The following is a 461,373-nucleotide window of genomic DNA, read 5'->3' as shown; positions in this document are numbered from 1 at the left end:
TGGTGGCAACTTCGCAGTCGGCTTTATTGTTTTCGCCATTCTGGTGGTCATCAACTTTGTTGTGGTGACAAAGGGTGCGGAGCGAATTGCAGAAGTGTCAGCCCGGTTTGCGCTGGATGCGATGCCCGGCAAACAAATGGCAGTGGATGCGGACTTGAACGCAGGGCTGATTGACGAAAAGGAAGCGAAACGTCGTCGCGCAGAAGTGTCCGAAGAGGCCGACTTCTTTGGCTCCATGGACGGCGCCTCCAAATTCGTGCGCGGCGACGCGGTGGCCGGCATTTTGATTTTGCTGATCAACATCGTCGGCGGATTCATGATTGGCATGGCCCAGCATGGCCTGAGCGCATCCAAAGCCGCCGACACTTACATTTTGCTGGCCGTGGGAGACGCGCTGGTGGCGCAAATCCCTGGATTGCTGATTTCGGTCGCGGCGGCCATGGTGGTGTCTCGCGTTGGCAAAGACCATGACCTGGGTCGCCAGATCATCGATCAGATGTTTGTATCGCCACGCGTGCTGGGCATCACGGCAGCGATCATGGGAATCATGGGAATCATCCCCGGCATGCCCAACATCGTGTTTCTCAGCATTGCCGCTGTGTTGGGCTACGCTGCCTGGTTGATGGCCAACAAGCCCTCGCCACCAGACCCAGCCTCGCTGGCGCCGCCTGCGTCTGTTTCCGACGGGGAAGCCAGTTGGGATGACCTGCAACCGGTTGACCAACTGGGACTGGAGCTGGGTTACCGCCTGATTGCGCTGGTGGACAAGACCCGTCAAGGCGACCTTTTGAACCGGATCAAGGGTGTGCGCCGCAAGTTTGCCCAAGAAGTGGGGTTTCTCCCCCCTGCTGTTCACGTTCGTGACAATCTGGAGCTCAAGCCCAGTGGTTACCGCATCACCCTGCGGGGTGTGATTGTGGGAGAGGGGGAAGCCTTCCCCGGCAACTTTCTGGCCATCAACCCTGGTGGCATCACCACGCCACTGATCGGCACGGCGACGACCGACCCTGCTTTCGGTTTGCCAGCACACTGGATCGACGATCGCCAAAAGGAAGCCGCGCAAATGGCGGGTTTTACCGTGGTTGATTCTGAGACTGTGATGGCCACCCATTTGTCACACTTGATGCAAGTTCAGGCCTCCAAGCTACTGAGCCGAACCGAGACCCAGCAACTTGTTGAACACGTCAGCAAACTGGCCCCGAAACTAATCGAAGAAGTGGTTCCAAAAATGGTCCCCATCGCTGTATTCCAGAAAGTCCTGCAGTTGCTGCTGGATGAGTCTGTGCACATACGCGATATCCGGACCATCATTGAGTCCCTCGCTGAGCACGCCAGCACCGTATCTGACCCCGCAGAACTGGCCCGCCGGGTGCGTATTGCACTGTCTCCCGCCATCGTGCAGCAAATCTATGGCCCGACCCGCGAACTCAACGTCATCGCCATCGACCCCGCTTTGGAGCGCTTGCTGGTTCAAGCCCTGGGGAACGCAAGCGGCCCGGCACTGGACCCCGGCGTGGCGGAAATATTGACCCGTACCGCAGCGGAAGTTGCCCTCAAACAAGAAGAAATGGGCATCCCCGCCTGTCTTCTGGTTCCCGACCAAATCAGGAGCGCGATTGCACGTTTGGTGCGTCGCGTTGCCCCCCGTCTTCAGGTACTCGGACACAGCGAGATTCCTGAAACGCACACCATTCGCATCGGCCCGATCCTCAAAGGTGCAACATCATGAACATTCAACGATTTACCGCTCCCACATCCCGCGAAGCGCTTGCCAAGGCCCGACTCGCTTTTGGCGATGGCACGTTGATCTTGTCCAATCGAACGACTGCATCAGGCGTTGAGGTTGTCGCCACAGGTGAAGACACCTTGGCAGCATTGGACAAGTCAGAGTTGGCCAACCGTGAGAAAAACCCATCGCAACAAAAACGGGCGCCAGCCAACACTGTTGACTCGCGAACAACCGTTGAAGAGGATGTTGCGCAACTCTCAATGAGCACATTGTCGTTTCAGGACTATGTACGCGAAAGGATGCTGCGGCGTCGGGCCGAAGCTCTCTCGAGCCCAAGCGAGCCGATCGTCAGAGCGGAACCAACGCCCTTGCGCCCCTCGACCTTCGAAACACGTGTAGCAGCGGTGCCGCCGGAGTTCCGTCCAGCAGCCAAGCAAGCCCCTCAGCGCGCCACCACGCAGACGCGCGCTGCCAGCCCTCAACCATCCCTGGCCGCGCCAGCCCTGTCACAAGGGATTGTGGACGAACTCCACGCCATGAAGGCCTTGATTGAGGATCGGTTCAACACATTGACCTGGCTCGGCCAAGCCCGTCAAAACCCGATTCACTCCAACCTGATGCTCAAGATGATCCGGGCAGGTTACTCCCCAACCTTGTCACGAACCATCCTCGAGCGCATGCCCGAGGACATTGGTGCAGCCGAATCCATGCGCTGGGTTATGGACATCCTGGAGCGCAATCTCAAGACTGACGCTGATGCCAGCCCCATCCATGAGGAAGGTGGAATTTTTGCGCTCGTCGGAGCAACAGGGGTGGGGAAGACCACCACCGCCGCCAAACTGGCGGGACTCTGTGCCCGGCTCCATGGGCCGAGCAGCGTCGGACTTATCACCCTGGACACTTACCGTGTCGGCGCCCACGAGCAGCTTCGCACATACGGACGCATGCTTGGGGTTGTGGCTCATTTGGCCCATGACCGTGCCGCCTTGCAAGACTTGCTTGGCCTGCTTTCCAATAAAAAGATGATCTTGGTGGACACCACTGGCCTGGCGCCCAGCGACCCTCGCAAACGCGACATGCTTGAAGTGCTTGATTTGCCCAAAGTCAATCGCCTGCTGGTTTTGAACGCCGGCGGCCATGGCGACACGCTCGATGACGTGGTCTCTTCTTTCAAATCCAGCGGGATTCAGCAAGCCATTCTGTCCAAGATTGATGAGGCCGCCAAAGTCGGCCCTGCACTGGACGCCATCATCCGCCACCAACTTCTGTTGCGCGGTGTCACCATGGGTCAAAAGGTCCCTGAAGACTGGGAGTCTGCGGATGCCGCCAAACTGATTCGGCTGTCCATGCGTGCACCGACCAAATCAGCGTTTGACCCCAAGCCAGCGGACCTGGGCTTCTTCTTCACGCAGCCCGCCGTCACACAGACAGGACGATTTGATGCTTGATGCATGCGTCAACCAGGGCGCCGGACTGCAGCAAATCGGGCTGCAAACGGCCCCAAAAGTCATTGCAATGGCCAGTCACGGCGACCAGCAGGGCGAATTGCCCCTGCTATGGAGCTTGTGCTCCACGCTGGTGGACCTCGGATATTCTGTGGTGGTCCTGGATGCGCACGCCGCAGAGTCAGAAAACAACCCGGGGCTGTTGCAGTTATTTGACGGTACCAGCTGGCCCAACGATCAAAGCGGCGCGCCAAATGCTTGGTCCGTCCTTCCCGCTGCGCAAGGTTTGCGCCAAATGACCCAGCATTTGCCCACATCGGATCGCCTGCTGGCGCCTCTGGGCGGCCTGTTGGGAAACTATGGCGTGATCGTGCTGTATGCGCAAGCCGACATACTCGTCGACCTCCTGCCGGGCAGCGGCATTGAACCGCTACTCACCGTGTCGCCGCTTAAAATGTCTTCCATCACGGCTTACAAATCACTCAAACAGATGTTGCAAAACGCCGGCCTGAAGCCTACAGTGGCTCATATTGCGGTTCACGACAATGCGATGCGCGGGCAGAGGACGCAATCGACGATCCATAAACTTCAGGAATGCTCCATGGCCTTTTTGGGGTACAAAGTAGATGCGCTCACCATCAGGGTGGGTGACGCAGAAGCACGTATTGCCGACGATGTGCATCGCCTCACTTTGCGCCTGCTGGAAAACGCAATGCCCTTGCCCCGCTACCAACCTGGAGGAAGCCTCTGATGTACACCGCCAAAGGCCACCTGGACCGAAACGCGATGATCAAGCAGTATCAACCACTGGTCAGGCGTCTGGCGCACCACATGATGGCCAAACTTCCAGCCAATGTTCAGGTCGACGACTTGATACAAGTGGGCTTGCTCGGCTTGTCTGATGCGCTGACACGGTATGAAGCGGCACAAGGGGTTCAATTTGAGACCTTCGCCACGCAACGAATTCGGGGCGCCATGCTGGACGAATTACGGGGCAACGACTGGATGTCTCGCGGCTCCCGCAAAAGCCAGAAAGAAATTGAACAGGCCATGCGGCGCCTTGAACACACGTTGGGGCGCGCCCCAATCGAAAGCGAAATTGCCGCGGAACTCCAGATGACTCTCAGCGATTATCAAACCCTGCTAGGCAAGGTTCGCGGGACTCAACTGGTCTACATCGAAGACATGGCACACGGCCAAGATGATGAAAACAGCTTTCTTGACCGCCACGTGGCAGACGAAGACGCTGATCCATTGAGCATGCTGCGGGACCAGCGAATTCGCCAAGCCTTGGTGCAAGCCATCAAAAACTTGCCCGAACGAGAACAGTTCATAATGAGCATGTACTACGAGCAGGACATGAACCTCAAGGAAATCGCGGCTGTTCTTGAGGTAACTGAGTCCCGCGTGTGTCAGTTGCACAGCCAATCCATTGCACGCTTGCGCGCCAAAATGCGAACGCATTGAGGTCCAATCAAAAAAGCCCGTTGTATAACGGGCTTTTTTGTGAGCTGACCCTAAAGTCAGGTCGCAACGACGTTGAATGTCCCCGACGATTTGCCAGGCGCTCCATACGGGCCACTCGCTTTGGCATAGGTTACGGCGCGGGATGCTGGCACCAGTGTGTGCAATGAACGCTCCACCACCATGGTCTGACGAATAAGACTCTCGCGTCGGATGGCCAAGCTGCCGACAATACGTTTCAAACGCAATTGAAGAGAAGGAGTTTTTAACGCTGCTGAACCCAGCCTGGGAACTATCTGGGAAAAATTGACAGCGCCCTGGCGCAAGGCAGCGCTGGCCAGCGCCAGAGCCTGCGGGTCACCCAGGACCAGCGCGTCGGATACCTCTTGAATGAGTCGCTCGATTGAACACAGCAGGTTCTCGATGTCAGGGGAAATTACCATGTGGCTCTCCCCACCGCCCCATCAAGAATCAGTTTGAGGTTCGCTTGAGGATTTCCTGTGCGGAGGAAATCAGCTTGTCCGCGATCGCTTCTGGGTTCACTTTGTAAGTGCCCTGTTCGATCGCCGAGCGCACCGAGTTGACTTTCTTCATGTCGACATCCGCTGCTTCGCTGCGTTTGGATGCCTCCAGTGTGCGCGCCATGGGTGACACTGTCACGGCGACGCCCGCCGACGGCGCTTGCGCGCTGGCTGCCGAAGCGGCGGTCGAGCTCTGCCCCCCTTTGGCGGGCGCATTCGCGGCTGTAGAATTGACGGGGACAGAAGTATCTGAAGGTTGACCTATTTTCATCGTGCTCTCCAAAACTACAGTACGTGTAGCCTCGTAGGATCACTATCGGCGTAATTTGAGTCAACTTTAGCGTTATTTTCAGTGCGTGTGGGAAATTCATATATCCAACCTCACCGTTCTGCTGTCTACGACCACGCCGGTCAACACTCGACCATTGTCCAATTTCACCCGTGCAGACTGTCCGACCACACCAGCGCTCATGGCCTGGCCTGCCGATGTGATCTGAAAACCGGCCCCTTGAGCGACCACCCTCACCTGCGAGCCGGACTGAAAGACCTGCGCGGCGCGGGTCATGCCCGCTCTGAGAGCCTGACCAGCTGGAAGCGTTCTGGAAGCCACCTGGCCCACCCATTGCGACTGGTTGGCCATGACCGGCGTCCGCTCCTCGGCCCAATCGACTTCGGCCTCAATCGCATCATCTTCAGTCAAGACGGTGCCAGGCAGCACATGACTTTTCAGGACCCATGCAGTGCCGAAGGCCCGAATGGTGATCGGCAAAAAAACGTTCCAACGGGAAACGCCTTCAAGGCAACGCAGGCCCAGCCGGGTTTTCCCCCATAGCTGCGTCCCAACCGGAATATAAGGCTCGACTCTGGCACACGGCGCCAACTGAAGCCGCCGGTCCAACTCACCCAGCACGACCTGCATGCGCAAAGGAACGGACTCCGTCGGCCGAATGTTGGATACCGCCTCATCCAGCCAGCGTTGGGTCGCATGTAAATAGTCTGGCGTGCCCTCTTGGGCATGAGCCTGCTGCGCGAAAGACAGGACGACGCTCAATCCAATGGCCGTGGCCCATCGGCCTCCCCGGTATGAAATTGATCGTTGATTGAACATGGCGGCCCTCTAAATTGATGCATTGAATATAGGGAGACCGCCAAATCACAAATCTATCAAATGCACGCGTTTTACCCGTTTATTTGGAGTTTAGAAATACCCGGTGCTTTTCATAATCACTTCACGGCAGGCATCAAGACGATGGCAGGCCAGACCGGATATCGAAAATGGAGGTGATACATGCTGAACAATTTGACGAGCAATCTGGATTTTCAATCCAAGGCGTTGCTGGTGCGCGCTGAGCGCCAGCGTGTCATTGCCGGCAACATCGCCAACGCCGACACACCGGGATTCGCCGCTCGCGACCTGAACTTCAAGGACGCCATGGCCGCAGCCACAGGGGGCGGCGCCCTTCAGCCCAGCAAATCAGGGGCTGCTGGAAGCACCACACACTCCAAACATATTCCCTTGACCGGGACTGCCGGTGGCGCCTTTGGCGGCAATGCCCAGTTGGGCTATGTGGTCCAAACCCAACCCAGCCTGGATGGAAATAGTGTCGATCTCGATCAGGAGCGCGCCAATTTTGTTGACAACGCCGTACGGTACGAAGCCACCCTGCGGTTCATCAATGGCGGCGCCAAAACAATTTTGAGCGCCATTCAGGGCCAGTAACAGAGGCCTATAGGAGAGTCCCCATGTCCATGTTTTCCATCTTTAGCGTCTCCGGCAGCGCCATCAGCGCCCAGTCGCAGCGCCTCAACGTGGTCGCCAGCAATATGGCCAATGCCGATGCCGTGGCGGGTCCGGACGGCAAAGGCTACAAGGGTCGGCAAGTGGTCTTCGAGACCGTGCCCATGGGCTCCGACGCCTCCTCCGGGGTAAAGGTGAGCGCCATCAGTGAAAGTGACGCCCCGCTTCGCAAAGTTCACAACCCCAGCCACCCGTCGGCCGATGCTGACGGCTATGTGACCCACTCCAACGTGAATCCGGTGGAAGAGATGGTAAACATGATCTCAGCCTCCCGTTCTTATCAAAACAATGTTGAGGTCATGAATACGGCCAAAACGCTGCTGCTTAAAACGCTGCAGATCGGTCAATAAACAATCGCAGGCACGCACCATGACCATGATCTCCGCCCTCAATACAAGCAAGACCGTTAGCTCGCTAGCCCCCGCGAGCAGCGCCACCACCGCAGCCAGCGACGCCAACGCCTCTCAGGACCGATTCTTGAAGCTGTTGGTCGCTCAGCTCAACAACCAAGACCCCATGAACCCCATGGACAACGCGCAGATGACCAGTCAGATGGCGCAGATCAACACGGTAACCGGTATTCAGCAAGTCAATGAGACGCTGAAAGGCATGGCAACCAAATTTTCATCGCTTCAGGTTCTTCAGGGAACGTCGATGGTGGGCCACGGGGTGCTGATTGAAAGCAACTCTTTGACTCGTGTCAATGGCGTGGCAAGCGGGGCAATTGATATTGCCGGACCAACGGACTCCGTCAAAGTCGACATTTTGTCGCCTGGTGGACAAGTTCTGGACTCCTTCAACCTCGGCTCGCTTGGGGCGGGCCGGCACCCTTTTAGCTGGGACGCCTCCGCCTATCAGGGCACGGGAGAGCCGAGCTATCGAGTAACGGCCAAACAAGGCGGAAATTCAGTTTCAACAACCTCACTTGTTCGAGACACAGTGATGTCAGTGGGTAGTGAAAACGGGGCGATGACCGTACAACTACAAGGCCGCGGCGCTGTTGCCTATGACGACATCAAGGCCATTTTGTAACTTCATCGTCCACCGTCTCGCACCCAACAGCACCCAGCACTCTCAAAGGAACCACTCATGTCTTCCCAATCAGGTCTTTCCGGTTTGAATGCCGCCGCCCGCAGTCTCGATGTCATTGGCAACAACATCGCCAATGCCAGCACGACGGGCATGAAATCTTCTCGTACCGAGTTTCACGATTTGGTCGCCACCTCCAGCAGCGGAAATAGCTCGACGTCAGCAGGTATTGGTACCGGCGTGGCTGCGGTATCGCAAGCATTTACCCAAGGCAGCCTAAATATCACAGGTCGTGACCTCGATGTCGCCATCAATGGCGGTGGATTTTTCCAGTTGACGATGCCCAATGGAACAACCGCATTTACCCGAGACGGCACCTTCAAGCTGGATACCAACGGATTTGTGGTCACCAACGCTGGCGCCAACGTGATGGGCTATCCCACGTCGGCCACAGGTACATCGACAAGCACCATCATTCAACCTTTGCAACTGCCGACAGCGGCGGCCATTCCGGCAAAACAGACAGCGCAGGTCTCCGCCAGCGCCAACCTCAACGCGGCCGCTCCACTGGCCGTTGGCTCACCAGCCGTTTTGGCCGTCCCGGCCAGCGTAGGCCCACCTCCCACACCCGCGACTCCTGGCGTGGCCGCTGTTCCTGCAACCCCGATCGCCACCTTTGGAACCTCACTGACAGCCTACGACGCGCAAGGGGTTCCCGCGCCAGTCAACGTCTTTTTCAGCAAAGTGGCGCCAGCAACAGCAGCCACTGATCAATGGGATGTCTACGATACCGCAGCCTCAGGTGCAACAAGAATCGGCTATGTCGTTTTCGACACATCTGGCAGCCTGGTTGGCGCCTATGACAATTCGGGCACGGTCACCGCAACACCCATGACGCTGACCATGACGGTCACGCCCTCCTCCACCAGTATCGTGCCGCCCTTTCCCGTTGCGCTGGATTTGACCAAGGTCACTCAATATGGCGCCGCCTTTTCCGTGAGCAGCCTGGCCCAGGACGGTTACCCACCGGGCGAACTGACCGGCATGAAGGTTGGAGACGACGGAGTCATTACCGCCCGGTACTCCAACGGGCAAACCCAGTCCACTGGGAAAATTGTTTTGGCCGATTTCCGGAACCTGCATGGCCTGTCGCCTGTGGGCGGTGGCAACTGGGTTGAAACCAGCGCGTCCGGTCAACCCATTCAGGGGTCACCGGGAGTGGGCAAGTTCGGCATCCTCCGTTCTGGTGCGCTGGAGGAATCCAACGTCGACTTGACGGCGGAGCTGGTGAACATGATGACAGCACAGCGGGCCTACCAAGCCAACGCGCAGACGATCAAGACCCAGGATCAGATGATGCAGTCCATCGTGAACTTGCGCTAATCGAGCTACCGCGATCCGCCGATATTGAAAGGGACTAGACGTGGACCATCTCATCTACACCGCGATGACCGGCGCCAATGCGGCCGCACAGCGCCAGGCGGTCCTGTCCAACAATTTGGCCAATGCCTCCACCAATGGGTTTCGGGCCGAGCTGTCGACCTTTCGCGCGGTCCCCGTGCGTGGTGATGGCGCGACCACTCGGGTGATGGCGGTCGAAGCCACCGCTGGCTACCTCGACCGCGCAGGCCCGGCCCAAAATACCGGTCGGAGTCTGGACGTCATGACGGCTGACAACTCATGGTTCGCCGTTCGCGGGCTTGACGGCACCGAAGCCTATACCCGCAGCGGCTCATTTGAAGTTTCTGCGGAAGGGCTGCTGGTGACTCCCAATGGACTGCCCGTCTTTTCAGACGGCAGCGCCCCCATCTCCATTCCGCCGGGCGCGGACGTGGCCATTGGCACCGATGGCAATGTCAGCGCCAAGGTGGGCAATGCAGCCCCTACCAGCCTGGGGCGCTTGAAGCTGGTCACAGCAACGGCAGAGGAAGGGTTGAAGCGCGGGGAGGACAGCTTGTTTCACCCGGTGTCGGGAAACCCCCTGCCCAATGACGTGAACGCGCGCTTGCATGTGGGCGCACTAGAAGGCTCCAACGTCAACACCATCGAAGCCATGGTCGGCATGATTCAAACAGCCCGCCAGTTTGAGACCCAGATGCGATTGCTGACAACCGCCGAATCCAATGACCGCTCCGCAGCTCAGCTGCTCGGACTGCAAGGTTAATCCGCCACCGCTCGCTCCGGCCTGACCCGACGACGACCACCAAGGACACTATTATGATCAACTCTCTCTGGATCTCCAAAACCGGCATGGAAGCCCAGCAAATGCAGCTGGACGTCATTTCCAACAATCTGGCCAACTCCTCAACCACCGGCTTCAAACGCGCCAATGCCGTGTTTGAAGACCTGATGTACCAAAATCTTCGCCAGGTGGGATCGAACAGCACCGAGCAGTCCCAGTTGCCCACCGGCCTGCAAGTCGGCCTAGGAGTACGCACCGTGGCCACCAGTCGCTCTTTTGCGCAGGGCAACTTGCAGCAGACCAGCAACAACCTGGATGTCGCGATTCAAGGCAACGGCTTCTTCCAGGTCACCATGCCCGACGGCACCACCAACTACACCCGTGACGGCCAGTTCCAGGTCAACGCGCAAGGGCAACTCGTTACCGCCACGGGCCTTCCCATTGCCAACGGCATCACGGTACCCGCCAATGCGACCAGCGTTGCGATTGCCGGGGACGGCACGGTGACCGCACAAGTGCCGGGCACGGTTTCCCCCCAAGGCATTGGCACCATTGCGCTGGCCAGCTTTGTGAATCCGGCCGGTCTGGACCCCAAGGGACAAAACCTTTTTGCGGAAAGCCCGGCCTCTGGCCAACCCAACAGTGGCACGCCCGGCGCCGACGGACTAGGCTCGCTCATGCAAGGTTTTGTGGAAACCTCCAACGTCAACGTCGTGCAGGAACTGGTGACCATGATTCAGACCCAGCGTGCCTACGAGATGAACTCGAAGGCAATCCAGACTTCCGACCAGATGTTGCAAAAACTCGCGCAGTTGTGATCTCCATCATGATCACCGCCTTGCCCCAGTTGGTCCAAACCCAGCGAGGTCGGCTACAACGGTTGCTCTTGACCCTTGTCGTCGTTCTGGGAACATCCGCCTGCAGCTCGCTCTCACAAAAAGCCGAGGTCGACTTTGCTGAAACTGTGGCGCCCCGGCCCATCGCACCCGCCCCAGTTGTGAACACCGCCGCGACGGGCAGCTTGTTTCACAAGGCCAGTTACCGCCCCGGACTGGAAGACGCCCGGGCCCGAATGGTGGGCGACACCGTCACCATTCTGATCGTGGAGAAGGTCACCGCCAGCCAGGTGTCATCCTCCACAGCGAATCGAGCATCGTCCATGGCGGCCGGGGTTTCGGCCTTTCCGCTGATAGCGCCGATTGACATTGGCCAACTGAAGGCTGGCGCCACTTCGACCAACGACTTTGCAGGCAAGGGCGGAACCCAAAGCGCCAACACCTTCACGGGGTCCATTACCGCCACCGTGGTTGATGTCCTGCCCAATGGACATTTGATTGTCAAAGGTGAAAAACAAATCGGCGTAAACCAGAACGTGGATGTGTTGCGCTTCTCGGGAACGATCGACCCCCGCGTCGTGCAACCCGGCAGCATCGTCAACTCCACACAGGTGGCCAACGCCCGAATTGAATCCAAAGGACGCGGCGCCCAAGCTGAAGCGCAAACAGTTGGCTGGTTAATGCGGTTCTTTTTCAGCTTTTTACCCTTCTAAAGCTTATGAGAATAGTGCCGAGGGGTAAGCAAACATGTCCACAACCAATACGTCACATACCAGACTTCGCCACGCGCTGCGGCTCGGTGCGTGGCTCATCGCCAGCCTGCTGGTCACCACAGGGGCACAAGCGGCTCGCATCAAGGAAGTGGCCTCCATAGAGGGAGTTCGGAGCAATCAGTTGACCGGCTTTGGTCTGGTGATTGGCCTGGACGGCACCGGTGACCAGACCACACAAATGCCTTACACCTCGCAAGGCTTGACCAACTACCTCCAGCAATTGGGCATCACCCTGCCCGACGCGGCCGCCTCCAAATTGCAACTCAAAAATGTGGCTGCCGTGCTGGTCACCGCAGAGCTTCCTGCTTTTGCCCGCCCGGGCCAGATGATTGACGTCAGCGTCTCTTCCATGGGCAATTCCAAATCCCTCAAGGGCGGGACCCTGATCACGACGCCCATGAAAGGCGTGGATGGCGAAATTTATGCACTGGCCCAGGGCAACCTTCTGGTCGGTGGCGCGGGCGCCTCGGCCGGCGGCAGCAAGGTGCAAATCAACCACCTCAGCGCCGGACGGATTCCTGGAGGAGCACAAGTGGAGCGAATTGTTCCCACGCCTTTGCTGGAAGGCAGCAGCATCACACTTGGCCTTGAGGCCTCCGACTTCCAGACGGCCAGACACGTCGCGGAAGCCATTAACAAGCGCTTTGGACCGAACTCGGCCCGCGCTCTGGATGGTCGTACCATCGACGTCAGCGCCCCCACCGACCCGAACGGTCGTGTCGCGTTTATTGCCGAGATGGAGGAGTTGCAACTGGCGTCATCCCGCCCTGCCGCCAAGGTTGTCATCAACTCCCGCACCGGCTCCATTGTCCTGAACCAGGCCGTCACGCTGGGTGAGGTGGCCATTGCCCACGGCAACCTGTCGATCAGCATCACCTCAACGCCGGTCATCAGCCAGCCCAATGCGCTGTCAACAGGCGGGCAAACCGTGGTGACCGAGAAGAGCAATATCGAAATCCGCCAGGAACCCGGCATGTTGATTCAGCTGCCCGCTTCGACGCAACTGGCCGACGTGGTGCGAGCCCTGAACTCACTGGGCGCTACACCGCAAGACCTTTTGTCCATTTTGCAAGCCATCAAGGCCGCTGGCGCCCTGAATGCAGAGTTGGAGGTGATCTGATGGTCTACGGTCAGCTGCCCTCCACCTCCAACGCGCTGGCGGTTGACGCCCGGTCGCTCAACAGCTTGAAGCTGCAAGCGGGCAAAAATACGCCCGATGCGATCAAGGAAACCGCCAAACAATTTGAGTCCCTCTTCATGCGGGAGCTGCTCAAAAGCATGCGGGAAGCCACCATGAAATCAGGCATGACCGACAACGCCGGCAGCGACATGGGCACCGACATGTTGGACCAGCAATTTGCTGTTCAGATGTCCGGCCAGGCCGGTGGCCTGTCGGACTTGATTGCGCAGCAACTCTCCCGGCAAATGGGCGGTGCGACGCTGGACCCCAGCGCGCTGGTCAACGGCCCGCTGCGCCCCTTGAGCGCGCGCACCCAAGCGTCTTCGGTTGCAGCCTACGCCGCCAACGCCAATGCCGAGCCCATTCGAACCACCCCGACCCAAAGCAACTTCGTCCAGCAACATGCCGATGCAGCAGCCCGTGTGGAGCAAACCAGCGGTCTGCCGTCAGGATTCATGCTGGGACAGGCCGGCCACGAAACAGGCTGGGGCCGACACGAAATCAAACATGCCAACGGCGCGCCTTCGTTCAACCTGTTTGGCATCAAGGCCACGGGTGGCTGGAACGGCAAAGTCGCCGAAATCACGACCACCGAGTATGTGAACGGCGTCGCCCAGAAAACCGTGGCCAAGTTTCGCGCCTATGACTCCTACGAGGGCTCGTTCAAGGACTATGCCCGCCTGATTACTCAGTCGCCCCGCTACGCCGAGGTCAGCCAGCAAACTGACTCGGCCCACGCCTTCGCCAGCGGCTTGCAAAAAGCAGGCTACGCCACCGACCCGGACTACGCGGCCAAACTTAGCCGCGCCATCAACTCGACACTGCGCTTGCAGCAGCAACACGCTCAAGCGTCACAAGGTAGCGCATGAGCGGCCTTCTCAATGTAGGCATGCGCGCACTGCAGGCCAATCAGGTCGCACTGCAAACCGCTGGCCACAACATTGCGAACGTCAACACGCCTGGCTACTCACGCCAGTCGGTGATTCTGCAAACCGTCCAAGGTACCCAAGGACCTGGCGGCTATGTTGGCCAAGGCGTCACGGTACAAACCATCCAACGCAACTTCAGTGAGTTTCTGAGCACGCAGGCCACGATGGCGGGCGCCACCCAGTCTGCTGACGTGACCCGTGCCGACAAACTTAAGCAGCTCGAGAACCTTTTTCCTGGTGGAAGCACCGGACTGGGCGCGTCTATCAATGACATGCTCAACGCATTCTCTGATGTTGCAAGTGCCCCCACCGACCTCACCGCACGGACAGTGGTTCTGACTCGGGTAGACGAAACGGCCGCGCGAATTCGCACAACAGCCCAAAACCTGGACGATCTTCAGCTTGGAATATCCCAAGAGCTGGGTCAAAAAGCTAACGTCATCAACACTTTGGCTGTGAGCATCAGTCAGGTCAATGAAAAAATCATTCGAGCCCAAGGAGCTGGCCGACCCCCAAATGATCTTTTGGACCAACGGGATCAGCTGGTTCGAGATCTCAATCAGTACGTTCAAACAACCTCGCTGGCGGCGTCAGACGGCTCGATGAGTATCTTCATTGGTGGCAGCCAGCCGCTGGTCTTGGGCACTATGGCGGCCACCGTGTCGATTGTGAAAGACGACTATGGTGATCCACTGAAAAGTAAGCTTGCTGTTTCCCGAAACGGATTTTCCGTCACGCTGGACGAAAACACTTTGGGCGGTGGTTCGGTTTCCGGATTGCTTCGGTTTCAGAATACCGACTTGGTCGAAGGGCGAAATTTACTGGGGAGAATGACACTGGCAGTCACGTCCAGCATTAATGACCAGCACGCGCTGGGACTCGACCTGGATGGCAACCCAGGCGGCAACCTGTTTACGCCGATTGCGTTCGGCGCAAAGAATGTGCTGTCCCCCACCGCGCCTGCCACACTCAACTTGGGGACGGCCGCCCTCACGCTGTCGATCAACGACGTCACGCAATTTTCGGCCTCTGACTACGAGGTCAATTTTGTGACTGCGTCGACTGGCAGCATCACGCGTCGCTCCGACGGGATGGTGACCGCATTTCCTCAAACACCTGCGACGGTTGCACCCGTTTTGGCCACACTGGATGGATTGAGCATTTCCATGCCCTCGGGTACGCCGGTGGCAGGAGACCGCTTTCTAATTAAACCCTTCAGCACCTCTGCCAGCAGCGTGAGTCGTGAGTTTGCATCCCCCCGGGCGCTTGCAGTGGCCAGTCCAGTCGTGGCCAGCGCCGGCAGCGCCAACAGTGGCTCGCTCGTGGTTGATAGTTTGATCGCCCGGTCGGCTGCCGCACCAACGTCGATCACACTCACGTTTGATGGCCTCGGAAGTTACACGCGCTCGGATACAGGTACAGCGACCTACCCGTTCACAACCGGTGTACCCATTGAATCTGCGCCAGTCACGCCTAGCTGGTCTATCACTCTCAAAGGTGTTCCTCAAGCTGGCGACACCATCGCGATAGGTCCGCAGCCCGCCAATTTTCGCAACCTCAACGCCAGCAACGCCAATGCCATGATGAGTTTGCGCGATCTTGCAATGTTCGACGGCGCCGCTTTGACCGATGGTTATGCAGGCCTGATCGCCCAGATCGGCGTTAGAGGCCAAGGGGCTACTTTCGCCGCCGAGGTGTCCACCACTATCGCTACCAACCTAGAGCGAGATCGCACCTCGGTCGCTGGGGTTAACTTGGACGAAGAGGCGGCCAAATTGCTACAGTTTCAACAGGCTTACCAAGCCTCAGCCAAGATGATCCAGATCGCACAAGGCATTTTCGACACCCTGATTCAAAGCTTGGGCCGCTAAGGTTGCACTAGGCAGGAGAACGCACCATGTCAGTTAATTCATTTTCCCGGACCGGGTCAGCCAACACCTACGACAACGCCCAGCGCAACCTCATGACGCGTCAGGGCAATCTCGCCAGCGCGCAGGAAAACCTCACCTCTGGCAAGCGTGTGGTTCGAGCCAGCGACGACCCCACCAGTGCCGCCCAGGCCGAGCGGGCGTTGAACCGCATCGGCCGCATTGCCACCGACCAGCGCGCGCTCGAGGCGCAACGCACCTCCATCGTCCAAGCCGAGAGTGCACTGGGCGATGTAACCGAGGCGCTACAACGTTTTCGGGAACTGCTGGTGAGCGCCGGCAACGGTAGTTTCGGCGACAGTGAACGCAAAATGGTTGCGGTGGAGCTGACGGGGTTGCGGGATCAAGTCCTGGCCCTGTCCAACCGAACCGACACCAACGGTCAACCCCTGTTCGGCGCCTTGGGCAGCGCGGTCAAACCATTTGTCGGCCCCAATGTGGGTACGCCTGACTACACCTTCAACGGCCTGCCCGGCCAGAGCCGGAGTAGCGAGGTTGGTATCGCGTTTTCTCTAGACGGCGACAGTGCCTTCATGCTGCAAGGCGCACGTGATGCGGCCTACAACGTCACCGTCACCCCAGGCACCTCTCCTCTGCGCTCCGAGGGAATCACTGTGACCAACCCGGCCCTGATCAACAACAACACGTACACCATCAGCAACATCGTCGTCACGCCTGATCCCAGCCCCGCCACGACCAGCACGGCCACCTACGACCTATCAGCTCCACCGGCCGCGGCCACTTCCATAGCGGTTCCCAGCTATGCCACGGGCGCCATGCCTGTGACCGGAATTCCGGGCCTAAGCCTGACAATCACGGGTACGCCAGGTGCGGGTGAATCCATCACCGTTAAACCCAGCCCCAGCATTTTCAGCGTGATGGACGAGGCGATTCGGGACATTGGCGGCGCCACGTCCAGCGGCGGGGCAAGCCAGGCCATCAGCCAGGGGCTGAAGAACCTGGACATCGGCATGAACCGCATCTCGGCAGTGCGCGGCCAGGCCGGCGAGTTGCTCAACCGGGCCGACCGAATCAGCGACAACCAGGGCAAGCGCTCCATCCAGATGGAGGTCGAACGTTCCCGTGCCGAGGACCTGGAGATGATTAAAGGGATCTCCGACTTCCAGAACCAGCAGACGGGCTATCAGGCGGCCCTACAGTCTTACGCGCAGATTCAAAAGCTGTCGCTGTTCAATTACATCGGCTAAGCCATGAGCAACGCTGCGCTGGGCCAAGTGGCACTGGGTTACCAGCTGATCTGGAACGCGCTGCGCCAGGTGGCCGGTGTTCAACTGTTTTTGGCCGCAGAAGAAGGCAAACGGATCGATACGCCGCAGCTGCTTCAGTCCATTGGCGAGGCCTTGTCGGACCAAGCGCCCCAACTACTTCTCTCGCCCGCCTCCCCCGAGTTGTTGGGTGAATTACTCACCCACGCCAAGGCGACAGGCCCCTGGATTGCAGTGCAAGACACTCATCTGCTCGACGCCAGTTTGATTGAGCGCCTGTTTCAGGCCCACCAACGCGGCGTGCCATTGGTGTGGCGGGGTGAACCGGGCACCTGGCCGAGCACGGCCTTGGCGGCCTGCTTTGCCCGCCCCATGGTGACCCTGACCCCTGAAGAAGCACTGACCGGTTTGCGGGCCTCGCTGCGCCGGCACAACGGTGAAGCCGGTGGCTCAGCCCGCCACCTGGACAGCCCGGTGGTGCCAGGGTATTTGTATGAATCCGTGGCTAGCCGGGCGCTGGTGGAACACTGCCTGGACGAGCAAGACGCCTGGGGCGTGGCCGGTTGGCCGGTCGAGGATGTGCTGCACAGCTATCGCAACCAGCAGATGCAACCCGGCCAACGCGCCATTGCCGCCATGGTGCAGGCCATCCATGCTGATGATTCCGTCGAGCGTATTGAGCAGCTGCTGAGCGAGGAACCCACGCTGGCCTACCGTTTTTTGCGCTACGCCAACTCAGCAGCGGTGGGTCTGCGCACAGAGATCGAGTCATTGCGCCACGGACTGATGGTGCTGGGCCTGAGCAAACTGCGGTCCTGGCTGCTCACACAGTTGCCGCGGGGTACCAGCGACCTGAACCTGCAGCCCCCGCGCACGGCGCTGGTCATGCGTGCCAGCCTGATGGAGCAGCTGATGGACGCCGGCGAGAGCGAGAACCTGCGCCGCGAGGTTTACCTCTGCGGACTGATGTCCCAAATCGACCTGATGCTGGGCGAGCCACTGGTACAGGCGCTAGGGCGTCTGCCCCTGTCCAGCCGCATCAGCTCGGCCATCCTGGACCAAAAAGGCCCGTATCTGCCCTATCTGGAGGTCGCCACCGCGCTGGAGTCGCCTCCCGGCGCGGAGACCCGCACCTTGTGTGCGCGCCACCAAATGGACCTGGAAGGTGTCAACCTCGCCTTGTTGCGCACGCTGGGTCACGCCCGGTTGCGCCCGGCCAAAGGCTTGTTGCTGGTCTGAGCACCGCCTGCCCGGACGGCCCGACTACCCAAACGACCGCGCCTGCGCCAACGCACCCAGCCGTGCTGTGATTGCAAAGAATTCGGCCACGGTTTCATCAATGATTTCTTTGGCCGTTTTGACCGAATCAATCAAGCCCACGGTTTGCCCTGCCAGTGCGGGCGCGGCTTCCATATCGCCGCCAAAGTACACGCCCAAAATGCCTTGCAACGCATCGGAGGGCATCACCCCTTCTTCATAGATGCTTTGGGTGCGTGCCGATTTGAGCGAGCGTATGCAAGGCGACGATTTTTTATTGAGCACCAATGTGCCCGTTTCTTTGGCTTGCACGATGGCGTTTTTGTAGTTGTCATGCACGGGGCTCTCGGTGCAGCTCACAAAGCGCGTGCCCATTTGAACGGCCTCGGCACCCACCGCAAACGCGGCTGCCATGCCACGGCCATCGCAGATGCCGCCTGCTGCAATCAACGGCACGCTGGTGCGCGCGCGAATGGCTTGCAGCAGCACCAGAGTGGACACTTCTTCAGGGTTTTTGAAGCCACCTCCCTCGGCGCCTTCCACCACCAGACCATCGATACCCGCGTCCACACATTTCATGGCCGCGTCGACCGTGGGTACGGCGTGGTAGACCACGATGCCCGCGTCTTGCAAGGGCTTGATGAACTTGGCCGGACTACCGGCCGAGGTGGTGACAAATTTCACGCCAGAGTTGCACACAAACGTGAGCATGGCGTCGTCTTTCAAAAACCGAATGGGCAGATTCACGCCAAAGGGCAAACCCAGTGCCTTCATTTTGGTGATTTCGGCCTGGCAATTGACCGTCTCACCCGATGAGGTTTCGATGATGCCCAGGCCCCCAGCGCGCGACACGGCCGAAGCCAATTGCGTGCGAGCAATCCAGCCCATAGGGGCTTGAAGAATAGGGTAAGTGGCCCCGGTATGGGCGAGTACGCGGTTCATGTGAATCCTGTCGTTGAGCGGTGTTCAATTATTGCGAGCGGACCAGCGTGCCATGTGTCGCACGGGTTACGCACCAGCGCGGTCTTTGCCAATGCAAACATCAGTTGACGACGAGGTGGGCAGGTTGACGAGCCTTTGCAAACTGCTGCAATTGACCATCAACTGGCATCAACGCCACTCGCTGCAGGCGAGTACCCAGGCATAAAAAATTCAACCGCTCAACACGCGATGTGCTCCCACATCTTGTGGATCTCAAAGCGAAAGGCGATGGTGGGTCTGATCGATGACGCCCCGTGCGCGCGCCTCAAGCCAGCGCGCGAATGCGGGAGAACACCTGCCAGAACTGCGCATCCTGCGTGGTGGTGAAGTTGATGCGCATCAGCGTGCCGGGTTGGCGGGTCGCGTGGAACAAGGCGCCGGGCGCCAGCAAATAGCCCTCGTCCAGCATGCGCTGGGCCAGCCAGTCGGTGTCCACCCCTGTGTCCACCCAGCCAAACAGGCCAGTCGGCGGCGCAGCAAACTGACAACCCGCGGCCAAGGCCAGCTTCACACTGCGAGCCCGTGCCAAATTGAGCCGCGTGCGAATACGCTCGGCGTGGCGGCGCAACTGCCCTTGGTCAATACACCAGGCCAGTGCCTTTTCCAGCAGCGCCGGGGTGGTGAGTGTGGCCAGCAATTTGGTGTCCAGAAAACGCTCGAACAAATCTGGCGGGGCAGCCAAATAGCCCACCCGCCAGCCGGGTGCCAGAATTTTGGCAAAGCCACTGACATAAATCGTGCGCTGCAGGCCGTCCAGCGCACACAAGCGGGTGGCGTGGTCAGGGGCCAGGTGACTGTAGGTGTCGTCCTCGACGATATGAAAATCTTTCGCGTGCGCCAATTGCAGCACCCGGTGGGCGCTTCCCGGTGACAGGCAATAGCCAGTGGGGTTGTGCAACACACTCACGCTCACAAACAGCTTGGGGCTGTGCAGCTCACAGTAGCGGGCCATGACACTCAAGTCCGGCCCGTCCGGCCCCCGTGGCACCGGCAAAATGCGCATACCAAGGGCCGCCAGACGCGCAAATTCAATCGCCCAGCCGGGTTCCTCCACCATGACATGGTCACACGCCTGCAACAGGGTGCGACTCACAATGTCCAGCGCATGGGTGGCGCCCACTGTGGTGATGATTTGGGAGGCGCTGGCGGGCACACTCAATGTAGCCAATTTTTGCGCCAAGGACTGGCGCAAACCCATGTCGCCTGCCGGCTCGCCGTATTGCAGGGAAAGCGCCTGCAACGATCTTGCGTTGGTCACCTTGCGAACCGCTGTGGCCATGAAGGTGGTCTCCAGCCAGTCCGCCGGGAACACGCCCATGCCGGGTTGCGGTTTGCCACCAGGATTGAACATGCCACGAATCAAGGCGGTTGCGTTCACCGGCACATGTTGTGCGAGAAAGTCCCTAGCGCCTGGAATGGCCCCTCGCGGGCTCGCTCCTGTTTCAATAGCTGCTTGCGCTTTATTTACGGAGGCTACAGTCTGTTTTCTTACATAAAATCCGCGATTTTTCTGCGCTTCCACCAGCCCCTGGGCCAGCAACTGGTCGTAGGCTGCCACCACCGTCGAGGGGCTGACTTCTTGCTGTAGCGCGCATTGGCGCACCGACGGCAAACGTGCCCCCGGCACCAGCAAACCGGTGCGAATGCGCTCAGCCACCCGATCGGCCAGTTGCTGGGTCAAGGATTGCGACGCGGTTTTCATCAGCATGACGGGGCCTGTACTTCTTCAGTGTGTTGAATCGACGGGCAATACAGATTGAAGAATTGTCTTTCTAACTGTACTGCTAGTGTGTTGCTTTGAACTATAAAGTCAGTGGCATGAACCTGCAAGCCCCACCATGAACCCGGTTGAACTTAGCGCCCTGCTGGTGCTGGCCACGGCCGCCAGCTTCACGCCCGGCCCCAACACCACCTTGTCCACCGCGCTGGCAGCCAACTTGGGCTTCAAAAAGTCCTTGCGCTTTGTGCTGTCGGTGCCGGTGGGCTGGGGGCTGCTGCTCAGCGCCTGCGCAGGCGGCGTGGGCGCCATCGTGGTGGCCGCACCCTGGCTGAAGTTGGGCATCCAGATGCTTGGGGTGGGCTACTTGCTGTGGCTGGCGCTCAAGCTGGCGCGCTCCAGCCAACTGGCTCAGGCAGATGCTTCGCAACTCAAGGTCACGTTTTGGCAGGGCGTGGTGCTGCAATTTCTCAACATCAAGGCCTGGATGCTGGCGCTCACCATCGTGGCCGGCTGGCTGGCCGGCCGCCCGGATGCGGCCAGCCGCTTCACCCTGATCCTGCCGCTGATGATGGCCTTTGGCTTGGTCAGCAACCTGGCGTATGCGCTGATGGGCTCCTTGCTGCGCGACTGGCTGAGCGGCCCCAACCACACCGCCCAGCGCCTGCGCTGGTTCAACCGCACCATGGCCGCCGTGCTGACGGTGACCGCGGGCTGGATGGCCACCTTCTAACTCCCCGGAACGGATACCCCATGAAAACCATTGGCCTGATTGGCGGCATGAGCTGGGAAAGCACCGTGCCCTACTACCGCGAGATCAACGAGGCGGTGAAGCATTCTTTGGGCGGCCTGCACTCGGCCAAGATCATTTTGTACAGCTTGGATTTCCATGAGATCGAGCGCCTGCAGCACGCGGGCGACTGGGCCGCTGCCGGCGCCCTGCTGGCTGGCGTCGCCCAATCGCTGGAGCGCGCCGGGGCCGAGGGTTTGGTGCTGTGTACCAACACCATGCATAAAGTCGCCCCGGCGATCAAGGCTGCCGTGCAGATTCCCTTGCTGCACATTGCCGACCCCACAGCGCAGGCCATTCAGCGCGCCGGGCACACCACGGTGGGCTTGCTGGGCACCCGCTTCACCATGGAGCAGGACTTTTACCTCCAGCGTTTGGAACGAGACCATGGCTTGACCGTGTTGACGCCGAGGGCCGAAGACAGGGCGCTGGTGCACCAGATCATTTACGAAGAACTCTGCCTGGGCCAAGTCAAGCCGGCTTCGCGGGACACCTACCTTCGAATCATTGACACCCTGCGCGAGCAAGGCGCGCAAGCCATCATCCTGGGTTGCACCGAAATTGGCCTTCTCATTGAGCCGCAGCACTGCGCACTGCCCCTGTTTGACACCACCCGCCTGCATGCCCAAAGCGCCGCCGCTTGGGCATTGAGCCCACCACCGACCGAGAACACGCCATGAGCCACAGCCCAGAAGACACCCGCAAAGGCCTCTGGCTGGGCCTGCTGGGGGTGGCCATTTTTGCCGTCACCCTGCCTATGACCCGGCTGGCCACAGGCACCACCGACGCACCGCAACTCTCCCCCTGGTTTGTCACCTTTGGCCGGGCGACACTGGCCGGGGCCTTGTCGATCGCGTTTTTGCTTTTGACCCGATCACGCTGGCCCGCTGGCCATGAGCGCCTGCCGCTCGCTTTGGCGACGCTGGGCAATGCCATTGGATTTCCGCTGTTTCTGGGTTTTGCGCTGCGCCAAGTCACCTCCGGCCACGCGGCTGTGGTGCTGGCCTTGCTGCCGCTGGCCACGGCGGCCATGGCGGCTTGGGTGATGCACCAACGGGCCAAGCTGGGATTTTGGGTCAGCGCCGGGGTGGGCGCGTTGCTGGTCGCCGGGTTTTCGATATTTCGCGCCCAGCAAATCCACGGCAGTGGCAGCCTGGGCCTAGAGTGGGCCGACCTGTTGCTGGTGGGCGCCGTGCTGTGCGCCTCGTTGGGCTATGTCTATGGCGCCAAGGTCACGCCCTCGCTCGGCGCTGAGCGTGTAATTTGCTGGGTGTGCGTGTTTGGGCTGCCCATCACCCTGCCCGGCGCTTTGCTCACTTGGCCTGATCAGCCCGTAAACACCTCCGCCTGGCTGGCGCTGGGTTATGTGGGCGTGTTTTCCATGTGGGCCGGTTTTTTTGCCTGGTTTCGCGGGCTGGCGCTGGGCGGTGCCATGAAAGTCAGCCAGGTGCAGCTGATGCAGCCATTTTTCAGCATCCTGGCCGCCGTGCCGCTGCTGGGTGAGTCGCTGAACATGGTCACTGTGGGCTTTGCGTTGGCCGTGGGCACCACTGTGTTTGTGGGAAAACGCTACGCCACCACCCCTGCGGTCCCCCAATCGCCTCAGCCCTCGACCAAGGGGGCGGCATGACCCCCGACCTGCTTCTGGCCGCCAGCCTGTTCGCACTGGTGAGTTCCATCACGCCGGGGCCGAACAACACCATGATTCTGGCCTCAGGTGTCAACTTTGGCCTGCGCCGCTCGCTGCGCCATCTGGCGGGTATCTGCCTGGGGTTTGGCTTCATGCTGGTCATGGTGGGGCTGGGTTTGCATCAGGTGCTGGAAACCTATCCCGCTGTGCTGGCCACCCTGCGCTGGTTGGGTGCCACCTATCTGGTGTGGCTGGCTTACAAGCTGGCCACTGCCGCCCCGCCCCATCCTGACGCGGCATCGACCGCCCAGCCCATGGGCTTTTGGGCGGCTGCCGCGTTCCAGTGGGTCAACCCCAAAGCCTGGGTCATGGCCATGACCGCCATGAGCACCTACCTGCCAGGCGACGCCGTGGCACTGCAGGTGTTGCTACTGGCCGGCTTGTTTGTGCTGATCAACGCGCCCTGCGTCACCTGCTGGGCCGCCTTTGGCAGCAGCATGCGCCAGCTTCTGCAGGACCACTTTCGCCTACGGGTCTTCAATATGACCATGGCCGCCGCATTGGTGGGGTCGCTCTACCCACTGCTGAAGCCTTGAGCCGGGCCGGGCACAATCTGCACACTGTTTTCAAACTCGAAATACTCAATATCCCTTCGGAGACTCGTTATGACGAAATGGACCCTGGCCGCACGCGCCGCCAAAATGAACCCCTCGGTGATCCGCGAAATTCTCAAGGTCACAGAGAAGCCCGGCATCGTCAGCTTTGCGGGTGGCCTGCCCTCGCCCAAGACATTCCCGGTGTCCGAGTTTGCCGCTGCCTGTGCCCAGGTGCTGCAAGACGACCCCAACGGCGCCCTGCAATACGCAGCCAGTGAAGGGTTTGGCCCCTTGCGTGAAATGGTGGCCGAGATGCTGCCCTGGAACGTGGACCCGGCCCAAGTGCTGATCACCACCGGCTCACAGCAGGGCTTGGACCTGGTGGCCAAGGTGCTGGTGGACACGGGCAGCAAAATTCTGGTGGAGTCGCCCACCTACTTGGGTGCCGTCATGGCCTTCACGCCCATGGAACCCAAGGTGGTGAGTGTGGACAACGACGACGATGGCATCAACCTGGCTGACCTGAGCAGCAAGGCCGAGGGCGCGCGCTTTCTGTATGTGCTGCCCAATTTTCAGAACCCCACCGGGCGCACTATGTCTGAGGCCCGCCGTGCCGCTTTGAGCGAAGCCGCCGCCCGCCTGAACCTGCCTTTGATTGAAGACAACCCCTATGGCGACTTGTGGTTTGACACCCCGCCACCTGCGCCGCTAACAGCACGCAACCCTGAGGGTTGCATTTACCTGGGCTCCTTCTCCAAGGTGCTGGCGCCTGGCCTGCGTCTGGGATTTTTGGTGGCCCCCAAGGCGATCTACCCCAAGCTCCTTCAGGCCAAGCAAGCGGCGGATTTGCACACACCGGGTTTCAACCAGCGCCTGATTGTTGAAGTGATGAAGGGCGGCTTTCTGGACCGCCATGTGCCCACCATTCGCGCCCTCTACAAGTCGCAGCGCGACGCCATGCTGGACGCACTCGCCCGCGACTTTCCGGCCGGCAGCCCCGATACCTCGCTGACCTGGAACACCCCGGCCGGCGGCATGTTTCTGTGGGCCCGCTTGCCCGAGGGCATGAACGCGGTGGACTTGCTGCCGTTTGCTGTGGAGCAGAACGTGGCCTTTGTGCCCGGTGCCCCGTTTTACGCCGACCACGGCGACCCACGCACCCTGCGTTTCTCGTTCGTGACCCCTAGCGTCGACGAAATCCACCAAGGCGTGGCTTCACTGGCCGTGGCGCTGAAGAACTACCGCGCCAGCCTCGCGACCGCTTGAGCGCCTTGCTGCCAACTTGAATAGCTGACGCATGACGCAACGCCCTTTCAAACAAGTGGATGTCTTCACCGACACGCCCTACCGGGGCAACCCACTGGCGGTGGTCTTGGACGGCAGCGGCCTCTCCACCGAGGCCATGCAGCACTTCACCAACTGGACCAACCTGTCGGAGGCCACTTTTTTACTGCCGCCAACGCCCGAGGGCGAGGCAGCCGGGGCCGACTACCGGGTGCGCATTTTCTGCCCCGGGCGGGAGTTGCCCTTTGCCGGTCACCCCACGCTCGGCAGTTGCCACGCCTGGCTGGAGGCAGGGGGTCAGCCCAAGATTGAAGGGTTGATCGTGCAAGAGTGTGGCGCCGGCTTGATCCGATTGAAGCGCGATGGCGTCGCTGGCAAGCAACAACTGGCCTTTGCAGCGCCAGCGCTAAAGCGCAGCGGCCCGTTGGACGAGGCCGACGTGGCCCTCATCGCCAAAGGCCTAGGGGTGACGCGCAGCGACATCCTGCACCACGCCTGGTGCGACAACGGTCCGGGTTGGCGCGCGGTGATGCTCTCATCTGCCGCCCTGGTGCTGGCGCTAAAGCCCGACGCTGCCGTGCTCGCCGGCCTGGACATTGGCGTGGTGGGCGCGCACCCGGCGGGACACGACTGCGCCTTTGAAGTGCGTGCTTTTTTCCCCGGCAACAACGGCCTGGTGGAAGACCCGGTGACCGGCAGCCTGAACGCGGCCCTGGCCCAATGGCTGATCGGCGCGGGGCTTGCACCCAGCACCTACCTCGCCGCCCAAGGCTCGGCCTTGGCCCGCGCTGGCCGCGTGCACATCACCCGCCAAGACACCGATATCTGGGTCGGCGGGGCCAGCGTGACCTGCGTGGATGGACGGGTCACGCTGTAGACGTCACACTTGGGGCTGTCTTTTTTCTCGCATGAACCTTCCATGAAGCAACGCTCCTACAAACAAGTGGATGTATTCACCGCCGTGCCCTACCTGGGCAACCCGTTGGCGGTGGTACTTGACGGCTCGGATTTGAGCGACGCCGAAATGCAGCACTTTGCGCACTGGATCAACTTGTCAGAGACCACGTTCCTGACACCTCCCAGCCCGGAGGCTGCCGCCCGGGGCGCGGACTACCAGGTTCGCATCTTCACACCCACCATCGAGCTGCCCTTTGCCGGCCACCCCACATTGGGCAGTTGCCACGCCTGGCTACAGGCCGGTGGCACGCCCCAACACAGCGACAGCATCGTGCAGGAGTGCCGGGTTGGTCTGGTCAAAATTCGCCGCGACGGCACCCGCCTGGCATTTGCCGCGCCACCGCTCACCCGCAGTGACCCCGCCCCCGCCTTGCTGGCGCGGGTGGCTGCCGCGCTGGGCCTTAAAACCCACCAGATTCTGGCAGCCCAAGTGCTGGACAACGGCCCGGTTTTTTTAGGCCTGTTGCTGGATTCGCCGCAGACCGTGCTGGAACTGACCCCCAACCACCTTTCCCTCAAGAATTTAGGGCAAAAAGTGGGGGTGGCCTGCATAGAACAAGCGCAATCAGCTAGCAACTTGATAGCGCGCTCCAACCGGGAGGCCCGCGCCTTTGGTCCGCGCAGTGAGGCCTTGGAAGCCTCGATGGAGGTGCGCGCCTTTGCCGCCGCCATGGGCGTGAACGAAGACCCCGTGACCGGCAGCCTGAACGCGGCCTTGGCCCAGTGGCTGATCGCCGACGGGCATGCGCCCAGCACCTATCTGGCCTCGCAAGGCAGCTGCCTGGGCCGCGACGGCCAGGTCCACATTGAGCAGGATGCTCAAGGCCAAATCTGGGTCGGCGGCAACTCGGTGACCTGTGTTGAAGGCCAAGCCAACCTTTGACGCCTGTTGACAACGCTTCAAAATTCATAGCTGGCGTCGCTGCCGTGACAAGGGCCCCAAGGTCTTTTGATCTAAAGTTCGGGCATGGGAAATCTCTATCTAGTACGCCACGGTCAAGCCTCTCTCGGTGCAGCCGATTACGACCAACTTAGCCCGCTGGGCGTGCGCCAAAGCCATCAGCTGGGCCAGTATTTCAAGCAAAAAAATCTGCACTTTGAGGCCGTGCTGACCGGCACCTTGCGCCGCCACGCCCAGACATATGAAGGTATCTTGGCTGGCATGGCGGAAGCGGCTGACCCCGGCGCCCCACTCGCCAAGGTACTCACCTGGCCCGGGCTCAACGAATACGACAGTGATGCGATCATGGCCTGCGTGCCGCGCGCCGAGCCGCTGCCCCACCCCAGCACTGCCGAGGGTTACCGCCAGCACTTTCGCCTGTTGCGAGACGGCCTGAAGCTGTGGATGCAGGGAGAGTCGAGCCCGCGCGGCATGCCAAGCTGGATCGACTTTCAGAACGGCGTGACCAGTGCGCTGGACCATGTGCGTGCGAATTGCCAGGGCAATGTGTTGCTGGTCTCCAGCGGCGGCCCCATTTCCACTGCGATCAGCCACCTGCTGGAGGCGCCGGCGACGACCACCATCGACCTCAACATGCGCATTCGCAACAGCGCCGTGAGCGAGTTGATCTTCACCCGCTCGCGCCACGCCCTGCTCACCTTCAACACCTTGCCGCATCTGGACCATCCGGACTATGCCGATTGGGTGACCTCCGCTTGATGGCTGGGGGCTGAACGCCCTCTCGCGACCCACCGCTTCTAACGGCACATCAAGCGCACGGCGGTCGCCTGCGCTTCGGCCTGATAATCGCACTCTCCTCACTGCGGGAAACCCCTTTGCGATTGAAATACAAATTTGTCACGCTGGCCTTGGTGCCCCTGCTGGCATCACTGCTGTTGATCGCCGCGGCCTTGGTGTCCGAGCAGGACAGCTTGGCGGAGCGCAGACGCCTTCAACTTCGCACCGCCATCATGGCGATCAAGCAGGATGAGTTGCGCCACTACGTGGCACTGGCCATGAGCACCGTCAGCCCTCTGTACAACCAGGGGCGCGACGACGATGACATCAAAAAGCAGGTGATGCAACAACTGGCCCACCTGGACTACGGCCCTGACGGCTATTTCTTCCTCTACAACATGACGGGCACCAACCTCATGCACCCGCGCCAACCGGAACTGGTCGGCAAAAACCTCATCGAAGTGCGCGACGCCCATGGAGAGCCCACCGTCCGCATGCTGCTCGAACGCGCCCGAACCGGCGGTGGCTTCGTGGTTTATCACTGGTTGCGCCCTTCCACGCAGGTCGCGGCACCCAAGCTGGGCTATGTGACGGTACTGGAGCGCTGGGGCTGGATGATTGGCACCGGTATGTACCTGGATGATATTGACGCGGCCATGGTTCAGCTTGACGTTGAGCTGGAGCGCAACGTCCACGCGACGCTGCTTTGGATTGCGGGCGCCGGAGGACTGGGAGTGGCCCTGATATTCGGCGCGACGATGGTGTTCCGATTCACCGAGCGCCGCGTGAGCGACGCCAAGTTGAAGCTGCTCGCTCGCAAGGTGGTGAGCTCGCAGGAAGAAGAACGGGCTTACCTGTCGAGAGAGCTGCATGACGGCACCGGGCAGACCCTGGTGGTGATCAAACTGCTGGTGGAGTCCGCACTGGATCGCATGGAGGGCGACAATGAGGCCGTTCGGTCCCCGCTGACACGGGCACTGGATCGCCTGAAAGAAGCCTTGCTGGAAGTTCGCGGCATGTCACACCGCTTGCGTCCCGTCATGCTGGACACCCTGGGCTTGCCCGCCGCCTTGCAAAGCCTGGGCGAGGAAACTTGTCGGCCCGCCAACATCACGTTCACCATGGAAACGCAAGGACCCGTGCCCGACTTGCCAGACGATGTGAAAACCATGCTGTTTCGCATCACGCAGGAGGCGATGGCCAACACCCTCAAGCATGCGGCCAGCCATCATATTGATCTCCGTCTTTCTTTCAGTCCGCAAGCCCTGCTTCTCAGCATCGAAGACGATGGATGCGGATTCAACGAAGAGTCGGTTCGCGAACATCCTCACCGGGGCATCGGCCTTCGCAATATGCGTGAGCGCATTGAAACCATTGGGGGCGAGCTCACGGTGTACTCCAAGCCGGGGCGCACCTGCATCACGGCCGTCCTGCCGACACGGGCGATCAAGAATTTCAACGCCCCTGCCTAACCGAGATCCACGCCATGATTCGACTCCTGCTGGTAGACGACCACCCCCTTGTTCGCGACGGCCTGAAAGCCAGACTGGCCAGCGAATCCGACATCACCGTGGTGGGCGAAGCCGGCAATGCCGCCGAGGCACTAAGCGCGCTGGAAAGCTGTACCCCCACGCTGGCGCTGATGGATATTGGCATGAAGGATATCAATGGCATTGAACTGGCCGCGATGTTGCTCGAACGGGCCCCCCAATTGGCCGTGCTCATGCTCAGCATGTATGACAGTGTCGAATACGCCCAACGCGCGCTTCAGGCCGGCGCCCGCGGCTATGTGCTGAAAGACGCCCCTGCGTCAGAAATACTCACGGCCCTGCGTACCGTGGCCAATGGCGGCACCTACCTGGGCGTCGACATGGCGCAGCGACTTTTCAAGGCGCCGGCGCCCCGCAGCAGTTTATCCGTTCGCGAGCAAGACATCCTGGCGTTCCTGGCCAACGGCCAGTCCAGCAAGCATATTGCGCGCGCCTTGGACCTGAGCGTGCGTACCGTGGAAGCACACCGGCAAAACATCCGCCGAAAACTCGACCTTGAAACACAGGCCGACCTCATCAAATATGCGGTCGAGCACGCCAGCCGGCATCGTGGTACGCCCTACCCCAATCGTTGAATTCAGGGTTTTCCAGTACGTAACGCCACGCAACGCCACTACGTAGTGGAACGCTGGCGGGCGCACCGCCCACGGCGCAAACTCCTGTCCTGCAGACCAACTAACGCCCTGCAGGGCACGGAGACAACGATGACAAGCCTTTACGCAAAACTCACCCTGAGCGCCGTCGCGCTCGCCGCTTCTGCCACCTTCGCGCTGGCCGCTGAACCCATCAAAATTGGCGTAGCAGGTCCATTCACAGGGGGTTCGTCCTCCATGGGCGTCAGCATGCGCGATGGCGTTCGCATGGCCACTGATGAGATCAACAAGGCCGGCGGCGTGCTGGGCCGCCAGATTCTGCTGGTTGAGCGGGACGATGAAGCCAAAAATGAGCGGGGCGTGCAGATTGCTCAAGAGCTGATCAACAAGGAAAAGGTCGCGGCCACCGTGGGCTACATCAATACCGGCGTGGCACTGGCTTCACAACGTTTTTACCAGGAAGCCAAAATTCCCGTCATGAACAATGTGGCCACCGGGTCGCAAGTCACGCATCAGTTTGATGACCAGCCGGAGAACTACATTTTCCGCAATGCCGCGCACGACAGCATCCAGGCGCCGATGATTGTGGAAGAAGCCGTGACTCGTCGCGGATTCAAGAAAGTGGCGATCCTGGCCGACTCCACCAACTACGGCCAACTCGGTCGTGCTGACCTGGAGAAGGCGCTGGACATCAAAGGCATCAAGGCGGTTGCCATTGAAAAGTTCAACATCAAGGATGTGGACATGACGCCCCAGCTTCTCAAGGCCAAAGAAGCCGGTGCAGAGGTTGTTTTGACCTATGCCATTGGCCCTGAGTTGGCGCAAATTGCAAACGGCATGACCAAGCTGGGTTGGAAAGTCCCCATGATCGGCAGCTGGACCTTGTCAATGGCCAACTTCATCGACAACGCCGGCCCCGGCGGTGAGGGCGCGCGCATGCCCCAGACCTTCATTCAGGAGCCCACCACACCCAAGCGCCAGTCCTTCATCGTCAGTTACTTGAAAACGTTCAACCCCAAGAACAGCCGGATCGACTCCCCCGTTTCTGCCGCTCAAGGCTATGACTCCGTATACCTGCTGGCAGCCGCCATCAAACAAGCCGGCTCTACAGACGGTCCCAAGATCAAGGCCGCCCTGGAAGACTTGAAATCGCCAGTTGAAGGCGTTGTGACGACCTACAACAAACCCTTTACGGCCAAGGACCATGAAGCGATTACCGCCAACATTCCTGTGTTTGGTGAAGTCAAAGGCCAGCGCGTGGTCTATGCCTACCCAGATGACCAGAAGAAGGCGTCTGAGGTTCGCGTGAAAGATGTCAACGCCAAGGGCGCGTTAGTCGTCAAGAAGTAAGAAAAAAGCCGTCCAGGCTTTTGAGTACGTTGCCGGCATCCATGCCGGCAACGGTTTTTCGCGCGTGCCGCGACTGACGGAATCCCAGGAATTCACCATGCAAATATTTACCCAACTCGTGTTCAGCGGGATCGCATTAGGCATGATCTATGCCGTCATTGCGTTCGGCTACCAATTGACCTTTGCGACCTCCGATACCTTGAACTTTGGCCAAGGAGACGCCCTGATGCTGGGCGCCCTGGTCGGTCTGACATTGGTGGGGCTAGGGGTGAACTACTGGGTCATGATCCCCCTCGTTTGCATCTTTGGTGCGCTTCAGGGCGCTTTCGTTGAGCGCATTGGCGTTCGACCAGCCATCAAGATGAAGTCAGAGTTCGGCTGGATCATGTCGACCATCGCGTTGGGCATCATCTTCAAAAACGTGGCCGAGAATGTTTGGGGTCGCGACGACATGAAGTTCCCCAGTCCCCTGCCCGAGTCCCCCCTGCACTTTCTCGGCGCCAACGTGCTGCCAATGGAAATTTTGGTGGTTTTTGGCGCTTTGGCCATGATGCTGGCAGTCGAGGTGTTCAACCGGCGCTCCATCTACGGCAAGGCGGTGGTGGCCACCTTCAATGACCGCGATGCGGCCAAGTTGATGGGCATCAACACCGCATTGGTCATCACTTTCTCCTATTCCCTGTCGTCCATGACGGCGGCCTTCGCAGGGGTGCTGATTGCCCCGCTCACACTGACCGGCGCGACCATGGGGTCCGTTCTGGGCTTGAAAGCTTTTGCTGTGGCCATCATTGGTGGACTCACCAGTGGCATGGGCATCGTCGTAGGTGGCTTGATCCTCGGAATCGCGGAGACCACCACGGGCTTCTATCTGTCCACGGGCTACAAAGATGTACCCGGCCTCCTTTTGCTGCTGGTGGTGCTTGCGGTGAAGCCAGCCGGCCTCTTCGGCAAATCTGCCATCAAGAAAGTCTGAGCATGAAGCCCAAACACACACTCCTCGCAGTCGCGGGCATTGCCGCGCTCATGTTGTTTCCAGTTGCATTCCACAACCCGTACTACATTCACCTGCTCGAAACCATCATGATCTACGCGATCGTGCTGTTCGGGCTCGATATTGTGGTTGGCTACACCGGCCAGGTCTCGCTGGGGCACGCCGGCCTGTTTGGGATCGGCGCCTACACCGCCGGTGTACTGGTCTTCAAATTGGGGGCCAGTTTGTGGGTCACGTTGCCTGCCTCCATCGCCGTCACGGCCGCCTTTGGTGCCTTGCTGGCACTACCGGCGCTGCGGGTGACCGGCCCCTATCTGGCCATGGTCACGCTGGCATTTGGCACGATCATCCAGATTCTGATCAACGAGATGAGTTTCCTGACCGAAGGCCCCTTGGGCATCACGCTGGCTAAGCCGATGCTGTTTGGTGTGAAGCTGGGCGAACGCGAGTTCTTCTGGGTCGTGGCCGTCATGCTGATCCTGTCTCTGATTTTCGTGCACCGGGTTCTGCGCTCGCATCTGGGGCGGGCTTTTGAAGCACTGCGCGGCAGCCCGGTGGCCTCTGACTGCATGGGAGTTTCGGTCTACCGCTACAAGGTTTACGCCTTTGTGATCAGTGCCGGCTTGGCTGGCCTGGCCGGCTCGCTGTATGCCTATTCAGAGCAGTACATCTCGCCCAACACCTACAACTTCGAACTCACGGTCATGTTCCTGCTCGCCGTCATCATGGGTGGTCGCAAGACACGATCAGGGGCCATGCTGGGGGCGGCCATTGTGGTGCTGCTGCCCAAGCTCCTGGACGATATTGAGATGTTCCGCTGGTTCGCTGTGTTGCTGGCAGTGGCCGTGCTGGTGGGCGCCATCGTCGCGTTGAAACGGGGCAAAGCCAGCCCCAAGACGGCCGCCATTCCCGTGGTGGGCACTATTGCGCTGGCGGCCCTGTCCTTCCAGTTGCAAACCATGACGGATTGGCGACTCTCCATCTTCGGCTTGATTACCCTTTTTGTCGTTTACTACCTGCAGGATGGCATCGTGGGTTTCCTGCGCATTGCACTCAATATCCGGTCCAACCCCACCGACGACGCCGAAAGTGAAGACACTGCGGCATTGCCGGCAACCCATGGCGCACTGACGGTCGCCAAGGGCGGCAGCGACGAGTTGTTGCGCGCCAGCGGCATCTTGATGCAGTTTGGTGGACTGAAGGCGCTCAACGACGTGGACCTCGTCGTCAAACGCGGCACGATTCACGGCTTGATCGGCCCCAACGGCTCCGGCAAGAGCACGATGATGAACGTCCTGACAGGCATTTATATGCCGACCGCCGGAACCGTCATGTTTGCGGATGCATCCCTGGTCGGTCGCACCTCATCCGACATTGCCTTGTCCGGCGTCGCCCGCACCTTCCAGAACGTCCAGTTGTTTGGGGAAATGACCACCCTGCAAAACGTCATGGTTGGCCTGCACCACACGTTCAACAGCAATTTGGTAGACGTTGCCCTGCATTTGCCAAGGTACAAACGGGAAAACCGCCTCGCTACCGCGCGCGGAATGGCCCTTCTTGAGTTTGTGGGGCTTGCTTCACTGGCGCATGAAGAGGCTCGCAACCTGCCCTACGGCAAGCAGCGGTTGCTGGAAATTGCCCGGGCATTGGCGCTTGACCCGCAGTTGTTGCTGCTGGACGAGCCCGCAGCCGGACTCACAGCGCCGGACATCAAGGAGCTGGTCACCATCATTCGCAAGATCCGCGAGCATGGTGTGACCGTGATTCTCATTGAGCACCACATGGACGTGGTCATGAGCATGTGCGACACCGTGTCGGTGTTGGACTTTGGCCAGAAGATCGCAGAAGGCTTGCCCGCCCAAGTGCAGGCAGACCCAAAAGTCATCGAGGCCTACCTGGGTGGCGAAGCGGCAGCGCCCGCCCACTGAGCGAACCCGAAGGATCAACCCATGTTAAATATCGAAAACCTGTCCGCCGGCTACGGCAAAGTGCAAGTCTTGCACGGCATCTCCATGACGGTTCCCCGTGGCAAAGTGGTCACACTGATTGGCTCCAACGGCGCGGGAAAAACCACGACCATGCGGGCCATCAGCGGCATGATTGCCCCCACGGGCGGTGCCATCAGTCTGAACGAAAAGCGAATTGACGGCATGGAGTCGTATCACATTGCCAAACTGGGCTTGGCTCACTCGCCAGAGGGTCGCCGAGTTTTCGCAACGATGACAGTGACCGACAACCTGACGCTGGGCGCCTTCCCTCGTTTGACCGGCAGCCGGCCCAGAGGCGATGTGGCGGCTGACCTTGAACGGGCGCTGGAGTTATTTCCCCGGTTGAAAGAGCGCAGAACCCAATTGGCTGGCACCCTGTCCGGCGGCGAGCAACAAATGCTGGCCATGGCGCGGGCGGTGATGCTCAACCCCGATGTCATTTTGCTGGATGAGCCGTCCATGGGGCTGGCCCCCATCCTCGTCGAAGAGGTGTTTCGCATCATTGCGCGACTGAAATCAGAAGGCGTGACGATGTTGCTCGTCGAGCAGTTTGCCGCGGCTGCCCTGGCCGTAGCAGATTACGGTTACGTGCTGGAAAACGGCGTGATCTCGGTTCACGGGCCAGCGGCGCAGTTGCGGGATGACCCGGCCGTGAGGGCTGCCTACCTGGGTGGCGGGCACTGAGGTCACTCTGCCTCAGTCGATGTCGTTGCCGCCTGACCAACAAAAAAAGCACCCGAGGGTGCTTTTTTTCTCAATGCCTGGCCGCGAGGGCCAAGGAATTGATTACTTCTGTGCGACCTTACCGGCAGCTTTCACAGCTTGCTCAGTGGCAGCAGTGAAGTTGCTTTCAGCAGTTGTCATGGCTTGCTTGACGGCCTTTTGGGCTGTTTCCATGGCGTTTTGGCTGGTGCTCAAAGCATTTTTGAATGCAGCCACAGCGGCTTCGGAGCCAGCAGGTGCGTTCTTGGTCAGGTTTTCCATGGCTTTGGTGAAAGTAGTCTGGGCTTCAGCCACTTTCGACTCAAATGCTTTGCTCAGATCGGAGCCGGTGTCGGTGCCGATGGCTTGCACGTGACGGCCGTAAGCGACAGTCTTCTCAGCCAAAGGCTGAACCAGGCTGGCTTGCAGGTCCAGGAATTCTTTGGGGTCTTTGGCAGCCAGCACGGCTTGTGCGTGGGCAAAAGAATCACCCAACAGGGCTTTGGAAGCAGCCATGTTCAGCTCAATCATCTTCTCAAAACCTTCGTAGGCTTTGGTGGACAGACCCTGGAAAGCTTCCAGGTTAGCTTGTTGGGTAGCGGCGAGTTGTTCTGGTTTGAAGTTCATCATGATGAGTTCCTTAAGTGTGACAGTTTCTGCGGCGCAACCCCTTCCGGGTATTTATGTTGCAGTGCAGCATAGAACGAATTATAGGAAAAACCCGAGATGATGCAAGCTTTTTGTTGCACTGCAACAATTTATTGCAATTCAGCCACCTTCAGCGCAGCGCCCCGCCATGCTTAGCGCAGCAGAATCAGCGCCGTCCCCACCACGGTTAGCCCGGAGCCTACCCAGGCACCGGCGGCTGGTGCCCGTCTCAGTCGCCACCACAAAAGCGGCAGCACCAGCACCGGAGACACCGAAGACAGAATGGCGACCATACCGACATCGCCTTTTTGCAGGGCGGTAAGAATCATCGTCATGCCCACACCCATGGCAATGAAGCCATTGACCCCCGTCTGCACGGCAATGCGCGGCGTCAAGGGGTTGTGCGCCTTGGAAGCCTGAAAGCCCGCCCACAACAAACAGAAGTGTGCAAGGCAAGCCACCGTGACCCGCAGTGCCGAGGCGCTCACCGGGTCCACGGCGGGGCCCATCATGGGTTTGGCAATCAAGGAGCCCAGCGCCTGACACAGGGCCGCCACCAGGCCGAGTACCACGCCGGTGCCCACACTCCCCTGATCTGACTCCCAGGCGTGCTGCTCTTCCTTGCGCCGGCCCAGCACAATGGCGGCCATGACACCAATCACCGTCAAGGCGGCGCCCCAGGCGGCTTGCGGGCTCATGTGTTCATTCAGCAACCAGATGCCGAGCAAAGCGCTGAACACCGCGTGCGTGGCAAACAGCACCCCGGCACGTCGGGGGCCGAGCCGGTTCATGGCGGCAAACAAGGCGGTGTCGCCTACAAAAATGCCAATCAGGCCACTGATGGCCATCACGCCCCATATCTCGTTGTCCAGCGAACGCCAGCCACCGCTCAGCAGCGACACCGACCACAACATGACCGCCACCATCAACATGCGCCAGCGTGAAAAAGCAAACGCCCCCAAATGGCGCGCCGGGGTGACCGACATGATGCTGCCCACCGCCCAGCATGCGGCCGCACCCAGGGCCAATAAATCAAAAGGAGCCAACATGAAGACCGCGGCGAGTTATGGCGGCGAAAAGTCAGGCGCTGCGACCAGCGTGCTCAAGGGCAACTGGTGCACCTGCGCTAGCAGTCGGGCCAACCCCAAGCCTGCGGCGTCGACCAGTGCCTGACCCTTGTCTCCCGTGGCCGCTGCGGCGTTGCCCACGGCTCCGGCGGGGTTGTAGTCCTGCGTTTGCCAACCGAGCTTGGCGCTTTTGCCATTGCCCAAAATATCAAACTGCGACGCCCGGGCTTGTGAGGTGGAGTAAAAGTGGCGGGCTTTGGTCATGTCCACATGGGCCGGGTCCAGCGCCAGCATCATGGAGGTTTCCACGTCGCCGGCATGAATGCCAAAGCGATGCTCCTCGGCACTGAACAACTCATTCACATTGCCGCCCTGGGCATTCACCAGTGGCAGATTGAACCAGCTCACGCTGTACACCAGCATGTCCAGCCGCGCCCGCAGATCACGCGCCACGATGTCCATCACGCTGACCTGCCCGCCGTGGGCGTTGAACAGCACCAGCTTCTTCACGCCTGCTGCGGCCACGCATTCGCCAATCTCGGTCCACAGGCGAACCAGCGTGTCGGACTTGAGGGTGAGCGTGCCGGGAAAGCGCGCATGCTCCGGGCTGAAGCCCACGGCTTGGGTGGGCAGAAACAGCACGTCCAGTTCTGGCGCCAAGTGCGGCAGCGCCGCGCTCACCACGCCGTCGACCAGTACCGTGTCCACACTCAGGGGCAGGTGAGGCCCATGTTGCTCGGTCGCGGCCACAGGCAGCACCGCCACAGTGTTGGCAGCCGCACCGCTGGCGATGCGGTCGGAGAACTCAAGGGTGCTGAGGTTGGCCCAGAATCGGGAAGAAGTGGTCATACCGCTATCTTAGAGTGTGTTAACTCCGATGCCCCTGATGCCTCAACGTGGCTTGCACAAAGGCAAGTCCAAGGGTTTGTCCATTTCGCTGTCCCGACGGACCCCATTCAGGCCAGCGCTAATGAGCAAGCATCAACATGACCTGGCGCCAACGGCCGTCGCTCCCTTCGTCGGCCACCGTCCCACTGGCAAACCGCACCTCACGTTGATCGCTCGCGGGCAAGCGCAAAAGCAAGGTGCTCTGCGTTGGTGGCTGCACACCCAACCTTGCGACGTCAATTTGCAGGTGATCGGACGCGCAATTCACCTTCAACCACCATTGGCCATAGACACCATCGCGGCAGAAGGATGATTGACCATCGTCCTCAAAGCAAGTGCTCTCAAATTGTCCCGTACCTTGAAAAGGGAATATCTGAAAGCCACGAACATCTTCGACCTGTCCAAAATGGATACTGCCCAAATTCAAAGGAACCGCACATCCCTCACGGGCCAGCAGGGGCGGCGGACCATCCAGCGGAGTCTGCAGCGTAACGTACTGACCCGCAGGCCAATAGCGCCCAGTGTGCCACTCGACCCAAGAACCCGAACCCGGCAACCAAACTTTGCGCTGAATCTGTCCCGGATCAACCACCGCTGCGACAAGCAAATTCGACCCAAGAAGCATGTCATCGTTCTCTTCCAAGCAGATGCAGTCGTCTGGAAAATCATGGTAGGTTGGACGGATGATGGGCTCAAAAAGTCTGTGGTAGCGCCACACCAAGTCGTACAAGTAAGGTATGAGCCGATACCGCAGCTTGATCAAATCACGGATTTGCGGCGTTGCAGAGGGGTACATCCAGGGCTCGTTCACGCTCCGGTCGTCATTCCAAGAGTGGATGCTGAACCGCGGCAAGAAGATGCCGTACTGAATCCATCGCACTAGCAGCTCGGGCCCAGGAGCGGGGCCCGAAAATCCTCCAATATCGTGCCCTGTATTGGACACGCCGGACATCGCCAAACCCAACCCCATGCGGATGTTGTAGCGCAACGTTTCCCAGGCCGTGTAATTGTCCCCTGACCACGTCTGCACATAGCGCTGCATGCCCGCGCAACCAGAGCGCGACACAAGATAGGGCCGCTTGTCTGGCAAAAATTCGGTCTGTGCGGCGTGTGAGGCCTGCATCATAAGTAGAGTCTGAAGTGGGCGGGCCTCGCGGGCAGGGCGCCCTGCGCCAAAACCGTGGATTCGAGCCTGATCACTCCATATTTCATATTCGTTGTTGTCATTCCAGGTGCTCGGGATACCCATCTTCAAAAGCTGCTCCGTGACCTGTTGCTTCCACCAGACAATGGTGGCGGGGTTGGTGAAATCAAGGTAGGCGCCAGTGCCGTCCCAGAATTGCACGGCCGTGGGCTGTCCGTCGGGGTCTTGCACCAGCAGACCGGCCTGACTGACTTCCTCGAATCGCGGGTGATCGCTCAGCAAGGCTGGTTTGATATTGGGCACCAAACGCACCCCTTGGTCGAGATAGCTCTGAACAAAGATTTCTGGTTCAGGAAACTTGTCGCGATTCCAGTGAAACACATAGCGGCCTAAGCCGATCGAGGTATATCCTGACGAAAGGTGAAAGGAGTCGCATGGGATGTCATGCTCAAAACAACGGGATAGGAATTCCCCCATTAGCTCCTGGGCATTTGGTGCGTCGGTGTAGCTCATGGTCGACCCCGAGTACCCCAGCGCATAACGTGGGGGAAAAATAGGACGCCCGGTTAGCCAGGTGTAGCGACGGGTGATGGCGGCCGGATTCTCCCCGGCGATATAGTACAAATCAAGATCGCCATGGTCGGCCACAAAATAGCGGTAGTGCCCATGGTAGTTGTCCATTTCGCGGCCCATGTCGAAACTGCAGTCCGACAAGGTGTCATAGAACAAGCCGTAGCAAAGTCCGGCGTCTGCTTCGTTGCCCTTTCGAGTGATGTAGAACGGTATATGCTTGTACAGAGGGTCCGTGCTTCGCGCGCTGTAGCCCATGGGGTCAAGGTTACACATGCGATAGCGTTGCCCGGCTCGGTTAGCGTCGCCAGCGCGTTCTCCGAGGCCAAAATATGACTCACCTCGATCGCGCTGGAGGTAGTGATAGACCCGCTCGTCCCACCACCCAAAGTTGTAGCTCTGAGTGGATCGATCAACTGCTGTCGCTTGCCACTGGCCGTTAAACCGACTTTCCCAGCTACAAAAAAACCCGTCAAGAACGATGCTCAAACGAACCGCTCCGGTAATAACCTGAAGTTGCCCCCCCCCTTGCCTGAGTTCGTATGCAGGCAATGAGAATCCACTGAGGTCGAACCTGTCGCGCCCTTCGATAGGAAGATCATCCAAACCGGGCGCAACTGTCCAGGTTCGGGGCATTTGCAACTGACCGCGCGGGAGAACCAGCACCCGAACGATATCTTCTTCAAGCACCCAGATATGGGCGATTGCCCCCAACGGGGCACTCAGGACAAGGTGATTTCCACTGTGCGAATGCAGGGAGAATACGGGAGCATGGTCTAGGCGCATGTCGTCATCTGGATGGTGGTTGGATTGGGGCGATTTAGAGGCGCAGGCCATCTTGATCAAAGTAGTGCAGGCAGTCAACCGGGGCCGTAAGTCCAACTGTTTCCCCTGGCTTGATTGAGGTCTGCCCACTCAAAATCACTTCAAACGGCGCATCGGAAACGACGTTGCCATGGAGGATGCTGGTACTGCCGAGTTGTTCAATCTGCAACACCGTCATCTTAAGCAGGCCGTCCTCAGACAATTGAGCGTGCTCGGGCCGAATACCCACAGTCTTGGCCCCTGGTTTGGCCTGGCTCAACTGAGTTGCGGGCACGAAGTTCATGCGCGGGCTGCCGATAAAACCCGCCACAAATTGGTTGCGAGGTCGGTTGTACAACTCCAGGGGGGTACCAACTTGCTCGATACGACCAGCACGCAGCACGACGATTTTGTCGGCCATCGTCATGGCCTCTACTTGGTCATGGGTGACATAGACCATCGTGGCGCCCAATCGGGCGTGCAGGTCACGAATCTCTGCGCGCATGGAAACGCGTAGCTCTGCATCCAAGTTGGACAAGGGTTCGTCAAAGAGAAACAACTTGGGCTCTCGCACGATTGATCGGCCGATGGCCACACGTTGTCGCTGCCCGCCGGACAACTGAGTCGGTTTGCGATGCAATAGCGGCGTCAGCTGCAACATCGTGGCAGCCGCGTTTACTTTGCTGGCAATAACCGCCTTGGCCACGCCTAAGTTTTCAAGACCGAAGGCCATGTTGTCATATACGCTCATGTGTGGATAAAGCGCGTAGGACTGAAACACCATAGAACAGCCTCGGTGGGCTGCGCTCACGTCGTTGACCCGCTGACCATCTATCCGAATGTCCCCGCTGGTGGCCGGCTCAAGACCAGAGATGATGCGTAGCAGCGTGGACTTCCCACAGCCGGAGGGCCCGACAAACACCACGAATTCACCGTTCGAAACGGTCAAATCCACGCCATGGATGATGGTGGTTTTGTCAAACGACTTGATGACATTGGAGAGTTCAAGAGTTGCCATGTGAGATATTTAAGGTGATTACTTCACGCCGGCGCTGGCAATGCCAGTGGCGATGTATTTCTGAAGGAATGCAAAGACCAGTGTTATCGGTATCAACGTGATAACGGTCATTGCCAGCAAGTAGTTCCACTGGGTATTCAGTTCGCCTTGGAATGCGTTGAGTGCCAGTTGGAGAGTGAAATTTTCTGATTTGGACAGCACAATCAGTGGCCAGAGAAAATCATTCCAACGCCACATGAAAGAGAAGATGGCAAGAACGGCCATGGCTGGTGCAGCCAGTGGCAGGATGATTTTCCAATAGATGCGCCATTCGCTGGCGTTGTCCATCCGGGCAGCTTCTAGCAACTCATCAGGAATGGTCAGCATGTATTGGCGCAACAGAAACACGCCAGTCGGCGTGGCCACGGCCGGGAGGATCACCCCCCAAAGATTGTTCAGTAAATTGAGTTCTGAAATCACCAAAAAGGCGGGAACCAGAATGATGGTCGGTGGAATCATCAACGTGCCTATGATCAATAAAAACACCGTTTTCTGACCTCTGAACTGGTATTTGGACAGTGCAAATGCCGCCATTGAGTTGAACAGCAGTGTGAGTATCGTGGCCACAACCGTGATGAACACGCTGTTCCACAGGTAGTGGCCGAACGCAAACTTGCCGAACAGTTCGGTGTAGTTGGCGCCGGCAAACTTCAGTTCATTGACGGGCGTCCGATCGTTGATGTTCACCCGCAACTCGCTGCTCGGCGCAGCAGGATCGACCATCGTTGCGACCAAACCGATGCGTCGCACCTGGGCCAGTTCGCGAATCAATCCTTGTTCGTCCTTGGCCCGAAACAATGGCAGCGGCTTGTCGTACCCGGCCACAACCACCTCTTTTTGGCTGTACGGCAGAAATGTGGGGGGAAATTTCGCTAAAGCGCTTTCAGTCTTGAAAGACGACATGACCAGCCAAAGAACGGGACCAAACATCACCAACAGTCCTGCGATCAGGTAAGCGTACGAGACCCAGTCGGTCCAATGCAGACGACTGCCGCTTCGTGCGCGGGTTCGAGTGAGGAAATTTGCCATTGATCAGTCCTTATTTCTTAACTTTTCCGGCGTCACTTGCCTTGGACAGACGTAGTTGCGCCAGCGTCAACACCATCAAGCCTACCGCCAGGATCAATGAAGCGGCAGCGGCCAGCCCATAGAGATGGATTTGCTCAGCAAAGCCGGTTTGATAGATGTATTGAACGATGAAGGTGGTTGCCGATCCAGGACCTCCGCCAGTTAGCACAAACACTTCGTCAAACGTTTGCACGGCGCGAATCATCACCAGAACCAAAACCACAATCAGGTTGGGCATGAGCAAGGGCAAGGTGACTCGTGTCAACAGGCGCCACGGCGGCGTTGCGTCCATCTCCGCTGCTTCGTAGACATCCTTAGGAATGGCTTGCAGGCCCGCCAGCAGGATCAGCATGTAAAACCCCATGTGCGCCCAGATAGACACGACGACGACCCAGAAAAATGCCCAGTGCCGGTCGAGGAGCCAATCCACCGGTGCGGCACCCATGGCCACAAAACCGGCGTTGAACACACCCTGACTCTGCAGTAGCCACTTCCAGATCAGGGCAACCACCACCGGCGAAAGGAGCACCGGGTAGAAGAAAACCCCGCGCCAAAAACCCCTTCCAATGATGTTGCGGTTAAGCACCAAGGCTGTAACCAGAGAGAAGAACATCATCAGAATGACCTGAATCAGACTGAACTTGGCAGTATTGAAGATTGAGCGCCAGAAAATATCGGTTCTGCAGCTTTGCAGGTCCATGTAGTCGCGGCACTCTAGCAAGATGCTGAAGTTCTCAACACCTGTGAACGGTCTTTGTGTGGGCAACAGGTTGACGCCCCCCGTCACTGCGTAAATCAGGTTGATGGCGATCGGCAGGAAAGTAAAAATACCAATCACCAGCAGATTCGGCCCGACAAACATCCAACCTATGCGCGAATGACCCAACCATTTTTGCCCGAGCCGGAATAACGGTTCGAAGAGGTTGAAAATGAAGCCCAAGAGGCCTGAAAAAAATGCCATGCCGTATTCCTATCAAACTGTGCGGCGCACACCGCAACGCTTCTCTCACCGTTTCACCACTGCAACCTAGCGAACCCGCCGACAGCCACATCAAGGTGTGATTGCCTGCGATGGCCTAAGCTAGGCGCTTGCGGGTCAGAGATATCGCGCCGGTGTCGTTGTTATTTTTCGGCCTGTTTGACCGCTTCGTTCATGTCAGTTCCGATCTTGTTGACTGCCTCGTCCACAGTGATCTCCCCGACAAGTGCCTGTGTGACGCGGGTCACGGTCGGCAACATCAATGCGCGGTTGTACTTGTAGCCCTGCAAAGCGTAGGCGGCGGGCGCCAACGAAGCCGTGCCACTGGTGAAAACACCAAGTGCAGCCTGCGCAGCCGGTCCCGCGTTCGGATAGCTCACGCCCGCTTTCGCCACACCAGCATGGGCCGGAATGCTGCTTGTTTTCGAGGCAAATTCGGCCACATTAGCCTCCTGTGCCATGAAGTCCAGAAACTGACCAACCTCCTTGGGCGACTTGGTTGTCTTCAATGCCACCCAGGCGGCACCACCAGGCATGCCCGAGCAGGCAGTTGTGCCACAAGGATTTGGCACAGCAACCCAGTCAAAGGCATTTCCGATCTCCTTCTGCATGCGATTGATCTGCCAAGAACCGGACAAAATCATCACCACCCGCCCGTTCTTGAACTCACCAACCGAGTCGGCGTAGCTTGAACCACCAGAGCCGCCCCACACATCCTTCAGCATGGTGCCATCCTTGTGCCACGCGACGAATTTTCCGACAGCTGTTTTGTAACCCTCGTCCACCGTCAAGTTGCCTTTGGCATCAAATATCTTTGCTCCATAACTCACAGCCGGACCCGCAAAACGGTGGCCAGACCGATCCCATGCCATGGCAGCGGGCGTCTGTGTGGCTTTGGCCACCTTACGCGCTGCATCCGCCCATTCGTCCCACGTCGCTTTGGGTCCTGGCAGGGCAATCTTGGCCTGGTCAAATAGCGTCTTGTTGACGAAGGGCCCGGTCATGGTCAATTGCGACATGAAGCCGTAAATCCCCTTATCACCAGCATTGCTGCGCATCCATGGCAGCGTGCTGCCATAGTTGGCTTCCCAGTACTTACGATCTTTCACATAAGGACTGATGTCAATGTAGTTTTTAGACAAACCGCCAATTTCCGAAACACGGGCAATGTCAGGGCCCTGACCTGCAGCCAGTTGGATCGGTAACTGCTCGACGACGGTTTTGTACGGAACCACATCAAGAATGACCTTTGCGCCGGGGGCCTGCGCTTCGTAACGTTTGATGACATCGGCCGTGACCTCGCATTCATTGCCATCTTGATAGCACATAACGCGGATTTCGGACCAGGCCGCGCTAGGCAGCAGGACGGCCGTAAGGCCCAACAGGCTGGCGCTTACAGTCATCTTCGAAGTGGTTGTGATGAACTTCATAGTGATTCTTTCAAGGAGTGAATGAGAGGGAGGGGTAAGTTAGAAGGCGGGTCAAGCGCAATCAGCGCACCATGCAAGGTCGCTTGGCGTCAAAACGCCAATTGGGAATGAGGTGCTGCATGGCGATCGCGTCATCGCGGACACCAAGGCCGTGCTGCAGGTAGAGTTGGTGGGCGCGCTCGACCTCAACCATGTCGAGTTGCACCCCGAGCCCTGGCGTTGAGGGCACCGCAACCTGGCCTTGCACAATTTGCAGTGGCGCCGTCGTCAGGCGTTGGCCGTCCTGCCAGATCCAGTGCGTGTCAATGGCAGTAATACGCCCTGGCGCAGCGGCGGCCACATGAGTGAACATAGCGAGGGAGACATCAAAATGATTGTTGGAATGCGACCCCCAAGTCAGACCCCATTCGTTGCACATCTGCGCCACACGCACAGAGCCCTGCATGGTCCAAAAATGGGGGTCAGCCAGGGGAATATCGACTGCATGGGTCTGTATGGCGTGCCCCAACTGACGCCAATCGGTCGCAACCATATTGGTAGCCGTGGGCAGACCGGTTGCGCGACGAAACTCTGCCATCACCTCCCTCCCGCTATAACCGTCTTCGGCGCCACACGGGTCTTCGGCGTATGCCAGTACGCCATGCATGTCACGCATTAAGCGGATTGCGTCCTTCAAAAGCCAACCCCCATTCGGGTCCAGCGTGATTCGCGCTTGTGGAAAGCGCCCGTGCAGCGCTTGGATCGCCTCGACCTCTTGCTCGCCCCGCAACACGCCGCCTTTGAGCTTGAAATCATTAAAACCGTAACGAGCGTAAGCGCCTTCAGCCAAGCGAACGATGGAATCGACTGTCATCGCCTTTTCATTGCGCAGGCGAAACCAGTCGTTGTCCGCATCGTGCTCGATTCGGTAAGACGTCCCCGTCGCTTGGCTGTCACCCACGTAAAAAAGGTAACCCAGCATATCGACCTTATCCCGCTGCTGACCTTCGCCCAGCAACTGCGCCACGGGAACCTCAAGGTATTGGCCCACCAAGTCAAGTAGCCCTGCCTCGATTGCTGTGACGGCATGAATGGCAATTCGCTGGTCAAAGGTTTGATTGCCGCGCCCCCCAGCGTCACGCCCCTCAAAGACATGGCGAACTCGATTGAGCAACGCCAAATAAGTGCCAATAGGTTGGCCGATCAGCAACGGCCTCGCTTCCTCCAGCGTGTTGCGAATGGATTCTCCACCTGGCACCTCCCCAACACCAGTGTTGCCAGCACTGTCCTTCAGCAACAACAGGTTGCGTGTAAAGAATGGTGCATGCGCTCCACTGAGATTCATCAGCATGGTGTCATGCCCCGCGACGGGGATGACTTGAAGCTCTGTAATACGAGGAGTTGATGTGGAATTCATGAATTTGTTATCGATACCATTTTGATGAATCTTAACTAGATGAAAATCGAAAGGTAAGAGGGTTTACCCTATAAAAATACCAAATATTGGGCCAAGTTTAGAGAGATTTTGAAGCACCTCTAATTTGTTATTGATATCATCCGAACACCGATTCATTGCATCAACAACCACATCCCTTCATGTCAAAAACACTGACCATCCACGATATTGCCCGCTTGGCAGGTGTGTCCGCTATGACGGTATCGAGAGCACTCAACCAGCCGAACAGAGTCTCTCCCGCCATGCGTTCCAAGGTTCAAGAGGTGGTTCGTCAGACCGGATTTATTCCCAACGGCATGGCGGGCGGACTGCGGTCGTCCCGCGCCAAACTGGTGGCAGCAGTCCTGCCAACCCTGGTGGGACCCGTGTTTCAGGAGACCATACAGGCCCTCAACGAGGCACTCGACGCCAAAGGCTACCAACTGATGATCGGCCAGAGTGGCTACGATATCGGGCGAGAAGACGCGCTGTTGGACGCCATCATCCGGCGACGCCCGGATGGCATCGTGCTCACGGGCATCATGCATTCAGCGGCGGGGAGACGCCAACTGCTGGCGTCCGGCATTCCTGTGGTGGAAACATGGGATCTAACGCCGACTCCAATCGACATGCTCGTGGGATTTTCAAACGAAGAAATTGGCGCCGCCGCCTGCGCTTACCTGCACCAGAGAGGATATCGTCGACCCGCTTTGATGTGCGGCGACGACGAACGCGCACGCCGTCGCAACAGCGGCTTCAAAAACATGGCGAGAAGCCGGGGCTGGACGAACGATGTGCCCGTGGTTCTAACCCCTGCACCCACAACGCTTGGAGCGGGTCGCTCCGGTTTGGCAGAGTTGCTGAACCGTCCGGACCCCATTGACTCGGTGTTCTGCAGTTCAGATATGTTGGCATTGGGCGTGCTGATTGAGGCTCAGGCGCGCGGCCTGTCCATTCCGAAACAGCTGGCGGTCATGGGCTTGGGGGATATCGGCTTTGCGGCCAACTTGGAGCCCGCATTGACCACGGTTCGCATCGATGGCACGCGCATTGGCCAGACGGCGGCGCAATACATCGTGGACCGAGCAAACGGACTCCCCATCGAGCAGCCCATTTTGGACATTGGCTTCTCCATCATCGAAAGGGACAGCACCTGAAGGCACCCGTCGCCTCCAGCTCTGTCAATCACGGCGAGTCTATCTGTCGACGCCCCCGACGGCTGCATTGGGCGGCAGGCAGACGCAGGCGCTTATGCCTTCTTCAAAAACTCGGCCTTCAGCATGTAGCTGCCGCCGTCCATCTTGCAATCGACCTCGTGGTCGCCCGACACAAGGCGAATGCTTTTGACCTTGGTGCCTTTTTTCAGCACGGTGGACGAGCCTTTGACCTTCAGGTCTTTGATCAGAATGACGGCGTCGCCGTCGGCCAGCGGGTTGCCGTTGGAGTCTTTGATGACGGCGCTGGCCTCGGCCTCGTCAGCGGCGGCCTGGGCCGGCCACTCGTAGGCGCAATCGGGACAGATGTAGTTGTCGCCATCAAGATAGGTGTTTTCAAGCGTGCACTTCGGGCACGAAGGTAAATTTTGCATGGCGTTTTTTTCGGTCATGGCACGGGCACCTCCATCCGCTGCGCGGCGCCGTGGCGTTCCTGGCGCTGGGCCAGCCCCTTTCCGCCACCGGTTGCGGGCGTCGCGCGGCGCGGCAGCAGTCCTTGCAACGCCTTGGGGTTGGCGCGGGCGCCGCTGGCCACATAGTCGGCCAGCAAGGTGTGTTGTGCGGCTTCCAGCGCCAAGCCGCGCTGGCTGCACAGGTAGTCGGCCAGCGCATCGACCAGCATCTCGGGCGACAGGCCGCTGGTTTTGGCCGTGGTGCGCCACAGCCAGTCGGCAAAGTCCAAAAACCCATTAAATGGCGAAGGCGCATCAAGCAGCACCGCCAGCGTCTGGGTGAAGCGCCCTGAGTTGGCCACCAAATCCCAGTAGCGGGCAAAGCGGGTGAAGCGCTGCATCGTCTGCGCGTCCACCGCGCCGGTTTGCAGCACGGTGTAGGGCGGCTCGGTCTCATAGACCATACCGTATTCGATTGTGTGGCGGGCAATAGGCGTGCCGCGCAGGCGCTTCAGAATGCCAAGTTGTATCTCATGTGGTTTGAGCGCGTGCAACTGGTTGAAGCCCTGCGCAAAACTCTCCAGCGTTTCGCCGGGCAAGCCAAAAATCAAGTCGGTGTGCAGATGGGCGTTGCTCTCGTTCACCAGCCAACCCAGGTTGGTCACCGTCTTGGCGTTGTCCTGCTTGCGGGAGATGCGCTTTTGCACGTCCACGTTAAAGCTCTGAATGCCCACCTCAAACTGCAGCACGCCGGGCGGAAACTGCGCAATCATGGCCTTGAGCCGGTCCGGCAAATGGTCGGGAATGACCTCAAAGTGCACGAACAAATCATCCGTGAGCCGCTCCAGAAAGAACTGAAGAATGCGCACCGAGGCGTCAATCTTCAGGTTGAAGGTGCGGTCCACAAACTTGAAGTTGCGTGCGCCCCGCGCGTACAGGCCCTGCATTTGCGCTAGGAAAGCGTCCAGATCAAAGGCGGTGGCGGTTTTGTCCAGCGAACTCAGGCAAAACTCGCACTTGAAGGGGCAGCCGCGTGACGCCTCTACGTACAAAAGACGGTGTGCCAGATCAGCCTCGGTGTATTCGTCGTAAGGCAAAACAATCTGCTCCAGCGGCGCTTGCTCGCCGGCTATGACCTTCATCAGCGGCTTGGGGCCGTGTATCAAGGCCCGGCACAACTTGGGAAAACTGGTGTCACCCCAGCCGGTGATCACATGGTCGGCCAGCCGCACGATGGCTTGCTCGTCCACCTCATGGCTCACCTCCGGCCCGCCCAGCACAACCTTGATGTCAGGGCGCTGCGCTTTCAGCAGGCGCAGCAACGCCTCGGTCTGCGTCACGTTCCAGATGTACACACCAAAGCCAATCACCTGCGTGGCACCGGCCTGCTTGGGTCCCAGCGTGGCCAGCAACTCGTCCAGCAACTCCTGCGGCTTGCGGGCAATGGTGAATTCGCGCAACACCGTGCGCGGCTTCAAATCGCCCATATTGGCCAGCAGGTAACGCAGGCCAAGTGAGGCGTGGATGTACTTGGCATTGAGCGTACACAGAACAACAGAAGGCACGCCAGCGGCGGCAGGTAGAGCGAGGGGCATGGCGGCATTATCGAATGCGCCGCCCGAAATAGGTCTTGTGCTCCCTCTTTTCGCACCGGCTGCAGCCTTGTACTCAGTGAATGATCGGGCCATACGAAGTGCTGATAAACGGCTCAGGTCGTTGACATCAATGGCCGAGAGAGGTGATGCCAGACTTGAAAATGCATTGCATTGCATTGCACTGCCCGGCCCAATCAACATCCGCGGTAACGCAGGAGGCAGCTTTAGACCCAAGGCAGTGGGTCACCAGAAAGCCAGGAATACCCGGTCTTGAGCCAATAGCGGCCGTTCGCGCCCGGCCCATGCGACAGTTCAGATTGGGAATTGCGCCGACACCGATAGCCTCGTTGCCGAGCCAAGCTGTGTGGCATTGAGGGGAGAGACCAGCACGATCACAAGCGGGACTTGTTCTCGAAGCGGCGCTTGAATTCCTGCATCCGGGAGCGGTTCTTGCCCCAATCGAACAAGCCGAACAACGAGCGGGATCGAAAGTCGATTTGCTGCGCCTGGGGATCGATCTGGAAGTCGACCTGGTCCCTGAACCCTGCGGGTGTGGTGAAGATCACCACCATCAACAACGGCTCGCTGCGCACGATGGTTGCCTCGGGAAAGGTCTTCAAGGTGGCCTGCAACATGCCCATCGCCTGGGTGGGTGTGCCTGCGAAGGGCAGCGCCTCCAGACCGCCGTCGCCACGCGAGCTCACACAGTTGCTGGGGAGCTGACACACCAAGTCCGGATTGCCGGAATCGGGTGCACCCGTGCGATCAAGTTTGGGTGCCGTTGCAGCACAAGCCCCTAGTAGAAGCGCCAATATCAAGATCGCATACTTGGATTTCATTTGAGCGATTTTCAATTCAAGTCCCGTGTCAGGAAAAATTCAGTATAGAGATTTGCGACGATCCAGTGGTGGCAACGTTGTTTTAGCGGTGTCGTCCCGGGGGCAAATTCATCGAGCGTCGCTCATTGCATTCAGGCAGGGAAAGAGTGCGGGGCATTCGGACCAGAGTGGTTCGCGGATCAACGCCGCCGGCAGTTCACGCGGCGGGCCGCTTCAGGCCCTTGGCTGCCGTTCAGTCAGACCGTTCTTCCCGTCTCCGGCATCGTCGACAGCGGACAGCCGAGGCACCCCAAGGTCTGGCACACCAGCCAAATACCCGCCTTTGAGCGTACATTTCACATATCAAGAGAGCCTTTGACTGATTCCTGCCTCCCTCGTGGGCGCGGAGACTTCGCTACTCTGCTTGCGATCGCACACCAACAATGAGGGTCGGCATGAATGTCTTCACGATTGAGGCAAAGCAGGCGTTGCGGATGCGTCGGTTCTTGATGTCCGTCGCAATGTATGTCGTCTGCGGCGCCCTCGCCCAATTTGGCGCAACATTAGGTTATTTGCCCGCGAATCTGCCAATGTGGTGGATGCTTGGGGCGGCCATGGTCAATCTCGTGTTTTTCTACTTGATTCGCAGCGGTAACAACCTGCGACTCAGAGATCCGAGCATGACCGAACTACAGCTCGTTTTCTCGATGATCGCTGCAATGGCACTCATTTCACAGGCCGATCAAGCACGGGGGGCAATGCTAATGTTTGTGCCAATACCGCTGCTCTTTGGCATCCTGTACCTGAATTTGCGCCAGATTGCGCGGGTTTCTATTGTTGGATTCCTGAGTTATTTGCTTGTGATCGCTTTCATCTTTGTTACTCAGCCTCAGCGCCTCATTCCGACTCTTGAGGCGTTTCACCTGCTCATATTAGCAACGGCCATGATATTTGTGGGGCTCATGTGTGGCTACATCAGCAAGGTCCGCGCCGATCTCGCTGAAGCGAACAGGGAAATCGAGGAGTTGGCCAACCGCGACCCGCTCACTGGCCTCTTTAACCGGCGTCGTCTAATGGAGAGGCTGGAAAGTGACATCTTGCGCTGCAACCGCCTGCGGACTCGCGGAATCATTTTGTGCATGGTTGACCTTGACCATTTCAAGCAGGTCAACGACACCTTCGGACACCCCGTTGGCGACGAAGTTCTTGTCATGCTGGGCAATAGTCTGCTCAACTCGGTTCGCGACATTGATTGCGTGGCCCGCTATGGGGGGGAGGAATTTATTGTCCTGTTGGACGCCGACTCTGACTCTGACTCTGACGACCTTGCGCTTGTGATGAGTGAGCGCATTCGCGCCAAGGTTCAAGAGTTGCGAGTTCCATCTCGTCCGGAACTATTGATCAGCGTATCAATTGGTGTGGCCTCTTTGAAAAACAGGGAAAGCGCACTGGACTTGATCACCCGTGCTGACAAGGCGCTTTATCTGGCCAAGGCTGCGGGGCGAAACCGAGTTCACCTCGCAACATGTGCCAATGAGGATGCCGATGTTCAACCACAGGGCTTGACCCTAGTTACTGGCTAGTCGGGGTCACTCCTCGACTGGCGAAATCATCGCGATTGCTGGTATGCATCCCTTGCCGGGAAGCTTGGAAGGAAAGGTCGCTGTGCTTGGCCCTGGTGTCCGCTTACGCCCGCATTGGAGACATAGGCAACCGGCCAATAGCAGATGGCCCCCGTCTTTGTGGGCATAAAACCGCGGATCAATGCCCTGGAGTCGATGTGATTCAGCCTCACACCGAACTTGGCAAAATAGCGTCGTGCACAGCTCAAGCCAACAATTTGAGACCTTAACACCGACCGATGGCCTCATGGGACAGTTGCGGGCAAAAGCGCACGACCTGTCTCGCTCGGCCACGCTACAGGTGGGCCTGCATGTTGAATTTTGAAACACGGATGAGCGAGGCGATTTCAAAGCCATGCTGGGTATGAAAGTCACCCCATGAGCCGCGGCGCGATTCGCAACGCCACGGGGGAGTCCTTCTTTGCCTGGGCGGGCGAGGTGCTGGTGGTCAGCATTCTGGGCAAGCCTGGTGCGTCCAAGGACGCCATTGGCAAACAAAATGGCCCGCAGCTCAAGGTCAGCGTCACGGCCACGCCCCAATCGGGCAAGGCCACCGATCACATGGTGCGCTTTCTGGCATCCCTGTTTGGGGTGCCGGTGTCGGCCATCGAGGTGGTATTGGTGCGCGAATATATCAACCAACAACGGTGCATTACCGCGCCGAAGTAACTGCCCGTCGCGTTCAGCCTGCTCAAAAGACCACGGGCCACCAGACTCAACCCTTGGTCGGGTTGAGTCTGGCGGCCCCTGAGACGCGAAGCGGCAACGCAGCACACGCTGCGTGGAACGATTAAGCGGCTTTGGCGGTCGCCTTGGCCTTGCGTGCCACACGGCGCGCCGCGTTCGATACGTCGGAAGCGGATTCGGCCACGGCTTCACTCACTTGCTGGGTAGCCGCTTTGACGACGCGCTTGCGCGTTGCCGTGGCCGCGCGTGTCGCCGTTTTCAGCTTGCGGGTGGCAACGGCCTTGGCTGGCATGGGCTTGCCAGAGACTCGTTTGACGAGCTCGCTGCTACCTTCTTCGATGCGGTCAGCGACTTTGCTGACGACAATGGCCGCCGGCATAACCACGCGGCTCAGCGTTTGCAGTGCGGTCACGTTCGCAGCGCGGTCGATGCGAGCGGCGTTGGCAGCGACGACGCTCACACCCTTGGTGGCCAAATCCACGGCGAAGCCGATAACGCGCTGGGCACGATCGGTACCGAAATGGACGCCGTTAATGGAGTAACCGCTCAGGCGCTGTTGGTTTGCAATCAGGTTCGAGCGGATGCCCTTGTTCAGCGCGGACGCGCCACGATTCACCACAGTCGCAAAGCCATCGTCGACGATGCCGATGAGGCGTTCACCGCCAAAGCGGTAGCTGTTGATGACATTGGTGGCGGTGATGCCGTAGGTGGCGATGACGTTGGTGGCTACGCTGGACAGGTTTTGATTGGACATGTTTGACTCCGGTTATGGGTAAGTTTCCAACTGATCCAAAAAGCTGCATTTCGCGTGCCATTTGAATCAGACATGCACCTACTGTGCCAATAATTCGTAGAGTGCGCACCCCAATTCGAGGGTTTTCCCTAGAGTCATCGCTCTAGGGTTGGGCGACAACGGTGCGGATTAACTGGTGCTGCCGAGTGGTCTTCGAACCCGCAGTTTCATGTTGACGGGCCCCGCTCTGGAGGCTGTGAACCTCCCGGTGCCAGACCCAGAACGTCCCCGGCCAGACACCACTGAGCACACCCCTTGCGAGCCTGTTTATCGGCGGTAGGGATTATCCGGGCGGCGATCGTTGCGATTGCGAACACCGTCGCCATCACGGTCGCGGTCCCGCCGGTTCATGACGCCATCGCGGTCGAGATCACCATAGGGGCCGTAGGCGCGTGACTGACTCCACTGATTGCGCGGACCACCCGAGTGGTAGATGTTGCCGCCGCCATGGCCGCGGCGTTTGAAGTGCTGCCCATGATGGCGTCGACCATCGTCGAATCGTTGGTAGTAGCCATGCGCGGGTGCGTAGGATGACCGGGGCTGTACATACCCGTGTCCCGGTTGCACGTAAACGCCGGGTACCTGCACGCCAATAGAGACGTAAACGTCGCTGCGAGCGTGCGCCGATGACGCCGCCGCGATAGCGCCAAGTGCGACCGCAACCGCTGCCAATGATTTAAGAGACATGAGATGCTTCATGAAAAGCTCCTTGAGTGGGTGTGGCGCCCATCTTGCCCGGCCATGTCTGAACGCAAGCTGAACAGAGGCAAGAAAGGCCTGAAACAGAAGCGGTCTTAGAATTTTTGACCAAGCGCCGCTGATCGGCGCATCAAGGCCTTTCACGTTGATGTGGCCCAGTCTTCTGCCAAAGCAGTTTGAAAACAGTTAACTTATTTCAATTAAATCAATGGGTTACAAGCCAATTAACTTGGCAAAATGGGAGGCATGGACGCGCGACCTCCCCCGTTTGAACTTTTGATGCCTGCCAATGCGCAGAAGGAGTCACTGGCGTCCAACGCACTTGCGGGGCCCTGCTCCGCCACACGCCAATGACGGCAACGGCCAGCGCCCCATGACTCGCGGCGCGATTCGCAACGCCACGGGTGAGTCGTTTTTTGTCTGGGAGGGCGAGGTGCTGGTGGTCAATATTCTGGGCAAGCCCAGTGCGGCCAAGGACGCCATTGGCAAACCCAAGGGCACGCAGCTCAAGGTCAGCGTCACGGCCACGCCCCAATCGGGTAAGGCCACCGACCACATGGTGCGTTTTCTGGCGCCGCTGTTTGGCGTGCCGGTGTCGGCCATTGAGGTGGTGTTTGGGCGCGAAAATGTCAACAAACAACTGCGCATCACCGCCCCACAAAAACTGCCCGAGGTGTTTTTGCAAGAAACACCGCCCGCCGCCGACTAACTAAGTAACGCCGGCTTTGGAACTTCCCACTTCGCCGTCTCTCTGACACTGCAATGACGCTCAAGCACCTTTCCTCTCGCCTGCTGACTGCTACGCTACTCATAGCTTCTCTCGCACTATCCACCTGGGCCAGCGCCCAAAAACCGCCTCAATCTGTGGTCACCACCGAACAGGTGCGTGCCGAGCTGATGGCCCACGCCCCCGACGGCGCTGACCCCGGCAAGACGGTTTGGGTGGGCCTGCAGCTGGCGCACCAGCCCGAATGGCACAGCTACTGGAAGAACCCGGGCGACTCCGGCTTGCCCACGCAGCTGACCTGGACACTGCCACCCGGCGTGATTGCCGGCGACATCGCCTGGCCCACGCCCGAGAAAATTCGCATCGGCAGCCTGGCCAACTACGGCTTTGAGGGCACGGTGCTACTGCCGGTTCAGCTCACCATCACCCCCGACTTCAAGCCTTCGCTGTTGCAAAGCGACCTGTCCATTCAGCTCAAAGCCACCTGGCTGGTGTGCCGCAAAGAGTGCATTCCCCAGGACGGTGAGTTTTTGATTCGTGTGCCGGTGCGCGGCTCAACGGCCATCAACGGTGCCGTGTTTGCAGCCGCCGAGCAGGCCCAGCCCCGCCGGATTCAAGGCCAGAGCAGCGTCACGGTGGACGGCCAGCAAATCAAGGTGTCGGTCAACGGACTGCCCGCCAAGCTGCAAGGCCAGACGCTGGGATTCTTCCCTGAAACCCCGGAGGTCATTGAAACCGCAGCGCCCTGGATCCAAGCCTGGCAGGGCAATGTGTGGACGGCCAGCGTGCCCTTGTCCGCCCACCGCACACAAAGCCCCACCGTGATGCCCTTGGTGCTGTCGGCCGAGGCCGCACCCCATGAAGGTTTTGTGACCGAAGCAGAAGTGTCAGGCAACTGGCCGGCAGTGGCAGCGGCCACCGGCGTGTCACCGGCCTTGGCAGCGGCCTTGCAGGCCAATGCCCTGGTGACGCAAACCCCGTCCACCCTGCCCTTGAGTCTTTGGGCGGCGATGCTGGGCGCCTTGATTGGCGGCCTGATTTTGAACCTCATGCCCTGTGTGTTGCCGGTGTTGGCCATCAAGGTGATGAGCTTCACCCGTCACGCGGACGACCAACGCGGCCACCGCATCAGCGGCTTGGCCTACTCAGCCGGCGTGGTGCTGTCGTTTGTCGCCCTGGGCGCGCTCTTGCTGGGCTTGCGCAGCGCGGGCGAACAGCTGGGCTGGGGCTTTCAACTGCAGTCCCCCTTGGTCGTGGCTGGCATGGCGACCCTGTTCACGGTGATTGGCCTGAACCTTGCTGGTCTGTTTGAGTTTGGCAGCTTTCTGCCCAGCCGGCTGGCCACGCTGGAGTCGAAAAACCCGGCGGTGAACGCGTTTCTGTCGGGCATGTTGGCGGTGGCCATTGCCTCGCCCTGCACTGCACCGTTCATGGGCGCCTCCCTTGGATTGGCGCTGGGCCTGCCGGCCAGCCAGGCCTTGCTGATCTTTGGCACCATTGGCGTGGGCATGGCCTTGCCTTATCTGGCGGCCAGCCTGATTCCCGCCGTGGCCCGCGCCCTGCCGCGACCCGGCGCGTGGATGGACACCTTTCGCCGCGCCATGGCTTTCCCGATGTTTGCCACCGTCGTCTGGCTGGTGTGGGTGCTGGGCCAGCAAAGCGGTATCAACGGGGCCGGCGCCATGTTGGCGTTGCTGGTGGCGCTGGCGCTGGTCATCTGGTCGTTCACCCTGGCGGGTCGCACACGGCTGATAATTGCTCCTATTTCAATAGCTATCTCAGCACTACTGACGGGGGCCATTGGCTCTAACATCACTCAAATCTCCAACCCCGGCACTGTCGCGCCAACCGGTGAACGCTGGCAGACCTGGGCGCCCGGCAAGGTGGAACAGGTGCTGGCCACCGGCTCGCCCGTGTTTGTGGATTTCACCGCCGCCTGGTGCGTGACCTGCCAGTACAACAAGCGCACCACTCTGGCGGATGCCTCCGTCATGGCTGATCTGGACACCAAAGGGGTGACCCTGCTGCGCGCCGACTGGACACGCCGTGACCCGGCCATCACCGCCGCATTGGGCCAACTGGGCCGCAACGGCGTGCCGGTGTACGTGCTGTACAGCGCAACGAATCCCCCGGTGGTGCTGTCCGAAATTTTGTCTGTGAACGAGGTTCGTGCGGCCTTGGCCACGCTTTGATCCCCCTCTGACTGGAGCCTCATGAACGAACTTGACACCATGCGCGACATTTTGAGCACCTGCCGCACCATTGCTGTGGTCGGCCTGAGCCCCAAACCGCACCGTGCCAGCTTTGATATGGCCCGCTACATGCAAAGCAAGGGCTGGCGCATCATCCCCATCAACCCCAACGCGACTGAAATCCTTGGGGAGCCCGCCTACCCAAGCTTGACCGATGCCGCCCGCCATGGCCCCATTGACCTGGTCAACGTCTTTCGCAACAGCGAAGACGTGCCCCCGGTGGTGACAGAAGCCATTGCCATTGGCGCCAAAGCCATCTGGTTGCAGCTAGGCATTGAACACGACCAGGCCGCAAAAGAGGCACAAACCGCCGGTCTGAAATTGATCCAGGACAAGTGCCTTAAGGTTGAACAGGCCCGCCTTGGCACCACCCCAAGCGCTTGCGCGACAATCGCCCCATGAACGATCAAGTCACTACCAGCGCCTTTGCGCCCCTACAAAACGACACCTTTCTGCGCGCTTGCCTGCGCCAGTCCACCAACTACACCCCGGTTTGGCTGATGCGCCAGGCCGGTCGCTATTTGGAAGAGTACCGCGACACCCGTGCCAAAGCCGGCAGTTTCATGGACCTGGCCACCAACCCCGACTTCGCCACCGAAGTCACCTTGCAGCCACTGGACCGCTACCCGCTGGATGCGGCCATTTTGTTCAGCGACATTCTGACTGTGCCCGACGCCATGGGCTTGGGCCTGACCTTCACCCAGGGCGAAGGTCCCAAGTTTGCCAAGAACGTGCGCACCGAGGCGGCCGTGGCCGAACTGGCCGTGCCCGACATGGAAAAGCTGCGCTACGTGTTTGACGCCGTCACCTCCATCCGCAAAGCGCTGAACGGGCGCGTGCCGCTGATCGGCTTCTCAGGCAGCCCCTGGACGCTGGCCTGCTACATGGTGGAAGGCGCGGGCTCTGACGACTACCGCCACGTCAAGACCATGCTGTACAAGCGCCCGGACCTGATGCACAAGATGCTGCAAATCAACGCAGACTCGGTGGCCCAGTACCTCAACGCCCAGATTGAAGCCGGCGCCCAGGCGGTCATGATTTTTGACAGCTGGGGCGGTGTGCTGGCCGACGGCGCGTTCCAGGAATTCAGCCTGGCCTATACCGTGCGCGTGCTGGCCCAGCTCAAGCGCGAGCACAACGGCGTGCGAATTCCCAGCCTGGTGTTCACCAAAGGTGGCGGCCTGTGGCTGCAGGAAATGGGCGAGCTGGGCTGCGATGTGCTCGGCGTGGACTGGACCGTCAACCTTGCCAAGGCCCGCGCCCTGGTGGGTGACAAAAAAGCCTTGCAAGGCAATCTGGACCCCAATGTGCTGTTTGCCGACCCCGGGCAGATTGAAGCTGAAGTGGTCAAAGTGCTCAACAGCTTTGGCCAGCCCTTCCAAGGCGAAGGCACGGGCCCAACGCATATTTTCAACCTCGGCCATGGCATCAGCCAATACACACCGGCTGACCATGTCACCACTCTGGTGAAGGCCGTGCACGAGCACTCCCGCAAAATGCGGGCCTGAGTCCCGCTCCGGCCTGACAAACATGGCGCGGCCCGCTCGCTAACATGTTTTCAGGCCGATTGATACAAAACAGCGCGGACTTATGCACAAAATCCCCGCTGCACTGCACAAGACCACCAGATGACTCCAGCCCCCGCTATGAAAGCCATAGCGAACGTAAGCCATTGATTCATATAGGATTTACAAAATTGCCAAATATATAGGCAATGTAAAGAAAGCCTTGATTTTTAAGGGTTTGACGGCCCAACAAAGTAGATATCAACAAAGTTATCCACAGAAATCTTGGATGACTTTCCAATGACATATGAATCAAGCACTTAGCGCCGTTTCCGCAAGTTCACATCAACTAAGCGCCCCAAACCCCGCCTTGGCATGAGCTATCCCACCCCCGTTTTGGTGCACACGCCGGTCCACAGCCTGGTCGCCGGACCTCTCACCTACCTGAGTGAGCATCCACTCACGCCAGGGACATTGGTACGTGTGCCTTTGGGCAAACGGGAGTTGATGGGCGTGGTCTGGGACCACCCGGCGCCTGACACCGTGCTGCCCACCGACCCCGCCAAACTGCGCGCGATTGCCGGCACGCTGGACGGCATTGACCCCTTGGGCGCGAATTGGCGCCAGCTCGTCACCTTTGCCGCCAGCTACTACCAGCGCGCCACTGGCGAAGTGGCGCTGGCCGCCCTGCCCCCGCAACTGCGCGACCTGAACACCCTGCAACTGGGCCGCCGCCTGAAGCGCCACGCCAAAACCGCCGGCGTTGGGCCGGATGCCGAGGGCATCGATACCACTCTCAATTCCATAGCGCTCACCGCAGAGCAGACGGCGGCTATCGCCCGAATTGACACTGAACCCGGGCCTTTTTTGCTGTTTGGCACTACCGGCAGCGGCAAGACCGAGGTTTATTTGCACACCGTGCAACAGTTGCTGGCCCGCGACCCCGACGCCCAGGCGCTGGTCATGGTGCCCGAGATCAACCTCACCCCGCAGCTGGAAGCCCGCTTCACCGAACGCTTTGCGCCCATTTACGGTGAACACGCCGTGGTCGCCATGCACAGCGGCATGACGCCGGCCCAGCGCCTCAAAAGCTGGCTGGCCGCCCACAGCGGCGCGGCGCGCATTGTGCTGGGCACGCGCATGGCCGTGTTCGCGTCCATGCCCGGGCTCAAACTCATCGTGGTCGATGAAGAGCACGACCCCAGCTACAAGCAGCAAGAAGGCGCGCGCTACTCCGCGCGCGACCTGGCCGTGTACCGCGGCCGCCTGGAAGGCGCCAAGGTCATGCTCGGCTCGGCCACCCCGTCGCTGGAGAGCTGGCACCACAGCCGCCCGGCCGAGGAAGGCGGGCGCTATGTGCGCCTGCACATGCCCAGCCGCGTGGGCGCCGCCGTCACACCGCGCCTCACCACCGACGGCGTGGCCACCCCCGGCGGCGGCCTGCCCTTGGTGCGACGGGTGGACATGAACCACCAGCCCAAGAAGTGCGTTTTTTCTGTGCCGCTGCTCAAAGCCATTGCCCAGCGCATTGAAAAAGGCGAGCAGTGCATGGTGTTTCTGAACCGGCGCGGCTACGCCCCGGTGCTGCACTGCGCCGACTGCGACTGGAAGAGCGAGTGCCAGCACTGCAGCGCGTTTCGCGTGTTCCACAAGATTGACCGCACGCTGCGCTGCCACCACTGCGGCTACACCGAGCGCGTGCCCCGCGCCTGCCCCGCCTGCGGCAACCCCGACATCGCCCCCATGGGCCGTGGTACCGAACAGCTGGAAGAACACCTGGCCGAGCTGCTGTCCCATGTGCGCCGGGCCAACTCGGTCACCGAAGATTGCCCGGAGGGCCAACCGGTGCGCATTGTGCGCATTGACGCCGACAGCACCAAACTCAAAGGGGAGCTCGAATCCCAGCTCGCCCGCGTGCACGCCGGCGATGTGGATGTGCTGATCGGCACACAGATGATTGCCAAAGGCCACGACTTTCGCCGCATCACCCTGGTGGCCGCCGTCAACGCCGACAGCGCCCTGTTTTCCAGCGACTTTCGCGCGCCCGAGCGCCTGTTCAGCCTCTTGATGCAAGCCGCCGGCCGCGCCGGGCGCGACGCGGGCATCACCTCCGCCAGCGAGATGTGGGTGCAAACCTTTCACCCCCAACACCCGCTGTTTGAGGCGCTGAAGCGCCATGACTACCCCGCGTTTGCGCAACAGCAGCTGGAAGAGCGCGAGCAGGCGGCCATGCCCCCCTTCAGTTTTCAGGCGCTGGTGCGGGCCGAAGCGCGCACCCAGGAAGCGGCCCAGGCCTTTCTGCTGGCCGCCAGCGCGGGCGCTGCCGGGCTGGAGCACGCCGAACAACTGCTGCCGCACATCGCCATCTACCCCGCCGTGCCCATGGTGATTCAGCGCGTGGCCAATATCGAGCGCGCCCAAATGCTGATCGAAAGCCCCAACCGCGCCGCCCTGCAACGCTTTCTGACCGACTGGCAAGCAGTGCTGCACGCCAGCCGGGCGCTACCAGAATCTCGGGGCTTGATTCGCTGGGCAGTGGATGTGGACCCGCTGGCCATCTGAGCACTTGAGCCTGGCCGGGTTTGGAAATGTGGTCTTTAGTGTTTGGGGTTTGGGGTTTGGTCTTGACTCTGGACGCTTCTTGCTATTGATTAAATAGCTGCTCCCGCTTTCTCTGATTAGACCAGGGGGCTAAAAATGCCTTTGACGCCTTTTCGGTGAAGCCATTGGCGGGCCACGGCCTCGTTCTCCCCCCCCTCTCCCCCAACCCCTCTCCACCCCCGCCGGGGCGGAAAGGGGAGCTCAACAGCCGTATTTGGCAAACGCTATTTGCGTGGCTGAGTTCAAAAGGGAAGGTTAACTTTCAAAGTGACCGGAAACCGGATGCTGGCTTGCCGTTGCCGCAACGGTGGCAACTGCCGTCACACCATGTGACGAACCCAACCAAGCGCCCAACCCAGACTCGATAAGGCACCGCGAATCTTCAATCACGCAGCCAAATGTGGCTGTTGGCTCCCCTTTCCCGTCCGGCGGGGCGGGAGAGGGGTTGGGGGTGAGAGTGGGGGTTGCAGCGCAAGAATCGCTACACATTCAATAACTACCTACTCAGGCTAAGCAAGGAGTAATTCTCGATTTGCAGAATATCCACATTAAGAACTTCACGTAATTTTCAGAATCCACTTATCCGAAGCCCGGAGTCAATAAAAACCCATTTGGCGGGCTACTCAGACCTATACGCGGTATAAAAATACAAAATAACGCCGATCATCTAACTTTCAACCAATCCCCATCCAAACTGGTTGGTTAGGCATCACAGTGGGCTTTTCTTCACTGATTTACGGGAAAATCTGTAATGACTGTTGTTTGCGGTATCTATGGGTACCAGACCACGCGTCCAATCGACCTACCCGGCATGAGGATTGAGCCGCGCACTTGCGATTACTCACTGGCAAAAGAATGGGCGAGAGACCTCGACACCTACCAACTCACAGCGATATTGACGGGAGCATTGATTTCTTCCGATCTCATCTTCCAACTCGAAGCGACCCTATCCTTTGTCGAGCATCTTGATGTCGTGATTTCCTCGCCATTGGAAGCCGAAGGAAAGGATCTATTTACTCAGTTTCCACCGAGTATTCAGACCCATCGAAGAAACAATGGTGGAGGAGCCACCATTCAGGAAGATACGTTCTTTCACACGTCCCGAAGTCTGTTCATATCCAAGACCCTCGATCGACTTCAAAACAAGGAATTCTGCGAACAAACCAAGTTCAATATATTGTTCTTTAAGTCCGTCGAACCCTTTCGTCAACGAAAGCCGTTTATAGAGATAACGTACTTTCTTCTCTATTCTGGCTTGGAGTCCTATGCACGGTCCGTAATCGAAGACCATATCAGTAGAAACTCATCTAAACCGATCTGCGAACTACTTACCCGATATGGTTTTGATGTTCAGATTGAAAAGCCAGACGATCTCCCCCGGCGGTGGCAACCTACACCCACCTCCGCAATGCCCTTTTTCACAATAGCCAACTAACTGTCGCGTCCCGTGTGATCATGTTCCCGTCCGCAGCTGGCCCTTATTCAAAGCTCGCCAGTTGATGCGGGGCGTGATTGCGTCCTTACAAGGAGAGAAGACGTCATGAGTCAAGTCCATCCCTGCGCCCGAACCACCCCTCGCACACGCGCTGAGATAAGGACCTCGCCCGCTGGTGCCAGTGCGCTGGCCGACCGATACAACATCACGCCCGCCACCGCTCGCAAGTGGAAAGAGCGCGAAGATTCAGAGGATCGCTCCCACCGCCCGCGTACGCTGAAGACGACGCTCAGTCCAGCGCAGGAGCAACTTGTTGTCGAGCTTCGGCGCACAGTTCTACTGCCCCTGGACGACCTGCTGGCGATCACCCGCGAGTTCATCAATGCCGCTGTTTCACGCTCAGGCTTGGACCGTTGTTTGCGCCGCCATGGCGTCTCCGATCTGAAAGGCCTGCTGCCACAAGTTGAGGGGGAGCCTGCGCCACTGAAAACCTTCAAGGACTACGAGCCTGGATTCATACACATTGACATCAAGTACCTGCCGCAGATGCCTGATGAGACGAAGAGGCGCTACCTCTTTGTGGCCATTGATCGAGCGACACGGTGGGTCTATTTCCACATTTACAACGACCAGACTGACGTCAGCAGTACCGATTTTTTGTGCCGGTTGAGAAAAGTCTCGCCCATGAGAATTCAAAAGATTCTGACTGACAACGGAAGTCAATTTACCGACCGTTTTACAGCCAAGAGCAAACAAGCCACGGGCAAGCATACGTTCGACATCAGCTGTGCCGAGATGGGTATCGTGCATCGCCTGTCGCCCCCACGCCATCCGCAAACCAATGGCATGGTGGAGCGCTTCAATGGGCGCATCAGCGACTTGGTTAAGCAAACACGTTTCGCATCAGCGGTTGAGCTGGAGACGACTCTGACGCTCTATTTAAAGACCTACAACCACCATATCCCGCAGCGGGCTTTGAAGCACCAAACACCTATTCAAGCTTTGCAGAAATGGCGCGCAGGAAAACCTGATTTGTTTGTCAAGCGAGTTTATGAACAGGCGGGACTTGACATCTATTCAACTTCTCACAGCTTGTCGCGCTGGTGGTATTGAAAGCCGTCGAATTTGACGACGGTCATATCAATTGGAACAGTTGGATTGACCGGCAAACATTCAGATAAACGGCATCCATAAGAAGTCTGCCGCTAATCGCTGCCAAAGACAAGTAGCGACTAAACCAACTGCGGCCCCGGCAACGGAATCCACTCCGTCTCTCCCGGCACCTGCCCCATTCGCTGAGCCACCCAGTCTTCCCCGGCCTGGGCGATTCGGGCTTCGCTGGACGACACAAAATTCCATGAAACAAAGCGGGGGCCGTCCAGGGGCTCGCCGCCGATGACGACGAACTGCGCGGCGCTCCTGGCGCTGATCACGGGCGGGGTGCCGGGTGCCAGCAAGGCCATGTTGCCGCCCTCCAGTGGCACGTCGTCAATGGCCACTTCACCGCTGATGGGGTGAATGGCGGCCTCGGGCGGCAGGTCGCTCAGGGTCAGTGTCTGTCCGGCGGGCAGGGTCACATCCAGGTACAGCGTGGGCGCCAGCGTGGCGACCGGCGAGGTGTGGCCAAAGGCGCTGCCGACCAGCACTTTGACGGTGGCAGCGCCGACTTGGACCACGGGAATATCGGCTTGCGGGGTGTGGGTGAAGCTGGGTTCAACTTCTTCGTGCGCTTTGGGCAAGGCGACCCAGAGTTGCAGGCCGTGGATGCGGTGCGACACGGGCACCAGGTCTTTGGGAGTGCGCTCTGAATGCACGATGCCGCGCCCGGCCGTCATCCAGTTGATGGCGCCAGGCTCGATGCGCTGGAAAGTGCCCAGACTGTCGCGATGGTCCATGGCGCCTTCAAACAGGTAGGTGACGGTGGCCAGACCGATGTGGGGGTGGGGCCGCACGTCGTGCTGGGCGTGGGCGGGCACATCGACCGGGCCAAAGTGGTCGAAGAAGATAAACGGGCCCACCGACTGCTTCACGGCGCTGGGCAAGTAGCGGTGCACCACCAAGCCGCCGCCCAGGTCTTTTTCGTGGCCTTTGAGAAGTTGGGGGATGCTGCTCATGAATGCTCCAAAGTTGGCGGAAAGGCACCCCGCTGGCGCCCGACCCAAGCCGCTCAATCTACTCTGATTGCCGCTGCACCGCATCCCAACCGTCGAATTACTATGAATTGAATAGCTACTCCTGCACAGCAGACGGGGACCACAGCCACTTTTGACCCTAAAAAAGACAAAGCGCTACCGGGTGCGGTATCGTCATCCTTTTTTTTCTACTCACAGGGACCTCCACATGACACTCATCCAACGTAGAACAGCGCTGTTGCTGGCCGGTTCACTCGCTGTGGGCGGCGCTTTGGCGCAGGCAGGCGCACCGGTGCGCGTGGGCTCCAAGATCGACACCGAGGGCAAGTTGCTGGGCAACATGATCGTGCTGGTGCTGGAAGCCAATGGCATCAAGACCGAGAACAAATCCGGCCTGGGCAACACCAAGGTCATGCGCGGCGCCCTGACCGCCGGTGAGATTGACCTGTACCCCGAGTACACGGGCAACGGCGCGTTCATCTTTGGTGAAGAGTCCAACCCGGTCTGGAAAGACGCCAAAGCGGGTTACGAACGGGTGAAGACGCTAGACTTTGAGAAAAACAAAATTGTCTGGCTGGCACCTTCGCCCGCAAACAACACCTGGGCGATTGCGATTCGCAAAGACGTGGCCACGCCAAACAAACTTAAGACACTGGACGACCTGGGTCAGTGGCTGGGCAAGGGCGGGCAATTCAAGCTGGCAGCTTCGGCCGAGTTTGTAGAGCGCTCAGACGCCCTGCCCTCTTTCCAGACGGCCTACAACTTCAAGCTCAAGCCCGATCAATTGCTGACATTGGCCGGTGGCGACACAGCGGTGACGATTCGCGCTGCCGGCGAAAAAACCTCCGGCGTGAACGCCGCCATGGCCTATGGCACCGACGGCGCTGTGGCCGCCTTGGGCCTGGTGATTCTGGACGACCCCAAAGGCGTGCAACCCATTTACGCGCCTGCGCCCATTGTTCGCGAAGCCACCCTCAAGCAAAACCCAAAAATTGCAGACGCGTTGGCACCGGTGTTCAAACTGCTGGACGGCCCCACGCTGCAAGGCCTGAACGCCAAGATTCAGCTGGAAGGCCAGGACGCCCGAAAAGTCGCCTCGGACTTCCTGAAGTCCAAAGGACTTTTGAAATAAACCGGGCGGTGACGCCTCACTGGGGCGGTCATGACCGTGGCTAGGCCCCTGAACACCGCCAACCAGCCCCGCTGGCGGGCGGCACAAGCGGCACTCTCGCTGATGGCGGTGGGTGGTTTGCTGGGCCTGCCCTTGCTGCGGGTGGCACCGAACCGCCTGGTGTCGGGCGAGGCGGTCTCGTTTTTCAGCCTGCTGCAAGGGCCGGTCTGGGGACTGGCGGCGTTGCTGGCAGCGCTGCTTTTACTCTCACTGACACCGCCCCGCCGCCTTGGCCTGTGGCTCACCGTGGCGGCTGCGACCGCCCTGGCGGTGGGCTTGGGCGCGCTGGCCGCCAGCCACGCCATTCAAGTGGTTAATGCTGACGCCCCGTTTGCCCGCACGTCACTGGGCAGCGGCCTGTGGCTGGTCTGGCTGCTGATGGGCTTGGTGCTGGCTGACGCACTGCAAACGCTGCGGGCCACCGCGCTGGCCAGCCTCGCAGTGGCCACGGCGGCTTTGCTGCCGCTGGCACTTTTGCTGGCCAGCGGCGGTGCTGACGAGCTGTCCATCATGAAGGAGTACGCCAACCGCAGCGACGAGTTCTGGGGAGCCATTGCGCGGCATATCCAGATCGTGGCGCTGGCGCTGTTTTTTACCCTGGCCATTGGCCTGCCACTGGGTTGGGCCGCCCACCGCTACGCACGAGCCGGTAGAGCGATGTTTCCGGTGCTCAACATCATCCAAACCATTCCCTCGATTGCGCTGTTTGGCCTGCTGATGGCGCCTTTGGCTTGGCTGGCCGCGAGTTGGCCCGCGCTGGGCCGCGCCGGCATCAGTGGCGTGGGCCTGGCGCCGGGGGTGCTGGCGCTCACGCTGTACAGCCTGCTGCCCGTGGTGCGCGGCACGCTGGCCGGCTTGGCGCAGGTGCCGTCGGCGGTGACGCAGGCCGCACTAGGGCTGGGCTTTTCCCCGGCACAACTGTTTTGGCAGGCGCAGGTGCCGCTGGCGCTGCCGGTGGTGCTGGGCGGCATACGCACGGCCAGTATTCAGGCCGTGGGCCTGGCCGCGGTGACGGCGCTGATTGGCGCCGGCGGCCTGGGCAGCCTGATGTTTGAAGGCTTGTTCAGCAGCGCCCAAGATCTGGTGCTCTTGGGTGTAATGCCCATCGTCGTGCTGGGCGCGCTGGTGGACGGCGTGTTCAAACTTCTGATCGGGCTGACCCGCCCGGCCACAACCCCCCTGGAGTTTGCGCAGTGATCGAATTCAAGAACGTTTCAAAAACCTACGGCCACTCGGGAGACGCACCCAAAGCGCTGGACGGGGTAAACCTGCACATTGGGCGCGGCGAGCTGGTGGTGCTAATTGGCGCCTCGGGCTCGGGCAAGTCCACGCTCCTCAAGATGATCAACCGCATGGAACAGCCGAGCAGCGGCACCGTGACGATGGACGGGCAAGTCCTGGCGCAGATGCCAGTGCGCGAGTTGCGCCTGCGCATGGGCTACGTGATTCAGTCGGTGGGCTTGTTCCCGCACTGGACGGTGGCGCGCAATATTGGTGTGGTGCCCACCATGCTGGAGTGGCCGCCCGAACGTATTGACGCCCGCGTGAACGAGCTGATGACTTTGTTTGACCTGGACCCCACCACCTACGGCGCGCGCTTCCCGCACCAGTTGTCGGGCGGGCAGCAGCAGCGCGTGGGGGTGGCGCGCGCGCTGGCCGGCGACCCCGAGGTGATGCTGATGGACGAGCCCTTTGGCGCGCTGGACCCCCTCATTCGCACCGCTTTGCAAGACGAGGTGAAGCGCATTCATCAAAGCTCGGGCAAGACCATCGTCATGGTCACGCATGACATTGACGAAGCCCTGCGGCTGGGCACGCAGATTGTGCTGATGGAGCAGGGCCGAATTGTGCAAGTGGGCACACCGCTGGCACTCTTGTGTCAGCCCGCGAACGACCAGGTGGCCGATTTTGTGGGCCGCAGTGACGTGGGCATCAAACTGCTGTCACTGCAAAGCGCAGGCAGCCTGGCGCGCGCCGGGGCGGCACAGGCCGGGCCGAGTCTGCCAGCCAGCGCTTCACTGCGCGAGGCCTTCTCCACGCTGGCCCTGCACGGCTGCCACACGCTCAACCTGCTGGACGACGCGGGCGCCCACGCCGGGGTGCTTCACGCCGCCGACTTGTTCAACCGCGCCCGCGCTGGCAAGCCATGACGAACGCGCCGCACGCCTGGTGGCGAGACAAGCTGCTGTGGGCCACGGTATTGCTGGCCGCAATGGTGGTGGCCCTGCCGCACAGTGAACCCTTGTTTGCCGGCCTGTTTCCCCAACTGGAGCGCCCGGTCTACCGCCAAGAGCCGTTCACCCAACTGCTGTGGCAACACCTGCTTCTGGTGGGTGTGTCGGGCGCGGCCTCGGTGCTGGTGGGCACGCTGGCCGGCGTCTGGGTGACGCGGCCCAGCGGCAAGGAATTTCGGCCAGTGTTGGAAACGCTGGTGTCGATGGGGCAAACATTGCCGCCGGTGGCGGTGCTGGCACTGGCCGTGCCGGCCGTGGGTTTTGGTGAACTGCCCGCGCTGATGGCGCTGGCGCTGTATGGCTTGCTGCCGGTGGTGCAGGGCACGATCACCGGCCTGCAAGCCGTGCCCGCCCCGGTGATACAAGCCGCCAACGGCATGGGCCTGTCGCCTTGGCAGCGCCTGCGTCAGGTGGAAGGTCCGCTGGCGCTACCGGTGTGGCTGTCGGGCGTGCGCACCTCGGTCATCATCAACATTGGCACGGCGGCCATTGCCTCCACGGTGGGGGCCAAAACGCTGGGCTCACCGATCATCGTGGGCCTGAGCGGCTTCAACACCGCCTATGTGCTGCAAGGTGCCATCGTGGTCGGCATGCTGGCGGTGGTGGTGGACATGGGGTTTGAGCGACTGGCCCGGCGCGTAGCCTGGGCGCACTGAGCCGCAACCAGTACCGTTCAACGCCCGGTCGATAAGGCGCAGTGCATCTTCCACACGCGCCCACATAGGGCTGCTTGCTCCCCTTTCCCGCCCGGCGGGGCGGGAGAGGGGCTGGGGGTGAGAGTGGGGGTTTTAGCGCAAGAATTGCTACATATTCGATAGCTATCTGCGCTTATTCGACATGCGTCAGAGCTCAATACAAGCGATGCCCTTTATGCAGCAACAACAGGGTCAAGGTAGACGTTTTGAGCCTCCATCAGCGCATGCTCAATTTCAGCAAACAGCGGCCGCGCTACCACGTTGTCGGACAGGCATCTGCCGGCCAGAAGGCGAAGCGACTCCCACCCCGGAGCCTCATCCATCTCAGGCGCACTGTGTGCCAGCAATTCTTCCAGCAAGCAGCCAAAGGCGCGCACTTCCAGCCGCTGCAGCGCGTGGGCGTGCGCGGTATCGGCCTGCGCCACCCAAGAGGCCGCGCCAAAGTCGCCCAATAGCGCACCGCCCTGCCCGTTGTGCAAGATGTTGTGGCCATACAGGTCGCCGTGCATCAGCCCTTGGGCGTGCAAATGACTGGCGGCTGAGGCAATGGACAGCGCCGTGTCGGTCAGCTGCGACCAATCCAGGCGCAGGCCGGGTGCATACACATCGCGCGTGCAAGAGTCCAAACTGGGCGGGCCGGCCAACACGGCAAAGTCGGGGTCAATCAAGGCCAGCACCAGCGCGCAGACGCCGTCGGGGTGATCACTCACCACGCCGCGCACCGGAATCAGGCTGGTGTGGTGGCCGGCGCGCAGGGTGGCGGCCATTTCGCACTGCGGCATGCCGTCGCTGGTGAGTGCGCCCCTGAACACTTTCACGGCCACCGCTTCATGGACATCGCCCGCTTGCCAGTTCGCCTGATGAATCACCCCTGACGCGCCCTCGCCCAAGGTGGACTGCAACTGCAGCGCCTCCCAGGCAATGGGGGTTGAGGGCGGCTCTGCAGCCGCCTCCAGCTCGGCGCAAAACGGATTTCCGGCATAGGCTAGCCAGGTCAGGCGCGGCAGCTTGAACAACAGGGCGGGAAACTCGGTCAACTGATTGGCGGCAATGCGCAACAACTCCAGACGGGTGCACAGGGCCAACTCGAGGGGCAGCGTGCGCAATTGATTGCCTGCGAGCATGAGCTTTTGCAGCTGGGTGCAACGCCCAATGGACGCCGGCAAGGCTTGCAACTGGTTGTCGGTGAGGATCAACCAACGCAAGGCCGCAGGCAGGGCCGCATCCGCCACCTCGCGTATCTGGTTGGCCTTGAAGCCGATCATCGTCAGGCCTGGGCATTGCCCCAGCACCGTGGGCAACTCGGTGAAGTGGTTGTTGGAGCAAAAAATCACCCGCAGGCGATGCAGCCGGTGCAGGTCGGGCGGCAACTCGGTGAGTGCATTGTTGGACAGGTCGAGAATTTCTAGGGTGTCGGCCAGCGCGAAGATGTCGCGCGGAAATTCAGTCAAGCCGCAGGCCAGGGATAGCCTTTGGGTGCCGACCAGTTGCCCAGCCCGGAGTTGTTCAAGGGTGTGCATGGGCTGGCAAAAATGAGGCCAATTCTACGGCCCCCATGCGGCACGCGTCGGCCCCTAGCTGCTCCACACTATCGCCCCCATTGCGAAAACTCAATGGATTGATCAGTTTCAATAGCCTATTGATCCAGCCTTGTGAAGTATCAAGCCGCATAGCGAACGCGACGATCCTGGAAGTAGCCCATAACGCGCTCAGGGTTTTGCTTCAGCATCGCCATATGATCGTTCGCGGCCTCGCGTAACTTGGCCTTGGTTCTGAGCGGTACGCGCTTGCCCATCTCTTGCTTCAGGTCCGCATTGAGCCGCTCCTCTGGGTTGAGTTGAGGACTGTAGCTGGGCAGGTAAAACAACTCAATTTCGTCTTTGTGCTCAGCCACCCAAGCCTTCACCAGTTTTCTATGGTGCACGCGAAAATTGTCCAGAATCAGAAAGACTTTTTTACCGGCGTCCTTGATCAAGGCTTGCAGGAATTCAATGAGCTTGTCGGCATCAAACGCTTCCTCAATGATCATCCAACGCGTCTTGCCCTGGTTGGTCACCGTGGCAATCATGGAGAGCTTTTGGCGGGTGCCGCCAATGCCCATGGCAACCGGTGTTTTGCCTGTCGGTGCATAGCTTCTGCCGCGCACGTCCGTGTTGACCAGCGCGGTCTCATCGCCCCAATGAATTTCGGCCCCTTCAGCTCTGGCGCGCTGCTCAATACCGGGGTACTCACCCTCCAACCAAGCCTGCACCGCAGCAGGGCTTTGCTCGTACGCACGCTTGATTGGTTTTTGCGGTGTGAAGCCCCAGCGGGTGAGGTATTTACCGATACTGCGAACCTGTAGCTTTATGCCAAATTCTTGTTCGATCAATTGACCAACAGCAGCCCGACTCCACAGGTGAAAGTCCATCTTGAATTGCTCGGGACGCTTGTCAATGATCATTCTTTGAACAGCCTCTTCTTGCACTGGGCTGAGCACACGACCATCGCCACGGCTGCGCCCTCGTAAGGCGGATCGAATGGCGCTCCAGCCGCCAGCCTCAAAGAGGTAAATCGTGGCCCGAACGGGCGGCTAGCTCAGCCCTGTCATTGCCACGATTTGCATGATCTTGATGCCCTTTTTGTGCAGCCGCACGACTTGATTGCGTCGCTCGTGAAGTTGCTCCAGTGTTTGCTTTTTTGCGTTCTCTTTTTCCATGAAATTCTGATCAAAAAACTCAAACAAAATTCATATTTTATTGGGCCTCATCTATGAGATTAAAGTCAAGCTGGCGATTGGCGCTGAAAAGTAAGCCATCTCGCGTCAATCGTCCCCGATCGCGGCACTATCGGGGCCATGAAGAAAACCTAATAGATACGTCACGACTTACGACGTAGACTGGTACGGTACTTATTTGTTAGCAACTCTAGGAGATACCATGACTTCAGAAGCAAAATGCCCGTTTTCGGGCGCAGCCCTCAAGCCCACAGTGGCTGGAGCCAGAACAAACGCCGACTGGTGGCCGAATCAGTTGAACCTGAATATCTTGCAGCAGCACTCAGAGCTGTCCAACCCGATGGGAGAGACCTTCAACTACGCTGAAGAGTTCAAGACCCTCGACCTGGATGCAGTCGTCCAAGACCTGCATGCATTGATGACGGACTCGCAAGAGTGGTGGCCAGCGGACTATGGCCATTACGGTCCGTTCTTCGTGCGTATGGCCTGGCACAGTGCCGGCACTTACCGCATCGGCGATGGCCGTGGCGGCTCGGGTTTTGGCACACAGCGCTTTGCACCCCTGAACAGCTGGCCTGACAACGTCAACCTTGACAAAGCACGCCGCCTGCTTTGGCCCATCAAGCAAAAATACGGCCGCAAGCTGTCTTGGGCCGATTTGATGATTCTCACTGGCAATATCGCCATGGATTCGATGGGGCTCAAGACTTTCGGCTTCGCCGGTGGTCGCGAAGACGTCTGGGAACCAGGTCAAGACATTTATTGGGGTCCAGAAGACACTTGGCTGGGCAACGAGCGCTACACCGGCGACCGTGAACTCGAACAGCCGCTTGGCGCTGTGCAAATGGGCTTGATCTACGTGAACCCACAGGGTCCGGACGGCAACCCTGACCCGATCGCCTCGGCACGTGACATACGCGAAACCTTCGCCCGGATGGCCATGAACGACTACGAAACCGTGGCGCTCTGTGCTGGCGGACACACCTTCGGAAAAACCCATGGCGCGGCTTCTGAGGACTATAAAGGCCCAGAACCCGAAGGTGCCAGCATTGAAGAGCAAGGCCTCGGCTGGAAAAGCTCCTTCGGCAGCGGCAAAGGCGTTGACACCATCTCCAGCGGCCTGGAAGGCGCTTGGACACCCACTCCGATTACTTGGGACAACAGCTACTTCGACACCCTGTTTGGCTACGAGTGGGAACTCACCAAGAGCCCAGCCGGTGCCCACCAGTGGATTCCAAAAGACGGCGCTGGCGCAGGCACCGTGCCGGATGCACACGACCCATCGAAGTCGCATGCACCGTTCATGGCAACGACCGACCTGTCCCTGAGAATGGACCCGGCCTACGAGAAAATCTCCCGCCATTTCCACCAGAATCCTGCGGAATTTGCGGACGCTTATGCCCGTGCTTGGTACAAGTTGACGCACCGCGACATGGGCCCGATCTCTCGCTACCTGGGTTCGATGGTGCCAGCTGAGCCACAAATTTGGCAAGACCCGGTGCCAGCCGTCGACCATGCTTTGGTCAACGAGCAAGATGTGGCCGCTTTGAAGACCAAAATCCTCGCTTCTGGCCTGACGATATCTCAGCTGGTGAGCACGGCTTGGGCATCGGCGGCGACGTTCCGCGGCAGCGACAAGCGCGGTGGCGCCAATGGTGCGCGCATTCGTCTGGCCCCACAGAAGGATTGGGAAGTGAATCAGCCGGCTGAACTGGCCAAGGTTCTGCAGAAGCTGGAAGCCATCCAGAAAGAGTTCAACACGGGCGGCAAGAAAATCTCGCTGGCTGACTTGATCGTTCTGGCCGGTTCCGCCGCTGTCGAAGCCGCCGCTAAAAAGGCTGGCCAAGACGTCAAGGTTGCTTTCACGCCGGGTCGTACCGACGCGACGCAAGAGAACACCGATGTCGACTCCTTCGCCGTGCTCGAGCCATCTGCTGACGGCTTCCGCAACTTCATCAAGAAGGGCCACTCGCGTCCAGCGGCAGAGCTGCTGATTGACCGAGCCAACCTGATGACGCTGACGGCACCCGAGATGACGGTTCTGGTCGGTGGCATGCGGGCACTGAATGCCAACTTTGGTCAATCCAAAAATGGCGTCTTCACCAGGCAATCCGAGACCTTGAGCAACGACTTCTTCGTCAACCTGCTCGACATGGGCACGCAATGGCAGAAGTCAGCCGCGGACGAAGCCGTGCTGGAAGGCCGCGTAGCCGGCGACGTCAAGTGGACGGCCACGGTCGTCGACTTGGTCTTCGGTTCGAACTCGCAGTTGCGCGCCCTGGCGGAAGTCTACGGCTCCAGCGATGCGAAGCACAAGTTTGTCAGCGACTTCGCAGCCGCCTGGACCAAGGTGATGAACCTGGATCGTTTCGATCTGGCGTAAGCGCGGACGACAGGCCTTCACAGGCCTGTCCAGCGAAGCTTCTACCTGGCCCGGGGCAACCCGGCGCTAGGTAGAAGCTTTTTTTCGTCTGCTTGAAGTGCGATCAACGCCGCCCGCAAGTCGTGGGCCGCCGAGCTTGGCATGACGAACGAGGCGCTTTATCGAACGCTGCGGCGCATGCAAGACGAAGGCATGCTTGACATTGATGGCCCCCGCTTGGCGACCAAGATATGAGGCATGGCTGAGCCCGGGCAATCGGCAGATCGCTCCATTTGGTGGTGTATTTGTGGTGTGAGCCGTTCTTGCCGCATCCCCCACCCGCTACTCGTCTTAAAGAGACGATGAATCCAAATACCAGGAGTCCGGAAGACATAACGCGTCTTACTATTGCTCCGGCCCGATGTAGTCTACATTTCCGTTCAGGCTAAGCCTGACGAAGCCCTTCGGCAGGCTCAGCGCGAACAGTTCATATTTCACAGGGCCGGATCAATAGACTCGAGTCATATGATCGTGAACAACTGAAGGAGAACACCATGTCAAGCGAAGCCAAATGCCCCTTTTCTGGCGGCGCACACACCCAAACCATTGCGGGCTCCACAAGCAACGCCAACTGGTGGCCGAATCAGCTCAACCTCAAGGTCTTGAACCAGCAGGGCCCGCGGTCCAACCCCATGGGTTAGGCGTTCAACTACGCCGAAGAATTCAAAACCCTGGACCTGAACGCCGTCGTCAAAGACCTGCATGCCTTGATGACCGACTCGCAGGACTGGTGGCCCGCCGACTACGGCCACTACGGCCCGTTTTTCATCCGCATGGCCTGGCACAGCGCCGGCACCTACCGCGTGGCCGATGGCCGTGGCGGCGCGGGCTCTGGCAGCCAGCGCTTTGCACCCCTGAACAGCTGGCCGGACAACGTGAGCCTGGACAAGGCGCGCCGCCTGATCTGGCCCATCAAGCAAAAATACGGCCGCAAGCTCTCTTGGGCCGATTTGATGGTTCTAACTGGCAATGTGGCGCTTGAATCCATGGGTTTCAAAACACTGGGCTTTGCTGGCGGACGCCCCGACATTTGGGAGCCTGAAGAAGACATCTACTGGGGCCCCGAGGCCGAGTGGCTGGGCGACAAGCGCTACACCGGCGACCGGGAACTGTAGAACCCGCTGGGCGCCGTGCAAATGGGCCTGATTTACGTGACCCCTGAAGGCCCCAACGGCAATCCGGACCCAGTGGCGTCTGCACGTGACATTCGCGAAACCTTTGCCCGCATGGCCATGAATGACGAAGAAACCGTGGCGCTGGTGGCTGGCGGACACACCTTCGGCAAATGCCATGGTGCGGCCGACCCCGGCCAATATGTGGGCCCCGAGCCAGAAGGCGCGGGCATCGAAGACCAGGGTCTGGGCTGGAAAAGCAGCTTCGGCAGCGGCAGTTGTGTTCACGCCATCAGCAGCGGTATTGAAGGCGCCTGGACCACCAACCCGGTGAAGTGGGACAACGACTACCTGGACATTTTGTTCAAGTACGAGTGGGAACTGACCAAGAGCCCCGCCGGCGCCCAGCAGTAGACGCCCAAAGACGCATCAGCCGCCAACACCGTGCCCGATGCCCATGACCCGGCCAAGCGCCACGCACCCATGATGACCACCGCCGACCTGGCGCTGCGCATGGACCCCGCCTACGAGAAGATTGCGCGGCGCTTCCATGCCAACCCGCAAGAGTTTGCCGACGCCTTTGCCCAAGCCTGATACAAGCTGACGCACCGTGACATGGGCCCCGTGTCGCGCTACTTGGGCCCCCTGGTGCCGGCGCAAGAGATGCTGTGGCAAGACCCTATTCCAGCGTTGAACCATGAGCTGATCAACGATGCGGACCGGGCCGCGCTGAGCGCCAAGGTGTTGGCCAGTGGCCTCACCACCTCGCAACTGGTCAGCACGGCCTGGGCCTCAGCCGCCAGCTTCCGGGGCAGCGACAAGCGAGGCGGCGCCAATGGTGCACGCATTCGCCTGGCACCGCAAAAGGACTGGGCCGTGAACCAACCCGTCGAATTGGCGACCGTGCTGGCAAAGCTGGAGACGATTCAAAAGGACTTCAACGGTGCGCAAACAGGCAAGAAGAAGATCTCGCTGGCAGACCTGATCGTGCTCGCAGGGGGCGCCGCCGTGGAAGATGCCGCCAAAAAAGCCGGCATCGAGGTGAAAGTCCCCTTCTCGCCAGGACGCATGGATGCCTCGCAAGAGCAGACCGATGTGGAGTCGGTGGCGGCATTGGAGCCCCGTGCCGATGGTTTTCGCAACTATATACGTGAGGACCTGGAAGCGTCGGCTGCAGCGCTGCTGCTGGATCGCGCCAATTTGCTGACGCTGACTGCGCCAGAGATGACGGTGCTGGTGGGTGGCCTGCGCGCCTTGGGCGCCAATGTGGGCGGCGCCGCGCACGGGGTCTTCACCCAACGCCCTGGCATCTTGAGCAACGACTTCTTTGTGAACCTGCTCGACATGCGCACGAAGTGGCAGAAGTCCACGACGGAAGGCGTTTTGGAGGGACTCGACCGGACAACGGGCAAGCGCCAATGGACGGGCACCACGGTGGACCTCGTTTTTGGCTCGAACTCGCAACTTCGCGCCCTGGCCGAGGTGTACGCCAGCAGCGACGCCCAAGCTGTGTTTGTGCGTGACTTTGTCGCCGCTTGGACCAAGGTGATGAACCTGGACCGGTTCGACCTGGCCTAATCCCCGCGCCAACGTTGATCATGAAAACCGCTACCGGATCGCCGGTAGCGGTTTTCATGGGTTCTCGGTATTCTGAAAACGGGGCGCCAACGCTACGCTTGACGGCCCAGTCTCTGGCGGCAGGCCCGCCTGAGTTCCAGCGTCTTTCGGAGACTTGACCCATGAACTTGCCCGGTTTTCCGCTTTCAATGCCGTCGCCCCGTTACGGCCTGCGCAACCGCCGGCAGGCCAAACGCGCGGCCAATCAGCAAGAGGCGAATGACGGGCCAGCCGTGCTGACGTTGGATTTGTACGGGCACATTCTCAGCGGCACGCTGGCCGCTGCCCGGATGCTGGCCGCTGCCCGGATGCTGGGCATGCGCCCTGAAAACCTGGCCGGCCACACCGCCTCGGCCCTGATTACTCCGCTGCCGTTGGGACGAACCACGCCCGGCTACAACCTGGCCTATGCCACTTTTCACGCCTTGGGCAAGATGTGGCAGCGACTGACGGCCCACTCGGCCGACCATGGCCAATTTGAAGTGGAGGTGGCGATGACGGTGGTGAATTGGCGCGGCGCCCGCGCCATTCGGCTGACGCTTCGGCCCTCAGGTGAGCCAACTCACCGCCATGGAGAAGGTCACGAAGGCGGCAGCAGTTGACACCAGGATGATGCGGGCAATGCGCCCGTTGTCGGCCCCAAAACGCTCGGCCAGCAAGGACACATTGCTGGCACTGGGCAAGGCGGCCACCAGCACCAGCACGGTCAAAGTGAAGCGGTCCAGCGACAGCCCCAACTGCAGCGCACCCGCACCTACCAGCAAGACCAGCACCGGGTGCAGAAACAGCTTGAGCGCGGCCATGGGCAGGTAATCCCCAAGGGGGATCGGGGGATGACGACTGACGGCCGCCATGATTTGAGAGCGAGCCAGCACCGCGCCAATGGTGAACAGCGCCACGGGAGAAGCCGCATCGGCCAACAGACCCACCGTCTTGTCCACGGGGCCGGGCAGCGTCAGACTCGTGGCGGACGCCACAGCCCCCAGCAAAATGGCCCAAGGCATTGGGTTGGCCACCACGCCCCGCAAGGCTTTTTTGACGGCCTTGCTGGCCCCATGGGTGTCAGCGCCGTCCAGTCGAGACAGGGCAATACACAGCGAGGTGGTCACCACCATGTCCACCAAAATGGTCACGATGATGGGGCCGGCGGCTTGCGCCCCGAGCAAGGCCACGAGCAGGGGAACACCCATGAAACCGGTGTTGGGGAAGGCGGCAACCAGTGCTCCAAACGAGGCGTCATTCCAGCCAATGCGCTGATTCAGGCTGATGGCCACAGCAAACCCAACCATGACAATGGCGCACAGGAGCCAGATTGCAAAGACATTGAAATCCAGCAGTTGGGCGATCGGGGTGGTGGCGCCAAACCGGTACAACATGCAGGGCAGCGCAAAGTACAGCACAAACATGTTCAGCCCTGGAATGGCATCCAGCGGCAGCAAGCGTTGGCGCGCCGCAAGGTAACCACACAAGACCAGGGCGAAAAACGGGAAGGTGATGATCAGAACTTGCAGCATGGCCGCTATTGTCAACGCGGATCAGGGTTGACACGCCGCCGGTATGATCCCGGGCTCTGTCCCAAGTCTCTGAATGTCCTCCAAATACACCGATGGCCTGAATCTGGCCCAACAAGACGCCGTTAACTACATGTTTGGCCCGTGCCTGGTGCTGGCTGGTGCCGGCTCAGGCAAGACGCGGGTGATCACCCACAAAATCGGGCGTTTGATTGAGGCGGGGTTGCCGGCCAAACGCATTGCCGCCATCACCTTCACCAACAAGGCCGCGGCGGAAATGCGCGAGCGCGCCAAGAGCCTGATTGGGCGTGCCGCCAAGGACGTGACGATCAGCACCTTTCACGCACTCGGCGTTCGCATGCTGCGTGAAGACGGCGAAGTGCTGGGGTTAAAGGCCCAGTTCTCCATTCTGGACACGGACGACATCGCCAACATTTTGAAAGATGCGGGTGGCACGGTGGACCTGGCCACAGCGCGTTCCTGGCAATGGGTCATCAGTGGCTGGAAGGGCCAGGGGCTCAACGCCGTGCAAGCCGCGCTGCAGGCCAAAAACGACAACGAACGCATCATTGCGCGCGTGATGGCCCAGTATGAAGAGCGCCTGAGCGCCTACCAAAGTGTGGACTTTGACGACCTGATCACCCTGCCATTGGCGTTGCTAAAAAATCATGAGCAGGTCAGGCAGAAGTGGCAAGGGCTCATGGGTCACGTGCTGGTGGACGAGTACCAGGACACCAACGCCACCCAGTACGAGGTCCTCAAGCTGCTGGTGGGAGGCAAGCCGACTGACCACGCCAGCTTCACGGCGGTGGGGGACGACGACCAGTCGATTTACGGCTGGCGCGGCGCCACCCTGGACAATTTGCGCCGCCTGCCGGTGGACTTTCCGGGGCTCAAGGTTATCAAGCTGGAGCAGAACTACCGCTCCACCTCGGCCATTTTGCGGGCCGCCAACAATGTGATTGGCCCCAACCCCAAGCTGTTTCCCAAGACATTGTTCAGTGAACTGGGCGAAGGCGAGCCAGTGCGTGTGATTGACGCGGACAGCGAGGAGCATGAGGCAGAACGCACCGTGGCCCGCATCCAGAGCCTGCGCGCCAGCGGCATTCCGCACCCCGGGCCCCAATACCAGGAATATCGGCACTTTGCCATCCTGTACCGGGCCAACCACCAGGCCAAGACCTTTGAGAAGGCGCTGCGCAAGGCCCAGGTGCCCTACAAGGTGTCGGGCGGCACCAGTTTTTTTGACAAGGCCGAGATCAAGGACTTGTGCGGCTGGTTTCGGCTGTGGATCAACAACAACGACGACCCAGCGTTTTTGCGCGCAGTCACCACCCCAAAACGCGGCATTGGCCACCAGACCCTGGCGCAGCTGGGAGAGTTCTCCAAGCAGTACAAGCTCAGCATGTTCGAGTCGCTGTTCTCCTCGTCGCTGGGCAGCATGATCAGCGCCAAGGCAGTGGGCAGTCTGCATGAGTTTGGGCGTTATGTGAACGATTTGGAATTTCGCGCCAAACGCACACTGGGCGCAGAAGATGCACTGGCCTTCCTGCTGGAGTGGCTCAAGGAAATTGGCTACGAGAAGTATTTGTACGACGGCGAAGACAACGAAAAATTCGCCCATGCGCGCTGGACCAATGTGCTGGATTTTTGCGACTGGATGTCGGGGCGCTGCGGCGGGCAAATTGATGACACGGCGGGCGTCAGCACCAGCAAAGAGATCAAGTCGCTGCTGGAGGTGGCCCAAACCGTGTCGCTGTTGTCTACCATCAGCGAACGAGAAAAAGACCAGGACGTGGTCACTTTATCCACGTTGCACGCATCCAAAGGGCTAGAGTGGCCGCATGTGATGCTGGTGGGGGTGACTGAAGGTATGTTGCCCTTCAAGATGCGCGACAGTGCCGACACCGACGCGGCCTCGCTGGGGGGCTCACAGCGCTCCCATGAGCAGGCCAATGAGGCCACGGCCGCCCACATGCAGGAAGAGCGCCGCCTGATGTATGTGGGTATCACCCGCGCACAGCGCAGCCTGGCGGTGAGTTGGACGCGCAAGCGTAAAAAAGGCAGGGAGATGGTGGCTGCCCAGCCCAGCCGCTTCATCGCCGAGATGGGTCTGGACCAGAACACCGTCAAGGAAGACCCGCGCGCCAAACTGCGCGCCTTGCGTGCCGAGTTCGCCCAAAAAGCCAAAGACACCGCCACGGCCCAAGCCCGCAAGCCTTAACACCGCCATGAAACGCTTTTTTGCACTGTTTTTTATAGCACTCTACGCCCTATCCACGGGAGTATTTGGCCAAAATGACATAAAATCCGGTGCCGCCACCTGCCCGACCCCCACGGACGTCGCCGCCGTCCACTTGTACGGTTTGTGGCACGCTGAACTGGAGGGCCAGGCCCAAGTGGCGACGCTTCAGTTTGAGCGACACCCAGACAACGCGGGCAGCGTGCGTGGTCGCGTCACCCGGGGCAACACAACGGTCGTGGCCGCGGGCGACGTGGACGAAGGCGAGTTTTCGCTCGAAGAATCAATCGACGGTCAACGCATCTCCGCCACTTGGCTGGGAACGGTGGTACCCGACTCATGTGGCAAGGAAATCAGAGGATCATGGAACAACGCACTCGACAACACAAACACTGCATTCGTCTTGCGCAAAGCGCCCGGCTGGCAGTAAGCCTGAGCGCGGCCTTAGGCGCGGGCCTGGCCGCCACCGCTGCCCAGGCACAAAGCACGCCCAACAGCCCCCAAGACTCCGCGTTGCAGCGGTGTGTTGCGATGACGGCCGATCATTCGGCGCGACTGAGCTGCTTTGACAACTGGGCGAATCAACAAAAGGCACCCGCGCCCTCACCCGCCCCTGTGGAGGCAGCCGTGGTGCGCCCCGCGCCGGTGGTCATCACCATGGAAGCGCCAGCCTCCCACGATTGCCGCAACGCCCGGTTTTCTGAGTTGTCGCGCTTTTGGGAACTGGAGCCCGGCACCGACTGCGGCACCTTCAGCATTCGCGGCTACAAACCCATTTCGCTGTCCTGGATTGGTTCGGACAGCGTCAACACCCAGCCGAGCTCTCCGGCGGCCAACCACACGGCGACCTCGCCAGTGGCCTACAGCACGAACGAGGCACGCATTCAGTTGTCGGTGCGCACGAAGATCGCGCAGGGCTTGTTGACCCAATTACAGCCTTCGCTGCGCGACTCGCTGTGGTTTGGCTATACCCAGCAATCGAACTGGCAGCTGTTCAATGGCGACATCTCACGCCCGTTTCGCACCACCGACCACTCGCCAGAAATCACATACATCTACCCGCTGGATACAGAATTTCCTGGCGGCTGGCGCCTGCGCTATGGCGGCGTCACTCTCGTTCACCAGTCCAACGGGCAGTCGGAGCCCCTGTCGCGCAGCTGGAACCGCACCATCCTGTCAGCAGGCATGGAAAAAGGAAAAGACTTTGTCGTGAAGGCCGAGTTATGGAATCGCCTGCCAGAGGCTGAAGGCAACGACGACAACCCGGACATCAGTGACTATGTCGGACGCGCGGAAATTGCGGGATTCTGGAATGTTGACCGTAAAAACACCCTCGGCGCTACGGTGCGGCATTCGCTGCGAGCCAACACCAATGGCTCGTTGAAGCTGGAGTGGCTCAGAGACCTAAGCGACACCGGCGTGGCCGGCGGGCGCAGCGGTTTGCGCTTTCACACACAAGTATTCACCGGCTACGGCGACTCGCTGGTGGACTACAACCGCCGCCGCACGGTACTGAGCGTGGGCCTCAGCCTGATCGACTGGTAGAAGGCCCCGACAGCGCTACTGCCCGGCGCAGCCAGAGCTACAACGGCTTCGTGGCGGCCGTCATCGCCGCATTGAGCGCTTCGGCCGACGGGGCGTTCAGCGCCAGGTTGTGGCGGTCCGTCAACGGTCCGCCGCCGGGGATGACTTCACCACTGGCCTCGTAACCGATGGCCTTGAATTTCCAGATGGCTCCAATTCGCTTCAGATTACCCACATGATCGCCGTTCGCCGTCATCACGGCGTACACGTTTTCATTCACCTGGCGGAGTTGCAAATCAGTCATCACGGTCGCCTTTGGGTGTTCATCTGGGGCTGAACCGGCCAATCAAGCGACCTCACTTCACCCCCAAACCGAGTTTCAACATCACCGTTTTGTCCAGCGGACTGTCCACTGCCTCAGGCGGGGTCACCACCACTCGGTCGCTGGCAACACCCGAACGCCCCATAGCGGCCAGTACCACGGCGGCTCGCCGCGCACCAAGCTGGGGCAATGCGTCAGCTGCGAGCGGCTGACTTTGCTCCAGCCCGCTCAACAAGCTGCGGTAGAAGTTGGTCGCATCCACCACCTTGGGCTCACCCTGCAGTCCTTTGAGAACACCTTGAGCAAGTGGCAACTTCGCGGGCGCGGCGCCAGGTGCTGCGGCCGTCGTACTGGCGGCTTCGGCGGTTTCAGCAGCCCGTTTTTGCTGATCCAGCGCCGCGCCACCCAGCCGCTCGGCATACAGGGCGCGCATCGCTTTTTGCACCGTGGGGTCCCCCAAACTCAGGGGCCCAGGGGCATCACCGGCAGCAACGGCCTCCCCCGTCCGGCGGGCGATCTCGGCCCGCAGGGCCAGGGTCTTCAGCGCAGCGCTGTCGGCCAAAGCGCTGTAGGCGCTAGGCACGGTGAGCTTCAGTTGGGCACGTTTGCCAAGCATCGAGGCCAACTGCAGCACCTTCTCTTGCTCAGGCGGCAGCAAGACGCTGCTGGCCGGATCAAATCCAATGCCGTCTAGTTGCTCGCCTCCCATCCCCAGCAAGTTGCCCAACGCCCTGAACGGCGCGGTGACAATTTTGGTCAGCACATTGCCGATGGCCTTCCACACCACCGCGCCATAACTGAACTGCGGGTCATTCATGTCACCTGATACTGGCAAAGCCAAGTCAATGCGACCATCGTTGTCCTTGAGCAGGGCAATGGCCAATTCCAGAGGCAGGTTGAGCGCATCCGGGCTGTCGACTTTTTCGCCCAGCTTCAGTTTGTCCAGCACAATTTGGTTGCTTCCGTCCATCTTGCCGTTGCGAATTTTGTATTGAAGGTCGAGCGAAATCTTGCCCTCGGCCACTTTGTAGCCAGCAAACTTCATGGTGTAAGGTGACGCGGACACAATGTCCACGTTCTTGAACACCACGCTGACATTGGTGTTGTCCTGCGGGGCAAAGGGGTTCAACTCACCGCGTACGCGCGCCAGGCCAAACTCATCAACCCGACCGTCAAGCTCAATCTCACTGCGCGATTGGCGATCGGAGGACAGTCCGCTGACGACCCCATTCAACTCCACCACTTTGGCGCCAAACTGTGGCCTCAGGCTGAGATCCGCGAAATCAACCGTGGCGTTTTTCAGGCGCACGAGCTGGATTCGCACGGGAAAAGGATCTGCCTCTGACGGCCCATTGACCGGGGTCGCCGCGGGCGCGTCACTGATGGATTCGGGCTTGACCAGTAACCGTGCAGCGTTCAAGCTGCGGTCGTTCTCAATGATCAGTTTCGCATTGGGCTCCAACACCAACAAATCGGGGATATCCAGGCCATTCGGCCCCACTCGGGCCACCATATTGGCCGCCTCCACGCGCGTCCAAGCGGCAAACGGAATGCCCCCCGCTTCTTCCAGCGCCAAGTCCGAAATGGACACCCCGCCCGCATAGCGCAGAGCGGGACTATTGGCTTGCCCAGTACCGGTGATGAGCTGCCCCTGTGCCGACACCTGGCCCCCGGCAATCGTCAGCTTCACGTACTGGCTGAGCAAAGGTTGCAAGGGAGCCAACGCCAGTTGCTTGACCTGTACCTTGGCGTCGACCAACCCGCTGGCCGGTACCACGCGGCCCTGCGCCGCAAATTGGCCGCCCTCTCTCACATTCAGACTGGTCTTGAACTGAACGGGTTGCGTGAGCTCGCTGCTGGCGCCGTCCAGTTGCAGCGCCAAGTCCTGGACGTTGACCTTGATGCCAGTGGCCTGATCCTCAATGGACGCAGCCCATTGCTCAAGCTGGACTCGCTTTGCCAACACCTGCCATGCCGGGCCCTTGGCAGCGTTTGAGTCAGGCCCGCTTTTTTTCTCCGCCGTCAACGCAGGCAGCATTCGCATCAGCGTGAGTTCACCTGCCGCATTGCGCTGCAACTGCCATTGGGCACCCTTTGCAAAGACCTGTCCGAGGGTGACTTGCGTTTCCCCCAGGTTCATGGACCCCTCGTTAAAGCCGAGTTGCTCAATCTTGAGCGGCGTCTGGGTGCCACTGGCGAGAGTCAAGTTGCCCAGCGTCAAGCCCGCGTCCTTGACGGAAAAATTCAATGCTTTGTCAGTTTGCTCGGCCGCGAGGCTCAGACTCAGCTGCGCGTTATCGACGCCAAGCCGCAGTGGCGGCGTCACCGTTTGATCCGCTACGCGAAGGGCAACTTTGTCGATGCCCATTGCACCGACCTGGAACGCCCACGTCGTTGGGGCGCCCACTTGCGCGGGCGCGCCCTTCGCCGATTGGTTCGGCACGCTCAACTGCGTCCAATCCAGTTCTCCATTTGCTTGGCGAGTCAATGCCAGCACCCCGCCGTCAATCCGAAACGACCCCACGTTGACCGCGCGCGTGACCAAATTGGCGTTGATTTCGTCCAGCGCCACATCCTTTAAATTCACCATGGGCTCACGCCCCTCGCCAGACGCCAAGGTCAAATCACGCAAGCGCAAGCTGGCGCCTGTCAAATTGGCCTCCAGGCGCCCGCCCTCGTAAGCAAGGTGGTAAGGCACGGTCACGCTCAATCGCCCACTCGATAGATTCGCTGTTGTGTAGGGCTTCAGATAGGCGGCCAGCTCAGTCAAGCTTGCATCCTCAAGCGTCAACTCACCTCGAGCCTGCATCGGGCTCAGGCTGACCTGGCCAGTCCAACTCAATTTACCACCCAACAATGACGCCGCGTTCAGGCGGTATCGGCCGGTTTGGCCAGGCAAGGTGCTGAAATCACTTAACTCAAAATTGATGGGTGAGAGGGTGTTGGCATAACCTGCCTGCCGGTCAGACACATCCACGATGCCTTGCCGTAAAACGAAGCGCTCAACCACCAGGCGGGGTAGACCATTGCTCGATTCATCTTTGGTCGATTTGCGGTCAATGGTGGCCAATAAGTCGGCGACATTGAACGCACCGTCTGGCGAAATAGAAAGTTGCACCGTGGGCTCTTCAACACGGATCTCGGCAAACGACCATGCCCTTCGTATTAGAGAGGCCCACTGCAAATCAACGACCAATGCCTTCAAGCCTAGAAGCGGTGCGTCATCCGCCTCGCTTAGCTGCAGACCTCGCACGTCCAGGCGCAAAGTGAAAGGATTGAAGTGAACACTTTCAATACTCACCCGGCGGTCCAACTCGCTCAACCCAAATTTAGGCGCCTGGCTCTGAATCAAATAGGGCAGCAAGCCAAACCCTGCGGCAGCATAGATAAACAACACCGCGGCTACCCAAAGCAGCCGGCGCATCCATCGCGTATTCAGAATAGTCATTCAGGCCTCTCGCCTTTGCACATAGAAGAGGATTGTCGGGGCATTAGCCGGCCCGCCCGCGCCTGAGGGCAAAGCCGCTCGTGCAGCCGCACGAGGGGGCGACATTTTCGCGTCAGAAAAGCCAGTGATGACCACGTAGAAAGCAAAAAGCCCATCACTGGGATGGGCTTTTTGCATCGAAAAACTGGAGCGGGAAAAGAGGCTCGAACTCTCGACCTATACCTTGGCAAGGTATCGCTCTACCAACTGAGCTATTCCCGCATATTAACCAACTAGGTTGATTAACTTAAAGCTCGCCACGAGGACGAGCTTTAATTTGGTGGCCTGGGGCGGAATCGAACCACCGACACAAGGATTTTCAATCCTCTGCTCTACCGACTGAGCTACCGGGCCTTAGAGATAAATTATAGCAGTATCTTTTGGGCGTTTTCCGGCTCGATCAAGCAGATTGCCGTTTTCCACGCGACAAATCAACGCCTAATTGCTTCAACTTGCGGTACAGATGGGTACGCTCAAGTCCGGTCTTCTCAGCCACCCTGGTCATCGACCCGTTTTCTTTCGCAAGGTGGTACTCGAAATAGGCTTTCTCAAACTCATCACGCGACTCGCGGAGCGGCTTGTCGAGCATGAAGTTCTGCGAGGACTGAAGGCCCTGCTCGACCACTTCTGCGTTGGCTTGTGCCACCAACGCCACGACTTCGCTTTCTTTCAACACCATTTGCGGCACGATGACATCAGGCACCTTGCGTGGCACATTTCGCGCCAACCCTTGCTCAACAGCCTTCAGCAGCTTCTGCATGGTGATTGGTTTTTCGAGAAACGCGATGGCACCAATACGCGTGGCCTCAACCGCTGTGTCAATCGTGGCATGTCCACTCATCATGATGACGGGCATGTTGAGTGTTCCTGCGGTGGACCATTCCTTGAGAAGTGTGACGCCATCGGTGTCTGGCATCCAGATGTCAAGCAAAACCAGATCTGGACGGTCACGCAGTCGCGCGGCCCGCGCCTGTGCCGCGTTCTCTGCGACCTCCACAGTGTGGCCTTCGTCGTTCAGAATTTCCCACAACAGATCGCGGATACCCAGTTCGTCATCGACTACCAGAATGTTTGCCATGTGTTCACTCGCCCCTGATATTGTTCGCAGCCAACCTGGTCGCGGTGGCCTGCTCAGTGGGGAATGATAACGACACTTGCGCGCCCACCACCCGGCCACCCTCCACACGGTTGGCGATGTCAATGCGCGCACGGTGATCATCCGCAATCTTCTTGACGACGGCCAGGCCCAAACCCGTTCCCTTCACTTTGGTCGTGACATAGGGTTCAAAGGCGCGTTTGAGAATGTGTTCAGGAAAGCCAGCACCGCTGTCGAGCACGCTCAACCTCACGGCGCCAACGTCTTCCAGCCACTGAGTCTTGATGATGACGCCCTGATTGGCGTCGCCATGCGCTGCCGACTCTGTTGCATCTTGCGCGTTCTGAAGCAGATTGTGCAGCACCTGACGTATCTGCTGAACATCACCAATGATCAACGGAGCCAGTGGATCCAGTGCAGCAGTCACCGCCACCTGAGGGGTGTCCGCGGCATACAGCAGCAATATTTCTGAGATCAGTTGATTGAGGTCAAATGGCTTCAGTTCCGCAGCCGGGAGGCGCGCATAGTCTCTGAATTCGTTGACCAAGCGCTTCATTGCATCAACTTGGTCGACGATGGTTTTGACGGATTTGGTGAGAATGGCTTGCTCGTGCGGGGGCACTTTGCCGGACAACTTCATTTCCAGCCGCTCCGCGGATAATTGAATTGGAGTCAGCGGATTCTTGATTTCATGGGCCAACCTCCTGGCCACCTCACCCCAGGCCTGAGCCCGCTGGGCCGAGACAATTTCGGAGATGTCATCAAACACGAGAAGCCGCTTGTCTTCCGGCAACTCGGCGCCACGGGCTACCAGGATGATGGCACCATCAGCCTGCCTACCGGTCAATTCGGCAGCTGAATTGCCGAGCTCAAACGATTGCTGCCAATGGTCGAGTTGATGCTGATTTCGCGCGCCAAGAAAGGAGTCAAACTGAGATTGAACGCTTGCGCCAAAAGACTCCAGTGACTCAATGTGAGCCAAATTGTGCCCTTCATGAACGGCAAGGGGGACTCTCAGAATACGGGTTGCACCGGGGTTGGAAGAAAGTATGACGCCCTCAGAGTCCAGCACCATCACCCCCGCGGTCAAATTGTCCAAAATGGTTTGTACATTGGCGCGGGACTCATTCACTTGCCTCATACTGACTTGCACTGCTTGGCGCGCATCTGAAAGCTGCTGAGTCATATCTGCAAACGATCGCGTTAAACCGTCCAATTCATCCCGCCCTGGCAACGATAATTTTGGCGTCAAATCACCCGCAGCCACTTTGCTCACTCCGTCGGCCAGCAGCAGCAGTGGTCGGGCGATTTGGCTGCCGAGAATAACGGCCAGCACGACGGCGCCAAAAACGGCCAAGAACAGGCTGAGAGTCAAGGTTCCGATGTACATACGGCGCAAACCGTCCCGTGCCAACGCGCGCTCCTGGTATTCACGATTGGCTTGCGACACGGCCAATGCATTGGTGACAAAACTCTCTGGGAGCACCTGAGAAACCTGAAGATACCGCGTGCCACCAGTCAGCCCCAGGCTGGTGCTTGACACCAGAATCAAGGCTTTAATACTGGCCTGCGCGCCCGCTACGGGCGCAACATCTTCATCCAATCCATCGATCCAGGTGATGATTCGCTGCGACCGGACATTGCGAAGTTGCTGTGCACTGGGACGATCAGGATTCAATGCATAGCGGGACTGGCCTGCCGCCGCGATGAGCCGCCCCGAGGCACTCCAAAGAATCATGTCGTTGGCCCCTACCTGCTCACGGGCTCGCTCAAGTGGGATTGCCGCGCTGACATCCGGGGTGTCGACCAACTGAGCCGACGCTGCGCGGGCTTTGCTACTCAGGTCGTTGGACAGCGCCTCCAAGGTGACACGTCCGAGGTTGATTCCAGCATTCAACGCGCCTTCCACCTTGACATCAAACCAGGTCTCGATTGAGCGGGAAACGAATTGATAAGAAACAACGTATATCAAAGCGCCGGGCGCAAAACCGGCCAGTGCAAAAATGGCTGCCAACTTGACAAGCAAGCGGCTTCCAAACTTGCCTTGTCGAAGGCGCTTGAACAGACGATAAATGATCCATCCGATGACCAGCAGCAAGAAGCTGGCGACCACCATATTGAGTCCAAATAAACGAGCGTAATTGCGCTCATACATCTCTCGATTGGTCGTCGCTTGTGTCAAGAGAAACAACAAAACCAAGCCGATGGCGGCCATGGTCGACAAGCCGACGCCAACCGCCCAACGAAGGGAGCGAAGATTACGCAAAGAGAAGCGCGGCGCGTCTCCTTCAAGACCTCGGGAAGGACTCACTTGCCGCTCTCCCAAATCAGGGGTTGATTGACGGCCACGGCTATATCCCAATCAGACTGTCCGAACGCATTGATTTGCAGGGGCCGAGGAAGCTGGGCCGCATCAAGTCGAAAACGGAAATCAAGTTGGTAGCGCTGGTCTGAGTCCAGCGCAGTGACATCCACGATCTTCCATCGAGAAAGTCGCTGAATGGAGGACAGGGCCTCCTGCAACGAATCAAAGTTTTGATTCAAGGCCATGGTCAACCCGCCAGTGGTCATCAATCCAGACGTCACCGAGAGGCGCCAGCGCCTTGTCAGCGGTTGATAAATGAGCCGCATGTGGCGTTCAACGGTACTGATTCTTTTGCTGGACCAATACCAACGCTCACGCGAGATATCGGCCTCAACAACAAAGATCATGGCAACCCCCTTGAGCAGTGCATCCTCGACGGCGTCGGTCAACTCAAACCGGAGGCGAGCGGATAGCACCAGGGCGTCGTCGACACGCTCCACGCGCAATTGTGTGACCTCTGGCACTGACGTTTGCGCCACCGACGGAGCGACCACGCCTGCGACAAGACACAAGCCAAGCAGCAGTCGTGCCAATCTAATTTTCGCGCTTCTCAAGCAGTGCGTAGTAAAAACCATCCTGATCACTCAGTCCATTATTCTCAACATGATCCTCGATTCTGCGGTGCTGTGGCAGCAAATGCCCCGGTGACGGCATCAACATCGCGTCATTGTTGTGTGCAAGAAACGTTTTGATCTGCGCGCCGCCCTCAGCTTGAAACACAGAGCAGGTGCAATACAACAACCGCCCGCCCGGCCTAAGCAATGCCCAAAGTGTCTTTAACAGGCGCGCTTGGATTTTCGCCAGTTGTGCGATATCAGTCTCGCGGCGCAGCCAGCGTACATCGGGATGACGGCGGACGATACCGGAGGCCGAGCAAGGGGCGTCTAGCAAAATTCCATCGAACAACTGGTTGTCCCACCACTCATCAGGGTTGCCTGCATCGGACACCCGAACTTTCGCAGGAAGGTTCAAACGCGCCAACGTCTGATGGATGCGCTCACACCGAGCCGCGTCGACGTCCAGCGCGGTCACTTCGCAATCCGCATATTCAAGTAAATGGGCTGTCTTTCCGCCAGGCGCCGCGCAGGCGTCCAATACTTTCAGCTCATCGCCTGCGGGCGTCAGTCCACTCAGCAGCAAAGGGGCGGCCATTTGGGCAGCGCTGTCCTGGACAGACACCATGCCAGTGGCAAAGTTGGGTAGCAGGTGAACCGGTTTAGCTTGAGCCAGCGTGACCCCACTCTCGCCAGACTCGACGCCATTGAACCCTGCCAACCTCAGTACTCCCAAGTAGTCAGAAGGCGTTGATTGCCGGCGATTGACCCGCAGGGTCATTGAAGCCTGTTGGTTGTTGGCTGTAAGGATGGCCTGCCATTCATCAGGCTGCTCCTTTATCAATCGATCAATCCACCACTGGGGATGGTTCCAGACCGCTACAGGGTCTGAATCGGTTTGCGCAACCAGTTCATCACGCTCCCGCAAAAACCTTCGCAAACAACCATTGACAAAGCTCGCTTGTGCCTTGGTGGCGGCAGTACGCTTGGCGGCCTCAACAGTCTGATTGACCAGCGTAAACGCCTCATAGGGGGCATCCGCCTCTGACCACGCCAATGCCAACGCCGTGCACAACAGCGCGTCGGCAGCGGGCGACGGCGTGCGACTGGCCAACAACTGGCGCAGCGCCTGGGCGCGACCCAAGGCCCTCAGCACATGAAAGCTGAGTGATTGAACACCAGGCCGCAGTTCCACGGGAACCCGGTCGATAGCGACGGTGCCCGATACCCCAGCCCGAATGGACTGAATCACTCCAGCGACAGCCTGGAGCTGTCGCCACAAGGGGACTTTAGTTTCGCTTTGATCCATGAATCCTTCTATTTCACTTATTGAACGCAACCAGTAAAAACGCCCCAAGCCCCCGAAAAAGGGTCTTGGGGCGCTACTTTTCAGATAGCAGTTGCGTTTTACTCGCTGGCGGTGTCTTCGCTTGACTCTGTCACTTCTGCATCACCGGCCAACTCTGCTGCCTCGGCTTCAGCAATGGCACGGCGCTCGGCATCGTCCATGTTCTCGCGAATCTTGCGAGCCTCGTGGTAGGCCATACCCGTGCCTGCGGGAATCAGACGACCCACAATCACGTTTTCCTTCAAGCCACGCAATTCGTCGCGCTTGCCCATGATGGCCGCTTCGGTCAACACACGAGTCGTTTCCTGGAAGGACGCGGCGCTGATGAAGCTGTCTGTGGACAGCGATGCCTTGGTAATACCAAGCAACAAGTTGGTGAAGACGGCCGGAATCTTGCCTTCGGCGCGCAACGCGTCGTTGGTGTTCAGCATTTCAGAGCGCTCAACCTGCTCACCGTTGATGTAGGTCGAATCGCCTGCAGCCTCGACCACCACACGGCGCAACATCTGACGAACAATCACTTCGATGTGCTTGTCGTTGATCTTCACGCCTTGCAAACGGTACACGTCCTGAACTTCGTCCACGATGTAGCGAGCCAACTCTTCCGAGCCGAGCAAGCGCAAGATGTCTTGTGGATCGGCCGGGCCGTCCACGACACTCTCGCCCTTGTTGACCACTTGGCCTTCGTGAACCAGAATGTTCTTCTCTTTCGGAACCAAGTCCTCCCAAACCGCGCCCTCAGGGTCCGTGATTTGCAAGCGAATCTTGCCTTTGGTTTCCTTACCGAAGGACACCGTACCGGTCATTTCAGCCAGGACACCTTTGTCTTTTGGTGAACGAGCCTCAAACAACTCGGCAACACGGGGCAAACCACCGGTAATGTCTCGTGTTTTCTGACCTTCGATCGGGATACGGGCCAAAACCTCACCTGGGTTAACGTCCTGACCATCACGCACCTGAACCAGCGCGCCAATTGGGAAGCCAATCGTCACTGAGTGGTCTGTACCAGGAATCTTGACTTCGTTGCCAGAGGCGTCGATCAATTTGACCTGCGGACGAATCACTTTGGCAGAACCGCGACGCTTGGGGTCAATCACCACCAAGGTAGACAGTCCAGTCACATCATCAACCTGCTTGGCGACAGTCAGCCCTTCTTCCACATTTTCGAACTGCGCTTTACCCGCAAATTCGGTGATGATCGGACGGGTCAACGGATCCCAGTTGGCCAAGATCGTACCGGCCTTGACGGTTTGATCAGCCTTGACCGTCAATACTGCGCCGTAAGGCACCTTGTGACGTTCACGCTCACGACCATGTTCGTCATGGATCACGATTTCACCGGAGCGGGAAATCACAACCAATTCCTTCTTGCCGTTGGTCACATAACGCATGGTGGCGTTGAAACCAATGTTTCCGTTGGACTTGGCTTCCACGCTGGATGCGATGGCAGCACGTGACGCAGCACCACCAATGTGGAAGGTTCGCATCGTCAACTGGGTACCTGGCTCACCAATCGATTGAGCGGCGATCACGCCAACTGCTTCACCACCGTTAACCAAGCCACCGCGGCCCAAATCACGGCCATAGCAACGGGCGCAAATGCCAAACCGTGTTTCGCAGGTTAGCGCTGTACGCACCTTGACCTCGTCCGCACCAGCGGCTTCGAGTTCATCAATCAGGTCCTCGTCCAGCATCGAGCCAGCCGGGGCCAAAACGGCGCGATTCTCTGGATGCAAAATATCTTCTGCAGCCGTGCGACCCAAAATGCGGTCGCGAAGTGACTCAATGACTTCACCGCCTTCAACAATGGCACGCATCAGGTAACCAGCGTGTGTACCGCAATCCTGCTCAGTCACAACCAGATCCTGTGTGACGTCGACCAAACGACGCGTCAGGTAACCTGAGTTCGCCGTCTTCAACGCGGTATCAGCCAAGCCTTTACGAGCACCGTGAGTGGAGATGAAGTACTCCAACACGTTAAGACCTTCACGAAAGTTCGCGGTGATCGGCGTTTCAATGATGGAGCCATCCGGCTTGGCCATCAGACCACGCATACCGGCCACCTGACGAATCTGGGCAGGTGAACCACGAGCACCGGAGTCGGCCATCATGTAGATGGAGTTGAAGGATTCCTGCTGAACTTGGGCGCCGTGACGGTCAGTAACGATCTCCTTGGACAGTTGGCCCATCATCACCTTGGACACTTCATCGCCGGCCTTGCCCCAAATATCGACGACCTTGTTGTAGCGCTCACCAGAGGTCACCAAACCAGAGGTGTATTGCTGGGCAATCTCTTTTACCTCTGCCTCAGCACGGCTGATGATGCCGGGCTTCTCGGTCGGCACGAGCATGTCCTCGATACAAATTGAAATACCGGCGCGAGTTGCCACGCGGAATCCGTACTGCATCAACTTATCGGCAAACACAACCGTCTCTTTCAATCCGCACTTACGGAAGGAAACGTTGATCAGCTTGGAGATTTCTTTCTTCTTCAGAGCCTTGTTGATGTTGGCAAATGGCAAGCCTTTTGGCAAGATCTCCGACAAAAGCGCCCGTCCGGCGGTGGTCTCCCAGATCTTTGTCGAAGGAACCAATTCACCCGTGACTTTGTCTTTGGTGTACTCGGTCAGCCGCACATTGATGCGAGCGGCCATCTCGACCTCACCCGCGTCAAAAGCGCGCTGCACTTCACCAGTATCCGCAAAGATCAAGCCCTCGCCCTTGCCATTGATGCGGTCACGGGTGGTGTAGTACAGACCCAGCACCACGTCTTGCGACGGAACGATGGACGGCTCGCCATTCGACGGGAACAGCACGTTGTTGGATGCCAGCATCAAAGTGCGGGCTTCCACCTGTGCCTCGACTGACAAGGGCACGTGAACAGCCATTTGGTCACCGTCGAAGTCGGCGTTAAAGGCCGCGCAAACGAGAGGGTGCAACTGAATGGCCTTGCCTTCAATCAGAATGGGCTCGAACGCCTGAATGCCCAAACGGTGCAGGGTAGGTGCACGGTTCAACATCACGGGGTGCTCTTTGATCACCTCTTCGAGAATGTCCCAGACAACAGGTGTACCGGATTCAACTTCCTTCTTGGCGGCCTTGATGGTGGTCGCAATACCCATCGCCTCCAAACGAGCGAAGATGAAAGGCTTGAACAACTCCAGCGCCATCAGCTTGGGCAAACCGCACTGATGCAACTTGAGCGTTGGGCCCACCACAATCACGGAACGACCAGAGTAGTCAACGCGCTTGCCCAGCAAGTTTTGACGGAAACGACCGCTCTTGCCCTTGATCATGTCGGCCAAGGATTTGAGTGCCCGCTTGTTGGCCCCAGTCATCGCTTTACCGCGACGACCGTTGTCCAGCAAGGAGTCCACAGCCTCTTGCAACATCCGCTTTTCATTGCGAGCAATGATTTCCGGGGCTTTCAACTCCAGCAAACGGCGCAAACGGCTGTTGCGGTTGATCACTCGACGGTACAAATCGTTCAAGTCGGAGGTCGCAAAACGACCGCCATCCAGCGGCACCAAAGGACGCAGGTCTGGCGGGAGTACCGGCAAGACTTCCAAAACCATCCACTCTGGCTTGATACCTGATTTTTTGAACGCCTCAAGCAGCTTCAAGCGCTTGGTGTTCTTCTTGATTTTCAGCTCGGAGCCACTTGGATCATTACGCAGTTTTTCGATCGAACCATCGATATCAATGCTCTGCAGTAGGTCTTTGATGCCTTCAGCGCCCATCTTGGCCTGAAACTCGTCGCCGTATTCCTTGAACTTGGCGTCGAAGTCATCTTCAGACATGATGCTGAACTTCTTCAGCGGTGTCATGCCAGGGTCGGTCACAACGTAGGCTTCAAAGTACAACACGCGCTCAATATCACGCAGTGTCATGTCCAACACCAAGCCCAAACGGGAAGGCAGGGATTTCAGGAACCAGATGTGGGCGCAAGGCGCGGCCAGATCGATGTGGCCCATCCGCTCACGACGCACTTTCGTCTGAGTGACTTCAACGCCGCACTTTTCGCAAATCACGCCACGGTGCTTCAGGCGCTTGTATTTGCCGCACAAGCACTCATAGTCCTTGATAGGTCCAAAAATCTTGGCGCAAAACAGGCCGTCACGCTCTGGCTTGAAGGTGCGGTAGTTGATGGTTTCAGGCTTCTTGACTTCTCCGAAAGACCAGGAACTGATCTTCTCAGGCGAAGCCATGCCAATTTTGATGGCATCAAAGTGCTCATCCGGCGTAAATTGCTTGAACAGGTCGAGTAATGATTTCATGACGCTATTTCCTATTTAATCTGTAGTGGGTAAGCCCGACTGAACCTCAGCCTGGACTTACCCTGGCAAACATCAAGACCGTTCCAACTCGATATCAATACCGAGTGAGCGAATTTCCTTGACCAGCACGTTGAACGACTCCGGCATGCCGGCCTCGATAGAGTGCTCGCCCTTGACAATGCTCTCGTACACCTTGGTACGTCCCACCACGTCGTCAGACTTGACGGTGAGCATCTCCTGCAGCGTGTAAGACGCGCCATAGGCTTCCAGCGCCCAGACCTCCATCTCACCAAACCTCTGACCACCAAACTGTGCCTTACCACCCAGCGGCTGCTGAGTGACCAAGCTGTAGGGGCCCGTGGAGCGAGCGTGCATCTTGTCATCCACCAAGTGGTGCAGTTTCAGATAGTGCATGTAGCCGATCGTGGTGGGGCGCTCAAAGCGATCACCGGTCCGCCCGTCATACAAATACGCCTGGGTCCGCGTCTCAGTCAGACCGCGCTCCTTGACGGCTTCATCGGGATAGGCCAGTTGCAGCATGGCGTGAATCTCTGCTTCCGACGCACCGTCAAACACCGGCGTCGCAAATGGCATACCTTCTTTCAGGTTCTCGGCCATCTCCAGCAACTGGGTATCGGAAAACTCATTGAGCGCCTCTTTACGCCCGGTCGTGTTGTAGATTTCTTCGAGGAACTTACGCACTTCAACAGCGCGGGTTTCTTGCTGCAACATGTCGCCAATGCGCTGACCAATGCCTTTTCCTGCCCAGCCCAGGTGAACTTCAAGCACCTGGCCGACGTTCATCCGTGATGGAACACCCAGTGGGTTTAGCACAATGTCGCACGGCGTACCGTCAGCCATGTGTGGCATGTCTTCAACAGGAACAATCTTGGACACGACGCCCTTGTTTCCGTGGCGACCGGCCATCTTGTCACCTGGCTGAAGGTGGCGCTTGACGGCCACATAGACCTTCACCATCTTCAACACACCAGCAGGCAATTCATCCCCTTGTGTCAACTTCTTGCGCTTTTCTTCAAACGCGAGGTCGAAACTGTGGCGGGTCTGCTCCAGCGAGTTCTTGATGCTTTCAAGCTGTGTCGCCGTGTCGTCGTCCGCGGGGCGAACGTCAAACCAATGAAACTTCTCCACCGACGACAAATAGGCTTTGTCGATCTTGGTGCCTTTGGCCAGTTTTTGCGGTCCGCCATTGGCGATCTTGCCCAACAGCAACTTCTCGATACGATCAAACGCATCAGACTCAACGATCCGAATTTGATCGTTCAGATCCAGACGGAAACGCTTGAGCTCATCATCAATGATCTGCTGTGCGCGGCGGTCACGCACAATGCCTTCACGAGTGAAGACCTGCACGTCAATCACGGTGCCCTTCGAGCCTTGGCTCACGCGCAAGGAGGTATCCTTGACGTCGCTGGCCTTCTCGCCAAAAATGGCGCGCAACAACTTCTCCTCAGGGGTCAGAGTGGTTTCACCTTTTGGCGTCACCTTTCCGACCAAGGTGTCTCCTGGCAGCACTTCAGCGCCCACATAGATGATGCCGGACTCGTCCAGTCGGTTGAGTTGCTGCTCGCTCAAGTTCGGGATATCGCGGGTGATCTCTTCAGAGCCCAGCTTGGTATCCCGAGCCATGACAACCAGTTCCTCAATGTGAATGGATGTGTAGCGATCTTCAGCCACCACACGCTCACTGATCAAGATCGAGTCTTCGAAGTTGTAGCCGTTCCATGTCATGAAACCGATCAACATGTTCTGGCCCAAAGCCAACTCACCCAAATCCGTGGAAGCGCCGTCGGCGATCACATCGCCTTTTGTCAGCAGGTCACCCTTTTTGACAATCGGGCGCTGATGGATATTGGTGTTCTGGTTTGAACGTTGGTATTTGATCAGGTTATAAATATCAACACCGACTTCACCAGCTTGGGCTTCCGCGTCGTTGACCCGAATCACAACGCGGCTGGCGTCGACATAGTCAACCACACCACCGCGAGTAGCGGTCACGACGGTTCCGGAGTCAACCGCAGCAACACGCTCAATTCCAGTACCCACCATGGGCTTCTCAGGACGCAACACTGGCACGGCTTGACGTGACATGTTGGCGCCCATCAACGCACGATTGGCGTCATCATGCTCAAGGAATGGAACCAGCGAGGCAGCCACAGAAACAATCTGTGCTGGTGACACGTCCATGTATTGGACACGCTCGGCATTGACGAGAATGGACTCACCAGCTTCACGCGCGGAAATCAACTCGCCAGACAAGCGGCCATCTTTGTCCAGCACGGCATTGGCCTGCGCAATGACATATTTGCCTTCTTCGATGGCCGACAAATAGTCAATGTCCATCGTGACTTTGTTGTCCACAACACGACGGTATGGCGTTTCAATGAAGCCATACTCATTCAAGCGCGCATACAAAGCGAGTGAGTTGATTAATCCAATGTTTGGACCTTCTGGCGTCTCAATTGGGCAGACGCGGCCGTAATGGGTCACGTGCACATCACGAACCTCAAAGCCTGCCCGCTCACGGGTCAAACCACCTGGGCCTAGGGCAGAGACGCGACGCTTGTGCGTGATCTCCGACAAGGGGTTGGTCTGGTCCATGAACTGAGACAACTGGGACGCACCGAAGAACTCTTTCAACGCTGCCGAAATGGGCTTGCTGTTGATCAAGTCATGGGGCATCAGCGGCTCCTGCTCTGCCTGACCCAGGCGTTCTTTAACTGCCTTTTCAATACGAGCCAAGCCGGTGCGGTATTGGTTCTCAGCCAACTCGCCAACACAACGTACACGGCGGTTGCCGAGGTGGTCAATGTCGTCTACTTCGCCGCGACCATTTCGCAGATCGACCAAGATCTTCACAACAGACAGAATGTCCTCGTTGGTCAAAACCATAGGGCCGGTCGACTCAGCGCGCCCCATCTTGGCATTGAACTTCATGCGGCCGACGCGAGACAGATCGTAAGTGTCCGGGTTGTAGAACAAGCGCTGGAACAAGGCTTGGACTGCATCTTCTGTCGGCGGCTCACCTGGGCGCATCATGCGGTAGATAGCAACACGGGCCGCGAACTCGTCGACGGTCTCATCACTGCGCAGGGTCTGGGAAATGTATGCGCCCTGATCCAGCTCATTAGTGTAGATGCAAGGAACATCCTGCACACCAGACAAGCGAAGCTTTTTGAGCAACAACTCAGTCACTTCTTCGTTGGCCTTAGCGAGAATCTCTCCAGTGTCCTCGTCAACAATGTTGCGAGCCACCACGCGACCAACCAAGAAGTCTTCGGGGACGCTAATGTGAGTGGTGCCAGACTGTTCCAGCTCGCGTGTGTGACGGGCGGTTACCCGCTTGTCTTTGGCAACAATGACTTTGCCGGACTTGTCGGTGATGTCAAAACGAGCCACTTCACCGCGCAAACGCTCGGCAACGAACTCCATCTGGGCACCGCTATCCATCAAGCGGAAATTATCGTTAACAAAGAAGTTGGCAAGAATCGACTCGTGATTCAGACCAATGGCCTTCAAGAGAATCGTGACTGGCATCTTGCGGCGCCGGTCAACCCGGAAGTACAAGATATCTTTTGGATCAAACTCGAAGTCGAGCCATGAGCCACGGTATGGGATGATTCGAGCCGAGAAGAGCAACTTTCCGGAGCTGTGAGTCTTGCCCTTGTCATGCTCAAAGAACACACCGGGAGAACGATGCAACTGAGACACAATCACGCGTTCAGTGCCATTGATAATGAATGAGCCTTTGCCGGTCATCAAAGGCACTTCGCCCATGTAGACCTCTTGCTCTTTGACTTCTTTGACAACCTTATTTTGGGACGTCGATGATTCACGGTCGTAAATAATCAATTGCACTTTAGCGCGTACGGCCGAAGCAAAAGTTAGTCCACGTGTCTGGCACTCGCGTACATCAAAGCCAGGTTTGGCCAGGTTGTACTCGAGGTACTTCATCTCAACAAAACCGTTGTGAGAAACAATGGGAAAGGCAGCTTCAAAAGCAGCCTGAAGGCCTTCTGCGGTACGTTTTTTCGGCGCGACGTCAGCCTGAAGAAATGCGGTGTAGGCATCCTTCTGCATTTGCAACAGGTAGGGAATTTCCAGAACGCTATCGCGACTGCCAAAATTTTTACGAATCCGCTTGCGTTCGGTGTATGAGTAAGCCATGAGATCTCCGGGCAAAGACTAAGGAACCATGAGTGTCCTGGGCGACTGTGATGCTGATTACTCGCAAGTAACAACACTCCTTGGTGATTGGCCACTACCAATCATTGGCGGACGATTGCGCATTGCGCGCAATCCGAACCAAGGCATCTTCCACAGTCGGGGGCAGAAGACACTGATAAGCCGCCAGCAACAAGGGCTTATCAGTGCGCTCTTACAAGCACAGAAGGCTGGGAGCCCTTTTGGAGCGCCCAGCCTCGTCTTTTCAGCCGATTACTTGATGTCGGCCTTAGCGCCGGCTTCAACCAGCTTCTTCTGAGCAGCTTCAGCGTCAGCTTTGGACACGCCTTCTTTGACGTTCTTAGGTGCGCCGTCAACCAAGTCCTTGGCTTCTTTGAGGCCCAGACCGGTGATCTCGCGAACCGCTTTAATGACGGAAACCTTAGCTGCACCAGCCTCAATGAGAACAACGTTGAACTCAGTCTGCTCTTCGGCAGCAGCAGCGGCACCGCCACCGGCAGCGGCTGGAGCGGACATCGCAGCAGCGCTTACGCCAAATTTCTCTTCGATGGCTTTCACCAAGTCGTTGAGTTCCATGACCGTCATGCTGTCCAGCGCGGTCAAAAATGCGTCTTTATCGAATGCCATTTTTATTTCCTAACAATATTGATTACTACAAGCTACAGGCAATTAAGCCGCAGCTGTTTCAGCGGGAGCGTCAACTGGTGATTCTTCGACACCGGCGCCTTTTTTCTCCGCGATTGCCGCCAGCACACGTGCGGTGCGGGAAATCGGGGATTGCAACAAGCCCAACAATTGCGCGAGCAAAACTTCCTTGGAAGGAATACTTGCCAATTGCTTTACGCCGTCCACATCCAAGGCTTTTCCGCCGTACGCACCTGCACGAATAACCAATTTAGCATTGGTCTTCGCAAAGTCGACCACCACACGGGCGGCCGCAACTGCGTCTTCAGAAAAGCTATAGATCAGCGGACCAGTCATCTGATCGGACACGACGTCAAATCCGCTACCTGCGACAGCACGACGGGCCAAGGTGTTTTTCAACACACTCAGGCTAACGCCGTTGCTGCGCGCGGTTGAGCGCAATTTAGTCATGTCAGCGACCGAGATGCCACGGTATTCCGCCAGCACGAGCGTTTGAGCTTTTTCGGCGAGGCCAGTCACATCACTGATGACCGCTTCTTTCTCACTGCGATTAAGACTCAAGGTCTACTCCTTAAATTGTGTTTCATGGCAAATTGCCAATCAACACGCTACATTGCAGCGACCAACTGTTCAGGAAATTCATCCATCTGCAGCGGGATCGCCATCTGCGTTGGTTTCAAATGATTAAGTACTTAAGCGCACGAATACGCATTGCACACCAACGGTCTTGGATGACCTGCCCAACTAATTAGCTGGACAGCCCACCACATTGAGTGAGTCTTTCAACTCACTCAAATTATTTGCAATTACGCTGCGATGGATTGCAAGTCGACGCGAACGCCAACACCCATCGTGCTCGAAACCGCAACTTTTCTCAAATACAGGCCCTTGCTGGTTGCAGGCTTGGCTTTAACCAATGCCTCAACCAATGCAGCCAAGTTGCCTTGCAGCTTGTCGTTGTCAAAAGAGCGACGACCAATTGTCGAGTGAACAATACCGGCTTTATCAACACGGAACTGCACCTGACCAGCTTTGGCATTTTTAACCGCCGTCGCGACGTCTGGAGTGACCGTACCAACCTTAGGGTTAGGCATCAAGCCACGTGGCCCAAGGATCTGACCCAAGGTACCAACAATGCGCATGGCATCAGGTGCGGCGATCACGATGTCAAAGGGCATGTTACCCGCTTTGACCATGGCAGCCAAATCTTCCATACCAACGACATCAGCACCAGCGGCTTTGGCTTCGTCAGCTTTTGCGCCTTGAGCGAACACCGCAACACGCAAAGTTTTACCCGTGCCATTTGGCAGCACAACAGCACCGCGAACGACTTGGTCAGACTTCTTGGCGTCAATGCCAAGCTGAACAGCTACGTCGATGGATTCGTCGAATTTAGCGCTGGCGCACTCTTTCACGAGTCCCAACGCGTCAGCCAGAACGTACAGCTTGCCGCTGTCAACTTTGCCGACAAAAGACTTTTGTTTCTTGGTCAACTGAGCCATTTACACGCCCTCCACAATCACACCCATTGAACGGGCAGAGCCGGCGATGGTACGAACGGCAGCGTCCATATCAGCGGCGGTCAAGTCTTTCATTTTGGTATTTGCAATTTCCTCGAGCTGTGCACGGGTAATCTTGCCAACTTTGTCAGCTTGAGGACGAGCAGAACCCTTGTCAATCTTGACTGCCTTTTTGATCAAAATCGACGATGGTGGCGACTTGATAACAAAAGTGAAGCTCTTGTCTGCAAAAGCGGTGATCACCACTGGCAATGGCAAACCTGGCTCAACACCTTGAGTCTGAGCGTTAAACGCCTTGCAGAACTCCATGATGTTCAAACCACGTTGACCCAATGCTGGGCCGATGGGGGGGGATGGGTTGGCTTTGCCGGCTGGTACTTGCAGCTTTACAAAACCGACGATTTTTTTCGCCATGTTTTTCTCCTAACGGGTAATAGCGCCATGCGTCTGCCAACTATTTGGCACCGGCCAGCTCCCCGACAATAACGACTCATTTTTTTCAATTCACACCGAGTCGGATAGCGTGAAATCTGTAAATGTCTGCCGCTAATCCCAACAGGGGCCGGCGTGCAAACAAATTTACAAGTTAAGTCTTCTCAATCTGAGAAAACTCCAACTCAACAGGTGTCGAGCGCCCGAAGATCGTGACGGCAACGCGCACCTTGCTCTTTTCGTAGTTCACATCCTCAACCGATCCATTGAAATCAGTGAATGGACCTTCTTTGACCCGAACAAACTCACCCACCTCAAACTCAACCTTGTGGCGGGGCTTCTCGGTTCCCTCTTGCATCTGATTGACAATTTTCATGACTTCCGCTTCGGAAATCGGTGCTGGCCGGTTCTTGGCCCCACCCACAAAACCAGTCACTTTATTGGTGTGCTTCACCAAGTGCCAGGTATCGTCATTCATGATCATTTCAACCAGGACATAGCCAGGGAAAAATTTACGCTCGGTGGTTTTCTTTTGACCATTCTTGATCTCAACCACCTCCTCCATGGGAACCAAGATTCGTCCGAACTTGCTTTCCATACCTGCCCGGTGGATACGCTCGAGAATATTTCGCTCGACCGCTTTCTCCATACCCGAGTACGCATGAACAACATACCAACGCAAATCTGGGTTGCTTGGCGCCGTTGCTAATACCTGCGCCGCACCCGGGGCTTCATTCGGAGGAGTTTCCACCACATCAGTCATTACTTTCTCCACCCTAGAATCAAGTCATAAAAAAGCCACTCGAGCGTCTTGTCTGTCAGCCAGAGGAACACTGCCATGACCAACACAAACACGAACACATAGGCCGTCATTTGTATTGCTTCTTTTCGAGCTGGCCAAACAACTTTTTTGACCTCTTTAAGAGTATCACGACCAAAAGCGATCAAAGCCTTACCAGGCTCAGAGGTAAAAAAGACAACGATTGCAATCGCCAAGCCAGCCAGCAAGCCACCCCACTGGGCAACAGGCCCTTGCTTACTTAACAAGTAGAAAGCCGCCAAGGCCAGAACGACTAAAACGGCAGCCGCAGTCAATTTGACCTTGTCGGCGCCGGTACTTACAGTTTCAACTTGTGGGTTGGCCATTTTTTCTCTATCTTGCGTCTTTCAACGTCATACAAAATCAGCCATCTTTAGACGCTGAAGCCCGCTATTCTCATAGCGGGCTCAAATTCCACCTTATCAATTGATATCAGGTGGCAGGGGCGGAAGGAATCGAACCATCAACCTTCGGTTTTGGAGACCGACGCTCTGCCAATTGAGCTACGCCCCTACTAAAACTATTTACGCGATGATCTTGGCAACCACGCCGGCGCCAACAGTCTTGCCGCCTTCGCGAATAGCGAAGCGCAAGCCTTCTTCCATGGCGATCGGGTTGATCAACTTCACAGTGATCGACACGTTATCGCCAGGCATCACCATCTCTTTGCCTTCTGGCAACTCGATCGCACCGGTCACGTCCGTGGTACGGAAGTAGAACTGGGGGCGGTAGTTGTTGAAGAAAGGTGTGTGACGACCGCCTTCATCTTTGGACAAGACATAGATCTCGCCAGTGAAATGAGTGTGGGGCTTGATCGAACCTGGCTTGCACAGCACTTGGCCGCGCTGCACGTCTTCACGCTTGGTGCCACGCAACAAGATACCAACGTTGTCACCTGCTTGACCTTGGTCGAGCAATTTGCGGAACATTTCCACGCCGGTGCAAGTTGTCTTCTGTGTATCAGAGATACCAACGATTTCGATCTCTTCGCCGACTTTGACGATACCGCGCTCGATACGACCGGTCACCACGGTGCCACGTCCAGAGATAGAGAACACGTCTTCCACTGGCATCAGGAACGCGCCGTCAACAGCACGCTCTGGCAGGGGAATGTAGGTGTCCAGTGCATCGGCCAATTTCATGATGGCTTCTTCACCCAAGACACCCTTGTCGCCTTCCATGGCGAGTTTGGCGGAGCCGTGAATGATCGGTGTGTCATCACCAGGGAAATCGTACTTGTCGAGCAACTCGCGAACTTCCATCTCGACGAGCTCGAGCAACTCGGCATCGTCCACCATGTCGCACTTGTTCAGGAACACGATGATGTAAGGCACGCCAACCTGGCGAGCCAACAAGATGTGCTCGCGGGTCTGAGGCATAGGGCCGTCAGCTGCGGAGCAGACCAGGATCGCGCCGTCCATCTGGGCAGCACCGGTGATCATGTTTTTCACATAGTCAGCGTGTCCTGGGCAGTCAACGTGTGCGTAGTGACGGTTAGCGGTCTCGTACTCCACGTGAGCGGTATTGATGGTAATACCGCGGGCCTTTTCTTCGGGTGCTGCATCAATTTGATCGTAGCCTTTGGCGGTGCCGCCAAATTTTGCCGCCAACACCGTGGTGATGGCCGCAGTCAGCGTGGTTTTGCCATGGTCAACGTGACCGATGGTGCCCACGTTGACGTGGGGCTTGGTACGCGCGAATTTTTCTTTTCCCATTTTCAAACTCCGAAAAGTAATGGATCGTCAAACCAATCAACAAAGCGCGCCAAACACTTCAACGCACCAAAATTTGGTGCCCATTCCGGGAATCGGACCCGGGACCTCTCCCTTACCAAGGGAGTGCTCTGCCACTGAGCCAAATGGGCTTTCTGACTCACCAAAGGCAAACCAGACAAAATTTATTCAAAAAATTGATCGTGGAGCGGGGTAGGAGAATCGAACTCCTCGCTTTAGCTTGGAAGGCTAAGGTATTACCACTATACGAACCCCGCGCAAGAGTGCTTGGAAAGTCAACACCAAACACCATCATCACTCAGGCCATCGCCTCAACAATCAATCATCAATGGTGGAGAGGGCTGGATTCGAACCAGCGTACTCGTAAGAGGGCAGATTTACAGTCTGCTGCCATTAACCACTCGGCCACCCCTCCACAATGAGCCTCAAATTATGCCATGAAATTTAAGTTCAACCTAAATTATATTCAAAGAATCGCCTTTCCAGACGACAGGCGAGTGATTGTTTTGAATGAGATAGCTATTTGCAAGGCTGAAGTGCCTACATCCTATAAACGGCTGCGGCGGACGCAGTGCGGACAAAGGCGAGGGGTGATTGGCGACCAAAACCAGATGCGTGGATTGCGTGTCTGACGCTTCGATGACAGGTCGCATGGCCTGCGCATGCGCCCCCCAAAGCATAAAGACAACCCCTTTATTGGTTGCAACCACGGCCTGGACCACCGCGCGGGTAAGCACCTCCCACCCTTGTTGCGCATGACTGGCGGGCAAGCCGTCTTCGACAGTGAGGCAAGTGTTAAGCAACAGGACACCCTGCGTGGCCCATGCATGCAGGCTACCGTCCACGGGAAAGTCAACGTCGGAAGGCCCCAATTCGGGGTCTCGACTGATTTCCTTGTAAATATTACGTAGCGATGGTGGCAGCCTATACCCCTGTGAAACCGAAAAGGCAAGCCCCTGTGCCTGGCCTGGCCCGTGGTAGGGGTCCTGACCGATGATGACCACCTTGACCTTTGACAGCGGCGTCAGCTCCAAAGCGCGAAGGGGATGGCCAGGGTAGATGGTTGCGCCAGCGACCAAGCGTTGACGCACGAAGTCAGCCAACGCTCTTCCCTGCGGACCGGCAAAAAAACGATTCACAAGGGGTTGCCAATCAGAGGAAATCGTCCAGCGCTCAGGCGCCCAAGCGGCCAGCGAGTTCGAAGTGCCAGCAGCCTTTTGGCCCTCCTCAAAAGCCAAAGTTGCTTGATGAGCGTTTGCGTTGCCCACGGGGCTGCGGCTACTCAAATGAAAACAGCGCCGCCAAGGCTTCGCCCGGATCGGCGGCGCGCATGAAGGCCTCACCGACCAGAAAGGCATTCACACCAGCGGCCCCCATGCGCAGCACATCGTCCCGCAAATGAATGCCGCTTTCGGTCACCAAAAGCCGGTCCGCGGGCACATCCCGCATCAGGGCCAGCGTGGTGTCCAGTGACACGTCAAACGTCTTCAGGTTTCGATTATTGATTCCCACCAGAGGCGTCTTGAGCTTGAGCGCACGCGCCAACTCAGCCGCGTCGTGCACCTCGACCAACACCGCCATGTCCAAGCGATGTGCAATCGACTCGAATTCGGCCATCTGCGCGTCATCCAGACAGGCTGCAATCAGCAAAATTGCATCAGCGCCCATGGCGCGTGATTCGTACACCTGGTAGGCGTCAACGATGAAGTCTTTGCGCAGCACCGGCAACTGGCATGAGGCGCGGGCTTGCTTGAGGAAGTCGACACTCCCCTGGAAAAACTGCACGTCTGTGAGCACTGACAAACAGGCAGCGCCATGCTCAGCATAGGTTTGCGCAATGTCAGCCGGGATAAAGTCTTCGCGCAGCACGCCCTTGGAAGGACTCGCTTTTTTAATTTCAGCAATCACAGCGGGTTGGCCAGCCGCGATTTTGGCGCGCATGGCACACACAAAGTCGCGTGTCAACACGCGGGATTCGGCGTCAGCACGAACCACGTCCAGTGATTTTCGCGAGATCGCAGCGGTAACTTCCTGACGCTTGACGGCGACGATTTTGTCCAGAATATCAGTCATGCGGGGGTGGCTCCTGCGAGCCTTTCTTCAAAATTTTGACAAAAACGCGGTGCATCACCAGACCCACCACGACGAAAAGAACGGAGACACCCAAGGCAATCCAGGCACCCTCCCCCTTCAAAAGCACGTCCACGTCAGCTCGCGCTCAACTCTTTCGAGCGTGCGACCAGTTGCTGTAGTTTGGCCTTGGCCGCACCCGACTCAATGGCGGCGCGGGCCAACTCAACGCCTGCCACCATGGAATCAGCCACGTTGGCTGCATACAAAGCCACCCCCGCATTCAGCATGACGATGTCTTTGGGCGCGCCAGGTTCATTATCCAAAACGCCGAGCAACATCGCCATCGACTCCTCTGGCGTCTCCACTTTGAGCGCCCGGTTGCTGGCCATGATCATGCCGAAATCCTCAGGGTGAATTTCGTACTCGGTGATTTCACCGTCCTTGAGTTCCCCCACCAGGGTGGCGGCGCCCAAGCTCACCTCGTCCATGCCGTCTTTGCCGTACACCACGACGGCATGCTCCGCCCCCAAGCGCTGCAAGGCGCGCACCTGAATGCCCACCAAGTCCGGGTGAAACACGCCCATCAAAATATTGGGGGCACTGGCCGGGTTGGTCAAAGGTCCCAGCAAATTGAATAGCGTCTTGATGCTCATCTCTTTGCGCACCGGGGCAACATTTTTCATGGCCGGATGGTGGTTGGGGGCAAACATGAAACCCACTCCAACCTCGGCCACACACTGGGCAATGGCCGCTGGCGAGAGGTTGATATTGACGCCCAGCGACTCCATCACATCCGCACTGCCGCTCTTGCTACTGACGCTGCGCCCGCCATGTTTGCTGACCTTGGCACCCGCCGCTGCCGCCACAAACATGGCGCAGGTAGAGATATTGAAGGTGTGCGAGCCGTCCCCGCCGGTGCCCACAATATCCACCAAGTTTGTTTTGTCGGCGATGTGAACCTTGGTGGAAAACTCGCGCATCACTTGCGCGGCGGCAGTAATTTCACCAATGGTTTCCTTCTTCACGCGCAAGCCGGCGGTGAAGGCGGCAATCATCACCGGCGACCACTCACCCTGCATGATTTGACGCACGATGTAGAGCATCTCGTCATGAAAGATTTCCCGATGCTCGATGGTGCGCAGCAAAGCCTCTTGGGGTGTGATTTTGAGTCCTTGGGTCATGGAAATTCCTTATCGATCATTGAACGGGATTGTCGGTCAAGGCCAACTTCAGGCCAAACCCCATGAACAGCACACCTGCTACACGCTCCAACCAGCGCATGCCGGATTGCAGCGCGGCAAAGCGCTGGGAAATCACAACACCGGCGGCGGCATAGGCCAAATTCACCCAAAAAGCGTTGAAGTTGAATATCAAGCCCAGCAGCAGGAAAGCACCCGTGGCGCTGGGTGCGCCCGGTGCGATGAACTGCGGCAAAAACGCCAGAAAAAACAGGGCCACCTTCGGATTCAAGGCATTGGTCCAGAACCCTTTCAAAAACACTTTTTTCAAGTGATTTAGGTCGCTGCCCCTTACTGAGTATGAGGGAGTCGCTATGACACTCGTAGCATCCTCCGCCGTAGACTGTGCGGCTGATGGAATGGCTGAGTCTGACTCCTTCACCCCCGTTTTCTTTGACCGGATCATGCCCCTCACATCCAGCATCGACCAGCCCACGTAGACCAAATATGCGGCCCCCAGCCACTTCAGGGCCGTGAAGGCTGTGCTGGACGCCGCCATCAGCGCGCTCACCCCGAGGGCCGCCGCAGCAATGTGCACAAAACAACCGGCGGTGATGCCTGCGGCGGCGACAGCGCCAGTGCGCCAACCACTTTTGACGGCATTTGTCAGGATGTAGAGCACATCGGGGCCCGGCGTCAGATTCAGCAGCAGGCCAGCCACGATGAAGAGGCCCAGGTTGTCGATTCCGTTCAGCATGGATGACCTTTTGCTTGCGGCCCTGCCTAGGCCGTGAAGAACTGGCGCATCACCCGAATCGTGTGGTCAATGCCGGCTTCATCGACATCCAGATGCGTGACGAATCGCAGTTGGTACAAGCCGGTGGCCAAAACGCCATGTTCGGCCAGCCAAGCCATCAAGGTGCCCGACTTCTGTCTGGCCTCCCCCAACAGATTGACGAAGAGAATGTTGGTGTGCGGCGCCTCCACCACCACGCCAGGCAGATCTTGCAGGCCATCCGCCAGCCGCTTGGCCAAGGCGTGGTCGTCCGCCAAACGGTCCACATGGTGCGTCAAGGCAAAACTGCCTGCGGCGGCGAGCAGCCCGGACTGGCGCATGCCGCCGCCTGCCATTTTGCGAATGCGCAGGGCGCGCGCCATCAGCTCGCGGCTGCCGCACAGCACCGAACCCACCGGCGCGCCCAAGCCCTTGCTCAAGCACACCGACACGCTGTCAAAACACTGGGCAATACGCCGGGCCTCAGTCTGCGCGTCGGAGCCTGTTTGTGCGGCTTGCGCCACGGCCGCATTGAACAGCCGTGCGCCGTCCAGATGACGAGCCAGCCCACGCTCTCGCGCCAGGTCTGTGGCTTGCTGGAGGTAGTCAAAAGGCAGCAGCTTGCCACCCAGCGTATTTTCCAGCGCCAGCAAACGAGTACGGGCAAAGTGCGGGTCGTCGGGTTTGATGGCAGCTTCAATATCGGCCAGTGCCAGCGAGCCATCCGGCTGATGATTCAGTGGCTGGGGCTGCACGCTGCCCAGCACGGCCGCACCGCCGCCCTCCCAGCGGTAGGCATGGGCCATTTGGCCCACGATGTACTCATCCCCGCGCTGGCAATGCGCCAGCAAAGCGCACAAGTTGCTCTGGGTGCCCGTGGGCACAAACAAGGCTGCCTCGAAGCCAAGCATCGTCGCCAGTTGCGTCTGCAAGGCATTCACACTGGGGTCGTCGCCAAAGACGTCGTCGCCCAGCGGCGCGGCCATCATGGCCTCGCGCATGGCCGGGGTCGGTTGCGTGACGGTGTCGCTTCGCAGGTCCACACGCATGACAGGTAGTTTATTCATCAAATCAGCCTCCAGCCCTTGCCAGTCGTGCGCAAGCAGCTATTTTTTACATAGTTAAATCAGGGACGCGGTGCGAGAAAGTTCTGCAACATCGCGTGGCCGTGCTCGGTCAAAATACTTTCCGGGTGGAACTGCACGCCCTCAATGTCGAGTGAGGTGTGCTTCACGCCCTGAATCTCGCCGTCATCCGTCCACGCCGTGACCTTGAGACACGGCGGGCAGGTTGCCCGGTCAATCGAGAGCGAGTGGTAGCGGTTCACCGTGAACTTCTCGGGCAAGCCCGCAAACACCCCTTCTTGGGTGGTGGTGATGACGCTGGTTTTGCCATGCATCAGCTCTTGGGCCCGCACGATCTGGCCGCCAAAGGCTGCGCCAATCGACTGATGTCCCAGACACACGCCCAGAATCGGCAACTTGCCGGCAAAGTGCTGAATCGTCGCCACCGAGATACCCGCCTCGGCCGGCGAGCAAGGCCCGGGCGAGATCACCAAGCGGTCCAGTTGCCCGGCCTTGAAACGGGCGTCGATGTCAGCCACCGTGATTTCATCGTTGCGAACCACCTCCACCTCGGCTCCCAATTCGCCCAGGTACTGGACGATGTTGTAAGTGAACGAGTCGTAGTTGTCGATCATCAGGAGTTTGATTTTTGCGCTCATGATTTACTCCAGTCCTTCCTCAACCAGCTCCGACGCCCTGAGCAAGGCACGCGCCTTGGCCTCCGTCTCCCTCCACTCCAGTTCGGGCACCGAGTCAGCCACCACCCCAGCGGCCGCCTGCACGTACAGCGTCTGGTCCTTGATGATGCCGGTGCGAATGGCAATCGCCACGTCCATGTCGCCCGCATAACTCAGGTAGCCGCAGGCCCCACCGTACAAGCCCCGCTTGGTGGGCTCCAGCTGGTCGATGATCTCCATGGCGTGCACCTTGGGCGCGCCGGTGAGCGTGCCCGCCGGGAAGGTTGCCTTGAGCACATCCATGCTGGTCATGCCCTCATTGAGCGTGCCTTCAACATTGCTCACGATGTGCATCACATGGCTGTAGCGCTCCACACAAAAAGCCTCGGTCACCTTGACGCTGCCAATCTGGGCGATGCGGCCAATGTCATTGCGCGCAAGGTCAATCAGCATCACGTGTTCAGCGCGTTCTTTGGGGTCGTTCAGCAATTCCGCCTCGGCCGCCTTGTCCAACTCAGGGCTGGCGCCACGGGGGCGTGTACCAGCGAGTGGGCGAATCGTGACCTTTTGCTCGGTCTTGCCGTCCAACGTGATCTGCTCTTGGCGCACCAGAATCTCGGGCGACGCGCCCACCACATGGAAATCACCAAAGTGGTAGTAGTACATATAAGGGCTGGGGTTGAGCGCACGCAGGGCGCGGTACAAACTCAGCGGCGACTCGGTGTAGCGCTTCTTGATGCGTTGCCCCACCTGCACCTGCATGAAGTCACCCCCCGCAATCATCTCCTTGGCACGCTCCACGGCGGCGATGTAGTCTGCCTTGGCAAAGTCGCGCTCGGCTGTGTGGCTGGCTGTCGGTTTGACCACTGGAGCGCTCACCGAGTATTTCAGCTGCTCTTTGAGTTCGCGCAAGCGCTTCTTGGCATTGGCGTAAGCCTCAGGCTGAGCCGGGTCGGCGTAGACCATCAAGTACAGCTTGCCGGACAGGTTGTCGATCACGGCCAATTCTTCGCATTGCAGCAACAAAATGTCCGGGCAACCCAAGGTGTCTGGCGGGCAGGAATTCGCCAGCTTTTTCTCGATGTAGCGCACCGCGTCATAGCCAAAATAGCCCGCCAAGCCGCCACAAAAGCGAGGCATACCGGGGCGCAGGGCCACTTTGAAGCGCTTTTGGTACTCTGCAATGAAGTCCAGCGGGTTCAATGTGGAGGTTTCGGTCACCACGCCATCAGTCACGACATCGGTGCGGGCCTCAGCGCCAAAACCCATGGAGCGCACCAAGGTGCGCGCCGGCAAGCCGATGAAGCTGTACCGGCCAAATCGCTCCCCACCGACCACGGACTCCAGCAAGAAGCTGTAGTTGCCGCCGTCTTTCGAGTGCGCCAGTTTGAGGTACAGCGACAAAGGCGTTTCCAGGTCGGCAAAGGCCTCTGCCATCAGTGGAATGCGGTTGTAGCCTTGAGCACTAAGGCTCTTGAATTCGAGTTCAGAAATCACGAAAAAGGTCTTTCAGATCAAAACCCGTTCTTTGCGCGCAGCCGGGACTTCGGGGCCAGGGCTCATGGAAAGTCGGGAGAGCAGCACGCGGTGCTGCGGTTCATATCAACAGGGATCAGGCGTGAGCCTGTGGCGCTGGCTGGGGACGCCAAAGCCAGGCTCCCCGGTCGCTAAGACCTGTGGTGCGGATGCGGTGTATGAACATGATCGAAGTGTAGCAAAGCTCGCCCGCCTCCAACTGCTTGCGGAATGCTGCATTACCGCTCGAAAACCCTGATGTGTCCGGCGTCAAAGCGGCTGACAATTCAACGTCTAAAAAGTACGGTCGTTCTATTTTACTGGAGTCCCATGAAACTCATCCCCACTTTGCTGGCCGCCGCTTTGGCCACCCTAATCTCAATCAGCAGCATGGCAGCCACCGTGGAGGTCAACGGCGTCAAGCTGGAAGACCGAACCGAGTTAAGTGGCAGCAAACTCCAACTCAATGGCGCGGGAACACGTTACAAAACAATTTTCAAGGTCTACGTTGCGGGTCTTTACCTTGGCAAAGTGGCCAACACGCCCGACGAGGTCATCAACCAGCCAGGGCCCAAGCGCCTGAGCGTCACCATGCTCAGAACTATTGATGCCCGGGAGCTCGGAAAACTGCTTACGCGTGGCATGGAAGACAACATGGAGAAAGCCGCCATGTCCAAACTCATTCCTGGCTTGATCCGGATGGGGGAGATATTTGCATCGCACAAAACGTTGGTCGAGGGCGACAGCTTTTTGATTGATTGGGTGCCCGGAACTGGCACCGTTATCACCGTCAAAGGGGAGGTGCAGGGGGAATCGTTTAAAGAACCCGAGTTTTTCAAAGCCATGATGCTGATCTGGCTGGGCCAGGCTCCAGCAGATCACAAACTCAAGGATGCGCTGCTGGGAATCAAGTAGACTGATTCGGCGTGGCATAACGCGCGCTTGACAGAAACTAGACAGATGGGTCCGCTGACGAAATCGTCGAGCGTGGGTCCGTTTGTCCAGCAGGCCTACAGAACGCGTTCAAAAGCACGGCCTGCAACCACGTTGGAACAGTGGGGTCAAGCCAGCGCCAACTAAAAAAAAAGGAAACGTCGTCATGTTCAATTTCTCCTCCATGAGCATCGCTAAAAAACTGGGGTTCCTGATCGTCAGCGCCTTGGTGGGCATCATCGTCCTTTGTGCGCTATTCCTTTTCTCGGAACGGCGGTTAATCATGGAGGAGCGCCAAAACGGGGTCAAGCAGGCCGTGGAGACGGCCCATGGCTTGGTCTCCCACTTCCATAGCCTCGTGGCCAAAGGCACGATGCCTGAGGGAGATGCCAAGCTAGGCGCCATGGAGGCGCTGAGAAACCTGCGCTACAGTGGCAATGAGTATTTCTGGATCAACGACATGCAACCCAAGATGGTCATGCATCCGATCAAGCCAGAACTGGAGGGCAAGGATCTCACCGAAACAAAGGACACCAACGGGACCCAGCTCTTCGTCTCATTTGTAAAGGTTGTCACAGCCAGCGGCGCTGGCTTTGTGGACTACATGTGGCCCAAACCCGGCAGTGAAAAGCCGGTTCTCAAAGTGTCCTACGTGAAAGGGTTTGCCCCTTGGGGATGGATTATTGGTTCCGGCGTCTACGTGGGCACAGTGGACTCGGTGATTGCCGAACGGCTGATCTATTTTGCAATCAGCGCGCTCGTGCTGGGCGGCATTCTCCTTGGCATCGGCTTGCTGATTTCCCGTGGGATTCTGAAACAACTGGGTTGCGAGCCCGCCGAGGCGGCCGAAATCACGCACCGCATAGCGGACGGAGATCTCTCAGTTGAGGTCACCCTGAAACCGGGGGACGAAAGCAGTCTGCTGCATGCCATCAAATCCATGCGCGATCGGTTTGCCCACATCGTTGGCGAAGTGCGCATTGGGTCCGAAAGTGTGGCCACTGCCAGCGGCGAAATCGCACAGGGCAACAATGACTTGTCCAGCCGAACTGAACAGCAAGCCAGCGCGCTGGAAGCCACCGCGTCGTCCATGGAAGAACTTAGCGCCACGGTCAAGCAAAACGCAGACAACGCCGGCCAGGCCAACCAACTTGCCCAGAGCGCCAGCACCGTGGCCATTCAAGGTGGCCAGGTGGTGAACCAGGTGGTGGAGACCATGAAAGGCATCAACGAGAGCTCGCGCAAGATCTCAGACATCATTCAAGTGATTGATGGCATTGCCTTTCAAACCAACATTCTGGCGCTCAATGCTGCCGTGGAAGCCGCGCGCGCCGGGGAACAGGGCCGCGGGTTTGCGGTCGTGGCCTCTGAGGTGCGCAGTCTGGCCGGGCGATCCGCTGATGCAGCCAAAGAGATCAAGACCCTGATCAACGCCAGCGTGGAGCGGGTTGAGCACGGCAGCGCGCTGGTCGATAAGGCGGGGACGACCATGACCGAAGTCGTCAGCAGCATCCGCCGCGTGACTGACATCATGGGTGAAATCAGCGCCGCCAGTGTGGAACAAAGCACAGGCGTCTCGCAGGTCGGGCTGGCCGTGACTCGCATGGACCAAACCACACAACAAAATGCAGCTTTGGTTGAAGAAATGGCGGCCGCGGCAAGCAGCCTGAGATCGCAAGCCCAGGAACTGGTTCAAACCGTGGCTGTTTTCAAATTAGGCGCCAATGACCATGGTGCGCGCGGCGTCGTGACCACCAGCGCGTCCGTTCGGTCCCACAAACCCAACACCCCGCCCTTCAAGGGAACGGAGCGACGCGCTGCTGGCACCGCTCAAGGCGCGGCGGCACGCGGACACGCCGCCGCCGCACACACGGCCAGACCGGCCGTGAAACCTGCCAGCGCGTCGATTGCCCATAAAGTGGCGCGCCCAGCCCCTGCAGCCAAGCCCACGCCCGCCAATGACAACGACGACTGGGAAAGCTTCTAAATGGCCTGAGCTGCCATGCCCTCCTCAGAGCGTGGCAGTTAGCTGATCCAAAGCGTCGACCAATCCGTCGGCATCCACCTCGCGAACAGATTGACCGTGGTTGTAGCCGTAGGTGACCAACACCACCGGGCAGCCTGCGGCACGGGCGGCTTGGGCGTCGTTGCTGGAGTCACCAATCATCAAGGTGCGTTCGGTGCGGACCCCCAAGGCCTCACAGGTTTTGATCAGCGGCATGGGGTCAGGTTTTTTCTTCTCGAACGCGTCGCCCCCAAAAGTCATTTCAAAAAACCCGTCCAAGCCCTTATGCCTCAGCAGCGTCAAGGCAAATTCAGTTGGTTTGTTAGTCAAACAGGCCAGGCGCAGGCCCTTGGCCTGCAGTTGTTGCAAACCCCGCAGCACACCGGGATAAACCGTTGAGAACTGACCATTGACACGAGCGTAATGACGTTGATAGCTTTCCCACGCGTGTAGATACAAAGACTCCCGCTGGGCAACTCCGTCCTTCGGCGTATCGTTGCCCAGCAAAGCCAGAACACTTTTGATCAGGTGCTCAGATCCTTTCCCCACCAGGCGCTCTACTGTGGCTTGATCAACCTGTTGCGAGGCATACGGGGGCGGCAAGTCACCCAGCATGGCGTTGAGCGCCACACGAAAGTCCCCTAGCGTATCCACCATGGTTCCGTCCAGATCCACAATGACCGCATCAATATTTGACAAATTCAGCACAGACTCACCTCAAAAAAAAAGCGGGCCACCGATTCGGCCCATCAAAGATTGGTGAGTATAGAAAACAACGCGAAGCCAAACGAATTCTGGCACCCAGGGCGCAATGTATCTCACCACTTTAATGGTATCAAAACAATAGCGACCTACGCAAGCTGGGCAAGAGCAAAATGGACATTGTGTTACACAAAAACAAGACAAAATGAGGACATCTGCGCCTGTGAACCCTAAACTGGTTCGGCATGTTTCCATCCACCCCCTCACGGAAAGCCCGTTTTATGTCATGTGCTCTCCTTGCTCGGGATCGGTTTGTGCCGGTCGCGCTGTTACTTCTGCTGGCAGGTTGCAGCGTGATGCGGCCCGACCCGCACCTGGCCGCATTCACCACCCAATTGACTGGCACGAATGAGGTGCCAACGGTCAGCACAGCGGCGACCGGGCGAGTCGATGCCGTCCTGGACAAAAACACGGGGCTGTTTCGCTGGCGGCTTTCCTATGCCGGGCTGAGCGGCCCTGCCACGGCCGCTCACTTCCATGGCCCGGCCCCCATGGGTCGCAATGCCGGGCCCAGTCTGTCGATGAGCATCCCGCTCCAGAATCCCGGTCAAGGGCGCGCCACGCTGAACCCGGCACAGACCGCCGATCTGCTGGCGGGACGCTGGTATGCCAACATTCACACGGCGACCCATCCTGGCGGTGAAATTCGCGGCCAAATGACACTGGTCGACTAGGCCCTCGTGCCGGTCGCCGACCTCGCGATCGTCGTGTTGGCAGGTGCGGGGCTGAGCGCCTGCCGCACCCGGCGGTTTCCACGACAATCCCGCCATGAATGATTTTTATCGCCTTTGGATTCGGCTGGTTCCCGCCTACGCGGCCGGCTACTTCTTGTCTTATGGCCTTCGCAGTGTGAATGCAGTAATCGCGCCTGAGTTGATGCGCGAACTGAACGTGTCAGCCGCCGGCTTGGGCCTGCTGACCTCGGCCTATCTGCTGGCGTTTGGCCTCTTTCAACTGCCGTTGGGCCTGCTGCTGGACCGTTTTGGCCCCCGCCGGGTAGAGGCCGCTTTGCTGCTGGTGGCCGCTGCGGGTTGCGCCCTCTTTGGCCTCGGTCAATCACTGGAATCGCTGGCAGTGGCGCGCGCCTTGATTGGCTTGGGCGTGTCTGCCTGCCTGATGGGCAGTTTCAAGGCCTTCAGCCAATGGTTCCCAGTGCAGCGCTTGCCCGCCCTCACGGCCACCATCATGGTCGCTGGTGGCTTGGGCGCCTTGTCCGCGAGCCTGCCAGTGGCGGCAGCCTTGCCGCTGCTGGGCTGGCGAGGTGTGTTCTTCTTGTGTGCGGGACTGTTGGTGCTCACCGCTGCGATGTTGATGCGCGTGCCGGACCAACCCGTGCACGGCCCCCACGCCACCCTGTCGCAACAAATCAGGTCGCTGGGCGACATTTACACCAGCCGCCAATTCTGGCGGTTCGCGCCTCAGGGCTGCCTGATCGTGGGTGGCTACATGGCCATTCAAGGCTTGTGGGTTGTACCCTGGTTGATGGAGGTGAACGGCGCCAGCCGCACCACCGCCGCTGAAATTTTGTTCATGTTGGGCGTGGCGATGCTGGCTGGCTTCATTTTTGTGGCCACCTGCTCGACGTGGCTGTCGCGCCGGGGCGTGCCGCCCATGGCTTTATTGACCGCCGGCATGGGCCTGGCGTTGCTGGTGGAGCTGTGCCTGGTCATGAACCTGGCGCCACCGGCCCTGCTGTGGCCGCTGCTGGGTATCTCTTTCAGCCTCGGCAATATTGCTTACTCCCAGCTCACCGCCTCCTTTCCGATCAGCATCTCGGGGCGGGTGAACACAGCCCTGAACCTGATGGTGTTCATTGGCGCCTTTGGGCTGCAATGGGGGTTTGGCACCGCCGTGGAAGCCTTTGCCGCCAGCGGCCTGAGCCGTGCCGATGCCTTTCGGACGACGCTAGGCGGTCTGCTGGGGGCTCAGGTGCTGGCGTTTGCCTGGTTCTTAGTCCCTGTGCGGCGACCGTCCGCCCTGGCCAGCGCGACGTGAACGGCGGCCCCGTTCGCTACTTGACCAGTTGATTGAGCTGGATGATGGGCAGGAGAACGGCCAGCACAATCAGCATCACCACCACGCCCATCGCCACAATCAGCAAGGGCTCCAGGATGGTGGCCAGCGACATGGCACGGCGCTGCACATCGGTACTCAGTTGCTTGGCAGCGCGCTGCAGCATCTGTGGCAGTTGCCCGGTTTGCTCGCCCAACCGTGCAAACATGGCCAACAAGCCCGGAAAACGCTTTTTCTGAGCCAGCGCGGAGGCCAGCGGCGCGCCCTCGCGCACCAGCACCAGTGCGTCAAGCGCGTCGGCGCGCATGGCGCGGTTGGACAGGGTTTCCGCGGCGGCCTGTAAGGCCTTCAGAATTGGAACGCCGGCCGCTGCCAGCATGGCCAGCGTGCTGGCAAAGCGCGCCGTGTTGTAGCTGCGTGCCAGCGTGCCCAGCACCGGCAAGGTCAAAAACGCCGCGTCAAACCGTTCCCTGAGCGCAGCCTGGGCCAGGGCCAGCCGGGCTGCAATGCCAGCAGCTATCACGGCCATCAGCATCAGCCAACCGTAGCTGCGCACCAGGTCACTCACACTGATCATGATGACGGTCAGTAAGGGCAGCGCCCGCTTGCTGCCAACAAAGACCTGCGCCACCTGCGGCACGACGTAGGTCACAAGAAAGATCACGATCACGATAGCGACCACCGTCACGATGGCAGGATAGGCTGCGGCGCCAATGAGCTTTGCCTTGAGGGCTTGCTGCTCCTCCAGATCGTCGGCCAAACGCTCCAGCACCAGCCCGAGGTCGCCACCTTGCTCGCCTGCACCAATGACAGCCCCGAAAACAGGGGAAAACTCGCGCGGGTGCTGCGCCAGCGCCTTGGCGAAGGTCGAGCCGCCATTCACCTCGGCGCGCAGGGTCGCCACCAAATGCCGCTGCGCCTCGGTTTCGGCCTCGTCGGAGAGAGAGCTCAAAGCCCGCTCCAGCGGCAGGCCGGCAGACACCAACCCCGCCAACTGACGCGTCCAGATGCTCAAGCCTGACGCGTTGAACGCCCGGCGCCTGAGCCCCTGGCCCGTCGATTGCGCCTCGCCTGCGCTGACCGACTCGACCCGGAGTGGCACGAGCGACTGGCCGCGCAAGGTGCCGCGCGCGGCCTTGGCGGAGTCGGCCTCGATCACGCCCTTGCGGGCGTCGCCGTCGGCCGTGAGGGCTTCAAAGGAGTAAACAGGCACAGCGCTGGGCTTTCCTAGTCGCGGGTCACGCGAATCAACTCTTCGCGCGACGTCACGCCGCTTTGCACCAGGCGCTCTCCGTCTTCGCGCATCAGCGTCATGCCAGCGGCCCGGGCGGCCTGGCGAATGTCGGCCTCGGACGCTTTAGTGTGAATCTGCGCGCGGATGGCGTCATCCGTGATCAGCAACTCGAACACGCCGCTTCGCCCTGAGTAGCCGGTCTGCCCACACTTGTCACAGCCCGTGCCATGGCACTGCGTGCACAACTGGCGCACCAGGCGCTGCGCCAACACGCCCAGCAGCGACGAGCTGAGCAAAAACGGCTCCACGCCCATGTCGGTCAGGCGTGTGACCGCGCTGGTGGCGTCATTGGTATGCAGCGTGGCCAGCACCAAGTGACCGGTGAGCGTGGTTTCGCGCCAGAGTAGCAAGACGTGAACCCCTTGGGTATCGCCATCGGCTGCATCGCCATTTTTGTCCGCATCGCCCAGAGCCTCGTCACCTTGCGCCACGAAGCGTACGCGCCGCGCATTGTTGCTAGGGTTGCTGATGGCGGTTCCAGCCGGCAGGCTGTCCAACGTGGGGCTGTTGGCCGAGAAGCTGTGATAGATCACTTGCTTGCCGCTGGAGCCGCTACCCTTGGTTTCTTCGTAGGCGAGGATGGCATTGCCGCCACTGAGGAAAAGGTTGGGGCGTGAGGCGCCTGGGGAGCCATCGGTGGTCGCGTTGTTGTCGCTGACCTGACCCGGCAAAGGAAAATCAGTGCCCGCCTCAAAATCCGATTTTTTGAGGTAGGTGTACCAAATGTTGGTTCCGGGGCTGACGTTGGCGCCTGAAGCGCCATCGCCCGTGCCTTCTGCCTCACCCAGTTGCAAGCCTTCGGGGTCAGCCTGGAAGGCAACCGCAAAGTGCCCGCTGGATGTGGTGTCCGAGGTGTACTTGACCGAACCGCCCAGCACGTCGTTGTCGGCGTCTTTGCCGCCGTTGGTCAGGCGCTGCGTAGTCCAAGTTTGGCCGCCGTCGCTTGAACGGGCCGTCCAAAGGCAGCTGTAAGGCTGGTCTTTGCCGGTCAGGGGAACCAAGTTGGAGTTGATGCGTTGCGCCGGGCTGCCTTCGCAGTCGGAGCTGGTCCACGACACCAGCGCGTTGGCGCCCTTGCCACCGTTCAGTACGCCTACAGGCGCCACATAGATACTGGGCTTGTAGTGGGTGATGCTAAACGTGCCGGTCTTGCTGCTCACCGGATCGGTGATTGCGAGGGAGGTTCCGCCGTTGTTGGTGACATTGGTCTGGGTCCAGGTAGCGCCGTCGTCGGTGGAGCGGGCGATCCAGATGTCTTGCTTGCCTGCAGGGCCGTCCGCATAGACCACAAGCTGTGCCTTGACGTCGTAAGTGCTCTCACCAAGCGACGACTTGTAGGACTGCCAACCCATCTTGGCCTTGTAGGCATTGTTGGCGGCGGCGGCAGTTGAGACCACCACCTCTGGCTGTAGCTGCATGAGCGTGCCGGCAATGGCTGCCGTGGCCACTGCAACGGCGCTCAGCGCGACAGCCAACTTGCCATGCTTTCTATTGAATTCCATATTAATTCCCCTCTTGTTTTCATTGGATTACCAACACGCAGTAACAACTTTAGGGACATAAGCGGGGTTACCCACTGCTATTTTTCAATGTTGCGGGGGTGTAGATCAACAGAATGAGATCAAAGCGGGCAAGGTGCCGGTTTTGATTTGGATTGGGCTCACCGCCTGGTCTTTTTGTTGGTAAAAAGGAGTGAACGATGAAAAAAACAGCGAAGAATATGACTGCCGTGGCAATTGCGACGACATTGGCATTGAGCGCCGGGCTTGCAAGCACCGCAGCGGTGGCGCAGGACAAGATCCAGGACCAGACCATGGACAAGGACCAGCTCAAAACTCAGGATCAACTGCGCGATCGCGACCAGGACCAAATCTACGGCAGCCAATTGATGACGCAGGCCGAGCGCAATGCCCATCGCGCCAAGTTGCGCATGCTGAAAACTGAGCAAGAGCGTGAGCAATATCGTTTAAAGCATCATGAGCTAATGCAGGAACGCGCTCGCGCCAAGGGCGTCTCGCTTCCCGACGCGCCGATTCTGAAACGCATGGGCGATGGTGTTGGCGCTGGCGGTGCTGGCGGTGCTGGCGGCAAGAAATAGCCTGCCACAGGCTTACCCGACAAGCCGCCGGGCATAGCTGCCATGGCGGCTTTTTTAGCATTCGGGTTGCAGATGCAGAGGCCGCCATTTTTGTGTACCTCTGCCCGCCTTTGTACATGGTTTCGATATCGCTCCCCCTCAACAGTTTGGCCATGCTGGTGCGCAGCGTAAACAGACCGTGAGTACGGGGGCCGTCGGCATACATCTGCTCGCAGGAAACAACGGCTATGTGATCAATCGGCGCGTGGATCATGCGGAAACCCGTCTCTGCAGGTCGCCAAAAAGAACTCTGTGGCGAATGTTGCAATGGCTGCAATCGAAAACACCGCGGCAAGCAGCCTCTGTCGAGATATGAATCATCGGGTTACTTCACAGATAATTGTTGAATGCAAACTCACACGCATGGTCTCTGGTGGCTCAGGCTGGCCACCTTCTCAATCGCTGCCCTGGCAGCGGCCAGTGCCGGCTATTGGACGCTCAAGTGGTCGTCGACCAGCCCGTCGGGGCCGACAACCGAGCTCCAGCAACCCGCCAGCGCACAGGCAGACCCTTTGGTGGTGGCCCGTTTGCTCGGCTCTTCTCAGGTGGTCGCAGGGCCCGGGGCACCTGCCAGTGCTGCCGCGGGCCAACTCAAGCTTTGGGGCGTCGTGGCGGGCAGCTCCAAAGAGCGTGGCTATGCTTTGATTGGGATGGATGACCAGACGCCCAAGCCCTATGCCGTGGGGGAACCGATCAATGACAGCTTGATTCTGCAGTCAGTGGCGCCACGAAGCGCATCTCTTGCAACAGCGCGGGGTGGGCCGGTGACCCAGCTTCTGGAACTACCGCCGCTGAATCCGCCCTGATCGTTGTAACTTTTTTTGGCTGATTCGTTTGATGCATCGCAAGGACATTAGCGCGAATAGTTCACACACTGAGTTGTTTTAACCCAGTGCTTCAACGACATGACCCGTCATCCAGGCGAGTCACACTCGATCAGCGCGCCATTGGCCAGAAACATGCTGGCCCCAGAACACTATGTCAACAACCGACCACACACCATCCATTGACGCCCTTGACAAGCGCCGACATCAGGACCCGCGCCAGCAGGATCTCTTCAATCTGGTTGAACTCCCGCCGCAGTTGGTGGTATCCGGAAAGATGGTGGCCAACGGCTTTCAGGCCGACGACGTCACCCCCGTGGGGGATATGCGGGAAACCTGTCCGCATTGCACGGGCCTGCCTTTGAAGCTGGTGCTGCGGCGCGACAATGTGATCCGCCCTCACCTGTTTTGTCCGCAATGCACCCGGTGTTATGACGCCATCTACCCGGACGGCACCTCTGCGTTGGCGTTTTACGAGATGCCGCCCGAGCTTTGAAGCAGTCGCTTCAGCGCGTGGCCAGTTCGGCGCGCATGGCGTCCACCACGGCCTTGTAGTCCGGCTTGCCAAAAATGGCACTGCCCGCCACAAAGGTGTCGGCACCGGCATCGGCCACGCGGCGAATGTTGTCCACCTTCACACCGCCATCCACCTCCAGGCGAATGTCTTTGCCACTGGCCGTGATGCGCTTGCGCACGTCTTCAATCTTGCGCAGGGCCGAGTCAATGAAGCTCTGGCCGCCAAAACCGGGGTTGACGCTCATGATCAAAATCAGGTCGATGTCCTCAATCACCCAGTCCAGCACGTCCAGCGGCTCGGCAGGGTTGAACACCAGACCGGCCTTGCAGCCCTTGGACTTGATGGCCTGGATGCTGCGGTGCACGTGGCCCGAGGCGTCTGGGTGAAAGCTGATGTAGTCGGCACCGGCATCGGCAAACGCGGCGGCCAGGGCGTCCACGGGCTGAATCATCAAATGCACGTCAATGGGCACGGCCACGCCGGCGGCCGTCTTGGCATGGGGCTTCAAGGCACTGCAAATCATCGGCCCGAAAGTCAGGTTGGGCACATAGTGGTTGTCCATCACATCGAAGTGAATCCAGTCGCTACCGGCGGCGATGACGTTTTTGAGCTCCTCACCCAGACGGGCAAAGTCGGCGGACAAAAGGGAGGGGGCAATGCGAAAGGTCATGGCAATAGGTGGGTTGTGTCAACAAGGAAAGCCGGGGAGGCCAGAAGGGGCACTTCGAAGCGTTATTTTCGCAGGTAGCATTGCGGCATGTCCAAGTACCAATTCCGCGTTGACGTCAGCCCCGCTTACCAGGCCGAACAGTCCGCCCCTGAGCAAGGCATTTACGTCTTCTCCTACACCATCACCATCACCAACACGGGGCAGGTGCCCGCGCAGTTGATCTCGCGCACATGGAACGTGAACGACGCCAACGGCCACACCGAGCGGGTGCGCGGCCTGGGGGTGGTGGGCCAGCAACCCCTGCTCAAGCCCGGCCAGGCGTTTGAATACACCAGCGGCACTCACCTGCGCACCCCCACCGGCACCATGCACGGCAGTTTTTTCTGCGTTGCCGAAGACGGCGAGAAGTTTGACACTGACGTGCCCATGTTTGTGCTGGACGCCCTCAGCGCCAGTGGCGGAACCCGCACCCTGCACTGATCCATGGGCGAGTTTGACCTGATCGAGCGCTTTTTCAAGCGCCCTGCGCGTCAGGCCACGGTGGGCATTGGCGATGACTGCGCCATTCTGCAACCCCGCCCCGGCACCCAGTTGGCCATTTCCAGTGACATGCTGGTCGAAGGCCGTCACTTTCTCAGCACCGTCAACCCCCGCCACCTGGGCCACAAAGCCCTGGCCGTGAACCTGAGTGACCTGGCCGCCTGTGGCGCGAAGCCGCTCGCCTTCACGCTGGCGCTGGCCTTGCCCCGCGCGGACGAAGCCTGGCTGGGCCCGTTCTCTGAAGGCCTGCTGGCTCTTGCCGACGAGCACGGCTGCGAACTGATTGGCGGCGACACCACCCAAGGCCCCCTCAACATTTGCATCACCGTCTTTGGCGAAGTGCCCGTGGTGAACGGGCGCTCGCAAGCGCTGCTGCGCTCCGGCGCCCAAGCCGGGGATGACCTGTACGTGAGCGGCACACTGGGCGATGCCCGCCTGGCGCTAGAGGTCTTTCGCGGCACCGTGTCAGTACCCGCCCCCGTGTTTGACGCGGCCCGCCTGCGGCTGGAAGCCCCCACACCCCGCGTGGCACTGGGCCAGGCGCTGCGTGGCGTGGCCACCAGCGCCATTGACGTGAGCGACGGCCTGCTTGGCGACCTCGGCCATGTACTGAAGCAATCCGGCGTGGGCGCCACCGTGGACGCAGACATTGCTACTGAATTAATAGCTGCTCGCGCCGTATTTACCGGGTCTGAAGCCATAAAGAGCCTTGAAATAGATCAATCCCAGTGGCGTCGCTGGGCCTTGACCGGCGGCGACGACTACGAGTTGCTGTTCACCGCGCCCACCGCTGCACGCGACGCCGTGGCGAGCGCGGCCCGAACCAGCCAGACCCTGATCACCCGCATCGGCCAGATTGACGCCGCACCCGGAGTGAGACTTATTGACCGCAATGGTCAAACCGTCGACAACTGTTTTCTGTCCTTCGACCACTTTTTATGAATCACTGGCTGCCTTGACTCGCCGCGCTGCTGTTATCTATCACAGCGCCGGCGGTGTTGAGCAGCAGCCCCCCAGTCAAGGTCGCCGTCGCTGGCTTTGTGCCGCCGCAACTCATGCAACGGGGCAAGGCCAACAGGGAAGGGAAGGGAAGGGAAGGAAAGGCAAGGTGGTGAGCCGCGACGGGGTTGAAGTGGCGAAAGAACACGAGTCGAGCTATCGGTCTTCAGGATTGCGCCACATGAACGGATCAGTTCATGTCTTGGATTCTGGCGCTCCCATTTTGGGTCGACGAAAGGCGACATCTCGTCCTTTTCAACCCACTATTTTTCTAACGGGCCACCGATAACTAACGCCACAAGGCGTGAACCGCCGAGCTCAACGCCACGACCAAAGGGTCACTGGCAAGGTCTGATGAACTGCAGAAGTAGAGTTGCGCCTCAACGCGTGCATGGCCCCAGACGAACCACTCGTTGCGCTCCACTCCCGGAATCGCTACTTCCTCGCGCAGCAGCGCGCAGGCGGTTCCGGCACGCACAAAGGATTCAAGCGTGCTGGTGTCTTCGCTGCGCATCACCACGTTGGGCTCCAGTCCTTGCTGCTCAAAATGATTTCGCAACAATTGGTGAATATGTGACTCAACAACACCCGACACCCAAGGCAAACTGGCCAGAACCCGCCAGCCGCCACGCTGCATTTCAGAGGCCAGCCGGGAGGGAATTGCGACACGATAGCCTATTGAACGCAGAGCGGTCCACTGCAAATCGCGCGGCGGATTGGCACTGATGATGAAGGCGCCGGTCAGCCCTCCACCACGCACCAAATCAAGCAACTGGCCGACGGGTTTGGTGCGCGTTTGCAGCTCAACCAGCGGCAAGTCTCGCTGCACGGCAACCGACAGCGCACCAGTGCGCAAAAAATCACTGGTTTCGCCAGGCAAGCCGATTTCAATGCGCCCAGTCAACTCACCTTGCATGCCGCGTGCCATGCCCTTTAACTCCGCAGCCGCGGCCAACAGCGTAGCAGCCAGCGCCAGAAGCTTCTCACCGGCACGGGTGAGTGTGATATGCCCACCGCTGCGGTCAAACAGTGCAACACCCAGGCTCGATTCCAGACCCTTAATTTGAGCGGTTACTGCCGGCTGCGTCACGCACAACACGTCCGCCGCCTTGGTCACATTGCCCACACGGGCAACCGTGACAAAAGCGCGAATCTGGTGCAACTCCATCGGCGAACAGGACGCCGTCAGGCGCCGAACAATCGAACCTGCGACGGCTCAATACCCAGACTGACCGCGCCACCGACCGGGAACCGCGTCAACCCCATTTGGTGTGGGTGGTCTGCAGTCAGGTTTTGCTTACCCACCCGCACCCGGTAACGTGTCGACTCACCCAGAAATTCACTGGCTTCTACCGTGCCAGGCATCCAGACAAAGCGTGCATCGCGCGCTGCATCAGCCACTTCCAGTCGCAATGCATGAGGGCGAAAACTGACCTGAATCGACTCTGACTGGGGTGCGTCGCCCGCAATGGGAAGACGAATCTCACCGACGTCTGGCACATCGAGCGTGAGCATGTCGGCACTGCGCGAGCGAACCTTGCCCGTCATCAAATTCATGGTGCCTACAAAATTGGCCACGAACGGGTTGGCGGGATAGTCGTACAAGGTAACCGGGCTGCCCACTTGCTGCACGATGCCTTTGTCCAGGACGGCCATGCGGTCCGCTGTGGTCATGGCCTCTTCCTGGTCGTGCGTGACAAACAGTGTGGTCAAGCCCAGTCGGCGCTGCATCGCCAACAATTCCTGGCGCATCTGAACCCTAAGTGTCTTGTCCAGGTTCGACAGTGGCTCATCGAGCAGCAGCACCTGTGGCTCGATCACGATCGTGCGCGCCAGGGCCACCCGCTGTTGCTGCCCGCCCGAGAGCTGACTCGGTCGGCGCTGTGCGTATTCAGACAAGCTCACTTGCTCCAGAGCCGCCCCCACTTTCGCCTTGATGGTGGCTTTGTCAACCCGACGCTCCACCAAACCAAAGGCCACGTTGTCCCATACTGTGAGGTGCGGCCAAAGGGCGTAACTCTGAAAGACCATGCCGACGTTGCGCTCCCAAGGCGCCTTGCGGCTAACGTCCTTGCCATCTATCAACAATTCCCCATGCTGGTGGCGGTTAAAGCCGGCGATCAGCCGAAGCAAGGTGGATTTTCCGGAGCCCGAGGGCCCCAACAGCGCGAAAAACTCGCCAGGCTCAATATCCAGATTAACGTTTTTCAGAACCTCCGTGCTGCCATAGGACAGGCGGATGTTGCGGCATTGAACAGGTACTTTTTTCATAACGATACTCGGTCAGATCTTGACAGCAAGAAGGGGGTTTGTCGATGGCGCCACAGGCAATGGCGGCAATTCTTCATCGACCACGCGGGTGGCGTTGCGATTGCTCGCGCGCTCGACCACCAAATGCGACAGGTAGGTGCCTAGCGCAACAACCACAATGGCCAGCACCCCCAGAGCCGCTCCTGGGCCACGGCCGGAAATGCTCTGCATATAAAGGTAGATTCCATAACTCATGGGCGCCTGCGATTCAGATGAGGACAGCAAAATCGTGGCAGACAACTCCACAGCTGCCGTGATGAAACTGGTCACAAAACCGGCCAAAATACCACCCGCCATCAGTGGTACAACCACGCGCCTGATGGTTCGCATTTTGGTGGCGCCCAGGCTTTCGGCGGCCTCTTCAAGGGACTCATGCACTTGCTGCAAGGCTGCCACACAAGAGCGCAGCGCGTACGGCAAACGCCGCACCGCATACGCCAACATGATCACAACCCAGGTGCTGGTCAACAGCGTGTCGGTTCCAGGTACGGTGACACCCTTGAAGAAACGAAGATAGCCAATGGCCAGAACAATGCCCGGAACGGCCAGCGAAGCAGTCGCAGCCCAGTCCAGCCACTTGCCCGCTGGCAGTTTGGTGCGAAGGACCAAATAGGCAATCGTCACGCCCAGCACCACATCCAGCCCCGCCGCCAGACCGCAGTACAACAACGTGTTCTTCATCATGCCACCGGCATCCTGGAAAACAGTTTCGTAGTGCGCCAGCGTATAGGCGTCGGGCAACGGCGCAAAACTCCATACCTGTGCAAACGACAACAACAAAACACCGATGTGCGGTGACAGCACCACCAACAGAACCAGAAATATCCAGCCATAGGCAGCCAACGCACCCCAAGGGGTGAGTTCACGCCGGGCAATGCTGGCGCCGCCCTTTTGAATGGTTGAGTAATCCTTGCCTACCAGCACACGGGCCGACATGACCATGGCCGTGATGGAGAACACAATCATGATCACGGCAATGACATAACCCATGGGGTCTTCCAAGCCAACCTGCGTGATGCGCAGATACGCCTGCGGCGCGAGCATATTGGTCTGCCCCAGAACCAGTGGGGTACCCAAATCGTCAAACACTTTGACAAAAACCAGCGATGCGCCGGCGATGAAGCCAGGCATGGCCAGGGGGAAAATCACCCGCCAGAACAGCCGCCAGCCGGTGCACCCCAAGTTGAGTGCGGCTTCTTCCATGGCACCATCGATATTGCGCAGGGCCACTGTCAGGTTCATCAGGATGAACGGGAAGTAGTGGATGGACTCGACAAAAATTACCCCATTGAGTCCCTCCATGATCGGCAAGGAAACACCAAAATACTGGTCGAGCAGCAGGTTGACCGAGCCCGATCGCCCGAAAATCAGTTGCATTGCCGCGGCGCCGACAAAGGGCGGCATGATCAGCGGCAACACGCCCAGCGTCTGAATCAGCAAAGCACCGCGAAACTGAAAGCGCACGGTGAAGTACGCCAGCGGGACGGCAATCATGGCGGCAAAAACCGTGGACAGCGTCGCAACATACAGGCTGTTGAAGAACGATTCCCGCATCAGACTCTGATCGAAGAAGGCGCTGAAGTGCCCAATGGTTGGGCTGCCATCTGAGTCGACAAAGGCGGCAACAAACACCTGCCCGACCGGGAGGATCAGGAACAGCAGTAAAAAGGCCAATACCAGTGCGCCGGCCAGCCAGGCTCCCGGGCGCACGTGGTTAAAGAAGCCCGGGCGCATCCTGGGGGATGCACCCGTGACGGTCACTGAGGACATGGTGCTTCCTGGTTTGGTTAACGCACGCTGGCCAGAGCTTGCTCTGCCAGAGACTTGGCCCGCTCATAGTTTTCGCGAGCATGTGTATTCCAGCGGTCTTCCAGGCCTGTGACCTGCTTGTTGGCAGAGGCATCCTTCTTGTTGGCGGTGAACAAAGCCAGAAAGTCCTTGTCGTCCGCCAGTTTGCTACCAACGACTGGGCTGAATGCGAGGTCGCGGGCCTGCTTGAGTAAGGCCTGTCCGTTGGCGTTGGGTTTCTTCTGCAGCGCTGCGGTCGCTTCGTGTATCGCTTTGGTAGCGGCCTGCAGCTCTTTGTGCCGGAAGGTGATGGTCTGGTCGAATAGAGACGACACGACGTTGTAGCGAGCCTCTGAGAGGTCCGAATTAAAATTCACCTTGGCGCGTTTGGCAATCTCAAAGGGATCTGGATACCCAGCCGGCACCTTGCCGCCCATGGCTGAAGCGGGCAGGATCGGCAGGCGCGAGATTTTTGGATCGAGTAGCAATTGCTGGCCTTCCAACGAGACGCTATAGCTAATGAATTTTTTGGCTTCTTCGGCGTTCTTGCTGCCGTTGATCAAGGCGATATTGGCCGGGACTACTGCGGTGACATCAGGGTAGGCGAACTCCACCGGAAAACCCGAGTACTTGCTGGCCAGACCGAAAAAGTCAATCACCAAACCAACACCAAACTGGCCGTTGTTCACGCCATCGGGTACGCCAAAGCTACGCTCCGTGATGGCGGCACTGTTGCCGCCGATTTGCAACAACTGGTTCCAGCCCTTGTCCCAGCCTTCGCCCTGCAAAAGGGTTTCGACGGTAAGGTGGGTTGTGCCCGAGCGCGACGGTGCGCTCATGGCGGTATGGTTGAAGTAAACCGGCTTCATCAGGTCGGCCCATTGAGCCGGTGCCGGCACCTTGTTGGCTGCAAGGTAGCGCGTGTTCCACATCAAACCATAGCCAGCCAGGGCCTGTCCCAAGTAAAGACCTTGCGGGTTGTTGATGGGGTAGCTACCCACTTTGGCGGGGACTGCCTTGTTGGCTTGATCAGCAATATTGGCCAGCAGGTTCTGCCCAACCAGCACCTCAAAGGCATCGGGCGCCGAGGCCCAGAAAATATCTGGACGCTGGCCGGCCGGCAACTCTCGCACGTAGGCAATACCTTGTGTCGTGCTCTTATTGAGAATTTCCAATTTGATCGACGGGTTCGCCTTTTCGAACGCAGCCTTGTAAATGCCGGTCAACTCCTTGGGAAAGGAGGTGACAACGGTCACGGTGCCGGCGATGGCCGTGCTGGCAAAGCCTGCGGCCAGAGCGATGGATGTGCTCAGCAGGCTGAGTTTGATGTGATTTTTCATGCTTGTCTCCTGTTGTGGTTGATGTCGTGAAATTAAAGCTCAAGGTCCGGGGAAGTGTTCGATCAGTTCGTCAGTCGGTTCGCGATGGAGGTGTGCCGTGTCACCCCAACTCAGAATCGCGAATCCTTGGGCATCGTGGGTAAGCCGATTGATGGCCGCGTTCTCAAGTGACCAGGTTCGAGGGGTATCCATTGGCAGGTTGGACGCGGCGCGATACAGGCAGTCCAGAACACCACCATGGCAAACAATGGCAATGGTGCTGCCCGCGTGAGCCCTTGCCAGGTGACTCATTGCAGAGACGCAGCGGCGGCTGAATGTATTGCGTGTTTCACCCCCGTCAGGACCGAAGTCGGCAACGCGTCGATGCCACTGCGCGCTGGCATCGGGCCATCGCTTGGCCACTTCTTCTCCCGTAAGGCCCTGAAACACGCCGAAGTGCTGTTCACGCAATCCCGTCACCTGCAACGGTGTCATGCGAAGGGCTCGCGCAATCTCGGCTGCGGTTTGGTGAGCCCGCATGAGGTCGCTGGTGTAGATAGCGCTCAACGAGGTATTCGCCAAGGCCACTGCAATCTCCCTGGCCTGTGCAAAACCCCTGTCATTGAGTGCGATGTCTTCTTGGCCCTGATACTGGCGTGTGCGGTTCCAGTCGGTTTCTCCATGGCGAATCGCGACGATGTGGGTGATTGGATTCAATTCGAGCCTCAGTTTTTTTGACCAGGATGACATCATTGCACCGGCAATATCTTTGGTCCAATCATTTGTTGTGATGCGTCCCATCAACGTGCCGGGTTATCCCTTAGCGCAGCTGCTGATTTCGGACATGAAAGATCCCACGGTCTTTTCAAAGGGTTTCTTCAGCCATACGTGGATCAGTACCCTGTGCCGCCCTTTTGCATTGACTTCACCGATTGATCGTCTGCTGACCACGTCGACTCCTGCCTGAAAGTATCAGTTGCATCGCGCAGTCATGTGATCCAAAACCAGGTGCGAACTGGATCCGACATCCAATGGGTGCGCGAGTGCTTGGCCTACGAAGATCCCGGCACCACCATGATTCAAACGCAGGCGTTCAAGGTGGCCGCAAGCCGCACAACAAGCCGGTGCAGTGCCGCTTTCTGTTCGGGCTGCCTGAACGTCGGTTGACGCGGCGTTGCTGCCGCCTGGCGCAATGCCTCAGCCCTTGCGCTTGATGAAAGCCAGCGACAAACAGCCCCCAAAGACGCTCGCCCATTGCCTTGCTCCAGTCGCCCGCCCTGCCCCCAAGATGCTGCTTTTCAACCGGGGAGAGCTGATTGAAACATCCATTGATCTGGCTGGGCCTTTTGGCCGCTCTGGGCAGCGCGGGCCTGCAGGCGGCCGAGGTGAGATTGCGTGTACTCGAAACCACCGACGTGCACATGAACCTGCTCGACTATGACTACTACCAGGACAAGACCACGGACCAATATGGTCTGGCCCGCGCCATCACGCTGATCAAGGCCGCACGGACTGAGGCGACAAACAGCCTGCTGTTTGACAACGGCGACTTGCTGCAGGGCAACCCCCTGGGTGATGTGATGGCCAAGATCCATCCGCTGAAGGCGGGGCAAATTCACCCGGCGTACAAGGTGATGAATCAGCTGGGTTATGACGCGGGCAACCTGGGCAACCACGAGTTCAACTTTGGCCTGCCCTTCTTGCGCCAAAGCATTGCCGGCGCCAATTTTCCTTACGTCAACGCCAACGTGCATGCGGATGACGCCGACAAGGGCAGCGCTCGCGCCAAACACGAGTTCACGCCCTACGTGCTGCTGGACCGTCAGTTAAAGGATGCGCAAGGCAACAGCCACCCGATCAAGGTGGGCGTTATTGGTTTTGTGCCATCGCAAATCATGCAGTGGGACAAGGCCCACCTGGAAGGCAAGGTGGTGACCCGCGACATGGTGGAGGTGGCCACCAACAACTACCGCGCGTTTGGTGGCGGCAACTTCCCGGGACTGACAGCGACCAAAGTCATTTTTGACGCGCCTGAAGAAAACCGCGAAGTGCTGATTCAGTACCTGACCGGGTTTGCCACGCAAGCGGGTCAGCCCGCGCTGAACCCGTCCGCCGACGGCAACTGGCGCCTGCTGCCGGTGCCGGGCATCAAGCTCGGATTTTTGTCGGCCAGCGGCGCCAGCAAGTACGTGAGCCAGCACCCCGGTATTCAGTTGGTCAAGGACAACGGCGACGGGTCTGCGCTGTTTGAATTGACGAAATAGTCCGACCGGGAAAACCAGCATTCATCCGGTGGCCAAACAATCGTGGAGCAGGCCCTGTTCATGACGCCAGCCGGGCCGGCGGGTGGGGCGCCAAGATTGAGGGATCTGCAAAAATCTCGACAGCAAACGACCATGTGGCCTGGGGATCAACATTTTTCGCAGGATGCGAACCGGCCTTCTGACCAGCCTGTTCCTGATAGTTCAAGCGGGGCTGGCGCCAGACACCACTCGTGCCCTCAGCGGCGCCCAGCCCGGATGCACAGGCCAATCTGCTTCCCCGCTTTGAGCGCATCACACCGGCCGACTTACAGCGGGTACAGGGCGCACTCGAACTGGCGGGCGCGCAGGTCACCCGCACACCGGCAACGTCGGCAGCCGATGCGATGGCCGGACGGGACAGCGGGACGGGCTCGACACGGACTTCAGCACTCGACGACCCCAACCGCTTTCTGCTCGCGGTCATGAACGACCCTGCGGCTGAACGGCGCTGGCTCATCGAGGCGGCCAGGGCCCTTCTGCCCTACGTCGAGGCGGAAATACGCGTCCGCTCCCAGCAGTTGAAGCTTGTGTCCATGGCACCTCCGGCGTAGCCACCAGCGCCATTGACGTGAGCGACGGCCTGCTGGGCGACCTGGGCCATGTGTTGAAGCAATCCGGTGTGGGCGCTACCGTGGACGCAGACATTGCTACTGAATTAATAGCTGCTTGCGCAATCTACACAAGGGCTGAAGGCCTAAAACGCAAAGAAATTGAAATCAACCAGTGGCGACGCTGGGCACTGACCGGGGGCGATGACTATGAACTGCTGTTCACCGCGCCGCCCGCTGCACGGGACGCTGTGGCGAGTGCCGCGCGGCACAGCCAGACGCTGATCACCCGCATCGGCCAGATCGACGCAGCCCCCGGCCTACGGCTGGTGGACAGCCGGGGCCAACCCCTGCCCAATGCCTACGCCTCATTCGATCATTTCGCGTGAGCGGCTGGGTGCGGTCTTTAGACCCCTTGCAGTCGATGACTCGGCGCCTTCATAAGTCAAGTACGCGGTTGGACGCGGTCATTGGCGATTTGGAAGTGGATGACTCTTAAGTGCCCCAAGGAGTCAGTGGGCAAGGTGAGGACCGGACGCTCGCGGGTTCGGCCGGACAAGCCAAAGCAGTCATTCAAATTTCGGGATCAAATTTTCCGATTGGCGGTCGGCAGTGCAGCGGAAGCAGTCATTGAGGTTTTTCCCATGGCAGTCTTGTGAAGACTGAACCCGGTCATCCAGCTTCTCGATCTGCCCGCTCCACTGCAGTCATTGATGGTGCCGGTTGGCGACCTGCCGTCCTTATACACCGCCGATCTCCGCTATGCCCGACATCGACGCTCGCTTTAGCGTTCTGCCACTGGTGCCACACCATTCCTCAGAAGATGTAGGGATAGTTGACACATGCATGCATCGCATCGTCGATGCTTTGCGCAAAGACGCTCGTAAGCCCCTGACGTGATTGCATTTTATTAGTTGATTCCCACTGTGGCGCGGATATTGCTCGCCCTTTTGGCGACAGGGGTATGCGGTCGGTTTTCCCATGTATCGCCATCAACCGATGGTCGAGCGAACACCATGGAAGCAACCCAATGCACCCCTTGTTTTCCGTCAACCGGACTCCCTCGACCTTCGGTCGCTTGGCGGCATCATTTCTTTTGGCATACACGTTCGCGCCTTCCGCACATGCTGGGAATTGCGAACGTTCACAAGTTAAAGGATGGCAAGTATGAATTCGATTGCATTTCAAGCCACAAACCGCAGCAACAAGTGGGATCAGCTAAAACACGAAATGCTGGTCAAGAGCAGGCGATCGCGCTCTGTGCAACATGTTCATGAATTACCGTTGTTGCTTCGACACGGCTGCTCTCCTGCAACGCCACACATGGCGCGCGCATTGCATTTGCTGGTGAATTGGTGCGCGGAAGCTAACAAAGTTCGCATGGGCGGACTGGCAAGGCGACTGATCGTTGCACTGTTGGCTGGCGGCGCTGTGTTCTTAACATCGGGGGCAGGCGCGTCCGTTGTTTGGACAACCGCTACTGGTGGCGCCGTTAAAGCGTCGCCCACCGTTGTCAATGGAGTCGCCTATGTCGGTTCGGACGATGGCTCCATTTACTCGCTCAGTGCTGCGACGGGCCAAGTTCTCTGGCAGACTCTCACCGGCGGAGCTGTCAAATCGTCGGCCGCAGTGGACAACGGCTCCGTCTTTTTCGGCTCAGACGACAGCTTCTTGTACTCGCTCAGCGCGACGACAGGTGCGATTTTCTGGAAGACGCTCACCGGTGGAGCGGTCTATTCGTCACCGAGCGTGGTGAGTGGTGTTGTGTACAGCGGCTCTGGCGACGGCGTCATTTCCGCGCTGAATGCAACCACGGGGCAAATTGTCTGGCAGACGCTCACCGGCGCGGCGGTCAACTCATCACCGGCCGTAGTGAATGGCGTCGTTTATGTCGGTTCGGACGACGGCTCCATGTACTCGCTCAGTGCTGCGACGGGCCAAGTTCTCTGGAAAACTCTCTTGGGCGGTGTTGTTGACTCGTCGCCCACCGTGACAAACGGTATTGTGTATGTCGGCTCCGGCGACGGCGTCATTTCCGCGCTGGATGCAACCACGGGGCAATTTATCTGGCGGACGATTACTGGTGCAGCGGTCAACTCATCACCGGCCGTAGTGAACGGTGTCGTTTATATCGGTTCGGACGATGGCTCCATGTACTCGCTTAACGCAGCGACGGGGCAATTTATCTGGGTGACTCTCACTGGCGGAGCCATCGATTCGTCGCCCGCGTTGGCCAATGACGTTGTCTATTTTGGTTCGGATGACAATTATTTTTACTCGCTCGTCGCGACGACAGGAGAGATTCTCTGGAGGTACCAGACTGGTGGAGCCATCAACTCGTCACCCTTCGTGGATAACGGCGTCATCTATGTTGGATCGGACGACAGGTCGGTGTACGCGTTCAATGTTGCTTCTGTCCCCGAACCTAGCACCATTGCTTTGCTCGGCCTCGGCCTAGCAGGCCTCATAGCCTCGCGCCGCCGCAAGCAGCAAATAGCAAGCTGAATCTGCGTTACTGAGGCCCGGCTCGCGCGGACTCCTAAAGTGTGCAAATCGGTGTGGTCTGCCAACCCGCGCTGCACTCGTACCCGGTGGCCCTGTTGGAGCCATTTCAATCAAACTGACTACTTGGGCAGCTCCGCGATGGCAAGGCAGTCGCCTTGACCTGGACTTTGACGGAGATGGTCACCTTTTCAGAAAGAGCGTCTTCTCAGGGGGGACTGGGCACCGTTTCAGACGAACCTGCCATGGCCGATGGTTGCGTAACCAACGACTCTCATTCGGAAATCGAACAACAGCAATTTGACTTCCCTATACCGGCGGTTGGTGTGGGACTGCAACCGCTGCGTACTTGACTTATAAAAGCGCCGAGTGACCGACTGCAATGTGTCTAATGCGGGTATCGGTCTGGAACATCGGTGAAGATCTCGGTGCTGTCAGGAATAGACACATACCTGCCGGTCAGAATTTTCTGTTGGCGGACAGATGGGTGCCCAAAGCCGAATTTCATTTCGGCGAAATGCCTGCCCGATACCGGTCTTAGAACACAACATGGAAAACTCACAGGATTAACTGCGGAGTTCCATATAGCAGCCCTTCAATTCACCTCGACTGAATCATATTGCTGACATTGGCGGCGTAAAGAACGTTGACAGGAGTGCAGCGCGAGCCGACTTCCGATGCGAGCAACGAATTTCTGCCGAGTTCTTCAGAACGGTCATTACATGAGCTGGTCCAGTTTTGGCATTCTCGGGTCCCCGAAACTCGGGACCTGTCGTTCGACTCAGGGTGCCGATCTTATTGGCTGACGGACTCTTGGGTGGCTGATCGAGCAGCACTATGTTCCGGCCAACCCGTTTGGCGGCGTCAAGGTGCGCGGTAGCACCCCCATGGACGAGGGGCGCGTGTTTTCCGAGGGTAAGTGGGCCATTATCCGAGCCGTTACCAACGGGCTGGAGTGGTCCTACGGCTGGAAGCTTGCGGCAGCTCAGCGGCTGCGCTTCGTTCTGGACTTTACTTATGCCACGGGCTTGAGATCCAGTGAGTTCGTGGGGGCCACCCTGGGCCAGATTGAAACGGATACCCAGGGAGACCATTGGCTCAAGCTGGTTAGCAAGGGCAGCAAGGCAGGCAAAGTGGCATTACCTCCGCTGGCCCGGGTGGCGCTGGATCAATACCTGATGCAGCGCGGTATGCCAACCACACCAGCCATGTGGAAGCCGTCCACCCCGCTCATTGCTGACCTGCAGGCCGGGAACGGTCAGACCCGTATCACTTCGACCCGGCTGTGGAACGTCACAAAGCGATTTTTCGTGACAACTGCCGATGCCATTGAGGCCGAGTTGCCGAAGACTGCCGAGAAGCTGCGCCGGGCAAGTCCCCACTGGATGCGACATACGCACGCCACACATGCTTTGGCGCGGGGGGCAGAGCTGACCACGGTGCGTGACAACCTGCGCCACGCATCGGTTTCAACAACTTCGGTATACCTTAATACCGACCAAGCCAAGCGCGCGCGACAAATGAGGGATGCCTTTGTAACTCCCTGAACCATCAAAGGCGTGAGTGAGGTCAGGAAAGGAATATTTCACTCACATTGATCATTGATACACTTATCGTTTGATGATATGCCTTGGCATAGGTTCACAAAGTTCACTGGCCACAAGTTTGGAATATTTGCTTGGCTTGGATGGCAATATTGAAGTCCAAAATGATGCGGGCTACTGGGTCAAGATGGAGGTTGCGAGTGTGCCCGTAACGGCGGAACGACCGCACGGTATCCGATACAGCCTGACGCTGCATGCGCCGGACAGCACCCGGCTCATTGGTTTTGATAATGCCCATGGCGTGAAGCCGGTAGGCTCGCGTTTTAAGCATGCTGGTAAAAGGTTTCCGTACGACCACCGTCATTGACACGCTTTGGACGAGGGGGTGCTGTATGAGTTTGACACTGCTTACCAGTTGGTCAGTGATTTTTATGCTGAAGTAGATCGCGTTTTGAAGGAGATCAGTCCATGAACAAGGTATTGAAGTTCGGTATTGCGCCAGTGCCTGTGCAGCGCGCCCGCACACTGGCAATTGCGGCTGAAACACGCCAACGCGGCAAAGATGAACCCAACGTTTGGTTTCCCACTGTGACCGCCATGGCACGGGTGCTGTCCGATGAGAACATGGCCTTGCTCAAGGTCATTCGTGAGAGTCACCCAGACTCCATGGACGCCTTAGCCAAGGCGGTCGGGAAACATGCGCCCAACGTGTCACGGTCGCTGCACACCATGGCCCAATATGGTTTGGTCAAACTCACCAAGCATGGCCGAACGGTCGTTCCGCAGGCTACCTCCGAGAGGGTTACTGTTGATTTTTCCTGGGGTTGCTGACATTACAACGCTGGATTAAGCGATTTCAGCAAATATCGTGTCCCTCTTTCATGAGGGAAATCCGCTCGTTTTACCTTTTCGAGGGGATGGGCTCATTTAGCCATGAACGCACTCCTTTCCATCTAATAATCGAACGGGCACTCTTCTTTCATTTACATAGGTTTCATCGGTAACCCATTAGGTTCGGTAGCCACAATACGATCTGAGGAAAAGTCGTCATCAGTACCAATGCCACCAGCAGCACTCCAATGAACAACCACGCTTCACGGATCATGCCCTTGAGCGACACGCCAGCCAGCGCGTTGATCACAAACAAAAGCATGCCGAATGGTGGCGTGACCAGCCCAATCATCATATTGACCGCCAGCACCACGCCCAGGTGCACGAGGTCAATACCCAGCAGCTTGGCTGTCGGCAGCAGAATGGGAACCAGCACCAGCAACATGATAGACGTGTCAAGAAAGCATCCGAGTACTAGGAACAGCACATTCACCATCAACAGAAACCCCAGTGGCGACAGGTCCATACCGGTCAACCAAGCGGCCACCAGCCCGGGCACGTTTTCTGCCGTGAATGCATAGTTGATGACAAAGGCCGAGGCAATGATCAGCGTCACCGATGCGCTTGCCTTGGATGACTCGACCAAAATCTCGTAGAACCTTCTCCAGCTCAATGCCTTGTAAACGATGCTGGCCAGGAACAGTGCATAAAGGGCTGCGACCGACGCCGCTTCGGTTGGCGTGAATATGCCTGTGTAAATTCCGCCCAGCAGAACGACAGGCAAAGTCAGTGGGAGAATGCCGCGCAACAAAATGCGGGGATAAGCCCGCAGCGCAATCTTCTCACCACGGGGCAGATTTCGTTTGGCGGCGACGAAATGCACCGCAAGCATCAAGGCCACGGCCATCAGCAACCCGGGGACGACACCACCCAGAAAAAGGGCCCCCACCGATGCGCCGGATACCATGGCGTAGATCACCAGTGGAATGGACGGCGGAATAATGGGACCGATTGTTGATGAGGCCGCCGTCAACGCGCCGGCAAATTCTGCGCTGTAACCGTTTTTCTGCATCATACGGATGCTCACGATGCCCGGCCCTGCCGCGTCTGCAATTGCACTGCCACTCATGCCGGAGAAAATTACGCTGACGATGATGTTGACATGCGCCAGTCCGCCGCGCAGGCGACCGACGATGGCCAGGGCAAAATCAAACAAACGCTCGCTGACTGTGCCGGAATTCATCACTGATGCAGCAAAGATGAAAAGCGGAACGGCCAGCAAAATGTAGCTGTTGTAAAGCCCATTGAGAACTTGCTCGGCCACTAAGCCCAGGTCTTGGCGCTTGAACGCCAGATAGGACACGCCACTGATCAGCATGCCAAAACCGATCGGCAGGCGCAGCACCAGAGTGACGACCAGCATACCCAGTAAAACCATCAACGCCTGACTCATAACTGCTCCTTCCAGTTGCGCCCGAGTAAGCGAACAAACTTGATGACATATTGGATGCCGATGACCGCCACAAACAGCAGGAACGGCGCAAAGACATAGGAAAAGGGAATGTCCAGAACGGGTGTTTTCTCCCGGTACATGAAGCGGATGTAGTCGAATGCTTCGGGCAGCATAAATAGCATGAGGCCAGCCGTCAGGGCCGCACCGATCAGGCCGAATACCCGCTGCCCGGCAGGTGGCAGCGCGGCATAGACCAGGTCCAGCATGACATGCTCTTTTTCCTTCAGGAGTGTGGCAGCGCTCCAGAACACCATCAAGATGTACAGCACGACGATCAACTCGTCCGACCAAGCCAGCGGCTGGTTGAACACAAATCGCATGCCAACCTGCACCACAAATATCAAAAAGAGAAGGGCGAAAACGGCCGCCGCCACACCTTCGGCGATACGCCGTGAACGCTCCAGCATGGTGACTCCTTTATTTGGTCTGATTCACGCGCTCAAGCAGTCCTTTGGGCCAGACCTTAGCGTAGTCCGAGTTCAGGTAAGTTGCCTGAACCGACTTGCGAAACGCATCAACATCGGGTGTAGTCACTTGCAGGCCTTGTTGCCTGAAGAATTCCACCAACTGCGACTCTTCTTTGATGCGGTTTTCATTGTTGTAGCTCGACGCCGCCTGCGCCGCTGCCGTCATCTTCTGCTTTTGTGTCGCATTCATTGAATTCCAGGCTTTGTTGGAAATGGCGATGAAGATGCCGTCCACCAAGTGGCTGGTCATCACGATCTGCTTGGTCACTTCGTAAAACTTGGCGGCGCGCACTGTCGGCAGTGGGTTGTCCTGACCGTCAATGGTGCCGGTCTTCAGACCCAGGTAGACCTCGCCGAAGGCCAGTGGTGTGGGTGTAGCGCCCAGCGCGTCGCCCAGAAATAGCCATTCTTTAGAGCCGGGCATGCGCAGCTTCACGCCTTTCAGGTCGGCGGGGGTCTTGACGGAGCGGACTTCCCTAAGGTTGACCTGGCGAGTGCCGAGGTAGATCGTGGACAGGGGGGTGACATCCATTTTTTCAGCCACCGACTTGAACATTTCAGCGCCAATGGGGCCATTGAAAACCTTTTGCTGGTGCTCCGGATCGCGAATGACATAGCCGGCTGTGAAGATCGAAAACTCTGGCACCAACTTGGCGATGTCGAACGCTGATATCGATGACAACTCCAAATTGCCGCGCGCCATAGCGGCCGGCTCAGTTCCCTGCTTGAAGAGCGAGGCATTCAGGTTAATTTGCACATCAAATTCACCGGGCAAACTTTTTTCCAATTCGTCTTTGAAGACCGTCCACATCTTGGCATGCCAGTCGTCTGGAACGGCGGGCGTTGAGACGCGCAGAACCATTTTGTTCTGGGCGTGGGCTGCCGGCAGGATGGCGCCCATCAGCACAACGGAAGAGGCTGCGACCAGCAATGTGCGGCGAAGTAGGGAATGTTTCATGTTGTCTCCTTTTTGTCTATCGGTTGGCTAACTTATCAAAAAACGTGACCGAAGTCAGGTCGCACTCAGTCGCGATCCGGATTGATGCCAAATGCCAGGATCGTGCGCTCCAGAGACTTGAATTCTTCGGCGCTCAAGGCCACCAGCGGCGCTCGCACGCGCAGCCAAGTTGGATCTCCGCTCAGCATTGCCATGATGCCCTTGAGTGCCGGCATCAGTGAATACGCACCCAGCAAGTCGATCAGCTGAATAACCCGCTCGCGTTCCGACGCCGTAGTTGGCGCGTCAGGCTGAGTCACCAAGCGGCTGACCAAGCGGGGCATGAAGTTGGCCAAGCCGCTGATGGCGCCAGTGCTCCCGCGCCGGCCCATTTCCGGCAGGTCGGGCTCGAAGCCGACGTACACCGTCAGATCTTTCATGAAGGCCTCGGCCAGCCCGACCGAGTGCGCGGTGGTGCAAGCGCTGTCCTTGATGCCCAGGATGGTGTCGGGGTATTGCTGCTTGAGCGCCCGAATGACTTGGTGCGACAGGCCAACGCCTGTCACCTGTGGGATGTGGTACAGGTAAAGCTTGAGCTTGGGCAGATCCTCACCCATGCGGTCAATCACATAGCGATAGCTATCAATGACGCCCTGGTCAGACACGCCCTTGAGGAAAAACGGCGGAAGCATCAGGCAGCCGTGCACGCCGAGTTTCACGGCATGTTGCGTTAATTCCAGCGTTTCTGGCAGCGCAGCGCAACTGGTGGACACCATGATTTGTGAGGCCAGAATGCCGTTTCCAATCAGCTTTTCGATAGCTTCCTTGCGCTCGGTCATGGAAAACGATGGCCCCTCGCCGGTGGTCCCAAACGATGTGACGCCAGGGCATCCACGGGCAAGCAGTGACTTGCAATGGATCGCCAGTCGGGTGTGATCAATGCTCAAGTCCGCATTCAGTGGCGTCAAGAGCGCGGGCCAGATGCCACGAAAGGCAGCCGCTTTGGTGGTGTTCGGGGGTGTCGTCATTCAGGGATCTCCAAAGACCACGGCATAGCGGGCCGCGGCAATCCAAGCACGCGAAGGTGCGCACTTTCAATGTGGTGGGAGAGTCGTTCAAGCACGGCCTGCGCGTCGCGTCGCTTGAGGGACTCGATGAACCAGAGGTGTTCCTCCATCGCTGGAATCAGCACCTGGGGTGACAGGGTGGACCCTTCGAGCTTGATCAAGCGCACCCGCAGGCTATTGATGCGGTACACCTCGGAAATCAGTTCATTGCCGAGTGCGTCGATCATCAGGTCGTGAAGACCCCAGTCCACCGTTGTCGCTTCATTGAGTAGGTCATCGTCAATGTCGCCCTTGCGTGCCCGATGGACGATATCGAGGTGGCTTTTTTCAATGGTGACCAGATCCCGATCGGACACTGTCGTTACAAAGCGCCTGGCAGCCTCGCGTTCCAGCAACTGACGCAATTGAAAGGCGTTGTTGATCAACTTCAGGTCGACATGGGCCACTTGCAGGCCACGTTGTGGCACGGTCTTGAGCAGCCCTTCAGCTTCCAGGCGCGGAATCAGCTCGCGCACGGCACCCAGTGGCATGCCCAGCAACTGCATCAGTTCGCGCTGGGAGATGAATTGGCCGGGGTGGATATTGGCGTCAACAATTTGCTGCTGAAAGCTCGCATAGGCCTGCGTGCGCAAGCTACTGGCAACGACGGGAGGAGTGACGCTCATGCTGGGCAATCTTTCCGGCTCTCGTTCACGGCGCGTCCGTTGAGATGACACCCTTGCGCAGCAGGATGTTGCCGTATTTGCGGGAGTCGCCAGTGCCCAAGATCAGGAAGGCGGACTGTGCATGCTGGTAAAAATCAAACCGCTCCAATGTGGCCGCAGGTGCTTCACCAGCCTGAGCCAGCTCAACCGCAAATTCGGCCACGGGCCCGGGAACGGCGCCCGTGTCACCCACCACCTGCATGGTCCAGGCCGCATGCGACGAAAAGTTGTCCAACGGAAGAACTTGAAGCACCGCATTGAGCGCCTGCGTTGCGCTGACGCCAGCCAGTTGCACCAGCCGTGCCCCCCCTTTGCGGGCCAAATGGGCCGCTGGGAAATTCGCGTCAACGATGGCCACGTCGTCGCCATGACCCATGCTTGCAAGTGCATGAAGCGTATCGGGCGTTAAGAGGAGAGGAACGTTTTTAAGCATTTAAAAGGAGTCGTTGGTTGACCAGGGCGTTGTGTTTTCCAAGTCGGCTTTATTTGCGAAGACCTCGGGATTTCCCGGTGTCAATTACTGACATGTTAGTTGTAGCATTGCTAAACTTTTATTGGGATAAACCCTGAAATGACATTTTTCTTTCCCGCATGCGCTGACAGCGGCCTGCGTCTCGGCTTGGGCGGTGCACCTTTAGGCAATCTGTTTGAAGCCGTTAGTGACGACGAGGCGCGGCACTTGGTAGATGCCGCGTGGCGCAGCGGTTGTCGCAGTTTTGACACCGCCCCACACTACGGTCATGGCCTCTCAGAGCGGCGTCTGGGCGATGCGCTGCGCAGCCAGGGGCGCGATGCGTTTGTGCTGTCCAGCAAGGTGGGCAGGCTGCTCATCCCTGACGCAAGCACCGCGCGTTCGCAGCATGGTTATGTGGACATTCTGCCGTTCCGGCAGACGTGGGACTTCAGCGCAGCCGGCACTCGCCGCAGCGTCGAAGACAGCCTGCAGCGCCTGGGTCTGGCCCAACTCGACGTGGTTTATGTGCATGACCCAGACGCGGCCACGCATGGCGCCAATGCGCCTGGCGTATTGCGCCAGGTGTTGGAAGAAACCCTGCCGGCGCTGGAGCAGCTCAAGCACGAAGGGCTGGTGGGTGCTGTCGGGCTGGGCACCAATGATGTGGCCGTGGTGCTACAGGTGCTGGCCGAAGCCGATCTCGATGTGCTGATGCTGGCTGGTCGCTATAGCCTGCTAGACCATAGTGGGTTGCCAGAACTGCTGCCTGCATGCTTGGCGCGTGGTGTGCATGTGGCGCTGGGCGGCGTGTTCAATTCAGGTATCCTCGCCACAGGAACGCGGGGCGGCGTACCTTCATTTAACTATGCACCAGCGGCCAAACCTTGGCTGCAACGCACGGCACAGATTGAAACTGTGTGTGAGGCGTTTGGCGTTCCGTTGCGTGCTGCCGCACTGCAGTTTGCATTAGCGCATCCGGCGGTTGACATCGTCATGCTGGGCGCGCGCAGGGTCGCAGAATGGGAGGATGCCCAAGCGATGTTGCGCTATCCGGTGACGCCTGAGTTCTGGACGGAGCTCCGGGTACAAGGCTTGATTCCTGTTCATGCGCCCACCCCATGAGTGTCGACGCGCATTTCCATTGTTGGCAGTTGGCACGTGGCGACTACGGCTGGCTGAACTCGTCGCTCACGCCGATTTACCGCGATGTGGCGATCAGCGATTGGCAAGCCCAATCAGCGCCGCATGGCGTGACTGGGGGCGTGCTGGTACAGGCTGCGCCCACCGAGGCTGAGACCGATTTTCTTCTGGCCCAGGCCGACGCCAACCCTTGCGTTCTCGGTGTGGTGGGCTGGACTGACCTGGCCGCCGCCCATGCGCCCGCGCGCATTCAACACTTGGCGCGCCATCCCCGGCTCAAGGGCTTGCGTCCCATGCTTCAGGACATCGACGATGCTGAGTGGATACTGCAGCCCGATCTGGCGCCCGCGTTGAACACCCTGATTGACTGCGACCTGGTGTTTGATGCACTCGTAACCCCCAGGCACTTACCTCACCTGCTGACATTGGCCGCTCGTTATCCCGGTTTGCGCATCGTGGTCGACCATGCCAGCAAGCCCAACATTGCCGGCAACGAATGGCAGCCTTGGGCTGACGACATCGCCCGATTGGCCTCGAAAACAGACGCTTTCTGCAAACTATCCGGGTTGCTGACCGAAGCCGGTCCGACGCCCTCGCCCAGCGTGGTCCACCCTTGGGCCAAGCATGTTTTGCACTGCTTTGGCGCAGACCGCCTGGTGTGGGGCAGCGATTGGCCTGTGCTCGAATTGAGCAGTACCTACGCACAGTGGTGGGCTGCGACAGAGACGCTATTGACCCCTCTAGACAAGCAACCGCAACTCGCCGTCATGGACACCAATGCCCGGCGACTGTACCGGTTACCACCGGCCTCACGGACTTGAGCTACTACTTTCCCCAAATGACAACTGAAAAGGAGACCCACGGATGAAAAATAGATCATTGACGAAATTTGCGAAATCTCGCCAAAACCAGTCTTTCCTTGCCATTCCCTTGAGTGTGGCATCTAGTACCTTGACCGGGGAGGCGCTCCATGCAATGGCTGCCTGACGACGGACTAACAGGAACGCTGCTTGGTCGCGCGTGGATCCCGGGGCCAGTTCCAGGGCCATCGGTCATCGTTTTGCGTGCAGACGGCGTATACGATCTGTCGGAACATTTTTCGACGATGAGTGAGTTGCTTGATGTCCCCGACCCGGTCGCGCAGGTCCGTGCGGCCGCTGGGCGCCGTGTCGGCTCGATCGATCAATTGATGCCAGACGTGAAAGACCAGTCGGACGCGCCTCAGGTTTTGCGCTTGCTGGCCCCCTGCGACTTGCAGGTCATCAAGGCAGCGGGCGTGACCTTTGCTGCCAGCCTCATCGAGCGGGTCATCGAAGAGCAGGCACGTGGCAACGCCGACCAGGCGGCGACCGTCAGGCAGCAGGTTGTGGCGTTGTTAGGGGGCGATCTCAGCACCATCAATCCAGGGTCAGCGCAGGCCGTTCAACTGAAAGCGTTATTGATACAGAAAGGCATGTGGTCGCAATATCTGGAGGTCGGAATTGGCCCTGATGCCGAGGTGTTCACAAAGGCACCGGTACTCTCTAGTGTGGGCAGCGGGGCGCAGGTGGGCATTCATCCCGGCTCGGTTTGGAACAACCCTGAGCCCGAGATCGTCTTGGCCGTGAACAGCCGGGGCGAAGTCGTGGGGGCCAGCCTTGGCAACGACGTGAATCTGCGTGACTTTGAGGGGCGCAGTGCGCTGCTGCTGGGCAAGGCGAAGGACAACAACGCGTCTTGCGCCATCGGACCGTTTATTCGGCTGTTCGACGAAAGCTATGGCATCGACGATGTCCGCCGTTGCACCGTCAGCCTGCAAGTGCGAGGGGTTGACGGGTTTGAGTTACATGGCAGCAGTTCGATGGCGAAGATCAGCCGCGACCCTCTGGACTTGGTCGCGCAGACGCTGGGCGCGCACCATCAGTACCCCGATGGGTTCATGTTGTTCTTGGGAACCATGTTTGCGCCTACACAGGACCGGGGCCAAGCCGGCACCGGTTTCACCCACCATTTGGGTGATGTGGTGCAGATCGCGAGCCCGAAACTCGGGGTGCTGGTCAATGAAGTGAATCACTCAGACCGAGTGACACCGTGGACCTTCGGACTGCGTGCGTTTTTCGCCAACCTAGCGGCTCGTGGGCTCTGACGCGACCAACTCGGAAACAGTTCGGCGCTATCAGCGTCAAAGCTGTTTTATTGATTAACATTTATTCGCACTAGCTAGAGGTGACGCCACGATTCCATTTATCCGCCACCATCCCGACGACGACGTTCTGATCGCTCGAATCCAGCTCGTTGGCGGCACGCAAGTGGAGGAAATTACGGTACGGGGCCTGATTCCACCGGGGCACAAACTCGCAAGACGGGCGCTAGCGGTCGGTGAGCCGGTGCGGCGCTACAACCAAGTCATTGGCTTTGCCAGCAGGCCGATCGCTGCCGGTGAGCATGTGCATACGCACAACTTGAACTTGGGCTGCGACAAAGGCGATTTTTCTCGCGACTATGCCGTTGGCGCCGACGTAAAACCGCCAACCGAGCCGCAGGAAGCGACCTTCCTTGGAATAAGACGAGAAGACGGTCGCGTGGGGACACGCAACTACATCGGCATACTGACCACAGTGAACTGCTCCGCAACGGCGGCACGTTCTATAGCCGATCATTTTTCAAGCCACACCAACCCATTGGCCCTAAAAGACTTCCCAAACGTCGACGGAGTGGTGGCTTTGACACACAGTACCGGTTGTGGAATGGACTCGGAAGGACTGGGGATGAAAATCCTGCAACGCACGCTTGCTGGCTATGCGACGCATGCCAACTTTGCAGCCATTGTGGTGATCGGCTTGGGCTGCGAGGCCAATCAGATCAAGGGCTGGCTGGTGAACAGCGCGCTGAGTGAAGGCCATCGTTTCCGAGTATTCAACATTCAAGACATCGGCGGTACTCGCAAAACGATTGAAAAAGGCGTGGCGCTGATCAACGAGATGCTGCCAAAGGCCAATAACGTGATGCGGGAGCCGTGCAGCGCCGCTCACATCACCCTAGGTCTGCAATGCGGCGGCTCTGAGGGTTACTCCGGCATCAGCGCGAATCCTGCTCTAGGTGCAGCGGTAGACCTACTCGTGGCCCACGGGGGCACCGCCATCCTGAGCGAAACACCAGAGATTTACGGGGCCGAACATTTACTAACCCGCCGTGCGGTGCGCCCCGATATCGCCGAAAAACTGATCGCACGCATCAAGTGGTGGGAGCAATACACCAAAATTAACGAGGGGGAAATGAATAACAACCCCTCGCCTGGTAACAAAGCGGGGGGCTTGACCACAATTCTCGAGAAATCGCTTGGCGCGGTTGCTAAGGGTGGCACCAGCAACCTCGAGGCGGTTTATGAATATGCGGAGTCGGTCAAGGTCCATGGCTTTGTCTATATGGATACACCGGGCTACGACCCTGTCAGCGCCACAGGTCAGGTCGCTGGGGGTGCCAACATAATCTGCTTCACCACCGGACGAGGCTCTGCCTATGGCTGCGCACCGTCACCCTCGCTGAAGCTGGCTACCAACTCGGCGCTGTGGCAACGGCAGGCAGAAGACATAGACATCAATTGCGGTGAAATCATCGACGGTAATGTCTCGATTCAAGAAATGGGGCAGCGGATTTTTCAACAAATTTTGGTTACCGCGTCTGGGGAAAAAAGCAAGAGCGAGCAACATGGCTATGGGCAAAATGAGTTCGTGCCATGGCAGGTTGGTGCGGTCATGTAGTCATGACAATGCCCAGATTGACCGACAACAATTCACGAATGCCCAGCCACGTATCAACAAATTAAAGTGCCAAAGCATGTTTGATGGATTACTTGGGAGAAAGGTTTTCTATTTTTTGACAAGAAGACACAGCGCAACTATCCATCCGAGACTCGGATAGGACATTCAGGTTTTCCGATTTCTCAATGTAATCGATCTGCCGCCGGAACATCGACTCCCAGCCCGCGCGAGATGTCGTCCATCGTCACATCAAAACGCCCATTTGATATAGCCCAACCAGCCGCCGCCGTCCAAACCTGACGCATGACACGCGGCGTCATTGTGGCCAGCAGATGAAGAACTTCGCCTCGAAGGCGTTTGACTGGCACGCCAAGCGCGGCAGAGGCGGTAGCAGTGACAGACAGGGCGATGGTTATGGCTGACCGAGCGTCTGGTTTGCCAACCAAGATCAGCTTGAACCGACTCAACAGTGGCGCCGACAAACCGCGTAGTGAATTGGCTGTGGCGATCCAGATGATGTGACGAGCGTCTACCCGGATTTCAGCGCAGCGGTCCCTGTGTTCTTTGGCCGTGGCGGGTTCTAACAAAGCCAATAATTCGTTCAATGGGTTGCGCTCAGACCCACTGCTTAACGTCGAATTCGACGCCTTGTCGATCTCATCGAGACAGATGACTGGATTGGCGAATTCGCCCTCGGTCAGTAGCTTGAAGACGACGCCGATGGAGCTATTCCCCCAGCTTTTATCAACGCCCGACAACACGTTGCCGATGGCACCAGCCGCTGAATAGCTCACGGTGTGCGTGTCTGTTGCTGGTTGTACTGAAGTTCAATTCAGTCAGTTGTGAGAGCGCACCCTGAGAGACTGACAACGGCGACAAACGATGCAATGGCAAGAATTCTTACGTTCATGATTTGATTTATTCCTTTTAATAAAAATGCCGACAAACCCGCATGTCATTTTGGGCGATTCTAGGCTTCAATCAAGCTGAGAATGCAAATTGGGATCGCATCTCGAATGACCGAAAACGCTGCAGACCTGTCTCAAACTTTTCCGCGGCCAGCGTCAGCAATACGGATGGGATGCCGCCGATTGAGCGACAGCTTTATGGAACCTCGACGGTGAAAATCTTTCTACCGCCCGAAAGCTGCCACCCGGGAGCACCTGCTTCTGGTCGGCTGGAGCCTTCCGCAGTTGTGACCTGTATGTCGGGTAACGCTGCGCAGGAGCCGACCAAAGGCCAATTTCCGCTTTTCCAGACCGAACGACTGGTATTGAGAATTCGGTTCGCCCTGTGGCCGCAATGGGGCAACTGGCTCCAATGTCTGGACATGGTCGTCAAGAGCCAGTGGCCGCACCAAGCCCTATGACCGGTTGCGCCCGCGAAGCAGTCACATGCCATTCTCATCCCCTTGCCCCTGCCCTGCCCCCGGTCCTAAGATGCAGGGTTTTAACGGAGGGATTCTCAATGAAGCATTCTTTGATCGGGCTGGGCTTGGTGGCTGCCTTTGGCAGTGCGGGCCTGCAGGCGGCGGAGGTGAGTTTGCGCATCCTGGAGACCACGGACGTGCACATGAACCTGCTCGACTACGACTACTACCAGGACAAGGCGACCGACCAATACGGACTGGCCCGCGCCATCACGCTGATCAAGGCGGCACGGGCAGAAGCCACCAACAGCCTCTTGTTTGACAACGGCGACTTGCTGCAAGGCACCCCGTTGGGCGATGTAATGGCCAAGATCCACCCCCTGAAGGCAGGCCAGGTACACCCCGCCTATAAGGTGATGAACCAGCTGGGTTACGACGCCGGCAACCTGGGCAACCACGAGTTCAACTTTGGCCTGCCCTTCTTGCGCCAAAGCATTGCCGGGGCCAACTTTCCCTACGTCAGCGCCAATGTGTATGTGGATGACGCCGACAAAGACAGTGCCCGCGCCAAACATGCGTTCACGCCTTACGTGCTGCTGGACCGCCAGTTGAAAGACGCACAGGGCAACAGCCACTCGATCAAGGTCGGAGTGATTGGTTTTGTGCCGCCGCAGATCATGCAGTGGGACAAGGCCCACCTGGAGGGCAAGGTGGTGACCCGCGACATGGTGGAGGTGGCGAAGAAGTACGTGCCTGAAATGCGGGCCAAGGGCGCGCAACTCATCATTGCCATTCCGCACTCTGGTTTCGAGAAAATTCCGGCGGGTGCCCGGGCCGAGAACGGCGTGGCGGGCCTGGCCAACGTGGGAGGTATTGATGCCATTCTGTTTGGCCACTCGCACGCCGAATTTCCCAGCAAAGCCTTTGCCGAGTTCCCCAAAGCCGACGTGGCGCGGGGCACGATCAACGGCGTGGCCGCCGTGATGCCCGGACGCTGGGGCGACCACCTCGGCATCGTGGACTTCACGCTGGACAATAGCAGCGGCCAATGGAAAGTGGTGCAAAGCCAGTCCAGCATTCGCCCCATTTTTGACCGCGCGGCCAAGAAGTCGCTAGCCGCTGCTGACCCCATGGTCGCAGCCACCATTGCCGACGAGCATGCGCAAACCTTGGCCTATGTGCGCAGCCAAGTGGCCGAGAGCAGCGCGCCGATTTACAGCTACTTTGCGCAGGTCAGCGACGACCCCTCGGTGCAAATCGTATCCAACGCCCAAATTGCTTACGTGAAGCGTGCCATGCAGGGCACGGACTATGAAAAGTACCCGGTGCTGTCCGCAGCGGCCCCATTCAAATCCGGCGGGCGCCAAGGCTGGTCTTACTACACCGACATTCCGGCCGGTCCACTGGCCATCAAGAACGTGGCCGACCTCTACATCTACCCCAACACCTTGAAAGCCATGTTGCTCACGGGCGCGGAGTTGAAGGAATGGATTGAGATGTCTGCCGGGCAGTTCAACCGCATCGACCCCAAAGGCGCGCCAGAGCAGCGCCTGATCAACGACGCCTTCCCGTCTTACAACTTCGACACCCTTGACGGGGTGAGCTATGAGCTGGACGTGACGGAGCCGGCCAAGTACACCGAAAAAGGCGTGCTAGCGGTGCCCGCCGCCAACCGGGTCAAGAACCTGATGTTCAACGGCCAACCCATTGACCTGAACGCCAAGTTCATTGTGGCCACCAACAACTACCGCGCGTTTGGCGGCGGCAACTTCCCCGGCTTGACGGCGGCCAAAGTCATTTTTGACGCGCCGGAGGAAAACCGCGAAGTGTTGATTGAGTACCTGACCAGCTTCGCTTCGCAAACGGGGCAAAAGGCACTGAACCCGTCCGCCGACGGCAACTGGCGCCTGTTACCGGTACCCGGTGTCAAGCTCGGGTTTTTGTCGGCCAGCGGCGCCGGCAAGTACGTGGGCCAGCACCCTGGCATTCAACTGGTCAAAGACAACGGCGATGGCTCGGCGCTGTTTGAGCTGACGAAGTAGGCTGACCGGGACCCCCGCATTCACCCGGTGGCCAAACCATCGTGGAGCAGGCCCTGTTGATGACGCCAACCGGGCCGGCGGGTGGGGCGCCAAGCTGGAGATATCTTGCAAGCATCTCGCCCGCCAATGCTTTCACGAAACCCTGCGATAATTTTCCTCACGTCGCACCCGTCCTTGGCCTTCGCCAAGTGCCACTGGTGAATCGCTTCGTCGGCGATACCGATCGACTGGCAAATGTGGAACCGGATCCGTTTTTTTAACAACGCCGACTGAAGTGACACTCTATGCTGCCAACAAAAATTCAACAGGAATCGACCGAGCGTGAACAGACCAATGTCAGCCTGCGCGAGGAACGCACAGAGGCTGATCGGGAGATGACTGCGAACCGACTAGTCACCGAAAAGGATGCTGACGCGGTCCTGGAACACGCCCGGGATAACGCCGACGCTGTGCTGGTCGCGGCCCGCGAAAAGGCAGACAACACGGCGGACGCCACCACTTCGCAGGAAACTCAAGCTGCAATTGCTGAGGATCGGGAGGTCGAAGACTCAACCCTGCGTGATGAAAGGGCCGCAGCCGATAAGGACGTGCGGCGCGAGCGTCAGGTGAGGGCCGGCATCCTGACGCGGCTTTTGCCGCTGGAGCGCGACGCCACCGATCAATACCTGCTCACGGAGCGCGCCCGCTCCGACGACGCACTTGCCACCAGGGACGATTTCCTGGCCATGGTCTCTCATGATTTGCGCGATCTCCTGAACGGCATTGTGGTGAGTTCGCAGCTTCTTGCCCAAAAGCTTGAGAAACACACCGACCGCGACGGGTTGTTGCTTGAAACAACCCGTATCGAGCGCTACGGCGCGCGCATGAACCGCCTGATTGGCGATCTGGTTGATATCGCCAGCATCGATGCCGGAAAACTCGCCATGCAAACGGTTCAGGGCGACGTTGCTTCTCTGGTGGTTGAGGCGGTAGAGGCCCTTCAGATCACCGCATCGGCAAGGGGCGTGTCACTCGCGGTTCGGGAGATTCAACAACCTTGCCTGGCTGAATTCGATCACGATCGGATGCTGCAAGTGCTCGGCAACCTGGTCACCAATTCGATCAAGTTCACGCCCAAGGGCGGCAGTATCCGCGTCCAATGCGAACGCGTCGGAGACTGGCTTGAGTTTTGCGTTGACGACACCGGCGAAGGAATCCCCGCAGCGATGTTGGAGGCCATATTCGAGCGGTTCCGGCAAGTTGGCAAGAATGACCGGCGGGGACTGGGCTTGGGCCTGTACATCTCGCGGTGCATTGTGGAGGCCCATGGGGGCAACATAAGGGCAGAAAGCAGCCCGGGCCAGGGTACGCAGATGCATTTCACCTTACCGCTCAGCGCCAAACACAGTCACTGATGTATTTCCGCTCTGGCGGACGGTCTGTGGTTAGCGATGCGATAACCGGGCTTTAGCGCCGCCCCTGCCCGGGCGACCCCTCGGCAAAGCGCTGCCACACGCGGCGAAAGTCGCACGCCGAGGCGAAACCGCAACGCTCGGCCACTTGCTCCACGGACAGCGGCGGATTCAGCGCCAGCAGGTCTTTAGCGCGGGCAATGCGCAACTGCTGCTGATACGCCAGCACGCCAATGCCGGCGTGCTGCCCAAACAAACGACTCAGGTGGCGGGCACTCACACAGGCCTCTTCAGCCAGATCCGGCAACGTCCAGAGACGAGCCGGGTCACGCGCCAGCGCGTCTTGCGCGCGGTGCACCGCCGGGTGCATGTGGTTGCGGTAGGCCAGCCACGGAGAGGTTTGCGGGTCGTTCGGCCCGCGGCGCTGGTACATGACCAGCCGACGGGCAACGCGGGCCGCTAGTTCGGGCCCGGCGTGTTGCTCAACAAGGTGCAGCGCCAAATCAATGCCGGTGGTGGTGCCTGCGCTGGTGAGCACCCGGCCGTCGTCCACAAAGATACGGTCGGTTTCCACCTGCGCGATGGGGTCGGCGGCTTTCAATGCATCAATCAGGCTGTGGTGGGTGGTGCAGCGCCGCCCCTGCAGGCAGCCGGCTTGCGCCAACAGCAAGGCGCCTGAGCAAATGCTGGCGAGCTGCGTGTCGGCCACCGGGGCGGTGCGCAACCAATTCACCACCTGCCTCGCCTCAGGGGTGGCGTAGTCTGCGGCCTCATTGCTATTTCCCACCACCAGCACCAGACTGCTCGGTGGCAGGGTGGCAGGCAGCGGCGCCAGGCCGCCCAAGGCCACGCCGAGTGAGGTCGCAATATCAGGCTGCGGCCCACAGGGATGCAGCGTGAAGGGCGCGCCCATGTCGCGCGCCATGCGCAGCGCCTCGGCCGGCCCGGCGAAGTCCAGCATCAGCACATTGGGCGTGAGCACCAGCCAGATGTTCAGGTTCATGGGCTGCGCCGCAACCGGTCCAACAGACGCGCTCCAAACAGATTGACCAGCAAGCCGGCCATGAGCAAAGCGCCGCCTGCAAAGTGCACGGGCTGCAGGGCCTCGTCAAACACCAGCCAGCCGGTGGTCAGCCCCACCACGGGCACCAGCAAACTGAACGGCGCCACCCGGTTGGCGGGGTAGCGAGACATCAGCAGCGTCCACAGCCCGTAGCCCAGCAAGGTGGCCGCCCAGGCAAGGTATGCCACCGCCGCAAAAGAGTGCAGGCTGAAGTTGCTCAAGGCGTGGCTGATGGCCTGCGGGCCTTCGATAAAGTAAGACAGTGCCAGAAAAGGCAGAGGGGGCACCAGGCTGGCCCACACCACAAAAGCGAGTTGATTCATGGGCGCATAACGCCCTACGGCCCGCGTCACGATATTGCCGCAGGCCCACATCACTGCGGCGGCCACGGTCAGAAAGAAGCCGCCCAGTGACATGCTCACGCCGTGTGCGCTACCAATCAAAGCCAAGCCAACGGCGGCCAACCCCAAGCCGGCCAACTGGTTGGCGCGCCAGTGCTCCTTGAGCCACAACGCTGCCAGCACCATGGTGAAAAACGCTTGCGATTGCAGCACCAGCGAGGCCAGCCCCGACGGCATCCCCACATGGATGGCGGTGAACAAAAAGGCAAACTGCCCCACGGAGATGGTCAACCCATAAGCCAGGTAAAGCCGAAACGGCACCTTGGGTGGGCGCAGAAAAAGCAGGGCCGGAAACGCCGCCAGCATAAAGCGAAGCGCCCCCAGCAAAAGCGGCGGCACATCGGCCACGCCGGTTTTGATGACGGCAAAGTTCACGCCCCACACACAGATGACCAGCAGCGCCAAACCCACATCGCGTGGGCGCATCGCCTCGCCGCTCATGGCGCCCCGTCTAAGGGGGCGGGCGCACAGCCCTGCGGCTTGAAAACCCGCGTCGTTGATGCCGGGTTTCTCGCCAAGGCATCGGCGGGACGCACGGGGCGGCGCACGAACTCTCCGCCGCAGTTGGGGCACACGCCGTGCAGGCGCTGGGCCACACAGTCGGCGCAGAAAGTGCATTCAAACGAGCAGATCATGGCCAGCGGCGAGGTGGGTGGCAAATCGATGTTGCAGCACTCACAGTTGGGGCGAAGTTGAAGCATGGTTGAGAAATCCGGCTAGGTTCAGGCGGCCAGTGGCGTCAGTTGCGCCAAGCATTGGTCGACGGTGACGATACGCGCAAACCTCTGCGCCAGCACCAGTTCGGTGTGGGCTTTGATCTCGGCGGCCGAATAGCAGCGACCACTGCCGGCATGGGTCATGAGAAAGGTGAGCGTGGCCTCGGTCACGTAGTCCACCGTGTAACCCATGTCGGCCCCCACGCGGTTGGTGGTCTCACAGCATTGCTCGGTTCGGATGCCGCTGATGATGAGGTGGTTAATGCCGCGCCGGCGCAGCCACAGGTCCAACCCGGTGTCAGAAAACGCGTTGTGCGTGTGTTTGTCAAACCGCACATCGGGCGCGCCGGGCAGCCAGTCGAGGGGCTTCACAAAGCCGGACTCCAGCGTGAACGGTCCGCTTTGCCCCACATGAAAGATGTGCACCACCGGCACGCCTTGGGCCCGGCAACCCGCCTCCAAGCGCAGCAAGGCAGACTGAAACGCGGGCACGTCGTCCTCGGTCCAGAACGGCATCTGGGGAAAGGACTCTTGCACGTCAATGACGATGAGGGCAGACTTCAATGGATCTGATTGGGACATTTTTGACTTTCCATGATTGGCAGATGACTAATCCTAGGCTTTGACCGGCAAAGATATAAGCGCCTATTGCGACCAATAGAGGACAAATTACGCCATCAATCTCCAAGCACCTGCCGCACATAAATGGCCAACTCGCGGGCGTGCCGCTCAGCGTCCGGGTCGTCATGGCTTTCCACCGCCTCAATCATGGCCAGATAGTGGGCTGGCAAGGCATTGGCCACAGCGCCGCGCAGCACATGCTCTTTGTACCAACTGAAGGGTTTCACGCTGGCATCGATGTCCAACGCCACGTAAATGCACGCGGTCTGGGTTTGGCCGTGAACATCAGTGACGGCGAGGTAGCTGCGCTCGTAGGCGTGGCCCCGGCCCTCATAGCCGTCCAGCACCAGCAAGTCGTCGTCTGACACCCGGTACAGCGCGCCATGCACGGCGGCGTCCGGTTGGGCGCAAAGCTGCACATCACACTTGCCTGAGCCGTCGGCCCGGTTGATCTTGTGAAACGCAAGGCGGTAACCCGCCAGCACGGCCCGGCCCAAAGCCTGAGCATTGGGCACGCGGGCCTGAATGCGCTCAAGCGCCATGTTGGAGCCGTAGGCAAAGTAAAGAGGAGAGGTAGACATGGGCCAAAGGGTAGCGCATACCGCCCCAGCTGTCGTCAGTGGGCTCGGCCTTCATTCAGGGCTCTCCTGTTTTAATGGCGTTTTGTGGTGTTTTATGCCTCTAGCCCCCACCCAATCAGTGCAACCCGCTATCAATGTGATATTCAGCCACCGGTAGCAGCTCAAATTGTCCCAGCGTGTGCGGCTCGCCATTCAGCAGCACGTCCACCCTGTGCGTGCCGGGGTAGTGTTTGCGGGTGCTCATTTCCGCCAGCGACAGGCGTTTGGACAAGTGCACGGTGGCGCCGGGGGCCAATTCCACGGTTTTGAGCTTGAAGACTTTGGGCTTGGGTTGGCCGTTGGCCTTGATGTAGTGCACGCAAAAGACCACCAACACCCGTTGCGCATGGGCGTGTGGGTTGTGCAAGTCAAAGGCCAAGGTCACGCTGGCACCCATGACAGCGGTGCTGGGGGCAATGGGCACATCGCGCAACGCCAGCTGGGCCGCCTGCCCAAAACCCAGCACCTTCAGCGCCCCCGCCTCCCCGCGTTTGACGGCGGAGCGCAGCGCGTGGCCGACGATCCACTGGCGGTTCTCAGAGGCGCCCTTTAACCAGCGCTGGGCAGTTTGGGTCAGCAGATCGGGGTGGTCTTTGCCAATGTCGTTGAGGTTGTTGGCCACCGAGCGACGCACAGACAGCTCGGGGTCGTCCTTGAGCAACCCCAACACCGGCGCGGGGTCTTTTTGAAACGCCCGCAATCGCGGCGCCCAGGGCAGGCGCGGGCGCGTGCCTTCAGACACCAGGCGGCGCACATGATGACTGGGGTCACAGGCCCAATGGCGCAGCCGCGCCAATGTGGCTTCTGGGTGTGCTTGCAAAAACGGGCGAATGCTGAACTCGGCCGTGAAGCGCTGGGTCAAGGCGTGCTGCGCCTGCATGGCCGCTTCAAAGTGTGCCAAGCCATAAGTGGCGACAAACTGGGTGTGGGGCAAAAACAAAAACGACGCCAGACTTTGGCCTGGATCCCGTCCGTGCGGTTGCTCTGCCGAGGCCACGAGGATGGCGGCAGCCTGCTCAAAATCGGCCGGCAAGTGCGCCTGCAAGGCGTGGGCAATGTGCTGGCCGCGCGGCATCAAGGCCAGTGCGTCATAGCCTTGCAGGGCATCTTGCAGAAAGGCGTCCACATCAAAGGCGGGGTGCACCGCCTTCACCATGCGGGCAATGGCTTGCGGCACGTCCGGGCCAAACTGGTTTTTTAGTGCTTCTGCCATGTGCATCCTGCGGGTTGCGATTTATTTTGGGATCGGTTCGGTCTGGTGGAAGCGCTGGCGCGCGCCCCAGCTGGCCACGCCAATGCCCAGCAAAGCCAAAGCCAGCACCGGCAAAGCCAGGCCTGCCACGCCCCAGGCGGCCAGCGTGGCGGCGAATAGCGGCGGCCCCAGCGTGGAACCAAGGTTGCCCATTTGCGCCACCGCGCCGTTGGCACGCGACTGCACCAATGATTCGTGGCTGAGGTAAGGAATAAGCGAAAACGCCGAGCCCCCCGCCAAGCCGGCCAGATACATGAGCAGCAAGGCGGCAGGCGCCTGGTCCAGCCCCAAGGCCGCGCTCGCCCACAAGCCCAAGCCCGCCAGCCCCACGCCGACAAAGGCCAGGCGAACCAGCCACAGCGGCGTGACCCAGGTTTGCGCAAACCAACCGGCCGAAAAGGTGCCGCTGATGCCCATCAAAGGCAACATCACTGCCAGCCAGGGCTTGCCAGCGCCGGCCTGTTGCGGCAAAAAGGTGAGCAAGGCCACGGCCATGCCGGTGTAGCAAAAAAAACAGAGGCCGGGCAACGCGGTTTCCCAGCGGGTGTAAATCTGCACATGGTGGCGAGGCACCGCGTGCCAGCGCGGCCAGTTTCCGGCGCCCATGGTGTCTGGGTCGGCAGGCAACATCGCAGCCGCCCACACCAACATGACAAACATGCCCAGCGCATGCAGACCCAGCAAACCGCTCAAGCCCAACCCGGACAACACCGCCGGCCCGAAAGCGCCGGTCAGGGCAAAGGCCACGCCCACAAAGGTGCTCCACAGCCCCATGGCCACCGAACGCTGGCGCGGGGCACAGCTGACGGCAATCAACGTTGGCGCGGCCACCACCACAGCTAGGTGAGAGACCCCCTCCAACACGCGGGTCACCCAAAGCCAAAGTGGGGGCAGCATGAGCGACTGCAGCGCCGCCAACACGGCGCCCAGCGCAAGCCCGGCCAACAACAAGCGCCGGTAGCCTATGGCATGCGCATACAGCCCCATGGTCACGCCAAACACCAGCCCCGTCAGACCCACTGTGGACAAAATAATGCCCATCTGCGCCGCACTCAGGCCGTACCACTGCTGCAGGGCAACAAAAGCAAACGACAGCTTGGCGAACTGCATGGCCGCCACCACGCCACACAGCCAGAGACAAATAACGCGGGGCCAGTGGGTGGTGGTGGGTATGAGCATGGGGGGACGATGATAGCGAGACATCTGTCGGTCCCTTAGTACCAGACCCCGGGCCAACCTCGTCCCTGCGCTATGCGGTGACGGCGCGGGGGTCACCAAGACTCGGGAAATTGGACTGAAATCTGCCGATTTCACTGGTATCTATTGCGCAGCTAGCTATCAAAGTCGCAGCAAATCAGATCTCAAATGAAGTCAAAATGACTCGCATGCCACGTCAAAAAGCTCGCGGCAGGTGCCAACCGCGTTGGCATATGAATGGGCGCTTGATCGAATCGCAGTAGAGATTCTTGAAGAAACGCATCAGCACTCTTGGCTTTGAGTTTCGCGCTGACTCGCACTGTGTAATCCGGCAGCACCGTGATGAGGCCTTGGTCGTACGCTCGGTCATGCAAGGCCGACAAGCAAAGCCCGTTCTGCGGGTTCAAGCGGTTGTTATGGTCTTCACTCCACGGAACGATGTGGCTGGCGATCAGCAATCGATCATCTTGCAGGCCACTGATGCAACAGGTGGCGTTGTAGCCCACCAAGACGGATTTTCGAAAGCGCTTGATTGACACGAACCTGCACCGTGGCGCTGCGCGTGCGGCCCAACTCGACGGGCGGCAATTCAACCTCCAATTCGTCGGCCAATTCGTCTGCCAAGTCCAGGCCATGACTCGCCGCCAGCCGGTCATGAATCGATGCCGCTTCCACCACGGTGGCGTCCCAGTTGCCCAAGAGTTCTGCCCAGACCGCTTTATCGACTTTGGAGGCACTATCCATTTCCTTGCGCCCGCTGGCAATCACCGCAGGGTCCAGGCTGGCCAAGTTGCAGAGTTTGAGCGCCACTGAATTCGCAGTGCGCCCGATCCAACCCGCCAGTTCTTTGATCAGGGGATTGCGTGCGTGCAGCTGGCCATAGTTCAATTGCAGGTAGATATGCAACCCTGCCAACACCTGTTCGCGGGTCCAGTCATTGCGTGGCTTCTTCTCTTGCGTCATACCGTTTTTCTCCATGAAAAGCAGTATGCCAGGCAGCGCAGTCCAACTACTTTGGCCTAGCCTCGTGCGCGATCTTGCGACGTGATCGCTGATTGAGTCGAAAGGTATCGGCGGGGGGGAGGCAGTCTTCGGGGTTCACGTAGTACACCGTCCAGTCGCCGTAATACTTGCCATCAAACACAACCATATCGTCCAAGAAGCCAATCACTGTTTGGACACAGTCGTCTTCAAAATACGTTTTTTCATCGCCCTTACATTCAAACTCGAGCTTGATCTCATTGGAATACGTGGTGTGGCACCACTCGAGTGGCCCGATGGCGGGGCCATGGAATCCCCAGCCATCCATCGTCTGGTTGGGATCATCCCTGCCGTGGACCAGGCCCAAGTACAAACCGGGCTTGGCGGGGCTTTGCCCGTACTCTGGCATTTTGGGTTTGGCGATTTCCAGTTGAATCATCACGATCTCCTTCAAAAAAGCTTGAGGATATGAAGATCGGATCGTTTTGTGACCCAGGGCTTTGCCTGGGTGACAGGCACTTTTTCGACAACCAGCGCTGCCAAAATGGAGAGTCATTGAAAACCAAGCCAAATCACCATCTAACCCTTTCTCCACTTGGACAAGAAGCTATTACTTCAATAGCAATTGACACACCCATCCGCTCATCCCCCCGGCTCAATGACTGGCTGGCCTAACCGCTGGATAATTGCACCATGCAAGAGATTGAATCCCCCTCGGACGTGGTGCGCTTACCCGGGCCGGTGCGCCCTTCGGCCCGCTTCATGCTGTCGCACCCGGCCCACTTTATTGCGCTGGGCTTTGGCTCGGGCCTGAGTCCGTTTGCCCCCGGCACCTCGGGCACCCTCTGGGCTTGGCTGGCCTTTGTGGTGTTGCAACCCTTCATGACGGACGTGGCCTGGGCGGTGCTGATTGCCGTCTCCCTGCCCATCGGCTGGTGGGCCAGCACGGTGACGGCCAAGCACATGCGGGTGCTGGACCCCAGCAGCGTGGTGTGGGACGAAATTGTGGCTTTCTGGCTGGTGCTGTGGCTGGTGTCCCCCACCGGCTGGCTCGGCCAGTTGATTGCTTTTGCCTTGTTTCGCTACTTTGACGCGGCCAAGCCCGGCCCGGTGCGCTGGGCCGATCAGTTGTTTCACGACGTCTCCCCCGCCACCGACCCTGCCGCCTGGCGCAAAGCCGGCTTTGGCATCATGCTGGACGATCTGGTGGCCGCCGCCTGCGCGCTGCTGGTGGTGGCCTTGTGGCGAACTTGGTGGTGAACTTGGCGGTAAAAAATGCTATCAAATAATGAGCTAACTACGCATTCTGCATTAGCGAAACTGGTCAATTTGCTTCTTAAAAACAGGTACATACTGGCCACGGCAGAGAGCTGCACTGGCGGCATGATTGCGGCCACCTGCACGGATTTGTCAGGCTCTAGCGCCTGGTTTGAACGCGGCTTTGTGACCTACTCCAACGCCGCCAAAACCGAGCTACTGGGCGTGGACCCCGCATTGATTCAAGCCCACGGCGCCGTGAGCGAAGCCGTGGCGCGAGCCATGGTGCTGGGCGCCTTGGCCCACTCCCCGGCGCAAGTGGCGGTTGCCGTCACCGGCGTGGCCGGGCCCACAGGCGGCAGCGCCGACAAGCCGGTGGGCACGGTGTGGTTTGGGCTGGCGGTGCCGGGCCAAGTGGTCACAGAGCGCTGCCTGTTCCTCGGCGACCGGGCCGCCGTGCGGGCCGCCACAGTGCAACACGCGTTGACCCGACTGGCGCAACTGCTGGGCTGAATTCGCTCAAGCCTGAATCAATGCGCTCAAGGGCCGGCGTGGAGCGGGCGCGACAGGCGCCCCGTAACCGACCCGCGCCCACATTTGTACGGTGTGACCCTGCCCGGCGGCGCCCACCATTTGATGTATGTCCGCATAGGGCTGCCTCTGTTCTGCGTATTCCTGCAAGGCCTGCGACAGAGGCTGCATGGACACGCCCTGCACCGTGGCCGCCAACTGCACTCGGGCATAGGCCCGACCGGCATTGACCTGGGTGACTCGGTCATTGCCTTCGGTGTTGATCCACAAAAACGCTGGGGTACTGTCCAATTTTTCATTGAACGCCTTGAGCTGACTGGTGGTGGCGTAGGCGTCAGGCGCAGGGGCGTGGCTGCGGTCGAACAGCCCCAGTCGGTCCAGAACAATCACCATGGGATCGGTGAGCGAGATGCCGTCCCGGTGCTGGGCTATCTCGGACCCACCCACACGCAGGAGCTTCATCGACTCCTCGATCGTGCGTGGCGTGGTCAGCTCAATGCGCCAGGCCTCCTTGGCGACTTCGCGGTGCTTGTTCATGGCATCGGCTTGTTGGTCGCTCACATAACCAAATTGCATCTTCGGAAAGTTGGCAGCATCGGCCATCGCAGACCACGCCTTGGGGGGCAACGGTCGGGCGAGATCGTAGCCATTGCGGTTGGTGTGGCGCTGAAGAATGGCGGCAAACAAAGGGTCTTTGGGCAGACCGCTGTCGGGGCTCAAACGAATGCGTGCGACTGGGCGAGTGTCCAACTCCTGAGGCCCAAATGCGCCTTCAGGGAAGAGCGTGATGTCAGCTCGCAACCCTTGTTCTTTGGCGGCCAGGTCCAGCAACTCCAGAAACGTGCCGTGGCTCATCATGATCTGGCGAAACAGGGGATCGGTCTGCGGCAACAAACGCGTCAAGTCGCAGCGCAAGGTGATTTCATGGGGCGTTCTCAAGTCCACCAGCCAGGATTGGAGGTTATGGGAATGGGGGGCCAGCAGGGCGTAGCTCAGCAGCCAGCGCCGTACATCACCCGCTGGAGACGCATCCGGCCCGGGGCCATTCCAGGCCTGGATGGCCTCGGATGGCATGCCCATGCTGCATCCGCTCAGGCCAAGTGAGCCGGCGGTGCTTGCCACAATGACGCCGCCGCCCACCACCCGCATAAAGCTTCTTCGTTTCATGATGAGGTTTCCTCGCAGGAAGTGAATCGGGTCAGGGCCGCGACATCAGGTGCGTGTTGGGCCTCATGCCCGCAGAATCCGAGGTCGACCAGGGCGGCCAGGGCGGCCAGCGTAGCCGATCTCAGCGGCGTGTGCGGCTCGGCACCAATCAAGGTCACCAACTTGTCGTTGACCAGTGCGTGGTTCACATTCCAAAGGTAGCGCATTTTTAGCAACGCCGCCCAGGTCGGAATCAGCAGCGCGCCAATGCGAATCGCAGGCCACGGCAGGGTCGCTTGCTTCAATACTGCGTCCTGCTCAAGCCAGCCCTGCTGAATGGCAAGAGGTGTCAGCACGGCCCGCCAGTCGTCGGGGTTTAGCTCATGTCCTCGAAAGTGCAGTACCTCAGCGGGCTGACATTCGTTGCGCTGGGCCGCCACTTCAACAAAAGTGCGGGCCAGGTCCGGCAGATAGGCCCAGGCCAGCGTCACCTCTGCGGGGCCCGCGTAGGTGACGCGGCCTTTGCGAAGGTCTTTGACCATGACTGAGTCAAACCAGGTTCCCCGCTCCGCCCCAAAAAAATTACCCGCACGAATCACCACACTGCGCACACCCGAGGCGGCCAAGCGCTCCTCCATGGCCACGCGAATTTGCCCCATGGGCGTGGTCGGCGCTTGAGGGGTGTCTTCCCGAAGCAGGGCGGGCATGTGGGCGCCAAAGTTGTACACATTGCCCGGCAGCATCAAGGTGGCACTCAGGGGGCCAGCAAGCGCGATGGCCGCATCCAGCATCGGCAGCGCCGAGCGGCGCCACGCCGCCACGGTATAGGCGGGGCTGAGGGCATGCACCACCACGGCGGCCCCTTGGGCGGCGTGCGCCAAGGCAGTGTCACTGAGATCCACCGCCAACCAGTCAACCCCTGGCTCTGTGGGCGCCTGACTGCCCGCACGAATTTGCCCCAGCACCCGCCAGCCGGCCTGGACAAACGCCCGGGCACAGGCCTGGCCGAACCGGCCCTTGGCGCCCAGAATGAGAACAGTGGATGACATGAGGTACTCCTTCGAATGACTCGCCAATTGCGATGCCTCATTGTCAAAAGACCTCAACAAATACACAATTGCATAAATATTTATATCAGACATTCACAAATGAATAACGAAATGACGCCACACCATGCTGCACACGTTTGACTGGAATCTGGTGCGGTCTTTTTTGCTGGTGCTCGATCAGGGCAGCCTGCTGGGTGCGGCCCGCGTGTTGGGCAGCAGCCAGCCCACCGTGGGGCGCCACGTGGCCGAGTTGGAGAGCCAACTCGGCGTGGTCTTGTTCGAACGCACCGGCCGTGGCCTGGTGCCCACCACCACCGCGTTGACACTGGCCAAGGCCGCGCGCGAGATGGAGGCCGGCGCGCTTCAACTGCAAACCACCTTGTCGGGCGCGAAATCCAAAACTGCGGGCACGGTGCGCATCACTGCAAGCACACCGGTGGCGGTTCACCTCTTGCCCAAGTTGCTAGCCGATATGCGCCGGCTATTGCCCGATATTCAGGTGGAACTGGTGTCCAGCAACCAGGTCAGCAACCTGCTGCGCCGGGAGGCCGACATTGCCATTCGCATGGTGCGCCCCGACCAATCGTCTTTGATCGCCAAAAAACTGGGCGACGTGGCGTTGGGCGCGTATGCTCATCAGGACTATTTGGCGCGCCGGGGTGTCCTTCGAGAGCCTGCCGATTTGCTCAAGCACGACCTGATTGGCAGCGACACGGACACCGCCATTCTGCAAGGCTTTCAGGCCATGGGACACGCGGCCACCCTCGAAACATTCGCCCTCAGAACGGATGATTTTCTGGTGCAGTGGGCGGCCGTAAAGGCGGGCTTAGGGATTGGTTTTTGCGCTGATTACATTGCCAGCGCGGAGCCCAAGGTGGTCCCGGTTTTGACCCACCAATTGCAAATTCCGCCTTTGCCCATGTGGCTGGCTGTGCACCGGGAAATTCGCACCAACCCGCGGATTCGCGCCGTCTTCGACCACTTGGCAGAGGGCCTGCCTGCCTTGATTGCATGAAGGGCGGGGCCCAAAACACTGAGGGCAACGTTTCGACACCAGGACCACGGCCTTGAAACGAGTCACAATTTCCTACAGACACACTGCTACACAAGGAACGCTCTATGTCATGGTTTGACCAGTTCACCACACGCTATTTTGAAACCACCGGCGCGCGCATTCACGCGCGGGTGTCGCCTGGCACGCCGGATGGTCGGCCGGTGCTGCTACTGTTGCATGGGTTTCCGCAAAGCCACGTCATGTGGCACCGCGTGGCGCAACAACTGCAGCAACATTACTACCTTGTGATGCCCGATTTGCGCGGTTATGGCGACTCTGAAAAAGCGCCTGGTCGGGCCGACCACAGCAACTACAGCAAACGCGCCATGGCGCTGGACATGGTGGAGATCATGGCCATGCTGGGTGTGACTTCGTTTTACGTTTGCGGGCATGACCGGGGTGGGCGGGTGGCCCACCGCCTGGCACTGGACCACCCGCAACGGGTGTTGCAGCTGTGCGTGATTGACATCGCCCCCACGCTGGACATGTATGCTGCCACTGACTTTGAATTTGCCCGCGCCTACGAACACTGGTTCCATCTGATTCAACCCGAGCCATTCCCGGAGACCCTGATTGGCGGCAACCCGCTGGCCTACCTGCACGCCAAGCTGGGGGGCTGGGGCTCTACCAGTCTGGACTACATCGAAGCCTCGGCGCTGGCCGAGTACGAGCGCTGCTTTGTGCAGCCTGAGACGATTCACGCCATGTGCGAGGACTACCGCGCCAGCGCCGGCATTGATCTGGAGCACGACCGCGAAAGCCGCGCCAAAGGCGAAAAAATTGCTTGCGCCACGCTAGTGTTGTGGGGCGAGCGCGGCGTGGTGAACCGGCTGTTTGACCCGGTGACCCTGTGGCAGGCGCAGTGTGAGCAGCGGGTGTCGGGCCAACTGCTACCGGCCGGTCACTTCATTCCCGAAGAGTGGCCTAACCCCACGGCAGGGGCGCTGCTCGACTTCTTTGAGCCCACGGCCTGATCCGACCCGCCGACTTACAGCGCCGTCCAGGCGCCTTGGTTGGCACTGGAGACCACCGTTGCGGCCACAAAGCGCAGGCTTTGCAAGCCGTCATGGGAATTGGGAAAGTAGAGCGACAGCGGGTCCGCCACCTGGCCGGTGCGCCGCGCGATGATGGCGTCGGCGGCGTTGGAATACAGGTTGGCAAACGCCTCGTGAAACCCTTCCGGATGACCGGCCACAATGCGCGAGGCCCGGGCCGACAAGGGCAAGGTGCCCGGTCCATTGGGGGTGCGAACTTGCGCGGGCGCGTCCAGCGGTTTGAATTGCAACACCTGCGGGTGCTCCTGGGTCCACTCCAGCGTGCCCAACTCACCGCTAATGCGAATGCGCAAACTGTTTTCCACACCGGTGGCCGCCTGGGTGATCCAGAAACTGCCGCGCGCGCCATTGCTCATGCGCAACAAGGCGCCGGCATAGTCGTGCGTGACCCGGTCCGGCACGATGCTGCCAATCTCGGCGGCCACTTCGGCCACGTCCAGATCAGTCATAAAGCACAGCAGGTTGTGCGCGTGGGTGCCAATGGCCCCCAACACCAGCGAGGGGCCGCCACGCGCCGGGTCGTCTTTCCACGCACTCTTTGATGGGCCGGCCTTGGCGCGGTTGCCTTGCACATACTCCACCTGCACCAGCCGAATCTCGCCCAGTTGACCGGCCATCACCATGGCCTTGGCCTGGCGCACCATGGGGTAGCCGGTGTAGTTGTGGATCAGGCAAAACACCTGGCCCGTGGCCTGCGCTTTGGCGTGCAACGCCTGGGCTTCTTCCAGCGTGTTGGTCATGGGCTTGTCGCAAATCACGTCCATGCCGCGCTCCAGCGCTTGCATGGCAAACGCGTAGTGGCTGTCGTTGGGCGTCATGATGGCGACCACCTCGGCGCCGTCTGCGCGTTGGGCCTCGGCGTCAATCAGCGCCTGGCCACTGGGGTAGCTGCGTTCCAGCGACACACCGATCTCCTGGCCGCCCAAGCGCGCGCGCTCAGGGTCAGACGACAACGCTGCCGCCACCAGTTCATAGCGGTCGTCGAGGCGCGCGGCTTGGCGGTGCATGGCGCCAATAAAAGAGCCCGGTCCGCCGCCGATGACGGCCAGGCGCAAGCGACGGCCCAGGGGTTTGAATACGGTGGAATCGCTCATGGTGACTTTCTTTCAGGTAACGGGGGCCGGGTTAAACAGCACCAATGCATTGTGCAGTTTCCAGTGTTCGGCCCAGGTCTTTTTGCCGCTGGCCACGGCCAGCATCAGGCGGAACAACTCCCAACCCACGTCTTCAATGCTGGCCTCGCCGCTGGCAATGCGCCCGGCGTTGATGTCCATCAAATCGTGCCAGCGCCGCGCCAGATCGTTGCGAGTGGCGACCTTGATGACCGGCACTTCGGCCAGGCCATAGGGCGTGCCGCGCCCGGTGGTGAAAATGTGCACATTGATGCCAGCCGCCACTTGCAGCGTGCCGCAAATAAAGTCGCTGGCCGGGGTGGCGGCGTAAATCAAACCCTTTTCCCGGACCTTCTCGCCCGGTGACAAGACGCCGCTGATGGGCGCCGTGCCGGACTTGATGATGGAGCCCATGGCTTTTTCAACAATGTTGGACAACCCGCCTGCCTTGTTGCCGGGAGTGGTGTTGGCGCTGCGGTCAACCTGGCCTTTTTGCAAGTAGTTGTCGTACCAGGCCATCTCACGCACCATGGCCTCGGCCACCTCGGGGGTGCTGGCACGGGCAGTGAGCTGGTCAACGCCGTCGCGCACCTCGGTGGTCTCGGAGAACATCACGGTGGCGCCAGCGCGCACCAGCAAGTCGGTGGCAAAGCCCACCGCCGGGTTGGCGGTGACGCCGGAAAAAGCGTCACTGCCGCCACATTGCACCCCCACCACCAATTCGGACGCGGGACAGGTTTCACGGCGACGTTGGTTCAGGCGCTTCAGGTGAACCTCGGCCTGGCGCATGACCGAGTCGATCATGGACATAAAGCCCACATGCGCCTCGTCTTGCAGGCACACCACGTCCAGCGCGGCAGCGGTGGTGTCACCGCGTTGATCAGTAATGGCAATGGTGCCGGGTGGCAGCAGGCGTTCAGGCTGCAGTTTTTCGCAGCCCAGGCTGACGACCATGACCTCGCCGCCAAAGTTGGGGTTCAGGCTGATGTTGCGCAGCGTGCGAATGGGGATGATGGCATCGGGCGCGTCAATGGCCACGCCGCAGCCATAGCTGTGCTCCAGGCCCACCACATCGTCCACTTGCGGGTAGCGCGGCAACAACTCGGCCTTGATGCGCTGCACCGCAAAGTCCACCACCCCGGCCACACATTGCACCGTGGTGGTGATGGCCAGAATATTGCGACTGCCCACCGAGCCGTCGGCGTTGCGGAAGCCCTCAAAGGTGTAACCCTCCAGCGGGGCCATGGCCGCGGGTTTGACCGTGGCCATGGGCAAGCCCGTCAAGGCCCGGGCCTGCGGCATTTGCAGCAGTCGCTCGTGCACCCACGCGCCGGCCGCGATGTCTTTCAGGGCGTGACCAATGACCACGTTGTAGCGCCGCACAGCCTCACCCGCCGCCAGCGCCACCAAGGCCACCTTGTGGCCTTGCGGCACCTTGTCGACCAGCGTGAGTCCGTTGGGGAACACAGTGCCCGCCTGCAAGCCGCCGTCGTTGACGACGATGGCCACGTTGTCGGCCTCGTGCATGCGAATGAACAAGGGGGCGTTGGCAACGGACTCAGTCATGGCAGAAAACTCCGGCAGCAGGCAATGGCATCAGGACAGGGTATACGCCGTTTTCACGGTGGTGAAGAACTCCTGCGCGTACTTGCCCTGCTCGCGCGAGCCGTAGCTGGAGGACTTGCGCCCGCCAAATGGCACGTGGTAGTCGACACCGGCCGTGGGCAGGTTGACCATCACCATGCCGGCTTGACTGTGGCGCTTGAAGTGCGTGGCGTATTTCAGCGAAGTGGTGGCAATGCCCGCTGACAGCCCAAACGGCGTGTTATTGGCCTCGGCCAGCGCTTCCTCGTAACCTTTGACACGGATGATGCTGGCCACCGGGCCAAACACTTCTTCGCGGTTGATCCGCATGGTGGCGGTGGTCTCGGTCAGCAAGGCCGGGGCCATGTAGAAGCCCTCGTTGTCACGCGCCAGACGTTCGCCACCAGCCACCAGCACCGCACCTTCATCCTGACCAATCTGCACGTAAGACAGGTCTTGCTCCAGCTGAGTCAGAGACGACACGGGGCCGATATCAATACCCGCTTGCTGCGCATCACCGACCTTCAAGCTGGCCATGCGCGTTTTCATGGCGTCCAGGAAACGGGGGTAAATGGCATCGGTCACGATGAGTCGGCTGGACGCCGTGCAGCGCTGGCCGGTCGAGAAGAACGCGCTTTGCACGCTGAGCTCCACGGCTTGCGCCAAATCGGCGTCATCCAGAATGACTTGCGGGTTCTTACCGCCCATTTCCAGCTGCACCTTTTTGAGGTTCACGGCGCACTGCTGGGCAATACGCCCGCCCACACCTTGTGAGCCGGTGAAGCTGATGGCGTCCACGCCGGGGTGGTTCACCAGCGGGTCGCCGATGACACTGCCGCGTCCCATGACGAGATTGAAAACACCCGCGGGAATGCCGCTGCGGCTGATGATCTCGGCCAGCGCCCAAGCGCAGCCAGGCACCAGATCAGCGGGTTTGAAGACCACGCAGTTGCCGTAGGCCAGGGCTGGTGCAATCTTCCAGGCCGGAATGGCAATGGGAAAGTTCCACGGCGTGATCAAACCCACCACGCCCATGGGCTCGCGGGTGACTTCAACGCCAATACCGGGGCGCACTGAAGGCAAAGTCTCACCCGCCAAACGCAGGCATTCACCCGCAAAGAACTTGAAAATATTGCCAGCGCGGGCGGCTTCGCCAATGCCTTCTGCGAGGGTCTTGCCTTCTTCACGGGCCAGCAGGGTGCCCAACTCTTCGCGGCGGGCCAGAATCTCGGTGCCAATCTTGTCCAGCGCATCAGACCGGGCCTGAATGCCCGAGACCGACCAAGCGGGGAAAGCGGCACGGGCCGCTTGCACGGCCGAATCCAGGTGTTCGGCGCTGGCCTGAGCGTAATCACCCAGCACGTCGCTCAGGTTGGAGGGGTTGATGTTGGGGCTGTAGCTGGCGCCAGCGACCCAGGTGCCATTGATCAGGTTGTCAAATTTTTGTGTCATGCCGTGTCTTTTCGGTTGTGAAGTTACTGAGGGCCGAGTGCCTTGATCAGCACATCGAGCTGTTCCATCTCTGCGGGTGTGAGGTCGGTCAACGGCGCGCGCACTGGACCGGCCGGGTGCCCCACCAGGGTGGCGCCGGCCTTGATGATGCTCACCCCGTAGCCGGGCACCTTGTTGCGAATCGCCAGGTAAGGCATGAAGAAGTCTTTCAGCAGACGGTGCTGCGTGGCCATGTCATCAACGGCCACGGCTTTGTAAAAGTCCATGGCGGTTTTGGGGATGAAGTTGAACACCGCTGACGAGTAAACCGGTGTTCCCAACGCCTTGTAGGCTGCCGCATAAACCTCGGCGGTGGGCAGTCCACCCAGGTAGGCAAAGCGGTCGCCCATCTTCAGGTAGATGGTGGACATGGCTTCAATGTCGCCCACGCCGTCCTTGAAACCGATCAGGTTGGGGCAGCGGTCGGCCAGAATCGCCAGCGACTCGGCAGTGAGCTTGCAGACATTGCGGTTGTAAACAATCACGCCAAATTTCACGCTTTTGCACACCGCTTCCACATGGGCGATCAGGCCCTCCTGACCGGCTTCGGTCAGGTAGTGGGGCAGCAACAAGACGCCGTGGGCACCGAGGCGCTCGGCTTCTTGCGCGCACTGAATGGCAAAACGGGTCGTGCCGCCCGCGCCGGCAATGATGGGCACTTTTCCACGGCAGGTGTCCACCGCCGTTTTGATGATGGACGGGTACTCATCGCCGGTCAGCGAGAAAAACTCACCCGTGCCACCGGCGGCAAACAGGGCCGAGGCGCCGTACGGGGCCAGCCACTCCAGGCGCTCGGCATAACTTTTGGCGTTGAAGTCGCCCTGGGCGTCAAAGTCGGTCACAGGGAACGACAACAGGCCCTGAGACATGATGGATTTGAGGTCTTGTGGATTCATGATGGGTCTTTCCTGAATAAATGGTTACTTCTGAATTGATAGCTAACTGCGCAGGTATTACCTGCGCTAGAGGCCAATTTGATCTATAAATTTGAGCGCTAAAACCGCGGCTTGATTTGCTGCCAGTCGGGCCGAAACCGCTGCATCTGAACGACGTCATTGCGGGTGCGAATGCGACAGTGCTGGTAGGCGGCGTGCAGCTCGGCCAAGCGGTCCTGGTCGAGCGTCACGCCCAAGCCGGGCTGGTCGGTCAGGTGAACACAGCCACCCGTGATGGGCACCTTGCCGCCCACCAAGACCTCATCGCTCTGCCACGGGTAGTGCGTGTCGCAGGCATAGCTGAGGTGATGCACCGAAGCCGCCAGGTGGGTCATTGCCATCAGGCTAATGCCCAGGTGCGAGTTGGAGTGCATGGACAGTCCCAGCCCAAAGGTGCTGCAGGTGCGTGCCAGCGCCTGGGTGACGCGCAGACCGCCCCAGTAGTGGTGATCTGACAGCAAAATTTGCACGGCATTGAGTTCGATGCTGCGGCGCAGCTCGGCCCAGTTGGTGATGACCATATTGGTGGCCAAGGGCAAACCGGTGGCCTTGTGCAACGCCGCCATGCCCTCCAGCGTGGGGGTGGGGTCTTCGTAGTACTCCAGGCAACCAGCTAGCTTGTCGGCCACACGCAGGCTGGTGGCCATGGACCAATTGCTGTTCGGATCAATGCGAAGCTGGTGCTCGGGAAATTCGGCCTTCAGCGCCAAAATAGCGCCGGCCTCTTCCTCGGGGTCAAACACACCGGCTTTGAGCTTGATGCTTTCGAAACCGTATTGGTCAATCATCTGGCGCGCCTGCTGCACGATCTGCGCAGCATTCACCGCCTCGCCATAGGGGTCGGGCGCGTACTCAGCGTCAACCGAGGCGTCCCACTTGTAAAACAGGTAAGCCGAGTAAGGCACCTTGTCACGCACCGCGCCGCCCAGCAGCTCCACCAGCGGAATGCCCAGCGTGCGGGCTTGCAAGTCCAGAAGCGCCACCTCAAACGCAGAGAACACGCTGTTGATCAAGTTGCTGCCCAGCGAGCCGGGGGCCAGTTCCATCTCCACCTGGCCCGAGTTGGTTTTCGGGGCATGGGCGACCACCCGGGCCCACAGGCCGTTGGTGTCAAATGCCGAAAGACCGATCAGGCTGCCTTGGGTGCGGGTTAACAAATCCAGCACAGGTGCGTCGCCATAGGTTTCACCCAGCCCCACTTCGCCGTTGGCGCCCACCACCTCAATGATGGAGCGCAAACCAAAGGGCTCATGCACGCCAGCGGCGTTGAGCAAGGCCGGGTCCTTGATGGCGATGGGAGTGACGCGGACATCGACAATTTTCATGACAAGCGGTCCTTATTTCAGAAGCAGGTTGGGCAGCCACATGGACAGCGCCGGCACATAGGTCACCGCCATCAAGACCACCAGCAAGGCGCCAAAGAAGGGGTAAAGCGCCTTGATCACAGACTCAATCGGCAGCTTGGCCACAGCAGCGCCCACGAACAACACGCCACCCACGGGCGGTGTGATCAGGCCCATGCCGAGGTTGACCATCATGATCATGCCGAAGTGAACCGGGTCCACGCCAATGGCGGTTACCACTGGCAGCAGAATCGGCGTCATGATCAGAATCAGCGGTGCCATGTCCATCAGCGTGCCCAAAAGCAGCAAGAGCACGTTGATCATCAAGAGCACCACGTACTTGTTGTCTGACACGCTGGTGAACATTTCGGTGATCTGCTGCGGAATCTGCATCAAGGTCATGATGTAGCCAAAACTGGCGGCAAAACCAATCAGGATCATCACAATGGCCAGCGTCTTGACGGTGCGGTGCACCAGCTTGGGCAGCTCATTCCACTTGTAGTCGCGGTAGATGAACAAGGTCACAAAAAAGGCCCAGATCACCGCAATGGCGGCGGATTCGGTGGCGGTGAAGATGCCCGACAGGATGCCGCCCAGAATAATCACCATCGTCATCAAGCCCCACATGGCATCGGCGCAAATGCGTAGCGCTTCACGCATCGGAATGCGTCGCCCTTTTGGGAAGTTTTTCTTTTTGGCTATGAACAGGCACATGATGGCCAGCGTCAGCCCCAGCAACAAGCCCGGCAGAATGCCCGCCAGGAACAAAGCCGCAATGGACACTGAACCACCCGCCGCCAGCGAATAGATCACCGCGTTGTGGCTGGGGGGTATCAGAATGGCCTGCACAGAGCCCGCCACAGTCACCGCCGTCGCGAAGGAGCGTGGGTAGCCTTTCTTCTCCATTTCGGGAATCAAAACCGATCCAATAGAAGCGGTGTCGGCCATGGACGAGCCAGAAATGGCACCGAAGAAGGTGGAGGCCAAAATATTGACCAATGACAAACCGCCACGCACAAACCCTACCAGAACGCTGGCGAAAGCCACCAGTCGGCGGGACATGCCGCCCTCGGCCATGATGGCGCCGGCCAGCACAAAGAAGGGAATGGCCAGCAGGGAGAACTTATTGACACCGGCAGCGATGGCGATCATCACCGCATCCAGCGGAATATCAATCCACCAGGCGCCAATCAAGGCGGACAGGCCCAGCGCGTACGCCACTGGCATACCAATAATCATCAGGCCCAGGAAGGACCCTAACAGTACGAACGCGTCCATCAGAGTTCCCCTAGTTCAAGTTTTTCATGGTCAAAAGTGACCACGGCGCGGTTGCCCTGGTGGCCCAGAAAAATGTGTTCGAGCGTGAATAAAAAGGTCACAGCACCGCCCAGTGGGACGGGCAAATAGGTCGCGCCTACGGGCATCCACGGAATCTCACCAATGTTTTGCCCCCAGGTGCCGATGCACAACTTGGCCCCGTAATAGGTCATGAATGCGGCCACAGCCAGCATCAGAAAGTTCACCAAAACCGCGACACCGCGCCTGATGGCTGCGGGCATGCGGTCTGTCACCATGGCCACCGCAATATGAGAGCCTGCGCGGTACGCAGCGGCGGCTCCAAAAAAGGTGAAAACAACCATCAACAGGATAGAGACCGGCTCAGGCCATTGCGAGCCGGTGCCCAGCACATAGCGGGCAAAAATGCCCCAGGGAATGATGAGAGCCATCACAAAAACCGAGGCACCGGAGATCCAGATGCACGCGAGATACAGCAGGTCACTACAACGCAAAATATTGTTTTTCATATCGTCTTCCAGGCGCAACAAAGCGGGCTGCATCGCGTGGCGACGCAGCCGGCCCTGTCTTTTTCAATTACTTGGTGGCGTCAATGCGCTTCATCAAATCGGCAAACTTGGCGCCGTACTTGGCCCGCACGGGTGCGGTGGCGTCAAAGAAGAGCTTTTGATCGACTTGCACGAACTCAATGCCAGCGGCTTTGAGTTTTTCGGTGTACTCGGCGACGCTCTTGTCCCACAAGACGCGTTGCTCCATTTGAGCCTCACGCGCCACTTTTTTCATCAGCGTTTGGTCAGCTGGGGTCAGCTTGTCCCAGGTGACTTTGGACATGACCAACAGCTCAGGAATGATCAGGTGGTTGGTCTGCGCGTAGTACTTGGTACCGGTTGTGTAGTGGTTGGAGGTGAAGAAGCTCGGCGGGTTGTTCTCGGCGCCATCGATCACACCGGTTTGCAAGGCGCTGAACACCTCGCCATAGGACATGGAAATGCCATTGCCGCCCATGGCATTCATGGTGTCCACAAACAGGGGGTTGCCCATCATGCGGACTTTGATACCGGCCATGTCTGCCGGTGTTTTGACGAGTTTTTTGGTGTACAGACTGCGTGCACCGCCGTCCATCCATCCCAGGGCGACCAGCCGCGCCGGGCTGTTGGTGACCTTCTCCAACAATTCCGCACCAATGGGGCCGTCAATGACGGCGCGCATATGGGCAATATTGCGAAAGACGAAGGGCATGTTGAACACGTCCACATCTGGCGCTACCGGACCGACCACGCCCAGGGAAATGCGGGCGATTTGAATCGCACCAATCTGAACTTGCTCAACGGCTTCTTTTTCCTGGCCAAGCACAGCACCAGGGTACATCTTCATCTTGATGCGGCCATTGGTAGCTGCTTCCAGCTTTTTACCCATGTTCTCGACCGCGACCACGGTGGGGTAGCCCGCCGGGTGCGTATCGGAGGCTTTGAGAACGATGTCCTCGGCTTGCGCGTGAAAGGATGAAGTGAATGCCACAGCAGCGACGGCAGCAGCGATGAAGTTTCTACGGAAGGTCATGGTGGTTGTCTCCTTTATTGACCGGTTAAATAGAACTGACGGGAAAGCGGGAAAAGCAGGGCTCAGCCAAGCCGGCCACGCCAGCATCCAGTGCAAACACCGAGCCATTGAGTCCGGGTTGTGCGCGAGATTCCGAGGCTGGCAGGATGGAAGTCACCAGCAATTGATTCAGGTTTGGCCCACCAAAGGCGCACATGGAGGGCTTGGCGACGGGAACTGCGAGAGAGCGAAGTAACTCGCCTTGTGGCGAAAAACAATGAACGAGACCGGCGTCATTTCCGCAAATCCAATAGCAACCATTGACGTCAACGGCTGCGCCATCGGGGCGGCCCGGCATTTCTGTCATGTCGGCAAACAAACGTCGGTTGGACAGCTCGCCGGCGGGCGCGGCAAAGTCAAAGGTCCAAATTTTTTGCACCGAGGGGTGGGAGTCCGACAAGTAGGCTGTCTTGCCATCCGTACTGAAGGCGATGCCATTGGGTGTGATCAGTCCATCCACCCGTGGCTGCCCCAAACCTGACTCATCCAGACAATACACGGCACCCACCAGCGCGGCCAGGGACATGTCCATGCACATGGTGCTGACCCAAAACCGACCCATTGCGTCACAGCGACCGTCGTTGAAGCGCATATTGGTCTGGGGGTGCTGAATGCTGGCGAGGCAGGACAAGTGCACTTCGGAGGCGGCCAGCAATTGCACGGCGAACACCCCGGTTTCCATGGCCGCCACCAAGCCACCTTTGGCACTCAGCGCGATACAACCGACCCGCTCTGGCAAACGCCAGCTCAGTTGGGTCTTGCTAGCCCAGTCCAGACGCCGAATCAGGCGACCTTCAATGTCCACCCAGTACAGTGCTTGCTCTACCACTGACCAGACCGGGCACTCGCCCACCTGATCGCGAGTCTCGGAAATGACGGTGTACTCAGACATCAAAGGGGCCTGCGGTCAGAAACCCACCGCCTTGGTACACGGCGGCCGGATCGGAGAAGTCGGGCGCGGGGGTGCGGGCATAGACGGCTTCCCGGAACCCGTCCGAGCTGTCCTGGGGCACATAGCCCACATGGCGTGCGCCGGCGTTGTCCCACCAGGAAACGGCGTTGTTGGACATGCCAAAAATCACGCTGTGTCCCAGCACTGGCGTGGTCAGGCAAGCGGTGATCAGGCCGTGCAAGTCCCCCGTGCTCAACCAGGTGGCCAACATGCGCCGGTCTTTTGGTTCCGGGAATGACGAGCCAATGCGAACACAGGCAGTCTCAATGCCGTAGCGGTCAAAGTAGAAACGCGACAAGTCCTCGCCAAAGGCCTTGCTGACCCCGTAAAGACTGTCCGGGCGGGGCGGGTCGTTGACGGTGATGGTTTCCGACTGCCGGTAGTAACCGGTGACATGGTTGGAGCTGGCGAACACCACACGCTTCACACCATGTTTGCGTGCCGCCTCATAGAGGTTGAACACCCCCAGAATATTGGCTTGCATGATGGGCGCAAACGCACTCTCCACCGAGACGCCACCCAGATGAACAATGGCATCTACCCCACGCACCATCTCGCTCACGGCGACAGCGTCGGCCAGATCAGCCTGCACCACTTCTTCACCGGCGCGGGCAGGACTCATTTCAGCCCAGTCAGACACGCGAAGCACATCGCAATTGGCGCCCAACAGGTCGCGCAAGACCTGCCCAAGGCCGCCAGCGGCGCCGGTCAACAAAAGCTTGTGGTGGACTTTGATCGTCATTTCTCTACTCTTTTCAAATACTTGTTGGCAAGCGCTGGACAATTCATGCGGGTCGCTTTAAAGTGGCTTCATTGAGACAACCGTTATCAGTTGTCTGACAAGTACAAATTATCAGCACCTCACCTCACCGGGTCAAGAAGTTTTATATGGAATCAGTGAAAACCCCTAGTCATCTTGCCCCCCGGCCCCGGCGTGCACGCGGTCTCGTCCAGGAAATCGTGGAAGGCTTGGAGGCAGACATTCGGAATGGGCACATCCAGCCAGGTGACAAACTGCCGTCCGAAGCGGAAATCATGGGCCGCTTTGATGTCAGCCGTACAGTGGTTCGGGAGGCGATTTCGAAACTGCAGGCCTCAAAAAAGGTGGAAACCCGGCACGGCATTGGCACCTTTGCCCTGCCACCAGCCGACACCAGCAACTTCAAGATTGCCGACGAAGACTTTGCCACCGTGAGCGATGTCATCGCGGTACTGGAGCTGCGCATCAGCCTGGAAGCGGAAGCGGCTGGGTTGGCGGCCCAGCGTCGGACCGAGACGAATTTGAACGCACTCACCGCGGCGCTTGACGCCTTTCTAAACTCCATCAAGCAAGACTCTGATGCGGTGCCGCCTGACTTTCAGTTCCACATGGAAGTGGCCCGCGCCACCCAGAATCAGCACTTTACCGACTTGATGACTTACCTGGGCGCCATGATCATCCCGCGCACGCGGGTGAACACGCCGAGTAGCGCGCCGGAGGGGCGCTACCAGTATCTGCAACGCGTGCATGCTGAGCATGAAAGCATTCTGAATGCCATTCGCAATCAGGATGTGGACGCCGCCCGTGCTGCCATGCGCACCCACTTGGGCAACAGCCGGGAACGCCTGCGCAAGAGCCAAATCCAGCCACAGGAACGCCAGAAATAGCGGCAGATACACAGGGGAGGTGCCAACTTCCACAGTGCACTTTTTTATCTCAACTTGTACGATGTCAGTTATTAAAAGACATCCATTGATCTAATACTCTCATGACCGACACACGCGCCACCCACTCTTTCAGCACTCCCATCATTACGGCCATGCAGGTTATTCCGGTGGCCGGGCACGACAGCATGCTGCTCAACCTGAGCGGCGCCCACGGCCCCTTCTTCACCCGCAACCTGGTCGTGTTAACCGACAGCCTGGGCCACAGCGGTGTGGGCGAAGTTCCGGGCGGTGAAAAAATTCGCCAAACCTTGGAGAGCGCGCGTGACTCGGTTATCGGCCAGCCGCTGGGCCAATGGAACGCCGTGCTGAACAGCCTGCGCACTCGCTTCGCGGATCGTGACAGCGCAGGGCGCGGCAAGCAGACCTTCGACCTGCGGGTGATGATTCACGCGGTCACCGCCGTGGAAAGCGCCCTGCTTGATCTGTTGGGCCAGTTTCTGAATGTGCCGGTGGCGGCGCTGCTGGGCGAGGGCCAGCAGCGCGACCAAGTTGCCCTGCTCGGCTATTTGTTTTACATCGGCGACCGCACCCAAACTGACTTACCTTACGAGACCTGCCCCGACGCCAACAACGACTGGTTTCGCGTTCGGCACGAGAAAGCCATGGATGCCAAAGCCGTGGTTCGCTTGGCCGAGGCCGCCTATGCGCGCTACGGTTTCAAAGACTTCAAACTCAAAGGCGGGGTGCTGCGCGGCGAAGAAGAAATGGAGGCGGTGGACGCCTTGCATACCCGCTTTCCTGATGCCCGCGTCACCCTGGACCCCAATGGCGGCTGGTTGCTGAAAGACGCCGTGCGGCTGTGCCGCGACCACCGCCATGCCTTGGCCTATGCGGAAGACCCGTGCGGGGCAGAAGGCGTGTTCTCAGCCCGCGAAGTGATGGCGGAATTTCGCCGTGAGACGGGCCTGATGACGGCCACGAACATGGTGGCCACCGATTGGCGGGAAATGGCGCACGCGATTCAGCTGCAGTCCGTCGATATACCGCTGGCGGACCCGCATTTTTGGACGATGCAGGGCTCGGTGCGGGTGGCTCAGCTTTGCGAGATGCACGGATTGACTTGGGGCTCTCACTCCAACAACCACTTTGACATTTCGCTGGCCATGTTCACCCATGTGGCAGCCGCCGCGCCGGGCAAGGTCACGGCGATTGACACCCATTGGATTTGGCAAGACGGCCAGCGCCTGACGAAAGAACCGCTGGCCATTGTGGACGGCTGCATCACGGTTCCTACCAAGCCAGGCTTGGGGATTGAGCTGGACATGGCCGAAGTGGCCAAGGCGCACCAGCTTTACCTGCAGCATGGGTTGGGGGCGCGCGATGACGCCGTTGCCATGCAGTACCTGGTGCCCAACTGGCAGTTCAACCCCAAAAGACCTTGCCTGGACCGTTAAGGGCTTAAATAAGAGGTGCGTCCTTGGCCGCCCAAGGGCAGACAGGGACGCGGAGAAGAATCAAGCGCCGCAGCACTTCTTGTACTTTTTGCCACTGCCGCAAGAGCAAGGGTCGTTGCGACCCGGGGTGGCAACCGCGCGAACGGTTTCCACGCGGGGGCCAAAGTTACTCCACATTGCCCGCAGGTCATACACCGCCCAAACGGCATCGGCAAAGGCGTTAAGGCGCTTGACGCTGACGCTGGGGGGTGCCTCGTCGTCAAAGATCGACAGGGTGGGCTCGTCGGTATCGTCTTCGGTCAACGCCACCATGGCCTCCAGCGCGCTGTTCAGCAGCTTGGCCGCTTCCTTGTCGCGTGGGGCGGTCCATTCATCGGGCCAAGCCTCGACCACAAACATGAAGCCCAGCGCCCAGACCTGGCCAAAGGATGGCAAGGCTTCGCCCGCCATTTCAGCGCGCTCTGCTTCTGGCAGGGCGGCTACGGCACCACGCACGTCCATCACCTCAGGGTGGTAAGCGGCGTCATCGTCGAGCGCTTCCACCTCTTGATTGAGGGCGTGGGCGACTTCATTCCAGCGGCGCGTCCAAAGCGAGAAAAATTCTGCTTGCTGTTCCGGGCTGGCAAAAGAGCCTTCGTCTTCGCCGCCCTCCTCGCCAATGGCGAGCAGCACCGGCAGATACTCGGATTGTGGAATTACCCGGCGGCAGCAAATGACAGCGGCCATGAAGCCTTCACAGAACTCCCATTGCGGGGTCTCGTCGTAACGGCTGCGCAGGTCGTCCAAAATGGTGTCAATAGCGTCGAACTCGTCCGGGCTCAAGGGCTCATTGGAAGTGTCGATAAAAGTGTCAGGGGTGATGTCTTGAGTCATGGTCGCATTGGCGTTGGATCGGGAAGACCCCTATTTTGCCTTGCAAGGTTTTGACGTTGGCGCAACACCAGCCGCCCTACACTGAAAACCTGCCGATTCGGCGCTAAAAGGAAGCCATGCTGCACACCCTGAATACGATTTTCCCCGTTCGGTACACGGCCTTCATCCTGAGTGCCCTGGGCTTGCTGATGAGTGCCGCGACGGTGATCACGATGGGCGTGGGCTGGCTGATTCTGCCCATTTTTATGGCACTGGTGGGCGTGGGCCTGTTTGACCTGATCCGGCACAAAAGCTCGATTCTTCGCAACTACCCCATCATTGGACACCTGCGTTACACGATGGAGTTTGTGCGGCCTGAGATTCGCCAGTACTTCATTGTGAGCGACAGCGAGGCCACGCCGTTCTCGCGCGCCCAGCGATCGCTGGTGTACCAGCGCGCCAAAGGTGAGTCGGACAAGCGCCCTTTCGGCACCCAGTTGGAGGTGTACGCAGAAGGGTTTGAGTGGATTAACCACTCCATGGTGCCGACCCGTTTGAGCACCCACGACTTTCGGCTCACGATTGGCGGCGACTGCGCACAGCCCTACGACGCCAGTGTGTTCAACATCTCCGCCATGAGCTTCGGCGCATTGAGCGCCAATGCCATTCTGGCGCTCAATGCGGGCGCCAAGCGCGGCGGCTTTGCACATGACACGGGCGAGGGGTCAATCTCGGTGCACCACCGAGCCCACGGTGGTGACTTGATCTGGGAAATTGGCTCGGGCTACTTTGGTTGCCGCAACGACGACGGAAGTTTTAACGCGGATCGATTTGCCAAGAATGCGGCCGACCCTCAAGTGAAGATGATTGAATTGAAACTAAGTCAGGGCGCCAAACCCGGCCACGGCGGCGTACTGCCCGGCTCCAAGGTGACCCCCGAAATTTCGGAGGCGCGGGGCGTGCCTGTGGGCCAGGACTGCATCTCTCCGTCATCCCACAGCGCGTTCAGCACCCCCGTGGACATGTTGCATTTCATCGCCCGTCTGCGGGAACTCTCTGGCGGCAAGCCCACGGGCTTCAAGCTGTGTATTGGCCATCCGTGGGAGTGGTTTTCCATCGTGAAGGCCATGCTGGCCACGGGCATCACCCCGGACTTCATCGTCGTCGACGGCGCCGAGGGTGGCACAGGCGCTGCGCCGCTGGAGTTCACCAACCATGTAGGAGCGCCCTTGCATGAAGGCCTGCTGCTGGTGCACAACACCTTGCGCGGCGCGGGCTTGCGTGAGCGCATCAAAATTGGGGCCGCAGGCAAGGTGGTGAGCGCTTTCGACATTGCCCGCCTGCTGGCGCTGGGCGCAGACTGGTGCAACAGCGCACGCGGCTTCATGTTTGCGCTGGGCTGCATTCAGGCCCAACATTTCCACACCGGCCATTGCCCCACGGGCTTGACCACGCAAGACCCCTTGCGCCAGCAATCGCTGGTCGTGCCCGACAAAGCGCAGCGCGTGTACAACTTCCACCAACAAACCTTGCACGCACTGCAAGAGTTGGTGCAGGCGGCGGGCTTGCTGCACCCGAAAGACATCACCGCCCACCACATTGTTCGGCGTACCACGGACCGCAAGGTGCAATCACTGGCTCAATTGATTTTGACTCAATTGCCCGACAACGCCCTGCTGTTGGACGATCTGCGGGGATTGCCGCTGATCTACCAACACCACTGGCCGCTGGCCAGCAGTGACAGCTTCACGCTACAACAGTCATAGCGCGCTGCGCTGCCACACCAAGGGTTAGAAGCCGCTTTGCCATGCAAATAACGGCTGCATCCTTGCTGAGCAGGACGGCTTGGTGAGCCACGGCGAGGTCGATGAACTTTTGATCGTCTGCATCCCGGCAGGTGTATGGCGCCTTATCAGCCACGGCCACCAATTTGGCTTGCGCGTCAAAGTGTGCCAACACCCCACTGGCCGTGAGTTGGTAGAGAGCCAGGCGGGCCGCAATCTTGGGGTAGGCCAACACCCGCTCCAACTCGTCGCGCATGGACTGCGTGGCGACCCATTGCAACTCACCCGCGTCCAGCGCCTGCTTCAGGGGCAGGGCCGCCGGGTCGTTGAACACAAACGCGTCCAGGACGATGTTGGTGTCGAGCACGATCATTTGGTGCGCGCCGAGCCCTTCACCATGTCAAAACGGAACATGCGGCACTCAATCGGGCCGTTCCACATGGGCACGCGGCGCGACTCCTTGAGGCGCATCTTGCCCGGCAGCTTCAAGTCGGGCGTCAGCACCCAGGCGGTCCAGTTGGCGTAATTTTTCTTCCAGTGCGCGCTGAGCTGGTTGAAGAAGTCCACGCCTTCGTCCGTCTGCGCCAGCTCGCGAGCGCCAAAACGGGCTTGCTGCTCGACACCGGCCACACCGGCCACGTCAATTCGCTCGCCATAGGGCGGGTTCAGCATCATCACGCCCGGCTCATCGACCGGAGGCATACGCTGCAACGCATCGCCACCACGGAACTCGATCACATCGGCCACGCCAGCCCGTTCGGCGTTGCGCTGGGCAAAGTCCACCATCCGGTGCGAAACGTCACTGCCAAAAATAATGGGTTTTTGGCCGGGCTCCCTCACCACCTCTGCGTCAGCCGCTTCTCTTTTCATCGCATCCCAGTCCGCACGGCGAAAGGGAAGGTATTTCTCAAAGGCGAATCGACGGCGGCTGCCGGCCGCAATGTTGCAGGCAATCTGAGCTGCTTCAATGAGCACCGTGCCGCTGCCGCAGCAGGGGTCGTACAAGGGCAGCAGGTCATCCTCACCCTCGGCCCAGCCGCTGGCGGCAATCATGGCGGCTGCCAGGGTTTCCTTCAAAGGCGCATCACCCTTGTCCTCGCGCCAGCCGCGCTTGAATAGCGGTTCGCCGGAAGTATCCAGGTACAAAGAGCAGCTGTCAGTGGTCAAGTGCACGTAAATGCGGGCATCTGGCCACTGGGTATTCACATCGGGGCGCACGCCATTGGCGGCTACGCGGAAACGGTCACACACGGCATCTTTCACCTTCAGTGCCGCAAAGTTGAGGGAGGTGAGCGGGCTGTGCTGGGCTGTGACTGCGATCTTGATGCTTTCCTTGGGCGTGAACCAGCGCTCCCACTCGACCTCGCTGGCCGCGCGGTACAGGTCCTGCTCGCTGCGGTACTCGGTGTACGACAGCAAGACCAGTACCCGCTGGGCCAGGCGGCTGTAGAGATTGAGCAACATGGCGTGCGACCATGAGGTGCGCACCGCGACGCCGCCGCGCTGCTTGGTTGCGCAGCCCGGGGGCAGGCCGGTTATGCGAAGCACCTCGGGCAGTAATAGGTCTTCAACGCCTGCGGCGCAGGGTAAAAATAATTGCAATTGGTTCACGTCGTTTTCCTATGACAGGTTTATTGTTCTGGGGCGCAAGCGATGCTCCGCTAATCTCCGGTGCCCGTAGGTCTGGTGGGACGGGGCCGGACAGCGATTTACAGGTCTTTTCGCAGCGAGGCGGGGGCAATTCGCAGCCCTTCCCGGTACTTGGCCACGGTGCGGCGAGCGCAATCAATGCCCTGCTCTTTGAGCATCTCGGAGATCTGATTGTCGCTGAGGGGCTTCTTCAGATTTTCGGCACTGATGAACTGCTTGATCAGCGCCCGCACTGCCGTGCTGGAAGCATTGCCCCCACTGTCGGTCCCCAAGCCGGAGCCGAAGAAGAATTTCAACTCAAAAGTGCCGAATGGCGTGGCCATGTATTTGGCAGTGGTCACACGGCTGATGGTGGACTCGTGCAAGCCCAGTTCGTCTGCAATTTCCCGTAGCACAAGCGGGCGCATGGCCAGTTCGCCATGCATGAAAAAGCTCTTTTGGCGCTCCACAATGGCGTTGCTCACCCGCAAAATCGTGTCGAAACGCTGCTGGATATTTTTGATGAACCAGCGCGCTTCCTGCAGACGCTGTTGCAGCGCCGCATAGTTGGACGCCTCGGTGCCGCCACCCCGGTGTTGCTTGAGTGCGTTGGCATAGATGTCATGCACCCGCAGGCGAGGCATCACGTCGGCGTTGAGGCGAACCCTGAACTGCGCCTGCGATCCGTTGCCCACTTGAGTGACGATGACGTCCGGCACCACGATATTGCGCTCTACATCGGCAAACCGGCGTCCGGGTTTGGGCTCCAGATGCCCAATCAGTGCGATCCCCTCACGAATGGCCGCATCCGGCACACCGCACAATTGCACCAAACGCTTGATGTCACGCCGCGCCAAAACATCCATCGGCTGCGCACAGATGCGCAGGGCCACCGCCACCGTTCTCGCCTGGGCCAACTTGATGTCGTCTTGACTCTGCAAAGCTTTCAGTTGAAGCGTCAAACACTCGGCCAAACCCCGTGCACCCACTCCCACAGGCTCCAATGTTTTAAGCAAGGACAGCGCAACGGTGAAGTGGTGCAGCATTTGCTCCCGCTCTTCAAGGTCATCGCCGGTCAAGCCGTCAACCAACTCAGCCAACGCCTCTTCCAGGTAACCGTCGTCGTTCAGCGACTCAATCAGGAAACGCAGGGCGGCGCCATCTTCTTCACTCAGGTGCAAAGCCAGGGCCTGCCGGTGCAAATGGCTTTGCAGCGACTCCTGGCTGCGCGCCAGTTCGGTCACATCGGCATCACTGTCACCATCCAGGTTGTTGCCGTGGGCCTTGGCCTCGCCCCCCCACTCGCCATCATCGGGCGCCATGGAAGCACTGCCGTCGCCGTCCCAGCTCTGCCCGTCGTCTGCCGACAGGGGCGACAATTCGGCATCGGTTTCGCTGCTCACCCGGACTTCCGCAGTGAACTCGGCAGGAGCATGCGCGCCGGCTTCCACATCCAGATCCTCATTGCGGACCGGTGCATCGGCTTGTGCCAGTCCAAATTCTTCGCGTGGCGGCTCTTCTGCGCTCACCTCCAAAAACGGGTTTTCGTCCAGCATTTGCTCGACTTCCTGGCTCATTTCCAGCGTCGACAGCTGCAACAGCCGGATGGACTGCTGCAATTGCGGCGTCAGCGACAGGTGCTGGGAAACACGAAGGGACAGGCCAGGCTTCATCGCCCCCCCCACCGTTCAGGACAGGCCAACGTCCGCGAGGCGGCACGCCTGTGGAAAGCAATCAGTAGGTAAGGAAGGGATAGACAGTGCACCCGGCTCACATTCTGAAATGTTCGCCGAGGTACACCCGGCGAACATTGGCGTCGTTGACGATCTCGGCAGGCTTGCCTTGGGCCAGCACACTGCCGTCACTGATGATGTAGGCGTGGTCGCAAATGCCCAGGGTTTCCCGCACGTTGTGGTCAGTGATGAGCACCCCCAGCCCACGCTCTTTCAGGAAACTGATAATTCGCTGAATCTCGATCACGGCGATGGGATCAATCCCGGCAAAGGGCTCATCCAGAAGAATAAACCGGGGTTGCGTTGCCAAGGCGCGCGCGATCTCGACCCGCCGGCGCTCACCACCAGACAGCGCCAATGCCGCCGAGCCACGCAGATGATCCACCCGCAAGTCTTGCAACAATTCGGTGAGTCGTTTTTCGATTTCCGGCTTGCTCAGCGGTCGACCGGCGTCATCGCGCTGCAACTCCAGCACGGCGCGCACGTTATCTTCCACGTTGAGCTTGCGAAAAATAGAGGCTTCCTGAGGCAAATAGCTCAAGCCCATGCGTGCCCGTCGGTGAATGGGCATGTGGCCCACCGACTGCCCGTCAATGGTGATGTCACCCGCGCTGGCGTGCACCAAGCCCACAATCATGTAGAACGAGGTAGTCTTGCCGGCACCATTGGGGCCCAGCAAACCCACCACTTCACCTTTTCTGACGACCAAGGACACGTCTTTGACCGCTTGACGCCCGCCATAAAACTTCTGCAGATGGCTGACTTCCAGTCGACTTTCGCCGCTGGCCGCCTCCAGGCGAGAAGGTGTCTCGGTGATGGCCTCCGGGGTACTCACTTCTTGTCCGTCCCCATCGTGGTGGTCGAACGAAGTGCGGGCACCAGCGGTGCCAAGGCACCTTTCGGCGTGCCGGAATCCGACTTGGGCGTCAGCATGGCGCGGACCCGCCCGCTTTTTACGCCATCGGTTTTGGTGACGGAGCCGTCGATGGTGAACACGTCTGTGCTGTTGTTGTACTGAATCACGCCGCCGGTGAACTCGTCACTGAGCGTCGCCCCCCGGTAGCGGCGCAGCTTGGCATTGGTCAGGAACTTGACGGTGTCCGCTCGGCTGTCGTACTCAATCGTGTCGCCTTCGCCCTCAATGTATTCGTCAACACCTTCGCGCTTTTGGCGGAAAAAAGCTTGTTTGTTCGGCTCGGAAAGCACCAGACCAAATTGATTGCCCTCGGAATCCTGCTTCACATCAATTTTGGCACCGCGAATCAGAATTGTGCCTTTGGTTAACACCACCCGGCCGGTAAACACACTGGTTTGTCGCTGATCGTCATAGCGCAGCGAATCCGCCTCAATATTCATGGGCTTGTCACGGTCCGCTTTTTCCGCATACGCCTGGCCAGCGCTCAGGGCGAGGCAAACAACCAGAAACAGAGAGGTGAGTGTTATTTTCATAAAGGCATGAATCTTGCTGCAGTGTCAGTTTATGTCATTGTAGCGACCCGTTCGCCCAAGCCAAGCCCCCCCCCGCCTCACGGTGGGTCAATACCAACTTGCGTTACATGAAGCGCCATCGAGGCACGCGTGTGGGTTCAAGGCTAAAAAGAGCTCCGCCCAACGCCCCCATCAGGCATCAGCCGGCGGGACGCACTCATTTGAGGGCCAGCCGGCCTGATGCGACTAGCGTCCGCTGCGAACCTGGGCGACCAGCGACTCCACTACTTGCAAGGCGCGCTCCATGCCCTTGGCCTGTGTGCCATCGGTGTAGAAGCGTCCGGCAACGCCGAGCGCCGGCACGCCCTCAACGCTATAGGCGTTTTGCAACAAGGTCGCCTTCTTGGCCTTGGTGACCACGGAGAATGAGTTGAACTGCTGCGTAAACTTGGCCTTGTCAACACCTTGGGAGACGACCCAAGGCACGATGGCGTCTTCCGTGTCCAATTTTTGGCGCTCGGCGTGAATGGCAGCAAAGACCTTGGAGTTCAGTTTTCCGACCAAACCCATGGCCTCCAGCGCGTAATAAAGACGCTGCTGAGGAATGAAGCTGTCCCGGAAGGCAATTGGCACCTTACGCATCACCACATCAGCGGGCAAACGCTTGACCCACGCCTCCAACGTCGGTTCAAACGCGTTGCAATGCGGGCAGTTGTACCAAAAAAACTCCACTACTTCGATTTTCCCCGCTGGGGCTTCAACCGCAGCGACGGGCTTCACTTCAAGATAATCCTCACCGGCCTGATAAGGCTTGCCTTGTGCAAAAACAAGCGACGGCAAAGCCGACGCACCAGCTACCGCACCACAGGTCAGGGAAAAATCACGACGCTTCATCTTTGAACACTCCAGTTAAATCAGTCGGACTTACGCTGTTGGCATAAGTTCAATAGCAGCGCTCTAGCGCGCCACAGACACCAGCGCTGTCTCCAGGCCAACGGCATCCAGTTTTTCCTTGGACTGGATCGCATCGTCCTTTTTCTCATAGGGCCCAACACGCACCCGGTAGACAGTGCGTCCCGATTGCTCTCGCTCTGAGACCTTGGCTTCAATGCCTCCCAAGGACAGGCGAGCCCGCTGGCTTTCGGCATCTACAGCAGTTCGGAAAGCACCCAGCTGAACAAAATAGTAATAGGGGTCAGCCTTGGCAGCACCCGAGCGCGCCTTGGCGAGGTCACCCAATGGGTCAGCAGAGACGGCGGGCTTGACCTCGGCCGGCTTGGCGTCTGCTGGTTTCACGACAGGGGCTGCGATCTCGGCGGCAGGCGCAGGAGTGACTGAAGAGTCCACGGGTTTTGTCACCGGCTTCACTTGCAACGCGGCATTGGGGTCCCAATCCTTGTTGCGCAGGGTCTCCATGAAGTCTTGCTCGACGGTACGGCTACTGGCCTTGTTCACAAAGGGAACCGGAACTTTGGTGACGTAAACCGCCACGCCCAAAGCGATTCCCAAGCCCACCACCACGCCCAGAATGAAGCCCAATATGGTGCCTCCGCGTTGCTTGTTCATGTGCTGCATCTCGTTTTATGGTTACATTTTTTGCGGGGCACTGACGCCCAGCACGGCGAGGCCATTGTGCAACACCTGCGCGGTAGCCGCGACTAGTGCCAGGCGCGCCAGTTTGACCGCCTCGTCGTCCACCAGAATGCGCTCTGCGTCGTAATAGCTGTGATAACACGCCGCTAGTTCCCGTAAGTAGAAGGTGACATCGTGTGGCGCGAAGCCCTGAGCGGCCATGGTCAACATGTCCGGGTACTTGGCAAGAAGCAGCATCAAAGCCTGCGCCTGAGGACTTTCCAGTGGGGACAGATCGACGCCTGCTAGGCTGGCCGCATCGCCGCCCCAAGCGCTCAGCACCGAACAAATGCGGGCGTGCGCGTATTGCACGTAGTACACCGGATTGTCATTGTTCTTGGCCACCGCCAGATCGACATCAAAGGTGTACTCCGTGTCAGGCTTGCGGCTAAGCAGGAAAAAGCGCACCGCGTCTTTGGAGGTCCATTCAATCAGGTCGCGCAGCGTCACATAGCTGCCTGCCCGTTTGGATATCTTGACCTCTTCGCCACCGCGCACCACCCGCACCATCGTGTGCAACACATAGTCAGGGTAGCCCTCAGGGATGCCAGCACCCGCGGCCTGCAGGCCGGCGCGCACCCGCGCAATGGTGCCGTGGTGGTCGGTGCCCTGGATGTTGATGACCTTGGAATAGCCACGCTCCCACTTGGCGATGTGGTAGGCCACATCGGGCACAAAGTAAGTAAAGGTGCCATCCTGCTTGCGCATGACGCGGTCTTTGTCGTCACCGTAGTCGGTGGAGCGCAGCCACAGCGCGCCGTCTTGCTCGTAGGTTTTGCCATTAGCCACCAGCGTCTCCACCGTCTTGGCCACCCGGCCGCTGGTGTACAGGCTGGATTCCAGGTAGTACTCGTCAAACTTCAGGTTGAAAGCCTGCAAATCCTTGTCCTGCTCATTGCGCAGGTAGGCCACGGCAAACTGTCGAATCGACTCCACATCGTCCACGTGACCGCTGGCGGTGAATTCGCGGTCATCGGCCTTGACTGTCTTCTTGGCCAGAAAGTCATTGGCGATGTCGGCAATGTAGTCGCCGTTGTAAAAGGCCTTGCTGGCGGGGTTGTCAGAATCGGTGGGCCAGCACTCGTCACCGGGTTTGAAGCCTTTGGCGCGCAATTGGGTGCTGTTGGTGAGCGTCTGGATTTGCACGCCCGCATCGTTGTAATAGAACTCACGGTGCACATTCCAGCCCTGCGACTGGAACAAATTGCAGATTGCATCTCCCAAGGCGGCCTGACGGCCATGGCCCACATGCAGCGGACCGGTCGGGTTGGCCGACACAAACTCGACCAGCATGCGCTGACCGTTGGAGCCTTGGTTGCCATAGGAGGTGGTCTGGGACAGCACCTCGCGCACAATTTGTTGCTTGGCCTCGGGCTTGAGCCGGATGTTGATGAAACCGGGGCCGGCAATATCCACCGCATCCACCCAGCGCTGGTAGCAAGGCGTTGCCAACAGGTCAGCGCGCAGGGTCTCGGCCAGTTGGCGAGGATTCAGTTTCAGGGGTTTGGCCAGTTGCATGGCGGCCGTGGTGGCAAAGTCGCCATGGGCGGCCACTTTGGGCGACTCAAAGGCCGCTTTGGCACCCGCGCCAGGGGACAATTTTTCCAGCGCTTGCGCCAGGGCTTCGAGCAATTCAATTTTTACAGACAGCATGCGCCGATTTTACGAGGGCGCGAGTGGCAAAAAAATCCACCTCTTTTTGACCGGGTGCGAAATCTTTTGGCATGATCCCCCCATGATCTCCCGCTCCGACCTGTCTCCTTCGATCTCCTGCGTGATTCCCGCGTTCAATGAAGCGCGTAATCTGGGCAGCGTGGTGCCCCACATCCTGGCCACATTGGCCCGCATGAGTCCCAACCTTGAACTGATTGTGGTGGACGACGGCAGTCGGGACGACACGGCGCAAGTCATACACACCCTGTGTGTCGACCACCCCCAAGTGGTTTACATCAAGCTGTCTCGCAATTTTGGCAAGGAGCCGGCCCTGACGGCGGGCCTGAACGCTACCCGGGGCGACCTTGTGATCCTCATGGACGCGGACGGACAACATCCAGTGGAACTGCTACCCGACATGCTAGCGAAATGGCGCACGGGGGCGGACGTGGTGTATGCGGTGCGTAAAACCCGGGACGACCAATCCACCCTGCAAGCCACGCTGACGGGCTGGTTTTACCGGCTCGTCAACTTGGGCAACCGGGTTCAAATTCCCGCCAATGCGGGCGATTTCAGGCTGATGGACCGCAAAGTGGTGAACGCGCTGAACAGCCTGCCCGAGCGCAACCGCTTCATGAAAGGCTTGTACGCCTGGGTGGGCTTCAACAGCACCGCCATTGACTACGAACCACTGCCACGTGCCGACGGCAAGAGTAACTTTGGCCTGCGCGGCTCACTCTCTCTGGCGCTAACCGGCATTCTGGCCTTCTCGATCGCGCCGCTACGCGCCATGACGGTACTTGGCTTGGCACTGTCGGCCGTGGCGCTCGGCTATGGCACCTGGGTGGTCGCGGAGTACTTCATCTCCGGCATCGAAGTGCCAGGTTACGCCACCATCGTGGTGGGCATGATGTTCTTCAGCGGTATTCAGTTGCTGTCGATTGGCGTGTTGTCGGAATACGTGGGCCGCATCTACGAAGAAGTCAAACAGCGCCCCTCTTACCTGATCAGCGTGCGTGAAGGCGCTGGCCTGCCCGCGCCAATGCCCCCCCCCCCATTCCCCCAAGCCTCCGAGTCGCTGCCGAAAGCCTCGCTGTTGTGAGCGCGTCGACGTTCTGGTTTCTCGCGGTTGGCGGGTCGGCCGCGCTCACCCACATGGGCGTGTTTGCGCTGGTGCAAAGCCACATGCTGCCTGAGCTGGCGAATGCGCTGGGCTTTGTGATTGCCTTCTTTGTGAGCTTCGCTGGCCACCGCCTGTTGAGCTTCAAGGATGCGGGTACCAGCGTGCGTGCCAGCCTGGGCCGTTTCGCCGTCACCGCGCTGGCAGGGTTTGCCAGCAATGAGTTGATCTTTGCGCTGCTCTTGCGCAGCGCGGGACTACCCGCGCTGGTGGCTTTATTTATTGCTCTGGTGTTTGCAGCCGGGCAAACCTTTTTGTTCAGCCGCTACTGGGCTTTTCGCCGCTAAATCAGCGCCGGATTGGTAAAGCACCCAGCCGGCGCCCTCATAGAACAGGGTCCAACCCGGTTGTTTGGCCAAGTCCTGGTCGCCTTTGCGGGACACAAACCAGTTGCCGCTCACCAGTCCCGCTGCCGTCAAGACCTCAGGGGACTGCAAGACCTTGGCCGCCTTCAAATCAAAGTCCGCGCCCTCAAACAGCTCTCGATGCCAGCCGTCTCCCGCTTGGACGCGCACGGTTGGCCAATCAGCCAGTACCACCATGGGGCGACTGGTCTGGGCATAAAACGGCAAGTCATAGGGGTAGGCCCCAGCCACATACACGGTATCGCTCGCCTGGGCCTCACACGCCAACACAGCCGCCACATCTTGCGTTCGGTTCTCACGGGTGACGCTGGGCACACTGGCCATCAGCGCCACGGCAATACCGATGCTCAGCGCACACAAGCCGGCAAAAGCCTTGCCGGCAAAAGCCCGGTGTCCCATGACGCGGTCCCATCCCATGGCGGCCAGCAAGGCCAGCGGGGGCAACACCGGCAAGATGTAGCCCACCAGTTTGGAGTTCGGGATGGAGAAGAAGCCCAGAATCGCAAGCACCCAGGCCCAGCACAGTCGCCATACGTCTTTTGTCAGAGGGGTGCTCCCCGCTTGACGCGACTCGCGCCGTACCTGGTTCAAGGCAAAAAGCACCCAGGGGAAAAACAACAAGGCCAACGCCAACAAGTAGAACCAGATCGGCTGCGGGTTGTTATAAGTGGCGGCGGTGTAGCGGTTGAACTGCTGACCGATGAACATGTAGTTGAACAGCTCGGGGTGCTTCTGCTGCGCCAGCACAAACCAAGGCACGGCAATGGCGGCAAACAAGGCCAAACCACTCACCCAGGGCAGGTAGAGCACTTTTTTGAACTGCCGCGTCCACAGCAACCAGACAAAAATCACCAGGCCAGGCAGCGCAATGCCAATCAAGCCCTTGCTCAGCATGCCGAACGCGCAGGCCACGAAACCCAGCCGCGCCAACATCGCGTTCGGCCGGTCCCCGGCCATGAAGGCAAAAGCAAAGCACCAGATCGCCACGCCAATCCAGGTGGCCACTGCCATGTCATGGTTCACATACTGCCCGCCCACCAAAAAGGCCAGGCTGGTACCCAGCATCACCGCGGCGCGCCGTGCTGTGGACTCTGAGGTCAGGGTGCGGGCCGACAGGTACAAAGCCACCGTCATCAGCGCCACGTGTAGCGCTGGCACCAGGCGCAGGGCAAATTCGTTGACACCGAAGGTGGCCAGCGACATCGCCTCCAGCCAATACACGTAAGGGGGTTTGTGGAAAAACGGCAGGCCGTTCAGGCGTGGCGTAAGCCAATCTCCACTTTGCAGCATCCAGCGGCCAATCTCGCCGTAGCGGCCCTCATCGGGGACGGCTAGCGGCCGCAAAGCGGCCATGACCAGCAGCAAAAGCCAGAGAGCGGCCAGAGTCAGCCAAGATTTTTGTCGTTCAGTCAGGGAGGTATTCACCGCCAAATTTTAGCGGGCGAGCAGCGCGTCCCGGCCCCGCACCACCTCGACCCCCGCCGCATGCAAGGCGACGGGAAAGTCATCGCCATTCAAATAAGCGAACTCCCAGACTCGGGCTGGCCCGATTCCATCCCCGCTCTCAGCGGCCTGCGCCGGGTGGCACATGATGATGCTGCCTGTGGGCGCCTGCGCCAGCCACTGGGTCATGGCTTGACCATAGCTGGCCTGATCGCCCGTGAAATCATAGATGCCTAACAAGGCGCTGGACCCCGCCAATCCTGCGGGAGAAGCTATTCTTTCGAGAGCATCGACGCCCATGACGGCGATCACCCGGGCTTTCATATCGGCCTGCCCCACTGGCGCCCGGGACAGGCGCAAATAGGGCTTGCGCCCGCTGTGTCCTGCATAACGGTCAGTCAAAGCTTGCACCAAGGCTTGGCGAATGCCGTTGAACTGCTGCACATGTTGGTGGCCATCCACGTAATCGGGTGGCGCTTGCCAATGCGCCTCAAACAAATCCAGCTGATGGTCGATCACCGTGCGCGCCACCCGGCGGTCAAATCCACCCAGTGCGGCCTTCAGCATGGCGCGACCCAAGCTTAAGCCGTGCCCCTGCGACAACGAAAATTCACTGGTCCAGTCCAGATGCAGGCCAACGTCAATACGATTCCGCACAGGTTCAAGCAGCGCCACATCTTGCGCCCAGCGCGGCGACAGCACCATGGCACTGGTGGCGCTGATGCGCCCGGCAACCGCCAACTCGGCAATGCCGCGAGACGCGCTGGCGTTGACTGCAAAGTCATCAGCACACAAGATCACGCGCCGCACAGGGGAAGCAGAAAAATTCATCGGGTCGCCTGCCAGTAGCCGGCCTGGCCGTAGTGGTGTTTCAAGTAGTCAATCCACAGCCGAACCCGCAACGGCAAGTGCTTTCGCTGAGGAAATACCGCGTAGATGCCATTGGGAGGCGCCGCATATTCTTCCAGCACGGCCACCAGAGTGCCGGCAGCAATCTCAGCCTCGACTTCCCAGGTGCTGCGCCAAGCAACGCCGTAGCCGGCCAGACACCATTCGTGCAAGACCTGGCCGTCGGAGCAGTCCAGCGGACCGCCAGGTTTGAGGTGAATCAACTCTGGTCCGCCGTTCTTGGGCACCTGAAACGCCCAGCCTCGGGTTTGCGAGGCATCGCTGGATAAGGTCAGGCAATCGTGGCGGGACAACTCTGTGGGGTGAGTGGGCGTGCCATGCTGCTGCAGATACTTGGGCGTGGCCACGCACAGGCGTCGGTTGTCGGCCAGTCGCACGCTGACCATGGACGAGTCAGGCATGTCGCCCACCCTTACGGCGCAGTCAAAACCCTCGCCGGCCACATCCACCACCCGGTCACCCAAGTTCAGAGAGATGGTGACGTCCGCGTGCAATTCCCGAAAGCGCGGCACCAGCGGCGCCACATGGCGCCGTCCGAACCCGGCCGGCGCGGTAATGCGCAAGTGCCCGCTGGCTTTGACGCCGCCAGCCGACACGCTGGCCTCTGCATTGGCCACATCGGCCAACACCCGTTGGCAATCCTCCAAAAACGCACTGCCCTCGTGAGTGAGAGTGATGCGCCGGGTGGTACGCACCAGCAGCTTCACACCCAGTCGAGCCTCCAGCGCATCCAACCGCCGCCCCATGATGGCCGGTGCCACGCCCTCAGCCACTGCAGCCGCAGTCAGACCGCCCCGGGTGGCAACGGAGACAAATGACTCCAATTGTTTGAACTTATCCATGCAAGGAGATTACCTTCATAAAAGTAAATTTTTGGCCGGCATTTGAAATGATTGGGTCGAAAATGACGTCCAGCCGGGACTGCCACGATTGTGCGGTTGACGAAAGGACCAATCGGCGCGCTTGGTCGCTGGTGTCGCGCGGCAAAGCACGTGACGTCCTTGCCACTGAACCCCTCACTGCGGCGCCCTCCATCTCACCCGGTCGCGAAGCCAACCAAGAAGAACATCGGTACGGGCGCCGCTGCCAGCAGTACGACCGCGAGGAAGGCGGGCGGCGGGAACAGTCCACTCATCCCGGCGCACAGGGCGATGCCTCCGCCGCCGCCGACAACTGAATTGCCAGGCAGATTGAGCAAGACCGCCAACCCGATGTGGCGATGACGCAGCAAGAATGGAACCACGCGGCGTGGCGCCCCCTCGACCAGCAGCGCCAGGCGCGCGCTGGCGTCGAGCGGCGCCAACCGAAGCACCAGCCCCTGCGCCCGACTGAATCCACATGCGGCCAAGCCTGCACCAATCGAAGACACTGGGACCAGCCTGCCGACCCCATAGGCCAGCAAGAGCGCTGTGACCATGCCCCCGTAGACCAGCAGCGCCACCCTTGGACCAAAGACCATTAATAAAGCAAAGCCGACCTCTGCCCCAGGCACAAATGGTATTGCCGACGCCAAGACAAACACCAGCATGGCGATCAAGATGAGTTTGTGAACCATGGGCTCGTTGCCAGGCCGGACATCGATGGCGGCAATGTCAAAAAGATGCTGCCCGACGAACCACCCTCCCAATAGCAGCGTGAGGTAAACGGCGATCAGAACAAGCCATCGCCATCGCTTTACAAGCGCCTGCATTGGGCCCTTTCCTGCGAACCATTGCCAATCGGCAAAGCCGCAGCGCCTGGCGGCGCTGTCGTTGCCAGCGCACCAATAAACGCCAGTTTGCGCTCAATATCCCCATACCAGCGCGGCTGGGTCCAATTGATGTGAACGTCGATCTGACCGCCGTCAACGTGTCCCGAAAAATCGAACCGGCCGCGATCCGGGCTTTGCAGGGTGCCTTGAAACTGGATACGGTCCCCTATGCGGCGACTCCAATAGACGCCAGGTTGGTAGCCGCAAGCCACGCAGTTCGTTGACCAGAACTGGCCGCCAGCAAAGTGCAACTCGTCATCAAGATCCCGGTTGTTCTCGGGGCCGATCTTGCCGACGAAGCTCATGCCATCAAGCGGGCCGCGACCGGCTTGCGCCGATGCGGCGGGGTCGCCCGGCTGGCCGGCGCCCTGGGCCGCTGCCAGGTTCGCAAAGATTGCAAACATCAACGCCATGCCAGCCCCGATTCGACGCCATTTAATTGGCATTGAGACCTCCAAGCCTTGTCGTTGTCCAGACCAGCAGAGCAACTCTGTGCACTCTTTGCGCGCCGACGTGGTCTTTTGGGCAGTGGGCAACTCGATCTGCATGCCAATTGATCGACCCTGAATGGGTCCGCACAAGAAGCAAGCTCTGGGGCCTTCGTGGTGGCTACGGCCGCCGAGGACCGCTTCGAGCGGCCGTGGCAACAGACACGCATGACTCCCACTGTTTGTCCTTGTTCAACAGGGAGTTTGGCGTGCCAAAAAACGCATTCCTCAATGCTTTTTGAATTCATCCGTGCCGCTGGTGATCGACCGCGGTCAAACCTTGACACACAAAGACCCTGATCGGACAACGACCAACCCCATCTTAGGCATCAACAACCGGGATGACCCGGCACCAATGAAGGAGGTTGTGTATGGCCTGGACCTTGTTGCTTGTGGCCCCATTGCTGGAAGTCGTTTGGGCCTATTCCATGAAGCTGTCCGAGGGTTTCACGCGCGTGATTCCCATCGATATCACACTTACCACTATAGCGGCAGGTTTTGGACTCCTGTCCGTGGCGATGAAGGCCCCGCCACTGGGCACGGCTTACACCATCTGGAGGGGCATTGGGGCGATTGGCGCCTTCCTGGCGGGCATCGCGGCGCTGGGCGAGCCACTGACCACTACCCGAGCGCTGACCGCCGCTCTTATCGCCTCGTGCCTGATCCTTGTGAGATTTACCAGCGTGGGATAGCGCCTGTCACACCTGCCAGCCAACCCGACCGCGCCAGCGTGATTCCCCCCATCAGAGCAACCATGGCGTAGCGGTTGCCTTAACCAGGGGTCCATTTGCAGGCGTTAAAACTTCAGCCTGGCGAGTAATTCATCGGAAGGCCTAGCGCTGAACTTGCTGACCACGACGATGCTGATGAAGGAGAGGATGAAGCTGGGCAACAACTCATACAGGTAATGACCTTCGACCGCGACGAAGTTCTTGAAGACCACGATCGAAACCGAACCCACCAGGATACCGGCAATGGCACCCGCCTTGGTGGTATCGCGCCACATCAATGACAAGATAACCAGTGGGCCGAAGGCGGCGCCGAAACCACCCCACGCATAGGCCACCATGCTGAGAATATTGCCCTCATCGGTTACCGCGATGACATAGGCAAGAATGGCAAAGCCGACGACTCCGAAACGGCTCACCCAGGCTTTTTTCTCATTCGACATATTTTTGCCAATCGGGGTGTCTTCGGTCAGTGCGGAACTCAACACCAGCAACTGAGAATCAGCCGTCGACATGACCGCAGCGAGCACAGCGGCCAGCACAAAACCACTGAATATCGGGTGAAACAGAACCGTGGACAGCGCGAGAAAGACGCGCTCGCTATTACCGCCTTCACCACTGACCCCGGCCAGGCCGAAGGCCTCGCTATAACCGATTCCAATCAGGCCGATGCAGGTGGAAAAGAACAGCGAAATAATCATCCAGCTCATGCCGATACGCCGCGCAGCGGGAACCGATTCAACGTTTTTAATGCCCACGAAACGGGCCAAAATATGGGGTTGACCGAAGTAACCCAGACCCCAGGCCATCAATGACGCGCCGCTCAAGATGGAGCCGGCCTTCCAGTCGAAGGCCTTCGGGTTGACTGTGCTGATATCGACCGGGTTGCCAGCGATCGCGAAGTACCCCAGCATTGCGGTGAACAGCAGCGCAAGAAACATCAATATGCCCTGGATCAGGTCGGTCCAGCAGACTGCCAGGTAACCACCGAGGAAGGTATAGGAAACCACCACGATGGTGGTGATGATCATCGCGGTTTTCTCGGAGGCATCAAAGGTGTATGCGAACAACAGCGTGCCGCCTTTTAAACCCGAGGCAACGTAGAGCGTGAAGAACAGCATGATGACCACCGCCGCGACGATTTTCAAAATGCCGGATTTATCCTCGAATCTCTCCCCGATATAGGTTGGCAACGTGATCGCATCGAGGTCTTCGGTGAACTGTCTGAGCCTCGCGGCCACCAGTGTCCAGTTAAGGTAGGCACCGATGATCAGGCCCGCGGATATCCACAGCCCCTCGCTTAACCCGCCAACAAATACCGCGCCGGGTAGACCGAGCAACAACCAGCCGCTCATGTCGGACGCGCCGGCGCTGATCGCCGTGGTCGCCGGCCCCAAAGATCGACCGCCAGCAATATAGCCGGCGTTGTCGCTGGTTTTTGACATCGAGTACCAACCGATGCCGAGCATCATTGCCAAGTAAATACCAAATTGCGTGTAAGCAAGAATCATGATTTCTCCTCGTCTTTATAAAACAACCAAACTCGGGACCTTGTTTTTTATGTCTATTTTTCCAAAATAACTTCAGATGAATTCCGTATGAAACTTTCGAATCCAGTCGTTAATTTTTTGCCATTTGGCGCTTCAGGTGGCGAGCTTTGAACATAGGCCAGCCACGGATGGGAATTTGACCCATGGTGAGCAGTTCCGTCGATTCAACACTGGCGAAGACTCCACCGGCCAATACGGCGATACCGACCGAGGCTCCGGCGACTGCAGTAACTTCCTGAATGCAGATCACCTCGCCACTTCCTGAAGACCACATGTTGTGACGCTTCATGCCGCCCGCCCCGAACATGGCTTTTGCTGCAGCCTCTCGGACTTCGGGTTTTGCGATCGAGCCCTTGAACGATTCTTGGCTGTAAGGAGCCCGCGTCAAACAAATACTCATGTCCTGTATCTCCAAGCTGATTGGCTTTGTGCGCGGCCAGGATTTCCCGGCTACTTGGTGCTGTCAGGCAGACAACCCATCCTAGCCACAAAGCCACCATAGGCCGATTGCTGTCAAATAGCAAATTGGATGTCCAAGTCATCCGGGAAATAGCGCTCCAACGCCTTGTTGCTCCCGGCTTTAGGTTCACGTCGAGTTAGCGGCAATTGCGCCACTTGAGTTCAAGTTCTGGACTACAAGTGAAGCCCAGTTCAAGCAGTCCTTGTTCGGCTGGCTTCGCGGGTGCCCAAAATACGAGACCTGCCGTCAAGAGGAAGCCCATGGGCCCGTACCCTCGTAAGCAACCACTTTGCCGCGACCCATTCAAATGAGCGAATGGCGCTTAAGGGTCGACTGGTGAACTACACGAACAGCGACTGACCGGAGCCACAACTCATGCCATTTGGCGACCAGAAAGCGGGCACTCCCTACCGATTCATTTCGCCCGCATTGCGGCTGTAGGACCCCACAACGCTCAAAGACTCAGCTTTTTTTGAAAATAAACACGGCGCCATTGTCTTGGCCGCCATGGTTGTAAGTTTCGGCCTCGTGGCCGCCCCAATGGGAACAATGCCGCCGGGCCCCCCTCCCCCGTCTGGATCGGGAATGACGCCATCTTGGTGGGCATTGCCTTCCTGGGCGAGCCGCGCACCTTCGGCTTAGCCGACTGCCCGCCCAGCGCGCAGCAACTCAATCGCCTCCGGCGCGTATCCCAGCACGGCCAAAAGCTCCGCCGTGTGCTGGCCCAGCGTCGGGGGCGAGTGCCGCACCCCCAGGCGCTGGCCATCCATAGTAAAGGGAAACAATGTAGTTTGGGCCGTCTGGCCAGCACGCTCGCCATCGGGCAAGGTGATGTCGGCCAGGCCACCGGTAGCGATCAGGTGCTCGTCATCAAACAACTCTTCGGGTTTTCGAATCGGGGCAAATGGCAAGTCAGCAGCCTCCAGCCGCTCGGTCAAGTCCTGCGCACTGCGCAGGGCCAGCCGGGTGCGCAACTCGGGCAGCAGGGTGGCGCGCTCGCGCACCCGGTCGTTGTTGCTGGCGTATTTGGGGTTCGTTTTGAGGTCGGGCAGGTCCAACGCGTCACAGAAGGTGAGCCACTGCGCGTCGCTGACCGCGGCCAGAAAAATCTGCTCACCGTCTTTCACGGTGAAAACGTCGTACACCGCCCATGGCGAAATGCGCGCGGGCATGGGCGCGGCGGCCTGGCCGGTCATCGCGTATTGCAGCATGTGCTGGCCCACCAGAAACACATTGTTCTCAAACAAGGCGCTTTGCACCTCCTGACCTTTGCCAGTGATGCCGCGCTGGATAAGGGCACCCAAGGTCCCGATGGCACCAAACATGCCGCCCATGATGTCATTCACACTGGTGCCGGCGCGCAGCGGGTCGCCGGGGCGCCCGGTCATATAGGCCAGCCCTCCCATCATCTGCACCACCTCATCCAGCGCCGTTCGATTTTCGTAGGGGCCGGGCAAAAACCCTTTGTGGCTGACGTAGATCAGCCGCTCATTGACTTTCGACAAGGCGGCATAGTCCAGACCGTACTTGGCCATGGTGCCGGGTTTGAAGTTTTCGGCCACCACATCGGCGCTGGCCGCCAACCGGCGCGCCACCTGGGCTCCTTCAGGCGAATGCAGGTCAATGGCAATGCTTTTCTTGTTGCGATTGAACATAGGGAAGAAGCCGGCACCGGCGCCCAACAAGTGGCGCGTTCGGTCGCCTTGAAGCGGCTCGACCTTGATGACCTCAGCGCCCATGTCGGCCAACACCATGCCGCAAGTGGGGCCCATCACCATGTGGGTGAACTCCACCACCCGCAGGCCGGTGAGGGGCAAGTGCCGTTGGGAAGATGCGGAGGTCGATGTCGTCATGAAATTGGGGTATCCATTGGAGAGGGATGAAGCCGACACAGCGTGCTTTTTAGCATGGCTTTACCAGACTTTACCCCCGGAACCCGGCGTGCTCGTTCAAACCGCGCGGGGCTTGCGATACTCAGGTGCTATTTTTTGAACTGCGCTCATGTCCACTGCCACTGCTTTGCCACCCCCTACGACCACTACCACCCACTTGTTGAGCGTGGTCGTGCCGGTGTTCAATGAAGACGTGGTGTTGCCAATTTTTCATGCCCAGTTGAAACAGGTACTCTCTGCGATAGCCGGTCAGCATGAAATTATTTTTGTGAATGACGGCAGCACAGACCAGACTCAGGCCGTGCTGGACACCTTGCGGGCGAGCGACCCTCAGGTCGCCGTGGCCCGCCTGAGCCGCAACTTTGGCAAAGAGCGCGCGATGACCGCGGGTCTGGAACTGGCACGCGGCGAGGCAGTGATCATCATGGATGTGGACCTGCAAGACCCGCCTGAGTTGATTCCCGACATGCTGACCGCCTGGCGCGGTGGCGCCGATGTGGTCAACATGCATCGCACGCGACGCGACGGCGAAACCATGCTCAAGAAGGCCACTGCGCATTTTTTCTACCGCATCATTAACCGGCTGAGCGAGGTCAGCATTCCCAACGACGTGGGTGATTTCCGCCTGTTCAGCCGCCGCGCGGTGGACGCGCTGAACCGCCTGCCTGAGAGCAATCGCTTCATGAAAGGGCTGTTTGCCTGGATTGGTTTTCACCAGGTCACTCTGGATTACCACCGCAAGGGGCGAGCGGCAGGCGCGAGCAAGTGGCCGTACTGGCGGCTTTGGAACTTTGCCCTTGAGGGTTTGACCTCATTTTCCACGGTGCCTCTGCGGGTGGCCACCTATGTGGGACTTTTCAGCGCCACAGGCGCTTTTACCTATGCCCTGTACTTTTTGGTCAAAACGCGCGTTTGGGGTGATGAGGTGCGGGGGTTTCCCACTTTGATCGAAGTGGTGCTGCTGCTGGGCGGCTTGCAGCTGATGGCCATCGGCATTGTGGGGGAGTATGTGGGGCGCATTTACATGGAATCCAAACGACGCCCCATCTACCTGCTGGACAGCTACGCGCCCCCAAGAAACACACCATCACCCGCGCCATGACGCCCTCGCTTCGTACCCGACTGGGCCAACCCGGCACTGTCGTCTGGACCCTGGCCCTGTTGGTGCTGATCCGCCTGGTCAGCCTTGGCCTGTATCCATTGACCGACAACACCGAGGCACGCTACGCCGAGATTGGGCGAGTGATGGCCCAGCTGGGCGACTGGGTGACACCTTCGTATGACGCCGGCGTGCCCTTCTGGGGCAAGCCGCCGTTGTCGTTTTGGGCCACAGCCAGCAGTTTCCAACTATTGGGGGTGAGCGAGTTTTCGGCGAGACTGCCGCACTTCCTGGCCGCGCTGTGCGTCGCCTGGTTGATGTGGGACTGGGCCCGGCGCGAGTCCCGGTCGGTCGCTCTCACGGCAGTGGCGTTGTTAGGCGGCAGCAGTCTGATGCTGTTGGCCTCTGGCGCAGTGATGACGGACATGATGCTGACCCTGGGCACCACCTTGACCTTGCGGGGCTTTTGGCTGGGCTTGTATGGCGACCTGACCCGCCGCAACACCGAGGGTTGGCTGCTGTTTGTGGGCCTGGCCGCTGGGTTGTTGGCCAAAGGACCACTGATTTTGGTGCTGACCGGCGTGCCGCTGGGGCTTTGGAGTTTGTTCAGCGGGCAATTGGGGCGCGTCTGGCGCGATTTGCCGTGGGTACGCGGCTTGCTTCTGACACTCGCGTTGGCGGCGCCTTGGTACGTGCTGGCCGAGGCGCGTACGCCGGGGTTTCTGGATTATTTTCTGGTGGGCGAGCATTGGCACCGGTTTGTCACACCGGGCTGGAGTGGGGACCGCTACGGCGTGGCCCATTCGGCGGCGCGCGGCAGCATCTGGGTATACGCCATCATCGCTTTGCTGCCCTGGTCCGTATTGCTGCCTCTGGGGGCCTGGCGCCAGCGACGCCGTACCGAAATACCAGGGAGTGAGACAAGACCAACCCCCTCGCCCCAACGCTACCTGCTCGTCTGGACGCTGGCACCATTGGTGTTTTTCACGATGGCCGGGAATATTTTGTGGACCTACGTGTTGCCCGTACTGCCGCCTTTGGCGCTGTTCGCCGCGAACTGGCTTCACGCGCGCTGGCCAGCGGCATCCATCAACCGGATGCTGACCTTGGGCTTGGGCATCAGCACGCTGCTGTTCGCCGCATTGGTAGGCGGGCTGAACACTGCGGCGGCGAAAGACTGGCACACCACGCGCGAGTTAGTCGCGCACCACGCTCAACTGGCGCCAGCCGAGGGGGCGCTGACCTTCTACCCTTCGCGTCCCTATTCGGCGGCGTTCTACAGCCGGGGCCATGTCAGCGAAGTCACCCAGATGACGGCCTTGCGCACCCGCCTGACCGGGCCGCCGGGGATGTGGGCGATGAAACCGGGCGATTGGCAGACTCTGCCCGACGATTTGCGCGCGCGCCTGCATCCACTAGCGCAGCATGGCGAGTACCTGTTGCTCCGTGTGCAGCGCTCAACAACAGTCACGCCATCGTGAATGTGATTTATTACCCGCATAAAGATCATAGATAAACGCATTTATCGGTAATTAATGATCACGCGGGTGAGGAATAAAATAACGGCATGAGCCAAACACCTGACCAAGCCCCCAGCAAAGCCAAAGCGACACGCTTTAGTCCTCCCGTTGCCGTATTGTTTGATGCCTACGGCACCCTGTTTGATGTCTACAGCGTCGGCTTGCTGGCCGAACAATTGTTCCCTGGCCACGGCCAAACCCTGAGTGTCCTGTGGCGCGACAAGCAGATCGAATACACCCGCTTGGTCACCACCAGCAACCACGGCGCGCACTACCAGCCGTTTTGGAATTTGACCCGCTCCGCCTTGGTCTACGCTATCAAAAAAATAGTGGCTCCCGAAGAGAGTACGAAGACTTCCGCTCAATTTGATCAAAATTATGGTGGCCAGGTCGAGAAGCTGATGAACCAGTACCGCCACCTCAGCGCCTTCCCGGAAAACCGCGAAGTACTGCAGGCCCTCAAGGACCGGGGCGTGCGCACCGGCATTCTGAGCAATGGCGACGCGGGCATGCTGAACCTGGCCGTGAAATCCGCTGGGCTGGATGGCTTGCTGGACCATGTGATCAGTGTGGACCCGGTGCGGAAATTCAAAACCCACCCCGACGCCTATGCATTGGGTGCCCAGACCCTGGGCCTGACGCCCGAGCAAATTGGCTTTGTGAGCTGCAACGCCTGGGACGCACTGGGTGCTACCTGGTTTGGCTACCAGACCCTGTGGGTCAATCGCTATCGCCTGCCGTTTGAAGAACTCGGCACCCAGCCCACCCGCACCGGCAGCAGCCTGCGCGACGTGCTGGACTTTTTCCCCACCTCCTCTTGAAAGCTTTCCCCATGACGCATCGCATCACCAAGCACCGACTGCAAGTGGCCATCAACCTGGCCGAATTCATCGATACCCAGGTCTTGCCTGGCACCGGTGTCACGCCGTCCAAGTTCTGGAAGGGCTTTGACGCCCTCGTGGCTGACCTGGCCCCCAAGAACATTGCCCTGTTGGCCGAGCGCGACCGCCTGCAAACCGAACTGGACAGCTGGCACAAAGCCCACCCCGGCCCGGTGCAGGACATGCCCGCCTACCGCGCGTTTCTGGAAAAAATTGGCTACCTCGTGCCCAACCCCAAAAAGGCCAAGATCACCACCCGCAAGGTGGACGCCGAGTTGGCGATTCAAGCGGGCCCCCAGCTCGTGGTGCCGGTGCTGAACGCCCGCTACGCGCTGAACGCGGCCAACGCCCGCTGGGGCAGCCTCTATGACGCGCTGTACGGCACGGACGTGATTGCCGAAACACAAGGCTGCGAAAAAGGCAAGACCTACAACCCCAAGCGTGGCGCCAAGGTCATCGCCTACGCCCGCAATGTGCTGGACCGCACCGCGCCATTGCGCAAAGGCTCTCACCTTGATTCTGTGGGTTACCGCGTGAAAGCGGGCAAGCTGGCCATCAAACTGGCAGACGGCAGCAACACCAGCCTGCAAAACCCCGAGCAGCTCATCGGCTTCCAGGGCGAAGAAAAAGCCCCCTCCTCGGTCTTGTTGCAGCACAACGGCTTGCACCTGGACATCATCATCGACCGCACCACGGCCATTGGCGCCAAGGACCCGGCCGGCGTCTCTGACCTGGTACTGGAAGCAGCTCTTTCCACCATTCTGGACCTCGAAGATTCGGTGACTGTGGTGGACGCCGACGACAAAGTGCTTGCCTACACCAACTGGCTCGGCATTCTGAAAGGCACTCTGACTGAAGAGGTGAGCAAAGGCGGCCAGAGTTTCACCCGCGGGCTGAACCCGGACCGCGTCTACACCGGCGCCAACGGCAAAAAAGTGACCCTGCACGGGCGCTCGCTCATGTTTGTGCGTAACGTCGGCCACCTGATGACCAACCCCGCCATTCTGTACACCGACAAAGCCGGTGCCGAGCGCGAAATCCCGGAAGGCATTCTGGATGCGGTGGTGACCACCACCATCGCCATGCACGACTTGGCCCGCACCAAGAAAGACGCCATCCGCAACTCCCGCAAGGGCTCGGTTTACATCGTCAAACCCAAGATGCACGGCCCGGCTGAGGTGGCGTTCGCTGCGGAGCTGTTCACCCGCGTCGAGAAGATGCTGGGTCTGGAGGACAGCACCGTCAAGCTCGGCATCATGGACGAAGAGCGCCGCACCAGCGTCAACCTGAAAGCCTGTATTGCCGCTGCAGAGAGCCGCGTGGCCTTTATCAACACCGGCTTTCTGGACCGCACGGGCGACGAGATGCACACTACCATGCTGGCCGGCCCCATGATCCGCAAGGGCGACATGAAGTCCAGCGCCTGGATTGCCGCCTACGAGCGCAACAACGTGCTGACTGGCCTGTCCTGCGGCCTGCGCGGCAAGGCCCAAATCGGCAAAGGCATGTGGGCCATGCCCGACCTGATGAAAACCATGCTGGAGCAAAAAATTGCCCACCCCATGGCCGGTGCCAACACCGCCTGGGTGCCCAGTCCCACCGGAGCCACCCTGCACGCCCTGCACTACCACCAGGTGCTGGTGAAAGACGTGCAGAAGGCCATGGAGAAAGTCAACTTCAACAAAGAGCGCGACACCTTGTTAAACGGCTTGCTGACCGTGCCCGTGACCGCCACCCCCAACTGGACGGCTGCCGAGAAGCAGCAAGAGCTGGACAACAACGCCCAGGGCATTCTGGGCTACGTGGTGCGCTGGGTGGACCAGGGCGTGGGTTGCTCCAAAGTGCCTGACATCCACAACGTGGGCCTGATGGAAGACCGCGCCACTTTGCGCATCAGCAGCCAGCACATGGCGAACTGGTTGCACCATGGCGTGGTGACCAAAGCCCAAATCACGGAGACCTTTGAGCGCATGGCCGCTGTGGTGGACGGCCAGAACGCCGGCGACCCGCTGCACCAACCCATGGCCGGCCACTTTGACACCTCCATGGCCTACCAGGCCGCGTGCGACCTCGTGTTCAAAGGCATGGAACAGCCCAGCGGCTACACCGAACCTTTGCTGCACGCTTGGCGTTTGAAGGTGAAGGCGGCGGCTTAATCAGCAAGTTCGCTCAGTAGCTATTAAAAAAATAGCTACTCGCGCTCTTTCCATAAGGGCGAGAGGCACATTTTCATCTTAAAGAGCAACGGCACCTTCGGTGCCGTTGCTCTTTATGCGTTGTGGACCATGACGCCATCCCGGGTGGCTGCACCTGCGCGAACCAAGTCGGCAATCAGCTGGGCAATCCACTCGGAGAAATCAAGCGACGGGAAATGGGTGGTGTGAATGAGGCCGAAGTAAGGGGTGGCTTGAGCCCAGGCCAGCAAGGCGCCGTGCTCCAGGCGCTGCACCTCCAGCAACTTGAACTTCAGCAAGACCTTAACCGCGTATTGAATGTGCTTGTCGGGCCTCGTCACAAAACTGTCCAGCCGGGCGCGCGCATTGGCAATCGCAGCACTCACGCCCGAGAACAAAGGGCCATGACCAGGAATCACCCACGCCGGGTCCAACGACTCGATGAGATCAATCGTTGACCCCACTTCGGCAAATGCATCCACCCCTTCCAGCTCCGGAAACACCACGCCAAAGCCCCGCTCCCACAGGGCATCAGCCGACACCAGCACACGGGACTCTGGCTCAAACAGAATAACGGAGTGAGGGTCGTGGCCCGGCGCCGCGTGGATCTGCCACATCTCGTCGCCCAGGCGAAGCTCGGTGCCGGGTTGCAGGGCCGCCGTCATCTGGAACGCCGGGCAGGTCTGGCCCGTGGGTTCATAACTCAGCGCAACGGCGTCCCAACGCTGAACCTCAGGGGCATGGCCAGGCGGAATCAGTGTGCGCAGTGACGGATAGGCGGCTTGCAGAGCGGCGTTGCCACCGCAGTGGTCACTGTGCAAATGCGTGTTGACCAACACATCCAAAGGGCGGTCCTTCAGACTGCATTGAACCAGCGCCAGCGTCTGTGCGGCATGTGCGCAGTAGCCGCTGTCAATGAGCGCCGTACCCGCCGAGCCCTCGATCAAAATATTGTTCGACGACAGCCAGCCCCGCTCAAACACGGTGACGCCATGTGGGAGGGAGGGTCGGTCAGCCATCGGTATGGCCTGGTGCAAGGTCGGTCGGCGAGTTGAATCTCATGGGTATTTCCTTTCAGGCCATTCTCAAGCATCGCGCCCCTGTCTCGCCATAGCGCGCCCTTGCCACGGCCAATCCGTCGTCACACAAGCGACAGGGCTGGCTACACTTTGGGACCGCCCATCGCCACGTAAAAGGAGCCCTGCATGAAGATCACACCACCAACGGACCCCGCGCATTGCCCTTTGTGCGGAAAACCCAATCAATGCGCCATGGAGTTGGAGCGCAGCAGTGGCCAAAAGCAGCCGCCCTGCTGGTGCACACAGGCCGACTTCAGTGCCGACCTGCTGGCGCAGATACCGGCTGAATCAAAGGGCAAGGCCTGCGTCTGCGCTGCCTGCGCCCACGCGGCGACACCATGCTGAAGTGGCTGGACCGCTTTCCATTGGTGTGGTTGGTCTTGCTGGCGCTGTGGATGCTGGTTGCCCCTGTCACCCCGGAGCCCCATTTGATCGAAAAGATGCGCATGTTGAGCGACGGGACGCTGTCGCAGCCCATCGACATCTTTGACTTGCTGATGCACAGCACGCCTGCGGTTCTACTGCTGGTTAGACTCGTGAGATTGAAAAGCAAAACCTAGTTGAGAGCCGACCTCGGCCCTCCCGGTGCCATTGCATCGCAGCAACTCAGGGCTATTTGGGGGTCTCGTCTGGCTTGACGACATCGGGCAAGTCAAAGTCAATCAAGTTGTCGTTTTGAGACGGCGTTTCGTCATTGGCTTTTAGTCCAGTCGGGATGGTGGCTGGCGCTGCATTACCGGCTGCCAGTCCATCGTGACCCGAGTCATCGCCGCCCTCAACATCAGAAAGATCGAGATCCAAGGCCATCATATTTTCAAACTGGGAATCGGAAGGGTCAACCACTGTTTGTTCGACCGTCGAAATTATGCCGCTGTAAAAGGCAGCGGGCTCTCCCAAGTGATCCACCGTGTCGTCATTCAACTGCTGAACCACGGACTGCAATAGCAACAAATCGCGGAAGGCCGCCAGGTCCAAGCTGCTTCGCTCGGCATTTCTCCTGTTTTTCAGCACATAGGTATTAATGCAATCCAGGGCCTCTGGTGTCGCCCAATGCACAGTGATGTCGGCCAATACCGCAGGATAGGCTTCCAGTGATTTGCCTTCTGACTTGAAGCGGGCAAACTCTGGAACAACCGAATTGAATACGCGGTTGAATCCCTCGCGGCTTCGCTGAAACTCAATTTTTTTGCTGAGTGAGTGCTGCAGTCCAAGCAGATCCAGAAAAACATGGGGGTTGGGTACATCACTATCGTGTATCACCTTCTCCAGCACGACCAAAGCCTGATCAGTTTGCCCCAGCGCCACAAAAAACTCGGCCTGCTGGCGCAACTCGGCAATCAGTACGGCATCAAAACTCTCCGACCCGGGCAATACCAAGTCGAGAGGAGCTGCGGCCGAATGGCCTTCGCCGGCCCCCTGAACTTCGCCCGACTGCATGATCCGGTGGAAACGGGACTCTCCCATTTCGACCTCACTGACATCGACGTCTTGGGTTCTGGAGTCATGCCACTGGTTGGAAGGAGGAAACGTCACCGCCTTCTCCAGGCGTGGCTCGACCACTGCCTTGGCAACGGGTGCGGGCACAGGTGGCACCTTGCCACTCGGCGCGACGGCATCAACCGATGAGTCAGACGCCACGACTGACGCCCCCCACCACTCACCATCCTCGTCCTGCGTGCGTCGCTGACGCCCCCACAGCACGGCAATAGCCGCCACGGCCGCCAGAATCAAGGCTGCCAATGCATAAACCAACCACGCCGGGAAGCGCGCTGATTCCGATTGATTCAATCGAGTCCTCAAATCACTCAGATTGCTTTCATTTTTCGCAATCAAGGCCTGCAGGGAATCGACCGTGATCTGCATGTCTTGCACTTTCTTCAGGTCAGGCGACACATAGTCTGCGGCCGCGTCAGGCTGCTCCATCTCAATGAGCGAGATGCGGTCTGAGAACAATTCCAGATTGTCCAGCTTCAGGCGGGACTGACCCGACGGCGTTGACGCACGCTTTGGCGTCACATCACGGGCCAGGACCGCAGCCTGACGCGGCTCTTTGGCAGGCTTCTCTGCCTTCGTTCGCGCCGCCTTTCGAGCGGGGCGTGGAGATCCGTCCGCCGCCGCAGGCAACGGAGCTGGATCGGCAACCACGGGCACAGGCGTCCGCGTGGGGACCAAAATTTGGCCAATCTGAACTGGGACGGTTGGGTCTGCTGCCTTGGGCAGGTCAGCGAGAAGTACGTAGCGCCGTTCAGCCTTCAGGTCGCAACGGGCGCGCAATGTGACGGACACAACCGGTTCGTTGACCAAAGCGGAGGACTGCACACGCACGACGACGGACTGGGGCGAACCCGTTGGCTCGACACGTACGCGAACGGCGGGCTGCCGAACATCCGCGTGGAAGACTTCGGCATCAAAGCACGCAGCCGATGCGTCGTCCTGCTGCTCCACCTGCACGGGAATCGATACGTCCAATGGTCGCCCGATGATCACTGGCCCACGAAGGCTCCCTAGCGTCAGAGCATCGCCAGCAAACGAAACACAAAGTAAAAGCGCCGCAGCCCCGATTGATTTGACTCTATATTGCAAGGTCGCCTTCCTAATTTTTTTCGCATTCTCTCATATCACAACCCAACTCCGGTCAAATCACGGCAAGCGCGCAGCACCCTGAAGCGGGGTGACAGTGACGTCGAATTTCGTCTGCCCTTACCGCCTCGCTCATCACGCAACAAGCTCTCAATAGACACTATCATTGCTGCATAACGATCACCTCGAACCCAAGGAAGCCATGCCGACCTACCATATTGAAATGCTCGAAGGCCGCACGATAGAGCAAAAGAAGAAGCTTGTGGAAGAAATCACCCGCGTCTCCGTCGAAGTATTGGGCGGCAAGCCAGATTCCGTGGATATTCTGATCACTGACGTCAAGCGGGAAAACTGGGCCACCGGGGGTGTGCTCTGGACGGAGCCTCGCACGTAAAAAACCAGCATCGACCCGCCCTATGTGCCAACTTCTTGGAATGAACAGCCGGTTGCCCGCAAGCCTGACCCTGAGTTTCACAGGGTTCTCTCAGAGAGGCGGGGGCACTGACCACCATTCGGATGGCTGGGGTATCGCATTTTTTGAGAGTGACGCGACCACGCCCAACCTGCCGGGAAAGGGCGTTCGGTATTTTGTTGACAAAGAGAGCGCGGCTACCTCTTCCATTGCGAAGATGCTGCGCAGCTACCCGATCAAAAGTCACAACGTCATTGCCCATGTGCGCAAGGCCACTGTTGGCAAGGTGATGCTGGAAAATTGTCACCCTTTTGTGCGGGAGTTGTGGGGCCGCTACTGGGTGTTTGCCCATAACGGGGACCTCAAGGGCTATACCCCGCATCTGCATGGTGCGTTTCGCCCGGTCGGTGATACCGACAGCGAGCAGGCCTTTTGCTGGCTATTGCAAGAATTGGCCAAATCACATGCAGGGGTGCCCTCGATTGAGGAGCTGACCTGCACCCTGAACGAGCTGGCACCGCAGGTTGCCAAATTTGGCACTTTCAATTTTCTGCTGAGCAATGGAGAGGCCTTGTGGGCTCATGCATCTACCAAACTGCATTACGTCTTGCGTCAGCCACCGTTCACGCACGTTCACTTGAAAGACGAAGACGTCAAAGCGGATCTGGCCGCGCTCAATGGCCCTGAAGACCGCCTTGCCATTGTGGTTACTGAGCCACTCACCACCAACGAGCAATGGACGGCGATGGTGCCGGGACAATTGACAGTGTTTGTGGAGGGGACGGTGTCGTCTTGCAATACCTTGACCGCCCCAGCCGGCGCTACAGTGTCGGCTTGAGTGACTGCTCCAATGCATCAATGAACATGGCGGCCACATTGAACCCGGCTTGGTCGAATATCTCCTGAAAGCAGGTCGGACTGGTGACATTGATTTCGGTCAGGCTATCGCCAATCACATCCAGCCCCACCAGCAGCAGCCCCCGCGCATTGAGAACCGGCCCTAATGACTCGGCGATATAACGATCACGTTCGGTCAAAGGCTGGGCCACCCCGATGCCACCGGCAGCCAAGTTGCCACGAACTTCGCCCCCTTGAGGGATACGGGCCAGGCTAAACGGAACAGGCTGCCCCCCAATCACCAGCACGCGCTTGTCACCCTGCTCAATGGCCGGCAAAAACTTCTGGACCATGACTGTCTCAGCCCCCTCTTTGTTGAGGGTTTCCGTGATGCTGCCCAGATTCAATCCATCGGCCTTCACGCGAAAGATACCAGCGCCCCCCATCCCGTCCAGAGGTTTTAGGATGATGTCCTTGTGCTCGGCGTGAAACTCGCGAATGTCTTTCGCTGATCGGGTCACCAATGTAGGCCCAATAAATTCGGGGAACTCCAGAATCGCCAGTTTCTCAGGGTGATCCCTGAGCGCCCGTGGCTTGTTGAAGACCTGCGCACCCTCACGCTCTGCCTGCTCCAACAGGTGGGTGGCGTAGAAATACTCGCTGTCAAAAGGCGGATCTTTGCGCATGATGATGGCATCAAACTCACACAGGTTCCGGCGCTCTGCGCTCTCCACGGTGTACCAATCCACCTTGTCGCCAGTGAGGCGCAGGGCGGTGACTTCTGCTTGCACTCGTGCGCCGGACACCCATGCCATTTGACGTGGCTCACAGGAAAATACGCGGTGACCGCGAGCTTGCGCCTCGCGCATCATTGAAAAGGTGGTGTCCTTGTAGATTTTGAAGGAGGCTAGCGGGTCGGTGACAAAAAGAATGTTCATGAGAAATGCGAGAGAGGGGACTGGTCTAAATTTCGATCTTCGAGCCTAACTCAACCACTGCATTGTTGGGTAGCTTCAAGAAATCAGCCGCACCACTAGCGTTGTGATGCATTTGGGCAAACAGCTTTTCACGCCAACGCGCCATGCCCCGCCCCATGGACGGCACCACGGTGTCACGCGACAAGAAATAGCTGGTACTCATCTCCTCGAGCTCACAGCCGCGACCCTTGATTTGCTGCAACGCTTTGGGCACGTCCGGGTCGTTCTTGAATCCGTAGTGAATTTTGACTTGCCAGCAATCGTGGCCCAAAGCCTCAATTTCCAGTCGCTTGCCCATGCCAATCCAGGGAACCTCATGGTTTTGGACCGTCACGAACAAATTGTTGGCATGCAGCACCTTGTTGTGCTTGAGGTTGTGCAGCAAGGCATTGGGAACGGTTCCGGTCTCGGCAGTCAGAAACACAGCGGTGCCCTCCACCCGCACCGGTGGACTGACGAACACGGCATCCAGAAAACTGGGCAAGTCAATGGCGTCAGCTTTGAGCTTTTCGTTCAACAAGCGTCGGCCCTCTTTCCATGTCAGCATCAAGGTAAAGATCGCGCCGCCAATCATGAGAGGAAACCAACCGCCGTCAAAGAACTTGCGCATGTTGGAGGCGAAAAAGGCCAGATCGACCACAAAGAATAGCGCCGTGGCGCCAATGCAAAGCACCAAGGGGTATTTCCAGCTGTACCGAATCACAAAAAAGGTCAGCACTGTGGTGATCAACATGTCCAGCGTGACCGCAATACCGTAGGCCGACGCCAGATTGCTGGAGGAGCGAAACATCACCACCGCCATCACAATGGCCACGAACAGGCCCCAATTGACAAACGGCATGTAGATCTGGCCGGTGTCCTTGACGCTGGTATGCAGGACTTGCAGACGCGGCAAATACCCCAGTTGAATCACTTGTTTGGTGACGCTGAACGCACCGGAGATAAGGGCTTGCGACGCAATCACGGTGGCCATCGTGGCCAAGCCGACCAGCGGCACCAGCGCCCAGTCGGGCGCCATCATGAAGAATGGATTTTTGACGGCTGCCGGATTTTCCAGCAACAAGGCACCTTGTCCAAAATAGTTGAGCGTCAGACAGGGCATGACCACCGAAAACCAGGCGAGGCGAATCGGCTTCTTGCCGAAGTGACCCATGTCGGCATACAAGGCCTCACCACCCGTGACGCAAAGCACCACCGCACCCAGGATGATGAACGTGATGCCCGGGTTGTGCCACATGAAACCCAGCGCGTAGTGAGGGCTCATGGCCCAAAGAATGGTGGGGTGACCCGCAATTTGAACCACGCCTAGGGCAGCAATGGTGACAAACCAAACGACCGTGATCGGGCCAAAAAACCTGCCAATGTCGGCCGTGCCACGCTTTTGGACGGCAAACAAACCAAACAAAATGACCAGGGTAAGTGGAATCACCGCGCTCTTGAAGGTCGGGGACACCACTTCCAGGCCCTCGACCGCTGAGAGCACCGAGATGGCCGGTGTGATGACCCCATCACCATAAAACAGGCAGGCGCCGAAAATCCCCACTATCAGCAAGACCCGCCTCAACTCGGGCTTGTCTTTGACGGACTGGGAGGCCAGCGCCAGCATGGCTACCAACCCGCCTTCCCCATTGTTATCCGCGCGGAGCACCAAGGTGACGTACTTGAGCGAAATGATGACGGTCAAGGTCCAGAAAAAAATGGACAAAATACCGTAGACGTTATCAGGGGTAAACGGTACATGGCCGGAGCCGAAGACCTCTTTGATCGCGTAGAGAACGCTGGTCCCGATGTCGCCATAGACAACGCCGATGGCACCCAGAGTGAGTGCGGTGAGAGACGATTTTGATGCGGACACAAGTTGACCCCGCACTAATTCCGTCGGGGTTCCATTCCATTGGGGACCGCCATTGTGCGCCTGCGCGGTCGCTCTTTCGGAGACGGTTCTCTAATTCACAAATAATGTTGCAGCGCAGCAACTACACCTCGCTGCAGATCGCCCCGCAAGGGTCTAGGCATAGACCTCTGCGTCGGGGTCGGTTGCTTCCAGTTCATAACTGGCGGCCAGCATGGCAAGGCGCCCGATCACGCCATACATATAGAAGCGATTGGGTGCACTCGCGCCAGGCTTGATGCCGGGTTGGGGCAGATGTGCGCTTTGCTCGAATGCCAAGGGCACAAAACTGGCGCCTGGTGCGTTCAGGTTTTCATCAATCCCACGACCAGCGTGGACCCGGTAAAAACCACCCACCACGTAGCGGTCCATCATGTACACCACGGGCTCCGCCACGGCGTCATTGATACGCTCCTTGGTCAAAACGCCTTCCTGAATCAGGATGTCTTGCGGCAGAGAAACGCCTGGCCGCCCTTTGGCAATTTCCTGAAGACGGGGAAGCAAAGTATCCATGTCCTTGGCATCGCGCACTGTCAGGACGCCCAGCGCGTGATTGCCATCGTCCGCCTTGATCACCACAAACGGTTTTTCCTTGATGCCGTATTCCTTGTATTTGCGACGAATTTTGGCAAGCAAGGCATCCACATGCGTGCGAAGTTGGTCCATCCCGGCAGGCTCAAGTAAGTTGACGTTTTCACACTTGTCAAACATGGGATTGATCAACCACGGGTCGACTCCCAACAACTTGCCCAATCTCTTGGAAACCTCTTCGTAGCACTTAAAATGCTTGCTTTTGCGACGTGTGGCCCAGCCCGCATGAAGCGGTGGCAACTGGTACTGCTCGTAGACCTCTTCCAGAATGCCTGGCACACCTGCACTGAGGTCGTTGTTCAGCAAAATGGTGCAGGGGTCAAAGTCTTTCAAGCCCAGACGGCGCTTGGTGCGAATGACGGGCTCCAGCGTCACGCGCTCACCGGTCGGCAGTTCAATCGTAGTGGGTTTTTTGATGGCCGGATCGATGGAGCCCACGCGAACATTCAACCCCGCCATGTGAAAGATGCGTCGCAACTGTGCCACGTTGGCAAGGTAGGACGTGCTACTGGGCTGATTCTCTGGAATCAGCAGCAGATTGCGCGCTTCAGGGCAAATTTTTTCGATCGAGGCCATGGCCGCCTGAACAGCCAGCGGCAACATCTCGGGGGTCAGGTTTTGCCAGCAGCCGGGAAACAGATTGGTGTCCACGGGCGCCAGTTTGAACCCGGCGTTTCGCACATCCACCGAGCTGTAAAACGGCGGTGTGTGCTCCATCCACTCCAAGCGAAACCAGCGCTCGATGGCGGGAGTGGAGTCCAGCACCCGCTGCTCCAGTTCGTTGATGGGGCCGTTAAGTGCGGTGACAAGATGTGGAACCATGCAGCCCTCTTTCGCAGTATTTGGTATTCGGAATTCTAGGACGTGGCGCCGGTTCTGCCATATTCAAGGTAACACAGACGCTGGCGGCGCAATCAAATTAAGAGCGTCGCGATAATGGCAAGTTCAGCAATAAGTTTTGCGGCTTGAGCCGCAGGCGATTCTGCTCGTCAATGGCCATGGCCAGGTAGACCGGGCGCCCGGCCACCTCTGCCAGCATATCTGCCGGATTGACAAACTCCAGTCGAAACAGGCACATCAGGCGGCGACGCCGCTCGTCTGATACCTCATCGCCTTTGTAAAGGTCATTCAAAATGCCGCTGGCCTGTGCGTCCAGCCCCACATGCCAAACCCAGTGCTCATCGACAATTTCCTTGTCGGTCTGCAGGCGGACCTCCAGGCGTAAAAAGTGGGCAATCCAGCGGGTGAGCACCCGGCAAAGGGCGTCCAGCGCCGGTTGGCCATGATTGAGGCTCACCACCAAGTCAAAACACTCATTGCGCTGCCAATAAGCGGCCGCATTGTCCAGCCCCAAGACATCAAGGTCGACGCTGCGCAAAGGCGCACCGCCCTGTTTGAGCAGTTCGCCCAAACTGCCAAAACCACCGCTGCTGGCATGGCGTTCGACCGTCTCGTCGTCTGCAGCCATGACCGAGCCATCCTCCAGAACGGATACTTTCTGGGTGCGAAACAACATTTCAGCCGCACGGACCTCCATCGCTGACGCTTTGCCGCCCAGCACATGACGCAACAAGATCTGCGTCAGTTGCTGAACCAGAACCGGCGCCACATCAACACCATCCCCCTGGAACAAGGCCATATAGCTGGCTTCCAGCGTGGACCCGGCCAACAGGCGGGCTCGAAAACGCAGCCACACCGCATAGTTGTCAGCCGCGTCACGGTCTTGCAGAGTCGCCAAAGTCGCCTCGGGCACCTCACACCGGGGCGTCTCAAGCAACTGCTCGTGCAGCGCCACCTCGGCGGGACAGGAGTCCAAAATAGGGGCCAGTTCGGGGCGACTCAACAGGTGGCGCAGAAAGTCATCGGTGACAGTCAGATGCCCGTTGGCATCAACTGCCAGCAGCCGATAGCCTGATGTAGGCCAGTAATCAATTTCAGGTGTGACCAACATCAATAACAACCTCTTGAGAAACCACTGATTCGAGGCGCCATCATGTGCGAACCTCGCCTTGACCCAGCACCACGTATTTCAACGAGGTCAGGCCCTCAATGCCCACCGGGCCACGGGCATGGAATTTGTCGGTACTGATGCCGATTTCGGCGCCCAGTCCAAACTCAAAACCGTCGGCAAATCGCGTGCTGGTGTTCACCATGACGCTGGCGGAGTCCACTTCACGCAAAAACCGTTGGGCATGCAGGTGATCCCGCGTGACGATGGCGTCCGTATGGTGGCTGGAGTATCGGTTGATGTGAGCAATGGCCTCATCCACGCCTGCCACCACCTTAATGCTGATGATAGGTGCCAGGTACTCCTCGGACCAGTCTGGCTCGACCGCATCCACAATCAAGCTGGCCCCCGCCCCGCCGCCTTGCGCGGTCTGCACCGACGCGACGACCGGATTGCTGCGCAAAATCTGCGCTGCCAAACCGTCACAGCGCATCTCGACCCCCTTCGCCGCAAACAGTGCGCCCACGCGTGGCAAAAAAGCCTCGGCCACGGGCCGCGCGACCAGCAAGCTCTCTGTGGCGTTGCAAGGGCTGTATTTCTGGGTTTTGGCGTTATCGACCAACATCAAAGCCATGTCCAGGTCACAGCCGTCATCGACATACATGTGGCAATTGCCATCCAGGTGTTTGATGACGGGCACCTTGGAGTCCCGGCTGATGCGCTCAATCAGCCCTTTGCCGCCCCGGGGAATAATCACGTCCACGTACTGGGGCATGGTGATGAGCTGACCCACCACTTCACGATCCGTGGTCTGCACCAGTTGCACCGCGTCTGCCGGCAAGCCGCTGTCCATCAGCGCCAGTTGCACCAGCTTGGCCAGCGCTCTATTGGACTCAATCGCCTCGGAGCCTCCCCGCAAAATGCAGGCATTGCCGCTTTTGATGGACAAACTGGCTGCCTCAATGGTCACGTTGGGGCGACTCTCGAAAATCATGCCAAACACGCCAATTGGCACCCGCATCTGTCCCACGCGAATGCCGCTGGGTTGTTGCTTCATGCCAATGATTTCACCAATCACATCTGCCATGGCGGCCAACTGCTCGCAGCCCAGGGCACAGGTTTCGATCACTTTGGGGGTGAGCTTGAGGCGATCCACCATGGGAGCGGCCAAACCAGCAGTCTGGGCACGTTCAATGTCTTTGGCGTTGTCAACCTGCAGGGCGTCGATGTTCTCGCGCAGTAAATCGGCGAGTTTGCGAAGCGCTCTGTTTTTAGTAGCTGCTTGCGCTTTAGCCATCAGAGCTGAAGCGGCTTTTGCCTGCAAACCCAGCGTCTGGGTGTATTCCGTGATGTTGAGAGCGTCCATCATTTATTCTCGCACGATCAAACTGCACAACGCCCGGAAAATCAATACGTGCGCGAGGTTGGCGGCGACACCACACACTGCGAGCACAGCATCATGGCCAGCCGCTGCAAAGCCTGCCAGTTGTTGGTCGGCCAACCGGGTTGTTTCAAACCTTTGACAATGCCGTCGACCAAGTGGGCGGCTTCCAACAATTGCGCCAGCGCAGCATCACTCAGCCGGGGCAGCACCCGCTCAAACAGGCGCTCCTTCGCGCCCCAGACGCGCTGCTCACGCAAGGCCATGGGCATGGGGCGCCCCTGGCCCAGCGCGTCCTTGACCCGCTTGAGCGCCCGAATGTCTTCACTCAGGGCGTAGTGCACCAGCACTTCGGCCTCGCCTTCGGCCTGCAAGCCATCCAGCATGCGTTGCACCCGAATCGACTGCCCTGCCAACACGGCCTCAGACAACTTGAAGACGTCGTAACGCGCCACGTTGAGCACCGCGCTTTCAATCTGCGCAAAGCTCAGTTCGCCCTGCGGGTGCAGCAAACCCAGCTTTTGAATTTCCTGGTGTGCCGCCAGCAGATTGCCCTCAACCCGGTCGGCAAAAAACTGCAGGGACCGCTGCCCTTCGTCGCCACCCGCCACCCGCTGTCCCTGGGCGGACAAGCGCTGTGCAATCCAGGCCGGCAAGGCGTTGCGCTCGACCGGCTCCACTTGCACGGTCACACCGAAACTCTCCAGCGCGCCAAACCAGGCGCCCGTTTTGGTGGCTTTATCCAACCGGGGCAACATGACCAGCGTCAACGTGGTGTCGTTGTCGCGAGACTGTTGGGCGAGGTGCTGCAGAGCGGCGCTGCCATCCTTGCCGGGCTTGCCGGTCGGAATGCGCAACTCCACGATTTGCTTGTCGGCAAACAGACTCAATGAGCCGCCGGCCGCCAGCACCTCGCTCCAGTCATAGTGAGCGCCAGTCACCGTGTGCGACGTTCGCTCGGTATAGCCCTGTGAGCGAGCAACGACACGGATCGCATCCAAGGCCTCCTGAATCAGCAAGGGCTCGTCACCATGCAGGGTGTAAAGGCTTTTCAGGCCTTTCTGCAGGTGAGCGCCGAGCTGGTTAGGGTTGAGCTGCATATTTCACGGCTGCCAAACGACGCAGCAGTTGCTGAACCAGGTCACTTTGCATATCCCGGTAGAGCAAGCCCTCCTCAGCCTCCTTGGCCAATGACGCGGATTCATTAAAGCTAAGGTCCCGTTTTTGCAGGATTTCAGTGTCAGGCACCAACTCCTCACCCTCGGGCGTGCGAACCCTGAAGCGCAACCGGATGCGCAGCTGAAACTCCCGCACCTGGCCCGAGCTGTTCACGCCTACCACGGTTTTTTCACGCGTCTCTTGCAAAATCTCGAGAATGACATCGGCGTTCTTCAAAGGCTCTTTCAAGGGCAGCACCTTGACGGCCCCTCCAAATGAACGACGCAGCTCAATGACCAATGAGCCACCCGGATTGGGCTGGACCGCGATAGTCTCGAAGTTGTAGCTTTGAGCGCCTCGCAGCTTGAACCCACACCCCACCAAGGCGACCGAGGTCAGACTGACAGCACCCAACAAAGACAGAGCGGAGCGACGTTGCATAGAGACTTTCAAACGACCAAGTTGACCAGACGACCCGGCGCCACAATGACTTTTTTGGGCGCGCCGCCGTCAGACGCCTTCTGGAAAGCCTCGCTGGCAATGGCCGCACGCTCAATCTCGGCCTTGGAGGCGCCGGCCGGCACCACAATGGCGCCACGGAGCTTGCCGTTGATTTGCAGCATGAGTTCGATCTCGTCCTGGACCAAGGCAGCGGGGTCCACCTCAGGCCAGGGCGCGTCAAGCAACTCCCCCAGCGTGCCGGCGTAACCCAGGCCCGCCCACAGACTGTGCGCGATGTGCGGCGTGGCCGGGTAAAGGCAACGCAGCAAAATGCCAAAGCCTTCAATCATGGCCACTTGCGCGCCCTCGGACTCGGTGGCCTTGAAGTCTTCCAGCGCGTTGATCATCTTCATGGCGCCGGATACCACGGTGTTGTATTGCATGCGCTGGTAGTCATAGTCCACCTGCTTGAGCACCGTGTGCATCTCCAGCCGCAAGGCCTTGGCCTCTTTGCTGAATTGAATGTCTTTTAAGGCGTTTGCGCCGACCACACTTGCACAAGCAGCTACAGAATCAATAGCACCGAGCTTGACGCCATAGTTCCAGACCCGGCGCAGGAAACGGTAGGACCCCTCAACAGAGGCATCGTTCCACTCCAACGTAGCCTCGGGTGGTGCGGTGAACATGGTGTACAGCCGCGCGGTGTCGGCGCCGTATTTCTCAATCAAGTCCTGCGGATCGACACCGTTGTTCTTGCTCTTGCTCATGGTGCCGACACCTTCGTAGGTGATCAGTGTGCCCGCCGGCAAATCGCCTTTGGCTTCCTTGAGTTTGGCGCCGGTGACTTTGCCAGCAGCATCGAACATATCTTCCACCTCATGGGGCCAGAAATACTCAATCCCGCCCTTGTCGGCCTTGCGTGAGTAGATATGGTTGAGCACCATGCCTTGCGTCAGCAGCTTGGTGAAGGGCTCGTCAATCTTAACCAAGCCCAAATCCCGCATGACCTTGGTCCAGAACCGCGCATACAGCAGGTGAAGAATGGCGTGCTCAATGCCGCCAATGTACTGATCCATGCCGCTGCCGCCGGTGGCCTTGTCCTGGTCCCGCATCCAGTAATCGGTACCACCCGCCACCATCTGCTCGATGTTCTTGGGATCGCAATAGCGCATGAAATACCATGAACTGTCGACAAAAGTATCCATGGTGTCGGTTTCGCGCCGCGCCGCCACACCACACACAGGGCAAACGACGCCCGCGTGAAAGCCTTCGTGCTTGTGCAGCGGGTTGCCCGAACCATCGGGCACACAGTCTTGCGGCAACACCACCGGCAAGTCTTTTTCCGGCACCGGCACCGCGCCGTGCTCGGGGCAGTGGATGATCGGAATTGGCGTACCCCAGTAGCGCTGGCGACTCACACCCCAATCGCGCAGACGCCAGGTGGTCTTTTTCTCGCCCAGTCCTTTGACCTGCAAGGCATGGCTGACCGCAGCCACCGCGCTTTGGAAGCTCATGCCACTGAAGCTGTCTGAGTTGATGGTGACCCCGCGCTGCTTGTCACCATACCAGTCCTGCCACTGGTCATAGTCATAGGTGAGGCCATCAATCAAAACGACCTCAATGATGTCAATGCCGTACTTTTTGGCAAACACGAAGTCGCGCTCATCATGCGCAGGCACGCCCATGACGGCGCCATCGCCATAACCCATCAGCACGTAATTGCCGACCCAGACTTCAATGGGGTGACCGTTGAGCGGGTGCGTCACGAACAAGCCGGTGGGCATGCCCTCTTTTTCCCGCACGGCAAGTTCCGCCTCGGTGGTGCCGCCTTTTTTACACTCTTCAATGAAGGCGGCCAGAGTGGGGTTGCTTTGTGCCGCATGCGTGGCCAGGGGATGCTCGGGCGCCACGGCGCAAAAGGTGACGCCCATAATGGTGTCCGCCCGGGTGGTGAACACATACATGCGGCCATCACCAATAAGTTGATCGGCATCATCTTTGATATTGTGGGTAAAGGCAAAACGCACGCCTTCACTCTTGCCAATCCAGTTCACCTGCATGAGCTTGACGCGCTCAGGCCAGCCCGGCAAGCCGTTTTTGACGTGGTCCAACAACTCTTCAGCATAGTCAGTGATCTTGAGGTAGTAGCCGGGAATCTCCCGCTTCTCCACTGGGGCGCCGGTGCGCCAGCCTTTGCCGTCAATCACCTGCTCATTGGCCAGCACGGTCTGGTCCACCGGGTCCCAGTTGACGACCTGGGTCTTGCGGTAGGCAATGCCTTTTTCCAGCATTTTCAGGAACAGCCACTGGTTCCACTTGTAATAACTCGGGTCGCAAGTGGCAATCTCCCGGCTCCAGTCAACCGCCAGGCCCATGGCCTGCATTTGCTTGCGCATGTAGGCAATGTTGTCAAACGTCCACTGCGCGGGAGGCACGCCGTTTTTCAGCGCGGCGTTCTCGGCGGGCAGCCCAAACGCGTCCCAGCCCATGGGCATCAGCACGTTGTAGCCCTTCATGCGCAACTGGCGCGTGAGCATGTCGTTGATGGTGTAGTTGCGCACATGGCCCATGTGCAGCTTGCCACTGGGGTAGGGCAGCATGGAGCAGGCGTAGAACTTCTTCTTGGACGTGTCCTCGATCACGCGGTAAGCGTCCGTGGCAGTCCAGTGACTGTGCGCCGATTGCTCGACCTCGAGGTGGTTGTATTTATCTTGCATAAGGGTTCACTCAATCGGCCGACAGACCGCAATCAAGCGATTTTAGGGTTTCGCAACCGTCGCACTGGACGGCGTGGGTTCAGCGACAAAGCCAATCCGGTTCAGACCCGCCTTTTGTGCGGTGCCCATAACCTCAACAATACGGCCGTAGGGCACGGCTGCATCTGCCCGGAGTTGCACTTCCGTATCCGGATTGACTTGAGCCGTCTGGCTCAAGCGGCTGATGAGCGTGTCCAAAGGCATGGGCTGGTCATCCAGATAGACCTGCCCAGTCAAGTCCACCACCAGAGTCACCGCAGTCGGCGCGACAGCCGCCGGCGTCGCGTCTGATTTGGGTAAATTGAGTTTGATCGAGCTGGTCAACAAAGGCGCAGTGATGATGAAGATCACCAACAGCACCAACATGACATCGATCAGCGGGGTCATGTTGATCTCGCTAAGTGGCTGCGGACCTGGCGTTCGTTCTAAGCGACCAAAGGACATGGGGCCAAGATCTCCAATCAGGTCGGCAACGCAGACTGGCTCACAGCCAGCTCGCGCAAATCAAGTGCAAAGCCCTCCAGCTCAGCCTCCAAGCGCCCAATGGCACGCCCCAACACGTTGTAAGCCAACACGGCAGGAATTGCCACGGCCAAGCCTGCCGCCGTCATGATGAGCGACTCTCCCACGGGGCCAGAAATTTTGTCAATCGACACCTGGCCTTCTTGGGCAATGCCAATCAGCGCATGGTAAATGCCCCAAACAGTGCCCAGCAGCCCCACAAATGGTGCCGTAGAGCCCACCGTGGCCAGTAAGACCTGGCCATGCTGCAGTTTGGCCAGTGAAAGATGAAGCGCATCACGCAGCACACGGGTCAACTGCTGTGCCCGGTCACCGGCCGCGGCAAGGGTACCCGGCGCCTCCATCTGGGTTGCCAACACCATCGGCGTGAGCAAGGTTTCCCGATCAAATGCTTGGAATTGCTGCAAGGCCGATTCAACGGACGGCGACTGCCAGAACGCGGCCACACAGCGCAAAACATCCTGACTGGCGCGACGCAGCAACCAGGACTTCCACAAAATTACCACCCAACTGCCAACCGACATGGCCAACAGCAGCAGCACAACTGCCATGCTGACTGCATCGCCTTGGAACAGCAAGTGGGCAAGGTTCATTTCAGATTAAGGACATCGAACATGTCGAACAAACCAGTTTTCTGAACACTCAAAAAACGGGCTGCACGCAGGCTACCCTGTGCGTAAGTCGCTCGACTGGAAGATTTGTGGGTGATCTCAATGCGCTCACCTGTGCCAGCAAACAGCACTGTGTGATCCCCCACGATGTCTCCACCCCGAATGGTCGCAAAACCAATGGAAGATGGATCACGCTCACCGGTGACACCTTCACGGGCATAGACCGCGCAATCCTTCAGATCACGACCCAGCGCATCGGCGATGACTTCCCCCATTTTCAAGGCCGTGCCCGACGGAGCATCCACCTTGTGGCGATGGTGGGCTTCAATGATTTCGATGTCATAGCCTGTCGACAAGGCCTTGGCCGCCATCTGCAGCAGCTTGAGCGTGACGTTGACGCCGACGCTCATATTGGGCGCCATCACAATGGCAATGTCTTTGGCTGCGGCCGAAATTTCAATCTTTTGCGCGTCGGTGAAGCCGGTCGTGCCAATGACCGCATTGACGCCCAACTCGCGGCACACTCGCAAATGCGCCAGCGTCCCCTCAGGGCGGGTGAAGTCAATGAACACATTGGCATTGGAGAGACCCAACGACAGATCGGCCGTAATGGTGACGCCGCTTTGATGCCCGAGAAACGCAGCAGCATCAGCCCCCAGCGCCGAACTACTGGGCACATCCAGTGCGCCCGTCAACAAACAATCGTCAGAAGCCCTGACGGCCTCAATCAGCATCTGGCCCATGCGGCCGGATGCGCCCGCAATGGCAATTCTGTTGGTCATGGTGAATATGCTATGAAGAGGCAAGCCCGGCTTAGCGGCTTGCGGGTTCCAGTGGAGGGTAGCTGGCGGGCAGCGGTGCGAGCGACTTGACATCAACCACCTTGGCAGGCGTTGGCAATTGCTTCAATGCCTCCTCAGACAACTCAAGTACGGGCACTTTGACTGCTTTGCGACCGGAATCCAACAACGCCACGAACTCCGCCTCGGTGGGCAATTCATCCGCCTCGACGCGCTCAAGGACTTCACCTTTAAAAAACACGGTGACCTTGCGGGCTTGCGACTCAATTCCTTGGCGTTTGAAGGTGAAAACATAATCCCAACGATCCACGTGAAAAATGCTGGTCAACAACGGGGTACCCAGAATATTGCGCACATCAATGCGACTCATGCCGAGCTGAAGCGCCGCAGCCTGCTCTTTCGACACGAAGTTGCCCTGCACAATATCAATCTTGTACGGCGTGACAACGCTGGCAATACGGCCACTCGCGGAATTCAAACTGCCACAGGCTGCCAAGCCCGCACTTACCGCCAACAGGAAGGACAAACGGGCAAAGAGTCGTTGAAGATCAGACATGGGTCAAGATGTAGCGATATGATGGATCATTGTACTGGTTGCACCTGAGAGGCATAGCCCATCCCAGGGCAACAAAGAGAAACACCATGACAAACATCGACGAACTCAAAAACACGGGCCTGAAGGCCACTCTGCCCCGGTTGAAAATTCTGGAAATTTTTCAGAAAGGCGGCCAGCGCCACATGACGGCCGAAGACGTGTTTCGCGTCCTACTGGATGATCGCTCCGATGTGGGGCTCGCGACGGTTTACCGTGTATTGGCACAATTCGAGCAGGCGGACATCCTGTCGCGCAGCCACTTTGAAAGCGGCAAGGCGGTCTATGAGTTGAATGAAGGCGAGCACCACGATCACCTGGTTTGCCTGGACTGCGGCAAAGTGGAAGAGTTTTACGATGCGGAGATTGAGAAGCGTCAGAACGCCGTAGCGAAAGCCAAGGGATTCAAGATTGCGGATCACGCCTTGAGTCTGTACGCCCATTGCACCACTGAAAAGTGCCCTCACCGGCCGGTCAACACGCGCCATCAAGCGTCTTAAGCAAGCGTAAAAGCTTACTCGCCGCCGCCCATGGCTTTTTGGTGGCGCTCCACAAACTCCTGGTAGGTGTCGATTCCGCGCAATTGAAGAATGGTGTTGCGCACAGCGGCCTCCACCAAAACCGCGATATTGCGGCCGGCAACCACTTGAATCACGACCTTGCGAACGGGCACACCCAATACATCCTGGGTGAGTGGCTCATAGGGAATGCGCTCGTACTCCCGCTCCATGGTTTCTCGACGTACCAGATGAACGATGATCTTGAGACGCATTTTCCGACGGACGGCGGTCTCACCAAAAATGCCACGAATATCGAGCAAGCCAATGCCGCGCACCTCCAGCAGATTCATTAGCAATTCAGGGCACCGCCCCTCAATCGTGTCTTGATTGATACGAAAGAGGTCGACCGCATCGTCAGCGACCAAGCCATTGCCGCGAGAAATCAACTCCAGCCCCAATTCACTTTTCCCCAGTCCAGACTCGCCCGTAATCAAAACACCCAAGCCAAGAATATCCATGAAGACCCCATGCATCGTGCTGCGGTCCGCAAAATGTTTAGACAGGTAGGCACGTAGCACATCGATCACGAACGCCGATGAGTCGCGGGTGGCAAACATGGGGATTTGGGCCCGCTCGCACATGGAAAGCAGAGCTTCTGGCGCCACTTTTCCATCGGCCAGTACCAAGACTGGCGGCTCCAGCGTCACGATGCGGGAGATTCGCCGGGCACAGTCTTCGGGAGTTGAGTTGGCGAGATAGGCAATCTCTCGCTCACCGAGAATCTGAACGCGGTAGGGATGGATGTAGTTGAGGTAGCCGACCAAGTCGGCTCCAGATGTCGCAGCGCTCACGGCCACTTCATCGAAGCGGCGCTCTGAGGCGCCCAGACCGGCCACCCACTCCCACTTCAATATGGCACGGAACTCCTCAAAGAGGACATCTGCACTGACCACATTGGGCTTCAAATGAACTCCAGTGAATCAGGGCCGAGACAACAGCCTCAGACCGCTTGAGCAGACTGCCAACCGGCAATCAGACTGTGCAACTGGACTGCGTCATCGCTGTTCACCAGTTTTTCGCGCAATACAGCGTCGCTGAGCATCTCAGCTATCTCGGACAGAATCTCCAGATGCTTTTGAGTGGCCGCCTCGGGGACCAGCAGAAATATCAATAAATTGACAGGCTGCTCATCCGGCGCGTCGAAACTAACCGGATGTGCCAGCTGAAAAACGGCCGCCATGGGCGCTTTCAACCCTTTGATCCTGCCGTGGGGAATAGCAACACCATGCCCCAAGCCAGTGGACCCCAAGCGCTCCCGAGAGAAGAGGCTGTCCGTAACGAGGGCACGACTCAGACCATGAAGATTCTCAAACAGCAAGCCAGCCTCTTCAAAAGCTCTCTTTTTGCTAGTGGCATCAACGTGCGCAAGCACTTGATCAGTGGTCAGAATGGAAGCAAGACGGTTCATATATGGTTGGGAATTATGCACCCAAGCATAGACGGACACAAAAAAAGCCGCTCAATTCCTGAGCGGCTGATCCAAATTGGAAATTGGGATGGGTTACATCAGGCGCTTGGGCGCCTCATGATGGTGATCCTGCAGGCGATCCTTGTGGCGCACAACCTGACGGTCCAGTTTGTCCACCAAATCGTCCACGGCAGCGTAAAGATCGGAGTGTGAGCTTTCTGCAAACATGTCAGATCCTTTGACATGGATATTGCACTCGGCACGCTGCCTTCGCTCCTTTTCCTTCTGTTTCTCCACTGTCAGCAACACTTTGACGTCAACAACTTGGTCAAAGTGCCGAATGATCCGATCAAGCTTGGTCGTGACATAACTGCGCAGGGCTGGTGTGACTTCGAGGTGGTGACCGCTGATCGTCAAGTTCATAAATTGCCTCCTAGTGCTTTCGGGGTTGAAAAAGCTGTCGTCCAAATCACTATGCCCCCGATCAACCGTATTTGCAACGCCTTTTTATGACGCAGCGCAGCAAAATTAGCCCTTATTCATTGGGCACAAACGCTTTTTGCGGGGCGCGGTTTTTGTGCTTGCCGGCACCGAGAAAAACCCTGCACAATGTGAGGAATGAGCCTAGAAACCGTCTTGCACGCCAGCCTGCTTCGCCCTCCCCGACCGGCCACAGCGCTGGTGCTCATGGGCGGGGGTGCGCGAACAGCGTACCAAGTCGGTGTGCTTCGGGCATTGGGGGTGATTCTCGGCAAGCGCGCAGCGTCGTTGCCCAACGCCTTTCCCTTTCAAATTCTGGTGGGCACCTCGGCAGGGGCCATCAATGCTGCGTGCCTGGCAGGGTATGCGACGCAGGGTTTGGCCGCTTTTGAGCAACTGGCGCAGTTCTGGTGCGACCTGCGATCATCGGGGGTCTACCAACTCAACGTCTCCCGGTGGACGCGTTTCAACAAATACTTGGCAGCCTGGAGCCTGTCCCGGCACGCGCGAGCCAATGGTGCGATTCTCGATAACAGTCCATTGATGGACACGCTGTGCCGAGCGCTGTCGCTGCCCGGCATTGAGGCGGCGCTGCTTGACCGAACCATTGATGCGCTGGCAATCACTGCCTCAAGCTACACCAGCGGCGTGCACCGCACGTTTTGCCAGACTGCCCAGCCTGACAGCTTTTTGGGTTGGAGCCGACCAGGCCGATGCGCCGAAGCTCAGGTCATTTCGCCCGAGCACCTGATGGCATCCAGCGCCATCCCCTTTCTTTTTCCCTCGACACGCCTCATGGCCGCCGGCCAACCGGAGTTTTTTGGGGACGGCTCCATGCGGCAGGTCTCGCCGTTGTCCCCCGCCATCCACTTGGGCGCGCAGAAGGTGTTCGTGGTGGGCGTCGGTCAACCGGAACGATCAGGATTTTCCGGGCGTGGCTCGCACCCAGCCGCCCATGGTCCGACCCTGGCCAGTATTGCGGGACACACCATGGCCAGCGTGTTTCACGACACCTTGCAAGCTGATGTCGAGCAAACCAATCGGGTGACGAAAACCATCCAGAATCTGCCCAGAAGCACCGCGGACGATCTGCCCTTCAAAAGCATTGACGTCATGCTGATTCAGCCCACACAGTCACTGGATGCTTTGGCGCAAGCCCATCTGGGCGCACTGCCCTTGTCCACCCGACGCGCCTTGGCGGGCCTGGGCGTCTTGCGTGGTGGTGGCGGGACCTTGGCCAGCTACCTGCTATTCGAGCCTGACTTCGTGCAGGCGTTGATCGCCATGGGCGAGAGTGATGCCTACGCTAAAAAAGCTCAGCTTCTCGACTTTTTCAAGTCGCCGGCCTTGGCCGCAGTGCGATAATTTCCCATTCCATTTACCCGGAGACAACGCCTTGGAATCCAGTCCCAGTCGCTAGCTTTCACCCCCCTTCGCTGCATCGGGGTTGAAAGCCGACCCACCCCAAACCACCCGATGCCAGTAACCCAGGGGAGTCCCTCATGCTCAATATTTTCACGCTTGCCAATGGGCGACTGTGCCAGGAAGAAATTGAATCGCTGGAAGAGTTGTCGCGTTTCAAGCCCATCTGGGTAGACCTGGAGTCCCCCACGCTGGAAGAAAAGCGCTGGATCATGCAGTACTACGGGCTGTCCATTCCGGCGGATGCGATGGACGAGGACATTGAGGAATCGGCCCGCTTTTACCGGGAAGAAAACGGCGAACTACATATTCGAAGCGACTTTTTAGTCCCCGATGACGCGCAACCCCACACCGTGCGGGTTGCATTTATTTTGAATCTGGATAACCCTGAACTCAAGAGCAAAGGGGTGCTCTTTTCGATTCACGACGAAGACGTGCCTGTGTTTCGGCTCCTGCGCATGCGGGCGCGCCGGGCGCCGGGTTTCATTGAAGACGCCAAAGAAGTGCTGCTGAAGCTGTTTGACGGCGACGCCGAATACTCTGCAGACACATTGGAAGACATTTACGACGATTTGGAGAAGGTCAGCCGCAAGGTGCTTTCCGGCGACGTGACGGATGCCATGGCCGGCGAGGTTTTGGGGGCCATTGCCAGGCACGAAGACATGAGTGGTCGCATTCGCCGCAACGCGATGGACACCCGCCGTGCCGTCAGCTTCATGATGCGCAGCAAGATACTGAGCAGCGATCAGTTTGAAGATGCGCGCCAGATTCTGCGCGACATTGATTCATTGGACTCACACACCGCGTTTCTTTTTGACAAGATCAACTTCTTGATGGACGCCACAGTGGGTTTTATCAACATCAACCAAAACAAGATCATCAAGATTTTCTCGGTGGCCAGCGTGGCGCTACTACCCCCGACCCTGATTGCCAGTCTGTACGGCATGAACTTCAAATACATGCCGGAACTGGACTGGGCACTGGGCTACCCCTACGCCTTGGCGGTCATGGTCAGCAGTGCCGTGATTCCCATGATCTACTTCCGAAAACGCGGTTGGTTGAAGTAAAAAGAGGCGTTACCGCTTATTCTGCCTGCGATGGCAGCTACTGTAACGATAGCAAATCCATGAGCTGATGGACAATGGCCCGGGCATATGGGCTGGCCACCTCGGCCACAAAGGCGGGGAAATCGACGTGGGCCTGGTCGTCAGCCCGGTCCGAGATGGTGCGCACTGCGGCAAAGGGCACTCCATAGTCCGCGCACACCTGCGCCACCGCAGCACCCTCCATCTCCACCGCCAAGGGCGGCATGCCCGCCACCGTCAGGTCATTCACCAGTTGTAAAGCGGCACTGGCACTGCACACGAATTGGTCTCCGGTGGCGATCATGCCGCTATGAATTTGGGCATTGCCGTAGCGAGCATGGGAGGCGAACTCACCCTCAGCGCCCGTCAGCCCTTGATGAGCTGCTTTTAGAAGCAGAGCACTCAGGGAATCATCACAGGGCCAGTTGGCGCGACCAGACAGCGGTATTTCGTAGCGAGGAAATAAGGGCGACGCGTCCATGTCATGCTGGACAAAGCCCGTGGCAAGCACCACATCGCCCACCTGCACGCCCGGGCCAACCCCACCGGCCACGCCGGTGAACACCACGCGACTCACCCCAAAGGCCTCAATCAGCGTCGTGGCGGTGGTCGCAGCGGCCACTTTGCCCACACGGGACAAGGCCAGCACCACCGGTTGACCTTGACGCTCACCGCGCCAAAACTCGCGGCCCGCACGCACGATGCGAACCGGGTCGACCAGTTGCTCAATCAGCCCATGCTGCTCTTCAGGCAGCGCGCTGAGGATGGCGGTGACACTCAATTATTGGGTGCGAAGTTCACGACGCAGAATTTTGCCCACCGGGGTTTTAGGCAGATCGGCGCGAAACTCGATCACCTTGGGCTGCTTGTAGCCGGTGAGGTTTTTCTTGCAGAAGGCGCGCACTTGCGCTTCAGTCAAAGCGGGGTCTTTCTTGACAATGACCAACTTCACCGCCTCGCCCGTTTTGGCGTCGGGCACACCGACACAGGCGCACTCCATCACCCCCGCCATTTGAGACACGACGTCTTCCAGTTCGGTCGGGTACACATTGAAGCCGCTGACCAGAATCATGTCTTTCTTGCGATCGACGATTTCGAAGAACCCCCGCTCGTCCATCACGCCGATGTCGCCGGTCTTGAAGTAGCCATCGGTAGTCATGACCTTGGCGGTCTCATCAGGACGCTGCCAATAACCGGCCATGACCTGAGGCCCTTTGATGGCGATCTCGCCAGATTGCCCCATGGGCACGTCCTGCCCATCGTCATCCAGCAGCTTCATCGCAGTGTTGGACACTGGCACGCCAATGGTGCCGGTGTAGTCCTTCGAGGTCACCGGGTTGCAACTCGCAATTGGCGCCGTCTCGGACAGGCCATAACCTTCACAAATGGGGCAGCCTGTTTTCTCAAACCACAACTTGGCCACGGCGCTTTGCACCGCGGTACCACCGCCTACCGAAACCTTCAAATGACTCCAGTCCACGGTGTTGAAGTCGGGGTGATTGGCCAAGCCATTGAACAGCGTGTTGACCGCCGGGAAACTGTGAATGCGATGCTTGGCCAGCTCTTTGAGCACGCCCGGGAGGTCACGCGGATTCGGAATCAGGACCAGCTTGCCGCCCGTTCGCATGGACAACATCATGCCGACCGTGAAGGCGAAGATATGGTAGAGCGGCAAGGCGCACACGCTGGTGGGCTGCTCGTTGGCAGGCACCTGCTTCATGACCGGCTCGTTCCAAGCTTCTGCCTGAAGCACATTGGCCAGCACATTGCGGTGCAGCAAAACCGCCCCCTTGGACACGCCCGTGGTGCCACCGGTGTACTGAAGCACGGCCACGTCATCAGGCGTCAGATTCGCCGGCTTCACTGTGCCTCTGCTGCCGCGCGCCACCGCTTCGTTGAAGCGCACCGCGGTCGGCAAGTTGTAGGCCGGCACCATTTTTTTGGCATGGCGCACCACGTAATTGACCAAGGCGCCCTTGAGCAAGCCAAGCTGATCGCCCATGGCGCACAGCACCACATGCTTGACCGGTGTGGCGGCCAGACATTTTTCCAGCGTGGCAGCAAAGTTCTCGATGATGACAATGGCTTTAGAGCCGGAATCTTTGAGCTGGTGCTCCAGCTCACGCGGTGTGTACAAGGGGTTGACGTTCACCACCACGTAGCCCGCCCGCAGAATGGCTGCCACCGCCACCGGGTACTGGGGCACGTTGGGCATCATGATCGCAACGCGGTCGCCCTTTTCCAAGCCCAGGCTTTGCAAATAGACCGCAAAGGCCTGGCTCAGGCTGTCCGTTTGGCCGTAGGTCACCTCTTTGCCCATGAAGCTGTAGGCAGTGCGACTGGAAAACGCTTTGAAACTCTCCTCCATCAGGGCGACCAGGGAGGTGTACTGCGTCATGTCCAGGTCCGCAGGAACACCTTCGGGGTAACTTTTGAGCCAAATGCGATCTGTCATGTCCATGCCTTCATCTACGTATTCAAAGGGCGACATTTTCGCCCCAGACACAGGCGGCCTCGCCTGTGTTTTCCCTAGGAGTTCAGAGAGAGAACCCTCTAAATCACGCCACGAATCACTCGATGGCTTTGCCCATGTCTTCCACCACTTTTTTGGCGTCGCCAAACACCATCATGGTCTTGTCCATGTAGAACAACTCGTTGTCCAGACCCGCGTAGCCCGCAGCCATGCTTCGTTTGTTGACGATGATGGTTTTCGCCTTGTAGGCTTCCAGAATCGGCATGCCGTAAATGGCGCTGCCTTTGACATGCGCCGCAGGGTTCACCACGTCGTTCGCCCCCAAGATGATGGCCACATCGACCTGGCCAAATTCGCCATTGATGTCTTCCATCTCGTGCACCTGGTCGTAAGGCACTTCGGCCTCGGCCAGCAACACATTCATGTGACCCGGCATGCGCCCGGCCACCGGGTGAATCGCGTACTTGACCGTGATGCCCTTCTCGGTGAGCTTGGCAGCCAGCTCCTTGACCGCGTGCTGCGCACGGGCCACGGCCAGACCGTAACCGGGCACGATGACCACGGTTTCGGCATTGCTGAGCACAAAAGCGGCATCGTCAGCGCTGCCGGATTTGACCGGACGCTGAACGGCAGCACCGGCGACCGCCGTAGTGGCCTCGCCGCCAAAACCACCCAAGATCACGTTAAAGAACGAGCGGTTCATGGCCTTGCACATGATGTAGCTCAGAATCGCGCCCGAGCTACCCACCAGTGAGCCGGCCACGATCAGCATGGCATTGTTTAAGCTGAAGCCAATGCCCGCGGCAGCCCAGCCGGAGTAGCTGTTCAGCATGGACACCACCACGGGCATGTCAGCGCCACCAATCGGGATGATGATGAGCACGCCCATCACAAAGGCAATCGCCAGCATGGCAAAAAAGGCGGTCCAGCTCTCGGTGAAGGTGAACATCAAACCCAGACCCAGCATGGCAAGGCCCAGAATCAGGTTGAGCTTGTGTTGCCCGGCAAACTGCACGGGAGCGCCCTGGAACAAGCGGAACTTGTATTTGCCTGAGAGCTTGCCAAACGCAATCACCGAGCCGCTGAAGGTAATGGCACCAATGGCCGCACCCAAGAAGAGCTCCAGGCGATTACCCGTAGGAATGGCGCTGCCCTTGGCGGCAATGCTGAAGGCCCAAGGCTCAGCCACGGCGGCCACGGCAATGAACACCGCTGCCAAACCAATCATGCTGTGCATGAAGGCCACCAGCTCCGGCATCTTGGTCATCTCGACGCGCTTGGCCATGATGGTGCCGGCGGTGCCGCCCACCAGCAGGGCGCCAATCACCCAGGTCATGCCGGCCATGCCGTTTTGGCCCATTTGATCGGCCAATTTGAAGATCAGCGCGGCGGTGGTGACGATGGCCACCGCCATGCCAATCATGCCGAACAAATTGCCCCGAATCGAGGTGGTGGGGTGGCTCAAGCCTTTGAGCGCCTGAATAAAGCAGACGCTGGCAAAAAGGTACAGCAGGGTAACGAGATTCAGGCTCATTGCGCACCCTCCTTCACAGCGACTTTTTTCTCTTTCTTCTTGAACATTTCCAGCATGCGCCGGGTGACCATGAAGCCACCAAACACATTCACCGCCGCCAGCGCCACGGCCAGCACGCCCATGGTTTTGCCGAGCGAGGTTTCGGTCAGCGCAGCCGCCAGCATGGCGCCCACGATGACGATGGCGGAAATCGCATTGGTCACCGCCATCAAAGGCGTGTGCAAGGCGGGGGTGACCGTCCAAACGACGTGGTAACCGACGTAAATCGCCAGCACAAAGATGATCAGGTTAGTGACCGTGGGGGACAAGATATCCATGGTGTGGTTCGCTCCTGGTTGAACTGGCTTATTTGCGTTTGACTTCGCCGCCCTGGGCCATCAGGCAGGCGGCAACGATGTCGTCTTCCATGTCCACATGCAAGGCGCCTTCCTTGTTGATGATCAACTTCAGAAAGTCCAGCACGTTGCGGGCATAGAGGGCGGAGGAGTCTGCCCCCACCAGCGCGGGCAGATTGGTCTCACCGACGATGGTCACACCGTGTTTCAGCACTGTCTTGTCGGCTTCCGACAGCGGGCAATTGCCGCCGACACCGCCCGGGCCTTTGCCAGCCGCGATATCGATGATGACGGAGCCCGGCTTCATGGACTTGACCATCTCCTCAGTCACCAGCACCGGGGCGGGCCGCCCCGGAATGAGCGCTGTGCTGATCACGATGTCGGCCTGCGCCACGCGTTTGGCCACTTCGGCTTTTTGGCGATCGAGCCAGCTTTGCGGCATGGGCTTGGCATAACCGCCCACCCCCACAGCCGCTTCTTTTTCTTCAGGGGTGTCATACGACACATCAATGAACTTGCCGCCCAGCGACTCCACTTGCTCTTTCACGCTGGGGCGCACGTCGGACGCCTCAATCACCGCGCCGAGCCGCTTGGCGGTGGCAATGGCTTGCAGGCCGGCCACCCCCACGCCCAGAATGACCACACGCGCCGCTTTCACGGTGCCGGCAGCCGTCATCAGCATGGGGAAAAAGCGCTGGTATTTGTCCGCCGCCATGATCACGGCCTTGTAGCCGGCAATGTTGGCCTGGCTGGAGAGCACGTCCATGCTCTGCGCCCGCGTGGTGCGGGGCGCGGCTTCCAGCGCAAAGCCGGTGAGCTTGGCGTCGGCCAGGCGTTGCAGGCCGGGCGCATCAAACGGGTTGAGCATGCCGACCAAGGTGGTGCCCGGCTTCATCTGCGTGGCCTCGTCGTCGGACGGGGCCCGCACTTTGAGCACCAGTTCGCAGGCATAGGCGCCTGCCGCATCGGTGATCTCAGCGCCCACAGCGGTGTAGGCCTCGTCCGTCACGCTAGCGGACACTCCGGCACCGGACTGGATACGCAGGGTGTGGCCTTGCGCCTTCAATTTCTTGGCCGTCTCGGGGGTCACGGCAACGCGGGTTTCTCCCACCGTGGTTTCAGTGGGTACGCCAATCAGCATGGAGCGACTCCTCGTCGTTAGGGTTACAGATGTGAGCTAATCGCCGAGCTTACATGAGATTTACGTCAGTTCTCATAGGCTAAAACCCGGCAGACGCACCGGCGAAAAGCCTCGAAAGGCGCGGTCCGCGTCGATAATTCAGCATGAATACACGTTGGACACCAAGCGTTACCGTGGCTGCAATCATCGAGCAGGACGGCAAATTTTTGCTCGTGGAGGAGCACACCATTGAGGGGCTTCGCCTCAACAACCCGGCCGGTCACCTGGACCCTGGCGAAAGCCCGGCCGATGGCTGCGCCCGAGAGGCTTTAGAGGAGACCACCCACTCGTTTCAACCCACGGCACTGGTGGGTGTGTATTTATCCCGCTTTGAGAGGCCCGCCCGGGGCGAGTCGCCGGCGCAGGACATCACCTACGTGCGCTTCGCCTTTTGCGGCACGGTGGGCCCTGCGCAAACCCACCTGGCGCTGGACACCGGCATTGTTCGCACCCTGTGGATGACGCCTGACGAAGTGCGTGCCAGTGCGGGCCGCCACCGCAGCCCGTTGGTGGTGCGCTGCATGGAAGACTACCTGGCGGGGCGCCGCTATGCCCTGGATCTGGTGCACACCGATTCCAGCGTCATCAGCGCGCTTTGAGCGACAACCGGATAATCAGCATCCTATGAGCAAGCAATCTATTGGGCAACGTGTCGTGGTCGGGTTGAGTGGCGGCGTGGACTCGGCGGTGACCGCCTACCTGCTGAAGCAGCAAGGCTACGACGTCATCGGCATCTTCATGAAAAACTGGGAGGACGATGACGACTCCGAGTACTGCGCCTCCAACATCGACTTTGTGGACGCCGCCGCCGTGGCGGACGTGCTGGGCATCGAGATCGAACACGTCAATTTCGCCGCCGAGTACAAAGACCGGGTGTTTGCCGAGTTTCTGCGCGAATACAGCGCTGGGCGCACGCCCAACCCCGACATTTTGTGCAACGCCGAGATCAAGTTCAAAGCCTTTCTGGACCACGCCTTGCGCCTGGGCGCCGAGAAAATTGCCACCGGCCACTACGCCCGTGTACGCCTGAATGATGCCACGCAAAAACACGAGCTGCTCAAAGGCCTGGACCCGTCCAAAGACCAAAGCTACTTTTTGCACCGGCTGAACCAGACGCAACTCTCCAAAACGCTGTTCCCGGTGGGCGAGATGCACAAAACCGAAGTGCGCCGCATTGCGGATGAAATTGGCCTGCCCAACGCCAAAAAGAAAGACTCCACCGGCATTTGCTTCATTGGCGAACGCCCGTTCCGGGACTTTTTGAACCAGTACATTGCCAAAGAGCCGGGACCGATCAAGGACGAAAAAGGCCGCACCATTGGCCAGCACGTGGGCTTGAGCTTCTACACCCTGGGCCAGCGCCAGGGTCTGGGCATTGGTGGCCTCAAGGCCAAAGGTGCGCAAAAAGGCGGGGGCGAGCATGCGCCCTGGTTTGTGGCGCGCAAAGAGATGGAGAAAAACACGCTGTGGGTGGTGCAAGGCCACGAGCACCCGTGGTTGCAGTCGCTTGAACTCAGCGCCCAAGACCTCAGCTGGGCGGCAGGCGTCGCCCCCGCGCCCGGCACCTACACCGCCAAAACTCGCTACCGCCAAGCCGACGCGCCGTGCTCCTTAAGCTTGGGCGAACAAGACGCCACTGCGCACCTGCGCTTCCCGGAGCCGCAATGGGCCGTGACCCCCGGCCAGTCCGCCGTGTTGTACGACGACGACGTGTGCCTGGGCGGCGGGGTGATCACGGGCTAGTGTTGCGAAAAACGCTATTACTTCAATAGCTTCTCCCGCAGGTGGAATAAGCGCTAGAGGCCTATTTCTCTTGTGAAATCAACCCATTCGCGCAAGCATGGTTTCCATGTCTTTGAGCATGCTGTCCAGCTTTTCTTGTTGGGCCTCGTCGGGGTTCAGGCAGTTTTTCAGCTCTTGCTCCATGAAGCAGGCTGTCATGCGCAGGTAGGTGCTGTCCAGGGCTTTGCGCACGGCTGAGAACTGTTGGCCGATTTTGAGGCAGCTTTCGCCCTCTTCCACCATGCGTTGAATGCCGCGGATTTGGCCTTCGGCCCGTCGCAGGCGGTTGAGAACGTCGGTTCTGGCAGAAGCGTTGGTCAGTGCAGTCATTTATTTCTCCTCAACGGGGTCGATTACTTGAGCTTTTGGCCCAGGGCGTCCACCACCTCCACCACCACGGCAATGCCCTGGCCCACGCTTTGGGTCACGGTGCAATAGCTCTCAAACGTGCTCAGCACGCGGTCCAGGTGCTCCAGCGAGGCGGCCGGCACGCCCAAGGTCAGTACGGCCTTGATCTCCAGCACACGCAAGCGACCTTCGGCGTTGCGGCCCACCTGGGCATGCACATCGCAGCTGAGGGGCTCAGGCGCCTGTTTGAATTTGCGCAGGGCAAACAGCAGCGAGTCCGACAGGCAGTTGCCCACGGACGCAGCCAGCAGTTGTACCGGCGACGGGCCCAAGCCGGCGCCCAGCGGGGCGGGTTCATCACCCATGAAGCTGGGCACAGTGCCGCCAAAGTGAATGTCAAACTGGTAGTCCTGTTTTTGCTTTAACTGGACGTGAATAGCGGTGTCGCTCATGAAAATCCTTCAACGGTGAAAAAACCGGTGGACGAAGCCACGGGCGCGGTCATTGTCAGTTGGCGCACCCTATTTTCGACTCTGGCACACCCAGTTTTTTGAGAATGATGCCCAGCGGGCAAAAATTGGTGAAACCCGACTGAAACAGGTTGACGCCCACAAAGGCGGTAAACGCCAGCGCCCATTTGCTGACAAACAGCGGGCTGCCCTCCACGCCGAGCGCGAGGGAAATCATGATGAAGAGGCCGGCAAAAACCAAAATATAGCGTTGAACAGTCATGGGGAGACTCCTGTGGATTGAAGGGAAAAGGGGTGAAGGGATGACTACTTCAAGCGCTCAATGCCGAGCAGCTTGAGCACGTACTTTTCGTAGACGGGCTCGGAGTTGCCGGTTTTGATCTTTCGCATGAAGTACTTTTCAAAGGCAATCTTGGCCAAGTGCACCCACTTGCCTTTTTTGAACCAGTTGACATTGCGCGGCGGGATTTGCGGCAGAGCCACAAAGGCGGCGCCGGTGTCGCCCATGTCAGCGAGGCAAATGGCGTTCCAGGTGCCTTTGGCCTTGGGCTCTTTTCCGGCCAGTTCGTCGGCAATGTTGTGGGCAATGGCGCCCACCATGCTTTCGATCATGTAGACGGTTTTCGGCGTGCCGGTAGGAACGGGCGTCACTTCCACGGGCGGAATGGCCACGCACACGCCGGCTGAGAAGATGTTGCGGTAGGCCTTGCTGCGCTGAAACTCGTCAATCAGCACCATGCCACGCGGGTTGCACAAATTGGGCACGGCCGCCACCGCGTCGACCCCTTTGAAGGCCGGCAGCATCATGGACAGTTTGAAGTTCACTTCATGCTCTTTGTAGGGCTGGCCCAAGTCGTCGAGCTGGGTGACGAACATCTTGCCGTCTTCCACGCGGGTGGTTTTGGCGTTGGTGATCCACTTCATGTCGCGCCCGCGCATTTCGGACTCCAGCATGGACTTGCTGTCGCCCACGCCACCCAAGCCGAGGTGGCCAATGTAAGGCTCGCTGGTAACGTAGGTAATAGGCACTTTGTTGCGCAGCTTGCGCCGGCGCAGGTCGGTGTCCAGAATGAAGGCGAACTCATAGGCAGGGCCAAAGCAGCTGGCACCCGGCATGGCGCCAATCACGAGAGGGCCCGGGTTTTCCAGAAACTTTTCGTAATCGGCAAAAAAGGCCTGTGCGTGGTCCACGCTGCACACCGAGTGGGTGAAGCCTCCACCGCCGGCGTGCACCGGGCCGGCGCTCGGAATTTCGTCAAAAGCGAGTTTGGGGCCGGTGGTGATGATCAGATAGTCGTAGTCCACGGTGTCCCCGCCTTCCACCGTCAGGCGGTTGGCGGCGGCGTCGATCTGGGTCACGGGCTTGCCGATGAAGTCAATGCCTTTTTTCGCCAGGTAGGGTGCGATCTCCAGAGTCACCTCATCACGTTTTCGCCAACCCACGCCGACCCAGGGATTGCTGGGCACAAACTGAAAGTAGCTGGTGGCGTTGATGACGGTCACGCGGTGCGCGTCTTTGTCCAGCAGTTCGCGCAGCTCGTAGGCGGCAGGAACGCCGCCAATACCAGCACCCATGATGACGATGTGGGCCATGATGTGTCTCCTTCAAGGTTGGTTTGCTTCAAGTGGTCAGGTGGGATCAACAGGGATCGAGTTCGCGTCTGCGCGCGATGCCACGCGCTTGTGGAACAAGGCGTAATACAGCACTGGAATGACCACCAGCGTGAGCAGGGTGGAGACCAGAATGCCAAAAATGAGCGTCACGGCCAGGCCGTTGAAGATGGGGTCATCCAGAATAAAGAAGGCGCCAATCATGGCGGCCAGCCCGGTCAACGCAATGGGCTGAGCCCGAACGGCCGCTGACTGCACCACGGCGTCTTTGAAGGCCATGCCCTGGCGAACCTGCAACTCAATAAAGTCGACCAACAAAATGGAGTTGCGCACGATGATGCCGGCCAGTGCAATCATGCCGATCATGGACGTGGCCGTGAACTGCGCACCTGTCAAGGCATGGCCGGGCATGACGCCAATGATGGTCAACGGAATGGGCGCCATGATGACCAGCGGCGTGAGGTAGCTGCGAAACTGCGCCACCACCAGCAGGTAGATCAGGATCAGGCCCACACCGTAGGCGGCGCCCATGTCGCGGAAGGTCTCGAACGTGATTTGCCACTCGCCGTCCCACTTGGTGGCGTACTGGCGGTAGTGATCGGTCGGTTGACGAATCCAGTACTCGCCCATTTCCCCGGTGCCGGGTAAGGCAGCGTCTGCCATCTTGTCGCGAATGGCAAACAGGCCGTACAGGGGCGAGTCCAGCTTGCCGGCCATGTCGCCAAACACATAACTCACGCCCTGCAGGTCTTTGGTGAAGAGTGGTTTGTCAATGACGCCGCGCTCAACCTGCACGAGTTCGGACAAAGGCACCATCTGGCCATTGGCCGCGCGCATGGGCAGTGCCAGCAAGGCATCTAGCCCGAACTGAGAGGACAGTGGCAGTTGCAGGCGAACCGGCACCGGGTATTTGGACTGTCCGTCGTGCAAGTAAGTGGCGTCGGTGCCAGACAGGGCCATGGCCGCCGTCTGGGCTACCGCAGAGACGGGAATGCCCAGCGACTCAGCGCGTTGACGGCGCACCCGCAGGTAGGCGCGGGGAGCGTTTTCTTTGACCGAGGTGTCCACACCCACGATATCGGGGGTTTGTGAAAACGCATTGGCAATGCGACCGGCCAGGACCTGACGGCCGGCTTCATCCGGGCCATAGACCTCGGCCACCAAGGGCGACATGACGGGCGGGCCGGGTGGCACTTCGACCACCTTGATGCGGGCTTGGTGGCGCTCGCCAATTTTCTCTAGCTCAGGCCGCAGGCGCTGGGCGATGACGTGGCTTTTCTCCGAGCGGTGCGCCTTGTCCACGAGGTTCACCTGCAGGTCGCCCTGATCAGGGTCCGCCCGCAGGTAGTACTGGCGCACCAGGCCATTGAAGGTGATGGGTGAGGCTGTGCCGGCGTAGGCCTGCAGGTTCAGCACCTCGGGCTGTTGGGCCAAAAAGGCACCGAGTTCATGCAGAGTGGCGGCCGTGTTTTCAAGCGGCGTGCCAGCGGGCATTTCAACCACCACCTGAAATTCGCTCTTGTTGTCAAAGGGCAACATCTTCATGACGACCCACTGCACAAGGGTCAGCCCGACGGAGAGCATGAGCGCCACGAGAATGCCGAGCAGCAGCAACCAGCGTTTGCGCGCACTGTCCAGAAACGGCGTCAGCACGCGGGTGAACAGGGCTTGCAGCTTGGGGCCCAATCCCTTGGGTGCGGCATGATCTTCACCGGCGTGGCCGTGCGGCTTCATCAGTTTCAGCGCCAACCAGGGGGTGACAGTAAAGGCAATCGCCAGCGACAAGGCCATGCCGAGGCTGGAGTTGATCGGGATCGGGCTCATGTACGGGCCCATCAGCCCGGACACAAAAGCCATGGGCAACAAGGCGGCGATGACCGTCAAGGTGGCCAGGATGGTGGGCCCACCCACCTCATCCACCGCGCGGGGAATGATCTCTTTGAGGGTGGCCTGCGGCGTGAGTTGCTGATGGCGGTGGATGTTCTCCACCACCACAATGGCGTCATCCACCAGGATGCCGATCGAGAAAATGAGCGCAAACAGCGACACCCGATTCAGGGTAAAACCCCAGGACCAAGATGCGAACAAGGTCGCGGTGAGGGTCAAGATAACGGCGGCGCCCACAATCACAGCCTCCCGTCGCCCAAGGGCAAAGCCCACCAAAAGAATCACCGAGCCTGTGGCGAATGCCAGCTTTTGAATCAGCTTGTTGGCTTTTTCCGCGGCGGTTTCGCCGTAGTCGCGGGTGATGGTGGTCTCTATGGACGAGGGAATCACGGTGTTGCTGAGCGTGGCGATGCGGTCTCGCACTGCCCGTGACACATCGACTGCGTTTTCGCCGGGCTTCTTGGTCACGGTGATCGTCACCGCCGGGTACACACTGCCGGCGGGTGCCGACGCTGCGGCTTCATTGCTCACGGTGCCCACGCCCGGCGTGAACCACACGTAGCGCTGGGGCAGTTGAGCGCCCGTTTCGATGCGGGCGACTTCACGCAGGTACACCGGCAAGCCCTGGCTGACGCCGACGACCAAGTCCCCGACATCCTGTTCGGAGCGCAGAAATTCACCCGTCACCACGCTGAGCATTTGGGGCGAGGCGCCACTGGCGTCCAGCACCGAGCCCGAGGGCATGGCGGCATTGGACGCCGCCAAAGCCTGTCGTAGCGCCAGCACATCCACACCTCGTTCGCGCAGACGAACCGGGTCGAGCCACACATACACCGCCCGTCCGGGGCCGCCGATGGTTTGCACCTCGCGGGTGCCGGCCACGGCTTTGAGCTCGCTCTCGACGGCGTGCGCCACGCGCTCTAATTCCGCGCCAGACGCGGCGTCACGACTCCAGAGCGTGACCCCCAGCACCGGCACGTCGTCAATACCCATGGGTTTGACAATGGGGGTCAGGGTGCCCAGCTCACGCGGCAGCCAATCCTGATTGGCATTGAGCACGTCGTACAGGCGCACCAAGGCTTCGGTCCGTGGCACACCAACCTTGAATTGCACAGTCAGCACGGCCATGCCGGGGCGGGCCACCGAGTAGGTGTGTTCGATGCCCGCAATCTGGCTCAAGACCTGCTCGGCCGGGCGGGCCACCATGTTTTGTACATCGACACTGCTGGCTCCAGGGAAGGGAATCAGCACGTTGGCCATGGTGACGTTAATTTGAGGTTCTTCCTCACGCGGCGTCACCATCACGGCGAACAAACCCAGCAGCAAGGCCACAATGGCCAAGAGCGGCGTCAGCGCATTGGACTGAAATGCCGCGGCGATGCGCCCTGACACCCCCAAAGACGTGGTTTCTTTCATAGCCACCTCACTGCGCCGCAGCGGGTTGCGCGCCTGCCAGGCCGGCTTTCACCGGGTCCAGCGCCACGCGGTCGCCTGCGGTTAAACCGGCCAAAACTGCCACGCCTGCCTGCCCTTGGTCAGCGCCCAGTCGAATCGCCTTGAGGACGAATTGGGTGCCTGAGACGACATAGACAGCAGTGAGTTCGCCGCGCCGCAGAATAGCGGCCTGCGGCAGCACCATGCGCTCTTGCTGGCCCGAAGCAAAGCGGACCCGAACCTGCTGGCCCGGCAACAGAGCGCGACCCGCCTCTGGCGACAACTCCAAACGCCACTCAATGGTTTGGGAGACCGGGTCGGCCGTCGGCATACTGCTGAGCGATGCAGGACGAACCCACTGGAGTCCCCCGCTGGCGCCGGGCACGGCCACCTCGATCACCCCAGCAGATCGCGCAGCCGCCGACCGCGATACCGGCACCTGCACCACCACGCGAAGTGGCTCGGGGGCATAAATCGTCAACAGGGGCTTGCCTGGCACCGCCAAGTCGCCCGCCTCAGCCTGCGCCTGCAGCACCCAACCGTCGAACGGCGCGCTCACGCGAGTGAAACCTTGCGCCAAAGCAGACTGTTTGGCGCCCGCACCGGCCTGGTCGCGCCCAGCCTTGGCACTCTTTAATTGTGAGTCAGCTGTATCCAGCGCCGCGGCGCTGACAAAGCCTTTGCTTTGCAAATCGCGAGTACGGTCAAACTGAGACTGAGCATTGCGCAATTCCGCTTGGGCTTGGGCGACCTGGGCTTGACTCCGTTCGACGCCGGTGAGCGCCTCCCGATCGTCAATGGTGGCCAGCAATTGCCCCGCCTTCACCTTGTCGCCCGCTTTTACAAGCATTGAACCGATTCGCCCGCCCGCCTGGGCGGAAATGATGCTTTGTTTAACGGGCTCAATGACACCGTCTAACTCAAAGCCGGAACCGACAGACTGCACTTGCGCCGCGACGGTAGGCACCTGAACACCGCCTTGCGCGGCGGCAACGGATGCAACCAAGGCTCCCAGACAAAGCAAGGCAGCAGGCAAACCTCGCGCCGGCCGCCAGGGTGGGAAGTGATGGAGTGAACGCATAGCCAGTCCTTTTTAATACTGAACCTAGTATATAAACATACCCCCACCAGTACAAGATCCATGATCCATGATCACAGTGTGATTTTTTGGGCAGCCGAACTAGCGCACTGAAAAATTGCGCTGCTACTATCAAGCGCCCATTGCTACAGATCCGGAGCAATGGGTCGATATTTGTACTGACGCCCCGGTTTCTGCTCATTCACATTCGGATCAAACCCATGTTTCACGCCACTCGAAATGCCGACGGGACGATTCAATCCCTGAGCCGACAATCCTCAGCCAACAGCGAGTTTCTGGATGAGCAGGACGCAGAGGTGCGAGTGTTTCTGCACGCACGATCGGTTGAACCGGCACTGGTGTCGCGTCCCGTGTGATCATGTTCCCGTCCGCAGCTGGCCCTTATTCAAAGCTCGCCAGTTGATGCGGGGCGTGATTGCGTCCTTACAAGGAGAGAAGACGTCATGAGTCAAGCCCATCCCTGCGCCCGAACCACCCCTCGCACACGCGCTGAGATAAGGACCTCGCCCGCTGGTGCCAGTGCGCTGGCCGACCGATACAACATCACGCCCGCCACCGCTCGCAAGTGGAAAGAGCGCGAGGATTCAGAGGATCGCTCCCACCGCCCGCGTACGTTGAAGACGACGCTCAGTCCAGCGCAGGAGCAACTTGTTGTCGAGCTTCGGCGCACAGTTCTACTGCCCCTGGACGACCTGCTGGCGATCACCCGCGAGTTCATCAATGCCGCTGTTTCACGCTCAGGCTTGGACCGTTGTTTGCGCCGCCATGGCGTCTCCGATCTGAAAGGCCTGCTGCCACAAGTTGAGGGGGAGCCTGCGCCACTGAAAACCTTCAAGGACTACGAGCCTGGATTCATACACATTGACATCAAGTACCTGCCGCAGATGCCTGATGAGACGAAGAGGCGCTACCTCTTTGTGGCCATTGATCGAGCGACACGGTGGGTCTATTTCCACATTTACAACGACCAGACTGACGTCAGCAGTACCGATTTTTTGCGTCGACTGAGAAAAGTCGCGCCGATGAAAATTCAAAAGATTCTGACTGACAACGGAAGTCAATTTACCGACCGTTCTACAGCCAAGAGCAAACAAGCCACGGGCAAGCATACGTTCGACATCAGCTGTGCCGAGATGGGTATCGTGCATCGCCTGTCGCCCCCACGCCATCCGCAAACCAATGGCATGGTGGAGCGCTTCAATGGGCGCATCAGCGGCTGAGCTGGAGGCGACTCTGACGCTCTATTTAAAGACCTACAACCACCATATCCCGCAGCGGGCTTTGAAGCACCAAACACCTATTCAAGCTTTGCAGAAATGGCGCGCAGGAAAACCTGATTTGTTTGTCAAGCGAGTTTATGAACAGGCGGGACTTGACACCTAATTGCAATTTCCTTAATCGGATTCACGATCGGGAGCGTCTGCGCGCAAACACCGGCGACGCTAAAGGAAGCCGTTGAGCGAGCGGTTTTGCAGAATCCAGAGATTAAACTCAAGTTCCAAAATCTCGAAGCAAGTCGCAGCGAGCAGGAGGCAGCCAAAGGCGGCTGGCGCCCTCGCGTTGACCTTGAGGCCGCAGTGGGACCAAAGAGTTACTTGACCCCAAGCACTGCGGCGTCGTCTTACAGTGGATCATCTGCCACCATTCAATTGCGCCAAACCCTTTTTGGAGGGTGTAAGAAGTTTTGTGTAAACGGTTATTTGGCAGGAAACTGCTGTCTTGCATGGAGCCGAGATGACCGTAGAGATGAAACCCTTACCCGCCGAGCTGATTGACGCCCTGTTGGCCGACTACAAAAAGCCCGAAGACCTGATTGGCCAGAATGGCCTCTTGACGCAGCTCACCAAAGCCTTGGTCGAGCGAGCTTTGCAAGCCGAATTGACCGGCCACCTGGGTCACGGCAAGAACCAGTTGGTTGCCAATGAAGCGGGCAACACCCGCAACGGGTGCAGCAAGAAAACGCTCAAAGGCGATTTTGGCCAGCTACCCATAGAAATCCCCCGTGACCGCGCCGGCACCTTCGAGCCCCAACTGATTGGCAAACACCAGACCCGCTGGAGCGGCTTTGACGACAAGATACTGTCGCTGTATGCCCGAGGCATGACGGTACGCGAGATTCAAGGCCATCTGCAGGAGATGTACGGCGCCGAAGTGTCTCCTACCCTGATTTCATCCGTGACCGACGCCGTCATGGACGAGGTCAAAGCCTGGCAGTCGCGCCCCTTGGAGGCGCTGTACCCCATCGTCTACATGGACTGCATTCACGTCAAGGTGCGCGACAACGGTACTGTGCGGGTCAAGGCCCTGTACTTGGCCATTGGCGTCAACCTGGACGGCCTCAAAGAGGTACTGGGCCTGTGGATGGCCCAAACCGAAGGGGCCAAGTTCTGGCTGCAGGTGGTGACTGAACTGAAGAATCGGGGCGTGGCTGACATCTTTATCGCCTGCGTAGATGGGCTCAAAGGTTTCCCTGACGCCATTGAGGCAGTCTTCCCCAAGGCGACGGTGCAGCTTTGCATTGTTCACATGGTGCGTCACAGCCTGAACTTCGTGGGGTGGAAACAGCGCAAGGAAGTCGCCGCGGATTTGCGGCTGATTTACGCTGCGCCCACTGAATCCGAAGCTGAGCGACAACTCACGGCATTCGAGGTCAAATGGGACGATTCCTTCGCTCCGATTGGGCGCTCCTGGCGGCGCAACTGGACACACTTGATACCGTTCTTTGAATACCCGCCAGACATCCGAAAAGTGATTTACACGACCAACGCCATTGAGTCCGTGAACATGAGCCTGCGCAAAATAACCAAGACCCGCGGCTCGTTCCCATCTGAGGACGCAGTGTTCAAGCTGTTCTATCTGGCACTGAACAACATCAGCCAGAAATGGACGATGCCGATTCGGGATTGGAAGGCTGCTCTGAACCGCTTTACCATTCAGTTTGACGAGCGCATGCCGCGCGTCTAACTTAACCGCCGTTTACACAAAATTCGGGACACCCTCCCTTTTTGACGGGAACGCAACCAACAATGATGTTCGTCGTCTGGGCCACAACCGCATGGCGGTCTATTACGAGCTGCTCGCCTCGTCCGATGCCATCGCTGAAGATACAGCTCGGGCGTACCTGGACGTTCAGCGCTACCGGGAGTCTCTGGCACTGGCCAAGGACAACTATGCCACCCACGCAGATGTCCATCAAAAAATAGAAAGCCGCGTCAAAGCGGGTGTCGGACGTCGAGTCGATCTGGAACAGGCATCCGGCCGCTTGGCGTTGGCGGAGTCAAACTGGTTGACGGAGGCCAGCAACTTACATGACGTCACGGCACGCTACCAGCGATTGACAGGGGAAATGCCTGCAGAATATCTGCCCCCATCGCCCGTCGTTGATAAATTCCTGCCCACTCGCACCAGCCTGTTAACCGACGCCATTTCTCATAACCCAACGTTTTTGGGCGCAGTGTCGACGATTCGTTCTTACCGGGCGGATGCAGACTTGCGTCGCTCGGCTCTCTCACCCAAGCTCGAACTGCGGGCCAGCCAAAGTATTGAAAACAACCGAAGCGGCGTCACTGGCAGTTATCGGGACAGTGCCATTCAGTTGGTCCTGAATTACAACCTCTACAACGGAGGCGCGGACAGTGAGCGGGTGAATCAATATGTCGCAAAACTGAATGCGGCCTATGACTTGCGTGACAAAGCTTGCCGCGATGTGCGCCAAACGGCACAAATAGCCTACAACGATGTGGGGCGCCTGACACAACAATTGATTTTCCTCGCGCAACACGAGCTGTCCACGGCGAAAGCCCGTGAAGCCTATCGCCAGCAGTTCGACATTGGCCAACGCTCACTCCTTGACTTGCTTGACACTGAAAACGAGCTTTATCAAGCGCGCAGGGCATTAACCAATGCGGAACATGATTTGCGGCTTGCAAAATTTCGGGTGCTGAGTACGTCCGTAACTTTGCTGGGTGCCCTGGAACTGCGCATTCTTGCCGACAGCGCACCGACAGAGAGCGAGGGCCATGCAGAAGACGACGGCCTGATGCGTTGCAGCACGGAGCTGCCAACCATCGTGACACTCGACAAGCCGGCACCTCCGAAGATGGATCCGGCGCCAGCGGTTGCCATTGCGCCCGCCCCAGTTCAACGTGCCCCAGACAACTGCCAAAAACTCACAGCCACTGTGGACGACTGGGTTGACGCATGGAACCGCAAGGACTCATCGGCATATTTGCGCGCCTACAGTGATTCATTTGTACCGGCCTTAGGCATGAGCCGCCCCGCATGGGAAGCATTCCGCAAGAAACGTCTCGATAAGCAAGGCGACTTGACTGCCAAACTCAAAGACATCCGTCCCACGCGCTGTGACAACAACACGGCGGAAGTCACGTTTACGCAAGACTACGGATCGGTGGACTACAACGATAGCGTTCAAAAAACACTGTCATTTGAATTTGTCAACGGAGCATGGCGAATCACGCGTGAAACCGTGACGCAGGGAAGAACCTTCTAATCAAACGAGATTGGCGTCAAGCAACTTGGACGGATGCATGATTGCGGCAGTCCAATGACTCTTTCAAACAAGAAAAACCCCGGTAAGGCCAAGCCTTACCGGGGTTTTTTACTGATTCAATCAAAGGTGCGTTTTAAAAAGGAATGTCATCATCCATGTCGTCAAAACCACTAGCAGGACGGGCTTGCGCCGGCACTTGCCGCACCGCGGGTGCGGCAGCAACCGGTCGCGAGGCTTGCGCTGGCCGAGAATAGCCACCGCCACCGCCTGCATTGCCTCCGCCATAGTCCTCATCACTACCTGACGGCTCACCCATGCCTTCACGACCACCCAACATTTGCATTTCATTGGCCACGATGTCGGTCGCGTATTTCTCAATGCCGTCTTTGTCGGTGTACTTTCGGGTCTTTAAACGTCCCTCGACGTAAACCGGACGACCCTTTTTGAGGTATTGACCTACGATTTCAGCCAGTTTTCCAAAAAAGGTGACGCGGTGCCACTCGGTCTCTTCGACCATGTTGCCGTCTTTGCCTTTGTACTTGCTGCTGGTGGCGATGGTGATATTCGCGACGGGATCTCCACTGGGCAGATACCTGATTTCGGGGTCGCGACCCAAGTTCCCGACCAGAATGACTTTGTTGACTGATGCCATGATTTGATTCTCCTGAATTTGATTGATTATCCTGCGTTTGCCACAAGAGTCGACGCGCGACCTGGCGCCCGCATAGGCCAGGCCAATAGCAACCAAAGTCCCATGGCCACGGCGCATACAGTAAACAGGCCCTGGGGGCCCATGTGTTTGATCAGCCAGCCACCGGCCACGCCCCCTACAAATAAGCCTAGTGATTGCAGCGTGTTGTAGACCCCCATCGCAGCGCCTCGGGCATGGGCAGGTGCCACCCGTGACGCAATGCTGGGCTGACTAGCCTCCAACACGTTGAACCCGCAGAAGAAGACAAACAACAAGATACCAAGGACGCCAACGCTCGGGGCTCCCCTTGATGCCAATAGCAAACCAAACTGTACGGCTGTCGTCAGTCCAATTGCGGTCAAAAAGACCGCGCGGAGGTAGCCCCGTTTCTCCAGCGGAAACAAGGTCATGCCCATCACCAAAAATGAGGCCAAAACGGCAGGCAGGTAGACCCACCAATGATGCTCTCGGGGCAAACCAGCTTCCACCAGCATCGCAGGCACGGCCATCCACATGGCGAGTTGCACCGCGTGCAAGATAAAAACACCAAAATTTAGTCGCAACAGGGCGGGCAGACGCAGAACCTCCAGCAACTGACCGCGAGGCTGGTTTTTATGAATCGCCGGCTCGGATGGCACCCACCAGATCATCACCGCCACGCCCGCGATGGCCAAGCCCCCTGTCAATGCGAACAAACCTCCTAAGCCAACGTGAGCAACCAACAATGGGGCGACTACCAGCGACAGGGCAAACATCAGCCCAATGCTGGCGCCCACCAAGGCCATGGACTTAGTCCGGACTTCGTCACGCGTTTGATCGGCAAGCAGGGCCGTTACTGCAGCGGACACGGCACCCGCCCCTTGCAAGGCCCGGCCAATGGCCAGCCAGGTCAGGCTGGGCGCCCAGGCGGCGACAAAACTGCCAGTCGCAAACACCAAGAGGCCGAACACAATCACCCGCTTGCGCCCCAGACGATCCGAGGCCATTCCGAAGGGAAACTGCAGAACCGCCTGAGTCAGGCCATAAATACCCATGGCGAGGCCAATCAAGGCAGGGTCACCGCCACCGGGGTACCTCGCCGCCTCAATGGCAAAAACGGGCAGGATTAAAAATAATCCCAGCATGCGCAGGGCAAAGATAGTGGCCAGGGAAAAGCTGGACCTGCGCTCAAGCGCTGTCATTGCGCTTGCAGCAACTGTATTTCCACCCTTTGACAAGGGTTCAACGGTAGGCACGAAAGAGGTCTCCCAACTCACAACTTAACAGGGGCGGCTAACTCAAAGCTGAATTGTCCCCCATCTCGTCGCCACGGATCAGTCCCATGCGAGCCAAGTAGCCCGTCTTTCACTATCATGGCAGGTTTACCCGAGCGGCAATCACTTTGAACACCCCCACTGACGGCACCTACCTCGCCCGCGCCTTGCAGCAGCAATCCATCAGCATTCGGGGTGCACGCACTCACAACCTCAAGAACATTGATCTGGATATTCCACGCAATCAGCTGGTGGTCATCACCGGCTTGAGTGGATCGGGCAAGTCCAGTCTGGCGTTTGACACCTTGTACGCTGAAGGGCAGCGGCGGTATGTGGAGAGTCTTTCCACGTACGCCCGCCAGTTTTTGCAGCTGATGGACAAGCCGGACGTGGACTTGATTGAGGGCCTGAGCCCTGCCATCTCCATTGAGCAAAAAGCCACCTCGCACAACCCCCGCTCAACGGTTGGCACAGTGACAGAGATTCATGACTACCTGCGTCTGTTGTTTGCCCGCGCAGGAACACCTTTTTGCCCGGACCATGGCCAGGCGCTTCAGGCGCAAACCGTCAGTCAGATGGTTGACACGGTACTGGCCCTGCCTGAAGACACGCGTCTGATGATTCTGGCGCCCCTGGCTCGGGAGAAAAAAGGCGAGTTTCTGGACGTGTTCGCCAGCATGCAAGCCCAAGGTTACGTGCGCTTTCGGGTCAACGGCCATATTTTTGAGTACGAAGACTTGCCAGCGCTCAAAAAGACCGAAAAGCATGACATTGACGTGGTGATCGACCGCGTCAAAGTTCGGGCAGATACGGACCCCCTGAGCAAAGACCAACTCCGACAACGCCTCGCTGAAAGCTTCGAGGCCGCGCTTCGGGTCGCCAATGGCCGCGCCATTGCCAGCGAGATGACTATCGAAATTGATAGCGACTCCCGCATATCAGACAAGGGTCACAGCCCAAAAGAGCACTTATTTAACGCCAAGTTCTCTTGCCCGGTTTGCAGCTACTCAATCAGCGAGTTGGAGCCTCGCCTGTTTTCGTTCAACTCACCGGTGGGCGCTTGCCCCAGCTGTGACGGCTTGGGGCACCAGGACTTTTTTGACCCGACTCGCGTGGTCGCCTTTCCGTCGCTGAGTTTGGCCAGTGGTGCGATCAAAGGATGGGACCGGCGCAATGGCTATTACTTTGCCCTGCTGGAAAGTTTGGCCAAGCATTACCAGTTTGACATCGAGCAGGCGTTTGAATCGCTCCCCGCTGTGGTGCAGCAAGCGGTGCTACAAGGCTCGGGCGAGGAGGAGATCAAGTTCAGCTACGTGATGGACTCCGGCCTGTCTGAAGGCAAAAAGGTGAGCAAAAAACACCCCTTTGAAGGCATCATCCCGAACATGCAACGGCGCTACAAGGAAACCGACTCCAGCCTGGTGCGAGAAGATTTGTCACGCTATCGCAGCACGCAGGCCTGCACCGAGTGCGGCGGCTCGCGTTTGCGCCGTGAGGCCCGGCACGTCAAGGTGGGAGAAGGCGCGCAAGCCCGCGCCATTTTTGAGCTGAGCCACATCACACTGGCCGAGAGTTTTGACTATTTCAATACCCTGCAAATGAGCGGTGCCAAAGGCGAAATTGCCGCCAAGGTGGTGCGAGAGATCGGCTTGCGCCTGAAGTTTCTGAATGACGTGGGCCTGAACTACTTGAGCCTGGACCGCAGTGCCGAGACGCTCAGCGGCGGCGAGTCTCAACGTATTCGGCTGGCCTCACAAATTGGCTCTGGCCTGACCGGCGTGATGTATGTGCTGGACGAGCCCAGCATTGGCCTGCATCAACGCGACAACGACCGCCTGATCGACACACTGAAGCACCTGCGCGACATTGGCAACAGCGTGCTGGTGGTGGAGCACGACGAAGACATGATTCGCGCCGCTGACCATGTGATCGACATGGGCCCCGGCGCCGGCGTACACGGGGGACGTGTCATGGCCCAAGGCACATTTGCCGAAGTGCAAGCCAACCCCAACTCGCTCACCGGACAGTACCTCGCCCGCACCTTGGAGATTGCGGTTCCCAGCCGACGCACGCCCTGGTTGCCGGTGACGCAAACCGCCCATGCCGACAAATTCAAATCCTCCCGTTTCGCCCCCAGCCCCGCCGCTCAGCGCCGCGCGGCACGAGAGGCCAATCACCTCGCCACGCAGGGCGAATTGCAAGCCCTGCGCGTGATTGGCGCCAGCGGCCACAACCTGCAAGACGTGCATGTCGAGTTTCCGGTGGGCCTGTTCACCTGCGTCACCGGAGTTTCCGGCTCCGGCAAATCGACTCTGGTGAACGACACCTTATATGCCGCCGTGGCACGCACGCTTTACCGCGCGCACGACGAGCCGGCGGAGCACGAAGCCATTGAAGGCATCGAATACTTTGACAAAGTCATCAACGTTGACCAGTCCCCCATCGGCCGAACCCCGCGCTCCAACCCTGCCACCTATACCGGCCTGTTCACCCCGATTCGCGAACTGATGTCCGAGGTGCCCACCGCCCGCGAGCGCGGTTATGGGCCAGGTCGCTTCAGCTTTAACGTGGCCGGCGGACGCTGCGAGGCCTGCCAGGGAGACGGCATGGTGAAGGTGGAGATGCACTTTCTGCCCGATGTTTACGTGCCTTGCGACGTGTGCACCGGCATGCGCTACAACCGGGAGACGCTGGAGGTGCTCTACAAGGGCAAGAACATTGCGCAAATTCTGGAACTCACCGTGGAAGCTGCACACGAATTTTTCAAGGCCGTGCCCACCATCGCCCGCAAGCTGCACACCCTGCTGGATGTGGGCTTGAGCTACATCCGCTTGGGGCAGTCAGCCACAACGCTGTCCGGCGGCGAAGCTCAACGCGTCAAACTGGCGCTAGAACTGTCCAAACGCGACACCGGGCGCACGCTGTACATCCTGGATGAACCCACCACCGGCCTGCACTTTGCCGACATTGATCTGCTGCTGAAAGTCTTGCACCAGCTGAGAGACGCCGGCAACACGATTGTGGTGATCGAGCACAACCTGGACGTCATCAAAACGGCAGACTGGTTGATCGACATGGGCCCCGAAGGCGGTAGTGGGGGCGGCCAAGTGGTGGGTGTGGGCACGCCAGAAGAGTTGGCCGCGAACCCTGCCAGCCACACCGGGCGTTATTTGAAACGACTGCTGTCGTTGTAGCATTCGGCCAGGTGCCCGAGGCCTCAGCCGGCTGGTGCTTACGGAAAAGCACGTCCAACTGTGACGAGGCCGGCGACCGGCTGTGCAGGTAGCCGGGTTGGGCATATTCCACAGGCGAATGCATCGGCGAACTACTATCGGCAACTCGCCGAGAAGACCACAACCGCAGCTTCACTTTAACTAGTCGGCCTCCCCAAAAACCGATCAGAATCAAGGTCACCAGCCCAAAGAATCAACCGTGTTACTGAGCCTGGATTCGGCTAGGGTTGATTTTTTCAATTTTTGGGTCGATCATTAACCTTTATGTCGCTGACCTTGCCGCGTTCGGCTGGAGGGCGAAACCCAGGAGTTTGATGATGTCCAAGGTTCCAACGCCCCGCGCGAAGTTCCCTCCGTCCACCAAAGAGGAAGACGAGCTCGCCGACGGTCCCAAAGGGGAAATCGTCCATCGCCCAGATGGTTTTCACTGGCTCGCACCGGATGGACGGCAAGAGTTTGGTCCATTCGCAACCCGTGCCGAGGCCATAGCCGATCGGGATGAGGTCAACGAAGGAACACCAACCCCAGGTGAATCACTTGAGGAGGCGGAAGACGAATTGGGTCAAGCCTCCTGGATCGACCCGGACACAGGTGAGCTGGCGGAAGGACAGTCCAGGCCGCGCTTGGACGACTGAGGCGAAAGCAGAAGCGGGTGACGATAAGTTGCTAGTTAGCGCCGGGTCAATGCGCCCAGCAAAGCGTCATTCAAGACCGATTGCACATTGACGGCCTTGAACAGTGATTGGCTGTTGACACCCGTATTGATGATCGTCGTGGTCTGAATAAGCTGATCGTTCAAGCTGTTTTGGATGACTGTTGCTCCTGAAAGATTGGCAAGCGACACAGCGTCCACGCTGTTTCCAGCGCCCACTTGAACCAATCGCCCCTCAGACATGGCGGTGGTGACCGCCCTGGCCTGTTCCGCAGAGATCCGGCTCACATCCGGCAGGTTGAACTGGGCGCTGCTGACCAACTCCCCGTTGATTGAGACACTTCGCAGGAAGCCGAATGACACAGTCAAGCCAGCACTGACTTCAAACCCTCCACGCGAGTTTGCCAGCACCAAGAGGTCCACCGGAACCCACCCGGTTGGTGTACCCGTCCAATCGAATTCACCCGGTTCTGCCGCACCGAGGCCAATACCCCCAGCGCCCAACAGCATGGCCAGGCCCAATTGAATCAGCTTGATATTCGCCATATGCATTCACCTGCTCAAAAATCTCCAGGGCCAAGTTTGCTGAATGCCAAACCACTCATGCCGTCCACACCCAGTCCGGCAGACAGCGGTGCCCGAGGAGCCGCTTGCCAATCCACGTGCTGATTAAATTTCGCCTGTTTTTTCTGGTTGTGAATCACAAACAGCAACTGATTGACCCATATCGAAGCAAAGTGCGCTTGAGAAACCGCGCGCGTGCCACTGGAGGGGTCGCCGACGAGAATTCGTCCGTCACGCATGCCCTTGATGACCACGAAATGGTGGTACCCCTTCTCGGCAATCAACACAATCGCGGGCAAGCCCGACTCCAACAGCTTCACCAGCGGCAGCTCAAATCCGTCTGCTTTGAATTGGTGAGCCTCAAGGAAAATTTTCATATCCAGCAAGGAAAATCCTTCCTTGCGTATCTTGACCTGATCACCGCGCGCAAACATCTCATTGAACACGGCTTGCTCGGTCATCGGATAGTTGTAGTGGTAGGTGAGCAAGGTCGCAATCGCTGCCGAACCGCAACTGAAATCGAACTGCTGTCGGGTGGTGGACTTGAAGCACGCCTCTTTCAAACTCGTCACTTTGACAAAGAAGGGACCACTGCCCGTACCGATCAGCTCCATCGCCTGCGCGTGCACCCCGCTGCCCAAAGCGAGAGAAGCGGCCAACGTGAAACTCAACACCGTGTTCATCATCTACTCGTATTGAAGGTTGATGATGGTAGCGCTCTGAATCAACACGTTCGACCCTGAGTTCTGAACCACAGTGGAGAAACCACTGGAGTTGGCAAATGACCCATTAGTGATCAGGTTGCTGCCAGACAGCACGTTGAGCGCTGAATTATTGGCCACCGTGCCACTCAATTGCATGTCGTTTTTCACCACATCAAATCCACCTCGGGCCCCCGCCAACGTCGTCACACTGACGGCCACGCCCCAGGGAGAGGTTTCATCCGCTTGGAGGGCCACCACTGACGTGTCAACAATCGGCTCGATGACTGACGTAGCATCGTCTGTGGCCACTTCATTGGGCCAAGCCCATGTTGACAGGCAAACCATCGCCACTATCACGGAACCACGACCTATCACATTGAATTTCATGTTGTTCTCCTGACTCAACGGGCTGCCGCGCCGGGGGACTCCTGGCGTGGCAGCCCAACTCAGCCTTCTACTTGCCCACGTTGAGGTTGGCTTGCACATTGATACCTTGCTGTATCAAGGAACTCAACCCACTGTTTTGGGCCGTGGTCATGATGCCGGCGGCGGCATTGCCCGCGTTGTTCATGGTGTTGGACATATTGAACATGCCGGCGTCCACCATCACCGTGCCGCCGTTACCGCCTGCCCCGCCTACAGCCCCATTGCCGACGCCGCCTTGGCCGCCTTCACCGATGCCGCCTTGGCCGCCCTGACCACTCTGTGCGCCAACCGCGCCGCTAGCACCTTGGGCAGTACCGCCCGTGGCACTGCCGTTGGAGGCCGTGGTCGAAGCGCCGCCATTGGTCGCAGAACCGTTGGTGGCCTCACCACCCGCGCCGCCCGCACCGCCAGCGTTGCTCGCTGTGCCGCCCGCACCGCCGGTTGCTGTCCCTGCAGCGCCATTGGCAGTCGCGGTACTGGTCGAAGCGCCACCACTGGATGTAGCCGCGCCGCCTGTACCAGCGCCGGCCGTCGAGCTGGCTGTACCGGTGGCAACGCCACTAGAGGTCGTCAAAGCACCTGTCATTCCTGCCCCACCACTGGCCGTGGCCGATCCACTGCCAGCACCGCCGGTTGCGGAGGCTGTTCCTGTGCCCGCAACTGCTGTCGAGGAGGCTGAACCACTACCAGCACCGCCGGTGTTGGTGGCAGTTTGGGTGTTTGCGCCCGTGGTCGACGTGCCCCCAGCCGCACCGGTGGCTGTTCCACCTGCCGTCGTGCTTCCGCCATTGTTGGCATTGCCATTGGGTGGCTCTCCACCAGCGGTTGCGGTGTTTGTCGATGTTGCGCCACCAGCGTTGGTTTTGCTATTGGCATCGGCGCCGCCAGAACCCGCTTTTTGCATGTCAGAGGACGAGCCACCTTTGGCCATGTCCATGGCCTTTGCAGAGCCGCCGGTGGCTGTATCCATTGCCTTGGCGGAGCCGCCGTCCACTGAATCACTGGCTTTTGATGAGCCGCCGTGAGCCATGGCAGACGCTTCTGCAGAGCCCGACTTCGTCATGTCTTTGGCCATCGCGTTGCCGCCCTGGCCATTGCTGGTGGATTCAGAGCCGGAAGCTTTTTGGCTGGTCATGTTCTTGCCGTCACCACCGGTTGCGGTTGCCTCTCCGCCGTTGGCACCTTTGGCTCCTTTGGCGTTGCCGCCATCACCACCATTGCCCGCAGTGGCACTGCCGTTGCGGGCGCTGCCGTTGCTAGCGTCACCAGCCGTTGCGCTGCCATTGCTGGCATTGGCACTGCCACCAGCGCCGCCACTGCCACCACTGCCACCATTGCCGCTGTTGCCGCCGGAGGCATTGCCGCCCACACCTTTGCCGCCATTGCCGCCGCCGGACCCATTGGCGGAACCGCCATTGTTGGTCGCCACATTGCCGATGCCGTAAATGGTGTTGCCGCTAACAGCTCCGCTCAAATGAACTTTTCCGACGACCCGACTGGTGTTGAACGCATTGTCAAAATTGCTCGTCGCCACACCGCCATTGTTGGCGGCCGTACCGTAGTCCTTGGCCTTGGCGTCGCCTTTGTTGTTGCTGTTGGTGTAGGTCTCTGTCTCAGTCTTGGTATTGTTGCTGTCTTTGGTTTTGGTCGTGACAGAGTTGTCGGTTCTGGTGCGCGTGCTGCTATCGTTGGATGAGTTTTGATTCGCCGTCGCGTATTCATTGGCGGCAGCGCCAGTGTTAGCCGACTGATCTGAATTGGCGGTGGCCGTTTGGGTATTGCTGTCGGCCAATTCGGCGTTGTTGGTGGTGGTTGGATTTGCCATAACTTGTCCAGCCAAACCGAAGGCAATTGCGATTGCCGAGGCCAAGTGAGTTTTCTTCATGATCATTCCTTCAAAATAAGTTAGAACAGATTTACGCGGCTCGGCGCACGCAAAACGCCAATCCGGCTAACACATGGCAACTTGTGTGCAAGCTCTGACTGATCTGCTTCAAACCGTTGATTTGATTGATATAAATCTGATTTGACTTGCGAAAAATCCGGCCTTGCCTCCTCGTCAGCCCGGAAAAATCAAATACCGATCTCGCCGTGTCACATCGGTGTGACACCTGCCCAAAAACGCCTTGATGGCACATTTGAGATATCGCAATGATGAAGAAATTTATGCTTTGGAATCAATGTCGTTCAACGACTGGGCAGGAGATGCAGGCTGAACACGGCGCCGTCACAAATTAGTGACATGCTTTGAGAAATGGCGCATCAATGATGACAACTTAGGGGGCAAGAACGACCCTCGAACACGGATGCAATTGAACGTTGACGAGGAGAATCAAGGAAAGGGATCAAGTAGTGACGCCGTGCTTTTCCATCAAACGATAAAGCGTCATGCGGGAGACCCCCAAATCGCGAGCTGCTCGGCTGATGTTGTTGCCGCTGCACTGCAGGGAACCCGAGATCGCATCGCGCTCAGCCCGAATACGTGCGTCTTCCAGCGCCTCACCCGTATGGGCCACCGCGCGATCCGGTAACCCCAGGTCACTTGGCGTAATCAATCGCCCCTCCGACATCACCATGGCACGGCGAATCCGGTTGATAAGTTCGCGGACGTTTCCAGGCCAGTCATAAGCCCGTATCGCGCCCAACGCCCGGTGGCTGAATCCCGTTAGTCGAGGGTTCTTGTCTTCAAAAAAAACCTCAAAGAAATGATTGGCCAGCAACTCAAGATCGTCTTTTCTCTCTCTCAGGGGTGGGGCCAGAAGCGGCAATACGTTGAGCCGGTACAACAAATCCTCCCAAAAATCCCCCAATTTAGTGGCTTGTTCGAGGGCCATATGACCTTGCCCTCGAAAAACGTATCTCTTGCTGAGTGTTTAAATTCACGCAAGGAGAACGGAAATGACGAAGACAGCAAGAGCGCGCTACACGCTCGAATTCAAGCAAGAAGCAGTTCGACTGGTCGAAGGTGGCCAGAGCATTGCAGCCGCGGCACGCACGCTGGGAGTGGTCGACCAGACGTTGTTCAATTGGGTCAAGGCGCAGCGCCAGGGCCAGCTCAAGGGAGCTGACAGCAAGGTATTGGTCAGCGCCGAGCAGATGGAGATCAGCCGGTTGCGGGCCGAGTTGGCGCGTGTGAAGATGGAGCGTGACATTCTGGGAAAAGCGACGGCGTACTTCGCAAAGGGATCGATTTGAAGTACGCCTTCATCCAGCGCCACCGCAGCACATGGCCGATCTCGGTACAGTGCCGCGTACTGGGGGTGAGCATCGCCGGGTACCACGAACACTTTGTGCGACTGGCCAGTCCGGCCCAGCTCCGCCACCTGAGCGATGACGCCTTGCTGGTGCACATCAAGGCCATCCATGCCGAGACGCGAGGCGGCTACGGCTGGCCACGCACCTGGAAGGAGCTGCTTGCCCGTGGCATCCGTGTGGGCAAAGAGCGCGTGCAAAAGCTCATGCAGTTGCACGGCATCCGTGCCAAGGGAAAGCGGCGCTTCAAGGTCACCACCGATAGCAATCACGATCTAGCGATCTCACCCAACCTGCTCAACCGGGAGTTCGATGTGGCAGCACCCGACAAGGTCTGGGTGGGTGACATCACGTACATCGCCACGGACGAAGGCTGGTTGTTTCTGGCCGTGGTGATTGACCTGTTCAGCCGCCAAGTAGTGGGCTGGTCGTTACGAGAGGAAATGACGCGGGACATCGTCATTGATGCGCTGCGCATGGCATGGTTCAAGCGGCATCCGGGCAAGCAGGCTGGCCTGATGTTCCATAGCGACCGCGGCAGTCAGTACGCCAGCAAGGACTTCCGGGAAGTGCTCAAGGAGTACGACATCACCAGTTCAATGAGCCGGCGCGGCAACTGTTGGGACAACGCCTGCAGCGAGACGCTGTTTGGATCATTGAAGGTGGAACGGTTATACGGACAGAAGTTCAAGACTCAGCGGGAGGCAAAGGATGAAACGATTGCTTGGATGCTTTGGTATAACCGGACTCGACTGCATTCGACACTGGCCTACGTCAGCCCGGTGCGGTTCGAGCAAAACTGGCTTGCTAATCAGCCCAAGCAAGCCAACTCATGATCTCGGTTATGGGATACGGATTCCAGGGGCAAGGTCAATATGAGAGGAGGCGATGACCCTGACATCGACCGCAATGCATTGGGACGAACCCACTCTGTTGATGTGGCCCTCTTGCAAGAAGCGCAACAGGTTGGCCTGCAACTCGATTGGCAAATCGCCAATTTCGTCCAAAAACAACGTGCCCCCACCGGCTGACTCAATCAGTCCGCGCTTTTCCCTCGCCGCGCCGGTGAAAGCGCCTCTCTCATAGCCAAACAATTCTGACTGGATCAAGCTGGCCGGGATGGCGCCGCAATTCACCGCAACGAATGGCCCCTTCGCGCGGGACGAGTGGTTGTGCACTGCGCGCGCCGTCAACTCCTTTCCGCTGCCGCTCTCACCTGCAATCAATACCGGGGCGCCAACCTGAGCCACCTTTCGAATTTGATGACGAAGTTGCTGAATCGCCGCACTTTGACCCACAAGTGCCATGTCTTGCCGCTGCGCCGCAGGGCGATGAGACCGACTTCTCAACTCGGCATAACCAAACGCATGGCCCAATGTGTGGTTGAGTCGCTCAGTATCAATCGGCCAGGTATGGAAATCAAAAAAGTGCTGAACGATTAAATCGCGGCAAAGCAAGCGCTTGATGGCGTCCACCGGCAAGACGGCGACCCACTGAGTCGAGGGCTGCGTTTGCAACCATTGGTCCAGGGTGTTCACCTCGGTGTCATCCATCTCCCCCAACAACAACAGCGCAACCGGGGTCGGCTGTGTGTTCAACAGCTTTTGTGCGCCACCCAATTGGTCCGCTAGTCGCAAATCCCACGAAGAACTCAACTCACCAGGCACTTCACATTCCAAAGCTTTTCCCAGCGCGATGATCAACAAGCGTCTCAATGCCATGTGTCAATCCCTAGTGATGACCTCTTCAACAGGTAGCGGGCCTTATGGAACCAGCTTACGCGGCCGGAAATTTTTTGACTTGATTTTTGTCATAGCACTTGCCGCTGCCTGATCGCGCTGGTGTCGTTCTGTCTTGATTTTTCTCAAGTTGACAACCCCGCTCCTCTCCAACACTGGAGAGGAGCAAGCATACCAATCGACAAGCCCAAAATGGCAGCGGTCGGATGGGGAGCATCGGTCACCAAGAAGACGGAGAACAGACCATGGCACACCAGAACACTCTTCCAATGAGCGCTGTGAGTTACGCCCTGTTGCTGCTGAGTGGTGCGGCACAGGCGCAAACCGTCACCCGACCGGGAGACGACATCTCTGCCAGGGTGGAAGCCCTGGAGCGTCAGGTGGAGGAGCAGCGAGCGCTGATCGACAACCTGCGTGGCACTCTTAGCTGGGACCGTTTGGCCACACAACGAGGCACAGGAACTGCGCCGGGTGGGTCGCAAGTGGCTCAGGCGACAACCAATCAAGTCGAACCGGTTGGCAAAGCACCTGAAGCACAGGGTCGCCCGCCCGAGGTCGCACCCATCTTCGAGCAACCCGGTGTGCTGACTCTACCCGGCCATTACGTACTTGAGCCCTCAGTGCAATACGGCTACTCATCGAGCAACCGGGTCGCACTGGTGGGTTACACCATTATCCCGGCGCTCCTGATTGGACTGATTGATGTGAGGGAGGTGAAACGCAACACGCTCACGGGCGCTCTGTCAGCGCGGTTTGGCGTCACGCGGCGCCTTGAGTTGGAGATCCGCGCGCCCTATGTGTACCGGTCTGACTCCACGGTCAGTCGCGAAATCATTGTGGGGACGGCGACTGACCGCGTCTTTTCCTCCAGCGGGATGGCCATGGGAGATTTGGAATTCGGCGCACGCTATCAATTGAATGACGGCGGCGGAGGGTGTCCCGAATTTTGTGTAAACGGCGGTTAAGTTAGACGCGCGGCATGCGCTCGTCAAACTGAATGGTAAAGCGGTTCAGAGCAGCCTTCCAATCCCGAATCGGCATCGTCCATTTCTGGCTGATGTTGTTCAGTGCCAGATAGAACAGCTTGAACACTGCGTCCTCAGATGGGAACGAGCCGCGGGTCTTGGTTATTTTGCGCAGGCTCATGTTCACGGACTCAATGGCGTTGGTCGTGTAAATCACTTTTCGGATGTCTGGCGGGTATTCAAAGAACGGTATCAAGTGTGTCCAGTTGCGCCGCCAGGAGCGCCCAATCGGAGCGAAGGAATCGTCCCATTTGACCTCGAATGCCGTGAGTTGTCGCTCAGCTTCGGATTCAGTGGGCGCAGCGTAAATCAGCCGCAAATCCGCGGCGACTTCCTTGCGCTGTTTCCACCCCACGAAGTTCAGGCTGTGACGCACCATGTGAACAATGCAAAGCTGCACCGTCGCCTTGGGGAAGACTGCCTCAATGGCGTCAGGGAAACCTTTGAGCCCATCTACGCAGGCGATAAAGATGTCAGCCACGCCCCGATTCTTCAGTTCAGTCACCACCTGCAGCCAGAACTTGGCCCCTTCGGTTTGGGCCATCCACAGGCCCAGTACCTCTTTGAGGCCGTCCAGGTTGACGCCAATGGCCAAGTACAGGGCCTTGACCCGCACAGTACCGTTGTCGCGCACCTTGACGTGAATGCAGTCCATGTAGACGATGGGGTACAGCGCCTCCAAGGGGCGCGACTGCCAGGCTTTGACCTCGTCCATGACGGCGTCGGTCACGGATGAAATCAGGGTAGGAGACACTTCGGCGCCGTACATCTCCTGCAGATGGCCTTGAATCTCGCGTACCGTCATGCCTCGGGCATACAGCGACAGTATCTTGTCGTCAAAGCCGCTCCAGCGGGTCTGGTGTTTGCCAATCAGTTGGGGCTCGAAGGTGCCGGCGCGGTCACGGGGGATTTCTATGGGTAGCTGGCCAAAATCGCCTTTGAGCGTTTTCTTGCTGCACCCGTTGCGGGTGTTGCCCGCTTCATTGGCAACCAACTGGTTCTTGCCGTGACCCAGGTGGCCGGTCAATTCGGCTTGCAAAGCTCGCTCGACCAAGGCTTTGGTGAGCTGCGTCAAGAGGCCATTCTGGCCAATCAGGTCTTCGGGCTTTTTGTAGTCGGCCAACAGGGCGTCAATCAGCTCGGCGGGTAAGGGTTTCATCTCTACGGTCATCTCGGCTCCATGCAAGACAGCAGTTTCCTGCCAAATAACCGTTTACACAAAACTTCTTACACCCTCCGGCGGCGTCGACACGCCGTTTTACATCGCCTCCATGCGCTTTAAAACGCGGACCGGCAAAGACCCGTTTGACGTCGTGACCGACTGCCAAACACGCTGTGTGGGCAACACAACGGGCACCGGTTTGCCCTTGGATTTGCCGACCGGGTCGGGCTTTTACTCACTGCAAGCGGGGCTCACTGTCCTCTATCCGTCGGATCCCGCCGTGTTCTTTGGCAGCGTGACCTACACCCACAACTTCGCCCGCGACAATGTCAGTCGCAAGGTCTTGAACGGCGAAGAAGAGTTCTTGGGAACGATCGCGCCCGGTGGTGTGCTCGGCTTCAATTTCGGCATCGGTCTGGCGTTGAATGAGAAGTCGTCATTGAGCCTGGGCTATGACCACAGCTCGGTGGCACGACTTCGCGCCAATGGTCAGGTGGCGACCGGATCAGTTCGAACTCAACTCGCGACCTTGTTGCTGGGGTACTCTTATCGCTTCAACAGCAAGTACTCACTGAGTGTTTCTGTTGGCGCAGGACTCACGGCTGACACGCCGGACGTCACGGTCAGCGTGCGCCTGCCCATGACTTTTTGACATCCGGCCCCATGGAAAAATTGAAAGCCCAGCCTGCAACCCAGGGTCAATCTGATCATCACCTCACGCGCAGGAGATACGCGTTCCGGTTGCCGATTGCTTTGGCCGCACAGATGGAGGCACTGTGTGAAATGCACCGTGAGAAGACCTGCAGCCAACTGATCGGCGACCTGTTGGCTTTGGGAGTGGCAGAGGTCGAGCGCGCCCAAGGCGGCCCAACCGGCGCGCTGCCCACCGCTTTGCCGCACGGCAAGCCTCATATCTACTTGCTGAATGGTCCTTTTGCGGAGTTTCACGGCTTGACTCGCAAGCACCACCTGGCGATGGAGCACGCCATGGACCAGGATGAAGCCGCACCGGCTTTGTTGAACTACCGCCTGGGGGACGACGACTGACTAGCGCGGGTACCGTTCATTGTCCCGGTTTCATGCCTGTTGCTGGGCGGCCCGCAGTGTGTCGCGGGTCCTGATGGCCTCTTGGCGAGCCATCTGAGCAAAGTCCTCGCCCGCCGAGGCATAAATGATCGAGCGGGAGGAGTTGACGATGATGGGCGCACTCGTCTCCAACACCTGCCCTTGGGCATCACGGGTGCCGCGCCATCCGGCTTTCACCGTGGCCACCGCGTCACCCCCCTGTGCACCTACGCCTGGAATCAACAGTGGCAGCGTCGGGGCGACGGCTCGCACCCGTTCAATCTCAGCCGGGTAAGTGGCGCCGACAACGAGCCCCAATTGACCATTGAGGTTCCAGGGACCTTGCGCCAATTGCGCGACATGCTCGTACATCAGCGGTTCGCCTTCGACACTGGCCAAACGCTGGATTTGCAAATCATCACCGCCCGGATTGGACGTGCGGCACAAGAGAAAAGCACCTTTTCCGTGGTACTTCAAGTACGGCTGAACCGAGTCAAACCCCATAAAAGGTGACAGCGTGACTGCATCGGCGCCATAGCGTTCAAATGCCTCAATGGCGTACTGCTCGGCCGTGCTGCCGATGTCCCCCCGCTTGGCATCCAAAATGACCGGCACATGCGGCGCCGTACGCTGCATGTGCGCCATGAGGCGCTCAAGCTGGTTTTCCGCCCGGTGGGCGGCGAAGTAAGCAATCTGAGGCTTGAAGGCCAGCACCAAGTCGGCTGTGGCGTCGACGATGGCGGCACAAAAATTGTAAATGTGACTGGCGTCACCACGCCAACGGCTGGGGAACTTGGCCGGATCGGGGTCCAGGCCGACACACAAGAGAGAGCCGTTTTGGCGCTCGGCGGTGCGCAACTTGTCTAAAAATGTCATGCGCTTATTGTAAGAAGCGTGCATTGAATAAAAAAAGGAGGCCAAGGCCCCCTTTTGGTTGAAAGCCCCGTGGACTTAGCGTTGAGCAGTGGATCGCTCCGCCAAGAAGATCTCGATACGGCGATTCGCAGAGCGACCGGCATCTGAACCATTGTCGGCAATCGGTTCACGTGAACCTCGACCATCAATCTGGATGCGGCGTGAGTCAACCCCGCGCGACGAGAGGTAATCTCGCGCGCTGGCGGCGCGGCTGAAGGACAACGGGTTGTTGATGGAGTCAGACCCGGTGCTGTCCGTGTGCCCCACGATGCGAATTTCGGTGTTTGGCTGGTTGCTCAGGCCTTGGGCAAATTGGTCAAGCACAGGGCGCAAGTTCGACTTGATGTCGGAACGACCGGTGTCGAACGAAATGTCACTGGGAATATTCAGCTTGAGCTGGTTATCCGAAGTCTGCGTGACGCCAACGCCTGTGCCCGCCGTAGCTTGCTCCATGGCGGCCTTTTTCTGAGCCATTTGGTTGGACCAGATGTAGCCACCCAAGGCACCCAAGCCCGCACCGATGGCGGCTGACTTGCCGCTGTCGCCAATGGCCACCCCAGCCAAGCCGCCGACGCCAGCGCCAATGGCAGAACTGCGCTGTGCATCTGTCATGTTTGCACAGCCACTGACAAACACCACGACGGCACTCAGACTAAGGGCGAGAACCCGGGTATGAGTTGAAATTTTATTCATGTTATTTCCTTTTCATTGATTCACTTGATTAACCTTGTGCAGTTTGCAACTTTTTTCAGCGATCAGCAAGTTGACCGCCCTGATATAGAGCCGTCAATCAGGTACTTTGACGCGAAAACCGGTTATTCAGATAGGCGTTGATAGCGCTCGACTCATACATCCACTGACTTTGACCTGTTTCATCCGTGATTTTCAGACAGGGAACCTTGGCCTGCCCCCCTCCCGCCAACAAACTGGCCCTGTGGGGGCCGTCGGGTTGGGCATCGTGTTGTGCCACGTTCAGAGACAAGCGACGCATTTCCTGACGCACTTTGATACAAAAAGGACATGTTCGGTACTGGTAGAGCGCCAGACCTTCACATTGCTGATCCACGCGAGCTTGCTCCGCTGGCGAGCGAACCAGCCCCGTGGGACGGGTCAGGTATTCCCGTAATACCATCACTGGGCCCAGCACCCAACGAAGGGTCTTGAAAAAGGTGCGAATAATGATTTTCAAACCAGAACCTCCGCCGCATCGAAGCGCTTCAACTTGAAGCCACCTGCGGACCCCGCAATCAGATGACCGTTGGCAAGCAGGGTTTTGATGGCCGCTGAGACCGACCCCAAGGGAATACCAATGGTCCGGGCACTCGCCGTTTGTTTGATCAACCGAAACTCTTCCGTATTGAGCGCGGTTTCAAGGTGCTGCAGGAGCTTGGCAGCGTTGCTAGGCAACTTGGCGGCCTCTGGCATGGCCATCAAACGATTCGCGCCGGTACGGCGGTCGCCTAGGCGGCGACGCGCACCCGTCCGGGCGGTGGACTTGGCCACGACATCAGTCGGTGTTTCCGCCACTGGGGCGCTCAAGGCGGGCAGAGTAGAAACCACAGCAGTCCCTTCACCCACGAGGTCTTCGGCAAGAAAATAAATTTTCTTGAGCTCGGCTTCAATGACCCCCATCGATTGCGACAGCCGTGCCACCAGCTTCCAGTTTTCAAACAAGGCGTCATTGCCCAAACCAAAGGGGTTGTGGTCCATGGCGGTGGTCACGCGTTCGGCGTAGCTTTGCGTGGCCTGTTTCAGGTCGGCATCGGCGGCGTAAACGGCCGCGCCCGCCTGCTGTATGGCAGCCAGAGTGGTGCTTGCGAGGGTCATAGAGAGGGCTTTCTTATTAAATTCAATCCAACGAATGCACTTTTACACCTGATCCGGTCGCGCCACCGACAGGGCGAGGCACAGATCAGCCCAAGCGCGGGCTTTGTCCTGCTGAGTGCGCAGCAGGTAAGTTGGGGGGTAACTGACCACCACGGGAATCCCCTGGTACTGGTAAATTTGACCGCGCAGCTTTCCCAACGGCGTTGTGCCGACTTGAGCATCACTTTCGCGAAGCAGCGTTTGGGCGGCCACCCGCCCCATGGCCAAAATAACTTTGGGCTGTGTCAACGCAATTTCACGCTTCAAATAGGACTCGCAAGCGGCCAGGTCCTGGGGTTGCGGCGCACGCGGCAGTGCGGGACGGCATTTAACGACATGCGTCAAGTAGGCCGCCTGCGATGCAGCGACGGGTGCAAGGGCGTCCTGGCGGGTCACACCGACTGCTTTCAGCATGTTGTCCAGCAACAGTCCCACTTGATCCGAAAATGGAAAGCCAGCACGCTCGTCGCCGTCTTCCGGCGGATCGCCCACGACCAGCCAATCGGCCTGAGCAGTCGCCGCCATGGCACTGAAAACCGGCGCTCGCCGGCCCACGCACAGCTTGCAGGCTTGGCAGGCTGAGATGGCCTCGCTCAAGCCGGCCCAATCCGCGTGCGCCATTTCACCCACCACAGCATCGGCGTCAAACACGACCGATCCTGTGTTCTGAGCCGGCCGGGAGACCCCGCCGCGAACGGACAGGGCGTCAACCACCCGATGTTCAATCGCAATCGACGCTTCTGCAGGTATCACCGCGGGCGGCGCGGTGGGTTGCGCCAGCGGGACCGAAGCCGGTGCCGGCGCGGCCTCAACAACCGGCGCGTCGGCTTGAGGCCACCAGACGTGCACGCCCATTTCCTGCAGCATGGCGCGGTGGCGGTCGTCTAGGTCAAGGCTCATGGGGCTGTATTTTCACAGACGTCGGCTCATCACCACCGCGTGCTCGCGCTGGCCATGCCCGTCGGGGTAATAGTTTTTGCGTTGGCCAACGGCCTCAAACCCCTGGCTTTCATAAACATGCATGGCGCGCAAATTGCCCACCCGAACCTCCAGCCAGAGCCATTCGGCACCCTGCCCACGCGCCCACACGGCCATGGCATCCAGCATGACATGTGCCCAGCCTTGGCGCTGGTACGCAGGGGCCACAGTGATGTTCAGAAGATGCACCTCATCGACCCCCTTCATCGCCACAAAGTAGCCCAGCAGAATGTCTCCGCCCATCAGCAACTGGGCTTGATAGCCCGAGGCAAGGGCGTCAGTGAAGTTGGCTCGAACCCAGGGGTGGGCATAGGCTTGTTGCTCCACGGCCAAGACCAGGTCGATGTTGTGGGGCGTCATCGCCTCGAAACAGGCTTCGATGGTGGACTGCACCCCGGTCATGGCCTACGCTGCCGCTTTCTCTGCCATGCGCTCGGCGGTGGTTTTGGCGACCTTGTCGCGAATGTAGAGCGGCAAAGCCTCGTCGGCGGGCAAAGCCCCGCCGGCGGCCAGCAAAGCGGGGGCAAGACGCAACAATGCGCCGGCAGTGGGCAGCGCTGCCACGCGCAGTGCGGCGCTGACAGGCAGGCGATCACCATAGGTGGTGAACACATTGCCAGCCAAGGTGACGTCGTCGTCCGCGTCCAAGTCTTCTGGTCGGATCAGGCCAGGGTCCTTTGTTTGACTCCAGACATCACTCTCAAAAGAGTAGCAAGCCATGTACAACTCGTCCATCCGGGCATCCAGCATGGCTGTCACCTGTCTCGGGCGCGCCGGGTCCACACACTGACACCGGGCGTCTTCCGCCACAGCCAATAACGTGTCCACCGGCAAGACGAGCACTTTAGCGCCGAAAGCCAATCCCTGCGCCACCGAGCAAGCGGTCCGCAGGCCAGTAAAGGAACCCGGCCCACGCCCAAAAACAATGGCATCCAACTGATCAAACCTCAGATCGGCTTGCGCCATGAGCCGCTGAATGACCGGAATCAGGTGGGCCGAGGTCTGTGCCCCGCCCACCGCGGTTTGTTGCCAAACTTGGGCAACTCCGCCGACGGTGCGCTGGGCAGCAATCGACATGACGTCAGTACTCGTATCAAAAGCAAGCAAGTTCAAACGTTGCGCTCCTTATTTGAGGTCACTGGTTTTGGTGAAAATACAGCAAAAATCACCCCTCTGTCCTTGTAGACGCTGCGACAGGCGCTTCTTTTCTGATAGCAGCGGGAACGGCAGAGCGCACGCCAAACAGAATACCCAGCGTGACCAGGGCCAACCCCGCCCAAAGGTTCCAGGACAAAGGCTCACCCAACACCACAACCGCCCCCAGGGCCGACAGGCCGGGTACCAGCGCCGTGATCATCGTGGAGCGCACCGGGCCAAAGTGCTGAATCATCTTGGTGAAGGTAATGCCCGATATGACCACCGAACCCCAGCCCTGGAAAAACACCTGAAACAACACCTCACCCAATGGCGCAGTAAACACCTGCCCACCGGACAGGCCGCTCACAGTCAGGACTGTGTAGATCGGCAGATAAGCCAGGAAAGCAAAGGCCGTGATGGCAATCGTGGCGCGAACGGCGTCCAGCGCATGATGACGCGCCAGCACACTGTAGGTGGCCCAGCACGCCGCCGCGACCATGAAGAACAGGTCACCTTTCCAGACATCGCCGCCCTCAAAGGCCCGCAGCAAGCTCGCACCGCCCACCAGCAAGTCGCCCAGGACGATCAGGACCAGGCCCAGCGCGCGCCACGGCGTAATTCGATCACCCAACAGCAGCGCCGCCAACAACGCAGTCCACAGCGGCAAACTCCCTGGCATCAAGACTGAAGCATGGGCCGCCGGCGCGTACACAAACCCCCGGTAGGCCAGCATGGCGTACAACAGGCCACCGAAAAACCCAACCTTGACCGTCACACTCAACGGCAGAGGCGACAGTCCAAACAACGAGGATTGTCCGCTTCCAATGGCCCTGTCTTGGCGCACACGCCACCAACCCAAGGGGAGCAAAAGCAGGCTCGCGCCCGCGATTCGGCACCAGGCCATGTCCATCGGGGTCAGGGTACCGCCACGTGCGGGATCGGCCGAAGCCCGGGCAATCAAAATGAACGACGTCCAGATTACGACCGTGATCACGGCCGCCGCGATACCAATGGCGCGGGGCGACAGGACGCTATGGGACGCAGAGGGGAGAGGATGCATCCCCTCATTATCCGTGGCTTGATAATTCCAGCATGAACAAACCCACAACCTTGCTGGCCCTGCTCGCAAGTGGCATCTGCAGTCTGTCACTGGCCCAAGCCCTGCCGCCCGAGGTGGACGCGGCCCTGAGCCGGGCCAAAGTCCCGCGCGAGGCCGTGTCGCTGCTGGTGATAGAGGCCGATGGACGCACCGCGCCCCGCCTGAGCCACCGGGCCCTAGTGCCGATGAACCCCGCATCGGTGATGAAACTCGTCACCACCTACGCCGCCCTCGACTTGCTGGGCCCCGCCTACACCTGGCAGACCCCCGTGTACCTGGGCGGCCCGGTTCGAGACGGTACGCTACAAGGCGATCTCTACATTCAAGGCCGGGGTGACCCCAAATTGGTGGCTGAACGCCTGTGGCTGTTGCTGCGCCGGGTGCAAGGATTGGGGATACAAAAAATCGCCGGTGACATCGTGCTGGATCGCAGTGCGTTTGCCATCGACGACACCGACCCCGGCAGCTTTGACGGCGAACCACTGCGGCCCTACAACGCCACCCCTGACGCATTTTTGGTCAACTTCAAGTCCTTGGTCATGACCTTTGTGCCGGACACGGGCAACAACCTGGCCCGAATTCAGTACGAGCCCCCTTTGGGTGGCGTTCAATTACCGGCTTCAGTGCCCTTGAGCGGCGGCGCCTGCAACGACTACCGCGCCACTTTGCAGGGCGACTTCAATGACGCCACGCGGGTCCGGTTTGGCGGCAGCTTCCCGGCCGCCTGCGGCGAACGGGTGTGGCCAGTGGCCTATGTCGACCCGGCCAGCTACAGCGCTCGCGCTGTAGAGGGTCTGTGGCGCGAAATGGGGGGGCAGTTGGTCGGGCGCGTGCGCGACGGCCGCCTGCCAACCGCACCCGGGAAGACACTAAAACCAGTGTTTGAAATGAGCTCACCGTCGCTGGCAGAGGTGGTGCGAGATGTCAACAAGTACAGCAACAACATCATGGCCCAGCACGTGCTGCTGTCCCTGAGCCTGCCTGTTCGCCCTGCCATTGGCGCCAACCCGCTGCCGGAGCAAGCACCTGCCTCGACGCAAGCCTCGCGCGAGGTGTTGCTACGTTGGTGGAAGGACCGCTTCGGGTCGGACGATCTTCCGGTATTGGACAACGGTGCGGGACTGTCACGAGACGGACGCATTTCCGCCCAAGCGCTGGGTCGGCTGCTGCAAACTGCTTATCGCTCCCCATTGATGCCAGAGTTGATGGCCTCACTGCCCATCTCCGGCATTGACGGCACGTTGAAACGCAGCAAGGCGCAGTCCCAAGGCACTGCCCACCTGAAAACCGGCAGCCTGCGCGACGTCACCGCCGTGGCGGGCTATGTCTTGGCCAACAGCGGTAAACGCTATATCATGGTGGCCATGGCCAACCATGCCAACGCAGGCGCCATGCGCCCGGCCTTTGACGCCCTGCAGGATTGGGTTGTGAGGGACAATTGAGGAATTCGGGTTTACCCCAGCCATTCATACCCTCACCCCATGCCCTTGCTTGATCTTTTTGGCTATTTCGCCGCGGTCTTGACCACCGTCAGCTTCATCCCGCAGGTCTGGCACACCTTCCGCACCCGGGATGTACGGGGTATTTCACTGAGCATGTACAGCGTGTTCACATTGGGGGTTGCCTGCTGGCTGGGGTATGGGCTGATGCTGCGCGCCTGGCCCATCGTCGTCGCCAACGTGATCACCCTGATCTTGGCCAGTACGATTTTGGGGATGAAGCTGCGCTACCGCTGAACACCGAGGTGGGTCGGTGCGCTACTCAGAGCAAGATCAGTCCAATTCAAAGGGATCATTCGCCCACATCGTCGTCATGATCGCCCGAGCGCTGACCTCCAATCAGTAAGCTCCCGGAGAACTGGCCATCACTCGCCAGCGATACGTAGATTAGTGCCTAGACTCGGAAGCTAGCGCCAAAGCCAAATCGATGTACTGCGCGACAGGCACTTCCTCAGCGCGACGTTTCACATCAAATTCGCCCGAAAAAGCCTTCTCCTCTAACCATCTCCCCAGGGTGTGGCGCATGAGTTTACGTCGCTGGCTGAAGGCAACTTGCACCAACTCGCTAAGTAGAGCCACGTCCACCGCTGCGGGCGTGGCATGCGGCACCATGCGCACCACGGCGCTGTCCACACGTGGCGGCGGATTGAAACTTTTCGGTGGCACAAACAGCACGTTTTCCATTGCATAGCGCCATTGCAGCATCACACTCAGGCGGCTGTAGTCGGAGGTGCAGGGACGCGCCACCATGCGGTCGATCACTTCCTTTTGCAGCATGAAATGCTGGTCTTCGATCACGTCGACACATCCCAACAAGTGAAACAGAATCGGCGTAGAAATGTTGTAGGGCAGATTGCCAACCACTCTCAGCTTGGGCGTTTCCAAAGATTGCGCCAGCTCAGCAAAGTCAACTTTGAGCACATCGGACTCAATGACCTTGAGCTGGGGATGAGCGCGCAGGCGCACCGCCAGATCGCGGTCCAATTCGATCACGGTGAGTTGCCCCAGTCGCTCCACCAAGGGCTGGGTCAGGGCCGCCAAGCCAGGGCCAATCTCCACCATGAACTGACCGGGTTGGGGGGCGATGGCATCCACAATGCCTTCAATGATGGCGCCATCGGCCAGGAAGTGCTGCCCAAATCGCTTGCGAGGAATGTGTTTCATGGTGCGGTTCAGCGATTGCTTGGCGGCTCTCGCAACTCAACGTAGGCCCGGGCACGCAACCCCTCTGCCCAAGAAGTGAACGCCGGTTCCATTTTTTTGTCACTCAACATGGCGCGTACCGTATCGCGTTGTTCGCGGGGGCTCAGGGCAGCCTTGCGCCGCTCCATCAGCTGAATCAAATGAACACCAAAACGCGACACCAGCGGGTCGCTGACTTGGCCGGGTTCCAGGCGGTTCATGACCTCCTCAAATTCCGGCACAAACATACCGGGGCTGGCCCAACCCAATTCACCGCCCTGCGCGGCGCTGCCGTCTTGGGAGTGTTCCCGGGCCAACGCCGCGAAATCTGCCTTCCCGGCGACCACCGCTCGCTTGAACTCGCTCAATTGTTCGCGCGCCTGCGACTCCGTCAGTTGGGGGTTCAAACGCAGCAAAATGTGGCGTGCCCGGCTCTGGGTCACGGCCATGGTCGGCATGCTGGGGCTGATTTTTTCAACCACTTTAAGGATATGAAAACCCGCCCCGGAGCGAATCAGCGCAGAGACGTCGCCCACCGCCAGGTTGTTGGTGGCTTCCAGGAACAGTTGGGGGTAGCGAATGGCTGTCCGCAAGCCCATTTGGCCGCCTTGACCACTGTCGCTGGCATCAGAAAATTCTTTGACCAAAGCCACGAAGTCTTCCCCCCCACGAGCGCGTGATAGCGCTCGTTGCCCTTTCGCTTGCAAGGCCGCAATCTGCACTGGCGTCGCGTTTTCCGGAACCGCGATCAGGATTTGGGCCAGATTGATTTGCAAGGTTTCGGGATCGAGATTGACGGGTTGCTCTTGCAAGTAGGCCTCAACCTCCAGATCAGACACTTGCACCCGCGATTCCACGTCACGCTGGCGAAGTCGGGACAACATGAGCTGATCTTTCAGCATTCCGCGCATTTGACTTACCGTCACACCATCCGCTGCCAGGCGCTTGTGTAACTCATTGACGTCAACCTTATTTTGAATGGCCACATTCATCTCAGCAAGATCAATGGCAGCCTCATCCACACGAATACCGGTATCGCGAGCTTGTTGAAGCTGCACCCGCTGGTTGATCAGGTTCTCCAGAACCTGGCTGGCCAAGGCTTGGCTGGCTGCCTGGGGTCGCCCCTGCTGACTGGCAAATTGAATCGCTCGTTGCAACTCCCGGCGAACCTCGTTATTTGTAATCGGCTCTGAGTTCACCACAGCCACAATGAAATCAGCCGATTGCTGAACCACGGGCGTTGTCGACTGCAAGGGCTTGGTGGCAGGCTTTAATCCCTGGCCCTGCGCATGCATGGAAACCAAGAGGGCCAAACTGGCAACAGAGAAAGTGACGCGGTGGAGGGTCATGGTGAATTAATCGTAATTGCTGAAGCGACTGGGAGAACTGGATTGTTGCCGCAGTAGCTGGTAATTGGGAATGTGACCTTTCAGGGCACTCAATGGGCTGACACCCAAACGGGTAAAGCCGACAAACTCCAGTTGAAACATGAGTCGCTGTGTGGCAGATGTCGTGCTGGTTTGCAGTCGCTCCAACACCACGCGGCTCAACCAGCAGCCTGCATCGTACTCAAAGCCAATCACGGTATCGACCAGCTTGCGCTCATTGACGCTGTAGTTGAGACGACCCACACTGTACCAACGACCCTCCCCTAGTCCACTACCTCCCGCGCCCTTGGATGGCCCGGCGTCACCCCACGGAGCGCTCAGCGGCCACTGCCAGCCCACGTCTAGTTGTTCACTCACGTTACGCTGATAACGGTAAGCGGCCGTGACGGTGCGGTACGCACCAGGGTTGTATCGCACACCAATGGTCGAACGCTGTGACTCACCTGTCTCCGGACTGACCTGTACGGTCGCGTCGGTTGACCATTTGGGATCCCAGGTGACAGATGCGCCCAGCAGCAGGTCGCTGAATCGACTCGTGACGGCTGTCCCACTTGGCAAGGTCACATTCTGGTCCTGAAAACGCAAGCGTTGCGCAATGCCAAATCGGGCCGCCTCAGCTCCGGTTGCAGGGTCCAGCAAGCGGGTACTGACGCCCAGCGTCAGCAAGTCGCTGTCGGAGATGCGATCGTTGCCCGCAAACGCGTTTTCTGTATAGATAGTTGCAAAATTGAAGTCATTTGCACCGGAGTCGTAGTTGGGCAAGCGGCTTTGATCACGAAAAGGCGTTTTGACATAAAACGCGCGGGGCTCCAGGGTTTGGGTGAACCGGTTGCCGAAGTAACTCGTGTCGCGCTCAAAGACCAACCCGCTATCCAGACTGAAGGCAGGTACCACACGACTGGCTGAATCGGCGCTGTAGTAAGTCGAATCAAACTGGTAACTGGTGGCGTGCAACTGAAGCTTGGGCTTGATGAACCCAGCCGGAAAGAGCCAAGGTCGACTCACCTCCATCAACGAAAAAGCACGTTGACCATTCGGCTGTCCGGTCAAGCTTTGATCGGCCTGAAAACGAGTGAAGTCAGCCGTCACCGAATAGTCAAAACCACTCACATCGTTGCGCGTGTAGCGAGTGGTCAACTGTGGCAGTCGGTCATAAGGCGGGATGATGGTCGTCGCGCCGGTCTGCAGCGTTTGCCATTTCAAGGTACGCACACTGCTGGCGAAATTCCCATTGGTCCAAGAGACGCTGGCGTCATTGATCAGCAGACGTTGGGTCAATGAGTTGCCACTGCGAGTGAAATCGCTCCAATAGTTGTCGTCACTGACCCGATTCAAGTTGACATTCAGCGCCAGCCCTGCATCCGTCAATCGTTCGGTCAGTCCGTTATTGACAGCGCCTTGATGTTGGTAGGACAAGCCCCAGCGGTTGCTGTCACGGAGCAGGTCCGACGGCATAAAGTCATAGCGCACTTGGCCGGCGTAGCTGGGTTCCAGATAACGAAACTCGGTGCCGATGTTGACGCCCCGCTTGCTCATGACCGTGGGCGTGATTGTGGCGTCCCGATTCGGCGCAATGTTCCAGTAGTAGGGCTGCGAGACCTCCAGGCCATTTACGTTGTCGACCCCAATCGATGGCGGAAGCAACCCGGACTTTCGCTTGTCGCTCAAAGGGAAACTGATATAGGGAACCGGCAGTATGGGCACCCCTTTGAAGCTCAGAACCGCACCGGTCGCCGTGCCAACATCTTCCTCGTTGTCGGTGGTGATTGTCGTCGCCCGCAATATCCAGTCGGGCATCCAACTGGGGCCGGATTGACGCCGGCAGGTCGAGTAGCTTGCGTTGTGAATCACCGCACGCTGGTCGTCCACGAAATCAATGCGATCTGCCGCACCGTTGGCGTTGTTCTTCAGCAACTGATACCGCGGTTGGGTAAAGAAGCCTTCATAGGTGTCCAGATTCAGCTCAAGCTCAGGGCCTTCATACACGTTCCCTGCGCGATTGATTCGCACATTGCCGTTGGCTTTGGCTTGGTTGGTGGCCTGATCGTATTCCAGGCGGTCTGCCTGGATGACCATATCACCCCGCCGCACCATCGCGTCTCCCTCTAGTGCCACCTCTTTCTCTGTGGTGCCCTGCAGCCGGTCGGCGGACAAAAATGTCGGCAACGAACCGCGGGACTCCGGCGAGATTTTTTCCTGCAACAGGGGGCTGGTTTTTAGGCTGGTGGGCGGCAACTCCTGCGCTTGGGCCGACGCCCCAACCGCCAATGCGGACGCCATCACCACTGCCGCAGGGCGCAGGGGGCGGGGCAACGGAAGTATTCCTGGCAAAGAGCGTGGCATCAATAAGCGCATCAGCGGGAGAGTAGGGGGCGAAAGGGGTTGAAGGGGTTGAAGGGGCGACAAGACCATCATGGCCAGCTTTGTAGAATGGATTATCCATGAGCCACGCACTTACCCCCGAATCCCCCCAGAACTCAGCGCCCGTCTGGTCAGACGCTCGCCGCGAACTTGATTTCAACCACTGGCTAGCTGCAGTAGCCCCACAACACCTGTTGCGACCAGAAACTGTTCGCCTGGCGTCGGCCGACGCCAGCTTTCGCCGCTATTTCAGGGTCGATACCGCGCAGGACAGTTGCATCATCATGGACGCACCACCATACAAAGAAGACAGCCGCGCCTTTGTCAAAGTCGCGCAATTGATGCAACAAGCGCACATTCGGGCCGCCGAGGTGCTGGCTTGGGACGAAGCCAAGGGTTTCATGCTGCTGACTGACCTCGGAGCCAAGACCATGATGCAAATCATCAACCCGGCCCAACCCGAGGCCAACCAAGCCCTCTATCTGCAGGCGGTGGATACCTTGGTCGAATGGCAACTGGCATCGAAGCCCGATGTATTGCCCCCTTACGACGAAGCTTTGCTGCGCCGCGAGTTGGGCTTGTTTCCGGAGTGGTACATCACCCGGCACCGTGGCATCGATATCGATGCGGCCATGCAATTCACGCTGGACAATACGTTCAAACAAATCATTGCGGCCAACCTGGCTTGGCCCAGCGTCTACGTGCACCGGGACTTCATGCCCCGCAACCTGATGGTCGCTGACGACGGCATCACCACCCGCTTGGGCGTGTTGGACTTTCAGGACGCGGTGTACGGGCCCATCACCTACGACATTGCCAGCCTGATGCGGGACGCCTTTTTGACCTGGGAAGAAGAGTTCTGCCTTGACATCACCATTCGCTATTGGGAAAAAGCCCGCAAAGCCGGCCTGCCGGTGGGGAACGACTTTGGCGAGTTTTACCGCGGCGTGGAGTGGATGGGCTTGCAGCGTCACCTCAAGGTGGCCGGCATTTTTGCCCGCCTCACCTTGCGCGATGGCAAACCACAGTACCTAGCGGACACCCCCCGCTTTATTAACTACCTGCTGTCCACCTGCGCCCGCTACATTGAACTCAAGCCCTTGCTTCGCCTGATTCAGAAGGTGGAAGGCATTGTTGAGCCGAATGTTTTCGGATTTGGCGCGTCAGCAAGATAAAACCGCCTCTAGCGCTCTAGCAGCTTGCACCAGCAGCTATATATTCAATAGCATTAATTTTTTCATCGCCACCGCCCATGCCCCGCTTCTACTGCCCTACCCCGCTGACCTCCGGTGAAACACTGGACTTGCCTGCGGGCGCGGCGCGTCATGTTCAGGTGTTGCGCCTGCAACCCGGCGATGCCATCACGCTGTTCAACGGCGGGCCAGGCATCGCGGGCAATGGCGAGTTTGATGCCACGGTGACCCGAATGGGCCGCAGTGACGTGCAAGTCCAGGTCGGTGCTCACCACCAAGTTGAACGCGAGGCACTGCGGGCCGTTCATCTGGTGGTCGGCATGCCAGCCAACGACCGCATGGACTGGCTGGTGGAGAAAGCCACCGAACTGGGGGTCGCCAGCATCCAGCCCCTAATGACCGAGCGCAGTGTGTTGCGCTTGAGCGGAGAGCGAGCTGACAAAAAGGTGGGCCACTGGCAAAGTGTGGCGGTGGCCGCCTGTGAGCAATGCGGCGGCAACCGGGTGCCCGCTATTTACCCCGTCATGAGTTTGACGGCCTGGCTCAAAGTGCGCGCAGCTTCGCCTCAAGGCCCATCGCTGCTTCTGTCTTTGCGGTCTGGCACACGCGCGTTGCGCAGCATCGAGTTCAGCGATGCGGCAGCGGGTGTGACCTTCCTGTCAGGACCCGAAGGTGGTTTGAGTGCGTCCGAAGAAGAGGCGGCTCTGGCCTGCGGCTTCTCACCCGTCACCTTGGGCCCCCGCGTACTACGCTCTGAAACAGCGGCACTGAGCGCGCTCGCCGCGCTGCTGATCTAGTCTGGTCGCTCAACCTCAACCGGTGGCTTCCGACGCAATGACTCGCGCCACCGGCAACACAATGCGAAACGTTGTCCCACGCCCCGGCGTGCTGTCCAGGGTGACGGTGCCTTGGTGCTTTTTAATGATGCCGTAGGCCAGTGACAGACCCAGTCCGGTTCCCTTGCCCATTGGTTTGGTGGTGAAGAACGGGTCAAATACCCGCGCCTGCACCTCTGGTGGGGTTCCACTTCCGTTGTCGGAAAGCTCCAGCCAAACAGACGCCGCTTCAGTTCCGGTGCGAATCGTGATGGTGCCACGCTCTTCCCCCATGGCGTGCGCCGCATTGACCAGCAGGTTCATGAAGACCTGATTGAGCTGAGTGGGCAAGCACTCGATGTCTGGCAATTGGCCAAACTCACGAACCACATCCGCCTTGTACTTCACCTCACTGGTCACGATGTTGATCGTTGACTCAATCCCCTTGTGCAAATCGGCCCACTGCCATTCCTGGTGGGTGTCGGCGTGCGAGAAATCCTTGAGGTCCTGGACGATTTTCTTCACTCGGGTGATGCCCTCCAGCGATTCGCGCATCAGGTTCGGAATGTCTTCCTTGAGAAAATCAAGATCAATTTCAGCCCGGATACGCCAGGCACTGGCCCTCTGGTCCGGCGTGGCATCTGGGGCGCAAGCCGCCTCACACTCATCCAGCAATCTGAAAATATCTTCCAGATACGACGCCATCGAGCTGATATTGGACGACACATAGCCAATCGGATTGTTGATTTCATGCGCTACCCCGGCCGCAAGCTGGCCAATCGACGCCAGTTTTTCCGACTGAACCAACTGTTGCTGCGCTAGCTGAAGGTCCGCATTCAGCTGCTCCAACGTGGTGTTACGGGCGATGACCGCCTCTTCGGCTTGGGCACGCGCGGTCATATCCGTCCAGATTGTGACAAATCCACCGTCGGGCAAGGGCTCGCCGCGAATATCCAGTACCTGCCCGTTGGGGCGCTTGCGTTCGAAATGGTGCGGCTCCATGCGCTGGGCCAAGGCCAGAATGCGGGCGACGTGCTCTGCTGAATCTCCCGGACCGTAATCGCCGCGCTCTGCATTGAAGGCAATCACCGCACTAAAGTGGGGCAACTTGGGTTCGAACAAATGATCAGGCAAATCCAGCAGCTGCTTGGCTCTTCGATTGACCAACTGAATCTGCAAGTCCTTGTCAACAATACAGATGCCTACCGGAACTTCGTTCATCACCCCCAAAATCGTCTGAAGCACGAACTCAGGCGCGGTCACTTTCAGCGACGAATCAGGAGGAGTGGTTGACATCAAGGATCTTTCTGCGACTGGACTGGACCGTGGCTATTGAACCGCATTTTTTGCGGAATACAAAGCAGGCGGTGCTAGCGGCGCAATAAACCAAACGCCTCAAACTCCCAGCTTCGCATGCCCAACACCAAGGTGTAACCCTCGCGGTCCTCCACTGCCAGCTTCTGGTCGGTCTGGTGTTGTTGCGCAAAGTCCTGCGCCACACGTTGCAAGCGCTCCATGAACATCGGCGCCAGCGTGCGACTCACAGAGCCATGCACCAAGAGCAGGCCCTCGCCCGTGCCATCAAACCCGCCGCCAAAGTAATCCAGCAGTGCATGCTCGCGAAAGTAGTTCATCACCGGGCCATGGGGTCGCCAGCGAAATGTCTTGGACAGCTTCAGGCGGTAGCGGTTCAAGGGGCGCAATTCGATGATGCCAATGCGGTCCAACTGCGCCAGGTACTTCACACACTCGGCCTCCGTCAGCCGGTAGGCGGTGGTGATTTGCTCGGGCGTCCATTGGCTGAGCACGCAAATGGCCACCAATAGCAACTTTTTGTCCGCCACCACCGCACTTTCCTGTGCCTGGGTCATCTCCCTCAACAGCGGCTGCGCGTCGGCCACACGCCGGGCCAACTCGGCAAAGTCCAGCTTCAGCGCCTGGCAAATGGCGTCAATGCGGGACAGCGACATATCACCCTTGGCCAGCATGCGTTTGACGCTCGACTCTGCCATGCCCATGGCTCGCGCCAGATCGGCGTAGGTCATGTGGGCGGCTTTCAACTCCTGCTTCAGCGCGGTGACCAGATCGTGGGTTGTGCTCATGTGGAAGTCTTTCAAAGAATCAAAAAACGATACTTATCTCTTCAATTTTCTCCACTGTATCGAATTTCGACAAAGATCCAGCGACAACCTGCCGACACTGGCTGCCTGTCTGACATTCAATACCCAGGAGCCCACCATGCAACACCTTGCAGATCATCCCGCCCACGCCAGCGTGTCGCCACCCACTCCTCGCAAGGCGTGGGTGGCGATTTGGATCACTTTGCTGTTGTTATGGGTCTTGGCCTTGCTTTGGGGGCCTGATTTGATACAACGCATGGGCATAGACCTCAACGCACATGGCCATGTGAGCCTGTATGAACATGACCATCCGTTCGTCGATGCCCGAACTCTGTGGGGCATGCCCAATGGCATGGACGTGCTCAGCAACACCCCACTGGGGCTGGCAGGTCTCATCGGCCTGCTCACGCTTCGGGGCAAGCCAGTGTCTCGTGCCACGCGAAATGCCATGGCCGTGTTTTTTGCCGGCCTGCTTCTGGCGGGCATGGGCTCCGCGTGGTACCACTGGTTACCCGATGCCAGTGGTCTCGTCGTCGACCGGTTGGGCATGGCCGTGACCTTTGCCGGTGCCATTGCTGTGGCGCTGGCCGAACGCATCGATCAACGCGCCGCTCAGACCTCGCTGGTTGCTATTCTGGCGACCGCTATCGTGTCTGCGGCGCTACCCTTCACCCACGGCAATGTCTTGACCTGGGTCGTGGTGCAGTTTGGAGGCATGGCGCTCATTCTCTGGGCTGCCATGCAAACCCGCCTGGCCGATGCTGTGGGCGTCAACCTTGGGGCATTGATTGCAATTTACGTCCTGGCCAAGCTGTGCGAACTCAACGATGCAACGCTTTTTCACCTCAGTGGCGAATGGATTTCGGGCCACAGTCTGAAGCATGGCGTCGCAGCGTTGGCCGTCTTGCCCGTGATCGTCGCACTGTTGCGGCAGAATGCGCAGGCGCCGCGCCCGCACACTTTCAGTCCCAATGCCCTTTAAACCAACGCCTTAGAGACCTCCTCATGACCCAGCCTGCAGTCGCCGACGATGTGAGCGCTATGCGCAGCCCCCAATCTAGCCCCGCAGCCCACGAGGGCGGGCAATTTGCTCTCTTGCGCCAACGGCGGTTTGCACCGTTCTTCTGGACCCAGTTCATGGGGGCGGCCAACGACAATTTGTTCAAGTTCGCGTTCACCGTGCTGGTCACTTACCAGCTGCAAGTCGCGTGGTTGCCCGCCAGCCTGGCCGGGCTGGTGATTGGCGCCTTGTTCATCTTGCCTTTTTTGCTGTTTTCAGCCACCAGCGGCCAACTGGCCGACAAACTGGACCACCGCAGCATGATGATCTGGCTCAAGTGGGCGGAGTTGGGCGTCATGGCGCTGGCTGCCTGGGGCTTTTTTACACAAAACATCCCTTTGCTACTCGTTTGCATCTTCCTGATGGGCTTGCAATCCACCGTGTTTGGCCCCGTCAAGTTTGCTTACTTGCCGCAGCATCTGGCCGAGCGTGAGTTGACGGGCGGCAATGGCATGGTGGAGATGGGCACCTTTGTCGCCATTCTGATGGGTAATGTGGCCGGCGGCTTGATCATCGCAACCCCTGAGATTGGTGCCGTGCATGTGGGCATTAGTTGCATTGGCCTGGCGCTGATCGGGCGGCTTGCGTCGCACTACATCCCGTCCTCCCCAGCGCAAGACCCCAGCTTGGTCATCAACTGGAATCCCTTTACCGAGACTTGGCGCAATCTGCAACTGGCGCGCCAGACGCCGGTGGTATTTCGCTCGGTGCTGGGCATTAGCTGGATGTGGTTTTTTGGCGCCGTGTTTTTAAGCCTGTTTCCAGCGCTGGCCAAAGACGTGTTGCACGGTGATGAGCAAGTCGCCTCCTTGCTGCTGGTGGTGTTTTCTATCGGCATTGGCACGGGCTCACTCTTGTGCGAGGTGCTGAGCCGGCGCCATGTGGAAATTGGACTAGTGCCACTGGGCGCCATCGGCATGACGGTTTTCTCGGTGGACCTCTACTTTGCCAGTCGTGGCCTGCCCGACGCCAGCGCACTGAGTTTGCAAGCCTTTTTGGCGCAAGCCGCGCACTACCGCGTGTTGGCCGACCTGGCCCTTCTCAGCCTGTTTGCCGGTCTGTACAGCGTGCCCATGTACGCGCTCATCCAAATGCGCAGCCTGCCCACCCACCGGGCACGAATCATCGCGGCCAACAACATTTTGAACGCGCTGTTCATGATCGCCAGCGCCTTGCTGGCGGGAGGCCTGTTGCAGGCGGGCTTCACCATTCCCCAAATCTTCTTGTTCGTCGGTCTGGCCAATGCGGTGGTCGCGTTCTACATCTTCTTGGTGGTGCCAGAGTACCTGTTGCGCTTTGTGGCCTGGATGCTGTCGCGCTGTGTTTACCGCTACAAGGTGCAAGGTGATGAGCACATTCTCACCCAAGGCGCCGCCGTGCTGGTCTGCAACCATGTGAGCTTTGTCGACGCGGTATTGCTCATGGCCGCCAGCCCCCGCCCGATTCGCTTCCTGATGGACCACCGCATCTTCAAAGTACCGGTGTTGGGCTGGTTGTTCAAACTGGCCAAAGCGATTCCCATCGCGCCGCAAAAGGACGACCCTGCGGCTTACGAGGCCGCCTTTGATGCGGCGGCGGCCGTGCTGCGAGATGGAGAGTTGCTCGCCATCTTCCCCGAAGGCGGCATCACCCGCGATGGCACGGTGCAGCCCTTCAAGGGCGGCATCATGAAAGTGCTGGAGCGCGCCACCCAAGATGGCTTGGCTGTGCCCGTGATTCCGATGGCGCTAACGAATTTGTGGGGCTCTTTCTTCAGCCGCGTGGAGGTGGTGGAAGGTGAACCCACGGCCATGAACCACCCGTTCCGGCGGGGGCTGTTCAACCGCGTCGGCCTGAATGTGGGTAGCCCCTTGGCCGCGCCAAGCGTCACGCCCAACAGCTTACGCCAACAGGTCAGCACCTTGCTGGGCGCCTCCCCCGCTTGATGCGCCTCTGCTTGACCGCCCGGCGCAGGGCGGTCAAGACAAGCCATAAAGAATCAAAAATAGATACTTTTATTAGCAAAATCGTGCACCAGATCAATTTTTAGACATCAAACCGGGCCCCGTGCTCCACCATTCGTGCCATGTTCAACTCATTGATGAGGTTCTCCATGGCACACCGCCCCCCTTCTAACTCCGTGACCCGCGACACCCGCGCCTGCCAAATCCAGGTCTGGGCATCCTTTGGCCTTGCTGTGTTTCTTTGCGCCACCGGTTTGGCCTACCTGCCGGGTCAGTCCCTGGACCGTGCCTTCATGGTGATGGGTTATGTGTTTTGCCTCTCCACCGTGTTTGTGCTGTCCAAATCAGTGCGCGATGCCCACCTCGTCACACAAACCGGCGGGGCTGAAACACCCATGTGGCGTCTGGTGGTTTGGGGCGGCTTTGCCGTGGCCATGGGCCTCACGGGCTGGGGACTGGCCCGCATGGAGGTCAATGACACTTACCGCGCCTATTTAGGCGTGAGTTGGCTTTACCTGGTGACCTCCGCTTTTACCTTGGCGAAAACGCTGCGCGATCGCCATGAAGCAGACCTGACAGAGGCCGGCCTGCAAGGCGAGTGGCGAACGCGCCACCCCCATCAACACGCAGGAGAATTGACATGAACCGTTTTTACACTTTGGTGCTGACATTCGGCATGGCTCTGGCCACCCTCAGCAACCCGGCAACAGCGCAAAGTGAGGCGTCTGTCGCGCTCTCCCTCTTGCCGGTGGCCTCGGTGGCGGGCACTGCCTCGGCTGGCGCCGCCGTCATCAGCACCCTGCCGGTGGCACTGGCCCTATCGGGCGCGGTATTGGTGGTGAAGGTCGTTGAGGTGACCGCGCGTAGCACGGTTTATCTGCTGGAACGTGCTTCGGACGGTGCCCGGGTCAGTGTGGAAGTTGTGGGGCGCGCGGCCTCGGCGGTGGCGCTGGGGGTTGGCTCTGCCGTCACCGTCAGCGTGGTCGGCACCGGCGTGCTGCTTTCCACAGCCGGCGAGCTACTGGCCTTTTTGCCCAATGCGTTGGGGCGTGCCTTGCTTCACAACGAACGACTGACCCACTGAGCGGGATCGAACATGAACCCATTTTCAAAAATAGTCGCAGCAGGCGCTTGTTTGTGGATGCTGGCCTGGTTGGCTGGCGCGCTGGTGTTGGCCCCAACCGCCCACGCCGGACGCTCCTGCGAACAGCGACCGCTGGACGCACGGGCGATCGAGCAAGTCATGACACTGGCGCAACAGACCTCAGAGGCACTGGACGCTGAATACACCCGCAGCGGGGCACGCGTGGTGGTGCTGGGCCGGGCGGGTCAAGACTTGTCGAAGTACGGTCTGCGTTATTCGCACCTAGGGTGGGCCTACAAAACTCCGGCCGGCCCCTAGCGGGTGCTACACAAACTCAACGAATGCGGTACGGCCGTGGGGGCCATTTACCGGCAGGGCCTAGGCGAGTTCTTTCTGGACGACCTTTGGCGCCATGAAGCCGCATGGGTGGTGCCCGCCCCCGCCCTGCAGGCGCCGCTCTTGGCCTTGCTGACCGACCCCGCTCGCAGCACCCAAATGCACACCCGCCCCTACAGCATGGTCAGCTACGTCTGGGGGCTGCGCTACCAGCAGTCCAACCAGTGGGCACTGGAAACGCTGGCCGCCGCCGTAGAGCCTGCCGTACAAGGGCGGGAACAGGCCCAAGCCTGGCTGCGCTTCAAGGGCTACCAACCCACCACGCTGCGGCTGGGCCCGTTCACACGCCTCGGCGGGCGTGTGGGTTCGGCCAATATCGCTTTTGATGACCACCCGAATGACAAACGGTTTTCAGACCGCATAGAAACCGTCACGGTGGACTCCGTGTTCGACTGGTTAACACGCTCTGGCATGGCCGGCGCGGCGCAAACCCTGGGGCGTTAGGCCCGCGTGGTGAACGCCTACGCCGGGGCGGTTCATCTGTGATTTATTTCGCACTATTACGCTATTTTTTTGATAGCTACTAAAGCATTGTGGAACAAGGCAATAGGGTGTTTTTTACCTTAGAGGTCTTCTTTATAATCCACGTTATTCGGGCGTGAATATCCACGTCCAAGCCCCTCCAAGGTGGCCCACCCGGTGTCAAGAGGCTACGACCTGTCAGCCCCCCACAGAGAAACGACTGCTTATGTTCAAAGCCCGACTCTTTCGGCTCTCCCTGCGCCAGGTGCTGACGATCCCTTATGTGGTGCTGGTATTGGGCTTGGCGCTGACCGTCGTCTTCCTGTCGTACACCGCAGGCAGCCGTGCCGTGGACACGGTATCGGCCCACCTGCTTGCGAAAACCGTGGATCGCATTGGCCAGGCCGTGGACCGGCACGTGATGGGCTCCGGGGTCGTGCTTGAAGCCGCGTTCCCCGACGGCATGCCCGTGTCGCCCAACATTGAAAAAGAGGTCGAGGAGCTGCGCACCCGCTTCTGGATTGCGACCTCGCTCCATCTTGACCCCAACAACTATGTGTACTACGGCAACCGGTTGGGCCAGGCCATGGGCCTGTTTCGCCACTCGCGAACCGAAGGGGAGATGCGACTCAAACTGAATGCACAAGACCGACGCACTATTTCACGCTTCACGGGCATTCACGGCAAGTTGAGTTTTCAGTCGGTTGAGAAAAAGCTGTTTGACCCTCGGATTCGCCCCTAGTACCGGGCCGGAGAGGATCAAACCACCCCTACCTGGACCTCCGTCTACATCGATTTTGGAACGGAAGACCTGGTCGCCACACGGGCCCGACGGGTGCTAGGACCAGACGGCGAGTTCGAAGGCGTGGTGGCCACAGACGTGTCGCTGCGGGCACTCAACGATTTCGTCACCCGACTGAGGGTGTCTGAGCATGGCATAGCGTTCATTTTTGAACCCAATGGCGACCTGATCGCCTCCTCCGCCAGCCCCAACGTGGCCGCGGCCACGGACGGCAGCAAAGCCCGCGTCAATGCCCTCCAAAGCTCCAACCCACTCATCGGCGCCATTTATGCGCAGATTCAAGCCCGCCAGCAAGACGGCGAGCCGCATCCGGGCGCGCAGTCCTTCAACTTCACGGCGCCTGACGGACAGGTAATTCATGCCGCGTTCGACAACATCACCGACGACGCTGGCCTGAAGTGGTGCACCGTGGTGGCCATGCCGCGCAGCGACTTCATGGCAGGTGTCACCAGCAATCTGGTCCGCACCGCCTTGCTAAGCGCGCTGGCCGCCGTGATAGCCCTCCTGATCGGCCTGCGGGTGCTCAGCTGGGTCAGCGGAGACCTTAAGCGCTTGTCCGAAGCGGCGCTGCGTGTGGGTGAAGGTCAGCTGGACTGGCCGGTGAGCATCAAACGCCCCGACGAGATTGGCCGACTGGCGCAAAGTTTTCAGACTATGCAACGCCGCCTGCAAACAGACAGCCTCACTGACTTGGCCAACCGCGAGGCCTTTGTGCTGCGCCTGCGTCAAAAAATTTCGCAGGCCTCTGCCAGTGCGCAGCCCGGCCGGTTTGCGGTGCTGTTCATCGACCTGAAGCGCTTCAAGCAAATCAACGACCAGTTTGGCCACGATGTGGGCGACCAGGTTTTGATTGAAATTGCCGATCGACTGCGGGCCATGGTTCGGTCCCGCGATCTGGTCGCCCGCTTGTCGGGCGATGAGTTCGTGGTGTTGCTGGATCAAGTGGACAGCCAAGACAGCCTGGATCGGGTGCGCCGTGAAATTCAACTTGCACTGAAGGCGCCGCTAACAGCACTCGGCAATGAGCCCATTCAGAGCACCGATTTTGGAGGCTCCGTGGGCGAGGCACTCTACCCGGACGACGGCAGCGACGCCGAGTCCTTGCTCAAGAAAGCCGACCGCCGCATGTACGGCCAGAAGTTCGCCGACCGGCCGCTGGAGGTTTCAATTCCACATCCACTTCGCCGGGCTTCGGACCTGCGGAGTTGATCGTGCAACCAACTGGCGGCGGGCGGGATTTCAGGCGCGTTCATATGGATGCTTTCCCACCAATTTCCAGCCGCCACGCGGAGAAGGCACCCATGAAGAAAGGGCCGCGTGCTTTTGCGGCATCATCAAAACCATGACTCCTCCCCAGCAACTCACTGTGCATCACATGGACCTGTTTCCCACCCGCGTGTGGACAGTGGATTTGGCACCATTGAACGGCTATTTATCGGATTGGATTGCCGCTATTGAGGCCATGCGCAAGGCTCATCCACAAGCCGCGGGCCGCTCCAACCGGGGCGGCTGGAACAGTGAGGCCACGCTGTTTAACGATGCTCTTTTTGCACCGCTGCAAGACGCTGTGCGCCGCGTGGTTGATTTCGCTTTTGCCGAGATGGGGCCACCCACCTACCCGTACCGACTCCAAGCCTGGGCCAATGTGCACGATGGCGGCGGCTACAACACCTTCCATCATCATGCGGGGGCTTTGCTCAGCGGCTGCTACTACCTGCGTCTGCCCCAAGGCAGCGGAAAACTGACGCTGCGCGACCCCCGGGCCGGCGCCATGCTCTCCCCCTGGCAAGGCAGCCTGCGCCCCAATGCGGGCAGCGAAATCAGCATTGACCCGCAACCGGGCCAATTGGTGCTGTTTCCGAACTGGTTGGAACACGCCACGCAAACCCATGAGGGCGAGACCCCGCGCGTGTCAATCCCCATTAACGCGACCCCTATTTTTGATACCAATTGATACAATCGACCCCTATTTCCTGACACCGTTGGGTCATGCCTGCTAAGCCGTCCGCCGACACCTTTTCAATTTCCCAGAAAGCCCCTTCCCATGCACCAGCCATCAATCACCAAGACGCACCGGTTCACGAAGGGTCACGAACACAACCCCATCGCCGCGCGCATCCCAAGCCGGCTCACACCGCTCGTCATGGCCACAACAGCCGCCTTGCTGGGCTTGGCTGCGGGACAGGCTCAGGCTATTAAATGTGCAACTGTCAGCACAGCCGTCAGCACGACTCAAATCACTGAGAGCTGCTTGATCGTTACTGCTGGCGGCGCCATCGATGTCTTGACTGCCAACGGCGTATCGGTATCAACGAGCGTTGAATTCCCTGTCGCTACTTCCGTCAATAACGCAGGACGAATTACAGGAAACACCAGCGCGGTTTATGTGACGGACAACATTGCCACGCACACCACGACGGTGACCAACACCGGCACCATTGCGGGCACGAGCCAATCGGTCAATCGGGCAAGCAGCTTGCATGCAGTGACCGTCTACAACGAATCCGGCGCGCAGTTAGTCGGTGGACTTAACGCAAGTTCCCTGTTGAATTACAACGGCGGAAGCGTCACGATTAAAAGCAATGTCACCCTTTCCGACATCCGCAACACGGGTGGCGTGGCCACAGCCGTACTTAGCGGCAGTTACACCGGCGAAAGCGGCAGCACCTTGCGCGTCGCAATTGCTGGTCCGACGTCCTATAGCTACCTGAGCGCCAACACCACCAACCAGCAGGGTGGAACCCTGGAGGTGGACGTCAAGGCCAACAGCGGCATTGCGAGCGGCAATGAGTTTTATGTGATTCGCGGAACCACTTCACACAGTGGCACATTTAGTGAGATTACGGACAACAGCGCGATGTTCAACTTCACGCAAGCCACCTCATCCCTGGACCCGTCCATCACCGGGCTTGGGATTTACATCAAAGCCGTCCGTGCGTTGACCGCCGAACAAGCATCACGCAATAGCGGCAACTTTCCCGGAGTAGGTGCCGCCCAAGTGCTGGACTCAGGTGCCAGCGGATTAAGCAGTGTGGTGTCCGCTCTGGGGGCGTTGTCTACCGAAAAGGCCGTCTCCAATGCCGTTTCCCAAACCCTGCCATTGCTGACGGGCGGGTCGATGATGGCGGCAAGGTCTGCTCTGGGCGATATCAATGGTGTGGTTCAAAGTCGCATTGAAAACAATCAAGGCTTGGCGTCCGGCGACCCGTTCTTGGGAGACAAACACGTCTGGTTGAAACCCTTTGGCTCTTGGGCCGACCAGGGTGACCAGAATGGCGTAACGGGCTACAAGGCCACTACCACCGGGTTCGTGCTGGGTGTGGATGGGTCCCGGTCAGACAACCTGCGTGTGGGCGGTGCTTTTGCGTATGCCAAAAGCAACATCAATGGCAACTCGGCAACGGCCCCTCAAAGCAATGCCGTGAGCGTCTATCAATTGATTGGCTACGGCAGCTACGGGCTTGACGAGAGAACCGAAGTCAACTTTCAGGGTGACATCGGGGTGAATCGCAACAACGGGCAACGCTACATCGCCCTGACCTCTGCGACTGCCGCGTCCAGTTACGACAGCCTGAGCATGCACATTGGGGGGGGCGTGGCACGGGCCTATCCACTCAGCGAGAAAAGCACGATGACCGGCGGCTTGCGCGCGGACTACACCCGCATCCGCGACAGCGGCTATACCGAAACCGGCGCTGGCGCCTTGAACCTGAATGTCCAAAGCCGCACGACCGAGGCGTTTGTCATTGGCATCGACGGCAAATTGGCGCATTCGCTCAACAGCCAAACCAAGCTCACCACGAATCTCGGCTTGGGTTACGACTTGCTCAATGAGCAAGCGTCCATCACCGCTGCGTTTGCCGGCTCACCCAGCGCAGCCTTCACGACCAACGGGTTGAAGCCATCTCCATGGCTGCTGCGTGCCGGCGTCGGAGTGGTCCACAACACCGCCAGTGGTGTCGAAATCTCAGCCCGTTATGACGCTGAGTACCGCGAGAACTTTCTCAACCAGACGGCCTCTGTGAAGGCCCGCTGGATGTTCTAAGGCGTTGCGCCTTTTCGCCCCGAAAAGCGGCTGGAAGCGTCAAACTTCCAGCCGCTTTGCTTTGAGAGCCCCATGCCGATTCACGTGACCCAACTGACCGCGCCCGAGCTGCTGAGCTACCGCCACAGCTTGCGCCAACCGGCACAAACCGTCCACCTCCGAATCGGACCGCTGGTGACCGGCGTCAACTGGCCCTTGGTTGATCTGTGGCTTGAAAAGCATCTGGGCGTCACCGCCCTCGCCTGCCCGCCGCTGCCGGCGGGTGTGCCTTGCGACGACGAAGCCCTTGTGCCACTGCCCTGGTTCTGGCGAATCTTGCTCACAGCCGCAGCATTCTTGCGCTTTGGTGGGGTGCCTGTTTTTGAGCCGGGGAAGGTGCTCAAGGTGGCGCCCGACCCGTCAACACCACAAGGCTGGCTTGCCGAGGCCGTCATTGCCCAAGTGGACTACATCCCGTCGCAGCACACCGTGCAGGCGTTTGAGGCGGCCGCCATTGTGGTCTGCGGGCTGGCTGCGCGCCCTGGCGACTTCGCGCAGGCCGAATCCTTGTTCCAGCAGTTGGAGGCCAAAGTGGTTGGCCCCATGTGGACGGACAGCCGCAACTCGCATTCGACCATGGGGCTGCTGGAGGCGGCTTATCTTTCCCACATCCCCTGGCGACACCAGGGCAACGGCATTTACCAGCTGGGTTGGGGGGTACGTCAACAAAGGCTGCAGGGTAGCCAGTTGGAGGGCGAATCGCTGATTGGCCAGCACGTCGCGCAAAACAAGAGCGTCACCTGCCATTGGTTGCGCGATGCCGGCCTGCCTGTGCCCGAGCACGTGCTGGTCAACGATGCCGAGGCGGCCCTGCGGGCAGCCCAAGAGTTGGGCGGTGAAGTGGTGATCAAGCCTGCCGTCGGCGTCGGAGGGCAAGGCGTCACCCTTCAACCCCACGGCGATTCCGCCGTACGCGCGGCGTTTTGGACTGCCAGCGAGGTGGGTGGACCAGTGCTGATCGAAAAATGGGCCGCGGGCAGCACCCATTTTGTCCATGTGATTGGCGGGCAGGTTCAACGGGTGATTCGACGTGACGCCGTCGCCGTGCGCGGCGATGGTCATCACAACGTGGCGCAATTGGTCGCGGCAGAAAACAGCCGTCGCCAACTAGCAGTTTTTTGGTGGCTGCCTTTGAACCTTCCAATTGATGCAGAGGCCCTGCAATGCCTGGCCAAAGTGGGCCTGGGCCCTGACAGCATCCCCGGCCTTGGCGTCTGGGCGCCGTTGCGCGAGATTCCGACCAACGCAGATGGCGGACGCGACGAAGACCTCACCCATTTGATCCACCCCGACAACGCTCACATCGCGCTGGCGGCAGTTCGCCGGCTTGGGCTGGTCTCCGCGGGCGTTGACATCCTCTCACCTGACATCAGCCAACGCTGGCATCACAACGGGGCGGTGATCTTGGAAGTCAACCACGCGCCCGATCTGGGACTGTTCCCGTTTGACACCCGCGTAGTGACAGCCATGCTGGCCAAGTGCGGACCAACGCAGGGACGCATACCCGTGGAGGTGATCGTCGGCGATGCCGCTGCGCTTGAGCAAGCCGGCCAACGTCAGCGCCAATGGCTTGCGCGCGGAGTGCCGTGTTTTATCAGTAGCCATGAGTCAACTGAAGGGCCCCACGGGTCCATGCCCATGGCGCTTCAAGGTGCCTTCCTTCGCACGCGGGCTCTGCTCATGGATGCGAGAGTTGGCGCCCTCGTGGTGGTGCTCCACACCGACGAGTGGTGCAGCACCGGCCTGCCGGTGGACCGAATTTCTCGGCTGGATGTCACCGCCGGCCCATTGCGCGACCACCGCACGCTTGAGCCCCTGAGCGCACAGGCCGCCGACAATTTGACAGCGTTGCTGCAAGCGCATCTCACCCACGACACGGCAGGAGACGATCTTGCTTGACGCTCGCCAATCGCTCTCCATCCAGCTCAGCGACTGGCCATCAGACCCGGACTGGTCTCGCATTGATGGCTGGCTGGCGGCCTGGTTGGATCAGCCGCCCCGCGAATGGCCCGGCGTGTCCGAATGCACCCGTCCTGACTTGGCCGACCCTACAGCCGCCAGAATCGGCTGGCGTGTGGCTCTGGCGGCGCAGGCCTTGCTCCTTGCAAGCGGCATCCCCGCCTTTGAGGCCGCAAAAGTGGTCAACGTGCAGGCCGATGCGTTGGATGCCACGCAATGGCACTGCGACTTTTCGCTTCCTCACCTGGGGGGCGTACCGGCTCATGTGACGCTGCTCGCCTATACCACCTGCGTCAAGTGGTTGCACCGGGTGGCCTTGGCCGCGTCGGCAGATGAGTTGATAACGCCCTTTTTTCAGCACCTTGAAACCAAGGTGCTCCCCGTGCTGCTGACGCATGCCATTGCTACACCGTCCACCATGGCGCTGTTACGCGCCGCATGCATCCAGGGGATCCCATGGCATCACGAGGGCCAGGGTGTGTTTCAGCTGGGCTGGGGTCGCCACGGCTTGCACGTTCGGGGCAGCCAATTGGACTCGGACTCCACGCTCGGAATCGATTTTGCCGGCCACAAACTTCTCGCTGCCCAGTGGTTGCGCCGCGCGGGCTTGCCGGCCCCCCAGCAGCAGATGGTGAGCCATATGGCACACGCCATCCAAGCCGCCGTCATGATGGGTTGGCCCGTTGTACTCAAACCGGTTGATCGTGACCGAGGTGAGGGTGTGAGTGTGGACATCAACAATGAGGCAGCGCTCTCCGCAGCATTTGCCCATGCCTCACGCTATTCCCCCCACGTATTGGTAGAAAAGCAGGCACAAGGCGTCTGCCATCGTCTGCTGGTGGTGAGAGGCCAAGTCATTTATGCGGTCAAGCGCCTACCTGTTGCAGTGCAGGGCGACGGTGTCCGAAACGCACGGCAACTTATTGCCGCGACAACCACGCATTGGCGGAGCCAGCCACCGTGGCGTCGGCCACCGCCGTTGCCCGTGGACTCGCTGGCAATGGCATGCCTGCAGCAGGCCGGCTTCTCTCTGGACGCGGTGATTCCCCTGGGCGCATGGGCTCCACTGCGCTTGATCGAGTCCACAGCAGAAGGCGGTCGCGACGAGGATGTGATGCTTCGCCTGCATCCGGACAACATCGACTTGGCCATTCGGGCTGCAGCACTGTTCGGACTGGACATGGCAGGCATTGATCTCATTTCAAACGATGTCAGCGTTCCGTGGCATGCCAATGCGGCGATCGTCAATGAAGTCAATGCATCGCCCACCGTGGGTGCCAGTCAAATGTCGCTGGACACCATGCCGGCCCTTTTGGCGCGGCTAATGACAAATGACGGTCGCGTGCCTATCGACGTGTTTGTCGCCTGCACCGGCTCACTGGCCTGGGCCCAGGCCCGCCAGCAAGAACACGTCAATCAGGGCCTCGCTTGTTACCTGACGACCGAGAAGACGACCTTTGACAGTCAGGGCAACGAAATAGCGCTCACATGCCAAGGCCTTATTCCCCGCTGCCGTGCCTTGTTGCTGGATTCGGCCGTTGGCGCCTTGGTGATTGTGTCCACCCAAGCCGAACTGGACCTCTTGATGCCGCGTCTTGCGCGAAGCCTGTAACAGGGCGGTCAAGCCGGTCAGCGCAGCTCCTCCGTAGACCTGAAGCCCCGGGCGGTCGCGTAACCATCAATTCAGGCGAGTGCTTGCACTATCTTCTTCCAATTTTTCCGGCCAATTCTTCGTACTTCGCCAAGCGCTCGCCGCCCAGCGACACGGCGGTGGCAATGGCTTGAACGGCCTCGTTGGTTTGGCCTTGCTCCCACAGCACTTGGGCCAGGTTATTCCAGGCGTCTGCAAAGGCTGGATCAGTTTGTGTGGCGTGGCGGTAGGCCTTGATGGCTGCGGTCCATTGCTTCTGGGCGTAGGCTGTATTGCCGGCACCCAGCAGGGCCGTGCGGTCTGTCGGCCAAGTCGCCAGTGCAGTGGCATACCCGGTCTGGGCTGCTTTGGGATCCAGGCGCTCCAGCGCTGAAACGGCAGCGCCGTACACCAGCGGGTCGGCGGTGGCGGGCAATTGATCACCCGGCCGGAGCGCCAGCATGGCCCAGTAGCCTGTGCGAGCCCAAGTGCGCTCAAACGCAAACAAAGACATCTCCATGCGCTTGGTCCGTCCCGAATGCAAGAGCAATAGATTGCGTTCTCGGTCATAGCCCATCACCACGGCGTAGTGCCAGACGGGTTTGATTGGCAGCGACAGGTTCTGAAACACCAGCACCGGGCGGCCCGCAGCCACTTCACGCAGCACGTCTTCTACACGGGGAAGCAATGGGTAAGCCAGCAAGCCCTGGCGCCGGGTGGCGGTCATCATTTCCTGCTGCAGCGAGCCTTGGCGGCCGGGCAGGTAAACCTGATCGACCAATTCGGCGGGCAACAGCTGCACACCCGCAGCCCCGGCCACCATGGCCAGGGAGGCAGGTCCGCACTCGTAGTCTTCTTGAGGGAAGAAAGGCACATGGGAGAGTTCAACGCGAGCCGGCAGCTCTCCGGGCCAAGCGGCACCCAATGCAGCCATCTGGGCCGTGGCACAACCGCCCAAAAGAGCGGCGGCCGCCAGCAGCCCGGTCAGGGCGAGGCCGCGTCTGCGGGCTCGCCAGACGCTCATCGAACCGCGCGGGTGAACGGGAAGACCTTGGTAAATCCCAGAACATCGGTCACCAGCAAGACGATGAACACGGTGAACAAAATGCCCAACACGTCGCCGCCGGCCGGAGCCTGATCAATACGGCCCGCTAGTTGAGCGACCTCAGTGTCAGACATGGCGTTCACACGCGCCAGGGCCGCTTGCGGGCTAACACCTTGGGCCTGCATGGCGTCGCGTACATCGGTGCGGGCCAAAAACTGGTCCACTGCGCCACGCGCCGAGCTGCCGGCAGCACTGCTCACCACTTCATCGGTCCCCACGATACTGGCTTGCGCCACCACGGGGAAACCGGCCAAGGTCACGCTGGCGATCAAGGCCGTAGAAAGAAGACGTTGGATTTTGTTCATTATGTATTCCGTTCAGGTGGACCAAGCGGCATCAAAGAAAAATTAAGGCCGGGCAGTCCCATCAATTTGATCGCGCGACTCACCGTTTGTCAACTGCTATCACACCTAAACACATGTAATCTGTATCTAGCGCAATGGTTTTCGGACCATGGCGTGATGCCCTGACTCAATTGCATAACAAATAACCCTCCATCCCATACCAAACAAGCGAAATTCGCTCTCATTTCAGTAGCATTTCACTTTATTCAAACGGCAATTAGCTCAAATAAGTTTGATGGAAAAATTACCTCGGGTTTCTACCAACACCATTTCTAAGTCGCGTGACTCATAATTAGTTCGTCGAACATACTAAATTTATCGAGTTGCATTCATGACGACACGATGATCGCGTGATTTTTCCAAACTAAAGGCCAACAAGCAGAGGCATTGATGGCACTGAAAACCACATTGACCGCATTGACACTGAGCCTCGCCGCGACAGGCGTGTTCGCACAGGCTGTGAGCGTGAGCTGGCCCAACTTTCAGGAAGAGCGCTGGAAGATGGACGAATCCGCTTCGTACGCACCTACCGCACACCCAATGTCACCCAGGACGAAGTTCTTGACATGACCATCGCTGACAAACATCCTGACGGCAAACCCCAGGCGCTCACCCGCTGAGCACTGACGCTGCAACACCATGAAAACCACCGGCGACCAACAACTAGTCAAACGCATCAACCGCAGCGTGTTGCTGCGCCTGCTGCGGGCCCAAAGCGGCCTGTCGCGGGCCCAGCTGGCGCAGGCCAGCGGGCTGACCAAATCAACCGTGAGCCTGCTGGTGCGGGAGTTGATTGACGAAGGCTGGTTGTCAGAAACCAGTGTCACACCGGCCAGCGGCCAGGGGCGGCCCTCGACCCCGCTGCACCTGGACGGCACCACCCGGGGCCTGATTGGTGTGGAAGTGGCGGTAGAGGCGCTGCGCGTGGTGGGCATTTCAATCACCGGCGAGGTGTTCTGGTCCGTGGAAGAACCCTTGGCAGACACCGCGCCAAAGGCCGTTTGCCAGCAAGCCGCACAACTGGTGGCCCAAGCCTGCGCGCAGCTGCCGCAGCGCCAGGTGCGCCTGACCGGCATTGGCATTGGCCTGCCCGGCGCGTTTGATGACGCCACCGGTGTGCTGCGCTTCGCGCCCAACCTGGGTTGGCGCAATGTGGACTTTGTGCCGCTGATAACCCAGGCCCTCAGCCTGGCCGGCGTGCCCGAGGTGGCGGTGCATGTGCAAAACGAAGCCGACACCGCTGCCCTGAGCGAATACGAGTTCTCGCCCGGAGACGCCCAGGACTCGCTGATCTTTGTGAGTTGCGGCGCGGGTGTGGGTGCCGGCATTGTCTTGAATGACCGCCTGTTCACCGGTGCCCAAGGCATGGCGGGTGAGATCGGGCATAGCATTTTGCAAGTGGACGGAATGCGTTGCTCCTGCGGGCGACAAGGCTGTGCGGAAACTTTTTTCGGCGCGCGCGCCTTGGCCCAATTGCCGGACCCCGCGCAAGGCGGGCGTTATCTGGGCGTGGTGCTGCAAAACTTGTGGACGACCTTCAACCCCCGTGTGCTGGTGGTCGGTGGGCCCTCTTGTGAGCGTTACCCGGCCATTTTGCCCGTGGCACAGGCCAGTTTGCAGGCTTACGCCGACAGCGCAGGCATGGTCGCCCCCACGTTGCGACCGGCCCGGTTTGGACTGCTGGCCTCCGCTGTGGGCGCGGCCGCCCTGGTACTGCACCACGAACTGCGCCCCATGCACACGCGCACTCCCCTGCTGGTGGCGTCCACGCCGGACGACACCGAAAACTCTTGAACTCAAACCCTAGGAACTCTCATGTATTTAGGCATTGATATCGGCACCTCGGAAGTCAAAGCGCTTCTGCTCGCGCCCAACCACCAGGTGATTGGCTCGGCCGGTTCCCCCCTTCAGGTGTCCCGCCCCCACCCTGGCCAAAGCGAGCAGGCCCCGGCTGACTGGTGGCAGGCCACGCAACTGGCACTGGCTCAATTGCGCCAAAGCCATCCCGCTGAATTCGCGGCGATACAGGGCATTGGCCTCTCGGGTCAGATGCACGGCGCCGTGTTGCTTGACGCCCAGGACCAGGTCTTGCGTCCCGCCATTTTGTGGAACGACACCCGAAGCGCCACCGAATGCACCGAGATGATGGCCGAGTGCCCGGACCTGACCGCGCTGGCCGGCAGCCTGGCCATGCCCGGCTTCACCTCGCCCAAGTTGCGCTGGGTCGCCCGCCATGAGCCCGAGCTGTTCAAGCGCGTGGCCAAAGTGCTGCTGCCCAAAGACTATGTGCGCCTGATGCTCACCGGCGACTACGTGACCGATTTGTCGGATGCCAGCGGCACCCTCTGGCTGGATGTGCAACAGCGCGCCTGGTCGGACCAACTGCTGGCCCTCACCAACCTCACCACCGCCCACATGCCGCGCCTGGTCGAAGGCAGTGAAGCCGGTGGTCAACTCAAAGCCGACGTGGCCCACGCCTTGGGTCTGCAGCCCGGCATCGTGGTGGCCGGTGGCGCCGGCGACAACGCCGCCAGCGCTGTGGGCATGGGCGCGGTGGACGCGGGCCAGGGCTTTTTGTCCCTGGGCACCAGCGGCGTGCTGTTTGTGGTGACCCCCAGCTACCAGCCCAACGCCGCCAGCGCCACCCATGCCTTTTGCCATGCGCTGCCCAAGCGTTGGCACCAGATGAGCGTGATGTTGTCCGCCGCCAGTTCGCTGCAGTGGGTCACCAGCCTGTTGGGCCAACCTTCTGAAGGGGCCCTGGCCGCTCAAGCCGAGACACTCACCCTGGCGCAACGTGCGGCTGCTCCTGTATTTCTTCCCTACCTGGGCGGCGAGCGCACCCCGCACAACGACGCGCAAGTGCGTGGCAGTTTTCATGGCCTGAGCTTTGACACCGATGCGGCCCGCCTGGGCTACTCGGTCATTGAAGGCGTGACGTTTGGGCTCAAAGATGGCTTGACCGCGCTCAACGCGGCCGGCAGCACCGTGCAACGCCTCTCCCTGGTGGGTGGAGGCAGCCGCAGTGCGCTGTGGGCGCAACAACTGGCCTCGGCCCTGAATGTAGAGGTAGTGACCCATGGCAGCTCGGCCGTGGGCGGCGCTCTGGGCGCAGCGCGTCTGGCGTGGCTGGCGACTGGCGCCACTCAGGACACGGTGTGCCTGAGCCCGGAAGTGGTATCCAACTACCGGCCCGACGCGCTAGAGCAAGACATGCTGGCCAGCCGCTACGCCCGCTTTCGCTCGCTCTACGCCAGCCCCACCGCCGCCTGATCACACCCCTTCAATTGATTTTTCACTGTTTTTGACGAGGAACCCCATGACTTCTTACTTTGCCGACATCCCGCCCATCGCTTTTGAGGGGCCCAACGCCACCAACCCGCTCGCCTTCAAGTGGTACGACAAAAACCGCGTGGTGTTGGGCAAGCCCATGGCCGAGCACCTGCGCTTTGCATCCTGCTACTGGCACAGCTTCTGCTGGAACGGGCTGGACGCTTTTGGCGGCGACACCTTTCAGCGCCCCTGGCACCACATGAGCGACCCCATGGCCGCGGCCAAAGCCAAGGCCGACGTGGCCTTTGAGTTCTTTGCCAAGCTGGGCGCGCCCTACTACTGCTTTCACGACCGCGACGTCGCCCCCGAAGGCGCCACGCCGCGTGACAGCGTGAACCATCTGCATGAAATGGTTGATGTGCTGGGTGCCAAGCAAGAAGCCACGGGCATGAAGCTGTTGTGGGGCACAGCCAACCTGTTCAGCCACCGCCGTTTCATGTCAGGCGCATCCACCAACCCCAACCCGGAAATCTTTGCACTGGGCGCCTTACAAGTGAAAGAAGCGATGGACGCCACCCTCAAGCTCGGCGGTGAAAACTACGTGCTGTGGGGCGGGCGTGAAGGGTATGAGACCCTGCTCAACACCCGCATCGGGCAAGAGCTGGACCAGATGGGCCGCTTCCTGAACATGGTGGTGGAGTACAAACACAAAATCGGTTTCAAAGGCGCCATCCTGTTGGAGCCCAAACCCCGCGAGCCGTCCAAACACCAGTACGACTTTGACACCGCCACCGTCTACGGCTTTCTGTGCCGCTACGGCCTGGAGAAGGAAATCAAGGTCAACATCGAAGCCAACCACGCCACGCTGTCCGGCCACAGCTTCGAGCACGAAATCGCCACTGCCATTGATTTGGGCATCTTCGGCTCCATCGACATGAACCGCGGCGACATGCAGTGCGGCTGGGACACCGACCAGTTCCCCAACAACATCCCGGAAACCGCCCTGGCGTTGTACTTGATTTTGAAAGGCGGCGGCTTCACCACCGGCGGGCTGAACTTTGACTCCAAAGTCCGTCGTCAGTCCATCGACCCGGAGGACTTGTTCCACGGTCACATTGGTGGTATGGACGTCTCTGCCCGCGCGCTCCTGATCGCTGAGAAGATGATTCAGAACGACCAGTTGGCGCAGTTGACAGAAGCCCGTTACGCGGGCTGGGCCACGCCCTTTGGCCAGGATCTGATGAACGGCAAAATGACCCTGGACGCCGTGGCCGCGCACGTGGTGGCCCACAACACGGACAGCCTGCCCGTGTCCGGCCGGCAGGAGCGCCTGGAAAACCTGTTGAACACCTACCTGTAGGCCCTAAATCAAGGCCACACAATGCGAGAATTTTTACCATGAAAAAAGTCAGTTGGGGCGTGCTGAGCACGGCCAAGATAGGGCGAGAGAAAGTCATTCCAGCCCTTCAACAAAGCGAGTTCTGCAGCGTGGATGCCATTGCCTCGCGCGACCTGTCGAACGCCCAAAGCGTGGCTACCAGCTTGGGCATTGGCAAAGCCTATGGGTCGTACGAAGCCTTGCTGGAAGACCCCGGCATTGAGGCCATCTACAACCCGCTGCCCAACGACCTTCATGTGCCACTAACTTTGGCTGCAGCGCGGGCGGGCAAACATGTGCTGTGCGAAAAACCGTTTGCCATGAACGCCAATGAGGCCGCCGCCCTGCGCGAAGTGGCCGGCCAGGTGCACATCATGGAAGCCTTCATGGTGCGCTTTCACCCCCAGTGGCTCAAGGCGCGCGAGATGGTGCGCAACGGCAGCCTGGGTGAGTTACGCACCGTGCAGGCATTTTTCTCCTACTTCAATGTGCAGCAAGACAATATCCGCAACCGGGTCGAGACCGGGGGCGGCGCGTTGTACGACATTGGCTGCTACCCCATCGTGGCCGGGCGCTTTATGTTCGAGGCCGAGCCCGTTCGGGTGATGGCACTGGTGGACCGGGACCCAACGTTCCAGACCGACCGCACGGTCAGCGCCGTGCTCGACTTTGGCAATGGTCGCCGCCTGGACTTCACCGTCTCCACCCAGTCCACACCCTACCAACGTCTCCACTTGGTGGGCACCCGCCAGCGGCTGGAAATCGAAGTCCCGTTCAACGCGCCCGCCAACGGCTCCACACGCCTTTTCACCGACGACGGCGCCTTGCCTGCAGGTTGCAATGCGGTGATCCACACCTTGGCGCCCTGCGATCAATACACCTTGCAAGGCGACGCCTTCGCCCAGGTCATTCGCGGAGAACTGCCGCTGCCCTACGGCCTGGACGACGCCATTCAGAACATGCACGTCATCGACGCCCTGATCCGCTCCGAGCGCAGCGGCCAATGGGAGGTGCCGGGCCAGGCATAAAAACCGGCTGTCGGCCGTGCGGCGGTCAGCCTCGCTCAGTCCTTGAGAACCACGCCCAAAGCCGTCAGCTTCTTGGCATAGGAGTCCCGGCGCTTTGCGGCCTTTGCCGCAGTTTCGATGGCCACTTGAATGGCCACGGGGCCCTTCTTTGCAACCGTTTGGATCAATCCAAACTTGTGAGCCGCATCAGCCTGCGCCCTCCTGAAAGCGGCAACGAGTTCGACATGGGCAAGGGATGGATTCACGAAGGACCTCATTGACTAAAACGCTATTTTCTGAGTTTGTTCCCACCCAGCGCCGTGGAAGACAGATTGACGCCATGGGGCTTCGAGTGATTGGTTTTCAAGGGTGGGCAGGCCATTAATTGGCGCCATTACCCTTCAAGTTTGACGTAGGTGCGAAGCAAAGCGTCTCTCAGTTCGCGAACAGCGGGTTTTGATACATCCACCTTTTGCACCGCCAGGTCGAATGATGAGCCTGGCTTGATGCTGGTTGGCAGTATCTTTTTTGCGGGATTCGCAACGGGGTACGTGCCCTGACCCGGACACATGCGAACGGAAAACCCGAATTTTTCGAGGACGCCTTTCGCATACAACTCCGCCAATTGTTGAAACGACACGAAGGCTGAGCGTTTAACTTCTTTGAACCCTGGCTCACGAACGTCACGAACGATCTCGAATTTACCCAGCGTATCTCGCTGCGTATTGGTAAACGGATGCAGCAGATAAGTCTGACGAACGCCATCCTTTTTGGACACCCGCGTGTGCTCGACGGCGATATCAGTTAACAGCATATTTTTTCCTCTTTTTTTAAGCCAAAGCTCGCCCAGCAGCATCAGCCGCCATCCCCCAAAAGCCCCAGATGATGTTTTTTCAAACCAAGCTACTGAGAAACCGACACTTCTTGAGATGCGAAGCGCTCGACAGGGGCAACCCTCACCCTGAGGGCACGGACTTTAACTGAACGACAGAAATGGCAACTCGTTATTGCAATGTGACAGACCGCTTTGGGTCTAAACCCGCCTGCCCCAATGACAAACCGATTGGCGTCTGGCGTACCTCAGCAGGCCCGCCCCTCCCGGGGGACCTTGGTTCTGCGCTAAAAAACTATTATTTTGATAGCTACTTACGCATACAGGACTAGCGCAAAAGGCATATTTAAACCATACCCAGCCCAAAGCGCCCGGCAGGCGGTGCCCGCTCAGCGGGTGAGGGTGACCTTCTTCAGGTCCGCCGGGGCGTCGGCGTCGAGTTGCATGCGTTCGGCCAGTTCCGCGCAGGCCAGCTGGGCCAGAAAGGCCAGCACGGGGGTGCGGGCCCAGCGCTCGTCCGGCAGTTGCAGCGGCAAGCCTGCCTCGCGGGTGGTGTCGGTGCCAATGGTGATGAAAGGCACGCCGCGCGAGAGCAAGGTGTTGACCACCGCCTGCTTGCTGTCCATGGGCTCGTCTGCGCCAGAGAACAGAACGACCCGGTCTTCGCGGTGAAACATGGCAATGGGCCCGTGCAAAAACTCGGCGGTGGAATAGGCCACTGCCGGCAGGCCGAGGCTTTCTTGCGCTTTCAGGGCGGCGTCCAGCGCGCCCGCGTAGGACGGGCCGCGTGCCAGCCAGGCAACAGTGCGGGCGCCCTGCAAGAAAGTGGCCAGTGTGTCGACCTTGTCGCTGCTCACGATGGCTTCCATGGCTTGCGCGGTTTGCTCAGCGGCTTGTGCCATGGGGTAGCCAGCCAGTGCGGCGGCAGCGAACAACTGGGCGGTGAAACTCTTGGTGGCGGGCACGGCTTTCTCCGGCCCACAGTTCAGGCGAAACACGCCGTCGGCATGCTCCAGGAGCGGAAGTTCCGTGGCGTCCGAGCCGGTCACGCCAATCGCCAGTGCACCACGGGATTTCAGCCAGCGCAGGGCCTCGGACACATCCACGCTGTGGCCGGAGGCTGAAAACGCGTAGGCCACGGTGTCACTCCAGTCGGCCTCGGGCAAGTTCTGGGTGGTGACCCAAGGACGAAACTCGACCGGGTGACGCCCGCTTTTGAGCATCATCAAGTACGAGGCAAAAGTGCAGGCGTTGCCGGAGCTGCCCCGGCCAATGAGTGCCACCTGCGGGCGCGAAGCGGCCTGTGCGCGAAGGGTGGTGGCCTGAGCCTCCCAGTGGGCGGCCTCGCGGCGGAGCATGGCGGGGGTTTCCAGGGCCTCCTGTTTCATAAAACTTTGAATGGTCATGTGGGTTCCTTTCGGGTGGGGCGCAGTTCCCGGGTCTTCCAGTAGAACTCGCAGGGTTGGCCGCCGTGCTGACGCACTTGGAGGGCCTTCAGCAGGCCGGCCTCGTCTTTGAAGAGGGCGGGAATTTGGGTGCCGTAGTGACCGATCAATGCGGCTTTGGCGTCCACATTGACGGGCAGCGCCAGACAGGCCGAGGGCGCACGGTCCAGGCGTTGCAAGGCTTGGCGTGGGTCGTCATGGGTGCCGCTGCCAATGGCGGGGTCAACCACGTAGGGGAAGTCTTCGTAAAAGAGCAGCGACGCCCCTTGCTCGGCCAGGCGCAGCGCCACGCGGGCGACGATGGTGTGGTCCACATGCTGGCCAATGCCCATGGGGCTGACCAGCAGCATGCGACCCAGGTTCAGGCTGAGCCGCCGGAGCACCAGGTACAACTCTTCCACGTGACCCATGTCGTCCACGCGCGGGGCGGACCAACGTTCGTGGGCATGGCGGTAAATGAACTGGTCGGTGGTGGGGCTGCGCCGGTAAATATTGTCCGGAAAACTCAGGTGAACAAAGTCGGTGTTGGAGGCGTGCATGGCCGCCCGGTCTTCCTGGCGACGCAGGCGGGGGTTGACGAAGCCCTTGCGTTGCGGCGTGCGCAACGTGCCGTCACCGTTCTTCACGGCAGGCGGGTTGCCGCAGTAGATGCTGATAACCAACGCGCCAGCCTGGCGGGTGGACAAAAAGTCGAGCAAGCCGCCGCAACTGAGCGCGGCATCATCCAGATGCGGCGACAAAATGACGACGCGCTCAATGTCGTCCCATGGCACGGCCGTGGCCAGTGACGTCGCCTTCATGCGAGCATGGGGAGCAGCGCGCCGTATTGCGCCCGGGCCAACGCCCACAAGGCTTCGGCCTTCGCCGTGGTGCCCACCAGCGGGTTGGCGGCCAGGGCTTTCAAAATGGTGGCCTGGTTGCCGGTGCGGGCGGCTTCGGCCGCCAGGTGCTGGTAGTTTTCCAACTGGTGCAGCAAGCCGGTGTGGTCCAGCGGCACCTCGGGCGCGGCGGAACGCGTCCAGCCCTCAGGACCCAAGTTGCCGCGTGCTTCGACCACGGTGGTGGGGGCAAACAAGGCCGTTGTGCCCTGGTTTTCAACGTTCAGCACGAGCGACCCACCTTGCGCCTGTTTCAGGGCCTGGATGACGGTGACGGCCAGGTCACCAAAGCCGGCCGTGCCCCGGTGATGGGTCAGAACCGGGGTGTCCTTGACGGCTTCTTCGCGGAAATGAGCGTAGTAGCTGGGCAGCTTGGCCACGATGGCGTCGCTGCGCGGGCCTTCGCTTTGCGACAGCGCCACAAAGCGTTCGGGCGCCATGTAATACGGCAGGTAGGAGTTGGGCCAGAAGCCGGGGGTTTCCCGCGCCATTTTGAGCGACAACTCAAAACGCAGCCAGTGCTCGGCGTTGAGGCCGGGCGGCGCCTGCAGGGTAGCGGGAAACTCGGTGACGGCTTGGCCGCCAAAGCGCATCTCGCTGTACCAAGTGGCATGGTTCAGGCCGTTGCAACGAAAGTCGACTGCTTGACCGGCATGCCCCAGCGCATGCGCCAAGTCAAGCAGGTCTTCCTCGGACTGATCACACAAGCCCAGCACCCGCACGCCGCCCCGGTTGACCAGGGTTTGGGTGACGATGTTGCTGGGGTTGGTGTAGTTAAGCAGCAGCGCTTGTGGCGCCACTTTTTCCAGCATGTCGGCCACGCGCAAGGCCTCGGGCACCGAGCGCAGGGCAAAGAAGAACCCGCCGGGTCCGACCGTTTCCTGTCCCGGAATACCCAGGCTCAGGGGCAAGGTTTCGTCAATGCGGCGCGCGGCAAATCCGCCCGGTCGGGTGCTGTTCAGCACCGCGTCCGCGCCGCGCACGGCCGCCTCCAGCGTGTCTGCCGTTTCCACCGTGAAGTGGACGCCCGCACTGCGGGCCATGGCCTGGCCCAGACGCCCCACCAGTTCGAGGTGCTCGGCATCGGTATCGTACAAACGCACACGCGTCAGCCCCAGGCTGTCACCCTGGTGAATAAGGGCTTGCAACAGGCCCGGGGTGTAGGCGCTACCGCCGCCCAAAATTACAAATTCTTTGATCAAGTGATTCCTTTCAAGTCTGCCAAGGTGGCGGGGTCATCAACCACACCACCGGCCTGGGTCAAGAGTCGGGCAGCGACCCGGCAGCCATGGCTGAGCGCCGCGTCACCCGTGACGCCTATTACTAGTGAAGCCAACAAACCGGCGCAAAAAGCGTCTCCCGCACCCGTGAAATCCACCGCAGCGACCGGCACCGCGTCCGCACTCACCCAAGCGCCGTCAAGGCGCCCGAAGGCGCCGTCGGGTCCGAGCGTGACAACCACGTTGCGGGCTGCCCCCTGAAGGCGATCCGGCGCCAGTTTGGGGTCGTCAGCCGCAAAAGCAGCCTCTTTGTCGTTGAGGATCAGCAAGTCCCACGGCTGGTCGGTCAGCGTGCTGAGTGCTGCCAGTTCATCCGGGGCCCAACTGCCAGACACACTGATTCGCGCGCCTGTCGCTCGGGCACGGGCCAAGGGCTCGGCCAGATGGCGGGCCTCCAGCAAGCCGGGCACGTGAATCCAACGGGCTTCAGGCAGGTCAGGGCAAAGAGCAAGGGCACCGAAGTCGGCCGCGCTCACGAACGAGCGGTCTTGCAAGCCTGAGAAGACAAGCGACACCGCCGGGTTGGGTTGGGCCGCCCAGTTCAGGGTCGGGATACCGAGTTGTTGGGTTTTGTGGGCGATGGCGCTGTCTGCCAGTCCCTCACCACGGGGGTGCGCCAAAACGACGTCCAGCCCCAAGGCCGCCGCGACTGAAGCCGTGTTCAGCCCGCCGCCCAGTCCCAGCCGAAGGCTGGGGACAAACACTTCCTCTCCGGGCGGAGGCACAACCCCGCCTGGCACAAAGACCTCGAAATACACGAGACCCGCAACACAGAGCTCTACTCTTGGTTTGATGGTCATGCGTTCATCCTAACAGGCCGGTTTTGACACCGGGGTGCGTGCAAACTGACGCCAAAACCAGTACGAGCGCTCCTTCGCACGACTTCCTGGCCTCATTCATTGCGTGTGCCTTCATAGGGAAAAAACGCGGCCACCGGGTCGTGCCGCGCCCACCGGGGGCGCACCACCCATCGCCCAACGGGGGCGTCAATCCGGCGCAAATCAGGCAATCCACACTCGGAGTGCGGGTTAAGCGGCGCCCATGTGGGGTGACATACTGGGGCTTGTGGGGTTGAATTTTCGACCCCACATTTTCAGGAGGTAGTCATGACCACGTTGTCCTCACCGTCCAAGCCCCACGCTTTTTCTTCCACCCTGGCCCAGTTTCAGACGGCGTCAGGGGTGACAGGCCAGTTTTATTCGCTCCCCAGCTTGGCACAGCAGTTTCCGCAGGTCAGCCGGCTGCCGGTCTCTATCCGCATCGTGCTTGAGTCGGTGCTGCGCAACTGTGATGGACTCAAGGTCTGCCCCGAGCATGTGGAAGAACTGGCGCAGTGGAAGCCCCAGGCGCCGCGCACGGCAGAAATTCCGTTTGTGGTCTCGCGCGTGGTGCTGCAGGACTTCACGGGCGTGCCCTTGCTGGCCGACCTGGCGGCGATGCGCAGCACCACCAAGCGGTTGGGGTTTGATCCAAAAAAGATCGAACCACTGGTGCCGGTGGACCTGGTGGTCGACCACTCCATCATGGTGGACTCGTACGGGCAGAAGAATTCGCTCGACATCAACATGAAGCTTGAGTTCCAGCGCAACCAGGAGCGCTACGAGTTCATGAAGTGGGGTATGCAGGCCTTTGACACGTTTAAGGTGGTGCCGCCCGGTTTTGGCATCGTGCACCAGGTGAACCTCGAGTACCTGGCACGCGGCGTGCACAAGACGCCGGATGGTGTTTACTACCCCGACACCCTGGTGGGCACCGACAGCCACACCACCATGATCAATGGCATTGGCGTGGTCGGCTGGGGCGTGGGCGGCATCGAGTCCGAAGCGGCCATGCTCGGCCAGCCGGTGTACATGCTGACCCCCGACGTGGTGGGTATGGAACTGACAGGCCAACTGCGCGAGGGCGTCACCGCCACCGACCTGGTGTTAACCGTGACCGAACTGCTTCGCCAACACAAGGTGGTGGGCAAGTTTGTCGAGTTTTTTGGCGAAGGCACGCGCACGCTCGCACTGCCTGACCGCGCCACCATCGGCAATATGTCGCCCGAATACGGCGCCACCATGGGCTTCTTTCCGGTGGATGAAAAAACCATCGACTACTTTCGCGGCACCGGTCGCACCGAGGAAGAAATTGAAGCCTTTGAGGCTTACTTCAAAGCGCAGGGTCTGTTTGGCATTCCGCGCGCAGGCGACATCGACTATTCGCAGGTGGTCACGCTGGACCTGGGCAGCGTCACGCCCAGCCTGGCCGGCCCCAAGCGCCCGCAGGACCGCATTGAGCTGGGCAAGGTGGCGGGTCAGTTCAGTTCACTGTTCAGCAAACCCAATGCCGAGAGCGGCTTTAACCAGAGCGCCGAACGACTGACGCAGCGCTTTGCGCTGGAATGCAAAACCGACGTCTCGGCCGCACCGCCTGCACCAGCACAGGCACCACAACCCGGTGCCGAGCGCAATGTGGATGAAATGATCAGCAACCGCCCGACGCTGGAAGCCGCCGAGGCCGCTGCGTCAAAGGCCGAGCCGGTGTGTGAGCTGCCCGGCGAGGGCGATGGCTCGGTGAGCGTGGGACATGGCGACGTGCTGATTGCCGCCATCACCAGTTGCACCAACACCTCCAACCCCAGCGTGCTACTCGCCGCCGGCCTGCTGGCGAAAAAGGCGGTTGAGGCGGGTCTGAGTGTTCAGCCGCACATCAAGACCTCGCTGGCGCCGGGCTCGCGCATCGTGACCGCCTACCTGACCGAAACAGGACTGATGCCGTACTTGGAAAAGCTGGGGTTTGCACTGGCCGGCTATGGCTGCACCACCTGCATCGGCAACTCGGGCGATCTCACGACCGAGTTGAACGAGGCCATCAACAACCACGATTTGATCTGCGCCGCGGTGTTGTCGGGCAACCGCAACTTCGAGGCACGTATCCACCCCAACATCAAGGCCAACTTTCTGGCCAGCCCGCCGCTGGTGGTGGCCTACGCGCTTGCCGGCACGGTGCTCAAAGACATCACCACACAGCCGCTGGGTCAGGGAACCGATGGCAAAGACGTGCATCTGGCCGACGTCTGGCCCACCAGCGAGGAAATCCACGCCCTGATGAAGTTCGCCATGAACGGCAAGGCCTTCCGCGAGAACTACGCCAAGGTCAAGACCGAGCCGGGAGAGCGCTGGAGCCAGATTCAGGGCGTCGAGGGCGACACCTACACCTGGCCCACCAGCACCTACATTGCGGAGCCGCCGTTTTTTGCTGATTTTGCTATCAAAGAAGAAGCATCTTCTGAAGGCGGAACAGGGGCTAAAGGCCAAAATGGCAGTAATAAGAGTGCGAACGGATTTGCCGTGCAGGGCGCGCGCATCATGGCGTTGTTTGGTGACTCCATCACCACCGACCACATCTCGCCGGCCGGCGCCATCAAGGAAAGTTCACCCGCCGGCCATTGGCTGCGCGAGCATGGCGTCATGAAGCAAGACTTCAACAGCTACGGCGCGCGGCGCGGCAATCATGACGTGATGGTGCGCGGCACGTTTGCCAATGTGCGCATCAAGAACCTGATGGTGCCACCCACCGCCGACGGCTCGCGCGAGGAAGGCGGTGTGACGCTGTTTCAGAGCGAAGGCCCGCAGCAAGGCAAAAAGATGTCCATTTTCGACGCCGCCATGCAGTACATGAAAGACGGCACGCCCACGGTGGTGCTGGCGGGCGAGGAGTACGGCACGGGGTCGAGCCGCGACTGGGCGGCCAAAGGCACGCTGCTGCTGGGCATCAAGGCCGTGGTGGCGAAGAGTTTTGAGCGCATCCATCGCTCCAACCTGGTTGGCATGGGCGTGCTGCCGCTGCAGTTCAAAGACGGCGACTCCTGGGAAACGCTGGGCCTGGACGGCAGCGAGGTGATCGATGTGCTGCCCGATGCGGCCCTGACGCCGCAAAGCGAAGCCACGCTGGTGATTCACCGAGCGGACGGCACCGAGCAGCGGGTGGTGACCACCCTGCGTATCGACACGCCGATTGAGGTGGACTACTACCGCGCCGGCGGCATCCTGCCATATGTGCTGCGCCAGTTGCTGACAGACACCCCCTAAAGAAAAACGGCCCCGTCGCGAACGCGAACGGGGCCGTTGCCAGGTGAGCGCCTGCCCGTTATGCGGCGACTGCCACCTCCTGCACTGCCTCGGTTGCCAGGGGCGGCACAAGCACCGGCGTGGAGCGAATCAGGTAGTCAAACGCGCTCAGCGCGGCCTTGGCACCGTCGCCGGCGGCAATCACGATTTGCTTGAACGGCACGGTGGTCACGTCGCCCGCGGCAAACACACCGGGCAAAGAGGTTTGGCCACGGGCGTCCACCACGATCTCACCATGCTTGCTGAGTTCCAGCGTGCCTTTGAGCCACTCGGTGTTGGGTACCAGGCCAATCTGGACGAACACGCCTTCCAGTGCCACATGGTGGACCTCGCTGGTGGCGCGGTCCTTGTAGCTCAAGCCATTCACTTTGTGGCCGTCGCCGGTGATCTCCGTGGTTTGCGCGTTGGTGTGAATGGTGACATTGGGCAGGCTTTTGAGCTTGCGAACCAAAACGGCGTCAGCCTTGAGTTGACCGGCAAACTCCACCAGGGTCACGTGCTTGACGAGTCCTGCAAGGTCAATGGCCGCCTCGACGCCCGAGTTGCCCCCACCAATCACCGAGACATCTTTCCCCTTGAACAAGGGGCCGTCGCAATGCGGGCAATAGGCCACGCCTTTGTTGCGGTACTGGTCTTCGCCGGGCACACCCACATTGCGCCAGCGCGCACCGGTTGACAAGATCACGCTGCGGCTTTTGAGCATGCCGCCGTTGGCCAATTGAATCTCGATGAGACCACCGGGTTCTGACGCGGGAATGAGCTTGTCTGCGCGCTGCAGGTTCATGATTTCAACGTCATAGTGCCTGACTTGGGCCTCCAGCGCGGTGGCAAACTTGGGACCATCGGTCTCCAGCACGGAGATGTAGTTCTCAATCGCCATGGTGTCATTGGTCTGGCCACCAAAGCGCTCGGCGGCCACCCCGGTGCGAATGCCTTTGCGTGCCGCGTAGACGGCGGCGGCGGCACCAGCGGGCCCACCACCGACGATCAAAACTTCATACGGCGCCTTGGCGGTCAGTTTTTCGGCATCGCGGTGGGCAGCCCCGGTGTCGAGCTTGGCCACAATTTCCTCCACCAGCATGCGGCCATTTCCAAACAGCGCGCCATTCAGGTAGATGCTGGGGACCGCCATGATTTCACGGGAGGTGACTTCGTCCTGAAACGCGCCGCCCTCGATCACGGTGGTCTTCACCTTGGGGTTAAAGATCGCCATCAGGCTCAGGGCCTGAACCACGTCCGGGCAATTGTGGCAACTCAGGGACATGTAGACCTCAAAATTGAAGTCGCCATCCAGGCCCTTGATGGCCTCAATCACGTCCGGCTCCACCTTGGGCGGGTGACCGCCACTCCACAACAGGGCCAGCACCAGCGAGGTGAATTCATGGCCCAGAGGCAGGCCGGCAAAGCGCAGGCTGGTGTCCGTGCCAGCACGTTTGAGGCTGAATGAGGGCTTGCGAGCGTCTTGACCGTCGTAGGCCACGGAGATTTTGTCGCTGCGCAGGCTTTGAATGGTTTGCAACAGATCGCGCATTTCAACCGAGTTGCTGTCCGCACCGAGGGACGCCACGATCTCGATCGGTAGCGCCACGCGTTCCAGGTAGGCGGCGAGTTGGGATTTGAGTGTGTCGTCGAGCATGGTGATTCCTCTTATTACTATCAACTTGATAGCTGGTTGCGCAGGCTTTACGGGCGCCACAGCCATATTTTGGGTATAAAAAAACCGGACATCCCTGCGCACCTGCACAAGGACACTGTCCGGCGACCTGCGTTACGACCTGTTTCCCGCAAGGAAAACACAGCCCCCTAAGGGGCCAGTCGCTACACGCAGTGGGCGGCCTTGGAGGCCAGCCCTTTAGATCTTGCCGACCAAGTCCAGCGAAGGCGTGAGGGTCTTGGCGCCATCGTTCCACTTGGCAGGGCAGACTTCACCGGGGTGAGCGGCCACGTACTGGGCAGCCTTGAGCTTGCGCAGGGTTTCCTTGACGTCACGGGCGATGGCGTTGTCATGGACTTCCATGGTCACGATCTTGCCTTCGGGGTTGATGATGAAAGTGCCGCGCAGTGCCAGACCTTCTTCTTCGATGTGAACGTCAAAACCGCGGGTCAAGCGGTGTGTTGGGTCACCGATCAAGGGGAACTTGGCCTTGCCAACCGCTGGCGAGGTCTCGTGCCACACTTTGTGGGAGAAGTGGGTGTCGGTCGTCACGATGTAGACCTCAGCACCGGCTTTCTGGAATTCGGCGTAGTTGTCAGCGGCGTCTTCCACTTCTGTGGGGCAGTTGAAGGTGAACGCGGCGGGCATGAAAATGAACACGTTCCACTTGCCTTTGAGGCTTTCGTTGGACACGGTGATGAACTTGCCGTTGTGAAAGGCGTCGTTCTTGAATTCGATGACTGCGGTGTTGATGAGGGACATTTGTTTTATTCCTATTGATTGATGACGTTTGATTGAAAGAACACATCAATCATATTGCACCGCAGCACGGCATTGGGTTGATTCCATTAATAGCCGTTATTTGAATTTTCTATCTCCGTCTTGCCCAAACTGTCACCTGAGTTCTCGACAAGGGCGACCTGACATGCGCCAATGTCGAATGATTTCAAGTTCATCCCAAGAGGCTCCCGTGACCGAAACCACCCACCATCGCATTTGTCCCCTGTGTGAAGCCTGTTGCGGGCTGGAAATCAAAGTGGATGAGGGCAAAGTCATCAGCATCCGGGGCCATGCCCAGGATGTGTTCAGTGCGGGCTATATCTGCCCCAAAGGGGTGGCCCTGAAAGACCTCCACGAAGACCCCGACCGATTGCGCACCCCGTTGATCAAGCGCAACGGCGTGCACGAGCCCGCCACCTGGGATGAGGCGTTTGCGGAGATTGAGCGCCGCCTGCCGCCGCTCTTGGCCGCACACGGACGCGATGCCAGCGCCGTGGTGGTGGGTAACCCGTCCGCCCACAAGATAGGTTTGTTGACCTATTTCGGCAGGCTCGCGCGGGCCTTGGGCACCCGCAACGTGTTTTCGGCCTCCACGCTGGACCAAATGCCCAAGCAGTTGGCCAGCGGCCTGATGTTTGGCCACTGGCTCTCGGTGGCGTTGCCGGATATTGCCCGCACAGACTTGCTGCTGGTGATTGGTGCCAACCCCATGGCCAGCAATGGCAGCATGTGGACCGTGCCCGACTTCAAGAGCAAAGCCAAAGCCTTGCAAGCGCGCGGCGGCCAATTGATCGTGATTGACCCGCGTCGCACAGAAACCGCCGCGCGGGCCGACACCCACCACTTCATTCGTCCCGGCGCAGACGTGTTTTTGCTGGCGGCCATGGTGCACACCTTGTTTGAGGAAGACCGGGTCACGCTGGGCACGGTCAGCGAATGGGTCGTTGGTGTGGACGAGGTGCGCCAAACGGTGGCGCCGTTCACGCCCGAGCTGGCGGCCGCGCGCTGTGGCATGGCCGCGGACACCATTCGCGCGCTGGCGCGTCAACTCGCCAGCACACCGCGTGCAGCGGTGTACGCCCGCATTGGCACTTGCACGCAGGAGTACGGCACCCTGGCCAGTTGGCTGGTGGACGTGCTCAATACCCTGACCGGTCATCTGGACCTGCCCGGCGGCGTGCTGTTTGCAAAATCTGCCGCATTCGCCTCCAACACCGCCGGCAAGCCCGGCATTGGCAAAGGTGTCACGACCGGCCGTCATCAGGCCCGCGTCAGCGGCGCCCCCGAGGTGTACGGCGAGTTGCCCATCACCTGTCTGGCCGAAGAAATCGAGACACCCGGTGACGGCCAGGTGCGCGCCCTGTTCACGGTGGCGACCAACCCGGTGCTGTCTTCTCCCAACGGACCGCGCCTGGCGGCAGCGCTGGACACGCTGGACTTCATGGTCAGCATGGACATTTACCTGAATGAGACCACGCGACACGCGGATGTGATCCTGCCGGGACAGTCGCCGCTGGAAGAGTTTCATTACGACGTGGCGTTTCCCCAGCTGTCATGGCGCAACCACGCGCGCTACAGCCCGGCGGTGCTCACGCCACCCGCCAATCAGCCTGAAGAGTGGCAAACCATTTTGAAGTTGGCGGCGATTGTCAAAGGCCAAGGCGCGCAGCAAGACGCCAATGCCCTGGACGATGCCCAGTTTTCTGAGGACGCAGAGCGCCTGTTTGGCAAGCATGCCGACGCCGTGGTACTTGCCACCCAAGGTTTGAAAGGCCCCCAACGCTCGCTGGACGTCGCGCTGCGAAGCGGGCCTTATGGTGACGGCTTTGGCCAGCGCCCCGACGGGCTGACGTTGGCCAAAGTGATGGCGTCCAACGCCAGCGGCGGCATTGATTTGGGTGAACTGAAGCCCCGCCTGCCCGAAATGCTGCGCACGCCCAGCGGCAAGGTGGAGCTGGCGCCTGCTTCTTTGGTGGCCGACATGCTTCGAGCCGCTGCCGATTTGGCGCGCCCCGCACCTGATTTGGTCATCATCGGCCGGCGCGACGTACGCACCAACAACAGCTGGATGCACAACCTGCCCATATTGGCCAAAGGCCCGTTCCGTTGCACCGCCCTGGTTCACCCCTTGGACGCGCAACGGCTGGGCTTAAAGGATGGCGCACTGGCCCGGATTGCCAGCGGCCCGCGCCACATTGAAGCGCCGGTGCAGATCAGTGAGGAAATGATGCCCGGCGTGGTGAGCCTGCCGCACGGGTGGGGCCACAACCTGCCCGGCGCCCGATTGACGCTGGCAGCAGAGCGCCCCGGAGCCAACCTAAACGCGCTGCTGGATGACCAGTGGCGTGACCCGCTCTCTGGCAATGCCGTGCTGGGCGGCATGGCTATCACCATGGAAGCCCTGGCCTGACGCTTGTTCAGGAGGCTTGTCGCCGGCGAACGCACCCATGGCCGCCGCCGGGCGATCACTCCAGTGGGTTAATCAGCGTTTCGGAGAACAGTGAGGGCCGAAACAAGTGCTCAGCATCGCTGGGGTCCCGACCGGCCCACAAGCCCAGTTCATTGGCGCGCATGGGCTTGGCAAACAGGTAGCCTTGCAGCTCGTCGCACCCCATCTCGACCAGAATGTCGCGTTGTTTTCGAGTTTCAACGCCTTCTGCCACCACCTTGAGCTTGAGCTCATGGGCCATGTCCACGATGGTTTGTGCAATGAACTGCGCATGTTCGCTGACGCCGAGATCTGTGATGAAAGCGCGGTCAATTTTCAACTCGCTCGCCGGAAGCCGCTTCAAAGAGGCCAGACTGGAGTGGCCGGTGCCAAAATCATCAATCGAGACATGGATGCCCAGCTTGCCAAGGCGATCAAATACTTGCATCGTCGCCACCGTGTCCTCCATGGCGATAGATTCCGTGATTTCACAGGTGAACCGAGAGGGTGGTGTTTGCGTGCGTTTCAAAACGTCCATCAGGTGCTGGAAAAAATCGTCCTGCCGCATTTGATGGGCGGAGATATTGACGGCGATTCGCATGCGCAGGCCCTGCCCCCGCCAAATTTGAGCTTGCCGGCAAGCCTCTTCAATCACCCAACGCCCCAGGCTTTGAATCACGCCATAGCGCTCGGCCAGGCCAATGAACCGGTCAGGACTGAGCGTGCCCAGTTGCGGGTGGTGCCAGCGTACCAAGGCCTCAACCGCCGTGATTTGAAGCGTGCGCGCGTCCACCTTGGGCTGGTAGAACAACTCAAGCTGTTGGCGCTCCACCGCACAACGCAAGTCATGAAGCAATCGGGCCGAGTCGCGTCGCCCTTGCGCAGCGGGTTGATCGTATTCGGCAAAACCATTGCCGCCCTGAAGCTTGACGGTGCGCATGGCCAGCGCCGCTTTTTCCACAATATTACGCCGGGAGCCATGGTGGGGGTAGGCTGCCACACCCACCGAGCAGGTCAATCGCACCTCGCCGCCCGCCCTGGCAATCGGCACGGCCAAGGCCGCGCGCAGTTTCATCGCCAGCGCTTTGGCGTCTGTCAGCGACACATCAGCCACCAGGGCAAACTCATTCCCAACCCACCGCGCCACCGCAGCACCGGGCAATAGCGTGGATTGGATGCGCTGCGCCACCTCCTGCAGGACGAGATCGCCGACAGTCCGTCCATAAGCCTCATTCGTGGCGCGAAAGTAATCAATGTCGAGGTAAAGAAGGCACGCCGGTTGGCCGGACGAGTCGCTTCGCCAACATGCTTCGTCCAGATCTCGCTCAAAGCCCCTGGGTGTTCGCATCCCGGTCACCGGATCGTTAGTCTGAAGGTTGACCAATTCTGATGACACCTGATCCAGCTGGACCGCCGTGCGGCTGGCGCGCTGTATCAAGCCCCAGTAAGCCATCGATACCGCAAGCGCAACCAACACACTGACAGCGGTGACAAGCGAAAGCCAAAGGTCGTTTGGGGACATGATGGCGCATTCTGGCACAGTGCCCTGTGCGTCACGATCCGGGAAAACCCAGTCATTGAACGGGGCGAGTGGCGAAACTGGCCATGGTTTCAGAGCGGGATTGTCCCGTTGCCATATTTTATACGCATACTTTAAGATGACAGTCGGCATTAGCCATGCCGGACAGCAGTCGGTACAGTGCGCATTCCCATCAAGAAGTGAGCCCCTCATGAAAAAAATAAACTGGAAGCATCTCCTGGCCTTCACGGGCGTCGTCGTTGGTAGTCTGACAGTCGTATCGGCCAACGCCGAAACCGTGCTGGAGCGAGTTGCGGCGGGTGGCAAGCTCGTGATTGCGCACCGTGAGTCCTCCGTACCCTTTTCGTTTCTTGACGAAAACAAAAAACCGGTGGGCTACGCCATGGACCTTTGCCTCAAGCTGGCAGAGGCTGTGCGGCAGAAGACCAGTGCCAAGAACATGACGATAGAGTTTGTGATGGTGACTTCGGCCAACCGGATTGCCACCATCGCCGATGGCAAAGCCGACCTTGAATGCGGCTCCTCCACCAACAATGCCGAGCGGCGCGAGAAGGTGGCATTCACCATTCCGCATTTCATCACCGGTGCGCGCCTGCTGGTGCGATCCAGCTCCGCGTTTGACCGCCTTGAAGATCTGGAGGGCAAGAAGCTGGTGTCAACCAAAGGGTCCACGCCGTTGAAGGCGGCGGAACAGGCGAACCGGGAACGCCTGCTGCGCGTGACGATACTGGAAGCGCCCGACCACCTCAAAGCGGTTGAGATGGTCGAACAAGGCGAGGCGGATGCCTTTGTGATGGACGACGTGCTGCTCTACGGTTTGGCCGCCGGTCGCGTCAACCCGGACGCTTTGAAAGTCGTCGGCAAATTCCTGACCACCGAGCCCTTGGCCATCATGCTGCCCAAGAACGACCCGGCCTTCAAGAAGCTGGTGGATGACGAGATGCGACGGCTGATTCAGAGCAAAGAAATCTATCCGATCTACGACAAGTGGTTTTTGAAGCCCATTCCGCCAAAGAACACCACGTTAAAGATGCCCGTGAGTTACTTGCTCAAAGACTTCTGGAAATACCCGACCGATCAAGTCCCGTTTTAAGCCAGAAAAAAAACGCAGCAGACCCATCTCATTTGCTACGCTATTTATAGCTTGATCCGCAATATTTACGGTGGACACAGGCACTTTTCGCCTACAACCGCAGTTGATCGCCTAAAACTTCGTCCGCCCCGGCGATCGCTGTGGCACACTTCGCGCCTTTGCAGGCCCGCCCCTGCCCGTCCCCTGGCCTGAGCATAGGCCGCCTGAGAGACCACTTTGTCCACCAACACCACACCATCCCTCACTAATGCAGCCTTAGGGCAGGCAGTCCGTACTTACCTCTGCCAGTGTGGTGGGCCGATTTTTTTCAGAAACAGCACTTGCTTAGCATGTTGTACGCCACTGGGCTACCACCCTGAAAAGGCCCGGCTCTTGCCGTTGAAGCCCGTTGAAAAATCGGATACGTGGACCCTCTGGGACGACGACGGCCCAACCTATCGACGCTGCGCCAACCTGCACACGCCGGCTGCCTGCAACTGGCTGGTGCCGTCCAGCCTGGAACCCAAGCATCAGGGTCTGTGCCGGGCTTGTCGCCTGAACCGCACCATTCCTGATCTCGCTGACCCCAAGCACCTTGACAACGGTGAACTCTGGGGCCGGGTCGAGCTGGCCAAACGGCGCCTGATATCGGCCCTGCTCGTGATGGGCCTGCCCGTGGCCTCGCGCGAAACTGAGGACACCAAGCGCGGTGTAATGTTTGACTTTTTGCGCTCCGAGTCCAAGGGCCCGCACGTCATGACAGGTCACAACGACGGCTTGATCACCCTGAATATTGCCGAGGCTGACCATGCCCACCGCGAGGCCGCGCGCCAGGCCATGAATGAGCCTTATCGCACGTTGGTTGGGCATTTTCGGCACGAAATTGGACATTACTACTGGGACCGTCTGGTCTGGGACACCCCTTGGCTGGAGAAGTTTCGTGCCTTGTTTGGGGACGAAAACCAGGACTACGCCGCAAGCCTGAAAGAGAGCTACGAAAACGGGCCCCGCCCCGACTGGCCGCAGCATTTTGTCAGTGCTTATGCCAGCATTCACCCCTGGGAGGACTGGGCAGAATGCTGGGCGCACTACATGCACATGGTTGATACCGTGGACTCGGCACAAAGCTTTGGCCTGACGATTGACAGCAGCCTGATTGAATTTACCCCGTTCACCGCTGACTGGTTGTACCAGTGCGAGCACCCGGACTCCGAGCGTTTCCTGGCCTTTCTGAATCGCTGGACCCTGCTGACGATGATGCTCAACGGCATGTCACGCGCCATGGGTCAACATGACTTCTACCCCTTTGCCTTGCCCCACGAGGCGGTGACGAAGCTGCATTTCATTCACCTGCTGGTGCTCGCTTCAAGAGAGCCCGCTGATAGTGATCCTGATGGGGGTCCAGCGCCAATAGAGGCAGCGACACCAGACTTCTCACCGATCGCCTCGCAAAGCCAGACGCAAAGCAGCATATCGGCCACCACTCCTCATAAAAATTGACGACATAGTCGTTCCTCGTTGGGGATGGTTGCCGCTGCAGCAACGGATGGGCAACCAAGTTGGACCGTCGCACCCGGTCCGTTAGACTGACCTTCGGGCTGGTCCGTGTGCAAATGTCGCAAGAGGAAGCGAGCCCCCTGCGCCAAGGCCATCAGAAGTTTCTTGGCGTGGCCAGTAGTGCCTTTTTGCGGGCCCTGCTGCTGAGTCTGTGGGCGTCGCGCCGGTTGGTTATGCCAATTGCAGAACTTCAACAAGCAGTTTTGAGCGTCTATGAAAGACTGCCTCAACGAGGCGGGACAACAACACCGGCATCCAGAAGTCAAACTGCTGCGCAGTTTTGTAGCCCGCAAAGACGAGAGTAGCGCCCTTGCCAGCACCTCACCGATGCATGATTCCGCCGGAGCCAACCAGCGCGGGCACCTGAGTCAGAAAACCCGGTATATCGCGACCATGGATTGACGCTTCTTTCTGCGCTGATTTGTGTTTTCCCACAGTGCATCTGGCTCCACTTGAGCTCATTGTTTCTGGCATCCGCAGGCCAGTTCGCCGCAGCCCAAGCCTGACAACATCGGGATTTCCCCTTGAGCAACGCCAATGGCATCCGGTATGCTTGTTGTAAGCAAGGTCCGCGGCGATCCCGCAAACTTTGCCGCATTGTCCGGTTCCTGCGCGGTGATCCGCTGTGTCATGAACCCTGTTCCAACGTATTCCGATGCAAGACACAAACTTGCCAGGAGAGATGCCGATGCCCCAGCATGCCCCCCTACGTCTGCACGTCCCTGAGCCCACCGGGCGACCAGGTCATGACACAGACTTTTCCTACCTCCCCCTGTCCGCTGCAGGCGAGGTACCTCGCCCGCCGGTGGATGTGCAGGCGGCCCAAACCCAAGACCTGACCTTCACGCTGATTCGCGTGCTTGACGAGCACGGCCACGCCGCCGGCCCGTGGGCGCCGCAGCTTAGCAACGATCAGCTTCGCCGGGGTATGCGCGCCATGCTCAAGACCCGCGCGTTTGATGCCCGCATGTTGATTGCGCAGCGGCAAGAAAAGATGTCGTTCTACATGCAGTGCCTGGGTGAAGAAGCCATTGCCTGCGCCCATGCCATGGCCTTGACTGACGGCGACATGTGCTTTCCCACCTACCGCCAGCAAGGCCTGCTGCTGGCGCGCGACGATGTGTCCTTGGTGGAAATGATTTGCCAGCTGTACTCCAACCAGCACGACCCGCTCAAAGGCCGCCAACTCCCCGTCATGTACTCCAGCAAAAAGCAGGGCTTTTTCTCGATCTCTGGCAACCTCGCCACTCAAGTGATTCAGGCGGTGGGTTGGGCCATGGCCTCGGCTATCAAGGGCGACACCAAGGTGGCGTCGAGCTGGATCGGCGACGGCGCGACGGCCGAGGCTGACTTTCACACTGGTCTGACCTTTGCGCATGTGTACCGGGCGCCGGTCATTCTCAATGTGGTGAACAACCAGTGGGCCATTTCCACCTTTCAGGCCATTGCCGGCGGTGAAGGAACCACCTTTGCCGCGCGCGGCGTGGGCAGCGGCATTGCCTCCCTGCGCGTCGATGGCAATGACTTCCTCGCTGCCTACGCCGCCTCTCAATGGGCGCTGGAGCGGGCGCGCAGCAACCTCGGCCCCACCCTGATTGAGTGGGTGACTTACCGCGCCGGGCCGCACTCCACCTCGGACGACCCCAGCAAATACCGCCCGTCCAATGACACGGCCCGTTTTCCGCTGGGTGACCCCATCCTACGCATGAAGCAGCATTTGATTGGCCTGGGCATCTGGTCTGACGCTGAACATGAAGCGACGCAGAAAGAGCTGGAGGCCGAAGTCGCCGCTGCCCAAAAAGAGGCGGAGAAATATGGCTCCATGGCCGACGGCCACATGCGCAGCCCGGCCGAAATGTTTGAAGATGTTTACAAGGAGATGCCAGAACACCTGCGTCGCCAACGCCAGGAACTGGGGATCTAACCATGAACAATCAATATGACAACGCAAATGACAGCGAACGCCGCGAAGGGTCGCCCCGAGCAAGTTCAGCCCCCTCGGGGGGCAGCGCAGTACACGCAGCGACAAGCGTGGGGGCCACATCTTCTATGACCATGATCCAGGCGCTGCGCTCGGCCATGGATGTGATGCTGGAGCGAGACGACAACGTGGTCGTCTATGGCCAGGACGTGGGCTACTTCGGCGGCGTGTTTCGCTGCACCGAGGGCCTGCAAAAGAAGTACGGCAGTTCGCGCGTGTTTGACGCCCCCATCTCTGAAGGCGGCATTGTGGGCACGGCGGTGGGCATGGGGGCTTACGGTTTGCGGCCCGTGGTGGAAATCCAGTTTGCGGATTACTTCTACCCCGCCAGTGACCAGATCGTCTCGGAGGCCGCGCGCCTGCGCTACCGCTCGGCCGGCGACTTCACCTGCCCCATGACGATTCGCATGCCTTGCGGTGGCGGCATTTACGGCGGACAAACCCACAGCCAAAGCCCGGAGGCCATGTTCACCCAGGTGTGTGGCCTGCGCACCGTGATGCCCTCCAACCCATATGACGCCAAGGGCTTGCTGATTGCGTCGATTGAGAATGACGACCCGGTGATTTTTCTGGAGCCAAAACGCTTGTACAACGGCCCGTTTGACGGCCACCATGACAAGCCGGTGGTGCCTTGGTCGAAACACCCCATGGGCATGGTGCCCGAGGGCTACTACACCGTGCCGCTGGACAAAGCCGCCATCACCCGCCCCGGCAAGGCGCTCACCGTGATTGCCTACGGCACCATGGTCTACGTGGCCGAAGCCGCCGCCCAAGAGAGCGGGGTGGACGCCGAGATCATCGACCTGCGCAGCATCTGGCCGCTGGACCTGGAGACCATCGTCGCCTCGGTCAAGAAAACCGGGCGCTGCGTGGTGGTGCACGAAGCCACCCGCACCAGCGGATTTGGCGCGGAACTGATCGCGCTGATTCAGGAACATTGTTTCTACCACCTGGAGGCGCCGATTGAGCGCGTCGCCGGTTGGGACACACCGTATCCCCATGCCCAGGAGTGGGCTTATTTTCCTGGCCCGAAACGGGTCGCAGAAGCGCTCAAACGCACGATGGAGACATGATGGGTATTCACACAATCAAGATGCCAGACATTGGTGAAGGCATTGCCGAGGTGGAGCTGGTCGCCTGGCACGTGAAGGTGGGCGACCTGGTGGCCGAGGATCAAATTCTGGCCGATGTCATGACCGACAAAGCCACGGTCGAAATCCCGTCCTCGGTGGCGGGCAAAGTGCTGTCCTTGGGTGGCACCGTGGGCCAGGTCATGGCCGTGGGCTCGGAGGTGATTCGCATTGAGGTGGAAGGCGCGGGCAATGTGAAAGACAGCGCTGTGGCGCCCTCGCCCGCTGCGGCTGCGGCTGCGGCTGCGGCTCCAGTTGCACAAGCGACGCCAGCTGCGCCCCCCTCGCCACCCGCTCCCACCCGCCGTGAAAATGCGCCGGCCGCTTCGGCGCCGCACGCCCGCCAGTTGGGCGACAAACCCATCGCCTCGCCCGCCGTGCGCCGGCGCGCCTGGGACTTGGGCGTGGAGTTGCAATTTGTGCCGGGCACCGGCACGGCTGGCCGCATCACGCACGACGATTTGGATGCCTTTTCCGCACGAGCTGGCCAGGGCGCGGCCGCCACTCAAGCGGACCAACGCTATGCCGAGCGCAATGACGAACAGGCCGTGCCTGTGATTGGCCTGCGCCGCAAGATTGCGCAGAAGATGCAAGAGTCCAAGCGCCGCATTCCTCACTTTGCTTATGTCGAAGAGGTGGACGTGACCGAGCTGGAAGCCCTTCGCGCCAAGCTCAATGCCCAGCATGGCAAAACGCGTGGCCGCCTGACCATGCTGCCTTTTGTCATGCGCGCCCTGATTCTGGCGGTACGCCAATTTCCGCAAATCAATGCGCGTTACGACGACGAAGCCGCCGTGGCGACGCAATTTGGTGCGGTGCATCTGGGCATCGCCACGCAAAGTGAAGCCGGCTTGATGGTGCCCGTGGTGCGCCACGCCGAGACCCGCGACCTGTGGGCCTGTGCGGCTGAAGTCACGCGTCTGGCTGAAGCCGCCCGCAGCGGCAAGGCCACGCGCGACGAGCTGAGTGGCTCGACCATCACCATCACCAGCCTGGGCGCTTTGGGCGGCATCCTGACCACCCCCGTCATCAACCACCCCGAGGTGGCGATTGTGGGCGTCAACCGCATGGTCGAACGGCCCATGATTCGCAACGGCGCCGTGGTAGCACGGCTGATGATGAACCTCTCATCCAGCTTTGACCACCGCGTGGTGGACGGCCTGCATGCGGCCGAGTTTGTTCAATTGATACGTGGCTATCTGGAGTGTCCGGCCACGCTGTTCGTGATGTAAGGCATGGAAATCCAACCCACCACCCTGCTCATCATTGGCGGCGGGCCTGGCGGCTATGTGGCCGCAATTCGAGCGGCACAACTGGGCATTGCCACCACGCTGGTCGAGGGCGACACGGTGGGCGGCACCTGCCTGAACATTGGCTGCATTCCGTCCAAAGCGCTGATTCACGCGGCCCACGCCTACCACCAGGCGCACCGCTACATGGGCGACCACACCTTGGGCATTCATGTGGAGGCGGCCCGCATTGACGTGGCCCAAACCGTGCGCTGGAAAGACGGTATCGTGGCGCGACTCACGGGCGGCGTCGGTGCCCTTCTCAAGAAGAACGGCGTCAAGGTCGTCAAAGGCTGGGCCCAAGTGGTGGACGGAAAAACGGTGGATGTGCATCTGGACGGCGACAACAGCGAGCCGCTGCGCATTCAGTGCGAGCACCTGCTGCTGGCCACGGGTTCGGTGGAAATGGGTTTGCCTGATATGCCGTTTGGCGAGCGCGTCATCTCATCTACGCAAGCCCTGTCACCCACATCAATCCCACAGCGCATGGTGGTAGTGGGCGGCGGCTACATTGGGCTGGAGCTGGGTACGGTGTACCGCAAGCTCGGCGCTGATGTAACGGTGGTGGAAGCACAAGACCGCGTACTGCCTCAGTACGACGAGGAACTGGTGAAGCCCGTGGCGGCATCTCTGCGCCAGCTGGGCATTCACATGCTGCTGGGCAGCAAGGTGCAAGGCCTGAACGCGACTGGCGATGCCGTGCGCGTGCTGAACGGCACCGGGATGGAGAGCGAGTTGCCCGCCAACCAGGTATTGGTGGCCATTGGCCGCGTGCCACGCACCCACGGCTGGGGTCTGGAAGGCTTGATGCTGGCCATGCAGGGGCGCGCCGTGAAGGTGGACGACCAGTGCCGCACCTCCACGCGCAACGTCTGGGCCATTGGTGACTTGACCGGTGAGCCCATGCTGGCCCACCGCGCCATGGCGCAGGGCTAGATGGTGGCCGAAATCATTGCCGGCCAGCGACATCACTTTGCGCCGAATGCAATTGCTGCCGTGTGCTTCACCGACCCCGAAGTGGTGGTGGCGGGCCTGTCACCCGGGCAAGCCCATCAGGCGGGACTGGAATGCATCACGGCCAGCTTTCCGTTCGCGGCCAATGGTCGCGCCATGACGCTGGAGTCCACCGACGGCTTTGTGCGCGTGGTGGCGCGGCGCAACAACCACCTCATCGTGGGTTGGCAAGCCGTGGGCGCTGGCGTGTCCGAGCTGAGCACCGCGTTCTCGCATTCAATTGAGATGGGCGCCACACTGGAAGACGTGGCCGGCACCATTCACGCCCACCCGACGCTGGGTGAAGCCGTGCAGGAAGCCGCGCTGCGGGCACTGGGCCAGGCTTTGCACATCTGAGTCAGGCCGGAAGCGCCCGCACACCACCCATCAGGCGGTCCAGATCCGCATGCGTAGTGGTGATAGCGGGCGTCACGCGCACACCGTCACCTGCGCTGGGCCCGTCCCGGCGCACGGTGAAAACGTCATGCTGGTCGCGCAGCGTGGCCACGATGGCGTCATTGTCGACCGCGCTGGTTTGGCCCTTGACCCGAAACGAGGTGATACCTGCCACTGAGCGCGGGTCATCCGGTGTCAACACCTCGATGTGCGCCAAGGCGCACACCTGATTCACCCAGTAATTGCGCAGGTGAAGCAAGCGAGCTGCCTTGGCCTGCACGCCAATGCGCTGGTGCAGTTGCAACGCGGCGGGCAGCGTCAACCAGGCCACAAAGTTGGGGGAACCGGTGTGAATGCGTGCGCGTATGTCGCTATCAGTGAAATCCCGATCACCAAAGTATCGATCGATTGAGGTGACGTGCCCGCGCCGGATGTACAAGCAACCGCAACCCAGCGGTGCGCCCAAGATGACTTCCGCGCCCGCAGCCCGTGCCAAATCGGCCAACTCTGCCAACGGCAGCACCAGCCCGGTGCTGTGGCTCAGGTGAGTCAGCAACACCAGTTTCGTGCCGGGGTGGTCGCGCAGCGCGCGGGCATAGGTTTCCATCACCGCGTCACGCGTGGCGGGCTCGGGCAAGCTCAACCGCACTGGTGTCACACCCCGACGCTCGCGCAACCATTCGATAGCGTGGCGCATCGCGGGGTAATCCAGGTCGCAGTACAAAACCGTGTCCCCGCGCTTTAGATGCCGGTAACCACTGATCAGCGCCAGCATGCTTTCTGTGGCGCCTCGGGTGAGCACAACCTCGTCGGGTGCGGAGTCCAGGGCACCCGCAACGCTTTGACGCAGGCCTTCCAACAGCAAGGGGAGATTTTTGTCGAGATAGCCAAGTTTTTCTTCATCGACGAGCAGACAGCCCGCAGACATCTGAAAGACTACTTCGACAACGACAAAACAGGCGGATCAAGTGACGGATCCGAAGGCAAATTAACCCAGGACCAGGCCGCCAGGTTGCGTGCCATTTTGGCCACTTTCGATGTGCCAACTGACCAAACCGCAGTCGAAAAAGTCAAGAGCCTTTTTAGTATTCAGTTCTCCATCTCTGGCATGACGGATTGGCTCAATCGCAACCGCTTCTCCTTCAAGAAAAGCGACCCTGCACCGGCCAAGGCTTGCCCGCTGTCTCAAGCCGAATTCATCGATACATACCACGGCCTCAAAGACGGCTTACCCGAGGGGGAAGTCGTCCTTTTCCTGGATGCCGCACACCCCACCAGGGCCACCAAATTGGGCTAAGGTTGGTCGATCAAAGGCGAGAGAAAGATCATTGCTACAACGGCTGAAAAAAAACGGGTCAACGTGATCGGAACCCTCAATGCACAGACACTCAAACTGGTCACGACATTTGCAGAGACGGTCAATTCAGAAACCTTGACCGAACACTTCGTGCGGCTGCGCCGAAGTTATCCTCGAACCAGGTTTTCCACGCTGCACATCATTCTGGACCAAGGCTCGTATTGCGTCAGCAAGGCCACGCAGATCGTAGCCGCCCGCCTGGGGCATCAAACTGCGTCATCTTCCCCCTTGTTCGCCCAACCTTAACCTGATTGAGCGGACTTGGAAGGTGATGAATGATCAGGTCCGTGACAACGTTTACTTCGCAGATGAAAAGGTCTTTGCCTTGACCATAAGAGACTTTTTCCTCAAACGTTGGAGCAAACTTGCCAAGTCACTCACCACCCGATTTGCCGATAATTTTCAGATCATTCAAAAACCTGCATTTTCATTCGCGATTGTTATAGACGCACGCACCCTTCAACGGTGGAAAGCACATGAGGGCACGACCAAGGGGGATGGCAGACCCTCAGTTGTGCGCGCGATGCCAAACCATACCTTGAGCGCTGATGAGCGAACCGAATTACTGAGCGTGGCCAACGAACCGCGCTTTTGCGCCGTGCCACCGGCACGCATCGTGCCCATGCTGGCCGATGAGGGTGTGTACCTGGCCAGCGAGTCCACGTTTGCACGGGTGTTGCGCGGGCCACGGGCAAACAGCACACCGAGGCCGAGCCAAGGCACCCAAAGCCAGACGCCCGCCGAGCACCCACATCGCCACGACCGCACGCCAGGTCTGGTGTTGGGACATGACCTACTTGCCGGCGACGGTAATTGGCCGCTGGTTTCACCTGTACTTGATTCTGGATCTGTACAGGCGCAAGATCGTGAGCGGGGAGGTGCATGACAGCGACCACTCCGATCATGCGGTTCACCTGGTACGGCGAACGGCATTGGCCGAGGGCATAGCAACCCTGACTGACAAGCCGGTATTGCAAGGCGACAACGGCTCCACGCTCAAGGCCACCACGGTGCTGGCTATGCTCAACTGGTTGGGTGTCAAACCGTCGTGCTCACGCCCAAGGGTGAGTGATGACAACGCCTATGCCGAGTCGCTGTTTCGCACGGCCAAGTACCGACCTGAGTTCCCAGCCAAGGGCTTTGTCGATTTGGAGGCAACACGCACTTGGGCCGCTGGCTTCGTGCATTGGTACAACGTCGAACACCGCCATAGTGGTATTCGCTATGTGTCACCGGCTCAGCGCCATACCGGTCAAGACCATGCCATTCTGGCTGCCCGACATGTGCTGTACAACGAGGCAAAGGAGCGTCATCCAGCGCGCTGGGCACGCCATACCCGCAACTGGAATCTCATTGGCCCAGTCACCCTCAACCCGGAACGTGACTCCGTCATTGCCGAGCACGTTGCGAAAAAGCTTATTCAGTCGTTGGCTGCGTAAATTAGGCGGCAACTACCTTGACGCGCGCCGCATAAGATGCAGAATGCGCCAACCTCCGCTCCAGCATCCATCAACTACTCCTACCCATGAGGTTTCTATGAATCCAATGACCCGACCGATTGCCGCATTTCTTTCTGTATTACTGCTTTCTCTTCCGGTAGCTGCATTGGAGCCACCTTCAGAGAAAGTAATATTGACCATCTCGGGCAAGGTGGGAGAAAAAAATACCCCGAATGCGGCTGTCTTTGACCTGCCCATGCTTGCCAAACTGCCACAGCAAACCTTTACCACCATGACGCCGTGGGACAAGCAACCCATCAAGTTCACCGGACCCTTGTTACGGGATGTTTTGGCGGCAGCCAAGGCCAATGGAGTCACTATCAAGGCAGCGGCTCTTAACGACTACCAAACCAGCATCCCATTTGCCGATGCGCAAAAGTTTGACGTTATTCTGGCCCACGAGATGAATGGGGAGGCCATTCCTGTCAAAACCAAAGGGCCTTTATTCATCGTCTATCCGTATGACACCACGGCGGAGCTTCGCTCAGTGGTGTATTACGAGCGTTCCGCCTGGCAACTCAAGTCGATGACGATTCAATAAACGAGCCATAGTGAGTCATATCAAAAAACTAAGTTACTTGAGTTGGCTGGCCTTGGGTACGGCCATTGTGGCTATTGGCATGGCGGTGTTACTGGTTTTTGAGTGGAATCAAAAACAGGTGATTCAACAAAATGATCGCCTGCATTTAGATTCGGTCATGTCACTCACCTTTCAGTTCGAGCGGGAGTTTTTACGTTTTCGCCAGGTACTTAACAGCGCCGTTACCCACCACACTCCGCCTGACCGAGACACCCTAAGCCTGCGCTACGACCTGCTTTTGAGCCGACTGACTTTGCTCCGAGATAGCCCGAGCATGCTTGAAGTGACCCACCGCCCGGAATACCTGATCGCGTTGCCGGCGCTGGAACGCCTGGCTCTGCGAGCCGACGTCATCTTGGCCAAGACGCCATGGGTGTCAGCGGAATTGGCAAGTTTACTGACAGATTTTAACGCCTTGGGACCTGAGGTACAGGCACTGAGCATGGCTACCAATACTGAGGTTTCATATCGTCTTGAGCGGCAGTCAATAACCGCGCTGGACCAAATCAACCTGATTATTGGCCTCACCGCCTTCCAACTGATTTTTCTTCTGATCGTATCGGCTCTATTGGCCATGCAACATAAGCGCGACCAGCGAGAGCGGCTAGCACTGGAAAAAATAACCATGCAACTGCGCGAGGCGAGTTCGGTGGCCGAGCAGGCCAGCATCGCCAAGTCGGCCTTTCTCTCCACCATGAGCCACGAGATTCGCACCCCCATGAACGGCGTCATCGGCATGATCGACGTGCTGCACCAGACCGGCCTGCAGGGCCGCCAGGTGGAGATGGTCGATCTCATCCGTGAATCGGCGTATTCCCTGCTGGCCATCATCGAAGACATTCTCGACTTCTCCAAGATCGAGGCGGGCAGACTGGAGGTCGAGCACGCGCCGATGCCGGTGGCCGACGTGCTGGAGAAGGCCTGCGGGCTGCTGGACAACCTGGCCGCAAAGAAAGGGGTGGAGCTCACCCTGTTCATCGATACGGCGATTCCCGAAGCCGTCCTGGGCGATGCCCTGCGCCTGCGTCAGGTGCTGGTCAACCTCGTCAGCAACGCCATCAAGTTCTCTAGTGGGCAGCGGCGACCGGGCCGGGTGTCGGTGCGGGCCGTGCTGGCTGGGAGAAACTCGAACCTGGCCAGTCTTGAGCCTGATCAAAAGGTGACGGTGGAGTTTCAGGTGGCCGACAACGGCATCGGCATCGATGAGGAGACCCAGGCGCGGCTCTTCAGCTCCTTCACCCAGGCCGACGCATCCACAACCCGGCGCTTTGGCGGCACCGGGCTGGGGCTGGTCATTTCTCGCCAATTGGTGAATCTCATGGGTGGCGAAATCGCGGTGCAAAGCGCGCTGGGCAAGGGCGCTACCTTTACCGTGCGCCTGCCGTTTGAGCCGCTGCCGGAGCAGCCCATCGCCGCCGGCAAGCGGGTCGATCTCAGTGGGCTTTCCTGCCTGGTGCTGGGCAACACGCAGGAGCTGGGCGAAGATATGGCCACCTATCTGCGCTACGGCGGCGCGCACGTCGAGCGGGCACTGAGCCTGGAGGCAGCCTGCAAACTGATAGGCACGCTGACGCCCGGCCTGTGCTTATTCATCATCGACGCCGGGCACGATACGCCACCGCTCGAGGAATTGCGCGCGGCCTGCCGCGCCCGACTCAGCCTGGACCCGCGTTTCGTGTTGCTTGAGCACGGGCACCATCAGCCCGGCATAGAGCCCCGCTTTGTCGTCATCGGCCGTGGACGGCGTCGGCAGGGCCGCGTCCAAACGGCGGACCTCGTCACCATGGACGGCGATGTCATGAATCGCCAGTCCTTCCTGCGGGCAGTGGCACTCGCCGCCGGGCGGGAGAAGGAGGGACAAGAAGAAGAAACAGAAACGCCACTGCCCGGCAAGGTCGGGGGAAAACCGAAGCTGTTAGCGCAGCCGCCGTCGCGCGCGCAGGCCCTGCAGCAGGGCCGCCTGATCCTGGTAGCCGAAGACAACGAGACCAACCAGAAAGTGATCCTGCTCCAGTTGGGTTTGCTCGGTTACACGGCAGATGTCGCCGGCGACGGCCGCGCGGCGCTGAAGCGCTGGCAGAGCGGCGACTACGCGCTGCTGCTGACCGACCTGCACATGCCGAAAATGGACGGCTATGAGCTCAGCCAGTCCATCCGCAGCGTTGAAGGCGGCAAGCGGCGCATGCCGATCATCGCGCTGACCGCCAACGCCCTAAAGGGCGAGGCCGAGAATTGCCGCGCCGCCGGGATGGACGGCTACCTGAGCAAACCGGCGCATCTCACGGACCTGAGAGCCATGTTGAAAAAATGGATGCCACTGGCTGCCGAATCGATACCAGTAGAGCTTATGTCAGTCGAAACTATGCCAGCCCTTGCAGCGCCAAGCGCACCAACTACTCTGGCGGCTGTGCTATCCGTACCGGTGGACGTGAGCGTGCTCAAGGCGCTGGTGGGCGATGATTCGGCGATGATCAGTGAGCTCCTGCACGACTTTCGGCTCAGCGCGACCGGGATAGCAGCGGAACTGCGCAGCGCCTGCGCGGCGGGTCAGGTAAGGGCTAGCGGCGCTGCGGCCCATAAACTCAAGTCATCGGCCCGCACAGTAGGCGCGCTGGCACTGGCCGAGCTGTGCGAGGCGATGGAACAGGCCGGCAATACCGGCCAGGTCGAAGCATTGACTGTGCTGCTGCCCCGCTTCGAGGCGGAAATGGCCGCTGTGGATGACTATCTGGGTTCGCTGTGAGCGTGGCTTTCGGGGTACGAAAAGATAAATGCAGAAGATCATGGTAAAAAATCTGCAATCAGAATTCTGATGCTCGACGACGAGCCCTTCATGCTCAAGCTGATGTGCCGCTTGCTGGCCAATCTGGGGTTCACCCAGGTGACAAGCTGCGACAATGGGCGCACCGCGCTGGCTTGGCTTGATAGTTCGACCGAACCGCCAGACCTGATCCTGCTGGATCTCAACATGCCCGAGATGGACGGGCTCGAGTTCGTGCGCCACCTGGTCGAACGGCTCTATAGCGGCAGTCTCATCTTGATCAGCGGTGAGGATGAGCGTATGTTGCAGGCAGCCGAAAAGCTGGTGCAGATGCATAACATCTCGGTGCTCGGGTATCTGCGCAAGCTGGTCAAGCCGGAGGCGCTGTACGCACTGCTGGAAAAGTGGACACCTTTCTCACCGCCCCCCCGATGGTGCGGTGAAGAAAGTTTACGGCGCGGACGAGCTGCGTGCCGCCATAGCCAACGGCGAGCTGGTCAATTACTACCAGCCCAAGGTGGTGGTCGCCACAGGTGAGGTCGTGGGCGTGGAGACCCTGGTGCGCTGGCGTCACCCCCAGGACGGAATGGTGTTCCCCGACCAGTTTATTGGCGTGGCGGAAGCGCACGGCCTGATTGACGTCCTGACCCGGGTGGTGCTGACCGGCGCGCTGGCCCAGGCCAAGGTCTGGCAGGACGCGGGATGGGTGTTGCGGGTGGCCGTCAACCTGTCTATGGTCAGCCTGACGTCTCTGGATTTCCCGGATTTCGTTGCCGGGCTCGCGGCCCAGGCAGGCGTGCCGCCGCAGGGGCTGGTGCTGGAAGTGACCGAAAGCCGGTTGATGCAGGATCTGCGCGCCCCACTTGAAATCCTGACCCGGCTGCGCCTGAAGCGCTTTCGGCTCTCGATCGACGATTTTGGCACCGGGCATTCTTCCCTGACCCAGTTGCACGATCTTCCCTTTGACGAACTCAAGATCGACCAGAGCTTCGTACACAGTGCCTGGACCAATGAGACATTGCGGGCGATGTACGACGCCAGTCTGGGTCTGGCAAGACAATTGGGAATTGAAGTCGTGGCCGAAGGGGTCGAAGACCGGGCCGACTGGAATTTCCTGCGCCGCACCGGATGTGATCTGGCTCAGGGCTATTTCATCGCCCGTCCGATGCCGGCTGCCGATTTTCCCGGTTGGATGGAGGACTGGCAGGACAGGGTCAGCAGCGGACTTACCGCTAATGACTAAGATCTCCATCCCGACCATCCTCGTCGCCTCGGACAACACTGTCGGACGTCGTGCGCCATCCACCCTCAACCCGTGCAACAAGGACGAACTCCGGCCAGTCTACGCGCTTTGCCGCTCTGGTCTACGCTCCCCCTGCGGGCGACTTCTGTGCCCCGTCGTCACTATGATTTGAATAGCTATACCCCCATACCAATCAATCGCCAGAGTCTGCTTGAATACATCAAAACAAGCACTGACTCAAACCGCCGGCATCCCCACCAGCGGGATGAACGGTTGCAGAGTAGACAGCGCCCGCTTCAGGCAGGCGGTGCCCGGGTTTTCGACAAACACGCACTGCTTGCCGGTGCGCTTGCAATAGTCTTTCACCCGCCAATAAGCGTTGTGGCTGATGCAGCCGGTCTGGCAGATGACGAGGTCGGCGGCGGCCAGTGTGGCGTCGAGTCGCGCCACGCTTTCTTCGTCGCCGCCATCGTGGTGCAGAAAGCGCCCGCCGGCGCCTTCCACAATGTGCCGGTACAGTGGCACGCTGGCGGGGCGGCCGCCCACACACAACACAGAGCGGTCGTCCAGTCGAACTGGCAACTCCGGCGTTGGGCTGACTTGCGCCGCCTGATGGGACTCCTGGCGGGCGAGTGCTGCGGCTTGTACTTCGAGCTGGCGGGTACGGCGCTCTTTGTCTTGCTGAGCAATCAGCAGCGCGCGCTCCAAGGTGTGAATTTTCTCGGTTTGCTGCTGCGTCACGCGGGCCAGTTCAACACGGCTGCGTAAATCAGGGGCTGTGGCCTCCAACGTCTGCAAGTCCTCGCGTAGCGCCAACTCCAAGGACTGGCGAGCAATCAGCTGCGCCCGCAGCTGCATCACCTGCACTTGCTGCTCGCCCGCGGAACGTGCCTGCTCTTCGGCCAGGCGGGTGCAGCGCTGTTGGGCCTGGGCCAATTCCCGGGCCAACGTGGTGTTTTCGTCCAGTAGGGCTTCAAAGCGTTTCACAGCCACGCGCCGGGCGACGCCCACCTGGTGCTGCATCATGTGCACCTCGGCCAGCACTCGATTCTCCAGCTCCAACGTGCAACGGGCATGGGTCAACGTGGCCCACAAGGCACCGCTGAGTTCCAAGTCAGCCTGCTCTTTCCACCACACAGCCAACGCTTCGGTGGTTTTGCACAAAGCGGACTGGCGCAGCGGCAACACATAACGTTGGTCCAATTCACGCTGCACCGCGTTGGACAAGGGGGAACGCTGCTTGCACTCGGTAATCACGCCACAGTGCAGCTCATAGTCTTGCGCCATCGTTTGCCCGCCCACCACATTGTTCACCAGTAGGCGCAAGTCTCCCATGGGCAGGCAGACGCCAATCATGGGGCAGAAGGCATGGTTCTCAAACTCCCACAGGCGCCGGCGGCGAGAACCCCGGGCATGGGGCGCTGCGGGCATAACAGGGGTGACGGCGGTGTCGCCAGAGCCGGATTCGGCGGCGAACTCAAGGCTTGGGGTGTGGTAACACATGGCAGACCTCCAGGAAGAAGCGGCACCGGGCGAGGAAAAGCACCGGCCGCTTGACGCGGAATTAGCTGGCAAAAGCTGGCTGCGGGAATCGATTCAACAATGTATGAGGCTACCATAATGAGAACGACTCTCATTTGCAATGGCGCAATAATTAACTCAACAAATTTCCGTCCGGCCTCATCCATTCAGCGTGAGCCGCTATTGATTACGCAGCAGTTGGCGGCACCCTTGCTCCAAGGCTGTTACCAATTGGCCGCGCAGGGGGTGAGGGGCGGCCACACTGGGTAGCAGCAGGCTCACGTTGAAAGGGATGGCCACGCTGAGAGGTCGAACCATCAGATTGGGCCCGGCCATGGCCGCTGCGGTGAGCGGGTTGACGATGGCCACACCCAGGCCTTGTTGCACCATGGCGCACACGGCGACGGCACTGGTGGTTTCCAGCCAACCGGTGCGCTGCACGCCGGCGCTGGCAAACATGGCGTCAATGGCGGCGCGGTAGGGGTCGCCCTCGGCCAGGCTCACGAAGCGCTCGTTTGCAAAATCGACGGGCTGCAGAACGGCTTTCTGGCACAACGGGTGCCCGGCGGGCAGCACGGCGACTTCGTTCACTTGCAGCAGCGGCAGCAGTTCAACCCCTGTGGGCGCCTGCGTGGTTTCGCTCAAGCCCACATCAAAACGCTGCTCGCTCAGGGCCTGCTCCAGCCAAGGTGACTCCAGCGGACACACGCTCACCGCCGCGTCGGGCAAGGCCTGGGCAAAGTGCACCAAGGCGCCGGGGACCATCGCATGGGCGAGCGCGGGCAGGCAGGCCAGTTGCAAGCGCCCCGTGGTCAAGGTGCGCAACTCCTGCGCGCGGGTGGCAATGTGCTCCAACCCGACGAACGAGCGCTCCACCTCCTGCATCAACGCCAGCGCGCGCACGGTGGGGCGCAGTCGCCCGCGCAGGCGGTCAAACAAGTCAAAGCCCAGCAACTGCTCCAACCGCGCCAGTTCACGGCTCAACGTGGGCTGGGAGCTGTGGCAGACCTCGGCGGCGCGGCTGAGGTTGCCCTGCACCATGATCGCGCGAAACATGCTGAGCTGGCGGTGGGTGAGCAAAGGTGGGCTGGCGGGGGCGCTGATCATGCGCAAACTATATCCAACCTGAATACATGACACACAAAAATGGCATTGCTTGAATTGATATGTGTGGGCATGATCGACCTATGAACCCCTTCAGCCCCACCACCCTGTCCCAACTCGCCCAACAACACGGTACACCCCTGTGGGTTTACGACGCTGCCGTCATCGAGCGCCAGATCAGCGCCCTGCGCCAGTTTGACGTCGTGCGTTTTGCGCAAAAAGCCAACTCCAACACCCACATCCTGAGGCTCATGCGCGCCCAAGGCGTGAAGGTGGACGCCGTGTCCCTAGGCGAGATCGAGCGCGCACTGGCTGCGGGTTATCTGCCGGGCCTGCACAACGGCCACTACGAGATTGTGTTCACAGCGGACGTGATGGACCGTGCCACACTGGCCCGCGTCACCGAGCTGGGCATTCCCGTGAACTGCGGCTCCATGGACATGTTGGATCAAATCGGCCAGGTCAAGCCCGGCCACCCCGTGTGGCTGCGCATCAACCCCGGCTTTGGCCACGGCCACAGCAACAAAACCAACACCGGTGGCGAGCACAGCAAGCACGGCATCTGGCACACCGACCTGCCCACGGCCTGCACCAAAGTCAGGGCCAATGGCCTGACCCTGCTGGGCCTGCACATGCACATTGGCTCGGGCGTGGATTACTCGCACCTGCAAGAGGTGTGCGGCGCCATGGTGGCGCTGGTCAAAACCGTGGCCACGCTGGGCATGGACCTGCAAGCCATCTCGGCCGGCGGCGGTTTGTCCATTCCTTACCAGGCAGACGAGCCCATTATCGACACCGCGCACTACTTTGCTTTGTGGGACACCGCGCGCCAAGAAGTCGCCACCTTGTTGGGCCACCCCGTGACTTTGGAGTTGGAGCCCGGCCGCTACCTCGTGGCCGAATCCGGCGTGCTGGTAACTGAAGTGCGCGCCACCAAAGACATGGGCAACAACCACTTTGTGATGGTTGACGCCGGCTTTAGCGACCTGATGCGCCCCTCGATGTACGGCAGCTTTCACGGCATGAGCGTCATCACAGCCAGTGGGCAAGACGTCACCGGCGCCTTCAAAGACACCGTGGTCGCCGGTCCGCTGTGCGAGTCGGGGGATGTGTTCACGCAGGGCGAAGGCGGCGTGGTGCTGCAACGCCCGCTGCCTGCGGCGAACGTGGGGGATTTGGTGGTGATTCACGACACCGGTGCTTACGGTGCCTCCATGTCCTCCAACTACAACTCCCGCCCTTTGATTCCCGAGGTGCTGGTCGAGCAGGGCCAGCCCCGTCTGATTCGGCGCAAACAGACCGTGGCCGAGCTGCTGGCGCTGGAAGCGGTTTAAGCGAATTGTGAGACCGTGCGGGATATAATTTGCTATTAAATAAATAGCTACTCCCGCACAGTGGATATGAGAAAACGGCACTTTTCTTATAAATACTACTCAACAAAGCCGGACTGAGCCTCAGGGCCTGCCGGGCTTTGAGATAGGGAACGGCGACACGCCCTTGTTGGCAGCAGGGCGATCCCGTCAATGCTCGCGTCGATGCCAAAAGCAATTGAGAAGCGGCGACAGCGTGGAGCGCTCATAGAACCCCACCGACTCCGGGACGGAATTGAGAATGATGCTCACGCCAGGCCCCAGATGTTAGCGGACCTCTTCGATCAGCCGTGCCCCAATGCCTTGTCGCTGGGCGTTTTCATGGACCACCAAGTCCGACAGGTAGCAACAAAACACAAAATCGATCACGGCTCTTGCAATGCCGACGAGGACGCCGTCGATTCTGGCCGTCAAGACCACATTGGCGTTGCGAAGCATCGCGTCAAGACGGACCAAGTCATCCACGGGCCGGCGCACACCCAGCCCCGACGCCAATAACAAGGTCCGAAATTCCTCGGCGGATACCGTCGTTTCGGCGGCGAAAATTGGCATTGGCGTACTCATACTTATCCTACAGTTTTGGAGCATTTTCACTTACCCGCTCCGGCGCATTTTGGCTAGCGACCAACTGGGTGATGCGGGTCGGAGTCGGCTTTCCTGATCTTGCTGACCCCTTGTCGAATCGGGGGCAGGTCCCGCGTTAGGGGGCCGGACCGCTGTACCACGCGGGAGCGCTCTGGGCCCTGCGCCCGGTCATATATAGTTTTCCGCGTATGTCGGGTACTGTGCTCGGCCAGGAATAGCGGAGAAATATCATGGGTCTTATTCAGGCAGTGGTGGGTTCGATCGGCGGTACGCTTGCTGACCAGTGGAAGGACTTCTACACGGTACCGGGCGGGTTGCCTGCAACGGCGGCGCTGTTCGCCGCGGTGCCGCAAGGCACCAACGCCGGACGCGGCTCGAACACAAAGGGCTCCTCGAACATCATCACCAATGGCTCCAAGATCATCGTCCCCGAGGGCTATGGACTGCTGCTGTTCCAAGATGGCGCGATCACAGGCTTCGCTGCCGAGCCGGGCGGGTACGAATGGCGATCGGACGACCTCAACTCGAAGTCGATTTTCTCGGGCGATGGCCTGGTCGACTCGCTCATCAAGCAGAGCTGGGAGCGCTTCAAGTTTGGCGGCCAGCCGGGTTCGCAACAGGCCGCCTTCTTCGTCTCGTTGAAAGAGCTGCCGGACAACCGCTTCGGTACGCAATCCGAAATCTACTGGGACGACAGCTTGCTGGGCACCCAGGTCGGCGCGGTGACGCGCGGCTCCTACACGATGAAGATCGTCGATCCGATCCTGTTCGTGAAGCACTTCGTGCCGGCCACTTATCTCCAGAGCGGCCAGGTCTTCGACTTCACCGACATGGACAATGCCGCCGCCAGCCAGCTCTTCAACGAAGTGGTGAGTTCGCTCGCGCCGGCCTTCAGCCTGTACACGAACGACCCGGGCAAGGGCAATCGCATCACCAAGCTCCAGCAGGATTCGGTCGGTTTCGCCAAAAGCTTGTCCGACGCGGTGGAGAGCGCCTATCAGTGGAAGTCCGATCGCGGCCTGGCCATCGTCAAAACCGCCATTGTTTCCATTGAATACGACGCGAACACGCGCGAACTCCTCAAGACCGTGCAGCGCGCCGACGCGTTGGCCGGTGCACGCGGCAACTCCAACCTGCAGGCCAGCATTGTTCAGGGCATGCAGTCGGCTGGCGAAAACACCGGCGCGGCGGGCATGATGGGCCTGGGGATGGCATCGGGCATGATGGGCGGTATCGGCAGTTTGCAGCAGCCAGTTGCGCCGGCCACGCCGGCGGCGGACGACCCGATCGCCAAGTTGAAGCGAGCCAAGGAGATGCTCGATCTCGGCCTGATCACGCAGACCGATTACGACGCGGTTAAAGCCAAGGCGCTGGGTCTGTAAGCCGAAAATCGCGGAACAACCATGTCGAGCGCGGACATTCCGTCGTCAACGCCGGGGCGTCCAGCCACCGGCCCGGGGTCGCCACAGGACGTGCCACCGTCACCGGGCCGTTTTGCGATTGACCCGGCCACACTGCCCGAACCGATTCGAGATGAGTTGCAGGCGCCGGACCCGGCCGCCATCAACACGTCTGCCGACGAGCTCAAGGACGGCCTCAACCGCTGCCCAAAATGCGGTGCGACCGACATTCGGCACAAACCCGGCAGCGACCTGCTGATCTGCCTCTACTGCCGCAACGAATGGCATGGCAAGCGGGTCGAAGAGGAGTTCGGACTCGGCGTGGGCATTGACCAGCTCAAGGGCACGGTCATCGCGTCTGGCGCGCGGGACATCGCGGCCGACGCCGCCACCCTGATGAGCTTCAAGTGCACCGGCTGCGGCGCCGAGGTGACGATCAATACGGAAAGCGCCATGACGGCGCGTTGCCATTGGTGTCGCCACGTCTTTGGCGTCAACGAACAGGTGGCAAACGGCGCGGTGCCCGACGCGGTGTTGCCCTTTCATATCAAGAAGGACGATGCGGTCGCGCGCATCCGCCAATTCGTAGGCAAGCGTCGCATGTTTGCGCTGAAGGCCTTCAAGCAACAGTTCATCCCGGAGAACGTGATCAGCGTTTACCTGCCCTACATGATCGTCGATGGCAACACCAGCGTCAGTGTGGCGGGCAAGGCAGAGATCGAGACGCGCCGCTATACGCGGGGCAGCGGCAAAGACAAGACGACCTATTACGACGCCGACGTGTACCAGGTGGAACGGCATGTGGACTTCACCGTGGACGACCTTCCGCTGGAATCCTCCACTGTGCGCGGCAACCTGGACACGCGCGCCAACACCAACAACATCATCAACACGATCCTGCCGTTCGACACAAAGAACGCGGTGAAGTGGAACGCGTCCTACCTGATCGGTGTCTCGTCAGAGAAGCGCGACCAAGACGTGGAGCACTTGCGCCCGCGCCTGGAGGACCAGCTACTGTCGATCGCCCGCGCCCAGGTCGAGTCATCGATGGGCCGCTACGACCGCGGTGTGCGCTGCGAGCAAGAGCGCCTCAGCGTCCACGGCACGCGCTGGGTGTCCATGTACCTGCCGGTGTGGCTCTATTCGTACCACCAACCGGGCCGCAACGGTGGCATGCTGCACTACATTGCGGTGAACGGCCGCACCGGCAAACCATGGGCAGCGTGCCGGTGCAGCAGTGGAAGCTCCTGCTGGCAGCGCTCACCGTCGGCAGCTTCATCGAAGGCCTTGCCCTCTGGTTCTTGGGAGCCTCCTCATGAGTGAAGACAGCGGACTCTGGCTGCTGCTGGCCGGCCCGGCGGGTGCCGCCGGGCTGTACTGGGCCTTGTACCGTTATTACCGCAACACCGATAAATCGCACGCCGTCGAGCACGAAACGGCCGTCGAGGCCCAACCGGTGACCGGCTCGGACCACAAGTTCGACGAGGTGAAGGGCACACGGGAGTCGCGCATCTCTGACGACAACCTGCGTGCGTACCGCAAGCGCGTGAAACGTATCCGGGACGACACCGCCGCCCGCTGAAGGAGACGGAGACGGCGTGGGCCGCTCAAAACGCAGGTTCACGTCGCAGCAAACAAGGGAAACTTTTCAACGTTTCAAGTACTTGCCCGTGGCGGGCGATCAGCTGCACACGCTTGTTGATATCGACAAAGTCGTCGTCTTGGTGCCACTTCGCAACTTGTTTCAAGGACTGCTTTCGCAGCATTCCAGTCCACCCTGCCCCCTCGCACCTCAGCGACACAATCCCCACGACGAACCATCGGGGCTGACTATCATGCAGTTTTACCACCACGGGACACCGACGCATGATTGACCTCTATACCGCGGCAACACCCAACGGCCACAAGGTGTCGATCGCCTTGGAGGAGTTGGGCCTGCCCTACTCCCTGAAGGTGCTGGACTTCAGCCAAGATGAACAAAAGACATCTGCGTTCCTGGCCATCAACCCCAACGGCCGCATTCCCGCCATAGTGGACCGGGACGCGGACGACTTTGCGGTGTTCGAGTCCGGTGCCTGCCTGATTTACCTGGCCGAGAAAACCGGGCAGCTGATGCCCAACGACGCCAAGGGGCGCTCCCGGGTGCTGCAATGGCTGATGTTCCAGATCGGCGGCATCGGCCCGATGATGGGGCAAGCCAATGTCTTCTACCGCTACTTCCCCGAAAAAATTCAGCCCGTGATTGACCGCTATCAGGGTGAGACCCGGCGCTTGTTTGGGGTGCTGGACGGGCAACTCAAAGACAACGAGTATCTGGCGGGTGACTACTCCATTGCCGACATCGCCAACTGGGCCTGGGTACGCACGCACCGCTGGTCGGGCGTGGAACTGGACGGCTTGCCATACCTGAAGCGCTGGCGCGACCAGCTTCGCGCCCGCCCCGCCGTTCAGCGCGGCATTGAGCAACCGGCCGCCAAGGTGGACCTGGCGCGTGATGGCGATGCCGCCGCGCAGCGATTTGCACTGGAAGCCCGGCGCATGGTGGAAATGGGGCAGCCACGCTCCACCGCCACAGCGACATCCACAACCACAACCACCGAAGGACCCTAATCATGAAACTCTTCACCTCCCCCGGCGCGCCCAACCCCCGGCGCGTCGCTATGTTCATGAGCGAGAAAAACATCAGCGGGATTGAGCTGATGCCCGTGGACCTCAACGCGCTGGAACACAAAGCCGCCAGTTTTCGTGCCAAGAGCTCCATGGCGCGGGTGCCCGCGCTGGAGCTGGACGACTGCCGCATGCTGACGGAAACCCGCGCCATCTGCACCTACCTGGAAGGCCTCTACCCCACGCCCAACCTGATGGGTGTGGACGCCGAGGAGCGTGCCTTCATTGAAATGGCAGACCGCCGCGTGGAGTGGTATTTCATGCTGCCCGCCGCCAGTTGTGTGCGCCACACCCATCCGGGCCTGGCGCCGCTGGAGAACCCGCAGTTCCCCGATTTCGGCCAGGCCCAGGCCCCCAAGGTGCTGGAATTTGCCACTTGGCTGGACGGTGAGCTGCAGCGCCAGTCCTGGGTGGCGGGTGAACGCTTCACCGTGGCTGACATCACCGCGTTTTGCACCCTGGAATTCGCCCGACTGATGCGCTTCAAGGCCGACCGGGCAGGTTTGACGGCCCTGCAGGCCTGGCGTGACCGCATGGCGGCGCGGCCCAGCGCGGCGGCCTGAGTTGGAGCCCACCGCGTCCAGGGCAATCTGGGCCTGACATGCGAAGAGAATTGCAAAGAAGGGGGGGTGCCCGTAGTGACCTGCCTTTGAACGCCCGGGAGTACCCCAAGCACTCCCGAACGGCCGCTTGCTTGAATCACGGTCTACGTAGCAGGCACGCAAAAATCATGGACGGTGGTAGTGACTGGCCAGCGGTTGCCAGTCACCTGAAAAGTAGTGGCCTTTATTTGCTGCAGTGCATTGCCGGGTCTTGGTCAGAAAAACCAAGCCTCACAAAGCCACACGACGGTCGTGCAGCCACTGCGTCAGCTCTTTCGGAGCCATGGGGCGGCCATAAAAATAGCCTTGTGCAAGATGGCAACCCATCAAGCGCAGCGTATTGGCCTGAAGCTCAGTTTCCACCCCTTCTGCGATCACTGACAAATTAAGGTTTCTCCCCAATTCAATGACCATGGCAGCAATCGGCCCGCCCAAAATATCTGAACTCAATTCATTCACAAATGCTCGATCTATCTTTAACCGGTCAACCGGTAGTTGGCGCAAACGGCTAAGCGACGAATAACCCGTTCCAAAGTCATCAATGGAAATGCTGACCCCAAGGGCCTTGATTTCTGCAAACCGCCCCAGCATAAACTCCGGGTCCTCCATGGCGACAGACTCAGTGATTTCCAGTTCCAGCATCGCCGCGCTTACCTGGGTGTCGGCAATCGCACTTTCCAGCTTGGTCACAAAATCCGGGCTTCGAAACTGCAGTTGCGACACGTTGACGGACATCCTGAGCTCCGGATAGCCGATGCCCTGCAAACGCAACAACTCATAGCAGGCCACTCTCAACACCCAGTCGCCAAGGGCAATGATCAACCCGGAGGTTTCAGCCAGCGGAATGAACCGGTCTGGAGGGATGTAAATGCCTTCGTCATTGCGCCAACGCAGCAAGGCCTCCATGCCCACCACCTTGCCACCGTCGAGCTCGACTTGAGGTTGATAGACGACAAACAATCGCTCGGCCTCTACAGCCAAACGCAGGCCTTGCAAAAGACGAATTCGCTCTCGAATGGCGGCCCCCATTTCTTGCGTGTAAACCACGCAACTGCCGCGACTGAGTTTTTTGGCCCGCTTCAAGGCAATGTGCGCATTTTGAATAACGTCCAGACCGCCCTCCTTGGCGCCGGACAAATGAACCAGGCCCTAGGTTGCCGTCACCCGCATGGAATTGTTCTGCCCCAGGAACGGAGCGCCCAGCAATGCGAGCAGTTCTTCGGGATTGATAGCTCCGGCAGAGCCCATCAAGCCGAAGGAATCACTGCCAATGCGTGCCAATACCGTGTCCGGACCCAACGACGCGGTCAATCGTTGGGCCACGACTTGCAGCAACCGGTCCCCATGCTGGTGACCCAGCGTATCGTTCACCTCTGAGAAATCATCCAGATCCAAAATGGCAACCACCCCGTCGTCCCCATCGCTTTTGCGAAGGCGCTCTTCGATCAAGTCGATGAACCGGTTCCGGTTGGGCAGGCAGGACAGGCTGTCGTAATAGGCCAGCTTGTCCAAGGCCTGAATTTGTTCATACGTTCTCAGCGCCGCCACAATGGTCAGATACAGTCTGGCACGGGTCAGCTCGGACTTGGTTTTGTAGTCGTTAATGTCGAACTTGTCGATTGACTCGATTTCTGGTGCGTAGCCGGGCTGCCCGGTTCTCAAAATAATACGCAAATCCGTCAGTCGAAGGTCTTGGCGAATTACTTTCACCAGGGCCAATCCAGAGTCTTCGCGTTCCATGACCACGTCCAGCAGGACAACAGCAATATCTTGCTCCCGCCGCAAAATGGCAGTGGCCTCATGAGCGGTGTAGGCATGTAAAAATTCAAGCGGACGCCCCAACAGGGTCAAGCCATTCAGCGCCAAGGTGGTCGCACGGTGAACATCAGGCTCGTCGTCAACGATGAGCAGGCGCCAAACCAGCCCGGACTGGGTCGCGGATAAGTCCGCCTCCTCGACGAATTCGAGAAGGTCCGTATCGTTTGACGGAGAAGCCAGGTCCACAGATGTCATTCAGGAATTGTGCAGTAACTTACTGGGGCTGTCCAAAGCATTTTCCATTGACTTTTAAACGAAAACCAACGGCCCGGGCCCCGACTCAAAGAGCGGAACAGTGTAACTACTGAGCTCCTTGCACCAATACAGAGCATGGACGAATCCATTTCCTGCGAAATTGCGTCGCCTCGCTGGCCGAGCCCGGATTTCCATGTAAGCTGGTCATATGGGTAACGGCAAGGAGACACTATGGACATGAGAATCCGGCGGTTTTAGGCGGTGTTGTGCTTGGCAGTGGCCTTGCCGGCCGCGGCGCAAAAGCCCATTATTAAAATAGCAACCGGGGAGCTTGCACCCTATGCCACGGAGTCCCGCACCGATCAGGGGATCGCGCTGAGCATTGTGCGAAAAGCATTTGAATTGCAGGGCTATACCGTGGAGTACACGTTTATGCCCTGGTCGCGCACTTTGACCGAGGCCAAGATTGGGAAGTGGGATGGCACCGCCTATTGGGGCCGCAAGCCTGAGCACGAGTCCTCCTTTCTCATCAGCGACAACATCCTCACTGAGCAATGGGTATTTGTCTACCGCAATGCCTTGAAATTCAACTGGACCGCCCTGACTGATTTGCGTCCGTACCGGATGGCCTTGATTCAGGACTACACCTACACCCCAGAGATTTGGGCCATGGTCAAGACGGGGGAGCTGACGGTTGAGCGACTGGCCAACGACGAGGCCGCACTCAAAATGCTATTGACAAACCGCATCGACGTCGCTCCGATGGAGCGCAACGTGGCCTGTGACTTGTTGCGTCGCAACTTCAATACTGAGGAGGCCCATCGACTATCCGTGCATCCCAAGCTGATGACCGACAGCTTCACCACCCATTTGATGCTGCCTCGCTCCAACAGCGCCAGTGCGGCGCGAATGGCTGATTTCAACCAAGGCGTGAGCAAGCTTCGAAGTTCAAAAGACTACGCGAATCTTCTGTCTCAGGTCAGTTGCCCGACCGGCTGGGTTGGTGGGAAATAGCCGCTAGCGGGACCACCTGGAGAACTCTGTTGGTTTATTCGAGTTCAGCTTCTACTGGCGCCACCAGCGGTAGCAGCAGAATGAACCGCGTTCCGACCGCGACTTCGCTTTCGACCCGAATGGTTCCACCCAGTACATCGGTCACCAGGTTGTAGACAATATTCAGTCCGAGGCCACTTCCACCCAAACCCAACCGGGTGGTGAAGAACGGATCAAAAATTCGCGTCAGGTTTGCTTGAGGAATTCCAAACCCGTTGTCCCCCACGACCAACTCCACTTGTTCGGGAGACACACGATGCGCCGAAAGAGAAATTTCTCCCTGGGAATTTTCATCAAACGCATGCAAGAGCGCGTTGTGCAGCAGATTACTAAGAACTTGCCCCAGTGCCCCTGGGTAACTATCAAGGAAAACGCCTTCTGGCAGGTCGTCGGTCACCGTCACATGCGCGCGACGAATCGTGGCCCCAATGGTTTGCAGAGTATGGCGAGCCACTTCTTGCAGAGAGAATCGGCGACGCTGCGAGCTAGTTCGATCCACGGCCACTTGCTTGAAGCTTCCAATCAAGGTCGCGGCGGCCTCCAGGTTGCGCATCAGAATGTCGCTGGCTTCGTTGGCGTGCTGGACATAGCTGTTCAAGCCCGAGCGAGTCATGCCGCTTTGCATGGTTCGGGTCAGTTGATGGCTCATGCCTTGCAAAGAACTGGCCACGGTGATGCAAATTCCAATGGGGGTGTTGAGTTCATGGGCAACACCCGCTACCAGGGCGCCCAGTGCGGCCAGACGCTCGGCGCGTTGGATTTCATTTTGTGCAATCTCCAAATTGGCCATCGCATTGAGAAGCTCCTGATTCGCCGTGTTCAGGTCCAGCGTGCGTTCAGCCACACGCTGCTCCAAACCCGCATTGAGGTCGCGAACTTCCTCAATGTGGTGTCCCAGCTTTTGTCGCATCCGATCCATGCCCAGAGCCAGCTCACCCATTTCATCTTCACGCATGGCGATCACCGGCAGAGTCAGCTCACCTTTTGACAGACGATCGGCATCCTGTTGCAAGCGACGCAGCGGGCGCATCAGACGCAACTCAACCAACAACACCAGCAACACAATCGAGGCCACCAGTTGCAAAAGCAACGCACCGCCCACGCCCATTAGGTTTCTCAAAAATTTCTGCTCAACCTGGGCCGTGCTCATCTCAATCGACACCCGGCCAATGACTCGATCCGACCAGACGATCGGACGCTCTTCCCGAACAATCGTGCCGCCTCGGGGGCGCGGATTTTCGACCACCAGAACCGAGCCCAGGGTTGCATCCACAACACTGATCTTGACCACGCTGGGGTTCGTCATGATCGAGCGGACAAAAGAGTTGGCCAGCATGATGTCCATTTGCCACAATGGCAAAGGGATTGTTTTCTCCAACATGCCGACATACTGGCGCAGCAGAGAGGTCACTTGGAGGTCAATCTCGCGCTCGTAACTGTCAACGGCGAGATAGGTCCCGACCACCGCCGCCGGCAGAAGAATGCCCACGGAGATGCCCAGCATGACGGTGCGTTTCAGGGAAAGAGTGCGCCATCTACCCTTGTCCAAGGTGAGTGGCAATGCCTGAAAAAAAGCGCCGAATCGTTTCATGCGTGAGGGGTGCGTCCTGGATCAACTGCCTTATTGAAAAACCCGAAGTCGTCGGGTTTCCCTGATCAATGGCTTCTCCATTATGCGGCCAGCCCTTGTGCAGGGAGCCTAAAAATGATCCCTTGGGCGCGCAATTCAACGCTCAAGGGCGCATGCACCTCGCCTGCGCCGTGAATGACTTGGGCTCCACGTCTCTGCACAACCGCTAACTCACAATCCAAGTCCACCGTGGCCGGTGAACCACAAAAGCCCATGCTCCTTTCCGACTGTGGTGCAAATGGGCATCGCAGGACTTCTGCGGCGCTCACCTCTTCTTGGCCTTGGCTTGGTGGGTCTGGTCGTCAAGACACCCTGCGGCCAGACAGGTAAAACATGGCGCCACGCAGTACACTGCTGCGCCCACCACCCCGACGCCTGCCTTGGCCTGTGGTGCGCCTGTGCTTACCCGCCATCCTTCGCCTTGAGTGGGTTGGCTCTTGACTGCTTTGCATGACTGACGTTGTTGTTCACCCCGATATGCTTTTGGGGTCCCTGCTTCCCGACCTGATCCGGGTGGAGGTGCTGGCCGACCTGCTGGAGGCCACGGGAGAGCGCCTGCCCGATCAGACCGCGCTGATATTTGGCGACCGGCGCCTGAGCTACCGCGAACTGAACCAGGCGGCAGACCGGGTCGCCAGCCAACTGTTGAAAGCCGGCGTTCAGCCCGGCCAAGTAGTGGGTTTGTGCCTGCCACGCGGCATCGAGCTGCTCATCATGCAAGCCGGCATTGCCAAAACGGGCGCCGCCTGGTTGCCGCTGGAGGCCGACACCCCGGTGGACCGTATTGCTGTTTGCCTGGCCGATGCTCAATCACCGGGATTGGTCGGCTGCGCCCAACTGGCGCTTAGTTTTTCAGCCCTGCCCTGCCCGGTCTGGACTGCCGAAGCCCTGCTGGCCCCCACAAAGGACCCACTGCAGCGCCGCACCCACGTGCTGCCCAATCACCCCGCCTATGTGATTTACACCTCAGGCTCTACCGGCAAGCCCAAAGGCATTGCCATCAACCAGGGCAGCATCTGCCACTTTTTGCGCAGTGAAAATGCGCGGCTGGAAGTGAATGATCGCGACCGCGTTTACCAGGGCTTCTCGGTGGCCTTTGACATGTCGTTTGAGGAAATCTGGATCAGCTACCTGGCCGGCGCCACGTTGTGGATTGCGCCCAAAGACGTGGCCTCCGACCCCGAAGCCTTGCCCGTGGCCCTGCAGGCCAACGGCATCACCGTGTTGCACGCCGTGCCCACCTTGCTGGCGCTGTTCACCCAGGAGGTGCCCAGCCTGCGGTTGATCAACCTAGGCGGCGAGATGTGCCCGCCCTCGTTGGTGGCCCGCTGGGCGCGGCCCGGTCGGCAGATGTTCAACACCTACGGCCCCACAGAAACCACGGTGTCCGCGAGCTTGGCCGAGTTGCACGCGGGCGAAGCCGTCACGATTGGCCGGCCCCTGCCCAACTATGGGATGCTGGTGATTGACGCCGAGTCCACGGCTGAATTGACGCTGATGCCCCGAGGCGAGGTGGGCGAGCTGTGCATCACCGGGCCCGGCGTGTCCGACGGCTACCTGGGGCGACCGGACCTGACGGCTGAGAAGTTCCTGCCAAACCCCTGGGCCAGTCAACCGAATCAGGCCCGCCTGTACCGCACCGGCGACCTGGCCCGCATCGACGCCAACGGCCAGGTTCAATGCCTGGGCCGTACCGACGATCAAGTCAAAATTCGCGGATTTAGGGTCGAGTTGGGCGAGATAGAGGCCGTTTTAGCCCAACAAGCCGGCGTGGGAACGGTAGCCGTGGTGTTGCGGCAAGAAGGCGGGCTGGACCAACTGGTGGCGTTTTTGGTGAGCGACGCTGAAGTCACGCTGCAGCCCGGCACACTGCGCGGCGCCTTGAGCCAGGCACTGCCGCCCTATATGGTGCCCGGCTATTTTGAGCTGCTCACGGAGATGCCCCGCCTCACCTCGGGCAAGATCGACCGCAAGGCCCTGAAAGCCTGGCCTTTGGCGCCCCAGGTGCACAACCCCGCCGATGCGGACACGCCCGAAACGCCCGCGGAAGCCGCCTTGTTCGCCGCACTGGCCGCGCTGTTTCCCGGTCAACCTATTCGCCGCAGCGCCGACTTCTTCAGCGATCTGGGCGGGCACTCTTTGTTTGCGGCACGGCTGGCGTCCGCCCTGCGCGCCGACGCCCGCTTTGCCCACGTCACGGTGCGCGACATTTACCAAAACCGCCAGATTGGCCGCATTGCCAGCGCACTGGCCCAAGCGCCCGTGGACACCCCGCCCGTTGACACCACCTGGGAGGTGCCCTCCACTTGGCGGCGCTGGCGCTGCGGCCTCGCCCAGGCGGCGGTCATTCCGGCGCTGGTGGCGTTTCGCATGGGGCAATGGCTGGCGCCGTTCTTCATGTACCACTTTTTCACCGGTGAGCCGGACGACTCGCTGGCCCTGGCCATTGTGGTGGCCACCGCCTCGTTCCTGGTCATGACGTTGCTGGAGTTTGGCCTGGCCATTGCCGGCAAGTGGCTGATTGCCGGGCGGCTCAAGCCGGGGCGCTACCCCCTGTGGGGCATGACCTATTACCGCTGGTGGCTGGCCGACCGGCTGATCGAGGCTGCCCCCACCTACTTGCTCAACGGCTCGTCCTTGTACTGCTGGTGGCTTCGCGCGCTGGGCGCCCGTATTGGGCGTGACGTGGTCATCGGCTCGATCTCTCTGCGTGCGCCTGACCTGCTGACCGTGGGCGACGGCGTGAGCATTGGCAATGCGACCAATTTCGAGAACGCCCGCGTCGAGCACGGCTGGCTACGCCTGGGGGCAATTGAGCTGGGGGCCAACGCCGGCGTAGGTTCGTGCGCAATTCTGGAGGGCAACACCCGCATCGGCGCGGGCGGCCACCTGGAAGGGCAATCGGCCTTGAGCGACGGCGTAAATCTGCCAGAGGGGCGAATTTGGCGCGGCGCGCCAGCACGCGATGCCGGCGCCTTTGACCCAGCCAGCAACCCGCCACGCCCAGCCGTGAGCCGGCGCCGCCTGGCGCTGGAATCGGTTTACTTCCTACTGGGGGCGCTGGCCATCACCACGGTCTTTTTTCTGCCCGTGTTTCCAACCTTTGTGCTGATGGACCTGCTGGACAACACCGAGCTGTACCCCTGGCTGCAAAGTTCGGATGTCAGCTTTCAGCTGGCCAAGTACTTTGTGATGGCCTTCCCCGCGTCAGGCTTGATGATTGTTTGTACAGTGCTGTTGTCTGCTGTCATACGTTGGACTGTCTTGCCACGCATGAAGCCTGGCAGCTGGCCGGTGCACAGCAATTTGTACTGCGCCAAATGGCTGGTCAACCAGATTCAGGAGTCCAGCCTCAGTGTTTTGCACGGCGTGTATGCCACGGTGTACGCGCCATTTTGGTACCGCCTGCTGGGCGCCAAAGTGGGCAAAGGCGCAGAAATTTCGACCGCACAGGGCCTGGTGCCCGACATGCTGACCCTGGGGGACGACACCTTCATCGCCGACGCGGTGATGCTGGGCGACGAAAAAATCGATGGCGGCTGGATGACCATGCAGCCAACCGTGATTTCACGGCGCAGCTTTGTGGGCAACGGGGCCTACATTCCCGACGGCACGGTGCTGCCTGAGAACGTGCTGGTGGGTGTGCATTCCACCGTGCCCGACAACACCGCCATGCACGACGGCGACACCTGGCTGGGCTCGCCGCCCATGAACCTGCCCGCCCGCGAAGTGGTGCGCGGTTTCGCCGAGCACCTGACCTTTCGCCCCTCCCTGTGGCGTCGGCTGGGGCGGGGCTTGGTGGAGGCCGCGCGCATCATCACGCCGCATGCCATTGTGATTGCCGTGGGCTACACCGTGGTGCTGAACCTGATGCCCCTGGCAGGTGACGGCCAGTGGGCCGCAGTGACGGGCTATCTGGCCATGACCGGCCTGCTCTATGGCGTAGGCACCTTTGCCTTTGTTTTGGCGCTGAAATGGCTGCTGCTGGGCCGCTACGGCACCCGAAGTGTGCCGATGTGGACACCCTTTGTGTGGCTGTCCGAGGCGGTGACCAATCTGTACGAGGGCATTGCAGTGCCCAATTTCATGCGCTACCTGCGAGGCACGCCGTGGTTGCCCCTGGCGCTGAACTTGCTGGGCTGCCGCATTGGGCGCGGGGTGTACCTGGACACCACCGACATCACCGAATTTGACTGCGTCACCATCGGCGATCACAGTGAGGTGAACGGGCTGGCCTGTCCGCAGACCCATTTGTTTGAAGACCGCATCATGAAGATTGACCACGTCACCATCGGCAGCCGGGTCTACATGGGGCCGCGCAGTGCCGTGTTGTACAGCGCCGTGGTGGGCGACAACGCCAAGCTCGGCCCACTCACCCTGGTCATGAAGGGCGAGCACATTCCCGCCGCCAGCAGCTGGCTCGGCTGCCCGGCAGCGCCTGCCAGGGTGTGATGCGAACCCCGACTGGACCGGTGCCGGTCGTACAAGTCGACACCGGGTCGCCTTGGTCGGCCCTCGTTCCACGGTCAGAGCCGCTGTTCGTCATCGCCGTGAAAACGCCAGACAACCCGGATCGCACGGTGGCGCGCCAAGCCATCCGCACCTGCCTCACAGGCATTCTGGGCGAGATGTGGGGTTGCGAGCCCGCCGACGTCACGCTGACCCACACGCCGGGCCAGCCTTTGCGAGCGCAGGGCCCGCATTCGCCGGAGTGGGGCTTGTCGGTGAGCCATGAGGCAGGCCTATCGGTGGCGGCCGTGAACCGCTTGGGGCCGGTGGGCGTGGACATCGTCTGCGAGTCACCGGCCTTTGACTGGCACGCCGTCGCGCACGACTACATGGGGCCGGCGATGGCAAGGCAACTCGCGTCACAACCGTTGGTCTCCCAAAACCAGCAGTTCCTGCGCGCCTGGGCTCGCCACGAGGCGGGCCTCAAATGCTTGTCACTGGGTCTGGTGGAATGGAGCCCGGCTTTGCAATCCCGCCTGGCGGCCCTGCAAGTGGTGGACCTCGAGCTGCCTGCGGGCTGGCTGGGCACGATTGTCTGCCCCTGAGCGTCGCGGTCACTGCTTCACGCCACCAAGCACTCCGCTTGTCAGGCGCGTAAGTCAAGTGGGCATTGCTGAGACAGTAGCGAAAGACCGCTACGCGTGCGGAAGCAATGGGATGGACGCTCCCACCCACCGGCATCGCAATGTGCCAAAGTGGAGCTTCGCAGCAACCACTTGAACAGATAGGAGCGTCCACCATGAAGGTTACAACAGTCGGTATTGACCTGGCGAAGAACGTTTTCCAGGTGCATGGCGTTAACGAGTTTGGCGAGCCAGTCATCAAGAAGCAACTTCGCCGCGATCAAGTGGCTGCATTCTTTGTCAATCTGCCGCCGTGTCTGGTTGGCATGGAAGCCTGTGGCAGCGCTCACCACTGGGCGCGCAAGCTGCGCGCTATGGGGCATGACGTTCGGCTGATGTCGCCTCAGTTTGTGAAACCCTATGTCAAGACCAACAAGAACGGTGCGGCCGATGCGCAGGCCATCTGTGAGGCAGTCGCGCGGCCCAACATGCGCTTTGTGCCGATCAAGAACGTGGAGCAGCAAGGTGTTCTCTCGCTGCACAGGGTACGTCAGGGCTTTGTGATCGCCCGCACGGCCCAGTCCAACCAGATCCGCGGACTGCTGTCGGAGTTTGGCCTCATAGTTCCCCAAGGCATCGAGCACATCACCAAGCAGGTGCCAGAACTCATAGAAGACGCCAGTAACGAGCTGCCCGGAGCATTTCGGCTGCTCATATTGCGACTGATTGAGCACTTCAAAGTGCTTGACGCCCAGGTTGACGAGCTGGAGTCGCAAATAGTCAAATGGCACCGCCTGAGTGAAGCCAGCAGCAAGCTGGCCAAGGTGCCTGGTATTGGCCCCATCACCGCCAGTGCACTGGTGGCCTCATTGGGAGATGCAAAGAACTTCGAGAACGGTCGCCAAGTGGCAGCTTGGCTGGGCTTGGTACCCAAGCAGAACTCCAGCGGCGGCAAACAGAACTTGCTCAGCATCAGTAAGCGCGGTGATTCTTACTTGCGCTCTCTGCTGATACACGGCGCGCGCGCGGTCATTTACCGTGCTCCGCAAAAACCCGAAGCCTGCGGCTGGATCAACGGTGTGCTCAGTCGGCGCCACAAGAACGTGGCAACGGTGGCACTGGCCAACAAGAACGCGCGTATTGCGTGGGCCCTACTGGCGCATGACCGAGAGTTTCGATCCGACTACACGACAGTCAGGTCGGCCTGAGCCAAACAGACGACTAGTAAAGCAACAACCAAGCAGGGAGAATAGAACCACCGATTGCTCAAGCGATCATGAAGTGATGGCAAGACAGGTAAGACCGGGGTCGGCAAAACCCGAGAATGTCTAAGCACTCTAGAGTGCGTGGAAGCTATAGTGGAGCCAACCAGCGAATCCCATCAGGGACAGTGACCCAAAGTCACAATGAAAGTCCGAATGTACGGGTGCAATCTATACCATCAAGCCAAAAAAGAATGACCGCTTGGCATTACGGGAGCGTCCATGTACGGTCATACAGGTTGCACCTTCGGATGACTCGTCCCGACCCAAAGCGGTAGGTAATGGCCTTGAACTCGAGGCCGCAAAGCGGTCACTGAGGTTGTGAAAAATGGGATGCAAGCCATGGAGTCGACTATGCGCGCGTTCGAAACCGAACGACGTACCATTAAACATTCATAGGTGTGCCGATCACTTGACAGTCTCTGTACTCGAAGCAGTTTCCGTCATGGACCGCTCGCGACCCCGAACGACAGGCCAGCATTGCGCCCATCATTTTTCTTGTCGCGTGCAGGCATCCCACAAACCCAAATGAAACCCGTCTGTCGTTGTCGATATCTGATTTGTACATCGTGCGGAGATTAACTGTCGCTTCGGTTATTCAGCACAAGGAGGATTGTGCTGTGATGCTCTCTATTGCAGTCTGTCTTTGCCGCCTGGGCGACTTCCTAATGCAATCCTGATGCGACCGGTGGTACGCTGCCGACAGCATGCACCTTTTTGCTGTTTCCACCTTCCGATACCCATCGCTAACGCGCTGGTTTATTGTTGCCTTGTTGCTGACCGGCGCCACGGCCTTTGGCTACGTGGTAGACCATCATGTGTCCCTGACAAGCCAGGCAATGTTGTACGTTCTGGCAGTGGCAATGGCGTCCTACACGCTCGGATGGAAAGAGTCGGCGGTGTGTGCTGTCGGTGCTGTCACCGCATTCAATTTCTTTTTTGTTTCACCGCGGCTTACATTCCAGGTTGACAGTCAAGAGCATCTGATTGCCCTACTCACGATGCTGTTGGTCGCGCTGGTTATCAGCAACTTGGCGGCTAGCCTGAAAAGAGAAACGCAAGCTGCACGACTGAACGCGCAGCGGGCGGGTCAACTACAGATGCTGGCCACGGACCTCGCTGACGCGACAAGCGCAGATGAAATTGCTGGGTTGGGCCAAATCGCCCTTAACTCCGCATTTGGCGGACCTTGCGTACTGGCCTTGCGCAAAGATGCCGATGCCCTGCAGGGTGAGTTCACTTCTTCCATAGTTGATGCCATGCAATGCTGCATCAAGGAGTCAGCAATATTGGGGCCAGGTACCGGGCGTTGGCCGGGACTCGAAGCCTGGTATTTGCCATTGGGAGCGAAAGGGCAGGTCAGTGGCGCGGTTCGTGTTCAGCCCGCATTGGCTGGGGATGCCAGTGGTCGCGAGCACGCCCAGACACTGTGCAGCTTGCTGGGACAGGCCCTTTGGCGTGTGCGACTGATTTCATCGATGTTGGCGGCCGAGCACGAAGCGCAGCGGCAGCAAGTTCAGAGCACTTTCCTGGCAGCCATTTCACACGATTTGCGCACCCCTTTGGCCGCTGTCGTGGGAGCTGCATCCGCATTGCAAACCCAGCGCGACAAACTTAGCAGGGCGGAACAGGACCGGTTGTTGAGCAGCATCATCAGCGAGGCCACCTACCTATCCACCGTGACAGACAACACGCTGCAACTGGTTCGACTGACCCACTCCTCCCAAGTTCTCAGCCGGGATTGGGAATCCATGGAGGAAATAGTGGGCGCGGTACTGGCTCGTGTCCGCCAACGTGACCCCTCGCGACGCATCAAGTCGACAGTCCCGGAGCAATTGCCATTGATCAAGGTGGACCCAGTCCTGCTGGCGCAGTTGGTAGCTAACCTGCTAGACAACGCGCTTAAATACAGCAGCGACGTAATCGAACTGAATGTCAATGTCTGCGACGATGAATTGCGAGTTTGCGTCAAGGACCTCGGGCCGGGAATCCCTGCCGAGCAAGTTGAAACCCTATTCGAACCGTTTTCACACAACGACCATTCCGGGCAACGTGGCGCCGGTCTAGGACTAGCCGTATGCCGCGCCATTGCCGTAGCACATGGTGGCAGCTTGACCTTCAGGCGCCGAAAGGGCGGCGGCAGCAACTTCACGTTGTCACTGCCACTCGACCAGCCGCAACCACCAAGTGAGTACACATGACCCTGCGCGTTCTGGTCGTTGAAGACGACCGTGAGATAAGAGCCTTGATGCAGTCTTCATTGACTGTCGAAGGGTTTGATGTGAGAACGGCAGTGACTGTGAGTGAGGCCAAGGCCCTCTTGCACAACACGCCGCCCGATGTCATGGTGCTGGATTTGGGGCTGCCAGATGGAGACGGCATTGACCTAGTGCACGAAGTGAGAAGACACCATTCGCTGCCCATCCTCGTGGTCTCCGCTCGCCACCAGGAAGCTCAAAAAATACAATTGCTCGATGCGGGTGCGGACGACTACCTGACCAAACCCTTTAGTGTTGCCGAGCTTTTGGCCCGTATTCGTGTCGCGCTACGCCATCGAGGTACCGCGCTGGATGCCGCTATCAAGATCCACGAACTGGACGATTTTCGGGTGGACCTGACGTTGCGCCAGGTGCAACGCGGCGGAGCAACCTTGCACCTCACGCCGACCGAATTCAAACTGCTGGCACGCCTGGTGCGCAGTGCCGGTCGGGTGGTGACCCATCGCCACCTGCTCTCGGACGTGTGGGGGCCTGAATTCACGGAGCACACACACTATTTGCGACTCTACATGGCCCAGTTGCGAGCAAAGATTGAACGCGACCCGGCAGAACCCCGGCACCTCTTGACGGAAATTGGCATCGGGTATCGCTTGGCTGTTTGAAGAAATATCGATCCTTATGCTTTCCTGATGCCATCGCGGCGACAGTGACATCCTGTTCACTGTCATTAAGTTGCAATGAGTATCAAAGACGATCGAGAAAGCATTGCCGGGCTGACCCTTGGCGCCATGGGCGTTGTGTACGGCGACATTGGCACGAGCCCGTTGTACACAATGAGGGAAATCTTCGGTACTGCAACCGCAATCCCGCTGGACGCAGCTCACATCATTGGCTCCGTGTCCGTCATTTTTTGGGGCCTGATGATGGTTGTGACGCTGAAATATGTGTTGCTCGTTTTGCGCGCAGACAATCGCGGCGAAGGCGGCATCATGGCGTTAACTGCACTTGTTGCCAATGCGGCTGGAAAAACACCTCGGCGCCGGCTGATCCTGCTGATGACCGGCGTTTTCGGAGCCGCACTGTTTTACGGGGATACCGTCATCACACCGGCGATTTCCGTACTCAGCGCGGTCGAGGGACTGGAGGTGATCACCCCAGCTTTCAAGCCCTACGTGCTGCCTATTTGCATCGCGGTTCTGATTGGCTTGTTTGCCATGCAGCGGTTTGGCACGGCCACAGTCGGACGGATGTTTGGACCAGTCATTGCGCTGTGGTTCGGCGTTCTAACCGTGACCGGTGTCACGCAAATTCTGCAAGAACCAACCATTCTGGCCGCACTGAACCCCTTGAACGCGTTTCATTTTTTACGCTCACAAGGCTGGCATGTGTTTGTTGCCGTCGGCGCGATTGTGCTGGCCTTCACCGGGGCAGAAGCCCTTTATGCCGATATGGGGCATTTTGGAAAACGACCAATACAGCTCGCCTGGATTGGTCTAGTGTTGCCTGCATTGACCATCAACTACATGGGGCAGGGCGCGTTGCTCCTTCGCGACCCGAGCGCATTGGGAAATCCGTTCTATCGCCTCTTTCCATCGTTTTGGCTCATTCCAGCCGTCGTGCTCGCGACCGTGGCGACTGTGATTGCCTCGCAGGCGGTCATAACAGGCGCCTATTCAATGACCAAGCAGGCGATGCAACTGGGTTTGCTTCCAAGAATGCAGGTCAATTACACCTCGGCCAAGAATGCAGGGCAGATCTATCTGCCGGGGGTGAATTGGCTCTTGTTAGTGGCCGTCATCATTGCTGTACTGGGGTTCGGTAGTTCTTCCGCGTTGGCGGCCGCTTACGGCATGTCAGTGACAGTGACCATGCTCATCACAACGGTCTTGACGTATTTTTTGGTTCGAGACGGCTGGGGTTACCCGCTGCCGCTGGCAATTGTGGCGACTGGCGTCTTCCTGGTTCTGGATGTGCTGCTGGTGATGTCTTGTTCTCTCAAGTTCTTCCAGGGCGGCTGGTTTCCCCTGTTGCTGGGCGTGGCTATTTTCTTTGTCATGGCCACCTGGCACCGGGGTCGTGAACTGCTGATTGACAGTATTCGTCGCGATGATCCAGAGCTTTTGCCGTTCGCCAATCGCTTGTTGGTTGATCGCGTTCATCGGGTTGCAAGAACCGCTGTTTATGCCGTTGCTAATCCAGGCACCGTGCCGCAAGCCCTGATGCACAACCTCAAGCACAACCAGGTACTGCACGAGCGCAATGTGATTCTCACTGTGAAGTTCCACGACGTTCCCTGGATACCGTTTGAAGAACGTGTGAAAGTAATGTCGCTCACGACAGGCTTCTGGACAGTGCAGGTCAACTACGGATTCAAGAACACGCCGGATGTTCCCAAAGCACTTGAACTCTGTTCTTTTAACGGCGCACCCATCAATCTCTTTGAGACTTCCTACTTCCTGAGTCGGGAAATTGTGGTGCCAACCAAAGGGGCCGGAATGAGCCATTGGCGGGAAGTCTGCTTTGCCTTTATGTCTCGGAACGCAGGCAGTGTGTCCAGCTTTTTTCAATTGCCCAATAACTGCGTGATTGAACTCGGCACAAGGGTTCAGATTTAGCGGGCCGGCCATTCCTCCATTGGAAACTACTGTTTGATATCGCACCTGGCTGCTTGGGAAGCATTGCCACCAACACCGTCTTCTCTTGTATGCAGGCGCCTCACCTTTATCGCTTTCACCACCCATCGATCGTTGGAGTAAAAATATGGAATTTGATCCCCTTGAAGTCATAGAGTCCGCCAAGTCGGCAAACGTCACAAAGAGGTTGCCTTGGCTCAATCCCGCGGTGGCCATCACCGTTGCGCTGCTCGCCACCTTTATGGGAATTTGCAAGGTCAAAGATGACAACATTGTGCAAGCGATGCAACAAGCGCAAGCCGATAAACTTGACAATTGGCAGTTCTATCAAGCGCGCAACATACGGGAAGAAATTGCAAAGTCGACACTAGCTCAATTGCGACTTCAAGCATTGGCAGCCCCTGTCAAACTGCAAGTTGCTTTCGATGCACAAATTCGCGCTTACGAAGGGTTGGCGAAGGATCAAAATCAAAAGAAGAATGAATTAAAAGCCCAGGCAGAGAAAGACCAGTCAACTTACGACGCGTTGAATTTCAAGGACGACCAATTTGACCTGTCTGATGCAGCAATTGCCATCGCCATCTCTTTGCTCGCCGTGACGTCGCTAACTCAATTGCCTTGGCTCTTTGTGATGGCACTCTTTCCATCCGGATTCGGTGTACTCATGGGTCTGGCAGGCCTCATCGGTTGGACTATTCACCCGGACGTGCTTATTAAACTATTAAGCTAATTTGGATGAAATAGATATTCAGATGCCGGCCAGCTATCGGCCTGAGCGGAACAGGTCAGCTTCAGCCGCTGATTTTTCGTTGATGGGGCGTATGAGGACGATTCATCAAATAGGTCTGACCGATACCAAAGCAGCATTGCCGATCAATAGGTTGTTGTAGCGAAGGCAGGTCTAGGGTTTTCACTTTGGCAAACTGACTAGCGGCAATGGGTCTATTATTACCTGTCACTCCGACCAAAAGCGGAAGTTGATGGCCGTGAATTTGACGTTTCGAAGCGGACATTGCGTTTGTTGCAGCAGGGACTCTGGCCGTAAAGTCGGCTGTGCGGGCGGAAGCGGTCATACAGGTTGCACCTTCGGATGACTCGTCCCGCTGCGTACTTGACTTATGAAAGCGCCGGGTGAGCGACCGTTTCTGGGTCTTTTTCAAGTCATTCAACCACCGAGCTTGACGACCGACATCAGCCAAGCCTATCGAAGGTGAGGCCACCCGCTAGCCGCTCACCTGAACGCGGATTCGCTGCTGCAAGTAGCAATGACGTACCGCAGAGCCTGAATTCATTGGGGAAACGCCACTCCTGGAAAGAGAGGTGTCATTGCGCGTTGGATGTGAGCTTCAGCTCGCCGCGCGTTGCAAGCGGTCGCGCACGCCGTCCCACGCGGAATCAGGCGGTGGGGTCTCAATCCAGATCAGCTGCACACCGGCATCGTCCATGGCGCGCAAGTCGGCAAACAGCTGGTAGGCGGCCGATGGTGCATCGGTCGGCATGGCTTTTCTCATGACTTTGGCCGACTTGGTTTTGAGAACCCCACGGGAGTAGGTGGCAATAACTGGTTTGTCACTCTGGGCGCCGTCGATGTCAGCGCCCAACAAATCCAAGGCCGACTGCAAGGCCTTGGCGTCCATCAGGCGCACCTTGGCGCGCGGGGCGTAGTGCGACTCCAGCGTGCCTGAGGCCCGAGGCGCGGGGGCCGCCTCGTCGTCCAATGATTCTTTGGTCCGCACTGCCAGGCCGCAAACGGCCTGCACCTGCTCTGGTGTGATGGCGCCGGGGCGCAGCAACACCGGCACACCCCGGGTGCAGTCGATGATGGTGGACTCGATACCCACGGCGCATGGCCCGCCGTCCAGCACGGTCACGGCATCGCCAAACTCACTGTGCACATGCGCTGCCGTGGTGGGGCTGACGCGGCCAAACTGGTTGGCGCTGGGGGCTGCCACGCCCCAAACTACTTGGCCGCCGCTGGCGTCCAGGCAGGCCTTAAGCAAGGCCCGCGCCACGGGGTGCGACGGGCTGCGCAGGCCAATGGAGTTTTGCCCCCCGGCGGACGCCGCCGCCACCCCGTCGCGGCGCGGCAAGATGAGCGTGAGCGGGCCGGGCCAGAAGGCGGCGATCAAGGCGCGAGCAAAGTGGGGCACGTCCCGCGCAAAGTGATCCACCCCCGTGGCGTCCAGCACGTGAACAATCAGCGGATGGTCGGCCGGGCGGCCTTTGGCTTTGAAAATTTGACCCACGGCGTCTGCATTGTCAGCGTCTGCGGCCAAGCCGTACACCGTCTCGGTGGGCAAGCCCAATAGGCTTCCATCCCTTATCAGCGCTGCGCCAGAAGCTATGGATTGCGCAGCAGTTCCATCCAGAATCATGAACTAACCCAACCTCAGAACGGCTCAATGCCAAGGATCTTGGCGGCCGCCAGGGCCGTCGCACGCACCTCGGCCACGGTGGCGCCGGTGATGTTCAGGTGACCCATCTTGCGGCCTTTGCTGGCCTTGAGCTTGCCGTACAACTGCAAATGGGTGCCGGGCAGCGCCAGCACCTGGTCCCACGGCGGTGTGACGTCGTTCACCCACAAGTCACCCAGCAAATTCAGCATGATGGACGGGCTGTGCTGGCGCGGTTGCACCAGTGGCAAGCCGCCCAGCGTGCGCACCTGCAGGTCAAACTGCGACTGGTCGCAGGCGTTGATGCTGTAGTGGCCGCTGTTGTGCGGGCGCGGCGCCATCTCGTTCACCACCAACGAATCGTCGGCCAGCACGAAGAACTCCACGCAAAGCACGCCCACATACTGCAGGCCTTCTGCTATGGATTTAGTAGCTTCTACCGCACGTTCTGCGAGGGCTAAAGGCACATTTCCTTCATAAACCTCGGTCACCGCCAATATGCCTTCGCGGTGCAGGTTGAGCTGCACCGGCAAGTTGACGCAAGTGCCGTCCCAACCGCGCGCCACGATCACCGAACACTCGGCCTTCAGGGGCAGCATTTTTTCCAGCACGCAGGCCACCTGCTTCATGTCCGCCCAAGCGGTCGCCAGTTCTTCACGGGTGGTGACGCGGGCCTGGCCTTTGCCGTCGTAACCCAGGCGCGTGGTTTTCAAAATGCCGGGCAGCAGGTCGTCGGAGATGGCCGCCAACTGCTCGGGCGTTTCCAGCAGGGCGTAGGGCGCGCACGGCACGCCACAGCGCACAAAGTGGGCTTTTTCCTTGGCCCGGTCTTGGGCAATGCCCACTGCCTCGCCGCTGGGTGCCGTGGGCCGGGCGGCGCCCAGCGTCAACAAGGCGGGCGCCGGCACGTTTTCAAACTCGGTGGTGATGGCCGCGCAGCGCTGCATCAGCTGGGCCAGCCCCTGCTCGTCCAGGTAATCCGTCTGGATGTGATAGTGGCTCACCAGCCCGGCGGGGCTGACCACATCGGGGTCCAGCACCACGGTGAAATAACCCATTGCCTGGGCCGCCTGCACAAACATGCGCCCCAACTGACCGCCGCCCATGACACCCAGGGTGGTGGGCCGGCCGCTGGCCATGGTGCCCGGCAGAAGTGTCTGCCCGCTCATAGGACGGGCGGCACGGTCATGCCGCGTGCGACTTCAGTTTGGTGAGCGCGAAACGCATCCAGCTTGGCGCGCAGGGCCGGGTCCTCATTGGCCAGCATCGCCACGGCAAACAGGGCGGCGTTGGCGGCACCGGGGGCACCAATGGCGAAGGTGGCCACGGGAATGCCCTTGGGCATTTGCACAATGCTGTGCAATGAATCAACGCCAGAGAGGTGTTTGGACGCCACCGGCACACCCAGCACGGGCACCGTGGTCTTGGCGGCCAGCATGCCCGGCAGGTGCGCGGCACCGCCGGCACCGGCGATGATGGCCTTCAGGCCCAGGCCCACAGCCGCCTCGGCGTAGGCAAACATGTCGTCGGGCATGCGGTGTGCCGAAACCACGCGGGCGTCGTGCCCGACCTCGAACTGTTGGAGAATGTGGACCGCGTGCTGCATGGTGTCCCAGTCGGAACTGGAGCCCATGACAATGCCGATTTGAATGTTTTTCATGATGTTGAACCCGGTCAGGCCAGTGCGATACGCTCGCAGCCATGGCCCTCTGCCCTGTAACAGGTCAGCATTGAATTTTACTTAACCGCCCCGAGCTACTCAAAATGATGAACGTAACGATAGAAAATTTTGACGACGAAGTCGTGGCCGCCTCCATGCAGGTGCCGGTGCTGGTGGACTTTTGGGCGCCTTGGTGCGGCCCCTGTAAGGTCATTGGTCCCTTGCTGGAAAAGATCGAAACCGCCTATGCCGGACGCTTCAAGCTGGTCAAGATTGACTCGGATGAGCAACAAGAACTCAGCCAGGCCTTTGGCATTCGCAGCATTCCCACTTGCGTGCTGATGTTCCAGGGCAAGCCCGTGGACGGCTTCACCGGCGCGCTGCCCGAAGGCCAGATCAAGGATTTTCTGGACAAACACATGCCTGAAGGCGATGTGCTGGAAGCCGAGGTGACGAGCGTCGAAGTGAACGACGCCCCGCCTGCCGACGACCCGGATACCGTGCGTGAAGCGCTGCACCAGGCCATGTTGCAAGCCCCGCAAGATGAAAGCGCCCGTTTTGACTACATCAAGCTCTTGCTGCAGGAAGGCAAGACGGACGACGCCAAAGTGGCCTTTGCAGCGGTGATTGCGCAAACCAGCATCGTGCGCCGTTATGACTCACTGCAACGCTGGATGAATGCTATTGATTTTGCAGCTACTCACGCAGACGCAGCGGTCGCCATTGCCGAATTTGATGCAAAGATTGCTGCCAACAAGCGGGATTTTGACGCCCGCTTTGCCCGCACTCAAATGCTGATCAGCGAAAAACGCTGGGCGGATGCCATGGACGAATTGCTCGACATTCTGATGCGCGACAAGAGCTGGAGCGACGAACTCGCCCGCAAAACCTACATCGCCATTCTGGACATCATCGAGCCGCCCAAAGTGAAGGTGGCCGACGGCCAGGTTCCGCCCGTGGACCCCACCGTGGCCACCTACCGCCGCCGCCTGAGCAGCGTGGTGCTGAGCTGACCAACGCCATTCAGGTGGCTCAAAAGCGGCGCAGCATGACGGCGCCTTGCCGCATGGGCTTTTTGCTGAAAGACATTGGCGGCTGAATCAGCGGCCGGTTGTGTCCTAATGCAAGGATCGCACGCCCATGAGGTGCATTGAAGCAGCAATGCTGGTCGGTCGCAACCTTCAATGGCTGGAGACTTATGGACGTTCAATCGCTACTCCTGATTTCAGGAGCCCTGGTGGTCATCGCAGTGTGCGTGTTCATGCTGTTCGAACTCAGGGCACGCACTTTGCGCACCCGGGTAGTCGACGTGCAAGGCACGCTGCGTTTTGAAGCGCACACCTTCTCGATAGAGGTCAAGCAGACCGCCAAGCAAATCTTGGTCCACGTGAATGCAGGACATCTCACCCGCCGCCCCTTGTTGGGCGGGTCTGACGAAGTTCAGCAAGGCCCACTGGACGTCACCCTGCCTGCGCCCGGATTAACGATTGCGGTAAAACCCCCTGAGACAACGCCACGCGAGGGGCAAGACCGGCCTCGCGCCACGGGGCTGTATTCCATCACCGTGCGGGCGTCTGATGGACTGATCAACGCCGCGCAGAACCTGCCCGGCGGGTACGAAACCACCCTGGAAATCTCCAATATTCCGGAACCCGTCGCCAAGAGTTTGGGGAATTTTTCGAATCGGTTGCAGATCTGGGCAGACAAGATGGAACACCGTCTTAAAGCCGAACTGGCTCAAAAAGAAGAAGATTCCGCCCGAATAGAAAAAGAAGCAACGCTGCTCGCGCAGAGTGCGGCTGCAGCAGGCCCGCAGAACGGCCAGGAATTGGCCAATGACCAGGTTGCGCGGTGGCGAAAAGTGGCAGGATTCCGAGGCGCCCACAGCGAGGTAAGCATCGCCGCCAATGGCAAGGTGCACTGGTTTATCGACTTGGCCGAAGATGGTCGGGTCACAATACATACCAACAACCGCACCATTCACACCTCGTTGCTGGGTGCCAGTTTTCTTCCTGACAAACTGGATTTGCAGATTCTGGTGCGCGATGACTATTGGACCGAAGAAGACCGGGTCATGACCGGCTTCCGATTGTTTGACGGACTCCCTCCCGATGACCGACGCGTCTGGAAAGATCGACTGGAAACAGCCCGAAACAAACTCGACAAAGCAGCCAACCTGGGTGAAGGCCACCAAAGGTAGGTGAACAAGCTCTGCGACGGCCTTCCGGTTGAAGGGCCATGCAGCGCTCACCCAAGCCGTCAAGCAGTCAATCGCTCCAGAGCTTCCTGGTACTTGGCTGCTGTCTTTGCAATAATTTCATTGGGCACGCGGGGCGCCGGGGGCGACTTGCTCCAGCGCTTGCCGTCCACCTGAGCCTGCTCCAGCCAGTCGCGTACAAACTGTTTGTCGTAACTGGGCGGATTGATACCTTCCTGGTAGCTTTCGGCGGGCCAGAAGCGGGAGGAGTCGGGCGTCAGCACCTCGTCCATCAAAGTCAGCGTGCCATCGGCATCGAGGCCAAATTCAAACTTGGTGTCGGCAATGATGATGCCTTTGGTGGCCGCAATGTCGCTGGCGGCCACATACAAGGCAATGCTGATGTCGCGAATGCGGGTCGCCAGGTCCAGCCCGATCATCTCCACGGTTTGTTCAAACGTGATGTTCTCGTCATGGTCACCCACGGCGGCTTTGGCGGCAGGGGTGTAGATCGGGGCAGGCAGCTTGGAGGCATTCTTCAGCCCCGCGGGCAAGGAGACGCCGCACACCGCCTGATTCTCCTGGTACTCCTGCCAGCCGCTACCGGCGAGATAACCGCGAACCACCGCTTCCACCGGCAGAGGCTTGAGGCGCTTGACCAACATGGAACGGCCCACCACCTGCGGCACTTCGGCGGGAGTCACCACGCTCTCAGGGGCCTCTCCAGTCAGGTGAATTGGGCACAGGTTCAGCCCCTTGGGGCCGAGCTTGTCAAACCAGAACAAGGCCATTTGGGTCAGCAGCGCGCCTTTGCCGGGTATAGGCTCGCCCATGATCACGTCAAACGCGCTCAAGCGGTCGCTGGCCACCATCAGAATACGGTCGTCGCCCACGGCGTAGTTGTCCCGCACCTTGCCGCGAGCCAGCAATGGGAGGGAGGTGAGCGTGGAGGTGTGTAAGGCAGCAGTCATATCAGGGCAATCGGAGCGTGAAGACAGGTTAAAAACAAAAGGCCCGCTGCGGTGCAAACACCGGCAACGGGCCTTGATTATCGCAAGGACGGCGATCAGTTCACGACTTGAGCGAGTTCACCCCGCGCATACTGGCCCGCCACCACGGACAAGCTATTGCCTTTGATCTTGGCGCCCTGGCCTTCGCAGCCGAATTCCATGTAGCGCTGCTTGCAGATGGACTTGGCCGCCTCACGGGCCGGCTTGAGCCATTCGCGGGCGTCAAACTTGTCGGGGTTCTCGGCAAGGAACTGGCGCACCGCCGCGGTCATGGCCAGGCGAATGTCCGTGTCGATGTTGATCTTTCGCACGCCGAACTGGATCGCCTTCTGGATTTCCTCCACTGGCACACCGTAAGTTTCCTTCATGCTGCCACCGTATTGGTTGATGAGGGCCAACAAATCTTGCGGCACGCTGCTGGAGCCGTGCATGACCAGGTGAGTGTTGGGAATACGGCGATGAATTTCCTTGACCCGCTCGATGGCCAGAATGTCGCCTGTGGGCTTGCGGGTGAACTTGTAAGCACCGTGGCTGGTGCCAATGGCGATGGCCAAAGCGTCCAGCTGGGTAAGCTTCACGAATTCAGCCGCCTCTTCGGGGTCGGTCAGCAATTGGTCATGGGTCATGACCGCGTCCGTGCCGTGGCCGTCTTCCTTGTCACCCTGCATGGTTTCCAGGCTGCCCAGGCAACCCAACTCACCCTCAACCGACACGCCGGTAGCGTGGGCCATCTCCACCACCTTGCGGGTGACCTCCACGTTGTAGTCGAAGCTGGCAATGGTTTTGCCGTCGGACTCCAAGCTGCCGTCCATCATGACCGAGCTGAAACCCAGGTTGATGGCGCCTTGGCAGACGGCCGGACTCTGACCGTGGTCTTGGTGCATCACCAGCGGAATATGCGGGAAGGACTCGACCGCCGCCAGAATCAGGTGCTTGATGAAGGCCTCGCCTGCGTATTTGCGGGCGCCCGCGCTGGCTTGCAAAATGACGGGAGCACCCACTTCGTCGGCGGCGCTCATGACGGCTTGCACCTGCTCCAGGTTGTTGACGTTGAAAGCGGGGATGCCGTAGCCGTTGACTGCCGCGTGGTCGAGCAGTTCGCGCATGGAAACGAGAGCCATGATGGGGTCCTTGGGAAGTTGGTAACTGGTTAGTAACTCACCCAATTTTAGCCAGTGCGGCTTGCAACGGGCTGAATCGCGGCGAATTTGACCACTTTTGGGCTCTCGGCACAGCCTCAACCGTTGGCTGAAAAGGCCAAAACATGCGTCGTGAGGCGTAAAAAAGCCCCGCGAACGGGGCTTGAGGTTTTGTCGACCTAGCTGACTCGGCAGATTTTCAGCATATTGGTGCCGCCCGGCGCGCCCATGGGCTCCCCGCAGGTGATGGCATAGACGTCGCCCGTCTGAACAATATTACGTTCCTTGAGGTGGCTTTCTGCCTCGTTCAATGCGGTATCCCGGTCGGCACTGGTGTCCACAAACAAAGGGCGAACATTGCGGTACAGGGCCATTTTGCGCTGCGTTGCCACTTTGGACGTCAGTGCGTAAATAGGCACTTGAATCAGGTGGCGGCTCATCCACAAGGCGGTTGATCCGCTGTCGGTCATGGCCACAATGGCTTTGGCGCCCATGTGGTGCGCGGTGAAAAGCGCACCCATGGCAATGGCCTGATCGATGCGCTTGAAGGCCTTACCACTGAAGTCGTCCTGTATCTCATAGCCGCCATGCACTTCAGCGGCGAGACAGATGTTCGCCATTTCGATCACCGTTTCCAGCGGGTATTTGCCGGAGGCGGTCTCTGCCGACAACATCACGGCATCGGTGCCGTCCAGAACGGCATTGGCCACGTCACTCACCTCGGCGCGAGTAGGCACCGGGTTGGTGATCATGGACTCCATCATCTGGGTGGCAGTGATGACAAAACGGTCATGCTCCCGCGCCAGTTTGATCATCCGCTTTTGCAATGCAGGAACAGCGGCGTTACCCACTTCAACAGCCAAGTCGCCACGGGCGACCATGATGCCGTCGCTGGCCAGCAAAATTTCTTCCAGGCGAGGAATTGCCTCGGCACGTTCGATTTTGGCAATCAGGCCCGGCTTGTGATTGAACTCGGCTGCGGCCACATTGCACAACTGGCGCGCCATTTCCATGTCAGTTGCATTTTTGGGAAAGCTCACGGCCACGTAATCAGCCTGAAAACTCATGGCGGTACGAATATCGTCCATGTCTTTGGCTGTCAACGCAGGCGCCGTCAAGCCCCCACCCTGTTTGTTGATGCCCTTGTTGTTGGACAACTCTCCGCCCAGCTTGACGGTGGTGTGAACCGCTTCGCCCTTGACGGCGTCCACCGTAATCACAATCAGACCGTCATTCAACAACAAGATATCACCGGCCTTGACCTCGCGTGGCAAGGACTTGTAGTCAAGGCCAACCGCGTCAATGTCGCCCAATTCAGTACGGGCCGCATCCAGCACAAACTTCTGACCCGGCTCCAGAAATACCTTGCCCTCCGCAAATTTGCCAACCCGAATTTTGGGTCCCTGCAGGTCGGCCATGATGGCGACTTCCCGGCCCACTCGCTGCGCTACTTCACGGACTTGCCGCGCCCGGTCAATGTGGTCTTGCGCAACGCCGTGGCTGAAGTTCAACCGCACCACGTTGACCCCAGCGCGAATCATCTTCTCCAACAGTGCGGGATCGCTGGAAGCGGGGCCAAGGGTGGCGACGATTTTGGTGGCGCGACGGGGCATGACAGAGTCTCCTTGTAATTGGATTTCCATTCTGGCACGGAAGTGGTTACAAGGCAGCAACAGGTTGATAATGGCCAAACCCCGTTCCATGGAGACAAGTCAGCCTATGCGCCGCCCTTTACGTCACCGCTTGCTGCAGGCTTTGTCGCACCCCCTGCTTTGGGGCATCTGTGCTTTGGTTATCGGACTGCTCCTGACAGTCTCCGCCTACAACACCAATCGCACACGAATTGAAGCGGCGGCCAAGAACACATTCAACGCTGACTTCGACCGCATTCAGGCCTCAATGGCCGAACAATTTCAACAACCTCTTTTGGGCCTGCGAGCGGCCATTGGTCTGCAGGGCAGTATGCGGCGAGAGAATTTCCGTGCCTACGTGGCTGCCCGGGACATGAACAGCGAATTTCCTGGTGTGCGGGGATTCGGTTATGTCGAGCGGGTTTTGCGCAGCGACCTGCAGAAATTTGAGGCGGCAGAGCGTGCGGATCAGGCCCCCAACTTCACCGTTAAAACCGAGGGAAGCGACGAGGAGATGTACATAATCAAGTACATCGAACCGCTGGGCACCAATCTCGCGGCACAAGGCCTCGACGTAGGGGCGGAGGCCGTGCGCCGTGAGGCAGTGGAGCGAGCCATCAGCTCGGGCGTCCCCAGCTTGACCGGCTCCATCACCCTGGTGCAGGATGGTCAGCAAGGCGCCGGGTTTCTCTATCTCATGCCGGTCTATTCCGGCGGAAAAACCCCACCCACAGGCAGAGAGCGACGGGCCGCGTTGACCGGTATTTTCTACTCCCCGCTGGTCGCCAACGAGTTGCTGAAAAAAACTGCCAACGCCACCTACGGTGAAATTGATTTTGAGCTTTACGATGCAATGGGTGGGGACAAACCTAGATTGGTGTTCTCATCACTGACCAAGGTCAACGGTACCAGCGGCCACATCGAGCCGATAGATTTCACATCAAGCCGCGCTTTTCATCAGTCGAGAACCGTCTTCATTGGCGGCAACCCGCTCGTATTGCGTGCCGGCAGCAGCGTCGGGTTTGACGCCAGCATTGACCGAACCACACCCAGACTGGTGGCGACTGTGGGCGCGGGACTGAGCTTAATCCTCGCCTATATGGTCTGGTTGGTTCTCAGGGTCCGGGATCGTGATCGCCGACATGCAAAAGTCTTGACCCGTGACCTGGCGCGGATGGCCCGTGTCATCCACCACACGTCTCACATGATCGCGATTTGCGGGGTGAATCAAAAGATTGAATGGACCAATGCCGCATTCAACCGAGTGTTCGAGCTCAAGGAGGGGCGCTCAACTGGCCTGCCCCTCGAGGACCTCTTCAGCGCACAGTCAGACAACCCGGAGAACCAGACAGCAATGCTGAATGCGCTGGCGAAAAAGACGCGCCTTCGACAGACCCTGTCCAAGACCAATGACAAGGGCGATGTCGTCTGGCTGGACATTGATCTGCAAACCGAGCATGCAAGGGACGGACAGGTTTCCGGCTACGTTGTTGTCGCCAGCGACATTACCCAACAAGTGGCGACGAATCAGCGCTTGGCCCAAGCTCTGCGTGACTCCGAAGCGCTGATGAGTGCCATTGACCAGCATTCACTGGTCTCGATCGCCGACCCGGCTGGAAACATCACCTATGTGAACGACCTCTTCAGCGACGTCAGTGGATACCCAAAGAGCGAGTTGATCGGAAGCAACGATCGAATCGTCAAATCCAATCAACAAGACGAAGAGTTCTGGGCCCGGATGTGGGCCACTATTTCGTCCGGCTACCCATGGCGAGGTGTCGTTTGCAACCAAACCAAGGAGGGCTCCCTCTACTGGGTGGATACGCTCATTGCGCCGTATGTCAATGACAGCGGCCAGATTGACCGATACATCTCGATTCGAACCGACGTGACTGCGGCGGTGCTAGCGCAGCAAGCGCTGGCGAAAGAGCGGGAGCACCTGGAGCGCATCATTACCGGAACCAATGCGGGCACCTGGGCACTCAACGCTCAAACCGAGCAGGTCGAAATCAATGAGCTGTGGGCGAGCATGGTTGGCTACACCAAACAAGAACTGGAGCCTGTCAGTTTGCGAACCTGGCAAGATCTCTGCGAACCCGATGATCTTCAAAAGGCCTCCGCACAGTTGGCGCAGCACCTAAACGGTGAAATCGAGCACTACGACACCGTGCTGCGCATGCGCCACCGCCTAGGGCATTGGGTCTGGATTCAGACCCGGGGCACTGTCAGCTCTCGCACGTCCGACGGCAAGGCGGAGTGGGTTTCGGGCATTCACTTGGATATTTCCCAACAAAAGGAGTACGAAGAAAAGCTGCAACGCACCAATACGGTCATGCAAAGCATTCTAGACAACATCCCCGTTGGCCTGAGTGCTTTTGACGGCGAGTTGAACCTGATTGCAAAGAACCAACTCTTTCAGACCAACCTTGATTTTCCGGATGAACTTTTCCTCCAGGAGGGGACCTCCTTCGAACGAATCATTCGCTTCAACGCGGAACGAGGGGAGTACGGCCCGGGAGACCATGAACAAACCATCCAAACCTTCATTGAGAGAGCCCGCCACCCCGAACTCCATGTCTTTGAACGTGTTCGACCGAGCGGGATGGCCCTTGAAGTTCGGGGCGCGCCCATGCCAGGTGGCGGCTTTGTCACCACCTATGCTGACATCTCCCTGCGCAAACAAGCGGAGGCTGAGATTGCACGAACCACCAACATGCTGCAGTCGGTACTCGACGCCGCCACCGAGGTGGGGGTCATCACGATTGGCCTTGATAACCTGATCACTTTATTCAACAAGGGCGCCGAGCGCATGCTGGGTTATGCGGCCGAGGAGGTTGTGGGTCGTCATACACCGGAACTCATTCATGACCCAGTCGAGGTGGCGAGTCGGGCAACGACGCTGTCATCGCAGTTGGGACGCGCGGTCACCGGCTTTGAAGTCCTGCTTGACCCGGCAGTGCTTGGAAGAAAATTTGAATGGACTTACCAGCGCAAAGACAGAAGCCGATTTCCGGTGGGTCTGGTTGTCACAGAACTGACCGATCCGCAGGGGAAGCGCACGGGCTACCTTGGGGTCAGTCAAGACATCAGCGTCGAGAAAGACTATCAAAACGGGCTGCGCGAGGCAAAGGACACCGCGGAGGCAGCGACCGCCGCCAAGGGCCAGTTTTTGGCCAACATGAGCCACGAAATTCGCACGCCCATGAATGCCATTCTGGGCATGCTCACCCTGCTTCAGCAGACAACGCTGACCGCGCGCCAACTCGATTACGCGTACAAAGCGCACCGCGCGGCAACGTCTTTGTTGGGGCTGCTGAACGACATTCTGGACTTCTCGAAAATTGAAGCCGGAAAAATGGCGCTGGACCTTCAGCCGTTCCGCATTGATCACATGATGCGGGATCTGTCGGTGATTCTCTCCGCCAACGTAGGCAGCAAGTCTGTTGAGATCTTGTTTGACATTGCCCCTGACCTGCCCAAGACACTGGTCGGTGATGCCTTGCGTCTGCAACAGGTACTCATCAACCTGACGGGGAATGCGATCAAATTCACGGAAGCAGGCGAAGTGGTGGTTCAAATCCGGGTGCTGTCGCGCAATGGGGCGGACACCACCCTTCGGATTTCGGTGCGCGACAGCGGCATTGGTATTTCGCCGGAGAATCAAACTCACATTTTTGACGGGTTTTCCCAGGCGGAAGCCTCGACCACCCGGCGGTTTGGCGGCACCGGCCTAGGTCTCTCCATCTCCAAACGGTTTGTCGAGCTCATGGGGGGCTCGCTCTCGCTGGAGAGTGCATTGGGCCAAGGCAGCACTTTTCACTTCACTATCACCCTGAGGGCACTGGCAGATCCGGTAGACGCGGAAAAGGCAGACCGGGACCCAGCGCTTCAACAACTCTCGGTCCTGGTCGTCGACGACAACGCCACCGCTCGAGATGTTCTGCGTGAGATGGCCCAATCTTGGGGCTGGACAGTGGACGCGGCGGAAAGCGGCGCCAGCGCCCTTCAGATGATTGACGACCGAGATCGCGCCAGCCAACCGCCTTACCAGGTCATTTTTGTAGACTGGATGATGCCGGAGATGGATGGCTGGCAAACCATTCAGCAGGTACGACAAAAGTCCACTGGGGCCGATGCGCCCGTCATCATCATGGTGACGGCACATGGGCGCGAAATGCTGTCCCATCACAGCAAGGACGAGCAGGCGCGCTTGAACGCGTTTCTGGTCAAACCCGTGACCGCCTCCATGTTGTTTGATGCGGTGGCTGAAGCCAAGTCCGGGCGCAGCAATCTGCGAACCCGGGCCCGGTCCGGATCCCCTGCCGACCGGGAAAAACGCCTCAAAGGGCTGCGCCTTCTGGTGGTTGAAGACAACGTGATCAATCAACAAGTCGCCCAGGAACTGTTGAGCGCTGAGGGTGCCTCGGTTGAACTCGCATCAAACGGCCAACTGGGCGTTGATGCCGTGCGCGAAGCGAGCACACCGTTTGATGCGGTTCTCATGGATTTGCAGATGCCTGTCATGGATGGCTACGCCGCAGCTCGGGCAATTCGCGCAGAACTGGGGCTTGCCGAGTTGCCAGTGATTGCCCTGACCGCCAACGCCATGTCGTCCGACCGGGAGGCGTGCCTTGCCGCCGGAATGAATGACCATATTGGCAAGCCAATCGATCTACAAGTCCTTGTGAAAGTGCTGCTGCAATACACCCGCCCTTCAGCGGGCAGTTCGCCATCCAGCACTCAAGCGCTCCCCCGTCCCGCTGCAATGTCAGCCCCGGAAAGCCCACATCCCCAGTCCCCAATGGATGTGAGTGGCGCGCTGGCGCGCCTCAGTGGCAATACATTCCTTTACCTCAAAGTGTTGCAGTCCTACCTAGTGGATTTGGCCGGCCAACCGGAGCAGTTGAAGTCTCTGCTTGCCAAAGGAGATCTCGTCGCCGCACGCCGGTTGATGCACACATTCAAGGGGCTTTCAGCCACGATCGGAGCCAATGGAATGTCCGCCACGGCCAAGGCGATGGAAAATGCGCTTCAGGACGCCGACAGCCCGCCCTCCCCGGCCATGCTGGCTGAATTCCGAGATGCGGCGGATGACACGGGACGCATTGTGAATGAGGTGGCACAGCGCCTTGTGGCGCCAATTGCATCAGTACCGGATGCTGCCGCCCCATTCAATCAAGCTCAGTTCACGGCGGATTTAATGGCCCTGCACACTCTTCTCATGCATTCCGACATGCAGGCCCTGGAAGCTCATGCACAGCTCCGCAAAGTGCATGCGGGGGGCCCCAGTGAATTACAAGCCCTGAACGAGGCGATGGAAACGCTGGATTTTGAGAAAAGTATGGTGGAATGTACTAATTTGATTCAGAACCTTTGTCCGATTCCCTGACCATGATTGACAGAACCAGCCAAATTGACACCCTATTGGGCGCCGACACGGGCAAACCAAAGTTGCTGGTGGTGGACGACCAGGCCATCAATATTCAAGTCATTCACCAGATTTTCGCGTCGGATTGTCAGGTGTTCATGGCGACCAACGGCCCCCAGGCCTTGGCCATCTGCAAAGACAATCCTCCCGACCTGGTGTTGCTGGACATCGTGATGCCCGGCATTGACGGGCTGGAGGTCTGTGCCAAGCTTCAGGCGGACGAGGCCACCCGCAATATTCCGGTTATTTTTGTGACCGCTCACTCTGACCCGGCCCAGGAAACGGAAGGGCTTTTGGCAGGGGCCGTTGACTTTATTTCCAAGCCAGTCAATCCGGCGGTGGTTCGTGCGCGGGTCCAAACACATCTGACTTTGAAGTTCCAGTCCGACTTGCTTCGCCAGCTTGTGTTTCTTGACGGGCTAACCGGGGTTTATAACCGCCGCCACTTTGACCAACAGTTGGACAAGGAATGGGGCAGAGCAACACGCAATGAATCTGCTCTGAGTGTGATCCTGATCGATGTGGACAACTTCAAGCGCTACAACGATCGCTATGGGCATCAGTCCGGCGATGATTGCCTGAAGAGCATAGCGAAGACGTTGAAAAAGGCCATGAGACGCTCGGCAGACATGGTGGCGAGGTATGGCGGCGAAGAGTTTGTCTGCATCCTGCCAGACACCTCTTTTCAGGAGGCCATGTTTTTGGCCCAGCACCTGGAGGGACAGATTCGGGCATTGGAGATCCCCCATGAGGACTCGGATATCAGCCCTTGGGTCACCATCAGCCTAGGTGTATCGGCCCGAGTTGAGTCCGATGACATTGGTCTCACGACGGCCACCGACCAGGCTGAATTGGTGTCGCGGGCCGACGCTCGCTTGTACCGGGCCAAAAGCAGTGGGCGCGGCCAAGCCTGCTGCGATTAAGCGCTTTCTCAGCGCAAAGCCGCCTCGATTCTGGCCTGCAATGCCTCCAACTTGGGCGGCTTCACGATGTAACCCAAAATACCCAGCGGCAAGGCCGCCGTCAGCGTTTCCTTGCTGGTATCGGCGCTCATGAAAATCACCTTGCTGGCGCTGATAGTCGCATTGGGCAATGCCCGGAGCTGCTTGACAAACTCAAGGCCGTTCATAGGTGTCATATGAACATCAGTCAAAATGAGATCGGGCTGCAATTTGCTGGCCGATAAAAGGGCCCCCGTTCCATCATCGCTTTCGTGAATGTCTTGAATTCCGAGTTGCCTCAATCCGTTCACGATCAGGCTGCGCATCAAACGGTCATCGTCAACAATCAGGATTCGGGCTTTGGTGAGGTTCATGTCGTTCAACAGTAAGTAGTCGTAGGGGCCGCCAGGGCGGCTTCTGGTGATTCTAGGTGGGCAAAGGCGACGTGGCCAAATAGGTCTGAATCTCACCATGCAGGACAAGCAGCCTTGGCGCCAACTCGGCAAAGGCGGGCGTCAAGGCATCGAGTGCCCCACTTTGTCCGATGCGCTCCACGCTTGCAATTTCTTCGGTGAGCGAGTCCACACAAAACACGGGCGCGAACCCTTTGATGACATGAAGAACTCGGCCGGCGGCGACCGCATCACCGGTCTCGATATGCCGCAGGATCGCGTCAACATCGCCCCGCAAACTTTGCTCGACCAGCTGCAGCAAACCACGAGTTGCCGTTTCGCCCCCCGTAAAGCCCGTTGCACGAGCGACTTCCAGATAGACCATCGGGGTACAGTGGTCCTTGGGTAAATCATTGATCGTCATGACAGGCCCACTCCTAAAATTCAATGAATCTAGCCGAGCGATAAATCCTACCCCAAGTCACCATGAAAAAACTCACCATTCTGCTGGTCGAAGATCACCCCATCAATCAAATGATTGCCAACATGCTCTTGGAAGAAAAAGGGCATTCGGTGGTCATTGCGGCTGACGGAGAAGCTGCTGTGGCGCAGTTCCCAACAATCGCTTGGGATCTGGTGTTGATGGACATTCAAATGCCGGTGATAGACGGACTGGAGGCCACTCGGGTGATCAGAACCATGGAGCAGGCCGGCCAACACACCCCCATCGTCGCCATGACCGCCAGCACAGATGATGCCGAGCGCCAGAATTGCCTGAACGCCGGCATGGACGAACACTTGTCCAAGCCGATCAGTGCAGCCGCAATCGATCAGCTATTGGCGCGCTTGGACAGTATCTCGAATGCGGGCAAGGTTTTGCCTTCCAGCACCTCCAGAAACGCACCGCCGCCGGTGGAGATGTAACCCACCTGTTTTTCAATGCCGTATTTGGCAATGGCGGCCAGAGTGTCGCCGCCACCGGCGATCGAGAAGGCGCTGGAATCGGCAATGGCTTGGGCAATGACTTTGGTGCCATTCTCAAACGCAGCGAACTCGAACACGCCCACAGGGCCATTCCAAACGATCGTGCCAGCGGCTTTGAGTTGCTCCGCCAAGGCGGCAGCGGTTTGGGGGCCGATGTCCAGAATCAAGTCATCATCGGCAACATCGGTCGCGGCCTTCACGGTGGCGACGGCGTCTGCGGCGAATGTTTTGGCGGTGACCACATCGGTCGGAATGGGCACTGCGGCACCGCGGGCCTTCATGGCGTCGATCACGGCACGGGCGTCGGCCAGCAAATCAGGCTCGGCCAGGCTTTTGCCAATGTTCAGGCCTGCGGCCAGCATAAAGGTGTTGGCAATGCCGCCGCCCACAATGAGTTGGTCGACTTTGTCGGCCAGGGCGCGAAGAATGGTGAGCTTGGTGGAGACTTTGGAGCCTGCCACGATGGCCACCAGTGGGCGCTTGGGCTTGGCCAGGGCCAGACTGATGGCGTCCATCTCAGCAGCCAGCAAGGGGCCTGCACAGGCCACGGGGGCAAACTGGGCAATGCCGTAGGTGGAAGCCTCGGCGCGGTGGGCGGTGCCAAAGGCGTCGTGCACAAAAATGTCGCACAAGGCGGCCATCTTGCGGGCCAACTCTTCGTTGTTCTTTTTCTCACCCTTGTTCACGCGGCAGTTCTCCAGCATGACCAATTGCCCGGGCTGCACGGTCACACCGTTGACCCAGTCGGCCACCACCGGCACGTCGCGCCCGAGAAGCTCCGCCATGCGCGCGGCCACAGGCGCCAGCGAGTCCGAGGGTTTGAACTCACCTTCGGTGGGGCGACCCAGGTGGGAAGTGACCATGACGGCCGCACCGGCGTCCAGCGCCATCTGAATGCAGGGGATGGAGGCCCGAATGCGGGTGTCTTCCGTGATCTGGCCCGCATCGTTTTGCGGCACATTCAGGTCAGCACGGATAAAAACACGTTTACCGGCTACTTGGCCCTGCCCGCACAGTTCAGAAAAGCGAATGACGTTCATGAAAACCCCTGATGGAAGTGAAAAGACTCCCGGGATTGTAGGAGCGCCTATACGCGCTGAGTTACCAACCAAGACCCAAATGAAGCGTCAGGTAAACAACCATGCCCACGACGATGGTGCCCAGCACGGCTTGTCCTGCGCCTTTGCGCCAGAAATACCAGCCAGCGCCAGCGGCCACCGAAAACAGCCGCGCGTCTTGCCAAGTGGTGATGAGGTGGCCTTGCGTCATCACCATCTCCGGCACGATCACCGCCGACAGCGCCGCGATAGGTGCATATTGCAGGCCACGCTGCGCCCAGTGTGGCAGTCGCCAGGGCTTGCTGGACAAGAAGAAGAACGATCGGGTCAGCACGGTGACGGCCGTGAGCGCCACGATGGTGATCAGCGTCCAGAGATCGGTTTCCCCGGTCATGTTGCCTCCTGCCTGACCCGGCCTGACTCTTCCAGAATCAGGCACAGAGCGACTGCTGCCGCAATGGCGACCAGCACATTCAACTTGAACGGCAGCGCAAACGCAGCCACCGCCGCGGCACCCGCCACACCCGCCGAGACCACTCGCAAGCGACTGGAGGCCAGGGAACAAAGAATGCCCAACAGCGCCAGAATGCCGGCAAAGCTCAAGCCCCAAGGAGTGGGAATGAAGTTGGCCAGCACCACGCCAAGCACACTGCACCCCACCCAGGCAGTCCAGTTCACGATCGAGTTGCCCGCCAAATAGGCCTGATGCCCCAGCCGCTGGGCATCGTCGGCCTCATGGCTCGGGAAACGTTTGGTGAACATGACATAGGTCAGGTCGGTGGTCAGATAGCCGGTCACCAAGCGCTCCCACAAGGGCAAATGCATCACATAGGCGCGCATGTGCGCACTGAACACCACAAAACGAAGGTTGACACACATACCGGTGGCGAGAATCACCCACATGGGCGCGCCCGCCATCAGCAAGGGAATCGCCGCTAGCTGCGAACTGCCCGCAAACACCATCACGCCCATGAGCAAGGACTCTGTCAAGCTCATGCCGGACTTCATCATGGCCACGCCCATCATCAGGCCCCAAGCGGCAAGTCCTGGCGCCACCGACAGCGAGTCACGCATGCCACGGGCAAACTCCGGGTGTTGGTAATTGATGCGCTTGAAGAACACTAATTGGCCCGCGGCTCAAACACTTGCCCGGCCTGTACGTCAAAGCCACGCAGAAAGTCCGCCACACCGAGTCGTTTACCGCCAGGGCGCTGTAAGGCCGTTAAAACTACTATCGAATTCATAGCTGCTACTGTAATTCCATCGGGGGCTACAGCCATAACTTGTCCAAAATCGACATCCCCGGGAGGTCGGCCGGGCTCAACCTGTGCCGACCAGACTTTGAGGGGCTCTCCGTTCAGCGTGGCGCAGGCGGCTGGAAACGGGTTGAAGGCGCGCACTCGGCGCACAATCACGTCGGCTGACTGCGTCCAGTCGACCGCGGCTTCGGACTTGTCAATTTTGTGAGCATAAGTCACGCCAACCTCGTCCTGCTTGACGGGTACCAAGGCGCCGCGCTCGGCCAGCGCCAAAGCGTCCACCATCAGGCGCCCACCCAACTCGGCAAGCGTGTCGTGCAGCGTGGCGGTGGTGTCGGCAGCGTTAATGGGCACAGCGGCCACCAACAACATGTCGCCCGTATCCAGGCCGGCATCCATTTGCATGATGGTGATGCCGGTTTGCGCGTCACCCGCCTCGATGGCGCGGTGAATCGGCGCGGCGCCGCGCCACCGGGGCAGCAGAGAGCCATGAATATTGAAGCAACCCAACCGTGGCAGGTCAAGCACCCACTGGGGCAGGATCAATCCGTAGGCGGCAACCACCATCGCATCGGCCTTGGCAGCCAGCATGTCTTCACGGGCTGCAATCGCATCATCGGCAAACTTGCCGTCCAGGCGCAGACTTCTGGGCTGCGCGACCTGAATGGCATGATCGAGTGCAAACTGCTTGACGGCCGAGGCCTGCAACTTCAAGCCGCGACCGGCGGGGCGGTCTGGCTGGCTGAGCACCAACGCAATTTCATGGCCAGCAGCGTGTAACTGGGCTAACGCGACCCGGGCAAATTCTGGCGTACCGGCAAAGATCAGCCTCAAGCGCGCTCCTCGCGCAGGACTTTGAGCATTTTCTTTTTGATTCGGTCCCGCTTCATAGGAGACAGATACTCGACGAATACCTTGCCCATGAGGTGGTCCATTTCATGCTGAATACAGACGGCAAGCAAGCCGTCGGCCTCGACAATCCGGGTTTTGCCGTCACCATCCATCGCGCTGACCTTGACTTCATCAAAGCGCTTCACGCCGTCATAGATACCGGGAACCGACAGGCAACCCTCTTCGTTCAGGTGCGTCGCCTCGCTGGTCCAGACCAACTCGGGGTTGATCAACACCAGAGGCTCGTCCCGCTCTTCAGACACGTCAATCACAATGAGTCGTTCGTGCACATCGACCTGTGTTGCCGCCAGCCCGATGCCTTTGGCGTCGTACATGGTGTCGAGCATATCGGCAATTAAGGCCCTCACGCGCGTGTCAACGGCAGCGACGGGGCTGGCAACGGTGTGCAACTTGGGATCAGGAAAGCAAAGAATGGGTAATAACGCCATGATTTTTCGGGAAGTGGGGGGCCCAATGCTGACTGTCAGTCAATCACGAGCGCCGCAAAGGTTCTAATATGTCTCTATTTTCGCCACTTTTAGGCCAAGCCGTGGCGGGTGCGGACAGAAAGCGTTGCCGAATCAAGGGCTTGAGCGCAAAATCGTGCGTGAATTGTCAAGAATTTATCGTCGCGGCTCGCCCTCAGGCCGTTCACCAAACCGATTAAAACGCATTTGAAATGCAACAAGATATGACACAACTCATGATGGCCAAGTCCAAGGCAGCCATGGCCGCAGCGGCCCTACTCTCTGGCGCCATGGTGCTGCCTTTCTCGGTGTCTGCCCAGGATTTTCCCATCACGGCGGGTCAAAAGGCAACTGCCGCCCAAGTCGCAGAGACTGGTGTGCCCCTGAGCGAAATCAGTGCCAACGCGCCGGATGAGTACACCGTGAAACGGGGTGACACCTTGTGGTCTATTTCCGGGCTTTTTTTGAAGCGCCCCTGGCGCTGGCCTGAGCTATGGGGCATGAACCTGCAGGACATCAAAAACCCGCACCTGATCTACCCTGGGCAAAAACTGTATTTGGATCGAAAAGATGGTCGTGCCAGCTTGCGTACCCGGCAGTCCGCCAATGGCGAGATCCCGACGGACACTATTCGTCTGTCGCCACGGACCCGCTACGAAAGCCTCGCCAACGACGCGTTGCCCACACTGAACAGTCAGTACATTGAGGCGTTTCTGGCTGAGCCGGTGATCGTGGACGAAAACGGACTTAACTCGGCGCCCCGCATTGTGGCGGCCCAAGAAGGCCGGGTGCTTCTGACCCAGGGCGATCGTGCTTATGCACGCGGCCCGTCTGACGCCACATTGGTCGACGACACCACGAAAAAACAAAAGACATACCGCATATTTCGCAATGCCACCCCTTTGAAAGATCCAGTGACAGGCGAGGTTCTTGGCTATGAAGCCCAGTATGTCGGCAAAGCGCTCCTCGCACGCGGCGAATCCACGCTGGAGTCCGTGGACAAAGAGGGCAAAGTCCGTATCGACATCGTGCCAGCGACGATCGACATCATTGCCGCCAAAGAGGAAATGCGGGTGGGAGATCGCCTGCTGCCTGAGCCCGAGCTACAGTTGCTGAGCTATGTCCCGCGCGCGCCGGAGGGCAAGGTGGATGGCCGCATTGTCTCGGTGTATGGAAGTGCCGTTGCCAATGCTGCACAAAACCAGGTGGTCGTGGTCAACCTGGGAACCCGGGATGGCATCGAAAGTGGCCATGTCATGGCCATCATGAAGGACGGTGCCCGCCTGATTGACAAAACGGATCCCGCGCGCACGGCGCTGAAGTTGCCTGATGAGCGCAATGGTTTGCTCATGGTCTTTCGCCCCTTCGAGAAACTGTCTTACGCGCTGGTTCTGGATATCACTGACGGCGTGAAAATTGGGGATCGCCTGACCGATCCGCGCTAGGCCGCTGTGGATCGCGACGAACTCGGTGGATGGCTTCGGCTGTCGCTGACTCGAGGGGTCGGCAACGATAGTGCCCGCAAACTGCTGGCGGCATTTGGCTTGCCTGCGTCCATCTTTGGCCAGCCCTTGGCAGCCCTGCAGCAGGCCGTCAGCACCGCGCAGTCCAACGCGCTGCGCGAAGAACCGGTTGAACTGGCTCCCCTGCTGGAGACGACCTGGACTTGGCTGAATGACCGCAGCCGAGGCGCCCCCAGGCGGCAAATCGTCGTGCTGGGGGATTCAGACTACCCGCCGTCGTTGCTGACGATGGAAGACCCGCCGCTGATGCTGTATTTGCTGGGGGCGGGATTTTTTGGGTCAAATAGTGCCCTACCCGAAGAGGGACCTGCACAAGCCACTACAAAATCAATAGCAAACATGCTATCAGACCGCGCCTTGCTCAGCTTGGCCATGGTGGGCAGTCGAAATCCCACCCCGCAAGGGGCGGCCAATGCCCGGCAGTTCGCCAAGGCTTTTGCTCAGGCAGGGTTGACTGTGGTGTCGGGCTTGGCCTTGGGCATTGACGGCGCTGCCCACGAAGGCGCTCTTGACGGTCACGCCTCGAACAGCCCTGACCTGGCGACGGTCGCAGTTGTCGGCACCGGTCTGGACCGGGTCTACCCCAAAGCCCACCGTGACCTGGCCCATCGGATTGCCCAACACGGGGTGTTGCTGAGTGAATACCCACTGGGAACGCCGCCACTGACCGCGAATTTCCCCAAGCGCAATCGACTGATCGCCGGGCTTTCGCAAGGCACACTGGTCGTTGAGGCGGCCATGAAGTCCGGTTCACTGATCACGGCGCGATTGACCGTGGAGCAAGGCAAAGAGGTCTTCGCCATCCCGGGCTCTATTCACTCCACCCAATCACGGGGGTGTCACTCGCTGATCAAGCAAGGGGCCAAACTGGTTGAATCCGCGATGGATGTGCTGGAGGAGATGAAACTGGACCCTAGTCAGGGGACAAACCGGCCTCGACAGGCCGACGACGATGACACAGACATTGACGCCCCTTCGGGCACAAACACACCCCTTTTGAAGGGCCTTGGATTTGACCCAGTCAGTTTGGACGCTTTGCAGGCAAGAACCGGCCTGGACACCGCCAGCCTTCAGGCTGAATTGATGACATTGGAGCTAGATGGCTTGGTCACCCGACTGCCGGGCGGACTGTTTCAGCGCCTGATCACGGCTTAACGCCGGAAATGCACCGCAAATCCGACCCAAGGCACAGTTAGCTGCATTTGGATCTCGATTCGCGCTATATTGGCTCCATGTTTGAAGTGCTTGTTTTCGTATTTGAAAATTACTGGCGCGGGGATGCCTGCCCCGAGTTGGCGCATCTGGAGCGCAAACTGAATACGGTTGGATTCGACTCCGAGGAGATACAAGATGCCTTGGTGTGGCTGAAGGAGCTCAACTTGGCAGCTAGCGGACGTCAACAACCCGCGAATTCAAGCCGAGATGAGCCCGTCTCTGCGACCGCGGTGAGCCCTCATTTTTTCAACCAGTCACCCAACACCATGCGGGTGTATTCTGCCGCTGAGCAGTTGCGTTTGAGTACCGAGTCCCTGGGTTTCATTACCTTCCTGGAAAACTCGAAAGTTCTGACACCGCATATGCGGGAAATTGTGATTGATCGAGCGATGGCCGCCAGCGCAGAGCATGTTCCGCTCGACGACCTCAAGATCATCGTTCTCATGATTTTTTGGAGTCTAGGCAAAGAACCTGACGCACTGGTTCTAGACGAACTGTGCGAATCTGGCGTCGAGCGCGTTGCGCACTAGCGCCAACTCGTTTAGCTGAGCAATCGCTCTGGATTTGCTTCCAATTTGACCAGTGCATCGCGGGTCGCCCGCACTGTCAGGGTTTCCTCTTCCTGCGGCAGCAACAGCCCAGCCTGCAGGTAAGCGGCCAGACGGCCGGCCTGAATCAAATAACTGCGCCCATCAGTAGAGGCCAATAACTGCAAGTGCTTGCGCTCACTGCGCCAAAGAAGCTGCACCTGAATCACACGGTCGTTGTGGTCCAGGGTGAACCAGGAACCCAATTGCAATTCGTTCGCCCACGCCATCATGGCCGCATTGGGTAGCGACCCCCCGCTGGACACGACCACGATGGTGGAAGCGTCAATGCCCAACATCAATTCAATGCTTTCAGCGTCCAGTGGCAGGTCACCCATGCCATCCTCGCTGACAAAATCCTCAAGTCGCTCCAAGCGCTCTGCCATCGCATTGATCTGCTCGGCGGGGATGGCCTGCGTCTTGGACATGAAGGCATCGGCCAGCGTGTCACTCACCACCTTGATGTGCCCGTCCTGCGCCGACGGCGCCAAACCCAGCATGCCCATTCCCGAGCGAAGCTTTTGCAATAATTTTGGCAAGTCTTGAATCACTCGCGCACGGTCGGCCCGGTTGGGCTTGGCGCTGGCGGCCCAAACCAGGTCCGTCGCCAATTTTTTCAGCTCCAGTGTCTCAGCATGTCGCGGGCCCTTGCGCACGGCCGACACTGCCAGTACTTCTGCCCAGATCTTGAACAAAAATTGCCGAATCTCGTCTCGAACAGGCATGTCCTTGAGCATGTTGCGCATCTCAATCGTGTACTGAATCGCCAACGTTTCTTTTTGCTCGACCTGTTGGGCGACACTCACCACTTTTTTGGTTGCGTCAGAGCCTATTAAAAATTTTGACAAAAACTTTTGAAACTCATCGTATACCAGCTGATAGACGCGCTTTCCGGTTTCAGGGTACTGCTCAATTACTTGAACCACACGCTTGATTTCGGCCTGCAGGACGCTGCTATTGACACTGTTGTCGTCAAAACCCATGACACAGGAGCCCATGCGATCGATCAATTGCCGGGCTGGATGATTCAAGGTGCTAAAGAAGTCAGGCTCTGCCAGTGCGACACGTAGCACCGGCATTTGAAGACGCGCAAACCAGACCCTGACACCAGGCGGAATTCGATCTTCCTGAAGAATGGCTTGAAACATCAGTGCCACGATTTCAATAATGGCTTTTTCGTTCTTTGTTTCAGCTTTGCGTTTTAGCTCATTAGTGGTGCGCCGCAACTCAACCGCAACCTGGGCGACCCCGGCAGGACTGAAGTCCTCCATGACAGTGTCCCCACCGGCGTATTCCACCGCTGGTCTTGGCTGGTAGGCTATCGCCGCCGCCAGGGCCGGCGACGGCAGCGCTTGAACTTCGGTGTCAAAGTTTGCATCCGCCGACCCCACCAACAAGCGCTTCAGTTGACCCATCACACCCAGCGCGCGACTGCGGGCTCGAGCCAACGGCGTGCTGGAGGTCATCATGCGTGTCTCGTCCGACGCACCGCCGTAACCAGAGGATGGCCGACCGCCTCTCTGGGGACCTGATTCGGAGGCTGGCTGGGCCGACACACTGTCACTACCCGAAAAGCCCGCACTCGTTGCGGGCGGCGTCGCAGAGGCTCTTTCATTGCCCCAACCCAAACGCCCTCCAAAAGCGTTTGAGCGAGGGGCCGACAGCTCACCCATTCGCGATGGCAGTGGCGCCATGGGTGAATTCGACCCAGTGGAATTGCCAGGTTGCTGGCGATTGCTGCCACCCTGGACGCCGGGTTGGTTAAAGCCGCCATTTTCCGAGTTTGGCGACAATGGGGCCGACTCTGAAGTCGGCCCCACCGAAGTGGGTCGCAGCGGCGCTGATGCAGATACACGCTTGACTCGTGTCTCCGCCTCGATGATCGGCATCACCCCTTGCTCAATCAAAAACTGATTACTTAGGACGTAGACCTGCTTCAGGCACTCCACCAGCAATTTATGAGCCACGTCATTTACAACTGCCCAACCCTCGCGTGGCAAGCCAGCCATGCTCCATTGCTCAATCACTGCAAGCAACAATGTGTCTGGGCGTAGGACGTCATGAACGGCTAGCTCTGACGAGTTCTCCAGGTACTTGACCCGCACACCAAGATCACTGACATCCTTGCTGGAACGCTCCATCAAACCCTGCACCAGTCGGGAAACCAGAATCCTGTTTTCAACCACCTCGGTGCCAATCAACTCAAACTCCTCGCCGGGCTCCTTCTTTGGGGCGGCAACGACAGGCTGCAACGACTGTTGCCACGCAGCTTCAACCCGCTCTTTCCAGGCGTTCCGTTCGCGTTGAAACACAGTCCAAGCATCCCTGCGAAGCTGCATTTCCCGCGATGGGACCGCTTCGCTCATGGCAGCAACGAGGCGCTCATCAATGGCGACAATCAATGCAGGCAGTACTTTCCTCGCCTCAGCAATCAGGCGATTGCGCACCTCTCGTGCCAAACGAACTCGCTGAACAGTAGAAATTGGGGACGCCATGAGTCAAATTCTAGGAGACTTCCCGCCAGCCGTCACGCGCCGGCACGGAGTAAGAAATCAAACCGTCGCGCCAGCGTTCGGGTCGTTGGGATCTTCGTCTTTCCTGGGCGTGTTTTTAATCAGGTCTTCGCGTTGAATTCCCAACCACATGGCTACGGCAGCAGCGACAAAAACCGACGAATAAATGCCAAACAGAATTCCGATAGTCAACGCCAAGGCGAAATAGTGCAAGGTGGCGCCACCAAAGAGCAACATCGACAGGACCATCAATTGCGTCGATCCGTGGGTGATGATGGTTCGACTTATGGTCGAAGTGATTGCGCTGTTGATTACTTCCTCGCTATTCATCTTGCGATAACGACGGAAATTTTCACGAATACGGTCAAAAATAACAACCGACTCGTTCACTGAATAGCCAAGCACCGCCAGCACGGCAGCCAACACCGGCAGTGAAAACTCCCATTGGAAGAACGCAAAAAAACCGAGGATGATGATGACGTCGTGCAAGTTGGCGATGATCGCGGCCACCGCAAACTTCCACTCAAATCGAATGGCCAAGTAGAGCATGATGCCGATAATCACAAAGGCCAGCGCTTTGAGACCGTCAATCGCGAGTTCATCACCCACCTGAGGCCCCACAAACTCACTTCGCCGCATGGAAACACCGGCGTCGTCCGCCTTGAGGGCCGCCAAAACCGTCACGCTTTGCTGCGCGGAGCTGACGCCTTTTTGCACCGGCAGCCGAATCAGAACGTCACTGGCGGTACCGAAGTTCTGAACCTGAACGTCCTGCAGCCCCAACTTGGAAATCACACTGCGAACGCTGTTCAAATCAGCAGGTTGTGAGTAACTCACCTCCATCAACGTCCCGCCTGTGAACTCCACGGAAAGGTGTAACCCACGCGAAAACAAGAAAAACACTGCGGCCAGAAACGTGATGAACGAGACAGCATTGAGGACCAGTGCATGCCGCATGAACGGAATGTCACGTTTAATTCTAAAAAATTCCATCTTGAACCTCTTAGTTTGACTCGAGTTGAGTCGAAGACTCCGGGCGCCAAATCGTTCCGATTGACACACTTTTCAGTTTTTTCTTGCGGCCATACCAGGCGTTGACCAAGCCTCGGGAGAAGAAGACGCTGGAGAACATGCTGGTCAAAATGCCCAACACGTGAACCACCGCAAATCCACGCACGGGACCGGAGCCAAACGCCAGCAATGCCATGCCCGCGATCAATGTGGTGACGTTGGAATCCAAAATGGTGGCCCAAGCCCGGTCGTAGCCCGTATTGATCGCGGCCTGAGGTGACGCACCTGAGCGCAACTCCTCACGAACCCGCTCATTGATGAGTACGTTGGCGTCAATCGCCATACCTAACACCAGCGCCATCGCGGCCATTCCCGGCAGCGTCAGTGTGGCCTGCAGCATGGAAAGAATCGCGACCAGCAACAACAAATTGAAGCCAAGCGCAATGCTTGAAAACACGCCAAACAGCATGTAGTACAGGCACATGAACACCGCGACGGCCACAAAGCCCCAAGTCACGCTGTCAAAGCCTTTGGCAATATTTTCAGCACCCAAGCTTGGGCCAATGGTGGTCTCTTCGATGATCTCCATGGGCGCGGCAAGTGAGCCGGCACGCAGAAGCAGCGCTGTATCCGTGGCTTCCACCGAGGTCATGCTGCCGGAAATCTGTACTCGGCCCCCACTGATCTCAGAACGGATCACCGGTGCGGTCACTACCTCACCCTTGCCTTTTTCAAACAACAAAATCGCCATGCGTTTGCCAATGCTCTCCCGAGTGACATCTCGGAAGATGCGGGCACCCTTGGCATCCAAGGTCAAATTGACCACGGCTTCGCTGGTCTGACTGTCAAAACCAGGCTGCGCATCAGTCAGGTTCTCACCGGTCAAAATGACTTGCTTCTTGACGATGACGACCTGCCCCCGACGCTCCAGAAAGCGCTCGGAGCCGAACGGAACGGGGCCAGTGCCACTTTCAGCGGCGCGGGCTTCGCTGCTTTCATCAACCATGCGGACTTCCAGCGTGGCGGTGCGACCCAAAATATCCTTGGCCTTGGCGGTGTCTTGCACGCCAGGCAGTTGAACCACGATCCGGTCCAGCCCTTGCTGCTGGATCACCGGCTCGGCGACGCCCAGCTCGTTGATCCGGTTGTGAAGCGTGGTGATGTTTTGCTTGAGGGACTGATCTTGTACCCGACGAGCGGCTTCCGGCTTGATAGAGGCCGTCAGCTTGAACTCGGAGCCGTCTGCGGAATCCACGGTTTGCAAGTCAGCAAACTGGTCCTGAATCAGGTTTTTGGCTGCATCCCGGGTAGCCACGTCACGAAACCGGATTTCGATCAGTTGGCCTTCGCGGTTGATACCGCTGTGACGCACGTTCTTTTCACGCAACGTAGTGCGAATATCACCCGCGAGGGACTCAGCCTTTTTGGTCAGCGCGGCCTGCATGTCCACTTGCAACATGAAGTGAACGCCACCGCGCAAATCCAAGCCCAAGTACATGGGAAAGGCATGCAAAGCAGTCAACCAGGTGGGGGAACGAGACAGGAGGTTCAACGCCACCACGTAGCCTGAACTTTCAGCATCCGGGTTCAACGCTTTCTGAAGCGCATCTTTGGCTTTCAGCTGCGTATCAGTAGTGTCAAAGCGGGCTTTGATGGAAGTACCATCCAGTGCGACCAGGTCAGAGTTGATGCCCGCAGACACCAAGGCTTCCTGCACTCGCACCAAAGTGGAACCGTCCACTTTGGTTGTGACTTTGGCAGATGACACCTGAACTGCAGGCGACTCCCCGAAAAAATTGGGAAGTGTGTAAACGACACCGATGACCATCGCGACCACGATGACCGCGTACTTCCATATTGGATAACGATTCATGATCGCGCTTCTACCTAGTCTTGAAGGGTTGACGAATTACTTGATGCTGCCTTTTGGCAAAACTTGCACCACAGCACTGCGCTGCATCTGAACCTCTACGCCTGCAGCGACTTCCAGAGTGATGTTGCCTTCGCCCAGCTTGGTGACCTTGCCCAGCATGCCGCCGCCAGTCACGATCTCGTCGCCTTTCGCCAATGCGTCAATCATGGCGCGGTGCTCTTTCTGCTTTTTCATTTGGGGGCGAATCATCACGAAATACAGCACCACAAACATCAAAATTAGTGGCAGCATGCTCATGAGCGAAGACTGCAGGCCACCACCGGCTTCAGCAGCGGCAGGGGCGGTTTGGGCAAAGGCGGAAGAAATAAACACGGCTAACTCCAGAATAATGAATCAGGAAAACAAGGCACAGCGCCTGTCCCTCACGCCAAGGCGCAAGAAACAGGCAACTCGTCATTGTATGCGGGGCCCCATTGGGCCCTGTCCGTCGAACTTAAGCGGCTTTGTCAGCGACCAAAGGGCGACGAAACTGGGCCAGTTTGGCCTCCCAATTCTGGCGTGCCGCCTTCAGATGGCGTGCTTTGACATGACCGAAACCCCTGATTTGCTCAGGGATACGGGCCACATCCAGCGCATTTTGATAGCGCACAGCGGCTTGCGCTGACGGCACTGACAAGGCCAGGGCAGCGACCACCTCGTCCATGCTGGTTCGGTACTCGGCAATCAAGGCGCGTTCCTGAATCCGTTCCTCGGATTTCCCAAATACGTCCCAGGTCGTGCCGCGCAAGCCCTTGAGGCGGGCCAACACTTTGAACCCAGTCAACATGACGGGGCCGAACTTTTGCTTTTGCAACTCTCCCTTGTCGTTTTTCTTGGCCAGCAAGGGCGGGGCCAAGTGATAGTTCAGCTTGTAATCGCCTTCAAACGACGCGGCAACCCTGTCGTGGAATGCCCGGTCGGTGTGCAAACGGGCCACCTCGTACTCGTCCTTGTACGCCATGAGCTTGAACAGGTAACGCGCCACGGCCTCCGTCAAAGCCAATCGCTTGTCGCCGGCAGCCTGGTCAGCCGCGCGCACTTTTTGCACAAAATCTTGGTAGGTCTGAGCGTAGGCGGCATTTTGGTAAGCCGTCAGAAACTCGACTCGCTTGGCCACCATCTCGTCCAAAGAGGTGCGCCTGGTAAATGCTACGACCTGACCGGGATTCAGGATCTTGTCGAAGGCAGTTGCGTCATGGGCCGCACGACGTCCCCACTCGAAGGCAGCCTTGTTCTGGTCCACCGCGACGGCGTTCAGTTCGATGGCGCGCTGCAATGACACATGCGACAGCGGAATCCATCCTTTTTGCCAGGCGTAACCCAGCATCATGGGGTTGGTGTAAATGCTGTCCCCCATTAGCTGGTTGGCAGCCGCGTCGGCGTTGAACACGCCCACACCGTCAAGACCCACGGCCTTCACAACATCGCTGACACAGGCGTCGGCCGGGTTTTCCCAGTTGGCATTGGTCACAAATGCTGCTGTGGGAATCGCATGGGAGTTGAGCGCCACGTGAGTGCGCCCTGCCCGCATGCGCATCGCCGTTTCCTTGCCGGCAACCACAATGGGGTCGCAGCCAATGATCAGGTCGGCGGCTGCCATGCTGACGCGGGTGGTTCGAATGGCGTCCTGACCCTCAGCAATCAACACATGACTCCAGGTTGCGCCACCTTTTTGCGCCAAGCCCCCCGCGTCTTGAGTGACAACACCTTTGCCCTCCAAGTGAGCGGCCACACCCAATAGCTGACCAATCGTGATTACCCCTGTGCCGCCCACGCCAGCCACAATGATTCCCCACACCGCGCCGTCGACGGAGCCTGGGCTGGGGATTTGGGGCAGGGGCAACTGCCCCAGTTCAAACGGCGATACACCCTTGCCTTTGGCCTTTTTCTTCAACGTACCGCCTTCGACGGTGACGAAACTGGGGCAAAACCCCTTGGTGCAGGAGTAATCCTTGTTGCAAGTGCTCTGGTTGATGGTGCGCTTGCGGCCAAACTCGGTTTCCAGCGGCTCCACGCTCAGGCAGTTGCTTTGCACGCCGCAATCGCCACAACCTTCACAGACCAACTCATTGATCAACACGCGCTTGGCGGGGTCTACCAGGCTGCCCCGCTTGCGGCGGCGGCGTTTCTCGGTCGCGCAAGTCTGGTCGTAAATGATGACCGTCGTTCCCTTGATCTCGCGGAATTCGCGCTGAACCCGGTCCAGCTCGTCCCGGTGCTCAATGGCAATACCTTCGGGCAGGCCCTTGATGCCGGCGTATTTTTCGGGTTCATCTGTGACGACTATGATTTTGATAGCGCCCTCCGCCCGCATTGATTGGGCGATCTGCACAACAGAGTGACCTTCTGGCCGCTCTCCGACCTGCTGCCCACCCGTCATGGCAACGGCATCGTTGTAGAGAATTTTGTAGGTGATGTTGACGCCAGCGGCGATGCTCTGGCGAACGGCCAGCAAGCCGCTGTGAAAGTAAGTGCCGTCGCCCAGGTTGGCGAAGATGTGCTGGTCGTGGCTGAATGGCTGTTGCCCCACCCAAGGCACGCCCTCGCCGCCCATTTGGGTGAAGCCCTCGGTCGCGCGATCCATCCAGATGGTCATGAAGTGGCAGCCAATGCCGGCCATGGCCCGCGAGCCGTCTGGCACCTTGGTGGAGGTGTTGTGCGGGCAACCCGAACAAAACCAGGGTTGCCGATCAGCCTTCAGCTCAATGACCGACATGGCGCGCTCTTTGGCGTCCAGAATCGCCAGCTGTGTGTCGATGCGGGCACTGATCGCGTCGGGAATACCCAGTTTTTTAAGCCGCTGCGCAATGGCGCGGGCGATGAGCGCAGGGGATAAATCCGCATTGGCGCGCAAGAGCGTGTTCGCCGTCGGATTCGAGTTGGACCACTCCCCCCCACTGAATTCACCCTCGCCTTCGTTGAACTTGCCCAGCACATTGGGGCGCACATCCGCGCGCCAGTTGTACAACTCCTCCTTGAGCTGGTACTCAATGACCTGGCGCTTTTCTTCAATGACCAAAATCTCTTGCAAGCCTGTCGCAAACTCGCGAGTCAACTGCGCCTCCAGCGGCCACACCACCCCCACCTTGTGCAGGCGCACGCCCACTTGCTGGCAGGTGGCGTCGTCCAGCCCCAGATCCATCAGCGCTTGACGCGTGTCGTTGTAGGCTTTGCCGCTGGCAATCAAGCCCAGGCGGTCATTCGGGCCTTCGATGACGCTGTAGTTCAGGCGGTTGGCACGGATATACGCCAGAGCCGCATACCACTTGTAGTGAAACAGTCGAGCCTCTTGCTCCAGCGCGTGGTCTGGCCAGCGAATGTGCAGGCCGCCCGGCGGCATCTCAAAGTCAGTGGGAATCTTGATTTGCACCCGGTTCGGGTCAATCATCACCGTCGCGCTGGACTCGACGATTTCCTGAATCGTCTTCATTCCGGACCAAACGCCCGAAAAACGACTCAGTGCAAACGCGTGAATGCCCAGGTCCAATATTTCCTGCACGGTGGCAGGGAAAAACACCGGGGAACCGCAGGCTTTGAAAATATGGTCGCTCTGGTGCGCGGCGGTTGAGCTTTTGGAGATGTGGTCATCCCCCGCTACGGCAATCACACCGCCCCACTCGGTGGTGCCCGCCATGTTGGCGTGTTTGAACACATCGCTGCAACGGTCCACCCCCGGGCCCTTGCCGTACCAGATGCCAAACACCCCATCAAACTTGTTGCTCCCTGGCGGTGCAAATCCCAGTTGCTGAGTGCCCCAGATTGCCGTGGCGGCCAACTCTTCGTTCACACCAGGTTGAAAAATGATGTTCTGGGTTTTCAGGTATTTCTCTGCCTTGACCAGGGCTTGGTCATAGCCACCCAAGGGAGAACCCCGGTAACCGCTGACAAATCCGGCCGTGTTCTTGCCGATTTGCTGATCACGCACCCGTTGCAACATGGGCAACTTGACCAGGGCCTGCACCCCACTCATGAAGGCCAGTCCGTGGTCGAGGGCGTATTTGTCGTCAAGCGTCACGGTTTCAAGCGATTTGCGAATGTGATCGGGCAGGGGTGCATTCATGGTGTGAGTCTCCGGGTGCAGGTGAAATACCGGGTGAAGCGCCTTGTGGGCGTCGAGTTTTCTAAGGCGCCAATGAGTCTATGGCCGCCTCATTGTGAGTCCGAAAGTGTAGGCCCGTCACACTGATATGTCTTTGCGTTCTTTGCTCGAATCAGGCTACCATTTGAAAGAATCTTGCTTAAAAAGTCTACGAAATGAACATACTCGACAAATTTGACTGGGCGATTCTGATTGAATTGCAAATTGAAGGGCGCCTGAGCAATGCCGACCTGAGCGCACGAGTGGGTCTGAGCGCCGCCCCCTGTTGGCGACGGGTTCGGCGTTTGGAGGAGGCCGGGTTTATCAAGGGTTATCGGGCAGAAATTGATCGTCACAAAATTGGATTGGGCGTGTTGGCGTTTGTGCGACTGGACGCCGACAGCAACTCGGGCGACGTGCTAAGAAGTCTGGAGGAAGCCATCCGTGCCATTCCCGAGATCGTGAGCTGCCACTACATCAGCGGCACGGGTACTTTTGAGTTGCAAGTGGTCAGCCGCGACCTCAACAGCTTCAGCCAGTTTGCCCGCGAGGTGTTGATCAACCTGCCCCATGTAAAAGACCTCCACACCAGCTTCTCTCTGGGTGAAGTCAAGGCCAGTAGCGTCCTGCCACTCGGCCCCATGGCGTCCTGAGGGCGCATTTTGTTGGGTCTCGGGGTTACGCCCCGTAACACCCAGGTACGCAAATGACAAATATAGGGGTAAGTCCCAGTCTATACATGCATCAGAGTACTATTTTTACCAATTTCAGTACCAACCGCGAAAGAGAGGATCAGTAACCTTCAAGGTGTCAATGCTGGGAACGCAATCCCGCACTGAACGTCGCACCCTAAATATCCATCAAGGAGACAATCGATGAAATCGAAAATGAAACTTTCCCTGGCAGCCTCACTGGTTCTGGCCCTCTGCGGCACAGCCCAAGCAGCGACTGAACTCGTCATCGCCACCGTCAACAACGGTCACATGGTCGAAATGCAGAAACTCAGCAGCAACTTTGAAAAAGCCAACCCCGACATCACGCTCAAGTGGGTTACGCTGGAAGAAGGTGTTCTGCGCCAGCGCGTCACCACCGACATTGCCACCAAAGGCGGCCAATTCGACATCATGACCATCGGCATGTACGAAGCGCCGATCTGGGGCAAAAAAGGTTGGCTGAAAGAAATCAAAGGCGATGCCGCCTATGACATCGACGACATCTTGCCCGCCATGCGCAATGGCCTAAGCGTAGACGGCAAAATGTACGCTGCCCCCTTCTACGGCGAGAGCTCCATGCTCATGTACCGCAAAGACTTGACCGACAAGGCCGGCATCACCATCCCAGAGCGTCCTACCTGGACCCAGGTGCGTGACGCAGCCGCCAAGATCCACGATCCAAAGAACGGCGTGTACGGCATCTGCCTGCGCGGCAAGCCAGGCTGGGGCGACAACATGGCCTTCGTCACAACCATGGCCAACGCCTTCGGCGGACAGCTGTTCGACATGAAGTGGAAGCCACAGTTCGACAGCAAGCCTTGGCACGACGCCGTCACGTTCTACGTTGACATGCTGACCAAGTACGGCCCACCCGGCTCTGCTGCCAACAGCTTCAACGAAATCCTGGCCCTGACCAATACGGGCAAGTGCGGTATGTGGGTGGACGCAACGATCGCAGCATCTTTCGTGAGCGACCCCAAGCAATCCAAAGTGGCCGACCAGATGGCCTTTGCACAAGCGCCTACCCAGGTGACCGCCAAGGGTTCCAACTGGTTGTGGGCATGGGCTTTGGCCGTGCCATCGGGCTCCAAGAAAGTGGACGCTGCACAGAAGTTCGTGACTTGGGCAACTTCCAAGGATTACATCGAGCTGGTGGCAAAAACCAATGGCTGGGCCGCTGTGCCCACCGGTACGCGCAAGTCGACCTACGCAAACCCTGAGTTTGTGAAGGCCGCCCGCTTCGCTCCGGCCGAGAAGATGGCCATCGATTCGGCCAACCCGAACGACGCCACCTTGCCTAAGAGCCCCTATGTCGGCGTGCAGTTCGCTGCCATCCCTGAGTTCCAGGCGATCGGTACCGAAGTGGGCCAGCAGTTGAGCGCAGCGCTGGCAGGCCAGAAGACGGTTGATGAAGCGTTGAAGGCAGCCCAGGTGGCCGCCGAGCGTCAGATGAAGAAGGCGGGCTACTACAAGTAAGCAGCCCGGGCACCAACACTGGTGCCAGATAGGCACCCAGACTTCGCACCGCGCGGAGTCTGGGCCCCACACGCTCAACCAAACCCGTTCTAGGCCTGTGTTGAGCGGCTAATTCGCCGGAGCGCGCAGCGCGCACTCCCTATTCTTCGGGATCGTTTCGAGAACTCCCCATGAACCGCACACTCCCCCGATTGCTGATGGCCCCGGCCGTGAGCACGCTCTACCTCTGGATGATCGTGCCGCTGGTGATGACCATCTATTTCTCCCTTATCCAGTTCAACCTGCTGAACCCGGACCAATCCGCCTTCATTGGCCTGGAGAACTACGAATACTTCGTGACCGACCCGTCTTTCGGGGCGGCCATCATGAATACTTTGCTGCTGCTGGGCAGCGTCATCGGCATTACCGTGGTCTTCGGTGTGCTCATCGCCTTGCTGATCAACGAGCCGCTGGCCGGTCGCGGCCTGGTGCGCATTCTGCTGATCTCGCCCTTCTTCGTCATGCCCACGGTCAACGCCTTGCTGTGGAAGAACATGATGATGAACCCCATTTACGGGGTGTTGGCGCAGGTCTGGATTTTCTTCGGCGCCACCCCAATTGACTGGCTGACTGAGGTGCCGCTGTTCTCCATCATTCTGATGGTGTCCTGGCAATGGTTGCCCTTTGCCACACTGATTTTCATGACGGCGCTGCAAAGCATGGACCGCGAACAGTTGGAGGCCTCGCGCATGGACGGCGCCAACTTCTTCCAACAGTTCCGCTACCTCTACGTCCCCCACCTGGGCCGCTCGGTGGCCGTTGTGGTGATGATCGAACTCATCTTCTTGCTCAGTGTATTTGCCGAGATTTACACCACCACCGGGGGTGGCCCGGGCGATGCGAGCACCAACATCGCTTACCTGATCTTTAAACAGGCCCTGCTGAATTTCGATGCAGGCGTGGCCTCGGCCGGCGCACTGTTCGCGGTCGTACTCGCCAACATCGTGGGGATTTTCATGATCCGCATGGTCGGCAAAAACCTGGACAAGTGAGGAACCCCCATGGCACGTCAATCTACCTACACACCGGACTACGCCGTTCGCACCGTGGCCGCCTGGGGCGTCGCGCTCCTGCTTTTCTTCCCGCTCGGTTGGCTCATCCTGACCTCGTTCAAGACCGAGCTGCAAGCCATTGCGGTGCCGCCCAAGTTGTTCTTCAGCCCCACGCTGGAGAATTTTCACGAAGTCAATGAGCGCAGTGACTACCTGCGGTACGCATGGAACTCGGTGCTGACCAGCGTGGTCTCCACCGTCATCGGACTGATGATCGCCGCCCCGGCCGCCTACGCCATGGCGTTCTTCAAGGGCAAGCACGACAAAGACATCCTGATGTGGATGCTGTCGACCAAAATGATGCCCGCCGTGGGTGCGCTGGTGCCGGTTTATGTGCTGGCCCAAAAGAGCCACCTGCTGGACAACCCCATTGCCTTGATCATCGTGTTCACCCTGTCCAACCTGCCCATCATGGTCTGGATGCTGTATTCGCAGTTCAAAGAGATCCCCCGCGAGATTCTGGAAGCCGCACGCATGGACGGCGCCACACTCTGGCAGGAAGCGCGCCTGGTGCTGTTGCCACTGGCCATGGGCAGCTTGGCCTCCACCGGACTCTTGACCCTGGTGCTCTCCTGGAACGAGGCGTTCTGGAGCCTGAACCTGACGGCCGCCAACGGTGGCACGCTGGCCACGCTGATTGCCGGTTACTCCAGCCCTGAAGGCCTGTTCTGGTCCAAGCTGTCTGCCGCTTCATTCCTGGCCATCGCACCCATCGTGGTCTTCGGATGGTTCAGCCAGAAGCAACTGGTGCAGGGACTGACCTTTGGCGCCGTGAAGTAATTGCCCTACACCTGCCGCGCGTGGCGCGGCAGCCTCGAATCAGACATCGCTGCTGTTGCGGCGTATTGCTAAACAAACCTTATTGAGACTGAAACCATGTCATACCTTCAACTCCAAGGCATCGAAAAGTTCTTCGGTGATCACCGCGCCATCAAAGGCATCGATCTGGAAATCAAACCCGGCGAGTTCATTGTTTTTGTGGGCCCATCGGGCTGCGGCAAGTCCACGCTGCTTCGCCTGATCGCGGGCCTGGAACACATCGACGGTGGCAAGCTAACCCTGGAAGGGCGCGACATCACGCACATGCCATCCTCCAAGCGCGATCTGGCCATGGTGTTCCAGAGCTATGCGCTGTATCCGCACATGAGCGTGGCCGACAACATGAGCTTTGCGCTCAAACTCGCGGGTGCGCCCAAGGCCGAAATCGACGACAAGGTGAAGAAAGCTGCCGAAATCCTCGATCTCACGAAATATCTGGAGCGCACACCCAAGGACTTGTCGGGCGGCCAGCGTCAGCGCGTGGCCATTGGCCGGGCCATCGTGCGCGCGCCCAAGGTGTTTCTGTTTGACGAGCCTCTGTCCAACCTGGACGCAGCCCTTCGCGGCCAGACCCGTATCGAAATCGCCAAACTGCACCGCGATCTGGGCGCCACCACCGTGTACGTGACCCACGACCAGGTCGAGGCTATGACCCTGGCCGACCGCGTGGTGGTGCTGCGCGACGGCTTGATCGAGCAAGTGGGAACCCCACTGGAGCTGTATGACCGCCCGGCCAATCAGTTTGTGGCCCAGTTCATTGGCACGCCGCAAATGAACATGGTGCCCGTCGCCGACATTCCCGCCCTGGAAGCCGTGTGCGGCCTCAAAGTGGAAGCTGGCGGTTTTGTGGGCCTGCGCCCGGAGCACATCACCCTGTGCGCTCCCGATCAAGGGCTGCTGCAAGGCAAGGTTCAGTTGGTGGAAGCGCTGGGCGCAGAAACCTTGGTCTATGTCGGCACGCCCAAGGGGGGGCAACTGGTGTCTCGCCTCACAGAGCGGTGCAACCTGCATCCGGGCGACATCGTGGGGGTTCAAATTGACGCCGACGCGGCACACCTGTTTGACGCCAAAGGCCGCATCACCCGCACAGGTATGACCCGCAAAGCGGTGAGCCCTTAACCCTGATTGAAGAGACCCCATTTGCCATGTCCTTATCTGCCGCTTCTTCGACACCGCCCCTGACCCTGCTCCACCTGGGTTTGGGCTCTTTTCACCGCGCCCATCAGGCGGTCTACCTGCATGAACTGCAGCAAACGGGGGATCGTCGATGGGCCTTGGCGGGTGGCAACATCCGCGCCGACATGGCCGAGACCGTGGCGGCCTTGATCGAGCAGGATGGGGCGTACACGCTGGAGACCATCACGTCACAGGGAAAGCATGTCTACACGCGAATCACGTCGCTCCAAACTGTGGTTCCGTACGAGCCCAGTCTGAAAGGGCTGATCAGCATTGGCGCTGATGCGAACACCCGCATCATCTCCTTCACGGTGACTGAAGCAGGTTATTACCTGGACGACAAGAATCAGCTTGATCTGTCGTTCCCCGACCTCAGCGCTGACCTGGATGCGGCCCGCCAAGGACAAGTCGGCTCTACCATCTATGGTGCATTGACCGCGATTTTGCGTGCCCGCATGCACGCCAATGCGGGGCCAGTCACGCTGCTCAATTGCGACAACTTGCGCCACAACGGCGACCGCTCGCGCGGCGGCTTGTTGCAGTACATCACATTGTTAGGCGACGCCGCATTGCTGGATTGGGTCAAGTCCCACACCAGCAGTCCCAATGCCATGGTCGACCGTATCACCCCACGCCCCACCCAGGCCGTGCGGGACCGGGTGCTGGCCGCCACCGGCGTGGACGACCCGGCCGCGCTGATGGGAGAGAGCTTCATTCAATGGGTCATCGAAGACAACTTCATCGCCGGACGCCCCGCGTGGGAGACGGTTGGGGTGGAGATGGTCAAGGCCGTTCAGCCCTACGAAGAAGCCAAAATTCGAGTCCTCAACGCGACCCACAGTGGCATCGCCTGGGCGGGAACGCTGGTTGGCTATGAATTTATCCACGAGGGAACCCTTGATCCGATGATTCGCCAATTGGCCTTCGACTACGTGACGGACGATGTCATGCCCGTGCTGGACACGCCCGAGCATCCCTGCCCCCTTGACCTCGCCGCCTACCGTGACGTGGTGCTGGACCGATTCAGCAACCCAGCCATCCTGGACACCAACCAGCGCGTGGTGATGGACGGTTTCAGCAAGATTCCCGGTTTTATTGCCCCCACCATTCGAGAGCGTCTGGCCCGTGGCGAGTCGATTGCCAGCGTGGCCATACTGCCCGCGCTTTTCTTGGCTTACCTGCAACGCTGGCACGCGGGCTTGATTCCGTACACCTACCAAGACCAGGCCATGGACCCAGCCGTCGGCCACGCCATTTGTGAAGCGCCTGATCCGGTAGCCGCCCTGTGCGCCGACGCTTCTCTTTGGGGCGAATTGGCCGGCGACACCCGCTTGCTGGCATCGATTCGAACCGCTTTCTCACAAGTCACTCAATTAACCCAACGCACTACGCCATGAATACGCTCCTTCTTCCCCGCCTGAAAGACAAACATGCTGTGCTGACCGGCGCAGCAGGAGGGATTGGACTCGCCGTCACGGCTGCATTTCTGAGCCATGGCGCCCATTGCACCGTCGCAGACCGAGGCGAGCAGCCAACGCCTGAGCTCGCCACGTTGATGGCCGCCCACCCCGACACGCTTCAGTATGTGGCAACCGATGTCACTCAACTGGAAGAAGTCGACGCGCTGATCAAAGCGGCTCAACGTCGGTTTGGCCCCATCACCACACTCTTCAACAACGCTGCGGTGTTTGACATGGCACCGCTGCTTGACAGCGATGAGGCCATGTATAACAAGCTGTTCTCGGTGAATGTCAAAGGCGCTTTCTTTGTCATGCAGAAGGTGCTGGCCCAGATGGTGGACAACCAGGTCAAAGGGTCGGTCATCAACATGGCCTCCCAGGCCGGGCGCCGGGGCGAGGCTTTGGTCTCGCACTACTGCGCCAGCAAGGCGGCCATCATCAGCTACACCCAAAGTGCGGCACTCGCCATGGCGCCGCAAGGCATTCGGGTCAACGGCATTGCGCCCGGCGTGATCGACACGCCCATGTGGCAGCATGTCGACGCCCTGTTCGCCCGCCATGAAAATCTGCCCTTGGGCGAAAAAAAGAAACGCGTGGGCGAGGCGGTGCCGATGGGCTATATGGGCACGCCTGCCGATATTTGCGGGGCGGCGGTGTTTCTGGCAAGCAACGAGGCGGCCTACATCACGGCGCAAACCCTCAATGTCGATGGTGGCAGCGTCATGTCCTGACGTGACCCTGCCCCGGTTTCACCTACCATTGCCGCACCATGTCTACCCTGCCCCGTCAACTCAAACCTGAACTGGAGCACGAGTACGTTCGCTCCACGGAGCTGGGCTATGAGCCGGCCAATGAAACCGGCATCATTCGTTGCCTGTCCCACGGCTACCCGACACCGCTGGCGCGCTGGCACCACCATGACGAATACGAACTGCACCTGATCACGGCGACCTCGGGCAAAGTGTTCGTGGGCGACTGGATTGGCCAGTTTCAACCCGGCCAACTGGTGCTAACCGGGCCGCGCCTGCCGCACAACTGGGTCAGCATGGATGTACCGGAAGGCGGCGTGGAAGAGCGCGACCTGGTGATTCAGTTTCCCCGCGCACCTATCGAGCTGGCCAGCCAGCAAATTCCCGAACTGCGTGACATCATGCCCCTGCTGGAGCGCTCCCGCCATGGCATCGAGTTTTTTGACATGTTCCCGCAAGCGTCTGCGCACTGGCACAACGTGAAGAACGCCCATGGATTGGCCCGATTTGGCGCTTTTTGCGCGTTCCTGAGCGACCTAGTCCAATGCACTGACTACCGCATGCTGTCCAACGCCCCGCTGCAAAGCGTGGACAACGATGCGCAATTGGAGCAGATCAACGTCATCGTGAACAGCATTACAGAGAACCTGAGCGAATCCCAATCGGCTGCTGACATTGCTCGCGGATTGGGCATGAGCGAGAGTGGCTTCTCGCGGTTTTTCCGGCGCGCCACGGGCAATACCTTCACCGATTTCGTTAACCATGTGAGAGTCAACAGGGCCTGCCAGCTGCTCATGGAGACCGACCTCGGTATCGCGAATATTGGTTTTGAGGTGGGATTTAACAATATCGCCAACTTCAACCGCCGCTTCCTCAGTATCAAAGGCATGACCCCCAGTGAGTTTCGGCGGCAGGCTGCCAGCCGGTTTGGTCAAAAATCATGAGGGCAAGCACCTTGACAGCGATGAACCGATCCGCCTGCCTTTTATTTACGACTTTTCTCGCGATAGTCCCCGTATTACATGCGCAGCACGCTATTGATTCAGGAGCATCGTCAAACTTTTCTGGCAGCACCTTGCCGATGCGCAACCTGTCAATTGAAGTGCGCCAAGTCAGCTTGAATGACGCCAGTGGTACCAGCTTGAGCGTGCAGGGAGCGGCGCAGCTGACGCCTGGCAGGTCAGGCGTCCAGGTCGAGATTCAAGGCAACACCCGGCAAAGCACTCAGTCGGCCAACAGCCAGCAACAGGTTTTGGTACTCAATGGGCGGCCTGCCGCCATCGCGTTGCGAAACAGCGTGCCCATGCGTCTGGTGCAATCTGTCATCCACAACGGGTCCATGATCGTGGTGCCAGGCGTGGTGATCCTCGAGTCGGGTACCGGATTTAACGCGCTCCCGCGATGGGACGGCCGGGGGACGGTTGATCTGACTATTTCTGCGATGCAGGGCCAAGGGCGCTACCAGACCCAAACTGCCAGTACATCAACCATGGTCATGGTCGGTCTGGGCGAATGGGTGACTGTGGCCCAATCAGAGCAGCAATCCATTGGAACTTCAGCCGATGGGTCTGTGGACAGCAGGCAGACCACTGGCATCTTGGTGCAAGTTAAGGTAACAACGCGCTAGCGGTTGAGCACGCCTAACAAGGTGGACGCCAACTCTTCCGCCACAAACTTGGCCACATAAGCATCTGCACCCACGCTTTTCACATGGCTCTCATTCGTGCTTCCCGTCAAAGACGAGTGAATCACGACCGGCAACCCCTTGAACCGGGGGTCCTGCTTGATGGTCCGGGTGAGGGTAAAACCGTCCATCTCCGGCATCTCTAGGTCGGTCAGCACCAAGGCGACCTTGTCCCGAATGGTTTTGCCTTCAGATACGGCCTCGGCGGATAGGGCCTGCAGTCGATTCCAAGCCTCCTGGCCAGATTTGGTCATGATGAAAGGTACACCCATGGCTTTGAGGCCTTGTTCGATCATCAGTCGCGCCACTGCCGAATCATCTGCTGCCAGGATCACTGAACCCGGTGGCAAATGCACCTGGGGAACTTTTGATCCATCAGGAACTGCCAGATGATCCATCGGAAATACATCGCGTAAGATCTGCTCCACGTCCAGCACCTGAGCCAGTCGGGTGTTCTCTGCAGCGCCATCCAGACGGGCAATGCTGGTGACCAGCCCACCGCCGGAGCCTTCGGCCGACAGCACGTGCTTCCACTCCAGACGCACAATTTCGTTCACCTCTTCCACCGCAAAGGCTTGGGTCGTGCGTGCAAATTCAGTCACCAGCAAAATTCCCAGCCCTTTGGTGGGGTTGCAACCCACCAGCTTGGGCAGATTGATCACGGTGATCATCTGGCCCCGAATATTGGCCACACCCATCACGGACGGAGGCGAATTGGCCATTTCCGTGATCTCCGGCATGACCAGAATTTCGCGCACCTTGAACACATTGATTCCGAACATCTCACGGCGACCGCTGCCCGGTGCCTCGCCCAAACGAAACAACAGCAACTCAAACATGCTGTTGCTGGCTAGGTTGGTCCGCTCGTCAATTTCACGCATCGAAGAATTATTCATGGCTGTCCTGGCTCGTTAACTGAAAATCGCGACAGAGATTGGTGGCGGTCATCTTAGCTGCTTTGGCCAGAAAACCCACATTCGCAAGGACTGCTTGAGGCGCCCCGCCATCTCGCCCGCTTGCGGACCCCACCCTGCAAAGTAGTCAGCTCGAACCGCGCCCCGAATGGCACTGCCTGTGTCTTGTGCCAAAACCAGCTTCTGCAGCACCACCGTGGGACTGCTGGACGCCAGCCACACCGGCGTCCCATAGGGAATACTGGCAGGGTCAACGGCAATGGAGCGGCCGGGCGTGAGAGGAACGCCTTGTGCCCCACGGGGTCCAAATGCCATATCAAGATCGCTTAGTTTCTCTTCCTTGAAAAACACCATCCGAGGGTTGCTCCAGAGCATTTCCCCCAGTCGCTGGGGGTTCTGGGCGATCCAGGCCTTGATGCCTGGCCAAGTGGCGTCCCGAATAGCGCCCTGGTCCAGCAACCAGCGGCCCACACTCTTGTAGGGTTGGTCATTGGTGCCCGCATAGGCCAACCGCACCAGCCGCTGAGACCCGTCGTCTTCTGTCACCCGGATTCGACCCGAGCCCTGAATCTGCAACACCAGCGCGTCCACAGGGTCCGCCAAATAAACAATCTCACGGCCGCGCAGCGCTTGCTGCGCGGCCGGCAGCGTGTCCATCTCCTGGCGTGTGTACCAAGGCTTTCGTTGGCCCAAGTTCAATGGCGGTTGGTACAAGGGCACCTGATACCCGGGACGAGGTGTGCGGGTGGCCTCCAGCAAAGGCTCGAAATAGGCGGTCAACAAACCTTCAGTGGCTGCGCCATCGATCGGATCCACCCGATAGGGCTGAAGCCGGGTTCGCATCCATTGGCGCTGTGCGCTCGCCTCGCCAATGCTCAGACGGCGGACGTCCCCACACAAGGTGGCGAACACGGGTCCAGGGCGCTCGCAACTCTTGATCCACGCGTTCCAGGCTTCATGCAAGGCGTCTTCTTCAAACCCTGGCAATTCGGCCCAACGCACGGGCGTCCAACGGCTCTTGGCTTGAAGAATTTCGGCCGGCAAAGGGCCAATGTCCTCAGGCGCAGAGACAGGTAAAGGCGCGCTCACTGGTGCCGGCAGGGGCTCGACCACAGGAGGCTGAATGGGCGGGCTGCTGCAGGCCGCCAGCGTGCCTACAATCCAGCCCACACACAAGGTTCGAAGGAGTTTTTTCATGAGTTTGCTGTTGCTAGAGGCGTTCGGGGCCTTGGTGTTGCTGGTGTTGATTGTCTGGTGGACGATGTTCTCGGGGCGCCCTGGAGGCGAGCTTCCCCCTCCGGTTGACCCGCCGCCGCCGACCGAAATCGGCCACAAAGACAAGTCTGACGAAAAACCCAGCCCCTGACGACTCGCCATTCCCGCCCGTGGGCGTTCACAGAACACGGTGTGCCAGGGCAGGAAGACTGGTCCTGCAGGCCGTCAAGCGCTCAAAACTGAACTCGGCGGCGACCCAGCCCGCGTTTTCCGCGCGCTCGGCCAAGACATCGCCCCACGGATCCACCAAGATAGACTGACCCCAGGTTCGCCGGCCATTGTCGTGCACGCCGCCTTGCGCCGCCGCTGCCACATACGCCAGGTTCTCAATGGCGCGGGCGCGCAACAGCAACTCCCAATGCGCTTTGCCGGTGGTGTAGGTGAAGGCACTGGGCACCAGCAGCACATCAGCGCCGGCCCGCGCATAGGCCCGGTACATCTCAGGGAATCGCAAGTCGTAACAAATACTGAGCCCAATACGCCAACGATGCCCGTCTCGCGATGGCAGGTCAAACAGCACAGGCTCATGACCGGGAGCCAGCACGCGGGACTCATCGTAGGATTCCTGGCCATTGTCAAACCGGAACAGGTGAATCTTGTCGTAGCGGGCCACACACTGGCCTTGCGGGTTGTAGACCAAGCTGCTGTTAAAGACCCGGTTCGCCGCGTCACCGCTGGCACCATCACCCGCCGGAGCCGGCACCGACAACGGCACGGTCCCGCCCACGATCCACACACCCAACTCCCGCGCACTGTCCGCCAAAAATTGCTGAAGCGGGCCCGATCCATAGATTTCCTGAATCGCGAGTTTGTCGGCGTCGCGCTGCCCCAGCAAACAAAAGTACTCGGGCAACACGACCAGTTCGGCACCGTCCTGCGCGGCCTCGCTCATCAAACGACGGGCCTGCGCAAGATTGCCCGGCACGTCCGAGCCGGACACCATTTGAATCGTTGCAACTTTCACTGGGTTTCCTCTTTCTTCACGTTGGCGCCGCGCTCGACCTTGGTCACTCGGGGCTCAGTCCAGCTGCCATCCACATGCAACTCCTGTGTCGCCGCTTCAATCAGCGGGCGGCGTAAAAACATTTGGGCCAAAAAGGTGCCCAGTCCAACTGCCGGATTGATGACAGTGGCAATCAGGGAGGCTGTGCCAGCATTGATTTCCGGCACCACAATCACTTTGAGGTCCTGGGTTTCACGGGCAATATTGGCTTGCCCGTCCATCAAGACCGCCGCGTTAACGCCCTTCATCTGCAAGTTGTTGGTGGTCGCAATGCCTTGCGCGATCTTCACGTCACCCCTCAAAAAATCAAAGGCAAAACCGTCCGAGAAAACGTCCCGAAAATCCAGTGTCAGGCGACGCGGGAGCGACTGAAGGCTGAGCACCCCCAGCAACTTCGCAATGCCCGGGTCCGCCTTCAAAAACTGACCATTCTCCACATTCACAGAGAAGGCGCCGTTCATCGACGGATAGTCCAGCGTGATGGGCGAACCGATCCATGCCACATGCCCCTCCATCTTGCCGCTGCCTTTGCGAACCACGTCTTTCATGCCCAATCGATTCAACAACTCGCCGGAATCAGAAATGTCGAACTTGAAGTTCATCACGGTACGACGGCGCCCGGGGTTGGCCGACTGGGCATTGGTGCTGGCCCAGTTGCCATTGGCCGTGAGTCTCGCCTCGGGGGTGATGACATTGAACTTGCTCAGCCGCCACTCGCGCACACCCCCCTCTCGCGTGGACAGATCGCCGCCACGATTGAGCGCCTCCACCTCCATGCGCCCCAATGATTTGCCACGCAACTCAAAGTCATCCACCACAATATCCAGGGCGGGGATACTCGCGGGCTGCTCGCCCAACAGGGTCTCCACCACATTGACTGCGCTGGGCTCAATCACCAACCTGGACAGACGTGCGAACACCCGCCCCGCCTCCGTTTCAGACGGCTGGCGGTATTCCAGGTACCCGTTCAGCTGGCGGGCGTCCAGATTGGCCCGCCATAGCGCGCCGTCCCGGGAACCACCCACAACCAATTGGTTCAGCTTGCGCCCCCCCAACGTCAGCTCCTGGGCTCGCACAGCAATACTGGTCGGAAAATAGGCCAGGGCGGCATCCTTGTGCGCCGGCGTGCCAGACGAAGCGGCTGCGCCGCCAGCCACAGCGAATGCCTGCGTCAGAACCGTACGCCAAGCATCCACATCCAGAGTGGCCAGATTCAGGTTGGCGCCCACGCCATTCAATGGCATCACCACGGACTCGTCAGAGGCCAGGCCGACACCAATGCTGCCGCGCAGCACTTTCGGGATGCTTGGGCCGAGGTCGCGTTGATAGACTACGTTCACCAAACGCCCCAAATCCAGTGCCAACTGGTCACGCAACCGAACCTGACCGTCAGGCCCTGGTTGCAGTGACTCGCGAATCAAGGACGTCTCCAGTCGCAGTGGCAGCATCGCGTCCGCCCCTTTGCCCAGCGGCGCGGGAAAACTCAAAGCCATCCCCTGCAAATTGCTGCTGACCGCGACCTCGGGATGACCCGCTCGAAACCCCAGCACGGCCGTATAGGCGGCGCTGCCACTGGCGCGTTGCGCCAAGCCTGCCACCAGACCCAGCTCTTTCGCCTGCCGCAACCCTTCCGCCGTGGCTGTGCCGCTGGCGCGCAAAACCACCGACGGCCCTGTCATTTGGGTCTGCACAATGGCGCCGCTGGGCGCCACCGAGCCCCCTTCCAACCGCACATCGCCGCCCAGCATGCGCGCCTGCCCACCGGTCACCGAAAACCCTTTCTCGGAAAAGGCGACCACTCCGCGCGCCCGAGAGAGCTTGGGCGTGTCCGGCGTGATCTGCAGGTCATTGCCACCCAGAGTGACGCTGCCCTGTACGGTCGAATTGTTCAGGTTGAAAATTGGCAAGCCCAGTTTGAGGGTGTAGTCTGCGACGCCGCTGGCCACTGCGCTCTCCAGGGCTCGACCAATCATCCCGTTCAATGGCGACCCATTGACGATACCCAACACGTCAGACAGGGGCCCACGCGCTTTGGCGCTGACATTCACCGTGGCGTGGTTCAAATCATTGATGTCTGCGCTGATCTCACTGAGCTTGATAACGTCCAGGGCACCCGTTCTGGCCTGCCCGCGCCTGACTTGCAACTGCATGCCGTCGATCAGCAATTCGCCATTGATTTGCTTCAGGGCCGGCCAGGGAAAGTCGCCCGGCGTCTGCAGCGCCGCAGGCACGTAAAGCAGCGTGGCGTTTTGTACCTCGGCGCTGATTTTGAAATCCCCAAGCTTGGGATCTGCCGACGGAATGTCGTGCAAATCTCCGTTGACGAGAAACTTGACCTGACGAGCAGTCCCAGCGGTAATGGCGTCCCGAACATAGTCCCGCACCGACGTCTGAATGGCCAGCGGTAAATAGCGATGCACCCGGGTGCCGTTGACGTCCGTCAGCGTGGCCTGCAGGTCCAACACACCGGGAAACCGGGCATGGCGACTGTTCTTGGCCGGGTCACTGGTAGCCCACCTGATCTGCGCCGCGCCTCTTGCGTCGGCGTTTCTGAATTTCAGGTTGGGCAACTCCACCTCGATGTGCTCACCTTTGATTTTCCAACGCGCCTCGGTCAACAAATCGGCCAACTCGATGTCGGGCTCGGCAAAAAACGTCGGCAACGCCACCTGACCATTCGCCATCTCAATGCGGGCCTTGCCGCCTGACTGGTTGAGGTCAAACTCCAGGTTGGCACCGCGAATGCCTGGCGCATCACCCACTGGCGCGAGCGCCAACTGTTGAATGGCACCCTTGACCTCGTACTGTGTCAAATCCTGCAGCGCACCCTGCCAGTTGGCCTGAAGCCGGAGGACCAGCCCGAGCGGCTGATGGGCAGCCAACGTGCGGCGAATGTCGTCACCCAATGGCAGGCGGTCTGCAATCTGGGACAGGGCCGCCAGATCCAGGCGATCCGCCGTCAACTCGCCTCGGGCGGGCGTCTTATCGCCTGCGGCCAAGTGCAACACCCTCACATTGCCGCCTGGCCAACGCAGGCCATCGCGGGTATCAAATGCCAATCCTTGGGTCGAAAACTCAAACCCGTTGGCCTGTTGTTGCGCGCCCAGACGACCTTTGACCAAGTCCAGCGCCAGCGCCTTCAAATCTTTGCCCAGCGTGACATCGACTTCTGCCAGCGCCACATCAGCCGTGCCACCCACCAGTCTGCCACGGGCCACATTGGCCCAGGCCCGCACCGCGCCTCTGCCCTGCTTTAAATCGACCCCCAAGTCAGCATAGCGACGCAACTCCGACAAATCGATCCGGTTGAACCCGGTATACAAGTCGCCACTCCAGTCCTGCCATTGACTCTTTTGGCGCGATAACAGCGGCTGGGTAAAAACCCCCATGGCCGTGAACCGATCTCCCCACAGGTCTGGCGGCGTGGCATCCAGCCGAAGTGCGTGTTTTCTCCCCCGATTTCTCACCACCAGCTCGACCTGATTCAGCACCAGGGGGGGCACCTCGCGGGTCTCATCGGTCCACCGAATCCGTCCGTCGTGAATGGCGAACTCTGTTTGCGAGAAAAACCAATTGGCCGCCCCGTTATCGTCGCCCTGATTTTTTGAAAAGTCCAGCCCGGCCACATAAATCCGGCCATCCTTGGTGCGCCTGATATTGAGGTCGGGACGCTCTACATATAACTGTTCAAACCCCAGGCGCAAGACCGACTGCGGCGACAAGGCAGCCAGCACCCGCGGCAGGACAAGGGCTTCGCGCCCCAGGCCATCAAAGAGCTGAACCTGCGTCAATTCAAAGGACGGAATCAATCCGGTGGAGTGCGCCTGGATCGCACCAATACGCACCGGCACCCCCAGCACCCGAGAGGCATGAGCCTCCAGCTGCGGGCGAAACTCCCCGATTCGCGGCACAATGAGCCAGTGCAACGCGCCCCACGCCAGCCCGAATACAAGCCAGCCCGCGAGCACCAGACTCAAGGCCCAACGCGCCAGGATTGCCCCAGTTTTCAGGAGTGGTGAAGGGAGCGGCGTCGTGTCAATCATTGTGAGCTTGTAAACATGACAGGAATTATGACCCGCCCCACCTTGTCCACCCACTCCCGCTTTGGCCAGCGCGTGCGCCGCCGTTACGAGGGCCAGATGCATTTGCTGGCACAGGGCATCCCGAACCAAACCACCATGTCACAGGCCTTTGCAGCGCTGCGCGAGCAGGGTCTGGACACCGGCGGCGCATTGCGCGTGACCCGGCAACTGGTGCTGGAGCGCCTCTGCTGCCTTGATTGCGACGATCGGGCCCCGCTGGATCAGATCACCCGGGCCATGACGGACCTGGCTGAATTTGCCCTGAATACCGCCTGGGGCGAAGTACTGCTGGCGCTGGACGAGACCCACGGCACACCGCAAACCCACGATGGGCGACGCGCCCAGGTCTGGATTGTCGGCATGGGTAAACTGGGCGCGCGTGAGCTCAATGTATCCAGTGATATCGACCTGATTTACGTCTACGACGAAGACGGTGAAACCACCGGCAACGCCCAGGGGCGTGGGCAAACCTCCAACCACGAGTACTTCAGCAAAGTCGTCAAGGCCATTTACAGCCTGGTGGGCGATACCACCGAGCATGGTTTTGTCTTTCGCGTCGACTTGGCACTGCGCCCCAATGGCAATTCCGGGCCCGCCGCCGTGTCACTGGACGGCTTGGAGACCTACCTTCATGTTCAGGGCCGGGAGTGGGAGCGTTTTGCTTGGCTCAAGAGCCGCGTGGTGGCACCCCTCGTGCATGTGGCCGATGGCGCGGCACAACCGCTTCGCAGCGTGGTAGTTCCGTTTGTCTTTCGCCGCTACCTGGACTACAGCGTTTTTGACGCCCTTCGCATCTTGCACAAACAGATTCGTGACCACGCCGGCAAGCGCAGTGCAGGCCGCCCGGAGCGGGCCAACGATGTCAAGTTGTCGCGAGGCGGCATCCGTGAAATTGAATTCACGGTGCAGTTGCTACAAGTAGTGCGCGGCGGTCAGTTTCCAGAACTGCGCACCCGTCCCACCGTGAGTGCGCTGACCCGTCTGGTCACGGCAGGCCTGATGCCAGAGGCAACCGCGCAGGCACTGGCCGAGGCCTATGTTTTTCTGCGCCAGGTTGAACACCGCATTCAATACCTGGACGATCAGCAAACCCACGTGCTGCCCACCGACGATCAGGACCTGAACTGGATCGCCACCACGATGGGGTTTGACAGCCTGCAACCGTTTCTGCAACAGCTCGACTCGCACCGCGAGGTGGTAGCGCAAGAATTCGACAAATTGTTGGGTGGCGGCGCTGGCAAAACCTGCAACGGTTGCAAAGGGGACAAAACGGCGCTGGCTGATCTCAGCCTCGAAGATTTGCTTGAGCATCTTCCCGGGCAATTCGGCACCCGAATCGCCGAGTGGCAGAACAACCCCCGAATTTTGGCCTTGCGGGACGACTCCCGAGCCCGATTGATCCGCCTAGTTGCCCGCACCGGCCAGTGGCTCGCCGATGGCAAAGTCACTGAAACGGCTGCCGTGCGGCTGGCCGACTGGATGGAGCCGCTGCTGCGCCGGGAAAGTTATCTGGCACTGCTGCTGGAGCGTCCAAACGTGCATGAACGACTGCTTCGCTTGTTGGGCGCAGCCCGTTGGCCGGCCCGCTATCTGTTGATGCATCCTGGTGTGATTGACGAGTTGGCCAACGCCAGCATGCTCAATGAACGCTTCTCTTCTGCCGACTTCGAGCACGAACTGGAGCACCGACGGGCCTCGCTGTCTGGCACCGGCGAAGACGACGACGAGTCCTTGCTGAACCTGCTGCGCCGTGCCCACCACGCCGAGGTTTTCCGAACCCTTGCCCGTGACGTGGAAGGCAAGCTGAGCGTTGAGGCCGTGGCCGACGACCTGAGCTGTCTGGCGGAAACCATACTTCGGCTCACCACCCGCTGGTGCTGGGAGCGCCTGAACAACAAGCACCGCGATGAGCCCCAATTCGCCATCATTGCCTATGGAAAACTGGGCGGAAAAGAACTGGGCTATGGCAGTGATCTGGACATTGTGTTTGTCTTCGACGATGACGATGACCGAGCAGGCGAGGTCTATGGCAAGCTGGTTCGCAAGCTGATCAACTGGCTGACCGTCAAGACTGGTGAAGGCGATCTTTACGAAATTGACACCGCCCTGCGACCTAACGGCAACTCTGGCTTGCTGGTCACCAGCTTTGAAGCCTACGCGAACTACCAGCAACGCCGCGGCAGCAACACCGCCTGGACCTGGGAACACCAAGCCATGACACGGGCACGCTTTTGTCAGGGAGATGACGCCTTGCGCCAGCAGTTTAACGCGGTTCGCAAAGCCGTGATTGCCTCCCCCCGTGTGGACGGCGATTTAAAAGCGGAGATCACATCGATGCGCGACAAGGTGCGCGCGGCTCACCCCGTTCGAGGCGACCACTTTGACGTCAAACACAGCCCGGGCGGCATGATCGACATTGAGTTCGTCATGCAATATCTGGTACTGAACAACGCCGAAAAACACCCTGAGCTGACGGACAACGCCGGCAATATTGCCTTGCTGGAGCGCGCTGAGCACGCCGGCCTGCTGCCGGCCGGTATGGGCCACGCGGCGGCCAGCGCCTACCGCGCCCTGCGCCGGGTGCAGCACGAGGCCCGGCTGAACGAGCAGCCGACCCAGGTCCTTTTGACCGAACTTCAGCCCGAACGTGAAGCCGGTTTATCGCTTTGGAAGGCCGTCTTCGGGAGCGGACCCGCGTAGCGAGATGCTCCTGTTTTGATAGCTTTTTGCGCTTGATCCATAAGGGTTAGGCGCATGTTTCCATTCAAAAAAATACCCCCCGCCTGCCTATTACGGCCCCTCCAAGGACATCGCTGGACGCGCGCTTGAGATTTATCAAGCCCATGCGACTACCGTCCCCTACCCTTAATCAACCGAGATTTATTCTTGACGTTCAAGGACAGCCATGCCGCCCCCTCCAACAGCTCCCCGACGAAGCCTCAGACATCAACCCGGCGGCATCCGACTGCGGCGCGCGCACCCGTCACAAAATGCATGAAGGCATTGGCTGACCAAGACCCCTTGTGGGAGCTGGACTCGTATGAGACCCTGCCGGAAATGGAGCGAGAAATTGGCATGGCGGACTGGCTAGACCCAGAAACCGGAGAGCCCGCCGAGGGGTTGTCGCCCCCACACCTCGAGGCGGATTGAGGTTGACACGGGGCGCGGGCGTCACGGCCCGTGGGTAAGACCCATTTGCTCGATCAGTTGCCGTGTGATGGCCTGCGCTTCACGTCGGCGGCCTTCGTCCCTTTCAAATTGCCAATCCGAAAGGGCTAAAGACAGCCCAGTCAGGGCGTCGCGTAAGGCCAGCAGTTGAGTAAGCATTTGCATCCGGCACGCTGGGCAGTTGCAGATGGGTGGCTGATTCGAAGACATCCCTCGTCCCTCCTAAGGGCGGGTCGCCAAGTGACGGGGCGACCCCGTTTAAATTCACATGCAGATTCAAGCGTAGGCCATCCACCCTCACGCCGGTTGATAAATCGCAGGGAACGAGAGATCCGCGCCTGGCGAAGCAGTCATGAAGCGCGGGGCTCGTCGATGGCTTTTGCGCTCCCCCGGGCCAAGGTGGCACGGGCATCGGCCAGTGACTGCAAGCGCTCGCGCAGGTAGTCGGCCAGACGCTGCTGCTGGCTAATGGCAGCGTTGACTTTGCTATAGATTAAATAGCTTTTTGCGATCGCTACACAAGCGCTAGAGGCCTATTTTTCAGAAACTCACCCCTGTAAGGAGCCTGCCAGTCAGGCGGCGCAGCGCATCGAAATGTCAGGTTCAGCCGCCGCCGGCCCAGCAGAGTGTGCTCGCCATCGGCCAGTGCGGCCACACCATGGTAGGTCAGGCGGGATGGGCCGCCCCAGACCACGACATCGCCATGCACCAGCCGGTAGCGCTGGGGACGATCGCTGCGGCTGGCCGTTCCAAACAAAAACACGGCGGGCAAACCCAGCGAGACCGAGACGATCGGGGCCGACAGGTCAAGTTCATCCTTGTCCTAGTGCAGCGAGAGCTTGGCGCCGGGCACGTACTCGTTGATCAGGCAGGCCGTGGGCTGAAAGAACGCATACCCCGCTTGCGCGGCGGCTCGCTGGGCCAAGTCCATGAAGCAGGCAGGCATGGCAGGCCAAGGCTGACGAGAGAGCGGGTCCCGGCTGGTATAGCGGTAGCCCTGCGGGTCAGACGTCCAGCCCAACGCACCGCAATTGCTCATGGCCACCGACATGGTGTAACCCCCCGGCGTTTGCAGGTGGCGCAGCGGCGCATGTGCAAGCACGGTCTCAATGGCCTGCAAAAGCTCGACGTCTGGGGAGCGGGCAAAGGCGCGCATAATCACCGCGCCGGGGGCCAGGGTGTCCTGGGTGCTTTCAGGCGGTGGGGGCAGGTCGTCAAACAGGTCGGGGGTCACGTTGGAGGTGGCTGTGGGGAAGCAGGTGAGGTATTTTGCACAGAAGGGCACCGCTCAGTGCCCGCCAACCTACTTTCGACTGTGTATTTTTACTCCCATTTTGATAGCTTTATACGCATATCCCGAAAGGGGCGGGAGCTTTTTCTTGCCTAATTCTCGTCACCTGCAGGGCAGCGAAAGCGCCCGAGCCACGCTCCGGCGACAATCACCCCCTGCGACACGCCCGCCTTTCATGGCCGCGGCACTGACGCGTCGCCCCACTCAATTGCTGAAATGACTACCCCCATGACCGATGACCTGAACCGCCACCACGAACTCCAAAAAATGCAACTCTGCGAGGCCTGCGCCGGCATTCAACGCAACTGGCGTCGCGCCCCCGGTCACCCCGAGTTGGTACAAGGCACCAACCGCACCGAGACCCACAAACATGGGCAGGTGAACATCACCAAGTACTGCTGCGAGCGCTGTGGCACCAATTGGGAATACGAAAACAACAAGGTCAACCGCCACGCCGGTTGGTCGGTGATCGGCGGATAAGCCCCCGCCGTGAAGCTGCACCTGCGTGCCATGCGCAGAGGCGACGAGTACGCGCTGCGCAAAGTGTTTCACTCGTCAGTGCACGACATTGCCTGCAAGGACTACACGGTCGACCAGTTGGCCGCCTGGGCGCCCGAGGCCTATGACGTGGCCCCTTGGGCCGAGCGCATCAAAAGCAACCCACCCTTCATCGCGGACGCCAGCGGCGTCGTGGCAGGTTTTGCGGTGTTGCTGGACGACGGCACCATCGACCAGTTTTTTGTCGGCAGCGCCTTTGCCGGCCAGGGCGTGGCCCGCCTCTTGATGACGCACATTCACCAGCAAGCCGCGCGCCGGGGACTGGCCGAGTTGCAGGCGGATGTGAGCCTGACGGCCGAGCCTTTCTTTTTGCTGAGCGGCTTTGAGGTGGTGCAGCGCCAGCAGGTAGCAATGGGCGACGTGATTTTGGCCAACGCCAAAATGAGCAAGCGTCTGCGCGTCTCCCCTGTTTAAGGGTCGGCAACGCTGTCGAAGTGGCGTATTCTTGGGGCTATGAACACACAAAAACCTTTCGCGATGATTCGGGAATTTCACTTGGCCGACTGGTTCACCCTGGGCAATGCCGTGTGTGGCACGGGGGCCTTGTTCTCCACCATGACGTACCTGGAAACCGGTTTGGTGCAGCATGTGTACTTTGCCTGCGCGCTGGTACTGGCAGCGCTGGTCTTTGATGTGCTGGATGGACGCATTGCCCGCTGGCGGCAAAAAACATCGGCCATGGGTCGGGAGCTGGATTCGCTGGCCGACATCATCTCGTTTGGCGTGGCACCGGCGGTGATTGCCTACGGTTGCGGCATGCAGGGTTTGTATGACCGCATTGTGCTGACCTGTTTTGTGGCCTGCGGCGTCTCGCGCCTGGCCCGCTACAACGTGACAGCCGAAAGCCTGTCCGACGGCGGCGACAAGGTGAAATACTTTGAGGGCACGCCGATTCCCACCTCGGTTGTCCTCGTCATGCTGCTGGCCTGGGCCGCCTCACAAGGCGCCGTGGGCGAGTCAATGTGGCTGGGCAAAGTCATCATTGGCGGCTTTACGCTGCACCCACTGGTACTGCTGTTTGCCCTGTCCGGCTCCCTGATGGTCAGCCGCATCCGCCTTCCCAAGCTCTGAGCCCGTTCGACAAGACCCCAGAATCGACTGGCACCGCCTACTCGCCAGGGTCCAACAAACCCCGCACAAGGCTGGCCTCGCAGGCCTTGAACACGACGTAGGCGAGCATGCTCAGGTAGCCGGTCGCCAGCACCTCCAGCAGTTGCTGTGCACCGCCATCCATCAATGCCTGCCAGCCATGGCGAGCAATCAAATTGAGATTGGCGCGGGCCACAAAAAACAAGTTCAGCGAGCCGACGCCAAAGACAAAAAAGGCAATCCCCAAAGTCACAAAGCTGAGCCAGCGACGTGACAGGATGACGCGTTGAAACCAGGATTTCATGACTGTAGAGCCCTCCAAAATAGGGTGATGCATTTCTGTCAGCCTAACCCATACCCGGGGAAGGCAAGTGAGTGTTCCGCGAGTTTCGGGCGGCCATCCAGATTTAGCCTGATATTCATTCGATAGCTTCTTGAGCCCGCTTTTATTGGGCAAGATCACGACGTGCCCCATAACTCAATGCCCATCGTGCTGCATGGCACAGGTTTTTATTGTTGAGTTCAAAATGAATCCACTGGCACGTACACCAATCCAGTGGTATGCCTCAATGACTTCAAGGACGTTCATGACCGACACCCTGCTGACCCACCCCATCACCGCGAAGTGGCCCGCGCAGCACCCGCAGCGTTTGCAGTTGTACTCACTGCCTACCCCCAACGGGGTCAAGGTGTCCATCATGCTGGAGGAAATCGGCCTCACCTACGAGCCCCACCTGGTGAACTTTGAGAAACAGGACCAGATGTCGCCCGCCTTCTTGGCGCTCAACCCCAACAACAAGATTCCCGCCATTCTGGACCCGAACGGGCCGGGCTGTCAGCCTTTTGCTTTGTTTGAATCGGGCGCAATTCTTCTGTACCTGGCCGAAAAAAGCGGGCAATTTTTGCCCAGCGACCCGGCACTGCGCCTGGAGACCATTCAGTGGCTGATGTGGCAAGTGGGCGGCGTGGGCCCCATGTTTGGGCAACTGGGTTTCTTTCACAAGTTCGCCGGCAAAGACTATGAGGACAAACGCCCACTCGATCGCTATGTGGCGGAAACCACGCGCTTGCTCAATGTCTTGAATCAACGGTTGGAAACGCGCCCCTGGGTTCTGGGAGAGGACTACACCATTGCCGATATCGCCATCTTCCCGTGGGTGCGGGGATTGCTGGACTTTTACCAGGCCGGTGCGCTTGTTGGCATTGAAAACTTTCCCCATGTCACCCGCGCGCTGGCCGCCTTTGTGACCCGCCCCGCCGTGGCGCGCGGACTGGCGATTCCCGCACGCAACTGACCCCCGTCCCGGCTTGCCATGACGATCACGCTGGATCAACTGCGCGGCTATGCGGTGGCGCGTACCCTGTTCACGCCCACAACACTGGCGCGGGCCATTCACCGGCTGGGTTTTGTGCAGGCCGACCCTATTCGCGCCCCGGCGCGGGCCCAAGACCTGATCTTGCGCCACCGCGTCAAAGCCTACTGCGCGGGCGACTTGGAGCGGCGCTACGCCCAACTTGGCATCGAAGAAGATTTCTTTGTGAACTACGGCTTTCTGCCGCGCGCGACGCAAAGTCTGATGCACCCACGCACGCCCCGTGAGGCGTGGCCACCAGAGCGCCAAACCCAGGCCCTGGCTGTGCTGGACTATGTGCGCGCCAACGGCGTGGTTCACCCGCGCCAGGTGGACGCCCACTTTGCCCACGGCTCCGCACGCAACTGGTTTGGCGGCAAGTCCAACATCAGCACCCAGTTGCTGGACGACATGCACCACCGCGGCCAGTTGCGCATTGCCGGGCGCGCGAGCGGGGTGCGTACCTATGCCGCGCAGCCCTTGCTGACGCCCGAAGCCGGTGAAACCAAGATCGACCCCCAGCACAAGATGGACGCCTTGGTGGATGTGATCGTCGGCTTGTACGCGCCGCTGCCGGAGCGCTCGCTGGGCGAGTTGATTGGCTACCTGCGCGGCGGCGTTCCCCAGTGGCGAGACCACCGAAGGGCTGCATTTCAGCGCGCCAAATTGCGGCTTCCTTCGGCACATGTCGACGGCGTGACCTGGTTCTGGCCTGAAGGCGAGGCGCCCGCCTCGCGGCGCCATGCACCCAACGACGTGGTGCGTCTGCTGGCACCGTTTGACCCGGTCGTATGGGACCGCCGGCGCTTTGAGTTGCTGTGGGGATGGGCGTATCGCTTTGAGGCGTATACGCCAGCCCCCAAACGGGTGCGGGGCTACTACGCGCTGCCGCTGCTGTGGCGTGACCAAGTGATCGGCTGGGCCAATCTGGCGGTCAAGGACGACGCGCTGAACGTCGACCTCGGCTTTGTGAGTGGCGAAGCTCCCCGCGACGCCGCTATTGGCGTGGCGCTGGACAAGGAGCTTGCCGCATTCTGCACTTTTCTCGGACAACCGCCGCCTGAATAACTGCCGGCGGTATCAACGACCTTGTTGGACAAACGGGTCGCACGATCAACACGGAACTGAATCAGGATCGCGCACGCCAGGGCCTGGTTCAGAGCCCTCTGGTCGCCCTGCGTGGTCAACATCAAAGGCTCACCACGCTGGGAAACCGCCGAGCGACGTACTTTTCTGGCCAGCGATGGCTGTCACGCCTGACTGGGCCATTTTTTCAGTCACCCTCTGACACTGACGGATTTCGAAGCCTTTGCAAAGGCGCAACTCAACGTTGGCTGACGTTCTACCATTGGTTGCGCAGCTCGCGCAGTTTGTTAAACACCATCATCGCGTCCGGCTTGTCCACCAGGTCCGGAAAGGCATCACGCAGTCGCGCAATGACACTGGGACTTTGAAGTCGCAAGAAAGTATTGGTCAGCTTCTCCTGTGCCAGCGTGGCAATTGCCGATGTGTCCGGGTCATGCGCTGCCACAGCGGCCAACAGCGTCATGGCGGCTGCGTTGTCAGGTTCGCGATCCAATGTGAAGCGAAGATTGGTTTCAATGTAGTCATGTCCGGGAAAGACTTGGGTGTTGTCGGGCAAATGCGCAATTTGATCAACAAACGTGTCATAGAGTGCATTGACATCTCCCCCGTTGTGAACATTACCGGCACCCGCATTGAACAATGTATCGCCTGAGAATAATGCCGGCTGGTCCGTGTGGGACAGGAGGCAGATATGACAAAAAGTGTGCCCCGGCGTATCCAAGCACTCCAACTCCACGGTTTTACCGACCTTGATGACGTCCCCAGCTTGCACGCCGCGGTCCACACCGGCAATGCGTCCTCCCGCGCGGTGATGGGCAATCAGCATGGCGCCGGTGGCCGCAATAACGGCCGCATTGCCACCCGTGTGGTCGTGGTGCTCATGCGTGTTCAGAACCTGGGTAATTTGCCAGCCCTTGACGCGCGCCGTGGCCAGTGTTTTCTCATGGTCCAGCGGGTCAATCGCCAGAGCCTCGCCGGTTTCAGGGCAGGCCACCAAATAGTTGAAATTGCGATATGCGTTGCCGGTCCAAATGCGTTCGACGAACATGATTGACTCCAATGTAGGGGGAGAGGGCAGGCGGTGTGAAAGGCCCCATGGTCGCACCAACGGGCAAGGTCGCAAAGTCAGAGCCAGCAATCAACCCAAAATTTCACCCGAATTGCACAGCCGCACACCCCTGAACACGCTTCCTACTTCGCTGCACCGCTAAACCGGCACCACCGAGATACCGCTGGCCGGCAGACGCAGGGTGAGTGCATCGCCCAGCGCCCATGGGTGCTCCACATCAGTAGAGACCACAAAAATGGCGCCCAAGGCAGTGTCGACGGTTAACTCGTAGACGCTGCCCAGGTAGGCCTGCTTGGCCACCACACCCGCCACACCCTCTTCGCCGGAACGACCCACAATCCAGGTCTCAGGACGAATTGCCGCCTTGACTGGACCGGGTTTGACAGGGTGCAACGCCTTAAGCACCAGGTCACCCACGCGCACACTGCCGTCGGCATGGGCCTCACCCGGAAACAGCATGGCCTCGCCCATGAAACCGGCCACAAACTCGCTGTTGGGGCGCACATAGAGGTCGGTGGGACTGCCGGCCTGGGCGACAACGCCGTGGTCCATGACGATGATCTGGTCGCTGACCGCCAAGGCCTCACTCTGGTCATGGGTGACATAAGCCACAGTCAGGCCCAGGCGCTGTTGCAAACCACGAATCTCTTCCCGCATGGAGCGGCGCAGACGGGCATCCAGGTTGGACAGCGGCTCGTCAAACAGCAGCACCGAGGGTTCCAGCACCAGCGCACGCGCAACCGCCACACGCTGCTGCTGGCCGCCAGAGAGTTCGCTGGGCAGGCGGGCGTCAAAACCCGTCAAGCCCACGGCAGCCATGGCGACATGGGCGCGCTCACGCGTCTCGGACGCTTTGACGCCGCTCACACTCAAGCCATAGCTCACGTTGTCCATCACATTCATATGCGGAAACAGGGCGTAGCTTTGAAACACCATGCTGACATTGCGCTCGGCGGGGCCCATGCGGGTGACATCCACACCGTCAATCAGAATCTGGCCGCCGCTGGGGCTTTCCAGACCGGCGATCATGCGCAAGGTGGTGGTTTTTCCGCACCCAGAGGGGCCGAGGATGGTCGTCAACGTGCCCTTGGGTACGGTGAAGCTGATGCCTTTGACCACCAGGGGAGACGATTCGCCGCCATAGCGTTTGGTGACGTTTTTGAATTCAATACCGTTTGAGGTCATGACAATTTTTTTCTTGAAATTGGAGAGGAGTAACTAGTGACGCAAACCGGCTTTAGCCGTTGGCGCCCAGCGTGCGGCGGCCCAGCTTGCGCTCACCCACAGTGAACTGAATCAAGGCGGTGGCCAATGACATGAGAATGATCAGCACCGTGCAATATGCCAAGGCCACACCGTAGTCACCATTGCCAACGCGGCCAATGATGTAGGTGGTCGCCAACTCGTATTCGGCGGTGACCAGAAAGATGACGGCGGAGACGGTGGTCATGGAGCGCACAAAGCTGTACACCAGCGCCGCCACCAGGGCAGGTTTGATGAGCGGCAACACCACGCGGCGCAGCGTGGTCATGCTGCTGGCCCGCAGCATGACCGAGGCCTCGTCCAGCGAGCGATCCAACTGCTTGAACGACGCCGTGCCGGCACGCACACCGACGGGCAGATTGCGGAACACAAAACACAACACAATCACCAGCGCCGTGCCGGTTAACTCCACCGGCGGCACGTTGAACGCGAGGATGTAGCTCACCCCCAGCACAGTGCCGGGAATGGCAAAAGTCAGCAACGCCGAAAACTCAAACCAACCCTTGCCCTTGAACTCGGTGCGCGCCAACAGCCACGCAATGAGCAAACCCAAGGCCGCACAAATGGGGGCAGCAATGGCGGCCAGTGTGATGGTGGTGAAAAGCGAACCCCAAGCCGTGCCCGCCCAAACCAGGCCATGGTCACCCATTTGCAGGTCGAACGCGGTCTTGAAGTGCATCAACGTGAAGGTGTAGTCGCGCCCCCATATCTTCACAAACCCGCCCGCAAAGGCAAACAGATAGACGATGACCGTGAAGGCAAGCCAGGGCCCCGCCACCCAGGTGCACACGCGGCTCACCAAGGTGGGCAGCTCCATGGGCACGCCTGCGTCGCCCTTGCCGGACACCGTGGTGTAACTGGTCTTGCCCAGCAAACGTCGCTGCACAAAAAACACGGTGAGCGCAAACACAGTCAGCACCAACGCCAGTGCCGCGGCCATGCCCGAATCGAGCGAGGAACCAACGATGGCAAAGAAAATCTCAGTGGAGAGCACGGCGTAGCCCGCCCCCAGAATGATGGGGTTGCCGAAGTCGGCAATGCTCTCAATAAAGCCCACCAGAAACGCATTGGCCAGGCCCGGTGCCAGCAACGGCAGGGTGATGGTCATGAAGGTTTTCATGCGACTGGCGCGCAGGGTTTGCGCGGCCTCTTCCAGCGACGGACTGATGCCTTGCACCACGCCGCGCATGATCATGAACGCAATGGGCGTGAAGGCAAACAACTGCGCCAACCAAATGCCAAACACTCCGTAAAACCAACGTGTGGGTTCAACCCCAAATGTCCACTCCAGAAATTGATTGGCCACGCCCGAGCGACCAAACAACAAAATCAATCCCAGGCCCACCACAAACGGGGGCGTGATGATGGGCAACATGGCCAACGCGTTGAGCGGTTTTTTCAAGCGCTTGTTGCTGCCGCGCTCCGCCACCAAGGCAATCAGCGTTCCCAGGAAGGTCGTGCCCGCCGCCGTCAGCAAGGCCAGGTACAGGGTGTTCCAGGCCACGCCACAACTGGTACCGCCTCCCACGCAGCCCAGACCCCATACACGGGCCGTTCCAATGCGGTCCCACACCGCGCCCAAGGCGAATTCACCGCCCTCGGTGTACAGGGCAGCCATCAAAGATTTTCCGACCGGAAACACCACGAACAAGGCCAGCAGCGCCGTGCAACCAATGACCGAGGCTGACACAAATACATCACCCCGGAAATAGCCCAAACGGGCCATGCCCGCGCCCAGCAACATCACCAGACTCACCAGCACCACAAAGCCACCCCAGCCCACGCCGTATTGGCCTTGCTCCATGGGTCCAAAGGCAGTACTCAACCACTCGTACGACCAGCCGTTGATGCCAATCAGGAAGCCACCCAGGCTCAGGCCTACCAGCCCCAACAGCGCACCCACCACCAGCACGCCGCCCTGTCGTCGCCCGGCGGGCAACAAAGACCCCACGCCAGCCAGCAACAACCCCGCCAGACCCGACCAGAGCCAGAAACGGTCATGGCTGATGGCCTGGGTGAGACCATTGGCAGAAACGGCGCCACCAAACAGGCCCGGCAAGGCGGACCACAAGGAGCCGCGTTGCAAAAAATACCAGGGCAGCAGCACATAGGCCGCCACACCCAGCAGGGTCCAGGCGTGAATGGCGCGCTGGGTGCGCGCTGTGAATCGGGTTTGCATAGAGGGAGGTCTGGAAAAGAGGGAAGGTCAAAACCCCCGCCGCGAAGGCGGGGGCCACAGGGGCTTACTTGGCCTGGTTAAAGACCTCGCGCTCCCAACGCAAAATCAATTCTTTGCGCAGGGCCGACTTGCCGTACTTGGCGTAGTCGTAATCAATCAACTTGACCTTCTTGAAGTCAGGTACGCGGGGGTCCACCTTGGCGCTCTTGTTGGAGGGCAACTGGAACTGGTTCGCCGCCGCACCAAATTGTTGGGCGCCCGGGGTCAGCGCCCATTCGTAGAACTTCTTGGCGCTGTCCAGATTGCGTGCACCCTTGATGATGGACATGGAACCAATTTCTGCACCCGTGCCGTCAGCAGGCGTGATCGACTCGACCGGGAAGCCCTGGGCTTTCTCGCCTGGGGCGTCGTGCACGAAACTGATGGACACGGTGGCTTCACCGCGCGCCACGGCCTTGATAGGGCCCACGCCGGAGCGGGGGTAGGTGCTGATGTTCTTGTGCAGTGCGCCCAAGTATTCAAAGGCTTTGTCGTCGCCCATCAATTGCACCAGCGTGGCGATCATGGTGTAAGCGGTGCCGCTGGCGCGGGGGTCGGCGACCTGGATCTCGCCTTTGTACTCAGGCTTGAGCAAATCAGCCCACACCTTGGGGATGGGTAGCTTTTTCTTGGCCAACAGCTCGGTGTTATAGCCAAAACCCAAGGGGCCGGAGTACACGCCAACTGTTTTGTAGCCGGCTTGCGCGGCCTGCTTTTGCGCCCATTCGTGCAGCTGGGGCAGCGAAGGCGATTTGTATTCCAGCGTCAGGTTTTGCTCGGCGGCCAGCAAATGCGGGTCACCTGTGCCGCCAAACCAGAGGTCGGTCTTGGGGTTGGCACGCTCGGCCACCACCTGAGCCAGCGCCTCGCCTGAGCCCTTCATGGTCATGTTGACCTTGACGCCGGACGTTTTGGCAAACGTGGTTTGCATGAGGTTGCACCAGTCCGCCTGGGCGGAACAGATGATGTTCACCTCTTTGTCCTGCGCCATGGCGGGCAGGCCCAACGCGAGCAGCAGCGGGGCTGCCAGAAAGGTTGCTTTTTTCATATCAAGTCTCCTGAAAAATGGACACAGCGGTCCGGTTGTTAATAAGGTTGGCGGGGAAGCGGGGTGGGGGCGACACCAGTGCGGGGGGCATGATCACACTCACCCCTTGCAAACCCAGATGCAGGCTCACTGGCGAGCCCGGTTGACGCGCTTGTGTTTCTGCGCGCACGACCACCAGAACCGTCCCCAGCGGGGTCAGCACCTGGTATTCTGTGGTTCTGCCCAGGTAAGCTCGCGTGAGAATTTTTCCGGGCAGACCGTCGCCGCTGGCGGGCGCCAGGCGCCACGCATGAGGACGCACCACCAGACGCACGGGGCCATGGCGGCGGGTCAGCCCCGGGCCCACGGTCAGGGGACCCAAGTGGACCCGCCCCGCCGCATCGGCCTGGGCGTCAAACACAGTGGCGTCGCCCATGAAGCCGGCCACAAATTCGCAATGTGGGCTCTCAAAAATCTCGCGTGGCGAGCCCACCTGCATGATCTCGCCCTCACGCATCACCACCACGGTGTCACTCACCGCCATGGCTTCATGATGGTCGTGGGTGACATACATCACCGTCAAGCCCAGCTCCTGCTGCAGCGCACGAATGTCTTCGCGAATATGGCGCCGAAGGCCTGCATCCAAATTGGACAACGGCTCGTCCAGCAACAGCACTTGGGGCTTCAGCGCCAGGGCCCGGGCCAACGCAACGCGTTGTTGCTGCCCGCCAGACAACAACGACGTGGGCCGACTCGCCTGGCCCGCCAGCCCCACCCGGGCCAGCGCCTCAAGCGCCTGGTCACGGCCCTCCGTGGCGCCGCTTAGGCGCGTGCGCAAACCATAACGCACGTTGTCCAGCACGCTCAGATGCGGAAACAAGGCATAGCTTTGAAACACCATGCTGATGGGGCGTTGGGCCGGGTCCAGACACGTCACGTCACGCCCGCCAATTTCGACCTTCCCTGTGCTGGGGCGCTCCAGACCGGCGACCATGCGCAGGAGCGTGGTTTTGCCGCAGCCGGATGGGCCCAGCAGCGTGGTCAATTGACGCGCCGGCAAGCGCAGGTGCACATTGCGCAGGGCCCGCGCACCGTTGGGGAAGGTCTTTCCAATGGCGGTCAATTGCACGGCCCCACTCATGACGCCACCCCACAGGAGGAGGTGAGATCAACTTCTTGCGGCCAGCGCACCACCGCATCGACACCGACCACGCAGTCGTCTTGCACACGGTTGTAAAGGTCTACTTCTGCGCCCATGGAGACCGCAATCTGGCGACAAATGGACAGACCCAACCCTACGCCACTGGCACCGGAGCCGGACTGAAAGGGCTCGAACAGGCGCGCCTGAATGGCTTCATCCATGCCGCCGCCGTTGTCCCATACCAACAGTTCGGTGCCGCTGGGCAGGACGCGAATCACCAAACCCAGCGCTGCATCGCGCGGGCTGTGTTGAATGGCGTTGGACAGCAGATTACGCACCAACTCACCCAGCAGCCAGGCATCTGTACTCAAGCGCACGGGAACGGCCTGCAGGGAAAAATCCAAATTTTTGCGAGCCAACAGTGGCGCAAACTCCATCACCACTTCGCGTGCGACCGCCGACAGGTCCACCTCCTGCCAGTTGGCCTGCCTCACCATTTGCTCGACCTTGGCGATGGACAAGAGTTGGCGCACCAAGGTGCTGGAGCGGTCAATCGTGGCAAGCATTTTGGGCAGCGTGTCGCGTGCAGCCATGTCCCCGGACATCACCCCTTGCAGCTGCGCCCGCAACACTGCGAACGGTGTCTGCAACTGGTGCGAGGCGTTGGCTAAAAACTTTCCTTGCTCGTCAATGGCCGTCTGCTGCAACTGAAGCACACCATTGACGGCCGCGGCCAGCGGCAACAACTCGGCCGGCTGGCGGTTCTCCACGGCCTTCAGTTCTGTGAGAGGCAAGGCGTTCAGGCTGCGACCTAGGGTACGCACCGGCAAAAAGGCCTGGCGCATGACAGCCATCAGCACCACCCCGCCAAACAACAGCTTCGCAAGCAACCAGACCGCAGGAGGTAACGCCGCGGCTGGCGCAGGCCACACCCAGTCCAGGACTTCCAGAAAAACCATGGTCACCAGCACCCACCCCATGACGAAGCGACGAATGGACGCGCCCACCTGCCACGGTCGCCAAGCGCTTCGCAAGCCGGGTGAAAGGAAACCAAGTCCGCTCATACCTCGTTCTATCGTTCCACCAAAGCGTCGTCCATCAGGAAATACCCCACGCCACGCAGCGTTACCAGATTGACGTGAGCACCCTGCAGACGCTTTCGCAAACGGTGCACCAGCACCTCAATGGCGTCGGGCCCGGTTTGGCCGCCATCACCAAACACGGTCTGGAGCAAGTCGTCTTTGGCTACCGCTTTGCCGGGGTGCATCATCAGCGCTTTGAGCAGACTCAACTCGCGCCCGGACACTTCCAGCGGCAAGGCGCCGCGGTAGACCTGCCCACTGTCCAAATCCAGGCGCAGTTCGCCGCACCGAAACTCCTCCACGCCCTGACTACGGCGCACCAGCGCCTTGAGCCGGGCGGTCAGTTCGTCAATATCAAACGGCTTGGTCAGGTAGTCGTCCGCGCCAGAATTCAAGCCCAGCACCCGATCCTCGACCGCAGAGCGCGCCGTCATCACCAGCACAGGCAGGCGGGAACGTTCGTCACGCAAGTGTTGCAGCCAGTCCAGCCCATCCATGCCGGGCAGCGTCAAGTCCAGCAAGGCGACGTCAAACGGGCGACGACGCGCCATCACCAGCGCCTCAGCCCCGTCGGCGCAGCACACCACCTGAAACCCCCGCGCCGCCAGCATGCGACTCAGCGCATCCACCAGGTTCAAATCGTCCTCGATCAGCAAAACATTCATAAGCACGATCATGCCGCTGAAAACCGCGCCGGACCACCGAGGAAACGCCCAGTTGGAGTGAAAGGCGGTTGAAAGGTGGGATCGGGGCCGACCTGGCACCACTAAATCAGATCAACCGCCGTGCGCACTCGCATGAAACCTAGGGACAGTCATTCGCTGAAAGCCACGGTGTTTTTCCCTGCTCGCTTGGCTCGGTACATGGCCTCGTCGGCTCGTGCCATGAGGTGATCCAAGGCGGGGCCCGACTGATCGAAGTAGGCCACACCGACGCTGGCGCCTACAGGAATGTCTGGGCATACGCTTCGAGCCGCCTCAGTCACCAGCGAGATCAGTCCACGCGCAAGCGCGTTGATCTCTTCTTGGTGACCAGAGCAGTCTTCCACCAGAACGGCGAACTCATCACCCCCGAGGCGCGCGACCAAATCAGACTCCCGGCACCGCGCACGAAGATTCGTGGCGATTTTTTGCAGCATCTGATCCCCCATCGCGTGCCCAAGGGAGTCGTTGACCAATTTGAAGCCGTCCAGGTCGAAGTAGAAAACCAAACCGCGTGTGTTGAAACGTTTAGCGCGGGTGATCGCGCGCTCCGCCGCGATATCAAAATAACGGCGATTGGGCAGGCCAGTCAGCGCGTCGTGGTGGGCCAAGCGATCCAGCTGTTCACGCGCCTCATGCAACTCACTGATGTCGTAGGCCCAGATCAGGAGGCAAGACTTTCCCAGGTAGATCAAGGGCTTGATGCTGACCAGTGCGCGCCAAGAACTTCCGTCGGCACGCTGCAGCTGTCGTTCGCTGTCCCCCGCAGGGGTGTCGCCCGGGGGTTTCCCCAATGGCAGGAACCCTGGGCCGTCGTCAACAAAGAAGCTGCCGGCACTGCGGCCCATCAACTGGCCTGGTGTTTGCCCGAGCTGCTCCGCCAGCCGGGGATTGCAAAAAAGCACCGTGTCGTTTTCGCTGTCAACCACGGCCACCCCAATCGGACTGGCTTCGAGAATGGCGCGCAGCTGGGCCTCACTGGAGGACAGCCGAAGCGCAGCCTCTTTCGCCTGGGTAATGTCCTTGCCTGTCCCGCGGTAGCCCAGAAACTGACCATCAGCATCAAATGCAGGCACGCCATTGACCCGGACATGGCGCCAGCTTCCGTCGCCACTGCGCAAGGGGTATTCAAGGTCTCGATAGGGCTCGCGGCGAAGCAACGCTTCTTGGTGCAGACGCCACTTCTCGGGGTCGCTGACCATCGCGTCGGAACCAACGATTTGTTCGCGTTTTTTGCCAAGAATGAACTCGGGTTGCAAACCTATCGCATCAAAAAAGTGACTCGACAAGTAGCGCATGCAAAGCTCGGCGTCAGTCTCAAAATACCAGTCAGATGACGATTGCGCGAAATCGCGGAAGCGGCTTTCGCTGGCGCGCAAAGCCGCTTCCGTGCGAATCCGATCCGTGACATCCAAGTAGGTCGTGACGAAACCTCCTGTAATTGTCGGGCAGCCAATCACCTCCACCGCGCTACCGTCAGGGCGAACTCGCTCAAATCGGTGGGGCTTTCTCTCCCAAGCTATCTCCACCCGGGAGCGGATCTGCGGCTCGACATCACCAACGCCATACTCACCCCGTTCCGCGTTGTGGCGAATGAAGCGTTCAAACGGCATGCCGGGCTGACAAAGCTCGGATGGAAAGCGCATGATGTCCTGTAACTGCTGGTTGGAGAGTTCGAGATTCAGATTGCTGTCGAACAATGAAATCCCCACGGGAATGGTGCTCAGAACCAATTCGAGCCGCCCTTTTTCTTGGGCAAGCTCCGCTTCGCGCTGCTGCAACTCGCTTGTCCTTGCAAGCACCCGCTGCTCCAGCTGCTCTGTGAGGTCCTTCAAGGCCTGCTCTCGCTGGCGCTGCTCAGTCACATCCGTGTGCCGGGAAGCGGACGCCCGCGCACGTCGATCACCCCCCCGTCTGGACGCACCCGCTCGAATCGGTGAGGAAGAAATTGGCGCGCCAAGGCCAACCGCGTCGCCACGAGGTCTTCAATGTCACCCTTTCCATATTCTCCGCGTTCGGCGTTATCTCGCAAGAAGGCGGAAAAAGGTGTTCCTGGCTGGCAAAGGTCTACAGAGAAACCCAGCATCTGGCGAAAACGTGCATTCGCCGTAATCGACCGAAGGTCCGCGTCGAAGACCGTGAAGCCGGCATCAAGCTCTTCGATGCCGGCGATCAACAAACGTAAATCAATGGATTGCGTAGAGGGTGAAACTGTCATACCTGTATTTACCGCTATTCGGTCATTCTCTCGCACCGACGGGATCTGGCCACTGGCAAAACGAGGAAGCGCGGCCTGAGCCATCAAGCGTCGCTGGCGTGTCTGCGCCCTCGTCGGCAGGGCATTCAACATCGACTTATCAATTTTTGATAGCATCCAGTCCAATCAACACGGGGCCTAGATGCTAATGGTTATGCAATTTTCTATTCCCCGCGAGAACCGGTGCTAACCCGCTCACTCGGTCCCGACCCGCTGTGTTCGGGCGTGGTCAGGGACGCGGGCCCAGCGCCGTCCACCGGAAGCTCTATCTTCATCGTCTCGGTAGGGCTGGCAGGATCGCGATTGGGCTCCTGAAGCAAAGACGGCGGAACCGGCTCCGCCGCCGGCATGGGAACCCCTTTGGGTCTGAGGACAGGGGGCGCGTCCGCGACCAACAGGCGATTGACCCAATTCGTCAGACGCGCCCACAGTGGGGCAAAAAACCGTCTATCGGGGGGGGGATCAAACCGGACCCGGGGGTCGATGACCCGGGCACGCAGCACCTGGGCGGTGAAGTCCCCCACGATGGGCAGGGCGCTTCGGGCGCCTTGGCCCCAGTAGTCGCTGCGCAGGGTGATACGGCCGTCATTAAAGCCCACCCACGCACCGACCACCAATTGCGGGTGCATCAAAATGAACCAGCCATCCGCGTTGTCTTGTGTGGTGCCGGTTTTTCCGGCTACATCGGCCCGGATGCCGTAGCGGCTGCGAATGGCGGTAGCCGTGCCCTTGTTCACCACGCCACGCATGGCGCCCAGCAATTGGTAATTCACCTCCTCGGACAAGGCCACCTCTGGCGCCGCAGGCGAAAATTCGGCCAAGACCTCGCCGGCCCGATTTTCGATGCGGGTGACCAGCAGGGGGGCCTGATACGCACCCCCGTTGGCGATGGTGCTGTAGGCGCTCACCATTTCCTTGAGCGTCACCGGACTGGTCCCCAAGGCAAGAGACGGCACAAGCGCCAATTTGCTTTCGCGCACGCCCATGGCACGCGCCAGTTTGGCCACCCGAGCCGGGCCGACCGTCTGCATGAGCTGGGCTGTGACGGTGTTTTTGGATTGGGCGAGCGCATCTCGCAAGCGGACCGGTTCGCCGCTAGGGGGAGTGGCGTCGGTCGGTCGCCAGACTTCGCCCCCCGCAAGAGGAATTTCTACCGCCTGATCAACGAAGGTGTCGTCCGGACTCGCGCCCTTGTCGAAAGCGGCACCATAGACAAACGGTTTAAAGGTGGAGCCCGGTTGGCGGCGGGCCTGTTGCACGTGGTCAAACGGGTCCAGTGCAAAGTCCGGGCTGCCGACCCAGGCACGTACTTGTCCGTTGGCGGGATCCATCACCAGGAACCCTGCCTGAACCCGCGTCTTTTGTTCTCTCAACGTGCGCATCAGATTGGCATCGTCCAGCAGACTTTTCAGGGCGTCTTCGGTGCTGTCTCCGGCCTTCAGCTTCGCCCGGTACTCTGGGGTTTCACGCAGCAAGGTCAGCACCAATGGGTTGCTGGAGCTCCAGCCTCGGCGCGAACGCCACGCGGCATCCGCAATTCCCTGAAGGTGCAGCACCTGACGTGCCACGGCCTGGTTCGCAACAGCCTGAAGACGGACATTCAAGGTGGTGCGGACCACGAGTCCATCGGCGTAAATGTTGTAGTCATGGTCGTCCGCCCAGGTCACCAGCCATTGACGCAACTGCTGCGTGAAATGAGGGGCCAGTCCAGTGGGCGCAACTTGGCGCTCAAAGTCAACCCGAACAGGGCGGGTTTTCAAGGCGTCATACCGGACCGCGTCCAACTCGCCGCGCTTGACCATTTGGGCCAGCACCGTGTTTCGCCGGGCCAGCGCGCGCTCGGGGTTGAGCACTGGGTTGTAGTAGCTGTTGCCCTTGAGCATGCCGACCAGCGTCGCGCCTTCCAACACATCCAGCTGAGCGGCTGATTTGTCAAAGTAAGTGCGCGCCGCCATCTCAATGCCAAAGGCGTTGTACAGGAACGGAACGGTATTGAGGTAGGTCTCCAGAATCTCGGACTTGGTGTACAGCGCCTCAATCTTGAGGGCCGTAACGGCCTCTTTGAGCTTGCGATTCAAGGTGGGTGCCCGCCCCACTTCGTTGGGGTACAGGTTGCGGGCGAGTTGCTGCGTCAGCGTCGAGCCGCCCTGGCGCTTGCCTTGCAAGGTGTACCACGCGGCTCCCAGCATGCGACGCCAATCCAGACCAAAGTGGTCATAAAAACGGTGGTCTTCGGTGGCAATCAACGCCGTGACGACCGCCGGAGCAATGTCCTTTAAAGGGACCCATACCCGGTTCGCCCACTTGTACTCGGCCAACAACTTGCCGTCCTCCGACATCACCTGCGCTGGCTGCTCCAGCCGGGCTTTTCGGATGTCGCTGATGCTGGGTGTCAACGGAACCAGCGCCAGCAAATACAGCACAAACAGCGCGGGCACGCCGCCGGCTATCCACACCCATTCCCGCCGGGTTGGACGGCGAAGGCGACTGAACCAGTCTGTCATCAACGATTTGAAGGGGGAAAGCGGCGTCACACAAAAACTGGGGGATCAAAGGCGCTGCTCACTGGCGCGCCGGGGGCCTATTGTCGCCACACCCAGACCAATCACGCCTGACTACTGAGTAGCGCCAAAACCCGACTGGATTCCAAGCGCGTGTGTTCTGTCAAATACTCCAGAAACACCCGGGTACGCTCTGGCATGAACTTGCGACTGGGAAGCGCTGCATACAGGCTGAGTCGCCCGGAAATCCAGGGCGCCAAGACACGAACCAACGCCCCACTCAGCAGGTACGGGGCGACCAAATCGATCGCCGCAGAGGTGATCCCTGCGCCATTCATGGCAGATTTCAGCAAGGTGTCGGAGTGGTTGATCCAAAGCACCGGGTCGACCGCGACCGACAGCGGCTCATCCCCCTGCGAGGAGTTGAAAAGCTGCCAAGAGCGCGCCTGCAGACCGGGCGCTTTCAGCCTCAGAACATCATGACGACTCAGGTCTTGCGGAATGGCCGGCACCCCGTTTCTCGCCAAATAGGCGGGTGAGGCCACCAAAATTGCCTCGGTGGCGGAGATCTTGCGGGCAATCACATTGCCGTCAAATGCGCCATCGGTGGGCATGAGGGTGATGTCATGGTCCTCAATCGGCGGCTCTTTGAAGGAAGCGACCTCGACCTCCAGAACAATCTTGGGATACAGCCGCCTGAAACCGGCAATCAAAGGCGCCACCACATGTGTAGCCAATACTGGCGGGGCAAGCACCCGCAACACGCCAGCCAGCTCCTGGGTTTGAGAACTGACCACCTGATCAGCCTCCTCAATGTCGCTCAGGATCGCGCGCACTCGCACCAAATAGGCCTCGCCCGCCGCACTGAGGGACAAACGGCGGGTGCTGCGATGCAACAGACGTGCGCCCAGATGGTTCTCCAGGTCCGCAACCAATCGGGTCACGGCAGCGGCTGAGAAGTTCAGGGTGCGGGCAGCAGCCACAAAGCTCCCCTGGTCCACCACTTCAAGGAAAACCCTCATTGACGCCAATCGATTCATTGAGCCTCTTTTTTGTATTGCAATGCAAAAATTATTGCAAATTTAGCAACGTATCGTTGTATTGACTGGTGTTTATCTACTCAATAAGAAACTATACAGTTCAACCCATCGACGAAACGCTTTCGCAAGCCGATCCAAGAGGACAAATTGAGACACCTTGACTCTGTTTGCCAAATTATTTAACTTTTTAGGAATACTCATCATGAACCGCAAATACATCTCCTCCCTCGCTCTTGCCTTGGCTGCTTTGGCTGCCGGAAACGCTTTCGCTGCTGATGCGTCCGCCCCCCTCACCCGCGAACAAGTCCGCGCCGAGTTGGTGCAAGCCCAGCGTACCGGTGACCTGCTGGCCGTTGGTGACCGCGCCCAAAAGCTCAACGAACTCAACCCTGCGCAATACCCTGCCAAGTCTGAGACGACAGGCAATACCCGCGAGCAAGTGAAAGCCGAATTGGCTGAAGCACAACGCACTGGCGACATTCTTGCAACCGACAACTCTGGCAAAAAACTCAATGAAATCAACCCCAGCCAGTACCCCGCCAAAGAAGTCGCTCAAAACACAACCCGCGCTGCCGTAATGGCGGACGTGGCCAAGGCACAAGCTCGCGGAGCATTGCTGACACACGACACCAACTCTAACTCTTGAATCGCTTGAGTTACCCAAGCCCCTATTCAGGCTTTCGCCACGCGAAGACCTGAATGGGGCGTTTTACATTTGGGTGACGCGACAAACCAGGCGGCTGAGAAGGTGCTCAGTTTAAAAATGCAAATGACGTTGGGGCTGTGGCACCCATACTCTGCCAATGTCCTCGTTCCCCTCCTAGCTTGACGCCATTCGCGCCTGCACGCTGTGCCAGGCGCACCTGCCTTTGGGTCCCCGCCCCATCATGCAAGCCCATACGTCGGCTCGCATTCTGATTGCAGGACAGGCACCAGGCAGAAAGGCACACGAAACCGTTGTTCCTTTCAACGACGCAAGCGGTGACCGTCTGCGAACCTGGTTGGGCATCTCGCGCGAGGCGTTCTACGACCCCAAACAGATTGCTATCCTTCCCATGGGCTTCTGCTTTGCAGGCACCGGCAAATCAGGCGATCTACCGCCGAGACCGGAATGCGCAGCAACTTGGCGGCAGCCCCTACTGGCGCACTTGAAGCACATTGAATTGACACTGGTGATTGGCCAATATGCGCAGGCCTATCACATGACGGAGCAATACCCGTCTTTGACATCAGCCGTTGGAGCCTGGCGGGACCATTGGCCACAACTGCTCCCCATGCCGCACCCCAGCCCTCGCAATCAACGTTGGCTTCAGCGCAACCCGTGGTTTGAGGCGGAGATACTTCCAGTGCTTCAAGCGCGCATATCTGCCATTCTGGGCGGGTCGGCGTAAAACGTACGAATCGTCACATTTTGACCGGCCAAGAAGAACACAAACGGGGCAATGGACGCACGCCCCGGGCTCTGATATGGTGTTTGTCTGGCAGCTCAACTTGAGCCCACGCCATTGAAAGGATCCATGATGACTACTCAGATCTTCGTCAACCTTCCGGTCAAAAATCTCGCCGTCTCGGTCGACTTTTTTTCCCACCTCGGCTATGACTTCGAGGCCCGATTTACCAATGAGCGGGCGGCTTGCATGAAAGTAAGCGACTCCATATTTGTGATGCTTCTGGTCGAGGAGTTCTTCCAGACCTTTACCAAAAAATCCGTCTGTGATGCCGCCCAGTCCACCGAGGTGCTGCTTGCCCTCGCGTGCCAAAGCCGTGGTGAAGTTGATGACCGGGTGGCGCAGGCCGTCGCAGCAGGAGCCACTACACCCAAAGATTCAGTGGACCACGGCTTCATGTACCAGCATGGCTTTGAAGACCTGGATGGTCATATGTGGGAGTTGTTCTACCTGAAGCCTGAAGAGCTGGTCGCGACCGCACCTGGCCAGCTCTCGGGTTAAACACATTCTCTTTTTCACCCGGCGCCACTTCGCCGGTTTTTTTCGTGACTCTGGTTTGCCTCATGCCCACCCCTTTCATTCTTCAAATCAAACCCCTTGGCTTTCCATGGGAGACCATGGACCCCTTTCTGTTTTGCGCGTACCACGACGATGCCTACCCGCGAGGCAATGCCCAGATGGGCCCCGACGCCAGCTTGGCGGGGCGCGACATCGGGCAGGACTTCAGCCGAAAAGCGGGCTGGAGCATGTACCACGGTCAAACCGTTCCAGGCTTTCCTGCGCACCCTCACCGGGGCTTTGAGACAGTCACCATCGTGCGCAAAGGATTGATCGATCACTCTGACTCACTGGGTGCAACGGCCCGATTCGGAGGTGGTGATGTGCAATGGCTCACTGCGGGCAAAGGGGTGGTGCATTCTGAGATGTTTCCGCTGTTGAATCCGGATGCGACCAATCCGCTGGAACTGTTTCAAATCTGGCTGAACCTGCCGGCTCGCAGCAAGATGGTCGAGCCGCACTTCACGATGCTTTGGTCGGAAGACATCCCTCGTCAGTTGATGACTGATGCGCAAGGCAGACTGACTGAAGTAGCCGTCGTGACCGGCCGACTTCCAGCACATCAGGCTGAATTTTCTGAGGTTGAAGCGCTGACGCCCCCGCCTGATTCCTGGGCTGCACAGACAGAGGCTGATGTAGCGATATGGACCATTCGTTTGTCTCCCGGAGCTGGTTGGCGCTTGCCTGCGGCCGTTGGCGAGTCGACTCGGCGTTCACTGTACTTCTTCAAAGGTAGCAAAATTAGTGTGGGCGGGCAGGAATTGAGCCAACATGCAGTGATGGAGGTGCGCGCTGACACGGCTCTTTTTTTGGAGAACCAGTCTGCCGAGCAGGACGCTGAGTTCCTGCTACTACAAGGGCGCCCCATTGGCGAGCCCGTGGCACAGTACGGTCCGTTTGTGATGAACACCAAGGCCGAAATCTCCCAAGCCATCGCCGACTACCAGCGCACCCAGTTCGGTGGATGGCCGTGGCCGGACAACGCGCCGGTCCATGGCCGCGACCCAGCGCGCTTTGCCACCCACCCGGATGGACGGGAAGAAAAACCGTAGCGCGAAATCAAACGCAACATGGCCGTGTTGCTGCCTTTTTAGCTAGCCGCCAGTTCTAGTGATGTGAACTTTCCCGCTTTCGAAAACCGTTGTCGGGAAACGCGCTTCTTGATTCAGCGCCCGCTCCGAGAGAACGACCTGCAGTGGTAAATTTTGAATATACAAAAACTTGCTGCATCCCAGCAGGCGCGTGGAGGCGCCTCAACTAGGCGTGGGACCAAAATTCGCATCACCCGCGCATTGACATTGGCTGCCCTTTTGGCCATGTTCGTCGCCGCAAACGCATCGGCAACGCTTGGGCCATTGGCAAAGGCAGTATTTTTTACATCGACGGAGCGGCCCAAGGCGCACCTGTGGGAGATGACGAGTTTTTTTTGGCAGGGTGCTGAAAATTTGGCTTGGCGAAGTCCCGATTGACTACAAGCTGAGAGCGTCGCTCCTGGGCCACCCCGCGAACTGAGAATGCGGGCTCAGTGCCCGCACAAAGCTCTGAAAACCGAGGACGCTCAGCCAGTGCCCGACCCGCCGAAGGCGGTGGTGAGTTGCGCGAAGTGATGTTCGTCGCTCAAAACCTCGCCAATCACGGCGTGTCTCGGCCCGCGGACAAGCCCGCGTGGCGGCCAGCAGGCGCACAGCGTTTGCGCTGGGGGTTGATACCCGGGGCATGCGAGTGAGAGTGAGAGTGGGGTGACTCATGCTCATGAGGGAGGACGTGACTGTGTCAGGCGCCATCGGCATGCACGTCTTCATGATGGGGCTGCGCGCCCTGCGCCAAAGTGCCTAGAGCGACGGCGTCAGAACAACATCTCATTGCCTCAATCGCGACCCGGAAGCATCCTCAGCCAAGGCCGAGTCAACCCGACCATGCTATCCGGGCTACACATGCAGGCTCGAAACCACTATCGAATGGATAGCTGCCCACGCATATTTACCAGGGTTAATAGCCTTTTTATCGTGAAACCTTGTCTCCCCTTTTTACTCGCGCAAATTTAGCTCACAAGTATTGAAACGGAATAAAAATAGGGCCCGGACGCTGTTCGCGCTCCGACCCTATATGACATCACAACTTAGCCGTAGCGTTTGAATTCGCCCGACTCGACTTTGTCGAGAAACTTGTTGAGTTCTTTCTTCACGACCGGCATCAGGAAATACAAACCGACGATGTTGAAAATGCCCATGGCAAAAATGGCTGCGTCAGAGAAATCAATGACGGCGCTGAACCCAATCGAACAACCAATCACGATGAAAACACAAAACATAAGTTTGTAGATCAACTCATTGATATGACCTTCACCAAACAAATAAGTCCAACCCTTCAGACCGTAATAGGACCAAGAGATCATGGTTGAGATGGCGAACATCAAAACAGCCAGTGCCAACGGGTAACGGAACCAGTCAAAGGTCGATTGGAATGAAGCAGCGGTCAGATTCACGCCGGTCAATCCGTCCGGATGAGGGAAGGGGCCAGCGTTCAGGCCGCCAATGGTGATCACCAAGGCTGTCATGGTGCAAATTACCACCGTGTCAATGAAGGGTTCCAACAAAGACACCAGACCTTCAGTCACCGGCTCGTCAGTTTTCACAGCCGAATGGGTAATGGAGGCAGAGCCGACGCCTGCTTCATTGGAAAAAGTGGCCCGTTTCAAGCCCTGAATCAAGGCACCCACAAAGCCGCCAGCCACACATTCGGCAGAAAACGCACCGTTAAAAATGGCCGCAAAGGCGGGTCCGACTTGATCAAAGTTCATCGCAATGACGATGAGGGACATACCCACATACATCACGGCCATGATGGGAACCAGCTTGGACGTCACCGAAGAAATCGATGGCATGCCGCCCACGATGACAGAGAACACAAAAGCGGCCAGCACCCAACGGGTCGCCCAACCCAACCCGTCTGATAGGCCAAAGGTTTGCACAATCATGGCGTGCGCCTGATTGCCCTGGAATATATTGCCACCACCCAATGCGCCCAATATCACCATGATTGCAAAGCCAACCGCCAAGAATTTTCCCAGCAACGGAAAACCGCGCTCGGCCAATCCACGGCTCAGGTAATACATGGGTCCGCCGGAAATCGCCCCTGACGGCAACACTGTGCGGTACTTGACCCCCAAGGTGCACTCCACGAACTTGGACGCCATCCCCAGAAAGCCAACAATGATCATCCAGAACGTGGCGCCCGGCCCACCAATCGCCAAAGCAGCGCCCACACCTGCGATGTTGCCCAGTCCGACCGTGCCCGACAGCGCAGTAGCCAAGGCCTGAAAGTGCGAGATTTCACCTTCATGTTTGCTTGACGGGTCCGTGTAGCGACCACTCACGATATCGATGGCCAGTTTGAACTTGCGAAACTGCAAGAAGCCAAAATACAAGGTGAAGACAAGGGCAGCCGCCAGCAACCACCCGGCAATCAGCGGAAAGCTGGCCTCCCCGATCGGAACGGAGGTAAAGATAAAGCCCGCGAACCAGCCGAGATAGTCGTTAAAAACTGGTCAACAGCCGCGTCAATACCTTGTGCGTGGGCCGATGCCGAAGCCAGCAAAAGGCCCAGCGAAGGCACGATCGTTCTCGCACTGAAATGGGATAAGCTCATTGAATGTCTCCTTGTATTTTTTAGATTGATGTGAGATGCGGTGGCGCTTGAACTGTCGCAACCCGGGTGAGCGATGCTTCCCGATTTTTGTTCGCCCTCTCAAATATTTCCCACCTGACCTACTTCCTGGGTGGGCCCCTTCCCGGTGCCATAGACGCGTTGCCGTCAGGCGGGGAGGGTCAGTCTAACGCGGGACATCTCCAATGAAAGCCGCATGACTGCAAGGCTTCTCCCATCTGTCTGACTAATGAAGCTCGTTGCATCACGATACGCTGGCTCACGAAAACACGCTCATCCACCTAACCCTGGCGAATTTTATGTACCAATGCCGTCGTTGAATAACCATCCACAAATGGCAAGGCCAAGGCACGCCCTCCATAGGACTCCACCACCCGGGTTTCAGCGAGCTTGCTCATATCGTAGTCACCGCCTTTAACCAAAATATCGGGCTTGAGCGCCTCGATCAACTCCAATGGCGTGTCTTCATCAAACCAAGTCACCAAGCTGGTTGAGGCCAAGGCGGCCATGACATATGCGCGATCTGCGTCATTGTTCAAGGGACGGTCAGGCCCTTTGCCCAAACGACGCGCCGAATCGTCGGTGTTCAGGGCAACCACCAAACTGCCCCCCAAGGCTCGGGCTTGCGCCAGATACATCACGTGCCCCCGATGCAGGACATCGAACACGCCATTGGTGAACACTATTGGGCGGGGCAACTGAGAGGCGCGAGCCATCAGACTCTGACGACTGCAGATTTTGTCGGACAGGGCGTTGACGTCCGTAAACGCAGAAATGGGGGGTAAGTCAGTCATGGCGAGGATGCTATCAGGTGGGCGCTATCATTTATCCTCGGGTGTTGCGACGCTCGCCTCTCTCTGCGCATAATTTCGAATCCCCATGAAACTCACCCCCATCAGCGTTGACGCACTGTCCATAGGCCAACCTCTGCCCTACTCACTGTGGGACAGGGAAGGTGTGTTGCTGGCTCAAAAGGGGTTTGTTCTAGTCAGTCGCGATGAACTGGCAAGCGCGACAGGCCAGCCGCGAACCATTTACATCGACACCGCCGAGTCCGAGGTACATCGGCGGGCCTATATGAACAAATTGCACGACTTGGTGCGGGACGACATTCCGCTGGGGCAAATTGCCGACAGCCAGTTCTCCAGTTTTGAGATGGCCGCCGCCCGGGATGTGACCGATAACAACGAGGCCGACTGGCTGGATTTGCAGTCGCAAGCCCATGCCATGCTGCGCGACAAGAATCCGGCCACCTTTCTGCCTCGCCTGGAGAAGTTGCAGGCACAGCTCAGCTACCAGACCCGAGTCAACCCGGACGGCGCACTACTGGCACTGATTCACCTCTCCAGCAGTGAAGTCAAGATGTACAGCGCCACCCACGCGCTGCTAGTGGCCGTCATGTGCAGCGTTGCCGCCCGTGAGGTCCTGAAATGGCCGGCCTCCATTGAGCCGACGCTATGCAAGGCGGCCTTGACCATGAACCTGGGCATGACCGAGTTGCAGGACAGACTGGCGCAGCAGAAAGAGCAACTCGGCGTCGAGCAAAAGCGCCAAGTCGGTCAGCATGCCATTCGCTCGGTTGTGCTGCTGGAACAGTTTGGCGTGACGGACCAGGTGTGGCTGGAAGCCGTGTTGGATCATCACAGCAAGGTCACCGGCCCCTTGGCCTCCCGCACCCAAGGACAGCGTATTGCCCGCCTGATTCAACGCGCCGATGTGTTCGCTGCCTGCCTGGCCCCCCGCGCCGGAAGGGTACCTGCCACCTCAACGGCGGCCATGAAGGCTTGCTATTTCGATGAATCGCGTCAGATAGACGAGGCAGGCGCAGCACTTATCAAAACTGTTGGCATCTACTCGCCGGGCTCATTTGTCCGACTCAACAACAATGAATTGGCCGTCGTGATCAAGCGCGGTGCCAACACCACCACCCCTCGGGTCGCAGTATTGATCAACAAAGAGGGGATGCCTACCGGGGAAATGATGGTGCGTGACACCCAGCAACCCGACTACCGCATTGTGGCCAGTGTGGCCCATCGGGAGGTCAAGGTAGGGCTCAACTTGGAGCGATTGCTGGTGCTGAGCAAACCTGACGCCTCAGATCGTCCCTGGTAAGGGCGCAAAGCCCTCGTTCAGACAGGTTGGGTATCAATGAAGCTGGTGCGCAGCATCAGCTTGTCATGCAATTTAAGCAAATTGGGGTGGTCTGCGCGCCAATTGATCTCGGGAAAGCGGAAATCCAGATAGCCCAAGGCACAACCCACAGAGATATCGGCCAATGTGAGGTGAATGCCAGCACAAAAAGGCTTGTCCCCCAAGCCCTGGCTCATGGACTTCAGTGCGGCGTGCACCTTGCTCATTTGGCGGTCGATCCAGGCCTGGCTGCGATGCGCCTCGTCCCGTCCACCCCATGTGGCCTCGAGCCGCGCCAGAATGGAGGCGTCCAGCACGCCATCCGCCAATGCTTCCCAAGTCTTGATTTCTGCCCGGTCCCGCCCCTGGGCTGGAATTAGCTTACCCACCGGTGACAAGGTGTCCAGGTATTCGACAATCACGCGTGAGTCAAACAGGGCTTCAGCCCCTTCCATGATCAGGCAAGGCACCTTGCCCAATGGGTTGGCATCACCGATGGTGGTCTGTGCCGCCCAGACGTCCTCGCGCACAAAGTCGCAGTCAAGCTTTTTTTCAGCCAGGACAACGCGTACTTTTCGCACATAGGGACTGGAGGTGGAGCCGATTAGTTTCATGGGTCTTCTGAGTATGCAAGGTTAGTGATTCTAGCCACTGGGGTTTACCAGCAGGTGAAGATGGTCATCTCCCGGCGCTCAACCTACAATCCGGCCATGACTTCCTCCGCTATTTCCGCCCTTTCTCCGCTGGACGGCCGCTATGCCGCCAAGCTTGCCAAACTCCGCCCCGCCATGAGCGAATTGGGCTATATGCAGCGCCGTGTGCAGGTGGAGGTGGCGTGGTTCATTTCACTGAGCGACTGCGGCTTTGCTGAATTCAAGCCCCTGTCACCAGGTGCGCGCACTTACCTCATGGGTTTGGTCAAACACTTCTCTGAAGCCGATGGCGAGGCCATCAAGTTGATCGAAAAGAAGACCAATCACGACGTCAAGGCGGTCGAATACTGGATCAAATCGAAGTTTGAAGCACGCCCCGAGCTGGAAGCTGCAGGCGAATTCGTGCACTTTGCATGTACCAGCGAAGACATCAACAACACCAGCCACGCTTTGCAGTTGAAGAGCGGACGCGACCTGGTGCTATTGCCCGCATTGGACGCCATCATTCTGAAAATGCGCGAAATGGCGCTGGCGTTTGCCGACATTCCCATGCTCAGCCGTACCCATGGTCAAACAGCCAGCCCGACCACAGTCGGCAAGGAAGTGGCCAATGTTGTGGTTCGACTGGTGAACGCCCGTGAGAAGATTGCCAACATCCCGCTGATGGCCAAAATGAATGGTGCCGTTGGCAACTACAACGCCCACCTGTCAGCCTGGCCAGATTTCGACTGGGAAGCGTTCAGCAAAAAAGTCATTGAAACCCCTGAGCCACTGGGTCTGGGCTTGACCTTCCAGCCCTACAGCATCCAGATCGAACCCCACGACTACATGGCCGAGTTGTTTGACGCGATCGCGCGCACCAACACCATCCTGATCGATTGGTCGCGTGACGTTTGGGGTTATGTGTCCCTGGGTTACTTCAAGCAGAGGCTCAAAGAAGGCGAAGTCGGCTCGTCGACCATGCCGCACAAAGTCAACCCGATTGATTTTGAAAACGCCGAAGGCAACCTGGGCATGGCGAATGCCGTGCTCCGCCACTTAAGCGAAAAGTTGCCCATCAGCCGCTGGCAGCGTGACCTGACTGACAGCACGGTGCTGCGCAATATGGGTGTGGCACTGGGGTACGCCGTACTGGCTTACCAGTCGCTGCATGTGGGTCTGGGCAAGCTCGAACTCAACGCCACGGCCATCGCGGCCGATTTGGATTCATCTTGGGAAGTACTGGCCGAGCCGATTCAAACCGTGATGCGCCGCTTTGGCTTGCCGCAGCCCTACGAACAGTTGAAGGAATTCACCCGCGGTGCGCCCATGACGCGCGAGTTGATGCAAGGCTTCATCGCCAAACTCGACTTGCCCGAAGAAGAAAAAGTCCGCCTGATGGCGATGACACCAGGCAGTTACACCGGCAAAGCGGCCGAATTGGCGCGTCGCATCTAGGATGGCGATCAAAGCCACCATCTTCAAGGCCAGTCTGCAAATTGCAGACATTGACCACGCCTATTACGCCGACCATGCGCTCACGCTGGCCCGCCACCCGAGTGAAACCGACGAACGCATGATGGTTCGCCTGTGCGCTTTGGCCTTGCAGGCCTACAAGCTGCAATCAGTGTGCAACGGGGACGGGACATTGGCGTTTGGTGCTGGCCTGTCGGATCCGGATGAACCCGATGTCTGGCTGCGCGACTTCACCGGCCAGACCCGGCTCTGGATGGAAGTCGGTCAACCCGAAGACAAACCGCTGCTCAAAGCCTGCGGCAAGGCCGACGAGGTGGTCCTGTACTGCTTTAACCATGCAGCCGAAGTCTGGTGGCGCACCATGGAAAACAAGCTGTCGCGCCCAAAGAACCTGAGTGTGTTTCGCGTGCCCACGCTGGCCTCACAAGCCCTGATTCCTCTGGCGCAACGCAGCATGCAGCTGCAGGCGACGATTCAGGAGGGCGCTTTGATGCTGAGCGACGGCAACACCACGGTGGACATCGAGCCCATCCGCTGGAAGTAACGACCTGATCGGGGGAGCAGCCCCCGATTAAGGGCGAAAAGGCGGCCTCAATGCCGCCTTGGCCAGGGCCAACAGGCCCCACATCAGGCCCAGCGGAATCACCATCGTTTGCAGGGTAAAGATCACGATGAGTTTGATCATGTGATCAACCGCTTGCTCTGCCGCCTGCTTCAGGCGCTCAAAACTCAGTTTCACGTCGCCGTTGGTCGACACCCAGCCCTTCATCCGCTCGATCCAACCGGGCTCGTTGACCGCCTTGACCTCTGGCGGATTCAGCTCGGCCACCTGGCCCGTGGCGGTTTGAATCACCTGCTGACTGGCCTCGTAGTCACTGGCCAGAAACTTTTGCCAAAGCATGTCGCTGCCCAGCGTGGCCACGGGAATCGCAAAACGCAGCATCAGCCCCGCCACCAGCAGGCAGGTCAACCACGGCGGAACCCGGGTTAGGCGCATGCGCCACAAGGTCCAGCCCAAGGCGGCGCCACTCACCCACAGCGAAATCACCCAGTAGCCGCCAATGGCGATCAGCACTTTTTGCACGCCAAAGGCCACACTGGCCATCAGCATCAGGTTGGAGAACTGTTCGACCAAGTCATTGATGGGGTCCAGCAACTGGCCCGGCGCCAGTGTGACGCCCACGCCCAGTGGCTGCAAAGAGACCTCCGTACCTTGCGCCACCGATATCACGCCATTGAGTGCTCGGGCAGCCGCAAAGCTGATCAGGGCGCGCTTCAAGCCCGCCTCCACCTGGGCGGTGGCCGGCGCATCGAGTGGCGCCAACCAGGCGCCCAACACCACCGCCGCCATGGCAATCAGTGAGACCGCGTTGCGAAGCGTCACCATGATGGGAACCTTGTCGGCCCTCAGGCTGAGCGGCCTGCGCGCCAGTCACAAACGCTACTCAAACCATAGCTACTTGCGCAGGTAAATAGAGGGCTGGAGGTCATTTTCTTATACAAAACTCAACCTCAGCTCAGGTGCTTGCCGACAATGCCCGTCAACTCAAACATGGTGATTTGCGGCTTGCCAAAAACCGGCAACAACTTGTCATCCGCGTTGATGGCGCGCTTGTTGGCGGCGTCTTGCAGGTTGTTGGCCTTAATGTAATCCCACAACTTTTTGATGACCTGAGGCCGCGCCACGGCTTCGCTGCCAATCACGGCGGCCAATTCGGCACTGGGCTGCTTGCCACTGGCGGCAGTGGTTTTGCGTGGCGCTTTGGGCTTGGCGACCTTGGCGGCAGCGGTCTTCTTGGCAGGCGCTTTGGTGGTTTTGGCCGCTGTTTTCCTGGCGGCAGCGGGTTTACCGGCTGCGGTCTTGCGCGGCGGGAACTTGCTGGGTGCGAACTCAAAATTCACCTTGCCGGCTTCGGCGTCCCACGCCAGCATGGCTTTGAAGCCCCGGCGGGTGCGCATGGAGACAAACTTCTCCAGCATGTCGGTCTTGCCGGTGGCCAGCAACTTGCTCATTTGCTCGCGCTCAACGGGTTGCTGCAGGATGATCTGGCCGCTCTTGAAGTCACAACTCGGGGTCGGCTGCGCCAAAGTGGGCACGGCTTTTTCACAGACGTAGTTCTTGCCATGCTCGAACACGGCGCTGCCGCATTTAGGGCAGGCGCCCAAGGTCTCTTTTCCGGTGAAATCAATCAACTCGCCCGACTCTTCGGCCTTCTTGTCATCGCCAAAGTCAAACTCCAGCTTGTAAATCTTGGTCTCTTCGTCCAGCTTGATAATCATCTCGGCCGTGAAAGGCCATCCCGCCTTGGAGCGGAAGCCGTCCAAGGGGCCAATCTTGCCATCGCGCAGGAACTGCTCCACTTCGGCCACCTCAAAGGTGCGCCCGGCGGGTGACTTGCCAAAGGAGAAGCCACAGCCGTCTTCCTGGCCAGTCTTGCCCATGCAGGTGTAGCGACGGTAGTTTTCACGAATGACGCCGCCGCAAGTGGGACACGGGGCTGCCAGGGTGGCGTAGTCACCGGGAATGGTCTCGCGGTCGTATTCCTTGGCCTTCTTGACCATGCGCTCGGTCATGGCGGCGATTTCGGCCATGAAGGTGTCGCGGCTCAGCAGGCCCAGCTCCATTTGCGACAGCTTGTATTCCCACTCGCCTGTGAGCTCGGCTTTGGAGAGCTCTTCCACGCCCAGGCCGCGCAACAGCGTCATCAGCTGAAAGGCCTTGGCTGTTGGAATCAACTCGCGACCCTCGCGCAGCATGTATTTCTCAGCAATCAAACCCTCGATGATGCTGGAGCGGGTCGCTGGTGTGCCCAGCCCCTTCTCTTTCATGGCATCGCGCAGCTCCTCGTCCGTCACGGTCTTGCCCGCGCTCTCCATGGCGCCTAGCAAGGTCGCCTCCGAGTAACGCGCGGGAGGGCGGGTTTTAAGGCCTTTGGGGTCCACTGCCACGGTGTTGACCAACTCGCCGGGCTTCACGGGCACCAGGTTGGCAGGATTCTTTTCGTCGCCTTCCTTGACCTCGTCCTGAGCTTCTTTGCCGTAAATGGCCAACCAGCCAGGGCGCACCAGCACTTTGCCTTCGGTTTTGAAGTGATGCTGCTGTACCTTGGAGATGCGAGTGGTGATCTGGTATTCGGCGCTGGGAAAGAACACGGCCATGAAACGGCGCACCACCAGGTCGTACACCTTTTGTTCCGCCTCGGACAAGCCGCTAGGCGCCTGCAGCGTGGGGATGATGGCAAAGTGATCGCTCACCTTGCTGTTGTCAAAGATGCGCTTGTTCGGCTTGACGTAGTTGCCGTTTAAGGCGGTCAAGGCGTGGGGGGCCAGGTGCTTCATGCCGCTGTCGGCCAGCATCTTGAACGTGTCTTTAACCACCGGCACATAGTCTTCGGGCAAGGCGCGCGAGTCGGTTCGTGGGTAGGTCAAAGCCTTGTGGCGCTCATACAGGCTTTGGGCAATCGACAGCGTGGTCTTGGCCGAGAAGCCAAACTTGCCGTTGGCTTCGCGCTGCAAGCTGGTCAAGTCGAACAGCTGGGGCGAGGTCTGGGTGGTGGGCTTGCTCTCTTCGGTGACGCTGGCTTTTTGGCCACGCACGGCGTTGGCAATGGCTTGGGCCTCATGCTGTTGCCACAGGCGATCTGCCCTCAACTCGGCGTCTGGCTCCGCGGTGTTACCGGCAGCGGCATTGGCAGCGGCTTTTTTCCAGGCGGGGTCAAACCACTTGGCGTTGTATTCACCGGCTTCGGCGCCAAAGGTGGCGTGCACTTCAAAGTAGTCGCGGCTGACGAACTTGCGGATTTTCTCTTCGCGCTCCACCACCACGGACAGCGTCGGGGTCTGTACCCGGCCCACCGTGGTGAGAAAGAAACCACCATCGCGGGAGTTGAACGCCGTCATGGCGCGCGTGCCATTGATGCCGACCAACCAGTCGGCCTCACTGCGGCAGCGGGCGGCGTCGGCCAGCGGCAGCATTTGCGCGTCGCTGCGCAGGGCGTCAAAGCCGTCACGAATGGCTTGCGGCGTCATGGACTGCAGCCACAGCCGCTGAACCGGCAGCTTGACCTTGCTGTACTGCTGGATCAGGCGAAAGATCAACTCCCCTTCGCGGCCCGCGTCACAGGCGTTGATGAAAGCATCCACGTCTTTGCGCTTGGCTTGCTTGACGATGGCGTTAAGCCGCGTCTTGGTCTTGTCCATCGGCTTCAGGTCGAAGTGCGGCGGAATCACCGGCAGGTTGGCAAAGCTCCACTTGCCCCGTTTGACGTCAAACTCCTCAGGCGCCTGGATCTCCACCAGGTGGCCGACCGCACTCGTCACCACGTATTTGTCATTCTCGAAATGCTCGTCAAATTTCTCGAACTTGCCCGCCACGGGCGTGAGTGCCCGCACGATGTCTTGTGCCACGGACGGCTTCTCGGCAATTACCAATGTTTTCATCTGACTACAATCCCTTTTCTCGCGGGCGCACACACGCTCGCACACACAGGTGAGCGCACACACGCACGCTCATACGAGTTCACGATACCAAATTTTTGCCGGGTCCCCCAAAACCATGACGACTCCCGCCCGCCGCATTCAAACTCGCCGTTCCGGCGTTCATGGCAAAGGCATGTTTGCGCTGGTTAACATTGCCGAGGGGGAGACCCTGATTGAATATGTGGGGGAAGTCATCAGCTGGCCAGAGGCGCAAAGCCGCCACCCGCACGACCCGACCAACCCTAACCACACGTTTTACTTCCACGTCGACGAGGAGCGCGTCATAGACGCCTTGTATGGCGGCAACTCCTCGCGCTGGATCAACCACGCCTGCGACCCAAACTGTGAAGCCGAAGAAGAGGATGGCCGCGTCTTCATCAAAGCCCTGCGCAACATCCCGGCCGGTGAAGAGCTGAACTACGATTACGGCCTGATGATTGACGAGCGCTACACCGCCAAGCTCAAAGCGCAGTACCCCTGCTGGTGCGGCGCCCCTGACTGCCGCGGCACCCTATTGGCCCCCAAGCGCGGCCGCCGCTGAAAGCCCGCCATGACGCACCCCATTCAATGGCCGGCAGAAGCAATTTGGGAGTCTGTGGCCCCCCAACTGCCTGGTTTTACCGTGGAGGTGTTGCCCCAGATTGATTCCACCAATACCGAGTTGATGCGCCGTGCCCGCACTGGCCAGCTGGAGCCGATCTTGCTGGTGGCCGAGCAGCAAACGGCGGGTCGTGGCCGACTGGGACGCGACTGGCACAGCGACGAAGGCGCGGCGAGCGCCCAATCCCTCACCTTTTCGCTTGGCCTGCCCTTGGCGCCCCAAGACTGGTCGGGACTCTCCCTGGCGGTGGGTTTGAGCGTGGTGGAAAGCCTGCATGCTGATTTGCGGCTCAAATGGCCCAACGATGTGTGGCTGCGCGACCGCAAGCTGGCAGGCATATTGATCGAAACGGCGAGCCTGGGTGATCAGCGTTATGCCGTGATTGGCATTGGGATCAATCTGCTACCGCGGGACGCCAGCGGGCTATCAACCCCTCCTGCGTGGCTGGGCGAGGTGCTGCCAGGGCTGACCGCCCCACAGGCGCTGCTACGGCTAATTCCTACGTTGGTGCGCACGATTCAGCAGTTTGAACACCACGGCTTCTCGCCGTTTCAAACCCGATTCAACGCGCGCGACGCATTGGATGGCTTGGCCGTGACCTTGAGCGATGGCATGACTGGCATGGCACACGGGGTGGACAGCCAGGGCGCACTGCAGGTAGACACCCCCCAAGGCTTGCAGAAAGTCACCAGTTCTGAGGTCAGCGTGCGGCCCCTGAGCCCACCGCCCTACGAGCACTTTTAAGCGGGAACGGAACCCCATTTACCCATGCTGCGATTCATTGTTCTGATACTGATCTTGCTCAACGGCGCCTACTTCGCGTGGTCCGAAGGACTGTTGCTCGAATTGGGCTACGGCCCCATGCAGCAGACGGAGCCGCACCGCATGACGCAGCAAATCAAACCCGACCTGATTCGACTGATTTCACCCCAAGAGGCCCGTCAAGCCGAGCTGGCTGCGCGCCCCGCCCCCAAACCCACTGAGTGCCTGCAAACCGGTTTGTTGAATGCAACCGTCAGCGCCCAGTTGCGCGACTCGCTGCAGACCAGCTCCTGGCCAACCGGGTCGTGGGTCCTGGAGCCGGTGATCACGCCTGAACGCTGGATCATTTACATGGGGAAATTTCCCAGCGCAGAATTTCAGGCCCGCAAACGCGCTGAGCTGCTGGCTCTCAATGTGAAGGTGTTTCCGCTGTCCTTGACCTTGCCGTCCCTGCAGCCGGGCCTGTCCCTGGGCACTTTCGACACTCAGGAAGCCGCCAAAGACAGCCTCAAGGATCTGACCGGACGCGGCGTGAAGTCGGCCAAATTGGTGCAAGAACGCACCGAGGAGCGGGGTGAGATTCTTCGCCTGCCCACTGTTGACGACGTGCTGCGGGCCAGACTTGGTGAAATTCGCCCCCTGCTGGGCGGAGAGTCCCTGCGCACCTGTCGCTAATCCTTGATCTAGACAGGCAGGGTGGCGCCCACCGTGGTTCCAGGCTCGGCGACAAAGCGAACGGTGAATCGCGCGCCTGGGCTCACATGGCCTGGCCGGGTGTCCTCCAGGCTGACCGTGGCGTTGTGCTGGTTGGCGATCTCCATCACGATGGGCAAACCCAGGCCCGAACCATCCGCCTCGGTCCCTAGCGCCCGGTAAAAGGGCTGAAACACCAACTCTTGCTCCGCCAAGGGCACGCCGGGGCCGGAGTCTTCGACCTGCAACACCAAGGTGTGACCAAAGGGATCGACCAGCACGCGTGCTGTGATCACGCCGGGCTGCCCCTGAGTGGATGGCGTGTAGTTGATGGCGTTGTCCACCAGATTGCGGATCAGCTCCTTGATCAGAGTGGGGTTGCCTGCCAACTGTCCGCCCTTGTCGCCAGGCTGTGTGCCTTCATAACCCAGGTCAATGTGCTTCTCAATCGCCCGGGGCACGCAGTCACGCACCACCGCCATGGTGAGTTCGGCCAGGTCGCAATGACTGCGCGGCATGGCCACACCACTGCTTTCCGCGCGTGCCAATGCCAGCAATTGATTGACCGTGTGGGTGGCCCGAATGCTGGCGCGCCCGATTTGGCGCAGGGACTGTTTGAGCTCCTCGGCATTGGCGCCTTCCCGCTGCGCAAGATCCGCCTGCATGCGCAACCCTGCCAACGGCGTCTTCAGTTGATGCGCCGCATCGGCCAGAAATCGTTTTTGCGTGGCAATGGAGTCCTGAAGGCGCAGCAACAAGTCATTAACGGACTCAACCAACGGTGCTACCTCCAGTGGCACCGCTTCCGCATCGATCGGGCTCAGGTCGTCGGGCTTGCGGGCACGAATACGTTCCTCCAGTTGATTCAGCGGCTTGATCGCCTGCACCAGCGCCAACCAGACCAGCAACACCGCCATCGGGAGAATGACAAATTGCGGCAGCATCACGCCTTTGACAATCTCTGTGGCCAAAATTGATCGCTTCTCCAGCGTTTCGGCCACTTGAATCAACACCGGGCGGGACCCCTCCAATTCCAGTTGAATCCAGGTGTAGGCCACCTTGACGCTGGTGCCATTGATCTCATCCTCCCGAATCCGAATCTCGTCAAGAAGCAGCTTTTCGTCCTCGGAGGGCAGGGGCAAGTCACGCTCGCCGCTCAAAAACTCGCCCTTTCCGCCCCGGACCTGGTAATAAACAATGTCGGAGTCGCCGGCGCGCAATATCTCCCGTGCCGGCAGCGGCAGATTGAACTGAACCTTGTTTTGACTGACGGTGACCAGCTGGGACAGTGCGGCCACGTTGTACTCCAACGCCCGGTCAAAGGGCTTGCCCGCAATGCTTTGCGCAATCAGCCAGGTCAACACCAAGCTGACCGGCCACAGCAGCAGCAAGGGGGTCAGCATCCAGTCCAGGATTTCTCCGAACAAGGACCGCTGTTCGCGGTGGAAAATATTCATGGCCTCACCGCACGACCGGTGACGCTTGGGTGCGCCGCATCAGCCAGGTATTTTTTCTAGGCAATAGCCCAGCCCGCGCACGGTGGCGATGCGAATCCGCCCTTTTTCAATCTTCTTGCGCAGGCGGTGGATGTAGACCTCAATCGCGTTGTTGCTGACCTCTTCGCCCCATTCACACAAGCGCTCGACCAACTGGTCTTTGCTCACCAGGCGGCCGGTGCGCTGTAGCAACACCTCCAGCAAACCCAGTTCCCGCGCCGACAACTCCACCATGACACCGTCAATGGTTGCCACCCGGCCGCCCTGGTCGTACACCAGTGGGCCATGCTTGATGGTGCTACTGGCCGACCCCATGCCGCGGCGGCTCAGGGCCCGCACCCGGGCTTCGAGCTCACTCAGGCTAAAGGGCTTGGCCATGTAGTCGTCCGCCCCGTAATCCAGGCCCTTGACCCGCTCTTCGACACTGTCGGCCGCCGTCAAGATCAGCACCGGCAGTGCGGAGCCCCGGGCGCGCAGCTTTTTCAACACCTCAAGACCGTGCATTTTGGGCAACCCCAAATCCAGAATCAGCAGGTCAAATTCGGTGTTGGTCATCAGTGCCGCGTCGGCTTCCGTACCACTGGCCACGTGGTCGACGGCGGCCCCAGAACCCCGCAGCGTTCTCAGCAGGCCATCGGCCAGCACCTGGTCATCCTCAGCAATCAGAATTCGCATGACTGTCTCCTTGATGTAGGTAAAGGCGAGGCGCCTACCGTCTTTGTTTGGGCCATTCTAGGCCTGTCAACCGCTCCTGTTTCTGGACCTTCTGGTCAGAAATTGAGGTAAGTCAAGCCGCGTAGGCTTCCAGCCCGATTGAGATCACGGTGGCCACATCCGGGCCGACGGCAACCCGCAGTTCCTCCTCGGCCTGAGCCACGGCTTGCCCATAGGCTTGCAGCCACGCGTGCCCTGCTTGCGTGAACGCAATGCGCACCGCGCGGGCGTCCCGCACATCGGCTTCGCGGCTGACCAAACCCCAGGCCTCGCACTGGTCGACCAACTTGCCCATGGCCTGTTTGCTCATACCGGCCCGCTGCGCCAAGTCGGTCAACCGGGATCCCTCCAGCGCCAAATGGCGAGTGATGTGAACATGCGAGGCGCTCAATTGGCCGCGGGCGGCCAGGTTGGACAGCGCCAAGGGCACCTGGACATTGCGCGCCATCAGGGACAGCACCCGGGCATCAAAGCGCTGCAAGGCCAGGCTCATCCAATGACCCAGATGCGCTTGACGCCAGCCATCCCCGTGTGGCGAAACGGACGGTGGCGCCGACTCATCAAGGTAGTCGGGCGGTAACAGAGGTGAAGAAGGCATACTTTAAATAGTAATCCAAATTGACTAAATAATCTATTTACAGCATTCAACCAATGCGAATAAACTACTGTTCAAGCATCCAGCCTGTTGTTAACAACAGAGGATGAACCCCAATTTATTAAACCGTTTATTCACTTACTCTCAAGGAGATTTCCATGGACGCAGCCGTTAAAGCCCCCACCCCCGTCAACAGCGAAAAAGCCAAGGCCCTGCAAGTGGCGCTGGCCCAGATCGAGAAGCAGTTTGGCAAGGGCACCATCATGCGGCTCGGAGAGGGCGAGGTCATTGAAGACATCCAGGTGGTGTCCACCGGTTCACTGGGACTGGACATCGCCCTGGGCGTCGGTGGCTTGCCACGCGGCCGGGTGGTTGAAATTTATGGCCCTGAGTCCTCGGGCAAAACCACCTTGACCCTGCAGGTGATTGCAGAAATGCAAAAAATTGGCGGCCAATGCGCCTTCGTCGACGCAGAGCACGCGCTGGACATTCAATACGCGCAAAAATTAGGCGTGAACCTGCAAGACCTGCTGATCAGCCAGCCTGACACCGGCGAGCAGGCGCTGGAGATTGTGGACAGTCTGGTGCGCTCCGGCGCAGTGGATTTGATCGTGGTCGACTCTGTCGCCGCCCTCACACCCAAGGCGGAGCTGGAGGGCGAGATGGGCGACTCTTTGCCCGGCCTGCAAGCGCGTTTGATGAGCCAGGCGCTGCGCAAGCTCACCGCCCACATCAAGAAAACCAATTGCATGGTGATTTTCATCAACCAGATCCGGATGAAGATTGGCGTGATGTTTGGCTCGCCAGAAACCACCACCGGCGGCAATGCGCTGAAGTTCTACGCCTCGGTTCGTCTGGACATTCGCCGCACCGGCACCATCAAGAAGGGCGACGAAGCCATTGGCAATGAGACCAAGGTCAAAGTCGTCAAGAACAAGGTAGCGTCCCCGTTCAAAACAGCCGAATTCGACATTCTGTTTGGCGAGGGCATCAGCCGCCACGGCGAGATCATCGACATGGGCGTCAACGCCAATATCCTCGAAAAGTCAGGCGCCTGGTACGCCTACAACGGCGAAAAAATCGGCCAGGGCCGCGACAACGCCAGAGAGTTTCTGCGTGAAAACCCCGGTCTGTCGCGTGAGATTGAAAACAAGGTCCGGGCGTCGCTAGGCATCCCTCTGGTGCCAGGAGAGGATGTACCAGAGACCAAGACCAAGGCCGCAAGCAAAAAGGAAGCAAAGCCCTGATTTAGCTTACGCAAGCAGCTATCAAGTCAGTAGCAAATATATGCTGCCGGCTTGACTTCTCTGCCGTATTGATCTCAAGCCACTCGCACCCATGTCGTTCGCCCAACCTTCACTCAAAGGCCGCGCCTTGCGGCTGCTCAGCACCCGGGAACACTCCCGGATGGAGTTGGAGCGCAAGCTCGCCCGCTTTGAGGAAGAAGAAGGCACTTTGACCAAAGCGCTGGACGAGTTGCAAGCCAAGGACTTCATCAGTGAGGCACGGGTGATTGAATCCGTCTTGCACCGGCGCTCAGCAAAGTTGGGCACTGCACGCATCAAGCAGGAGCTGCAAAGCAAGGGGCTGGACGCCGGCGCCGTGGCAGATGCACTGGCTGGCCTGCAGCGCACAGAGCGCGAACGGGCCCAAGAAGTCTGGCGCCGAAAATTTGGGGAACCCCCAACCGACGCCAAGGAGGCCGCGCGCCAAATGCGTTTTTTGGCCACGCGGGGTTTCAACACCGAGGTGATTCGCCGGGTGGTGGGCGGCAAGGTAGATGATTTTTAGGCATCAAATCGGCCTCTAGCGCTCTAAAAATATGCTTAATACGCTACTCAAATCATAGCAATTCGTTTTATTTCAACCCGAGCATGAGCTGCATGTTTTGCACGGCAGCGCCACTGGCTCCTTTGCCCAGATTGTCCAAACGGGCGACCAAGAGCGCGTGGCGGAAGCCATCATGTGGGTCGGTGTTGGCAAACACACGCAACTCCAGTTTGTTGGTGTCTGCCAAGGCCACGGCGTCCAGCTTGTTGTCCGCAGTAGCGGCTTCCACTGTGACCCACTCGCTGCCAGCGTAATGCTTGGCCAGCGCGTCATGCAAATCTTTGGCGCTGGGCTTACCGGGCAAAGCCTCCAGATCCAGCGGCAGTGCAACCAGCATGCCCTGGCGGAAGTTTCCCACCGAGGGAACAAACACCGGACGGCGCGTCAAGCCGGTGTATTTCATGATTTCAGGCAGGTGCTTGTGCTTCAAGCCCAAGCCATACAATTCAAACGCGGGCGCCTCGCCCTTCTCGTAAGCCTCAATCATGGGCCGGCCACCCCCCGAATAACCACTGACGGACGGCAGGCAAACAGAGAAGTCTGCGGGGATTAGCCCCGTCTCGACCAAGGGGCGCAACAGGGCAATGGCGCCAGTGGCGTAGCAACCCGGGTTGGCCACCCGGCGCGACTCTGCGACCCGCTTGGCATGGCCGGGCGCCAACTCAGGGAAACCAAAAACCCAATCGGGGTGGGTACGGTGCGCCGTGGACGCGTCAATGATCTTGGGGCCCGCCTGGCCGGAGGTGGCGGCAATACGATCGACCATCGCCACGGATTCAATGGCGGCATCGTCATGCAGACAGAGAATGACCATGTCCACCTGCGCCATCAGCGCTTCTTTGGCGGCGGCATCCTTGCGCAGCGCGGGGTCAATGCTGACCAACTCGATCTCCGACATGGTCTGCAGACGCTCCCGAATCTGCAAGCCGGTGGTGCCTGCTTCGCCGTCAATGAATACTTTATGCATGGGGGGCCTTTCTCGTCAGTTTCAGTACAGGGGGGCATCCTTACAATAGCGCATTGTGCGAACCGCGCCCGACCATTTTGTTTTGGTGCGTTGCAACATGATACAGTTTCACGCTGAAAAAGTACCGGTGGCTGCGCTCTACCAAGCGGCATCACCGGATCACCATCCTCCATTCCTGAGAGAGCCCTCATGAAGATTCACGAATACCAAGGCAAGGAAATCTTGCGCCAAGCTGGTGTACCGGTGCCTCGCGGCATCCCGGCATTCACCGTTCAAGAGGCTGTCGAAGCCGCTCAAAAACTGGGCGGCCCAGTGTGGGTGGTCAAGGCACAAATTCACGCGGGCGGCCGCGGCAAGGGTGGCGGCGTCAAGCTGGCCCGCTCGATTGAAGAAGTGTCAAAAATTGCTGGCGAGATCTTGGGCATGCAGCTCATCACTCACCAGACCGGCCCAGAAGGTCAAAAGGTTCGCCGCCTGTTGATCGAAGACGGCGCCGACATCAAAAAAGAATACTACGTGTCCGCCGTGACCGATCGCGCTACTCAGCGCGTGGCGTTCATCGTCTCGTCTGAAGGCGGCATGGACATCGAGGAAGTGGCCCACTCCACTCCCGAGAAAATCATCACTGAATTCGTCGACCCAGCCCTCGGTCTGACCGACGCACAAGCCAAAATGCTCGCTGAAGCCATTGGCGTGCCCGAAGGCTCGGTTGCTCAGTGCATGGACGTGCTGCAAAAGCTGTACAAGGTTTACATGGACACCGACGCGTCGTTGGTGGAAATCAATCCCCTGATTCTCGAAGGCAACGGCGGCATCAAAGCCATTGACGCCAAGTTCAACTTTGACGCCAACGCGCTGTTCCGCCACCCAGAGATCGTGGCCTACCGCGATCTGGACGAAGAAGACCCTGCTGAAGTCGAAGCCAGCAAGTTTGACCTGGCCTACATCAGCCTGGACGGCGACATTGGCTGTCTGGTGAACGGTGCTGGCCTGGCCATGGCGACCATGGACACCATCAAGCTGTTTGGCGCTGAGCCAGCCAACTTCCTGGACGTCGGCGGCGGCGCCACCCCAGAGAAGGTCACCGAAGCGTTCAAGATCATGCTGAAAAACCCCAAGGTCAAGGCCATTTTGGTCAACATCTTTGGCGGCATCATGAAGTGCGACACCATTGCCACTGGCGTGATCACGGCCTGCAAGGCCACCAACCTCAATGTGCCGCTGGTCGTGCGCATGAAAGGCACCAACGAAGTGTTGGGCAAGAAAATGCTGGCCGAGTCCGGTCTGCCCATCATCAGCGCTGACACCATGGCCGATGCCGCCGAAAAAGTGGTGGCTGCCGTAAAAGCTGCTGCGTAAGGAAAAGAACCATGTCGATCCTCATCAATAAAGACACCAAGGTCATCACCCAAGGCATCACCGGCAAGACCGGTCAATTCCACACTGAAAAGTGCCAGGAATACGCCAACGGCAAGGAATGCTTCGTCGCGGGTGTGAACCCCAAGAAGGCGGGCGAGTCCATTTTTGGCATCCCCATTTTTGCCTCCGTGTCAGAAGCGGCCAAAGACACCGGCGCGACTGTGTCCGTGATCTACGTGCCACCGGCTGGCGCAGCTGCCGCGATCTGGGAGGCCGTTGAGGCCGATCTGGATCTGGCCATCTGCATCACCGAAGGCATCCCTGTCCGCGACATGCTGGAACTGCGCAACAAAATGCGCGCCAAAGAAGCGGCTGGCGGCAAGAAAACCCTGTTGCTCGGGCCTAACTGCCCTGGCTTGATCACGCCTGACGAGATCAAGATTGGCATCATGCCTGGCCACATTCACCGCAAAGGTCGCATTGGCGTGGTCAGCCGCTCCGGTACGCTGACCTATGAGGCAGTGGCGCAATTGACTGAAATCGGTCTGGGCCAGTCCACTGCGGTCGGTATTGGTGGCGACCCCATCAATGGCCTGAAGCACATTGACATCATGCAAGCCTTCAACGAAGACCCGGACACCGATGCCGTCATCATGATTGGCGAAATCGGCGGACCGGACGAAGCGGAAGCCGCTCGTTGGTGCAAACTCAACATGAAAAAGCCTATTGTGGGCTTCATCGCTGGCGTGACAGCCCCTGCGGGCAAGCGCATGGGTCACGCCGGTGCCTTGATTTCCGGCGGTGCGGATACAGCCGATGCCAAGTTGGCAGTCATGGAAGAGTGTGGTTTCACAATCACACGTAATCCTTCCGAGATGGCGAAGCTGCTCAAAGCCTTGCTGTAAAGGCAAGCCAGCGACCCATCGACGGGTCGCTGCCTACAATACAAAGCCGGACTTCCCGCGGGAAGTCCGGCTTTCTTGTTTGTCTTCAGCCCTCACTCCATAGAGAAAGTTCCCGTGGAAGAATTCCTAACCGCCCAATTTTGGGTCGCCGTTGGCCAGATCATCATGATCGACATCTTGCTGGGTGGCGACAACGCCGTGGTGATTGCGCTGGCCTGTCGCCAACTCCCCCCCAAATTGCGCACCAAAGGGATTCTTTGGGGAACGGCTGGCGCCATCGTGCTGCGGGTCATTCTGATTGCCTTCGCGCTGACCTTGCTCCAGCTGCCATTTTTGAAACTGGTCGGTGCGGCGCTGTTGCTATGGATTGGTGTCAAATTATTGGTGCCTGAGGATGATGAGCACTCCAGCATTCAGGGCAGCGACAAATTATGGGCAGCGGTCAAGACCGTCATCATTGCAGACTTGGTCATGAGTGTCGACAACGTCATTGCCATTGCGGGGGTGGCCACTGGAGCCGGCGCTCAACACCAAATGCCACTGGTTATTTTTGGTTTGCTGGTCAGTATTCCGATCATCGTCTGGGGCAGTCAGCTGGTATTGAAGCTGATGGATCGATTCCCTCTGATCATCACCGCTGGCGGCATGCTGCTGGGATGGATCGCAGGCACCATGGCGCACACCGATCCGGCAGTCACAGATTGGTTGCCACAAACCTCAGCATGGAACTATGGACTGGGAGTCGCCGGTGCTCTGGGCGTATTTTTGGTGGGATCCCTGCTGAAAAATCAGGCTCGCCAAAATGGCACTACCAGCCCCGACTGATTTTGGGCGCTATTATGAGCTTGTTAGCCCCTGATCCTTATACAAGCCCGTGACATGATGCAATACCATTTTTGCGCGCAAACCGACGCCGGACGAGTTCGTCAGAAGAACGAAGATGCTGTCGCCTTCGACGTAAAAACGTCTGTGGGAGTTTTGGCCGATGGTATGGGTGGTTACAACGCCGGCGAAGTGGCAAGCGGCATGGCCACCGCGTTCATCAAAACAGAGCTGACAAAGTGGCTGTCTGAAGCGGGCGCTTTGGCACAACCCGCCCAGTTAAAGCGGGCCATGGAAATTTGCGTTCACAACACCAACCTAGCGATCTACAAATCGGCTATCGCCAACCCACCCTACTCGGGCATGGGAACGACGCTGGTCCTCTGCGTATTTCTGGGCGAGCGTTTACTGCTCGGACATGTCGGCGACTCGCGTTGCTACCGACTGCGAGACGGCGTTTGCGAGAGAATCACCAAAGACCACTCTTTTTTGCAAGAGCAGATTGATGCCGGTTTGATGACCCCGCTGCAGGCAGCATCTTCACCCAATAAAAACCTGGTCACCCGAGCGTTGGGCGTTGAGGATACTGTTCTGCTTGACTTGGCTCAGCATGAGGTTCATTCGAATGACCTGTACCTGCTGTGCTCCGATGGGCTCTCGGACATGATCTTTGAGGAAGAAATTCGTGAAATCCTGCAAAATGAGGAACCGCTTGAAGGCAAAGCCTCCAGCCTTGTTGCGCTGGCCAATGTCAAGGGTGGCCGAGACAATATTTCGGTACTGCTGGTACAAGTCAGCGGCGGATCAGACAAGCGCGGTTTAATATCCCGACTATTAGGGAAATAGCCCGCAGTGCAAAATACCAATAACAAATTTCAGGAATAGGAGTCGGTCATGCCGAAAATGATCGTGTCAATTGACGGTGTCGTCATCAAGGAAGTCCAGTTAACCAAAGACCGGACGACTTTGGGTCGCCGTCCCTACAACGACATCGTGATTGACAACCTCGCCATCAGCGGCGAGCACGCGGTTCTTGAAATGCAAGGCGACAAGGTCTACCTGGAAGACCTCGACAGCACCAATGGCACCTATGTCAACGGCAAGGCTGCCAGAAAGCAGTTGCTTCAGCACGGCGATGTCATTGACGTCGGCAAATACAAGATCAAATTCGACGACCGCAGCACCGACTCCCCCGTCACGGCCAGCCCAGCTCAGAAGGGTCAGGCGGATGTTGGCGACGCGCAAACCGCGTCTATCAAGGTCCTGTCGGGGGCCGCTTCCGGGCGAGAAGTCCGCCTGAGCAAGGTGGTGACCACGGTTGGCAAGCCAGGCGTGGCAGTTGCCGCTATCACGCGTCGACACGGTGGTTTTTTTGTCCATCACGTCGAAGGCAGCGGAAATCCAACCCTCAATGGGGACGCGTTTGGCACCGATCCCACCTCACTGAGCAACGGTGACGTGATTGAGTTGGCCGGCACCAAGATGCAATTCGTTCAGGCCTGACCTGTCTGCAACTTCCAATGTATGAGGTTTGGCCAGGCACAGGGATGAATTCATGAGCGCGACAATGCCCCCGGAGGGCGGGACCACCAATGCGGAACAGGCGTTCTATGCCACTCAAAAACTGCCGACCAGCAAGCGCGGCGTTACCTTTGAAACACTGTTTTACCGGCAACTGCAAAGCGTCACCGCACGAATTCATGAGACAGAAAACCTAGAGCAAATCATGCTCGAGGTCAGCAACGACATTTGCAAGTTGTTCAACGCGGATCGATTGACGCTTTATGCGGTCAACGATGATCGTTCGGCGATCATTTCGAAGGTCAAGACCGGGCTCAACAGCAGTCGCGATCTCCGACTCCCCATCACGCCCCAAAGCATTGCTGGCTATGCCGCCTTCAGTCAGCGCCTCGTCAACCTTCCCGACGTCTACGATGACGAAGCACTGAAACGGATTCATCCCGCGCTAACCTTCCTGAAAGAAGTCGACAACCGGTCGGGCTATCGAACCCGTCAAATGCTGGTGGCCCCCATATTGGCTGGCACCACCCTGCATGGGGTTTTGCAGATCATCAACAACAAGAGCGATCAACCGTTTGGTGAACTTGAAGTTGATGGTGTCTCACAGCTCTGCAAAACCTTGGCGATTGCGATTCGGCAACGCGTTCAAAAGGCCGAGGAGACATCCTGGCAGCGCGCCACAAAGTATGACGGACTGGTCGCCGACGGTGTGATGACCGCGGATGAATTGAAGGAGTGCCTGAAAGAGGCGCGCACCTCTGGGCAATCAGTGGATCAAGTGCTGCTGAAGAATTACAACGTGCGGCCCGATCAAATAGGCCCCTCGCTGGCGAAGTTTTTCAATGTGCCGTACGAACCCTTTAATCCGGGGCGAATTCGTGCCGAAATGCTGCACGGCGCGCTGAAACGCGACTTCAGCATTGAACAAGGCTGGCTCCCCCTTGAAGAGTCGCCCGAAGGCTTGGTCATCATGTGCCGCGACCCCGAGGCCGTGCGAAATGCGCGCGTTGTGCCTCAAGTCTTTCCTCGCGTCAGCCGATTTGCCTACCGGGTCACCACGCAAGGCGAGTTTGACGCCACGCTGGCCCAAATTTTTGGTGTGGAGGTCGAGGGCGGCACCATCAACGAACTGTTGGCCGACATGGACACCCCCATCGAGGACTTCGCTCAGGAAGACTCGCTGGTCTCAGCAGCCGCCGACAACGAATTGGTCAAGTTCGTCAACAAAGTCATCATTGACGCCTACAAGCAAGGCGTCTCAGACATTCACATAGAGCCCATGCCGGGCAAACTCAAAACGGGCATCCGCTTTCGCATTGATGGCACGTTGCAACCGTATATTGAGGTTCCCGCGCATTTTCGCCAGGCCATGGCCACGCGGCTCAAGATCATGTGTGATCTCGACATCTCTGAGCGTCGCCGCCCTCAGGACGGCAAGATCAAATTCAAAAGGTGGGGCCCGCTGGACATTGAGTTACGCGTAGCCACCATTCCCTCGGCCGGTGGCGTTGAAGATGTGGTGATGCGTATCTTGGCCGCGGGAGAGCCCATTCCGCTGGAAAAGTTGGGCCTCACGCCGCACAACAAAGAGCGGGTTATTCGCACTATTGAGAAACCTTATGGTTTGTTCTATGTGTGCGGCCCCACCGGCTCAGGCAAAACAACCACGCTTCACTCCATTCTGAAGCATCTCAATACGCCTGACACCAAAATCTGGACCGCGGAAGACCCGGTGGAGATCACCCAAAAAGGTCTTCGCCAGGTCCAGATCAACAAAAAGGCGGGCATCGATTTTCCGCTAGTGATGCGCGCCTTTTTGCGGGCCGACCCCGACATCATCATGGTGGGCGAGTCCCGGGACAAAGAAACCGTGTCCATGGGCGTGGAAGCGTCTTTGACCGGCCACTTGGTCTTCTCGACCCTGCACACCAACTCCGCGCCGGAGTCCATTACCCGGCTGCTGGACATGGGCATGGACCCCTTCAACTTTGCAGATGCGTTGCTCGGAATTCTGGCGCAACGCCTGGCCAAGAAGCTCTGTGACTGCAAAGAGTCCTACGTGCCGGATGGCTCAGAACTGAAGAAATTCATGGTCGAGTACGCCGACGAATTGCGCCACTCCAAAGCGTGGATGGCCGACTATGAAGGCGAAACCCAAAAGCTGCTGGACAGCTGGGTGGAGTTGTATGGCAAAGACGGGCAGCTCAAGTTCTACCGCCATGTGGGCTGCGACAAATGCGGCAACACCGGCTACAAAGGCCGCGTGGGCCTGCACGAACTGCTAATTGCCGACGACGACATCAAAAAATTGATTCAGGAACGCGCCCGCGTGGCCACGATCTTTGCCGCCGCCGTCGAAGGCGGCATGCGCACCCTCAAGATGGATGGCATGGAAAAAGTCATGCTGGGTCTGACCGACCTCAAGATGGTTCGGCAGGTCTGCATCAAGTAAATGACACTTTTGTCATGACATTTTTGTCACTGACACCCCAAGTACCTCGGCGATAGCGACGTTTGTGTCGGCGATAACGGCCATCCAGTGACGTAATTCACAAAATTACCTTGATTTGCACCAAATTGAAAGTTGGCACGCAAGCTGCTCATAGAACTACGTCTGGTTTTTTATTTGTTTTCTTAAGGAGCTACCCATGAAGCGTTCTCTACAAAAAGGTTTTACCCTAATCGAATTGATGATCGTTGTTGCGATCATCGGTATTTTGGCCGCGGTGGCTTTGCCTGCTTATCAGGACTACACGGCTAAAGCCAAGATGTCTGAAGTGATTTTGGCTGCATCATCTTGCCGCACCAGCATGACCGAAACCATTCAGTCTGCATCGTCCGGGTCAGCGATTGCAGCGAACGCTTGGGGCTGTGAAGTAGCTTCAGGCTCGGGAACCAAGTACGTGACTTCCGTAGTGACCGCTGCATCCGCGCCGGGTGTTACTTTGGGAGGTCTGATCACCGTGACTTCCCAAGGTATCGCGACAGGGGCAAATGGCACCGTCAGTATGGCGCCTTGCGCCTCAGCCGCCACGACCTTTGCAGGCTGCCTCCAGCCCGCCTTGGGCACAACGGTCAACAGCTGGGTGTGTGGTCCAGGGCAGACAGGTACAGCCGTGCTCGCCAAATTCCTGCCAGGCTCTTGCCGTACATCTTGATCAATGTGATTTAAAAAAGCGGCTTCGGCCGCTTTTTTTATGCGCCTTTCACAAACCTTCATCTTTGGCGTAATCTTTATTACGCTGCCTTGGCTCGCGTACGATCACTATCGGCCGTGGGTCAATTTTCATTCTGAAGCGCTGGCCTTCGTCGGGCTCTCAGGATTGATGGCGAGCGTGCTGCTGTTTCGTCAAAACTCGTTGAAACTGCCTTGGTTTGGCCTCTGGATTGGTGCCGCCATTCTGATTCCGTGGCTTCAATATGCCACCGGTATTAGCTTTTTCGCTGGTGATGCGCTGGTAACTTCGTTGTATCTTTCGGGACTCTTGGCGGCGGTCTTTGTTGGGTACTCATTAGCCCACCCTAATTTTGGTTTCCCCGCCTACGGGGTACTTGGCCTCATGCATAGCCTGTGGATCGCCGCCTTGGTTTCTGCGGGTATCGGCTTGGCTCAATGGCTGGATGTGCAGGAGCCACTGGGGATGTACCTTGTTCAGACTGACTTGGGCGACCGAGCCATGGGCAACCTGGGCCAGCCCAATCAGCTGGCGACGTTGCTTATCATGGGTATGGTCGCTTTGGTGTATGTATTTGAACGACAGCTTATTGGTCGGTTTGGATTTTTTCTTGCCATTGGATTCATGACCGGGGTTTTGGTCATGACTCAGTCAAGGGCAGGCATGCTCAGTGTATTGGTCGTGACAGTCTTCTTGACGTGGAAGAAAAGCGTGATCAAGTCACGTTTGCCGGCACGGGCGGTGGCCGGTTGGGCAGTAGCTTTTGTTTTTGGGACGATAGCCCTGCCCTACCTCAGTGATCTATTGCTGCTTGCCGACGTGCGCGCAATCAATGCTGCCGAACCGATC

Annotated in this window: 406 protein-coding genes, 6 tRNA genes and 10 pseudogenes (2 of these 422 running past the window's edge); 202 read left to right on the top strand and 220 right to left on the bottom strand. The window is 59.2% G+C overall.

The features are described from left to right. The 4 genes in view from flhA to J8G15_RS18020 are tightly spaced (each overlapping or abutting the next) and all read left to right on the top strand, a layout consistent with a single transcriptional unit that may run on beyond the window. Positions 1 to 1,729 carry the 3' portion of a flagellar biosynthesis protein FlhA gene (gene flhA / locus J8G15_RS18035; RefSeq protein WP_210543911.1) on the top strand. The gene continues 356 nt to the left of window position 1, outside the view, so only the last 1,729 of its 2,085 coding nucleotides appear in the window; the start codon falls outside the window, past its left edge; its stop codon occupies positions 1,727 to 1,729. Next, complete coding sequence (flhF, locus tag J8G15_RS18030) at positions 1,726 to 3,177, top strand: flagellar biosynthesis protein FlhF (protein WP_210543910.1); 1,452 nt, start codon at positions 1,726 to 1,728, stop codon at positions 3,175 to 3,177. The genes flhA and flhF overlap by 4 nt, the downstream gene beginning before the upstream one ends. After that, entirely contained in the window at positions 3,170 to 3,925 is a 756-nt protein-coding gene (locus J8G15_RS18025) for a hypothetical protein (protein WP_210543908.1), read from the top strand. The genes flhF and J8G15_RS18025 overlap by 8 nt, the downstream gene beginning before the upstream one ends. After that, positions 3,925 to 4,641 carry an RNA polymerase sigma factor FliA gene (locus J8G15_RS18020; protein ID WP_210543906.1) on the top strand — a complete coding sequence of 239 codons (717 nt, stop codon included), beginning with the start codon at positions 3,925 to 3,927 and terminating at the stop codon, positions 4,639 to 4,641. The genes J8G15_RS18025 and J8G15_RS18020 overlap by 1 nt, the downstream gene beginning before the upstream one ends. A 56-nt stretch (positions 4,642 to 4,697) precedes the next feature. On the opposite strand, the gene J8G15_RS18015 is transcribed toward J8G15_RS18020, so the two are convergent. The 3 genes from J8G15_RS18015 to flgA form a co-directional block, all read right to left on the bottom strand. Then, the gene (locus J8G15_RS18015; protein WP_210543904.1) at positions 4,698 to 5,081 is read right to left on the bottom strand and encodes a hypothetical protein; all 384 of its coding nucleotides are present in this window, start codon (positions 5,079 to 5,081) and stop codon (positions 4,698 to 4,700) included. A gap of 28 nt (positions 5,082 to 5,109) precedes the next feature. Further along, complete coding sequence (flgM, locus tag J8G15_RS18010; protein ID WP_210543902.1) at positions 5,110 to 5,430, bottom strand: flagellar biosynthesis anti-sigma factor FlgM; 321 nt, start codon at positions 5,428 to 5,430, stop codon at positions 5,110 to 5,112. Between the two features lie 96 nt (positions 5,431 to 5,526). Beyond that, a complete protein-coding gene (gene flgA / locus J8G15_RS18005; RefSeq protein WP_210543901.1) occupies positions 5,527 to 6,267 on the bottom strand; it encodes a flagellar basal body P-ring formation chaperone FlgA in 741 nt (246 codons plus the stop codon). A 180-nt stretch (positions 6,268 to 6,447) separates the two neighbouring features. Here flgA and flgB point away from each other — a divergent pair, with 180 nt between their 5' ends. Genes flgB through J8G15_RS17945 form a run of 12 tightly spaced genes read left to right on the top strand, consistent with a single transcriptional unit; the run spans position 6,448 to position 18,279 of the window. After that, on the top strand, positions 6,448 to 6,879 hold the full coding sequence (gene flgB / locus J8G15_RS18000; RefSeq protein WP_210543900.1) for a flagellar basal body rod protein FlgB: 432 nt from the start codon (positions 6,448 to 6,450) through the stop codon (positions 6,877 to 6,879). A 23-nt stretch (positions 6,880 to 6,902) separates the two neighbouring features. Beyond that, positions 6,903 to 7,307, top strand: a complete 405-nt coding sequence (gene flgC / locus J8G15_RS17995) for a flagellar basal body rod protein FlgC (protein ID WP_210543899.1) — start codon at positions 6,903 to 6,905, stop codon at positions 7,305 to 7,307. Between the two features lie 19 nt (positions 7,308 to 7,326). Next, a complete protein-coding gene (locus J8G15_RS17990; RefSeq protein WP_240538361.1) occupies positions 7,327 to 7,989 on the top strand; it encodes a flagellar hook assembly protein FlgD in 663 nt (220 codons plus the stop codon). A gap of 57 nt (positions 7,990 to 8,046) precedes the next feature. Beyond that, entirely contained in the window at positions 8,047 to 9,369 is a 1,323-nt protein-coding gene (flgE, locus tag J8G15_RS17985; RefSeq protein ID WP_210543898.1) for a flagellar hook protein FlgE, read from the top strand. Positions 9,370 to 9,409: 40 nt separating this feature from the next. Continuing rightward, positions 9,410 to 10,150 (top strand): flagellar basal-body rod protein FlgF, encoded by a 741-nt coding sequence (gene flgF, locus J8G15_RS17980; RefSeq protein ID WP_210543897.1) that lies wholly within the window; start codon positions 9,410 to 9,412, stop codon positions 10,148 to 10,150. Positions 10,151 to 10,203: 53 nt separating this feature from the next. Further along, positions 10,204 to 10,986: a flagellar basal-body rod protein FlgG gene (flgG, locus tag J8G15_RS17975; protein WP_210543896.1), complete on the top strand. Its 783-nt coding sequence runs from the start codon at positions 10,204 to 10,206 to the stop codon at positions 10,984 to 10,986. A gap of 8 nt (positions 10,987 to 10,994) precedes the next feature. Beyond that, complete coding sequence (locus J8G15_RS17970; protein ID WP_210543895.1) at positions 10,995 to 11,717, top strand: flagellar basal body L-ring protein FlgH; 723 nt, start codon at positions 10,995 to 10,997, stop codon at positions 11,715 to 11,717. 34 nt (positions 11,718 to 11,751) lie between these two features. Continuing rightward, entirely contained in the window at positions 11,752 to 12,897 is a 1,146-nt protein-coding gene (locus J8G15_RS17965; RefSeq protein WP_210543893.1) for a flagellar basal body P-ring protein FlgI, read from the top strand. Then, entirely contained in the window at positions 12,897 to 13,826 is a 930-nt protein-coding gene (gene flgJ / locus J8G15_RS17960; protein WP_210543891.1) for a flagellar assembly peptidoglycan hydrolase FlgJ, read from the top strand. Before J8G15_RS17965 ends, flgJ begins: the two co-directional genes overlap by 1 nt. Further along, positions 13,823 to 15,757, top strand: a complete 1,935-nt coding sequence (flgK, locus tag J8G15_RS17955) for a flagellar hook-associated protein FlgK (protein WP_210543889.1) — start codon at positions 13,823 to 13,825, stop codon at positions 15,755 to 15,757. The genes flgJ and flgK overlap by 4 nt, the downstream gene beginning before the upstream one ends. A gap of 26 nt (positions 15,758 to 15,783) precedes the next feature. Beyond that, positions 15,784 to 17,022, top strand: a complete 1,239-nt coding sequence (gene flgL / locus J8G15_RS17950) for a flagellar hook-associated protein FlgL (RefSeq protein WP_210543887.1) — start codon at positions 15,784 to 15,786, stop codon at positions 17,020 to 17,022. A 3-nt stretch (positions 17,023 to 17,025) separates the two neighbouring features. Continuing rightward, the gene (locus J8G15_RS17945) at positions 17,026 to 18,279 is read left to right on the top strand and encodes an HDOD domain-containing protein (RefSeq protein WP_210543885.1); all 1,254 of its coding nucleotides are present in this window, start codon (positions 17,026 to 17,028) and stop codon (positions 18,277 to 18,279) included. 24 nt (positions 18,280 to 18,303) lie between these two features. Here J8G15_RS17945 and J8G15_RS17940 read toward each other — a convergent pair whose 3' ends face one another. Together J8G15_RS17940 and J8G15_RS17935 are read right to left on the bottom strand one after the other, a co-directional pair. Then, positions 18,304 to 19,239 carry a nitronate monooxygenase family protein gene (locus J8G15_RS17940; protein ID WP_210543883.1) on the bottom strand — a complete coding sequence of 312 codons (936 nt, stop codon included), beginning with the start codon at positions 19,237 to 19,239 and terminating at the stop codon, positions 18,304 to 18,306. Positions 19,240 to 19,543: 304 nt separating this feature from the next. Beyond that, complete coding sequence (locus J8G15_RS17935; RefSeq protein WP_210543882.1) at positions 19,544 to 20,986, bottom strand: PLP-dependent aminotransferase family protein; 1,443 nt, start codon at positions 20,984 to 20,986, stop codon at positions 19,544 to 19,546. 130 nt (positions 20,987 to 21,116) lie between these two features. Here J8G15_RS17935 and J8G15_RS17930 point away from each other — a divergent pair, with 130 nt between their 5' ends. From J8G15_RS17930 to J8G15_RS17865, 14 genes are all read left to right on the top strand, one after another. Then, positions 21,117 to 21,728 (top strand): LysE family translocator, encoded by a 612-nt coding sequence (locus J8G15_RS17930; RefSeq protein ID WP_210543881.1) that lies wholly within the window; start codon positions 21,117 to 21,119, stop codon positions 21,726 to 21,728. A gap of 20 nt (positions 21,729 to 21,748) precedes the next feature. Beyond that, positions 21,749 to 22,465, top strand: a complete 717-nt coding sequence (locus tag J8G15_RS17925) for an aspartate/glutamate racemase family protein (RefSeq protein ID WP_210543880.1) — start codon at positions 21,749 to 21,751, stop codon at positions 22,463 to 22,465. Beyond that, the gene (locus J8G15_RS17920; protein WP_210543879.1) at positions 22,462 to 23,415 is read left to right on the top strand and encodes a DMT family transporter; all 954 of its coding nucleotides are present in this window, start codon (positions 22,462 to 22,464) and stop codon (positions 23,413 to 23,415) included. The genes J8G15_RS17925 and J8G15_RS17920 overlap by 4 nt, the downstream gene beginning before the upstream one ends. Then, positions 23,412 to 24,011: a LysE family translocator gene (locus tag J8G15_RS17915; RefSeq protein ID WP_210543878.1), complete on the top strand. Its 600-nt coding sequence runs from the start codon at positions 23,412 to 23,414 to the stop codon at positions 24,009 to 24,011. The genes J8G15_RS17920 and J8G15_RS17915 overlap by 4 nt, the downstream gene beginning before the upstream one ends. 69 nt (positions 24,012 to 24,080) lie before the next feature. Next, positions 24,081 to 25,277 carry a PLP-dependent aminotransferase family protein gene (locus tag J8G15_RS17910; protein WP_210543877.1) on the top strand — a complete coding sequence of 399 codons (1,197 nt, stop codon included), beginning with the start codon at positions 24,081 to 24,083 and terminating at the stop codon, positions 25,275 to 25,277. A gap of 31 nt (positions 25,278 to 25,308) precedes the next feature. Next, positions 25,309 to 26,172 (top strand): PhzF family phenazine biosynthesis protein, encoded by an 864-nt coding sequence (locus J8G15_RS17905; RefSeq protein ID WP_210543876.1) that lies wholly within the window; start codon positions 25,309 to 25,311, stop codon positions 26,170 to 26,172. Between the two features lie 42 nt (positions 26,173 to 26,214). Then, positions 26,215 to 27,135, top strand: coding sequence for a PhzF family phenazine biosynthesis protein (locus J8G15_RS17900; RefSeq protein ID WP_210543874.1), 921 nt, complete (start codon positions 26,215 to 26,217; stop codon positions 27,133 to 27,135). 84 nt (positions 27,136 to 27,219) lie between these two features. Then, complete coding sequence (locus J8G15_RS17895; protein ID WP_210543872.1) at positions 27,220 to 27,912, top strand: histidine phosphatase family protein; 693 nt, start codon at positions 27,220 to 27,222, stop codon at positions 27,910 to 27,912. Between the two features lie 116 nt (positions 27,913 to 28,028). Continuing rightward, the gene (locus J8G15_RS17890; protein WP_210543870.1) at positions 28,029 to 29,402 is read left to right on the top strand and encodes a cache domain-containing protein; all 1,374 of its coding nucleotides are present in this window, start codon (positions 28,029 to 28,031) and stop codon (positions 29,400 to 29,402) included. A 14-nt stretch (positions 29,403 to 29,416) separates the two neighbouring features. Then, positions 29,417 to 30,055, top strand: coding sequence for a response regulator transcription factor (locus J8G15_RS17885; RefSeq protein ID WP_210543868.1), 639 nt, complete (start codon positions 29,417 to 29,419; stop codon positions 30,053 to 30,055). A 129-nt stretch (positions 30,056 to 30,184) separates the two neighbouring features. Continuing rightward, on the top strand, positions 30,185 to 31,423 hold the full coding sequence (locus J8G15_RS17880) for an ABC transporter substrate-binding protein (RefSeq protein WP_210543865.1): 1,239 nt from the start codon (positions 30,185 to 30,187) through the stop codon (positions 31,421 to 31,423). Between the two features lie 97 nt (positions 31,424 to 31,520). Next, positions 31,521 to 32,396, top strand: a complete 876-nt coding sequence (locus tag J8G15_RS17875; RefSeq protein WP_210543863.1) for a branched-chain amino acid ABC transporter permease — start codon at positions 31,521 to 31,523, stop codon at positions 32,394 to 32,396. Positions 32,397 to 32,398: 2 nt separating this feature from the next. Beyond that, positions 32,399 to 34,342: an ATP-binding cassette domain-containing protein gene (locus J8G15_RS17870; protein WP_210543862.1), complete on the top strand. Its 1,944-nt coding sequence runs from the start codon at positions 32,399 to 32,401 to the stop codon at positions 34,340 to 34,342. Between the two features lie 21 nt (positions 34,343 to 34,363). Beyond that, positions 34,364 to 35,086: an ABC transporter ATP-binding protein gene (locus J8G15_RS17865; protein WP_210543860.1), complete on the top strand. Its 723-nt coding sequence runs from the start codon at positions 34,364 to 34,366 to the stop codon at positions 35,084 to 35,086. A 102-nt stretch (positions 35,087 to 35,188) separates the two neighbouring features. Here J8G15_RS17865 and J8G15_RS17860 read toward each other — a convergent pair whose 3' ends face one another. The 9 genes from J8G15_RS17860 to gudD (J8G15_RS17820) all read right to left on the bottom strand — a co-directional run bounded on the left by J8G15_RS17860 (position 35,189) and on the right by gudD (J8G15_RS17820) (position 46,155). Continuing rightward, positions 35,189 to 35,731: a phasin family protein gene (locus J8G15_RS17860; protein WP_210547654.1), complete on the bottom strand. Its 543-nt coding sequence runs from the start codon at positions 35,729 to 35,731 to the stop codon at positions 35,189 to 35,191. Positions 35,732 to 35,904: 173 nt separating this feature from the next. Continuing rightward, positions 35,905 to 36,801, bottom strand: a complete 897-nt coding sequence (locus J8G15_RS17855) for a DMT family transporter (RefSeq protein WP_210543858.1) — start codon at positions 36,799 to 36,801, stop codon at positions 35,905 to 35,907. Positions 36,802 to 36,816: 15 nt separating this feature from the next. Beyond that, positions 36,817 to 37,668: a creatininase family protein gene (locus J8G15_RS17850; protein ID WP_210543856.1), complete on the bottom strand. Its 852-nt coding sequence runs from the start codon at positions 37,666 to 37,668 to the stop codon at positions 36,817 to 36,819. Positions 37,669 to 37,786: 118 nt separating this feature from the next. Then, positions 37,787 to 40,207, bottom strand: coding sequence for a TIM-barrel domain-containing protein (locus J8G15_RS17845; protein ID WP_210543855.1), 2,421 nt, complete (start codon positions 40,205 to 40,207; stop codon positions 37,787 to 37,789). Between the two features lie 34 nt (positions 40,208 to 40,241). Continuing rightward, on the bottom strand, positions 40,242 to 41,243 hold the full coding sequence (locus J8G15_RS17840) for an ABC transporter ATP-binding protein (RefSeq protein ID WP_210543854.1): 1,002 nt from the start codon (positions 41,241 to 41,243) through the stop codon (positions 40,242 to 40,244). An 18-nt stretch (positions 41,244 to 41,261) separates the two neighbouring features. Next, on the bottom strand, positions 41,262 to 42,311 hold the full coding sequence (locus tag J8G15_RS17835; protein WP_210543853.1) for a carbohydrate ABC transporter permease: 1,050 nt from the start codon (positions 42,309 to 42,311) through the stop codon (positions 41,262 to 41,264). Positions 42,312 to 42,321: 10 nt separating this feature from the next. Further along, positions 42,322 to 43,311: a carbohydrate ABC transporter permease gene (locus J8G15_RS17830; protein ID WP_210543852.1), complete on the bottom strand. Its 990-nt coding sequence runs from the start codon at positions 43,309 to 43,311 to the stop codon at positions 42,322 to 42,324. Between the two features lie 161 nt (positions 43,312 to 43,472). Then, on the bottom strand, positions 43,473 to 44,759 hold the full coding sequence (locus J8G15_RS17825) for an ABC transporter substrate-binding protein (protein WP_240538360.1): 1,287 nt from the start codon (positions 44,757 to 44,759) through the stop codon (positions 43,473 to 43,475). 61 nt (positions 44,760 to 44,820) lie between these two features. Next, positions 44,821 to 46,155: a glucarate dehydratase gene (gudD, locus tag J8G15_RS17820; protein WP_210543851.1), complete on the bottom strand. Its 1,335-nt coding sequence runs from the start codon at positions 46,153 to 46,155 to the stop codon at positions 44,821 to 44,823. A 179-nt stretch (positions 46,156 to 46,334) separates the two neighbouring features. Between gudD (J8G15_RS17820) and J8G15_RS17815 the strand changes: the two genes are divergently transcribed. Beyond that, positions 46,335 to 47,330, top strand: coding sequence for a LacI family DNA-binding transcriptional regulator (locus J8G15_RS17815; protein ID WP_210543850.1), 996 nt, complete (start codon positions 46,335 to 46,337; stop codon positions 47,328 to 47,330). 92 nt (positions 47,331 to 47,422) lie between these two features. On the opposite strand, the gene J8G15_RS17810 is transcribed toward J8G15_RS17815, so the two are convergent. The 3 genes from J8G15_RS17810 to J8G15_RS17800 all read right to left on the bottom strand — a co-directional run bounded on the left by J8G15_RS17810 (position 47,423) and on the right by J8G15_RS17800 (position 50,228). Continuing rightward, a complete protein-coding gene (locus J8G15_RS17810) occupies positions 47,423 to 47,761 on the bottom strand; it encodes a zinc ribbon domain-containing protein YjdM (RefSeq protein WP_210547652.1) in 339 nt (112 codons plus the stop codon). A gap of 14 nt (positions 47,762 to 47,775) precedes the next feature. Further along, on the bottom strand, positions 47,776 to 49,374 hold the full coding sequence (locus J8G15_RS17805) for a B12-binding domain-containing radical SAM protein (RefSeq protein WP_210543849.1): 1,599 nt from the start codon (positions 49,372 to 49,374) through the stop codon (positions 47,776 to 47,778). 392 nt (positions 49,375 to 49,766) lie between these two features. Then, a complete protein-coding gene (locus J8G15_RS17800; protein WP_210543847.1) occupies positions 49,767 to 50,228 on the bottom strand; it encodes a DUF1499 domain-containing protein in 462 nt (153 codons plus the stop codon). 419 nt (positions 50,229 to 50,647) lie between these two features. On the opposite strand from J8G15_RS17800, the gene J8G15_RS17795 reads away from it, so the two are divergent. Together J8G15_RS17795 and J8G15_RS17790 are read left to right on the top strand one after the other, a co-directional pair. Then, a complete protein-coding gene (locus J8G15_RS17795) occupies positions 50,648 to 51,775 on the top strand; it encodes a GGDEF domain-containing protein (protein ID WP_210543846.1) in 1,128 nt (375 codons plus the stop codon). Between the two features lie 417 nt (positions 51,776 to 52,192). Continuing rightward, positions 52,193 to 52,483, top strand: coding sequence for a DUF167 domain-containing protein (locus tag J8G15_RS17790; protein ID WP_210543844.1), 291 nt, complete (start codon positions 52,193 to 52,195; stop codon positions 52,481 to 52,483). 121 nt (positions 52,484 to 52,604) lie between these two features. Here J8G15_RS17790 and J8G15_RS17785 read toward each other — a convergent pair whose 3' ends face one another. Together J8G15_RS17785 and J8G15_RS17780 are read right to left on the bottom strand one after the other, a co-directional pair. Further along, positions 52,605 to 53,255 carry a hypothetical protein gene (locus J8G15_RS17785; RefSeq protein ID WP_210543842.1) on the bottom strand — a complete coding sequence of 217 codons (651 nt, stop codon included), beginning with the start codon at positions 53,253 to 53,255 and terminating at the stop codon, positions 52,605 to 52,607. 306 nt (positions 53,256 to 53,561) lie between these two features. Continuing rightward, positions 53,562 to 53,993, bottom strand: a complete 432-nt coding sequence (locus tag J8G15_RS17780; protein ID WP_210543840.1) for a hypothetical protein — start codon at positions 53,991 to 53,993, stop codon at positions 53,562 to 53,564. A 373-nt stretch (positions 53,994 to 54,366) separates the two neighbouring features. Here J8G15_RS17780 and J8G15_RS17775 point away from each other — a divergent pair, with 373 nt between their 5' ends. The 7 genes from J8G15_RS17775 (at position 54,367) to J8G15_RS17745 (ending at position 63,626) form a co-directional block, all read left to right on the top strand. Continuing rightward, positions 54,367 to 54,702 (top strand): DUF167 family protein, encoded by a 336-nt coding sequence (locus J8G15_RS17775; RefSeq protein WP_210543838.1) that lies wholly within the window; start codon positions 54,367 to 54,369, stop codon positions 54,700 to 54,702. Between the two features lie 53 nt (positions 54,703 to 54,755). Next, positions 54,756 to 56,912, top strand: a complete 2,157-nt coding sequence (locus J8G15_RS17770; protein WP_210543836.1) for a thioredoxin family protein — start codon at positions 54,756 to 54,758, stop codon at positions 56,910 to 56,912. Between the two features lie 21 nt (positions 56,913 to 56,933). Next, positions 56,934 to 57,374: a CoA-binding protein gene (locus J8G15_RS17765; RefSeq protein ID WP_210543834.1), complete on the top strand. Its 441-nt coding sequence runs from the start codon at positions 56,934 to 56,936 to the stop codon at positions 57,372 to 57,374. Beyond that, positions 57,371 to 58,480, top strand: coding sequence for a uroporphyrinogen decarboxylase (hemE, locus tag J8G15_RS17760; RefSeq protein WP_210543832.1), 1,110 nt, complete (start codon positions 57,371 to 57,373; stop codon positions 58,478 to 58,480). The genes J8G15_RS17765 and hemE overlap by 4 nt, the downstream gene beginning before the upstream one ends. Positions 58,481 to 58,852: 372 nt before the next feature. After that, on the top strand, positions 58,853 to 61,039 hold the full coding sequence (priA, locus tag J8G15_RS17755; protein ID WP_210543831.1) for a primosomal protein N': 2,187 nt from the start codon (positions 58,853 to 58,855) through the stop codon (positions 61,037 to 61,039). Positions 61,040 to 61,829: 790 nt separating this feature from the next. Beyond that, on the top strand, positions 61,830 to 62,513 hold the full coding sequence (locus J8G15_RS17750) for a hypothetical protein (protein ID WP_210543829.1): 684 nt from the start codon (positions 61,830 to 61,832) through the stop codon (positions 62,511 to 62,513). A gap of 105 nt (positions 62,514 to 62,618) precedes the next feature. Next, a complete protein-coding gene (locus J8G15_RS17745) occupies positions 62,619 to 63,626 on the top strand; it encodes an IS481 family transposase (protein WP_210543827.1) in 1,008 nt (335 codons plus the stop codon). 119 nt (positions 63,627 to 63,745) lie between these two features. On the opposite strand, the gene J8G15_RS17740 is transcribed toward J8G15_RS17745, so the two are convergent. Continuing rightward, positions 63,746 to 64,627, bottom strand: coding sequence for a pirin family protein (locus J8G15_RS17740; RefSeq protein ID WP_210543825.1), 882 nt, complete (start codon positions 64,625 to 64,627; stop codon positions 63,746 to 63,748). A gap of 226 nt (positions 64,628 to 64,853) precedes the next feature. Between J8G15_RS17740 and J8G15_RS17735 the strand changes: the two genes are divergently transcribed. The 4 genes from J8G15_RS17735 to J8G15_RS17720 are packed head-to-tail and all read left to right on the top strand — an operon-like array spanning position 64,854 to position 68,706. After that, the gene (locus J8G15_RS17735) at positions 64,854 to 65,777 is read left to right on the top strand and encodes an ABC transporter substrate-binding protein (RefSeq protein ID WP_210543823.1); all 924 of its coding nucleotides are present in this window, start codon (positions 64,854 to 64,856) and stop codon (positions 65,775 to 65,777) included. A gap of 30 nt (positions 65,778 to 65,807) precedes the next feature. Next, the gene (locus J8G15_RS17730) at positions 65,808 to 67,013 is read left to right on the top strand and encodes an ABC transporter permease (protein ID WP_210543822.1); all 1,206 of its coding nucleotides are present in this window, start codon (positions 65,808 to 65,810) and stop codon (positions 67,011 to 67,013) included. Further along, positions 67,010 to 67,966: an ABC transporter ATP-binding protein gene (locus J8G15_RS17725; protein ID WP_210543820.1), complete on the top strand. Its 957-nt coding sequence runs from the start codon at positions 67,010 to 67,012 to the stop codon at positions 67,964 to 67,966. The genes J8G15_RS17730 and J8G15_RS17725 overlap by 4 nt, the downstream gene beginning before the upstream one ends. Next, positions 67,963 to 68,706, top strand: a complete 744-nt coding sequence (locus J8G15_RS17720; protein WP_210543819.1) for an ABC transporter permease — start codon at positions 67,963 to 67,965, stop codon at positions 68,704 to 68,706. Before J8G15_RS17725 ends, J8G15_RS17720 begins: the two co-directional genes overlap by 4 nt. A 212-nt stretch (positions 68,707 to 68,918) precedes the next feature. On the opposite strand, the gene J8G15_RS17715 is transcribed toward J8G15_RS17720, so the two are convergent. Beyond that, positions 68,919 to 70,265, bottom strand: a complete 1,347-nt coding sequence (locus J8G15_RS17715) for a leucine-rich repeat-containing protein kinase family protein (protein ID WP_210543818.1) — start codon at positions 70,263 to 70,265, stop codon at positions 68,919 to 68,921. Positions 70,266 to 70,405: 140 nt separating this feature from the next. Next, positions 70,406 to 71,443, bottom strand: a pseudogene (locus J8G15_RS17710) (IS630 family transposase). A gap of 220 nt (positions 71,444 to 71,663) precedes the next feature. Between J8G15_RS17710 and katG (J8G15_RS17705) the strand changes: the two are divergent. The 4 genes and pseudogenes from katG (J8G15_RS17705) to J8G15_RS17695 all read left to right on the top strand — a co-directional run bounded on the left by katG (J8G15_RS17705) (position 71,664) and on the right by J8G15_RS17695 (position 77,214). After that, the gene (gene katG / locus J8G15_RS17705; protein WP_210543817.1) at positions 71,664 to 73,844 is read left to right on the top strand and encodes a catalase/peroxidase HPI; all 2,181 of its coding nucleotides are present in this window, start codon (positions 71,664 to 71,666) and stop codon (positions 73,842 to 73,844) included. 533 nt (positions 73,845 to 74,377) lie between these two features. Beyond that, entirely contained in the window at positions 74,378 to 74,524 is a 147-nt protein-coding gene (locus J8G15_RS21700; protein ID WP_240538359.1) for a hypothetical protein, read from the top strand. Between the two features lie 30 nt (positions 74,525 to 74,554). After that, a pseudogene (katG, locus tag J8G15_RS17700) lies at positions 74,555 to 76,573 on the top strand (catalase/peroxidase HPI). 161 nt (positions 76,574 to 76,734) lie between these two features. Further along, complete coding sequence (locus J8G15_RS17695) at positions 76,735 to 77,214, top strand: hypothetical protein (RefSeq protein ID WP_210543816.1); 480 nt, start codon at positions 76,735 to 76,737, stop codon at positions 77,212 to 77,214. On the opposite strand, the gene J8G15_RS17690 is transcribed toward J8G15_RS17695, so the two are convergent. Continuing rightward, positions 77,161 to 78,126 carry an AEC family transporter gene (locus J8G15_RS17690; protein ID WP_210543815.1) on the bottom strand — a complete coding sequence of 322 codons (966 nt, stop codon included), beginning with the start codon at positions 78,124 to 78,126 and terminating at the stop codon, positions 77,161 to 77,163. The two genes, J8G15_RS17695 and J8G15_RS17690, sit on opposite strands and share 54 nt — an antisense overlap. Positions 78,127 to 78,199: 73 nt before the next feature. Here J8G15_RS17690 and J8G15_RS17685 point away from each other — a divergent pair, with 73 nt between their 5' ends. Genes J8G15_RS17685 through J8G15_RS17675 form a run of 3 tightly spaced genes read left to right on the top strand, consistent with a single transcriptional unit; the run spans position 78,200 to position 81,910 of the window. Then, positions 78,200 to 80,347: an ATP-dependent helicase gene (locus J8G15_RS17685; RefSeq protein ID WP_210543814.1), complete on the top strand. Its 2,148-nt coding sequence runs from the start codon at positions 78,200 to 78,202 to the stop codon at positions 80,345 to 80,347. Positions 80,348 to 80,354: 7 nt separating this feature from the next. Next, the gene (locus tag J8G15_RS17680) at positions 80,355 to 80,795 is read left to right on the top strand and encodes a hypothetical protein (RefSeq protein ID WP_210543813.1); all 441 of its coding nucleotides are present in this window, start codon (positions 80,355 to 80,357) and stop codon (positions 80,793 to 80,795) included. Beyond that, on the top strand, positions 80,729 to 81,910 hold the full coding sequence (locus tag J8G15_RS17675) for a phospholipase A (protein ID WP_210543811.1): 1,182 nt from the start codon (positions 80,729 to 80,731) through the stop codon (positions 81,908 to 81,910). Before J8G15_RS17680 ends, J8G15_RS17675 begins: the two co-directional genes overlap by 67 nt. 37 nt (positions 81,911 to 81,947) lie before the next feature. Here the strand turns inward: J8G15_RS17675 and J8G15_RS17670 are convergent, their stop codons facing one another. The 28 genes from J8G15_RS17670 to trpE form a co-directional block, all read right to left on the bottom strand. Further along, positions 81,948 to 82,193 carry a hypothetical protein gene (locus J8G15_RS17670; RefSeq protein ID WP_210543809.1) on the bottom strand — a complete coding sequence of 82 codons (246 nt, stop codon included), beginning with the start codon at positions 82,191 to 82,193 and terminating at the stop codon, positions 81,948 to 81,950. A gap of 52 nt (positions 82,194 to 82,245) precedes the next feature. Next, on the bottom strand, positions 82,246 to 85,659 hold the full coding sequence (locus J8G15_RS17665) for a DUF748 domain-containing protein (RefSeq protein ID WP_210543807.1): 3,414 nt from the start codon (positions 85,657 to 85,659) through the stop codon (positions 82,246 to 82,248). A gap of 185 nt (positions 85,660 to 85,844) precedes the next feature. Continuing rightward, positions 85,845 to 85,920: transfer RNA gene (locus tag J8G15_RS17660), tRNA-Gly, on the bottom strand. Between the two features lie 56 nt (positions 85,921 to 85,976). Further along, a tRNA-Phe gene (locus J8G15_RS17655) sits at positions 85,977 to 86,052 on the bottom strand. Between the two features lie 46 nt (positions 86,053 to 86,098). After that, positions 86,099 to 86,776, bottom strand: coding sequence for a response regulator (locus J8G15_RS17650; RefSeq protein WP_210543805.1), 678 nt, complete (start codon positions 86,774 to 86,776; stop codon positions 86,099 to 86,101). 4 nt (positions 86,777 to 86,780) lie between these two features. Beyond that, positions 86,781 to 89,105 carry an ATP-binding protein gene (locus J8G15_RS17645; RefSeq protein ID WP_240538358.1) on the bottom strand — a complete coding sequence of 775 codons (2,325 nt, stop codon included), beginning with the start codon at positions 89,103 to 89,105 and terminating at the stop codon, positions 86,781 to 86,783. After that, positions 89,102 to 89,671 (bottom strand): DUF4390 domain-containing protein, encoded by a 570-nt coding sequence (locus J8G15_RS17640; RefSeq protein WP_240538357.1) that lies wholly within the window; start codon positions 89,669 to 89,671, stop codon positions 89,102 to 89,104. The genes J8G15_RS17645 and J8G15_RS17640 overlap by 4 nt, the downstream gene beginning before the upstream one ends. A gap of 22 nt (positions 89,672 to 89,693) precedes the next feature. Then, positions 89,694 to 91,022 carry a 16S rRNA (cytosine(967)-C(5))-methyltransferase RsmB gene (gene rsmB, locus J8G15_RS17635; protein WP_210543801.1) on the bottom strand — a complete coding sequence of 443 codons (1,329 nt, stop codon included), beginning with the start codon at positions 91,020 to 91,022 and terminating at the stop codon, positions 89,694 to 89,696. A 98-nt stretch (positions 91,023 to 91,120) separates the two neighbouring features. Continuing rightward, a complete protein-coding gene (gene rpoC / locus J8G15_RS17630) occupies positions 91,121 to 95,338 on the bottom strand; it encodes a DNA-directed RNA polymerase subunit beta' (RefSeq protein WP_210543800.1) in 4,218 nt (1,405 codons plus the stop codon). Between the two features lie 72 nt (positions 95,339 to 95,410). Then, positions 95,411 to 99,523: a DNA-directed RNA polymerase subunit beta gene (gene rpoB / locus J8G15_RS17625; protein ID WP_210543798.1), complete on the bottom strand. Its 4,113-nt coding sequence runs from the start codon at positions 99,521 to 99,523 to the stop codon at positions 95,411 to 95,413. Between the two features lie 270 nt (positions 99,524 to 99,793). Further along, positions 99,794 to 100,168 (bottom strand): 50S ribosomal protein L7/L12, encoded by a 375-nt coding sequence (gene rplL, locus J8G15_RS17620; protein ID WP_210543796.1) that lies wholly within the window; start codon positions 100,166 to 100,168, stop codon positions 99,794 to 99,796. Positions 100,169 to 100,210: 42 nt separating this feature from the next. Then, entirely contained in the window at positions 100,211 to 100,747 is a 537-nt protein-coding gene (rplJ, locus tag J8G15_RS17615; RefSeq protein ID WP_210543794.1) for a 50S ribosomal protein L10, read from the bottom strand. Between the two features lie 245 nt (positions 100,748 to 100,992). Continuing rightward, positions 100,993 to 101,688 carry a 50S ribosomal protein L1 gene (gene rplA, locus J8G15_RS17610; RefSeq protein ID WP_210543793.1) on the bottom strand — a complete coding sequence of 232 codons (696 nt, stop codon included), beginning with the start codon at positions 101,686 to 101,688 and terminating at the stop codon, positions 100,993 to 100,995. Beyond that, positions 101,689 to 102,120, bottom strand: coding sequence for a 50S ribosomal protein L11 (rplK, locus tag J8G15_RS17605; RefSeq protein ID WP_210543791.1), 432 nt, complete (start codon positions 102,118 to 102,120; stop codon positions 101,689 to 101,691). It lies immediately after the preceding gene. Between the two features lie 172 nt (positions 102,121 to 102,292). Continuing rightward, positions 102,293 to 102,901 (bottom strand): transcription termination/antitermination protein NusG, encoded by a 609-nt coding sequence (nusG, locus tag J8G15_RS17600; protein ID WP_210543789.1) that lies wholly within the window; start codon positions 102,899 to 102,901, stop codon positions 102,293 to 102,295. Then, positions 102,901 to 103,284, bottom strand: a complete 384-nt coding sequence (secE, locus tag J8G15_RS17595; RefSeq protein WP_210543787.1) for a preprotein translocase subunit SecE — start codon at positions 103,282 to 103,284, stop codon at positions 102,901 to 102,903. The genes nusG and secE overlap by 1 nt, the downstream gene beginning before the upstream one ends. A gap of 111 nt (positions 103,285 to 103,395) precedes the next feature. Beyond that, positions 103,396 to 103,471 (bottom strand) — tRNA-Trp (locus tag J8G15_RS17590). Positions 103,472 to 103,482: 11 nt separating this feature from the next. After that, the gene (gene tuf, locus J8G15_RS17585; RefSeq protein ID WP_210542424.1) at positions 103,483 to 104,673 is read right to left on the bottom strand and encodes an elongation factor Tu; all 1,191 of its coding nucleotides are present in this window, start codon (positions 104,671 to 104,673) and stop codon (positions 103,483 to 103,485) included. Positions 104,674 to 104,747: 74 nt separating this feature from the next. Then, positions 104,748 to 104,822 (bottom strand) — tRNA-Thr (locus tag J8G15_RS17580). Positions 104,823 to 104,874: 52 nt separating this feature from the next. Beyond that, a tRNA-Gly gene (locus tag J8G15_RS17575) sits at positions 104,875 to 104,948 on the bottom strand. A gap of 72 nt (positions 104,949 to 105,020) precedes the next feature. After that, positions 105,021 to 105,106 (bottom strand) — tRNA-Tyr (locus tag J8G15_RS17570). A gap of 40 nt (positions 105,107 to 105,146) precedes the next feature. Continuing rightward, complete coding sequence (locus J8G15_RS17565) at positions 105,147 to 105,929, bottom strand: uracil-DNA glycosylase (protein ID WP_370627555.1); 783 nt, start codon at positions 105,927 to 105,929, stop codon at positions 105,147 to 105,149. Positions 105,930 to 105,969: 40 nt separating this feature from the next. Continuing rightward, positions 105,970 to 106,764 (bottom strand): indole-3-glycerol phosphate synthase TrpC, encoded by a 795-nt coding sequence (trpC, locus tag J8G15_RS17560; protein WP_210543784.1) that lies wholly within the window; start codon positions 106,762 to 106,764, stop codon positions 105,970 to 105,972. A gap of 134 nt (positions 106,765 to 106,898) precedes the next feature. Next, complete coding sequence (trpD, locus tag J8G15_RS17555; RefSeq protein ID WP_210543782.1) at positions 106,899 to 107,945, bottom strand: anthranilate phosphoribosyltransferase; 1,047 nt, start codon at positions 107,943 to 107,945, stop codon at positions 106,899 to 106,901. A gap of 16 nt (positions 107,946 to 107,961) precedes the next feature. Continuing rightward, entirely contained in the window at positions 107,962 to 108,696 is a 735-nt protein-coding gene (locus tag J8G15_RS17550; protein WP_370627554.1) for a LysE family translocator, read from the bottom strand. Between the two features lie 29 nt (positions 108,697 to 108,725). Further along, on the bottom strand, positions 108,726 to 109,784 hold the full coding sequence (gene ltaE, locus J8G15_RS17545) for a low-specificity L-threonine aldolase (RefSeq protein ID WP_240538356.1): 1,059 nt from the start codon (positions 109,782 to 109,784) through the stop codon (positions 108,726 to 108,728). 59 nt (positions 109,785 to 109,843) lie between these two features. Continuing rightward, positions 109,844 to 110,428, bottom strand: a complete 585-nt coding sequence (locus tag J8G15_RS17540) for an aminodeoxychorismate/anthranilate synthase component II (RefSeq protein WP_210547649.1) — start codon at positions 110,426 to 110,428, stop codon at positions 109,844 to 109,846. Positions 110,429 to 110,443: 15 nt separating this feature from the next. Beyond that, positions 110,444 to 111,955 (bottom strand): anthranilate synthase component I, encoded by a 1,512-nt coding sequence (gene trpE / locus J8G15_RS17535; RefSeq protein WP_210543778.1) that lies wholly within the window; start codon positions 111,953 to 111,955, stop codon positions 110,444 to 110,446. 348 nt (positions 111,956 to 112,303) lie between these two features. Here trpE and J8G15_RS17530 point away from each other — a divergent pair, with 348 nt between their 5' ends. Next, a complete protein-coding gene (locus J8G15_RS17530) occupies positions 112,304 to 112,888 on the top strand; it encodes a chalcone isomerase family protein (protein ID WP_210543776.1) in 585 nt (194 codons plus the stop codon). 184 nt (positions 112,889 to 113,072) lie between these two features. Then, positions 113,073 to 114,893, top strand: coding sequence for a methyl-accepting chemotaxis protein (locus J8G15_RS17525; RefSeq protein ID WP_210543775.1), 1,821 nt, complete (start codon positions 113,073 to 113,075; stop codon positions 114,891 to 114,893). A 24-nt stretch (positions 114,894 to 114,917) separates the two neighbouring features. Here the strand turns inward: J8G15_RS17525 and J8G15_RS17520 are convergent, their stop codons facing one another. Continuing rightward, positions 114,918 to 115,568 carry an HAD-IA family hydrolase gene (locus J8G15_RS17520; protein WP_240538579.1) on the bottom strand — a complete coding sequence of 217 codons (651 nt, stop codon included), beginning with the start codon at positions 115,566 to 115,568 and terminating at the stop codon, positions 114,918 to 114,920. A 326-nt stretch (positions 115,569 to 115,894) separates the two neighbouring features. On the opposite strand from J8G15_RS17520, the gene J8G15_RS17515 reads away from it, so the two are divergent. Further along, positions 115,895 to 116,347, top strand: coding sequence for a CHRD domain-containing protein (locus J8G15_RS17515; protein WP_210543773.1), 453 nt, complete (start codon positions 115,895 to 115,897; stop codon positions 116,345 to 116,347). 94 nt (positions 116,348 to 116,441) lie between these two features. Next, on the top strand, positions 116,442 to 117,668 hold the full coding sequence (locus tag J8G15_RS17510) for a nitrate/nitrite transporter (protein ID WP_210543771.1): 1,227 nt from the start codon (positions 116,442 to 116,444) through the stop codon (positions 117,666 to 117,668). A 16-nt stretch (positions 117,669 to 117,684) separates the two neighbouring features. Here the strand turns inward: J8G15_RS17510 and gspF are convergent, their stop codons facing one another. Both gspF and J8G15_RS21695 read right to left on the bottom strand, forming a co-directional pair. Then, positions 117,685 to 118,899 (bottom strand): type II secretion system inner membrane protein GspF, encoded by a 1,215-nt coding sequence (gspF, locus tag J8G15_RS17505; protein ID WP_210543770.1) that lies wholly within the window; start codon positions 118,897 to 118,899, stop codon positions 117,685 to 117,687. Positions 118,900 to 118,913: 14 nt separating this feature from the next. Further along, complete coding sequence (locus J8G15_RS21695; protein WP_240538355.1) at positions 118,914 to 120,482, bottom strand: ATPase, T2SS/T4P/T4SS family; 1,569 nt, start codon at positions 120,480 to 120,482, stop codon at positions 118,914 to 118,916. Between the two features lie 197 nt (positions 120,483 to 120,679). Between J8G15_RS21695 and J8G15_RS17495 the strand changes: the two genes are divergently transcribed. From J8G15_RS17495 to J8G15_RS17485, 3 genes are all read left to right on the top strand, one after another. Next, positions 120,680 to 121,078: a hypothetical protein gene (locus tag J8G15_RS17495; RefSeq protein WP_210543769.1), complete on the top strand. Its 399-nt coding sequence runs from the start codon at positions 120,680 to 120,682 to the stop codon at positions 121,076 to 121,078. A 386-nt stretch (positions 121,079 to 121,464) separates the two neighbouring features. Beyond that, complete coding sequence (locus J8G15_RS17490) at positions 121,465 to 121,923, top strand: type II secretion system protein N (protein ID WP_210543768.1); 459 nt, start codon at positions 121,465 to 121,467, stop codon at positions 121,921 to 121,923. A gap of 172 nt (positions 121,924 to 122,095) precedes the next feature. Beyond that, on the top strand, positions 122,096 to 122,437 hold the full coding sequence (locus J8G15_RS17485; RefSeq protein ID WP_210543767.1) for a hypothetical protein: 342 nt from the start codon (positions 122,096 to 122,098) through the stop codon (positions 122,435 to 122,437). Between the two features lie 10 nt (positions 122,438 to 122,447). On the opposite strand, the gene rpe is transcribed toward J8G15_RS17485, so the two are convergent. After that, a complete protein-coding gene (gene rpe / locus J8G15_RS17480) occupies positions 122,448 to 123,134 on the bottom strand; it encodes a ribulose-phosphate 3-epimerase (RefSeq protein ID WP_210547647.1) in 687 nt (228 codons plus the stop codon). Between the two features lie 81 nt (positions 123,135 to 123,215). Between rpe and apaG the strand changes: the two genes are divergently transcribed. Next, positions 123,216 to 123,608: a Co2+/Mg2+ efflux protein ApaG gene (gene apaG, locus J8G15_RS17475; protein ID WP_210543766.1), complete on the top strand. Its 393-nt coding sequence runs from the start codon at positions 123,216 to 123,218 to the stop codon at positions 123,606 to 123,608. Between the two features lie 3 nt (positions 123,609 to 123,611). Then, complete coding sequence (gene thiL, locus J8G15_RS17470) at positions 123,612 to 124,610, top strand: thiamine-phosphate kinase (protein ID WP_210543765.1); 999 nt, start codon at positions 123,612 to 123,614, stop codon at positions 124,608 to 124,610. Between the two features lie 346 nt (positions 124,611 to 124,956). Here the strand turns inward: thiL and J8G15_RS17465 are convergent, their stop codons facing one another. From J8G15_RS17465 to J8G15_RS17445, 5 genes are read right to left on the bottom strand one after another with little or no spacing between them, the layout of a single operon-like run. Continuing rightward, positions 124,957 to 125,835: a LysR family transcriptional regulator gene (locus tag J8G15_RS17465; RefSeq protein WP_210543764.1), complete on the bottom strand. Its 879-nt coding sequence runs from the start codon at positions 125,833 to 125,835 to the stop codon at positions 124,957 to 124,959. A gap of 17 nt (positions 125,836 to 125,852) precedes the next feature. Then, on the bottom strand, positions 125,853 to 126,938 hold the full coding sequence (locus tag J8G15_RS17460; RefSeq protein WP_210543762.1) for an ABC transporter ATP-binding protein: 1,086 nt from the start codon (positions 126,936 to 126,938) through the stop codon (positions 125,853 to 125,855). 12 nt (positions 126,939 to 126,950) lie between these two features. Beyond that, a complete protein-coding gene (locus J8G15_RS17455) occupies positions 126,951 to 128,711 on the bottom strand; it encodes an iron ABC transporter permease (protein ID WP_210547646.1) in 1,761 nt (586 codons plus the stop codon). Between the two features lie 53 nt (positions 128,712 to 128,764). Next, a complete protein-coding gene (locus J8G15_RS17450) occupies positions 128,765 to 130,105 on the bottom strand; it encodes an ABC transporter substrate-binding protein (RefSeq protein ID WP_210543761.1) in 1,341 nt (446 codons plus the stop codon). Between the two features lie 39 nt (positions 130,106 to 130,144). Then, positions 130,145 to 130,801, bottom strand: a complete 657-nt coding sequence (locus tag J8G15_RS17445; RefSeq protein ID WP_240538354.1) for a histidine phosphatase family protein — start codon at positions 130,799 to 130,801, stop codon at positions 130,145 to 130,147. A 599-nt stretch (positions 130,802 to 131,400) separates the two neighbouring features. Between J8G15_RS17445 and J8G15_RS17440 the strand changes: the two genes are divergently transcribed. From J8G15_RS17440 to J8G15_RS17410, 7 genes and pseudogenes are all read left to right on the top strand, one after another. Next, complete coding sequence (locus J8G15_RS17440; protein WP_210543759.1) at positions 131,401 to 132,348, top strand: hypothetical protein; 948 nt, start codon at positions 131,401 to 131,403, stop codon at positions 132,346 to 132,348. A gap of 230 nt (positions 132,349 to 132,578) precedes the next feature. Continuing rightward, positions 132,579 to 132,938, top strand: coding sequence for a hypothetical protein (locus tag J8G15_RS17435; protein WP_210543758.1), 360 nt, complete (start codon positions 132,579 to 132,581; stop codon positions 132,936 to 132,938). A gap of 17 nt (positions 132,939 to 132,955) precedes the next feature. Further along, positions 132,956 to 133,324 (top strand): AIR synthase-related protein, encoded by a 369-nt coding sequence (locus J8G15_RS17430; protein WP_370627434.1) that lies wholly within the window; start codon positions 132,956 to 132,958, stop codon positions 133,322 to 133,324. 778 nt (positions 133,325 to 134,102) lie between these two features. After that, positions 134,103 to 135,440: a PQQ-binding-like beta-propeller repeat protein gene (locus tag J8G15_RS17425; protein WP_210543757.1), complete on the top strand. Its 1,338-nt coding sequence runs from the start codon at positions 134,103 to 134,105 to the stop codon at positions 135,438 to 135,440. Positions 135,441 to 136,255: 815 nt separating this feature from the next. Continuing rightward, positions 136,256 to 136,984, top strand: a pseudogene (locus tag J8G15_RS17420) (tyrosine-type recombinase/integrase); the annotation flags it as partial. A gap of 118 nt (positions 136,985 to 137,102) precedes the next feature. Continuing rightward, positions 137,103 to 137,348, top strand: a complete 246-nt coding sequence (locus J8G15_RS21690; RefSeq protein ID WP_240538353.1) for a DUF6516 family protein — start codon at positions 137,103 to 137,105, stop codon at positions 137,346 to 137,348. A gap of 101 nt (positions 137,349 to 137,449) precedes the next feature. Beyond that, positions 137,450 to 137,812 carry a transcriptional regulator gene (locus J8G15_RS17410; RefSeq protein WP_210543756.1) on the top strand — a complete coding sequence of 121 codons (363 nt, stop codon included), beginning with the start codon at positions 137,450 to 137,452 and terminating at the stop codon, positions 137,810 to 137,812. Between the two features lie 163 nt (positions 137,813 to 137,975). On the opposite strand, the gene J8G15_RS17405 is transcribed toward J8G15_RS17410, so the two are convergent. From J8G15_RS17405 to J8G15_RS17380, 6 genes are all read right to left on the bottom strand, one after another. Beyond that, entirely contained in the window at positions 137,976 to 139,265 is a 1,290-nt protein-coding gene (locus tag J8G15_RS17405; protein WP_210543755.1) for a TRAP transporter large permease, read from the bottom strand. After that, a complete protein-coding gene (locus tag J8G15_RS17400) occupies positions 139,262 to 139,732 on the bottom strand; it encodes a TRAP transporter small permease (protein WP_210543753.1) in 471 nt (156 codons plus the stop codon). Before J8G15_RS17400 ends, J8G15_RS17405 begins: the two co-directional genes overlap by 4 nt. Before the next feature lie 10 nt (positions 139,733 to 139,742). Then, complete coding sequence (locus tag J8G15_RS17395) at positions 139,743 to 140,750, bottom strand: sialic acid TRAP transporter substrate-binding protein SiaP (protein ID WP_210543751.1); 1,008 nt, start codon at positions 140,748 to 140,750, stop codon at positions 139,743 to 139,745. Between the two features lie 65 nt (positions 140,751 to 140,815). Continuing rightward, positions 140,816 to 141,757, bottom strand: a complete 942-nt coding sequence (locus J8G15_RS17390; protein WP_210543749.1) for a dihydrodipicolinate synthase family protein — start codon at positions 141,755 to 141,757, stop codon at positions 140,816 to 140,818. After that, complete coding sequence (locus J8G15_RS17385) at positions 141,754 to 142,461, bottom strand: GntR family transcriptional regulator (RefSeq protein WP_210543747.1); 708 nt, start codon at positions 142,459 to 142,461, stop codon at positions 141,754 to 141,756. Before J8G15_RS17385 ends, J8G15_RS17390 begins: the two co-directional genes overlap by 4 nt. A gap of 25 nt (positions 142,462 to 142,486) precedes the next feature. Continuing rightward, positions 142,487 to 142,933, bottom strand: coding sequence for an RbsD/FucU family protein (locus J8G15_RS17380; RefSeq protein WP_210543745.1), 447 nt, complete (start codon positions 142,931 to 142,933; stop codon positions 142,487 to 142,489). Between the two features lie 138 nt (positions 142,934 to 143,071). On the opposite strand from J8G15_RS17380, the gene J8G15_RS17375 reads away from it, so the two are divergent. From J8G15_RS17375 to J8G15_RS17360, 4 genes are all read left to right on the top strand, one after another. Next, positions 143,072 to 144,076, top strand: coding sequence for an aldo/keto reductase (locus tag J8G15_RS17375; protein ID WP_210543744.1), 1,005 nt, complete (start codon positions 143,072 to 143,074; stop codon positions 144,074 to 144,076). After that, positions 144,073 to 144,915: an amidohydrolase gene (locus J8G15_RS17370; RefSeq protein ID WP_210543742.1), complete on the top strand. Its 843-nt coding sequence runs from the start codon at positions 144,073 to 144,075 to the stop codon at positions 144,913 to 144,915. The genes J8G15_RS17375 and J8G15_RS17370 overlap by 4 nt, the downstream gene beginning before the upstream one ends. A 149-nt stretch (positions 144,916 to 145,064) precedes the next feature. Then, on the top strand, positions 145,065 to 146,219 hold the full coding sequence (locus J8G15_RS17365) for a fumarylacetoacetate hydrolase family protein (RefSeq protein ID WP_210543740.1): 1,155 nt from the start codon (positions 145,065 to 145,067) through the stop codon (positions 146,217 to 146,219). Between the two features lie 91 nt (positions 146,220 to 146,310). Next, entirely contained in the window at positions 146,311 to 147,834 is a 1,524-nt protein-coding gene (locus J8G15_RS17360) for a UxaA family hydrolase (RefSeq protein WP_210547643.1), read from the top strand. 182 nt (positions 147,835 to 148,016) lie between these two features. Here J8G15_RS17360 and J8G15_RS17355 read toward each other — a convergent pair whose 3' ends face one another. Then, positions 148,017 to 148,628, bottom strand: coding sequence for an AAA family ATPase (locus J8G15_RS17355; protein ID WP_210543738.1), 612 nt, complete (start codon positions 148,626 to 148,628; stop codon positions 148,017 to 148,019). Positions 148,629 to 149,301: 673 nt separating this feature from the next. Here J8G15_RS17355 and J8G15_RS17350 point away from each other — a divergent pair. After that, positions 149,302 to 151,245 carry a bifunctional 2',3'-cyclic-nucleotide 2'-phosphodiesterase/3'-nucleotidase gene (locus tag J8G15_RS17350; protein ID WP_210543736.1) on the top strand — a complete coding sequence of 648 codons (1,944 nt, stop codon included), beginning with the start codon at positions 149,302 to 149,304 and terminating at the stop codon, positions 151,243 to 151,245. Between the two features lie 284 nt (positions 151,246 to 151,529). Next, entirely contained in the window at positions 151,530 to 152,639 is a 1,110-nt protein-coding gene (locus J8G15_RS17345; RefSeq protein WP_210543734.1) for a HAMP domain-containing sensor histidine kinase, read from the top strand. 52 nt (positions 152,640 to 152,691) lie between these two features. On the opposite strand, the gene J8G15_RS17340 is transcribed toward J8G15_RS17345, so the two are convergent. From J8G15_RS17340 to J8G15_RS17295, 10 genes are all read right to left on the bottom strand, one after another. Continuing rightward, positions 152,692 to 153,639 carry a GlxA family transcriptional regulator gene (locus J8G15_RS17340; protein ID WP_210543731.1) on the bottom strand — a complete coding sequence of 316 codons (948 nt, stop codon included), beginning with the start codon at positions 153,637 to 153,639 and terminating at the stop codon, positions 152,692 to 152,694. Continuing rightward, positions 153,636 to 154,541: an EamA family transporter gene (locus J8G15_RS17335; protein ID WP_240538352.1), complete on the bottom strand. Its 906-nt coding sequence runs from the start codon at positions 154,539 to 154,541 to the stop codon at positions 153,636 to 153,638. Before J8G15_RS17335 ends, J8G15_RS17340 begins: the two co-directional genes overlap by 4 nt. Then, the gene (locus tag J8G15_RS17330; RefSeq protein WP_210543730.1) at positions 154,538 to 154,801 is read right to left on the bottom strand and encodes a DUF1272 domain-containing protein; all 264 of its coding nucleotides are present in this window, start codon (positions 154,799 to 154,801) and stop codon (positions 154,538 to 154,540) included. Before J8G15_RS17330 ends, J8G15_RS17335 begins: the two co-directional genes overlap by 4 nt. A 21-nt stretch (positions 154,802 to 154,822) precedes the next feature. Beyond that, positions 154,823 to 155,398 carry a cysteine hydrolase family protein gene (locus tag J8G15_RS17325; protein WP_210543728.1) on the bottom strand — a complete coding sequence of 192 codons (576 nt, stop codon included), beginning with the start codon at positions 155,396 to 155,398 and terminating at the stop codon, positions 154,823 to 154,825. Positions 155,399 to 155,493: 95 nt separating this feature from the next. Further along, positions 155,494 to 156,018 (bottom strand): gamma-glutamylcyclotransferase family protein, encoded by a 525-nt coding sequence (locus J8G15_RS17320; protein WP_210543726.1) that lies wholly within the window; start codon positions 156,016 to 156,018, stop codon positions 155,494 to 155,496. A 115-nt stretch (positions 156,019 to 156,133) separates the two neighbouring features. Next, entirely contained in the window at positions 156,134 to 157,270 is a 1,137-nt protein-coding gene (locus J8G15_RS17315; protein ID WP_210543724.1) for a DNA alkylation repair protein, read from the bottom strand. A 21-nt stretch (positions 157,271 to 157,291) separates the two neighbouring features. Further along, complete coding sequence (locus J8G15_RS17310) at positions 157,292 to 158,488, bottom strand: MFS transporter (RefSeq protein WP_210543722.1); 1,197 nt, start codon at positions 158,486 to 158,488, stop codon at positions 157,292 to 157,294. A gap of 182 nt (positions 158,489 to 158,670) precedes the next feature. After that, a complete protein-coding gene (locus tag J8G15_RS17305) occupies positions 158,671 to 158,964 on the bottom strand; it encodes an HNH endonuclease (protein WP_210543721.1) in 294 nt (97 codons plus the stop codon). A gap of 4 nt (positions 158,965 to 158,968) precedes the next feature. After that, on the bottom strand, positions 158,969 to 159,469 hold the full coding sequence (locus J8G15_RS17300; protein ID WP_210543719.1) for a hypothetical protein: 501 nt from the start codon (positions 159,467 to 159,469) through the stop codon (positions 158,969 to 158,971). A gap of 46 nt (positions 159,470 to 159,515) precedes the next feature. Further along, positions 159,516 to 159,926, bottom strand: a complete 411-nt coding sequence (locus tag J8G15_RS17295) for a hypothetical protein (protein ID WP_210543718.1) — start codon at positions 159,924 to 159,926, stop codon at positions 159,516 to 159,518. A 254-nt stretch (positions 159,927 to 160,180) separates the two neighbouring features. Between J8G15_RS17295 and J8G15_RS17290 the strand changes: the two genes are divergently transcribed. Together J8G15_RS17290 and J8G15_RS17285 are read left to right on the top strand one after the other, a co-directional pair. Further along, on the top strand, positions 160,181 to 160,747 hold the full coding sequence (locus J8G15_RS17290; RefSeq protein ID WP_210543717.1) for a phosphatidylglycerophosphatase A: 567 nt from the start codon (positions 160,181 to 160,183) through the stop codon (positions 160,745 to 160,747). 15 nt (positions 160,748 to 160,762) lie between these two features. Then, positions 160,763 to 161,257, top strand: a complete 495-nt coding sequence (locus J8G15_RS17285) for a CinA family protein (protein WP_210543716.1) — start codon at positions 160,763 to 160,765, stop codon at positions 161,255 to 161,257. Between the two features lie 6 nt (positions 161,258 to 161,263). Here J8G15_RS17285 and J8G15_RS17280 read toward each other — a convergent pair whose 3' ends face one another. Then, on the bottom strand, positions 161,264 to 162,442 hold the full coding sequence (locus J8G15_RS17280) for a nitroreductase family protein (RefSeq protein WP_210543715.1): 1,179 nt from the start codon (positions 162,440 to 162,442) through the stop codon (positions 161,264 to 161,266). Beyond that, entirely contained in the window at positions 162,439 to 163,470 is a 1,032-nt protein-coding gene (locus J8G15_RS17275) for an NAD-dependent epimerase/dehydratase family protein (protein ID WP_210543714.1), read from the bottom strand. Before J8G15_RS17275 ends, J8G15_RS17280 begins: the two co-directional genes overlap by 4 nt. 124 nt (positions 163,471 to 163,594) lie before the next feature. On the opposite strand from J8G15_RS17275, the gene J8G15_RS17270 reads away from it, so the two are divergent. Both J8G15_RS17270 and J8G15_RS17265 read left to right on the top strand, forming a co-directional pair. Further along, entirely contained in the window at positions 163,595 to 164,485 is an 891-nt protein-coding gene (locus tag J8G15_RS17270; RefSeq protein ID WP_210543713.1) for a LysR family transcriptional regulator, read from the top strand. A 104-nt stretch (positions 164,486 to 164,589) separates the two neighbouring features. Next, positions 164,590 to 165,498, top strand: a complete 909-nt coding sequence (locus tag J8G15_RS17265) for an alpha/beta fold hydrolase (RefSeq protein WP_210543712.1) — start codon at positions 164,590 to 164,592, stop codon at positions 165,496 to 165,498. Between the two features lie 14 nt (positions 165,499 to 165,512). Here J8G15_RS17265 and J8G15_RS17260 read toward each other — a convergent pair whose 3' ends face one another. The 10 genes from J8G15_RS17260 to J8G15_RS17215 all read right to left on the bottom strand — a co-directional run bounded on the left by J8G15_RS17260 (position 165,513) and on the right by J8G15_RS17215 (position 176,633). Then, the gene (locus J8G15_RS17260; protein WP_210543711.1) at positions 165,513 to 166,673 is read right to left on the bottom strand and encodes a Gfo/Idh/MocA family protein; all 1,161 of its coding nucleotides are present in this window, start codon (positions 166,671 to 166,673) and stop codon (positions 165,513 to 165,515) included. 12 nt (positions 166,674 to 166,685) lie between these two features. Then, positions 166,686 to 168,257, bottom strand: coding sequence for a galactarate dehydratase (garD, locus tag J8G15_RS17255; RefSeq protein ID WP_210543710.1), 1,572 nt, complete (start codon positions 168,255 to 168,257; stop codon positions 166,686 to 166,688). Positions 168,258 to 168,287: 30 nt separating this feature from the next. Beyond that, complete coding sequence (locus J8G15_RS17250) at positions 168,288 to 169,727, bottom strand: aldehyde dehydrogenase family protein (protein WP_210543709.1); 1,440 nt, start codon at positions 169,725 to 169,727, stop codon at positions 168,288 to 168,290. Positions 169,728 to 169,750: 23 nt separating this feature from the next. Beyond that, positions 169,751 to 170,662: a 5-dehydro-4-deoxyglucarate dehydratase gene (gene kdgD, locus J8G15_RS17245; protein WP_210543708.1), complete on the bottom strand. Its 912-nt coding sequence runs from the start codon at positions 170,660 to 170,662 to the stop codon at positions 169,751 to 169,753. A 98-nt stretch (positions 170,663 to 170,760) separates the two neighbouring features. Then, a complete protein-coding gene (locus J8G15_RS17240) occupies positions 170,761 to 172,026 on the bottom strand; it encodes a glucarate dehydratase family protein (protein WP_210543707.1) in 1,266 nt (421 codons plus the stop codon). Positions 172,027 to 172,038: 12 nt separating this feature from the next. Then, positions 172,039 to 173,322: a TRAP transporter large permease gene (locus tag J8G15_RS17235; protein ID WP_210543706.1), complete on the bottom strand. Its 1,284-nt coding sequence runs from the start codon at positions 173,320 to 173,322 to the stop codon at positions 172,039 to 172,041. After that, positions 173,322 to 173,849 (bottom strand): TRAP transporter small permease, encoded by a 528-nt coding sequence (locus J8G15_RS17230; RefSeq protein ID WP_210543705.1) that lies wholly within the window; start codon positions 173,847 to 173,849, stop codon positions 173,322 to 173,324. Before J8G15_RS17230 ends, J8G15_RS17235 begins: the two co-directional genes overlap by 1 nt. A gap of 67 nt (positions 173,850 to 173,916) precedes the next feature. Further along, complete coding sequence (locus tag J8G15_RS17225; protein WP_210543704.1) at positions 173,917 to 174,900, bottom strand: TRAP transporter substrate-binding protein; 984 nt, start codon at positions 174,898 to 174,900, stop codon at positions 173,917 to 173,919. 25 nt (positions 174,901 to 174,925) lie between these two features. Then, positions 174,926 to 175,831 (bottom strand): SMP-30/gluconolactonase/LRE family protein, encoded by a 906-nt coding sequence (locus J8G15_RS17220; protein ID WP_210543703.1) that lies wholly within the window; start codon positions 175,829 to 175,831, stop codon positions 174,926 to 174,928. Beyond that, positions 175,824 to 176,633 (bottom strand): NAD(P)-dependent oxidoreductase, encoded by an 810-nt coding sequence (locus tag J8G15_RS17215; RefSeq protein ID WP_210543702.1) that lies wholly within the window; start codon positions 176,631 to 176,633, stop codon positions 175,824 to 175,826. The genes J8G15_RS17220 and J8G15_RS17215 overlap by 8 nt, the downstream gene beginning before the upstream one ends. 146 nt (positions 176,634 to 176,779) lie before the next feature. Here J8G15_RS17215 and J8G15_RS17210 point away from each other — a divergent pair, with 146 nt between their 5' ends. Both J8G15_RS17210 and gudD (J8G15_RS17205) read left to right on the top strand, forming a co-directional pair. Next, on the top strand, positions 176,780 to 177,538 hold the full coding sequence (locus J8G15_RS17210; protein WP_210543701.1) for a FadR/GntR family transcriptional regulator: 759 nt from the start codon (positions 176,780 to 176,782) through the stop codon (positions 177,536 to 177,538). 101 nt (positions 177,539 to 177,639) lie between these two features. Beyond that, a complete protein-coding gene (gene gudD / locus J8G15_RS17205) occupies positions 177,640 to 178,992 on the top strand; it encodes a glucarate dehydratase (protein WP_210543700.1) in 1,353 nt (450 codons plus the stop codon). A 60-nt stretch (positions 178,993 to 179,052) separates the two neighbouring features. Here the strand turns inward: gudD (J8G15_RS17205) and J8G15_RS17200 are convergent, their stop codons facing one another. Next, the gene (locus J8G15_RS17200; protein ID WP_210543699.1) at positions 179,053 to 179,865 is read right to left on the bottom strand and encodes a YecA family protein; all 813 of its coding nucleotides are present in this window, start codon (positions 179,863 to 179,865) and stop codon (positions 179,053 to 179,055) included. A gap of 116 nt (positions 179,866 to 179,981) precedes the next feature. Here J8G15_RS17200 and J8G15_RS17195 point away from each other — a divergent pair, with 116 nt between their 5' ends. Continuing rightward, positions 179,982 to 181,610: an FMN-binding glutamate synthase family protein gene (locus J8G15_RS17195; RefSeq protein WP_210543698.1), complete on the top strand. Its 1,629-nt coding sequence runs from the start codon at positions 179,982 to 179,984 to the stop codon at positions 181,608 to 181,610. Here J8G15_RS17195 and J8G15_RS17190 read toward each other — a convergent pair. The 8 genes from J8G15_RS17190 to argS all read right to left on the bottom strand — a co-directional run bounded on the left by J8G15_RS17190 (position 181,591) and on the right by argS (position 189,703). Continuing rightward, entirely contained in the window at positions 181,591 to 182,001 is a 411-nt protein-coding gene (locus tag J8G15_RS17190; protein ID WP_210543697.1) for a putative toxin-antitoxin system toxin component, PIN family, read from the bottom strand. The genes J8G15_RS17195 and J8G15_RS17190 overlap by 20 nt on opposite strands. Next, positions 181,998 to 183,239, bottom strand: coding sequence for a class I SAM-dependent RNA methyltransferase (locus J8G15_RS17185; protein WP_210543696.1), 1,242 nt, complete (start codon positions 183,237 to 183,239; stop codon positions 181,998 to 182,000). The genes J8G15_RS17190 and J8G15_RS17185 overlap by 4 nt, the downstream gene beginning before the upstream one ends. 98 nt (positions 183,240 to 183,337) lie before the next feature. Further along, positions 183,338 to 184,930, bottom strand: coding sequence for an RNA polymerase factor sigma-54 (gene rpoN / locus J8G15_RS17180; RefSeq protein ID WP_210543695.1), 1,593 nt, complete (start codon positions 184,928 to 184,930; stop codon positions 183,338 to 183,340). 97 nt (positions 184,931 to 185,027) lie between these two features. Continuing rightward, a complete protein-coding gene (gene lptB, locus J8G15_RS17175) occupies positions 185,028 to 185,825 on the bottom strand; it encodes an LPS export ABC transporter ATP-binding protein (RefSeq protein WP_240538351.1) in 798 nt (265 codons plus the stop codon). Continuing rightward, complete coding sequence (lptA, locus tag J8G15_RS17170) at positions 185,822 to 186,439, bottom strand: lipopolysaccharide transport periplasmic protein LptA (protein ID WP_210543694.1); 618 nt, start codon at positions 186,437 to 186,439, stop codon at positions 185,822 to 185,824. The genes lptB and lptA overlap by 4 nt, the downstream gene beginning before the upstream one ends. Positions 186,440 to 186,664: 225 nt before the next feature. After that, complete coding sequence (locus J8G15_RS17165) at positions 186,665 to 187,312, bottom strand: thiol:disulfide interchange protein DsbA/DsbL (protein WP_210543693.1); 648 nt, start codon at positions 187,310 to 187,312, stop codon at positions 186,665 to 186,667. A 63-nt stretch (positions 187,313 to 187,375) separates the two neighbouring features. Next, the gene (locus tag J8G15_RS17160) at positions 187,376 to 187,984 is read right to left on the bottom strand and encodes an SPOR domain-containing protein (protein WP_210543692.1); all 609 of its coding nucleotides are present in this window, start codon (positions 187,982 to 187,984) and stop codon (positions 187,376 to 187,378) included. A 21-nt stretch (positions 187,985 to 188,005) separates the two neighbouring features. Then, on the bottom strand, positions 188,006 to 189,703 hold the full coding sequence (argS, locus tag J8G15_RS17155) for an arginine--tRNA ligase (protein WP_210543691.1): 1,698 nt from the start codon (positions 189,701 to 189,703) through the stop codon (positions 188,006 to 188,008). A gap of 82 nt (positions 189,704 to 189,785) precedes the next feature. On the opposite strand from argS, the gene J8G15_RS17150 reads away from it, so the two are divergent. Together J8G15_RS17150 and J8G15_RS17145 are read left to right on the top strand one after the other, a co-directional pair. After that, the gene (locus J8G15_RS17150) at positions 189,786 to 190,805 is read left to right on the top strand and encodes a glycosyltransferase family 2 protein (protein WP_210543690.1); all 1,020 of its coding nucleotides are present in this window, start codon (positions 189,786 to 189,788) and stop codon (positions 190,803 to 190,805) included. After that, the gene (locus J8G15_RS17145) at positions 190,802 to 191,170 is read left to right on the top strand and encodes a GtrA family protein (RefSeq protein WP_210543689.1); all 369 of its coding nucleotides are present in this window, start codon (positions 190,802 to 190,804) and stop codon (positions 191,168 to 191,170) included. The genes J8G15_RS17150 and J8G15_RS17145 overlap by 4 nt, the downstream gene beginning before the upstream one ends. On the opposite strand, the gene J8G15_RS17140 is transcribed toward J8G15_RS17145, so the two are convergent. The 5 genes from J8G15_RS17140 to J8G15_RS17120 all read right to left on the bottom strand — a co-directional run bounded on the left by J8G15_RS17140 (position 191,099) and on the right by J8G15_RS17120 (position 195,796). Beyond that, positions 191,099 to 192,673: a glycosyltransferase family 39 protein gene (locus tag J8G15_RS17140; protein ID WP_210543687.1), complete on the bottom strand. Its 1,575-nt coding sequence runs from the start codon at positions 192,671 to 192,673 to the stop codon at positions 191,099 to 191,101. The genes J8G15_RS17145 and J8G15_RS17140 overlap by 72 nt on opposite strands. Before the next feature lie 9 nt (positions 192,674 to 192,682). Beyond that, a complete protein-coding gene (locus tag J8G15_RS17135; protein ID WP_240538350.1) occupies positions 192,683 to 193,522 on the bottom strand; it encodes a ChbG/HpnK family deacetylase in 840 nt (279 codons plus the stop codon). Next, entirely contained in the window at positions 193,519 to 194,442 is a 924-nt protein-coding gene (locus J8G15_RS17130; protein ID WP_210543685.1) for a LysR family transcriptional regulator, read from the bottom strand. The genes J8G15_RS17135 and J8G15_RS17130 overlap by 4 nt, the downstream gene beginning before the upstream one ends. A gap of 194 nt (positions 194,443 to 194,636) precedes the next feature. Then, positions 194,637 to 195,290 (bottom strand): hypothetical protein, encoded by a 654-nt coding sequence (locus J8G15_RS17125; RefSeq protein ID WP_210543683.1) that lies wholly within the window; start codon positions 195,288 to 195,290, stop codon positions 194,637 to 194,639. Beyond that, entirely contained in the window at positions 195,275 to 195,796 is a 522-nt protein-coding gene (locus J8G15_RS17120; RefSeq protein ID WP_210543682.1) for a hypothetical protein, read from the bottom strand. Before J8G15_RS17120 ends, J8G15_RS17125 begins: the two co-directional genes overlap by 16 nt. 413 nt (positions 195,797 to 196,209) lie before the next feature. On the opposite strand from J8G15_RS17120, the gene J8G15_RS17115 reads away from it, so the two are divergent. Continuing rightward, a complete protein-coding gene (locus J8G15_RS17115; protein ID WP_210543681.1) occupies positions 196,210 to 196,530 on the top strand; it encodes a multidrug efflux SMR transporter in 321 nt (106 codons plus the stop codon). A gap of 104 nt (positions 196,531 to 196,634) precedes the next feature. Here the strand turns inward: J8G15_RS17115 and putP are convergent, their stop codons facing one another. The 3 genes from putP to J8G15_RS17100 all read right to left on the bottom strand — a co-directional run bounded on the left by putP (position 196,635) and on the right by J8G15_RS17100 (position 200,429). Beyond that, positions 196,635 to 198,077, bottom strand: a complete 1,443-nt coding sequence (gene putP, locus J8G15_RS17110) for a sodium/proline symporter PutP (protein WP_210543680.1) — start codon at positions 198,075 to 198,077, stop codon at positions 196,635 to 196,637. Positions 198,078 to 198,186: 109 nt separating this feature from the next. After that, on the bottom strand, positions 198,187 to 198,531 hold the full coding sequence (locus J8G15_RS17105; RefSeq protein WP_210543679.1) for a hypothetical protein: 345 nt from the start codon (positions 198,529 to 198,531) through the stop codon (positions 198,187 to 198,189). Between the two features lie 683 nt (positions 198,532 to 199,214). Further along, a complete protein-coding gene (locus J8G15_RS17100; RefSeq protein ID WP_210543678.1) occupies positions 199,215 to 200,429 on the bottom strand; it encodes a CaiB/BaiF CoA-transferase family protein in 1,215 nt (404 codons plus the stop codon). Between the two features lie 148 nt (positions 200,430 to 200,577). On the opposite strand from J8G15_RS17100, the gene J8G15_RS17095 reads away from it, so the two are divergent. The 4 genes from J8G15_RS17095 to J8G15_RS17080 all read left to right on the top strand — a co-directional run bounded on the left by J8G15_RS17095 (position 200,578) and on the right by J8G15_RS17080 (position 206,124). After that, positions 200,578 to 201,570: a glycosyltransferase family 2 protein gene (locus J8G15_RS17095; protein WP_210543676.1), complete on the top strand. Its 993-nt coding sequence runs from the start codon at positions 200,578 to 200,580 to the stop codon at positions 201,568 to 201,570. Further along, positions 201,567 to 203,048 carry a glycosyltransferase family 39 protein gene (locus J8G15_RS17090; RefSeq protein WP_210543674.1) on the top strand — a complete coding sequence of 494 codons (1,482 nt, stop codon included), beginning with the start codon at positions 201,567 to 201,569 and terminating at the stop codon, positions 203,046 to 203,048. Before J8G15_RS17095 ends, J8G15_RS17090 begins: the two co-directional genes overlap by 4 nt. 86 nt (positions 203,049 to 203,134) lie before the next feature. After that, a complete protein-coding gene (locus J8G15_RS17085; protein ID WP_210543672.1) occupies positions 203,135 to 203,908 on the top strand; it encodes a haloacid dehalogenase type II in 774 nt (257 codons plus the stop codon). Positions 203,909 to 203,919: 11 nt separating this feature from the next. After that, a complete protein-coding gene (locus J8G15_RS17080) occupies positions 203,920 to 206,124 on the top strand; it encodes a malate synthase G (protein WP_210543670.1) in 2,205 nt (734 codons plus the stop codon). A 113-nt stretch (positions 206,125 to 206,237) separates the two neighbouring features. On the opposite strand, the gene J8G15_RS17075 is transcribed toward J8G15_RS17080, so the two are convergent. Beyond that, the gene (locus J8G15_RS17075; protein ID WP_210543668.1) at positions 206,238 to 207,161 is read right to left on the bottom strand and encodes an MBL fold metallo-hydrolase; all 924 of its coding nucleotides are present in this window, start codon (positions 207,159 to 207,161) and stop codon (positions 206,238 to 206,240) included. 186 nt (positions 207,162 to 207,347) lie between these two features. Between J8G15_RS17075 and J8G15_RS17070 the strand changes: the two genes are divergently transcribed. Then, positions 207,348 to 207,566 carry a cysteine-rich CWC family protein gene (locus J8G15_RS17070; RefSeq protein ID WP_210543666.1) on the top strand — a complete coding sequence of 73 codons (219 nt, stop codon included), beginning with the start codon at positions 207,348 to 207,350 and terminating at the stop codon, positions 207,564 to 207,566. Continuing rightward, positions 207,560 to 207,781 carry a hypothetical protein gene (locus J8G15_RS17065; RefSeq protein WP_240538349.1) on the top strand — a complete coding sequence of 74 codons (222 nt, stop codon included), beginning with the start codon at positions 207,560 to 207,562 and terminating at the stop codon, positions 207,779 to 207,781. Before J8G15_RS17070 ends, J8G15_RS17065 begins: the two co-directional genes overlap by 7 nt. Before the next feature lie 52 nt (positions 207,782 to 207,833). Here J8G15_RS17065 and J8G15_RS17060 read toward each other — a convergent pair whose 3' ends face one another. After that, entirely contained in the window at positions 207,834 to 209,690 is a 1,857-nt protein-coding gene (locus J8G15_RS17060) for a hypothetical protein (protein ID WP_210543665.1), read from the bottom strand. Positions 209,691 to 210,003: 313 nt separating this feature from the next. Between J8G15_RS17060 and J8G15_RS17055 the strand changes: the two genes are divergently transcribed. Both J8G15_RS17055 and J8G15_RS17050 read left to right on the top strand, forming a co-directional pair. Then, entirely contained in the window at positions 210,004 to 210,195 is a 192-nt protein-coding gene (locus J8G15_RS17055; protein WP_210543664.1) for a 4-oxalocrotonate tautomerase, read from the top strand. Between the two features lie 22 nt (positions 210,196 to 210,217). After that, a complete protein-coding gene (locus tag J8G15_RS17050; RefSeq protein WP_210543662.1) occupies positions 210,218 to 211,051 on the top strand; it encodes a class II glutamine amidotransferase in 834 nt (277 codons plus the stop codon). Here the strand turns inward: J8G15_RS17050 and gshB are convergent. From gshB to J8G15_RS16990, 12 genes are all read right to left on the bottom strand, one after another. Further along, a complete protein-coding gene (gene gshB / locus J8G15_RS17045) occupies positions 211,035 to 211,988 on the bottom strand; it encodes a glutathione synthase (protein ID WP_210543660.1) in 954 nt (317 codons plus the stop codon). The two genes, J8G15_RS17050 and gshB, sit on opposite strands and share 17 nt — an antisense overlap. A gap of 25 nt (positions 211,989 to 212,013) precedes the next feature. Continuing rightward, a complete protein-coding gene (locus J8G15_RS17040; RefSeq protein ID WP_210543657.1) occupies positions 212,014 to 213,882 on the bottom strand; it encodes a potassium transporter Kup in 1,869 nt (622 codons plus the stop codon). Between the two features lie 153 nt (positions 213,883 to 214,035). Continuing rightward, complete coding sequence (gene gshA / locus J8G15_RS17035; RefSeq protein ID WP_210543655.1) at positions 214,036 to 215,331, bottom strand: glutamate--cysteine ligase; 1,296 nt, start codon at positions 215,329 to 215,331, stop codon at positions 214,036 to 214,038. 97 nt (positions 215,332 to 215,428) lie between these two features. Then, positions 215,429 to 216,460 (bottom strand): DUF6352 family protein, encoded by a 1,032-nt coding sequence (locus J8G15_RS17030; protein ID WP_210543653.1) that lies wholly within the window; start codon positions 216,458 to 216,460, stop codon positions 215,429 to 215,431. A 40-nt stretch (positions 216,461 to 216,500) separates the two neighbouring features. Next, on the bottom strand, positions 216,501 to 217,823 hold the full coding sequence (locus J8G15_RS17025; RefSeq protein WP_210547638.1) for a glutamate-5-semialdehyde dehydrogenase: 1,323 nt from the start codon (positions 217,821 to 217,823) through the stop codon (positions 216,501 to 216,503). Between the two features lie 41 nt (positions 217,824 to 217,864). Then, on the bottom strand, positions 217,865 to 218,938 hold the full coding sequence (gene holA, locus J8G15_RS17020; protein WP_210543652.1) for a DNA polymerase III subunit delta: 1,074 nt from the start codon (positions 218,936 to 218,938) through the stop codon (positions 217,865 to 217,867). Continuing rightward, positions 218,922 to 219,437, bottom strand: coding sequence for an LPS assembly lipoprotein LptE (gene lptE, locus J8G15_RS17015; protein ID WP_210543650.1), 516 nt, complete (start codon positions 219,435 to 219,437; stop codon positions 218,922 to 218,924). The genes holA and lptE overlap by 17 nt, the downstream gene beginning before the upstream one ends. A gap of 8 nt (positions 219,438 to 219,445) precedes the next feature. Further along, positions 219,446 to 222,154, bottom strand: a complete 2,709-nt coding sequence (gene leuS / locus J8G15_RS17010; RefSeq protein ID WP_210543648.1) for a leucine--tRNA ligase — start codon at positions 222,152 to 222,154, stop codon at positions 219,446 to 219,448. A 42-nt stretch (positions 222,155 to 222,196) separates the two neighbouring features. Continuing rightward, positions 222,197 to 222,637 carry a biopolymer transporter ExbD gene (locus tag J8G15_RS17005; RefSeq protein ID WP_210543646.1) on the bottom strand — a complete coding sequence of 147 codons (441 nt, stop codon included), beginning with the start codon at positions 222,635 to 222,637 and terminating at the stop codon, positions 222,197 to 222,199. 17 nt (positions 222,638 to 222,654) lie between these two features. Next, the gene (locus J8G15_RS17000; protein WP_210543644.1) at positions 222,655 to 223,308 is read right to left on the bottom strand and encodes a MotA/TolQ/ExbB proton channel family protein; all 654 of its coding nucleotides are present in this window, start codon (positions 223,306 to 223,308) and stop codon (positions 222,655 to 222,657) included. Further along, positions 223,305 to 224,108 (bottom strand): 4-hydroxy-tetrahydrodipicolinate reductase, encoded by an 804-nt coding sequence (dapB, locus tag J8G15_RS16995; protein WP_210543642.1) that lies wholly within the window; start codon positions 224,106 to 224,108, stop codon positions 223,305 to 223,307. Before dapB ends, J8G15_RS17000 begins: the two co-directional genes overlap by 4 nt. Positions 224,109 to 224,139: 31 nt before the next feature. Continuing rightward, the gene (locus J8G15_RS16990) at positions 224,140 to 224,682 is read right to left on the bottom strand and encodes an outer membrane protein assembly factor BamE (protein WP_210543640.1); all 543 of its coding nucleotides are present in this window, start codon (positions 224,680 to 224,682) and stop codon (positions 224,140 to 224,142) included. 86 nt (positions 224,683 to 224,768) lie between these two features. On the opposite strand from J8G15_RS16990, the gene fur reads away from it, so the two are divergent. Beyond that, positions 224,769 to 225,218 carry a ferric iron uptake transcriptional regulator gene (gene fur, locus J8G15_RS16985; RefSeq protein ID WP_210543639.1) on the top strand — a complete coding sequence of 150 codons (450 nt, stop codon included), beginning with the start codon at positions 224,769 to 224,771 and terminating at the stop codon, positions 225,216 to 225,218. Between the two features lie 14 nt (positions 225,219 to 225,232). On the opposite strand, the gene hprK is transcribed toward fur, so the two are convergent. The 3 genes from hprK to hpf form a co-directional block, all read right to left on the bottom strand. Further along, complete coding sequence (gene hprK / locus J8G15_RS16980; RefSeq protein WP_210543637.1) at positions 225,233 to 226,183, bottom strand: HPr(Ser) kinase/phosphatase; 951 nt, start codon at positions 226,181 to 226,183, stop codon at positions 225,233 to 225,235. Positions 226,184 to 226,218: 35 nt separating this feature from the next. Next, the gene (locus J8G15_RS16975; RefSeq protein WP_210543635.1) at positions 226,219 to 226,686 is read right to left on the bottom strand and encodes a PTS sugar transporter subunit IIA; all 468 of its coding nucleotides are present in this window, start codon (positions 226,684 to 226,686) and stop codon (positions 226,219 to 226,221) included. Between the two features lie 93 nt (positions 226,687 to 226,779). Next, on the bottom strand, positions 226,780 to 227,109 hold the full coding sequence (gene hpf, locus J8G15_RS16970; protein WP_210543633.1) for a ribosome hibernation-promoting factor, HPF/YfiA family: 330 nt from the start codon (positions 227,107 to 227,109) through the stop codon (positions 226,780 to 226,782). A 195-nt stretch (positions 227,110 to 227,304) separates the two neighbouring features. On the opposite strand from hpf, the gene J8G15_RS16965 reads away from it, so the two are divergent. Next, positions 227,305 to 228,531: a patatin-like phospholipase family protein gene (locus J8G15_RS16965; RefSeq protein WP_210543631.1), complete on the top strand. Its 1,227-nt coding sequence runs from the start codon at positions 227,305 to 227,307 to the stop codon at positions 228,529 to 228,531. 137 nt (positions 228,532 to 228,668) lie between these two features. Next, positions 228,669 to 229,655 carry a magnesium/cobalt transporter CorA gene (gene corA, locus J8G15_RS16960; protein WP_210543629.1) on the top strand — a complete coding sequence of 329 codons (987 nt, stop codon included), beginning with the start codon at positions 228,669 to 228,671 and terminating at the stop codon, positions 229,653 to 229,655. A 37-nt stretch (positions 229,656 to 229,692) separates the two neighbouring features. Here corA and J8G15_RS16955 read toward each other — a convergent pair whose 3' ends face one another. The 5 genes from J8G15_RS16955 to J8G15_RS16935 all read right to left on the bottom strand — a co-directional run bounded on the left by J8G15_RS16955 (position 229,693) and on the right by J8G15_RS16935 (position 235,156). Next, a complete protein-coding gene (locus tag J8G15_RS16955; RefSeq protein WP_210543627.1) occupies positions 229,693 to 230,454 on the bottom strand; it encodes a 5'-methylthioadenosine/adenosylhomocysteine nucleosidase in 762 nt (253 codons plus the stop codon). After that, positions 230,455 to 232,128 carry a long-chain-fatty-acid--CoA ligase gene (locus tag J8G15_RS16950; RefSeq protein ID WP_210543625.1) on the bottom strand — a complete coding sequence of 558 codons (1,674 nt, stop codon included), beginning with the start codon at positions 232,126 to 232,128 and terminating at the stop codon, positions 230,455 to 230,457. Positions 232,129 to 232,243: 115 nt separating this feature from the next. Continuing rightward, the gene (locus J8G15_RS16945) at positions 232,244 to 233,680 is read right to left on the bottom strand and encodes an NAD(P)(+) transhydrogenase (Re/Si-specific) subunit beta (RefSeq protein ID WP_210543623.1); all 1,437 of its coding nucleotides are present in this window, start codon (positions 233,678 to 233,680) and stop codon (positions 232,244 to 232,246) included. Then, positions 233,677 to 233,997: an NAD(P) transhydrogenase subunit alpha gene (locus tag J8G15_RS16940; RefSeq protein ID WP_210543621.1), complete on the bottom strand. Its 321-nt coding sequence runs from the start codon at positions 233,995 to 233,997 to the stop codon at positions 233,677 to 233,679. Before J8G15_RS16940 ends, J8G15_RS16945 begins: the two co-directional genes overlap by 4 nt. Positions 233,998 to 234,025: 28 nt before the next feature. Beyond that, positions 234,026 to 235,156 (bottom strand): Re/Si-specific NAD(P)(+) transhydrogenase subunit alpha, encoded by a 1,131-nt coding sequence (locus J8G15_RS16935; protein WP_210543619.1) that lies wholly within the window; start codon positions 235,154 to 235,156, stop codon positions 234,026 to 234,028. Positions 235,157 to 235,299: 143 nt separating this feature from the next. Between J8G15_RS16935 and J8G15_RS16930 the strand changes: the two genes are divergently transcribed. Both J8G15_RS16930 and mnmA read left to right on the top strand, forming a co-directional pair. Then, complete coding sequence (locus tag J8G15_RS16930) at positions 235,300 to 235,794, top strand: NUDIX hydrolase (RefSeq protein WP_210543618.1); 495 nt, start codon at positions 235,300 to 235,302, stop codon at positions 235,792 to 235,794. 25 nt (positions 235,795 to 235,819) lie between these two features. Then, a complete protein-coding gene (gene mnmA / locus J8G15_RS16925) occupies positions 235,820 to 236,938 on the top strand; it encodes a tRNA 2-thiouridine(34) synthase MnmA (protein ID WP_210543616.1) in 1,119 nt (372 codons plus the stop codon). A 78-nt stretch (positions 236,939 to 237,016) separates the two neighbouring features. Here the strand turns inward: mnmA and J8G15_RS16920 are convergent, their stop codons facing one another. Genes J8G15_RS16920 through J8G15_RS16895 form a run of 6 tightly spaced genes read right to left on the bottom strand, consistent with a single transcriptional unit; the run spans position 237,017 to position 243,808 of the window. Further along, positions 237,017 to 237,307, bottom strand: a complete 291-nt coding sequence (locus tag J8G15_RS16920) for a metal-sensing transcriptional repressor (protein ID WP_210543614.1) — start codon at positions 237,305 to 237,307, stop codon at positions 237,017 to 237,019. 23 nt (positions 237,308 to 237,330) lie between these two features. After that, a complete protein-coding gene (locus tag J8G15_RS16915; protein ID WP_210543612.1) occupies positions 237,331 to 237,777 on the bottom strand; it encodes an OsmC family protein in 447 nt (148 codons plus the stop codon). Positions 237,778 to 237,832: 55 nt separating this feature from the next. Further along, positions 237,833 to 238,057: a DUF2892 domain-containing protein gene (locus J8G15_RS16910; RefSeq protein WP_210543610.1), complete on the bottom strand. Its 225-nt coding sequence runs from the start codon at positions 238,055 to 238,057 to the stop codon at positions 237,833 to 237,835. A 44-nt stretch (positions 238,058 to 238,101) separates the two neighbouring features. Next, positions 238,102 to 239,388: an NAD(P)/FAD-dependent oxidoreductase gene (locus tag J8G15_RS16905; RefSeq protein ID WP_210543608.1), complete on the bottom strand. Its 1,287-nt coding sequence runs from the start codon at positions 239,386 to 239,388 to the stop codon at positions 238,102 to 238,104. A gap of 36 nt (positions 239,389 to 239,424) precedes the next feature. Then, positions 239,425 to 242,709 carry an efflux RND transporter permease subunit gene (locus tag J8G15_RS16900; protein ID WP_210543606.1) on the bottom strand — a complete coding sequence of 1,095 codons (3,285 nt, stop codon included), beginning with the start codon at positions 242,707 to 242,709 and terminating at the stop codon, positions 239,425 to 239,427. A 7-nt stretch (positions 242,710 to 242,716) separates the two neighbouring features. Next, positions 242,717 to 243,808 carry an efflux RND transporter periplasmic adaptor subunit gene (locus tag J8G15_RS16895; RefSeq protein ID WP_210543604.1) on the bottom strand — a complete coding sequence of 364 codons (1,092 nt, stop codon included), beginning with the start codon at positions 243,806 to 243,808 and terminating at the stop codon, positions 242,717 to 242,719. Between the two features lie 218 nt (positions 243,809 to 244,026). Here J8G15_RS16895 and J8G15_RS16890 point away from each other — a divergent pair, with 218 nt between their 5' ends. The 5 genes and pseudogenes from J8G15_RS16890 (at position 244,027) to J8G15_RS16870 (ending at position 248,336) form a co-directional block, all read left to right on the top strand. Further along, positions 244,027 to 244,182 carry a hypothetical protein gene (locus J8G15_RS16890; protein WP_210543603.1) on the top strand — a complete coding sequence of 52 codons (156 nt, stop codon included), beginning with the start codon at positions 244,027 to 244,029 and terminating at the stop codon, positions 244,180 to 244,182. Between the two features lie 87 nt (positions 244,183 to 244,269). Continuing rightward, positions 244,270 to 245,209: pseudogene (locus tag J8G15_RS16885) on the top strand (IS481 family transposase). Between the two features lie 86 nt (positions 245,210 to 245,295). After that, positions 245,296 to 245,601, top strand: a complete 306-nt coding sequence (locus J8G15_RS22165) for a TolC family protein (protein ID WP_210543601.1) — start codon at positions 245,296 to 245,298, stop codon at positions 245,599 to 245,601. Continuing rightward, a complete protein-coding gene (locus J8G15_RS16875; protein ID WP_210542233.1) occupies positions 245,561 to 246,790 on the top strand; it encodes an IS256 family transposase in 1,230 nt (409 codons plus the stop codon). Before J8G15_RS22165 ends, J8G15_RS16875 begins: the two co-directional genes overlap by 41 nt. A 91-nt stretch (positions 246,791 to 246,881) precedes the next feature. Next, a complete protein-coding gene (locus tag J8G15_RS16870) occupies positions 246,882 to 248,336 on the top strand; it encodes a TolC family protein (protein WP_240538348.1) in 1,455 nt (484 codons plus the stop codon). 133 nt (positions 248,337 to 248,469) lie between these two features. Here J8G15_RS16870 and ssb read toward each other — a convergent pair whose 3' ends face one another. Together ssb and J8G15_RS16860 are read right to left on the bottom strand one after the other, a co-directional pair. After that, the gene (gene ssb, locus J8G15_RS16865; protein WP_210543597.1) at positions 248,470 to 248,988 is read right to left on the bottom strand and encodes a single-stranded DNA-binding protein; all 519 of its coding nucleotides are present in this window, start codon (positions 248,986 to 248,988) and stop codon (positions 248,470 to 248,472) included. A 26-nt stretch (positions 248,989 to 249,014) separates the two neighbouring features. Beyond that, positions 249,015 to 250,208, bottom strand: coding sequence for an MFS transporter (locus J8G15_RS16860; protein ID WP_210543595.1), 1,194 nt, complete (start codon positions 250,206 to 250,208; stop codon positions 249,015 to 249,017). A gap of 200 nt (positions 250,209 to 250,408) precedes the next feature. On the opposite strand from J8G15_RS16860, the gene uvrA reads away from it, so the two are divergent. After that, positions 250,409 to 253,474, top strand: a complete 3,066-nt coding sequence (gene uvrA / locus J8G15_RS16855; protein ID WP_240538347.1) for an excinuclease ABC subunit UvrA — start codon at positions 250,409 to 250,411, stop codon at positions 253,472 to 253,474. Positions 253,475 to 253,830: 356 nt separating this feature from the next. Next, complete coding sequence (locus J8G15_RS16850; protein WP_240538346.1) at positions 253,831 to 254,148, top strand: hypothetical protein; 318 nt, start codon at positions 253,831 to 253,833, stop codon at positions 254,146 to 254,148. Positions 254,149 to 254,183: 35 nt separating this feature from the next. Here J8G15_RS16850 and J8G15_RS16845 read toward each other — a convergent pair whose 3' ends face one another. From J8G15_RS16845 to J8G15_RS16825, 5 genes are all read right to left on the bottom strand, one after another. After that, positions 254,184 to 254,711: a hypothetical protein gene (locus J8G15_RS16845; RefSeq protein WP_210543593.1), complete on the bottom strand. Its 528-nt coding sequence runs from the start codon at positions 254,709 to 254,711 to the stop codon at positions 254,184 to 254,186. Positions 254,712 to 254,725: 14 nt separating this feature from the next. Continuing rightward, positions 254,726 to 255,412 (bottom strand): C39 family peptidase, encoded by a 687-nt coding sequence (locus tag J8G15_RS16840; protein ID WP_210543591.1) that lies wholly within the window; start codon positions 255,410 to 255,412, stop codon positions 254,726 to 254,728. 3 nt (positions 255,413 to 255,415) lie between these two features. Then, positions 255,416 to 255,820, bottom strand: a complete 405-nt coding sequence (locus tag J8G15_RS16835; protein WP_210543580.1) for a hypothetical protein — start codon at positions 255,818 to 255,820, stop codon at positions 255,416 to 255,418. 67 nt (positions 255,821 to 255,887) lie between these two features. Then, entirely contained in the window at positions 255,888 to 257,744 is a 1,857-nt protein-coding gene (locus tag J8G15_RS16830; RefSeq protein WP_210543578.1) for a hypothetical protein, read from the bottom strand. Positions 257,745 to 258,204: 460 nt separating this feature from the next. Next, the gene (locus J8G15_RS16825) at positions 258,205 to 258,693 is read right to left on the bottom strand and encodes a sigma-54-dependent Fis family transcriptional regulator (RefSeq protein ID WP_210543576.1); all 489 of its coding nucleotides are present in this window, start codon (positions 258,691 to 258,693) and stop codon (positions 258,205 to 258,207) included. A gap of 64 nt (positions 258,694 to 258,757) precedes the next feature. Here J8G15_RS16825 and J8G15_RS16820 point away from each other — a divergent pair. Further along, positions 258,758 to 259,947, top strand: a protein-coding gene (locus J8G15_RS16820; RefSeq protein ID WP_210542005.1) for an IS3 family transposase whose coding sequence is annotated in 2 segments (ribosomal slippage) — positions 258,758 to 259,016 and positions 259,016 to 259,947 — 1,191 coding nt in all. Because the reading frame shifts where the segments join, the coding sequence is not laid out codon by codon here. A 6-nt stretch (positions 259,948 to 259,953) separates the two neighbouring features. On the opposite strand, the gene J8G15_RS21940 is transcribed toward J8G15_RS16820, so the two are convergent. Further along, positions 259,954 to 260,832: a sigma-54 factor interaction domain-containing protein gene (locus J8G15_RS21940; RefSeq protein ID WP_210543575.1), complete on the bottom strand. Its 879-nt coding sequence runs from the start codon at positions 260,830 to 260,832 to the stop codon at positions 259,954 to 259,956. A gap of 263 nt (positions 260,833 to 261,095) precedes the next feature. Between J8G15_RS21940 and J8G15_RS16810 the strand changes: the two genes are divergently transcribed. After that, the gene (locus tag J8G15_RS16810; RefSeq protein ID WP_210543573.1) at positions 261,096 to 261,815 is read left to right on the top strand and encodes a hypothetical protein; all 720 of its coding nucleotides are present in this window, start codon (positions 261,096 to 261,098) and stop codon (positions 261,813 to 261,815) included. A 1-nt stretch (position 261,816) separates the two neighbouring features. Here J8G15_RS16810 and J8G15_RS16805 read toward each other — a convergent pair whose 3' ends face one another. After that, the gene (locus tag J8G15_RS16805; protein ID WP_210542233.1) at positions 261,817 to 263,046 is read right to left on the bottom strand and encodes an IS256 family transposase; all 1,230 of its coding nucleotides are present in this window, start codon (positions 263,044 to 263,046) and stop codon (positions 261,817 to 261,819) included. A gap of 64 nt (positions 263,047 to 263,110) precedes the next feature. On the opposite strand from J8G15_RS16805, the pseudogene J8G15_RS16800 reads away from it, so the two are divergent. Both J8G15_RS16800 and J8G15_RS16795 read left to right on the top strand, forming a co-directional pair. Continuing rightward, positions 263,111 to 263,689 (top strand): annotated as a pseudogene (locus J8G15_RS16800) (acetate kinase); the annotation flags it as partial. A gap of 11 nt (positions 263,690 to 263,700) precedes the next feature. Next, positions 263,701 to 264,084 (top strand): hypothetical protein, encoded by a 384-nt coding sequence (locus tag J8G15_RS16795; protein ID WP_210543569.1) that lies wholly within the window; start codon positions 263,701 to 263,703, stop codon positions 264,082 to 264,084. 30 nt (positions 264,085 to 264,114) lie between these two features. Here J8G15_RS16795 and pyrF read toward each other — a convergent pair whose 3' ends face one another. From pyrF to J8G15_RS16755, 8 genes are all read right to left on the bottom strand, one after another. Next, positions 264,115 to 264,978 (bottom strand): orotidine-5'-phosphate decarboxylase, encoded by an 864-nt coding sequence (pyrF, locus tag J8G15_RS16790; protein ID WP_210543568.1) that lies wholly within the window; start codon positions 264,976 to 264,978, stop codon positions 264,115 to 264,117. Between the two features lie 75 nt (positions 264,979 to 265,053). Continuing rightward, positions 265,054 to 265,710, bottom strand: a complete 657-nt coding sequence (locus J8G15_RS16785; RefSeq protein WP_210543565.1) for an OmpA family protein — start codon at positions 265,708 to 265,710, stop codon at positions 265,054 to 265,056. A gap of 97 nt (positions 265,711 to 265,807) precedes the next feature. Continuing rightward, on the bottom strand, positions 265,808 to 266,206 hold the full coding sequence (locus tag J8G15_RS16780; RefSeq protein ID WP_210543564.1) for a glutathione S-transferase N-terminal domain-containing protein: 399 nt from the start codon (positions 266,204 to 266,206) through the stop codon (positions 265,808 to 265,810). Continuing rightward, positions 266,203 to 266,844 carry a hypothetical protein gene (locus J8G15_RS16775; RefSeq protein WP_210543562.1) on the bottom strand — a complete coding sequence of 214 codons (642 nt, stop codon included), beginning with the start codon at positions 266,842 to 266,844 and terminating at the stop codon, positions 266,203 to 266,205. Before J8G15_RS16775 ends, J8G15_RS16780 begins: the two co-directional genes overlap by 4 nt. A gap of 42 nt (positions 266,845 to 266,886) precedes the next feature. Continuing rightward, entirely contained in the window at positions 266,887 to 267,783 is an 897-nt protein-coding gene (locus J8G15_RS16770; RefSeq protein ID WP_210543559.1) for a uracil-DNA glycosylase, read from the bottom strand. Positions 267,784 to 267,795: 12 nt separating this feature from the next. Next, the gene (gene rimI / locus J8G15_RS16765) at positions 267,796 to 268,263 is read right to left on the bottom strand and encodes a ribosomal protein S18-alanine N-acetyltransferase (RefSeq protein WP_210543557.1); all 468 of its coding nucleotides are present in this window, start codon (positions 268,261 to 268,263) and stop codon (positions 267,796 to 267,798) included. Between the two features lie 3 nt (positions 268,264 to 268,266). Then, the gene (gene tsaB, locus J8G15_RS16760; RefSeq protein WP_210543555.1) at positions 268,267 to 268,974 is read right to left on the bottom strand and encodes a tRNA (adenosine(37)-N6)-threonylcarbamoyltransferase complex dimerization subunit type 1 TsaB; all 708 of its coding nucleotides are present in this window, start codon (positions 268,972 to 268,974) and stop codon (positions 268,267 to 268,269) included. A gap of 52 nt (positions 268,975 to 269,026) precedes the next feature. Beyond that, a complete protein-coding gene (locus J8G15_RS16755; RefSeq protein ID WP_210543553.1) occupies positions 269,027 to 270,058 on the bottom strand; it encodes a DMT family transporter in 1,032 nt (343 codons plus the stop codon). Positions 270,059 to 270,090: 32 nt separating this feature from the next. Between J8G15_RS16755 and dacB the strand changes: the two genes are divergently transcribed. Both dacB and J8G15_RS16745 read left to right on the top strand, forming a co-directional pair. Beyond that, positions 270,091 to 271,539 (top strand): D-alanyl-D-alanine carboxypeptidase/D-alanyl-D-alanine-endopeptidase, encoded by a 1,449-nt coding sequence (dacB, locus tag J8G15_RS16750; RefSeq protein WP_210543551.1) that lies wholly within the window; start codon positions 270,091 to 270,093, stop codon positions 271,537 to 271,539. Between the two features lie 39 nt (positions 271,540 to 271,578). Then, positions 271,579 to 271,833 (top strand): SemiSWEET transporter, encoded by a 255-nt coding sequence (locus J8G15_RS16745; protein ID WP_210543549.1) that lies wholly within the window; start codon positions 271,579 to 271,581, stop codon positions 271,831 to 271,833. Between the two features lie 150 nt (positions 271,834 to 271,983). Here the strand turns inward: J8G15_RS16745 and rsmA are convergent, their stop codons facing one another. From rsmA to J8G15_RS16730, 3 genes are read right to left on the bottom strand one after another with little or no spacing between them, the layout of a single operon-like run. Beyond that, the gene (gene rsmA / locus J8G15_RS16740) at positions 271,984 to 272,760 is read right to left on the bottom strand and encodes a 16S rRNA (adenine(1518)-N(6)/adenine(1519)-N(6))-dimethyltransferase RsmA (RefSeq protein WP_210543547.1); all 777 of its coding nucleotides are present in this window, start codon (positions 272,758 to 272,760) and stop codon (positions 271,984 to 271,986) included. 8 nt (positions 272,761 to 272,768) lie between these two features. Then, a complete protein-coding gene (locus J8G15_RS16735) occupies positions 272,769 to 274,127 on the bottom strand; it encodes a peptidylprolyl isomerase (protein WP_210543545.1) in 1,359 nt (452 codons plus the stop codon). A 6-nt stretch (positions 274,128 to 274,133) separates the two neighbouring features. After that, positions 274,134 to 276,509 (bottom strand): LPS-assembly protein LptD, encoded by a 2,376-nt coding sequence (locus J8G15_RS16730; RefSeq protein ID WP_370627553.1) that lies wholly within the window; start codon positions 276,507 to 276,509, stop codon positions 274,134 to 274,136. A 98-nt stretch (positions 276,510 to 276,607) separates the two neighbouring features. On the opposite strand from J8G15_RS16730, the gene J8G15_RS16725 reads away from it, so the two are divergent. Then, the gene (locus J8G15_RS16725; RefSeq protein ID WP_210543543.1) at positions 276,608 to 277,702 is read left to right on the top strand and encodes an aminoglycoside phosphotransferase family protein; all 1,095 of its coding nucleotides are present in this window, start codon (positions 276,608 to 276,610) and stop codon (positions 277,700 to 277,702) included. A gap of 77 nt (positions 277,703 to 277,779) precedes the next feature. Beyond that, the gene (locus tag J8G15_RS16720) at positions 277,780 to 278,517 is read left to right on the top strand and encodes a 16S rRNA (uracil(1498)-N(3))-methyltransferase (RefSeq protein ID WP_210543541.1); all 738 of its coding nucleotides are present in this window, start codon (positions 277,780 to 277,782) and stop codon (positions 278,515 to 278,517) included. Between the two features lie 15 nt (positions 278,518 to 278,532). Here the strand turns inward: J8G15_RS16720 and J8G15_RS16715 are convergent, their stop codons facing one another. Further along, entirely contained in the window at positions 278,533 to 279,831 is a 1,299-nt protein-coding gene (locus J8G15_RS16715; protein ID WP_210543539.1) for a PAS-domain containing protein, read from the bottom strand. A 74-nt stretch (positions 279,832 to 279,905) separates the two neighbouring features. Beyond that, positions 279,906 to 280,637 (bottom strand): helix-turn-helix transcriptional regulator, encoded by a 732-nt coding sequence (locus tag J8G15_RS16710; protein ID WP_210543537.1) that lies wholly within the window; start codon positions 280,635 to 280,637, stop codon positions 279,906 to 279,908. Positions 280,638 to 280,773: 136 nt separating this feature from the next. On the opposite strand from J8G15_RS16710, the gene J8G15_RS16705 reads away from it, so the two are divergent. The 11 genes and pseudogenes from J8G15_RS16705 to J8G15_RS16655 all read left to right on the top strand — a co-directional run bounded on the left by J8G15_RS16705 (position 280,774) and on the right by J8G15_RS16655 (position 294,057). Next, positions 280,774 to 281,637 carry a hypothetical protein gene (locus J8G15_RS16705; protein ID WP_210543536.1) on the top strand — a complete coding sequence of 288 codons (864 nt, stop codon included), beginning with the start codon at positions 280,774 to 280,776 and terminating at the stop codon, positions 281,635 to 281,637. A gap of 23 nt (positions 281,638 to 281,660) precedes the next feature. Further along, positions 281,661 to 283,640 (top strand): MFS transporter, encoded by a 1,980-nt coding sequence (locus J8G15_RS16700; protein ID WP_370627433.1) that lies wholly within the window; start codon positions 281,661 to 281,663, stop codon positions 283,638 to 283,640. Positions 283,641 to 283,807: 167 nt separating this feature from the next. Continuing rightward, entirely contained in the window at positions 283,808 to 284,302 is a 495-nt protein-coding gene (locus J8G15_RS16695) for a YiaA/YiaB family inner membrane protein (protein WP_210543534.1), read from the top strand. After that, a complete protein-coding gene (locus J8G15_RS16690) occupies positions 284,299 to 284,742 on the top strand; it encodes a hypothetical protein (protein WP_210543532.1) in 444 nt (147 codons plus the stop codon). The genes J8G15_RS16695 and J8G15_RS16690 overlap by 4 nt, the downstream gene beginning before the upstream one ends. A 12-nt stretch (positions 284,743 to 284,754) precedes the next feature. Then, positions 284,755 to 285,582: pseudogene (locus J8G15_RS16685) on the top strand (DUF2145 domain-containing protein). A 244-nt stretch (positions 285,583 to 285,826) separates the two neighbouring features. Beyond that, complete coding sequence (locus J8G15_RS16680) at positions 285,827 to 286,342, top strand: hypothetical protein (RefSeq protein WP_210543529.1); 516 nt, start codon at positions 285,827 to 285,829, stop codon at positions 286,340 to 286,342. 48 nt (positions 286,343 to 286,390) lie between these two features. Beyond that, a complete protein-coding gene (locus J8G15_RS16675; RefSeq protein WP_370627552.1) occupies positions 286,391 to 287,611 on the top strand; it encodes a diguanylate cyclase domain-containing protein in 1,221 nt (406 codons plus the stop codon). Positions 287,612 to 287,744: 133 nt separating this feature from the next. Then, positions 287,745 to 288,356 (top strand): TIGR02466 family protein, encoded by a 612-nt coding sequence (locus J8G15_RS16670; RefSeq protein WP_210543525.1) that lies wholly within the window; start codon positions 287,745 to 287,747, stop codon positions 288,354 to 288,356. A gap of 90 nt (positions 288,357 to 288,446) precedes the next feature. Further along, a complete protein-coding gene (locus J8G15_RS16665) occupies positions 288,447 to 290,447 on the top strand; it encodes an autotransporter outer membrane beta-barrel domain-containing protein (protein ID WP_210543523.1) in 2,001 nt (666 codons plus the stop codon). Between the two features lie 72 nt (positions 290,448 to 290,519). Next, positions 290,520 to 292,385 carry a hypothetical protein gene (locus J8G15_RS16660; RefSeq protein WP_210543521.1) on the top strand — a complete coding sequence of 622 codons (1,866 nt, stop codon included), beginning with the start codon at positions 290,520 to 290,522 and terminating at the stop codon, positions 292,383 to 292,385. Then, on the top strand, positions 292,378 to 294,057 hold the full coding sequence (locus J8G15_RS16655; RefSeq protein ID WP_210543519.1) for a hypothetical protein: 1,680 nt from the start codon (positions 292,378 to 292,380) through the stop codon (positions 294,055 to 294,057). Before J8G15_RS16660 ends, J8G15_RS16655 begins: the two co-directional genes overlap by 8 nt. A gap of 88 nt (positions 294,058 to 294,145) precedes the next feature. Here J8G15_RS16655 and J8G15_RS16650 read toward each other — a convergent pair whose 3' ends face one another. Both J8G15_RS16650 and J8G15_RS16645 read right to left on the bottom strand, forming a co-directional pair. After that, positions 294,146 to 295,099, bottom strand: a complete 954-nt coding sequence (locus tag J8G15_RS16650) for a PA2778 family cysteine peptidase (RefSeq protein WP_210543517.1) — start codon at positions 295,097 to 295,099, stop codon at positions 294,146 to 294,148. After that, complete coding sequence (locus tag J8G15_RS16645; protein ID WP_210543515.1) at positions 295,096 to 295,485, bottom strand: PA2779 family protein; 390 nt, start codon at positions 295,483 to 295,485, stop codon at positions 295,096 to 295,098. The genes J8G15_RS16650 and J8G15_RS16645 overlap by 4 nt, the downstream gene beginning before the upstream one ends. A gap of 429 nt (positions 295,486 to 295,914) precedes the next feature. Between J8G15_RS16645 and J8G15_RS16640 the strand changes: the two genes are divergently transcribed. The 5 genes from J8G15_RS16640 (at position 295,915) to J8G15_RS16620 (ending at position 301,203) form a co-directional block, all read left to right on the top strand. Beyond that, a complete protein-coding gene (locus tag J8G15_RS16640; protein ID WP_210543513.1) occupies positions 295,915 to 296,094 on the top strand; it encodes a hypothetical protein in 180 nt (59 codons plus the stop codon). 69 nt (positions 296,095 to 296,163) lie between these two features. Continuing rightward, on the top strand, positions 296,164 to 297,318 hold the full coding sequence (locus J8G15_RS16635; RefSeq protein ID WP_210543510.1) for an ROK family transcriptional regulator: 1,155 nt from the start codon (positions 296,164 to 296,166) through the stop codon (positions 297,316 to 297,318). Between the two features lie 21 nt (positions 297,319 to 297,339). Next, the gene (xylB, locus tag J8G15_RS16630; protein WP_210543507.1) at positions 297,340 to 298,797 is read left to right on the top strand and encodes a xylulokinase; all 1,458 of its coding nucleotides are present in this window, start codon (positions 297,340 to 297,342) and stop codon (positions 298,795 to 298,797) included. A 46-nt stretch (positions 298,798 to 298,843) separates the two neighbouring features. Then, positions 298,844 to 300,157: a xylose isomerase gene (gene xylA, locus J8G15_RS16625; protein WP_210543506.1), complete on the top strand. Its 1,314-nt coding sequence runs from the start codon at positions 298,844 to 298,846 to the stop codon at positions 300,155 to 300,157. 38 nt (positions 300,158 to 300,195) lie between these two features. Beyond that, positions 300,196 to 301,203, top strand: a complete 1,008-nt coding sequence (locus tag J8G15_RS16620; RefSeq protein WP_210543505.1) for a Gfo/Idh/MocA family protein — start codon at positions 300,196 to 300,198, stop codon at positions 301,201 to 301,203. Between the two features lie 35 nt (positions 301,204 to 301,238). Here J8G15_RS16620 and J8G15_RS16615 read toward each other — a convergent pair whose 3' ends face one another. From J8G15_RS16615 to J8G15_RS16590, 6 genes are all read right to left on the bottom strand, one after another. After that, positions 301,239 to 301,448 carry a hypothetical protein gene (locus J8G15_RS16615; protein ID WP_210543504.1) on the bottom strand — a complete coding sequence of 70 codons (210 nt, stop codon included), beginning with the start codon at positions 301,446 to 301,448 and terminating at the stop codon, positions 301,239 to 301,241. Between the two features lie 128 nt (positions 301,449 to 301,576). Further along, positions 301,577 to 302,038: a hypothetical protein gene (locus J8G15_RS16610; protein WP_240538345.1), complete on the bottom strand. Its 462-nt coding sequence runs from the start codon at positions 302,036 to 302,038 to the stop codon at positions 301,577 to 301,579. Between the two features lie 365 nt (positions 302,039 to 302,403). Further along, the gene (locus J8G15_RS16605) at positions 302,404 to 303,420 is read right to left on the bottom strand and encodes an SIS domain-containing protein (protein ID WP_210543503.1); all 1,017 of its coding nucleotides are present in this window, start codon (positions 303,418 to 303,420) and stop codon (positions 302,404 to 302,406) included. Continuing rightward, entirely contained in the window at positions 303,417 to 304,259 is an 843-nt protein-coding gene (locus tag J8G15_RS16600) for a PIG-L deacetylase family protein (protein ID WP_210543502.1), read from the bottom strand. The genes J8G15_RS16605 and J8G15_RS16600 overlap by 4 nt, the downstream gene beginning before the upstream one ends. Beyond that, complete coding sequence (locus J8G15_RS16595) at positions 304,256 to 305,539, bottom strand: hypothetical protein (protein WP_210543501.1); 1,284 nt, start codon at positions 305,537 to 305,539, stop codon at positions 304,256 to 304,258. The genes J8G15_RS16600 and J8G15_RS16595 overlap by 4 nt, the downstream gene beginning before the upstream one ends. Beyond that, the gene (locus J8G15_RS16590) at positions 305,536 to 306,417 is read right to left on the bottom strand and encodes a carbohydrate kinase family protein (RefSeq protein ID WP_210543500.1); all 882 of its coding nucleotides are present in this window, start codon (positions 306,415 to 306,417) and stop codon (positions 305,536 to 305,538) included. Before J8G15_RS16590 ends, J8G15_RS16595 begins: the two co-directional genes overlap by 4 nt. A 306-nt stretch (positions 306,418 to 306,723) precedes the next feature. Here J8G15_RS16590 and J8G15_RS16585 point away from each other — a divergent pair, with 306 nt between their 5' ends. Continuing rightward, positions 306,724 to 309,690: an aconitate hydratase gene (locus J8G15_RS16585; protein ID WP_210543499.1), complete on the top strand. Its 2,967-nt coding sequence runs from the start codon at positions 306,724 to 306,726 to the stop codon at positions 309,688 to 309,690. Positions 309,691 to 309,748: 58 nt separating this feature from the next. Here the strand turns inward: J8G15_RS16585 and ahpF are convergent, their stop codons facing one another. Both ahpF and ahpC read right to left on the bottom strand, forming a co-directional pair. Then, on the bottom strand, positions 309,749 to 311,365 hold the full coding sequence (gene ahpF / locus J8G15_RS16580; protein WP_210543498.1) for an alkyl hydroperoxide reductase subunit F: 1,617 nt from the start codon (positions 311,363 to 311,365) through the stop codon (positions 309,749 to 309,751). A 216-nt stretch (positions 311,366 to 311,581) separates the two neighbouring features. Continuing rightward, positions 311,582 to 312,145: an alkyl hydroperoxide reductase subunit C gene (gene ahpC, locus J8G15_RS16575; RefSeq protein ID WP_210543497.1), complete on the bottom strand. Its 564-nt coding sequence runs from the start codon at positions 312,143 to 312,145 to the stop codon at positions 311,582 to 311,584. A 208-nt stretch (positions 312,146 to 312,353) separates the two neighbouring features. On the opposite strand from ahpC, the gene J8G15_RS16570 reads away from it, so the two are divergent. Beyond that, entirely contained in the window at positions 312,354 to 314,573 is a 2,220-nt protein-coding gene (locus J8G15_RS16570; protein WP_240538344.1) for a molybdopterin-dependent oxidoreductase, read from the top strand. Between the two features lie 55 nt (positions 314,574 to 314,628). Here J8G15_RS16570 and J8G15_RS16565 read toward each other — a convergent pair whose 3' ends face one another. After that, on the bottom strand, positions 314,629 to 316,113 hold the full coding sequence (locus tag J8G15_RS16565) for a bifunctional diguanylate cyclase/phosphodiesterase (RefSeq protein ID WP_210543493.1): 1,485 nt from the start codon (positions 316,111 to 316,113) through the stop codon (positions 314,629 to 314,631). 208 nt (positions 316,114 to 316,321) lie between these two features. On the opposite strand from J8G15_RS16565, the gene J8G15_RS16560 reads away from it, so the two are divergent. The 3 genes from J8G15_RS16560 to J8G15_RS16550 all read left to right on the top strand — a co-directional run bounded on the left by J8G15_RS16560 (position 316,322) and on the right by J8G15_RS16550 (position 319,162). Then, positions 316,322 to 317,224 (top strand): amino acid ABC transporter substrate-binding protein, encoded by a 903-nt coding sequence (locus J8G15_RS16560; protein WP_210543491.1) that lies wholly within the window; start codon positions 316,322 to 316,324, stop codon positions 317,222 to 317,224. Between the two features lie 216 nt (positions 317,225 to 317,440). Then, positions 317,441 to 318,703 carry a putative zinc-binding metallopeptidase gene (locus J8G15_RS16555; protein ID WP_210543489.1) on the top strand — a complete coding sequence of 421 codons (1,263 nt, stop codon included), beginning with the start codon at positions 317,441 to 317,443 and terminating at the stop codon, positions 318,701 to 318,703. A gap of 270 nt (positions 318,704 to 318,973) precedes the next feature. Continuing rightward, positions 318,974 to 319,162, top strand: a complete 189-nt coding sequence (locus J8G15_RS16550) for a hypothetical protein (protein ID WP_210543487.1) — start codon at positions 318,974 to 318,976, stop codon at positions 319,160 to 319,162. 56 nt (positions 319,163 to 319,218) lie between these two features. Here the strand turns inward: J8G15_RS16550 and J8G15_RS16545 are convergent, their stop codons facing one another. Beyond that, positions 319,219 to 319,392 (bottom strand): hypothetical protein, encoded by a 174-nt coding sequence (locus J8G15_RS16545; protein WP_210543486.1) that lies wholly within the window; start codon positions 319,390 to 319,392, stop codon positions 319,219 to 319,221. 56 nt (positions 319,393 to 319,448) lie between these two features. Here J8G15_RS16545 and J8G15_RS16540 point away from each other — a divergent pair, with 56 nt between their 5' ends. The 4 genes and pseudogenes from J8G15_RS16540 (at position 319,449) to lpdA (ending at position 324,510) form a co-directional block, all read left to right on the top strand. Beyond that, positions 319,449 to 320,684 (top strand): 3-methyl-2-oxobutanoate dehydrogenase (2-methylpropanoyl-transferring) subunit alpha, encoded by a 1,236-nt coding sequence (locus J8G15_RS16540; RefSeq protein ID WP_210543485.1) that lies wholly within the window; start codon positions 319,449 to 319,451, stop codon positions 320,682 to 320,684. A 125-nt stretch (positions 320,685 to 320,809) separates the two neighbouring features. Beyond that, positions 320,810 to 321,814 carry an alpha-ketoacid dehydrogenase subunit beta gene (locus J8G15_RS16535; protein WP_210543484.1) on the top strand — a complete coding sequence of 335 codons (1,005 nt, stop codon included), beginning with the start codon at positions 320,810 to 320,812 and terminating at the stop codon, positions 321,812 to 321,814. After that, positions 321,814 to 323,103 (top strand): dihydrolipoamide acetyltransferase family protein, encoded by a 1,290-nt coding sequence (locus J8G15_RS16530; RefSeq protein WP_210543483.1) that lies wholly within the window; start codon positions 321,814 to 321,816, stop codon positions 323,101 to 323,103. Before J8G15_RS16535 ends, J8G15_RS16530 begins: the two co-directional genes overlap by 1 nt. Before the next feature lie 3 nt (positions 323,104 to 323,106). Beyond that, positions 323,107 to 324,510: pseudogene (gene lpdA / locus J8G15_RS16525) on the top strand (dihydrolipoyl dehydrogenase). A gap of 1 nt (position 324,511) precedes the next feature. On the opposite strand, the gene J8G15_RS16520 reads toward lpdA, so the two are convergent. Then, positions 324,512 to 325,414, bottom strand: coding sequence for an aminotransferase class V-fold PLP-dependent enzyme (locus tag J8G15_RS16520; RefSeq protein WP_210543482.1), 903 nt, complete (start codon positions 325,412 to 325,414; stop codon positions 324,512 to 324,514). Between J8G15_RS16520 and J8G15_RS16515 the strand changes: the two genes are divergently transcribed. The 7 genes and pseudogenes from J8G15_RS16515 (at position 325,391) to J8G15_RS16485 (ending at position 331,989) form a co-directional block, all read left to right on the top strand. Next, the gene (locus J8G15_RS16515; protein ID WP_210543481.1) at positions 325,391 to 325,846 is read left to right on the top strand and encodes a winged helix-turn-helix domain-containing protein; all 456 of its coding nucleotides are present in this window, start codon (positions 325,391 to 325,393) and stop codon (positions 325,844 to 325,846) included. The two genes, J8G15_RS16520 and J8G15_RS16515, sit on opposite strands and share 24 nt — an antisense overlap. A gap of 9 nt (positions 325,847 to 325,855) precedes the next feature. After that, positions 325,856 to 326,152, top strand: coding sequence for a transposase (locus tag J8G15_RS16510; RefSeq protein WP_210547632.1), 297 nt, complete (start codon positions 325,856 to 325,858; stop codon positions 326,150 to 326,152). A 196-nt stretch (positions 326,153 to 326,348) separates the two neighbouring features. Further along, positions 326,349 to 327,345 (top strand): annotated as a pseudogene (locus J8G15_RS16500) (transposase); the annotation flags it as partial. A 97-nt stretch (positions 327,346 to 327,442) separates the two neighbouring features. Next, positions 327,443 to 327,946, top strand: coding sequence for a molybdopterin-dependent oxidoreductase (locus J8G15_RS16495; RefSeq protein ID WP_240538342.1), 504 nt, complete (start codon positions 327,443 to 327,445; stop codon positions 327,944 to 327,946). A gap of 10 nt (positions 327,947 to 327,956) precedes the next feature. Then, the gene (locus J8G15_RS16490) at positions 327,957 to 330,728 is read left to right on the top strand and encodes a hybrid sensor histidine kinase/response regulator (RefSeq protein WP_210543475.1); all 2,772 of its coding nucleotides are present in this window, start codon (positions 327,957 to 327,959) and stop codon (positions 330,726 to 330,728) included. 69 nt (positions 330,729 to 330,797) lie between these two features. Further along, positions 330,798 to 331,283: a response regulator gene (locus tag J8G15_RS21675; protein WP_240538341.1), complete on the top strand. Its 486-nt coding sequence runs from the start codon at positions 330,798 to 330,800 to the stop codon at positions 331,281 to 331,283. Continuing rightward, positions 331,186 to 331,989, top strand: a complete 804-nt coding sequence (locus J8G15_RS16485; protein WP_240538340.1) for an EAL domain-containing protein — start codon at positions 331,186 to 331,188, stop codon at positions 331,987 to 331,989. The genes J8G15_RS21675 and J8G15_RS16485 overlap by 98 nt, the downstream gene beginning before the upstream one ends. A 237-nt stretch (positions 331,990 to 332,226) precedes the next feature. Here J8G15_RS16485 and J8G15_RS16480 read toward each other — a convergent pair whose 3' ends face one another. Both J8G15_RS16480 and J8G15_RS16475 read right to left on the bottom strand, forming a co-directional pair. Continuing rightward, positions 332,227 to 333,492 (bottom strand): DUF2325 domain-containing protein, encoded by a 1,266-nt coding sequence (locus J8G15_RS16480; RefSeq protein WP_210543473.1) that lies wholly within the window; start codon positions 333,490 to 333,492, stop codon positions 332,227 to 332,229. A gap of 198 nt (positions 333,493 to 333,690) precedes the next feature. Beyond that, on the bottom strand, positions 333,691 to 334,617 hold the full coding sequence (locus J8G15_RS16475; protein ID WP_210543472.1) for a LysR family transcriptional regulator: 927 nt from the start codon (positions 334,615 to 334,617) through the stop codon (positions 333,691 to 333,693). An 80-nt stretch (positions 334,618 to 334,697) separates the two neighbouring features. Between J8G15_RS16475 and lysA the strand changes: the two genes are divergently transcribed. Continuing rightward, complete coding sequence (gene lysA / locus J8G15_RS16470) at positions 334,698 to 335,948, top strand: diaminopimelate decarboxylase (RefSeq protein WP_210543470.1); 1,251 nt, start codon at positions 334,698 to 334,700, stop codon at positions 335,946 to 335,948. A 303-nt stretch (positions 335,949 to 336,251) separates the two neighbouring features. On the opposite strand, the gene J8G15_RS16465 is transcribed toward lysA, so the two are convergent. Beyond that, positions 336,252 to 336,536: a GNAT family N-acetyltransferase gene (locus tag J8G15_RS16465; protein ID WP_210543468.1), complete on the bottom strand. Its 285-nt coding sequence runs from the start codon at positions 336,534 to 336,536 to the stop codon at positions 336,252 to 336,254. 263 nt (positions 336,537 to 336,799) lie between these two features. Between J8G15_RS16465 and J8G15_RS16460 the strand changes: the two genes are divergently transcribed. The 5 genes from J8G15_RS16460 (at position 336,800) to J8G15_RS16440 (ending at position 341,199) form a co-directional block, all read left to right on the top strand. Beyond that, positions 336,800 to 337,951, top strand: coding sequence for an SPFH domain-containing protein (locus tag J8G15_RS16460; protein WP_210543466.1), 1,152 nt, complete (start codon positions 336,800 to 336,802; stop codon positions 337,949 to 337,951). Positions 337,952 to 337,972: 21 nt separating this feature from the next. After that, complete coding sequence (locus J8G15_RS16455) at positions 337,973 to 339,292, top strand: TFIIB-type zinc ribbon-containing protein (protein WP_210543465.1); 1,320 nt, start codon at positions 337,973 to 337,975, stop codon at positions 339,290 to 339,292. Beyond that, on the top strand, positions 339,285 to 339,551 hold the full coding sequence (locus J8G15_RS16450) for a hypothetical protein (RefSeq protein ID WP_210543464.1): 267 nt from the start codon (positions 339,285 to 339,287) through the stop codon (positions 339,549 to 339,551). Before J8G15_RS16455 ends, J8G15_RS16450 begins: the two co-directional genes overlap by 8 nt. 284 nt (positions 339,552 to 339,835) lie before the next feature. Then, positions 339,836 to 340,579 (top strand): glutathione S-transferase family protein, encoded by a 744-nt coding sequence (locus tag J8G15_RS16445; RefSeq protein WP_210543463.1) that lies wholly within the window; start codon positions 339,836 to 339,838, stop codon positions 340,577 to 340,579. A 2-nt stretch (positions 340,580 to 340,581) separates the two neighbouring features. Then, positions 340,582 to 341,199, top strand: coding sequence for a glutathione S-transferase family protein (locus J8G15_RS16440; protein ID WP_210543462.1), 618 nt, complete (start codon positions 340,582 to 340,584; stop codon positions 341,197 to 341,199). Positions 341,200 to 341,469: 270 nt separating this feature from the next. Here J8G15_RS16440 and J8G15_RS21670 read toward each other — a convergent pair whose 3' ends face one another. Further along, the gene (locus J8G15_RS21670; RefSeq protein ID WP_240538339.1) at positions 341,470 to 342,375 is read right to left on the bottom strand and encodes a bifunctional diguanylate cyclase/phosphodiesterase; all 906 of its coding nucleotides are present in this window, start codon (positions 342,373 to 342,375) and stop codon (positions 341,470 to 341,472) included. Between the two features lie 12 nt (positions 342,376 to 342,387). Beyond that, a complete protein-coding gene (locus J8G15_RS21665; protein WP_240538338.1) occupies positions 342,388 to 343,251 on the bottom strand; it encodes a diguanylate cyclase domain-containing protein in 864 nt (287 codons plus the stop codon). 276 nt (positions 343,252 to 343,527) lie between these two features. Between J8G15_RS21665 and J8G15_RS16430 the strand changes: the two genes are divergently transcribed. Further along, the gene (locus J8G15_RS16430) at positions 343,528 to 344,265 is read left to right on the top strand and encodes an ABC transporter substrate-binding protein (protein WP_240538577.1); all 738 of its coding nucleotides are present in this window, start codon (positions 343,528 to 343,530) and stop codon (positions 344,263 to 344,265) included. Positions 344,266 to 344,299: 34 nt separating this feature from the next. Here the strand turns inward: J8G15_RS16430 and J8G15_RS16425 are convergent, their stop codons facing one another. Then, entirely contained in the window at positions 344,300 to 345,895 is a 1,596-nt protein-coding gene (locus J8G15_RS16425) for a sensor histidine kinase (protein ID WP_210543460.1), read from the bottom strand. A gap of 489 nt (positions 345,896 to 346,384) precedes the next feature. Here J8G15_RS16425 and J8G15_RS16420 point away from each other — a divergent pair, with 489 nt between their 5' ends. The 7 genes from J8G15_RS16420 to J8G15_RS16390 all read left to right on the top strand — a co-directional run bounded on the left by J8G15_RS16420 (position 346,385) and on the right by J8G15_RS16390 (position 357,850). Continuing rightward, positions 346,385 to 350,386, top strand: coding sequence for a Pls/PosA family non-ribosomal peptide synthetase (locus J8G15_RS16420; RefSeq protein ID WP_210543459.1), 4,002 nt, complete (start codon positions 346,385 to 346,387; stop codon positions 350,384 to 350,386). Beyond that, positions 350,386 to 350,988 carry a 4'-phosphopantetheinyl transferase superfamily protein gene (locus J8G15_RS16415; protein WP_210543457.1) on the top strand — a complete coding sequence of 201 codons (603 nt, stop codon included), beginning with the start codon at positions 350,386 to 350,388 and terminating at the stop codon, positions 350,986 to 350,988. The genes J8G15_RS16420 and J8G15_RS16415 overlap by 1 nt, the downstream gene beginning before the upstream one ends. A 194-nt stretch (positions 350,989 to 351,182) precedes the next feature. Then, on the top strand, positions 351,183 to 352,214 hold the full coding sequence (locus J8G15_RS16410) for an IS110 family transposase (protein ID WP_210543456.1): 1,032 nt from the start codon (positions 351,183 to 351,185) through the stop codon (positions 352,212 to 352,214). Between the two features lie 761 nt (positions 352,215 to 352,975). Then, positions 352,976 to 354,469: an ATP-binding protein gene (locus J8G15_RS16405; RefSeq protein WP_210543455.1), complete on the top strand. Its 1,494-nt coding sequence runs from the start codon at positions 352,976 to 352,978 to the stop codon at positions 354,467 to 354,469. Continuing rightward, on the top strand, positions 354,466 to 355,149 hold the full coding sequence (locus tag J8G15_RS16400; RefSeq protein ID WP_210543454.1) for a response regulator: 684 nt from the start codon (positions 354,466 to 354,468) through the stop codon (positions 355,147 to 355,149). Before J8G15_RS16405 ends, J8G15_RS16400 begins: the two co-directional genes overlap by 4 nt. A gap of 75 nt (positions 355,150 to 355,224) precedes the next feature. Continuing rightward, positions 355,225 to 357,102, top strand: coding sequence for a potassium transporter Kup (locus J8G15_RS16395; RefSeq protein WP_210543453.1), 1,878 nt, complete (start codon positions 355,225 to 355,227; stop codon positions 357,100 to 357,102). A gap of 145 nt (positions 357,103 to 357,247) precedes the next feature. After that, positions 357,248 to 357,850 (top strand): DUF4337 domain-containing protein, encoded by a 603-nt coding sequence (locus tag J8G15_RS16390; RefSeq protein WP_210543452.1) that lies wholly within the window; start codon positions 357,248 to 357,250, stop codon positions 357,848 to 357,850. Positions 357,851 to 357,911: 61 nt separating this feature from the next. Here J8G15_RS16390 and J8G15_RS16385 read toward each other — a convergent pair whose 3' ends face one another. From J8G15_RS16385 to purE, 4 genes are all read right to left on the bottom strand, one after another. Beyond that, positions 357,912 to 358,193: a hypothetical protein gene (locus J8G15_RS16385; protein ID WP_210543451.1), complete on the bottom strand. Its 282-nt coding sequence runs from the start codon at positions 358,191 to 358,193 to the stop codon at positions 357,912 to 357,914. Between the two features lie 273 nt (positions 358,194 to 358,466). Further along, positions 358,467 to 359,495: an L-threonylcarbamoyladenylate synthase gene (locus tag J8G15_RS16380; RefSeq protein WP_210543450.1), complete on the bottom strand. Its 1,029-nt coding sequence runs from the start codon at positions 359,493 to 359,495 to the stop codon at positions 358,467 to 358,469. Positions 359,496 to 359,509: 14 nt separating this feature from the next. Next, positions 359,510 to 360,682, bottom strand: a complete 1,173-nt coding sequence (locus tag J8G15_RS16375) for a 5-(carboxyamino)imidazole ribonucleotide synthase (RefSeq protein WP_210543448.1) — start codon at positions 360,680 to 360,682, stop codon at positions 359,510 to 359,512. Further along, the gene (purE, locus tag J8G15_RS16370) at positions 360,679 to 361,173 is read right to left on the bottom strand and encodes a 5-(carboxyamino)imidazole ribonucleotide mutase (protein ID WP_210543446.1); all 495 of its coding nucleotides are present in this window, start codon (positions 361,171 to 361,173) and stop codon (positions 360,679 to 360,681) included. Before purE ends, J8G15_RS16375 begins: the two co-directional genes overlap by 4 nt. Positions 361,174 to 361,277: 104 nt before the next feature. Between purE and trxA the strand changes: the two genes are divergently transcribed. Further along, entirely contained in the window at positions 361,278 to 362,186 is a 909-nt protein-coding gene (trxA, locus tag J8G15_RS16365) for a thioredoxin (protein ID WP_210543445.1), read from the top strand. A 185-nt stretch (positions 362,187 to 362,371) separates the two neighbouring features. Further along, positions 362,372 to 363,373: a hypothetical protein gene (locus J8G15_RS16360; RefSeq protein WP_210543444.1), complete on the top strand. Its 1,002-nt coding sequence runs from the start codon at positions 362,372 to 362,374 to the stop codon at positions 363,371 to 363,373. A 59-nt stretch (positions 363,374 to 363,432) separates the two neighbouring features. On the opposite strand, the gene J8G15_RS16355 is transcribed toward J8G15_RS16360, so the two are convergent. From J8G15_RS16355 to pyk, 3 genes are all read right to left on the bottom strand, one after another. After that, positions 363,433 to 364,341 carry a phosphoribosylaminoimidazolesuccinocarboxamide synthase gene (locus tag J8G15_RS16355; RefSeq protein WP_210543443.1) on the bottom strand — a complete coding sequence of 303 codons (909 nt, stop codon included), beginning with the start codon at positions 364,339 to 364,341 and terminating at the stop codon, positions 363,433 to 363,435. Positions 364,342 to 364,436: 95 nt separating this feature from the next. Then, complete coding sequence (fba, locus tag J8G15_RS16350; protein WP_210543442.1) at positions 364,437 to 365,501, bottom strand: class II fructose-bisphosphate aldolase; 1,065 nt, start codon at positions 365,499 to 365,501, stop codon at positions 364,437 to 364,439. A 197-nt stretch (positions 365,502 to 365,698) separates the two neighbouring features. After that, the gene (gene pyk, locus J8G15_RS16345) at positions 365,699 to 367,132 is read right to left on the bottom strand and encodes a pyruvate kinase (protein ID WP_210543441.1); all 1,434 of its coding nucleotides are present in this window, start codon (positions 367,130 to 367,132) and stop codon (positions 365,699 to 365,701) included. A 106-nt stretch (positions 367,133 to 367,238) separates the two neighbouring features. Here pyk and J8G15_RS16340 point away from each other — a divergent pair, with 106 nt between their 5' ends. Both J8G15_RS16340 and J8G15_RS16335 read left to right on the top strand, forming a co-directional pair. Beyond that, entirely contained in the window at positions 367,239 to 372,539 is a 5,301-nt protein-coding gene (locus tag J8G15_RS16340) for a PAS domain S-box protein (protein WP_210543440.1), read from the top strand. A 2-nt stretch (positions 372,540 to 372,541) separates the two neighbouring features. Then, entirely contained in the window at positions 372,542 to 373,501 is a 960-nt protein-coding gene (locus J8G15_RS16335) for a diguanylate cyclase (protein ID WP_210543439.1), read from the top strand. Positions 373,502 to 373,509: 8 nt separating this feature from the next. On the opposite strand, the gene J8G15_RS16330 is transcribed toward J8G15_RS16335, so the two are convergent. After that, positions 373,510 to 373,893 (bottom strand): response regulator transcription factor, encoded by a 384-nt coding sequence (locus tag J8G15_RS16330; protein ID WP_210543437.1) that lies wholly within the window; start codon positions 373,891 to 373,893, stop codon positions 373,510 to 373,512. A gap of 52 nt (positions 373,894 to 373,945) precedes the next feature. Continuing rightward, on the bottom strand, positions 373,946 to 374,335 hold the full coding sequence (locus J8G15_RS16325) for a hypothetical protein (protein WP_210543435.1): 390 nt from the start codon (positions 374,333 to 374,335) through the stop codon (positions 373,946 to 373,948). Between the two features lie 62 nt (positions 374,336 to 374,397). Here J8G15_RS16325 and J8G15_RS16320 point away from each other — a divergent pair, with 62 nt between their 5' ends. After that, entirely contained in the window at positions 374,398 to 374,835 is a 438-nt protein-coding gene (locus J8G15_RS16320) for a response regulator (RefSeq protein ID WP_210543433.1), read from the top strand. Here J8G15_RS16320 and J8G15_RS16315 read toward each other — a convergent pair. From J8G15_RS16315 to def, 5 genes are all read right to left on the bottom strand, one after another. Next, the gene (locus J8G15_RS16315; RefSeq protein ID WP_210543431.1) at positions 374,742 to 375,935 is read right to left on the bottom strand and encodes a phosphoglycerate kinase; all 1,194 of its coding nucleotides are present in this window, start codon (positions 375,933 to 375,935) and stop codon (positions 374,742 to 374,744) included. The genes J8G15_RS16320 and J8G15_RS16315 overlap by 94 nt on opposite strands. Before the next feature lie 61 nt (positions 375,936 to 375,996). Then, positions 375,997 to 376,347: an AzlD domain-containing protein gene (locus J8G15_RS16310; protein ID WP_210543429.1), complete on the bottom strand. Its 351-nt coding sequence runs from the start codon at positions 376,345 to 376,347 to the stop codon at positions 375,997 to 375,999. Continuing rightward, the gene (locus J8G15_RS16305) at positions 376,344 to 377,027 is read right to left on the bottom strand and encodes an AzlC family ABC transporter permease (RefSeq protein WP_210543427.1); all 684 of its coding nucleotides are present in this window, start codon (positions 377,025 to 377,027) and stop codon (positions 376,344 to 376,346) included. The genes J8G15_RS16310 and J8G15_RS16305 overlap by 4 nt, the downstream gene beginning before the upstream one ends. Before the next feature lie 47 nt (positions 377,028 to 377,074). After that, positions 377,075 to 378,046, bottom strand: coding sequence for a methionyl-tRNA formyltransferase (fmt, locus tag J8G15_RS16300; RefSeq protein ID WP_210543425.1), 972 nt, complete (start codon positions 378,044 to 378,046; stop codon positions 377,075 to 377,077). Then, positions 378,043 to 378,552, bottom strand: a complete 510-nt coding sequence (gene def, locus J8G15_RS16295) for a peptide deformylase (RefSeq protein WP_210543424.1) — start codon at positions 378,550 to 378,552, stop codon at positions 378,043 to 378,045. The genes fmt and def overlap by 4 nt, the downstream gene beginning before the upstream one ends. Before the next feature lie 242 nt (positions 378,553 to 378,794). Here def and J8G15_RS16290 point away from each other — a divergent pair, with 242 nt between their 5' ends. From J8G15_RS16290 to J8G15_RS16280, 3 genes are all read left to right on the top strand, one after another. Further along, positions 378,795 to 380,015 (top strand): LysM peptidoglycan-binding domain-containing protein, encoded by a 1,221-nt coding sequence (locus J8G15_RS16290; RefSeq protein ID WP_210543421.1) that lies wholly within the window; start codon positions 378,795 to 378,797, stop codon positions 380,013 to 380,015. A gap of 6 nt (positions 380,016 to 380,021) precedes the next feature. Continuing rightward, positions 380,022 to 381,248, top strand: a complete 1,227-nt coding sequence (dprA, locus tag J8G15_RS16285) for a DNA-processing protein DprA (protein ID WP_210543419.1) — start codon at positions 380,022 to 380,024, stop codon at positions 381,246 to 381,248. Positions 381,249 to 381,325: 77 nt separating this feature from the next. Next, positions 381,326 to 381,838, top strand: coding sequence for a DUF494 family protein (locus J8G15_RS16280; protein ID WP_210543417.1), 513 nt, complete (start codon positions 381,326 to 381,328; stop codon positions 381,836 to 381,838). 11 nt (positions 381,839 to 381,849) lie between these two features. On the opposite strand, the gene J8G15_RS16275 is transcribed toward J8G15_RS16280, so the two are convergent. The 5 genes from J8G15_RS16275 to J8G15_RS16255 form a co-directional block, all read right to left on the bottom strand. Further along, positions 381,850 to 384,390 carry a DUF1631 family protein gene (locus J8G15_RS16275; protein ID WP_210543416.1) on the bottom strand — a complete coding sequence of 847 codons (2,541 nt, stop codon included), beginning with the start codon at positions 384,388 to 384,390 and terminating at the stop codon, positions 381,850 to 381,852. Between the two features lie 57 nt (positions 384,391 to 384,447). Beyond that, a complete protein-coding gene (secF, locus tag J8G15_RS16270) occupies positions 384,448 to 385,401 on the bottom strand; it encodes a protein translocase subunit SecF (protein WP_210543415.1) in 954 nt (317 codons plus the stop codon). A gap of 10 nt (positions 385,402 to 385,411) precedes the next feature. Then, complete coding sequence (gene secD / locus J8G15_RS16265) at positions 385,412 to 387,292, bottom strand: protein translocase subunit SecD (RefSeq protein WP_210543414.1); 1,881 nt, start codon at positions 387,290 to 387,292, stop codon at positions 385,412 to 385,414. Between the two features lie 36 nt (positions 387,293 to 387,328). After that, entirely contained in the window at positions 387,329 to 387,664 is a 336-nt protein-coding gene (yajC, locus tag J8G15_RS16260) for a preprotein translocase subunit YajC (protein WP_210543413.1), read from the bottom strand. A gap of 121 nt (positions 387,665 to 387,785) precedes the next feature. Continuing rightward, positions 387,786 to 391,391 carry an indolepyruvate ferredoxin oxidoreductase family protein gene (locus J8G15_RS16255; protein WP_210543412.1) on the bottom strand — a complete coding sequence of 1,202 codons (3,606 nt, stop codon included), beginning with the start codon at positions 391,389 to 391,391 and terminating at the stop codon, positions 387,786 to 387,788. A gap of 194 nt (positions 391,392 to 391,585) precedes the next feature. On the opposite strand from J8G15_RS16255, the gene J8G15_RS16250 reads away from it, so the two are divergent. The 9 genes from J8G15_RS16250 (at position 391,586) to J8G15_RS16210 (ending at position 400,520) form a co-directional block, all read left to right on the top strand. Further along, a complete protein-coding gene (locus tag J8G15_RS16250) occupies positions 391,586 to 392,062 on the top strand; it encodes an Lrp/AsnC family transcriptional regulator (protein ID WP_210543411.1) in 477 nt (158 codons plus the stop codon). Positions 392,063 to 392,296: 234 nt separating this feature from the next. Beyond that, positions 392,297 to 393,598: a sugar ABC transporter substrate-binding protein gene (locus J8G15_RS16245; protein WP_210543410.1), complete on the top strand. Its 1,302-nt coding sequence runs from the start codon at positions 392,297 to 392,299 to the stop codon at positions 393,596 to 393,598. A gap of 170 nt (positions 393,599 to 393,768) precedes the next feature. After that, complete coding sequence (locus J8G15_RS16240; protein WP_210543409.1) at positions 393,769 to 394,629, top strand: carbohydrate ABC transporter permease; 861 nt, start codon at positions 393,769 to 393,771, stop codon at positions 394,627 to 394,629. Between the two features lie 9 nt (positions 394,630 to 394,638). After that, positions 394,639 to 395,469 carry a carbohydrate ABC transporter permease gene (locus J8G15_RS16235; protein WP_210543407.1) on the top strand — a complete coding sequence of 277 codons (831 nt, stop codon included), beginning with the start codon at positions 394,639 to 394,641 and terminating at the stop codon, positions 395,467 to 395,469. Positions 395,470 to 395,565: 96 nt separating this feature from the next. Next, positions 395,566 to 396,627, top strand: coding sequence for an ABC transporter ATP-binding protein (locus J8G15_RS16230; RefSeq protein WP_210543405.1), 1,062 nt, complete (start codon positions 395,566 to 395,568; stop codon positions 396,625 to 396,627). Positions 396,628 to 396,653: 26 nt separating this feature from the next. Beyond that, positions 396,654 to 398,081, top strand: coding sequence for a D-arabinitol 4-dehydrogenase (gene dalD / locus J8G15_RS16225; RefSeq protein ID WP_210543403.1), 1,428 nt, complete (start codon positions 396,654 to 396,656; stop codon positions 398,079 to 398,081). Further along, positions 398,078 to 398,875: an L-iditol 2-dehydrogenase gene (locus tag J8G15_RS16220; RefSeq protein ID WP_210543401.1), complete on the top strand. Its 798-nt coding sequence runs from the start codon at positions 398,078 to 398,080 to the stop codon at positions 398,873 to 398,875. The genes dalD and J8G15_RS16220 overlap by 4 nt, the downstream gene beginning before the upstream one ends. Positions 398,876 to 398,913: 38 nt before the next feature. Next, a complete protein-coding gene (locus tag J8G15_RS16215; RefSeq protein ID WP_210543399.1) occupies positions 398,914 to 399,837 on the top strand; it encodes an AraC family transcriptional regulator in 924 nt (307 codons plus the stop codon). A gap of 137 nt (positions 399,838 to 399,974) precedes the next feature. Further along, positions 399,975 to 400,520 carry a hypothetical protein gene (locus tag J8G15_RS16210; protein WP_210543397.1) on the top strand — a complete coding sequence of 182 codons (546 nt, stop codon included), beginning with the start codon at positions 399,975 to 399,977 and terminating at the stop codon, positions 400,518 to 400,520. Here J8G15_RS16210 and J8G15_RS16205 read toward each other — a convergent pair. Both J8G15_RS16205 and J8G15_RS16200 read right to left on the bottom strand, forming a co-directional pair. Further along, complete coding sequence (locus tag J8G15_RS16205; protein WP_240538337.1) at positions 400,517 to 401,473, bottom strand: chemotaxis protein; 957 nt, start codon at positions 401,471 to 401,473, stop codon at positions 400,517 to 400,519. The genes J8G15_RS16210 and J8G15_RS16205 overlap by 4 nt on opposite strands. A 48-nt stretch (positions 401,474 to 401,521) precedes the next feature. Next, the gene (locus J8G15_RS16200) at positions 401,522 to 402,754 is read right to left on the bottom strand and encodes a murein transglycosylase A (RefSeq protein WP_240538576.1); all 1,233 of its coding nucleotides are present in this window, start codon (positions 402,752 to 402,754) and stop codon (positions 401,522 to 401,524) included. On the opposite strand from J8G15_RS16200, the gene J8G15_RS21660 reads away from it, so the two are divergent. After that, on the top strand, positions 402,687 to 402,857 hold the full coding sequence (locus J8G15_RS21660; protein ID WP_240538336.1) for a hypothetical protein: 171 nt from the start codon (positions 402,687 to 402,689) through the stop codon (positions 402,855 to 402,857). The genes J8G15_RS16200 and J8G15_RS21660 overlap by 68 nt on opposite strands. A gap of 27 nt (positions 402,858 to 402,884) precedes the next feature. Here J8G15_RS21660 and J8G15_RS16195 read toward each other — a convergent pair whose 3' ends face one another. Then, positions 402,885 to 403,730 carry a carbon-nitrogen hydrolase family protein gene (locus tag J8G15_RS16195; protein ID WP_210543394.1) on the bottom strand — a complete coding sequence of 282 codons (846 nt, stop codon included), beginning with the start codon at positions 403,728 to 403,730 and terminating at the stop codon, positions 402,885 to 402,887. Next, a complete protein-coding gene (locus J8G15_RS16190; RefSeq protein WP_210543392.1) occupies positions 403,727 to 407,812 on the bottom strand; it encodes a YhdP family protein in 4,086 nt (1,361 codons plus the stop codon). Before J8G15_RS16190 ends, J8G15_RS16195 begins: the two co-directional genes overlap by 4 nt. Positions 407,813 to 407,827: 15 nt before the next feature. Between J8G15_RS16190 and glnE the strand changes: the two genes are divergently transcribed. Continuing rightward, positions 407,828 to 410,551 (top strand): bifunctional [glutamate--ammonia ligase]-adenylyl-L-tyrosine phosphorylase/[glutamate--ammonia-ligase] adenylyltransferase, encoded by a 2,724-nt coding sequence (glnE, locus tag J8G15_RS16185; protein WP_210543390.1) that lies wholly within the window; start codon positions 407,828 to 407,830, stop codon positions 410,549 to 410,551. A 294-nt stretch (positions 410,552 to 410,845) separates the two neighbouring features. After that, positions 410,846 to 411,001, top strand: a complete 156-nt coding sequence (locus tag J8G15_RS16180; RefSeq protein ID WP_210547696.1) for a hypothetical protein — start codon at positions 410,846 to 410,848, stop codon at positions 410,999 to 411,001. A 601-nt stretch (positions 411,002 to 411,602) separates the two neighbouring features. Here J8G15_RS16180 and alkB read toward each other — a convergent pair. Further along, positions 411,603 to 412,253, bottom strand: a pseudogene (gene alkB, locus J8G15_RS16175) (DNA oxidative demethylase AlkB); the annotation flags it as partial. A 285-nt stretch (positions 412,254 to 412,538) separates the two neighbouring features. Here alkB and J8G15_RS16170 point away from each other — a divergent pair. The 3 genes from J8G15_RS16170 to pssA are packed head-to-tail and all read left to right on the top strand — an operon-like array spanning position 412,539 to position 413,939. Continuing rightward, the gene (locus J8G15_RS16170; protein WP_210547629.1) at positions 412,539 to 412,790 is read left to right on the top strand and encodes a hypothetical protein; all 252 of its coding nucleotides are present in this window, start codon (positions 412,539 to 412,541) and stop codon (positions 412,788 to 412,790) included. A 9-nt stretch (positions 412,791 to 412,799) separates the two neighbouring features. After that, complete coding sequence (locus J8G15_RS16165; RefSeq protein ID WP_240538335.1) at positions 412,800 to 413,282, top strand: GNAT family N-acetyltransferase; 483 nt, start codon at positions 412,800 to 412,802, stop codon at positions 413,280 to 413,282. A 39-nt stretch (positions 413,283 to 413,321) separates the two neighbouring features. Continuing rightward, positions 413,322 to 413,939, top strand: coding sequence for a CDP-diacylglycerol--serine O-phosphatidyltransferase (gene pssA, locus J8G15_RS16160; RefSeq protein WP_240538334.1), 618 nt, complete (start codon positions 413,322 to 413,324; stop codon positions 413,937 to 413,939). A gap of 37 nt (positions 413,940 to 413,976) precedes the next feature. Here pssA and J8G15_RS16155 read toward each other — a convergent pair whose 3' ends face one another. Beyond that, complete coding sequence (locus tag J8G15_RS16155) at positions 413,977 to 414,261, bottom strand: hypothetical protein (protein WP_210543388.1); 285 nt, start codon at positions 414,259 to 414,261, stop codon at positions 413,977 to 413,979. Between the two features lie 283 nt (positions 414,262 to 414,544). On the opposite strand from J8G15_RS16155, the gene J8G15_RS16150 reads away from it, so the two are divergent. Both J8G15_RS16150 and J8G15_RS16145 read left to right on the top strand, forming a co-directional pair. Continuing rightward, a complete protein-coding gene (locus J8G15_RS16150) occupies positions 414,545 to 415,252 on the top strand; it encodes a glutathione S-transferase N-terminal domain-containing protein (RefSeq protein WP_210543386.1) in 708 nt (235 codons plus the stop codon). A gap of 18 nt (positions 415,253 to 415,270) precedes the next feature. Then, positions 415,271 to 416,377, top strand: coding sequence for a DNA glycosylase AlkZ-like family protein (locus tag J8G15_RS16145; protein WP_210543383.1), 1,107 nt, complete (start codon positions 415,271 to 415,273; stop codon positions 416,375 to 416,377). Between the two features lie 274 nt (positions 416,378 to 416,651). Here J8G15_RS16145 and J8G15_RS16140 read toward each other — a convergent pair whose 3' ends face one another. From J8G15_RS16140 to J8G15_RS16090, 11 genes are all read right to left on the bottom strand, one after another. Continuing rightward, positions 416,652 to 417,443 carry a hydroxyacylglutathione hydrolase gene (locus J8G15_RS16140; protein ID WP_210543381.1) on the bottom strand — a complete coding sequence of 264 codons (792 nt, stop codon included), beginning with the start codon at positions 417,441 to 417,443 and terminating at the stop codon, positions 416,652 to 416,654. A 159-nt stretch (positions 417,444 to 417,602) separates the two neighbouring features. Further along, entirely contained in the window at positions 417,603 to 418,649 is a 1,047-nt protein-coding gene (locus J8G15_RS16135; RefSeq protein ID WP_210543380.1) for an ABC transporter ATP-binding protein, read from the bottom strand. A gap of 52 nt (positions 418,650 to 418,701) precedes the next feature. After that, positions 418,702 to 420,906 (bottom strand): iron ABC transporter permease, encoded by a 2,205-nt coding sequence (locus tag J8G15_RS16130; protein ID WP_210543378.1) that lies wholly within the window; start codon positions 420,904 to 420,906, stop codon positions 418,702 to 418,704. Between the two features lie 64 nt (positions 420,907 to 420,970). Next, the gene (locus tag J8G15_RS16125) at positions 420,971 to 421,993 is read right to left on the bottom strand and encodes an ABC transporter substrate-binding protein (protein WP_210543376.1); all 1,023 of its coding nucleotides are present in this window, start codon (positions 421,991 to 421,993) and stop codon (positions 420,971 to 420,973) included. Position 421,994: 1 nt separating this feature from the next. After that, on the bottom strand, positions 421,995 to 423,101 hold the full coding sequence (locus J8G15_RS16120) for an ABC transporter ATP-binding protein (RefSeq protein WP_240538333.1): 1,107 nt from the start codon (positions 423,099 to 423,101) through the stop codon (positions 421,995 to 421,997). A gap of 8 nt (positions 423,102 to 423,109) precedes the next feature. Next, the gene (locus J8G15_RS16115; RefSeq protein WP_210543373.1) at positions 423,110 to 424,177 is read right to left on the bottom strand and encodes a HAMP domain-containing sensor histidine kinase; all 1,068 of its coding nucleotides are present in this window, start codon (positions 424,175 to 424,177) and stop codon (positions 423,110 to 423,112) included. An 8-nt stretch (positions 424,178 to 424,185) separates the two neighbouring features. Continuing rightward, positions 424,186 to 424,860 (bottom strand): response regulator transcription factor, encoded by a 675-nt coding sequence (locus J8G15_RS16110; protein WP_210543371.1) that lies wholly within the window; start codon positions 424,858 to 424,860, stop codon positions 424,186 to 424,188. Positions 424,861 to 425,009: 149 nt separating this feature from the next. Next, a complete protein-coding gene (locus tag J8G15_RS16105) occupies positions 425,010 to 426,731 on the bottom strand; it encodes a diguanylate cyclase domain-containing protein (protein ID WP_210543369.1) in 1,722 nt (573 codons plus the stop codon). Between the two features lie 26 nt (positions 426,732 to 426,757). Next, positions 426,758 to 427,270 carry a PAS-domain containing protein gene (locus tag J8G15_RS16100; RefSeq protein WP_240538575.1) on the bottom strand — a complete coding sequence of 171 codons (513 nt, stop codon included), beginning with the start codon at positions 427,268 to 427,270 and terminating at the stop codon, positions 426,758 to 426,760. Between the two features lie 47 nt (positions 427,271 to 427,317). Beyond that, positions 427,318 to 429,657, bottom strand: a complete 2,340-nt coding sequence (locus J8G15_RS16095) for a penicillin-binding protein 1A (RefSeq protein ID WP_210543365.1) — start codon at positions 429,655 to 429,657, stop codon at positions 427,318 to 427,320. Positions 429,658 to 429,758: 101 nt separating this feature from the next. Then, positions 429,759 to 430,676, bottom strand: a complete 918-nt coding sequence (locus tag J8G15_RS16090) for a LysR family transcriptional regulator (RefSeq protein WP_370627431.1) — start codon at positions 430,674 to 430,676, stop codon at positions 429,759 to 429,761. Between the two features lie 220 nt (positions 430,677 to 430,896). On the opposite strand from J8G15_RS16090, the gene J8G15_RS16085 reads away from it, so the two are divergent. The 4 genes from J8G15_RS16085 (at position 430,897) to J8G15_RS16070 (ending at position 433,752) form a co-directional block, all read left to right on the top strand. Beyond that, a complete protein-coding gene (locus J8G15_RS16085; RefSeq protein ID WP_210543361.1) occupies positions 430,897 to 431,340 on the top strand; it encodes a DUF4148 domain-containing protein in 444 nt (147 codons plus the stop codon). A 223-nt stretch (positions 431,341 to 431,563) separates the two neighbouring features. Further along, positions 431,564 to 432,085, top strand: a complete 522-nt coding sequence (locus tag J8G15_RS16080) for a uracil-DNA glycosylase family protein (RefSeq protein WP_370627430.1) — start codon at positions 431,564 to 431,566, stop codon at positions 432,083 to 432,085. Between the two features lie 129 nt (positions 432,086 to 432,214). Next, positions 432,215 to 432,643 (top strand): VOC family protein, encoded by a 429-nt coding sequence (locus J8G15_RS16075; RefSeq protein ID WP_210543360.1) that lies wholly within the window; start codon positions 432,215 to 432,217, stop codon positions 432,641 to 432,643. Between the two features lie 62 nt (positions 432,644 to 432,705). Beyond that, positions 432,706 to 433,752, top strand: coding sequence for a pirin family protein (locus tag J8G15_RS16070; protein WP_210543358.1), 1,047 nt, complete (start codon positions 432,706 to 432,708; stop codon positions 433,750 to 433,752). 1,067 nt (positions 433,753 to 434,819) lie between these two features. On the opposite strand, the gene J8G15_RS16065 is transcribed toward J8G15_RS16070, so the two are convergent. Beyond that, on the bottom strand, positions 434,820 to 436,127 hold the full coding sequence (locus tag J8G15_RS16065; RefSeq protein WP_210543357.1) for a sodium:alanine symporter family protein: 1,308 nt from the start codon (positions 436,125 to 436,127) through the stop codon (positions 434,820 to 434,822). 520 nt (positions 436,128 to 436,647) lie between these two features. Beyond that, positions 436,648 to 437,160 (bottom strand): D-glycero-beta-D-manno-heptose 1-phosphate adenylyltransferase, encoded by a 513-nt coding sequence (rfaE2, locus tag J8G15_RS16060; protein ID WP_210543355.1) that lies wholly within the window; start codon positions 437,158 to 437,160, stop codon positions 436,648 to 436,650. A gap of 85 nt (positions 437,161 to 437,245) precedes the next feature. Here rfaE2 and J8G15_RS16055 point away from each other — a divergent pair, with 85 nt between their 5' ends. Beyond that, positions 437,246 to 438,478 carry an HD-GYP domain-containing protein gene (locus J8G15_RS16055; RefSeq protein ID WP_240538332.1) on the top strand — a complete coding sequence of 411 codons (1,233 nt, stop codon included), beginning with the start codon at positions 437,246 to 437,248 and terminating at the stop codon, positions 438,476 to 438,478. A gap of 17 nt (positions 438,479 to 438,495) precedes the next feature. On the opposite strand, the gene J8G15_RS16050 is transcribed toward J8G15_RS16055, so the two are convergent. After that, the gene (locus J8G15_RS16050; protein ID WP_210543354.1) at positions 438,496 to 439,110 is read right to left on the bottom strand and encodes a glutathione S-transferase C-terminal domain-containing protein; all 615 of its coding nucleotides are present in this window, start codon (positions 439,108 to 439,110) and stop codon (positions 438,496 to 438,498) included. A 96-nt stretch (positions 439,111 to 439,206) separates the two neighbouring features. On the opposite strand from J8G15_RS16050, the gene purB reads away from it, so the two are divergent. Beyond that, entirely contained in the window at positions 439,207 to 440,586 is a 1,380-nt protein-coding gene (gene purB / locus J8G15_RS16045; protein WP_210543352.1) for an adenylosuccinate lyase, read from the top strand. A gap of 1 nt (position 440,587) precedes the next feature. Further along, positions 440,588 to 441,148, top strand: coding sequence for a YaeQ family protein (locus J8G15_RS16040; protein WP_210543350.1), 561 nt, complete (start codon positions 440,588 to 440,590; stop codon positions 441,146 to 441,148). Positions 441,149 to 441,175: 27 nt separating this feature from the next. Here J8G15_RS16040 and J8G15_RS16035 read toward each other — a convergent pair whose 3' ends face one another. Both J8G15_RS16035 and J8G15_RS16030 read right to left on the bottom strand, forming a co-directional pair. Then, positions 441,176 to 441,991 carry a hypothetical protein gene (locus J8G15_RS16035; RefSeq protein WP_240538331.1) on the bottom strand — a complete coding sequence of 272 codons (816 nt, stop codon included), beginning with the start codon at positions 441,989 to 441,991 and terminating at the stop codon, positions 441,176 to 441,178. 125 nt (positions 441,992 to 442,116) lie between these two features. Continuing rightward, positions 442,117 to 445,044: a DNA topoisomerase III gene (locus J8G15_RS16030; protein ID WP_210543348.1), complete on the bottom strand. Its 2,928-nt coding sequence runs from the start codon at positions 445,042 to 445,044 to the stop codon at positions 442,117 to 442,119. Between the two features lie 115 nt (positions 445,045 to 445,159). On the opposite strand from J8G15_RS16030, the pseudogene J8G15_RS16025 reads away from it, so the two are divergent. The 3 genes and pseudogenes from J8G15_RS16025 to J8G15_RS16015 all read left to right on the top strand — a co-directional run. Further along, positions 445,160 to 445,615: pseudogene (locus J8G15_RS16025) on the top strand (SET domain-containing protein); the annotation flags it as partial. A gap of 18 nt (positions 445,616 to 445,633) precedes the next feature. Beyond that, positions 445,634 to 446,428: a biotin--[acetyl-CoA-carboxylase] ligase gene (locus tag J8G15_RS16020; RefSeq protein WP_210543345.1), complete on the top strand. Its 795-nt coding sequence runs from the start codon at positions 445,634 to 445,636 to the stop codon at positions 446,426 to 446,428. Positions 446,429 to 446,452: 24 nt separating this feature from the next. Further along, positions 446,453 to 447,121, top strand: coding sequence for an SPOR domain-containing protein (locus tag J8G15_RS16015; RefSeq protein WP_210543343.1), 669 nt, complete (start codon positions 446,453 to 446,455; stop codon positions 447,119 to 447,121). Between the two features lie 8 nt (positions 447,122 to 447,129). Here the strand turns inward: J8G15_RS16015 and J8G15_RS16010 are convergent, their stop codons facing one another. From J8G15_RS16010 to J8G15_RS16000, 3 genes are all read right to left on the bottom strand, one after another. Then, positions 447,130 to 448,596, bottom strand: a complete 1,467-nt coding sequence (locus J8G15_RS16010) for a sensor histidine kinase (protein ID WP_210543340.1) — start codon at positions 448,594 to 448,596, stop codon at positions 447,130 to 447,132. 39 nt (positions 448,597 to 448,635) lie between these two features. Continuing rightward, positions 448,636 to 449,310, bottom strand: coding sequence for a response regulator transcription factor (locus J8G15_RS16005; RefSeq protein ID WP_210543339.1), 675 nt, complete (start codon positions 449,308 to 449,310; stop codon positions 448,636 to 448,638). A 112-nt stretch (positions 449,311 to 449,422) separates the two neighbouring features. Then, positions 449,423 to 449,947: a MarR family winged helix-turn-helix transcriptional regulator gene (locus J8G15_RS16000; protein WP_210543337.1), complete on the bottom strand. Its 525-nt coding sequence runs from the start codon at positions 449,945 to 449,947 to the stop codon at positions 449,423 to 449,425. Positions 449,948 to 450,102: 155 nt separating this feature from the next. On the opposite strand from J8G15_RS16000, the gene recA reads away from it, so the two are divergent. Both recA and recX read left to right on the top strand, forming a co-directional pair. Next, positions 450,103 to 451,191: a recombinase RecA gene (gene recA / locus J8G15_RS15995; protein WP_210543335.1), complete on the top strand. Its 1,089-nt coding sequence runs from the start codon at positions 450,103 to 450,105 to the stop codon at positions 451,189 to 451,191. 91 nt (positions 451,192 to 451,282) lie between these two features. Continuing rightward, entirely contained in the window at positions 451,283 to 451,735 is a 453-nt protein-coding gene (recX, locus tag J8G15_RS15990) for a recombination regulator RecX (RefSeq protein WP_210543333.1), read from the top strand. Between the two features lie 67 nt (positions 451,736 to 451,802). Here recX and argC read toward each other — a convergent pair whose 3' ends face one another. Next, on the bottom strand, positions 451,803 to 452,741 hold the full coding sequence (gene argC, locus J8G15_RS15985) for an N-acetyl-gamma-glutamyl-phosphate reductase (RefSeq protein ID WP_210543332.1): 939 nt from the start codon (positions 452,739 to 452,741) through the stop codon (positions 451,803 to 451,805). A gap of 189 nt (positions 452,742 to 452,930) precedes the next feature. Between argC and sucC the strand changes: the two genes are divergently transcribed. From sucC to J8G15_RS15945, 8 genes are all read left to right on the top strand, one after another. Continuing rightward, positions 452,931 to 454,100: an ADP-forming succinate--CoA ligase subunit beta gene (sucC, locus tag J8G15_RS15980; RefSeq protein ID WP_210543331.1), complete on the top strand. Its 1,170-nt coding sequence runs from the start codon at positions 452,931 to 452,933 to the stop codon at positions 454,098 to 454,100. An 11-nt stretch (positions 454,101 to 454,111) separates the two neighbouring features. Next, positions 454,112 to 455,005 carry a succinate--CoA ligase subunit alpha gene (gene sucD / locus J8G15_RS15975; RefSeq protein ID WP_210543330.1) on the top strand — a complete coding sequence of 298 codons (894 nt, stop codon included), beginning with the start codon at positions 454,112 to 454,114 and terminating at the stop codon, positions 455,003 to 455,005. A 114-nt stretch (positions 455,006 to 455,119) separates the two neighbouring features. Then, positions 455,120 to 455,830, top strand: coding sequence for a TerC family protein (locus tag J8G15_RS15970; RefSeq protein ID WP_210543329.1), 711 nt, complete (start codon positions 455,120 to 455,122; stop codon positions 455,828 to 455,830). 57 nt (positions 455,831 to 455,887) lie between these two features. Next, complete coding sequence (locus tag J8G15_RS15965; RefSeq protein WP_210547623.1) at positions 455,888 to 456,673, top strand: Stp1/IreP family PP2C-type Ser/Thr phosphatase; 786 nt, start codon at positions 455,888 to 455,890, stop codon at positions 456,671 to 456,673. 48 nt (positions 456,674 to 456,721) lie between these two features. After that, positions 456,722 to 457,330: an FHA domain-containing protein gene (locus J8G15_RS15960; protein WP_210543328.1), complete on the top strand. Its 609-nt coding sequence runs from the start codon at positions 456,722 to 456,724 to the stop codon at positions 457,328 to 457,330. Between the two features lie 52 nt (positions 457,331 to 457,382). Further along, positions 457,383 to 459,800 carry a GspE/PulE family protein gene (locus tag J8G15_RS15955; RefSeq protein ID WP_210543327.1) on the top strand — a complete coding sequence of 806 codons (2,418 nt, stop codon included), beginning with the start codon at positions 457,383 to 457,385 and terminating at the stop codon, positions 459,798 to 459,800. A gap of 196 nt (positions 459,801 to 459,996) precedes the next feature. Continuing rightward, positions 459,997 to 460,506 carry a prepilin-type N-terminal cleavage/methylation domain-containing protein gene (locus tag J8G15_RS15950; protein WP_210543326.1) on the top strand — a complete coding sequence of 170 codons (510 nt, stop codon included), beginning with the start codon at positions 459,997 to 459,999 and terminating at the stop codon, positions 460,504 to 460,506. A gap of 39 nt (positions 460,507 to 460,545) precedes the next feature. Further along, positions 460,546 to 461,373 carry the 5' portion of a PglL family O-oligosaccharyltransferase gene (locus J8G15_RS15945; RefSeq protein ID WP_210543324.1) on the top strand. Its footprint extends 855 nt past the window's final position, so 828 of the gene's 1,683 nt are visible here — the first part of the coding sequence; the start codon lies at positions 460,546 to 460,548; the stop codon falls past the right edge of the window.

Source organism: Rhodoferax sp. PAMC 29310 (assembly GCF_017948265.1).
Taxonomy (GTDB): domain Bacteria; phylum Pseudomonadota; class Gammaproteobacteria; order Burkholderiales; family Burkholderiaceae_C; genus Rhodoferax.
This window is presented reverse-complemented; position numbering and strand designations above follow the sequence as displayed.

Coding starts and splice junctions, on each gene's coding strand:
- flhF (WP_210543910.1), top strand. CDS start 1,726: ATGAACATTCAACGATTTACCGCTCCCACATCCCGCGAAGCGCTTGCC.
- J8G15_RS18025 (WP_210543908.1), top strand. CDS start 3,170: ATGCTTGATGCATGCGTCAACCAGGGCGCCGGACTGCAGCAAATCGGG.
- J8G15_RS18020 (WP_210543906.1), top strand. CDS start 3,925: ATGTACACCGCCAAAGGCCACCTGGACCGAAACGCGATGATCAAGCAG.
- J8G15_RS18015 (WP_210543904.1), bottom strand. CDS start 5,081: ATGGTAATTTCCCCTGACATCGAGAACCTGCTGTGTTCAATCGAGCGA.
- flgM (WP_210543902.1), bottom strand. CDS start 5,430: ATGAAAATAGGTCAACCTTCAGATACTTCTGTCCCCGTCAATTCTACA.
- flgA (WP_210543901.1), bottom strand. CDS start 6,267: ATGTTCAATCAACGATCAATTTCATACCGGGGAGGCCGATGGGCCACG.
- flgB (WP_210543900.1), top strand. CDS start 6,448: ATGCTGAACAATTTGACGAGCAATCTGGATTTTCAATCCAAGGCGTTG.
- flgC (WP_210543899.1), top strand. CDS start 6,903: ATGTCCATGTTTTCCATCTTTAGCGTCTCCGGCAGCGCCATCAGCGCC.
- J8G15_RS17990 (WP_240538361.1), top strand. CDS start 7,327: ATGACCATGATCTCCGCCCTCAATACAAGCAAGACCGTTAGCTCGCTA.
- flgE (WP_210543898.1), top strand. CDS start 8,047: ATGTCTTCCCAATCAGGTCTTTCCGGTTTGAATGCCGCCGCCCGCAGT.
- flgG (WP_210543896.1), top strand. CDS start 10,204: ATGATCAACTCTCTCTGGATCTCCAAAACCGGCATGGAAGCCCAGCAA.
- J8G15_RS17970 (WP_210543895.1), top strand. CDS start 10,995: ATGATCACCGCCTTGCCCCAGTTGGTCCAAACCCAGCGAGGTCGGCTA.
- J8G15_RS17965 (WP_210543893.1), top strand. CDS start 11,752: ATGTCCACAACCAATACGTCACATACCAGACTTCGCCACGCGCTGCGG.
- flgJ (WP_210543891.1), top strand. CDS start 12,897: ATGGTCTACGGTCAGCTGCCCTCCACCTCCAACGCGCTGGCGGTTGAC.
- flgK (WP_210543889.1), top strand. CDS start 13,823: ATGAGCGGCCTTCTCAATGTAGGCATGCGCGCACTGCAGGCCAATCAG.
- flgL (WP_210543887.1), top strand. CDS start 15,784: ATGTCAGTTAATTCATTTTCCCGGACCGGGTCAGCCAACACCTACGAC.
- J8G15_RS17945 (WP_210543885.1), top strand. CDS start 17,026: ATGAGCAACGCTGCGCTGGGCCAAGTGGCACTGGGTTACCAGCTGATC.
- J8G15_RS17940 (WP_210543883.1), bottom strand. CDS start 19,239: ATGAACCGCGTACTCGCCCATACCGGGGCCACTTACCCTATTCTTCAA.
- J8G15_RS17935 (WP_210543882.1), bottom strand. CDS start 20,986: ATGCTGATGAAAACCGCGTCGCAATCCTTGACCCAGCAACTGGCCGAT.
- J8G15_RS17930 (WP_210543881.1), top strand. CDS start 21,117: ATGAACCCGGTTGAACTTAGCGCCCTGCTGGTGCTGGCCACGGCCGCC.
- J8G15_RS17925 (WP_210543880.1), top strand. CDS start 21,749: ATGAAAACCATTGGCCTGATTGGCGGCATGAGCTGGGAAAGCACCGTG.
- J8G15_RS17920 (WP_210543879.1), top strand. CDS start 22,462: ATGAGCCACAGCCCAGAAGACACCCGCAAAGGCCTCTGGCTGGGCCTG.
- J8G15_RS17915 (WP_210543878.1), top strand. CDS start 23,412: ATGACCCCCGACCTGCTTCTGGCCGCCAGCCTGTTCGCACTGGTGAGT.
- J8G15_RS17910 (WP_210543877.1), top strand. CDS start 24,081: ATGACGAAATGGACCCTGGCCGCACGCGCCGCCAAAATGAACCCCTCG.
- J8G15_RS17905 (WP_210543876.1), top strand. CDS start 25,309: ATGACGCAACGCCCTTTCAAACAAGTGGATGTCTTCACCGACACGCCC.
- J8G15_RS17900 (WP_210543874.1), top strand. CDS start 26,215: ATGAAGCAACGCTCCTACAAACAAGTGGATGTATTCACCGCCGTGCCC.
- J8G15_RS17895 (WP_210543872.1), top strand. CDS start 27,220: ATGGGAAATCTCTATCTAGTACGCCACGGTCAAGCCTCTCTCGGTGCA.
- J8G15_RS17885 (WP_210543868.1), top strand. CDS start 29,417: ATGATTCGACTCCTGCTGGTAGACGACCACCCCCTTGTTCGCGACGGC.
- J8G15_RS17880 (WP_210543865.1), top strand. CDS start 30,185: ATGACAAGCCTTTACGCAAAACTCACCCTGAGCGCCGTCGCGCTCGCC.
- J8G15_RS17875 (WP_210543863.1), top strand. CDS start 31,521: ATGCAAATATTTACCCAACTCGTGTTCAGCGGGATCGCATTAGGCATG.
- J8G15_RS17870 (WP_210543862.1), top strand. CDS start 32,399: ATGAAGCCCAAACACACACTCCTCGCAGTCGCGGGCATTGCCGCGCTC.
- J8G15_RS17865 (WP_210543860.1), top strand. CDS start 34,364: ATGTTAAATATCGAAAACCTGTCCGCCGGCTACGGCAAAGTGCAAGTC.
- J8G15_RS17860 (WP_210547654.1), bottom strand. CDS start 35,731: ATGAACTTCAAACCAGAACAACTCGCCGCTACCCAACAAGCTAACCTG.
- J8G15_RS17855 (WP_210543858.1), bottom strand. CDS start 36,801: ATGTTGGCTCCTTTTGATTTATTGGCCCTGGGTGCGGCCGCATGCTGG.
- J8G15_RS17850 (WP_210543856.1), bottom strand. CDS start 37,668: ATGACCACTTCTTCCCGATTCTGGGCCAACCTCAGCACCCTTGAGTTC.
- J8G15_RS17845 (WP_210543855.1), bottom strand. CDS start 40,207: ATGCGCCTAGACCATGCTCCCGTATTCTCCCTGCATTCGCACAGTGGA.
- J8G15_RS17840 (WP_210543854.1), bottom strand. CDS start 41,243: ATGGCAACTCTTGAACTCTCCAATGTCATCAAGTCGTTTGACAAAACC.
- J8G15_RS17835 (WP_210543853.1), bottom strand. CDS start 42,311: ATGGCAAATTTCCTCACTCGAACCCGCGCACGAAGCGGCAGTCGTCTG.
- J8G15_RS17830 (WP_210543852.1), bottom strand. CDS start 43,311: ATGGCATTTTTTTCAGGCCTCTTGGGCTTCATTTTCAACCTCTTCGAA.
- J8G15_RS17825 (WP_240538360.1), bottom strand. CDS start 44,759: ATGAAGTTCATCACAACCACTTCGAAGATGACTGTAAGCGCCAGCCTG.
- gudD (WP_210543851.1), bottom strand. CDS start 46,155: ATGAATTCCACATCAACTCCTCGTATTACAGAGCTTCAAGTCATCCCC.
- J8G15_RS17815 (WP_210543850.1), top strand. CDS start 46,335: ATGTCAAAAACACTGACCATCCACGATATTGCCCGCTTGGCAGGTGTG.
- J8G15_RS17810 (WP_210547652.1), bottom strand. CDS start 47,761: ATGCAAAATTTACCTTCGTGCCCGAAGTGCACGCTTGAAAACACCTAT.
- J8G15_RS17805 (WP_210543849.1), bottom strand. CDS start 49,374: ATGCCCCTCGCTCTACCTGCCGCCGCTGGCGTGCCTTCTGTTGTTCTG.
- J8G15_RS17795 (WP_210543846.1), top strand. CDS start 50,648: ATGAATGTCTTCACGATTGAGGCAAAGCAGGCGTTGCGGATGCGTCGG.
- J8G15_RS17790 (WP_210543844.1), top strand. CDS start 52,193: ATGAGCCGCGGCGCGATTCGCAACGCCACGGGGGAGTCCTTCTTTGCC.
- J8G15_RS17785 (WP_210543842.1), bottom strand. CDS start 53,255: ATGTCCAATCAAAACCTGTCCAGCGTAGCCACCAACGTCATCGCCACC.
- J8G15_RS17780 (WP_210543840.1), bottom strand. CDS start 53,993: ATGAAGCATCTCATGTCTCTTAAATCATTGGCAGCGGTTGCGGTCGCA.
- J8G15_RS17775 (WP_210543838.1), top strand. CDS start 54,367: ATGACTCGCGGCGCGATTCGCAACGCCACGGGTGAGTCGTTTTTTGTC.
- J8G15_RS17770 (WP_210543836.1), top strand. CDS start 54,756: ATGACGCTCAAGCACCTTTCCTCTCGCCTGCTGACTGCTACGCTACTC.
- J8G15_RS17765 (WP_210543834.1), top strand. CDS start 56,934: ATGAACGAACTTGACACCATGCGCGACATTTTGAGCACCTGCCGCACC.
- hemE (WP_210543832.1), top strand. CDS start 57,371: ATGAACGATCAAGTCACTACCAGCGCCTTTGCGCCCCTACAAAACGAC.
- priA (WP_210543831.1), top strand. CDS start 58,853: ATGAGCTATCCCACCCCCGTTTTGGTGCACACGCCGGTCCACAGCCTG.
- J8G15_RS17750 (WP_210543829.1), top strand. CDS start 61,830: ATGACTGTTGTTTGCGGTATCTATGGGTACCAGACCACGCGTCCAATC.
- J8G15_RS17745 (WP_210543827.1), top strand. CDS start 62,619: ATGAGTCAAGTCCATCCCTGCGCCCGAACCACCCCTCGCACACGCGCT.
- J8G15_RS17740 (WP_210543825.1), bottom strand. CDS start 64,627: ATGAGCAGCATCCCCCAACTTCTCAAAGGCCACGAAAAAGACCTGGGC.
- J8G15_RS17735 (WP_210543823.1), top strand. CDS start 64,854: ATGACACTCATCCAACGTAGAACAGCGCTGTTGCTGGCCGGTTCACTC.
- J8G15_RS17730 (WP_210543822.1), top strand. CDS start 65,808: ATGACCGTGGCTAGGCCCCTGAACACCGCCAACCAGCCCCGCTGGCGG.
- J8G15_RS17720 (WP_210543819.1), top strand. CDS start 67,963: ATGACGAACGCGCCGCACGCCTGGTGGCGAGACAAGCTGCTGTGGGCC.
- J8G15_RS17715 (WP_210543818.1), bottom strand. CDS start 70,265: ATGCACACCCTTGAACAACTCCGGGCTGGGCAACTGGTCGGCACCCAA.
- katG (WP_210543817.1), top strand. CDS start 71,664: ATGACTTCAGAAGCAAAATGCCCGTTTTCGGGCGCAGCCCTCAAGCCC.
- J8G15_RS21700 (WP_240538359.1), top strand. CDS start 74,378: ATGTCAAGCGAAGCCAAATGCCCCTTTTCTGGCGGCGCACACACCCAA.
- J8G15_RS17695 (WP_210543816.1), top strand. CDS start 76,735: ATGAACTTGCCCGGTTTTCCGCTTTCAATGCCGTCGCCCCGTTACGGC.
- J8G15_RS17690 (WP_210543815.1), bottom strand. CDS start 78,126: ATGCTGCAAGTTCTGATCATCACCTTCCCGTTTTTCGCCCTGGTCTTG.
- J8G15_RS17685 (WP_210543814.1), top strand. CDS start 78,200: ATGTCCTCCAAATACACCGATGGCCTGAATCTGGCCCAACAAGACGCC.
- J8G15_RS17680 (WP_210543813.1), top strand. CDS start 80,355: ATGAAACGCTTTTTTGCACTGTTTTTTATAGCACTCTACGCCCTATCC.
- J8G15_RS17675 (WP_210543811.1), top strand. CDS start 80,729: ATGGAACAACGCACTCGACAACACAAACACTGCATTCGTCTTGCGCAA.
- J8G15_RS17670 (WP_210543809.1), bottom strand. CDS start 82,193: ATGACTGATTTGCAACTCCGCCAGGTGAATGAAAACGTGTACGCCGTG.
- J8G15_RS17665 (WP_210543807.1), bottom strand. CDS start 85,659: ATGACTATTCTGAATACGCGATGGATGCGCCGGCTGCTTTGGGTAGCC.
- J8G15_RS17650 (WP_210543805.1), bottom strand. CDS start 86,776: ATGGCAAACATTCTGGTAGTCGATGACGAACTGGGTATCCGCGATCTG.
- rsmB (WP_210543801.1), bottom strand. CDS start 91,022: ATGGATCAAAGCGAAACTAAAGTCCCCTTGTGGCGACAGCTCCAGGCT.
- rpoC (WP_210543800.1), bottom strand. CDS start 95,338: ATGAAATCATTACTCGACCTGTTCAAGCAATTTACGCCGGATGAGCAC.
- rpoB (WP_210543798.1), bottom strand. CDS start 99,523: ATGGCTTACTCATACACCGAACGCAAGCGGATTCGTAAAAATTTTGGC.
- rplL (WP_210543796.1), bottom strand. CDS start 100,168: ATGGCATTCGATAAAGACGCATTTTTGACCGCGCTGGACAGCATGACG.
- rplA (WP_210543793.1), bottom strand. CDS start 101,688: ATGGCTCAGTTGACCAAGAAACAAAAGTCTTTTGTCGGCAAAGTTGAC.
- rplK (WP_210543791.1), bottom strand. CDS start 102,120: ATGGCGAAAAAAATCGTCGGTTTTGTAAAGCTGCAAGTACCAGCCGGC.
- nusG (WP_210543789.1), bottom strand. CDS start 102,901: ATGACTGATGTGGTGGAAACTCCTCCGAATGAAGCCCCGGGTGCGGCG.
- secE (WP_210543787.1), bottom strand. CDS start 103,284: ATGGCCAACCCACAAGTTGAAACTGTAAGTACCGGCGCCGACAAGGTC.
- tuf (WP_210542424.1), bottom strand. CDS start 104,673: ATGGGAAAAGAAAAATTCGCGCGTACCAAGCCCCACGTCAACGTGGGC.
- trpC (WP_210543784.1), bottom strand. CDS start 106,764: ATGACTGATATTCTGGACAAAATCGTCGCCGTCAAGCGTCAGGAAGTT.
- trpD (WP_210543782.1), bottom strand. CDS start 107,945: ATGACCCAAGGACTCAAAATCACACCCCAAGAGGCTTTGCTGCGCACC.
- ltaE (WP_240538356.1), bottom strand. CDS start 109,784: ATGAATAAACTACCTGTCATGCGTGTGGACCTGCGAAGCGACACCGTC.
- J8G15_RS17530 (WP_210543776.1), top strand. CDS start 112,304: ATGAAACTCATCCCCACTTTGCTGGCCGCCGCTTTGGCCACCCTAATC.
- J8G15_RS17525 (WP_210543775.1), top strand. CDS start 113,073: ATGTTCAATTTCTCCTCCATGAGCATCGCTAAAAAACTGGGGTTCCTG.
- J8G15_RS17520 (WP_240538579.1), bottom strand. CDS start 115,568: ATGGTGGATACGCTAGGGGACTTTCGTGTGGCGCTCAACGCCATGCTG.
- J8G15_RS17515 (WP_210543773.1), top strand. CDS start 115,895: ATGTCATGTGCTCTCCTTGCTCGGGATCGGTTTGTGCCGGTCGCGCTG.
- J8G15_RS17510 (WP_210543771.1), top strand. CDS start 116,442: ATGAATGATTTTTATCGCCTTTGGATTCGGCTGGTTCCCGCCTACGCG.
- J8G15_RS21695 (WP_240538355.1), bottom strand. CDS start 120,482: ATGGAATTCAATAGAAAGCATGGCAAGTTGGCTGTCGCGCTGAGCGCC.
- J8G15_RS17495 (WP_210543769.1), top strand. CDS start 120,680: ATGAAAAAAACAGCGAAGAATATGACTGCCGTGGCAATTGCGACGACA.
- J8G15_RS17490 (WP_210543768.1), top strand. CDS start 121,465: ATGCAAACTCACACGCATGGTCTCTGGTGGCTCAGGCTGGCCACCTTC.
- J8G15_RS17485 (WP_210543767.1), top strand. CDS start 122,096: ATGTCAACAACCGACCACACACCATCCATTGACGCCCTTGACAAGCGC.
- apaG (WP_210543766.1), top strand. CDS start 123,216: ATGTCCAAGTACCAATTCCGCGTTGACGTCAGCCCCGCTTACCAGGCC.
- thiL (WP_210543765.1), top strand. CDS start 123,612: ATGGGCGAGTTTGACCTGATCGAGCGCTTTTTCAAGCGCCCTGCGCGT.
- J8G15_RS17465 (WP_210543764.1), bottom strand. CDS start 125,835: ATGGAGTTGCACCAGATTCGCGCTTTTGTCACGGTTGCCCGTGTGGGC.
- J8G15_RS17460 (WP_210543762.1), bottom strand. CDS start 126,938: ATGAAAAAAGTACCTGTTCAATGCCGCAACATCCGCCTGTCCTATGGC.
- J8G15_RS17455 (WP_210547646.1), bottom strand. CDS start 128,711: ATGCGCCCGGGCTTCTTTAACCACGTGCGCCCGGGAGCCTGGCTGGCC.
- J8G15_RS17450 (WP_210543761.1), bottom strand. CDS start 130,105: ATGAAAAATCACATCAAACTCAGCCTGCTGAGCACATCCATCGCTCTG.
- J8G15_RS17425 (WP_210543757.1), top strand. CDS start 134,103: ATGAATTCGATTGCATTTCAAGCCACAAACCGCAGCAACAAGTGGGAT.
- J8G15_RS17410 (WP_210543756.1), top strand. CDS start 137,450: ATGAACAAGGTATTGAAGTTCGGTATTGCGCCAGTGCCTGTGCAGCGC.
- J8G15_RS17405 (WP_210543755.1), bottom strand. CDS start 139,265: ATGAGTCAGGCGTTGATGGTTTTACTGGGTATGCTGGTCGTCACTCTG.
- J8G15_RS17400 (WP_210543753.1), bottom strand. CDS start 139,732: ATGCTGGAGCGTTCACGGCGTATCGCCGAAGGTGTGGCGGCGGCCGTT.
- J8G15_RS17395 (WP_210543751.1), bottom strand. CDS start 140,750: ATGAAACATTCCCTACTTCGCCGCACATTGCTGGTCGCAGCCTCTTCC.
- J8G15_RS17390 (WP_210543749.1), bottom strand. CDS start 141,757: ATGACGACACCCCCGAACACCACCAAAGCGGCTGCCTTTCGTGGCATC.
- J8G15_RS17385 (WP_210543747.1), bottom strand. CDS start 142,461: ATGAGCGTCACTCCTCCCGTCGTTGCCAGTAGCTTGCGCACGCAGGCC.
- J8G15_RS17380 (WP_210543745.1), bottom strand. CDS start 142,933: ATGCTTAAAAACGTTCCTCTCCTCTTAACGCCCGATACGCTTCATGCA.
- J8G15_RS17375 (WP_210543744.1), top strand. CDS start 143,072: ATGACATTTTTCTTTCCCGCATGCGCTGACAGCGGCCTGCGTCTCGGC.
- J8G15_RS17370 (WP_210543742.1), top strand. CDS start 144,073: ATGAGTGTCGACGCGCATTTCCATTGTTGGCAGTTGGCACGTGGCGAC.
- J8G15_RS17365 (WP_210543740.1), top strand. CDS start 145,065: ATGCAATGGCTGCCTGACGACGGACTAACAGGAACGCTGCTTGGTCGC.
- J8G15_RS17350 (WP_210543736.1), top strand. CDS start 149,302: ATGAAGCATTCTTTGATCGGGCTGGGCTTGGTGGCTGCCTTTGGCAGT.
- J8G15_RS17345 (WP_210543734.1), top strand. CDS start 151,530: ATGCTGCCAACAAAAATTCAACAGGAATCGACCGAGCGTGAACAGACC.
- J8G15_RS17340 (WP_210543731.1), bottom strand. CDS start 153,639: ATGAACCTGAACATCTGGCTGGTGCTCACGCCCAATGTGCTGATGCTG.
- J8G15_RS17335 (WP_240538352.1), bottom strand. CDS start 154,541: ATGAGCGGCGAGGCGATGCGCCCACGCGATGTGGGTTTGGCGCTGCTG.
- J8G15_RS17330 (WP_210543730.1), bottom strand. CDS start 154,801: ATGCTTCAACTTCGCCCCAACTGTGAGTGCTGCAACATCGATTTGCCA.
- J8G15_RS17325 (WP_210543728.1), bottom strand. CDS start 155,398: ATGTCCCAATCAGATCCATTGAAGTCTGCCCTCATCGTCATTGACGTG.
- J8G15_RS17320 (WP_210543726.1), bottom strand. CDS start 156,018: ATGTCTACCTCTCCTCTTTACTTTGCCTACGGCTCCAACATGGCGCTT.
- J8G15_RS17315 (WP_210543724.1), bottom strand. CDS start 157,270: ATGGCAGAAGCACTAAAAAACCAGTTTGGCCCGGACGTGCCGCAAGCC.
- J8G15_RS17310 (WP_210543722.1), bottom strand. CDS start 158,488: ATGCTCATACCCACCACCACCCACTGGCCCCGCGTTATTTGTCTCTGG.
- J8G15_RS17300 (WP_210543719.1), bottom strand. CDS start 159,469: ATGACGCAAGAGAAGAAGCCACGCAATGACTGGACCCGCGAACAGGTG.
- J8G15_RS17295 (WP_210543718.1), bottom strand. CDS start 159,926: ATGATTCAACTGGAAATCGCCAAACCCAAAATGCCAGAGTACGGGCAA.
- J8G15_RS17290 (WP_210543717.1), top strand. CDS start 160,181: ATGCAAGAGATTGAATCCCCCTCGGACGTGGTGCGCTTACCCGGGCCG.
- J8G15_RS17285 (WP_210543716.1), top strand. CDS start 160,763: ATGCTATCAAATAATGAGCTAACTACGCATTCTGCATTAGCGAAACTG.
- J8G15_RS17280 (WP_210543715.1), bottom strand. CDS start 162,442: ATGAAACGAAGAAGCTTTATGCGGGTGGTGGGCGGCGGCGTCATTGTG.
- J8G15_RS17275 (WP_210543714.1), bottom strand. CDS start 163,470: ATGTCATCCACTGTTCTCATTCTGGGCGCCAAGGGCCGGTTCGGCCAG.
- J8G15_RS17270 (WP_210543713.1), top strand. CDS start 163,595: ATGCTGCACACGTTTGACTGGAATCTGGTGCGGTCTTTTTTGCTGGTG.
- J8G15_RS17265 (WP_210543712.1), top strand. CDS start 164,590: ATGTCATGGTTTGACCAGTTCACCACACGCTATTTTGAAACCACCGGC.
- J8G15_RS17260 (WP_210543711.1), bottom strand. CDS start 166,673: ATGAGCGATTCCACCGTATTCAAACCCCTGGGCCGTCGCTTGCGCCTG.
- garD (WP_210543710.1), bottom strand. CDS start 168,257: ATGACTGAGTCCGTTGCCAACGCCCCCTTGTTCATTCGCATGCACGAG.
- J8G15_RS17250 (WP_210543709.1), bottom strand. CDS start 169,727: ATGACACAAAAATTTGACAACCTGATCAATGGCACCTGGGTCGCTGGC.
- kdgD (WP_210543708.1), bottom strand. CDS start 170,662: ATGAATCCACAAGACCTCAAATCCATCATGTCTCAGGGCCTGTTGTCG.
- J8G15_RS17240 (WP_210543707.1), bottom strand. CDS start 172,026: ATGAAAATTGTCGATGTCCGCGTCACTCCCATCGCCATCAAGGACCCG.
- J8G15_RS17235 (WP_210543706.1), bottom strand. CDS start 173,322: ATGGACGCGTTCGTACTGTTAGGGTCCTTCCTGGGCCTGATGATTATT.
- J8G15_RS17230 (WP_210543705.1), bottom strand. CDS start 173,849: ATGAAAAACAATATTTTGCGTTGTAGTGACCTGCTGTATCTCGCGTGC.
- J8G15_RS17225 (WP_210543704.1), bottom strand. CDS start 174,900: ATGACCTTCCGTAGAAACTTCATCGCTGCTGCCGTCGCTGCTGTGGCA.
- J8G15_RS17220 (WP_210543703.1), bottom strand. CDS start 175,831: ATGTCTGAGTACACCGTCATTTCCGAGACTCGCGATCAGGTGGGCGAG.
- J8G15_RS17215 (WP_210543702.1), bottom strand. CDS start 176,633: ATGACGATCAAAGTCCACCACAAGCTTTTGTTGACCGGCGCCGCTGGC.
- J8G15_RS17210 (WP_210543701.1), top strand. CDS start 176,780: ATGGAATCAGTGAAAACCCCTAGTCATCTTGCCCCCCGGCCCCGGCGT.
- gudD (WP_210543700.1), top strand. CDS start 177,640: ATGACCGACACACGCGCCACCCACTCTTTCAGCACTCCCATCATTACG.
- J8G15_RS17200 (WP_210543699.1), bottom strand. CDS start 179,865: ATGACTCAAGACATCACCCCTGACACTTTTATCGACACTTCCAATGAG.
- J8G15_RS17195 (WP_210543698.1), top strand. CDS start 179,982: ATGCTGCACACCCTGAATACGATTTTCCCCGTTCGGTACACGGCCTTC.
- J8G15_RS17190 (WP_210543697.1), bottom strand. CDS start 182,001: ATGATCGTGCTCGACACCAACATCGTCCTGGACGCGTTTGTGTTCAAC.
- rpoN (WP_210543695.1), bottom strand. CDS start 184,930: ATGAAGCCTGGCCTGTCCCTTCGTGTTTCCCAGCACCTGTCGCTGACG.
- lptA (WP_210543694.1), bottom strand. CDS start 186,439: ATGAAAATAACACTCACCTCTCTGTTTCTGGTTGTTTGCCTCGCCCTG.
- J8G15_RS17165 (WP_210543693.1), bottom strand. CDS start 187,312: ATGAAGCGTCGTGATTTTTCCCTGACCTGTGGTGCGGTAGCTGGTGCG.
- J8G15_RS17160 (WP_210543692.1), bottom strand. CDS start 187,984: ATGAACAAGCAACGCGGAGGCACCATATTGGGCTTCATTCTGGGCGTG.
- argS (WP_210543691.1), bottom strand. CDS start 189,703: ATGCTGTCTGTAAAAATTGAATTGCTCGAAGCCCTGGCGCAAGCGCTG.
- J8G15_RS17150 (WP_210543690.1), top strand. CDS start 189,786: ATGATCTCCCGCTCCGACCTGTCTCCTTCGATCTCCTGCGTGATTCCC.
- J8G15_RS17135 (WP_240538350.1), bottom strand. CDS start 193,522: ATGAATTTTTCTGCTTCCCCTGTGCGGCGCGTGATCTTGTGTGCTGAT.
- J8G15_RS17130 (WP_210543685.1), bottom strand. CDS start 194,442: ATGGATAAGTTCAAACAATTGGAGTCATTTGTCTCCGTTGCCACCCGG.
- J8G15_RS17125 (WP_210543683.1), bottom strand. CDS start 195,290: ATGCAGGCGCTTGTAAAGCGATGGCGATGGCTTGTTCTGATCGCCGTT.
- J8G15_RS17120 (WP_210543682.1), bottom strand. CDS start 195,796: ATGCCAATTAAATGGCGTCGAATCGGGGCTGGCATGGCGTTGATGTTT.
- J8G15_RS17115 (WP_210543681.1), top strand. CDS start 196,210: ATGGCCTGGACCTTGTTGCTTGTGGCCCCATTGCTGGAAGTCGTTTGG.
- putP (WP_210543680.1), bottom strand. CDS start 198,077: ATGATTCTTGCTTACACGCAATTTGGTATTTACTTGGCAATGATGCTC.
- J8G15_RS17100 (WP_210543678.1), bottom strand. CDS start 200,429: ATGACGACATCGACCTCCGCATCTTCCCAACGGCACTTGCCCCTCACC.
- J8G15_RS17095 (WP_210543676.1), top strand. CDS start 200,578: ATGTCCACTGCCACTGCTTTGCCACCCCCTACGACCACTACCACCCAC.
- J8G15_RS17090 (WP_210543674.1), top strand. CDS start 201,567: ATGACGCCCTCGCTTCGTACCCGACTGGGCCAACCCGGCACTGTCGTC.
- J8G15_RS17085 (WP_210543672.1), top strand. CDS start 203,135: ATGAGCCAAACACCTGACCAAGCCCCCAGCAAAGCCAAAGCGACACGC.
- J8G15_RS17080 (WP_210543670.1), top strand. CDS start 203,920: ATGACGCATCGCATCACCAAGCACCGACTGCAAGTGGCCATCAACCTG.
- J8G15_RS17075 (WP_210543668.1), bottom strand. CDS start 207,161: ATGGCTGACCGACCCTCCCTCCCACATGGCGTCACCGTGTTTGAGCGG.
- J8G15_RS17070 (WP_210543666.1), top strand. CDS start 207,348: ATGAAGATCACACCACCAACGGACCCCGCGCATTGCCCTTTGTGCGGA.
- J8G15_RS17065 (WP_240538349.1), top strand. CDS start 207,560: ATGCTGAAGTGGCTGGACCGCTTTCCATTGGTGTGGTTGGTCTTGCTG.
- J8G15_RS17055 (WP_210543664.1), top strand. CDS start 210,004: ATGCCGACCTACCATATTGAAATGCTCGAAGGCCGCACGATAGAGCAA.
- J8G15_RS17050 (WP_210543662.1), top strand. CDS start 210,218: ATGTGCCAACTTCTTGGAATGAACAGCCGGTTGCCCGCAAGCCTGACC.
- gshB (WP_210543660.1), bottom strand. CDS start 211,988: ATGAACATTCTTTTTGTCACCGACCCGCTAGCCTCCTTCAAAATCTAC.
- gshA (WP_210543655.1), bottom strand. CDS start 215,331: ATGGTTCCACATCTTGTCACCGCACTTAACGGCCCCATCAACGAACTG.
- J8G15_RS17030 (WP_210543653.1), bottom strand. CDS start 216,460: ATGTTGGTCACACCTGAAATTGATTACTGGCCTACATCAGGCTATCGG.
- J8G15_RS17025 (WP_210547638.1), bottom strand. CDS start 217,823: ATGGACGCTCTCAACATCACGGAATACACCCAGACGCTGGGTTTGCAG.
- holA (WP_210543652.1), bottom strand. CDS start 218,938: ATGCAGCTCAACCCTAACCAGCTCGGCGCTCACCTGCAGAAAGGCCTG.
- lptE (WP_210543650.1), bottom strand. CDS start 219,437: ATGCAACGTCGCTCCGCTCTGTCTTTGTTGGGTGCTGTCAGTCTGACC.
- leuS (WP_210543648.1), bottom strand. CDS start 222,154: ATGCAAGATAAATACAACCACCTCGAGGTCGAGCAATCGGCGCACAGT.
- J8G15_RS17005 (WP_210543646.1), bottom strand. CDS start 222,637: ATGTCCTTTGGTCGCTTAGAACGAACGCCAGGTCCGCAGCCACTTAGC.
- J8G15_RS17000 (WP_210543644.1), bottom strand. CDS start 223,308: ATGAACCTTGCCCACTTGCTGTTCCAAGGCGATGCAGTCAGCATGGCA.
- dapB (WP_210543642.1), bottom strand. CDS start 224,108: ATGACCAACAGAATTGCCATTGCGGGCGCATCCGGCCGCATGGGCCAG.
- J8G15_RS16990 (WP_210543640.1), bottom strand. CDS start 224,682: ATGTCTGATCTTCAACGACTCTTTGCCCGTTTGTCCTTCCTGTTGGCG.
- fur (WP_210543639.1), top strand. CDS start 224,769: ATGACAAACATCGACGAACTCAAAAACACGGGCCTGAAGGCCACTCTG.
- J8G15_RS16975 (WP_210543635.1), bottom strand. CDS start 226,686: ATGAACCGTCTTGCTTCCATTCTGACCACTGATCAAGTGCTTGCGCAC.
- hpf (WP_210543633.1), bottom strand. CDS start 227,109: ATGAACTTGACGATCAGCGGTCACCACCTCGAAGTCACACCAGCCCTG.
- J8G15_RS16965 (WP_210543631.1), top strand. CDS start 227,305: ATGAGCCTAGAAACCGTCTTGCACGCCAGCCTGCTTCGCCCTCCCCGA.
- corA (WP_210543629.1), top strand. CDS start 228,669: ATGCTCAATATTTTCACGCTTGCCAATGGGCGACTGTGCCAGGAAGAA.
- J8G15_RS16950 (WP_210543625.1), bottom strand. CDS start 232,128: ATGACAGATCGCATTTGGCTCAAAAGTTACCCCGAAGGTGTTCCTGCG.
- J8G15_RS16945 (WP_210543623.1), bottom strand. CDS start 233,680: ATGAGCCTGAATCTCGTTACCCTGCTGTACCTTTTTGCCAGCGTCTGC.
- J8G15_RS16940 (WP_210543621.1), bottom strand. CDS start 233,997: ATGGATATCTTGTCCCCCACGGTCACTAACCTGATCATCTTTGTGCTG.
- J8G15_RS16935 (WP_210543619.1), bottom strand. CDS start 235,156: ATGCTGATTGGCGTACCCACTGAAACCACGGTGGGAGAAACCCGCGTT.
- J8G15_RS16930 (WP_210543618.1), top strand. CDS start 235,300: ATGAATACACGTTGGACACCAAGCGTTACCGTGGCTGCAATCATCGAG.
- mnmA (WP_210543616.1), top strand. CDS start 235,820: ATGAGCAAGCAATCTATTGGGCAACGTGTCGTGGTCGGGTTGAGTGGC.
- J8G15_RS16920 (WP_210543614.1), bottom strand. CDS start 237,307: ATGACTGCACTGACCAACGCTTCTGCCAGAACCGACGTTCTCAACCGC.
- J8G15_RS16915 (WP_210543612.1), bottom strand. CDS start 237,777: ATGAGCGACACCGCTATTCACGTCCAGTTAAAGCAAAAACAGGACTAC.
- J8G15_RS16910 (WP_210543610.1), bottom strand. CDS start 238,057: ATGACTGTTCAACGCTATATTTTGGTTTTTGCCGGCCTCTTCATCATG.
- J8G15_RS16905 (WP_210543608.1), bottom strand. CDS start 239,388: ATGGCCCACATCGTCATCATGGGTGCTGGTATTGGCGGCGTTCCTGCC.
- J8G15_RS16900 (WP_210543606.1), bottom strand. CDS start 242,709: ATGAAAGAAACCACGTCTTTGGGGGTGTCAGGGCGCATCGCCGCGGCA.
- J8G15_RS16895 (WP_210543604.1), bottom strand. CDS start 243,808: ATGCGTTCACTCCATCACTTCCCACCCTGGCGGCCGGCGCGAGGTTTG.
- J8G15_RS16890 (WP_210543603.1), top strand. CDS start 244,027: ATGTTTCACGCCACTCGAAATGCCGACGGGACGATTCAATCCCTGAGC.
- J8G15_RS16875 (WP_210542233.1), top strand. CDS start 245,561: ATGACCGTAGAGATGAAACCCTTACCCGCCGAGCTGATTGACGCCCTG.
- J8G15_RS16870 (WP_240538348.1), top strand. CDS start 246,882: ATGGCGGTCTATTACGAGCTGCTCGCCTCGTCCGATGCCATCGCTGAA.
- ssb (WP_210543597.1), bottom strand. CDS start 248,988: ATGGCATCAGTCAACAAAGTCATTCTGGTCGGGAACTTGGGTCGCGAC.
- J8G15_RS16860 (WP_210543595.1), bottom strand. CDS start 250,208: ATGACAGCGCTTGAGCGCAGGTCCAGCTTTTCCCTGGCCACTATCTTT.
- J8G15_RS16850 (WP_240538346.1), top strand. CDS start 253,831: ATGTCCAAGGTTCCAACGCCCCGCGCGAAGTTCCCTCCGTCCACCAAA.
- J8G15_RS16845 (WP_210543593.1), bottom strand. CDS start 254,711: ATGGCGAATATCAAGCTGATTCAATTGGGCCTGGCCATGCTGTTGGGC.
- J8G15_RS16840 (WP_210543591.1), bottom strand. CDS start 255,412: ATGAACACGGTGTTGAGTTTCACGTTGGCCGCTTCTCTCGCTTTGGGC.
- J8G15_RS16835 (WP_210543580.1), bottom strand. CDS start 255,820: ATGAAATTCAATGTGATAGGTCGTGGTTCCGTGATAGTGGCGATGGTT.
- J8G15_RS16830 (WP_210543578.1), bottom strand. CDS start 257,744: ATGAAGAAAACTCACTTGGCCTCGGCAATCGCAATTGCCTTCGGTTTG.
- J8G15_RS16825 (WP_210543576.1), bottom strand. CDS start 258,693: ATGGCCCTCGAACAAGCCACTAAATTGGGGGATTTTTGGGAGGATTTG.
- J8G15_RS21940 (WP_210543575.1), bottom strand. CDS start 260,832: ATGGCATTGAGACGCTTGTTGATCATCGCGCTGGGAAAAGCTTTGGAA.
- J8G15_RS16810 (WP_210543573.1), top strand. CDS start 261,096: ATGGCACACCAGAACACTCTTCCAATGAGCGCTGTGAGTTACGCCCTG.
- J8G15_RS16805 (WP_210542233.1), bottom strand. CDS start 263,046: ATGACCGTAGAGATGAAACCCTTACCCGCCGAGCTGATTGACGCCCTG.
- J8G15_RS16795 (WP_210543569.1), top strand. CDS start 263,701: ATGGAAAAATTGAAAGCCCAGCCTGCAACCCAGGGTCAATCTGATCAT.
- pyrF (WP_210543568.1), bottom strand. CDS start 264,978: ATGACATTTTTAGACAAGTTGCGCACCGCCGAGCGCCAAAACGGCTCT.
- J8G15_RS16785 (WP_210543565.1), bottom strand. CDS start 265,710: ATGAATAAAATTTCAACTCATACCCGGGTTCTCGCCCTTAGTCTGAGT.
- J8G15_RS16775 (WP_210543562.1), bottom strand. CDS start 266,844: ATGACCCTCGCAAGCACCACTCTGGCTGCCATACAGCAGGCGGGCGCG.
- J8G15_RS16770 (WP_210543559.1), bottom strand. CDS start 267,783: ATGAGCCTTGACCTAGACGACCGCCACCGCGCCATGCTGCAGGAAATG.
- rimI (WP_210543557.1), bottom strand. CDS start 268,263: ATGACCGGGGTGCAGTCCACCATCGAAGCCTGTTTCGAGGCGATGACG.
- J8G15_RS16755 (WP_210543553.1), bottom strand. CDS start 270,058: ATGCATCCTCTCCCCTCTGCGTCCCATAGCGTCCTGTCGCCCCGCGCC.
- dacB (WP_210543551.1), top strand. CDS start 270,091: ATGAACAAACCCACAACCTTGCTGGCCCTGCTCGCAAGTGGCATCTGC.
- J8G15_RS16745 (WP_210543549.1), top strand. CDS start 271,579: ATGCCCTTGCTTGATCTTTTTGGCTATTTCGCCGCGGTCTTGACCACC.
- rsmA (WP_210543547.1), bottom strand. CDS start 272,760: ATGAAACACATTCCTCGCAAGCGATTTGGGCAGCACTTCCTGGCCGAT.
- J8G15_RS16735 (WP_210543545.1), bottom strand. CDS start 274,127: ATGACCCTCCACCGCGTCACTTTCTCTGTTGCCAGTTTGGCCCTCTTG.
- J8G15_RS16730 (WP_370627553.1), bottom strand. CDS start 276,509: ATGCCACGCTCTTTGCCAGGAATACTTCCGTTGCCCCGCCCCCTGCGC.
- J8G15_RS16725 (WP_210543543.1), top strand. CDS start 276,608: ATGAGCCACGCACTTACCCCCGAATCCCCCCAGAACTCAGCGCCCGTC.
- J8G15_RS16720 (WP_210543541.1), top strand. CDS start 277,780: ATGCCCCGCTTCTACTGCCCTACCCCGCTGACCTCCGGTGAAACACTG.
- J8G15_RS16715 (WP_210543539.1), bottom strand. CDS start 279,831: ATGTCAACCACTCCTCCTGATTCGTCGCTGAAAGTGACCGCGCCTGAG.
- J8G15_RS16710 (WP_210543537.1), bottom strand. CDS start 280,637: ATGAGCACAACCCACGATCTGGTCACCGCGCTGAAGCAGGAGTTGAAA.
- J8G15_RS16705 (WP_210543536.1), top strand. CDS start 280,774: ATGCAACACCTTGCAGATCATCCCGCCCACGCCAGCGTGTCGCCACCC.
- J8G15_RS16700 (WP_370627433.1), top strand. CDS start 281,661: ATGACCCAGCCTGCAGTCGCCGACGATGTGAGCGCTATGCGCAGCCCC.
- J8G15_RS16695 (WP_210543534.1), top strand. CDS start 283,808: ATGGCACACCGCCCCCCTTCTAACTCCGTGACCCGCGACACCCGCGCC.
- J8G15_RS16690 (WP_210543532.1), top strand. CDS start 284,299: ATGAACCGTTTTTACACTTTGGTGCTGACATTCGGCATGGCTCTGGCC.
- J8G15_RS16680 (WP_210543529.1), top strand. CDS start 285,827: ATGTTCAAAGCCCGACTCTTTCGGCTCTCCCTGCGCCAGGTGCTGACG.
- J8G15_RS16670 (WP_210543525.1), top strand. CDS start 287,745: ATGACTCCTCCCCAGCAACTCACTGTGCATCACATGGACCTGTTTCCC.
- J8G15_RS16665 (WP_210543523.1), top strand. CDS start 288,447: ATGCACCAGCCATCAATCACCAAGACGCACCGGTTCACGAAGGGTCAC.
- J8G15_RS16660 (WP_210543521.1), top strand. CDS start 290,520: ATGCCGATTCACGTGACCCAACTGACCGCGCCCGAGCTGCTGAGCTAC.
- J8G15_RS16650 (WP_210543517.1), bottom strand. CDS start 295,099: ATGAGCGTCTGGCGAGCCCGCAGACGCGGCCTCGCCCTGACCGGGCTG.
- J8G15_RS16645 (WP_210543515.1), bottom strand. CDS start 295,485: ATGAACAAAATCCAACGTCTTCTTTCTACGGCCTTGATCGCCAGCGTG.
- J8G15_RS16640 (WP_210543513.1), top strand. CDS start 295,915: ATGGCACTGAAAACCACATTGACCGCATTGACACTGAGCCTCGCCGCG.
- J8G15_RS16635 (WP_210543510.1), top strand. CDS start 296,164: ATGAAAACCACCGGCGACCAACAACTAGTCAAACGCATCAACCGCAGC.
- xylB (WP_210543507.1), top strand. CDS start 297,340: ATGTATTTAGGCATTGATATCGGCACCTCGGAAGTCAAAGCGCTTCTG.
- xylA (WP_210543506.1), top strand. CDS start 298,844: ATGACTTCTTACTTTGCCGACATCCCGCCCATCGCTTTTGAGGGGCCC.
- J8G15_RS16620 (WP_210543505.1), top strand. CDS start 300,196: ATGAAAAAAGTCAGTTGGGGCGTGCTGAGCACGGCCAAGATAGGGCGA.
- J8G15_RS16610 (WP_240538345.1), bottom strand. CDS start 302,038: ATGCTGCTGGGCGAGCTTTGGCTTAAAAAAAGAGGAAAAAATATGCTG.
- J8G15_RS16605 (WP_210543503.1), bottom strand. CDS start 303,420: ATGACCATTCAAAGTTTTATGAAACAGGAGGCCCTGGAAACCCCCGCC.
- J8G15_RS16600 (WP_210543502.1), bottom strand. CDS start 304,259: ATGAAGGCGACGTCACTGGCCACGGCCGTGCCATGGGACGACATTGAG.
- J8G15_RS16590 (WP_210543500.1), bottom strand. CDS start 306,417: ATGACCATCAAACCAAGAGTAGAGCTCTGTGTTGCGGGTCTCGTGTAT.
- J8G15_RS16585 (WP_210543499.1), top strand. CDS start 306,724: ATGACCACGTTGTCCTCACCGTCCAAGCCCCACGCTTTTTCTTCCACC.
- ahpF (WP_210543498.1), bottom strand. CDS start 311,365: ATGCTCGACGACACACTCAAATCCCAACTCGCCGCCTACCTGGAACGC.
- ahpC (WP_210543497.1), bottom strand. CDS start 312,145: ATGTCCCTCATCAACACCGCAGTCATCGAATTCAAGAACGACGCCTTT.
- J8G15_RS16565 (WP_210543493.1), bottom strand. CDS start 316,113: ATGTCCCCAAACGACCTTTGGCTTTCGCTTGTCACCGCTGTCAGTGTG.
- J8G15_RS16560 (WP_210543491.1), top strand. CDS start 316,322: ATGAAAAAAATAAACTGGAAGCATCTCCTGGCCTTCACGGGCGTCGTC.
- J8G15_RS16550 (WP_210543487.1), top strand. CDS start 318,974: ATGAAAGACTGCCTCAACGAGGCGGGACAACAACACCGGCATCCAGAA.
- J8G15_RS16545 (WP_210543486.1), bottom strand. CDS start 319,392: ATGACACAGCGGATCACCGCGCAGGAACCGGACAATGCGGCAAAGTTT.
- J8G15_RS16540 (WP_210543485.1), top strand. CDS start 319,449: ATGCCCCAGCATGCCCCCCTACGTCTGCACGTCCCTGAGCCCACCGGG.
- J8G15_RS16535 (WP_210543484.1), top strand. CDS start 320,810: ATGACCATGATCCAGGCGCTGCGCTCGGCCATGGATGTGATGCTGGAG.
- J8G15_RS16530 (WP_210543483.1), top strand. CDS start 321,814: ATGGGTATTCACACAATCAAGATGCCAGACATTGGTGAAGGCATTGCC.
- J8G15_RS16495 (WP_240538342.1), top strand. CDS start 327,443: ATGAATCCAATGACCCGACCGATTGCCGCATTTCTTTCTGTATTACTG.
- J8G15_RS21675 (WP_240538341.1), top strand. CDS start 330,798: ATGCTCGACGACGAGCCCTTCATGCTCAAGCTGATGTGCCGCTTGCTG.
- J8G15_RS16480 (WP_210543473.1), bottom strand. CDS start 333,492: ATGTGTTACCACACCCCAAGCCTTGAGTTCGCCGCCGAATCCGGCTCT.
- J8G15_RS16475 (WP_210543472.1), bottom strand. CDS start 334,617: ATGATCAGCGCCCCCGCCAGCCCACCTTTGCTCACCCACCGCCAGCTC.
- lysA (WP_210543470.1), top strand. CDS start 334,698: ATGAACCCCTTCAGCCCCACCACCCTGTCCCAACTCGCCCAACAACAC.
- J8G15_RS16465 (WP_210543468.1), bottom strand. CDS start 336,536: ATGCCAATTTTCGCCGCCGAAACGACGGTATCCGCCGAGGAATTTCGG.
- J8G15_RS16460 (WP_210543466.1), top strand. CDS start 336,800: ATGGGTCTTATTCAGGCAGTGGTGGGTTCGATCGGCGGTACGCTTGCT.
- J8G15_RS16455 (WP_210543465.1), top strand. CDS start 337,973: ATGTCGAGCGCGGACATTCCGTCGTCAACGCCGGGGCGTCCAGCCACC.
- J8G15_RS16450 (WP_210543464.1), top strand. CDS start 339,285: ATGAGTGAAGACAGCGGACTCTGGCTGCTGCTGGCCGGCCCGGCGGGT.
- J8G15_RS16445 (WP_210543463.1), top strand. CDS start 339,836: ATGATTGACCTCTATACCGCGGCAACACCCAACGGCCACAAGGTGTCG.
- J8G15_RS16440 (WP_210543462.1), top strand. CDS start 340,582: ATGAAACTCTTCACCTCCCCCGGCGCGCCCAACCCCCGGCGCGTCGCT.
- J8G15_RS21665 (WP_240538338.1), bottom strand. CDS start 343,251: ATGACATCTGTGGACCTGGCTTCTCCGTCAAACGATACGGACCTTCTC.
- J8G15_RS16425 (WP_210543460.1), bottom strand. CDS start 345,895: ATGAAACGATTCGGCGCTTTTTTTCAGGCATTGCCACTCACCTTGGAC.
- J8G15_RS16420 (WP_210543459.1), top strand. CDS start 346,385: ATGACTGACGTTGTTGTTCACCCCGATATGCTTTTGGGGTCCCTGCTT.
- J8G15_RS16415 (WP_210543457.1), top strand. CDS start 350,386: ATGCGAACCCCGACTGGACCGGTGCCGGTCGTACAAGTCGACACCGGG.
- J8G15_RS16410 (WP_210543456.1), top strand. CDS start 351,183: ATGAAGGTTACAACAGTCGGTATTGACCTGGCGAAGAACGTTTTCCAG.
- J8G15_RS16405 (WP_210543455.1), top strand. CDS start 352,976: ATGCACCTTTTTGCTGTTTCCACCTTCCGATACCCATCGCTAACGCGC.
- J8G15_RS16400 (WP_210543454.1), top strand. CDS start 354,466: ATGACCCTGCGCGTTCTGGTCGTTGAAGACGACCGTGAGATAAGAGCC.
- J8G15_RS16395 (WP_210543453.1), top strand. CDS start 355,225: ATGAGTATCAAAGACGATCGAGAAAGCATTGCCGGGCTGACCCTTGGC.
- J8G15_RS16390 (WP_210543452.1), top strand. CDS start 357,248: ATGGAATTTGATCCCCTTGAAGTCATAGAGTCCGCCAAGTCGGCAAAC.
- J8G15_RS16385 (WP_210543451.1), bottom strand. CDS start 358,193: ATGACCGCTTCCGCCCGCACAGCCGACTTTACGGCCAGAGTCCCTGCT.
- J8G15_RS16380 (WP_210543450.1), bottom strand. CDS start 359,495: ATGATTCTGGATGGAACTGCTGCGCAATCCATAGCTTCTGGCGCAGCG.
- J8G15_RS16375 (WP_210543448.1), bottom strand. CDS start 360,682: ATGAGCGGGCAGACACTTCTGCCGGGCACCATGGCCAGCGGCCGGCCC.
- purE (WP_210543446.1), bottom strand. CDS start 361,173: ATGAAAAACATTCAAATCGGCATTGTCATGGGCTCCAGTTCCGACTGG.
- trxA (WP_210543445.1), top strand. CDS start 361,278: ATGATGAACGTAACGATAGAAAATTTTGACGACGAAGTCGTGGCCGCC.
- J8G15_RS16360 (WP_210543444.1), top strand. CDS start 362,372: ATGGACGTTCAATCGCTACTCCTGATTTCAGGAGCCCTGGTGGTCATC.
- J8G15_RS16355 (WP_210543443.1), bottom strand. CDS start 364,341: ATGACTGCTGCCTTACACACCTCCACGCTCACCTCCCTCCCATTGCTG.
- fba (WP_210543442.1), bottom strand. CDS start 365,501: ATGGCTCTCGTTTCCATGCGCGAACTGCTCGACCACGCGGCAGTCAAC.
- pyk (WP_210543441.1), bottom strand. CDS start 367,132: ATGCCCCGTCGCGCCACCAAAATCGTCGCCACCCTTGGCCCCGCTTCC.
- J8G15_RS16340 (WP_210543440.1), top strand. CDS start 367,239: ATGCGCCGCCCTTTACGTCACCGCTTGCTGCAGGCTTTGTCGCACCCC.
- J8G15_RS16335 (WP_210543439.1), top strand. CDS start 372,542: ATGATTGACAGAACCAGCCAAATTGACACCCTATTGGGCGCCGACACG.
- J8G15_RS16330 (WP_210543437.1), bottom strand. CDS start 373,893: ATGAACCTCACCAAAGCCCGAATCCTGATTGTTGACGATGACCGTTTG.
- J8G15_RS16325 (WP_210543435.1), bottom strand. CDS start 374,335: ATGACGATCAATGATTTACCCAAGGACCACTGTACCCCGATGGTCTAT.
- J8G15_RS16320 (WP_210543433.1), top strand. CDS start 374,398: ATGAAAAAACTCACCATTCTGCTGGTCGAAGATCACCCCATCAATCAA.
- J8G15_RS16315 (WP_210543431.1), bottom strand. CDS start 375,935: ATGAACGTCATTCGCTTTTCTGAACTGTGCGGGCAGGGCCAAGTAGCC.
- J8G15_RS16310 (WP_210543429.1), bottom strand. CDS start 376,347: ATGACCGGGGAAACCGATCTCTGGACGCTGATCACCATCGTGGCGCTC.
- J8G15_RS16305 (WP_210543427.1), bottom strand. CDS start 377,027: ATGCGTGACTCGCTGTCGGTGGCGCCAGGACTTGCCGCTTGGGGCCTG.
- def (WP_210543424.1), bottom strand. CDS start 378,552: ATGGCGTTATTACCCATTCTTTGCTTTCCTGATCCCAAGTTGCACACC.
- J8G15_RS16290 (WP_210543421.1), top strand. CDS start 378,795: ATGACACAACTCATGATGGCCAAGTCCAAGGCAGCCATGGCCGCAGCG.
- J8G15_RS16280 (WP_210543417.1), top strand. CDS start 381,326: ATGTTTGAAGTGCTTGTTTTCGTATTTGAAAATTACTGGCGCGGGGAT.
- J8G15_RS16275 (WP_210543416.1), bottom strand. CDS start 384,390: ATGGCGTCCCCAATTTCTACTGTTCAGCGAGTTCGTTTGGCACGAGAG.
- secF (WP_210543415.1), bottom strand. CDS start 385,401: ATGGAATTTTTTAGAATTAAACGTGACATTCCGTTCATGCGGCATGCA.
- secD (WP_210543414.1), bottom strand. CDS start 387,292: ATGAATCGTTATCCAATATGGAAGTACGCGGTCATCGTGGTCGCGATG.
- J8G15_RS16255 (WP_210543412.1), bottom strand. CDS start 391,391: ATGAATGCACCCCTGCCCGATCACATTCGCAAATCGCTTGAAACCGTG.
- J8G15_RS16250 (WP_210543411.1), top strand. CDS start 391,586: ATGAACATACTCGACAAATTTGACTGGGCGATTCTGATTGAATTGCAA.
- J8G15_RS16245 (WP_210543410.1), top strand. CDS start 392,297: ATGAAACTTTCCCTGGCAGCCTCACTGGTTCTGGCCCTCTGCGGCACA.
- J8G15_RS16240 (WP_210543409.1), top strand. CDS start 393,769: ATGAACCGCACACTCCCCCGATTGCTGATGGCCCCGGCCGTGAGCACG.
- J8G15_RS16235 (WP_210543407.1), top strand. CDS start 394,639: ATGGCACGTCAATCTACCTACACACCGGACTACGCCGTTCGCACCGTG.
- J8G15_RS16230 (WP_210543405.1), top strand. CDS start 395,566: ATGTCATACCTTCAACTCCAAGGCATCGAAAAGTTCTTCGGTGATCAC.
- dalD (WP_210543403.1), top strand. CDS start 396,654: ATGTCCTTATCTGCCGCTTCTTCGACACCGCCCCTGACCCTGCTCCAC.
- J8G15_RS16220 (WP_210543401.1), top strand. CDS start 398,078: ATGAATACGCTCCTTCTTCCCCGCCTGAAAGACAAACATGCTGTGCTG.
- J8G15_RS16215 (WP_210543399.1), top strand. CDS start 398,914: ATGTCTACCCTGCCCCGTCAACTCAAACCTGAACTGGAGCACGAGTAC.
- J8G15_RS16210 (WP_210543397.1), top strand. CDS start 399,975: ATGCGCAACCTGTCAATTGAAGTGCGCCAAGTCAGCTTGAATGACGCC.
- J8G15_RS16205 (WP_240538337.1), bottom strand. CDS start 401,473: ATGAATAATTCTTCGATGCGTGAAATTGACGAGCGGACCAACCTAGCC.
- J8G15_RS21660 (WP_240538336.1), top strand. CDS start 402,687: ATGAGTTTGCTGTTGCTAGAGGCGTTCGGGGCCTTGGTGTTGCTGGTG.
- J8G15_RS16190 (WP_210543392.1), bottom strand. CDS start 407,812: ATGATTGACACGACGCCGCTCCCTTCACCACTCCTGAAAACTGGGGCA.
- glnE (WP_210543390.1), top strand. CDS start 407,828: ATGACAGGAATTATGACCCGCCCCACCTTGTCCACCCACTCCCGCTTT.
- J8G15_RS16180 (WP_210547696.1), top strand. CDS start 410,846: ATGAAGGCATTGGCTGACCAAGACCCCTTGTGGGAGCTGGACTCGTAT.
- J8G15_RS16170 (WP_210547629.1), top strand. CDS start 412,539: ATGACCGATGACCTGAACCGCCACCACGAACTCCAAAAAATGCAACTC.
- pssA (WP_240538334.1), top strand. CDS start 413,322: ATGAACACACAAAAACCTTTCGCGATGATTCGGGAATTTCACTTGGCC.
- J8G15_RS16155 (WP_210543388.1), bottom strand. CDS start 414,261: ATGAAATCCTGGTTTCAACGCGTCATCCTGTCACGTCGCTGGCTCAGC.
- J8G15_RS16150 (WP_210543386.1), top strand. CDS start 414,545: ATGACCGACACCCTGCTGACCCACCCCATCACCGCGAAGTGGCCCGCG.
- J8G15_RS16145 (WP_210543383.1), top strand. CDS start 415,271: ATGACGATCACGCTGGATCAACTGCGCGGCTATGCGGTGGCGCGTACC.
- J8G15_RS16140 (WP_210543381.1), bottom strand. CDS start 417,443: ATGTTCGTCGAACGCATTTGGACCGGCAACGCATATCGCAATTTCAAC.
- J8G15_RS16135 (WP_210543380.1), bottom strand. CDS start 418,649: ATGACCTCAAACGGTATTGAATTCAAAAACGTCACCAAACGCTATGGC.
- J8G15_RS16130 (WP_210543378.1), bottom strand. CDS start 420,906: ATGCAAACCCGATTCACAGCGCGCACCCAGCGCGCCATTCACGCCTGG.
- J8G15_RS16125 (WP_210543376.1), bottom strand. CDS start 421,993: ATGAAAAAAGCAACCTTTCTGGCAGCCCCGCTGCTGCTCGCGTTGGGC.
- J8G15_RS16115 (WP_210543373.1), bottom strand. CDS start 424,177: ATGAGCGGACTTGGTTTCCTTTCACCCGGCTTGCGAAGCGCTTGGCGA.
- J8G15_RS16110 (WP_210543371.1), bottom strand. CDS start 424,860: ATGAATGTTTTGCTGATCGAGGACGATTTGAACCTGGTGGATGCGCTG.
- J8G15_RS16100 (WP_240538575.1), bottom strand. CDS start 427,270: ATGCTATCAAAAATTGATAAGTCGATGTTGAATGCCCTGCCGACGAGG.
- J8G15_RS16095 (WP_210543365.1), bottom strand. CDS start 429,657: ATGACAGACTGGTTCAGTCGCCTTCGCCGTCCAACCCGGCGGGAATGG.
- J8G15_RS16090 (WP_370627431.1), bottom strand. CDS start 430,676: ATGAGGGTTTTCCTTGAAGTGGTGGACCAGGGGAGCTTTGTGGCTGCT.
- J8G15_RS16085 (WP_210543361.1), top strand. CDS start 430,897: ATGAACCGCAAATACATCTCCTCCCTCGCTCTTGCCTTGGCTGCTTTG.
- J8G15_RS16075 (WP_210543360.1), top strand. CDS start 432,215: ATGACTACTCAGATCTTCGTCAACCTTCCGGTCAAAAATCTCGCCGTC.
- J8G15_RS16070 (WP_210543358.1), top strand. CDS start 432,706: ATGCCCACCCCTTTCATTCTTCAAATCAAACCCCTTGGCTTTCCATGG.
- rfaE2 (WP_210543355.1), bottom strand. CDS start 437,160: ATGACTGACTTACCCCCCATTTCTGCGTTTACGGACGTCAACGCCCTG.
- J8G15_RS16055 (WP_240538332.1), top strand. CDS start 437,246: ATGAAACTCACCCCCATCAGCGTTGACGCACTGTCCATAGGCCAACCT.
- J8G15_RS16050 (WP_210543354.1), bottom strand. CDS start 439,110: ATGAAACTAATCGGCTCCACCTCCAGTCCCTATGTGCGAAAAGTACGC.
- purB (WP_210543352.1), top strand. CDS start 439,207: ATGACTTCCTCCGCTATTTCCGCCCTTTCTCCGCTGGACGGCCGCTAT.
- J8G15_RS16040 (WP_210543350.1), top strand. CDS start 440,588: ATGGCGATCAAAGCCACCATCTTCAAGGCCAGTCTGCAAATTGCAGAC.
- J8G15_RS16035 (WP_240538331.1), bottom strand. CDS start 441,991: ATGGTGACGCTTCGCAACGCGGTCTCACTGATTGCCATGGCGGCGGTG.
- J8G15_RS16030 (WP_210543348.1), bottom strand. CDS start 445,044: ATGAAAACATTGGTAATTGCCGAGAAGCCGTCCGTGGCACAAGACATC.
- J8G15_RS16020 (WP_210543345.1), top strand. CDS start 445,634: ATGACGCACCCCATTCAATGGCCGGCAGAAGCAATTTGGGAGTCTGTG.
- J8G15_RS16015 (WP_210543343.1), top strand. CDS start 446,453: ATGCTGCGATTCATTGTTCTGATACTGATCTTGCTCAACGGCGCCTAC.
- J8G15_RS16010 (WP_210543340.1), bottom strand. CDS start 448,596: ATGAATATTTTCCACCGCGAACAGCGGTCCTTGTTCGGAGAAATCCTG.
- J8G15_RS16005 (WP_210543339.1), bottom strand. CDS start 449,310: ATGCGAATTCTGATTGCTGAGGATGACCAGGTGCTGGCCGATGGCCTG.
- J8G15_RS16000 (WP_210543337.1), bottom strand. CDS start 449,947: ATGCCTTCTTCACCTCTGTTACCGCCCGACTACCTTGATGAGTCGGCG.
- recA (WP_210543335.1), top strand. CDS start 450,103: ATGGACGCAGCCGTTAAAGCCCCCACCCCCGTCAACAGCGAAAAAGCC.
- recX (WP_210543333.1), top strand. CDS start 451,283: ATGTCGTTCGCCCAACCTTCACTCAAAGGCCGCGCCTTGCGGCTGCTC.
- argC (WP_210543332.1), bottom strand. CDS start 452,741: ATGCATAAAGTATTCATTGACGGCGAAGCAGGCACCACCGGCTTGCAG.
- sucC (WP_210543331.1), top strand. CDS start 452,931: ATGAAGATTCACGAATACCAAGGCAAGGAAATCTTGCGCCAAGCTGGT.
- sucD (WP_210543330.1), top strand. CDS start 454,112: ATGTCGATCCTCATCAATAAAGACACCAAGGTCATCACCCAAGGCATC.
- J8G15_RS15965 (WP_210547623.1), top strand. CDS start 455,888: ATGCAATACCATTTTTGCGCGCAAACCGACGCCGGACGAGTTCGTCAG.
- J8G15_RS15960 (WP_210543328.1), top strand. CDS start 456,722: ATGCCGAAAATGATCGTGTCAATTGACGGTGTCGTCATCAAGGAAGTC.
- J8G15_RS15955 (WP_210543327.1), top strand. CDS start 457,383: ATGAGCGCGACAATGCCCCCGGAGGGCGGGACCACCAATGCGGAACAG.
- J8G15_RS15950 (WP_210543326.1), top strand. CDS start 459,997: ATGAAGCGTTCTCTACAAAAAGGTTTTACCCTAATCGAATTGATGATC.